At 60.5% G+C, this 461,373-nt stretch carries 408 protein-coding genes, 16 tRNA genes, 3 rRNA genes, 1 other RNA gene, 4 pseudogenes, 1 CRISPR repeat array and 1 riboswitch (2 of these 434 running past the window's edge); of the genes and pseudogenes, 294 read left to right on the top strand and 138 right to left on the bottom strand.

Annotated features, from left to right (window positions below; all coding sequences use genetic code 11):
• The 5 genes from mshD to pstB form a co-directional block, all read left to right on the top strand.
• On the top strand, positions 1-682 hold the 3' portion of the coding sequence (gene mshD, locus VLL26_RS06785; RefSeq protein ID WP_342318365.1) for a mycothiol synthase. It extends 179 nt beyond the left edge of the window; 682 of the gene's 861 nt are visible here — the last part of the coding sequence; the start codon falls outside the window, past its left edge; the stop codon is at positions 680-682.
• Positions 683-907: 225 nt separating this feature from the next.
• Positions 908-2,026, top strand: a complete 1,119-nt coding sequence (pstS, locus tag VLL26_RS06780) for a phosphate ABC transporter substrate-binding protein PstS (RefSeq protein ID WP_342318364.1) — start codon at positions 908-910, stop codon at positions 2,024-2,026.
• Positions 2,027-2,202: 176 nt separating this feature from the next.
• On the top strand, positions 2,203-3,297 hold the full coding sequence (pstC, locus tag VLL26_RS06775; protein ID WP_342318363.1) for a phosphate ABC transporter permease subunit PstC: 1,095 nt from the start codon (positions 2,203-2,205) through the stop codon (positions 3,295-3,297).
• A 13-nt stretch (positions 3,298-3,310) separates the two neighbouring features.
• Positions 3,311-4,267, top strand: coding sequence for a phosphate ABC transporter permease PstA (gene pstA, locus VLL26_RS06770; protein ID WP_342318362.1), 957 nt, complete (start codon positions 3,311-3,313; stop codon positions 4,265-4,267).
• Between the two features lie 42 nt (positions 4,268-4,309).
• Positions 4,310-5,083 carry a phosphate ABC transporter ATP-binding protein PstB gene (gene pstB / locus VLL26_RS06765; RefSeq protein WP_342318361.1) on the top strand — a complete coding sequence of 258 codons (774 nt, stop codon included), beginning with the start codon at positions 4,310-4,312 and terminating at the stop codon, positions 5,081-5,083.
• Positions 5,084-5,156: 73 nt separating this feature from the next.
• Here the strand turns inward: pstB and VLL26_RS06760 are convergent, their stop codons facing one another.
• Positions 5,157-5,933 (bottom strand): phosphate signaling complex PhoU family protein, encoded by a 777-nt coding sequence (locus VLL26_RS06760; RefSeq protein ID WP_342318360.1) that lies wholly within the window; start codon positions 5,931-5,933, stop codon positions 5,157-5,159.
• Between the two features lie 2 nt (positions 5,934-5,935).
• Entirely contained in the window at positions 5,936-7,114 is a 1,179-nt protein-coding gene (gene dusB, locus VLL26_RS06755; RefSeq protein ID WP_342318359.1) for a tRNA dihydrouridine synthase DusB, read from the bottom strand.
• Positions 7,115-7,379: 265 nt separating this feature from the next.
• On the opposite strand from dusB, the gene VLL26_RS06750 reads away from it, so the two are divergent.
• Both VLL26_RS06750 and VLL26_RS06745 read left to right on the top strand, forming a co-directional pair.
• Positions 7,380-8,882, top strand: coding sequence for an acetyl-CoA hydrolase/transferase family protein (locus tag VLL26_RS06750; protein ID WP_342318358.1), 1,503 nt, complete (start codon positions 7,380-7,382; stop codon positions 8,880-8,882).
• A gap of 151 nt (positions 8,883-9,033) precedes the next feature.
• A tRNA-Lys gene (locus tag VLL26_RS06745) sits at positions 9,034-9,106 on the top strand.
• An 844-nt stretch (positions 9,107-9,950) separates the two neighbouring features.
• Here VLL26_RS06745 and VLL26_RS06740 read toward each other — a convergent pair.
• Positions 9,951-10,532, bottom strand: a complete 582-nt coding sequence (locus VLL26_RS06740; protein ID WP_342318357.1) for a CG0192 family protein — start codon at positions 10,530-10,532, stop codon at positions 9,951-9,953.
• Positions 10,532-10,837 carry a metal-sensitive transcriptional regulator gene (locus VLL26_RS06735; protein WP_342318356.1) on the bottom strand — a complete coding sequence of 102 codons (306 nt, stop codon included), beginning with the start codon at positions 10,835-10,837 and terminating at the stop codon, positions 10,532-10,534. The genes VLL26_RS06740 and VLL26_RS06735 overlap by 1 nt, the downstream gene beginning before the upstream one ends.
• A gap of 124 nt (positions 10,838-10,961) precedes the next feature.
• On the opposite strand from VLL26_RS06735, the gene VLL26_RS06730 reads away from it, so the two are divergent.
• From VLL26_RS06730 to VLL26_RS06710, 5 genes are all read left to right on the top strand, one after another.
• Positions 10,962-11,034: transfer RNA gene (locus VLL26_RS06730), tRNA-Glu, on the top strand.
• A 46-nt stretch (positions 11,035-11,080) separates the two neighbouring features.
• Positions 11,081-11,154, top strand: a tRNA-Asp gene (locus tag VLL26_RS06725).
• A gap of 232 nt (positions 11,155-11,386) precedes the next feature.
• Positions 11,387-11,460 (top strand) — tRNA-Asp (locus VLL26_RS06720).
• 19 nt (positions 11,461-11,479) lie between these two features.
• Positions 11,480-11,552 (top strand) — tRNA-Phe (locus VLL26_RS06715).
• A gap of 128 nt (positions 11,553-11,680) precedes the next feature.
• Complete coding sequence (locus VLL26_RS06710; RefSeq protein ID WP_342318355.1) at positions 11,681-11,965, top strand: GNAT family N-acetyltransferase; 285 nt, start codon at positions 11,681-11,683, stop codon at positions 11,963-11,965.
• Between the two features lie 82 nt (positions 11,966-12,047).
• Here VLL26_RS06710 and epsC read toward each other — a convergent pair whose 3' ends face one another.
• Complete coding sequence (epsC, locus tag VLL26_RS06705; RefSeq protein ID WP_342318354.1) at positions 12,048-12,635, bottom strand: serine O-acetyltransferase EpsC; 588 nt, start codon at positions 12,633-12,635, stop codon at positions 12,048-12,050.
• A 24-nt stretch (positions 12,636-12,659) separates the two neighbouring features.
• Entirely contained in the window at positions 12,660-13,595 is a 936-nt protein-coding gene (cysK, locus tag VLL26_RS06700) for a cysteine synthase A (protein ID WP_342318353.1), read from the bottom strand.
• A 257-nt stretch (positions 13,596-13,852) separates the two neighbouring features.
• On the opposite strand from cysK, the gene ramA reads away from it, so the two are divergent.
• The 6 genes and pseudogenes from ramA to VLL26_RS06670 all read left to right on the top strand — a co-directional run.
• Positions 13,853-14,692, top strand: coding sequence for an acetate metabolism transcriptional regulator RamA (gene ramA / locus VLL26_RS06695; protein WP_342318352.1), 840 nt, complete (start codon positions 13,853-13,855; stop codon positions 14,690-14,692).
• Between the two features lie 24 nt (positions 14,693-14,716).
• Complete coding sequence (murA, locus tag VLL26_RS06690; RefSeq protein ID WP_342318351.1) at positions 14,717-15,967, top strand: UDP-N-acetylglucosamine 1-carboxyvinyltransferase; 1,251 nt, start codon at positions 14,717-14,719, stop codon at positions 15,965-15,967.
• 627 nt (positions 15,968-16,594) lie between these two features.
• Positions 16,595-18,119, top strand: a 16S ribosomal RNA gene (locus VLL26_RS06685).
• 364 nt (positions 18,120-18,483) lie between these two features.
• Positions 18,484-21,578 (top strand): 23S ribosomal RNA (locus VLL26_RS06680).
• Positions 21,579-21,724: 146 nt separating this feature from the next.
• Positions 21,725-21,843 (top strand): 5S ribosomal RNA (gene rrf / locus VLL26_RS06675).
• Together the 16S, 23S and 5S rRNA genes form the textbook arrangement of a ribosomal RNA operon.
• A 152-nt stretch (positions 21,844-21,995) precedes the next feature.
• A pseudogene (locus tag VLL26_RS06670) lies at positions 21,996-22,154 on the top strand (ABC transporter ATP-binding protein); the annotation flags it as partial.
• A gap of 31 nt (positions 22,155-22,185) precedes the next feature.
• On the opposite strand, the gene VLL26_RS06665 reads toward VLL26_RS06670, so the two are convergent.
• Positions 22,186-23,426, bottom strand: a protein-coding gene (locus tag VLL26_RS06665) for an IS3 family transposase (RefSeq protein ID WP_342318167.1) whose coding sequence is annotated in 2 segments (ribosomal slippage) — positions 22,186-23,099 and positions 23,099-23,426 — 1,242 coding nt in all. Because the reading frame shifts where the segments join, the coding sequence is not laid out codon by codon here.
• Here VLL26_RS06665 and VLL26_RS06660 point away from each other — a divergent pair.
• Both VLL26_RS06660 and VLL26_RS06655 read left to right on the top strand, forming a co-directional pair.
• A complete protein-coding gene (locus tag VLL26_RS06660; protein ID WP_425292256.1) occupies positions 23,420-24,094 on the top strand; it encodes an ABC transporter ATP-binding protein in 675 nt (224 codons plus the stop codon). The two genes, VLL26_RS06665 and VLL26_RS06660, sit on opposite strands and share 7 nt — an antisense overlap.
• 4 nt (positions 24,095-24,098) lie before the next feature.
• On the top strand, positions 24,099-26,654 hold the full coding sequence (locus VLL26_RS06655) for an ABC transporter permease (RefSeq protein WP_342318349.1): 2,556 nt from the start codon (positions 24,099-24,101) through the stop codon (positions 26,652-26,654).
• A gap of 7 nt (positions 26,655-26,661) precedes the next feature.
• Here VLL26_RS06655 and VLL26_RS06650 read toward each other — a convergent pair whose 3' ends face one another.
• Entirely contained in the window at positions 26,662-27,015 is a 354-nt protein-coding gene (locus VLL26_RS06650) for a fluoride efflux transporter FluC (protein ID WP_342318348.1), read from the bottom strand.
• Positions 27,012-27,335: a CrcB family protein gene (locus VLL26_RS06645; protein WP_342318347.1), complete on the bottom strand. Its 324-nt coding sequence runs from the start codon at positions 27,333-27,335 to the stop codon at positions 27,012-27,014. Before VLL26_RS06645 ends, VLL26_RS06650 begins: the two co-directional genes overlap by 4 nt.
• Positions 27,336-27,432: 97 nt before the next feature.
• On the opposite strand from VLL26_RS06645, the gene pgm reads away from it, so the two are divergent.
• From pgm to VLL26_RS06605, 8 genes are all read left to right on the top strand, one after another.
• Positions 27,433-29,073: a phosphoglucomutase (alpha-D-glucose-1,6-bisphosphate-dependent) gene (gene pgm / locus VLL26_RS06640; protein ID WP_342318346.1), complete on the top strand. Its 1,641-nt coding sequence runs from the start codon at positions 27,433-27,435 to the stop codon at positions 29,071-29,073.
• Between the two features lie 188 nt (positions 29,074-29,261).
• The gene (locus VLL26_RS06635) at positions 29,262-29,657 is read left to right on the top strand and encodes a MauE/DoxX family redox-associated membrane protein (RefSeq protein WP_425292307.1); all 396 of its coding nucleotides are present in this window, start codon (positions 29,262-29,264) and stop codon (positions 29,655-29,657) included.
• A gap of 41 nt (positions 29,658-29,698) precedes the next feature.
• Positions 29,699-30,448, top strand: coding sequence for a thioredoxin domain-containing protein (locus VLL26_RS06630; protein ID WP_342318345.1), 750 nt, complete (start codon positions 29,699-29,701; stop codon positions 30,446-30,448).
• A gap of 108 nt (positions 30,449-30,556) precedes the next feature.
• Positions 30,557-30,629: transfer RNA gene (locus tag VLL26_RS06625), tRNA-Ala, on the top strand.
• A gap of 27 nt (positions 30,630-30,656) precedes the next feature.
• Positions 30,657-30,732, top strand: a tRNA-Ala gene (locus VLL26_RS06620).
• A gap of 925 nt (positions 30,733-31,657) precedes the next feature.
• Positions 31,658-33,844 carry an SDR family NAD(P)-dependent oxidoreductase gene (locus VLL26_RS06615; RefSeq protein ID WP_342318344.1) on the top strand — a complete coding sequence of 729 codons (2,187 nt, stop codon included), beginning with the start codon at positions 31,658-31,660 and terminating at the stop codon, positions 33,842-33,844.
• Positions 33,845-33,935: 91 nt separating this feature from the next.
• A complete protein-coding gene (locus VLL26_RS06610; protein ID WP_342318343.1) occupies positions 33,936-34,445 on the top strand; it encodes a methylated-DNA--[protein]-cysteine S-methyltransferase in 510 nt (169 codons plus the stop codon).
• Positions 34,445-35,203, top strand: a complete 759-nt coding sequence (locus VLL26_RS06605) for a fructosamine kinase family protein (RefSeq protein WP_342318342.1) — start codon at positions 34,445-34,447, stop codon at positions 35,201-35,203. The genes VLL26_RS06610 and VLL26_RS06605 overlap by 1 nt, the downstream gene beginning before the upstream one ends.
• Here the strand turns inward: VLL26_RS06605 and nadE are convergent.
• Entirely contained in the window at positions 35,200-36,036 is an 837-nt protein-coding gene (nadE, locus tag VLL26_RS06600) for an ammonia-dependent NAD(+) synthetase (protein ID WP_342318341.1), read from the bottom strand. The genes VLL26_RS06605 and nadE overlap by 4 nt on opposite strands.
• Before the next feature lie 156 nt (positions 36,037-36,192).
• Here nadE and ykgO point away from each other — a divergent pair, with 156 nt between their 5' ends.
• From ykgO to nrdE, 4 genes are all read left to right on the top strand, one after another.
• Positions 36,193-36,315: a type B 50S ribosomal protein L36 gene (gene ykgO / locus VLL26_RS06595; protein ID WP_012732041.1), complete on the top strand. Its 123-nt coding sequence runs from the start codon at positions 36,193-36,195 to the stop codon at positions 36,313-36,315.
• A 291-nt stretch (positions 36,316-36,606) separates the two neighbouring features.
• Positions 36,607-36,837 (top strand): glutaredoxin-like protein NrdH, encoded by a 231-nt coding sequence (gene nrdH, locus VLL26_RS06590; RefSeq protein ID WP_342318340.1) that lies wholly within the window; start codon positions 36,607-36,609, stop codon positions 36,835-36,837.
• A 118-nt stretch (positions 36,838-36,955) separates the two neighbouring features.
• A complete protein-coding gene (nrdI, locus tag VLL26_RS06585) occupies positions 36,956-37,492 on the top strand; it encodes a class Ib ribonucleoside-diphosphate reductase assembly flavoprotein NrdI (protein WP_342318339.1) in 537 nt (178 codons plus the stop codon).
• A gap of 13 nt (positions 37,493-37,505) precedes the next feature.
• The gene (nrdE, locus tag VLL26_RS06580; protein WP_342318338.1) at positions 37,506-39,686 is read left to right on the top strand and encodes a class 1b ribonucleoside-diphosphate reductase subunit alpha; all 2,181 of its coding nucleotides are present in this window, start codon (positions 37,506-37,508) and stop codon (positions 39,684-39,686) included.
• A gap of 59 nt (positions 39,687-39,745) precedes the next feature.
• On the opposite strand, the gene VLL26_RS06575 is transcribed toward nrdE, so the two are convergent.
• The gene (locus tag VLL26_RS06575; protein ID WP_342318337.1) at positions 39,746-40,483 is read right to left on the bottom strand and encodes a FadR/GntR family transcriptional regulator; all 738 of its coding nucleotides are present in this window, start codon (positions 40,481-40,483) and stop codon (positions 39,746-39,748) included.
• A gap of 215 nt (positions 40,484-40,698) precedes the next feature.
• Between VLL26_RS06575 and nrdF the strand changes: the two genes are divergently transcribed.
• The 3 genes from nrdF to serB all read left to right on the top strand — a co-directional run bounded on the left by nrdF (position 40,699) and on the right by serB (position 45,078).
• The gene (gene nrdF, locus VLL26_RS06570; protein ID WP_342318336.1) at positions 40,699-41,694 is read left to right on the top strand and encodes a class 1b ribonucleoside-diphosphate reductase subunit beta; all 996 of its coding nucleotides are present in this window, start codon (positions 40,699-40,701) and stop codon (positions 41,692-41,694) included.
• A gap of 211 nt (positions 41,695-41,905) precedes the next feature.
• Entirely contained in the window at positions 41,906-43,684 is a 1,779-nt protein-coding gene (gene ctaD, locus VLL26_RS06565; protein WP_342318335.1) for a cytochrome c oxidase subunit I, read from the top strand.
• 140 nt (positions 43,685-43,824) lie between these two features.
• Positions 43,825-45,078, top strand: a complete 1,254-nt coding sequence (gene serB, locus VLL26_RS06560) for a phosphoserine phosphatase SerB (RefSeq protein WP_342318334.1) — start codon at positions 43,825-43,827, stop codon at positions 45,076-45,078.
• A 5-nt stretch (positions 45,079-45,083) separates the two neighbouring features.
• Here the strand turns inward: serB and VLL26_RS06555 are convergent, their stop codons facing one another.
• Together VLL26_RS06555 and VLL26_RS06550 are read right to left on the bottom strand one after the other, a co-directional pair.
• On the bottom strand, positions 45,084-47,051 hold the full coding sequence (locus VLL26_RS06555) for an ATP-dependent DNA helicase (RefSeq protein WP_342318333.1): 1,968 nt from the start codon (positions 47,049-47,051) through the stop codon (positions 45,084-45,086).
• Between the two features lie 8 nt (positions 47,052-47,059).
• Positions 47,060-48,397: a nicotinate phosphoribosyltransferase gene (locus tag VLL26_RS06550; RefSeq protein ID WP_342318332.1), complete on the bottom strand. Its 1,338-nt coding sequence runs from the start codon at positions 48,395-48,397 to the stop codon at positions 47,060-47,062.
• Between the two features lie 109 nt (positions 48,398-48,506).
• Here VLL26_RS06550 and clpS point away from each other — a divergent pair, with 109 nt between their 5' ends.
• Both clpS and VLL26_RS06540 read left to right on the top strand, forming a co-directional pair.
• Positions 48,507-48,806, top strand: coding sequence for an ATP-dependent Clp protease adapter ClpS (gene clpS / locus VLL26_RS06545; RefSeq protein ID WP_425292306.1), 300 nt, complete (start codon positions 48,507-48,509; stop codon positions 48,804-48,806).
• A gap of 9 nt (positions 48,807-48,815) precedes the next feature.
• The gene (locus VLL26_RS06540; protein WP_342318331.1) at positions 48,816-49,355 is read left to right on the top strand and encodes a DUF2017 domain-containing protein; all 540 of its coding nucleotides are present in this window, start codon (positions 48,816-48,818) and stop codon (positions 49,353-49,355) included.
• Between the two features lie 127 nt (positions 49,356-49,482).
• Here the strand turns inward: VLL26_RS06540 and VLL26_RS06535 are convergent, their stop codons facing one another.
• Positions 49,483-51,120: an inorganic phosphate transporter gene (locus tag VLL26_RS06535; protein WP_425292305.1), complete on the bottom strand. Its 1,638-nt coding sequence runs from the start codon at positions 51,118-51,120 to the stop codon at positions 49,483-49,485.
• 226 nt (positions 51,121-51,346) lie between these two features.
• On the opposite strand from VLL26_RS06535, the gene VLL26_RS06530 reads away from it, so the two are divergent.
• The 11 genes and pseudogenes from VLL26_RS06530 (at position 51,347) to VLL26_RS06480 (ending at position 58,635) form a co-directional block, all read left to right on the top strand.
• Positions 51,347-52,066, top strand: a complete 720-nt coding sequence (locus VLL26_RS06530) for a rhomboid family intramembrane serine protease (RefSeq protein WP_425292255.1) — start codon at positions 51,347-51,349, stop codon at positions 52,064-52,066.
• A gap of 16 nt (positions 52,067-52,082) precedes the next feature.
• The gene (locus tag VLL26_RS06525) at positions 52,083-53,042 is read left to right on the top strand and encodes a P1 family peptidase (RefSeq protein ID WP_342318330.1); all 960 of its coding nucleotides are present in this window, start codon (positions 52,083-52,085) and stop codon (positions 53,040-53,042) included.
• Positions 53,036-53,854, top strand: a complete 819-nt coding sequence (gene murI, locus VLL26_RS06520; protein WP_342318329.1) for a glutamate racemase — start codon at positions 53,036-53,038, stop codon at positions 53,852-53,854. Before VLL26_RS06525 ends, murI begins: the two co-directional genes overlap by 7 nt.
• Positions 53,855-53,919: 65 nt before the next feature.
• Entirely contained in the window at positions 53,920-54,699 is a 780-nt protein-coding gene (locus VLL26_RS06515; RefSeq protein ID WP_342318328.1) for an MBL fold metallo-hydrolase, read from the top strand.
• A 15-nt stretch (positions 54,700-54,714) separates the two neighbouring features.
• Positions 54,715-55,449 (top strand): ribonuclease PH, encoded by a 735-nt coding sequence (rph, locus tag VLL26_RS06510; protein ID WP_342318327.1) that lies wholly within the window; start codon positions 54,715-54,717, stop codon positions 55,447-55,449.
• Positions 55,443-56,039, top strand: a complete 597-nt coding sequence (rdgB, locus tag VLL26_RS06505) for an RdgB/HAM1 family non-canonical purine NTP pyrophosphatase (RefSeq protein WP_342318326.1) — start codon at positions 55,443-55,445, stop codon at positions 56,037-56,039. The genes rph and rdgB overlap by 7 nt, the downstream gene beginning before the upstream one ends.
• A gap of 9 nt (positions 56,040-56,048) precedes the next feature.
• On the top strand, positions 56,049-56,408 hold the full coding sequence (locus VLL26_RS06500) for a hypothetical protein (protein ID WP_342318320.1): 360 nt from the start codon (positions 56,049-56,051) through the stop codon (positions 56,406-56,408).
• Between the two features lie 176 nt (positions 56,409-56,584).
• Entirely contained in the window at positions 56,585-56,734 is a 150-nt protein-coding gene (locus VLL26_RS06495; protein WP_342318324.1) for a hypothetical protein, read from the top strand.
• Positions 56,735-56,916: 182 nt separating this feature from the next.
• On the top strand, positions 56,917-57,876 hold the full coding sequence (locus VLL26_RS06490; RefSeq protein ID WP_342318322.1) for an NAD-dependent epimerase/dehydratase family protein: 960 nt from the start codon (positions 56,917-56,919) through the stop codon (positions 57,874-57,876).
• Positions 57,877-57,891: 15 nt separating this feature from the next.
• Positions 57,892-58,266, top strand: a pseudogene (locus tag VLL26_RS06485) (non-canonical purine NTP pyrophosphatase); the annotation flags it as partial.
• Positions 58,267-58,275: 9 nt separating this feature from the next.
• Positions 58,276-58,635: a hypothetical protein gene (locus VLL26_RS06480; RefSeq protein WP_342318320.1), complete on the top strand. Its 360-nt coding sequence runs from the start codon at positions 58,276-58,278 to the stop codon at positions 58,633-58,635.
• Between the two features lie 94 nt (positions 58,636-58,729).
• Here the strand turns inward: VLL26_RS06480 and VLL26_RS06475 are convergent, their stop codons facing one another.
• Positions 58,730-59,092, bottom strand: coding sequence for a DUF3817 domain-containing protein (locus VLL26_RS06475; protein ID WP_342318318.1), 363 nt, complete (start codon positions 59,090-59,092; stop codon positions 58,730-58,732).
• A gap of 11 nt (positions 59,093-59,103) precedes the next feature.
• Positions 59,104-59,571 carry a hypothetical protein gene (locus VLL26_RS06470; protein WP_342318316.1) on the bottom strand — a complete coding sequence of 156 codons (468 nt, stop codon included), beginning with the start codon at positions 59,569-59,571 and terminating at the stop codon, positions 59,104-59,106.
• Positions 59,572-59,659: 88 nt separating this feature from the next.
• On the opposite strand from VLL26_RS06470, the gene VLL26_RS06465 reads away from it, so the two are divergent.
• Positions 59,660-59,744, top strand: a tRNA-Leu gene (locus VLL26_RS06465).
• A gap of 4 nt (positions 59,745-59,748) precedes the next feature.
• Here the strand turns inward: VLL26_RS06465 and bcp are convergent.
• Positions 59,749-60,225 (bottom strand): thioredoxin-dependent thiol peroxidase, encoded by a 477-nt coding sequence (bcp, locus tag VLL26_RS06460; protein WP_342318315.1) that lies wholly within the window; start codon positions 60,223-60,225, stop codon positions 59,749-59,751.
• Between the two features lie 70 nt (positions 60,226-60,295).
• Between bcp and VLL26_RS06455 the strand changes: the two genes are divergently transcribed.
• Positions 60,296-60,571 carry a DUF3618 domain-containing protein gene (locus tag VLL26_RS06455; RefSeq protein ID WP_342318314.1) on the top strand — a complete coding sequence of 92 codons (276 nt, stop codon included), beginning with the start codon at positions 60,296-60,298 and terminating at the stop codon, positions 60,569-60,571.
• 62 nt (positions 60,572-60,633) lie between these two features.
• On the opposite strand, the gene VLL26_RS06450 is transcribed toward VLL26_RS06455, so the two are convergent.
• The gene (locus tag VLL26_RS06450; protein ID WP_342318313.1) at positions 60,634-61,185 is read right to left on the bottom strand and encodes a nicotinamidase; all 552 of its coding nucleotides are present in this window, start codon (positions 61,183-61,185) and stop codon (positions 60,634-60,636) included.
• Between the two features lie 64 nt (positions 61,186-61,249).
• Positions 61,250-61,325: transfer RNA gene (locus tag VLL26_RS06445), tRNA-Lys, on the bottom strand.
• Between the two features lie 211 nt (positions 61,326-61,536).
• Between VLL26_RS06445 and VLL26_RS06440 the strand changes: the two genes are divergently transcribed.
• From VLL26_RS06440 to VLL26_RS06415, 6 genes are all read left to right on the top strand, one after another.
• On the top strand, positions 61,537-62,724 hold the full coding sequence (locus VLL26_RS06440; RefSeq protein ID WP_342318312.1) for a L,D-transpeptidase: 1,188 nt from the start codon (positions 61,537-61,539) through the stop codon (positions 62,722-62,724).
• Between the two features lie 153 nt (positions 62,725-62,877).
• Positions 62,878-63,909, top strand: coding sequence for a metal ABC transporter substrate-binding protein (locus tag VLL26_RS06435; protein WP_342318311.1), 1,032 nt, complete (start codon positions 62,878-62,880; stop codon positions 63,907-63,909).
• Positions 63,910-64,533: a metal ABC transporter ATP-binding protein gene (locus VLL26_RS06430; protein ID WP_342318310.1), complete on the top strand. Its 624-nt coding sequence runs from the start codon at positions 63,910-63,912 to the stop codon at positions 64,531-64,533.
• Positions 64,530-65,342, top strand: coding sequence for a metal ABC transporter permease (locus VLL26_RS06425; protein WP_342318309.1), 813 nt, complete (start codon positions 64,530-64,532; stop codon positions 65,340-65,342). Before VLL26_RS06430 ends, VLL26_RS06425 begins: the two co-directional genes overlap by 4 nt.
• Positions 65,339-66,157 (top strand): metal ABC transporter permease, encoded by an 819-nt coding sequence (locus tag VLL26_RS06420; RefSeq protein WP_342318308.1) that lies wholly within the window; start codon positions 65,339-65,341, stop codon positions 66,155-66,157. The genes VLL26_RS06425 and VLL26_RS06420 overlap by 4 nt, the downstream gene beginning before the upstream one ends.
• 10 nt (positions 66,158-66,167) lie before the next feature.
• On the top strand, positions 66,168-66,833 hold the full coding sequence (locus VLL26_RS06415; RefSeq protein WP_342318307.1) for a metal-dependent transcriptional regulator: 666 nt from the start codon (positions 66,168-66,170) through the stop codon (positions 66,831-66,833).
• Between the two features lie 49 nt (positions 66,834-66,882).
• Here VLL26_RS06415 and VLL26_RS06410 read toward each other — a convergent pair.
• The 8 genes from VLL26_RS06410 to VLL26_RS06375 all read right to left on the bottom strand — a co-directional run bounded on the left by VLL26_RS06410 (position 66,883) and on the right by VLL26_RS06375 (position 70,699).
• Positions 66,883-66,958: transfer RNA gene (locus tag VLL26_RS06410), tRNA-His, on the bottom strand.
• 51 nt (positions 66,959-67,009) lie between these two features.
• A complete protein-coding gene (gene orn, locus VLL26_RS06405) occupies positions 67,010-67,636 on the bottom strand; it encodes an oligoribonuclease (RefSeq protein WP_342318306.1) in 627 nt (208 codons plus the stop codon).
• Positions 67,637-67,638: 2 nt separating this feature from the next.
• On the bottom strand, positions 67,639-68,445 hold the full coding sequence (gene cmrA / locus VLL26_RS06400; RefSeq protein ID WP_342318305.1) for a mycolate reductase: 807 nt from the start codon (positions 68,443-68,445) through the stop codon (positions 67,639-67,641).
• Positions 68,446-68,458: 13 nt separating this feature from the next.
• Complete coding sequence (locus tag VLL26_RS06395; RefSeq protein ID WP_342320165.1) at positions 68,459-68,686, bottom strand: helix-turn-helix domain-containing protein; 228 nt, start codon at positions 68,684-68,686, stop codon at positions 68,459-68,461.
• A gap of 10 nt (positions 68,687-68,696) precedes the next feature.
• Entirely contained in the window at positions 68,697-69,284 is a 588-nt protein-coding gene (locus tag VLL26_RS06390; protein WP_342318304.1) for a hypothetical protein, read from the bottom strand.
• A 112-nt stretch (positions 69,285-69,396) separates the two neighbouring features.
• Positions 69,397-69,705 carry a transcriptional regulator gene (locus tag VLL26_RS06385; RefSeq protein WP_342318303.1) on the bottom strand — a complete coding sequence of 103 codons (309 nt, stop codon included), beginning with the start codon at positions 69,703-69,705 and terminating at the stop codon, positions 69,397-69,399.
• Positions 69,702-70,121, bottom strand: coding sequence for a hypothetical protein (locus VLL26_RS06380; protein ID WP_342318302.1), 420 nt, complete (start codon positions 70,119-70,121; stop codon positions 69,702-69,704). The genes VLL26_RS06385 and VLL26_RS06380 overlap by 4 nt, the downstream gene beginning before the upstream one ends.
• Before the next feature lie 501 nt (positions 70,122-70,622).
• Positions 70,623-70,699: transfer RNA gene (locus tag VLL26_RS06375), tRNA-Arg, on the bottom strand.
• 56 nt (positions 70,700-70,755) lie between these two features.
• On the opposite strand from VLL26_RS06375, the gene VLL26_RS06370 reads away from it, so the two are divergent.
• From VLL26_RS06370 to VLL26_RS06350, 5 genes are all read left to right on the top strand, one after another.
• On the top strand, positions 70,756-72,744 hold the full coding sequence (locus tag VLL26_RS06370) for a cytochrome c oxidase assembly protein (RefSeq protein ID WP_342318301.1): 1,989 nt from the start codon (positions 70,756-70,758) through the stop codon (positions 72,742-72,744).
• A gap of 152 nt (positions 72,745-72,896) precedes the next feature.
• Entirely contained in the window at positions 72,897-73,400 is a 504-nt protein-coding gene (locus tag VLL26_RS06365) for a single-stranded DNA-binding protein (RefSeq protein WP_342318300.1), read from the top strand.
• Positions 73,401-73,468: 68 nt separating this feature from the next.
• A complete protein-coding gene (gene ettA, locus VLL26_RS06360) occupies positions 73,469-75,139 on the top strand; it encodes an energy-dependent translational throttle protein EttA (protein WP_342318299.1) in 1,671 nt (556 codons plus the stop codon).
• A gap of 6 nt (positions 75,140-75,145) precedes the next feature.
• Positions 75,146-75,544: an acyl-CoA thioesterase gene (locus VLL26_RS06355; RefSeq protein ID WP_342318298.1), complete on the top strand. Its 399-nt coding sequence runs from the start codon at positions 75,146-75,148 to the stop codon at positions 75,542-75,544.
• Complete coding sequence (locus VLL26_RS06350; RefSeq protein ID WP_342318297.1) at positions 75,534-76,166, top strand: hypothetical protein; 633 nt, start codon at positions 75,534-75,536, stop codon at positions 76,164-76,166. The genes VLL26_RS06355 and VLL26_RS06350 overlap by 11 nt, the downstream gene beginning before the upstream one ends.
• A 5-nt stretch (positions 76,167-76,171) precedes the next feature.
• On the opposite strand, the gene VLL26_RS06345 is transcribed toward VLL26_RS06350, so the two are convergent.
• Genes VLL26_RS06345 through pepN form a run of 4 tightly spaced genes read right to left on the bottom strand, consistent with a single transcriptional unit; the run spans position 76,172 to position 81,475 of the window.
• The gene (locus VLL26_RS06345; RefSeq protein ID WP_342318296.1) at positions 76,172-77,476 is read right to left on the bottom strand and encodes a D-arabinono-1,4-lactone oxidase; all 1,305 of its coding nucleotides are present in this window, start codon (positions 77,474-77,476) and stop codon (positions 76,172-76,174) included.
• Complete coding sequence (locus VLL26_RS06340) at positions 77,473-78,666, bottom strand: alanine racemase (protein ID WP_342318295.1); 1,194 nt, start codon at positions 78,664-78,666, stop codon at positions 77,473-77,475. The genes VLL26_RS06345 and VLL26_RS06340 overlap by 4 nt, the downstream gene beginning before the upstream one ends.
• A gap of 23 nt (positions 78,667-78,689) precedes the next feature.
• Entirely contained in the window at positions 78,690-79,082 is a 393-nt protein-coding gene (locus VLL26_RS06335) for a globin (protein ID WP_342318294.1), read from the bottom strand.
• A complete protein-coding gene (gene pepN / locus VLL26_RS06330) occupies positions 79,082-81,475 on the bottom strand; it encodes an aminopeptidase N (RefSeq protein WP_342318293.1) in 2,394 nt (797 codons plus the stop codon). The genes VLL26_RS06335 and pepN overlap by 1 nt, the downstream gene beginning before the upstream one ends.
• A 44-nt stretch (positions 81,476-81,519) precedes the next feature.
• On the opposite strand from pepN, the gene VLL26_RS06325 reads away from it, so the two are divergent.
• Positions 81,520-82,140: a DsbA family protein gene (locus tag VLL26_RS06325; RefSeq protein ID WP_342318292.1), complete on the top strand. Its 621-nt coding sequence runs from the start codon at positions 81,520-81,522 to the stop codon at positions 82,138-82,140.
• Positions 82,141-82,683: 543 nt separating this feature from the next.
• Complete coding sequence (locus VLL26_RS06320) at positions 82,684-83,148, top strand: ribose-5-phosphate isomerase (protein ID WP_342318291.1); 465 nt, start codon at positions 82,684-82,686, stop codon at positions 83,146-83,148.
• A 69-nt stretch (positions 83,149-83,217) separates the two neighbouring features.
• Here VLL26_RS06320 and VLL26_RS06315 read toward each other — a convergent pair whose 3' ends face one another.
• Genes VLL26_RS06315 through VLL26_RS06295 form a run of 5 tightly spaced genes read right to left on the bottom strand, consistent with a single transcriptional unit; the run spans position 83,218 to position 87,662 of the window.
• Positions 83,218-84,048: an aldo/keto reductase gene (locus tag VLL26_RS06315; RefSeq protein ID WP_342318290.1), complete on the bottom strand. Its 831-nt coding sequence runs from the start codon at positions 84,046-84,048 to the stop codon at positions 83,218-83,220.
• Positions 84,045-85,208: a cytochrome b/b6 domain-containing protein gene (locus tag VLL26_RS06310; RefSeq protein ID WP_342318289.1), complete on the bottom strand. Its 1,164-nt coding sequence runs from the start codon at positions 85,206-85,208 to the stop codon at positions 84,045-84,047. Before VLL26_RS06310 ends, VLL26_RS06315 begins: the two co-directional genes overlap by 4 nt.
• A gap of 17 nt (positions 85,209-85,225) precedes the next feature.
• Positions 85,226-86,134 (bottom strand): electron transfer flavoprotein subunit alpha/FixB family protein, encoded by a 909-nt coding sequence (locus VLL26_RS06305; RefSeq protein ID WP_342318288.1) that lies wholly within the window; start codon positions 86,132-86,134, stop codon positions 85,226-85,228.
• Positions 86,131-86,919: an electron transfer flavoprotein subunit beta/FixA family protein gene (locus VLL26_RS06300; protein WP_342318287.1), complete on the bottom strand. Its 789-nt coding sequence runs from the start codon at positions 86,917-86,919 to the stop codon at positions 86,131-86,133. Before VLL26_RS06300 ends, VLL26_RS06305 begins: the two co-directional genes overlap by 4 nt.
• 59 nt (positions 86,920-86,978) lie before the next feature.
• On the bottom strand, positions 86,979-87,662 hold the full coding sequence (locus VLL26_RS06295) for a DUF1542 domain-containing protein (RefSeq protein WP_342320164.1): 684 nt from the start codon (positions 87,660-87,662) through the stop codon (positions 86,979-86,981).
• A gap of 117 nt (positions 87,663-87,779) precedes the next feature.
• Here VLL26_RS06295 and VLL26_RS06290 point away from each other — a divergent pair.
• Positions 87,780-87,854, top strand: a tRNA-Gly gene (locus VLL26_RS06290).
• Between the two features lie 681 nt (positions 87,855-88,535).
• Here VLL26_RS06290 and VLL26_RS06285 read toward each other — a convergent pair.
• Positions 88,536-89,776 (bottom strand): IS3 family transposase gene (locus tag VLL26_RS06285; RefSeq protein WP_342318286.1). Its coding sequence is split into 2 segments (ribosomal slippage): positions 88,536-89,449 and positions 89,449-89,776, totalling 1,242 coding nucleotides; the frame shifts between segments, so codons are not numbered across the junction.
• 255 nt (positions 89,777-90,031) lie between these two features.
• Here VLL26_RS06285 and VLL26_RS06280 point away from each other — a divergent pair.
• The 6 genes from VLL26_RS06280 (at position 90,032) to VLL26_RS06255 (ending at position 95,041) form a co-directional block, all read left to right on the top strand.
• A complete protein-coding gene (locus VLL26_RS06280) occupies positions 90,032-90,700 on the top strand; it encodes a hypothetical protein (protein WP_342318285.1) in 669 nt (222 codons plus the stop codon).
• Positions 90,701-90,909: 209 nt separating this feature from the next.
• A tRNA-Pro gene (locus VLL26_RS06275) sits at positions 90,910-90,983 on the top strand.
• Between the two features lie 84 nt (positions 90,984-91,067).
• A complete protein-coding gene (gene tig, locus VLL26_RS06270) occupies positions 91,068-92,420 on the top strand; it encodes a trigger factor (protein ID WP_342318284.1) in 1,353 nt (450 codons plus the stop codon).
• A gap of 160 nt (positions 92,421-92,580) precedes the next feature.
• Positions 92,581-93,165 carry an ATP-dependent Clp protease proteolytic subunit gene (locus tag VLL26_RS06265; protein ID WP_342318283.1) on the top strand — a complete coding sequence of 195 codons (585 nt, stop codon included), beginning with the start codon at positions 92,581-92,583 and terminating at the stop codon, positions 93,163-93,165.
• A 27-nt stretch (positions 93,166-93,192) separates the two neighbouring features.
• A complete protein-coding gene (locus VLL26_RS06260) occupies positions 93,193-93,813 on the top strand; it encodes an ATP-dependent Clp protease proteolytic subunit (RefSeq protein ID WP_342318282.1) in 621 nt (206 codons plus the stop codon).
• A 106-nt stretch (positions 93,814-93,919) separates the two neighbouring features.
• Complete coding sequence (locus tag VLL26_RS06255; RefSeq protein WP_342318281.1) at positions 93,920-95,041, top strand: YibE/F family protein; 1,122 nt, start codon at positions 93,920-93,922, stop codon at positions 95,039-95,041.
• On the opposite strand, the gene VLL26_RS06250 is transcribed toward VLL26_RS06255, so the two are convergent.
• Entirely contained in the window at positions 95,038-95,586 is a 549-nt protein-coding gene (locus VLL26_RS06250) for a hypothetical protein (protein ID WP_342318280.1), read from the bottom strand. The genes VLL26_RS06255 and VLL26_RS06250 overlap by 4 nt on opposite strands.
• Positions 95,587-95,666: 80 nt before the next feature.
• Positions 95,667-96,440, bottom strand: coding sequence for an alpha/beta fold hydrolase (locus tag VLL26_RS06245; RefSeq protein ID WP_342318279.1), 774 nt, complete (start codon positions 96,438-96,440; stop codon positions 95,667-95,669).
• 109 nt (positions 96,441-96,549) lie between these two features.
• Between VLL26_RS06245 and clpX the strand changes: the two genes are divergently transcribed.
• Positions 96,550-97,827, top strand: coding sequence for an ATP-dependent Clp protease ATP-binding subunit ClpX (clpX, locus tag VLL26_RS06240; protein WP_342318278.1), 1,278 nt, complete (start codon positions 96,550-96,552; stop codon positions 97,825-97,827).
• On the opposite strand, the gene VLL26_RS06235 is transcribed toward clpX, so the two are convergent.
• The gene (locus VLL26_RS06235) at positions 97,824-98,516 is read right to left on the bottom strand and encodes a TetR family transcriptional regulator (RefSeq protein WP_342318277.1); all 693 of its coding nucleotides are present in this window, start codon (positions 98,514-98,516) and stop codon (positions 97,824-97,826) included. The genes clpX and VLL26_RS06235 overlap by 4 nt on opposite strands.
• A 256-nt stretch (positions 98,517-98,772) precedes the next feature.
• Between VLL26_RS06235 and VLL26_RS06230 the strand changes: the two genes are divergently transcribed.
• Complete coding sequence (locus VLL26_RS06230) at positions 98,773-99,771, top strand: malate dehydrogenase (RefSeq protein WP_342318276.1); 999 nt, start codon at positions 98,773-98,775, stop codon at positions 99,769-99,771.
• On the opposite strand, the gene VLL26_RS06225 is transcribed toward VLL26_RS06230, so the two are convergent.
• Entirely contained in the window at positions 99,768-100,451 is a 684-nt protein-coding gene (locus VLL26_RS06225; RefSeq protein ID WP_342318275.1) for a hypothetical protein, read from the bottom strand. The two genes, VLL26_RS06230 and VLL26_RS06225, sit on opposite strands and share 4 nt — an antisense overlap.
• Positions 100,448-101,125 carry a MerR family transcriptional regulator gene (locus tag VLL26_RS06220; protein WP_342318274.1) on the bottom strand — a complete coding sequence of 226 codons (678 nt, stop codon included), beginning with the start codon at positions 101,123-101,125 and terminating at the stop codon, positions 100,448-100,450. The genes VLL26_RS06225 and VLL26_RS06220 overlap by 4 nt, the downstream gene beginning before the upstream one ends.
• Before the next feature lie 95 nt (positions 101,126-101,220).
• On the opposite strand from VLL26_RS06220, the gene VLL26_RS06215 reads away from it, so the two are divergent.
• The 9 genes from VLL26_RS06215 (at position 101,221) to VLL26_RS06175 (ending at position 113,024) form a co-directional block, all read left to right on the top strand.
• A complete protein-coding gene (locus VLL26_RS06215) occupies positions 101,221-103,893 on the top strand; it encodes a valine--tRNA ligase (protein ID WP_425292254.1) in 2,673 nt (890 codons plus the stop codon).
• 6 nt (positions 103,894-103,899) lie between these two features.
• Positions 103,900-105,468, top strand: a complete 1,569-nt coding sequence (locus VLL26_RS06210; protein WP_342318273.1) for a bifunctional folylpolyglutamate synthase/dihydrofolate synthase — start codon at positions 103,900-103,902, stop codon at positions 105,466-105,468.
• A gap of 2 nt (positions 105,469-105,470) precedes the next feature.
• Positions 105,471-106,037, top strand: coding sequence for a hypothetical protein (locus tag VLL26_RS06205; RefSeq protein ID WP_342318272.1), 567 nt, complete (start codon positions 105,471-105,473; stop codon positions 106,035-106,037).
• The gene (locus VLL26_RS06200) at positions 106,037-106,903 is read left to right on the top strand and encodes an ATP-grasp domain-containing protein (RefSeq protein ID WP_342318271.1); all 867 of its coding nucleotides are present in this window, start codon (positions 106,037-106,039) and stop codon (positions 106,901-106,903) included. The genes VLL26_RS06205 and VLL26_RS06200 overlap by 1 nt, the downstream gene beginning before the upstream one ends.
• Positions 106,900-108,222 carry a hypothetical protein gene (locus VLL26_RS06195; protein WP_342318270.1) on the top strand — a complete coding sequence of 441 codons (1,323 nt, stop codon included), beginning with the start codon at positions 106,900-106,902 and terminating at the stop codon, positions 108,220-108,222. Before VLL26_RS06200 ends, VLL26_RS06195 begins: the two co-directional genes overlap by 4 nt.
• A gap of 20 nt (positions 108,223-108,242) precedes the next feature.
• The gene (locus VLL26_RS06190) at positions 108,243-108,680 is read left to right on the top strand and encodes a DUF4233 domain-containing protein (RefSeq protein ID WP_342318269.1); all 438 of its coding nucleotides are present in this window, start codon (positions 108,243-108,245) and stop codon (positions 108,678-108,680) included.
• Between the two features lie 77 nt (positions 108,681-108,757).
• Positions 108,758-110,938, top strand: coding sequence for a 3-hydroxyacyl-CoA dehydrogenase/enoyl-CoA hydratase family protein (locus VLL26_RS06185; RefSeq protein ID WP_342318268.1), 2,181 nt, complete (start codon positions 108,758-108,760; stop codon positions 110,936-110,938).
• A 104-nt stretch (positions 110,939-111,042) separates the two neighbouring features.
• Positions 111,043-111,813: a 3-hydroxyacyl-CoA dehydrogenase gene (locus tag VLL26_RS06180; protein WP_342318267.1), complete on the top strand. Its 771-nt coding sequence runs from the start codon at positions 111,043-111,045 to the stop codon at positions 111,811-111,813.
• Positions 111,814-111,833: 20 nt separating this feature from the next.
• Positions 111,834-113,024 (top strand): thiolase family protein, encoded by a 1,191-nt coding sequence (locus VLL26_RS06175; protein ID WP_342318266.1) that lies wholly within the window; start codon positions 111,834-111,836, stop codon positions 113,022-113,024.
• Positions 113,025-113,045: 21 nt separating this feature from the next.
• On the opposite strand, the gene VLL26_RS06170 is transcribed toward VLL26_RS06175, so the two are convergent.
• The 4 genes from VLL26_RS06170 to VLL26_RS06155 form a co-directional block, all read right to left on the bottom strand.
• Positions 113,046-114,230, bottom strand: a complete 1,185-nt coding sequence (locus VLL26_RS06170) for an acyl-CoA dehydrogenase family protein (protein ID WP_342318265.1) — start codon at positions 114,228-114,230, stop codon at positions 113,046-113,048.
• An 18-nt stretch (positions 114,231-114,248) separates the two neighbouring features.
• Positions 114,249-115,412, bottom strand: a complete 1,164-nt coding sequence (locus VLL26_RS06165; protein ID WP_342318264.1) for an acyl-CoA dehydrogenase family protein — start codon at positions 115,410-115,412, stop codon at positions 114,249-114,251.
• A 9-nt stretch (positions 115,413-115,421) separates the two neighbouring features.
• Positions 115,422-116,627 (bottom strand): acyl-CoA dehydrogenase family protein, encoded by a 1,206-nt coding sequence (locus tag VLL26_RS06160; protein ID WP_342318263.1) that lies wholly within the window; start codon positions 116,625-116,627, stop codon positions 115,422-115,424.
• A 109-nt stretch (positions 116,628-116,736) separates the two neighbouring features.
• Positions 116,737-118,257 carry an AMP-binding protein gene (locus VLL26_RS06155; RefSeq protein ID WP_342318262.1) on the bottom strand — a complete coding sequence of 507 codons (1,521 nt, stop codon included), beginning with the start codon at positions 118,255-118,257 and terminating at the stop codon, positions 116,737-116,739.
• Positions 118,258-118,415: 158 nt separating this feature from the next.
• On the opposite strand from VLL26_RS06155, the gene ndk reads away from it, so the two are divergent.
• From ndk to VLL26_RS06055, 20 genes are all read left to right on the top strand, one after another.
• Entirely contained in the window at positions 118,416-118,826 is a 411-nt protein-coding gene (ndk, locus tag VLL26_RS06150; RefSeq protein WP_342318261.1) for a nucleoside-diphosphate kinase, read from the top strand.
• 128 nt (positions 118,827-118,954) lie between these two features.
• Positions 118,955-120,595 carry an alkaline phosphatase D family protein gene (locus VLL26_RS06145; RefSeq protein WP_342318260.1) on the top strand — a complete coding sequence of 547 codons (1,641 nt, stop codon included), beginning with the start codon at positions 118,955-118,957 and terminating at the stop codon, positions 120,593-120,595.
• Between the two features lie 70 nt (positions 120,596-120,665).
• The gene (locus VLL26_RS06140; RefSeq protein WP_342318259.1) at positions 120,666-121,235 is read left to right on the top strand and encodes a TetR/AcrR family transcriptional regulator; all 570 of its coding nucleotides are present in this window, start codon (positions 120,666-120,668) and stop codon (positions 121,233-121,235) included.
• A 286-nt stretch (positions 121,236-121,521) separates the two neighbouring features.
• On the top strand, positions 121,522-124,134 hold the full coding sequence (locus VLL26_RS06135) for a translation initiation factor IF-2 N-terminal domain-containing protein (protein WP_425292304.1): 2,613 nt from the start codon (positions 121,522-121,524) through the stop codon (positions 124,132-124,134).
• Between the two features lie 188 nt (positions 124,135-124,322).
• Positions 124,323-124,628: a 50S ribosomal protein L21 gene (gene rplU, locus VLL26_RS06130; RefSeq protein WP_342318257.1), complete on the top strand. Its 306-nt coding sequence runs from the start codon at positions 124,323-124,325 to the stop codon at positions 124,626-124,628.
• Positions 124,629-124,652: 24 nt separating this feature from the next.
• Positions 124,653-124,958, top strand: a complete 306-nt coding sequence (rpmA, locus tag VLL26_RS06125) for a 50S ribosomal protein L27 (RefSeq protein WP_342318256.1) — start codon at positions 124,653-124,655, stop codon at positions 124,956-124,958.
• Between the two features lie 295 nt (positions 124,959-125,253).
• Positions 125,254-126,777 (top strand): GTPase ObgE, encoded by a 1,524-nt coding sequence (obgE, locus tag VLL26_RS06120; protein ID WP_342318255.1) that lies wholly within the window; start codon positions 125,254-125,256, stop codon positions 126,775-126,777.
• 23 nt (positions 126,778-126,800) lie between these two features.
• The gene (gene proB, locus VLL26_RS06115) at positions 126,801-127,940 is read left to right on the top strand and encodes a glutamate 5-kinase (RefSeq protein ID WP_342318254.1); all 1,140 of its coding nucleotides are present in this window, start codon (positions 126,801-126,803) and stop codon (positions 127,938-127,940) included.
• A gap of 23 nt (positions 127,941-127,963) precedes the next feature.
• Positions 127,964-128,881: a D-isomer specific 2-hydroxyacid dehydrogenase family protein gene (locus VLL26_RS06110; RefSeq protein WP_342318253.1), complete on the top strand. Its 918-nt coding sequence runs from the start codon at positions 127,964-127,966 to the stop codon at positions 128,879-128,881.
• 22 nt (positions 128,882-128,903) lie between these two features.
• Positions 128,904-130,196, top strand: a complete 1,293-nt coding sequence (locus VLL26_RS06105) for a glutamate-5-semialdehyde dehydrogenase (protein WP_342318252.1) — start codon at positions 128,904-128,906, stop codon at positions 130,194-130,196.
• 75 nt (positions 130,197-130,271) lie between these two features.
• Entirely contained in the window at positions 130,272-131,210 is a 939-nt protein-coding gene (locus VLL26_RS06100) for a hypothetical protein (RefSeq protein WP_342318251.1), read from the top strand.
• A 25-nt stretch (positions 131,211-131,235) separates the two neighbouring features.
• Entirely contained in the window at positions 131,236-131,862 is a 627-nt protein-coding gene (gene nadD, locus VLL26_RS06095) for a nicotinate-nucleotide adenylyltransferase (RefSeq protein WP_342318250.1), read from the top strand.
• 87 nt (positions 131,863-131,949) lie between these two features.
• Positions 131,950-132,447 (top strand): ribosome silencing factor, encoded by a 498-nt coding sequence (gene rsfS, locus VLL26_RS06090; protein ID WP_342318249.1) that lies wholly within the window; start codon positions 131,950-131,952, stop codon positions 132,445-132,447.
• 37 nt (positions 132,448-132,484) lie between these two features.
• On the top strand, positions 132,485-133,123 hold the full coding sequence (locus VLL26_RS06085) for a histidine phosphatase family protein (RefSeq protein WP_342318248.1): 639 nt from the start codon (positions 132,485-132,487) through the stop codon (positions 133,121-133,123).
• The gene (locus tag VLL26_RS06080; protein WP_342318247.1) at positions 133,123-133,932 is read left to right on the top strand and encodes a DegV family protein; all 810 of its coding nucleotides are present in this window, start codon (positions 133,123-133,125) and stop codon (positions 133,930-133,932) included. The genes VLL26_RS06085 and VLL26_RS06080 overlap by 1 nt, the downstream gene beginning before the upstream one ends.
• Before the next feature lie 79 nt (positions 133,933-134,011).
• On the top strand, positions 134,012-134,674 hold the full coding sequence (locus tag VLL26_RS06075; protein ID WP_342318246.1) for a ComEA family DNA-binding protein: 663 nt from the start codon (positions 134,012-134,014) through the stop codon (positions 134,672-134,674).
• Between the two features lie 5 nt (positions 134,675-134,679).
• Positions 134,680-136,275, top strand: a complete 1,596-nt coding sequence (locus tag VLL26_RS06070; protein WP_342318245.1) for a ComEC/Rec2 family competence protein — start codon at positions 134,680-134,682, stop codon at positions 136,273-136,275.
• 1 nt (position 136,276) lies between these two features.
• A complete protein-coding gene (holA, locus tag VLL26_RS06065; protein WP_342318244.1) occupies positions 136,277-137,215 on the top strand; it encodes a DNA polymerase III subunit delta in 939 nt (312 codons plus the stop codon).
• A gap of 24 nt (positions 137,216-137,239) precedes the next feature.
• Entirely contained in the window at positions 137,240-137,668 is a 429-nt protein-coding gene (locus tag VLL26_RS06060; RefSeq protein WP_342318243.1) for an ankyrin repeat domain-containing protein, read from the top strand.
• Positions 137,665-138,312 carry a LysE family translocator gene (locus VLL26_RS06055; RefSeq protein WP_342318242.1) on the top strand — a complete coding sequence of 216 codons (648 nt, stop codon included), beginning with the start codon at positions 137,665-137,667 and terminating at the stop codon, positions 138,310-138,312. The genes VLL26_RS06060 and VLL26_RS06055 overlap by 4 nt, the downstream gene beginning before the upstream one ends.
• A 580-nt stretch (positions 138,313-138,892) precedes the next feature.
• Here the strand turns inward: VLL26_RS06055 and rpsT are convergent.
• Together rpsT and VLL26_RS06045 are read right to left on the bottom strand one after the other, a co-directional pair.
• A complete protein-coding gene (rpsT, locus tag VLL26_RS06050; protein ID WP_342318241.1) occupies positions 138,893-139,156 on the bottom strand; it encodes a 30S ribosomal protein S20 in 264 nt (87 codons plus the stop codon).
• 188 nt (positions 139,157-139,344) lie between these two features.
• Entirely contained in the window at positions 139,345-139,836 is a 492-nt protein-coding gene (locus VLL26_RS06045) for a hypothetical protein (protein ID WP_342318240.1), read from the bottom strand.
• Positions 139,837-139,963: 127 nt separating this feature from the next.
• Between VLL26_RS06045 and lepA the strand changes: the two genes are divergently transcribed.
• Complete coding sequence (lepA, locus tag VLL26_RS06040) at positions 139,964-141,826, top strand: translation elongation factor 4 (RefSeq protein ID WP_342318239.1); 1,863 nt, start codon at positions 139,964-139,966, stop codon at positions 141,824-141,826.
• Between the two features lie 23 nt (positions 141,827-141,849).
• Here lepA and VLL26_RS06035 read toward each other — a convergent pair.
• Both VLL26_RS06035 and VLL26_RS06030 read right to left on the bottom strand, forming a co-directional pair.
• Positions 141,850-143,651: pseudogene (locus VLL26_RS06035) on the bottom strand (BCCT family transporter).
• A gap of 52 nt (positions 143,652-143,703) precedes the next feature.
• Positions 143,704-144,645, bottom strand: coding sequence for a CPBP family intramembrane glutamic endopeptidase (locus tag VLL26_RS06030; RefSeq protein ID WP_342318238.1), 942 nt, complete (start codon positions 144,643-144,645; stop codon positions 143,704-143,706).
• 63 nt (positions 144,646-144,708) lie between these two features.
• Here VLL26_RS06030 and VLL26_RS06025 point away from each other — a divergent pair, with 63 nt between their 5' ends.
• Together VLL26_RS06025 and VLL26_RS06020 are read left to right on the top strand one after the other, a co-directional pair.
• Positions 144,709-145,902: an alpha/beta fold hydrolase gene (locus VLL26_RS06025; RefSeq protein WP_342318237.1), complete on the top strand. Its 1,194-nt coding sequence runs from the start codon at positions 144,709-144,711 to the stop codon at positions 145,900-145,902.
• 600 nt (positions 145,903-146,502) lie between these two features.
• Entirely contained in the window at positions 146,503-146,640 is a 138-nt protein-coding gene (locus tag VLL26_RS06020; protein WP_342318236.1) for a hypothetical protein, read from the top strand.
• Here VLL26_RS06020 and VLL26_RS06015 read toward each other — a convergent pair.
• From VLL26_RS06015 to VLL26_RS05975, 9 genes are all read right to left on the bottom strand, one after another.
• Positions 146,637-147,992: an ABC transporter ATP-binding protein gene (locus tag VLL26_RS06015; RefSeq protein WP_342318235.1), complete on the bottom strand. Its 1,356-nt coding sequence runs from the start codon at positions 147,990-147,992 to the stop codon at positions 146,637-146,639. The genes VLL26_RS06020 and VLL26_RS06015 overlap by 4 nt on opposite strands.
• Positions 147,979-148,761: an ABC transporter permease gene (locus tag VLL26_RS06010; protein ID WP_342318234.1), complete on the bottom strand. Its 783-nt coding sequence runs from the start codon at positions 148,759-148,761 to the stop codon at positions 147,979-147,981. The genes VLL26_RS06015 and VLL26_RS06010 overlap by 14 nt, the downstream gene beginning before the upstream one ends.
• Positions 148,758-149,693, bottom strand: coding sequence for an ABC transporter permease (locus VLL26_RS06005; protein ID WP_342318233.1), 936 nt, complete (start codon positions 149,691-149,693; stop codon positions 148,758-148,760). The genes VLL26_RS06010 and VLL26_RS06005 overlap by 4 nt, the downstream gene beginning before the upstream one ends.
• Positions 149,694-151,160 (bottom strand): ABC transporter substrate-binding protein, encoded by a 1,467-nt coding sequence (locus VLL26_RS06000; protein ID WP_342318232.1) that lies wholly within the window; start codon positions 151,158-151,160, stop codon positions 149,694-149,696.
• Positions 151,161-151,193: 33 nt separating this feature from the next.
• Positions 151,194-152,183: an LLM class flavin-dependent oxidoreductase gene (locus VLL26_RS05995; RefSeq protein ID WP_342318231.1), complete on the bottom strand. Its 990-nt coding sequence runs from the start codon at positions 152,181-152,183 to the stop codon at positions 151,194-151,196.
• 19 nt (positions 152,184-152,202) lie between these two features.
• Positions 152,203-153,603, bottom strand: coding sequence for a branched-chain amino acid transport system II carrier protein (gene brnQ / locus VLL26_RS05990; protein WP_342318230.1), 1,401 nt, complete (start codon positions 153,601-153,603; stop codon positions 152,203-152,205).
• Positions 153,604-153,703: 100 nt separating this feature from the next.
• Positions 153,704-154,780 (bottom strand): phosphotransferase, encoded by a 1,077-nt coding sequence (locus VLL26_RS05985; protein WP_342318229.1) that lies wholly within the window; start codon positions 154,778-154,780, stop codon positions 153,704-153,706.
• Positions 154,767-156,485: a maltose alpha-D-glucosyltransferase gene (treS, locus tag VLL26_RS05980; protein ID WP_342318228.1), complete on the bottom strand. Its 1,719-nt coding sequence runs from the start codon at positions 156,483-156,485 to the stop codon at positions 154,767-154,769. The genes VLL26_RS05985 and treS overlap by 14 nt, the downstream gene beginning before the upstream one ends.
• A 143-nt stretch (positions 156,486-156,628) precedes the next feature.
• Positions 156,629-158,479 carry an ABC transporter ATP-binding protein gene (locus tag VLL26_RS05975; protein ID WP_342318227.1) on the bottom strand — a complete coding sequence of 617 codons (1,851 nt, stop codon included), beginning with the start codon at positions 158,477-158,479 and terminating at the stop codon, positions 156,629-156,631.
• A gap of 83 nt (positions 158,480-158,562) precedes the next feature.
• Here VLL26_RS05975 and VLL26_RS05970 point away from each other — a divergent pair, with 83 nt between their 5' ends.
• Entirely contained in the window at positions 158,563-159,117 is a 555-nt protein-coding gene (locus VLL26_RS05970; protein ID WP_342318226.1) for a hypothetical protein, read from the top strand.
• On the top strand, positions 159,117-159,668 hold the full coding sequence (gene idi / locus VLL26_RS05965) for an isopentenyl-diphosphate Delta-isomerase (RefSeq protein WP_342318225.1): 552 nt from the start codon (positions 159,117-159,119) through the stop codon (positions 159,666-159,668). Before VLL26_RS05970 ends, idi begins: the two co-directional genes overlap by 1 nt.
• Here the strand turns inward: idi and VLL26_RS05960 are convergent.
• Positions 159,611-160,927, bottom strand: a complete 1,317-nt coding sequence (locus tag VLL26_RS05960) for a carboxylesterase family protein (protein WP_342318224.1) — start codon at positions 160,925-160,927, stop codon at positions 159,611-159,613. The genes idi and VLL26_RS05960 overlap by 58 nt on opposite strands.
• A 73-nt stretch (positions 160,928-161,000) precedes the next feature.
• On the opposite strand from VLL26_RS05960, the gene VLL26_RS05955 reads away from it, so the two are divergent.
• Both VLL26_RS05955 and VLL26_RS05950 read left to right on the top strand, forming a co-directional pair.
• Positions 161,001-162,953, top strand: coding sequence for a M3 family metallopeptidase (locus tag VLL26_RS05955; protein WP_342318223.1), 1,953 nt, complete (start codon positions 161,001-161,003; stop codon positions 162,951-162,953).
• A gap of 155 nt (positions 162,954-163,108) precedes the next feature.
• Complete coding sequence (locus tag VLL26_RS05950) at positions 163,109-163,249, top strand: hypothetical protein (RefSeq protein ID WP_342318222.1); 141 nt, start codon at positions 163,109-163,111, stop codon at positions 163,247-163,249.
• 1 nt (position 163,250) lies between these two features.
• Here the strand turns inward: VLL26_RS05950 and malQ are convergent, their stop codons facing one another.
• Positions 163,251-165,422: a 4-alpha-glucanotransferase gene (gene malQ / locus VLL26_RS05945; protein WP_342318221.1), complete on the bottom strand. Its 2,172-nt coding sequence runs from the start codon at positions 165,420-165,422 to the stop codon at positions 163,251-163,253.
• A 69-nt stretch (positions 165,423-165,491) separates the two neighbouring features.
• Here malQ and VLL26_RS05940 point away from each other — a divergent pair, with 69 nt between their 5' ends.
• The 13 genes from VLL26_RS05940 (at position 165,492) to VLL26_RS05880 (ending at position 178,406) form a co-directional block, all read left to right on the top strand.
• The gene (locus VLL26_RS05940; protein ID WP_342318220.1) at positions 165,492-167,330 is read left to right on the top strand and encodes an AMP-dependent synthetase/ligase; all 1,839 of its coding nucleotides are present in this window, start codon (positions 165,492-165,494) and stop codon (positions 167,328-167,330) included.
• A 109-nt stretch (positions 167,331-167,439) separates the two neighbouring features.
• Positions 167,440-168,108 carry a hypothetical protein gene (locus VLL26_RS05935; protein WP_342318219.1) on the top strand — a complete coding sequence of 223 codons (669 nt, stop codon included), beginning with the start codon at positions 167,440-167,442 and terminating at the stop codon, positions 168,106-168,108.
• Positions 168,109-168,141: 33 nt separating this feature from the next.
• Entirely contained in the window at positions 168,142-169,260 is a 1,119-nt protein-coding gene (gene hemW, locus VLL26_RS05930) for a radical SAM family heme chaperone HemW (RefSeq protein WP_342318218.1), read from the top strand.
• Between the two features lie 36 nt (positions 169,261-169,296).
• Entirely contained in the window at positions 169,297-170,325 is a 1,029-nt protein-coding gene (gene hrcA, locus VLL26_RS05925) for a heat-inducible transcriptional repressor HrcA (RefSeq protein ID WP_342318216.1), read from the top strand.
• Between the two features lie 33 nt (positions 170,326-170,358).
• Positions 170,359-171,495, top strand: a complete 1,137-nt coding sequence (gene dnaJ / locus VLL26_RS05920) for a molecular chaperone DnaJ (RefSeq protein ID WP_342318215.1) — start codon at positions 170,359-170,361, stop codon at positions 171,493-171,495.
• On the top strand, positions 171,495-172,199 hold the full coding sequence (locus tag VLL26_RS05915) for a 16S rRNA (uracil(1498)-N(3))-methyltransferase (RefSeq protein ID WP_342318214.1): 705 nt from the start codon (positions 171,495-171,497) through the stop codon (positions 172,197-172,199). The genes dnaJ and VLL26_RS05915 overlap by 1 nt, the downstream gene beginning before the upstream one ends.
• An 11-nt stretch (positions 172,200-172,210) precedes the next feature.
• Entirely contained in the window at positions 172,211-173,221 is a 1,011-nt protein-coding gene (locus VLL26_RS05910; protein ID WP_342318213.1) for a PhoH family protein, read from the top strand.
• On the top strand, positions 173,218-173,784 hold the full coding sequence (gene ybeY / locus VLL26_RS05905) for an rRNA maturation RNase YbeY (RefSeq protein WP_342318212.1): 567 nt from the start codon (positions 173,218-173,220) through the stop codon (positions 173,782-173,784). Before VLL26_RS05910 ends, ybeY begins: the two co-directional genes overlap by 4 nt.
• A complete protein-coding gene (locus VLL26_RS05900; protein ID WP_342318211.1) occupies positions 173,785-175,101 on the top strand; it encodes a hemolysin family protein in 1,317 nt (438 codons plus the stop codon). It abuts the gene before it with no gap.
• Positions 175,102-175,124: 23 nt separating this feature from the next.
• On the top strand, positions 175,125-175,976 hold the full coding sequence (gene pdxY / locus VLL26_RS05895; protein WP_342318210.1) for a pyridoxal kinase PdxY: 852 nt from the start codon (positions 175,125-175,127) through the stop codon (positions 175,974-175,976).
• A gap of 44 nt (positions 175,977-176,020) precedes the next feature.
• Positions 176,021-176,941 (top strand): GTPase Era, encoded by a 921-nt coding sequence (era, locus tag VLL26_RS05890; protein WP_342318209.1) that lies wholly within the window; start codon positions 176,021-176,023, stop codon positions 176,939-176,941.
• Between the two features lie 6 nt (positions 176,942-176,947).
• The gene (gene recO, locus VLL26_RS05885) at positions 176,948-177,667 is read left to right on the top strand and encodes a DNA repair protein RecO (protein WP_342318208.1); all 720 of its coding nucleotides are present in this window, start codon (positions 176,948-176,950) and stop codon (positions 177,665-177,667) included.
• A gap of 7 nt (positions 177,668-177,674) precedes the next feature.
• Positions 177,675-178,406: an isoprenyl transferase gene (locus VLL26_RS05880; protein ID WP_342318207.1), complete on the top strand. Its 732-nt coding sequence runs from the start codon at positions 177,675-177,677 to the stop codon at positions 178,404-178,406.
• Here VLL26_RS05880 and VLL26_RS05875 read toward each other — a convergent pair.
• On the bottom strand, positions 178,403-178,834 hold the full coding sequence (locus tag VLL26_RS05875; RefSeq protein ID WP_342318206.1) for a Fur family transcriptional regulator: 432 nt from the start codon (positions 178,832-178,834) through the stop codon (positions 178,403-178,405). The genes VLL26_RS05880 and VLL26_RS05875 overlap by 4 nt on opposite strands.
• 12 nt (positions 178,835-178,846) lie before the next feature.
• Entirely contained in the window at positions 178,847-179,284 is a 438-nt protein-coding gene (locus VLL26_RS05870) for an ArsR/SmtB family transcription factor (RefSeq protein ID WP_342318205.1), read from the bottom strand.
• Between the two features lie 271 nt (positions 179,285-179,555).
• Between VLL26_RS05870 and VLL26_RS05865 the strand changes: the two genes are divergently transcribed.
• Genes VLL26_RS05865 through VLL26_RS05855 form a run of 3 tightly spaced genes read left to right on the top strand, consistent with a single transcriptional unit; the run spans position 179,556 to position 181,870 of the window.
• Complete coding sequence (locus VLL26_RS05865) at positions 179,556-180,935, top strand: glycine--tRNA ligase (RefSeq protein ID WP_342318204.1); 1,380 nt, start codon at positions 179,556-179,558, stop codon at positions 180,933-180,935.
• A gap of 16 nt (positions 180,936-180,951) precedes the next feature.
• Positions 180,952-181,461 carry a hypothetical protein gene (locus tag VLL26_RS05860; protein WP_342318203.1) on the top strand — a complete coding sequence of 170 codons (510 nt, stop codon included), beginning with the start codon at positions 180,952-180,954 and terminating at the stop codon, positions 181,459-181,461.
• Positions 181,462-181,465: 4 nt separating this feature from the next.
• Complete coding sequence (locus VLL26_RS05855) at positions 181,466-181,870, top strand: hypothetical protein (RefSeq protein ID WP_342318202.1); 405 nt, start codon at positions 181,466-181,468, stop codon at positions 181,868-181,870.
• On the opposite strand, the gene VLL26_RS05850 is transcribed toward VLL26_RS05855, so the two are convergent.
• Entirely contained in the window at positions 181,871-183,832 is a 1,962-nt protein-coding gene (locus VLL26_RS05850; protein ID WP_342318201.1) for a TPM domain-containing protein, read from the bottom strand.
• 57 nt (positions 183,833-183,889) lie between these two features.
• Between VLL26_RS05850 and VLL26_RS05845 the strand changes: the two genes are divergently transcribed.
• Complete coding sequence (locus VLL26_RS05845) at positions 183,890-185,188, top strand: deoxyguanosinetriphosphate triphosphohydrolase (RefSeq protein WP_342318200.1); 1,299 nt, start codon at positions 183,890-183,892, stop codon at positions 185,186-185,188.
• Positions 185,189-185,576: 388 nt separating this feature from the next.
• Complete coding sequence (locus VLL26_RS05840) at positions 185,577-187,607, top strand: hypothetical protein (protein WP_342318199.1); 2,031 nt, start codon at positions 185,577-185,579, stop codon at positions 187,605-187,607.
• Positions 187,608-187,645: 38 nt separating this feature from the next.
• Here the strand turns inward: VLL26_RS05840 and VLL26_RS05835 are convergent, their stop codons facing one another.
• Complete coding sequence (locus tag VLL26_RS05835; RefSeq protein WP_342318198.1) at positions 187,646-188,050, bottom strand: ribonuclease domain-containing protein; 405 nt, start codon at positions 188,048-188,050, stop codon at positions 187,646-187,648.
• A 44-nt stretch (positions 188,051-188,094) separates the two neighbouring features.
• On the opposite strand from VLL26_RS05835, the gene dnaG reads away from it, so the two are divergent.
• The gene (gene dnaG, locus VLL26_RS05830; protein WP_342318197.1) at positions 188,095-189,975 is read left to right on the top strand and encodes a DNA primase; all 1,881 of its coding nucleotides are present in this window, start codon (positions 188,095-188,097) and stop codon (positions 189,973-189,975) included.
• Here the strand turns inward: dnaG and VLL26_RS05825 are convergent.
• The gene (locus tag VLL26_RS05825; RefSeq protein ID WP_342318196.1) at positions 189,972-190,613 is read right to left on the bottom strand and encodes a hypothetical protein; all 642 of its coding nucleotides are present in this window, start codon (positions 190,611-190,613) and stop codon (positions 189,972-189,974) included. The two genes, dnaG and VLL26_RS05825, sit on opposite strands and share 4 nt — an antisense overlap.
• A 47-nt stretch (positions 190,614-190,660) precedes the next feature.
• On the opposite strand from VLL26_RS05825, the gene VLL26_RS05820 reads away from it, so the two are divergent.
• The gene (locus VLL26_RS05820; protein WP_342318195.1) at positions 190,661-191,257 is read left to right on the top strand and encodes a MazG nucleotide pyrophosphohydrolase domain-containing protein; all 597 of its coding nucleotides are present in this window, start codon (positions 190,661-190,663) and stop codon (positions 191,255-191,257) included.
• A 100-nt stretch (positions 191,258-191,357) separates the two neighbouring features.
• Here the strand turns inward: VLL26_RS05820 and VLL26_RS05815 are convergent, their stop codons facing one another.
• Complete coding sequence (locus VLL26_RS05815) at positions 191,358-191,771, bottom strand: hypothetical protein (protein WP_342318194.1); 414 nt, start codon at positions 191,769-191,771, stop codon at positions 191,358-191,360.
• A 130-nt stretch (positions 191,772-191,901) separates the two neighbouring features.
• On the opposite strand from VLL26_RS05815, the gene VLL26_RS05810 reads away from it, so the two are divergent.
• From VLL26_RS05810 to VLL26_RS05795, 4 genes are all read left to right on the top strand, one after another.
• Positions 191,902-192,042, top strand: a complete 141-nt coding sequence (locus tag VLL26_RS05810) for a hypothetical protein (RefSeq protein WP_342318193.1) — start codon at positions 191,902-191,904, stop codon at positions 192,040-192,042.
• Between the two features lie 23 nt (positions 192,043-192,065).
• A complete protein-coding gene (locus tag VLL26_RS05805; protein ID WP_342318192.1) occupies positions 192,066-192,881 on the top strand; it encodes a lytic transglycosylase domain-containing protein in 816 nt (271 codons plus the stop codon).
• 81 nt (positions 192,882-192,962) lie between these two features.
• Positions 192,963-194,237 carry a phosphopyruvate hydratase gene (eno, locus tag VLL26_RS05800; RefSeq protein ID WP_342318191.1) on the top strand — a complete coding sequence of 425 codons (1,275 nt, stop codon included), beginning with the start codon at positions 192,963-192,965 and terminating at the stop codon, positions 194,235-194,237.
• Positions 194,238-194,481: 244 nt separating this feature from the next.
• Positions 194,482-195,102, top strand: coding sequence for a septum formation initiator family protein (locus VLL26_RS05795; RefSeq protein ID WP_342318190.1), 621 nt, complete (start codon positions 194,482-194,484; stop codon positions 195,100-195,102).
• 54 nt (positions 195,103-195,156) lie between these two features.
• On the opposite strand, the gene fmdA is transcribed toward VLL26_RS05795, so the two are convergent.
• The gene (fmdA, locus tag VLL26_RS05790; protein WP_342318189.1) at positions 195,157-196,545 is read right to left on the bottom strand and encodes a formamidase; all 1,389 of its coding nucleotides are present in this window, start codon (positions 196,543-196,545) and stop codon (positions 195,157-195,159) included.
• A 589-nt stretch (positions 196,546-197,134) separates the two neighbouring features.
• On the opposite strand from fmdA, the gene VLL26_RS05785 reads away from it, so the two are divergent.
• On the top strand, positions 197,135-197,680 hold the full coding sequence (locus tag VLL26_RS05785; protein ID WP_342318188.1) for a DUF501 domain-containing protein: 546 nt from the start codon (positions 197,135-197,137) through the stop codon (positions 197,678-197,680).
• Positions 197,677-198,615 carry a Ppx/GppA phosphatase family protein gene (locus tag VLL26_RS05780; protein WP_342318187.1) on the top strand — a complete coding sequence of 313 codons (939 nt, stop codon included), beginning with the start codon at positions 197,677-197,679 and terminating at the stop codon, positions 198,613-198,615. The genes VLL26_RS05785 and VLL26_RS05780 overlap by 4 nt, the downstream gene beginning before the upstream one ends.
• A gap of 68 nt (positions 198,616-198,683) precedes the next feature.
• Here VLL26_RS05780 and VLL26_RS05775 read toward each other — a convergent pair whose 3' ends face one another.
• On the bottom strand, positions 198,684-198,956 hold the full coding sequence (locus tag VLL26_RS05775; RefSeq protein ID WP_342318186.1) for a hypothetical protein: 273 nt from the start codon (positions 198,954-198,956) through the stop codon (positions 198,684-198,686).
• A 146-nt stretch (positions 198,957-199,102) separates the two neighbouring features.
• Between VLL26_RS05775 and wecB the strand changes: the two genes are divergently transcribed.
• A complete protein-coding gene (wecB, locus tag VLL26_RS05770; RefSeq protein ID WP_342318185.1) occupies positions 199,103-200,242 on the top strand; it encodes a non-hydrolyzing UDP-N-acetylglucosamine 2-epimerase in 1,140 nt (379 codons plus the stop codon).
• A gap of 191 nt (positions 200,243-200,433) precedes the next feature.
• Positions 200,434-201,624, top strand: coding sequence for an IS1249 family transposase (locus tag VLL26_RS05765; protein ID WP_425292253.1), 1,191 nt, complete (start codon positions 200,434-200,436; stop codon positions 201,622-201,624).
• A gap of 110 nt (positions 201,625-201,734) precedes the next feature.
• On the opposite strand, the gene VLL26_RS05760 is transcribed toward VLL26_RS05765, so the two are convergent.
• A tRNA-Asn gene (locus VLL26_RS05760) sits at positions 201,735-201,807 on the bottom strand.
• A gap of 187 nt (positions 201,808-201,994) precedes the next feature.
• Here VLL26_RS05760 and wecC point away from each other — a divergent pair.
• The 3 genes from wecC (at position 201,995) to VLL26_RS05745 (ending at position 206,238) form a co-directional block, all read left to right on the top strand.
• The gene (gene wecC / locus VLL26_RS05755) at positions 201,995-203,260 is read left to right on the top strand and encodes a UDP-N-acetyl-D-mannosamine dehydrogenase (RefSeq protein WP_425292252.1); all 1,266 of its coding nucleotides are present in this window, start codon (positions 201,995-201,997) and stop codon (positions 203,258-203,260) included.
• A 94-nt stretch (positions 203,261-203,354) separates the two neighbouring features.
• Positions 203,355-204,656: a glycosyltransferase family 4 protein gene (locus tag VLL26_RS05750; protein WP_342318182.1), complete on the top strand. Its 1,302-nt coding sequence runs from the start codon at positions 203,355-203,357 to the stop codon at positions 204,654-204,656.
• Positions 204,657-204,666: 10 nt separating this feature from the next.
• On the top strand, positions 204,667-206,238 hold the full coding sequence (locus VLL26_RS05745) for a glycosyltransferase family 4 protein (RefSeq protein WP_342318181.1): 1,572 nt from the start codon (positions 204,667-204,669) through the stop codon (positions 206,236-206,238).
• Here the strand turns inward: VLL26_RS05745 and VLL26_RS05740 are convergent.
• Positions 206,178-206,900, bottom strand: coding sequence for a DUF6270 domain-containing protein (locus VLL26_RS05740; RefSeq protein WP_342318180.1), 723 nt, complete (start codon positions 206,898-206,900; stop codon positions 206,178-206,180). The two genes, VLL26_RS05745 and VLL26_RS05740, sit on opposite strands and share 61 nt — an antisense overlap.
• Before the next feature lie 342 nt (positions 206,901-207,242).
• Between VLL26_RS05740 and VLL26_RS05735 the strand changes: the two genes are divergently transcribed.
• The 4 genes from VLL26_RS05735 (at position 207,243) to VLL26_RS05720 (ending at position 211,210) form a co-directional block, all read left to right on the top strand.
• Positions 207,243-208,211 carry a Mu transposase domain-containing protein gene (locus VLL26_RS05735; RefSeq protein ID WP_342318179.1) on the top strand — a complete coding sequence of 323 codons (969 nt, stop codon included), beginning with the start codon at positions 207,243-207,245 and terminating at the stop codon, positions 208,209-208,211.
• On the top strand, positions 208,208-209,002 hold the full coding sequence (gene istB, locus VLL26_RS05730) for an IS21-like element helper ATPase IstB (protein WP_342318178.1): 795 nt from the start codon (positions 208,208-208,210) through the stop codon (positions 209,000-209,002). Before VLL26_RS05735 ends, istB (VLL26_RS05730) begins: the two co-directional genes overlap by 4 nt.
• A 422-nt stretch (positions 209,003-209,424) precedes the next feature.
• Positions 209,425-210,369: an ABC transporter permease gene (locus VLL26_RS05725; RefSeq protein ID WP_342318177.1), complete on the top strand. Its 945-nt coding sequence runs from the start codon at positions 209,425-209,427 to the stop codon at positions 210,367-210,369.
• The gene (locus tag VLL26_RS05720) at positions 210,359-211,210 is read left to right on the top strand and encodes an ABC transporter ATP-binding protein (RefSeq protein ID WP_342318176.1); all 852 of its coding nucleotides are present in this window, start codon (positions 210,359-210,361) and stop codon (positions 211,208-211,210) included. The genes VLL26_RS05725 and VLL26_RS05720 overlap by 11 nt, the downstream gene beginning before the upstream one ends.
• A gap of 6 nt (positions 211,211-211,216) precedes the next feature.
• On the opposite strand, the gene VLL26_RS05715 is transcribed toward VLL26_RS05720, so the two are convergent.
• From VLL26_RS05715 to VLL26_RS05700, 4 genes and pseudogenes are all read right to left on the bottom strand, one after another.
• On the bottom strand, positions 211,217-211,819 hold the full coding sequence (locus VLL26_RS05715; protein ID WP_342318175.1) for a hypothetical protein: 603 nt from the start codon (positions 211,817-211,819) through the stop codon (positions 211,217-211,219).
• Positions 211,801-212,643 (bottom strand): annotated as a pseudogene (locus tag VLL26_RS05710) (IS3 family transposase); the annotation flags it as partial. The gene VLL26_RS05715 and the pseudogene VLL26_RS05710, both read right to left, overlap by 19 nt.
• Positions 212,644-212,654: 11 nt before the next feature.
• Positions 212,655-212,939 (bottom strand): transposase, encoded by a 285-nt coding sequence (locus tag VLL26_RS05705; protein WP_342318170.1) that lies wholly within the window; start codon positions 212,937-212,939, stop codon positions 212,655-212,657.
• 43 nt (positions 212,940-212,982) lie between these two features.
• Complete coding sequence (locus VLL26_RS05700) at positions 212,983-214,764, bottom strand: hypothetical protein (RefSeq protein WP_342318174.1); 1,782 nt, start codon at positions 214,762-214,764, stop codon at positions 212,983-212,985.
• Between the two features lie 226 nt (positions 214,765-214,990).
• Between VLL26_RS05700 and VLL26_RS05695 the strand changes: the two genes are divergently transcribed.
• The 6 genes from VLL26_RS05695 (at position 214,991) to VLL26_RS05670 (ending at position 223,824) form a co-directional block, all read left to right on the top strand.
• On the top strand, positions 214,991-219,475 hold the full coding sequence (locus VLL26_RS05695; RefSeq protein WP_342318173.1) for a glycosyltransferase: 4,485 nt from the start codon (positions 214,991-214,993) through the stop codon (positions 219,473-219,475).
• 109 nt (positions 219,476-219,584) lie between these two features.
• Positions 219,585-219,658, top strand: a tRNA-Ile gene (locus tag VLL26_RS05690).
• A 221-nt stretch (positions 219,659-219,879) separates the two neighbouring features.
• Positions 219,880-221,610, top strand: a complete 1,731-nt coding sequence (locus VLL26_RS05685) for a hypothetical protein (RefSeq protein ID WP_342318172.1) — start codon at positions 219,880-219,882, stop codon at positions 221,608-221,610.
• Between the two features lie 211 nt (positions 221,611-221,821).
• Complete coding sequence (locus VLL26_RS05680) at positions 221,822-222,748, top strand: glycosyltransferase family 4 protein (RefSeq protein WP_342318171.1); 927 nt, start codon at positions 221,822-221,824, stop codon at positions 222,746-222,748.
• Positions 222,749-222,883: 135 nt separating this feature from the next.
• A complete protein-coding gene (locus VLL26_RS05675) occupies positions 222,884-223,168 on the top strand; it encodes a transposase (RefSeq protein ID WP_342318170.1) in 285 nt (94 codons plus the stop codon).
• 44 nt (positions 223,169-223,212) lie between these two features.
• Positions 223,213-223,824 carry a DDE-type integrase/transposase/recombinase gene (locus VLL26_RS05670; RefSeq protein WP_342318169.1) on the top strand — a complete coding sequence of 204 codons (612 nt, stop codon included), beginning with the start codon at positions 223,213-223,215 and terminating at the stop codon, positions 223,822-223,824.
• 16 nt (positions 223,825-223,840) lie between these two features.
• On the opposite strand, the gene istB (VLL26_RS05665) is transcribed toward VLL26_RS05670, so the two are convergent.
• On the bottom strand, positions 223,841-224,629 hold the full coding sequence (gene istB / locus VLL26_RS05665; protein WP_342318168.1) for an IS21-like element helper ATPase IstB: 789 nt from the start codon (positions 224,627-224,629) through the stop codon (positions 223,841-223,843).
• Between istB (VLL26_RS05665) and VLL26_RS05660 the strand changes: the two genes are divergently transcribed.
• Positions 224,628-225,868, top strand: a protein-coding gene (locus tag VLL26_RS05660) for an IS3 family transposase (RefSeq protein WP_342318167.1) whose coding sequence is annotated in 2 segments (ribosomal slippage) — positions 224,628-224,955 and positions 224,955-225,868 — 1,242 coding nt in all. Because the reading frame shifts where the segments join, the coding sequence is not laid out codon by codon here. The two genes, istB (VLL26_RS05665) and VLL26_RS05660, sit on opposite strands and share 2 nt — an antisense overlap.
• Positions 225,869-225,927: 59 nt before the next feature.
• Positions 225,928-231,324: direct repeats of the CRISPR family, unit length 28 nt; unit sequence GTGCTCCCCGCGTGAGCGGGGATGAGCC.
• Positions 231,325-231,424: 100 nt separating this feature from the next.
• Here VLL26_RS05660 and VLL26_RS05655 read toward each other — a convergent pair.
• The gene (locus VLL26_RS05655; protein WP_342318166.1) at positions 231,425-233,038 is read right to left on the bottom strand and encodes an AbgT family transporter; all 1,614 of its coding nucleotides are present in this window, start codon (positions 233,036-233,038) and stop codon (positions 231,425-231,427) included.
• Between the two features lie 170 nt (positions 233,039-233,208).
• Here VLL26_RS05655 and VLL26_RS05650 point away from each other — a divergent pair, with 170 nt between their 5' ends.
• The 10 genes from VLL26_RS05650 (at position 233,209) to VLL26_RS05605 (ending at position 241,840) form a co-directional block, all read left to right on the top strand.
• Positions 233,209-233,526, top strand: a complete 318-nt coding sequence (locus tag VLL26_RS05650) for a hypothetical protein (protein WP_342318165.1) — start codon at positions 233,209-233,211, stop codon at positions 233,524-233,526.
• Entirely contained in the window at positions 233,526-234,875 is a 1,350-nt protein-coding gene (locus tag VLL26_RS05645) for an IS256 family transposase (RefSeq protein ID WP_342318164.1), read from the top strand. The genes VLL26_RS05650 and VLL26_RS05645 overlap by 1 nt, the downstream gene beginning before the upstream one ends.
• A 39-nt stretch (positions 234,876-234,914) precedes the next feature.
• Positions 234,915-235,304: a DUF4230 domain-containing protein gene (locus tag VLL26_RS05640; protein ID WP_342318163.1), complete on the top strand. Its 390-nt coding sequence runs from the start codon at positions 234,915-234,917 to the stop codon at positions 235,302-235,304.
• 66 nt (positions 235,305-235,370) lie between these two features.
• A complete protein-coding gene (locus VLL26_RS05635) occupies positions 235,371-236,180 on the top strand; it encodes a serine hydrolase domain-containing protein (RefSeq protein WP_342318162.1) in 810 nt (269 codons plus the stop codon).
• Between the two features lie 49 nt (positions 236,181-236,229).
• Positions 236,230-237,126: an ABC transporter substrate-binding protein gene (locus VLL26_RS05630; protein WP_342318161.1), complete on the top strand. Its 897-nt coding sequence runs from the start codon at positions 236,230-236,232 to the stop codon at positions 237,124-237,126.
• Positions 237,127-237,135: 9 nt separating this feature from the next.
• The gene (locus VLL26_RS05625) at positions 237,136-238,158 is read left to right on the top strand and encodes a FecCD family ABC transporter permease (RefSeq protein ID WP_342318160.1); all 1,023 of its coding nucleotides are present in this window, start codon (positions 237,136-237,138) and stop codon (positions 238,156-238,158) included.
• A gap of 2 nt (positions 238,159-238,160) precedes the next feature.
• Positions 238,161-239,138: a FecCD family ABC transporter permease gene (locus VLL26_RS05620; protein WP_342318159.1), complete on the top strand. Its 978-nt coding sequence runs from the start codon at positions 238,161-238,163 to the stop codon at positions 239,136-239,138.
• Positions 239,135-239,911, top strand: coding sequence for an ABC transporter ATP-binding protein (locus VLL26_RS05615; RefSeq protein WP_342318158.1), 777 nt, complete (start codon positions 239,135-239,137; stop codon positions 239,909-239,911). The genes VLL26_RS05620 and VLL26_RS05615 overlap by 4 nt, the downstream gene beginning before the upstream one ends.
• Positions 239,912-240,129: 218 nt before the next feature.
• Positions 240,130-240,474: a hypothetical protein gene (locus VLL26_RS05610; RefSeq protein ID WP_342318157.1), complete on the top strand. Its 345-nt coding sequence runs from the start codon at positions 240,130-240,132 to the stop codon at positions 240,472-240,474.
• Complete coding sequence (locus VLL26_RS05605; protein WP_342318156.1) at positions 240,467-241,840, top strand: NAD-dependent succinate-semialdehyde dehydrogenase; 1,374 nt, start codon at positions 240,467-240,469, stop codon at positions 241,838-241,840. Before VLL26_RS05610 ends, VLL26_RS05605 begins: the two co-directional genes overlap by 8 nt.
• 121 nt (positions 241,841-241,961) lie before the next feature.
• On the opposite strand, the gene VLL26_RS05600 is transcribed toward VLL26_RS05605, so the two are convergent.
• Complete coding sequence (locus tag VLL26_RS05600; protein ID WP_342318155.1) at positions 241,962-242,285, bottom strand: acyl carrier protein; 324 nt, start codon at positions 242,283-242,285, stop codon at positions 241,962-241,964.
• Between the two features lie 25 nt (positions 242,286-242,310).
• Here VLL26_RS05600 and VLL26_RS05595 point away from each other — a divergent pair, with 25 nt between their 5' ends.
• Positions 242,311-243,303 (top strand): alpha/beta fold hydrolase, encoded by a 993-nt coding sequence (locus tag VLL26_RS05595; protein WP_342318154.1) that lies wholly within the window; start codon positions 242,311-242,313, stop codon positions 243,301-243,303.
• Positions 243,304-243,425: 122 nt separating this feature from the next.
• On the opposite strand, the gene aceE is transcribed toward VLL26_RS05595, so the two are convergent.
• Entirely contained in the window at positions 243,426-246,206 is a 2,781-nt protein-coding gene (gene aceE, locus VLL26_RS05590) for a pyruvate dehydrogenase (acetyl-transferring), homodimeric type (RefSeq protein WP_342318153.1), read from the bottom strand.
• 124 nt (positions 246,207-246,330) lie between these two features.
• Here aceE and VLL26_RS05585 point away from each other — a divergent pair, with 124 nt between their 5' ends.
• Both VLL26_RS05585 and VLL26_RS05580 read left to right on the top strand, forming a co-directional pair.
• A complete protein-coding gene (locus VLL26_RS05585) occupies positions 246,331-246,771 on the top strand; it encodes a DUF3052 domain-containing protein (protein WP_342318152.1) in 441 nt (146 codons plus the stop codon).
• Between the two features lie 40 nt (positions 246,772-246,811).
• Positions 246,812-246,887: transfer RNA gene (locus VLL26_RS05580), tRNA-Val, on the top strand.
• A gap of 173 nt (positions 246,888-247,060) precedes the next feature.
• Here VLL26_RS05580 and VLL26_RS05575 read toward each other — a convergent pair.
• Together VLL26_RS05575 and VLL26_RS05570 are read right to left on the bottom strand one after the other, a co-directional pair.
• Positions 247,061-247,987, bottom strand: coding sequence for an SURF1 family protein (locus tag VLL26_RS05575; protein WP_342318151.1), 927 nt, complete (start codon positions 247,985-247,987; stop codon positions 247,061-247,063).
• A 21-nt stretch (positions 247,988-248,008) separates the two neighbouring features.
• Complete coding sequence (locus VLL26_RS05570; protein WP_342318150.1) at positions 248,009-248,491, bottom strand: low molecular weight protein-tyrosine-phosphatase; 483 nt, start codon at positions 248,489-248,491, stop codon at positions 248,009-248,011.
• A 40-nt stretch (positions 248,492-248,531) separates the two neighbouring features.
• Between VLL26_RS05570 and VLL26_RS05565 the strand changes: the two genes are divergently transcribed.
• The 5 genes from VLL26_RS05565 (at position 248,532) to VLL26_RS05545 (ending at position 253,432) form a co-directional block, all read left to right on the top strand.
• Positions 248,532-249,707 carry a Nif3-like dinuclear metal center hexameric protein gene (locus VLL26_RS05565; protein WP_342318149.1) on the top strand — a complete coding sequence of 392 codons (1,176 nt, stop codon included), beginning with the start codon at positions 248,532-248,534 and terminating at the stop codon, positions 249,705-249,707.
• Positions 249,708-249,710: 3 nt separating this feature from the next.
• Positions 249,711-250,397, top strand: coding sequence for a zinc ribbon domain-containing protein (locus tag VLL26_RS05560; RefSeq protein WP_342318148.1), 687 nt, complete (start codon positions 249,711-249,713; stop codon positions 250,395-250,397).
• Between the two features lie 5 nt (positions 250,398-250,402).
• Positions 250,403-251,527 carry a bifunctional RNase H/acid phosphatase gene (locus tag VLL26_RS05555; RefSeq protein ID WP_342318147.1) on the top strand — a complete coding sequence of 375 codons (1,125 nt, stop codon included), beginning with the start codon at positions 250,403-250,405 and terminating at the stop codon, positions 251,525-251,527.
• 47 nt (positions 251,528-251,574) lie between these two features.
• Positions 251,575-251,985, top strand: an RNA gene (gene rnpB / locus VLL26_RS05550) — RNase P RNA component class A.
• A 52-nt stretch (positions 251,986-252,037) separates the two neighbouring features.
• Complete coding sequence (locus tag VLL26_RS05545; protein WP_342318146.1) at positions 252,038-253,432, top strand: RNB domain-containing ribonuclease; 1,395 nt, start codon at positions 252,038-252,040, stop codon at positions 253,430-253,432.
• Between the two features lie 27 nt (positions 253,433-253,459).
• On the opposite strand, the gene VLL26_RS05540 is transcribed toward VLL26_RS05545, so the two are convergent.
• The gene (locus tag VLL26_RS05540) at positions 253,460-254,668 is read right to left on the bottom strand and encodes a galactokinase family protein (protein WP_342318145.1); all 1,209 of its coding nucleotides are present in this window, start codon (positions 254,666-254,668) and stop codon (positions 253,460-253,462) included.
• Positions 254,669-254,774: 106 nt separating this feature from the next.
• On the opposite strand from VLL26_RS05540, the gene VLL26_RS05535 reads away from it, so the two are divergent.
• Positions 254,775-254,981 (top strand): hypothetical protein, encoded by a 207-nt coding sequence (locus VLL26_RS05535; RefSeq protein WP_342318144.1) that lies wholly within the window; start codon positions 254,775-254,777, stop codon positions 254,979-254,981.
• 9 nt (positions 254,982-254,990) lie between these two features.
• Here the strand turns inward: VLL26_RS05535 and VLL26_RS05530 are convergent, their stop codons facing one another.
• Complete coding sequence (locus tag VLL26_RS05530) at positions 254,991-256,559, bottom strand: CYTH and CHAD domain-containing protein (RefSeq protein ID WP_342318143.1); 1,569 nt, start codon at positions 256,557-256,559, stop codon at positions 254,991-254,993.
• Positions 256,560-256,671: 112 nt separating this feature from the next.
• On the opposite strand from VLL26_RS05530, the gene VLL26_RS05525 reads away from it, so the two are divergent.
• Genes VLL26_RS05525 through VLL26_RS05515 form a run of 3 tightly spaced genes read left to right on the top strand, consistent with a single transcriptional unit; the run spans position 256,672 to position 261,401 of the window.
• Positions 256,672-258,006 carry a glutamine synthetase family protein gene (locus VLL26_RS05525; RefSeq protein ID WP_342318142.1) on the top strand — a complete coding sequence of 445 codons (1,335 nt, stop codon included), beginning with the start codon at positions 256,672-256,674 and terminating at the stop codon, positions 258,004-258,006.
• An 8-nt stretch (positions 258,007-258,014) separates the two neighbouring features.
• Complete coding sequence (locus tag VLL26_RS05520; protein ID WP_342320111.1) at positions 258,015-261,095, top strand: bifunctional [glutamine synthetase] adenylyltransferase/[glutamine synthetase]-adenylyl-L-tyrosine phosphorylase; 3,081 nt, start codon at positions 258,015-258,017, stop codon at positions 261,093-261,095.
• Positions 261,096-261,119: 24 nt separating this feature from the next.
• Positions 261,120-261,401, top strand: coding sequence for a hypothetical protein (locus VLL26_RS05515; RefSeq protein ID WP_342320109.1), 282 nt, complete (start codon positions 261,120-261,122; stop codon positions 261,399-261,401).
• A 3-nt stretch (positions 261,402-261,404) separates the two neighbouring features.
• Here VLL26_RS05515 and VLL26_RS05510 read toward each other — a convergent pair whose 3' ends face one another.
• Positions 261,405-262,739 (bottom strand): MFS transporter, encoded by a 1,335-nt coding sequence (locus VLL26_RS05510; RefSeq protein ID WP_342320108.1) that lies wholly within the window; start codon positions 262,737-262,739, stop codon positions 261,405-261,407.
• A 59-nt stretch (positions 262,740-262,798) separates the two neighbouring features.
• Here VLL26_RS05510 and thrC point away from each other — a divergent pair, with 59 nt between their 5' ends.
• From thrC to VLL26_RS05495, 3 genes are read left to right on the top strand one after another with little or no spacing between them, the layout of a single operon-like run.
• The gene (gene thrC / locus VLL26_RS05505; RefSeq protein WP_342320107.1) at positions 262,799-264,265 is read left to right on the top strand and encodes a threonine synthase; all 1,467 of its coding nucleotides are present in this window, start codon (positions 262,799-262,801) and stop codon (positions 264,263-264,265) included.
• A 28-nt stretch (positions 264,266-264,293) separates the two neighbouring features.
• Positions 264,294-264,443: a hypothetical protein gene (locus VLL26_RS05500; protein ID WP_342320106.1), complete on the top strand. Its 150-nt coding sequence runs from the start codon at positions 264,294-264,296 to the stop codon at positions 264,441-264,443.
• On the top strand, positions 264,430-265,503 hold the full coding sequence (locus VLL26_RS05495; protein ID WP_342320104.1) for a trypsin-like serine protease: 1,074 nt from the start codon (positions 264,430-264,432) through the stop codon (positions 265,501-265,503). The genes VLL26_RS05500 and VLL26_RS05495 overlap by 14 nt, the downstream gene beginning before the upstream one ends.
• A 10-nt stretch (positions 265,504-265,513) precedes the next feature.
• On the opposite strand, the gene VLL26_RS05490 is transcribed toward VLL26_RS05495, so the two are convergent.
• Complete coding sequence (locus tag VLL26_RS05490) at positions 265,514-266,347, bottom strand: hypothetical protein (RefSeq protein WP_342320103.1); 834 nt, start codon at positions 266,345-266,347, stop codon at positions 265,514-265,516.
• Positions 266,348-266,471: 124 nt separating this feature from the next.
• On the opposite strand from VLL26_RS05490, the gene VLL26_RS05485 reads away from it, so the two are divergent.
• From VLL26_RS05485 to VLL26_RS05470, 4 genes are all read left to right on the top strand, one after another.
• Positions 266,472-266,996: an NUDIX hydrolase gene (locus VLL26_RS05485; RefSeq protein ID WP_342320100.1), complete on the top strand. Its 525-nt coding sequence runs from the start codon at positions 266,472-266,474 to the stop codon at positions 266,994-266,996.
• 1 nt (position 266,997) lies between these two features.
• Positions 266,998-267,585, top strand: a complete 588-nt coding sequence (locus VLL26_RS05480; RefSeq protein WP_342320099.1) for a GH25 family lysozyme — start codon at positions 266,998-267,000, stop codon at positions 267,583-267,585.
• Between the two features lie 96 nt (positions 267,586-267,681).
• Positions 267,682-268,059 carry a GntR family transcriptional regulator gene (locus VLL26_RS05475; protein WP_342320098.1) on the top strand — a complete coding sequence of 126 codons (378 nt, stop codon included), beginning with the start codon at positions 267,682-267,684 and terminating at the stop codon, positions 268,057-268,059.
• Positions 268,056-269,141 carry a DUF1648 domain-containing protein gene (locus VLL26_RS05470; RefSeq protein WP_342320097.1) on the top strand — a complete coding sequence of 362 codons (1,086 nt, stop codon included), beginning with the start codon at positions 268,056-268,058 and terminating at the stop codon, positions 269,139-269,141. The genes VLL26_RS05475 and VLL26_RS05470 overlap by 4 nt, the downstream gene beginning before the upstream one ends.
• Before the next feature lie 139 nt (positions 269,142-269,280).
• On the opposite strand, the gene VLL26_RS05465 is transcribed toward VLL26_RS05470, so the two are convergent.
• The 4 genes from VLL26_RS05465 to VLL26_RS05450 form a co-directional block, all read right to left on the bottom strand.
• Positions 269,281-269,808 (bottom strand): type II toxin-antitoxin system VapC family toxin, encoded by a 528-nt coding sequence (locus VLL26_RS05465; protein ID WP_342320096.1) that lies wholly within the window; start codon positions 269,806-269,808, stop codon positions 269,281-269,283.
• The gene (locus tag VLL26_RS05460; protein ID WP_342320095.1) at positions 269,798-270,586 is read right to left on the bottom strand and encodes a hypothetical protein; all 789 of its coding nucleotides are present in this window, start codon (positions 270,584-270,586) and stop codon (positions 269,798-269,800) included. The genes VLL26_RS05465 and VLL26_RS05460 overlap by 11 nt, the downstream gene beginning before the upstream one ends.
• Before the next feature lie 159 nt (positions 270,587-270,745).
• The gene (locus tag VLL26_RS05455; protein ID WP_342320094.1) at positions 270,746-271,288 is read right to left on the bottom strand and encodes a hypothetical protein; all 543 of its coding nucleotides are present in this window, start codon (positions 271,286-271,288) and stop codon (positions 270,746-270,748) included.
• A 13-nt stretch (positions 271,289-271,301) separates the two neighbouring features.
• Positions 271,302-271,598: a hypothetical protein gene (locus VLL26_RS05450; RefSeq protein ID WP_342320093.1), complete on the bottom strand. Its 297-nt coding sequence runs from the start codon at positions 271,596-271,598 to the stop codon at positions 271,302-271,304.
• A gap of 142 nt (positions 271,599-271,740) precedes the next feature.
• Here VLL26_RS05450 and VLL26_RS05445 point away from each other — a divergent pair, with 142 nt between their 5' ends.
• From VLL26_RS05445 to VLL26_RS05435, 3 genes are all read left to right on the top strand, one after another.
• Complete coding sequence (locus VLL26_RS05445) at positions 271,741-272,736, top strand: DNA methyltransferase (protein WP_342320092.1); 996 nt, start codon at positions 271,741-271,743, stop codon at positions 272,734-272,736.
• Between the two features lie 145 nt (positions 272,737-272,881).
• Positions 272,882-273,904, top strand: a complete 1,023-nt coding sequence (locus tag VLL26_RS05440) for a DNA methyltransferase (protein WP_342320091.1) — start codon at positions 272,882-272,884, stop codon at positions 273,902-273,904.
• A 2-nt stretch (positions 273,905-273,906) separates the two neighbouring features.
• Positions 273,907-276,495, top strand: a complete 2,589-nt coding sequence (locus VLL26_RS05435; protein WP_342320090.1) for a DEAD/DEAH box helicase — start codon at positions 273,907-273,909, stop codon at positions 276,493-276,495.
• Between the two features lie 758 nt (positions 276,496-277,253).
• Here the strand turns inward: VLL26_RS05435 and glnA are convergent.
• Positions 277,254-278,690 carry a type I glutamate--ammonia ligase gene (gene glnA / locus VLL26_RS05430; protein WP_342320089.1) on the bottom strand — a complete coding sequence of 479 codons (1,437 nt, stop codon included), beginning with the start codon at positions 278,688-278,690 and terminating at the stop codon, positions 277,254-277,256.
• A 154-nt stretch (positions 278,691-278,844) separates the two neighbouring features.
• Here glnA and VLL26_RS05425 point away from each other — a divergent pair, with 154 nt between their 5' ends.
• On the top strand, positions 278,845-279,321 hold the full coding sequence (locus tag VLL26_RS05425) for an RDD family protein (protein WP_342320088.1): 477 nt from the start codon (positions 278,845-278,847) through the stop codon (positions 279,319-279,321).
• A gap of 90 nt (positions 279,322-279,411) precedes the next feature.
• Here VLL26_RS05425 and VLL26_RS05420 read toward each other — a convergent pair whose 3' ends face one another.
• The 3 genes from VLL26_RS05420 to VLL26_RS05410 all read right to left on the bottom strand — a co-directional run bounded on the left by VLL26_RS05420 (position 279,412) and on the right by VLL26_RS05410 (position 282,597).
• Positions 279,412-280,197: a DUF4191 domain-containing protein gene (locus VLL26_RS05420; protein WP_342320087.1), complete on the bottom strand. Its 786-nt coding sequence runs from the start codon at positions 280,195-280,197 to the stop codon at positions 279,412-279,414.
• Positions 280,198-280,336: 139 nt separating this feature from the next.
• Positions 280,337-281,257 (bottom strand): MaoC family dehydratase, encoded by a 921-nt coding sequence (locus VLL26_RS05415; protein ID WP_342320086.1) that lies wholly within the window; start codon positions 281,255-281,257, stop codon positions 280,337-280,339.
• A 5-nt stretch (positions 281,258-281,262) separates the two neighbouring features.
• Positions 281,263-282,597, bottom strand: coding sequence for a 3-oxoacyl-ACP reductase (locus VLL26_RS05410; RefSeq protein ID WP_342320085.1), 1,335 nt, complete (start codon positions 282,595-282,597; stop codon positions 281,263-281,265).
• A gap of 234 nt (positions 282,598-282,831) precedes the next feature.
• Between VLL26_RS05410 and VLL26_RS05405 the strand changes: the two genes are divergently transcribed.
• Both VLL26_RS05405 and VLL26_RS05400 read left to right on the top strand, forming a co-directional pair.
• Positions 282,832-284,127, top strand: coding sequence for an acetyl-CoA C-acetyltransferase (locus VLL26_RS05405; protein ID WP_342320083.1), 1,296 nt, complete (start codon positions 282,832-282,834; stop codon positions 284,125-284,127).
• Between the two features lie 39 nt (positions 284,128-284,166).
• Entirely contained in the window at positions 284,167-286,248 is a 2,082-nt protein-coding gene (locus tag VLL26_RS05400) for an acyl-CoA dehydrogenase family protein (protein ID WP_342320082.1), read from the top strand.
• 85 nt (positions 286,249-286,333) lie between these two features.
• Here VLL26_RS05400 and lipA read toward each other — a convergent pair whose 3' ends face one another.
• The 6 genes from lipA to sucB form a co-directional block, all read right to left on the bottom strand.
• Complete coding sequence (gene lipA / locus VLL26_RS05395) at positions 286,334-287,377, bottom strand: lipoyl synthase (RefSeq protein WP_342320162.1); 1,044 nt, start codon at positions 287,375-287,377, stop codon at positions 286,334-286,336.
• Between the two features lie 56 nt (positions 287,378-287,433).
• Positions 287,434-288,225, bottom strand: coding sequence for a lipoyl(octanoyl) transferase LipB (lipB, locus tag VLL26_RS05390; protein ID WP_342320081.1), 792 nt, complete (start codon positions 288,223-288,225; stop codon positions 287,434-287,436).
• 37 nt (positions 288,226-288,262) lie between these two features.
• The gene (gcvH, locus tag VLL26_RS05385) at positions 288,263-288,649 is read right to left on the bottom strand and encodes a glycine cleavage system protein GcvH (RefSeq protein WP_342320080.1); all 387 of its coding nucleotides are present in this window, start codon (positions 288,647-288,649) and stop codon (positions 288,263-288,265) included.
• A 2-nt stretch (positions 288,650-288,651) separates the two neighbouring features.
• Positions 288,652-289,719, bottom strand: coding sequence for a glycine cleavage system aminomethyltransferase GcvT (gene gcvT, locus VLL26_RS05380; protein WP_342320079.1), 1,068 nt, complete (start codon positions 289,717-289,719; stop codon positions 288,652-288,654).
• 13 nt (positions 289,720-289,732) lie between these two features.
• Entirely contained in the window at positions 289,733-292,612 is a 2,880-nt protein-coding gene (gene gcvP / locus VLL26_RS05375; RefSeq protein WP_342320078.1) for an aminomethyl-transferring glycine dehydrogenase, read from the bottom strand.
• A 361-nt stretch (positions 292,613-292,973) separates the two neighbouring features.
• Positions 292,974-295,085, bottom strand: a complete 2,112-nt coding sequence (sucB, locus tag VLL26_RS05370; protein WP_342320076.1) for a 2-oxoglutarate dehydrogenase, E2 component, dihydrolipoamide succinyltransferase — start codon at positions 295,083-295,085, stop codon at positions 292,974-292,976.
• Positions 295,086-295,262: 177 nt separating this feature from the next.
• Here sucB and VLL26_RS05365 point away from each other — a divergent pair, with 177 nt between their 5' ends.
• A complete protein-coding gene (locus VLL26_RS05365) occupies positions 295,263-295,658 on the top strand; it encodes an oxidoreductase (protein ID WP_342320161.1) in 396 nt (131 codons plus the stop codon).
• Between the two features lie 4 nt (positions 295,659-295,662).
• Here the strand turns inward: VLL26_RS05365 and VLL26_RS05360 are convergent, their stop codons facing one another.
• Positions 295,663-297,147 (bottom strand): leucyl aminopeptidase, encoded by a 1,485-nt coding sequence (locus tag VLL26_RS05360; RefSeq protein WP_342320075.1) that lies wholly within the window; start codon positions 297,145-297,147, stop codon positions 295,663-295,665.
• A gap of 115 nt (positions 297,148-297,262) precedes the next feature.
• Between VLL26_RS05360 and VLL26_RS05355 the strand changes: the two genes are divergently transcribed.
• Complete coding sequence (locus VLL26_RS05355; RefSeq protein WP_342320074.1) at positions 297,263-298,369, top strand: branched-chain amino acid aminotransferase; 1,107 nt, start codon at positions 297,263-297,265, stop codon at positions 298,367-298,369.
• Here VLL26_RS05355 and VLL26_RS05350 read toward each other — a convergent pair.
• A complete protein-coding gene (locus tag VLL26_RS05350) occupies positions 298,359-299,345 on the bottom strand; it encodes a nicotinate-nucleotide--dimethylbenzimidazole phosphoribosyltransferase (protein ID WP_342320073.1) in 987 nt (328 codons plus the stop codon). The two genes, VLL26_RS05355 and VLL26_RS05350, sit on opposite strands and share 11 nt — an antisense overlap.
• 31 nt (positions 299,346-299,376) lie before the next feature.
• Positions 299,377-300,120, bottom strand: coding sequence for a DUF3043 domain-containing protein (locus tag VLL26_RS05345; RefSeq protein WP_342320072.1), 744 nt, complete (start codon positions 300,118-300,120; stop codon positions 299,377-299,379).
• A gap of 177 nt (positions 300,121-300,297) precedes the next feature.
• Between VLL26_RS05345 and VLL26_RS05340 the strand changes: the two genes are divergently transcribed.
• The gene (locus VLL26_RS05340; protein WP_342320071.1) at positions 300,298-300,642 is read left to right on the top strand and encodes a HesB/IscA family protein; all 345 of its coding nucleotides are present in this window, start codon (positions 300,298-300,300) and stop codon (positions 300,640-300,642) included.
• Positions 300,643-300,721: 79 nt separating this feature from the next.
• On the opposite strand, the gene asnB is transcribed toward VLL26_RS05340, so the two are convergent.
• Positions 300,722-302,644: an asparagine synthase (glutamine-hydrolyzing) gene (asnB, locus tag VLL26_RS05335; protein WP_342320070.1), complete on the bottom strand. Its 1,923-nt coding sequence runs from the start codon at positions 302,642-302,644 to the stop codon at positions 300,722-300,724.
• 422 nt (positions 302,645-303,066) lie between these two features.
• On the opposite strand from asnB, the gene VLL26_RS05330 reads away from it, so the two are divergent.
• The 13 genes from VLL26_RS05330 to VLL26_RS05270 all read left to right on the top strand — a co-directional run bounded on the left by VLL26_RS05330 (position 303,067) and on the right by VLL26_RS05270 (position 316,928).
• Positions 303,067-304,161: a cytochrome c oxidase subunit II gene (locus VLL26_RS05330; RefSeq protein ID WP_342320069.1), complete on the top strand. Its 1,095-nt coding sequence runs from the start codon at positions 303,067-303,069 to the stop codon at positions 304,159-304,161.
• A gap of 18 nt (positions 304,162-304,179) precedes the next feature.
• Positions 304,180-304,611 (top strand): cytochrome c oxidase subunit 4, encoded by a 432-nt coding sequence (locus VLL26_RS05325; RefSeq protein ID WP_342320068.1) that lies wholly within the window; start codon positions 304,180-304,182, stop codon positions 304,609-304,611.
• Between the two features lie 433 nt (positions 304,612-305,044).
• Positions 305,045-305,665, top strand: a complete 621-nt coding sequence (locus VLL26_RS05320) for a cytochrome c oxidase subunit 3 (protein WP_342320067.1) — start codon at positions 305,045-305,047, stop codon at positions 305,663-305,665.
• Between the two features lie 63 nt (positions 305,666-305,728).
• On the top strand, positions 305,729-306,577 hold the full coding sequence (locus VLL26_RS05315; RefSeq protein WP_342320066.1) for a c-type cytochrome: 849 nt from the start codon (positions 305,729-305,731) through the stop codon (positions 306,575-306,577).
• On the top strand, positions 306,574-307,797 hold the full coding sequence (locus tag VLL26_RS05310; protein ID WP_342320065.1) for a ubiquinol-cytochrome c reductase iron-sulfur subunit: 1,224 nt from the start codon (positions 306,574-306,576) through the stop codon (positions 307,795-307,797). Before VLL26_RS05315 ends, VLL26_RS05310 begins: the two co-directional genes overlap by 4 nt.
• Entirely contained in the window at positions 307,797-309,416 is a 1,620-nt protein-coding gene (locus VLL26_RS05305) for a cytochrome b (RefSeq protein WP_342320064.1), read from the top strand. The genes VLL26_RS05310 and VLL26_RS05305 overlap by 1 nt, the downstream gene beginning before the upstream one ends.
• Before the next feature lie 385 nt (positions 309,417-309,801).
• A riboswitch (cyclic di-AMP (ydaO/yuaA leader) is annotated at positions 309,802-309,987 on the top strand.
• Between the two features lie 11 nt (positions 309,988-309,998).
• A complete protein-coding gene (locus VLL26_RS05300) occupies positions 309,999-310,655 on the top strand; it encodes a C40 family peptidase (protein ID WP_342320063.1) in 657 nt (218 codons plus the stop codon).
• Positions 310,656-310,807: 152 nt separating this feature from the next.
• Positions 310,808-311,857: an NlpC/P60 family protein gene (locus VLL26_RS05295; protein WP_342320062.1), complete on the top strand. Its 1,050-nt coding sequence runs from the start codon at positions 310,808-310,810 to the stop codon at positions 311,855-311,857.
• Positions 311,858-311,869: 12 nt separating this feature from the next.
• Positions 311,870-313,009, top strand: a complete 1,140-nt coding sequence (locus VLL26_RS05290; RefSeq protein WP_342320061.1) for a glycosyltransferase family 4 protein — start codon at positions 311,870-311,872, stop codon at positions 313,007-313,009.
• An 11-nt stretch (positions 313,010-313,020) separates the two neighbouring features.
• The gene (locus VLL26_RS05285; protein ID WP_342320060.1) at positions 313,021-314,013 is read left to right on the top strand and encodes an ROK family protein; all 993 of its coding nucleotides are present in this window, start codon (positions 313,021-313,023) and stop codon (positions 314,011-314,013) included.
• 16 nt (positions 314,014-314,029) lie between these two features.
• The gene (locus VLL26_RS05280) at positions 314,030-314,767 is read left to right on the top strand and encodes a lysophospholipid acyltransferase family protein (RefSeq protein WP_342320059.1); all 738 of its coding nucleotides are present in this window, start codon (positions 314,030-314,032) and stop codon (positions 314,765-314,767) included.
• A gap of 189 nt (positions 314,768-314,956) precedes the next feature.
• On the top strand, positions 314,957-315,478 hold the full coding sequence (locus tag VLL26_RS05275; RefSeq protein WP_342320058.1) for a polyadenylate-specific 3'-exoribonuclease AS: 522 nt from the start codon (positions 314,957-314,959) through the stop codon (positions 315,476-315,478).
• 61 nt (positions 315,479-315,539) lie between these two features.
• Positions 315,540-316,928 carry a class II 3-deoxy-7-phosphoheptulonate synthase gene (locus tag VLL26_RS05270; RefSeq protein WP_342320057.1) on the top strand — a complete coding sequence of 463 codons (1,389 nt, stop codon included), beginning with the start codon at positions 315,540-315,542 and terminating at the stop codon, positions 316,926-316,928.
• Positions 316,929-317,037: 109 nt separating this feature from the next.
• Here VLL26_RS05270 and VLL26_RS05265 read toward each other — a convergent pair whose 3' ends face one another.
• Positions 317,038-318,351: a protein kinase domain-containing protein gene (locus VLL26_RS05265; protein WP_342320056.1), complete on the bottom strand. Its 1,314-nt coding sequence runs from the start codon at positions 318,349-318,351 to the stop codon at positions 317,038-317,040.
• A 48-nt stretch (positions 318,352-318,399) separates the two neighbouring features.
• Between VLL26_RS05265 and VLL26_RS05260 the strand changes: the two genes are divergently transcribed.
• A complete protein-coding gene (locus VLL26_RS05260; protein ID WP_342320160.1) occupies positions 318,400-318,786 on the top strand; it encodes an Rv2175c family DNA-binding protein in 387 nt (128 codons plus the stop codon).
• On the opposite strand, the gene VLL26_RS05255 is transcribed toward VLL26_RS05260, so the two are convergent.
• From VLL26_RS05255 to VLL26_RS05245, 3 genes are read right to left on the bottom strand one after another with little or no spacing between them, the layout of a single operon-like run.
• Positions 318,755-320,215: an alpha-(1->6)-mannopyranosyltransferase A gene (locus VLL26_RS05255; protein WP_342320055.1), complete on the bottom strand. Its 1,461-nt coding sequence runs from the start codon at positions 320,213-320,215 to the stop codon at positions 318,755-318,757. The two genes, VLL26_RS05260 and VLL26_RS05255, sit on opposite strands and share 32 nt — an antisense overlap.
• The gene (locus VLL26_RS05250) at positions 320,208-321,317 is read right to left on the bottom strand and encodes a polyprenyl synthetase family protein (RefSeq protein ID WP_342320054.1); all 1,110 of its coding nucleotides are present in this window, start codon (positions 321,315-321,317) and stop codon (positions 320,208-320,210) included. Before VLL26_RS05250 ends, VLL26_RS05255 begins: the two co-directional genes overlap by 8 nt.
• 45 nt (positions 321,318-321,362) lie before the next feature.
• Positions 321,363-321,941: a GNAT family N-acetyltransferase gene (locus tag VLL26_RS05245; RefSeq protein WP_342320053.1), complete on the bottom strand. Its 579-nt coding sequence runs from the start codon at positions 321,939-321,941 to the stop codon at positions 321,363-321,365.
• A gap of 180 nt (positions 321,942-322,121) precedes the next feature.
• Here VLL26_RS05245 and VLL26_RS05240 point away from each other — a divergent pair, with 180 nt between their 5' ends.
• The 23 genes from VLL26_RS05240 to VLL26_RS05130 all read left to right on the top strand — a co-directional run bounded on the left by VLL26_RS05240 (position 322,122) and on the right by VLL26_RS05130 (position 351,049).
• On the top strand, positions 322,122-322,550 hold the full coding sequence (locus VLL26_RS05240) for an SAV_6107 family HEPN domain-containing protein (protein WP_342320052.1): 429 nt from the start codon (positions 322,122-322,124) through the stop codon (positions 322,548-322,550).
• 94 nt (positions 322,551-322,644) lie between these two features.
• The gene (locus VLL26_RS05235) at positions 322,645-323,031 is read left to right on the top strand and encodes a DUF3040 domain-containing protein (RefSeq protein ID WP_342320051.1); all 387 of its coding nucleotides are present in this window, start codon (positions 322,645-322,647) and stop codon (positions 323,029-323,031) included.
• A 480-nt stretch (positions 323,032-323,511) separates the two neighbouring features.
• Positions 323,512-323,946: a division/cell wall cluster transcriptional repressor MraZ gene (gene mraZ / locus VLL26_RS05230; RefSeq protein ID WP_342320050.1), complete on the top strand. Its 435-nt coding sequence runs from the start codon at positions 323,512-323,514 to the stop codon at positions 323,944-323,946.
• A 276-nt stretch (positions 323,947-324,222) separates the two neighbouring features.
• Positions 324,223-325,236, top strand: a complete 1,014-nt coding sequence (gene rsmH / locus VLL26_RS05225) for a 16S rRNA (cytosine(1402)-N(4))-methyltransferase RsmH (protein ID WP_342320159.1) — start codon at positions 324,223-324,225, stop codon at positions 325,234-325,236.
• 53 nt (positions 325,237-325,289) lie between these two features.
• Complete coding sequence (locus VLL26_RS05220) at positions 325,290-325,985, top strand: hypothetical protein (protein WP_342320049.1); 696 nt, start codon at positions 325,290-325,292, stop codon at positions 325,983-325,985.
• 136 nt (positions 325,986-326,121) lie between these two features.
• On the top strand, positions 326,122-328,110 hold the full coding sequence (locus VLL26_RS05215) for a peptidoglycan D,D-transpeptidase FtsI family protein (RefSeq protein WP_425292291.1): 1,989 nt from the start codon (positions 326,122-326,124) through the stop codon (positions 328,108-328,110).
• Between the two features lie 68 nt (positions 328,111-328,178).
• The gene (locus tag VLL26_RS05210; RefSeq protein ID WP_342320048.1) at positions 328,179-329,789 is read left to right on the top strand and encodes a UDP-N-acetylmuramoyl-L-alanyl-D-glutamate--2,6-diaminopimelate ligase; all 1,611 of its coding nucleotides are present in this window, start codon (positions 328,179-328,181) and stop codon (positions 329,787-329,789) included.
• Entirely contained in the window at positions 329,789-331,306 is a 1,518-nt protein-coding gene (locus VLL26_RS05205; RefSeq protein WP_342320047.1) for a UDP-N-acetylmuramoyl-tripeptide--D-alanyl-D-alanine ligase, read from the top strand. The genes VLL26_RS05210 and VLL26_RS05205 overlap by 1 nt, the downstream gene beginning before the upstream one ends.
• Before the next feature lie 86 nt (positions 331,307-331,392).
• On the top strand, positions 331,393-332,499 hold the full coding sequence (gene mraY / locus VLL26_RS05200; RefSeq protein ID WP_342320046.1) for a phospho-N-acetylmuramoyl-pentapeptide-transferase: 1,107 nt from the start codon (positions 331,393-331,395) through the stop codon (positions 332,497-332,499).
• On the top strand, positions 332,500-333,918 hold the full coding sequence (gene murD, locus VLL26_RS05195) for a UDP-N-acetylmuramoyl-L-alanine--D-glutamate ligase (protein ID WP_342320045.1): 1,419 nt from the start codon (positions 332,500-332,502) through the stop codon (positions 333,916-333,918).
• A gap of 231 nt (positions 333,919-334,149) precedes the next feature.
• Positions 334,150-335,679 carry an FtsW/RodA/SpoVE family cell cycle protein gene (locus VLL26_RS05190; protein WP_342320044.1) on the top strand — a complete coding sequence of 510 codons (1,530 nt, stop codon included), beginning with the start codon at positions 334,150-334,152 and terminating at the stop codon, positions 335,677-335,679.
• 50 nt (positions 335,680-335,729) lie between these two features.
• Positions 335,730-336,815: a UDP-N-acetylglucosamine--N-acetylmuramyl-(pentapeptide) pyrophosphoryl-undecaprenol N-acetylglucosamine transferase gene (locus VLL26_RS05185; RefSeq protein ID WP_342320043.1), complete on the top strand. Its 1,086-nt coding sequence runs from the start codon at positions 335,730-335,732 to the stop codon at positions 336,813-336,815.
• Between the two features lie 47 nt (positions 336,816-336,862).
• Complete coding sequence (murC, locus tag VLL26_RS05180; RefSeq protein WP_342320042.1) at positions 336,863-338,368, top strand: UDP-N-acetylmuramate--L-alanine ligase; 1,506 nt, start codon at positions 336,863-336,865, stop codon at positions 338,366-338,368.
• A 4-nt stretch (positions 338,369-338,372) separates the two neighbouring features.
• On the top strand, positions 338,373-339,221 hold the full coding sequence (locus VLL26_RS05175; protein ID WP_342320041.1) for a cell division protein FtsQ/DivIB: 849 nt from the start codon (positions 338,373-338,375) through the stop codon (positions 339,219-339,221).
• 154 nt (positions 339,222-339,375) lie between these two features.
• Complete coding sequence (ftsZ, locus tag VLL26_RS05170; protein WP_342320040.1) at positions 339,376-340,623, top strand: cell division protein FtsZ; 1,248 nt, start codon at positions 339,376-339,378, stop codon at positions 340,621-340,623.
• A gap of 22 nt (positions 340,624-340,645) precedes the next feature.
• The gene (gene pgeF, locus VLL26_RS05165; protein ID WP_342320039.1) at positions 340,646-341,404 is read left to right on the top strand and encodes a peptidoglycan editing factor PgeF; all 759 of its coding nucleotides are present in this window, start codon (positions 340,646-340,648) and stop codon (positions 341,402-341,404) included.
• Positions 341,401-342,117 (top strand): YggS family pyridoxal phosphate-dependent enzyme, encoded by a 717-nt coding sequence (locus tag VLL26_RS05160; protein WP_342320038.1) that lies wholly within the window; start codon positions 341,401-341,403, stop codon positions 342,115-342,117. The genes pgeF and VLL26_RS05160 overlap by 4 nt, the downstream gene beginning before the upstream one ends.
• A gap of 62 nt (positions 342,118-342,179) precedes the next feature.
• The gene (locus VLL26_RS05155) at positions 342,180-342,644 is read left to right on the top strand and encodes a cell division protein SepF (RefSeq protein ID WP_342320037.1); all 465 of its coding nucleotides are present in this window, start codon (positions 342,180-342,182) and stop codon (positions 342,642-342,644) included.
• 100 nt (positions 342,645-342,744) lie between these two features.
• On the top strand, positions 342,745-343,050 hold the full coding sequence (locus VLL26_RS05150) for a YggT family protein (protein ID WP_342320036.1): 306 nt from the start codon (positions 342,745-342,747) through the stop codon (positions 343,048-343,050).
• 216 nt (positions 343,051-343,266) lie between these two features.
• Positions 343,267-344,271, top strand: coding sequence for a DivIVA domain-containing protein (locus VLL26_RS05145; RefSeq protein ID WP_342320035.1), 1,005 nt, complete (start codon positions 343,267-343,269; stop codon positions 344,269-344,271).
• Between the two features lie 343 nt (positions 344,272-344,614).
• Entirely contained in the window at positions 344,615-347,803 is a 3,189-nt protein-coding gene (ileS, locus tag VLL26_RS05140; RefSeq protein ID WP_342320034.1) for an isoleucine--tRNA ligase, read from the top strand.
• 31 nt (positions 347,804-347,834) lie between these two features.
• Positions 347,835-348,647, top strand: a complete 813-nt coding sequence (locus VLL26_RS05135; protein ID WP_342320157.1) for an EamA family transporter — start codon at positions 347,835-347,837, stop codon at positions 348,645-348,647.
• A 1,013-nt stretch (positions 348,648-349,660) separates the two neighbouring features.
• The gene (locus tag VLL26_RS05130; RefSeq protein ID WP_342320033.1) at positions 349,661-351,049 is read left to right on the top strand and encodes a DNA polymerase IV; all 1,389 of its coding nucleotides are present in this window, start codon (positions 349,661-349,663) and stop codon (positions 351,047-351,049) included.
• Here the strand turns inward: VLL26_RS05130 and VLL26_RS05125 are convergent.
• Entirely contained in the window at positions 351,029-351,952 is a 924-nt protein-coding gene (locus VLL26_RS05125; protein WP_342320032.1) for an asparaginase, read from the bottom strand. The genes VLL26_RS05130 and VLL26_RS05125 overlap by 21 nt on opposite strands.
• 138 nt (positions 351,953-352,090) lie before the next feature.
• On the opposite strand from VLL26_RS05125, the gene VLL26_RS05120 reads away from it, so the two are divergent.
• Positions 352,091-352,699 (top strand): hypothetical protein, encoded by a 609-nt coding sequence (locus VLL26_RS05120; RefSeq protein ID WP_342320031.1) that lies wholly within the window; start codon positions 352,091-352,093, stop codon positions 352,697-352,699.
• 17 nt (positions 352,700-352,716) lie between these two features.
• Here the strand turns inward: VLL26_RS05120 and VLL26_RS05115 are convergent, their stop codons facing one another.
• Complete coding sequence (locus tag VLL26_RS05115) at positions 352,717-354,405, bottom strand: ABC-F family ATP-binding cassette domain-containing protein (protein ID WP_342320030.1); 1,689 nt, start codon at positions 354,403-354,405, stop codon at positions 352,717-352,719.
• A 9-nt stretch (positions 354,406-354,414) separates the two neighbouring features.
• Entirely contained in the window at positions 354,415-355,371 is a 957-nt protein-coding gene (locus tag VLL26_RS05110; protein ID WP_342320029.1) for a DUF6263 family protein, read from the bottom strand.
• Positions 355,372-355,536: 165 nt separating this feature from the next.
• Here VLL26_RS05110 and lspA point away from each other — a divergent pair, with 165 nt between their 5' ends.
• The 7 genes from lspA (at position 355,537) to dnaE (ending at position 364,830) form a co-directional block, all read left to right on the top strand.
• Positions 355,537-355,944, top strand: coding sequence for a signal peptidase II (gene lspA / locus VLL26_RS05105; RefSeq protein WP_425292303.1), 408 nt, complete (start codon positions 355,537-355,539; stop codon positions 355,942-355,944).
• The gene (locus VLL26_RS05100) at positions 355,934-356,860 is read left to right on the top strand and encodes an RluA family pseudouridine synthase (protein WP_342320027.1); all 927 of its coding nucleotides are present in this window, start codon (positions 355,934-355,936) and stop codon (positions 356,858-356,860) included. Before lspA ends, VLL26_RS05100 begins: the two co-directional genes overlap by 11 nt.
• On the top strand, positions 356,857-357,423 hold the full coding sequence (locus VLL26_RS05095; protein ID WP_342320026.1) for a hypothetical protein: 567 nt from the start codon (positions 356,857-356,859) through the stop codon (positions 357,421-357,423). The genes VLL26_RS05100 and VLL26_RS05095 overlap by 4 nt, the downstream gene beginning before the upstream one ends.
• Positions 357,424-357,668: 245 nt before the next feature.
• Positions 357,669-359,129 (top strand): efflux RND transporter periplasmic adaptor subunit, encoded by a 1,461-nt coding sequence (locus tag VLL26_RS05090; RefSeq protein WP_342320024.1) that lies wholly within the window; start codon positions 357,669-357,671, stop codon positions 359,127-359,129.
• An 81-nt stretch (positions 359,130-359,210) separates the two neighbouring features.
• Complete coding sequence (locus VLL26_RS05085) at positions 359,211-359,921, top strand: ABC transporter ATP-binding protein (protein WP_342320156.1); 711 nt, start codon at positions 359,211-359,213, stop codon at positions 359,919-359,921.
• 63 nt (positions 359,922-359,984) lie between these two features.
• Positions 359,985-361,199, top strand: a complete 1,215-nt coding sequence (locus VLL26_RS05080) for an ABC transporter permease (protein WP_342320023.1) — start codon at positions 359,985-359,987, stop codon at positions 361,197-361,199.
• Positions 361,200-361,266: 67 nt separating this feature from the next.
• Positions 361,267-364,830, top strand: a complete 3,564-nt coding sequence (dnaE, locus tag VLL26_RS05075) for a DNA polymerase III subunit alpha (protein WP_342320022.1) — start codon at positions 361,267-361,269, stop codon at positions 364,828-364,830.
• 96 nt (positions 364,831-364,926) lie between these two features.
• Here the strand turns inward: dnaE and VLL26_RS05070 are convergent, their stop codons facing one another.
• A complete protein-coding gene (locus VLL26_RS05070; protein ID WP_342320021.1) occupies positions 364,927-365,310 on the bottom strand; it encodes a hypothetical protein in 384 nt (127 codons plus the stop codon).
• 465 nt (positions 365,311-365,775) lie between these two features.
• Between VLL26_RS05070 and VLL26_RS05065 the strand changes: the two genes are divergently transcribed.
• A complete protein-coding gene (locus VLL26_RS05065) occupies positions 365,776-366,018 on the top strand; it encodes a hypothetical protein (RefSeq protein ID WP_342320020.1) in 243 nt (80 codons plus the stop codon).
• A gap of 23 nt (positions 366,019-366,041) precedes the next feature.
• The gene (ilvA, locus tag VLL26_RS05060) at positions 366,042-367,361 is read left to right on the top strand and encodes a threonine ammonia-lyase IlvA (protein WP_342320019.1); all 1,320 of its coding nucleotides are present in this window, start codon (positions 366,042-366,044) and stop codon (positions 367,359-367,361) included.
• On the opposite strand, the gene treZ is transcribed toward ilvA, so the two are convergent.
• Positions 367,345-369,084: a malto-oligosyltrehalose trehalohydrolase gene (gene treZ / locus VLL26_RS05055; protein ID WP_342320018.1), complete on the bottom strand. Its 1,740-nt coding sequence runs from the start codon at positions 369,082-369,084 to the stop codon at positions 367,345-367,347. The genes ilvA and treZ overlap by 17 nt on opposite strands.
• A 65-nt stretch (positions 369,085-369,149) precedes the next feature.
• On the opposite strand from treZ, the gene VLL26_RS05050 reads away from it, so the two are divergent.
• The 3 genes from VLL26_RS05050 to VLL26_RS05040 are packed head-to-tail and all read left to right on the top strand — an operon-like array spanning position 369,150 to position 370,448.
• Entirely contained in the window at positions 369,150-369,821 is a 672-nt protein-coding gene (locus VLL26_RS05050) for a YigZ family protein (RefSeq protein WP_342320017.1), read from the top strand.
• A gap of 10 nt (positions 369,822-369,831) precedes the next feature.
• Complete coding sequence (locus tag VLL26_RS05045) at positions 369,832-370,065, top strand: hypothetical protein (RefSeq protein WP_342320016.1); 234 nt, start codon at positions 369,832-369,834, stop codon at positions 370,063-370,065.
• Positions 370,066-370,067: 2 nt separating this feature from the next.
• On the top strand, positions 370,068-370,448 hold the full coding sequence (locus VLL26_RS05040; protein ID WP_342320015.1) for an RNA-binding S4 domain-containing protein: 381 nt from the start codon (positions 370,068-370,070) through the stop codon (positions 370,446-370,448).
• On the opposite strand, the gene VLL26_RS05035 is transcribed toward VLL26_RS05040, so the two are convergent.
• From VLL26_RS05035 to VLL26_RS05010, 6 genes are all read right to left on the bottom strand, one after another.
• Complete coding sequence (locus VLL26_RS05035) at positions 370,449-371,510, bottom strand: GTP pyrophosphokinase (protein ID WP_342320014.1); 1,062 nt, start codon at positions 371,508-371,510, stop codon at positions 370,449-370,451.
• Complete coding sequence (treY, locus tag VLL26_RS05030) at positions 371,507-374,053, bottom strand: malto-oligosyltrehalose synthase (protein ID WP_342320013.1); 2,547 nt, start codon at positions 374,051-374,053, stop codon at positions 371,507-371,509. Before treY ends, VLL26_RS05035 begins: the two co-directional genes overlap by 4 nt.
• Positions 374,054-374,127: 74 nt before the next feature.
• On the bottom strand, positions 374,128-374,691 hold the full coding sequence (locus VLL26_RS05025) for a hypothetical protein (RefSeq protein WP_342320012.1): 564 nt from the start codon (positions 374,689-374,691) through the stop codon (positions 374,128-374,130).
• Positions 374,692-374,747: 56 nt separating this feature from the next.
• Entirely contained in the window at positions 374,748-376,178 is a 1,431-nt protein-coding gene (locus tag VLL26_RS05020; RefSeq protein WP_342320011.1) for an exonuclease domain-containing protein, read from the bottom strand.
• A gap of 79 nt (positions 376,179-376,257) precedes the next feature.
• A complete protein-coding gene (gene glgX / locus VLL26_RS05015) occupies positions 376,258-378,435 on the bottom strand; it encodes a glycogen debranching protein GlgX (protein ID WP_342320010.1) in 2,178 nt (725 codons plus the stop codon).
• 53 nt (positions 378,436-378,488) lie between these two features.
• A complete protein-coding gene (locus tag VLL26_RS05010) occupies positions 378,489-379,049 on the bottom strand; it encodes a TetR family transcriptional regulator (RefSeq protein ID WP_342320009.1) in 561 nt (186 codons plus the stop codon).
• A 190-nt stretch (positions 379,050-379,239) separates the two neighbouring features.
• On the opposite strand from VLL26_RS05010, the gene VLL26_RS05005 reads away from it, so the two are divergent.
• The gene (locus VLL26_RS05005; RefSeq protein WP_342320008.1) at positions 379,240-379,914 is read left to right on the top strand and encodes a hypothetical protein; all 675 of its coding nucleotides are present in this window, start codon (positions 379,240-379,242) and stop codon (positions 379,912-379,914) included.
• Positions 379,915-380,001: 87 nt separating this feature from the next.
• Positions 380,002-380,559, top strand: a complete 558-nt coding sequence (locus VLL26_RS05000) for a hypothetical protein (protein WP_342320007.1) — start codon at positions 380,002-380,004, stop codon at positions 380,557-380,559.
• A gap of 3 nt (positions 380,560-380,562) precedes the next feature.
• Here VLL26_RS05000 and VLL26_RS04995 read toward each other — a convergent pair whose 3' ends face one another.
• Positions 380,563-381,621 carry a YbjN domain-containing protein gene (locus tag VLL26_RS04995; protein ID WP_342320006.1) on the bottom strand — a complete coding sequence of 353 codons (1,059 nt, stop codon included), beginning with the start codon at positions 381,619-381,621 and terminating at the stop codon, positions 380,563-380,565.
• 222 nt (positions 381,622-381,843) lie between these two features.
• Between VLL26_RS04995 and hisD the strand changes: the two genes are divergently transcribed.
• The 13 genes from hisD to pyk all read left to right on the top strand — a co-directional run bounded on the left by hisD (position 381,844) and on the right by pyk (position 394,031).
• The gene (hisD, locus tag VLL26_RS04990) at positions 381,844-383,166 is read left to right on the top strand and encodes a histidinol dehydrogenase (RefSeq protein WP_342320155.1); all 1,323 of its coding nucleotides are present in this window, start codon (positions 381,844-381,846) and stop codon (positions 383,164-383,166) included.
• A 9-nt stretch (positions 383,167-383,175) separates the two neighbouring features.
• The gene (locus tag VLL26_RS04985) at positions 383,176-384,294 is read left to right on the top strand and encodes a histidinol-phosphate transaminase (protein ID WP_425292302.1); all 1,119 of its coding nucleotides are present in this window, start codon (positions 383,176-383,178) and stop codon (positions 384,292-384,294) included.
• Positions 384,281-384,904, top strand: coding sequence for an imidazoleglycerol-phosphate dehydratase HisB (gene hisB, locus VLL26_RS04980; RefSeq protein WP_342320004.1), 624 nt, complete (start codon positions 384,281-384,283; stop codon positions 384,902-384,904). Before VLL26_RS04985 ends, hisB begins: the two co-directional genes overlap by 14 nt.
• A 63-nt stretch (positions 384,905-384,967) precedes the next feature.
• Positions 384,968-386,272, top strand: coding sequence for an MFS transporter (locus tag VLL26_RS04975; protein WP_342320154.1), 1,305 nt, complete (start codon positions 384,968-384,970; stop codon positions 386,270-386,272).
• A 282-nt stretch (positions 386,273-386,554) separates the two neighbouring features.
• Entirely contained in the window at positions 386,555-387,205 is a 651-nt protein-coding gene (gene hisH, locus VLL26_RS04970; protein WP_342320003.1) for an imidazole glycerol phosphate synthase subunit HisH, read from the top strand.
• A gap of 14 nt (positions 387,206-387,219) precedes the next feature.
• A complete protein-coding gene (priA, locus tag VLL26_RS04965) occupies positions 387,220-387,954 on the top strand; it encodes a bifunctional 1-(5-phosphoribosyl)-5-((5-phosphoribosylamino)methylideneamino)imidazole-4-carboxamide isomerase/phosphoribosylanthranilate isomerase PriA (RefSeq protein WP_342320002.1) in 735 nt (244 codons plus the stop codon).
• Between the two features lie 16 nt (positions 387,955-387,970).
• Positions 387,971-388,795 carry an inositol monophosphatase family protein gene (locus VLL26_RS04960; protein ID WP_342320001.1) on the top strand — a complete coding sequence of 275 codons (825 nt, stop codon included), beginning with the start codon at positions 387,971-387,973 and terminating at the stop codon, positions 388,793-388,795.
• The gene (gene hisF, locus VLL26_RS04955; protein ID WP_342320000.1) at positions 388,792-389,565 is read left to right on the top strand and encodes an imidazole glycerol phosphate synthase subunit HisF; all 774 of its coding nucleotides are present in this window, start codon (positions 388,792-388,794) and stop codon (positions 389,563-389,565) included. Before VLL26_RS04960 ends, hisF begins: the two co-directional genes overlap by 4 nt.
• Complete coding sequence (gene hisI, locus VLL26_RS04950; RefSeq protein ID WP_342319999.1) at positions 389,562-389,933, top strand: phosphoribosyl-AMP cyclohydrolase; 372 nt, start codon at positions 389,562-389,564, stop codon at positions 389,931-389,933. The genes hisF and hisI overlap by 4 nt, the downstream gene beginning before the upstream one ends.
• Positions 389,926-390,636: a TIGR02234 family membrane protein gene (locus VLL26_RS04945; RefSeq protein ID WP_342319998.1), complete on the top strand. Its 711-nt coding sequence runs from the start codon at positions 389,926-389,928 to the stop codon at positions 390,634-390,636. The genes hisI and VLL26_RS04945 overlap by 8 nt, the downstream gene beginning before the upstream one ends.
• Before the next feature lie 93 nt (positions 390,637-390,729).
• Positions 390,730-391,557 carry an indole-3-glycerol phosphate synthase TrpC gene (locus tag VLL26_RS04940; RefSeq protein ID WP_342319997.1) on the top strand — a complete coding sequence of 276 codons (828 nt, stop codon included), beginning with the start codon at positions 390,730-390,732 and terminating at the stop codon, positions 391,555-391,557.
• Between the two features lie 38 nt (positions 391,558-391,595).
• Complete coding sequence (gene lgt / locus VLL26_RS04935) at positions 391,596-392,540, top strand: prolipoprotein diacylglyceryl transferase (RefSeq protein ID WP_342319996.1); 945 nt, start codon at positions 391,596-391,598, stop codon at positions 392,538-392,540.
• Between the two features lie 66 nt (positions 392,541-392,606).
• Positions 392,607-394,031, top strand: a complete 1,425-nt coding sequence (pyk, locus tag VLL26_RS04930; RefSeq protein WP_342319995.1) for a pyruvate kinase — start codon at positions 392,607-392,609, stop codon at positions 394,029-394,031.
• A gap of 393 nt (positions 394,032-394,424) precedes the next feature.
• On the opposite strand, the gene VLL26_RS04925 is transcribed toward pyk, so the two are convergent.
• The 3 genes from VLL26_RS04925 to VLL26_RS04915 all read right to left on the bottom strand — a co-directional run bounded on the left by VLL26_RS04925 (position 394,425) and on the right by VLL26_RS04915 (position 399,546).
• Entirely contained in the window at positions 394,425-396,821 is a 2,397-nt protein-coding gene (locus VLL26_RS04925; protein WP_342319994.1) for a glycogen/starch/alpha-glucan phosphorylase, read from the bottom strand.
• An 84-nt stretch (positions 396,822-396,905) separates the two neighbouring features.
• Positions 396,906-398,159, bottom strand: a complete 1,254-nt coding sequence (locus VLL26_RS04920; RefSeq protein ID WP_342319993.1) for an amidohydrolase — start codon at positions 398,157-398,159, stop codon at positions 396,906-396,908.
• Between the two features lie 52 nt (positions 398,160-398,211).
• Positions 398,212-399,546: a DUF4921 family protein gene (locus VLL26_RS04915; RefSeq protein WP_342319992.1), complete on the bottom strand. Its 1,335-nt coding sequence runs from the start codon at positions 399,544-399,546 to the stop codon at positions 398,212-398,214.
• A 31-nt stretch (positions 399,547-399,577) separates the two neighbouring features.
• Between VLL26_RS04915 and VLL26_RS04910 the strand changes: the two genes are divergently transcribed.
• The gene (locus VLL26_RS04910; protein ID WP_342319991.1) at positions 399,578-399,976 is read left to right on the top strand and encodes a hypothetical protein; all 399 of its coding nucleotides are present in this window, start codon (positions 399,578-399,580) and stop codon (positions 399,974-399,976) included.
• Here VLL26_RS04910 and VLL26_RS04905 read toward each other — a convergent pair.
• Positions 399,946-401,097 carry a glycerate kinase gene (locus tag VLL26_RS04905; RefSeq protein WP_342319990.1) on the bottom strand — a complete coding sequence of 384 codons (1,152 nt, stop codon included), beginning with the start codon at positions 401,095-401,097 and terminating at the stop codon, positions 399,946-399,948. The two genes, VLL26_RS04910 and VLL26_RS04905, sit on opposite strands and share 31 nt — an antisense overlap.
• A gap of 245 nt (positions 401,098-401,342) precedes the next feature.
• Between VLL26_RS04905 and gdhA the strand changes: the two genes are divergently transcribed.
• The 6 genes from gdhA (at position 401,343) to VLL26_RS04875 (ending at position 407,229) form a co-directional block, all read left to right on the top strand.
• On the top strand, positions 401,343-402,689 hold the full coding sequence (gdhA, locus tag VLL26_RS04900; RefSeq protein ID WP_342319989.1) for an NADP-specific glutamate dehydrogenase: 1,347 nt from the start codon (positions 401,343-401,345) through the stop codon (positions 402,687-402,689).
• Between the two features lie 62 nt (positions 402,690-402,751).
• Positions 402,752-403,507, top strand: a complete 756-nt coding sequence (locus tag VLL26_RS04895) for a DivIVA domain-containing protein (protein WP_342319988.1) — start codon at positions 402,752-402,754, stop codon at positions 403,505-403,507.
• A 32-nt stretch (positions 403,508-403,539) separates the two neighbouring features.
• A complete protein-coding gene (locus VLL26_RS04890; protein ID WP_342319987.1) occupies positions 403,540-404,076 on the top strand; it encodes a YceD family protein in 537 nt (178 codons plus the stop codon).
• Entirely contained in the window at positions 404,073-404,852 is a 780-nt protein-coding gene (rnc, locus tag VLL26_RS04885; protein ID WP_342319986.1) for a ribonuclease III, read from the top strand. The genes VLL26_RS04890 and rnc overlap by 4 nt, the downstream gene beginning before the upstream one ends.
• Before the next feature lie 3 nt (positions 404,853-404,855).
• Positions 404,856-405,689: a bifunctional DNA-formamidopyrimidine glycosylase/DNA-(apurinic or apyrimidinic site) lyase gene (gene mutM / locus VLL26_RS04880; protein WP_342319985.1), complete on the top strand. Its 834-nt coding sequence runs from the start codon at positions 404,856-404,858 to the stop codon at positions 405,687-405,689.
• Positions 405,690-405,726: 37 nt separating this feature from the next.
• Positions 405,727-407,229 (top strand): alanine/glycine:cation symporter family protein, encoded by a 1,503-nt coding sequence (locus VLL26_RS04875; RefSeq protein WP_342319984.1) that lies wholly within the window; start codon positions 405,727-405,729, stop codon positions 407,227-407,229.
• Here VLL26_RS04875 and VLL26_RS04870 read toward each other — a convergent pair.
• Genes VLL26_RS04870 through VLL26_RS04860 form a run of 3 tightly spaced genes read right to left on the bottom strand, consistent with a single transcriptional unit; the run spans position 407,226 to position 410,047 of the window.
• Positions 407,226-408,125, bottom strand: coding sequence for an ArsA family ATPase (locus VLL26_RS04870; RefSeq protein WP_342319983.1), 900 nt, complete (start codon positions 408,123-408,125; stop codon positions 407,226-407,228). The genes VLL26_RS04875 and VLL26_RS04870 overlap by 4 nt on opposite strands.
• Entirely contained in the window at positions 408,116-408,370 is a 255-nt protein-coding gene (locus tag VLL26_RS04865) for a cory-CC-star protein (protein WP_342319982.1), read from the bottom strand. Before VLL26_RS04865 ends, VLL26_RS04870 begins: the two co-directional genes overlap by 10 nt.
• 3 nt (positions 408,371-408,373) lie before the next feature.
• A complete protein-coding gene (locus VLL26_RS04860; protein ID WP_342319981.1) occupies positions 408,374-410,047 on the bottom strand; it encodes a carbon starvation CstA family protein in 1,674 nt (557 codons plus the stop codon).
• A 101-nt stretch (positions 410,048-410,148) separates the two neighbouring features.
• Between VLL26_RS04860 and VLL26_RS04855 the strand changes: the two genes are divergently transcribed.
• Positions 410,149-410,448 (top strand): acylphosphatase, encoded by a 300-nt coding sequence (locus VLL26_RS04855; RefSeq protein WP_342319980.1) that lies wholly within the window; start codon positions 410,149-410,151, stop codon positions 410,446-410,448.
• A gap of 172 nt (positions 410,449-410,620) precedes the next feature.
• Here VLL26_RS04855 and VLL26_RS04850 read toward each other — a convergent pair whose 3' ends face one another.
• On the bottom strand, positions 410,621-410,770 hold the full coding sequence (locus VLL26_RS04850) for a hypothetical protein (RefSeq protein WP_342319979.1): 150 nt from the start codon (positions 410,768-410,770) through the stop codon (positions 410,621-410,623).
• Between the two features lie 4 nt (positions 410,771-410,774).
• On the opposite strand from VLL26_RS04850, the gene smc reads away from it, so the two are divergent.
• The 5 genes from smc to ffh all read left to right on the top strand — a co-directional run bounded on the left by smc (position 410,775) and on the right by ffh (position 419,733).
• On the top strand, positions 410,775-414,215 hold the full coding sequence (gene smc / locus VLL26_RS04845) for a chromosome segregation protein SMC (protein ID WP_342319978.1): 3,441 nt from the start codon (positions 410,775-410,777) through the stop codon (positions 414,213-414,215).
• A gap of 30 nt (positions 414,216-414,245) precedes the next feature.
• Entirely contained in the window at positions 414,246-415,697 is a 1,452-nt protein-coding gene (gene ftsY / locus VLL26_RS04840; protein WP_342319977.1) for a signal recognition particle-docking protein FtsY, read from the top strand.
• Positions 415,698-416,238: 541 nt separating this feature from the next.
• The gene (locus VLL26_RS04835; protein WP_425292301.1) at positions 416,239-417,684 is read left to right on the top strand and encodes an ammonium transporter; all 1,446 of its coding nucleotides are present in this window, start codon (positions 416,239-416,241) and stop codon (positions 417,682-417,684) included.
• Positions 417,681-418,019, top strand: a complete 339-nt coding sequence (locus VLL26_RS04830; RefSeq protein WP_342319975.1) for a P-II family nitrogen regulator — start codon at positions 417,681-417,683, stop codon at positions 418,017-418,019. Before VLL26_RS04835 ends, VLL26_RS04830 begins: the two co-directional genes overlap by 4 nt.
• Positions 418,020-418,119: 100 nt before the next feature.
• The gene (gene ffh / locus VLL26_RS04825; protein WP_342319974.1) at positions 418,120-419,733 is read left to right on the top strand and encodes a signal recognition particle protein; all 1,614 of its coding nucleotides are present in this window, start codon (positions 418,120-418,122) and stop codon (positions 419,731-419,733) included.
• Positions 419,734-419,743: 10 nt separating this feature from the next.
• On the opposite strand, the gene VLL26_RS04820 is transcribed toward ffh, so the two are convergent.
• The gene (locus VLL26_RS04820; RefSeq protein ID WP_342319973.1) at positions 419,744-421,885 is read right to left on the bottom strand and encodes an acyltransferase family protein; all 2,142 of its coding nucleotides are present in this window, start codon (positions 421,883-421,885) and stop codon (positions 419,744-419,746) included.
• 364 nt (positions 421,886-422,249) lie between these two features.
• On the opposite strand from VLL26_RS04820, the gene rpsP reads away from it, so the two are divergent.
• The 12 genes from rpsP (at position 422,250) to VLL26_RS04760 (ending at position 433,164) form a co-directional block, all read left to right on the top strand.
• Positions 422,250-422,777 carry a 30S ribosomal protein S16 gene (gene rpsP, locus VLL26_RS04815; RefSeq protein WP_342319972.1) on the top strand — a complete coding sequence of 176 codons (528 nt, stop codon included), beginning with the start codon at positions 422,250-422,252 and terminating at the stop codon, positions 422,775-422,777.
• Positions 422,778-422,970: 193 nt separating this feature from the next.
• Complete coding sequence (rimM, locus tag VLL26_RS04810) at positions 422,971-423,477, top strand: ribosome maturation factor RimM (protein ID WP_342319971.1); 507 nt, start codon at positions 422,971-422,973, stop codon at positions 423,475-423,477.
• Positions 423,470-424,579, top strand: a complete 1,110-nt coding sequence (gene trmD / locus VLL26_RS04805) for a tRNA (guanosine(37)-N1)-methyltransferase TrmD (protein WP_342319970.1) — start codon at positions 423,470-423,472, stop codon at positions 424,577-424,579. Before rimM ends, trmD begins: the two co-directional genes overlap by 8 nt.
• Positions 424,576-426,840: a Tex family protein gene (locus tag VLL26_RS04800; RefSeq protein ID WP_342319969.1), complete on the top strand. Its 2,265-nt coding sequence runs from the start codon at positions 424,576-424,578 to the stop codon at positions 426,838-426,840. The genes trmD and VLL26_RS04800 overlap by 4 nt, the downstream gene beginning before the upstream one ends.
• Positions 426,841-426,957: 117 nt before the next feature.
• Entirely contained in the window at positions 426,958-427,305 is a 348-nt protein-coding gene (rplS, locus tag VLL26_RS04795; RefSeq protein WP_342319968.1) for a 50S ribosomal protein L19, read from the top strand.
• Positions 427,306-427,459: 154 nt separating this feature from the next.
• Positions 427,460-428,149, top strand: a complete 690-nt coding sequence (lepB, locus tag VLL26_RS04790) for a signal peptidase I (protein WP_342320153.1) — start codon at positions 427,460-427,462, stop codon at positions 428,147-428,149.
• 9 nt (positions 428,150-428,158) lie between these two features.
• On the top strand, positions 428,159-428,803 hold the full coding sequence (locus VLL26_RS04785; RefSeq protein WP_342319967.1) for a ribonuclease HII: 645 nt from the start codon (positions 428,159-428,161) through the stop codon (positions 428,801-428,803).
• Positions 428,800-429,108 carry a DUF2469 domain-containing protein gene (locus VLL26_RS04780; RefSeq protein WP_165002563.1) on the top strand — a complete coding sequence of 103 codons (309 nt, stop codon included), beginning with the start codon at positions 428,800-428,802 and terminating at the stop codon, positions 429,106-429,108. Before VLL26_RS04785 ends, VLL26_RS04780 begins: the two co-directional genes overlap by 4 nt.
• A gap of 88 nt (positions 429,109-429,196) precedes the next feature.
• On the top strand, positions 429,197-429,580 hold the full coding sequence (locus VLL26_RS04775; protein ID WP_342319966.1) for a YraN family protein: 384 nt from the start codon (positions 429,197-429,199) through the stop codon (positions 429,578-429,580).
• Positions 429,567-431,084 carry a YifB family Mg chelatase-like AAA ATPase gene (locus VLL26_RS04770; protein ID WP_342319965.1) on the top strand — a complete coding sequence of 506 codons (1,518 nt, stop codon included), beginning with the start codon at positions 429,567-429,569 and terminating at the stop codon, positions 431,082-431,084. The genes VLL26_RS04775 and VLL26_RS04770 overlap by 14 nt, the downstream gene beginning before the upstream one ends.
• A complete protein-coding gene (locus VLL26_RS04765; protein ID WP_342319964.1) occupies positions 431,081-432,256 on the top strand; it encodes a DNA-processing protein DprA in 1,176 nt (391 codons plus the stop codon). The genes VLL26_RS04770 and VLL26_RS04765 overlap by 4 nt, the downstream gene beginning before the upstream one ends.
• Positions 432,257-432,267: 11 nt before the next feature.
• Positions 432,268-433,164 (top strand): tyrosine recombinase XerC, encoded by an 897-nt coding sequence (locus VLL26_RS04760; protein ID WP_342319963.1) that lies wholly within the window; start codon positions 432,268-432,270, stop codon positions 433,162-433,164.
• On the opposite strand, the gene rarD is transcribed toward VLL26_RS04760, so the two are convergent.
• Together rarD and VLL26_RS04750 are read right to left on the bottom strand one after the other, a co-directional pair.
• A complete protein-coding gene (rarD, locus tag VLL26_RS04755) occupies positions 433,161-434,045 on the bottom strand; it encodes an EamA family transporter RarD (RefSeq protein ID WP_342319962.1) in 885 nt (294 codons plus the stop codon). The two genes, VLL26_RS04760 and rarD, sit on opposite strands and share 4 nt — an antisense overlap.
• A 34-nt stretch (positions 434,046-434,079) precedes the next feature.
• Positions 434,080-434,574, bottom strand: coding sequence for a M23 family metallopeptidase (locus VLL26_RS04750; protein WP_342319961.1), 495 nt, complete (start codon positions 434,572-434,574; stop codon positions 434,080-434,082).
• A gap of 289 nt (positions 434,575-434,863) precedes the next feature.
• Here VLL26_RS04750 and rpsB point away from each other — a divergent pair, with 289 nt between their 5' ends.
• The 6 genes from rpsB (at position 434,864) to rlmN (ending at position 440,483) form a co-directional block, all read left to right on the top strand.
• A complete protein-coding gene (rpsB, locus tag VLL26_RS04745; protein ID WP_342319960.1) occupies positions 434,864-435,751 on the top strand; it encodes a 30S ribosomal protein S2 in 888 nt (295 codons plus the stop codon).
• Between the two features lie 278 nt (positions 435,752-436,029).
• Positions 436,030-436,848 (top strand): translation elongation factor Ts, encoded by an 819-nt coding sequence (gene tsf / locus VLL26_RS04740; protein WP_342319959.1) that lies wholly within the window; start codon positions 436,030-436,032, stop codon positions 436,846-436,848.
• A 194-nt stretch (positions 436,849-437,042) separates the two neighbouring features.
• Entirely contained in the window at positions 437,043-437,729 is a 687-nt protein-coding gene (gene pyrH / locus VLL26_RS04735) for a UMP kinase (RefSeq protein WP_342320152.1), read from the top strand.
• Positions 437,730-437,801: 72 nt separating this feature from the next.
• The gene (gene frr / locus VLL26_RS04730) at positions 437,802-438,359 is read left to right on the top strand and encodes a ribosome recycling factor (RefSeq protein WP_342319958.1); all 558 of its coding nucleotides are present in this window, start codon (positions 437,802-437,804) and stop codon (positions 438,357-438,359) included.
• 65 nt (positions 438,360-438,424) lie between these two features.
• A complete protein-coding gene (locus tag VLL26_RS04725) occupies positions 438,425-439,327 on the top strand; it encodes a phosphatidate cytidylyltransferase (protein WP_342319957.1) in 903 nt (300 codons plus the stop codon).
• A gap of 52 nt (positions 439,328-439,379) precedes the next feature.
• On the top strand, positions 439,380-440,483 hold the full coding sequence (gene rlmN, locus VLL26_RS04720) for a 23S rRNA (adenine(2503)-C(2))-methyltransferase RlmN (RefSeq protein WP_342319956.1): 1,104 nt from the start codon (positions 439,380-439,382) through the stop codon (positions 440,481-440,483).
• Positions 440,484-440,575: 92 nt separating this feature from the next.
• Here rlmN and VLL26_RS04715 read toward each other — a convergent pair whose 3' ends face one another.
• Complete coding sequence (locus VLL26_RS04715; RefSeq protein WP_342319955.1) at positions 440,576-441,037, bottom strand: DUF2631 domain-containing protein; 462 nt, start codon at positions 441,035-441,037, stop codon at positions 440,576-440,578.
• Positions 441,038-441,206: 169 nt separating this feature from the next.
• Here VLL26_RS04715 and dxr point away from each other — a divergent pair, with 169 nt between their 5' ends.
• The 5 genes from dxr to map all read left to right on the top strand — a co-directional run bounded on the left by dxr (position 441,207) and on the right by map (position 447,602).
• Positions 441,207-442,361: a 1-deoxy-D-xylulose-5-phosphate reductoisomerase gene (gene dxr / locus VLL26_RS04710; protein ID WP_342319954.1), complete on the top strand. Its 1,155-nt coding sequence runs from the start codon at positions 441,207-441,209 to the stop codon at positions 442,359-442,361.
• 16 nt (positions 442,362-442,377) lie between these two features.
• Positions 442,378-443,589, top strand: coding sequence for a M50 family metallopeptidase (locus tag VLL26_RS04705; protein WP_342319953.1), 1,212 nt, complete (start codon positions 442,378-442,380; stop codon positions 443,587-443,589).
• A gap of 19 nt (positions 443,590-443,608) precedes the next feature.
• Positions 443,609-444,772, top strand: a complete 1,164-nt coding sequence (gene ispG / locus VLL26_RS04700) for a flavodoxin-dependent (E)-4-hydroxy-3-methylbut-2-enyl-diphosphate synthase (protein WP_342319952.1) — start codon at positions 443,609-443,611, stop codon at positions 444,770-444,772.
• Between the two features lie 61 nt (positions 444,773-444,833).
• Positions 444,834-446,666 carry a penicillin-binding transpeptidase domain-containing protein gene (locus tag VLL26_RS04695; RefSeq protein WP_342319951.1) on the top strand — a complete coding sequence of 611 codons (1,833 nt, stop codon included), beginning with the start codon at positions 444,834-444,836 and terminating at the stop codon, positions 446,664-446,666.
• Positions 446,667-446,702: 36 nt separating this feature from the next.
• Complete coding sequence (gene map / locus VLL26_RS04690; RefSeq protein WP_342319950.1) at positions 446,703-447,602, top strand: type I methionyl aminopeptidase; 900 nt, start codon at positions 446,703-446,705, stop codon at positions 447,600-447,602.
• A gap of 90 nt (positions 447,603-447,692) precedes the next feature.
• Here map and VLL26_RS04685 read toward each other — a convergent pair whose 3' ends face one another.
• The 4 genes from VLL26_RS04685 to VLL26_RS04670 all read right to left on the bottom strand — a co-directional run bounded on the left by VLL26_RS04685 (position 447,693) and on the right by VLL26_RS04670 (position 451,479).
• On the bottom strand, positions 447,693-448,295 hold the full coding sequence (locus tag VLL26_RS04685) for a hypothetical protein (RefSeq protein WP_342319949.1): 603 nt from the start codon (positions 448,293-448,295) through the stop codon (positions 447,693-447,695).
• A gap of 54 nt (positions 448,296-448,349) precedes the next feature.
• Positions 448,350-448,736 carry a hypothetical protein gene (locus VLL26_RS04680; RefSeq protein ID WP_342319948.1) on the bottom strand — a complete coding sequence of 129 codons (387 nt, stop codon included), beginning with the start codon at positions 448,734-448,736 and terminating at the stop codon, positions 448,350-448,352.
• 317 nt (positions 448,737-449,053) lie between these two features.
• On the bottom strand, positions 449,054-450,439 hold the full coding sequence (gene mtr / locus VLL26_RS04675; RefSeq protein WP_342319947.1) for a mycothione reductase: 1,386 nt from the start codon (positions 450,437-450,439) through the stop codon (positions 449,054-449,056).
• A gap of 29 nt (positions 450,440-450,468) precedes the next feature.
• Complete coding sequence (locus VLL26_RS04670) at positions 450,469-451,479, bottom strand: alpha/beta hydrolase (RefSeq protein WP_342319946.1); 1,011 nt, start codon at positions 451,477-451,479, stop codon at positions 450,469-450,471.
• A 191-nt stretch (positions 451,480-451,670) separates the two neighbouring features.
• Here VLL26_RS04670 and mqo point away from each other — a divergent pair, with 191 nt between their 5' ends.
• Positions 451,671-453,167, top strand: coding sequence for a malate dehydrogenase (quinone) (gene mqo, locus VLL26_RS04665; protein WP_342319945.1), 1,497 nt, complete (start codon positions 451,671-451,673; stop codon positions 453,165-453,167).
• Between the two features lie 31 nt (positions 453,168-453,198).
• Here mqo and VLL26_RS04660 read toward each other — a convergent pair whose 3' ends face one another.
• Positions 453,199-454,431 carry a protein adenylyltransferase SelO family protein gene (locus VLL26_RS04660; protein ID WP_342319944.1) on the bottom strand — a complete coding sequence of 411 codons (1,233 nt, stop codon included), beginning with the start codon at positions 454,429-454,431 and terminating at the stop codon, positions 453,199-453,201.
• Positions 454,432-454,454: 23 nt separating this feature from the next.
• Between VLL26_RS04660 and cobA the strand changes: the two genes are divergently transcribed.
• Positions 454,455-455,192, top strand: coding sequence for a uroporphyrinogen-III C-methyltransferase (gene cobA, locus VLL26_RS04655; protein ID WP_342319943.1), 738 nt, complete (start codon positions 454,455-454,457; stop codon positions 455,190-455,192).
• Positions 455,179-456,129, top strand: a complete 951-nt coding sequence (locus VLL26_RS04650) for a class I SAM-dependent methyltransferase (protein WP_342319942.1) — start codon at positions 455,179-455,181, stop codon at positions 456,127-456,129. The genes cobA and VLL26_RS04650 overlap by 14 nt, the downstream gene beginning before the upstream one ends.
• Here VLL26_RS04650 and VLL26_RS04645 read toward each other — a convergent pair.
• The gene (locus VLL26_RS04645; protein ID WP_342319941.1) at positions 456,122-457,222 is read right to left on the bottom strand and encodes an ATP-binding protein; all 1,101 of its coding nucleotides are present in this window, start codon (positions 457,220-457,222) and stop codon (positions 456,122-456,124) included. The genes VLL26_RS04650 and VLL26_RS04645 overlap by 8 nt on opposite strands.
• A gap of 761 nt (positions 457,223-457,983) precedes the next feature.
• Between VLL26_RS04645 and VLL26_RS04640 the strand changes: the two genes are divergently transcribed.
• Positions 457,984-458,916, top strand: a complete 933-nt coding sequence (locus tag VLL26_RS04640; RefSeq protein WP_342319940.1) for an endonuclease domain-containing protein — start codon at positions 457,984-457,986, stop codon at positions 458,914-458,916.
• On the opposite strand, the gene yaaA is transcribed toward VLL26_RS04640, so the two are convergent.
• A complete protein-coding gene (gene yaaA, locus VLL26_RS04635) occupies positions 458,895-459,605 on the bottom strand; it encodes a peroxide stress protein YaaA (protein WP_342319939.1) in 711 nt (236 codons plus the stop codon). The genes VLL26_RS04640 and yaaA overlap by 22 nt on opposite strands.
• A gap of 30 nt (positions 459,606-459,635) precedes the next feature.
• Between yaaA and VLL26_RS04630 the strand changes: the two genes are divergently transcribed.
• Positions 459,636-461,373: the 5' portion of a proline--tRNA ligase gene (locus VLL26_RS04630; RefSeq protein ID WP_342319938.1), read on the top strand. It continues 23 nt past the right edge of the window; only the first 1,738 of its 1,761 coding nucleotides appear in the window; its start codon is at positions 459,636-459,638; its stop codon lies beyond the right edge, outside the window.

Here is a 461,373-nt window from a genome sequence, read left to right as displayed (position 1 = left end):
GGAGCTTGCCATCGCACCAGATAAGCGGCGTCGAGGCCACGGTGCGGCCCTGGTCCGCGAGGTGTTGGAGCGCAACCCACACGCTGGCCTGTGGGCGCACGGCAACCTTCCCGCAGCGCGGGGGTTGGCGGCTGCGCTGGCGCTGGAGCCCACCCGCACCCTCTATGTGATGGGCCTCGACGGTGAGGGTTTGGATGCGGCGACTGAGGTAGGTGACCTCGGTGAGTTTTACGCCCTGCCTTACCCGCAGGCGGTTGAGCGCTTCGGCAAAGAATCGGTGGAGCAGCAGTGGCTGCAGGTCAACAACGAAGCCTTCTCGTGGCACCCAGAGCAGGGCGGCTGGGACCTCGGGCAGCTTCGCGACGCCATGGACACCGACTGGTTCGACCCGCACGGTGTGTGGTTCATCTACGACGGCGAAAAGCTTGCGGGTTTCCACTGGACGAAGCAGCACCCCGGAAGTGTTGGCGAAGTCTACGTTGTCGGGCTTGCCGACGGCGCTCGCGGGAAGAATCTGGGAGGGCCGCTGCTTTCCCTGGGTGTGAAGCACCTTGTTGGCGGAGGTGCACGGCGGGTGATCCTTTACGTGGAATCCGACAACGAGCCCGCTGTGCGGCGGTACCAGCAGATGGGCTTTGTGGTTGACGAATCACACGTTGTGTACAGCGCCGGGGACAAATAGTTTTTGACCTGGCGTTTTATGGCAAAAAGGGACGGTTGCGTAACTGTTTACTCAAAGTTCATTGGATGTTACACCTCCGGTTTACCGAAGGCGCTTAGGTTTATGGGCTGTGAGTAATCGGACGGTTGCCCGCAGGCTGGCTATGGTCAGAACCGCGGGTCCATCCTTCTGAAGTGGAGGGGCCGATTCTCGGACTGTCATATATTTGGACCTGAAAGGTACCCCGTGATCCGCAACTTCAAGCGCACCGCTACCGCGATCGGTGCTGTCGCCCTTGCTTCCGTCTCCCTTGCCGCCTGCTCCAGCTCCTCCGAGGGCGATTCCGCCTCCTCCGAGTCCACGGGTGCAGAGACCTCTGAGGCTGCCGCGGTCGACGGCCTGTCCGGCCAGACCGGCCAGCTTGTCGCTGAGGGCGCGACCTCCCAGCAAAACGCCATGGACTACTTCGGCTCCCGTTACTCCGAGGAAGTTCCGGGCGCTAACCTCGCCTACAACGCAACCGGTTCCGGCAACGGCATCAAGAACTTCATCGGCAACCAGGCTGTATTCGCCGGCTCCGACTCCCCGCTGAAGGAGGACGAGGTTGCCGCAGCTATGGAGCGTTGCGGTGGCAACGAGGCATGGCACCTACCGTTCGTTGTTGGCCCGGTCGCCATTGCTTACAACCTCGACGGCGTCGACGATCTGAACCTGACCGTCGACAACATCGTCGAGATCTTCAAGGGTGACATCACCAACTGGAACGACCCGAAGATCGCCGAATCCAACCCGGGCGCAGACCTGCCCGACGAGGACATCAAGGTTGTCTTCCGCGCCGACGAGTCCGGCACCACCGACAACTTCCAGAAGTTCCTCGCCGCTGCCTCCGACGGCAAGTGGGAGGGCAAGGGCAAGGCATTCCCGGCTGCTGTCGGTGCTGGCGCCAACGGCTCCACCGGTGTCGCAGCGCAGGTCAGCTCCACTCCGGGCGCGATTACCTACGTCGAAGCTGGCTTCGCCGAGAAGATGGCCAATGTCGACTTCGGCAACGGCCCAGTCGAGCTCAGCCCCGACTCCGTGGGCAAGGCACTCGACGGCATGGAGTTCACCACCGAGGGCCACAACATGGTCGTCGACGCTGAGAAGCTCTTTGCCTCCAACGACGCAGGTTCCTACCCGCTGGTTTTGACCACCTACGAGATCATCTGCTCCGCCGGCTACGACGAAGCCACCAAGAACATGGTTAAGGACTTCCTCACCGTCGCCCTGAACTCCCAGGACGATGAGTTGGCAGCCGAGGGCTTCATCCCGGTCAAGGGTGCGCACGCTGAGCGTTTGCGCGACGCAATCGAAGCGATCAGCTAAGTGTCACTTCTCCGCTGAGCTGCAGCGGACGCGAAATTGCCCCCCCGTCCGGCTCCGACTGGCAATGGGGGGCAATGCCATGTGCTGACCTCCTTCCCCTCTGAGCGGGGAGGAAGGCAGAAAACTTTTGAGGGGCCAGCCCCGCTAACTGAAACTCAATAAAAGGACCCGTGACTATGGCTGAAAACCACACGCCAGGAGCTCGCAACGATGAAGTGCGGGCCGGAGGCGACGCACCGGCTCCAGCCGACAGTGCCATGCCTGGCTCCACAGGCACGCCGACGCTGACCCGAGAAGAACCCGCCGGTACCCCGCCAATTGTTTCCACCTCAAGCTCCGTCATCCGCCCCGGTGACCGAATCTTCCGCTTCCTGTCCACTGCCTCATCCGCTTTGATCACCGTTATCATCGCGGCTATCGGCCTGTTCCTTCTCGTCCAGGCGATTCCGCCGCTGTTGCGTAACGAAGGCGGCCTAATCGGCTTCTTCACCTACCGCGATCAGTGGCAAACCGCGAACCTCGACGCGATGAAGTTCGGTATCCCGAACCTGTTCTTCTCCACCGTCACGATTTCGCTGATCGCTTTGATTTTGGCCATGCCGGTTGCCCTGGGCATCGCCCTGTTCCTGTCCAATTACGCACCGAAGCGATTGGTGCGCCCGCTCGGCACCCTCGTGGACATGCTGGCGGCCGTTCCCTCCATCGTCTACGGCCTGTGGGGTGCGCAAGTCCTCGGCCCCTTCCTGGGGAAGTTCTACGAATGGATCGCCTCCTGGGGCGGCGGGTTCTTCCTGTTCGCGCACTACCAGAACTCGCCGGCCTTCGCCACGGGGCGCAACATCATGACCGGTGGCATCGTGCTCGCCATCATGATCTTGCCGGTTATCGCCGCCACCGCCCGCGAAGTCTTCGTCCAGACCCCTCCCGGCCAGATTGAATCCGCACTTGCGCTGGGCGCTACCCGTTGGGAAGTCATTCGCATGACGGTCATTCCCTTCGGCATGTCCGGCTACATTGCAGGCTCCATGCTCGGCCTTGGCCGCGCCCTCGGCGAAACCATGGCCCTCTACATGGTTGTCTCCCCGGGCCTGATGTACCGCGGCTCGCTTTTCGACGGCGGATCAACCTTCGCGACCCACATCGCTAACGCCTCCGCGGAGTTCAACAACCCGATCAGTGCCGGCGCCTACATCGCTGCGGGCCTCGTGCTGTTCATCTTGACCTTTATTGTCAACTCGATTGCCCGCGCGATCGTCAACAAGAACAAGTAGGGGAGACGCGAATATGAGCACCGCTTCGACCAACCTTTCCGCCGGCGATAAGCCCGCGGCCCCCGCGCAACGCGCGGAGGTAGAACAAAACAGCACCCCGTTCTCCCAAATTTCCAGCGGCCGAAAGTCCACCAACACCTTCATGGGCCTGCTGATGTGGGCCAGCATGATCATCGCCCTGATTCCCCTTCTGTGGCTTCTGGGCACGGTAATCTCCAACGGTTTCAGCGCCGTGTTCTCTGCGGGCTGGTGGACCGAAGACATGGTCGGTGTCCGCAACAGCCGGGAGGGCGGCGGCGCACTCCACGCCATCGCCGGCACCCTGATGCAAACCCTGGTCGCCTCCCTGTTTTCCATTCCGATCGGCGTATTTACCGCGATTTACCTCGTGGAATACGCCAACGGCAGTCGACTGGGCAGAATCACCACATTCATGGTGGACATCCTCTCCGGTGTCCCCTCCATCGTCGCCGCACTGTTTATCTACGCGCTGTGGATCACGATTTTGGGACAGCAACGCTCCGGTTTTGCCGTGGCGCTATCCCTCATCTTGTTAATGGTGCCAATCGTGGTCCGCAATACCGAGGAGATGCTTCGCGTCGTCCCCATGGACCTGCGTGAAGCTTCCTACGCACTGGGCGTGCCGAAGTGGAAAACCATTGCCCGCATCGTCTTGCCCACCGCCCTGTCAGGTATCGTCACCGGCATCATGTTGGCTGTTGCCCGCGTCATGGGTGAATCGGCCCCAGTGCTGATCCTCGTCGGCTCAACGCCGGCCCTGAATTGGCTCGGCCTGTTCGGCGAGCCGCAATCCTCGCTGCCCCTGTTCATGCTCGATATGTGGAAGTCCGGCGCATCCGGGCCCGCATTGGACCGTCTCTGGGGCGCAGCATTAACCCTCGTCATTCTCGTTATCGCTTTGAACCTGCTGGCGCGCCTGATCGCATCGCGCTTCTCGGTGAAGAAGTAAAACTGCAGATCAAGCAATCACCCACCACTGAGGAGAACTTAGATGTCCAAGCTCGAACTGAACGACGTTAACATCTACTACGGCGACTTCCACGCCGTGCAAAACGTCAACATGAAGGTGCCGGCTCAGGCCGTCACGGCCTTCATCGGCCCATCTGGTTGCGGAAAGTCCACGGTGCTGCGCACTCTCAACCGCATGCACGAGGTTATCCCCAACGCCACCGTCACCGGCGAGATCGTGCTCGACGGAAACAACATCTACGGGCCGAAGGTTGACCCGGTGTCCGTGCGTAACACCATCGGCATGGTCTTTCAGAAAGCGAACCCCTTCCCCACAATGTCCATCGAGGACAATGTCGTCGCCGGACTGAAGCTAGCTGGCGAGAAGAACAAAAAGAAGCTCAAGGAAGTGGCCGAGGAGTCTCTGCGTGGCGCGAACCTCTGGGAGGAAGTTAAAGACCGCCTGGATAAGCCGGGCGGCGGACTTTCCGGTGGCCAACAGCAGCGCCTGTGCATCGCCCGAGCCATCGCGGTGCGCCCCGAGGTTTTGCTGATGGATGAGCCTTGCTCCGCCCTCGACCCAATTTCCACCCTCGCTGTCGAGGATCTGATTCACGAGCTGAAAAACGATTACACCATCGTCATCGTGACCCACAACATGCAGCAGGCGGCGCGTGTGTCCGACAAGACCGCCTTCTTCTCCCTCGAGGCCACCGGCAAACCCGGCCACCTGGTGGAGTTCAACGACACCACCACCATCTTCGAGAACCCGGACAAGAAGGAGACCGAGGACTACATCGCGGGCCGCTTCGGCTAGGCCACACCCTCAACCTTGAAAATGCCCGGCTTGACTAAGCCGGGCATTTTCCACGTTGAGGCGCCGGTGTGCGCTACTTCCTGCGGCGCCGCGCGATTTTACCGGCCCGGAAGCGACGTTCGATCTCAGCGAACTTTTCGTCCATGTCGAAGCCGTCGCCCTCGCCGCGCTGTTCAAGGTAAGCCTCGGGGCGAAGCCCAGTGACCAAAAAAACAGTTCGTGCCGCCACGTTTATGCAGTGGTCTGAGTAGCGTTCGTAGTAGCGCGTCACCAGCGCCAGGTCGACGGCCTCCCGGGCACTGTGCGGCCAGTCATGGTGGGTCAGTGCGTTGAGTAGGTAGTTTTTCATTGCGTCGACATCGTCATCATCTTCGCGCAGCTTCACGGCGGCTTCGGCGTCGGGGTTGACCAGCAGATCGTGGGTTTTCTGCCCGAGTTCGTCGGCGAGCCGGGCCATTTCCGTCACGATATCTACAATCGGTTCCGGCAAGACCGGATCGGGGTGGCGCAGGCGTGCCGTGTTTGCAATGTGGGTGGCGAGCACCCCCATGCGCTGGAAATCCTCAACGATGTAGATAGAGGAAACAACCTGACGCAAATCGGATCCCACCGGTGATTCCAAAGCGAGCAGCTTCATGCTGCGGGCCTCGCAGCACTGACGAATCTCCTCTAAGCGGTCGGCGCAAGACAATGCGTACTCCGCGCTTTCAAGCGACTGTTGCAATAAGGCGACGGAAGCGTTGGACATAATGTCGCGCACAAGGTCGCACATCTCGAGCAGGTCGCGGGAGAAGGCTTCCAGGTGCTCTCGGTAGACTGCTCGCAACGGTGCGATTTTGCCGTTTGTCATCCCTAGCCTCCGTTGTTGTCGATCTCGGCGCCCTCCGGCACCGTATCGTCTTCTGGGTTGTCAAGCCAGCCGTCGGGAAGCGCTACCTTTGACGACGAGCCCTGCCGGCCGCGGGCGTCGTCGGCGTGTTCGGCGCGCACTGTCGATCCGGCGAAAGGTGCCAGCAGATCGTTGAGTTGCTGCAAAGTTGTGACCTGGGCGAGGTTTTTGCGAAACTCGCCGCCGACCGGGAATCCGCGCAGGTACCACCCGGTGTGCTTGCGAATGTCACGGCAGGCGTGGTGCTCCCCGTCGTGTTGCGCGAGAAGCGTTGCGTGGCGGTAAATAATGCCAGCGACCTGGCCGAGGGTGGGCTCGGCAGGAATTTCCTCGCCTCGCAGCTGCGCGCCTAGCTGGGCGAACAGCCAGGGACGGCCGAGGCAGCCGCGGCCCACCTCCACACCGTGGCATCCGGTTTGGGTCATCATGCGCTCGGCGTCTCCGGCGGCGAAGATGTCGCCGTTGCCGATCACAGGAAGGCCAGTGCCGTCCATGTGTTCTACTAGGCGTGTGATTTCTTCCCAGTGGGCGTTACCGGAATAGCGCTGCGCCGCTGTGCGCGCATGCAGCGCGACAGCCGCCGCGCCTTCTTCCGCGGCAATGCGGCCGGCGTCGAGGTGGGTGTGGTGTTCGTCGTCAATGCCGATGCGGAACTTCACCGTCACCGGAATGTCCGTGCCTTCGGTGGCGCGCACGGCGGCAGCCACGATATTGCCGTACAGGCGGCGCTTGTAAGGGATCGCGGAGCCGCCGCCCCGTCGAGTGACTTTTGGTACTGGACAGCCGAAATTCATGTCGATGTGGTCGGCGATGTCTTCTTCGACGATCATGCGCACGGCCTCGTAGGTGAACTTCGGGTCGACGGTATAAAGCTGCATGGAGCGAGGCTTTTCGACGTCCGCAAAAGCCGTCATGTGAAGCGTTTTCTCGTTGCGCTCGACGAGTGCTCGGGCAGTAATCATCTCGCACACGTACAACCCGGATGAGGTCCCGGTCAACTCCTCCTCGATTTCGCGGCAAAGCACACGAAACGGCATGTTGGTTACGCCCGCCATCGGAGCCAGGATAACGGGGGAGTCGAGAGTGAAGCCCCCGATTCGCAGCGGGGCGGTAGCTGCAGTCGGCGACAATGATTGAGTCATAGCCTAGCTATTGTCCTCCATAACTTTGCACTAAGTCTAATCCGCCGCCACGGAAGGAATCTACGCCCTTTCGGGGGTAGTTGACGTGGGGGTCAGGGCAGCGCGGGGTCACCGCCACGAAAGGGGCGCCTCACGCAAGCAGTGACTTCTAGCCGCGCAGATACCCCCTCCAGGAAAAGGTTGCTCAAAGCGGAACGTTGATATGGCTATGAAAGGTAGGTCACAATAAGGTGGAGTTGTTACCAGCAACGTAAAGGAGATTCTCATGAGTGATCGCATTGCCAATGCCAAGCTCCGCGACAAGGTGATGACCGCTGAGGAAGCCGTCCAGTTTGTTAACCATGGAGATAAAGTCGGCATCTCCGGCTTCACCGGTGCGGGCTACCCGAAGGCACTTCCCGGCGCAATCGCCGAAAAAGCCAAGGCCGCGCATGACAAGGGACAGGACTTCAGCATCGACCTCTACACCGGCGCTTCCACCGCCCCGGAGTGCGACGGTGTGCTCGCTGAGGCCAACGCCCTTCGCTACCGGATGCCGTACCAGTCCGACCCAACTATGCGTAACAAAATTAACGCTGGCGAGATGAAGTTCCAAGACATCCACCTGTCGCACTCCGGCATGATGGTTGAGCAGGGCTTCTTCGGCGAAGTTGACCTCGCCATCGTCGAGGCCGTCCGCATCACCGAAGATGGCAACATCGTTCCGTCTTCTTCCGTGGGCAACTCCGTCGAATTCCTCAACGCAGCCAAGAAGATCATCGTTGAGGTCAACGAATGGCAGTCCGAGGATCTTGAGGGCATGCACGATATTTGGCTCGTGCCGCCGCTGCCGAATCGTATCCCCATCCCGATCACCAAGGCTGGCGATCGCATCGGCACTACCTACATCGAGATTGACCCGGAGAAGGTCGTCGCCGTGGTTAAGACGAACGACGCCGACCGCAACGCTCCGTTTAAGGCGCCGGACGAGACTTCCGAGAAAATTGCCGGTAACTTCCTTGACTTTTTGGAAAATGAAGTTAAGGCTGGCCGACTCTCCTACGACGGCTACGTCATGCAGTCCGGCGTGGGCAACGTCCCCAACGCTGTGATGGCGGGCCTGATGGAGTCGAAGTTTGAAAACATTCAGGCATACACCGAGGTCATCCAGGACGGCATGGTCGATCTCATCGACGCCGGCAAGATGACTGTCGCTTCCGCGACCTCCTTCTCCTTGTCGCCCGAGTACGCGGAGAAGATGAACAACGAAGCTGCCAGGTACCGCGAGCGCATCATTTTGCGCCCGCAGTCGATTTCCAACCACCCGGAGGTCATCCGCCGCACTGGCCTGATCGCCTCCAACGGCATGATCGAAGTAGATATCTACGGCAACGCAAACTCCACCCACATCAACGGCTCCCGCCTGATGAACGCACTAGGCGGCTCCGGCGACTTCACCCGCAACGCCTACATCTCCTCGTTCATCTCACCGTCGGTAGCCAAGGATGGCGCAATTTCCGCGATCGTGCCGATGGTCTCCCACGTCGACCACACTGAGCACGACGCGATGGTTTTCATCACCGAGTACGGTGTTGCAGATCTGCGTGGCCTGGCGCCGCGTGACCGCGTGCAGAAGATGATCTCCATCGCGCACCCGACCTACCGCCCGCTGCTGGAGGAGTACGTCGAGTTGGCCGCCAAGTCCAAATACCAGGCGACCCCGCACGACCTGAAGCACGCCTTCGATTTCCACAACCGCATCCAGGAAACCGGCACGATGCAGAAGTAGGGCGATAGCTGTCCACCTAGACCGAAACCCCCGCAGGCGGTGTAAATGAGCGCCTTCGGGGGTCGGTTTTTTAATTGGGGAAGCGAGCGGTAGACTGAGTTGCTGCAGCAGCGTGCTCGAGGTTTTATCCTCGGTACACGGCGTTGCTGGCGGGCCTTTAGCTCAGTTGGTAGAGCTACGGACTTTTAATCCGCAGGTCCCGGGTTCGAGCCCCGGAGGGCCCACGATGAGGACTACCTTTGTGATACAAATGCACGAAGGTAGTCCTTTTTTATTTCCAGCGGTTCACCCCACAACGAAGCTCTGAAACTTCTGCCCAGGGCAGATGTCTTAATGAACGAGAAATGGGTGCGGTGACGCAGGTTCGAAACCCACTAAGTCCAGCCTGGGCAGTAGTGTGTCTGTGGGCGGACCGAGATGCTGGGGGTCAGCGTCCCGCCCGGTGTTTCCCTTGTGCGCAGGTGGAGGATTCGATCCGAAAAGCACCCGCGATGGTCGCCTTAGCTGCGCTGATATGGCCCCACTTCAACAATCACAGATACACCACGCTAACGGACACTGATAATGGGAGTGCGGGACAAGAACCATCCGGAATGACCCACTAACGGACTGCCACAATCTGATTGTGTGCCTTCGTTGCGATCTGTCTTCCGGGCTGGGCCAAGCCGGAAACGAGGCGCACCGAGGCATCGCCGTTTGCGGCGCTGCAACCAGCGCTATCGTGTCAGTCGGAACAACTGCTGGTGCTGTGCGTCTTTGCGGCCACGGTGCGCCAGTCACCTCGGCGTTGACCACAACGACGGGCTTGCTGATGCAGGAACCGTCCCGTCGACGTCGAGATCGACGCCGAGTTTTCGATCCAGGGGCAGACTTAAGAAAAGGAAAAACAGGGCCAACGCCTGGAAACAAAGCCCGGGACAGCTCATCAATGGACAGCAAAAACACTAAGGCCCTGGAGCGACTATCTGCGACGCAGATAGTCGCTCCAGGGTTTTCGCAGGCATCCTGAGACAAGGAATCTGCCTAGTCCTCACCGAGATAAAGTGGGTTTGCTGAGGGGAGGAAAAGCTAGCGCCACACTTCGAGGCGCACTAGGGTGGCCCCGTCCTCGCGTTCCAAGGCAAGCTCGTCGTCGTCACAGGTTTGTCCGTGGATGCGCTTGGTTAGGCGCAGTTGGTAGCGGTGCGGCTCACCATCAATGTCGACGGTGCCGATAGAAGTCCAGCCGTTGGATTCGTCGATGAGGACGTTGTCTACGGAAGTGTCCGGGGTTTTACCGTTGCCTTTGACAAGAAAAATCGGTTCCCCGTTGTTATAGTCGGCGCCTTTGTCTCCAGTGACGATCATCCTGATCAATTCACGCACTGCTACGGCGTCGTCGGTGAGGTAGGCGACCGAACGCTCGCCAAGCTCGGAGTGTTGCATCCGCAGCAGCTCGGTATCAAGCCCGCGGTTGGCAGGGCGATAGCTGAGCCCTAACTGGCAAAGGTTGCCGTCGCCGTCATTGCCGACCAGAACTTCAATCCCTACTACGTCGTCGGGGTCGACAGCACGGTAGGAGCCTTTCACCTTAGTGATCTTGGAATACTTGGCCGCGACTTCGTCTTTCGTCGGGTTGAGATCGGCATCGTAGATTTCTGCAGTGGCCATCAGCTCTTCACCATCCGTTTAATAGCTTGCATTGCTTCTTCTACCTTAGCGTTGAGCGCTTCCTCGTCGCCGCTGCCGCCGTCGTTCATGGCGCCGGTGACGCAGTGCTTCAGGTGGTCGTCGAGAAGCGCGAGGCCGACGTTTTCCAACGCGGAATTGATCGCCGCGATCTGGGTCAAGATGTCAATGCAGTACTGATCTTCGCTGATCATCCGCACGAGGCCGCGCACTTGCCCCTCAACGCGGTTGAGTCGGGCGATATAGCGCTCGCGCTCCGGTGTGTAACCGTGCTGGTACTCCGTCATGGGTGAAACTTTAGCGCAGGTCAGAGGCGTGCAAGCCGCTGGGTCAGGGGCGGTTTGTGGGTTGTGGCCTTTCTGGCTTATGATAAGCGGGCTGCTTGAGAGCGCAACGCTTCTCAAAAGGTGGGCCCCCATCGTCTAGCGGCCTAGGACACCGCCCTTTCACGGCGGCGGCACGGGTTCGAATCCCGTTGGGGGTACGCACGATCCACATAGTTTTGTAGATCGGAGCCAACAACAGAATATGGCCCTGTGGCGCAGTTGGTTAGCGCGCCGCCCTGTCACGGCGGAGGTCGCGGGTTCAAGTCCCGTCAGGGTCGCACCATATTAGTGACAGCCCCGAGATGCCAGATGGCGTCTCGGGGTTTTCGTTTCCGTGGGTGCGCGGCGGATGTAGGTTTTGTCGAGCTGCCGCCGCCGCGGTGGCCCGGACCTTTTAAAAAACCAGTTTGAACTGGCGATTTGTAGACCTTCGGACGGCCTGTGTAGAGTATCAACTCGTGCGAGAAGCGGTCTGAATCTTTGGCTGTGGGTTGCGCGTCAAGAAAATATGGCCCTGTGGCGCAGTTGGTTAGCGCGCCGCCCTGTCACGGCGGAGGTCGCGGGTTCAAGTCCCGTCAGGGTCGCAGAACACTTTGTTGTTCTGGCCAGATAGCTCAGTCGGTAGAGCACACGCCTGAAAAGTGTGGGGTCGCCAGTTCGATCCTGGCTCTGGCCACAGTTAAGCCCTTCCTGGTTTTGCCGGGGAGGGCTTTGGTGTGTCTGAAACTAAGTTGTGGGGTTGTCAACAACTTTCGCCTTCACTAAGCTGAAGGCAGTTAAACACGGCACAAGAAAGGATGCACCATGGCCGATAATTTTGAGCTGGTCAAGAACGAGGAAAAGCAACAGTACGAGATCCTCGTCGACGGCGAAGTAGCCGGTTTCTCGGTGTACGAGGACGGTGGCAATATCCGCACGCTTCCCCATACTGTGGTGGACAATAAGTTCCGTGGCCAGGGTTTGTCCAAGCCGCTGATCCAGTTTGCGCTTGACGATGTCCGCTCGGACGGACTGAAGGTCAACCCTCTGTGCCCGGCGGTTTCCGGCTTTATCAAGAAAAACCCTGAGTATCAGGATCTCGTCGCCTAAGAGCTCGAGAGAAAATCCAAAGACCTGTTCCTTTCCCGCGCGGGAGAGGAACAGGTCTTTTGTTTCTGTTCGCGTGGGGCAGCTAGATCTGGTAGCTGCCTGCGTTGAAGTACTTATCCGGGTCGACGAGGTGCTTGGTTTCGTTGTGTTTGCGCTCGCGGAAGCGGGCGGGAATGCCCACCGCGATTGAGTTTTCCGGGATCGACTTGGTCACTACTGCGTTGGCGCCTATGGCGGAGTTAGCGCCGATGGTAACGGGGCCGAGCACTTTGGCGCCGGCGCCGATGGTGACGTTGTCGCCGATGGTGGGGTGGCGCTTGGTTTGGGTCAGCACCTGTCCGCCAAGGGTCACGCCGTGGTAAAGCATGACGCCGTCACCGATTTCAGCAGTCTCACCGATGACGATGCCCATCCCGTGGTCGATAAAGAAACGCCGCCCGATCTGCGCCCCAGGGTGAATCTCAATGCCGGTGAGGAAACGGTTAATTTGGGCGAGGATGCGGGCGGGCCCTTTCCATTCCCGTTTCCACATCCAGTGGCAAACACGGTGCATCCAGATGGCGTGCAGGCCGGAGTAGACGATCGCGTTTTCAATGTCACCTCGCGCGGCCGGGTCGTGCTCACGTGCATTGTGCAAGTCCTCGCGGACCATCTGAATGATCTTCCACATGGTGGCCGAGTCTAGCAACGTGACCTAGTCGCGGATGTCCTCGTAGAGGATGGTGGAGACGTAGCGCTCGCCGAAGTCGCAGACCACGAAGACGATAGTCTTGCCTTCGTTTTCTGGGCGGTTGGCCAGTTCGAGTGCGGCTTTGAGGTTGGCGCCGGTGGAGATGCCGCCTAGGATGCCTTCCTGGCGGGCCAGGTCGCGGGAGGTGGAGACGGCGTCCTCGTTGGTGACGGTGATCACCTCGTCGATAAGCGCGCGGTCTAGCGTGCCTGGTACGAAGTTCGCGCCGAGGCCTTGGATTTTGTGCGGTCCAGCTTCGCCCTTGGACAATAGGGGAGAGGCCGCTGGTTCGACGGCGACGAGTTTAATGTCCGGGTTTTGCTCCTTGAGGTATTTGCCAGCGCCCGAGATGGTGCCGCCGGTGCCCACGCCCGCGACAAGAATGTCGATGTTGCCGTCGGTGTCTTTCCACAGTTCGGGGCCGGTGGTTTTATAGTGCATCTGGGGGTTGGCTTGGTTTTCGAATTGGCGGGCGAGGATCGCGTTGTCGTTTTCTGCGATGATCTCGTTGGCCTTCTCCACGGCGCCTTTCATGCCGGCTGATCCGGGGGTGAGCACGATTTCGGCGCCGAGAGCGCGCAGGATGACGCGGCGTTCGGTGGACATGGTTTCGGGCATGGTGAGGATGACTTTGTAGCCCTTGGCGGCGCCAGCGAGGGCGAGGGCGATGCCGGTGTTGCCGGAGGTGGCTTCGACGATGGTGCCGCCGGGTTGTAGTTCGCCTGAGGCTTCGGCAGCTTCGACGATGGCTTTGCCAATGCGGTCCTTGACGGAGTTGGCGGGGTTGTAGAACTCCAGCTTGGCCAGGATGCGGGCTTTGGAGTTGCGGGTGATGTCGTGAAGTTCGACGAGGGGGGTGTTGCCAACGAGTTCGAGGACGTTGCGGGCGATGTTAGCCATGGTTTTTCCTTTCGTTTTGGGGTGCCGGGATTGTGTGCACACGAATTTATTTGCACCCGCGAGTGTACACCCACCGTTCGAACAGGATAGTACGTCAACTGTAGACAGAACGGTCTATGGTTGGGGCGTGGGAGGCGGGGGCAAATTTGGCCACCCCCGTTTGCGCGATATGATGTGCAGTGTTTGTAGTCAAGTGCAGTGCCCAAAGGTCCCCCCAGTGGGGACACCCATTGGGGTGGAAAGCGTGAGGATCGATCATGGACGCGCAGACAGTCAGGGATGACGACGACGCCATCAGGGCGGCGCTGACAGCGTTGAAAACAGCAACAGGAATCCCTGTCGCAATGTACGGCACCCTGCTTGCCGACAACCGCCTGCAAATCACCCAATGGATCGGGTTGCGCACCCCGGCGCTGCAGAATCTAGTCATTGAACCAGGTGCAGGCGTTGGTGGGCGCGTGGTAGCCACCCGCCGTGCCGTCGGCATCTCCGACTACACACGCGCCAACGTCATCTCGCACGAGTACGACCGGGAGATCCAAGACGAAGGCCTGCACTCCATCGTGGCGGTGCCCGTGATCGTCCAGCGCGAGATCCGGGGCGTGCTCTACGTCGGCGTCCATTCACCAGTTCGTCTCGGCGATAAGGTCATCGAGGAGGTTACGATGACAGCGCGCACGCTCGAGCAGGACCTCGCCATCAATTCCGCTTTACGACGCTCCGATGGCGGCAAAGTTGCCGCCAAAACCGGACGGGTAATGAACGGCGCCGAGTGGGAGCAGGTCCGCTCCACCCACTCGAAGCTGCGGATGCTGGCTAACCGTGTCGCGGACGAATCGGTGCGAAAGGAGCTTGAGCAACTGTGCGACCAAATGGTCTCCCCGGTGCGCATCAAGCAAACCACCAAGCTGTCTGCCCGGGAGCTTGATGTTTTGTCGTGTGTGGCACTCGGGCATACCAACGTCGAAGCCGCTGAGGAGATGGGGATTGGTGCGGAGACGGTTAAGTCTTATCTGCGCAGCGTGATGCGCAAACTTGGGGCACACACCCGCTACGAAGCGGTCAACGCGGCCCGCCGAATCGGAGCCCTGCCTTAAGCGGGCTTGGGTAGTGTGGGCGGCGTGAAGGAAGTTTTTCTTGTCCACGGCGGTGCGCGTCTCGAGGGTGTTGTCAAGGTAGACGGCGCGAAAAACAGTGTGCTTAAACTCATGGCGGCGGCCTTGCTTGCGGAGGGCACAACGACGCTGCATAACTGCCCCGAAATTCTCGATGTTCCCCTCATGTGCGACGTGCTCGTTGGCCTCGGCTGCGAAGTGGAGATCGACGGCTCGGTCGTGAGGATTACTACACCGGCCTATGTTTCCCCGCACGCCGACTTTGAGGCGGTGCGCCAGTTCCGGGCGTCGGTAGCTGTGCTTGGTCCCCTCGTCGCACGCACGGGGGAGGCTTTCCTCGCTTTGCCGGGCGGTGACGCCATCGGCTCGCGGCCCCTCGACATGCACCAAGCCGGCCTGGAACAACTCGGGGCCACCACGCATATCGAGCACGGTGCGGTGGTTGCGCGGGCCGAGAAGCTAGTGGGCGCGAAAATCAAACTGGACTTTCCTTCAGTAGGTGCTACCGAAAACATCGTTACCGCCGCAGTTTTGGCCGAAGGGCGAACAGTGCTAGACAACGCCGCCCGCGAACCAGAGATCGTGGACCTGTGCGACATGCTCAACTCGATGGGCGCGCGCATCTCAGGAGCCGGCACGTCCTCGCTGACTATCGACGGCGTCGAGCGCCTTTCGCCCACTGAACACACCGTCGTAGGCGACCGCATTGTCGCAGGCACCTGGGCCTATGCGGCGGCGATGACCCGCGGCGACGTGACGGTTTCCGGCATCGCTCCGCGCCACCTCCACCTGGCGCTGTCGAAGCTGAAAGTCTCGGGCGCGGATGTAGAGACCTACGACAACGGTTTCCGTGTGCGCATTGACGGCCGCCCGAAAGCCGTCGATTACCAAACCCTTCCGTTCCCGGGTTTTCCGACAGACCTGCAGCCCATGGCGATCGGTATTGCTGCGATTGCCGAGGGCGTCTCCGTCATTACTGAAAATGTTTTCGAGGCACGCTTCCGCTTTGTCGACGAGATGTTGCGCCTCGGGGCCGACGCGACCGTCGACGGCCACCACGTCGTTTTGCGCGGTATTGACCACCTCTCCTCGACGGATGTGTGGGCCTCCGACATTCGAGCCGGTGCCGGGTTAGTTCTCGCTGGTCTCGTCGCTGATGGCGCCACCAGGGTCCATGATGTGTTCCATATCGACCGCGGATATCCAAAGTTCGTGGAAAACTTCACGGAACTTGGCGCCGACATTCGCCGGGTATAGCCGCTTTGAGCTGGGGATTTGGTGTTGTTGGTGGGGGTGTGTAGCTTTATGTCGTGTCAGCAAGACCGACAACGCCCCGCTAGCTGTTTAGGGTTGGTGTGTTAGGCGGTTAGGAAAACGATTGTTGGCGTGACATGAAGCAATCGAGTTTTGATGCACTTGTGCCGGGTTTTGACTTGGTGGGTGTGGTTGTGTAGTGTTGTTCAAGCCGCTTTTCATGCTTGGCCTGTGTGTGGGTTGGGTGTGGGGGTGTGCGTGTGTTGTTTGAGAACTCGATAGTGTGCCAATTCAAGCATTTTTTGTTTGTGTTCATGGTTGTGTTTGTTTGGTTGTGTGCCGTGTGTGCCTGGCTGCTCTTTGTGGGTGGTGGGGGTGCGTGCCGGTGGGTGGTGTCTGAACCAATGATTGGATGCTGCTTCACGTGACGTTTTTGCGTGGTGCATGGTGGATGAATGTTTCGCTGTGAACTATTTTTTGCCAATCTCCTGTTGTGCCCCGTCGGGTGTGGGGGTTGGTTGCAGTAATTTTTGGATTGCCAGTTCATCGCATGTTGTGTGTGGTGGTTGGTTTGTTTTTTGTTGGGTTTTGGGCTTTTCACGGCCTGTTTCGCTTTTGTGTTGAAACTTTTTTGTGGAGAGTTTGATCCTGGCTCAGGATGAACGCTGGCGGCGTGCTTAACACATGCAAGTCGAACGGAAAGGCCAGTGCTTGCGCTGGTACTCGAGTGGCGAACGGGTGAGTAACACGTGGGTGATCTGCCCTGTACTTCGGGATAAGCCTGGGAAACTGGGTCTAATACTGGATAGGACCGGCATGTAGGTGTGTTGGTGGAAAGCTTTTGCGGTATGGGATGAGCTCGCGGCCTATCAGCTTGTTGGTGGGGTAATGGCCTACCAAGGCGTCGACGGGTAGCCGGCCTGAGAGGGTGTACGGCCACATTGGGACTGAGATACGGCCCAGACTCCTACGGGAGGCAGCAGTGGGGAATATTGCACAATGGGCGCAAGCCTGATGCAGCGACGCCGCGTGGGGGATGAAGGCCTTCGGGTTGTAAACTCCTTTCGTCAGGGACGAAGCTTTTGTAAGTGACGGTACCTGGATAAGAAGCACCGGCTAACTACGTGCCAGCAGCCGCGGTAATACGTAGGGTGCGAGCGTTGTCCGGAATTACTGGGCGTAAAGAGCTCGTAGGTGGTTTGTCGCGTCGTTTGTGTAAGTCCATGGCTTAACTGTGGGACTGCAGGCGATACGGGCATAACTTGAGTGCTGTAGGGGAGACTGGAATTCCTGGTGTAGCGGTGAAATGCGCAGATATCAGGAGGAACACCGATGGCGAAGGCAGGTCTCTGGGCAGTAACTGACGCTGAGGAGCGAAAGCATGGGTAGCGAACAGGATTAGATACCCTGGTAGTCCATGCCGTAAACGGTGGGCGCTAGGTGTGAGTCCCTTCCACGGGGTTCGTGCCGTAGCTAACGCATTAAGCGCCCCGCCTGGGGAGTACGGCCGCAAGGCTAAAACTCAAAGGAATTGACGGGGGCCCGCACAAGCGGCGGAGCATGTGGATTAATTCGATGCAACGCGAAGAACCTTACCTGGGCTTGACATACACCGGTTCGGGCCAGAGATGGTCTTTCCCTTTGTGGCTGGTGTACAGGTGGTGCATGGTTGTCGTCAGCTCGTGTCGTGAGATGTTGGGTTAAGTCCCGCAACGAGCGCAACCCTTGTCTTATGTTGCCAGCATGTTGTGGTGGGGACTCATGAGAGACTGCCGGGGTTAACTCGGAGGAAGGTGGGGACGACGTCAAATCATCATGCCCCTTATGTCCAGGGCTTCACACATGCTACAATGGTCGGTACAGCGCGTGCGCGAGTTCGTGAGGATGAGCTAATCGCTGAAAGCCGGTCGTAGTTCGGATTGGGGTCTGCAACTCGACCCCATGAAGTCGGAGTCGCTAGTAATCGCAGATCAGCAACGCTGCGGTGAATACGTTCCCGGGCCTTGTACACACCGCCCGTCACGTCATGAAAGTTGGTAACACCCGAAGCCAGTGGCCTAAACTTGTTAGGGAGCTGTCGAAGGTGGGATCGGCGATTGGGACGAAGTCGTAACAAGGTAGCCGTACCGGAAGGTGCGGCTGGATCACCTCCTTTCTAAGGAGTTTTTTTGTGCCTCGCAGTTGTGGGGTGTTGGTGGTTGAGTGTCCGTGTGTGGTGCTGCCATCGTTGTGTGTAAATGGTTGCGTGTGTCCGGGTGGATGCGCATTCCCTGCATGTTGGTGTGTGTGGGTGTGGTTGCAGCTAGGTGGGCGTGATTGTGGATGCAGGCTTTTGTGTTTGGGTTGGTGCGCTGTTGGGTGTCTGGGATGGCATGCGTGTTGTTCCTTGTGGCTTCGTCTGTGTGCATGGTCGTTGTGGTTGTGTGTGTGGGTGTGGGTGTGGTGTGTGAGAACTGTATAGTGGACGCGAGCATCTTTATTCTTTGTTTGTGTGCATGCCTGCTTTGTGTGGGTGTGTGTTTTGTGTGTGTAAGGGCGTACGGTGGATGCCTTGGTATGCTGGGCCGATGAAGGACGTGAAAGGCTGCGTTAAGCCTCGGGGAGTTGCCAATTGAGCGTTGATCCGAGGATGTCCGAATGGGGAAACCCCGCACCGGTTATGTGGTGTGACCCGCAGATGAATTCATAGTCTGTGTGGGGGTTGACGCGGGGAAGTGAAACATCTCAGTACCCGTAGGAGAAGAAAACAATTGTGATTCCGTGAGTAGTGGCGAGCGAAAGTGGATGAGGCTAAACCATGTGTGTGTGATACCTGACAGGGGTTGCGCATGTGGGGTTGTGGGGATGTGTTGTGTGGGTTCTGTCAGGCCTGCGCATGGCAGTGTGCGTTAGCGGAAGTTGCCTGGGATGGTGCGCCGTAGTGGGTGAGAGCCCCTGTACGTGAAGGCGTTGTGCTGTTGTGTTGACATGTTGCCCCGAGTAGCAGCGGGCTCGTGGAATCTGCTGTGAATCTGCCGGGACCACCCGGTAAGCCTAAATACTCAGTGTGACCGATAGTGGATGTAGTACCGTGAGGGAATGGTGAAAAGTACCCCGGGAGGGGAGTGAAATAGTTCCTGAAACCGTGCGCTTACAATCCGTCAGAGCACTTCTTGTGTGTGATGGCGTGCCTTTTGAAGAATGAGCCTGCGAGTCAGCGGCATGTCGCGAGGTTAACCCGTTTGTGAAGGGGTAGTCGTAGCGAAAGCGAATCCTCATGGGGTGTTGTAGTGGCATGTCCTGGACCCGAAGCGGGGTGATCTACCCATGGCCAGTGTGAAGCAGCTGTAAGAGGTTGTGGAGGCGCGAACCCACTTAGGTTGAAAACTGAGGGGATGAGCTGTGGGTAGGGGTGAAAGGCCAATCAAACTCCGTGATAGCTGGTTCTCCCCGAAATGCATTTAGGTGCAGCGTTATGTTAGCTTGCCGGAGGTAGAGCTACTGGTTGGTTGAGCGGGACTATCATCTTAGCAACATCAGCCAAACTCCGAATGCCGGTGTAAGTGATGCATGGCAGTGAGACTGTGGGGGATAAGCTTCATAGTCGAGAGGGAAACAGCCCAGATCGCCGGTTAAGGCCCCTAAGGGTGTACTAAGTGGAAAAGGATGTGGGATCGCGAAGACAGCCAGGAGGTTGGCTTAGAAGCAGCCATCCTTGAAAGAGTGCGTAATAGCTCACTGGTCGAGTGGTTTCGCGCCGACAATGTAGTGGGGCTCAAGTACACCGCCGAAGCCGCGGCAAGCATGCTTTTTGTGTGTTTGGGTAGGGGAGCGTCGTGTGTGGGGTGAAGCAGTATCGTAAGGGGCTGTGGACTGCACGCGAGTGAGAATGCAGGCATGAGTAACGAGTGATAAGTGAGAATCTTATCCGCCGGATGACTAAGGGTTCCTGGGTCAAGTTCGTCTTCCCAGGGTGAGTCGGGTCCTAAGGCGAGGCCGACAGGCGTAGTCGATGGTTAACGGGTTGATATTCCCGTACCCGTTGTCACGCGACCAAGACTGAATGGTTGATACTAACCACCCTGATCTGTTGCTGTCATGCTCTTTGAGTGTGTGGTGATGGTGATGCGTGGGGCCTGATGCTTAGTAGGTCAGTGATGGGGTGACGCAGTGAGGTAGCCACGCCGTTTATTGGATTGCGGTGCAAGCGTGTGGCACGAACCTTTGTTAAATGCGGGGTTCATTGTGTGTGAGGCGTGATGCGTAGCCCCTTTGGTGGGGTGATGGTGGTGATCCTGGACTGTCGAGAAAAGCCTCTAGCGATGTGTGGCAATGGCCCGTACCCGAAACCGACACAGGTAGTCAGGTAGAGAATACTAAGGCGGTCGGGTGAACTGTGGTTAAGGAACTCGGCAAATTGCCCCCGTAACTTCGGGAGAAGGGGGACCTGTGCTGGTGATCATGCTTTACGTGTGTGAGCTGGTGTGGGGCGCAGAGAATAGAGGGGAGCGACTGTTTATCAAAAACACAGGTCCGTGCGAAGACTTTTACGTTGATGTATACGGACTGACGCCTGCCCGGTGCTGGAAGGTTAAGAGGACCTGTTAGATCACTTTTGTGTTCGAAGCGGAGAATTTAAGCCCCAGTAAACGGCGGTGGTAACTATAACCATCCTAAGGTAGCGAAATTCCTTGTCGGGTAAGTTCCGACCTGCACGAATGGCGTAACGACTCCCCTGCTGTCTCAACCACAGGCCCGGTGAAATTGCAGTACGAGTAAAGATGCTCGTTTCGCGCGGCAGGACGAGAAGACCCCGGGACCTTCACTATAGCTTGGTATTGGTGTTCGGTGCGGTTTGTGTAGGATAGGTGGGAGACTGTGAAGCGGCCACGCTAGTGGTTGTGGAGTCGTTGTTGAAATACCACTCTGACCGTAGTGGATACCTTAACCTTGGCCCATGATCTGGGTTGGGGACAGTGCCTGGTGGGTAGTTTAACTGGGGCGGTTGCCTCCTAAAGAGTAACGGAGGCGCCCAAAGGTTCCCTCAGCCTGGTTGGCAATCAGGTGGCGAGTGTAAGTGCACAAGGGAGCTTGACTGCGAGACCTACAAGTCGAGCAGGGACGAAAGTCGGGACTAGTGATCCGGCACCTACTTGTGGATGTGGTGTCGCTCAACGGATAAAAGGTACCCCGGGGATAACAGGCTGATCTTCCCCAAGAGTCCATATCGACGGGATGGTTTGGCACCTCGATGTCGGCTCGTCGCATCCTGGGGCTGGAGTAGGTCCCAAGGGTTGGGCTGTTCGCCCATTAAAGCGGCACGCGAGCTGGGTTCAGAACGTCGTGAGACAGTTCGGTCTCTATCCGCCGCGCGCGCAGAAACTTGAGAAAGGCTGTCCCTAGTACGAGAGGACCGGGACGGACGTACCTCTGGTGTGCCAGTTGTTCCGCCAGGAGCACGGCTGGTTGGCTACGTACGGAAGGGATAACCGCTGAAAGCATCTAAGCGGGAAGCCCGTTTCAAGATGAGGTTTCTTTTGAGGTTCCCACGAGATCAGTGGGTTGATAGGCCAGATCTGGACACACAGCAATGTGCATGAGGTGACTGGTACTAATACACCAACAACGCAAAACTCAACAACACAACCGAAGAAGAGTTCTGTATGCACCAAAAGCGTCCACTATGCAGTATCTGACACACCACGTCTGCTACATAAGCCACAACAATAAATCAATTAAGGTCCACTGCCCGACAAAGGCACGGACACATCCCCAAAATGTGTCGGTGGTTGATGGCGGCGGGGAAACGCCCGGACACCATTCCGAACCCGGAAGCTAAGCCCGCCCGCGCTGATGGTACTGCATCCGGAAGGATGTGGGAGAGTAAGTTACCGCCGACCCAACAACTTCACAACACCCCAACCCCCCCTTCACACCAAAAGGGGGGTTGAGGCATTTTAAGGCCCTTTGGGCTGGCTTGATGTACCTGGAATCTGGTGTGCCATGTAGCCTCAATGCTGGGATAATGGCTAAGGCAGAAAAGGAAGATGCTATGGGCAGTGACGGTTCGAAGGGGCGTCGAAAAGCGGCGGCTCGGGCCGTTGATCTCGTCAAAACCTACGGTCAAGCGGACACACAAGTGGTGGCCCTCGATGGGGTCAGCATTGAATTTGACGCGCAGGAGTTCACAGCCATAATGGGGCCATCAGGGGGTCTGAACCCCGGAAAGTGGACACGGAGTTTTAATCAGATGCGGTTTTGAGTATAGCTGTTTCGGAAGATTCAAAGGCGTTCGGCGAACGATAGCCGCACCTCGAGTGCAGGCGTTTGGTGTTGTAGCGACTGCACCATTGGAACACGTCCCGGCGACACACCAGCTGACTGGCGAAAACAGGTGCATCTTGAAGGACTTCCCGTTTCAACGTGGCGTTGAACGACTCCGCCAGAGAATTATCCGCGCTGGTACCAATTGCTCCCATCGATTGGGTAACACCGAGACGTTCACATAGTCTTCGGTACCGATCAGAGGTGTATACACTGCCATGATCGGAGTGGAAAATCGCTCCGTCAAGCCCGCCACGGATCCCGTAAGCCATCATCAAAGCCTCTTCAACTAACTCCGTACGCATGTGGACGGCGATCGCGAAACCGGTCAACTGCCGCGAGTAGCAGTCGATGACCGTCGCCAGGTACATATTCGACCCATCTGCAATCGGGAGGTAGGTGATATCGCCGACGTAGACCGTGTTTGGTTTCTCCGCGGTGAAACGGCGTGCGAGCAGATCCGGAAACGTCGGAGCGCGTTTCGCAGACACCGTGGTCTTTACGCGGCGTTTCTTGGTGTAGCCGAACAATTCCATCTGGCGCATCAGCCTGGCGGTGCGCTTGTGATTGAGGCGATCATCGCTGGTCGGATCCGAGTTGATGGCCGCTGTGATGCGTTTCGCCCCGTAACAGCCGTTCTCAGCTGTGAACACGGCCTTGATCCTCGCTCCCAGCGCCGCGTCAGCGACGAGGCGTCGCCGGCGGGCAGGAGCAGCAGATTTCCACTTGTAGTAGGAGGACCGGTTGATCTTCAGGACCTCACATAACCGCTTGACCTCGTAGAAGTCTCGGTGGTCATCAACGAACTGAAAGCGGTTCACCAGTTCGTCTCTTCCGCGAAATATTTGGCCGCCTTGCGCAGGATCTCTCGTTCTTCCCGTAGCGTGGCGTTTTCGCGTTCCAGCATGCGGATGCGTTCGGCATCGGAGAGTCCTTGAGCAGGAGTACGTTCGCTGTTGGCTGCGGCGATCGGGCTGGCGACTTTTTCACCGTTGGCGTTGGTTTTGGTGCCGGTGCCGAAGGCGTCGAGCCAGGTGCGCAGGGAGTTGCGGTTGACCCCGAGATCGGAGGCGATCGCGTTGATCGTGGCTCCAGGGGTCGACTCGTACAACGTCACTGCGTCACGCTTGAACTGCTCGGTGTAGGTCTTGCGTGGCATGGTGGAAAGGTACCTCACTTCCCCAGCGAAATGCTGGTTTCAGCGTGTCCACCACCAAGGGGTCAGGTCCAGGCTCAGGTAAATCAACTTTGATGCACGCGATGGCCGGCCTGGACTCTTCTACCTCCGGTTGCGCCTTCATCGGCGCAACAAATCTTGCGGAGCTCAACGACAAAGAACTTACAGCTCTGCGCCGCGACCGCCTCGGATTCATTTTTCAATCTTTTAATCTGGTCCCTACGCTCACGGCAGCAGAGAACATCACTTTGCCTTCCAACATTGCCGGCAAAAAAGTTGATGATGAATGGTTTCGCGAGGTCACGCAGCGCTTGGGGCTCAGCGCGAGGCTTAGCCACCGCCCCAGTGAGCTCTCCGGCGGCCAACAGCAACGCGTCGCCTGCGCGCGAGCCTTGGTTAGTCGCCCCGACATCATTTTTGGCGATGAACCCACCGGTAACCTGGACTCGAACGCGAGCCGCGAAGTACTTAACATTCTCCGCCATGCGGTGGACCACGACAAGCAAACTGTCGTCATTGTCACTCACGATGCTCGCGCTGCGTCCTACGCCGACAGGGTGGTCTTTTTGCGAGACGGCGCGATCGTTGATGAAATGCGGGAACCTACGATCGAGGCAATCCTTAGTGTGATGGCCGGAATTGAGGATTAGCGCCGTGGCTTCCACCATGACCAAGGTGTCGATGCGCAACATTGCCGCCCACAAACTGCGCTTGTTTCTCACAGTCGTCGCTGTGGTGCTCGGCACAGCTTTTATCGCTGGTTCCTTGATGTTTACTGCGATGTTGGAGCGTACTTTCGACTCGGCTGTCGCCTCGCGTTACGAAAGCATTGATGCCGTGATTCAGGCGGGCGCGGACGGCACGGCTGTGACGCGGGAAACACTCGCGGTCGTGGAGCGAGATCCCATGGTTGCTCGTGTCAACGAGGGAGGCGCAACGGTTGTGGTTGCTGCGGATTCTTCGGGAGAGGCAATCCAAACAGGGCAGGGCGTTTCGCGCATTTCCGTTTACTATCCCGCCGATGAGTCGGTGGGCAACTCCCCGCAGATCACGCAGGGCCGTGCGCCCTTAGCTGTCGGAGAGGTGCTTCTCAACGGCAACGCCGCCGAAAAGTATGCGGTTTCGCTCGATGAGGAACTTATCGTTGTGGATGCTCATGGGCGCCACGACGTGCGCGTCGTCGGTTTTTACGATGATGGGCTCGCCCAACCCATGTCGCTGTCTTTTGAAACGACGCCCACGACCTACGCCGAGTTCTACACGGACGGAACTACAGTGCCGCAGGTAAGCGTCGCCGCGGCGGGGGAGGTTTCGCCGCAGCAGCTTGTCGACGCCCTCCGCTTATCCCACCCCAAACTCACCATTGAGACTGGTGAGACACTTGCTGAGGAAGCCTCCGAGCAAATTCGGGAAGGCCTGAGCTTTGTCAGCTACTTCCTTATCGCCTTCGGCCTCGTTGGCCTGCTGGTGGGCACCTTCCTGATTGCCAATACCTTTTCTATGATCGTGGCCCAGCGCACGAAGGAATTCGCACTTCTGCGCGCCCTGGGCGCATCCCGCGGCCAGATTACTCGCTCGGTGTCCGTGGAGGCCTTCATCGTTGGCCTTGTCGGATCCGTTGTGGGTGTGGGCGCCGGAGCGGGACTTGTCACCGTGATCAAAGCGGTGATGAGCGCCAACGACATGTCTTTGCCAACGGGCGGGCTCGGCCTGTCCGCGAAGTCCGTGGTGGTGCCAGTGGTTGTCGGGGTCCTTGTGACACTGGCCTCGGCGTGGGCGCCGGCGCGTAAAGCGGGACAGGTTCAGCCGGTGGAAGCGATGCGGGCAAGTGAAACTGTGGCGCCTAAACCGTTACGGGGGCGCACGGTGGCGGGGGCGGTGTTGATCGTCGCTGGCCTTGTCGCATCCGCGGCGGGCATGGGGTGGTCGACCGGTGCGACAAGTGATCGCGCGATAATGGTCGGGGCGGCTGCTGTCGCGCTTATCGGCGGGTTGTTCCTCGCGGGCCCGGCACTTAGCCTTCCTGTGGTGCCGCCGGTGGGGCGAGTGATCGGGGCGCCTTTCGGGGCAGTCGGCAAGTTGGCATCAACGAACACACGCCGCAACCCGAGACGGACCAGCGCCACAGCTTTCGCCTTGATGCTTGGCATTGCGCTGGTGACGGTAATTGGCATGCTGGGCGCAACGATGAAGCAGTCAGTCTCAGACATCGTTGATAGCCAAGTCAGTGCCGACTATGTCCTCTCAGGTCCGCAGATGGGAGCCTTCCCCGTTCCCGCCTCCGTGCTGGAGAAAGTTGCCGCCGTCGACGGGGTGGGGGCTGTGGTGTCCTACAGCGAGGCCCCGGTAACCGTCGACGGCGAATATAGCTACACCTTCGGCCCCTACGGCGCTTCCCCGGTCTTTTCCGGAAATCCAGCCGAACTTTTCGCCATCGAAATGCTTGAGGGCGAATCCGATTTGAGTGCAGACCGGATCATCGTGCCGCGCTTTGTCGCTGAGGAAAAAGGCTGGAAAGTTGGCGACACCGCGACCGTTGGTGCTCCCGGATTGTCACCGGGATCGGTTGAGGTCACCGTCGGGGGAATATTCGCGGACTCCGACGTCATCAAAGGTGTTGCGCTGGGGCAAGAGACTGCACTGAAAGTGGTGCCGGAAACAGCCCTCACCATCCAGGCTGCGGGTGTGCGCGGTGACGGCAGTGTGGACGTCGATAAGCTGCGCGGCGGGATCGAAAACGCCGTGCGCGACGAGATCGTCGTGCAGGTCAAAACCGCCCAAGAGATGAACGGCGAAGTCAGCGCAATGATCGACCAAATGCTCTGCATCCTCTACGCGCTGCTGTCGCTGGCGGTCGTCATCGCTGTGCTGGGAATCGTCAACACCTTGACTTTGTCGGTCATTGAGCGGCGCCAAGAAATCGGGATGCTTCGCGCTGTCGGAACCCACCGCAGACAAGTGCGGGTCATGATCATTCTCGAATCGGTGCAAATGGCCGCCTTCGGAGCCTTCACCGGAACCCTCACCGGACTCGGCCTGGGCTGGGCTTTCCTGACGGTTTTAGAAAGCCAAGGGCTCAAGGTCGTGGTGGTGCCGTGGCCACTGCTTGGCATTATGTTGGCCGGTTCCATCCTCGTCGGAATCCTCGCCGCATTGTGGCCAGCCCACAAGGCGGCGGCGACGCCACCGCTCGACGCGATCGCCGAATGAAACACCATCAAACGCCGAAGGCGCGGGCCGCGTAACGGGCGCCGATAGCCGCGGCGCCAACCCCGGTCGCCGCGCTCAGCGCCGCGTTAACAAACACAACCCGCCACCGGCGTGCCTTGAAGTCTCGCCCAAGCTCTGCAGCCAACGTCGACCACGTAGACAAAGCGCCAGCGAAACCAGTGCCGAAAAAGAGCGGAAAAACACCAGGCAAAGCTATAGTAAAGCCGAGCACAGCAGATCCGACCACGTTCGCCGCCCACGTCCCAGCATTGCGGTGGTTCGTGTTGAGAAAACTCAACGCCCAACGAGCAAGACCGCCCAGAAAACCGCCGACTGCGACGACAAACACCGACCACATCATCGCTTCGCCCCTTGCCGCAGGGCGTCACCGGCGAGCCAACCGGCGACGCACGTGGCGAAGCTGGCGAAGATCAGCGCGGCCGCTTGCGGGCCCGTCGATGAGACAGCGGCAACCGTCACGGCAGAAAAGGTCGTAAAACCACCCAAAAATCCCGCGCCCCAGAATTTCCCTGGAACGAAAAGTCCCATTGCGAAAGAGCCGGCAATGTTGAGCGCAAGCGTGAGGGCTAAAGAGGCACCCTCCGCCGGCAGGCCAAGCACAAAACGCGCAGTTGCGCCGAGGGCGGCGCCGGCGCCGACTAACAGTGCATCTGTCACCATGGAATGTGACTATACGTCGAAGCCGTGCGCGCGCCGCCAAAGCCGGGAATGATGGGAGGGGAAACAACGCATACCTCAGGTAGAAGGAGCGCCCCCTATGGCACACGAACGAGCCGGCCAACCCGCCCGCCCGGAGGATCTAATCGACATAGCGCAGGTGGTGTCTGCTTACTACACCCGCGAGATTGACCCGGAGGACCCCGACCAACAGGTTGCCTTCGGCACCTCCGGTCACCGCGGTAGCTCCCTTGACAATGCCTTCAACCAGCCGCACATCTGGGCCACCACCCAGGCGATTGTGGATTATCGCCGCGCGCAGGGCATTAGTGGGCCTCTCTACATTGGCCGCGATACCCACGCCTTGTCGGAACCGGCGATGATTTCCGCGCTCGAGGTGCTCATTGCCAACGAGGTGGCGGTGCTTGTCGACGCCACCGGGCGCTACACCCCGACCCCGGCCGTGTCCTGCGCGATTGTGCGCCACAACGCGAACGTCGAGCAAACACACCGCGCCGACGGCATCGTGGTCACCCCCTCCCACAACCCGCCGCGCGACGGCGGCTTTAAATACAACCCGCCCAACGGTGGGCCCGCCGACACGGACGCGACCGATTGGATCGCAGCTCAAGCCAACAAGTACATCAAAGCGAGGTTGGAAGGGGTCAGGAGAACCACGGTTTCGGGGGTTCTCGACGAGCGGGCCGAGAAATTTGATTTCATGGGGTCTTACGTCGCTGACCTGCCGAACGTGGTGGACATGGAGGCGATCCGTGCATCCGGACTGCGCATCGGCGCGGACCCCATGGGCGGCGCCAGCGTGGACTACTGGGGTGCGATCGCAAAAACCCACGGCCTGAACCTGACGGTGGTCAACCCCGAGGTAGACGCTACCTGGCGGTTTATGACACTCGACACCGACGGAAAGATCCGCATGGACTGTTCCAGCCCGAACTCCATGGCCTCTTTGGTCCACAACCGCGACAAATATGACATCGCGACCGGAAACGACGCCGACGCGGACCGCCACGGCATAGTCACCCCGGATGCCGGGCTGATGAACCCGAACCACTACCTCGCTGTAGCCATCGAATACCTGCTCACGCACCGCCCAGCTTGGGCCGCCACGACCGCGGTGGGCAAAACACTCGTGTCCTCATCGATGATTGACCGCGTCGTTGCCTCTTTAGGCCGCGATCTTGTTGAAGTGCCAGTCGGCTTTAAGTGGTTTGTGCCAGGGCTTATCGACGGCACCATCGGCTTCGGCGGAGAAGAATCCGCCGGGGCTTCCTTCCTACGCACCAACGGCACCGTGTGGTCCACCGACAAAGACGGCATCATCATGGACCTCCTCGCCGCCGAAATAACAGCGACCACCGGCGAGACACCTTCGCAGCGCTACGCGAAACTAGCAGAAAAGTTCGGGGCTCCCGCCTACGCACGTACCGATGCGGCCGCCACCCGAGAGCAGAAAGCCTTGTTGAAGAAGCTCTCACCGGAGCAGATCACCGCCGAAGAACTCGCCGGCGAAAAAATCACCGCTAAAATGACTGTGGCGCCGGGCAATGGGGCGTCGATAGGCGGGCTGAAAGTAATTACCGACAACGCCTGGTTCGCCGCACGCCCGTCGGGCACCGAAGACAAAAATAAAATCTACGCCGAAAGTTTCCTCGGTCAAGACCACCTCGCCCAGGTGCAGGAAGAAGCACAGGCGCTGGTATCGCAGGTGCTCGGTTCCTAAACAAAAACAAAAGTGAGCAACCCCACAATGCCTTCCGTGCAGCACCAGCCCGGGCTTCGACTAAGGTTGTCAAGGTGACAACAACGCATGATCGGCCTGACACGGTCCCAGCCGCTGCCGCGCCCACTGAACCCACCTCGACGAAAAGTGTCATCGGCGATGTCCTCTCCGCCGCCGCGAGGTTTTTCATGGCCTACATTTGGATTTCCGCGGGCATGTCGAAAATCGGCGTGCACATGGACGTCACCCAGACCATCAAGGCCTACGAAATCTTCACACCAGCGTGGTCGGACTACCTGGCACGCATCATCGGGCCCCTCGAAATAGCCGGCGGTTTACTGCTGCTTCTAGGAATCAAACTTCGCTGGTCAGGCTGGTTGTCCATTGGTGTGCTCCTGCTGTTTATGGTCGGCCTCTACTCTGCGTGGGCGCGGGGGCTAGTGATCGACTGCGGGTGCTTCAGCCCCGGCGAGAGTGACACCGGCACAAATATCTTGGCCACACTCGGCCGCGACGCGTTGTATGTCCTCATTACGCTGATAATGATCTATCGTCCCTACAAGAAGTTCGCGCTCTACCCATAAGGCCGGGCTTTGTTATATCGACACAAGAAAAGGTGCATGACGTGACCACACGCAAGGTGACCAACCCGAACCAAAAAAGTGGAGCCGGATTTATCTGGACCATCCTGGCAATCATTTTGATCGCCGCTGTCGTAATCGGCCTGATTTTCTTCAATGGCCGCACTAAGCGCGACGAAGCCCTCTCCGAGAAAATGATCCCAGTGGACAACCTGTCCATCGAATACACCGAAGGCGACCCGGCGATTGTGCTCAACTCCAAAAACGGGGCAGCGAACGCCGTAACAGTAGATCTATTCGAGGATTTCTCCTGCCCGCACTGCGCTGACCTAGCCACCGCCAGCGACGAGGAAATGCTGCAAAAAATTGAGGCCGGCGAGCTGTCGGTGAATCTGCGTCCCATGACCATTCTGGACCGCCAAGGAACCGAAACTACCGAGGGTCACTCGACCCGCGCACTGGCAGCGGAGCTGGCACTTGCCGCCCACGACGATGTCCCAGCTATGTGGAACCTTCGCGCTCACCTGCTGGAGAATCAGAAGGATGTTTACAACCGTTTCAAAAACGATGATTTCGCCGACCTAGCCCGCGGCTTCGGCGCCAGCGAGGAAGCAATCTCCGACATCCGCGCCGGCAAGTTCATTGAGGCCGCGAAGGAGATGGGCCAACAAAACGTCGACTACCAAAGCGAGAAAACCGGGGAGGCCTACACTCCGCGAGTTTTCAAGGACGGCGAGGACGTGAGAATCCCGAGCCAGGACCCCTCTAGCTGGATCGATGATGTCCTCAGCTAGGTGAACAGCATGTATCTCACCCGCGGCGGGCGATTTGGTTGCCTTTGCGGGTGAGATGTATATTAAGCAAAGTTGCTTGGCGGCCCTTAAAGGGGCCGACAAGGAAACGGGGCTATGGCGCAGTTGGTAGCGCACCACACTGGCAGTGTGGGGGTCATGGGTTCGAATCCCATTAGCTCCACTCGGAAAAATTCATACCGTCCACGACGGGGCTATGGCGCAGTTGGTAGCGCACCACACTGGCAGTGTGGGGGTCATGGGTTCGAATCCCATTAGCTCCACCATGAGAACTCACCTTTGGATCCAAAGATTTGAGTGTTAATTAAACCCCTTGGGTTTTGCGGTTTACCTGGTAATTCGCGGGATTCGAGGGGGTTTTTGTTTTTGGGTGGGTGCCAAAGGATGTTGGGTTGAGTTTTAAAAAACGAGAAGCAACACAGCCTTGGAAAAGCGGTTGTGAGCTTTAGCCACCTGTCGAATCGTCTTTTGTAGCTGTGGAGCCGGAGACGTCCCTTAAACCAGCCGATGCTGTTTGAGCCGACAACTTCTTTAGCGGGGCGTGAGTGTTCTTTGGTCTGGCAGCGATCCTCGAATACTGGCCCACCCGAGAAGGACTCGATGGGTGTTTTCAGGGGAGAAATGAGCGCAGGGCCGAAACCGGCGCGGGCAGAAAGGCCAGCGGAAGGCATCTTTGATGAAGAAGATGAACAATTCGGCTGGGCATTTTAAGGCCTGAACGCTGCGTTGCGGCGCTCGGTGGCGGGAAAGTGGACGCGACCTTTGCGGGGTGCTGTTTCTCCGGCGCGGAAAGCCTGTGTTTCTTAAGCAAGCCTGGAGGGGACAACGACTGGCGTAGCCGAGGGTTCTGCTTGGTTAGCCGCTTGGCGTGGGCGACGGCTCTGTGTCCGAGGTGGTTCCTGAAACCGGCGACTCCGTGAGATCCGGTGAGCCTGGGTTGTCCCCCGGATGACTCGGCAAAGGCTCTTTCACGAGGGGTCGGCGCCGATGTCGTTAAAGGGAGTGATCCAGCAATGGGAAACCTATTTTTTGTGTTGTGGTTAATAGTTTTGTCAAAGTAGTGACTTCGCCCACAGTGTATGGGTAGAGTGTCCGCATACTTACTCGGTGGCGGTTAGCTTGATTCACGTTCACTATGTGCGCCAAGCCCCAAAGCCGTCAGACACTCTGCGAAGCAAAGGATCGTTCACAATGGCCTATTTTGTTCGTCAAAACCACCGCGCACCGAAAGTAACTACGCCCCCGACGGCAGATGAATCTTTGCCGAAAGTGTGCATCATTGGTGCAGGATCTTCGGGGATCGCGGCCGCAAAAGCAATGTCCGAAAAGCGGGTTCCCTTCGACTGGTTTGAAATGGGGCAGCATTTTGGCGGGAACTGGGTGCTGAATAACTCGAATGGTGTCTCGGCGTGTTATGAAACCCTCGAGATCAACACCTCGAACCCGAGGATGGCCTTTTCTGATTTCCCGATGCCGGCGCATTACCCGCCTTATGCGCGCCACGACCAGGTCGCTGAGTATTTCGAAGCCTATGTCGAGCATTTCGCAGTGCGCGACCGCGTCACCTTCAATACCAAGGTTGAAAGTGTCACCCGCGCCGAAGAAAACCGTTGGAGGGTCGAGTTTTCTGGCCCAAAGGGACGCGAGACACGCGAATACGACGCGGTGATCGTTGCAAATGGTCATCACTGGGACCCGCGGTGGCCGGAACCGAGCTATCCGGGAGATTTTGACGGAGAGCAGATCCACGCTCATGATTATCGCTCGGGTGATCAGCTCGCCGGGCGTGACGTCGTGGTGGTTGGTGCTGGCAACTCGGCGATGGATATTGCGGTCGAAGCTTCGTATCGTGCGAACTCTGTTGCGTGGTCGGTGCGGCGCACTGAGTGGGTGCTGCGGAAGTTTTTGTTTGGGAAGGCCACGGACCAAGTTTCGTTGCCGGGGTGGTTGCCGTGGTGGGCGACGAGTGCCCGGCTGTGGCTTGGGGCGAAGCTGTCGGGATCGATGACGAAATACGGTTTGCCGAAACCTAAACACGCACCCGGACAGTCGCACCCGGTGCAGTCGGAGCAGATCCGTAAACGTCTGGAGGCCGGCGCAATTACCGTGCGACCTGGTATTTCGCATCTTGCTGGCGACCGTGTGGTCTTTACTGACGGTTCGGAGTCGAAAGCTGACCTCATCGTGTGGGCCACCGGATATCGGGTGTCGTTTCCGTTCCTGCCAACTGAGCTTGTTGATCCGCAGGCCAACGAGTTGCCGTTGTGGTGGCGTACGGTGCATCCGGAACTGCCAGGATTGTTCTTTGTGGGGCTGTTGCAACCGGTTGGGGCGGTGATGCCGCTTGCCGAAAAACAGAGCGTGTGGATCGCCGAGATGCTCGCCGGAGACTATGTTGCGCCCGCTCCGTCGCAGATCCGCAAACAGATGCTGCGCGCTCACGAGGCGAACAAGCGGCAGTTTTATGATTCGCCGCGGCACACCATGGAAGTAGATTTTGACCACTTCTTGTGGTCTCTTGACCGGGAACGCAAACGTGGCCGTGCCCGTGCAGAAAAGCAGCGCAAGGTTGACGGGAAGGTTATCGCGGTTACCGGGGGTGCCCGAGGTATCGGTTTTGAGATCGCGTCGCAGTTAGCGCGCGAGGGTGCGCTTGTCGCGATTGGTGATGTGCGGGAAGAAGCTGCTGTGGAGGCCGCGGGGAAGCTGCCCGGCGCAATCGGGCTCCATTTAGATGTCAGTGATTCGGCGTCTTTCGCCGCGTTTTTCGACGAGGTCGAGCAGCGCCTCGGCCCCGTCGATGTTCTGGTGAATAATGCTGGCGTGATGTGGGTTGGTGCTTTTGCTGATGAGCCGGAGGCAGCTCTTGCACGGCAGCTTCACGTCAATCTCATGGGTGTGATCCACGGGGTGAAATTGGCGAGCAAACGGATGCGTGAGCGGGGCCGAGGCCACATTATTACGGTTGCTTCAGCGGCGTCGTTTGTCTCGCCTCCGGGTGAGGCGACCTACGCGGCGACAAAGCACGGGGTGCTCGGTTACCTGACGAGCGTGCGTGAGGAGCTGCGCGGCACGGGCGTGCAGGTGTCGATGGTTGCGCCGGTGGTGGTCAACACCGAGCTGGCGGCGGGTACCGCTCCCGGCGGCGCACCGCTTTTGGCGCCGGAAGAAGTTGGCGCAGCCGTTGTTGATCTTGTGCGTCGTCCTCGTTGGCAGGTTTCCTTGCCCGGGTACGTGGCGCCGCTGGCCAAAACCGTCAACGTGTTGCCGTTGCGTTTGCGCGACGCGATCGCTCGCCGGATGGTGCCAAACCAGGTGAAGAAAACTGATCATTCGGCCCGATCTTCTTATGAGAACAGCATGGCTTTGAACGCTTAAGCTTCGGCTGGGTTTGGGGTCCAGGTTTGTGGGGCGAGCGCCTGAGATTATCCGGCGTTGTTTTCGCGCCCCACGGGCTAGACTGTGCTGCATGGTTTCGGTGGCGGCGAATGGGGAAGCTGGCACGGCCTTTTGTCGTTGCGTTGTCGACTCGCCGGTGGGGGAGCTGACCCTGGTTTTTTCCGCCGCGGGTCTTTACCGTGTGCTCTTTGCTGCTGAATCTGGTCTGGGGCGAGGTCTTGCGCAGGTTGAGGCTCGAAACGCTCGGCAGCAGTTCGCGGAGTATTTTGCCGGTGAGCGTAGAGCTTTCACCCTGCCGTTGGATTTAGGTGCATCATCTGGCTTTTACCGCCGGGTTCAGGAGGAATTGTTGAAGATTCCCTACGGGCGCACTGTCGGTTACGGCGATCTGGCGCGGCGGTTGGGTTCGGCGGGGGCGTCGCGGGCGGTGGGCACTGGTTGTGCGCAAAACCCGCTGCCGATCGTCGTTCCCTGTCATCGGGTTGTGCGGGCTGATGGCTCCGTGGGTAATTATCGTGGGGGCGGTGAGGCGAAGGTGTTCCTGTTGGGTTTGGAAGCTGGACTGCAAAGGGGAACTTGATGGCCGAGGTTTTTGTGAAGCAGGGCAGCGCACCGGGCTCCGCAGCTGCGGAGGCGTCTTGTTTGCGGTGGTTACGCGAGGGCAGTGATGCGGTCGTGGAGGTGTTCGATGTGGATGAAAGGGCTAACACCTTAACCATTGAGCGCGTTGTTGCGGTTCGGCCGACGCGAAAGGCTGCGCGCCGGGCGGGCGAGGAGCTCGCCGCGATCCATGCGATGGGGGCTGCGGCTTTCGGTGCGCCGCCTGATGGGTGGCGGGGCCCGAACTTTATTGGCCGCAAGGAGCAGGAGTGCACTGCGGTGGGGCGGTGGGCTGAGTTTTTCACCCGTCAGCGTGTGTTGCCTTTTGCCGGACATGCTGCGGAGGTTGGCAACGTGGATCGGGCGGGGCTGCGCGTGGTCGAGAGGGCGTGTGAGGCGATTGAGGCGAAGGATGAGGACGCCCCTGTCGCCCGTATTCATGGGGATTTGTGGTCCGGCAACGTGTTGTTTTCTTCTCAAGGGCCGCGTTTTATTGATCCGGCGGCCCACGGCGGGCACCCTTTGACGGATATTGCCATGTTGGAGTTGTTCGGTGCGCCGTATTTCGAGTCGATTTGTGAGGGCTATTTGTCGCGTGGTGAGTTGGGTGCTCATTGGCGCCAGCGCATCCCGGTGCATCAGATGCACCCGTTGGCGGTGCATGCGTGGACGCATGGGCCTGCGTATGGTGCGGCGCTTGTCGACGCCGCCCGCCGCACTTTAGAGCTGTTAGGTTAGCGCCACCAGGTGTCTTTTGGCCCTGGGGGCATGTGGCGTTTGTGTTGTCCGATGTGCCAGAGGTGTTCGATGCGTTGGCGGGCGTTGTCGGGCAGGTGCTTGCCTTCGAGGTAGTCGTCAATGTGTGCGTAGGTGATGCCGAGGGCTTCTTCGTCCGGTCGGGAGGGGCGGTCTTCTTCGAGGTCGGCGGTGGGTGTTTTTTCCCAGAGGCGTTGGTTGGCGCCGAGCGTTTTGAGCAGTTCGGCTCCTTGCCTCTTGTTTAGCCCAGCTAAGGGGAGAAGGTCGGCGGCGCCGTCGCCGTGTTTGGTGAAAAAGCCGGTGATGTTTTCTGCGGCGTGGTCGGTGCCGAGGACGAGGAGGTGGCGCTCGCCGGCGATGGCGTATTGAGCGATCATGCGCATGCGGGCTTTAACGTTGCCTTTGTTGAAGTCGTTGAGGTGTGTGAGGCCGAGTTCTTTGGCGACTTCGGCGGAAAGCGCTGCGGTGGCGGGGGCGATGTCGACGGTGATGCGTTCGTCGGGTGCGATGAAGTCGAGTGCTGCTTGGGCGTCGTCCTCGTCGGCTTGTTGGCCGTGGGGCAGGCGTACTGCGATGAAGGTTGCCTGTTGGCCGGCGTCGCGTCGCTTTTCGACGGCCATCTGCGCCAGCTTCCCGGCTAAGGTCGAGTCTTGTCCCCCGGAGATGCCTAGTACGTAGCCTTTGGCTCCGGTGCGTTCTAGGTAATCGACGAGGAAGGAGACGCGGGTGTCGATCTCTGCCTGTGCGTCGATGGTTGGGGTGGTGCCGAGGAGGGAGATGATTTGGGACTGCAGGGCGACTGCGTTGGTGCTCATGGGGCCATCGTAGCGCGGGGCGACAAGCCCATTTTGAGCAGGAGGAATCCTCGGGTAACATTGTCTGCCGTGTCGCAACCCGGTTGTGGTTAGGCTTGCATGCCTTCCGCCAGGTTGCCGATGTGGATGATTCCTCTAGTAAGAAAGGAGCGCCCGATGAAGGTCCGCAAGTCGCTTCGGTCGCTGAAGAACAAGCCGGGCGCCCAGGTCGTGCGTCGCCACGGTAAGGTCTTCGTGATTAACAAGAAGGATCCGCGTTTCAAGGCTCGCCAGGGCTAGAGCGCCTTATCCTTGCAGTGCCCCGTTCCTCCCGGTTGTGGAGGGGCGGGGTTTCTGCGTTTTTCGCCCCGAGTTACATCCATGGAATTACAGTGAGTGGTTATATCAGACTACATGTGGTGCGGCGCGAGCGGCCATCCTGGGAATTTCATGCATGTAACTACTATATGTAGTATGGGTTGCCTAAATGTGGCACAAAGTATAGTGTTTAGGAGTATCGCGCCGAGCCGCCTCGGCGCTCCGATAAGCCCTTCCTAGTACGCAAACTTCCCACAGAAAGAGCCACTGGTTATGTCCATCACCGTTTACACCAAGCCCGCTTGTGTTCAGTGCGTCGCCACCAAAAAGGCCTTGGATAAGGCAGGCCTCGAGTACACGCTCGTGGACATCTCCGAGGACTCGGATGCCCGTGACTACGTCATGGCCCTGGGTTACCTCCAGGCGCCGGTCGTCGAGGTCGATGGGGAGCACTGGTCCGGTTTCCGTCCGGACCGCATCCGTGGGCTGCAAGCCGCCGCGTAACCTTATAACCGACGCGCGACAACTGAATGACCACTGTCGGCGCCCCGCAGCGAAGGGGCGCTACTGAGAGCGAGCCGTCACCTGAAATGGCGGCTTTTTCACGTGAGGGAAAGCGTCAATGCTCATTGTCTATTTCTCGTCCGCCACCGGAAACACGAAGCGTTTCGTGGAAAAGGTCGGCCTGCCGGCCAGGCAGATCCCGCTTTACCGCTGGGAGGAAGACCTGCTGGTGGACGAGCCTTACGTACTCATCTGCCCCACCTACGGGGGAGGTGCCTCCATCTCCCACGAGAACTCGAAACCTGTGCCCAAGCAGGTCATCAAATTCCTCAACAACAAGCACAACCGGGACCTCATCCGCGGGGTTATCGCCGCCGGGAACTCAAACTTCGGTTCGGATTTCTGTTTGGCCGGCGACGTCATTTCGGCAAAATGCAAGGTCCCATACCTCTACCGCTTCGAGTTGATGGGGGCAGAAGGCGACGCCGCCCATGTCCGCGAGCAGTTGATCAAACACGCGGACCGTCTAGGTTTGGCGCCGATGGCGCCGGAGGTCGTCGACAAGCTTCGTGCCCTGGAGCAGGCGGCAGAAGCAGAAAACGCGAAGCGGCTCGCGCGCCTTCGCGAGAAATACAGCACCAAAACAACAGCATAGGAGCGCAATCTACATGTCCACCCCAACGACTACGACCGAAACCCATGGCCGCACCGTTCCCGAACCGGTGAAAGAATCCGACCAACTCGACTACCATGCGCTCAACGCGCTTTTGAACCTCTACGACGATGAGGGCAAGATTCAGTTCGACAAGGATCGCGAGGCCGCGAACCAGTTCTTCCTTCAACACGTCAACCAGAACACCGTCTACTTCCACGACTTGGAAGAAAAGATGCACTACCTGGTGGAGAACAAATACTACGAGCCGGAGGTCATCGAGGCCTACGACTGGGGATTTGTCAAAGACACCTTCAAGCGGGCCTACTCCTATAAGTTCCGCTTCAAGTCCTTCCTCGGCGCGTACAAGTACTACACCTCGTACACGCTCAAGACCTTCGACGGGCGCCGCTATCTGGAACGCTTCGAAGATCGCGTCGCCATGACCGCACTTTTCCTCGGCGACGGCAATGAAGATCTCGCCTCCGCGCTTGTCGACGAAATCATGACCGGCCGTTTCCAACCGGCGACCCCGACCTTCCTCAACGCCGGCAAAGCCCAGCGTGGTGAGTTGGTTTCCTGCTTCCTGCTGCGCATTGAGGACAATATGGAGTCCATCGGCCGCGCCATTAACTCCTCGCTGCAACTGTCCAAGCGCGGCGGCGGCGTGGCTTTGCTGCTTAGCAACATCCGCGAATCAGGCGCGCCTATCAAACACATCGAAAACCAGTCCTCCGGCATTATTCCCGTGATGAAGCTGCTGGAGGATTCTTTCTCCTACGCTAACCAGCTCGGCGCACGCCAGGGTGCCGGCGCGGTCTATCTCAACGCGCACCACCCGGACATCATGAGCTTTTTGGACACCAAGCGCGAAAATGCAGACGAAAAGATCCGCATCAAGACCCTCTCGCTCGGCGTGGTCATCCCAGACATCACCTTCAAGTTGGCCAAGCGCAACGACGACATGTACCTGTTTTCCCCCTACGACGTTGAACGTGTCTACGGCGTGCCCTTCGGCGACATCTCGGTCACTGAGAAGTACGAGGAGATGCTGGAAGACCCGCGTATCCGCAAGACCAAGATCAACGCGCGCCAATTTTTCCAAACGCTTGCGGAGATCCAGTTCGAGTCCGGCTACCCGTACATCATGTTCGAGGACACCGCAAACAAGGCGAACCCGGTCAAGACCGGCCGCATTAACATGTCGAACCTGTGCTCGGAGATCCTCCAGGTCAACTCCCCTTCCGTTTTAAATGACGACCTTAACTACTCGGAGATCGGCCACGACATTTCGTGCAACCTCGGTTCGATGAACGTAGCCATGTCCATGGACTCGGAGAACTTCTCCCGCACCGTCGAATCGGCGATTCGCGCTTTGACCGCCGTGGCGGACAAAACGTCCATTGATTCGGTGCCGCCGATCCGCGAGGGCAACAACGCCTCTCACGCCATCGGACTGGGGCAGATGAACCTCCACGGTTTCCTCGGACGCGAGCACATCCACTACGGCTCCGAGGAAGGGTTGGATTTCACCAACGCCTACTTCGCTACGGTGATGTATGAGGCGATTAAGGCCTCCCATAAGATCGCGGTGGAAAAGGGCGAGAGGTTCGCCGACTTTGAGCGCTCCGAGTACGCCTCGGGCGAGTTCTTCGACCGTTACGACCCGGAAGACTTCCAGCCAAAGACGCAGAAAGTCAAGGAGATCTTCGCGCGCAGCTCCGCGAACGTGCCGACGGCCGCCGACTGGGCGAAGCTGAAAGAGGATGTGGCCCGCGACGGTATCTATAACCGCTACCTGCAGGCAATTCCGCCGACTGGTTCGATTTCTTATATCAACAACTCGACGTCTTCGATCCACCCGATCGCTTCTAAAATTGAGATTCGTAAGGAAGGCAAGATCGGTCGCGTTTACTACCCGGCGCCGCACATGGATAACGAGAACATCGAGTTCTTCAAGGATGCCTACGAGATCGGCTACGAGAAGATCATTGATACCTACGCCGCGGCAACAAAATACGTGGACCAAGGCCTGTCGTTGACGCTTTTCTTCAAAGACACGGTGACCACCCGCGACATCAACCGGGCCCAGATTTACGCTTGGACCAAGGGAATTAAGTCGCTGTACTACATTCGGTTGCGCCAGATGGCGCTCGAAGGTACAGCGATTGAGGGCTGCGTGTCCTGCATGCTCTAAAAAGAGCAAAGACGCTTCTCGACGCGCTTTCAACGAGGCGCGTCGAGAAGCGTCTTTGTTTAATCCTGGTTGTGCGCGGGCGCTGCCTGTCCTGTTGCTTGGCAGATGACGCGCGAAGCCGCTGCGGCAGCGGCAACATCGCGTTGTTCAACCGCCCGCGCTAGTTCAATGTGGGCCTGCGGGAAAGAGTCGCCCTCTGGGGAAAAAATGGAATCGCCATTGGGTAGACAATCATGTGTGGAGCACACAGTGGCGGCGAGAGCACCGATCATTTTGTTGCCCGAGGCCTCAAAAAGGGCACGGCGGAAAAGGCGGTTCGCCTCAATAATCTCATCGTGGAGATCTTCTGCGTCCTGTCTTTCCAATAGCTCTGCCAAGTCAGTCGCGAGTTTCGTGAGCCTTTCGGCCTGTTCGTCCGTGCGCCGTTGGGCAGCGGTTGTTGCGGCGAAAGGTTCGATGGCGCAGCGAAGCTCGTCGAGCTCTGCCATCATGCGCTCACGGTGAGAGTCAACCCGCCACCTCCACTTCATGACCACCAAGTCAAAAATGTCCCAGGAACTCTCCGGCAGAACTTTGATGCCTACGCGCCGCGACGATGAAACCATGCCCATCTGCTCGAGCGCCCGCATTACTTCACGCGCGACGGTTCGTGAGATACCGAAGCGCTCTGAAAGTTGCTGAAGCGTGAAGGTGTGGCCTGCGGGCAGAGTTCCGGAGACGATGTCCACCCCCAGCTCGTCAAGGACGGTGGGAAGCAGCACTCCCGATGCTCCCTTTGGTGCCGATGGCATAGTCATGGATCCACCTCTGATGCTGTCAACTATGTTTCCGTAGCGGAAACAATCACGACTTCACCTTATATGGTTAACCGCCCCCAAAAAGTTCACCCCTACACAATTTTTCGTTAAAGGGGAGAAAAAGCAGGTCATGTTCCCTTCGGGGGTTGGTAAGTGGGGAGGGGGGATCGGGGCTAGAATGACCCAGAAGAACAACGAAGAATAGGTGGAGTGACGTGACAGCACACGACTACGACAAGTTCCTTGCCGAGCGCCCGGAGCCGATGAAAGCAATCAACTGGAACTCGATTCCGGACGAGAAAGATCTTGAGGTCTGGGACCGCCTGACCGGCAATTTTTGGCTGCCGGAGAAGATCCCTGTGTCCAACGACATTCCTAGCTGGAAAACGCTCACCCACGACGAGAAGCTGGCAACGATGCGCGTGTTTGCCAACCTCACCCTTTTGGACACAATCCAGGGCACCGTCGGGGCCGTCTCCCTGCTTCCTCATGCACGCACGATGCATGAGGAGGCCGTCTACACCAACATCGCCTTTATGGAGTCCGTGCACGCCAAGAGCTATTCCAATATCTTCATGACGCTCGCGTCGACGCCCGAGATCAACGAGGCTTTCCGCTGGACCGAGGAAAATGCTGAGGTGCAGCGCAAGGCGAAGATCATCGAGAGTTATTACCGCGGCGACGACCCGCAGAAGAAGAAAATTGCCTCCGTCATGTTGGAGTCCTTCCTCTTTTACTCGGGGTTCTACCTGCCCTTGAACTGGTCCGTTCACTCAAAGCTGACCAACACAGCCGACGTGATTCGCCTGATCATCCGCGATGAGGCTGTTCACGGCTACTACATTGGTTACAAGTACCAGGTGGACATGCGCGAAGCGACCCAGCAGCGCCGTGATGAGTTGAAGGAATACACCTTCGAGCTTCTCTACGACCTGTACGAAAACGAAAGCCAGTACACCGAGGACATCTACGACCCGCTCGGCTGGACAGAAGACGTCAAACGCTTCTTGCGCTACAACGCAAACAAGGCGTTAAACAACCTCGGCTACGAAGGTTTGTTCCCGGCGGATGAAACCCGCGTGTCCCCGGCCATTTTGGCGTCGCTGTCGCCCAACGCCGACGAAAACCACGACTTCTTCTCCGGATCGGGGTCCTCCTACGTCATCGGCAAGGCGGAGGAGACCCACGACGACGACTGGGATTTCGAGTAACGCTGGGGCATTGTCGGCGCGACGGGGAAGCACTCTTTGGGGCCTCCCCCCGCGCGTTGCCCCCGAGGTCTAGAGTAAATTGCTGAAGCTGGCCTGAAGTGGCTGGCAATTCCATAATCCGGCACCTATGATGGATGGGTATCGGTTGGGGCACGTGTGGCCTATGAGTTGCAGCTCACGGGCGATCGTGCGTTAGTCAGGAGGATCTTCAATGACTGCAGTGGCACCACGGCTGGACAACTATGTCCCGCCGACACGCCCAGAGCCAACGGGCGGCGCCCGTAAAGGCTCCACTTTGTACAATCTGCTCACCACAACGGACCACAAGATCCTGGGCATCTACTACATCATGATGTCCTTCATCTGGTTCTTCGTGGGCGGCCTCATGGCGCTGTTGATCCGCGCCGAGCTGTTCAGCCCGGGGCTGCAGTTGTTGTCCAACGAGCAGTTCAACCAACTGTTTACCCTCCACGGCACCGTGATGCTCCTCGCGTTCGGTACGCCGATCGTGTGGGGATTTGCTAACTACGTCCTGCCGCTGCAGATCGGTGCGCCGGACGTGTCCTTCCCGCGTTTGAACGCCTTTGGTTTCTGGATCACCCAGGTCGGTGTCCTCGCCATGCTCGCGGGCTTCCTCACCCCAGGCGGCGCGGCCGACTTCGGGTGGACCATGTACATGCCGCTGGCTGATGCAACCCACACCCCGTCGGTGTCCGCGAACCTGTGGATCATCGGCGTGGGCGCCACCGGTATCGGTACCGTCGCTTCGGCCATTAACATGCTCACCACCGTGTTGACCCTGCGCGCGCCGGGAATGACCATGTTTAGGCTGCCCGTCTTTACGTGGACGGTGTTTGTCACCTCCATCATCGCCTTGATGATCTTCCCGCTGCTTCTCGCTGCGGCGATGGGTGTCCTCTACGACCGTCTGTTGGGCGGTCACATCTACGACACCGCCAACGGCGGCGCCATCTTGTGGCAGCACCTGTTCTGGTTCTTCGGACACCCGGAGGTCTACGTTCTCGCCCTGCCATTTTTCGGCATCATCTCCGAGATCGTGCCGGTGTTCTCCCGTAAACCGGTGTTCGGCTACATCGGCCTCGTTTTCGCAACGCTGGCAATCGCCGGCTTGTCCATGGCTGTGTGGGCACACCACATGTTCGCCACTGGCGCTGTCCTGCTGCCGTTCTTCTCCTTCATGACCTTCCTCATCTCCGTTCCGACGGGCGTGAAGTTCTTCAACTGGGTCGGCACGATGTGGAACGGTCACCTCACCTTCGAAACCCCGATGCTGTGGTCGATGGGCTTTTTGTTCACCTTCCTCTTTGGTGGACTGACCGGCATTATGCTGGCCGCCCCGCCATTGGACTTCCACCTGCATGACTCCTACTTCGTGGTTGCGCACTTCCACTACACCCTGTTTGGCACCGTGGTGTTCTCCGCAATCGCCGGTGTGTACTTCTGGTTCCCGAAGATGACCGGCCGCATGTTGGATGAGCGTTTGGGCAAGATCCACTTCTGGTTCACCTTCATCGCCTTCAACTTGACCTTCTTGGTTCAGCACTGGCTGGGCAACATGGGTATGCCGCGCCGCTACGCTGACTACCTCGATTCTGACGGTTTTACCCTCCTGAACCAGATCTCCACCGTCGGCGCGTTCATCCTCGGTGTCGGTATGCTTCCGTTCATTTGGAATGTGTTCAAGTCCTGGCGCTACGGCGAGATCGTCACCGTCGACGATCCGTGGGGTTACGGCAACTCCCTTGAGTGGGCGACCTCCTGCCCTCCGCCGCGCCACAACTTCGCTTCCTTGCCGCGGATCCGCTCCGAGCGCCCCGCGTTCGAGCTGCATTACCCGCACATGGTTGAGCGTCTGCGTCGCGAGGCCCACACGGGCCACAACGCGGACACCCCGGCAACCTGGAAAGGTGGCGCCCACGAGTTCGACTCCTCCGGCAACGCCACTAAGGTGGCCGACAAAACCAATTAAGCAGTCAGGAGAAGAACGCACCTGACCGGTTCTTCCCGACCAGCCGTAGCCCCTCACCGCCAAGGTGAGGGGCATTTTTTCGCTGCGGTAGCATGACGAAGCAGCACCTTCAGTACATCTGTTTTTAGGAAAGGACAGCCATGCCCGCGTTCGAGGTTGAGCTGCAAAAAGGTCTCAAGCCCGCCGTCGTATCCACCACGGGTCCGGACACGCCCGGGGTTTCCGCCGCATTCTTCGGGGTGTTGGCGAAGCATGGCGTGCAGCTTCTCGATGTCTCCCAGGTCGATTTTCGGGGTCGCCTGATGCTGTCGGCCTTTGTTGGCATGGACCCGATGGTGCTTAGTGATATTGAGCGCGAATTGAAAGCCGACCTGTGGGAGTACGGGCAGCGCGTGACCATTGAGACAGGATCCCAGGCGGAGTCCGTCTCACGGCCACGCTCCACCCACGTGATGGTGGCTCTCGGCGACCCAGTTACCGCTGAGCATATTTCCCGGGTGGGAAAGGCGTTGGCGTCTTATGGTGCGAACATCGACAAGATCCGGGGGATTTCAAACTATCCTTTGACCGGCCTGGAGTTCCGGATCACGCTGGCCGATTATGAGCCCGGCAAAGGCAAAGAGATCCGCAAGATCTTGGCGGAGCTGTCGAAGGAACTGGGAATCGACTTGGCTATCGAGCACGCGGGGCTTGCAAGGCGCGCAAAGCGTCTTGTTTGCTTCGACTGCGATTCCACGTTGATCACGGGCGAGGTCATCGAGATGTTGGCGGCGCATGCCGGGCGCCAGGCGGAAGTCGCTGAAGTAACGGAGCGTGCCATGAGAGGAGAGCTGGATTTTGAGGAGTCTTTACGGCAGCGTGTCAAGGCACTTGAGGGTTTGGACGCCTCGGTCATCGATGAGGTGGCGGCAGCCATCGAGTTGACTCCGGGGGCGCGAACTACAATTCGGACCCTCAACAACTTGGGTTATCGCACCGCTGTTGTCTCTGGTGGCTTCATTCAGGTTTTGGAGGGGTTGGCGCAGGAGTTGGAGCTTGATTATGTGCGCGCCAATACGCTTGAGATTGTCGACGGCAAACTGACCGGGCGTGTGGTGGGCAAAATCGTCGACCGTAAGGCGAAGGCAGATTTGCTGGCGGAGTTTGCTCAAGATTCCGGCCTGCGGATGACCCAGACTGTCGCCGTGGGGGATGGGGCCAACGACATTGACATGATCTCTAGCGCGGGCCTGGGCATCGCCTTTAACGCCAAACCCGCCCTGAAGGAGATCGCTGACGCCTCCGTTAACCACCCCTTCCTCGATTCGGTTCTCTACATGCTGGGTATCCCTCGTGAGGAAATCGACTCAGCCGAGGAGGCGGAAGGTGCCTCAAGGAAGGTGAGTTTGCAGTAGTCCGTCTACGCTTGCGGCTGCGCCACCAGTCGCTTAAGCGCGTTGCGGACGGTTTCCGGGTTGGTGGTCTCCCAGAAATCCGGAAGTGAGCGGCGCAGGAACGAACCGTAGCGTTTGGTCACCAGCCTGTTGTCCAAGACCGCCACGACCCCTTTGTCGTTGACACTGCGCAGTAGCCGGCCCGCTCCCTGCGCCATGAGCAGGGCGGCGTGGGCGGCTGAGACCTCCATAAAACCGGATCGTCCCGCGGCGTCGGCGGCGTCGGAGCGGGCCTTAAGCAGTGGGTCGTCGGGGCGGGGGAAAGGGATGCGGTCGATGATGACCAAAGACAATGAGCGCCCCGGCACGTCTACGCCTTGCCACAGCGAAAGAGTCCCGAACAGGCAGACGTTTTCACTGGCCGCGAACTTCTCCACCAGCGCGCCGGTGGAGTCCTCCCCTTGGACAAGTATGTCGAAGGGGAGACGCATTTTCATTGCTTCGGCGGCCTGTAAAGCGGCGCGCCGCGAAGAAAACAGTCCCAGGGTGCGTCCGCCCGTGGCGGTGATGAGAGCGGCGATTTCGTCGAGGGTGGCCTCGGCAAGCCCGTCGCGGCCAGGCGCGGGCAGGTGGCGGGCGGTGTAGAGAATCCCGCAGCGCCGCGGGTCGAAAGGAGTCCCGGCATCGAGGCTGTCCCAGGTGTCGTCGACAAGCCCCCAGGCGGCAGCCATGGCGTTGAAATTCCCGCCGATAGTCAACGTTGCGGAGGTGAGGATCACGGTCTGCTCGGCGAAGATACGCTCGCGCAAAAGGGCCGCGACCGACAGGGGAGCAACCGCCACAAAGTCGCCTAAGCGCTCGGAGCGCGTCAACCAAACCACGTCGCTGTGCTTGGCGGGGTCGTCTTCGTCGAACACACCCAAAATGCGCACGACGGCGTCATGGAGGTCCGCGAGGTGGTTTTTCAGATTCTCCCGCTCAGCGAAAACCTCGGGTTGGTTTGTCGCCTCGCCCTCGGGGCTTTGGGAAATCGCCTCGCGGGTTTTCCACAGCGCGTCACGCACCGCGACGAAGCCGCTGCGGGCGGAATCCGAAATGTTTTCCCAACGGCCAGGTTCCTCCACGTCGACTGCGGCAGAAAAATCCGCGATGACGTTTTCCAGCGCGCCCTTTGTGGCGCCGAGTTTCTCGGCGCGGCGCGACGCCAACGTCAACGCGCGGGCCGATATTTCGTTGGTGGCAACAGAAGTGATGCGGCTGTCGAGCTCGTGAGCCTCGTCGATGATGGTGACGCAATGAGCCGGGAGGATGTCCACGTCAGATAATGCGTCGATGGCGAGCAGGGCGTGGTTGGTGACCACGATGTCCACGTCGCGGGTGCGCTCGCGGGCGAGTTCTGCGAAGCAGGCTTCGCCGTGCGGGCAGCGGTTCGCGCCGAGACACTCGTTGGAGGTTACGGATACCTGCCGCCAGGCTTGGTCGGGTACGCCCGGCTCAAGGTCGTCGCGATCACCCGTCTCGGTTTGCTGTGCCCACTCGGTGATCCGTTTGACGTGGCTGCCCAGCACAGAGATGTCGTCTTTTTCAATCAGTGTGTCCGGGGTGTCCTCCGGGGCGGTAAGTTTGTGTAAGCAGACGTAATTGTTGCGTCCCTTTAAAATGGCGAAGGTCGGGCGGTGGTCGAAGAAGGGCTCCAAGGCGTCGGCAAGCCGCGGCAGGTCGCGGTCGACCAATTGGCGCTGCAGGGCGATGGTTGCCGTGGAGACCACAACAGACGAACCGGTGGACTGAGCGTGCCGGATCGCGGGCACGAGATAGGCTAGCGACTTTCCGGTGCCGGTGCCGGCCTGCACAGCAAGGTGGCGTTCGGTCTCTATCGCTTTCGTCACGGCGCTGGCCATGGCGACTTGGCCCGCGCGTTCGGCGCCGCCCAAGGCTTGCACGGCGGCTTCCAAAAGCTCGGATGTGGACGGGCTAAGCGGCTGATCACTCACGGGGGTGCTTACTCCACGGGGTCGGGAAAGCCGACGAAACGAGTGGGGATGGCCGGTTCATTGCGCGACAGGGCCAAACCCTCCCATGGCAGGGTCGTGCGGGCGTGCGCCAGGTGGGCGCGTGTGTCCTGGAGGTTGTCCAACCCAGCTACGATCTTGCCGTCGCGCACCAGGGGAATGTCCATGCGTTTGTAGTCCAGGTTCGGCCGCAGTGCGATGTCCGCATCGAAGGGGCAAACGACCTCGCCTACGGCCACCCCTGAGCTGCGGTAGGCACGCAGCGCGGATTTCGTGCCGCCGTAGGTCGCCTTGCCGCTGGATCGCTTAGCGACGGGATGTCCCTCCACCTCAACTAGCTTGTAAACCATACCTGCGGTCGGGGTGCCGGAGCCGGTTACCACTGAGGTTCCTACGCCGAAGCCGTCGACTGGGTCGCCGCGTAACCCGGCGATGGCGAACTCATCCAAGTCCGAGGAGACGATGATGCGGGTGTTGTAAGCTCCGGCGTCGTCAAGCTGCTTGCGGACACGTTGCGAGACGATCCCTAAGTCCCCGGAGTCAATGCGCACAGCGCCGAGTTTCGTACCAGCGACCTCAAGTGCATTTTCCACGCCGCGGGTGATGTCGAATGTATCCACAAGCAGCGTGGTACCCACTCCGAGAGAATCAACTTGGGCCCGGAAAGCGGCCTTTTCGTCGGGCACGCCGTTGTCATCGACGTGCAGGAGCATCCAGGCGTGTGCGGCTGTTCCTGCTGGCGGGATGCCGTATTGTTTGGCGGCCTCCATGTTGGAGGTTGTTTCGAAACCGGCGATGTAGGCGGCACGCGCGGCAGAAACCGCGGCGCGCTCATTGGTCCGCCGTGAACCCATCTCCATGATCGGGCGGCCGTCAGCGGCGGTGACCATGCGCGAGGCAGCGGAGGCGACCGCCGAGTCGGAGTTGAGAATCGACAAAATGATGGTCTCCAAAATGACGCACTCGGCGAAAGTTCCGCGCACCGTCATGATGGGTGAGTAGGGAAAGTACAGTTCGCCTTCGCGGTAACCGTCGATCTGCCCGCCGAAGGAATAGTTGCACAGGTAGTCCTTCGTTTTGTCCGAAAGAAAGTCGGCGACTTCAAGCTGCTCAGGGGTAAAATGGAAACGCGAAATCGCGTCGAGAACACGGGCGGTGCCAGCCACGACGCCGTAACGGCGCTCGCCGACCAATTTGCGGGCGAACACCTCGAAGGAGCACCGCCGCTGCGCGGTGCCGTCTTTAAACGCGGCGTCCAACATGGTCAGCTCGTACATGTCGGTGAGAAACGCCGTCGATTGGTGCGGGTGCGCCTCAAAGTCAATCATGGAAACCAAGAGTACCCGGGGGTGTAAGGAGTGCGGCCCATAAAGCCTCAACGGTAGGGTGGTGGCCATGAAAGCAACGCAACCAGGAGCGCAACGCTCACGAGTCGACATGGGTTCGCCCATGGCGAGTCCTGAGCTTGACGAGCAGCTCGACGTTGACGTCGTCGTCAGCGAAAACCTGCCGTGGATGTGCATCGTCTGGGACGACCCAGTCAACCTGATGAGTTACGTGACCTACGTTTTCCAAACCGTCCTCGGCTACGACCGCAAACGCGCCAACGAGCTGATGATGCAGGTCCACACCGAGGGCAAAGCCGTCGTGTCCTCCGGGGAAAAGGACAAAGTGGAAGGCGACGTAAAGAAGCTGCACACGGCCGGGCTGTGGGCCACCATGCAGCAGGCTGGATAAAGGAGCAACATGCAACCCTGGCGCCGCAAGAAGGGGCTCATGCGCTCCAGCGTCACATACATCACCCGCTTCGAGCCGATGGAGCGTGAGGTCATCGGGGATCTGACCGCCACAGTCTCGGAGGCGCTCATCGCCCGTGCCCAGTCGGCGCCGAAGGATGAATTTGCGGAAATGATGGGTTTGGCCGCCGGACATTCGGAGCCGCCGGAGGACCCGAAGCTGCGCCGCCTGCTGCCGGATTTTCAAAATGAGGGCGACGAGGAGTTCGACGGCGATGCCGGGCTGTTGCGCAGCCTGCACGAAAACGACATCATCCGCGCGAAACTAATGAACCTCCAGGTGGTCAACGAGGCTCTGGGGCCCACCGGCGGTGTCGATGTTGCCATTGTCCACGACGAAGCGGGCCGTTTCATCGCTGCCATCAATGATATGCGCCTGTACGTCTCCGAGGACGACCGTGGCGGAGAGGCAGCCCAGCAAGACCGCCAGCAACTGTTGGACTGGCTCGCTTTCTGCCAGGAATCCCTGCTGCAGGCGATGATGGAATAAACCATTCGTTTTGAAACCTGAAAAAGGCCCCGAGCTGTGAACTGCTCCCCATCAATTGGACTGAGAAATCAGATTCCTACTGAAGGGGAGCAGTTCTATGAGAGCTCGGGGCCTTTTTGGGTGGCGTCTAGCCGAAAATGGTGCGCAAAATGACCAAACCGACGGCGCCGATGAGGGCGGAAACCGGGACGGTGATAATCCAAGCCAAACCGATTTGTCGCATCATGGCCCAGTTGGCGTTGCGGTTGACCACGCCGACGCCCAAAACAGCGCCAATGAGAATGTGAGTTGAGGAGACAGGCAGGCCCAACAGGGAGGCCGCCATGACCACGCCGGCGGCGGAGAGCTCGGCGGAGAAACCGGATGCCGGGTGAATCTCCGTCAGGTGCGTGCCCACCGTGGCAATGACGTGGCGTCCGATGAACCACAGGCCGGCGACGAGGCCAACACCAGCAACAACGAGAAGTGCGGTGGGGACCTGTGATTCCTCGGCGATGGCGTCTTCGCGGAGTACGTCGAGGACCGCGGCGAAAGGCCCAATCGCGTTGGCGATGTCATTCGAGCCGTGGGAGAAGGCGAAGGCGGAGGCGGTAAACACCTGCATCCAGGAAAACAGGATGAAGGTGGAGCGTTCGAGCGCCGTGTTGCGCATCGTGCGGGCGAAAATGTAGACCGCCATCCACACCGCCGCGGAAACCATGAGGATGATCAAAACGGTGCCCAGGCTGTCCAAGCTGATACCGGTGTTCTTCAGGCCCTTGAACAGCATCATCGCGGTGATGATTCCAGCGCCGACCATAGCGATGACGGGCACGAAGCGGGTCAAGGCACGGTGGGCGTCGATGTCCTCGGCCTCTTTGTTGATGGCGTAGAGGTCGCGGTAATACTCGGACTCAAGGTCTTCGTATTCGAAGTCGTCGCCGGTGGTGGTTACGGCGTCGCGGGTCATGGCGCCGTTTTCGCGGATCTGCTCCGACTCGCTCATCGCGTTGAACTTCGCGCGGAATTCGCGGCGGTGCTCGCTGCGGCGCTTACGCAACTCCTGCAGCTTGGCGTCGGCGCGGTCGTTGTAGACCAAGATCGTCGACTTGATGAAGCGGTAGAGGGCGTAGGCGGCGATGCCGCCTAGTAGCGGGGAGATGAACCAACTGATGACAATCTGGATTAACTCGCTCCACTGCACCATGCTCCACGGGGACGTATCCCCCGTCAGGTGCGCCAGGTAGCCCAAGGTGACGGCACCGCCGACGATTGCGCCGACGATCGAGTGGGTGGTAGACACCGGCCAGCCCATCCGCGTCGCAATGAGCAGCCACAGGGCCGCGCCCGCCAACGCGGAAAGCATGATAAACGCGAAGTCCATCGGCTGGATGTCGACCCCTTCGAGGTCCACGATCCCGGACTTGACTGTTTCGGTGACCTCCCCGCCGGCGAGGATGGCGCCTCCGACTTCGAACACGGCAGCCACCATCAGCGCTTGCCGCAGCGAAAGGGTTCCCGCCCCAACGGAGGTGCCGAAGGCGTTGGCCACGTCGTTGCCGCCGATGTTGAAGGCCATGAACACACCCAGAATGATCGTCAAGATCAGCAAGACGGTGTGGTTGCCGGGGCCGACCTGTTGGCGGGCCCAGAAGTAGAACGCCAAAACAGAGACAAAAAGCAGCCCACCGAAGAACAAGTTGAGCTTGGGGCTGGGGCCGTCGTCCTGGATGTCCTTTGCCTTGCCCGATTGGGAAGGTGAGGATTTCTGGGGGTGCAGTGACACCTCCGCAAACTCTTGAGTCACAGCGACTCCCTTTCTTATGCGCAAGCAGCCAAATGGGTGCCGTCACCCCCATCGTGTTGAGCGACAATTACAGGGGAGTCGGTCCAAACCTTGATCAGCGCCAGGTCTGCAAACGACCTGACTTGGAGACATGATGCAACGGGGCAGGGCGCACCGCAACTGCAGCCGAGCAGGTTGGCAAACGGCGCACTAGACTCTTGAGGCAATGAATCACAACCAGCACCCGCCCCGTCCCTTAGTGCCCCCGCCTTTCCCGGCCGCACCGGGCACACCCTCGTGGAGCCCGCACCAAAGAGCGAAAACCGGCAAGCAAAAGCGCGCCACAGGTATGCGCTTTGCTGCGGGATACCTCATTGTGATCTGGTCAGTCTTTCTGATCAATATTTTTTATTTCGGTGGGTTGCTGGTCTACCTGGGCATCCACCCGCTGGACACCGCTTGGCTGCCAGGTCTTTTCTTCGCGCCGCTCCTGCACGGCGATATCAACCACATTGTTTCCAATTCGCTGCCGGGCGCGATTTTCTGCTTCCTCATCGGCTACTCGGGTGCGCGTGTTTTTTGGGAGGTAACCGCCATCGTCGGCGTCGTCGGCGGGGCGGGAACGTGGATTTTTGGGGGAGTGGGCACCAACCACATTGGCGCCTCCGGCCTGGTCTACGGTTGGCTGACTTACCTCATTGTCCGCGGCGTGTTTAACCGCTCCTTCAGGCAAGTTTTATTGGGCTTGATCCTCGGTTTCTTCTACTCCAGCCTCATTTGGGGTGTGCTGCCCCTGACACCGGGCGTGAGTTGGCAGGCCCACTTGTTCGGGGCGATCGGCGGCATTTTGGCGGGTATGGTGATTTCTTCGGACGATCCGCCGGTGCTCGTTGCCAAGCGTCAGCGCCGCCGCGCCGAGCGGGCGCCAATGCGCTACTACAACTAGCTTAAGGATCACGCGCATGAAATCGCACCTGACGGATGTTGCCGGTTTGTTCCTTGGGCACCGCAGCATGGGCGATACAGGGGTCAGCGCCGTCATCAGTGCTGATCCCGTCGGCATGCTCGCGGCTGTCGACGTCCGCGGCGGTGGCCCCGGGACCAGGGAAACGGACCTTCTCGCCGCGCACAATACCGTGGAGCGGGTTCACGCTATCGTACTTAGCGGCGGCTCCGCTTTCGGGTTGGCGGCCGCTGACGGCGCCATGTGTGAGCTGGAGGCACGTGGTATCGGCTTTCCGGTTTTCGGGGAGGACAACCCCGGCCCGCGGGTGCCGATCGTACCGGCGGCGGTCATCTTCGACTTGGTTGTTGGCTCACCCGATCACCGGCCCGGCGCACACGACGGTGCCCAGGCGGTCAGGGCCGCCTACGAGGAGGTGCACGCGGCTTCGGGCAGCGTCGGCGCTGGGTGCGGTGCTACTGCCGGGGTGCTGCGGGGCGGTTTCGGCCAAGCTAGCTGCACAGTCAGTGACTGGACGGTGTCCGCGGGCGTGGTGGCTAACCCTGTCGGCAGCGTCATCGACGAGCGCACCGGGCTTTTCTACGGTGACCCGGGCAAGCCCGCGGTCGACCTAGAGAGGTTTTCGCGCTTAGAGCGTCCCACGCCGCAGCTCAACACCACCATCGGGGTCATCGCCACCGACGCGCCACTGCCTCCCGCGCAGCTTAAGCGATTGGCTATCTCCGGCCATGATGGGTTGGCCCGCTCGGTGCGCCCGGCACATTCCCCGCTCGACGGCGACACCTTGTTCGCCGTGTCCACAGCGAAGCAGGCGGGTGCGGTAGACGCCGAAAAGCTAGCGCAGCTTAGTTCTGCGGCCGCGGACGTGGTGCAAGCCGCCATTGTTGACGCGGTGGTGCGCGCCGAACCCGGATACGGCATTGCCGCGTGGAGCGAGTTAGCATCAAAGCCGTGCTAAGCGACAATACCCAGGCGGATCCGCGACCCATCGGACTGTTCGACTCTGGAGTCGGCGGTTTGACCGTGGCCCGCGCGGTCATGGATCAGCTCAGCGAAGAATCGATCCTCTACATCGGAGATACCGCCAACGGGCCCTACGGCCCGCAACCTGTGGCGGATGTGCGCCGCCACGCCATGCGCATCGCCGATGAGCTGGTGGAGCGTGACTGCAAGATGTTGGTCATTGCCTGCAACACCGCATCTGCGGCCTTTCTCCATGACGCCCGAGAGCGCTATGACATTCCCGTTGTTGAAGTGATCAAACCGGCGGTGCGCCGCGCCATCGCCACCACCCGCAGCGGCAAAGTCGGCGTGATCGGCACCGAGGGCACCATCAAATCGGGTGCCTACCAGGACCTGTTCCAGCTCGCGCCGGGCGTGGACGTTACTGCTGCGGCATGCCCAGCCTTCGTCGAGTTCGTCGAACGTGGCGTTACCTCTGGCCGCCAGATCCTGGGGGTGGCCCAGGGATATTTGGAGCCGCTGCAAATTGCGGGAGTGGACACGCTCGTTTTGGGCTGCACCCACTACCCCCTTTTGTCCGGCGTGGTGCAGCTCGCCATTGGAGATGACGTCACCCTCGTGTCCTCTGCGGAGGAGACAGCCAAGGACGTACTGAAGGAACTTACGCAACGTGACATGCTCGCCCCGCCCGGTCACAGCCCGACGCGTGTTTTCGAGTCCACAGGGGATCCGGAGATGTTCAATAAGTTGGCGCAGCGTTTCCTCGGCCCGCACATCGAAGCTGTGGGCAAGGGCACTACGACGTAAAATTCCGGCGAAGATAACGGCCTTGCAAGTTCGATTTCGACCCCTTTTCGTGGCACAGTTGTGACATGAGGCTGACCATTCTCGGTTGTTCCGGGAGCCTGGCCGCGCCGGGAAATCCCGGGTCATCCTACTTGATCACAGCCCCGGAAAACCCCGAAGTGCCAGGTATTTTGATGGATTTCGGGCCTGGGGCTCTCGCCGCGATGCAAGCGGTGCATGACCCGGCACATGCGCATGTAATTTTTAGCCACCTGCATGCGGACCACTGCTCGGATTTTCCCTCGTTGCTGGTGTGGCGCCGTTTCCACCCAACTGCCCCGGCGAAGCAGCGCAACCTGTTCTACGGCCCGTCCTATGCGGCTGAGCATTTCGGTCGCATGAGCGCGGACGGCCCCGGAGTCGTTGATGATTTCAGTGACACTTTCGATGTCCGTACCTGGGTGACTGGTCAGCCGGTGGATATTGAGGGGGTTCAGGTGACACCGATGCCGGTGGTTCACCCGGCTGCCGAGTCGCACGCTTTGCGGGTGCAAAGCAGCACTACGGGTCGTGTGTTGGCTTTTTCGGGAGATTCGGGGATGACCGACTCGCTTGTCGACGTTGCTCGCGACGCCTCCGTCTTTCTCTGCGAGGCAGCGTGGGGAGCCAGCTCTGCTGGCAAAGCTGCGGGGATGCACTTATCGGGGGCGGAAGCGGGAGAGATTGCGCGTCGGGCGGGCGTCGACAAGCTCGTGCTTGTTCATATCCAGCCGTGGAGCGACCCGCAGGAAACCTTGGCGGCCGCGCGCAGTGAATTCGACGGTGAGGTCGTGGTTGGCCGCCCCGGCGACATCTACGACGTGTGAGTTAGGCTGGGTGTTGTGACTGACACTAAATTTCAGCGTGCCGACGGCCGCGCCTACGACGAGCTGCGCCCTGTCCGTATTACCCGCGGGTTTACTTCCAACCCGGCAGGCAGCGTCCTTGTCGAGTTCGGCAACACCCGCGTGATGTGTACCGCTTCCGTGGAGTTGGGGGTGCCACGGTTCAAAAAGGACTCCGGTGAGGGTTGGCTGACCGCCGAGTACGCCATGTTGCCTTCCGCAACGCACGAACGTATGCCGCGCGAATCGATGAAGGGCAAGGTTAAGGGCCGCACCCACGAGATTTCTCGCCTGGTGGGGCGTTCGCTGCGTGCGGCTGTGGACCTTAAGGAGTTGGGGGAGAACACGATCCAGCTAGACTGCGACGTTTTGCAGGCCGACGGCGGCACCCGCACCGCTTCGATCACCGGCGCCTACGTCGCACTTGCCGATGCCATCGAGTACCTCACCGCCCAGGGCGTTGTGCCGGGCGAACCGCTGCTCAAACCGGTTGCTGCGGTCTCTGCGGGGCTTGTCGACGGGCACGTCGCCCTCGACCTGCCCTACGAGGAGGACTCCCGGGCAGAAGTCGACCTTAATGTGGTGATGCAAGAAGGCGGCAACTTCGTGGAGATTCAGGGAACCGGTGAGCACGGTTTGTTCGGCCGGGAGGAGCTTAACCAAATGTTGGATGTGGCGCAGAAGGGTTGCCGCGAGCTTATCGAGGCGCAAAAGGCGGCTCTCGGGTGGTAAAGGTCCTTGTCGCTTCCACTAACCCGAAGAAGCTGAGCGAGCTTGAGCAGGTGCTCACGCACCTAGGAATTGTAAGCATTGAGCTTGTTTCCCTTGCCGATGTTCCCGCTTACCCCGAACCCAAAGAAGACGGCTTGACCTTTGAAGATAACGCTTTGATCAAGGCTCGTGCGGGGGCAGCGCATACTGGTTTAGCGTGCGTGGCTGATGACTCCGGCATTGCCGTTACCGCGTTAAATGGTATGCCGGGTGTGCTTTCCGCGCGCTGGGCAGGATTGCACGGCGACGACGAAGCTAATAACCGGCTGCTGCTTGCCCAGATGGAAGATTTGCCGGTGCGCTCTGCGGCGTTTGTGTCTTGCTGCGCTTTGGTCACCCCTTCTGGTGAGCAGTACACGGCCATCGGGCGGTGGGAAGGTGAGATCCTTCGCGCCCCGCAGGGCTCTTACGGTTTTGGTTATGACCCGCTTTTTGCACCTGCTGACACCCCGGGTCGTTCTGCGGCTGAGTTGACTCCGGAGGAGAAAAACGCCCTGTCTCACCGTGGCAAGGCTTTGCGCACGTTGGCGCAACACTTGGCAGGTCTTTAAGGTGGAGCCATGATAAGAAATAAAACCTTTGCCGTTGCCGCTTCGATCTTGCTTTCTGGTTGCCTGCTTGCCGCCTGCGGTGGCGGCGACGAGTTTTCCGGGACTTGGACCGGCCAGGCTGGAACTACCGGCGAAGCCACCTTGAACGTGGATGGCAAGAAATGCGACTGGCAGCTTACCGAGGCCGACAATACTGGTAATGGTCGCTGCGAGCGCGATGATGAGGAGTTCAAGCTGGCAGACCCGAAGACAGGCCAGGACCTGAAGTACATCGGTAAAGTTCAGGGCAATACGCTAACTTTGGCGCCCGATAACAAACTGGCGGAAAATATTGGTGCGCTGACGCTTACTCGGTTAGGCGAGAAGTAAAAACTGCTTCTTTGGTGGCATGTGCTAGTTGGAGGGGTTTTTGGCCGAGGAAAGTCCTTTCCCGGTCGGACTTCGGCCCTTGGCCGCCCGCGTGTTAAACGAGTTGGAACTGCTTGTTGACCTCGCGGCGGCGCTTAGCTTCAACCACAAATGACAAGAACGGAACAACACCGGAGATGGGTTGCCGCGAGCTTATCGCGGCGCAAAAGGCGGCTTTCGGGTGGTATAAGGTCCTTGCCGCTTCCCAGGTAAATAATGGCGACGGTTTCGGCGGCGGCGTTGAGTGCGTACGCACCTGGCAATCTGTTGTCAATGTCTTTGAATGAAGAAGGTTGAGCAGGCCCTCTCCTTCAGCCTGAAGAATGAAATGACCACCAAAGGTGGGTTCAGCCCGGCTAAAGGCCAGGAGGACAAAGTCACAGCCTGCACAAATGCCCGCGATGAGTATTCTTGGAGCTGACTTTACGGGCGTCGTAAAGCGGAGAGCCTACGGGAACGGGTGAGAGAAATGAGGGTCGTTGTCACAGGTGCTGCCGGTTTCATTGGTGCAGCCGTTAGTGAGGAACTGCGCGATCGCGGACATGAAGTAATCGGCTTAGATCTGCGTGAAGACCGAAAGCAGAATATCTTTGCCGCTGATCTTGCTCAGCCCGGGGCGGGAGCCGAGCATATTCGCGGCGCCGATGCCATCGTCCACACCGCCGCGCTCGTTTCTTTGGCGATGACTCACGAAGAAGCCTTTGCGGTCAATGTGCAAGGCACCAAAGCGCTGCTCGATTCCGCCGAAAAACTCGGCGTGCGCCGCTTTGTGCAGCTCTCCTCCATTGTGGTCTTCCCGGATGTGCCCGAGGAGCTCGACGAAGATAGCCCCGTAAACGTCAACGGCACCGCCTACGTTGACACCAAGGTGCTGAGCGAGATTCCGGTGTACCGCAAGATGATTGAGGGCAATATGGAAGCAGTCATTGTGCGCCCGGGTGATGTCTACGGCCCGCGCTCGCGCCCGTGGACTTGGCTGCCCTATGAGGCAATGAGAAAGCATCTCTTTGCGCTGCCCAAGTGGGGCAAGGGGCACTTTACCCCGGTCTACATCGACGACCTGGCGCGCGGTATCGCAGCCGCCGTGGAAGTTGAGGAGGCCGCCGGTGAGGTCTTTACTCTCTCCGGTGGTCAGGTGGTGACCTGCAAGGAGTACTTCAAGTTGTTGGCAAAGTACACCAAGACGGGACCTTTCCCCCTCCTGCCGACGCATCTGGCCGTGGGCCTGGCGGGGCTGATCGCCTTCATTGCAAAGCTGCGGGGCCAGCGCACTGAGTCCAATCCGGATACAATGCGCTACTTCACCCGCCAGACCGGCGGCTACAGCATCGAGAAGGCCCGTCGTATTTTAGGCTACGAGCCGCAGGTAAGCCTGGAGGAGGGGCAGCGGCGCGCGGCCGAATGGTGCCTGGCGCAAGACGGCAAATAGCGCCCCAGTCAAATCGGCATTGCCGTTACCGCGTTAAATGGTATGCCGGGTGTGCTTTCCGCGCGCTGGGCAGGATTGCACGGCGACGACGAAGCTAATAACCGGCTGCTGCTTGCCCAGATGGAAGATTTGCCGGTGCGCTCTGCGGCGTTTGTGTCTTGCTGCGCTTTGGTCACCCCTTCTGGTGAGCAGTACACGGCCATCGGGCGGTGGGAAGGTGAGATCCTTCGCGCCCCGCAGGGCTCTTACGGTTTTGGTTATGACCCGCTTTTTGCACCTGCTGACACCCCGGGTCGTTCTGCGGCTGAGTTGACTCCGGAGGAGAAAAACGCCCTGTCTCACCGTGGCAAGGCTTTGCGCACGTTGGCGCAACACTTGGCAGGTCTTTAAGGTGGAGCCATGATAAGAAATAAAACCTTTGCCGTTGCCGCTTCGATCTTGCTTTCTGGTTGCCTGCTTGCCGCCTGCGGTGGCGGCGACGAGTTTTCCGGGACTTGGACCGGCCAGGCTGGAACTACCGGCGAAGCCACCTTGAACGTGGATGGCAAGAAATGCGACTGGCAGCTTACCGAGGCCGACAATACTGGTAATGGTCGCTGCGAGCGCGATGATGAGGAGTTCAAGCTGGCAGACCCGAAGACAGGCCAGGACCTGAAGTACATCGGTAAAGTCCAGGGCAATACGCTAACTTTGGCGCCCGATAACAAACTGGCGGAAAATATTGGTGCGCTGACGCTTACTCGGTTAGGCGAGAAGTAAAAACTGCTTCTTTGGTGGCATGTGCTAGTTGGAGGGGTTTTTGGCCGAGGAAAGTCCTTTCCCGGTCGGACTTCGGCCCTTGGCCGCCCGCGTGTTAAACGAGTTGGAACTGCTTGTTGACCTCGTGGCGGCGCTTAGCTTCAACCACAAATGACAAGAACGGAACAACACCAGAGATGGCGGTGACACCCCAGGTCATCGCTGGCCAGCGCGCCTTGAGCCCGAGGTTCATTGAGGCGAGCAAAAACGCCATATAGGCGAGGCCGTGGATGCGCCCGACCCATTCGAGAAGTGCAACATCCATGTGGAAGATGTACTCCATAATCATGCGCGCCGTCAGCAAAAGCAGCAAGACACCGGTGATCCAAGCTGTGGCCGAGAAGATGGTCAAAGCGGTTTTGACGCGCTTCTTGCGCTCCGGGTGGATCTTCGGGGCGTGGCTGGGGGTGGTGCTCATCGGTTCCTCTCCTATTGGTCCGGGTCGTTACATGAAGCGTCTCGGTGGACAGCGCCGTCGCTGGTGCTGCCGCGTCGCTGGACGTTTAAGGCATTGAATTCTTCGATGTTGAGTTCGGGGCGTGCTGGCAGGAAGGAACTGTCGATAGCCGTGTCTTTGCCGTTGCCCCCGAAGCGGACGAGGTCTGCTTCGTAGAGCTCGTCCATTGTGGCGCCGGAGTTAATAGCGTCGATCTTTTCGTTTTCCATCCGCAGTCCCATTCGGTAGGCGTAGACGAAAAACGCGCCGAAGAAGGGCCACTGGAGGGCGTAACCCAAGTTCTGGAAGGTGCCAGAGCCGGATGTAAAGCGAGTCCACTGCCACCAGGCAAGCAAAATTGTGCAGATGACGGCGATGGTCAGCAAAAGGATGTGCCAAGCGCGCACGCGCACATGCTCGCGCTTGGCGGGCTGCGGTGCGAAATCTTGAGTCTGGCTCACATCGGGCCAGTCTAGCAAGCCCTCCGAAAGTTGGATAACCACCGTTTAGCTGTTCGGGCGTGGCTCCATGTATTGTATTTCATGTTGCGCGCCCGTGGCGGAATTGGCAGACGCGCTGGATTTAGGTTCCAGTGTCTTCGGACGTGGGAGTTCAAGTCTCCCCGGGCGCACCATTTTTTACTGCAGGTTCCAGTCACGCAGGATGCGCTCGACATGGCCCTTGGCGCGTACGTTGTATTGGCTTTGCGCGATTGTACCGTCGGTGTCGACGAGGAAAGTTGAACGAATCACTCCTTGGACAACCTTGCCGTAGTTCTTCTTTTCGCCGAACGCGCCCCAGGCAGTCATGACTTTCTTGTCGGGGTCAGATAGCAGCGTGATGTTGAGGTCGTGGTCGGCGCGGAACGCGGCGAGCTTGTCCGGCGTGTCGGGGCTGATGCCGATGACGGCGACATCAACTTTGTTGAATTCCTCGAGTTTCTCGCTGAAGTCGCAGGCTTCCGTCGTGCAGCCTGGGGTGTTGGCGCGTGGGTAGAAGTAGACAATGACACGTTTGCCGGCGTAGTCGGCCAAAGAGACGGTTGTGCCTTTGTCGTCGCTCAAGGCGAATGTGGGGGCGGAGTCGCCCTGTTCGAGGCGGATATTCTCAGTCATACTTGCCCGTTTTACACTACTGTGTAAAAAGACACGCTTTAGTACGAAAACAACGTAGGAGATCATCACCGTGGCACGTGACATCAACGATATCGAGCGCGACATTGAACGCACCCGAAGCCAGCTCGCTAGCACTCTCGACGAGCTTGCGTCGCGCGCCAACCCGTCCAACTTGGCGGACAACGCCAAGGGGCAGGTCGCTGGCCTGCTTCAGGACGAGACAGTGCAGAAGGTCCTCGCCGGCATCGGCGCGGGTATTGCCCTTCTGATCGCCGTTAAGGCGCTCAACGGCCGCAAGCGCAAGAAGGAGCTCAAAGAGCTGCAGAAGCTTCTGGCTCGTCGCTAAGCTTGCCACCGCCCCGCGAAAGCCCGCGCCCGTCCACTACTCGGAGCGGGCTTTTCTCTCGCTCAGGCCAAGGTCGCGCCGGCGTTTTCCAACTCGTGTAGGGCGCGTTCGCCGCGCTCCTCGCTGACTGGGGCGCAGAGCTCGCGCAGTACCCGGACAATGAATCCTTCCTTCAGGCCGTCGAGGGCGGTGGCGCGCACGCAGTGATCCGTGGCGATGCCGCACACGTCAAGGGTGTCCACGCCTTGTTTGCGCAGCCACTCGGCGAGGGGCACTCCTTCGGCAGACCCCTCGAAACCGGAATAGGCGGCGGTGTATTCACCTTTGCGGAAAAACGCTTCGATCAACGAGGTATTGATTGGCTCGCGGATCGCTGCGCCCTCAGTGTCCGCGACGCAGTGAACGGGCCAGGTGTCGGTGTAGTCCGGGTTGACGGAGAAGTGGATGCCTGGGTCGATGTGCCAATCCTGTGTGGCCACCACGTGGGTGTAGCCGTGCTCACCTGAGATTAACTCCGCAACTTTCGCGGCGATCTCATCGCCGCGTGTGGTCGCTAGCGAGCCACCGGGGCAGAAGTCGCCCTGAACATCCACAATGACAAGTGCTGTAGCCATGTGGGTAGTCTAGCGGCGAAAATAAAAACAGGCCGGGCTTTGTATCGCCCGACCTGTGTGCATTTGGTGCGCCACCAGGGACTCGAACCCCGAACCCACTGATTAAGAGTCAGTTGCTCTGCCAGTTGAGCTAGTAGCGCTTATCTAGTTTGTTTCTAGTTTGTGTCGCCCTCGGCAACGAAGAAAAATATAGCACCCATGCTTGGCAAGTATGAAATCACCAGCGCACAATGGTTTTTTCAGCAATAATTGAACGGTTGTTTAACAAATGGATGAACCTGGGGTGGACACGTTAAAGTACGAGGTGAAGCAATCAGTTGGGTATCGAGTTCGCGGGTTAGGTCGTCAAATTTGAAGAAGGTTAGAGTACTGCGCAAGGCCGCAGCAGTTGTGGTCGCTATGTGGATGTGTGCTGTCGGGGTGGCGTGTACGCAGCCGAACGCCAGCCTGTCTAGTGATGCAGCTATCCAGGAGGTTGCCCAGGAGTCGGAAAAGTTGCAGCCGCCGGTGATTTCCATCGCTGATGGTGAGACGGATGTGGCGCCGGGGGAACCTGTCACAGTGGAGGCCTCGGCGGGGTTAAGGGCCCTGATTTTGACTAACGACGCCGGCAAGCGGGTTGCTGGTGAGTTCAACGAAGGCATGTCTAAGTGGACGACGACCGAACCGCTCGGTTATGGCCGCACCTACACCTTCGAGGGGGTTGACCGCGAAGGAAACGAGATCGACACCTCTTTTAGCACTGTCGTACCGGTGGCTCAGACCACTGGTTACTTCGGTCCCGTGGAGGGCTCGATCGTGGGGGTGGGCCAGGCGGTCACAGTGCGTTTTTCTACGGCGCCGCCAGACCGCGCCGCGGTAGAGGAGGCTATTTCCGTGCAGACCTCCAACAATACCGAGGGTGGTTTTTATTGGATCGACCCTTATGAATTGCGGTGGCGGCCGAAAGATTATTGGCAGCCCGGAACCTCTGTCACCGTCAAGGCTGATCTTTATGGCCGTGATTTGGGTGGGGGTGTTTACGGCGCCAAGGATGTAGAGACTAGCTTCACCATTGGAGATGAGGTGATTACCCGGATCGATAACGCCACGAAGACGCTTACGGTGGTGCGCAATGGTGAGGCTGTTTATTCTTTCCCGGTCTCTCTCGGTACGGACGGGAAGTGGGACACCCCCAACGGGATCTATGTGGTGGGTGACCAGCACAATGCGTTGACCATGGACTCGCGCACCTACGGGTTGTCGCTTGATGCTGGTGGTTACGTTACCGACGTGAAAAGTGCGACGCAGTTGTCCTACTCGGGCATCTACGTCCATTCCGCCCCGTGGGCTATGTGGGCGCTGGGTGGCACGAATCAATCCCACGGCTGCATCAACGCGAGTCCGGACAATGCGGCCTGGTACCTCAACAACGTCAAGCGCGGTGACCCGGTGGAGATTAGCAACACCTACGGCGGCACGCTCAGCGGCACCGACGGTTTGGGGTACTGGAACATACCCTGGGAGCAGTGGAAGGACGGCAACCCTAACCTTAAGTAGGGCATCCATGGATCGCGGTGGCGGTCTGCGCTAGAAAGTTCAATGATTTGAAACACATATTTCTACACACCTGCTTTTAAGTGTTAGTGTTGCTGAGAATGTTTATGGCGTTCGGCGGGGGCGGCGTCGACAAGCACTAGCGAAAGGACTCCTATGGCTCTCAAGCGCATTCTCGTGGCTCTCGCGGCATCCCTTGCCCTGACCTCCTGCACCACGACCGCAGAAGGCGAAGACAAGCTCAACGTCGTAGCAACAACTACACAGATCTGTGACTACGTGAAGAATCTAGATCCGGACGAAGAACTCGACCTGACCTGCCTGCTTACCCCGAACGCCTCGGCGCACGAACACGAGATGACCAACGAGCAGATGAACGCACTCAACAGCGCCGACGTTTTGCTGATCAACGGCGTCGACCTTGAACGCTTCATGGATCAAGCCATCGCCTCCTCCGGGTTCAGCGGCACGATGACCGTGACCAGCGGATACGAAGGGGCCGCTCCCGAGTGGGACTTCGACGTCGATGAAGGCTTAGAGTCAGTCGACATCGCCCCGTGGCCTTTCGACCCGGAGCCTGGCGAGGAAGCGGAGTTTGCCTTCGACCCCCATGTATGGACAAGCCCCCGCGGCGCCATGATTCAAGTGAGAAACATCGCCGCAGCCCTCGACAAGGCAGCCGAGACCACCGAGTGGAGCGAGCGCGCCACCGACTATCTTTCCCAGCTCGACGAACTAGATGAGTGGGTCAGCGCCAGCGTCGAAAGCGTTGCACGCGAAAATCGCGTCCTGTTTACCTCCCATGATGCCTTCGGCTACTTCTCCCGCGACTACGACATTGACTTCGTCGGCTCGGCGCTTTCCGATTTCAACGCCCAGCAGGATGCCACCGCCGCGCACATCAAACTTGGCGCAGAGCAAGTCATTGAGGCGAACGCCAAGGTGATCTTCGGCGAAAACTCCAACAACGCCAAGTCCATTGAAGCTGTCGCTCGCGCCGCGGGAGTGCGCGCCGTGACAGGTGGCGACGCTCTCTACGGTGACTCGCTCGGCCCTGAAGGTACCGACGGAGCAACCTACATCGGTTCCATCGTCCACAACGTGACCAACCTTGTTCGTGCCTGGGGCGGGGAAACCGCGCCCCTGCCCCCAGCGCTTGCTTTCGCGCAACCGCAGGAGGCCCTGTAGATGACGGTGACGTTCGACGAGGCCAGCTTGGGATACGGCCGCGCCGTAGTCCTGGAAGGCGTGACGTTGAAGGTCAACCCCGGGCAAGCAATCGGATTGTTAGGTTCCAACGGTTCCGGTAAGTCCACCGTGCTCAAAGCCACCGTAGGGCTGTCCGACGTCATCGCCGGAAACGTGCGGGTGGGTGGGCAGGTCGGCTACGTCCCACAGCAGGCAGACACCACCCCGGATTTTCCAATCACGGCTGCTGAAGTCGTCGGCCTCGGGTTGGTGCCGCAGCTTAAACCCTTCGGGCGTATCGGAGCCGCCGGGAAGCGTCGTTGCCTTGAGGCCTTGGAGCTCGTGGGGCTTGCTCCCCGGGAGCGTTGCCGCTTTTCGGATTTAAGTGGCGGCCAGCGCCAACGTGTGCTTGTGGCGCGAGCAATAGTTGCCGATCCACCCGTGTTGGTCCTCGATGAGCCTTTCAACGGCTTGGACACCGCGAATAGGAAAGCGCTGATTGACGTGCTGGAACAGCAAAAGCGCAACAAAGTCGCGGTGATGTTGTCCACTCACGATCTTGAATTGTCGGATGCGGTGTGCGACACGACCTTCACAATCGCCGGCGGGAGGGTAAAAAGTTGAGCCTCGCCCCGTGGGTTTTACGTCCGCTTATCATGCTGCTTGCGCTGTCGTTAAGTTCCGGGCTTGCCGGAACACTAATCAACCTGCGCCGTGGCGAGTTCGCCACTGAGGCGCTGTCGCACGCGGTTTTTCCCGGAATCGTGATTGGGTTCATCGTCGCCGGCTTGGACGGGATCATTCCGGGTGGGGCTGTGGCAGGAGCTGTTGCAGCGGCGGTTCTCACCCTCGCCGGCAAGCGTGCTGGGGAGGCGGACGAGGCGGGAACCGCACTGACCCTCTCGACGTTCTACTCGGTTGGCGTCGTGGTTTCCCTCGCGTACTCGGACAAGTCCGGGCAACTTGAGGCCCTCATGTTTGGTCGTCTTTTGGAGCTGTCCACGCAGCGTTTGGTGCAAGGTGTCGTCGCCTGCCTCATTGCGGTGGTGCTCATTGCGGCGTTTTGGCCAGCTCAGGTGGCAATTTCCTTTGACCGCAACGGTGCCCGCGCGGCGGGTGTTCGTCCGGCCTTCCAGGACGCGGTTTTCAACGCGGCGATTGCCGCGGCTGTTGTGGCAGGTGCCGCGGCGGTAGGGGTGTTGTTGGTGGTCGGCTTTCTCATTATTCCGGCTGCGGGGGCGCGGCTGCTGTGCAATTCGCCGCAGTCGATGGCTCTGTGTGCTGTCGGTATTTCCGTTGCCAGCGCGTTGGTGGGAATGTGGGTGGTTACCCAGCCGCTGTCGCGCCCGGTCTCCCCGCAGGCGTGTGTGATCGTGGTGTTGTTGGGGGCGTTTCTTCTCGCCGCGGCCTTCGGGGCGGTGAAGCGATCGTGACTTGGTGGCATCTCAATTATCTTGCGGTGTGGGAGGTGGTCCTTGTTGGTGCGGCCACGGGGATTATTGGAGCGTATGCGCTGATTCACCGCCGAATCTTTTTCGCGGAGGCAGTCTCCCACGCCACCTTTCCCGGTGCGGTCATTGGCGTGGTCATCGGCGCTGCCGTGGCTCCCCACTACATCACGGAGTTTTTGTTCGTCGGCGCGCTCGTGGGTTGTGCAGCGTTGGCGGCGGCCATGGCGGGCCTTAGCAGGCTGCCTGGCATGACCAGCCAGTCGTCTGCGGGCATTGTGTTGTCGGCCGGTTTCGGTTTGGGGTATTTCGCCGCCACCTGGTTTAAGCCGTTGCCGGTGCGGGTCGAGTCGTTTTTGACTGGCTCGGTGCTTACGGCGAATACGTCGGATGTCACCGCGGCGGGAATTGTTTTCGCCCTCGCGGTGGTTGCCCAGTTGTGGGCGGGCCCGCAGTTAGTTGCGCTCGGCTTTTCAGAAAGCCTTTTCGTGGCGCAGGGTCGCTCGCGCATGCTTTACGACGTGTGCGTTCTCGCCTTGATCTGCCTCGGCATTGTTGTGGCGATTCCGGCTGTTGGCACCATTGTCTCTATTGCGCTGCTCGCGGCCCCGCCGGCAATTCTGCGTCCCTGGGTTCGTTCCCCGGTGGTGCTTATTTGGGCGGCGCCTGTCGTCGGCATTGCCATCGGTGTGGTTGGGTTGTTGTCCTCGCAGGCGTGGGGGCTTTCTTCCGGCGGCATGATTGCCGTGTGGGCGGGTGTCGTTTACGCACTGTCCTTGGCGGCGCGCCGACTCGCCTAGTATCGGGGTTATGGATGTCTCCTCTCTGCCTGCGAAAACCCAGGACTATTTGAAGATCATCTTCGATCTCACCGAACGCAGCGGCATGTCCGCCGCGATGGGGGAGATTGCCGAGCGGATGGGGCAGCGCCCGTCGACGACCACGGAGGGCATCAAGCGCCTCGCTGAGAAGGGTTTGGTCAACCACGAGCCTTATGGGGACATTTCGTTGACGGAGGCTGGCCGCGCGATCGCGATGGTGATGGCGCGGCGCCACCGTCTGCTGGAGACGTACCTGGTGGAGATGCTCGGCTACAGGTGGGATGAGGTGCATGAGGAGGCGGATAATCTTGAGCACGCCGTGTCCGACACGTTCATTGCGCGTATCGACGCCCTGTTGGGCCACCCCACTCGCGATCCTCATGGTGACCCCATCCCGAACGAGAAAGGGGAGGTGGACGTTTTGCAGGTGCAAAGCTTGGCTTCCCTTGCACAAGGCGCCAGTGGCACCGTGGAGCGCATCCACGATTCAGATTCGGAGCTTTTGCGCTACCTCGCGGAGATGGGTATTCGGCCGGGTGTGTCTGTGACGATGACTGGCACACGCTTTGCTGGTATGAGGCTGGTGCGCGCCGGGGAGAAAGAGGTTGCGCTTGCCGACGCAGCCGTGGCCTCCATCGATATCACTACGCACTAATTGGCGGTTGATAAAGCACACGGCCCTGCATGCGCAGGGCCGTGTGCTTTGGGGTGGCTGACGGGGCTCGAACCCGCGACACCCAGGATCACAACCTGGTGCTCTACCAGCTGAACTACAGCCACCATCGCTGCCGAAAAAGGCAGCGGGTAACACCTTAGTATGAGGTCACGTTTTTACAAAAACCGCTGGTAGGAATCGGTGGCGGCGTGGGCGAAGCGGGCGGCTTCCGCGGCGTCCGGGCCGGGTTCGGCGACGAAGACGCTGCGGCGATAGTAGTCGAGCTCCCGAATGGAATCGACGATGTCTGCAAGGGCTCGGTGCTGCAGGCCCTTTTCGGGCTGGTTGAAATAGGCCTTGGGGAACCAGCGGCGGGTCAGTTCCTTGATGGTGGAGACGTCGATCATGCGGTAATGAAGGGCGGCGTCCAGCTTCGGCATGTGTGCGCGAATGAAGGAGCGGTCGGTGGCGATGGAGTTTCCGGCCAGGGGGGCGGGGTACTTCGGGTCGCAGTGCTTCGCGATCAGCTCGATGACTGCCGCTTCGGCCTCCTCGATGCTGGTGGTGGAGGCCTTGATGTCTTCTAATAGGCCGTTTTCGGAGTGCATGTTGGTGACGAAATCGTCCATCTGGGCCAACTGCTCATCGGTTGCGTGGACGACGACGTCGATGCCTTCGTCGAGGATGTTGAGCGCGGCGTCGGTGACCAGCGCCGCAACCTCAACGATGACGTGGCGTTCGGGTTCGAGGCCCGTCATTTCCAAGTCAACCCAGACGATGCGGTCGGTTTTGCCTGCCATCATCTCTACTCCTGTCCCATCTGTGCGTAGAACTTGCCCACAATCGGGGCGATGAGTCCGCGCGGGCCGTAGGTGGAGACGAAGTCCATGGTTTTAGACAGGGGGCCGGGGACGACGCGGCGGCGGTTGCGTCGTAAAGCGTTGAGGGTGTCGCGCGAGCAGGACTCGTAGGTGGTCCAGAGGAAATCCGGCACGACTTTGTCCACGATGGTCTGTTCCTCCTCGGGCACGACGGTTTCGCGCACGGGGCCAGGGGCGAGCAGTGTGACGTGTACCCCGGAGTCCTTCAACTCGTAGTGCAGCGCCTCGGTGAAGGTGTTCACGCCAGCTTTGGTGAACACGTATGTGGCGTTGTTCGGGATCGGGATGTTGCCGGCGGCGGAGCCGACGTTGCACAGTGCGCCCTCCCCGCGCGGAACCATCTGGTCCAGCACCGCCTTGGTGATGCGAAAGACCGCGGTGGCGTTGAGGTTAAATTGGTCGGTTTCGTACTGCCAGTCCTGTTTCATGAAAGGGCCGAAAGAGGCTATGCCGGCGGAGTTGATGCAGATGGAGATATTGCGGGTGTTGATGTGTTCGACAAGCGCGCTGACATCTCGCTGTTTGGATAGGTCTGCGGCGAACACTTCGACGTTGACGCCGTGGCGTGAGCTGAGTTCCTCAGCCAGGCGAACCAGGATTTCTTCACGTCGGGCCACGACAATAAGGTTGTGGCCTGCGGAAGCGAGGTCGCGGGCGATCGCCTCGCCGATGCCCTGGGACGCGCCGGTGATCAACGCGTAGGTGTCGATGTTGGGGGAGGGAAAACTCATGTACCCCAGCGTACTAGTCGGGCTGTGCAGGCTCGGCGGTCTCGCCGGGCTCGACGGTGAACAGGTCGCCGGGTTGGCAGTCGAGGGCCCGGCACAGCGCCACGAGCGTCGTGAAGCGCACTGCTTTCGCGCGGTTGTTGCGCAGCACGGACAGGTTGACCGGGGTAATACCCACCTGCTCGGCGAGCGCGGCGCCCGTGATGCCGCGTTCCTCGATGAGGCGGTCCAGGTGGCAGACCACGCGGGGTTCGCTAGACAAGCCCGTCGACCTCCTCCTCCAGCTTCGCGCCACGCTTCACGACGCTCACCAGGACGCCCAGGGTGATCATCAGCGCGAACGCCGGGGCGATGTCGGACAGGGGAGTCCCGGAGCCCGTGTTCCACCAGTGCTCCACTCCCAGCTCGCGCGCCGCCATGTTGTTCGCCAGTCCCTCTACGCCGAGGCGAATGAGGATCCATGCACCGACCCCCCAGCTGGCGATGGTGAGGGCCCGCGCGTTCGCGGCGGTGAAGACGCGGCCCGTCGCCATGGGGACCAGAGCCTTGGCGATGAACGCCGCCATGACTGCGAGGGCGGCGAACTTCAGGGTGATCGCGACGGTGAGGAAGGTTGCGGCGCCGCCGGAGAGCTCGCTGGCGAGCAGGCCCTGAGGCAGGGCGGGGGAGAGGCGGGTGATGAAGGAACCGGTGCGGGCCATGTGGATGATCTCCGGGACGCACCAGATGACGGTGCCGACGAAGATGGCGGTCAGGGACTGAGCGAAGTCGTTGCGGGTTCGTGCGGTCATGGGGGTGCTCCTATCGATATTCGATATTGTCGTGAATCGATAATATCGCAATTCGATATGCGTGCAAGGTGGAGGGCATCGATTGTGCGGGCGCACTTGACGGATGTGCTGCGTGTCCTGGGGTTTTGCCCGGCGAAACGCACATCGGCCGAGCGGGGCGCGCCTACCTCTGGGCGATCTCGCGCAGCGCCGCCACGTGCTCCTCCAGGGCCTGCTTGCCCCGGGTAGTCAGCGTGACCCAGACGGTGTCCTTGGCGCGGGTTGAGCCGTACTCGCGGAAGCGGGTGACATAGCCGGCCTGCTCGAGGGCCCCCAACTGTTTGGACAAGGCGGCGTCGGAAAGCTCGGTGAGCTCGCGCAGGCGCGCGAACTTCATCTCGTAGCGCGCCTCGCCCTCGGTGGCGTCGGCGGCGTTGAGTGCGACGCAAATGGTCAGTTGGTTGATGGGGTGGATGACGGGGTCGAGGCTCATGGACGACGCAGCTCCCGGTACGAGAAAACCATCGCGCCCACCGCGGTGGCCGCTGCGACCGCGCCCGAGACCCAGACGTTTCCGGTGGGGGTGAAAATTATCAATGCAGGGACGAACATGGACGGCAAGAAGGCACCGCGCTGCAGCCACTCGTCGGGTCGCACCTGCTGCTTCATGGCCAGGCGCACCCCGCGCCTGCGGCGGTCGGCGGCGACTGGGGCTGCAATGGCGGCGACGAAGAACCCGAACGCCCACCACCACAGCTCCTGCTTCGCGCAGAACACCATGAGCCCCAGCAGGGCGCTAGCGGCCACCGTCATTGGCCATGTTGAAGGTGTCGCGGCCGCCCGTGATTCCACGTCGCGCACGGCCTGCAGCGCCTCAAGAGCTTGCTTGTTTTCCACAATGGAAAACATAGCGCAGGGTTACACCTCGTGCATCTTTCCGTCTGAAGTCACGACATAGTTGACACCGCGTGCCTGGGACTAAAGTTGTGACGGTTGCCAGATCAACCGCGCCATCATTGACACTTCAATAGGGGGAAACATCATGGGGTGATGGTTGACAGCCCAGTTGCGACATGGTTGACAAGGCCAACCCGGCCCAAGAGCGGCGAAGGGGTGCGGTGACAGTTACCGACCCCGCGGTCAGACCGAGGTAAAAGGCGAGGCCGACGGTGCGGAGATCACAGCACCCACGTCGCTCGCCTGAGACCTTCCCCAGGCAGTCTGGGAAGTGGTGAGTCGTGAAATTTGTGGCGCATCCCGCAAGGGCCTTACGCCCTGCGAAAACCATGAAGGGCCCCGTCCCGGACCTCAAAAACTCAAAACCGGCGCCCCCGGAAAAGCAAAAACCGAGACACCGGTTTGTCCACCATGTCGCGACTGATCTGTCAACTATGTCGCCACCGATGACAATGGCGCCCCCGGCAGGATTCGAACCCGCGACCAGCCGGGTAGAAACCGGATGCTCTAATCCACTGAGCTACGGAGGCAGCGCGCTTAGTGTAGCAGTTGGGTTCCCGGCTCCACCGAAAGTATGGTTAAGCCCATGTCGGAGAAATTATCGGTGCGTGTGGCCTGGCCTTTCTACCTCTCTGCTGTGGTGGTGGGAGCACTTGTCGCCGGTGGTGTGGCGCAGAAGTTTCTCACCGAATCGCTCGCCGTGCTCGGCATCCCCGACCCGGGTGCCATCACTACCTTCGGCCTGCCCGCGTTGCGTGGCGCCGCCTGGATGCTCGTGGCGCTCGCTGCCGGGTCTTTCCTGTTCTCCGCGTTTCTCATCCCGCCGAAGCAAAGCAGCGCGGATTTAAACGGCGCGCGTTTGACTGTCGACGCTCACCTGGCGGCGCGTGCGGGCGGATGGGCGTCGATAAGCGTTGCTGTGATCTCTCTTTGTATGATTCCGCTCGTGCTTTCCGACGTCTCCGGCACCCCCTTTGCCTCCGTCGTACTGCAACCAGCGTCCTGGGAGATTGCCCTGGCGCAGGTTTCCGACGCCCGCGTTTGGCTCATCGTCGGCGCGATCTCCTTCGTGGTGGGGGTGGCGGCCTTGATTAGTCACTCCTGGTGGTCGCAGGTGGCGCTGTTTTTTGGCTCGGTGTTGTCGATCATGCCACTGGGGCTGACGGGTCACTCCGCGGCCGGCGGCGACCACGACTTCGGCACAAACTCCTACCTGTGGCACCTCGTGTTTATGCTGCTGTGGGTCGGTGCCCTCATGGCGCTGGTCGCCCACGGCCGCAGGCTCGGCCCCAACCTTGCTAACGCGGTTGAGCGCTACTCACGCATCGCGCTGTTCGCCTTCGCCGTCATGCTAGTTTCCGGTCTGGTCAACGCGGCGATCCGCGTGCACCCAGAAGATCTCACCACCTACAGCTACGGTCGCGTGCTCATCCTCAAGGCAGTTGGACTGGCAGTGCTCGGGCTGTTCGGTTTCGCGCACCGCCAAATTACCATCCCGCAACTGCGGCGCACCGAAACCGGGTTTGTGCGTCTCGCGCTCGTCGAGGTTTTCGTCATGGCTTCAGTCACTGGGTTGGCGGTCACTCTCGGGCGCACCCCGCCGCCGCCTCCACGCGATCCGAACCTGTCAGAGATGCAGCTGAAGATGGGATACGAGCTTAACGAGCCTTTGACCACGTGGAATTGGCTGGGGATGTGGCGCCCGGAGCTTCTGTTTAGCGCAATTGCCGTACTATTTGCGGTGTACTACTTGTGGTTAGTGCGCCGCGTGAAAAACTGGCCGGTGGGCCGCACCGCGTGGTGGCTTACCGGCAATGCAATCACAGTAATTACGCTGTCCTCCGGTATCGGGCTGCACATGCCGGCCTCTTTTACCGCGCACATGGTGGTGCACATGATCCTCTCCATGGCAGTGCCGGTCGCCCTCGTCCTTGGCGCGCCGCTGACCCTAATCAAAAGTGCGTATCCGGAAGGGGAGTTTAATGCCCGCCTGTGGGTCGAAAGCTTCGAGCGCTCCCGCTTCCTTAAAATCATCACTTTCCCGCCGGTCTCTGTGGTGCAATTCGTGTTCATCTTCTACGTCATGTACGTCTCCATTCCGCTCTACAACCTGATGATCTCCGAGCACGCCGGGCACGTCATTATGAACGCCGTCTTCCTAGTGTCTGGGTACTTCTACTTCTGGGAACTGATCGGCCCGGACCATATCGAGGGCCGGGTATCCGCGCGGGCCCGCCTGGCGTGGCTGTGGGTGTCCATGCCCATCCACCTGTTCATGGGCGTGTACCTGATGCAGCTCAACGTGGTCATGGGGGAGGAGTTTTACCGCTCGCTCATGCTGCCGTGGCAGCCGGATTTGCTCGCCGATCAAAAGGTCGGCGGCGGGATCGCCTGGGCCTCCGGATCCTTCCCACTCGTCATCGTCTTTGGCGTGCTGTTTTGGGCGTGGCTGGTTGAGGACCGGGAGGAAACCCGCGAGGTTGATCGCCGCGCCGCGGAAAACGACGACGAGGAGTGGCACCGCTATAACGAGATGCTCGCCCAATACTCCAAGATGAGCAACCAGGGCAAGTAAAACCCGAAGAATTTTCGGCATGTGGACAATTTCCGGGCTTTTCCACAGGCTTTTTCTTCTGTGCCTTCCCTGTCGGTGGCCCATGCGTGACACTGGGGCGCACTGGGCCGAAACCGCGGCTCAGGTGCTCGTCATCAAAAAAGGGGGAAACCATGAGCCAAATGCCAGTCACTATCAGCGGAAACCTGACCGCCAACCCGGAATTTCAAAAGTTTGAAGAAAGCGGCGCGAAGCTGTGCAAACTCCGCGTCGCCACCTCCCGCCGCTACCGCACAGAGGAAACCGACGCCCAAGGCAACCCGGTTTGGAACGACACCGACGTTCTTTACGTCACCGTGGAATGTTGGGGCCAGCTCGCCGTCAACGCCGCCGTTTCCCTGCGGAAAGGTTTCCCGGTTCTTGTCACCGGCTTGTTCGTCTCTGAAAGCTGGCAGAAGGAGGTCTTTGACCACTTGGGCAATTCTAAGGAGGAAACGCAATACAAAACGAAGCTCAAGGCCAGCCGTATCGGTTTCGAGTTGAGCAACTTCCAGGTTTCATCGGTGCGCACCAACGTTTCCGGCAACACGTTGGAGGGCCAGGAGAAGATGGAGGCGAAAACAGCAGAGGATCTGCTTGCCGCGCCCGCAGACGACGGCGACGCAGCCCCGTTCTAGCAGAACTCGCCGCGTGCTGGTGATGTACCCTGAGTGGAGAATTCTTTCGACTTGAAGGGGATTAACACGTGGCTGAGTTCATCTACACGATGAAAAACGTTCGCAGGGCCATCGGTGACAAAGTCATTTTGGACAACGTCACCATGGCCTTTTATCCCGGCGCCAAGATTGGTGTCGTTGGCCCCAACGGTGCGGGCAAGTCTTCGCTTTTGAAGATCATGGCCGGCATTGACCAGCCGAACAACGGCGAGGCCTTTTTGGACCCGGGTGCCTCCGTCGGCATCCTTTTGCAGGAACCACCGCTGAACGAGGAAAAGACCGTCCGCGAAAACGTAGAGGAGGGCCTGGGGGATATCTTTGAAAAGAAGCAGCGTTTCGAGCAGATCGCTGAGGAGATGGCCACCAACTACTCCGATGAGCTCATGGAGGAGATGGGCAAGCTCCAGGAGGCGCTCGACGCCGCTGACGCTTGGGAGGTTGACTCCAAAATTGAGCAGGCGTTGGACGCTTTGCGTTGCCCTCCCGCCGACGAGCCCGTCACCCACCTTTCCGGCGGTGAGCGTCGCCGCGTCGCCTTAGCCAAGCTGCTTTTGCAGGAGCCGGACCTGTTGCTTCTCGACGAGCCCACGAACCACCTAGACGCCGAGTCCGTCCTGTGGCTGGAGCGCCACCTCCAGGACTACAAGGGTGCCGTTTTGGCCATCACCCACGACCGGTACTTCCTGGACAACGTCGCCGAGTGGATCTGCGAGGTCGACCGCGGCAAGCTTTACCCTTACGAGGGCAACTACTCCACCTACCTGGAGAAGAAGTCGGAGCGTTTGGAGGTCGCCGGCAAGAAGGACCAGAAGCTGCAGAAGCGGCTGAAGAATGAGTTGGAGTGGGTCCGCTCCTCCCCGAAGGCGCGGCAGGCTAAAAATAAGGCCCGTTTGGAGCGCTACGAGGAGATGGCTGCCGAGGCGGAGCAGTACCGCAAGCTCGACTTCGAGGAAATTCAGATCCCGACACCGCCGCGGTTGGGAAACAAGGTTGTCGAGGTAAACCAGCTCACCAAGGGATTCGACGGCCGTGTCTTGATCAAAGACTTGTCGTTTACGCTGCCCCGCAACGGCATCGTCGGCGTCATCGGCCCCAACGGTGTAGGCAAATCGACCCTGTTTAAGACGATCGTTGGGTTGGAACAGCCGGATTCAGGCTCGGTCGACATCGGCGAGACGGTCCAGCTCAGCTACGTTGACCAGGGCCGCGAAAACATCGACCCGGAGAAAACGGTGTGGGAGGTTGTCTCCGACGGCTTGGACTACATCCACGTCGGCCAAAACGAGATGCCATCTCGTGCCTACCTGTCGGCCTTCGGTTTCAAAGGTGCTGACCAGCAGAAACCTTCAAAGGTTTTGTCTGGTGGTGAGCGCAACCGCCTGAACTTGGCGCTGACACTGAAACAGGGCGGAAACCTGATTCTGCTCGATGAGCCGACCAACGACCTAGATGTTGAGACTTTGGGTTCCCTGGAAAACGCCTTGCAGCAATTCCCGGGCTGCGCGGTGGTCATTTCGCACGACCGCTGGTTTTTGGACCGCACCTGCACCCACATCCTCGCCTGGGAAGGCAACGTGGAGGAGGGCGCGTGGTTCTGGTTCGAAGGCAACTTCGGTGACTATGAGCACAACAAGGTGGAGCGCCTCGGCGAGGAGGCTGCGAAGCCAACGCGTGTGACCCACCGCCGACTGACCCGTTAAAGTGCCATGGAGAATCTGATTCACGAAATCACTGTCCCCGTCAGGTGGGGTGATGTGGACCGCTTTGGCCACATCAACAACCTCACCTACATTGAGTACGCCCAGGAGGCGCGCATTGCGTTTAGCAATGAGCGCTTCGGCGGCGCCACTGGCCTGCCGGTTTTCGTGCGCCGCGTGGAGGCCGATTACTCCCGGCCGATTTTGCCGGACACCAGCGAGGTGACGGTGCGCACGGAGGTTGCGGAGATCGGCAACACGTCGTTTACCACCCGGCAAAGCATCCTTGATCGGCAGGGCCGGGTGTGCTGCACCGTCACTAGCGTGCTCGTGGTCGTAGACACCGCCACCGCAACTCCGCGCGCGATCACGCAGCGGGAGATGGGGATTCTCGCCAGTGCGAAGTGAGACGCTGCGGGTGTACCGTGGCGGTGCGGGTTTGACCGCGCTCGTTGGGCGCGCCACGGGCCTCGACGCCGCGGCCAGCGCGCGTTTTTCGGTGCTGGGGGAGATGCTTGTCGACGTCTTCGTTACCACTCCTTTTGACTGTGTCGCCTCGCGCCGTGTTGAGGCGATCGCCTCCCGCGACGGCGCGGTAGTCTCAGCGAACGATCTGCTGCGGGCGCTGAAGTCGAACTCCGCCGAGGTGGGCAATCCGCGCGACCCCAACTGGCCGGGTGCCTTGCCGCCGAAGGAAGGGTTCGTCGAACGAGACACCGTCCCGGTCAGTGTGGTGCGCAAACTTGCCGACGACGGGCGCGCCCTCGCCCGCCAGTTTTCTGGCCCTCTTGGCCCGCCAGCGGCCCTTTTGAATCAGACTGTGCTCACGGTGGATGCTGACTCCGTCGACCCAGTGGAGATCCCCATGCGGATGATCTTCACCTGTACCTCACTTGGTTTGATTCCGGGTTTTTCCGCCTCCGTTGATGTGCCGCGCCACCTGCGTGTTGCCACGGCAGGGCGTTGGGTGCGAGTGGATGCGCCTTTCGGCAGCGTCTACCGCTCCACATCCCTGGGTTTATTCGCCTAAAGCCCTTAGCCGAACAAACTTCGCAGGTAGTCGGAGCTGAATCGGCGCTGCGGGTCCATTTCTGCGCGCAAGGCGCAAAACTCGTCGAAGCGCGGATAGAGCGGGGCTAAATCCTCTCCCGTCATGGTGTGCATCTTGCCCCAGTGGGGGCGCCCGCCAGCTTCGCGCAAAATCGCCTCGACAATGGGGAAGTATGTCTGTGGGTTCATCGCGCGCGGCACGTGGAAGGCGATATACATAGATTCGCGTCCCGTGGAGGTAGACAGGGCGATATCGTCGGCTGCTGTGGTGCGCAGTTCAAGGGGAAAGGGGATGAGCCAGCCGCGTCTGTCGATCTCGGTGCGGATGCGGCGGACGGTCGAGGGACCGTCGGCAAGTGGCACAGCGAACTCCATTTCGTGGAAGCGCACCCGGCGAGGCGTTGCAAACACCTCGTGGGCGGGGCAGCGGTAGGTGTTTGCGCCCATCGCGCCGACCGCCACGCCGTTGAAAAAGCCGGTAGTTTTGGGGAAGGCGCGGGACACTGCGAGGGAGGCGGCGAACGCGCCGTTGCCCACGATTTCCTCCTCAATGATCCTGGTCATCCGGCTGCGTTTTTTCGGCTCCCCGCCGGGCGCGGGTTCTGCGGGGCGCAAGCGGGTATTGTTTTTCACCATCGCTTTGTCGGTGTGGGGAAACCAAAAAGCCTCGAAGTGGTCGACAGCCCGGGTTCGTTGTTCCCAGGTGTCTAGGACCTCGTCGATGTCGGCGGTGGCTTCCACCGCGAGTAAGTCGAAGGCGTCGACGCACTGCATTTCCACCTCTACGATCACCCCGAGTGCGCCGAGGGAGACTGTGACCAGGCGCAGCAGGTCAGGGTCGGTGTCGATGGAGTATTCCCGCAGTTGCCCGTGGGCGTCGACAAGCGAAAGGCCCGTGACCGTGCCAGCAAAGCCCGTCCATGCGATGCCGGTGCCGTGGGTGGAGGTGGAAATCGCGCCGGCGAGGGATTGGGTGTTGATGTCTCCTTGGTTGGCCAGCGCAAGCCCGAAAGGAGCGAGCAGCTTCGGCACCTGGTGCAGCCGAGTGCCGGCGAGGAAGCGGACCCGCTTGCGTTCGCGATCCACCTTGACCACTCCGTTAAGGTTATCCAGGCTGAGCATGTGGTGCTCACCGGCGGCACAGGGGCTAAAAGAGTGCGCCGAACCGAAGGGGCGGATGTTTGGCACCGCACTAACCAGGGAGGATACCTCGGCTATGGTGCGCGGGTAGTGAAAGTCGCTGGGGTGGGTCAGCACCGAACCCGACCAGTTACGAAAGCGCCGCTTCATCGCAATGTCCATCCTTTCCCCCGGTACGTGTCCCAGTATTCGTGGTTGCCTTCAGCGTCTACGGCAACCAGTTTGTCCACATGTTCCATCATCTCTCCAGCCTTCGCATGGCGAAACCACACCAGATCACCAATGTCGAGGTTTTTCGCCCCGTGCAGGGGTGTTTGGACCTCCCCGGGGCCTTCGGTTGCGGAAAACCTGAGGCCTTCCGGGTAGACCGGCAACGGCAGGCGGTCTTTCGCGGGAGGGCCGGAGGCGATCCACCCACCGGAGTTGACAGTGGCCCAACCCGGGGCAGGCCGCCGGGAGACTTGGCACGCGAAGAAGGCGGCTGGGACGTGGTCTATATCCGAGAAGTTGTCGAAGATGACCGGGGTGTAGAAACCGGAACCAGCAGAAAGCTCGGTCAGGGAATCGTCCAATGCGCTGACACCGAGGGAGCCGGTGCCGCCGCCGTTGACGAACTCGAGGTCTGCTACCTCGCGGGCGGCGGCGACACAGGCCGCACGGCGTGGCACCAATTCGGCCATTGAAGTCTTTCTGATCCAGCGTTTCACCGCGCCATTGATGCCGGTTTCCGCATCGGCGACGGAGGCAACTTGACCTTCGTAGCCCATCATCCCGACGAGACGTAGCTTGCCGCGGCGCACGATGTGCCGGGCGAAGTCGGCTGTTTGCTCTGGGGTGCGGATGGGGGAGCGCCGCGGCCCGATGGCGGTGCCGGGAAGTTTCAAGGTGCAGTCGATATCTATGGCCACCCGCACCGGTTTGGAGGTGTTTTCGCAGATCAGGTCGAGGTGTGCCGGGTCATCTACCATGACGGTGATGTTTTTGAGGAGTTGGTCGTCTGCACCCAACTCGCGCAGGGCGAGCTTGTTTACGCTCGGGTAGGCAACGAGGATATCGCCAAAGCCAACGCGCACGAGGTTGATGGCTTCCGGCAAGCTGTAGGACAAGATGCCCTGGAAGCCAACGTGGTCGAGGGCGCGCCGCAAAGCGTGTGTGCTACGCAAGGATTTCGAGGCCACGCGGATGGGAAGGCCGAGGGAGCGGGCCTTCATCCGCGCGGCGTTATGGTCGAAGGCCGCGATGTCGACTGCGGCGCACGGGGCAGTCAACTGGCCTGCATCGATGAGCTCGTCGACTGCTTGCATAAGTCGCGGGGTGGGAGCTGGGCATGCTGTGGGCATGCGTACAGATTAGTGGCGGGAAACTACCTTTGTGTCGTTTTCTCTTCCTTGTTGATCATCATGTACGCCACACGCTGCATGTGGTTCCACAGCGCTTCAGCGGCCTCGTCGGGGATGTCGTGCTGGTCGAGGGAGTTTTTCATCATGGCCAGCCAGCGTTCAGCCTCCGGCAACCCGATTTCGAAGGGGAAGTGACGGCGCCGCAGCATCGGCCGGCCGCGCTTGTGTTGGAAAGTGTGGGGCCCTCCCCAGTACTGCACCAAAAACCAGCGCAGGCGGTCCTCGGCGCCTTCCCAATCCTCGTCGGGATACATCGGACCGATCAGATCGTCGGTTTTGACCTGTTCGTAGAACCCGCGGACGAGGCTGCGGAAGAACTCTTCACCGAGCTCGTTGTAAAGGTTCGGCTGCTCCATTATTGGGTGTCCTGTTCGGCGTCGACCTGCCGGTTGCGCAACGAACGCTCAACGCGGTTCTGGCCCTCGGAGAGGATGCGGCGCAGACCGCTCGGCAGGTCCTTTTCCGCAAGCAGCTTGTCGGCCTTTGCCAAGGCAAGCTTGTCGACGTCCCACGACGGGTACAGCCCCTCAAGAAGCTGCTGCGCCATCTCGTTGGTCAACTTGTCCCACAGTTGCCTAGCTATAGCGAAGTATTCGTCGGTCAGGCCTTCCAACCCGTTGTCGTTGAAGCGCAAGCCCTCAATGAGGAATCGGGCTTCAAGGTTGCTGCGCTTAGCGCTGACGATTTCCTCCCACGCCCAGCGCTTGTCCACGGTGGCACGCGCGCGCAGCCTGGACAGTGCGCCTTCAGAGGAGCTGTCCTCCACCTGATCCACCTGCGCGAGATCGCGTTTACCGGCGGAGATCAGCGAGGTCAGCGCCAGCCAACGCACCTCCTTGTTGGCGGAGTCGGCGGCAAGGTTCGCCAGATAGTCCACCGTCTTTTCGTTTGGGGTGAGGCGGGCCAACGCACGGTCGAAGATCACGGCCGGTGCGGTACCGCGGAAGGCCTCGTTGAGCAGGTCCATGCCGGTGTCGCGCCACTGCGGGGAGACGTACTGCTGCAGGGCAAGCGTCGCCTGCGCCACCACACGCTCCATGACGGAGGGCTGGTCCTCCTCGGCGGCGAAGGTAGCCACCAAGCGCACAAATTCACGGGCCGGCAGTTCGCCGTCGCGCACGGACTCCCAGATGCTAGACCAGCAAAGGGTGCGTGCCAGCGGGTCCTCAATGGCGCCGAGGTTGGCGAGGACGAAGTCGCGGTGCTCAGGCGTCAGGCTCATCAAGCAGTAGGTCAGGTCGCGGTCGTTGACCAACGCCAAGTCGTGCGCGACGCCTGCAAATTCGGGGATTTCCGTGCGCTCGCCGGTGATGTCAATTTCGACCTCGTGGGTGCGCTTGACGGTGCCGTCGATAAGCGAGTACAGCCCAACGCCTACGCGGTGGGTGCGTTGCACCTCGGAGTCCTGCACCACGGCAAAGGTGGTGTCGGTGATCTCCGGGCGCAGCCGTGACACGCCCGTGGTGCGCAACCACTGCTCGGACCAATCGGAGAGGTCGCGGCCCGAGGCTTTCTCAAGCGCGCCGAGCAGGTCAGCAAAAGTAGCGTTTCCCCACTTGTGGTTCTGGAAATGCTCGCGCACGCCCGCAAAAAACTCATCTCGGCCCACGTAGGCCTGAAGCTGTTTGAGTACGGAGGCGCCCTTGGCGTAGGTGATGCCGTCGAAGTTTTGCTCAGCGGTCTCGATGTCCGGCGCGTCAGCGGCGATCGGGTGCGTCGACGGAAGTTGATCCTGCTGGTAGGCCCAGGCCTTTTCCACCGCGGCGAAGGTCACCCAGGCATTGGGGTACTCGCCGATTTCAGTTTGGGCGATGGCAGCCGACCAAGTGGCGAAGGACTCGTTGAGCCACAAATCATCCCACCACTGCATGGTGACGAGGTCACCGAACCACATGTGCGCCATCTCGTGGAGGATGGTGTCGTTGCGGCGCTCCATGCGGTGCGGGGTGGGCTCTGAGGTAAACACGTACTCGTCGCGGAAGGTCACCGCTCCGGCGTTTTCCATCGCGCCCATGTTGTACTCGGGGCAGAAGATCTGGTCGTATTTACCGAAGGGGTAGGGCAGGCCGAAGTTGGTGTGGAAGTAGGCGAAACCTTCTTTGGTCTGGCGGAACAAACGCTCGGCGTCGAGGTGCTCCATCAGCGACGCCCGGGCGTAGAGGCCCAACGGGATACGTTTTGCCTCGTCTTCGTAAACGTCGGTGACGAACTCGTATTCGCCGGCGCACACCGCAATCAAGTAAGTCGACAGCGGGTAGTTGATCTTGCACGACCAGGTGTTGCCCACCCGGGTGGCGTCTTCGTTGAGCACCACCACGTACTTCTCAGGCGCGGTGACCGACATCGAATAGGTGGCCTTGATGTCCGGCTGGTCGAAGCAGGCGAAAACCTTCATGGCCATCGCAGGTTCGAACTGGGTATAGAGGTACTCTTTGTCATCCGCCGGGTCGACGAAGCGGTGCAAGCCCTCGCCGGTGTGGCTGTAGGTGATCGTCGCATCCACGACCAGCTCGTGTTCGCCCTGCGTGAGGGTGAGGCTGCGGCCATCGATTGGTGAGCCGTCGAGGGTGGCCGAGAACTCGTCTGCAACGAGGTCGAAGAAAGTCTCGCCGTTATCTGAGGCAAACTTCACCGTCGTTTTTGAAGTGAAGACATCCGGTTTGGTGATGTCCAGCTCCACGTTGTAGTGGACGTCGCGGATCAGTTGTGCTCGTTGTTGCGCGTCGGCGCGCCTCAGGTTTGTCTTCATGCGCCCCAATCTACTCGCCGGAAAAAACGGTTAGTGTTGTTGTCATGACAAACTCATCCCAGGTGACTTTTTGGTTCGATGTGTCCTGCCCGTTTTGCTGGCAGACCTCCCGCTGGATCAAGGAAGTGGAAAAAGTCCGCGATGTCACAGTCGAGTGGGTGCCCATGTCGCTGTCCGTGCTCAACGAGAACGCCGAGATTTCTGAGGGCTACGCACGCATGATGGAGGCAAATTGGGGCCCTGCCCGTGTGTTTGCCAAGGTCAAGCAGGACCACCCCGACAAGGTAGATGAGCTTTATACCGTCATGGGCACCATCATCCACGCTGAAGGAAATGGTGGGCGAAAGGGTTTCGGGGCCTACGACGAGGTCATTGCTCAAGCCCTCGACGCAGTTGGTTTACCGGCATCGCTTGCCGACGTCGCCAACACCGATCAAGTCGACGAAGCTTTGCGTGCCTATCACGCCTCCGCCATGGAACAGGTCGGCGACGAGGTGGGAACCCCGGTGGTCAAACTGGGAGACACCGCCTTTTTCGGCCCCGTGATCACCCGCGTCCCTACCGGCGCGAAGGCGGGCGAGCTGTTCGATCACGCAGTCGGTTTGGCGAGCTTCCCGTACTTCTTCGAGCTGAAGCGTTCACGAACTGAACCTCCACAGGTCTAGGCGTGTGAGCCGCGGGTTGTTTCCGGGGCTAACGCCGCCTCGAGCGCAGTGAAAACGACGGCGCCCCGGCTGTTCGACGGATCGTCCGGCCCGCACCGCCGGAGGGCGACAGGAAACGTCTTAGCATGCTAGATCCCACCCACGAACAACGCAGTTCTAACGCACCGCTTCCCGGGCGATGATCGGGTGCTGATCGTGCGCTGCCTATCCATGCCACACACGGGCTGGCTAGGTGCCAAGCAGTCATGGTGAACTGCCCCCCGTCCTCGGGTCGACAGCGCCGGAGGACGTTTTCGTGGCAGTCAACGAGGCCGCGGCGATTCTCGGAAACCCGGAGGACTTGTCGGTGGAGCGGCTTCGTGAGGATAGGCGGGTGGACGGTGAGACCGCCCTTTGGCCTTGGGCGACGCCTAACCAAAAACCGGCGATTGCGAAGGGGGTTGTACCAACCTCCAGGCACTTGAAGAACAACAACCTCACCTTCGTATACACCCCAGCGCACCAGAAAGCTTCAGCAAAGTGGAGGCGCTTATAGTTAGGTGTATGCGAATTTACCTTGGAGCAGACCACGCCGGATTTGAGCGGAAAAACCAAATTGCGGAACATTTGAAGAAGCAAGGCCACGAAGTCATCGACTGTGGCGCACACGAGTACGATGCCGCCGACGACTACCCGGCCTTTTGCATCGCGGCGGCGGAAAAGACCGTCGCTGATGAGGGCTCGCTAGGTATCGTGCTCGGTGGCTCCGGTAATGGTGAACAGATCGCCGCGAATAAGGTCAAGGGTGCCCGCTGCGCCTTGGCTTGGTCCGAGGAGACCGCCCGCCTTGCCCGCGAGCACAACAATGCCCAGCTCATCGGTATCGGTGGCCGTATGCACACCGAGGAGGAAGCGCTGTGTATCGTCGATGCCTTCATCGACCAAGCATGGAGCCAAGAGGAGCGCCACCAGCGCCGCATCGACATCTTGTCCAAGTACGAGGAAACCGGCATCGCCCCCGAGGCGTAAGTACCAACGCAGCAACACACCGGGAAACACCTCCGGGTTTTGCATGCGGCAAGAGGCAACAAAGGTGCCCTACACCTTCTCGAATTCGTCAGGGTGAGGGCCCTGCCGACCGAACTCCTCCTCGTCTAGGGAAATGATCCGCGTCATTTCTTCGTCGCTAAGCTCGAAGTTGAAGATGTCGAAGTTCTCCCGCATCCTCTCCGGCGAATTCGTCTTGGGAAAGACGATGATGTTGTTTTGGATATGCCAACGCAGCACGACCTGTGCTGGCGTCACGCCGTGGTTTTCGGCGGCGTCGGTGATCTCTGGGTAGTCCTGAAGCTTGTAGAATCCGCCGCCGAGAGGGGCCCAGCCCTCGATGAGGCTGCCGTGGACGCGCATGGCGTCAAGCTCCTTCCAGCGCTGGAACAAGGGGTGCAGCTCCACCTGGTTAACCGCAGGCGTGACATCGGTTTCGCTTTCCAGCTTGGCCAAGTGCGGTAGCTGAAAATTCGAGACACCAATGGAGGTTGTCAGTCCCTGCGCGCGCAGTTCGATGAGCGACTCCCACGCCTGGACATATTTATTCAATCCCGGCCGCGGCCAGTGGATCAGATAAAGGTCGACGCGGTCCAAAGCTAGTTTTTCCAGCGACTCTTTCAGGGCGTTGTCTGCGTCCTCATGGCGGTCGTTCCACAATTTAGTGGTCACGTAGAGCTCATCGCGGGAAACACCAGATGAGGCGATAGCGCGGCCGACGGCCTCCTCGTTGCCGTAGATGTGGGCGGTATCGATGTGTCTGTAGCCAATCTCCAAAGCCTCGGCGACGCGCCTTTCGGCCTGGTCAGGATCGACCCGGAACAGTCCGTAGCCAAGTTGGGGGATGGTGGTGGCGTCGTTAAGCGTGAGGCGGGGAATCAACGGTTGGAAACCTTTCCAGTCAAACTAGCGAGCGGGGCGACCACGGCGGGGCGCGCCGCCCACGCGGCGACCACGATGATGGCGGCGCCAACAAGGAAAAAACCGGCCCCCAGCCACCCCGTACCGTCGTGAGCGGCGAACATAGCGTTGAGGTTTTGGCGCAGGCCCGTCAGCGCCACCAACACCACATGGGCAATGATGAAGCAGACAAAAAACACCATGGTTGGGAAGTGCAGCGCACGGGCGGTCGAAACCTTAATGAACGTAAACCTCTGCGGCCACCACGGGCTCATCCGCAGCCCCGTAAGCGCAGAAATCGGTGCCGCCACGAACACCACCACAAAATAGGTCAGCTCCTGCAAGGCGTTGTAGTGGACCCAACCGTGTTCGGTCGGCCAGTTCATCGACATGTACTGCAGCCCCGCGGACACAGCGTGGGGGATGACCTCGATGCTGGTGGGGACGATGCGCACCCATTGTCCCGTTGCAAACAGCAGGACATAAAAAACCGCGCCGAGAACCAACCAGGCGATGTCCAACATCAGGTGCAGCCACAGCGTTAGCGAGATTTTGCCGCGCGGATTGTTTCGCGGAGTCCAATACGCGGGAGGGCGCTTTTCCCGACGGATCTGAATACCGGTCTTAACGACCAGAGCCATCAGGAACATATTCAAAAAGTGCGCCCAGTTCAGCCACGCCGGCAAACCAATCGGGGTGTTGTCCGGCAGCGGCTGCTTACCGTCGTAAGTGGCGATAAATGCCGTACCCCACTGTGTTCCCAACACGAAACGCGCAAGCAACACTAAGAATCCAAAGATGAAACCGACCCCAATGAACAACCTTACAAGTGTTGCCCATCGGTGTGCCGACTGAGGCTTGGGAACCAACACCTCAGCCGCCGCCGACTGGGGCGCCGAGACCTCACGTGCTTCGAGCGTGTCTGGAACCGAAACCTCGCGTGCTTCGAGCGTGTCTGGAACCAAAATCTCACCAGCCGGCGGCCACGGATCCCCACCCGGGGTGCGGGGCAAACCGCGGCGCAGGGCAACGGAGACCATGTTCTCCTTCTCCTCCTGCTCGACTTCTATGTATGAACCAGCCGGCGGCCACGGATCCCCACCCGGGGTGCGGGGCAAACCGCGACGAAGCAGAACTTGCACGGGACACAAACCTTTCGCTACTTGCGGGCGTTAATCTCGTCAATGAGCTGCGGAACGATATCGAAGATGTCGCCAACAATGCCGAAGTCCGCGATCTCAAAAATCGGCGCATCCGGATCATTGTTGATGGCCACCACAGTCTCGGAGGTCTGCATGCCAACGAGGTGCTGAATCGCGCCCGAAATCCCGACGCCGACGTAAAGCTTTGGGCTGACCAGCACACCAGTCTGGCCGATCTGCGCTTCGTAAGGGGCCTGGCCCTCATCGACGGCGGAGCGGGTAGCGCCGACAGCGGCATTCAGGGCGTCGGCAAGCCCGCCGACAAGCTCCTCGAAACTGTCCTCATCGCCCAAGGAAACACCACCCGCGACAACGCGCTTCGCGCTGACTAGCTCGGGGCGGGTGGAGGTGCGCACAATCGGCTCGGTAGAGACCACTGTGGCCTCACGGCGGCCGGCGGTATCTACTTCGAGATACTCCACGACAGGTGCAGCAAAACTCGCCCGAGTCTCCACCGCGCCGAGGCGCACAGTAATAATTGGGGCAGAGTGCGTGGCCGCCGCCACAGAATTAAAGGCGCCGCCAAAGTTAGAGTGGTCGGTGACAATGCCCTCGGCGTCACGGCGGATGCCGACAACATCAGTCAGTAGCGCACAGCGAGTACGAACCGAGAGACGAGCCGCAACGTCGCGCCCGCGCACGGAGTGAGGAAGAACGACAGCGGCGGGCTGAAGTTTCTTGAAAGCAGCCTCGGTGGCGTCGACAAGCGAAGCCTCCTTTGCGACGAGAACCCGCGGCGCCTCAATCATTTCCGCGCCGGAAGTCGTCACAACGACAGGATCGCCGACGACGGAGGCCGCGCCAATTAACTCTGCAGCATTATCCAAAGCCGGGTCGAGGACAACAAGTACGGGCTGGGAAGTCATGAGCGGCTCCTTGGAAGAAGGTCCCTATCCTGAAGAAAATCGACAAGCGCGGCGGCTGCTGTGGAGTCGCCGTCGATGATCTCACCCCGCTCTCGGGCCGGACGGCGCTCAATGGACACCATGATGGAGCGAGCACGATCCCAATCCTCAGGATCGACCCCGAGCTCAGCCAAGGTGTAGGACTTCAGCTCGTGCTTTTTCGCCGCCATCAGACCCTTGAAGTTAGGGAAGCGGGCATCCGGAAACCCATCCGAGACACCAACCACAGCCGGCAACGTGGCCTCGAGTCGGACAATCTCGCCATCACCTGCCTGAGTGGCGGTAACAGTGGAGCCTTCGACGCTTACCTCAGTGAGGTTGTTCAAAGAGGGATAATTCAACAGTTCGCCGATCAAGGAGGCCATCACGCCACCGCCGCCATCGGAGGAAGCAGCACCGGTGACGACAAGATCATAGTCGTTTTTCTCCACGACCGCGGCCAACACCTCAGCGGTCAAAGTCACATCCGCGCCGATCAACGCATCATCGGAGATGAGGTAGGCCTCGGAAGCGCCCATCGCGATACCTTTGCGGATGCTGGCGGCGGCCGATTCCGGCCCGACGCTAAGTAGCTCGACAACGGCGCCGTCGATGCCCTCGGCAATCCGCAAGGCAGCCTCGACGGCGCGCTCACCGACTTCGTCGGAGACAACATCGCCGGTGCGGTCCGTCAAACCTGTCTCCATACTCATCTCAGGATCGCTGTAGGTATCCGGAACTTCCTTCAACAGCACGCCTATGCGCATCGCAGCTCCTTACAAGCTTTCGTCTTTCAAGACGCCCAGAGTGTACCGCTTCAGCGGTTTTAGAAATCGAATCCCCCAAAATCAAAATCGAAACCGCCGCCGTCATCGCCGCCAAAGTCAACTGCGGGAGTATCCGCCATCCCAGCAAACATTGCGGAGTAGAACATCATTGAGCTTGCTGCCCAGACACCGGTCATCATGGCGGGAGCCCACCACGCGCTGGAGTACCAGCCAGCCGGAACCGGGCGACCAGCCACAGAGCCGCCGGGGTAGTAGTGTGGAGTGCTCTCAGAGGGGTGCGGGGAGGCGGTGATGGTGGAGCCGTCCTCCTGGCGAACAGTACGCGTTTCAGTGACGCGACCGGCGCGGCGCTGGCCTTCCAGCTCCGGCAGCTCAGGGCCTGCGGGCATACCCATGATCTCGCGGGCGGCCTTGACATAATGCAGGCCCTCAAGTGCGGACTCGCGGGCTAGTTCAGCCTGGCGGACAGTGCGGGCCTCGGCGAGTGCCGCGGAGGCAGCGTTGAAACGCTCGCTGGCATCTGCCATTGCCTGCGCGGATGCGGCATCCTTGCCACCCAGACTCAGGACCTGCGAGCCGAGACGGTCGGTCCACCGTTTGGCATCCGCCATCGCGTCGTCGAAGTCGATCTGGCTAAGCTGGCGCCGAGGAGTTTGCTCCCCGCGATTGCTAAGCAAATACATGGCGCCGCCGACAACGGCAATCAATAGCAGGAATGTCAGCACGTCGACCGTGACCCTTTCTTTTCAGTGCGTCTCTACCGACTACAACGGCTGGCGCTGGCGTTTTGTTCCGCCGGGCAAGTGCGTTAGACTCGTGCACAGCATGCGAGCATGCAAGGGAATGTCGTATAGTGGCTAATACCTCAGCCTTCCAAGCTGAAGACGCGGGTTCGATTCCCGTCATTCCCTCCAAGGTCCTCAGTTGCGACATAGTTGACAGCCCAGTTGTTGACAGCCCAGTTGCGACATGGTGGACAATCCGGCGCTGTGGTTGTTGTTTTTCCAGGGACGCCGGTTTTTTGCGGGGGTGGGTCGCCTTGTTGTCAGTGGGCGTTGTCAGTGGGCTGTAGCGCTTGACCTGACAACCATCCCAACCAACGCCCCAGGTACGCAATATCACTATGTGGTGACTTCCAGATATCGTCATTTCCTCCAAGGCCAAAGCTCTCCCTAAGTGTTGTGGTTGTTGGGACGTCCTGTCCGCTTGTGGGCAGCCCCCTATGAGGTCCACACACAGGACCTCGGACCGCTTGGGCAGCGAAGCGTCGAGAGTCAGGCGAACTTGACGGGTTAGCCCTAGGCCGGGGTAGTCAGGTTCGGTTTGAGCAGGCTCGACGTGGATCAGATTCCCTGTGGTGACATCGGCGGCAGTCAACAGGGGCAGCGTGTCATTGTCGCCGTCACAGATGAGTTGCGTGGTTGACGGTTCGTTGAGTTCAGTCGGAGCGACACGCCGGGAGAAAACAGTTCGCACAGTCAGGCTTCGAACGTGGGTTGGTGGACGTTGAGTACAGATGATGCGGCGGACGGTCCAGTTCTACATGGTTAAGGCTGCAAATGAGGGTCTGAACCCCGGAAAGTGGACACGGAGTTTTAATCAGATGCGGTTTTGAGTATAGCTGTTTCGGAAGATTCAAAGGCGTTCGGCGAACGATAGCCGCACCTCGAGTGCAGGCGTTTGGTGTTGTAGCGACTGCACCATTGGAACACGTCCCGGCGACACACCAGCTGACTGGCGAAAACAGGTGCATCTTGAAGGACTTCCCGTTTCAACGTGGCGTTGAACGACTCCGCCAGAGAATTATCCGCGCTGGTACCAATTGCTCCCATCGATTGGGTAACACCGAGACGTTCACATAGTCTTCGGTACCGATCAGAGGTGTATACACTGCCATGATCGGAGTGGAAAATCGCTCCGTCAAGCCCGCCACGGATCCCGTAAGCCATCATCAAAGCCTCTTCAACTAACTCCGTACGCATGTGGACGGCGATCGCGAAACCGGTCAACTGCCGCGAGTAGCAGTCGATGACCGTCGCCAGGTACATATTCGACCCATCTGCAATCGGGAGGTAGGTGATATCGCCGACGTAGACCGTGTTTGGTTTCTCCGCGGTGAAACGGCGTGCGAGCAGATCCGGAAACGTCGGAGCGCGTTTCGCAGACACCGTGGTCTTTACGCGGCGTTTCTTGGTGTAGCCGAACAATTCCATCTGGCGCATCAGCCTGGCGGTGCGCTTGTGATTGAGGCGATCATCGCTGGTCGGATCCGAGTTGATGGCCGCTGTGATGCGTTTCGCCCCGTAACAGCCGTTCTCAGCTGTGAACACGGCCTTGATCCTCGCTCCCAGCGCCGCGTCAGCGACGAGGCGTCGCCGGCGGGCAGGAGCAGCAGATTTCCACTTGTAGTAGGAGGACCGGTTGATCTTCAGGACCTCACATAACCGCTTGACCTCGTAGAAGTCTCGGTAGTCATCAACGAACTGAAAGCGGTTCACCAGTTCGTCTCTTCCGCGAAATATTTGGCCGCCTTGCGCAGGATCTCTCGTTCTTCCCGTAGCGTGGCGTTTTCGCGTTCCAGCATGCGGATGCGTTCGGCATCGGAGAGTCCTTGAGCAGGAGTACGTTCGCTGTTGGCTGCGGCGATCGGGCTGGCGACTTTTTCACCGTTGGCGTTGGTTTTGGTGCCGGTGCCGAAGGCGTCGAGCCAGGTGCGCAGGGAGTTGCGGTTGACCCCGAGATCGGAGGCGATCGCGTTGATCGTGGCTCCAGGGGTCGACTCGTACAACGTCACTGCGTCACGCTTGAACTGCTCGGTGTAGGTCTTGCGTGGCATGGTGGAAAGGTACCTCACTTCCCCAGCGAAATGCTGGTTTCAGCGTGTCCACCACCAAGGGGTCAGGTCCTGAGTTGACTCTTGGTCGGTCTGTCACCTTGTGCAAAGCGGTATGAAGGCTGCTTAATCCGGATGTAGAAGATTTGTTCTTTGGTGTATTGCTTAGCTTTTACTATGGATAAAGCTTCTGATGGTGAGGCTTTCAAAGGCTTTGCTTGATTCCCTTGTTTAGTCAGTGTGGAAGGATGATTGTTTGTGGCTGCTGTGCGGTTGTTTTCTGGGGTTGATGATTGGTTTGCTGAGCGGGGTTTTGTTCGTCACGGGTCGAGGAGTCCGGTGTGGGTGAAGGATTTGCCGCACGGTTTGCAGATGATGTTTGTCGCTGATGCAAACAAGCGTTCCAAAGATGTGTACGAGTCGGCGTTCAATTATTATGCGCGTTTTCCGGCTTTGAAAGGGCTTGAGAGGAAGCTTTTTGCTGACAGTCCTATTCACGGCATGCCGACGGGGTTGTTTACGGCTATTGGGCTGAAGGCTATGTCTCACTCTGATTTGTATCCCTATGGTTACAATCCGTTTGAGGCGTCGGGCAGTGGCCCGTTGTGGGATGAGTTTTTGGTGGTGCTGGGTCCAGCGTTGGTGAAGCTTGAGGAGGAGATTACTCGCCGGCGTGATTTCCGTCGCGATGTCGCCGAAAGTGATGTGTGGGACTTTGATCCGTATCATTTTGCGGATATTTTTGTTGATTTTCATGTGGGGGATTTTGAGCACGCGCGGTATTTGCTGGAGACGACGGATTGGTACAAGAGGTTAAACCCGCAGAACTTCTCGGATGAGCCCGGTGAGCTCCCCATTGGTGAGTTTGTTGACAGGGCTGTTCGCATGTTGGGTGAGTACATTGATACTCATGATCGCCGTAGTTAAGGAGTAATTCACCTGACGTAGCCGATTCGTGCACCCACTTTGTCCGGTTGTGGATCCACGTCGGGCTTTGTATCCGACGTGACCTCCTATGGTTCGTTGGAAGCGGCCTGTTGCGCAGGTCGTTTTTCGTTTTTACCCGCGGATACTCCGTTTGATGGAACCCTATGGATTCCATGTTTGGTTCATGCCGGTAGACTTTCTTAACGCAACGGGGCGTGGCGCAGTTTGGTAGCGCACCTGCTTTGGGAGCAGGGGGTCGCAGGTTCAAATCCTGTCGCCCCGACAAAGGCCAAGGCCCGCTATTGATAGCGGGCCTTGGCTACACATAGGACTTGAAACGAACTCACAAACCTAATGAGGAGTACACGTGAAGACTTCCGTCGATAAGCTCAGCGACACCCGCGTCAAGCTGACCGTCGAGGTGCCGTTCGACGAGCTCGGCAAGGAATTCGACAAGGCCTACGCGGCAATCGCGCAGCAGGTCAACATTCCGGGTTTCCGCCGTGGCAAGGCGCCGCGCAAGCTTATCGACGCCCGCTTCGGCCGGGGCCCCATCCTTGAGCAGGTCGTAAGCGACATGCTGCCGACGCGCTACGAGCAGGCTGTGGAAGAAAACGAGCTCAAACCGATCGGCCAGCCGGAGATCGACGTCACCAAGATTGAGGACAATGACGTCGTTGAGTTCACCGCCGAGGTTGATGTCCGCCCTGAGATTGAAGTCCCGGACTTTTCCAAGATTTCCGTGACCGTTCCGGCTATCACCATCGACGAGGAAGCTGTGAACAAGGAACTTGAGGACCTGCGTTCACGATTCGGTGAGCTCAAGGAGATCAAGCGCAAACTAAAAAACGATGACTTCGCCGTCATTGACCTTAACGTCGAAGTGGATGGTGAGAAGGTTGAGGATGCCTCAACTGAGGCAATGACTTACCAGATCGGTTCCGATGACCTCATTGAAGGCCTCGATGCTGCCCTGCGTGGACTTAAGTCCGAGCAGGACAATGAGTTCACCACCACCCTCGCGCGCGGCGAGTACGAAGGCAAGGAAGCCACCGTCAAGGTTCACGTTCAGCAGACCAAGGAGCGCAAGCTGCCGGAGCTTGACGACGACTTCGCCCAACTCGCCTCCGAGTTCGACACCGTCGAGGAGCTGCGCGAGAATGTCCGCAACCAACTCGAGGAGTCCCTGAAGGCACAGCAAGCTGCCGACATCCGTGACGAGGTACTCAAAGCTGCCCTCGCTACCACCGAGTTTTCCCTGCCGGAGTCCATTGTGGAGGAGCAGGTTCATAACCGTTTGCACCAAATCCTCGGCCAGCTAGCTCACGATGAGAAGGCTCTCGCCCAGCTTCTTGAGGCGCAGGGCACCACCCGCGAGGAGTTCGACAAGGAGTCCCGCGAGCAGGCCGTGGAGTCGGTGCGCACCCAACTGTTTTTGGACGCCGTAGCGGAGCAGGAGCAGCAGGAGGTGACCCAACAGGAGCTGACCGACCACATCCTGTTTACCGCGCAGTCGTACGGCATGGACCCGAACCAGTTCATCGCCCAGTTGCAGCAGTCGGGCCAGATTGCGAATCTCTTTGCTGACGTGCGTCGCGGCAAGTCTTTAGCGGCCGCTATTTCGCGCACTTCCGTCAAGGACGAGGACGGCAAAGAGATCGACCCGAACGATTACTTCGGTGAGATTGAAGAAGAAAACACCGAGGCAGACGAGGATTAATCACCTGATCTACGAGCCCGCCCCGTGGGCTTTGCCTGGGGCGGGCTTTTAGTCTGCGCCTGACACGTACGCCCGTAGCGAACACCCCTTACATCGCCATCATGTGCGAGTAAGGTGGTGGCACTGACTGACAGATTCAATAGTTTTATAAGGAGCCCACATGACTTCACCGCAAGCCGGACTGAACCTCGGCGACTCCGTCTACGAACGCCTGCTGCGCGAGCGCATTATCTTTTTAGGTCAGCAGGTTGACGATGAGATCGCCAACAAACTGTGCGCCCAGATTCTCCTGTTGTCCGCGGAGGATCCAACTCGTGACATTTCGTTGTATATCAACTCCCCGGGCGGATCAGTAACCGCCGGGATGGCAATTTACGACACGATGAAGTACTCGCCGTGTGACATCGCCACCTACGGCATGGGTTTGGCTGCCTCCATGGGACAGTTCTTGCTCTCCGGCGGCACCAAGGGCAAGCGCTTCGCCCTGCCGCACGCCCGAATCATGATGCACCAGCCTTCCGCCGGTGTCGGTGGCACCGCAGCAGATATCGCGATCCAGGCCGAGCAGTTCGCTCAGACTAAGCGCGAGATGGCCGAACTGATTGCGGAGCACACCGGCCAGACCTTCGAGCAGATCACCAAGGACTCCGACCGCGACCGTTGGTTTACGGCCCAGCAGGCCAAGGAGTACGGCATCGTCGACCACGTCATCGAGCACGCGCAGGGCGCGATCTCTAACCAGTAAGAACGAACTCAAGGAGAACACCTGCACATGTCTTACAATCCGGCTCAGTCCCGTTACGTTCTGCCGCAGTTTCTAGAGGAGACTTCTTACGGCACGAAGCAGATCGACCCTTACGGAAAGCTATTTGAGGAGCGCATTGTTTTTCTGGGCACCCAGGTCGATGACACTTCCGCCAACGACGTCATGGCGCAACTGCTTGTGTTGGAGTCTCAGGACCCAGACCGCGACATCACCATGTACATCAACTCCCCGGGTGGTTCTTTTACCGCTTTGATGGCCATTTACGACACCATGCAGTACGTGCGCCCCGATGTGCAGACCGTTTGTCTTGGGCAGGCGGCGTCTGCCGCTGCTGTGATTCTGGCTGCCGGAGCCCCGGGCAAGCGCGCGATGTTGCCAAATTCGCGCGTGTTGATCCACCAACCGGCCACCCAGGGAACACAGGGCCAAGTCTCTGACCTGGAGATTCAGGCCAATGAGATTGAGCGCATGCGTCGTCTTATGGAGACGACGTTGGCTCACCACACGGGCCGTACGGCTGAGCAAATCCGTATTGACACTGACCGTGACAAGATCCTTACAGCTAAGGAGTCCGTGGAGTACGGCATCGTGGACCAAGTCTTCGACTACCGCAAACTAAACGGCTAGTCATTTGCGGCACCTCCGCCTATTATTGAAATACTTTTTCACTAGTAGGCGGAGGTTTCGCGTTTTGTCACGGCACCGGGTGGACGGGAAGAAAAACTCAGCGCAAGTGGCCCTCACGGCGGGTCTGATAGTGGCCTTTGTGGTCACTATCGTGGCGTTGGCTGTTCTCTGGCCCCGGGGTGAGGCCCCCGACCCGGGGCCGGGGTTTCGCCAATCGCAGTCAATGGCGGCCGATGCCGTTTCCGGCGAAGTCGTGGCGACCTATCGTTCCGCCTGTGCGCCCAACTCCACCGGCGTTGCATTTTCCGCCGACGATCCTCCACGTATCCCGCCCGGGGACCAGTGCGACACCACCGTTGTGCGCCTCGATGAGACTTACGCGACGATTCTCCAAACTGACATATCGTTTCAACCAGGCGATCAAGTTCTGCTTTCAGTCGCCGAATCCGGAACCCTTTCGTTTCTGGACATGCAGCGCACCACATCAGTGCTGCTGTGGCTGGCGCTGGCGGGCGTTGCCGTTGTCGTTGTCGGTGCGATGCGGGGGCTTCGTGCCATTTTGGGGCTAGGCTTCACCCTCGCCGTGATCTCAGTTTTTCTTGTGCCGGCTCTGCTGCGGGGAGGACCGCCGATTCCCTTGGCCATAACTGCTGGCGCCGCAATCCTCTACCCGGTGATGTTCCTTGTCCACGGCGCGAATTGGAAGTCAGCGTCGGCACTGGCCGGTACGCTGATCTCGGTTGGTGTATCGGCTGGACTGGCGCAGGTATCCATTGGGGCGAGCCAGCTCCGGGGGCTGGGAGACGACTCTAATCTTCTTATTCAGTTGTATTTGCCGTCGGTAAGCGTTGCCGGTTTGATGTTGGCGGGCTTTATCATCGGCACGCTCGGCGCGCTTAACGACGCCACCGTCTCCCAGGCTTCCACCGTCGCTGAACTAGCCGAGGCCGACAGCCAGGCGGGGCCGCTGAAACTGTTCACCTCCGCCATGAGGGTTGGCCAAGACCACATCGCCTCGATGGTCTACACGCTGGTGTTGGCCTACATTGGTGCGGCATTGCCGATGACGCTTCTGCTCTCCGTCGTCGATCGGCCCTTGCTGCAAGTGCTGACCTCGGATGTGGTGGCGACGGAGCTTTTACGCTCCGCAATCGGCATCCTTGGCCTGACCCTAGCTGTGCCGGTGACCACCATGATCGCGGCCTGGACGGCGCGTTCGCGAACCTAATTTTCCTCCACCGCGCACAGCGGCAGGCTGTTAAGCAAAGCCTCCGGGGCTCCCTTAAGTTCATCGCGGTTGTAGCACATCTGCCCGTCCGCTCCCGCTTTCGCTTCGATAGATACCCACCTTGGGCCATCCGCCTTCCACACAAAGTCGCCCTCGCCGGGGAAGGAGGTCTCCGCCCAGTTGCCGTCGCAAAAGCGCTGGAATTCCTCGCCGTTTTTCGCCTCGGATTCCTTCGGCCACGTGCATTCGGTCTTTACGATTCTTTCACCAACAGGCGCCGGGGCCGGCGCAGCGGCGCTGTTTCGATCGACCGGGTTCGCGGGCCTGGCGCTGGTGGTCTTCCTCGTCGTTGTGCTTTTCGAGGTGGTCGTGCTGTCTTTGTCCTCGTCTTCCTTCTTCGTGGTGGACGGGGTAGAGGATGCAACAGACTTGGTCGTCGGGAAAGAAACCGCAGGCTCAGCAATCGGAGTCGGTTCCTCGCTGGAGCAGGCCGCAAGCCCCAGGCAGGTGGCAGCAGCGGTGAGGATGAGGCCGGTTCGGCGCACGGCGGGTCCTTTCCGAAAAAACAGCTTGAAGGGCAGCAAACACAAAGACTATACCGTCACAGCGCTTTTGTAAGGCAAGTTTAAGAGATCGGAGCGAGAAAAGTGACCAATGCCTCGTTGAACATCCGCGGATTTTCCAGCGCCACCTGGTGAGAGCCCGGCGAGATCACAACACTGCGGACTTCCCCGGAGACCCCGGCGGCGATTTCTGCCAGCTGCTCCGGGCCGGTCGAGGGATCTTCGGCGCCCGCAATAGTGAGCACGGGGCAGGTGATCTCGCTAAGGCGACCGGCGAAATCCCAGGTGGCCAACGCATCGCCGTTTTGGGCGAAACCTTCCTTGTTAATGCCCAGAATCATGCGGCGCAGATGTTCAACAACGTCCGGCTCAGCGGCGCGGAAACCGGGTGTAAGCCAGTTGTCCACCATGCCATCGGCGAGGGCTTCCATGCCCTCATCGCGCGCGATACCGCAGCGTTGCACCCAACGATCCTTGCCGCCCAGGAAAGTCGCCGTGGCGCAGATCGCTGCGCGGCTGACGCGCGGGCAGGTCGCTGCAAGGTACTGGGCGATCGCGCCGCCGAGCGAGAGTCCGACCACGGCGAAGCGGTCAACACCGAGAGAATCGAGGGTGGCAAGGACATTATCGGCGAGCTGGGCCACGGAGTCGACAGCAGTGGTAGCAAGCGGCGACTGGCCGTGCCCAAGGTGATCGAGTGCGATCACCCGGAAATCGCGAAGCGCTTCAAGCTGGTTGTCCCAGGCGGCGTGGGTAGTGCCAATGGAGCTGAGCAAGACCACGGGGGCGCCTTCTGGGTTGCCGGACTCGACAGCGTGAAGAATGGTTGTTCCCATAGCGTGTTTCTTTCTGAAATATTCGGGGTTGAGTAGATGTTGAAGTAGTCTGGAACGTCACGAACCAGAATATGCACCTTATTCGTAGAAGCTGGAGTAGATCACTTTCATGGCAGTCACTCAGGACACCTCAAACCTGCTGAAGTGCTCTTTTTGCGGAAAGAGCCAGAAACAGGTGCGCAAGCTGATCGCAGGCGGCGGAGTCTACATCTGCGACGAGTGCATTGAACTGTGCAACGAAATCATCGAGGAGGAGCTCGCGGGATCCAACGGCGAGCAGCCCGGCGAGGAGGAGCGTCTGCCGCGTCCGTCCGAAATCACCGCCTTTTTGGACCAGTACGTCATCGGCCAGGACTCCGCGAAGCGCACACTGGCAGTTGCGGTTTATAACCACTACAAGCGCATCAAGGCGGAAGCGCAGATGACAACCTCCCGCAAACGGGAGGAAGACGTCGAGATCGCCAAATCCAACATCCTGCTTCTCGGACCCACAGGTTCCGGCAAGACCTATTTGGCGCAGACCTTGGCACGCATGTTGAACGTGCCCTTCGCCATCGCCGACGCCACTAGCCTGACCGAAGCGGGATACGTCGGTGAGGACGTGGAGAACATTTTGCTCAAGCTGTTGCAGTCCGCAGACTTCGACGTTCACCGTGCCCAGCAGGGCATCATCTACGTCGACGAAGTGGACAAAATCTCCCGTAAGTCGGAAAACCCCTCAATCACCCGCGATGTCTCAGGCGAGGGTGTGCAGCAGGCGCTGTTGAAAATCCTCGAGGGCACCGTTGCCTCCGTTCCGCCGCAGGGCGGGCGAAAGCACCCGAACCAGGAGTTCATCCAGCTCGACACCACGAATATTTTGTTCATTGTCGCCGGTGCCTTCGCCGGCTTGGATAAGGTCATCGCGGAACGCGTGGGCAAAAAGGGGATCGGTTTTGGTGCCGAGATTGACTCCAAGGACAAGCGCGATGAGGCGAAGCTGCTGTCTAAGGTGCAGCCGGGAGACTTGGTGAAGTTCGGGCTTATCCCCGAGTTCATTGGCCGTTTGCCGATTTTGGCCAATGTGGAAGACCTTGACCGTCAATCCCTCGTGCGCGTCTTGAAAGAGCCGAAGAACTCCTTGGTGAGGCAGTACGAGCGGCTGTTTGCTATGGACGGGACGCAACTGACCATGACCGACGAGGCTTTAGGTGTTGTTGCGGACAAGGCCGCCGAGCGCAAAACCGGTGCCCGCGGACTGCGCGCCATCATGGAGGAGCTGCTCGTGCCCATCATGTACGACCTGCCTGACCGTGAGGAAGTCGTCGAAGTCATCATCGACGAGGACGTCGTTTCCGGCAAAAAGCAACCGGAGTACGTGGTGGCGAAGGAGAAAAAGACCGCCTAGTAGATGCCCTTGTTGAGGTCATACTCCGCCTTCTGCGGAGTTTCCAGCGGCTCAACATAGGAGTCGTAGCCCGACGGCGGGATGTTCGAGGTAAGAAAAGCCAGCACCGTGTCAATGGTCAACCGGCGCATCCCTTCAGTGTTGCGCTGCGTTGCCATATCCACATTTGCCAGGCTCAAGGCGGTGTGCTGGTTGCTTGCCCGGAACATGCACAAAGAACACAGCATGAGCAAAATGTCGTCGGCGGAGACCTCCGGGCGAAACGCGCCGGAGTCCTGCCCCAACAGGAGAAGGCGCTCAATGTGCAACGTGACAGCGGCCAACTCCTCAATTTCCATCGCCTCGCCCCTGCCTAAAACTGGGTCAAGGTTTTCCCTGGCGACGAGACGCACCGCGTCTGGGTTGCGGAGGAAGCAGTGAAACAGTGCATCAATGAAGCGGCGCATGCCCTCGACGGGCACGGCGTAGGAGCGCTCCAGCACCTCCGGCGGGGGAACCAGGTTACGCCCCGCCTGCTGGAGTGCAGCCCGATAGAGGCTCCTTTTGTCGGTGTAGTGGTAGGTGAGTTTGCGCCGCGTGACTCCCGCGGCGGCAGCAATAGCCTGCATGGTCGCACTTGCGTAGCCTTCGCGGGAGAAGACGTCGAGCGCGCCGGCGACCGCCGCGGCTTTTTCTTCCCTCTCCTCCACCTGGTGGCTCCTTTGCTCGTGTGGGAAATGCTGGTGAGTGTTTTCAATCGTGCCCGATTCGCTTTCTGAAGGTGAGTCTCGCCCGTCAAACTCGCCCTGTTCGGGGGGATTTTCTCCAACAATACGGCGCAGCCAAGTGCTGATGCGGGTGCGGCGGGGGGAGCAGCAGTTTTCCTCCTCGCGGCCGCGAGTAAAGCGCGTCTATACTGCGATAGATATAGTTTTAAGTTTTTTGCACACGTGCGGAGGAAAAACCATGGACAATCTCGCAGCCGTTTCCACCGAGCCTGTGAAGGTCACCGTCACTGGAGCCGCCGGAAACATCGCCTATTCCCTGCTGTGGCGCATCGCCTCCGGCGATGTTTTCGGCGCTGAGCGCCACGTTGACCTGACCTTGCTGGAGACTCCCGAGCATGTCCATGCTGCTCAGGGCGTCGCCATGGAGCTGGCAGATTCCGCTTTGCACCTGGTGCGCAACATCACTGTCACCGATGATCAAAAGACCGGCTTCGATGGCGTCAACGCCGCCTTTTTGGTGGGCGCGAAGCCACGCGGCAAAGGTGAGTCCCGCGCCGACATGCTGGAAGCAAACGGCCGGATCTTTGTTGCGCAGGGACGATCCATCAACGAGTCGGCGGCGCAGGACGTGCGCGTGCTCGTGGTGGGCAACCCGGCCAACACCAACGCCTACATTGCGTCCAAGGCTGCTCCGGATGTGCCGGCTGAGCGCTTCAACGCTTTGATGCGCCTTGACCACAACCGGGGCCTGTCGATGCTTTCCGATTACCTGGGCGTGCCCGCCTCCAAGATCGACAGCTTGGTGGTGTGGGGCAACCACTCCGACACCCAGTTCCCGGATATCGAGTTCCTTCGCGTGGGCGGCAAGTCCGTCACTGAACAGATCGACCGCGGGTGGTACGAAAACGAATTCATTCCGCGTGTGGCGCTGCGCGGTGCGGAAATTATCAAGGTGCGCGGTCATTCCTCGGCGGCTTCCGCCGCTTCCGCCGCGGTGGATCACATGCGTGACTGGGTGAGCGGTACCGGTGGGCGTTGGGTGACGGTGGCGCAACCTTCGACAGGTGAGTACGGCGTCGACGAAGGCCTCGTCTTCGGTTTCCCAACGACGGCCATCAACGGCCGTCAAACTGTCGTTCCTGGCTTGGACATCAATGATTTCCAGCGCGAGCGTATCGACGCCAACATCACCGCCCTGCGCGCCGAGGCGGCGATCGCGGATGAATTGTTTACCTAAAGGTTGTTGATGAGTTCGCTGGGCTCGTCGATCCACAGGTGAGCCTTTTGCCAACCGGTAGCTTCGTCGAGGACTAGTTCGAGGTTGGTGCCCTGCAAGCTCTCCAGAACCAGCACTTGGCCTTCGGTTTTCCTGCCGGTTTCGTAGCAGCGCAGGATGCGGGAGTGCCGGATATGTGTCGAGGGGATGGAAGCAAGCACCTTCCGACCGTCCCGGAGAACCAGATTCTTGTCGAGGTAGTGGGGATGGACTACCCTTCGTGCGAAAAATCCCCACAGCCACACCAGCGAATAGACAGACACTACTGCGAGAGTCAGGCGTAGCCACGGCCAGGCAACGACCAACTCGACCGCGATTAGTTCGATTGCGGTGGCGCCAGTCATCATCGTTGGTATTTGCCACCAGCCTTGCGAAGCTGGCAATGCGGTTGCGCCCGCTGGAATGTTCACGCGCCGGGTGAGCACATAATACAGGTCGCACAACAGGTTCCATTCGGCGGTAACGAGCCGCACAGCCAGGTTGCCTTCGCCTCTCCGAACTGCAAGAATGAGGATCGTTCCAGCACACAGGGCTTCGAGAAAGAGAAACAAAGCGACGGCGTACCCTCCGCTGAGACGCCCAGACCACCACAGATACAGGTCCGCTACGGCAATGAGAGCCGCTAGAAGGCGCAACATCATTGGCCTCCCGAAAGTTTGCGTAGCGCCAGCGTTTGCGCCTTGCTCGTTGGGACGTCGACTAGCGATAACGGCACCTCGCCGGTGCTGAGGGTGTCTCGGATGCCGTGCATGAGACCTTCGCGCGCAGCGAGGTCGTCGATAAGTGCCTCTGCCTGGGCTGGTGGAGTATCCGCCAGTTTTTGCCAAATTTCTTTGACGTGGACGGCTTCGGCCCTGCGGCAGGGATCCGCCAGGTTGCGACGCAGACAATCCCACGTTTTGTCAGTTGCCACCCCGGCCAATGCCATCAAGTCGAAAGCATCGATTTCGGCTTGTGTATAGGCATTGTCGCCGAGAAGTCCTTTCATTTCGCGGCGGATATCTGCGGGGGCGCCCAAATCACCGGAGCTAAGTGCGCGAAGGCGATCGCGCTGAGCTTCCAATTGCGCGATACGTTGGTTGATGCTTCGGAGGGCGTCGTCGATCAGTGAGGGCTTTGACTGGCTGATGTCGGCCAGTGGGATTCCCGCGTCGACCATGGCGCGGACCCGCAGGAGGGCAGCTAGATCTGCAACCCCGTAATCGCGGTATCCTCCTGGGGTCCGGGGTGGTTCTGGTAGCGCGCCGGATTCGTGGTAGTGGCGGATTGCGCGGACGGAACAACCTGCTGCGCGAGCAGCGTCGGAGATTTTCATGGGGCAAGTATGAACTATGACGTTACGTGAGGGTCAAGTGCTTTTTACCCGGCGCTATGATTGGGCGAAGAACTGACCAAACCGAGGGGAAGATAGTGACAGGGACGAACCGCGCGGATGCGCTGCCGAAGTCGTGGGAACCGCAGTCGGTGGAGGCCGAGCTGTACCAGCGTTGGGTCGATGCGGGCTATTTCACCGCAGATCCTGACAGCGGCAAACCCGCTTTCTCGATTGTCCTGCCTCCCCCGAATGTGACAGGTCAACTACATATGGGCCATGCGCTCGACCACACGTTGATGGATTCAATTGTGCGCCGGAAGCGCATGCAGGGCTTTGAGGTGCTGTGGCTGCCGGGCATGGACCATGCCGGCATTGCCACCCAATCCAAGGTCGAGGCCAAGCTCAAAGAGGAGGAAGGAAGGGACCGCTACTCCTATGGGCGTGAGGAGTTCATCGGCCGGGTTTGGCAGTGGAAGGACCAGTACGGCGGTGCGATCACCGGGCAGATGCGTGCCATTGGGGATTCCGTGGACTGGTCCCGTGAACGCTTCACCCTCGACGAGGGCCTTTCACGGGCGGTCCAGACTATTTTCAAGCAGCTCTACGACGCTGGCTTGATCTACCGCGATTACCGCTTAGTTAACTGGTCCCCGGTGTTGGAAACGGCCGTGTCCGACATTGAGGTTGTCTACAAAGATGTCGAGGGTGAGTTTGTTTCCTTGCGTTATGGCTCGCTTGTCGACGACGAACCCCACCTCGTTGTCGCCACCACCCGTGTCGAGACGATGCTTGGTGATGTCGCCATCGCCGTCCACCCCGACGATGAGCGCTACGCCCATTTAGTGGGCGAAACATTTCAACACCCGTTGCGCCCGGAGATGAGCGTGAAGGTCATTGCCGACGATTACGTCGACATGGAATTGGGTACCGGCGCGGTGAAGATCACCCCAGCGCATGACCCGAACGACTACGAGATGGGTCTGCGCCACGATCTTGAAATGCCCATCATCATGGATGAAAAGGGCCGCATTGCCGACACCGGGACCCGCTTCGACGGCATGAGCCGCGAAGAAGCCCGCGTTGCGGTGCGCGAGGCGCTCGCTGAGCAGGGCCGCATTGTCAAAGAGGTGCGCCCATACGTTCACTCGGTGGGTCACTCGGAGCGTTCGGGCGAGCCGATTGAGCCGCGCCTGTCGTTGCAGTGGTTTGTCAAGGTCTCCGAGCTGGCCCGCATGTCTGCCGAGGCTGTGCGTCAGGGAGATACGGTGATCCACCCGCAGTCAATGGAGAAGCGCTATTTCGACTGGGTGGATAACATGCACGATTGGACGATTTCGCGCCAATTGTGGTGGGGCCACCGGATCCCTATCTGGTACGGGCCTGAAGGTGAGGTTGTCTGTGTGGGGCCGGATGAAAAAGCGCCTGCCGGCTACACCCAGGACCCCGATGTGCTGGATACGTGGTTTTCTTCCGCCTTGTGGCCGTTTTCGACGCTGGGATGGCCGGACAAAACCCCGGAGCTGGAAAAGTTCTACCCCACGTCGGTCCTGGTCACTGCCTACGACATCTTGTTTTTCTGGGTGGCGCGCATGATGATGTTCGCCACTTTTGCCGCCACCCAAACGCCGGAGGTTTTCGGTGCCGGCGCCGAAGGCCGCCCCCAGGTTCCGTTTAAGGACCTGTACCTGCACGGCCTGGTGCGCGATGAGAAGGGCCGTAAGATGTCGAAGTCGCTGGGCAACGGCATCGACCCGATGGATTGGGTGGAGCGCTTCGGCGCTGACGCATTGCGCTTCGCTCTGGCCCGCGGTGCGAATCCGGGCGTGGACCTGCCGATTGGTGAGGACCACGCGCAGTCGGCGCGCAACTTCGCCACCAAGCTCTACAACGCGACCAAGTTTGCCCTGATCAACGGTGCCTCCGTTGGTCAGCTGCCGCAGCGCGCCGAGTTGAGCGACGCTGATCGGTGGATTCTTGATCGTCTTGAGGAAGTCCGCTCGCGTGTCGACGCCTACCTTGATGATTATCAGTTTGCAAAGGCGAACGAGGAGCTTTACCACTTCGCCTGGGATGAACTGTGTGACTGGTACCTAGAGATCGCTAAAACGCAAATGCCGACTAGCGCAGAGACGACCCGCCTGGTGCTGGGCCGTGTTCTCGATGTGGTGCTTCGGCTGCTGCACCCGAGCATGCCCTTCGTCACCGAGGTTTTGTGGACTGCGTTAACCGGGCACGAAACTGTCACCCAGGCCGCGTGGCCGGGTGCCCAAGACACCAACGGTGGGGATAAAACAGACGCCGACGCGCGCCGCCGCATCGAAGATTGCGTCAAGCTGATCACGCAGCTTCGCCGCTTCCGCGCCGATCAGGGGGTCAATCCGAACCAGAAGGTGCCCGCCGAGCTCGACTTCGCAGCCGCGGACCTGTCTGCCCAAGAGGACCTTGTGCGCTCCATCGCGCGAGTGGAAGCGCCGGGGCTGGACTTTAAAGCGTCGGCAAGCATTGAGGTGCGCCTGAGCACAGCGACGGTCAACGTCGCCCTGGACACCTCGGGAACCGTTGATGTCGCCGCCGAGCGCAAACGTTTGGACAAAGAGCTTGCGGCCGCGCAGAAGGAACTGGATACGACGGGCGCAAAACTTGCTAACGAGTCCTTCCTGGCGAAGGCCCCGGAAGCGGTAGTGGAGAAAATCCGCGCCCGGCAGAAGGTGGCTCAGGAGGAAATCGAGCGCGTCACAGCCCGTCTCGAAGCGTTGCCGGAAGCTTAAGCGCTCATGGCTAGAGAAGACGAGCTGCGGGCGGCACGCGAGAACTTGCGTTTCCAGTTGGGAGATGAAGGCGTCGAAGGCCTTGAGGAACTCGGTGGCGACAAAGAAGCAATCGACAGCGAATTCGGCCGACTCTGCGTCACCGAGCACGGCCTCACGCTCAACTTGACGCAGCAGCCAGACGAAAGCGAGGCAGGTGAAGAAACCTTCGCAACACCCGAGCCGACGCAACAGGAACTGGCCCAGTTGGCGCAGGTAGTAGCCGATCTCGACCAGCGCGCCGGGGCGACAGACCCCAACCCTTCCCTCGACCGGATCTGCACGCTCATGGAGTTGCTCGGCGAGCCCCAAAAGTCTTTCAACGTCATTCTCGTAGCCGGCACCAACGGCAAAACGTCGACAGCGCGGATGATTGACGCCCTGCTGCGCACACTCAACCGGCGCGTCGGGCTGTTTATCAGCCCCGAGCTCAACAGCATCCTCGAGTGCGTTTCCATCGACGGCGAGGAAATCACCCCCCGCGACTTCCTGCGCGTCTACCGGGAGATCGAACCTTATGTGGAGATGGTCGATGAGCGCTTCGACGGTGCCATGAGCCGCTTCGAGGTGCTCGTCGGCTTGGCCTATGCCGCCTTCGCTGATGCCCCAGTCGAGGTGGCGGTGGTGGAAGTGGGCATGGGCGGCACCTGGGACGCCACCAACTGCGTGGACGCTGATGTTTCCGTGATTGCCCCGATCAGCCACGACCACAGCGCTTGGTTGGGAAACGACATTGAAAAGATCGCGGCGCATAAGGCAGGAATAATCGGCAAAACATCCACGGCAGGAGGCACTATCGCCGTCGTGGGGCGGCAAGAACCGGAGGCGATGGAGGTCATTTTGCGTCGGGCGGTGGAGGTGGACGCCATCGTGGCCCGTTTGGGAAGCGAGTTCGGTGTGGCCGACAACCGACTGGCCGTCGGCGGGCGGATGCTCGAACTCCAGGGGCTCGGCGGCACCTACAGCGAGGTTTTCCTCCCGCTAGCCGGGGCGCACCAGGCCGACAACGCGTCGCTGGCGCTCGCTGCGGTGGAGGCGTTCTTCGGGGCCACCGGCGCGCGCCCGCTCGACTTGGCGGCGGTCCGCGCCGCCTTCGGCTCCCTGTCTGCGCCTGGGCGCCTCGAGCGTCTGCCGGGCGATCCGGCGGTGTTTATCGACGTCACCCATAACGTGGCTGGAGCAAAGGCGCTGGTAGAGACGTTGGAATCCGATTTCGACTTCAGCCGGGTCATCGGCGTAGTCTCCCTTCCCCGCGACAAGGATGTGCGGGGGATAATGCAGATCTTGGCTGGGGGGATGAGCGAGATCATTGTCACCCGTAACTTTTCCCCGCGCGCGATGGAGACGCAGGAATTAGCCGCCATCGCCGTTGAGATAGCGGGGGATGAAAAGGTCTACACCGCGCACGATGTGGCAGCCGCTGTCGCCCTTGCCAAAGATTTAGCGCAGGACAATCAGGACAATGAGGTCGGCTCGACTGCCATCGTCGTGACCGGTTCGCACGACACTGCGGGTGAAGCCCGCCGCGTGGTTTAGCCATGTCCGCTTTCGACGTGTTGGCTGGCAGGAGCCCGATTATTGTGACCGCGCCGCATGCTGTGCGCCACCGTAGGCAGGGGCGTTGGAAGTATGCTGAGCCCGCCACGGCAGAGCTGGCGCGTGGGCTGCACAGCGCGGTCGGTGTCCACGCCCTGATCAAAAACGACGCTGATTTTTCCGACCCGAACTCGGACGAGTCCAGCCCGTTTCGAGATGCCGCTGTCGAGCTGGCTGCCCGCGAATCGGTGGTAGCTGGCGTGGATTTGCATGAGATGAGTCCGTCGCGCGAACAGGCCGTCATCCTCGGCACAGGTTGCGGCCGCAACATCTACCACCGGTGGCATATCCGCGACATTGTGGTCGAGGAGTTCTCCGCAGCCGGTTTCGCGGTGCTTGTCGACGAAGTCTTCCCCGCGATGGGCCTCAACCGCGTCTCTTCCGATGTGTCCCGCCGCGCCGGGATTCCTTATGTGCAGTTGGAGTTGAACCCAGCGCTGATCGGTGATGTCCTGCCTGGGGTGCTCAGGCGCATCGTGGTGCGGTTGGCCGCCGAGGCAGGTTTTTGATGTCGACGGCCTGGCTTGTGAGCAACCGGTGGTTGGTGTGGCAGCGCTTTGAGCTGCAATTTGAAGCGCTGCTGCAGCGCGCCGATGAGGTGAGTTTGACTCGTTGCACCAACGACCACGCCGCGGTCGCCGTGGCCCGAGGTGACGCGCTGCCGGATGTAGCGTTGGTCATGGATAAGGATGTGGCTTTGATCGCCTCGCTGGAGGCGCGTGGGGTGCGCTGCATCAACTCCGCGCGGGCGATCGCGATGTGCGACAACAAGGCGTTGACCCACGCCGCGCTCACAGCGGCAGGTATCGCTCACCCCGACACTGTGGTGCTGCCTTATGTTTTTGACACACTTAGCCGCGAGCAGTGGAGGGCCTCGGAGGCTGTTGCTGCGGCGAAGCAGATCCTGGGTTATCCCCTGGTGGCCAAACGCGCGGTTGGTTCCTGGGGCAGGGGAGTACACCTGGTGGCCGACGAGGAGGAGTTAGTGGAGATGATTTGTGCCACCCAACCGGCCCCCATTATTTTGGAGCGCTTCATCGCCCGTTCGAGAGGAACAGATGCGCGTGTCTACATGGTCGGAGACGAACCGGTCGCGGCGATGCGCCGCTTCGCCGCAGGAAGTGACTTCCGCGCCAACCTGACAGGTGGGGGCAAGGCGCAGCCCTGGGACCCGCCAGCGCAGTACGTGGAGGTGGCCAGGCGGGCGATGGCTGCACTGGGATTGGAAATCGGCGCGGTGGACTTTTTGGATTCAGATGAGCCGCTGGTGGGCGAGGTCAACTCGAATGCGCAGTTTATGAGTTTAAGTGAGGTCACAGGTGTTGACGTCGCCTCCCGGGTGATCTCGTATCTCAACGAGGTGGCGCGGCGGTGACAGAGCACTTCAGTCGGTGGTTGGGTGAGCCTTTCGAGGTGGAATTGGATGGGGCGCCGTTCGCGGTGGCGCAGTATCCCTTTGATGTGATCGTCTTGCCGCAGTCGTGGGAGGGCTGGGCCAGTTTGCACAGCTACCAGGTGTGCCGCGTCAACGACGAGGTGTGGGCGCGGGTGGTGAAGGGGCACGGTGAGAAGCCGCGGGCGTCGAAAAGAATGTTGCGGGTGGTTGGTGGCCCAGCGGTGCGTTTGCGGCCCGTAGCCACGCAGCGCTTCCGCGGTTACTCTTTCCAGCCACTGGAGGACACGGGCACACAGGTGGTCAACATCCCCGATGACGCCTACCGTCAACTGCCGCCCGCGCCGCGCTACCGTGTGGCCTGTCCGGCCACAGGCTGCGCTTTCTTTGTCGACGCCGACAAGTTGCGTCCCTACCTTCCGGCCACCTCGGGGGAGGAAGACACACTCAAGCTTTCGCGCTACCAGCGCATCCTGCTGCGGCTGCACCCGCCGCTGGAGTTAAGCCAGGTTCACCGCGGGGATCTCGCCGCGGAAATCGTCGATGAACTGGGGCGTTTTTATCAGCCAAAGCCGGATTCGACAGCACTCGCGTTGAAACCGGAGCTGTCCTTTGAAGAAACCGTTGCCGCTAGCCGTGTGCTGCGCAAGGCTGAGTTCTTCTCGCTGTTGATCTCGCCTGTTTTCGATGAGGAAGTGGCCACCGTGTTTTCTTTTTCTGCCGCTCGTCGGCGGTCAAAAAACAGGTTCAAGGCGGTGCGCCGCGCCTGGTACCGGCTCGGGGAGTTCTACCTTGGGTCGCAGTCCTACGTGCTGCGGGTGGTGCGGCCGCTTGACATCGACGAGTCACGCACCGCGGTGAGGTTGTCGCGTGACACGATGGATAGCCTCGGCATTGAGGATATGGATGTCGTGCAGCTTCGCTACGGGGCGCGCACCGCGGTGGCGCGCGCCATGTCGATTTCCGACGACTCAGAGATGCGCGCGAACAGCTTTATTGCACCCTCGGAAACACTCGATGCGGTGATTGGTATTCCGGCGGGGCTGCGCGCAGAGTTGGGGGTGCCTTCCATCAACGAATGTGTTGAGGTGGAGCGCGACGCCAACCACATGTTCCGCAAGTCTTTGAACCTTTATCTCCTCTCCGCGCTAGCCTGGCTGTTTACTGTGTTGCAGGTGGCGCCGTCGGTGAACATTGCGATGTCGTGGGTAGTGTTAATCTTTGTTGTCAGCATGCCTGTGGTTGCTTATGTTGCCGCGGCCGGCAAGCGGGCGCAGGTCAAGGACCTAAACAGGGGCTAGGTGCAGTATCCTTGGTCGACATGAGCCCGAAACGTGAACGACCAGTCAGCCCCCTGGGAATGGGCCATGCCCCCGTCAAGGACCCAATGAAGGGGCTAAACGGGGTGTTGAGCGGGACCTTGATCATGGAAGCGATCACAATTTTGCTGATCCTTTTGGTGGTGCTCAAAGTCGACGGCGGTGCTTATTGGACCACGTTCAATTGGGTCTACATCACCCTTGTCGGCTTGGCGCACGTCGCGTTGGCCTTCGTGCAAAAAAAGCCGTGGGCTTTGTGGGCGGACCTCGGTGCGCAGATTCCGCTGATTTTCGGGTTTTTTGTGCACTGGTCAGTTTCGGTTGTTGGCATCATGTTCGGCATTGTGTGGTTCCTCATCATTAAGATGCGCTCCGAGATTGTCCAGCGCATGCGCCACGGCTACCTGGTTACCCAGCATTTAGGTGCGGCGGAGGACTAGCCAGGAATGTGACCTGCGTTATGATCGGTAGCACTTATTGTTCACCGTCACCCTCTCACAGGAGGTTAGGAAAACGCATGTCTTTTGATGTCACCACCGCCGCAGTCCTCGGAGCTGGCTCCATGGGGGCCGGCATCGCCGCCTTGATGGCCAACGCCGGTATCACCGTCCACCTGCTTGACCTGCCAGCAGACGGCGAGGACCGCAACGCCCGCGCCCGCAAAGGCATCGAAACTCAGCTCGCCCGCCACGGTTTCCAGCGTCAGGAGTTCGCCGAGCGCGTCATCCCCGGCAACACCGAAGACCACTTGGAGCGTCTCGCCGAGGCGGAGTGGATCGTTGAAGCGGTCTTTGAAGATATCAACGTCAAACGCGACACGTTCGCCAAAATCGACGCCCATCGCAGCCCCGGTACGCCAGTGACCTCCAACACCTCATCCATCCCTTTGCAGGTTTTGCTCAGTGAAGCGAGCGATGAGTTCAAGTCTGACTTCGCCATCACCCACTTTTTCAACCCGCCGCGCGTGATGCGCCTGGTGGAGTTGGTTGCCGGCCCGGCAACGGCGCCGGGAAGCGTCGATAAGCTGCGCGATGTGCTTGAGCGGCAGTTGGGCAAGGTCGTCGTGGACTGCCGCGACACCCCTGGTTTCATTGCTAACCGCATCGGGTCTTTTTGGATGGGTGCCGCCGCTCAGATCGCCCTGGACACAGGCATTGTTCCCGAACAAGCCGATGTGGCCTTCGGTCGTCCTTTCGGCGTGCCCCGCACCGGCGTTTTCGGACTGTTTGACTACATTGGGCTGCAGGTAGCGCCCCATATTTGGGGTTCGATGATGGACGCGTTGCCAAACACTGACGCGATGCAGCGCTACGCGATCACCGCCACGCCGCAGTTTAAGGAGCTGCTGGACAAGGGTTTGACTGGGCGCACCGCCGAGTCCGGGTTTTACCGTGGCCGCGACGAGGTCTACGACTTTGAGGCGCACGACTACCGCCAGCGGCGCAACTATGAGGTTGCCAAGGATCCGCGTGCGTTGATGGACTCGGGCACCGCCGAGGGCGATTTCGCGCGCGAGGTCTTCCGTGTGCTCGTCGAGTACTGCTGTGATACGGCCGCGGAGATCGCGGACACGGTCGACCAGATTGACACCGCCATCGAGCTTGGTTACGGCTGGAAGAAGGGCCCCTTCGCGCTTGCCGACGCTATCGGGCTTGACTACGCCGCCGCGCTTTTCGACGCCCCGCCAGCCTTGCTGGACAAGGCCCGCGCCGCGGGTGGTTTCTACTCCGGCGGCAAGGTGTTGAGCACCGCAGGAGAACTGGTCGAACGCCCGCAGCGCGAAGGCGTCGTGCGTGTGTCCGACCTCATCGCCGGCGCGGAGAAGGTCGACGGCAATGCCGGCGCGAGCGTCTACAAGCTTGATGACGGCCTCGGCGTGTTCGTCTACCAAACCCCGATGAACTCCTCGACCGACGACGTCACTGAGCTGTTCACACGCGCCGGGGACTGGCCGCTGCGCGCGCTGGTTATCGCCAACGACGAGGAGCGCGCCTTCTCCGCGGGGGCGAACCTGCCGCGCTTGGCGGAGCTATCCGGCCCCGACGGCGACCCTCAAGCCCGCGAGGCGACGATCCGCCAGGGCCTTGATGGGCTGCGTGCTCTGCGCCGCGCGCCTTATCCGGTTGTCGGCGCAGTGCGCGGCGTGGCTCTCGGCGGCGGCATGGAGCTGCTCCTCCACACTGACGCCGCGGTCATCCACGCCGAGACTCGTGTGGGTTTCCCGGAGCGTTCCGTTGGTCTGTTCCCTGCCTGGTCCGGCCCGGTTCGCCTGTTAGAACGCCTCCTCGACCTCGGAGTGGACAACCCACACCGCACCGCCTACGAGGCGCTTCTCGACGTGCGCCCAGTACCCGCCGTCAACCTTGACTTCTGGCGGGCACACGATCGCATTGTCATGAGCCCGGACCATGTTGTTGCCGATGCTGTGGAGCTGGCGCGCTCGCTGGCCGAGGGCTACACCGCCCCAGAGGACGCTGAGCTGCCGCTGACCACGGACACTTTGGAGTACACGGCGGGCTCGGAGACGGACAAGGCGATCGGTGCGGCTTTGGCCCGCGTCTTTGCCGGCGAGGGCACCGCCAGCGAGGCGGAGCTTGCCGACCGTCAGGTCGAAGCGGCCTCGGAAGTGCTCGCCCGGCCCGAAAACGCAGAGCGGGCGCACCACATGGCGACCACCCGCAAACCGCTCAAGAACTAATGCGAGGAGGTTTCCTCAGCCTGAGAAAATATGCTCCAGATCACCAATTCCTGATGTAGGTTGATGGGTGGAAAAACCATCAATGGTGTGAAAGGACATGACGTATGCGGATTCAGGGAAAAACAGCAATCGTGACGGGCGGGGCCTCCGGGCTCGGCCTGGCCACAGCCACCTCCCTGGCTAAAGCGGGGGCGCGCGTCGTGGTGGCCGACCTGCCCGGAGCCGACCAAAGCGGCCTTGACGCCCTGCGGGAAGAAACCGGCGCAAAGATCGAGTTCCACGGCGTAGACGTGACCAAAGAGGACCAAGTGCAGTCCGCGGTAAACGCCGCGAACTCCGCCGGCACCCTAGCCATCGTGGTGAACTGCGCTGGCATCGCCAACGGCATTAAGACCGCCGGGTCCAGCGGCGCCTTCCCGCTCGCGGATTTCCAAAAGGTAATCGACGTCAACCTCGTCGGCACCTTCAACGTCATTCGCCTCAGCGCACAGGCCATGCTGGATAACCAGCCCGACGGTGAGGAACGCGGCGTGATCATCAACACCGCCTCCGTCGCCGCCTTCGACGGGCAAATGGGCCAAGCAGCCTACTCGGCATCCAAGGCCGGAGTGGTCGGCATGACCTTGCCCATTGCCCGCGATCTCTCCCGCGCCCAGATTCGGGTGGTGACCATCGCGCCGGGCACCTTCGAAACCCCCATGCTCGCGCAGCTCCCGGAGGAGGTCAAGGCCTCCCTAGGGAAGCAGGTTCCCCACCCCTCCAGGTTGGGACGCCCAGCGGAGTACGCGCAACTGGTCAGCTCCATCGTCGAAAACCCAATGCTCAACGGTGAGACGATCCGCCTCGACGGCGCGATCCGCATGGGAATTAAGTAGAAACCGGGAGGGAAACGAAAATGAAAAACGCGGTTATTGTCGATGTAGTGCGCACCGCCGTGGGCAAAGGCAAACCCGGAGGTGCGCTGTCCGGCGTGCACCCAGTTGATCTTTTGGCCACCGTTTTGCAGGCACTGCAGGAAAGAAACAACCTCGATCCGGCGCTCGTTGATGACGTCATCACCGGCTGCGTCAGCCAGGTCGGCGAGCAGTCGATGAACATCTCGCGCCAAGCAGTGCTTGCCGCCGGTTGGCCCGAGTCCGTCCCAGCTACCACCGTCGACCGCCAGTGCGGCTCTAGCCAACAAGCGGTCCACTTCGCGGCCCAGGGAATCATGGCCGGCGCCTACGACATTGCAGTGGCAGCGGGCGTCGAATCTATGAGCCGAGTGCCACTCGGGGCTTCGCTGCAAGACGCCGACAACCAGGGGCCTTCGGTGAGGAAGCGCTACAACCCGGGACTGGTCCACCAGGGCCTGTCGGCTGAGCTGCTCGCCGCTCGCTACAAGCTCACCCGGGACGAGCTCGACGCCTTCGCTGCACGTTCACACCGCCGTGCCCTCGCCGCCACCGAACAAGGCCACTTCGAATCCACGATCATTCCGGTCGAGGTGAAAGACGCCGACGGCAACACCCTGACGCACACCGTCGACGAAACCATGCGCCCCACCACCGCGGAAGCACTCAGCGGGCTTCGCCCGTCCTTCGTCAACGAGAAATTCAAGGCGCGCTTCCCTGAGGTGGAGTGGATGATCACCCCCGGAAACTCCTCCCCGCTCACAGATGGCGCCTCCGCGGCGCTGATCATGGAGGAATCCGTCGCCGAAAAACTCGGTTTGACTCCACGCGCCCGCTTCGTCTCCTTCGCCGTCGCGGGAGCCGACCCGGTGATCATGTTCACCGCCCCCGCACCGGCGACGCAAAAGGCGCTCGATAGGGTGGGCCTGCAAGTCGACGAGATCGACTTGTTCGAGTGCAATGAAGCCTTCGCCCCCGTGCCCCTAGTGTGGGCGCGCGAACTTGGCATTGACTTCGACAAAGCCAATGTCTCCGGTGGGGCGATCGCGCTTGGCCACGCACTGGGCTCCTCCGGGACCAGGCTTTTGTCCACCCTGCTTGCGGACCTGGAACGCACCGGCGGGCGCTACGGCCTGCAGGTCATGTGCGAAGGCGGCGGCATGGCCAACGCCACCATCATCGAACGGGTCTAAAACCCGTTCGAGGTTCCGGGGTTAGCTGCGGAAAGCGCTCACCCCGGTAATGGCCTTGCCCACAATCAGCGACTGCATCGTGTCGGTGCCCTCGAAAGTGTGGAGCGCCTCAATATCAGCCATGTGGCGCATCACATCGTTTTCCAGCAAGATACCGACACCGCCAAACATATCGCGGGCATTGGCCGCGATACTGCGCGCCATGCGCGTGCAGTGAACCTTAGCCAAGGAAGCCTGACGCTCGTCGAGGGCGCCGGAAGTCTCCAAATCAAGGATGTGGCGGCAGTAGAGCATCATCGACGTAAGCTCCTGGAGCATATCGGCAAGGCGCTGCTGAATGATCTGGTTATGCACCAGCGTGCGGCCGAACTGAACCCGCTGTTTGGCGTAGTCAAGAGCCTTTTCGTAGCAGTCGGTTGCAGCGCCGAGGGCGAAGAAAGCGGAGGCGATGCGAGTTCCAGCGATCACCTTCGCGGTGTCGCGGAAAGAGGCCGCGCCGGGAAGTTTCCGGTCGTGGGGGACGTGGACGTCGACAAGCGAAATGTGTGCCTGGTAAAGACCTCGTAGCGAGGCTTTACCCGTGATCGTCTCCGCGGAGTAGCCGGGCGTGTCCTGGTCAACGATGAAACCGCCGACCTCCCCGTCGTCCATGCGCGCCCACACAATGGCGATATCGCCCACGGAGCCGTTGCCGATCCACTTCTTCTCGCCGTTGATAACCCACTGATCGCCTTTGCGCACAGCGGTAGTCTCCAGCGCGACCGAATCGGAACCGTGATCGGGCTCGGTCAAAGCGAAGGAACCGAGAATCTCAGCGCGCGCAAGCGGACCCAAAAACTCCTCCTTTTGCGCCTCAGAACCACACTGGGCAATAGTTTGCATGACCAGGCCGGCCTGCACACCGAGCGCCCCGCCGAGAGACAGATCCGCGCGAGAGAGCTCGAAAGCGACAAGGCGCGCGGCGCGCGTGCTCATAGGGGCGAAGCCTTCGATGTCGATGCCGTCACGGAGCAAACCCATCCTCGCAGTTTCACGCACACCGTCCACGTTGTAGTGGGCGTTTTCCCACGACTCGTTCACGGTTTCCCGGGCCCGGTCCGCCGCCTTGCGCGCCGTAGCCCACCACTGCAAGTCCGCACCGTCAATATCGGAGAAAACACCGAAGTAGTCGGTGGTGGGGGAGAGGAGATCGGTTGCTTGTGCCATGGTCATAACCTTCCTTAATTATCTGTAGGCGCTCACGTTCGTAATCGTCTTTCCCACGATCAACGATTGGATGGTGTCAGTGCCTTCGTAGGTGTGCAGGGATTCAATATCGGCAAAGTGCCTCATCGCATTGTTCTCCAGCAAGATGCCCACACCGCCGAGCATGTCGCGGGCTTGCGCCGCAACACTGCGCGCCTTGCGGGTGCAAAACACCTTGGCCAAGGCGGCCTGCTTTTCGCTTAATGTGCCTGACTGCTCAAGGTCGAGCACATGGCGGCAATGCAAAAGCATCGAGGTGACGTCGGAAAGCATATCCGCCAACCGCTGCTGAATGATTTGGTTTTTGATCAAGGGACGGCCGAACTGGATGCGCTCCGAGGCGTACTCCAAGGCTGTTTCGTAGCAGTTAATTGCCATCCCGGTCGCAGTCCACGCCACGCCAACGCGCGTGCCGCCGAGCACCGCCGCGGTATCGCGGAAAGAGTTCGCGTGAGGCAAGCGACGTGACTCATGCACCCTCACGTTGTCGAAGCGAATATGGGCCTGCGGGATGCCGCGCAGCGAGGCCTTGCCGGTGATCGTTTCGGCATGATAGCCGGGCGTGTCCTGGTCGACGATGAAAGCGCCGACCTCACCGTTGTTCATGCGGGCCCACACCACCGCGATGTGGCCGACGGAGCCGTGGCCGATCCACTTCTTCTCGCCGTTGATGACCCACTCGTCGCCGTCGCGCAGAGCGCTGGTTTCCAACCCGATCGAGTCGGAGCCATGGTCGGGCTCTGTCAACGCGAAGGCACCACGAACCTCCATGCGCGACATGGGGTCGAGGAATTTCTCCTTCTGCGCCTCGGAGCCGCACATGTTGATCGCCTGCATGGCAAGACCAGCCTGGACGATCACTGCGGTGGCCGTGGAGGCGTCGCATCGGGCCAACTCCAGCGCGATGAGACGGTTTGCACGCACACTCATCGGCTTCATCCCGGCGATGTCGATGCCGTCGCGCACCAAACCACGGCGCGCGGCATCCTCAACCGCAGGGATGTTGTATTCGGCGTTTTCCCACGCCTCATTGACGTGGCCGCGAATGGAATCGCAGTAGTCCCGGGCGGCCTGCCACCATTCGAGATCGTCGCCACTGACGTCGGAAAAGACGCCGTAGAAGTCGATTTTCGGATCCAGCATGCGCGACTCCTAGCCGGTGAAGGCGCTGACGCCGGTGATGGACTTACCCACGATGAGCGACTGCATAGTGTCGGTGCCTTCGTAGGTGTGCAGCGTCTCAATGTCGGCCATGTGGCGCATAACGTTGTTTTCCAGTAAAATACCCACCCCACCCAGCATGTCGCGGGCGTTAGCTGCCACGCGGCGTGCAGCGCGAGTGCTGGTGACCTTGGCCAAGGCGGCCTGCTGCTCGGTGACGGTGCCTTCCTCCTCGAGCTCAAGGAGACGCTTGCAGTACAGGGCGAGGGTGGTGACATCCATGAGCATGTCCGCCAGGCGCTGCTGGATCACCTGGTTTTTGATCAGGGGTCGGCCGAACTGGATGCGTTCGGAGGCGTACTTCAGGGCTGTTTCGTAGCAGTCGACGGCCACGCCGAAGCTGCTCCAGGCCACACCAATGCGAGTGCCCATGAGCACCTTCGCCGCATCGCGGAAGCTTCTGCAGCCTGGGAGGCGACGATCTTCGCTGACGCGGACCTCGTTGAGTCGGATGTGCGCCTGTGGGATGCCACGCAGCGCCGCTTTGCCGGTGATGGTTTCGGCGTTGTATCCCGCAGCGTCCTGGTCGACGATGAAGGCGCCGACATTGCCGTCGTCCATGCGGGCGTAGACAACGGTGATGTGTCCGACGGAGCCGTGGCCGATCCACTTCTTTTCACCGTTGATGACCCACTCGTCGCCGTCGCGCACCGCGCTGGTTTCCAAGGCGATTGAGTCGGAGCCGTGGTCGGGTTCCGTCAGCGCGAAGGCGCCGCGGATTTCCATCCTTGCCATGGCGGCGAGGTACTTCTCTTTTTGCTCCTCACTTCCCAACATCTCAATGGAGCGCATGGCCAATCCCGCCTGCACGCCTTGGGCAGTGGCGGTCGAAGCGTCCAGGCGGGCGAGCTCGAAGCCGATGAGGCGGCGGGCGCGGATGCTCATGGGATCTTCCCCCGGGATGTCAATGCCATCGCGGATCAGGCCGCGCCGAGAGGCTTCCTCGACCATTTCGATGTCGTACTCGGCGTTTTCCCAAGCCTGGTTAACTCTCGGGCGGGCCCACTCGCAGAACTCGCGGGTTTTCTTCCACCATTCGAGATCTGCGCCGTCTACATCGGCGAAGACCTGGTAGTAGTCGGTGCGTGCATCAAGCGGGATGCCTTGGAACTGCCGGAACGGTTCGTTGGGGTGCATGACGTAGGTGTCCTATCTGTTGTCGTGAGCAAGAAGTCAGCCGATTGTGACTCGCATCTCACTCTAATGCAACGGGGGCGTACCTTTAGGACTTTCGGCCTGTAGATCTTTAAGTTCTGGCCCGAAGCTCGCGCCGCAGGATTTTTCCGCTTGGGTTCCGCGGCACCTCACCGATGAAGGTGACGGCACGGATCTTCTTGTAGGGGGTGACACGCTCTGCGACCCACTCGGTCAGCTCATCTTCACTAACGGAAGCGCCATCGCGTTTGACCACGAAGGCGTGCGGGATTTCTAGACCGCCCTGGTCTGCGCCCACCACTCCGACATCTTTGACCTCGGGGTGGCCGAGGAGGAGGGCCTCAAGCTCGGCGGGGGCGACCTGGTAGCCCTTGTACTTAATTACTTCCTTGGCGCGATCCACGATACGAAGGCCGCCAGTGTCGTCGATGTATCCAATATCGCCCGTGCGCATCCAGCCATCGACGAAAATTTCCGCATTCGCCTTGTCGTTGTTGAGGTAGCCCTTCATCACCTGCGGCCCGCGAACCAAGATCTCGCCCTGCTCGCCACGCGCCACGTCGTCGGTCGTCTCGAGGGCGACAACGCGAATCTCACTGTCAGGCACGGGCATGCCGACGCTTTCAATCCCCGTCTCGCCGTGAATGTTCATAGTCACCACCGGCGAGGCCTCGGTCATCCCCCAAGCCTGGATGAGTTTGGTGCCGTAGCGGTTTTCCACATGTCGGGTCGTGTCGGCGTCGATCGGAGCTGCGCCGCAGAGGATGAGACGAGATGCCGCGAACCACTCCGGGTCGATGGTTTCGTCTTTGGCCAGGGCGACAGCCATCGGCGGAGCGATGAAGGTCATCGCGATGTCGTGGTCCTTATGTGCGCGCAGGAACTGCTGCATGTCGAACTTGGGCAGGGTGAACAGGTGCTGCCGGTTCATCAGCGGAGTGAGCAGGAGCACCGTGAAGCCGTAAATGTGGGAAAAGGGCAAAACGGTCAAGGTGGGGGTGGTGGGGGTGATGCCGTTTCGCTCCATCATGTAGTTGGTTTGCAACATGTTGGACACGAGGTTGCGGTGGGTGAGCTGCACGCCCTTGGGAAGCCCGGTTGTTCCCGAGGAGAAGGGGATCGCGGCGACGGAGTCAACATCGACCGCGATATCGGGGGCTGTGCGGTTGCGCCGCGCGATGGCTTCAAGCTCCATGGAGAAGATCTGTGGGACCTGCTCCATGTTCGTCGGGCCGATGAACAGTTTGGACTCGGAGGCTTCAAGGATGTGCGCGACGTCCGCCTGGTTCATCAGCATGCCGACCGGGTTGCAGATTGCGCCGATGCGCAGGATGCCCAGAAGGGCGGCGGCGAAATTGATGGAGTTGGGGATCTGGAGGGTGACAACATCGCCGGCACCGATTCCGCGGGCGCTCAACTCGCCGGCGATTGCCTCGGCCATGGCCTTGAGCTCCGCGTAGGTCACCGAGTTGTCAGTGGTGAGCTCGGTGATGGCCAAAAGCTGCGCGTCGTGCTCGTTTAGCTCCCCGAAAATTAAGCTGTAGATGTCTGTTTCAGGGTAGGAGAGCGTCGGGTAGGGGCCGCGGTGAGTCTCGACTGTGTTGTTAGACACGTTGTCCTCCATGAAGTGATCTAGATGACAGTTTGCGTACGGGGGGAGATACTACCCGGGCAGAGCCTTTAGCGGATGATTTTCTTAAGCAAACTTAAGTTTTTTTATTCAGCGGCGGTGTCTCGTAGGGGGCGCACCTTCCGCTATCCTGGGGAGTTATGACTGAACGCACACTCATTTTGATTAAGCCGGACGGTGTGGCCAACGGCCATGTCGGCGACATCATCGCCCGCATTGAACGCAAGGGGCTCAAACTGGTGGAGCTGGATCTGCGTACCGCGGACCGCGCAACCGCTGAGAAGCACTATGAGGAGCACAAGGACAAGCCGTTTTTCGGTGAACTGGTGGACTTCATTACTTCCGCCCCGCTGGTGGCGGGCATCATCGAGGGAGAGTCGGCTATCGCCGCGTGGCGCCAGCTCGCTGGCGGCACTCACCCGGTGGAAAAGGCCACCCCGGGCACCATCCGCGGCGACTTCGCCCTGACTGTTGGTGAAAATGTCGTCCACGGCTCCGACTCCGCGGAGTCCGCTGAGCGCGAGATTGCCATTTGGTTCCCCAATAAGTAGGAATCCCTCCCCAGCCGCCCGCCGGATCCTCCGGCAGGGCGGTTTTTGGGTTAACGGGCGGTTACTTGCACGTTAAGAGGTGTTTGCATCGGTTGCGCGAGCCTGCTTTCAGGGCGAGATTCATTACCATGATCAAACAACTTCTCTCCACGTCTCGCCGCCGCTTCCTCCTCGGTTCAGGGGTCCTCGCCGCCAGCGCCGCGGTGTCCCAGGCTCGTGTCCAGGCCCAACCGGGTTATTCCACCTTCATGCACGGTGTTGCCTCCGGCGACCCCACCCCAGATTCTGTTATTTTGTGGACCCGCGTGACCCCCAGCCCCGAGGCTGTTCCTGGCTCTGGCCTCGGAGAGGATGTCTTGGTGCGCTGGGAGGTGGCCACCGACCGGGACTTCGCCCGCGTGGTCAGGTCCGGCACCGCCACGGCCAGCGCCGCTAGCGACCACACCATTCATGTGGATCCGCACGGGCTTACACCAGGAACTATCTATTACTACCGCTTCGCTCGCGGGGATGAATTCTCGCCGGTGGGCAGAACAAAAACAGCTCCTGCCTACGACGCAGATGTGCAGCAGTTGTCCTTCGCCGTGGCCTCCTGCGCCAACTGGGAGTGCGGTTGGTTTTCGGCCTTCCGTGATATGGCTGAACGGGCAGAGCGCGATGAGTTGGATGCTGTCGTTTTCCTCGGGGACTATATCTACGAGTACGCCACCGCCGGATTTGCGGGCAAGCGCGGGGTATCGCGTCCTCATGCCCCGCTGCATGAGACGATCACCCTCGCGGACTACCGCACCCGGCACGGCCGTTATAAGCAGGATCCGAACCTGCAGCGGGCGCACGCCTCCGCGCCGTGGATCGTGGTGTGGGATGACCATGAGGTGGCCAATGACACGTGGCTTGCCGGGGCGGAAAACCACACGGAAGGTGTCGAGGGCGACTTCGCTGCCCGCCGTCGCGCTGGGCAGCAAGCCTATTTTGAGTGGTTGCCGGTGCGCGCGACGAGGCCCTCGGAAGGCGGTCACATTTACCGCAGTTTGCAGTTTGGCAACCTCGTTAACCTCAGCATGTTGGACCTGCGTACCTACCGTGACAAGCAGCCGGAGCGGATCAACGCTTACGATGAGGGCCGCACGATGCTGGGCAACGAGCAGATGGAGTGGCTGGCGGGCACGGTGCGCGCCAGCACAACGAAGTGGAACGTGATGGGCAATTCAGTCATGGTTTCGCCCATGGTGCTGGGGAGGCTCCCCGAAAACAGCGCGGAGGCGGCGCTGGCGAACCAGATGCTAGGTAAGTTCTCCGGGTTGGTGTCGGGGTTGCCGTTGAATCCGGATCAGTGGGACGGGTATGCGTCGGCACGCGCGAAGCTTTTCGACGTCCTCGCCGCCGACGATGCTAACGTTCTTTTCCTCACCGGCGATATTCACAGTGAGTGGGCTAACGCGGTGGTTCACAACGGCACCGAGATCGGCTGTGAGCTTGTCACGGCGTCGATCACCGCGGCTAATGTCGATGAGTGGGTGACGACGTTTACGAAGGTCTACGTGCCTGAGGATAATCCCGTAAGTCTCCTGGCGGAGGGGATGATACGTCAGCTCAACCCGTGGGTGAAGCACCTCGACTTCGACTCTCATGGCTACGCGGTCGCGCGGATTCGCCCGGAGGAAGTCGGCATGGAGTTTTACCGCGTCGCCGATGTGGAGCAACAGGATGCACCGGTGCGTCTGGCGCAGACCATGAAATGGCGTGTTGGTGTGGGCTTTGTCGCCTAAACGCTCGAAGATTCGTATTATTTATCCCACGGTTATAAATTGAGGTGAATACGTTTAGTCCGGAACGGAGATGAGCACAGTGGTTCGAGGTGCCGAGCAAGCTCGCGCAGCAAGCAAGAAGAAAGCGATACTTGAGGCGGCAACCGACCTCATGATCTCCGGGGGATTAAACAAGGTCACACACCGCCAAGTAGCTGCCGAAGCCGGCGTGCCCGTCGGTTCAATCGGCTACTACTACACCAGTAGGGAGAACCTGATCCGGGTGTGCCTCGACAGTATTCAGGTGCGTTGCGCCGAGTTGATCCGTCAACGCGCGGCGGACGTTGGCCCTGATACCACGGTGGAGCAGCTAGCGGAGATCATTGTGGAGGCCGCGTGCCTCGGCTACCTCAACGACCTCAAAGGCTACATCCTGGCGACGGTCGACGTTGCGCGCGAGCAAATCGGCAGTGACTCACCCGACAACCAGCTCACCCAGTTCGTCGCGCTTGTCGATGTGCTCTTGCGCAAAGCCGACCGCGAATCGGCCAACGCCCGCCGCATCATCGAGGCCGTCACCGCGGCTTCAATTCTTAGCTCCAGCTTCGGCGACAGCGCCAGCCACGCCGCCCAAGAAGCCGTCATCGACGTCATCAGCTAGCTGCTCTAGGGGACTCCTGCGCGGCGTGTCTGTAGCTCCTGTGCCAGAATAGGGGGAACAAACACCGCCCGCGCCGCCACATCCGGTGGCGTGCGGGCTCAGTGTTGACAAGCTTTGGAAAAAAATCGCCCCGGTGGTGCGGGGCACCGCGCGGCGGCGGCGAGCATGGGCTCGCCAGCGCCCGGTGTCTCATAGCACCAGGAAACACAACAGGAGAGAGTTCGTGGCAAAGAGCGGACAGTCCAGCAAAATTTCACAAGCAGCGCAGTCCTTCGACCGAAGCACGCTGGGAGAAAAAACCCGCGTGTTCCACCTGGCCAAGCAGATCGGCGTGACATCGAAGGAACTTGTTGTTGCCCTCAACGAGCTTGGCTTGGTCAAGGTAGCGCAGTCGACGTTGACGAAGGCTGAGGTTGAGCAGCTTCTCGACGCCCTGTCGACACCTTCCGCCAGCAGCGTCGATAGCGCGGGCGAAAGCGAGGAGAAGATTCGCCAACGGGTGCGCAAGGACGTGGAAAACGAAATCCACCAAATTGAAGAAAAAGTCGATGCAACGCTCGGATCGGAAGATTCCGCCGACGAAGACATAGATTTCGTCACAGCCATCGTCGAAGCCGACGGTGAGCCCACCGAACCGGAAATCACCCCCGCGCCCGAAACCGGAGGCGCTTTCGTACACACCCCCGTGTTTAAAGCCCCAGATCGCCCGCAGCGCCGCCGCGCCAGCCGGAAAGCCGACGGGCCGAAAGACGCGGAGCAAGAAGGCGTCGACAAGCAAACCTCCGACGAGGTCGAAGCAATCGAGGAACCGAAAGGCATCCAAGGTTCGGTCCGCCTCGAAGCGCAGCGCCGCCGCCGGACTGAACGCCGCGAGGAAGGCCGCAAGCGAAACCGCATCGTCTCTCAAGCTGAGTTCCTTGCCCGCCGCGAATCCGTCGAACGCACCATGGTCGTGCGCGAACGCGACCGCCACGACGGGCCCGGCCGCATCACCCAAGTGGGTGTGCTGGAGGACGGCCTGCTAGTCGAACATTTCGTCACATCCGAACACAACGCCTCGATGATTGGCAACATCTACCTCGGGCGCGTGCAAAACGTGCTGCCGAGCATGGAAGCTGCTTTCATTGACATCGGGCAGGGACGAAACGGCGTGCTTTACGCCGGTGAAGTGGACTGGAAAGCCGCCGGATTAGGTGGACGTTCACGCCGCATCGAACAAGCGCTAAAGTCCGGCGATCAAGTCGTCGTGCAAGTAAGCAAGGACCCGGTCGGGCACAAAGGCGCACGCCTGACAACACAGATCTCCCTGGCCGGCCGCTACCTCGTCTACGTCCCAGGCGGGCGCAGCGCGGGCATTTCCCGGAAACTGCCCGCCCCCGAACGCAAACGGCTCAAAGAAATCTTGACCAAGGTGGTACCCGGCAAGGGCGGCACCATCATCCGCACCGCAGCCGAAGGTGTGCCCGAAGAAGCCATCGCGGCTGACGTCAACCGCCTGCACACCCAATGGGAATCCATTCAAGAGCAAGCAGAAAAGGAAAAGCGCTCCAAGGGCGCAAAACCAGTCACGCTCTACGAAGAACCAAACATGTTGGTTAAAGTCGTGCGCGACCTTTTCAATGACGACTTCACCTCATTAGTCGTCGACGGAAAGCGCCCGTGGAACGTAGTGCACGCCTACATATCCTCTGTTGCCCCCGACCTGGAGGACAGGCTCGTGCGCTACGACGCCTCCGAGCATGACGGCCAGGACGCCTTCCATACCTACCGTGTTGACGAGCAGATCCAAAAAGCGCTTTCGCGCACGGTCTGGTTGCCTTCCGGCGGAACCCTGATCATCGAGAAAACAGAAGCCATGACCGTCATTGACGTCAATACCGGTAAATTCACCGGCTCCGGCGGCTCCCTGGAGGAAACGGTCACACGCAACAACCTTGAGGCGGCCGAAGAAATCGTCCGTCAGATGCGCCTGCGTGACATTGGAGGAATGATCATCGTCGACTTTATCGACATGATTCTGCCCGAAAACCAGGAACTGGTGCTTCGCCGCCTGAAAGAAGCGCTAGGTCGCGACCGCACCCGCCACCAAGTGTCGGAAGTTACCTCGCTGGGCCTGGTGCAGATGACACGCAAGCGCTTAGGCACCGGACTGCTTGAAACCTTCTCCACCCCGTGCCAGTGCTGTGAGGGGCGCGGCCTCATTTTAAGCGACGACCCAGTGGAAGCCGAACAGCCCGAAGAACGCGGCAAAGCTTCGCGCCGAAGCCCGGGCCGCAAACCCGAATCGCACCCGGCGGCCGAGGTGATGCGCAACCGCAAGGAGGAGTCCTCCCGCGACATCGCCCTTGATGAGCAAGCGCTTGAAGAGCTGGCTAACTCCGTCATCGGCGAAGAAACCGGCACTGGCGCTGGAGCTGAGTCGGGTTCCGATAGGCAACGCCCGTCAGGCGGACGCCGCCGCGGCCGTCGCGGGGCAGGACGCGGCCGTGGAGGGGTGAGCGAAGACAACGTCGCGGACAAGCCCGCAGAAGTAACTTCGGAGAAAACCTTCGAGCAGGCCAAAGCAGAGTTCGATGCTTCCCCGCGCCGGAAACGACGCACTCGCGGCAATTCGCGCTCCGACCACGCCCCGACGCCGGAGGATTTCACCACAGCGCCCGAGCAAAAGCCTGAGCAAAAGCCCGAGCAGGAGCAGGCTGATGCTGCGCGCGAAGGTGTCGCGCCGCCGAGGAACGGTCGTGGCCGCCGCCGCGCCGTGCGACGCCGGACCAGCAACCCGCAACCCGAGCCCCAGCAACCTGTGAAGAAGCCTGTGGTGGAGAAAGAAACCCCGCAGACAGACGAGCCGAAGCGCGGTGGGCGCGGGCGGCGTCGGGCGACGCGCAGAAGGACCTCTTAAAGCGTATTTGCTGTTTAGCGTGCATGCGTAGTAGTCTTTGACAGTCGCTGTTTTGGGGCGTGCGCGCCCCGTGCCCAAGCATGCGGGCACGGCGGGCGGTCGAAGCCCCCGAAACGCTAAAAATCACTGTTCTACTCGCCTTCGAAGCATGCCGGGGGCGAACGAGATGAGATAAGGGGTAACCCTCTATGTACGCGATCGTCAAGACCGGCGGCAAGCAGTACAAGGTTGCCGAAGGCGACCTGGTCAAGGTCGAGAAGATCGAGGGTGAAGCTGGCTCCAAGGTTGAGCTCACCCCCGTCCTTCTCGTCGATGGTGCAGATGTCACCGCTGAGGCAGACAAGCTGGCCAAGGTAAGTGTTGAGGCTGAGATCGTCGAGCACGGCAAGGGCAAAAAGATCGACATCCTCAAGTACAAAAACAAGACCGGCTACAAGGTTCGTCAGGGCCACCGTCAGCCCCAGACCACCATTAAGATCACCGGAATCAAGTAAGACTTCACTCAAGGAGAAACAGACATGGCAACCAAGAAGGGTGCATCCAGCTCCTCGAACGGTCGTGACTCTGAAGCCAAGCGCCTCGGTGTGAAGCGCTTCGGTGGCCAGCAGGTCAAGGCCGGCGAGATCCTCGTCCGCCAGCGCGGCACCAAGTTCCACCCGGGCGAAAACGTCGGCCGCGGCGGTGACGATACCCTGTTCGCGCTCGCAGCCGGCTCCGTCCAGTTCGGCATTAAGCGCAACCGCCGCATCGTCAACATCATCCCCGCCGATGATCAAGGTGTGTCCGCAGAGGCAGCAGGCGTTGTAAAAGAAGCAACCGCCTAGCTTCACAGCTCGTATGAAAGGTGGCCTGGAAAACCCAGGCCACCTTTTTTCGGTGCAGTACTGGCAAGCTGCACCTTCGCCGGAGGCAGACCGCCGGCAAAGTGCTGTTCCCCCGCGCTGGGCGAAAAGTTGTTGCAGCTTAAAAAGCTGCGCAAGACGGTGCCGCTGTCGGCAATGTTTAGCTCCATAACGGGTGCGGGCCAACCGGGGGTGAAAAGCGCCCGCGAAGAGGGCCACGCTGCGGCTGGTAGAATCAGCGCTTTGAGATGTGCCGATCACGGCGGAGGGAAATGTTATGGCCCAGTTTGTTGACCGCGCTGTATTGCACCTGCAGGCAGGAGACGGCGGGCACGGCAGCGTGTCGGTCCACCGCGAAAAGTTCAAGCCCCTCGGCGGGCCGGACGGCGGCAACGGCGGGCACGGCGGCGACATCATCTTCGAGGTTTCCGAACAAGTCCACACCCTGTTGGACTTCCAGTTTCGCCCGCACCTGAAAGCGAAGCGCGGCGGCAACGGTGCCGGCGATAACCGGCACGGTGCCCGAGGCGAGGATTTGATCCTCAAAGTTCCAGTGGGGACCGTGGTGCGCTCCGAGGCAGGGGAGATCCTGGCGGATCTTACCGAGCCCGGCACCCGTTTCATGGCGGCCGAGGGAGGTTTCGGCGGACTCGGCAACGCCGCGCTTGCCACCGCGAAGCGCAAGGCGCCGGGGTTTGCGCTCAAAGGGGAGCCGGGGCAGGCACATGACCTCATCCTGGAGCTGAAATCCATGGCCGATGTCGGCCTGGTGGGTTTCCCCTCGGCGGGTAAGTCCTCGCTGATTGCGGTGCTTTCGGCGGCGAAGCCGAAAATCGCCGACTATCCGTTTACCACGTTGCAGCCGAACTTAGGCGTGGTCAATGTGGACCACGACACCTTCACCATCGCTGATGTGCCGGGGCTAATCCCCGGCGCGAGCCAGGGAAAGGGCCTGGGCCTGGACTTTCTGCGCCACATTGAGCGCACCGCGGTTTTAGCCCACGTGGTGGATGTAGCGACGATGGAGCCGGGGCGTGACCCCGTCTCCGATATCGAGGCGATGGAAAAAGAGCTGGGGCAGTACGCGGAAGCACTTGCCCGCGAATCTGAGGACGCCGGGATGGGAGATTTGCGCGAGCGTCCCCGCATCGTTGTGCTGAACAAAATGGACGTGCCGGAAGCTCGGGAGCTGGCGGATTTTTTGGAAGAGGAGATCCGGGAGAAATTCGGCTGGGATGTGCACAAGGTCTCTACGGCTACCCGCGATGGGCTGGGGGAGCTGAAGTGGGCGATGTGGGAGATTGTGAAGCATGCCCGCCGTGCGCGCCCCCGTGCCCATGCGGTGCCTGGTGCTAACCGGGAGATCATCCGCCCGGCCGCGGTGGATAAAAAGCGCTACGATGACGCTATTGTGGTTGTGCCCGATCCGCACTACCCGGGTGGTTGGCTTGTCACCGGTACGAAGGTGGAGCGTTGGGTCCGCCAGACGGATTTTGAAAACGATGAGGCCGTGGGCTACTTGTCGGACCGCTTGGATAAGGCGGGCGTGGAAGATCAACTGCGAAAGATCGGGGCGAAGGAAGGCGACACGGTCACCATCGGTGAGATCAGTTTCGACTGGGAACCGTCGATAGGCGGCGATCCGACTTTGGCTGGCCGCGGCCGCGATGCTCGCCTTGAAGGCACCACCCGCGTCTCGGCCGCGGAGCGCAAGCGCGCCTCGCAGGCACGCCGCGGCCTGATCGACGAATACGACTACGGCGATGGGCAGGTCGCCGACCGCGAGCGCTGGCAGGGCTAGGGGCAGGGATAGAATTTCTCGCCATGAATGCTGAGCTGACTGGGTCTGAGTCTGAGTTGCGTCGTCATATTGCCTCCGCGCGCAAGATCGTGGTCAAGGTCGGGTCGTCGTCTCTGGTCAATCAGGACTCGTCGGTGAGCCGGGTAAAGATTGACCGGATCGTCGATGCGCTGGAGGCACGCATCCGCGCCGGCAGCGACGTTGTCGTTGTCTCCTCCGGCGCGATCGCCGCGGGGGTGGCTCCGTTGGGGCTGAAGCTGCGCCCTCAAGACTTGGCCACAAAGCAGGCGGCCGCGGCGGTGGGGCAGATGCACCTGGCGCACACGTGGGCGGAGTCTTTCGCGCGCTACGGCCGCACCGTCGGGCAGGTGCTGCTCACGCAGGCGGATGCGGGGCGGCGCGACCGTGCCCGCAACGCACAGCGCACACTGGAGCGCCTGCGCCAGTTGGGGGCGGTACCGATTGTCAACGAGAATGACACGGTGGCCACCTCCGAGATGCGTTTCGGTGACAACGATCGGCTTTCCGCGATCGTGTCCACCTTGCTGTCTGCTGATGCGCTGGTGCTGCTGTCGGATGTCGACGGCCTCTACGACCGGCCGCCCAGCGAACCTGGTGCCCAATTTCTCAGTGAGGTGCGCAGCGGCAACGACTTGGAAAATGTCGCGGCGGGCGACGGTGGGCGGTTCGGCACCGGGGGCATGGCCGCGAAGGTTTCGGCGGCTCGCTTGGCGGCGCGCGGCGGCGTGCCGGTGCTTTTGACTGCCACGGAAAAAATCGCTGAGGCGCTCGAAAACGCGCAGGTGGGGACCGTGTTTCACACAAGGCCAGCTTCGCAGTTGTCCGCCTGGAAGTTTTGGGCGCTCTACGCCGCGGATGCGGAAGGGGTGCTGCGCCTTGATGCGGGGGCGGTGCGCGCCGTGACCCGCGGGGGGACTTCCCTGCTCGCAGTGGGCATCACTGAGATCGAGGGGGATTTCCACCGCGGCGACATCGTGGAGATCCTCGGGCCGAACGGTGAGGCGGTGGGGCGCGGTGAGGTCGCTTACGATGCGTCCGAGTTGCGCCAGATGTTGGGCAAACATACGTCGGAGTTGGAGGAGGGGCAGCGCCGCGCGGTGGTTCACGCGGATTACCTGTCGAACTTTGCGTCTCGCTTGTAAGCGGGTTGGCTACACTTTTGGCCATGAGGTTTGCATTTCTTCCCAAGTCCTGGGACCGTGTGGCGGCAGATCTTGAGGCCGCCGGTCACACCCATGTGGATTTTGCTGAGGATCCTGAATTGGTGCTGTTTCTCGGCGAAGCGGATGATTTCCCGGAGGAATTGCCCCAGAGCGTGAAGGTGGTGCAGATCTGTTACGCGGGCGTGGAGGCGCTTGCAAAGCGGGGGATTTTGGCGAAGCATGATGTGCGGTGGGCCAATGCAGCCGGGCTTTACGACGACACCGTGGCCGAGTCCGCCTTGGCTTTGCTTCTGGCGGTGCTGCACCAGCACCGTGCGGTTTCGCGTGAGTGGAACCAAAGGGAGCTCAATCGCACAACTGAGTTTCTTTTTGACAATAAGAAGTTGGCGATTTTGGGCGCCGGCGGCATTGGCCGCAAGCTCATCGAGTTCCTTTCCCCTTTCGGCGTCGATGTCACCGCCGTGAACCGTTCCGGTAAGCAGGTTGAGGGTGCTCGGCGTACTGTCGCTTTTGACTCGGCAGACATGGACGGGATCTGGGAGGAGCACGACTACTTCGTCGCTATTGCGCCTTTGACCGAAAAGACCCACCACATGATTAACGCTGAGAACTTGGCCCGGATGAAGAAGAACGCCGTGGTGATCAATGTGGGGCGCGGCCCGTTGGTTGACCATGACGCGCTTGCCGCTGCGCTTGCCGACGGCACCATCGCCGGCGCCGGCCTGGATGTCACCGAGCCGGAACCTTTGCCTTCCGATCACCGCCTGTGGGACGCCACTAATTGCGTGATCACTCCGCACACCGCCAACACCACGCACTATATGAAGCTGCGCGTGGGCCACCTGGCCAGGCAAAACTGGGAGGACTTCACGCAAGGAAAGAGGATGCGCACCCAGGTGGATGTAGAGCAAGGCTACTGAGTGCTGCGTCTATGCTGTGGGCATGGACACTGAGCAGCTATCCACACAGCGCAGCGCGGAGCGCGACGATGTTGTCACCAAGGCCACCGCCGCGAAGAAGGTGGCCCCCATCCTGGCGACTTTACCCACCTCAACAAAAAACGCGGTGCTTTTCTCCGCTGCCGACGCCCTCGTTGAACGCAGCGAGACGATTTTGGCTGCCAACGCCGCAGATATTGCTGCGGGCCGCGCTGCGGGTATGGAGGCGGCTTTGATTGACCGTCTTGCGCTTGACCGGGGCCGCATTGAGGACATGGCTGGTGGCTTGCGCCAAATTGCCGGTCTGCACGACCCCGTGGGCGAGGTGTTGCAGGGCCGCACCATGGACAACGGCATCCAGATGCGTCAGGTGCGCGTGCCGTTAGGCGTGATGGGCATGGTCTACGAGGCGCGTCCGAACGTCACCGTGGACGCTTTCGGTTTGGCGTTGAAGTCCGGCAATGTGGCATTGTTGCGTGGCTCGAAGTCCGCCCGCCACTCCAATGAGGCGTTGGTGGCGGTGCTGCAAGATGTTGTCGCCAAGCACGGCCTGCCGCGCGAGGTGGTGCAGCTTTTAGCGTGCGAAACACATGAATCGGTGCAAGATTTGATCACCGCGCGAGGCCTAGTTGATGTGGTCATTCCGCGCGGCGGGGCACGGTTGATTGAGGCAGTTGTCACCGGCGCGACCGTTCCCACCATCGAAACTGGCACCGGCAATTGCCACTTCTACATTGATGCGCAAGCCGAGTTGGATTCGGCGATAGAGATGCTTCTTAACGGCAAAACGCGGCGTTGCTCGGTGTGCAACGCGACGGAGACAGCACTTCTTGATGCCGCGCTGGCCCCCGCAGACAAATTGCGCGTCGTGCGTGCCCTGCAGGATGCGGGGGTGAGGGTGCATGGCGACGTCGACAAGCTTGGTGCCTTCGGCGCCACCGATGTTGTGGCTGCAACTGAGGCAGATTGGGCCGAGGAGTACCTCTCGCTCGACATCGCCGTGGCTGAGGTTGATGGTGTCGAAGGCGCCATCAGGCACATCGCGCGGTGGTCATCGGGCCACACCGAGGCGATCGCCTCCCAGGATGCGAGGGCGCTGCAGCGCTTCGCCGCCGCCGTCGACTCCGCCGCCGTCATGCTCAACGCCTCAACCGCATTCACCGACGGGCAGCAGTACGGTTTCGGCGCGGAAATTGGCATCTCCACCCAGAAGCTACATGCCCGCGGCCCCATGGCGCTGCCGGAGCTGACCAGCACAAAGTGGATTCTGCAGGGCTCAGGGCAGACGCGATCCTGAAAGATTGCGCCGACAGCCCTATGATGAATGCGGTCTATGTCTGTCTCAATCTCAATTTCGTCGAGGAGTGCCCCCGTGCCCACCTTCCGCTCCGTCCGCAACCGCTTAGCCACCGCGGCTCTAGCGCTGACCGCCGCGGTCACTGCCGTGATTTCCCCCGTCGCCGGATTTGCCCCGGAAGCCGCCGCCCAACACCGCTGCCCGGCAGTAGCCGTCATGGCGGCGCGCGGCTCGGGACAAAACAACGCAATCTATCGAACCACCTACTCCGGCCAGGCCGCCTGGACCTCCAACGGTTGGGAGGGTGAGACTATCCGCGCCTTCTTGCGGCATGCGGAGTCTCGCTACCGCGCCACCCACGGCGGCAACTCCCTCATGAAAGACGTCGAGGTCATCGGAATGGAGCCGCGCTACTACCCGGCGGTCTACCCGGACTACGACACCCCCGCCGTAGCCGTGCCCGTCACCATCGCCCAGGCGCTGGGGCTGGCGGTGCAATACGCAGTGCCCGTTTTAAACACCGCCCGCCGCGCTGGCAACGAGTTCATGGACTCCTTCAACCTCGGCCGCACCGGCGTGATGCAGCAAATCAACGACTACGAACAGACGACGGGGTGCCGCCCGGGATACATCCTGGTGGGCTACTCCCAAGGTGCGATGATCCTGCTGGAGCACGAGCGGGAGTTGGCTAGGCGCGGCCAGCTCGCGGGCGTGGTCTACTTCGGCAACCCGAATTCCGCGCCGCGTGACCCTCACACCGTTGGTGTGCCAGGAGGCGGCGCTGGCGGCATCCTTGGTTTGCTGCCCTTCAACACCCGCACCGCCGCAGCGACCCCGAACCGCGTTAACTACTGCCTTCCCCTCGACGGAGTCTGCGACCTGTCCCTCGCCACCCTGCAAGGCTCGCAAGGCAACGGTGGCAACCACGGCCGCTACTTCCTGTCCCCGTGGCAGTGGGACAACCACGTCTCCGATTCCTTCGGCCGATTCGTGGACCAAGTTCGCTACCGCTAATACTGCGGGCCATAAGATGGTCCACATGAAAGACGTGTTCGCTTTCGAGCCTCGTGATGGAAGGCGCATCGGCGTGATGGGCGGCACCTTCGACCCCATCCACCACGGCCACCTGGTGGCTGCCAGTGAGGTAGCTGAGCGTTTCGGGCTCGACGAGGTGGTCTTCGTCCCCACCGGCCAGCCGTGGCAAAAAGAGGGACAAGCCGTTTCGGACTCCGAGGACCGCTACCTGATGACGGTGATCGCGACCGCCTCGAACCCACGTTTTCATGTTTCGCGGGTCGACATTGACCGCGGCGGGCGCACCTACACCATCGACACGCTCAACGATGTGCGCCAGCAGTACCCTAACGCCCGGATTTACTTCATTACCGGGGCGGACGCTTTGGGCTCGATCATGTCCTGGCACAACTGGGAGGAAATGTTTGAGTTGGCGGAGTTCGTCGGTGTGACCCGCCCCGGCTACGAACTCAGCGAGGACATGCTGCCTTTGAAAATTAGGGAGCGCGTCCACCTGATGGAGATTCCCGCGATGGCAATTTCTTCCACGGATTGCCGCGCTCGCGCCAGCGAGGGCCGACCAGTGTGGTACCTGGTGCCGGACGGAGTGGTGCAGTACATCGCGAAAAACGCGCTGTACGCCAGGGCATGAGTGGCACACCCGGCGGCAAACGTGTGAGAATATCCACATAACTGGATGAACCCACAAAACAATCAACAACCAAGGGGCTTAAAGCATTTGACTGCACTGGAATCCTCGCGCGAGCAGGCCATCGTGGCGGCACGGGCGGCAGATGAGAAGCTCGGCCGAAACATTGGCGTCATTGATGTCTCTGACGTGTTGGCAATCACGGACATCTTCGTGGTCGTCTCAGCGGACAATGAGCGTCAGGTCGGCGCGATCAGCGCTGAGGTCGAAGACGCGATGACGAAGGCCGGCCACGAACCGAAACGCCGCGAGGGCCACCGTGAGTTGCGTTGGGTGTTGCTGGATTACGGCTCCATTGTCGTGCACATCCAGCGCGACGCCGAGCGCGAGTTCTACGGCCTAGACCGCCTGTACGCGGACTGCCCCGTCATTGAAATCGAAGGCGTCGAGCCCTACGAACGGCCGGATTCTTTTGCTGAAGATGCCGATGGTGCAAAGGTGCGCTCCATCGACGACATTGACAAGCTTCCCCTGGCCGGCGAAGGCCCCGGCAACGAGGACGAGGAGTTCGGCGACTTAAGGTTCTAAGCGTCACCCGCTTGACCAAGGCAAAGGGCAAACGACTATGAGTAGACGACTAATCATGCTGCGCCACGGGCAAACGCAGTACAACGCGACCCGCCGCATGCAAGGCCAACTCGACACGCAGCTTTCTGCGGTGGGCATTGAGCAGGCGCGGGCTGCGGCGTTGCTCATGCGTGAGGCTGGTGTGAGCAAGATCGTCTCCTCCGATCTGACGCGCGCCAGGCACACCGCCGACATCATCGCTGCCTCATTGGGGTTGGAGGTCACTGAGGATGCGCGCTTGCGCGAAACGCACCTGGGGGATTGGCAGGGAAAAACCCACCAGGAGGTGGACTCTTGGAAGGAAGGCATCCGCGCGCATTGGCGCCATCACGCTGATTGGGCGCCGCCGGGGGGAGAGAGCCGCCTGGATGTGGCGAAGCGGGCGCGTCCTGTCGTCGACGAACTTTTGCAGGGTTACCCACAATGGGAGGGTTCAGCGGTGCTGCTGGTCGCCCACGGAGGGACCATCTCAGCGTTGACCTCGAACCTTTTAGGTTTCGAGCTGCACCAGTACCCGCTGCTGAAAGGGTTGGGCAACACGAACACGTCCCGCTTGGCGGCGATGCCGGCTTATGGTGAGGGTGCGCAGGGCTACGCCTGGTACTTAGAGGCGTGGAACCAGGGGTTTAGCAACTGATGGCGGTGCGTATTGTTGTCGATTCCGCTTCTGGTATCCCGGAGGCGATCGCCGCCGAACTCGGTATTACGGTGGCGCCGCTGCATGTGATGCACGAGGAGGAAGGGGCGTCGACAAGCGGACTGTCGGCGATTGAACTTGCGGCTGTTTACGCGCGCCAGCTTGAGCGCGGCGGTGACGACGGCGTGGTGGCGCTGCATTTGTCGAAGAACTTGTCGTCGACGTGGTCGGCGGCTGTGACTGCTTCCGCGGTCTTTCCTGACACCGTGCGCGTTGTTGACACCGACACCGCAGGTATGGCGTTGAGTGCGGCGGCGATGGCGGCGGCCTCGCTTGCGCGCGACGGGGCGAGCCTCGACGAATGTGAGGAGGCGGCAAAAAAGACCCTTGAACGTTCGCAGACGTGGCTGTATTTGAACCATCTTGAGGGCCTGCGCAAAAGCGGCCGACTGTCGACGGGCACCGCCGTGTTGTCTGCCGCGCTGCTGGCCACGAAGCCGATTCTGCGCGTCAACGCCGGCAAACTTGAGCTTGCCGGCAAGACCCGCACCCAGGCGAAGGCCTTTTCCAAGCTCACAGAGTTGGTGCTGGAGCGCGCCGGCGGCAAACCGGTCTTTGCGGCGATCCAGCACGCCGATTCGCTGGAGGCAGCACAATCGCTGGCCGCGACGTTGCGCGAGGTGCTGCCGGAGGGCTCCACCATTATGGTCGAGCCGCTTGTCGACGTCCTCGCGGTCCACACCGGCGCAGGCTCCGTCGGCCTGTCCGTGGTTTTTTCAACCGACGATGTGGATAACCCAGCCGGATAGGTGACGCTTCACCGCGGTTATCCACAGGTTTGGTCGCCACTGTTTCCCTTCTGCCTGCGCACGTTTTAGCTTTTGCGCCATGGGCACTGTGAAGCAGAAGGCGAAGGCGGCAACCAGCCACGCATCGGGGCGGCTCAAAGAATTAACTCGTCCGTCGGGGCAAGAAGACCTCCTGCAGGTCGACTACTCCGCCCCGCGGGTGAGCGTGGAGCCACGCACCGCCCTGCTCGCTGTCGTGGTGGTGGCAATACTTGCCGGTGGCTGGTTCGTGTTGCGACCGCAACCCGTGGAGCTGCCGGCGCAGCAGTGGGAAACGCCGGCTGAAACCAACCCGCCCGGCGAAGTGGTGGTTTCGGTGGTAGGTGAGGTGGACAACCCCGGCCTGTTTACCTTGGCTCCTGGTGCGCGCGTAGCCGACGCCCTTGAATTGGCGCGCCCCCTACCGGAAGCCGACCTCGTAGCTGTAAACCAAGCACAAATGCTTGTCGACGGCCAACAAATCCACATCCAGGCCATCGGAGCTGCACCGCCGACGAGAGCCGAAACCTTAGGTCTGGTGTCCTTAAACACGGCCAGTGCGGCCGAGTTGACCTCACTGCCGGGGGTGGGGCAGGCTACCGCCGCCGCGATCGTTTCCCACCGGGAAGCAAACGGACCTTTCACCTCCGTAGATAAACTGCAAGACGTCAAAGGCATTGGGCCTGCGAAGTTCGCCGCGCTGAAAGACTTGGTCACGGTGTAGCGGGCATGCGTGAGCTACGGTTAGCCCCTCCGGCGCTGGCGGTGTGGGCGGGTGCGTTGATGACCTTGCTGTGGAGCCTGCCCGTGGCTGTGCTCGCCGTGGGCGTCGCCGCACTTTGCCTGCTGGCCTTCCAACAGGTGGGCCAGGCAGTGCTGAGCGCCGGCCTCGGCTGCCTATCGAGCGCTATCGCAGCGCTGCGCGTCGCAGCGGCCCGGGCCTTCGAGCCAGGGCAGACGATGGTGGGCCAGGTTGCTGGGGCACCCGTGCCCGTTGATTCGGGCGGTTTCCTCGTGCGGATCAACGTGACCGGCCACCCGGGGGCCATTGCAGTGTTTACCCCCGAACTGCCGCCCGGTGTGGTCACGGGGGCAGGGGTCGCCGTTTCGGGCACCGTGGGGCAGTCGCAAACACCTGGCACCACGCAGATAACGTGGTCAGGTCCCGTTGAGGTACTTGCAGCTCCCCAGGGGTTCGCGGCGCTTGCCGAGCACGTCAGAAGCACCTTTGCGGCTTCCGTCGAAGCCCACGTCGGCCCCGGCTCGCGAGGTTTGATCCCCGGCATGGTGCTAGGCGATACCTCCCTGCAAAGCGCCAGCGAAAAACAGGCCTACGTAGACACCGGCTTGTCGCATTTGAGTGCTGTTTCAGGAAGCAACATCGCAATCGTCACCACCGCCGCAGTGCTTGCAGCGAGCGCAGCACGTTTAGGCTTGCGCGCGCAGATCGTGGCGGCGGGGGTGGTGCTGATGATCTACGCGACTCTCGTTGGCCCGGAGCCCAGCGTTTTACGTGCGAGCGTCACCGGGCTGGTCACCCTCGTTGCGGTGTTGTCCTCCTCTGTCGCTGAGCCACTGCACGCCCTGTGCCTGTCGGTGGTTGCTTTGGTGCTTGTGGACACCAACCTGGCGGTCAACTTCGGCTTCGCCCTATCCGTCGCGGCGACAGCCGGGATCGTGGCGCTAAGCCCCCTGCTCTACCGCGCACTGGTGGTTTTGCGCTGGCCGGATGTGGTCACCCGGGCGTTGGCGGTGGCCCTGGCTGCCGATGCGGTGACCATGCCCCTGGTTGCCTTGATGGTGGGGCGTGTCTCATTGGTGGCGGTGGCGGCCAACGTGCTTGTCGCCCCGCTGGCCGCCCCGATCACGGTGCTGGGGCTTATCGCCGCACTGCTGTCTCTCTCGCCCGGCTCCTTCGAAATCCCGGTGCTTCTCGTGGTGGAGCCGCTAGCTTGGTGGATCCACGCGGTCGCCTCGGCAGGTGCAAGAATTGACGGCGCGGTGCTCACCGCGAGCCCGCTGATGGTCCTCGTGGGCTACGGATGGGTGGTGGCGGGGCTTGCGGCGAAACGCCCCCGGCTAACACTGCTGGCCACCGTGTGCGCAATCGCCCTCATGGCCCGCCCCGACCCGCCTTTGCCGGTGATCGACACCGCCGGCAAAAAGCTCCACGTGGTAGACACCGCCGACAACATCGAACCGGTGCCCACCGGCACCGAGGTCGTGGTGGTGTTGGAGGAAGGCCGCATGAAAAAGCGCCCCGTGGTCACCCCAGCCGGGGTGCCAGTTATCTACCCGAATCGAGGCGCACCTGAAAGCAGATAAGATGAGCCCCATGCTCAACCCCGTCCACCTTGTCCTCGGCGAAGACGAGTTCTTAGCTGAGCGCGCCACAGCCGCGATCATCGACAAGGTCAGCCCGGCTGCGGAACTGGCAACACTGAAAGCCAGCGAAATCACCGCCGGAGAACTCGCCATGGCCACCAGCCCCTCACTTTTTGCCGAGGAGCGGATCGTGGTGGTGGAAAAAGTGGAGCTAGCCGGCAAGGAACCGACAGAGATTCTGCTTAAGGCAGCAGTACACCCCGCGCCGGGAATCACCTTAATCATCAAACACAGCGGCGGTGGACGGCAAAAAGCGATGGTGCCGAAATTTTCCAAAGTCGCCCACGTACACAAAGTCGACCCGCTGCGTGAGGAAGATCGTCACACGTGGGTGGCCAACGAGTTTCGTCGCCATGGTCAGCGCCCCACCCCGGACGTCGTCGCCGCCTTGCTGGAGTCGGTGGGCTCCGACCTGCGCGAGCTGGCCTCGGCGGTCGAGCAGTTGGTGGCGGATACCGAAGGAGAGCTCACCGTCTCCAGTGTGCGCGCCTACTACTCCGGGGTGGCGGAAGTCTCCGGCTTCGACATCGCCGAGCAAGCCGTGGCGGGACGAGTAGACAAGGCACTTGCCTCCACGCGACGCGCCCTGCAGCTTGGGTTAAGTCCCGTGGCTGTGGCGGCGGCGCTCGCCACGAAGGTCGGTGACATCGCTAAGGTCTACAACACCCGGGGCAACCCGAACCAACTTGCAGGCGCCTTAAACATGCACCCATTTGCCGTGAAGAAAGCGATGCAAATGGCGCGAAGCTGGTCGGGGGAGGCAGTCAGCGACGCGGTCATCATCGTCGCCGAACTCGACGCCGCAGTCAAAGGGCAAGGCGGCGATAAGGAATTCGCCCTCGAAGACGCGGTGCGGCGCATAGCCCAACTGGCCAGATAAAAAGGCAGTGCTAGATTATTCCGGGTGAAAGACTCGACAAACCCAAACAACAACCCCAGCGAAAGCCCCAAGGACTGCCCGGACGATGTGCGCGACTTCGCCTCGAAGCTTTTCGACTTCGCCCGCAACGGCGACCACACCCTGCTCGACTACGTCGACCACGGCGTGGACGTCAACCTATCCAACCAGGACGGCAACTCGCTTCTGATGCTAGCGGCATACGCAGGGCACGCTGCGCTCGTGCGAGGACTGGTGAGCCGTGGGGCGGACGTCGACAAGCTCAACGCGCGAGGGCAGTCGCCGCTGGCAGGCGTGGTGTTTAAAAAAGAAGATGAGGTCCTCGACGTGCTCCTAGAAGCAGGCGCCGACCCACACGCCGGCCACCCCAACGCAATAATGACGGCACAAATGTTCGAACGTAGCGACCTCGTAGAGAAAATGACGAAGCGTTGATTACCCCCGGTGACCTCGCAGTCATCGTCGGCCTCAACGTCGTGGGAGCAGCCGCGCCGGGACCCGACGTAATCCTAATCACCCGCACCGCCACACGCTCGCGCAAACACGCCTGGGCAACCACCTGCGGCATCCTCACCGGCGTACTTTTATGGAGCACACTCACAGTCGTGGGCGCCGCCACCCTACTTACCGCGTTTCCCTGGGCGTTATCAGCCGTGCAAGTTATCGGCGGGGCATTTTTGCTCTGGATGGCGCAGGCCAACATCCGGCAGGGCTGGCGCGACCGCACCACCCCACCTGTGGACCTAGACGAAGCCGAAGCAGCACTCGGGCGGCTGCGCACAAGCTACCTCAAAGGACTGTCCACCAACCTGGCGAACCCAAAAATCGTCATCGCCTTGACAGCCATGATCGCCCCCTTGTTGCCGCCCCAGCCCTCAGTAGCCACCGCGGTGATCGTGATCTTATCCATGTGGGCCAGCGCCTTCGCCTTGTTCGGGGTACTCAGCCACGTCGTGTCCACCGAGCGAGTGCGCCGCCGCTTACTAGCGGCCGGCCCCCTGATCGACATGGGATCAGGCACCTTCTTTGCCCTGGTGGGCGCACTTCTCATCCTGCGCGCGGCGGCGCAGCCGGTATAGAAGTCGGCGCACTTGTGGCCCAAAAGATACGCCCAAGCATCACAGCGCGGCGAAGCGCGGAACTGAAAGCGACGCCGCGAACCGCCCACGGCAGAATTGATACGCAGCGACCAATGAGCATCAAGATGTTTAAACGGGAAGAAGACGAGCGAGGGCTGCTAGAAAGCCGACTCTGCGGCGCGCCTTTCTACTTAGCGGGTTCGCGGCGAGCTCTTGCACCGCCAGGGTGGGGTTTCAATTTATAAGCTCCCCCGCGGCTTTTCGCCCGCCGATTAGTTGGACCTCAACGGGGGTCGGTTGTAGCTGGGATCTCTAAAACGTGACCTCACTTAGGGGATATCTCGCCGTACCCTCTGGCGCCCCCTTTCCGGCGACGGCGAGATATCCCCCAACCGAGGTCCCCCTCGCACCAACCAACCCCACCCTGACACAAGACGCCGAAGGCCCCCAACCGAGGTCCCCCCGCACCAACCAACCCCCCCTGACACAAGACGCCGAAGGCCCCCAACCCGCGGAAGCGGAGGAAAACCAAAAACCCGGCTCCCCAACGGGGGAAACCGGGTTTGGCAGGGCCTGAAACTTAAGCCATCTTGTTGAGCGCGCGGGCCATGTTGGACTTCTTGTTGGCCGCGTTATTGCGGTGGAAGACGCCCTTGGTCACTGCCTTGTCCAGTTTGCGGGAAGCGACGCGCAACTGAGCTTCGGCGGCAGCCTTGTCGCCGGACTCGACAGCTTCACGGAACTTACGCATCTCGGTGCGGGTTGCGGAGCGCACGGATTTGTTGCGCATGCGGCGCTTCTCGTTGGTGAGGACGCGCTTTTTCTGCTGTTTGATATTTGCCATGTTGAATACCTCTTGGTTTTGGTCGATTCTGTGTGTGCAGTCGACCCGGGAAGGGGGAGTCAAACGCGCCGGGCATTTGAAAACGCGAACCCAAGGTCCTGCTCGCGTATCCCGGCGCACCCAGTGAAGATCCCGGATGCGGACAACCTGTTCAAGATAGCAAGCTCGGCGCCGAAACACCAAACCTGCTAGCTCCAGTCGAAGCGGTCTCGAAGTCGGTTGGCGATGCGCTCGAAACGGCGTGAGGGTAGGTAGATGCCGCGGCGGTGGACGTCCGTTTCTGGTACCAGCATAGTTTTGTCGAGCCGGACCCAGCATTCTTCGCCGCTGTCCTCCCACTCGCCGGATCCGATCCCTAACCAGTCGTGGTCGTCGCCGTGTTCAACTTCCGGGGAAATTAGCAGTCCGAGCACGTCGTGGTGCTCGCGGCCGATGACCACTATGGAGCGTTCTTGTGGGGGAGTGGAGGGTACGGTGACCCACACGACTTCGCCGGGTTCGGCTTGGCCGTCCATGTCGGGGGCGTAGTAGATGCCGCGGGCTAAGCGTGCAGTGGGTTTGACCAGAAGCCGGGAGGCGATTTTCCGGCTGCGCTCGCGCGGGGAACTTCCGAGGCGCTCGTTGAGGAGGGCGAGTCCTTCGTCGAGGGCGCTGCGGCGCTTGCTGCGGCTAAAGAGCATGGCGGTCCTTGGGGTGAATGTGTTTTGAGCACAACATTACGAGTGTTGGCAGGCTCACACAAGCAGTTGTGCATGTGGCGCCCTTTTGTTTTGTTTGCCCACGTGAGGCGGTAGAGTGGGCGGAACTATGGCTGCGCAAAAGACCAACTTCGCGGAAGACACGTTCACCGATCCCTCCCGGATCCGCAACTTCTGCATTATTGCCCACATCGACCATGGCAAATCCACGCTTGCCGACCGCATCCTTCAGCTCTCTAACGTTGTGTCTGCGCGTGATATGCGTGACCAGTATCTCGATAACATGGACATCGAACGTGAGCGCGGTATCACTATTAAGGCGCAGAACGTGCGGCTGCCGTGGACTCCGCGCAGCGGTGAGTTTGAGGGCCAGGACACTGTGTTGCAGATGATTGACACGCCCGGCCACGTGGATTTTTCTTATGAGGTCTCCCGTGCTCTTGAAGCGTGTGAGGGTGCGATTTTGCTTGTCGACGCCGCCCAGGGCATCGAGGCTCAGACCTTGGCCAACCTCTATATGGCCATGGACAAGGATCTGGAGATCATTCCGGTTTTGAACAAGATTGACCTGCCGGCGGCTGATCCGGAGAAGTACGCTCTGGAGATCGCTCACATCATTGGGATCGATCCGGAGGAGGTCATGCGTGTGTCCGGTAAGACCGGCGAGGGGGTGCCGGAGCTTTTGGATAAGCTGGTCGAGTTGGTTCCGCCGCCGCAGTCGGAGACCGGTTCGGATCCGGATGCGCCGGCGCGTGCGTTGATTTTCGATTCGGTGTATGACACTTACCGTGGTGTGGTTACTTACGTCCGCATGATGGACGGCACTTTGAAGCCGAATCAGCAGGTGCAGATGATGAACACCGGGGTGCGCCATGAGATCTTGGAGGTCGGTGTTGTCTCACCCACGATGAAAAAGACGAAGGGGTTGGGCCCGGGTGAGGTGGGCTACCTCATTACCGGTGTGAAGGATGTGCGCGAAACGCGTGTGGGCGACACGGTCACGTGGGCGTCGAAAGGCGCCGAGCAGGCGCTCGCTGGTTTTGAGGACGTCAAGCCGATGGTGTACTCGGGTTTGTTCCCGGTCAGCCAGGAAGACTTCCCGGCGCTGCGCGAGTCTTTGGAGAAGCTGCAGCTTAACGACGCCTCTTTGACCTGGGAACCCGAAACTTCCGTCGCTTTGGGTTTCGGTTTTCGCTGTGGTTTTTTGGGTCTTCTCCACATGGAGATCACCCGCGACCGCCTTGAGCGTGAATTTGACTTGGATCTGATCTCTACTGCACCCTCGGTGACCTACCGGGTGGTTGGTGAGGACGGAACCGAGCAGATGGTGCACAACCCCTCCGACTGGCCGGGCGGCAAACTGCAGGCGGTTTACGAGCCGATTGTGAACATGACCATCATTGTGCCCCAGGAGTTCGTCGGTACCACGATGGAGTTGTGCCAGTCTAAGCGCGGTTCCATGCGCAATATGGAGTATTTGTCGGAGGAGCGCGTTGAGTTGCGCTACATCATGCCGCTCGGCGAGATCATTTTCGACTTTTTCGACATGTTGAAGTCGCGCACCAAGGGCTACGCCTCCCTGAACTACGAGGACGCCGGGGAGCAGGAGGGCAACCTGGTTAAGGTGGATATTTTGTTGCAGGGCGAACCTGTCGATGCTTTCTCTGCGATTGTGCACAAAGATTCCGCCCAGTGGTACGGCAACAAGATGACCAAAAAGCTCAAGGAGCTCATTCCGCGCCAGCAGTTCGAGGTCCCGGTTCAAGCGGCGATCGGCTCGAAGATCATCGCCCGTGAGAACATCCGTGCCTTGCGCAAGGACGTTTTGTCGAAGTGCTACGGCGGTGACATTTCCCGCAAGCGCAAGCTTTTGGAGAAGCAGAAGGCCGGCAAGAAGCGCATGAAGTCCATTGGTTCGGTCACGGTGCCGCAGGAAGCTTTCGTCGCCGCGTTGTCTACTGACGAGGAGTAGTCGCGGCGAATCCTCCTTACTATTTAGCGGTTATCGTGCTGGTCGTCTGGTTCCCAGCCGTCCTCCCATTCGCCGGTGTCGTAGTCGTAGCCGACGGGCTCGCCGTGCTCGTCGGTGCGTCGGTACCACTCGGTGAGGTCGTCGCTGGTTGAGTCCACGTCCGCTACCCAACCGACTCCTGTGTGTCCGGGTGCGGCAGACACGGCGATTTGGAAGTCATCTCCGTATTCTTCCAGGCCGCGTCGGACTGCACCGCGCACCGCGGTTTCTACGTAATTGAAGCGCAGCGCCAGCGGGTCGGTGGACAGATCCCTTAAAAACGCCACCATGAGGGCGATGATGACCAGGGAGAAAGGCATTGCTGTGAGGATGGTTAGTGATTGCAGTCCGTCCAAGGCGTCCTCGCCGCCGGTGAGCAACATCACCACCGCTATTCCCATCATGAGCAGGCCCCAGAACACAACTAACAGGCGGTTCGGCTCCGGGTCGCCTTTGGAGGCCATAGTGCCCATCACCACGGAGGCGGAGTCGGCGGTGGTGATGAAGAAAATGCACAAGATGGCGACGACGAGTACGGCAACTACCCCGGAGAAGGGTAAGTGCTCGATCATGTGAAACAGCACCTGCTGGGCGGAGGCGGAGCCGTCGAAGCCGAGTAGGTTCTCCCGGGCGAATGTGATGGCCGTGCCGCCGAAGACGCTGAAGGCGAGGATGAGAACGGTGGTGGGGATGATGATGGTCACCAGGATGAATTGGCGCAGTGTGCGGCCGCGGGAGATACGTGCGATGAACAATCCGACGAAGGGTGCCCACGCAATCCACCATGCCCAGTAGAACGCGGTGTAGTTGGCTTGGAAGTCGAGCGTTTCCTCGCCCCACGATAAGGAGCGTGACGCCATGTCTAAAAACTCATTGAGGTAGACCAGGGCGCCGGAGGGGATCAGGTTGGTGAGAATAGCGTTGGGCCCGCAATGAACACGAAGGCGATGGCGGCAAGGGTCAAGGTGATGTTGATGTTTGACAGGATGCGGATGCCGTTGGACACACCCGAGACGGCCGAGATGATAAAGTCGGCGGTGAGGGTGCAGACGATGCCGACCATCAACGCCATGGAGGGGGTAAGCCCTCCCACAATCGAGATGCCCTCGCCGATTTGCAGGGTGGAGATGCCCAGGGAGCCGGCGGTGCCGAATAGGGTAGCGGCGATAGCGAGGATGTCGATGAAGCGGCCGGTCAGCCCGTCGGTGCGCTTGAGCAGGGGAGCAAACAGAGACGACACCAGTGAGGTGCGGCCGCGCCGGTACGAGGAATAAGCCAGGGCTCCGCCGACTAGTGCGTAGAGGGCCCACGGTGAGAAACCCCAGTGGTAGTTGGCTTGGGCGACCGCCCGGTGTAGGGCCTCCTCTGTGTTGCCGGATACCGTCAGTGGGGGAGGGGTGAGGTAGAAAGACAGCGGCTCGGAGGGGCCGAAGAAGAAGATGCCGACACCGATGCCGGCGGCGAACATCATGGCTACCCAGGAAAAGAGGGAGTATTCGGGTTCTTCGTCGTCTTTGCCCAGTTTGATGTTGCCGTAGCGTGAGAAAGCGATGGTGATCATGACCATGATGCACACCACCAAAACCACGTTGAATAGCCAACCGAAGTGGAGCAAACCCCACTGCAGCATGGTGTCGGTGACATCTTTGACTTGTTCGGGGCGTGTGATGCCCCAGAGGACGAAAGCGCTGATCAATACGGCGTTGACGCCGAAGACTACCTTGTCAAGGCCGAAGGTGTAGCGCAGTTCTTCAACGCTGAGCCCTGGCACAAGACCGGGGTGCATGTTGTCGGGGTAGAGGCCGATGGCGCGACGTGAGCGCATCGAGCGTGCTTTGTTAAGGGCGCTTGCCGCTACTTGGTCGGCGCGCCTTTTCTTCTCCGCCAATGGGAGCCTCCTTAAAATAGGCGACTCTCCTAGTTAACCCCGGCTGCTGAGGGTTTGTCACATAGAAGGAATTGCGCATGCCTCGTCCCCAGCGGCGCATGGCGAGCAGGATGGCGGCGGTAAAGATCACGGTGGAGATGGAGGTGATGACGGCGGATTCTGGTTTGACGTCGTTGTCCAAGGGGTTGCTTAAGCCCAAGCCAAGGACCATGAAGGCGGAGATGTTGTTTGCCGCGTGCAGCACGGTAGCGGCCTCGATTCCCCCGGTGTACCAAGTTAGAACGGAGGCGCAGATGGCGAAGATGGCTATGTCGACTAGGCCGATCCAGTTGTAGGAGTGGGCGGCGGCGAAAATGGGCACGGACAGGCCGTAGGACAACCAGGGCGAGCTAGTCCAGGTTCCCACGATTTGGGGGATGGCGGCACGGAAGGCGAGTTCTTCGGCGGCGGCTTGGACGGGGACGACAACTACGCAAATGGCGATGAAGATGAGGGTGCGGGAGGAGGGGGTGGGGGTGTCGCCGGTAGACAGGTCGAGCAACCAGAGGCTGCCGTAGGCGACGGTGGTGACTGCAAGGGCGATAAGTGTCGGGCGGGCGCGGACACGGCCGGCGACGCTGAGCAGGGTGGCGGGGTTGCGGCCGGCGAGTTTGGCGGCGAGAAGCGGCGCGGCGATAGTCATGGCTAGGGCCGTAAGGGAAAGGAGGGTGTTGTCGAGACTGGAGTTGGTGAAATCTAGCAAGGTAAACGGCAGTCCCATGAATACGCCGATCATGCCGAGCAACAGCGCGGCACCAATATTGAAGGTGAAAATTAGGATGGTCAAAAGGACGGCTTCAACGGCAGCGCGCCACCAGGGGCGCTTGACGCGGTGAAAGTTAGGAGCTGTCACGGGCACTATTTTTCCATCGGTTTGTACCTAATGCGTGGTGAGCAACCCGCTACCATCGCTGACATGGGAATCTTTCAAGATAGCCGCACCGTTACTATCACGCGAGGCGGCGTGGACGTCTTTGCCCGCATCGTTGGGCAAGATTCGCAGCCAGCGCTTCTTTTCCTCCAGGGAGGGCCGGGTTCGCCGAGCCCACGGGAGCGCTTCGACTGGATTGCTGAGGCTCTCACGCGCTACCGGGTGGTGCTTCTTGACCAGCGCGGTACCGGAAATTCCTCCCGCGTCGACCGCGCCGCGCCGCTGCTTGTCGACGCCCCCTTTCTCCGCCAGCTCCGCGCCGACAACATCGTCGCCGATGCCGAAGCAATCCGTGAGGAACTCGGCATTTCCTCCTGGGACGTTTTGGGTCAGTCCTTCGGCGGATTCTGCCTCGCGCACTACCTCGCCGCGCACCCAGACAGCGTGGGCAACGCCTTTTTCACGGGAGGGCTGCCCACCATCACCCGCAGCGCAGATGAGGTTTACCGCGCGACCTTTGACAAGTTGCGCTCCCGCCACTTGGAGTTTTACCGCCAAGTGCCTTTTGCCCAAAAGAACATCCGCCGGGTGTGCCGACACCTTGAATCCACGGAGGAACTGTTGCCCACCGGCGAGCGGTTGAGCTCGCGGCGCTTGCGCACCGTCGGCACGGCACTCGGGCAGGAGGGCGGTTTTGATGCCTTGGCCCGATTGTTTGAGTCGCCCTTTCACTCTCATGGGAGGCTGCGCACCGACTTCTTAGCGGAGGTGGGCCAGCGCGTGTCCTTCGAGTCTGCCCCGCTCTACGCGGTGCTGCACGAAACGATCTACGGCGGCACGGTTCCTGGGGCGACCAACTGGGCGGCCCAGCGTGTCTCTGAGCAGTTGGAGGGCTTTACCCCGCACGCCGACTGTGAAGCGGGGGAGTTTTTCCTCACTGGAGAACATATCTTCCCCTTCCAATTTGAGGAAGATCCGGCGCTTACTCCGTTCCGGGAGGTGGCGCAGGAGTTGGCAGGAGTCGACGATTGGTCGAACCTGTACGAGGGCCTGGGTCGGGTCGACAACGCCTACGCGGTGGTCTACACCGATGACATTTACGTTCCCCGCGAGCTTTCCTTGGAAAGCGCCGACGCCTTGGGGGTGCGCGTTTATGAAACGGACAAGTGGCAGCACGACGGGCTGCGCCGCCACGGGCGCGAGGTCATCGGGGTGCTTGCGGAGATGGCGGGAATCTAGCTTCGTGATTGTCCTGGCTGCCTCATCCTGTTTCACCTGCCCACAGGCAAAGGAAGTTTCGTTGAGCGGTGCTGATAGTTGCGCGAATTAAGGCACCCTTGGTAGGGGGCAAGCTGGCACACCTTAGCCCACGCCGTGATCGGCAAAGGGTGACACAGTTCGCGCAAGCACCCCCAGGGGCTGGGGTTGGGAGGGCTTAAAAAGCAATCGCCGGGCGCGGGGTTTTTTTAAGCTTCAGGTTTTTGGCGCTGAGAGCTCGAAGAAGGTTTATGGTGGGCCGGGATCGAATTAGGTGGTGTGCGGGGCCTTGTTGGTTTGTTGGTTTGTTGGTTTGCTAAAGTCGGCGGGCCTGCCGGCCGTGTTCCAATGAGCAGCGGCTTGAAAAGACCGTGGCTCTCAGGCGCGCGGCCGTGTCATCGGGCAGTGGTTTAACAACCGACGGTTGTGCGCCACCTTTTCGCCGCAACCCACGGCGCTGGGGCCGTTGTCTGCGAACCAACCCGCTGCTTCTGACGGCACCGTGCCTTTGACTTCGCCCTGCTAGAAGCCGAATTTTCGCTTAAATCACACGCTTGTCATATCGGGGCTATGATGACAGGCATGCAGGCACCTTTTCCCCGGGAACAGACGCACTTGACCGGCGACGAGATGGATACCTTCGACAACCTCGTGGAGGGATTTGAGCATAGTCAAGAGCACTTGCTTGATCCCTCGCTGATGCTCTACGTCACCCGCTAGGAGCGGGCGGAGGCCAGAAGTTGGCGGGTGTAGTCGTGCTGTGGGCTCGCCCAAATATCTTCGGTGCGGCCCTGCTCCACGATGCGTCCGGCGTGCATGACGGCCACAGTGGGGCACAGCTCGCGTACCACGGATAAATCGTGGGAGACAAAGATGAGGGTGTTGTCGGCGACGACGTCGTCGAGAAGCTGAAGCACTTGGGCGCGCAGGGTGACGTCTAAGGCGGAGACGGGTTCGTCGGCAAGCAAAATCTGCGGGCGGGGTGCCGCGGCGCGCGCAATCGAGATTCTTTGGCGTTGCCCGCCGGAAAACTCGCGAGGTTTGCGCCCGGCAGTGCCCGCAAGCCCCACCTGCTCAAGGACCTCGGCAACGCGCCTTTCGTCCACGCCCACCTCACGAATCGACTCACCCACCGCCATGCGCGGGTCGAGAGAGGAATAAGGGTCCTGGAAAACCATTTGGATGTCGCCGTTGACGTCTGCGGTGCCGCTATCAGGTGCCGAAAGTCCGGCGATAACGCGAAGCAGCGAGGTTTTGCCGGAGCCGGAGCCGCCCACGATGCCGAGGCGCTGCCCGCGGTGTACGGTGAGGCTGACACTGTCGAGCGCGAGTGTAGTGCCGCGGGTCAGGTTGACTCGGTCAAGACGTACCACCGGCTCACCCGTCTCGCGCGCCGGCGCGGGCGGGCCCGGCTCGGCAGCGGCGAAAAGCTCGCGGGCGTAGTCGGAGTCGCCGGCCACGATGCGGCCTTCCTTAAACACCAGCACCCGGTCGGCCATCCGGCGGATGACGCCCAAGTCGTGGGAGATAAATAACAGCCCCATGCCGCGGTCGCGGACTATGCGGTCGAGCAGGTCAAGAATGTGAGATTGGACGGTGACATCCAAGGCGGTAGTGGGTTCGTCGCAGATGAGGATGTCGGGGTTGTCAGCTAATGCTGCGGCGATCAACACTCGTTGGCGCTGGCCTCCGGACAGCTCGTGCGGGTAGGCGTCGGGGCGGTCCACCCCGACTTCTGCAAGCAAAAGTTTCGCCTCGCTGCGGGAACGAGAAACTTGCCGACCCACCTTGGTTAAAGGGTCGAGGGCGGTCATCGGCTCCTGGAAAATCATCGCCACCTTCTTCCCGCGCACGCTGCGGCGCACGCGGTCGGGGGTGCCGATCATCTGGGTGCCGTCGACAAGCACGCTGCCGCGGGCGTCGAGGTGGGGCAGCAAACCCATGATGGCAAGTGCCGTCATGGTTTTGCCGGAGCCGGATTCACCGACGATACCGATGCGTTCACCGCGACTTATGCTGAAACTCACGCCGTCGACGGCGCCGTCAATGCTGAGGTCCTCAACGACGATCACGGCCGCCTCCCATCAAGTTAAATCCGAGCACAGTTACCGCGATCGCGACACCCGGCCACAGCGCCAAGCCCGGCGCGGTAGCCAGGTAAGGTTGGCTGGCCTGCAGCATCCTCCCCCATGAAGCATAAGGTGCAGGTGTGCCCAAGCCGAGGAAGGACAGTCCAGCTTCCGCGAGGATCGCCAGGGCGAGCGCCACAGAGATCTGCACGATGGCCAACGGGGCGATGTTGGGCAAAACGTGGCGCAGCGCGATGCGGTGGGCGGGCACTTTGGCCACGCGGGCTGCCAGGATGTAGTCCTGGCTCATCACCTGCAGGGTTCCTACACGCGCGACGCGCGCGAAGCCGGGGATGCCAGCGAGGCCGATGGCGAGAACTACCACCCCAAGGCCCGCGCCGAACACGGCGGTGAAAACAATGGCCAAAAGGAGGGCGGGAAAAGCCAGCGCCAGGTCGTTGAGGCGCATGACCACGGATTCGACCATTCCGCGGCGCATGCCGGCCCACATGCCGAGCAGCACCCCGATGAGGGCGGAAAGCGACACTGCGCCCAAAGAGACGAGAAGGGTGATTCGGGCGCCAGCCATGATGCGTGAAGCTATGTCGCGGCCGAATTGATCGGTGCCCAGCCAATGGGAGGTGTTCGGGCCCGCCAGGCGTTCGCTCGGGTTGGCTTGCAGCGGGTCGAAAGGCGTCCACACCACCGAGGTTAAGGCGAGCAGAGCGACGAAAAAGACAATGCTCAGGCCGATTTTTTGGCTGCGGGTCATGCGCTCCTCCTGACACGCGGGTCGATCACGGCGTAGGTGAGGTCGACGAGGGTGTTGATGATGAGTGTGAACGCCACCAGCAGCATCATCACGGTCTGGATGGTGGTTAGGTCGCGGTTGCCTACGGCGGTGAGCAGCATGGTGCCAAGGCCGGGAATGGTAAAGACGCGCTCGATGACCACAGCGCCGACGATGAGGCTGGACAGTTGCAGCCCCATGACGGTGAGCACGGGCAGCGCCGCGTTTTTCAGTGCGCGTCCGTAGAGCACCTCGCTTGTCGACGCCCCCCGTGCCCGCGCCGTGCGCACATAATCTTTGCTCATTTCTTCGAGCATGGCCCGGCGCACGTAGCGAGTTAGGATAGCTGCCTGCACGAGCGCTAACGCCGAAACAGGCAAAACCAGGTGGGCGGGGCTTCCCCAGCCGTTGGCGGGGAGCCAGCCGAGACGCACGGAAAACACGGCCACGCCAAGGATGCCGACCAGGAAGCTCGGGACGACGATGCCGAGCTGGGTCACTGCGGCGAGCACTCCTGCGGAGGTGGTGCCTTCGCGCGCGGCGAGGAAGACTCCGAGGGGCACGGCAATCAGCATGGTCATTGCCATGGCGAGAAGGGTCAGGGTCAGTGAAACTCCGGCGCGTTCGATGACTTGTGGGGTGATGTCGGTGGCGCTGGCCATGGAGATGCCGAAGTTGCCGCTGAGCAACCCGCCCATCCAGTCGAAGTATTGGACGGCGAGAGGGCGGTCGGTGCCCAGCTTGGCCGCCATTTCGGCGATGGCCTCCTCCGTGGCGGAGACTCCTAAGGCGATGCGTGCCGGATCACCAGGCACGGCTCGCAGCAGCAAGAAGATCAGCACGCTGGCCAGAAACATCAAGGCAGCGAAGCGGGCGAAGATGCGCACGAGCGTGGCGGGAAAAGCTGTGCGCATCTACATCCCCTCCTTGGAAAAATCCGCCAGGCGCAGCGCATCGGTGACCACATTGGGGTTTATTCCTCCCACCCCGGGCGCGGAGAGCACGATGTTTGGGGCGTTGAGTAAGGTCAAGGAGGCGGCGTCCGACATGATGTGATCGACCGCGGCGCGCATGTTGGCTTCTTGGTCGCTGACCTCGGCGGCCGCGATGAGCTCTTGGGTGCGTGCTGAGTCGTAACCAATGTAGTAGTCGGGGTTGCCGAAAAGCATCGGTATATCGCGTGGTTCCACGTGGGCAACCAGGGAAGCCTGATAGTTGTGTCCCTTGTGGACGACATTGAGCCACATGGCTGGAAATTCGACGGTTTCGAGGGAAACCTTAAAACCGACGTCGCGAAGCTGCGAGAAGATCAGCTCGGCTGCGTCCTGGGCGTAGGGCAGGCTCGGCACCGTGATGGTGACCTCCGGGCTATTTCCGGCTAACAGTTCGCGGGCCTTTTCCGGGTCGAAAGGGAAGTAGTCGTGGTTGGGAAACCACGGGTCGGTGGGGGGTACGGGGGCGCCGCCGGTGTCGGTGCCCAGCCCGTTAAAGACCACTTCGTTGAGCGCGGCGCGGTCTATTGCGTAGGCGGCGGCTTGGCGCACCGCCGGGTCGTCAAAAGGTGCTTGGCGGTTGTTCATGCTGAACAACACCTCGCCGTTTGTGGTGCCGACATGCACGTGAATGTCCTCGGGCAAGGCGGTGACAAGTTCGGGGGCCTGCATTGACCACACGACGTCGACATCGCCCACGCGCAGCGCGTTGACCGCGGAGACTGGGTCGGCGAAGTAACGGATGGTGGCGTCGCGCGCAACGTCGCCGCCCCAATAGTCCTCGCGTGCGGTGTAGTCGATTGCGTCGTTGGGGCGAAAGGAGGCCACCGTGTAGGGGCCGGTGCCCAGCGGGTCGGTGGCTAAACGCTCGATGCTGGCCGGGGTCATGACCGCTCCGACGAAAGTGCCCATTGACCAGATCCAGCTCGCCGTGGGCTGCGACAGGATGACTTTCACCGTGTGCTCATCAATTACCTCCACCGCTTCGACGGGGGCCATCTGCTTTTTCAAGGCGTTGGTCCATTCATCGCGCACATACTCGATGGAGAACTTCACATCATCAGCGGTCATGCGGGTGCCGTCGGAAAAGGTGACGTCTTCGCGCAGATGAAAGGTGTATTCGGTGCCGTGTGCGTTGACGTCCCAGCTTTGCGCCAGGAAGGGTTGCGGGGTGCCGTTGTCGTCGATGCGCACCAGCGTTTCGTAGACGTTGCCCATCATGGCTTGAGGGGCGGCCGCTCCCGCGACGGTGGTGAAATCGAGCCCGGCGGGTGGGGCGGAGGCAGCGACAACGAGGTTGTCGTGCTCCCTGTCGGCGGAACCGCAGGCAGCCAGCGGGATTACGGCGGCGGCCGCCGTGAGCGCCGCGCCGACTCGGTGGGCAAACATGAGGCAGAAGTGTACACAAGCCTGCTGGGTTGTTTAGTGCGCGGGCCAGTTTTCGCGCAGAATCTCCATGCCGCGCAGTGCTTCTTCGTGGGTGGCGTTGTGCAGTGAGATCATCAACTCGTCGGCCTTGGCGTGCTCAGTAAACCAGGTGAGGTAGTCGGCGACGTCTTGTCCGGTCCCGCGGGCAGTGTATTTCAACATGCCGATGATCTGTTGGCCCTGCGGGGAGTCGATCACCGCGTCGAGTTGCTCATCGTTGAGCAGTTGACCACGGCGGCCAATGAGTGCGCGTACGCGGCTGCGGTGCACTATTTCGGTTTGGCGTTGAGCGTCTTGTCGGGTGTCGGCGGCGGTGACGTTGACTGCGGCGATGACATAGGGCTGCGGGTGGCGCTCGGAAGGTTCGTAGTTTTGCCGGTAGTACGTGGTGGCTTGTTCCAGGTGTTGTGGCGCGAAGTGGGAGGCGAAGGAGTAGGCGAGGCCCAGTTTCGCGGCGAGGGAGGCGCCGAACATGGACGAGCCCAAGATGTAGAGGGGGATGTTGGTGCCTGTGCCGGGGTGGGCGGTGACACCGGGGATGGGGGAAGTATCTGAAAGCCAGGCTTGCAGCTCGACAACATCGTTGGGGAAGTTCTCGGCGGCGTGGGGGTTGCGCCGCAAAGCGCGGCCGAGGGTGTGTTGGTCGGTGCCCGGTGCGCGGCCCAACCCTAAATCGATGCGGCCGGGGTAGAGCTCGGCGAGCATGCCGAATTGTTCGGCGATGACGTACGGGGAGTGGTTTGGCAGCATGACCCCGCCGGAGCCGAGGCGGATTGTTTCAGTGTGGGCACCAATGTGGGAAATGAGCACCGCTGGGGCGGAGGAGGAAATCGAGGACATGTTGTGGTGCTCCGCGTACCAGATGCGCGAAAACCCCAGCGATTCCGCTTTTTGCGCGAGGGCCACGGATCGTTTCATGGCCTCGGCAGGGGATTCGCCGGGGTAGACGGTGCACAGGTCAAGCAAGGACAGCGGGGTGTTCATGGCACCCACGCTACGCGCCTTAGACGGTGACGACTTCTCCGTCGACTGTCTCGTTGGTGCCTATTGCCATTGGTGTCCGGGGGCGTGCCAGGTCGATGGCGAGGCCGATGATGAAGGCCACGCTCACCGGCACGACCCAGCCCAGGCCCTCGGCCTGCAGTGGTGCCCAGGTAACTAGCGGGCTCAAAGCGGTTGCACCCCAACCCTGGGAGATGAACGTTTCGATGGCGGACCAGGCGGTAGCGACCCAGATGGGAAGGAAAAACGCCCAGGTGAAGCGGGTGCGGGAGCGGAACGCAGGCTCGATAAGGGTGGCGAAGATCAAGGCGATGGCCGGCGGGTACAAAAAGACGATCACCGGGGCGGCGATGGTTATGACGAACTCTAGGCCTTGGGTGGCCATCGCCATCGAGGCGATGGTGAAGATGATCGCCCAGACTTTGTAGGAGCCCGGGAATTGTTCCGAGAAGTATTCGGCGGTCGCGGTAATCAGGCCGACAGCGGTGGTCAGGCAGGCCAAAAGCACGATGGCGGAGAAGATGATTTGGCCGGCGGTGCCCATTGTCAGGTTGGACGCCTCTGCCAAAAGTGCGGCGCCGTTTTCGAACTCTGCTGCGTTGGGCAGGATTCGGCCGATGGAGCCGAGGCCCAAGTAGATCAGTGCCAGCATCACGCCTGCGCCGACGCCGGCGAGGATTGTGCCGTTGACCACGGCTTTGCCTTCGGGGAAGCCGCGGTAGCGCAGGGTGGAGATGACCACGATGGAAAACGCCAGGGCGGCAATGGAGTCCATGGTGAGGTAGCCCTCAAGCAGCCCGGCGGTCAGCGGGGCGTCGGCGTAGGCCTCGGCAGGCTCGACCGGCGTGGAATCCCATTTTGTCACCGACACGGTGATCATGATGATAAGCAAGATGACCAGCGCGGGGGTGAGGAATTTGCCCAGCTTTTCCATGATGGTGTTGGGGTTCCATGACACTGCCAAAGCGACGCCGAAAAAGACGAGGTTGAAGGCGCCGGAGGCAAAGAGGCCCTCCCAGCCGAAAAGCGGGGTGATGGCGGTTTCGAAGGAGACGGCGCCGGTGCGGGGCAGGGCATAGAAGGCGCCGATGGACAGGTAGGCCAGCACCGGGAAAACGACGCCGAATACGCTGCCGGCGCGCTGCGCTAGGTCGCGCACGTTTGCGCCGGACAGTGCGATTGCGATGACGGCGAGCACTGGGAGAAGGGCGCCGGTGCCGAGGAATCCGATGATGGCGGGCCAGAAGTTGTCGCCGCTTTGGACGGCGAGCATTGGCGGGAAAATTAGGTTGCCGGCACCGAAGAACATGGAAAACAGTGCCAGGGCCGTGACGATGACGGCGGTGGTCGACGCGCCGCTTTTAGTGCTCGGTGCGTCCTGTGAGGTGGTTGTCGAGCTCATGAATCCCTCCTTGTTGACGTGGAATTTCCTTAGAGTACCGTGTCCACCCCCGGAAATCCTAATTTTTTGAGACAATTTGTCTCATGCAGCGGAATCTTTGTTAGGCGAGGAGTTCGCGTATGGCCCCGAGCGGAATCTCCACCCACTCCGGCCGATTATTCGCCTCGTAGGCAACCTCATAAGCGGCCTTATCTGCCACATACGCGGCAAGCAAGGGGTTGTCGCCCACGCCATAACCCGCACAAAGCTTATCGACGCCCCACTGCCGCCACGCCTCCCCTTTAGCTCCCACAGCAGCCGCGTAACCGAAAGAACGCACCATTCCAGCGAGGTCGCGCAACCTGTGGTCGAGGGCGCGCCGCTCCTGTAGAGGACGGGCCGGCTCGCCCTCGAAGTCGATCACATACCACCGCTCATCCGTCTTTAACGTCTGCCCTAAATGGAGATCGCCGTGGACCCGCTGAATCTCATGCTCACCCGCAGCAATATCGGCATACAAGGCGCGCAGCCGTGCCTCGAACTCGCGCAGCACCGGAGCCTGAACAACAAGACGGTCAAGGTGCGCGTTGAGCGCCTCGCTCAGGTGCGCGCCGGGCACAGTCTCAGTGCCAATCCGCGCGGCGAGTGCATCGTGCACCACGCGAATCGCCTCACCCAATTCAGATGGGTCGTCGAGCCCAGCGTCGGAAGTGGCCAGGTCGAAGCCGTCAACTCCGCCGTCAATGAACTCCTGCTGCATCGCCAACGTCGCACCATCGCGGGTGACATAGCCGCGCACACCCGCCACATGAGGGCAGTCGGCGATCGCGCTGAGAAGCTCGACGTCGGGGTTAATGCCGCGCTCAAGGCGCCGAAACACCTTCAGCACCCACGCATCGTCAATCACCAAGGACGTGTTGGACTGCTCCGCGCCCAAGGGCACAGCGCGCACACCGTCGACGGTGCCGTGAAGCGTGCCGAAAACAGCCGCATTGTCCAAGTAAGCCTGCGCGCCGGCCGGGGTGGACAGCACATCTCGCTCGCCGCCGACAAGAACTTGGTAGGTGTCTGTGGTGCCGTTGTGGGTGACGTCGAGAAGCTGCCACTCGAACTGACCGGCCTGGCGTCTCGCCGCAAGCCGCACCGAGTCGATCGCCTCCGACTTCGCCCCGTAGAAACGCTCCTTACTCAGATCCACCAAAGCTTCCCCCCGAAATGTCGAACCAGAAGAAACCATGCGGCGCCAAGGTAACCAACCACGGCAGCTCACCAATCGCCGGGAACTCCACACCACCCGAAACCTCACGCGGCACCGTGCCGTTGCACTGCGACAACTGCATCTCGACCGGTTGCGGACGCGAACTCATATTGTTAACGCACAGCACTCGCTCCCCCTCATACTCGCGGATGAACGCCAGCACCTGCGGGTTGCCATGCTGAACCGGAATATAGGAACCGCGGCCAAACACCTTGTACTGCTTGCGGATGTGAACCCGCTCACGCACCCAGTGCAGCAAAGAATTATCACGTTTGATCTGCGATTCCACATTGATGATGTGGTAGCCATAGCGGTCATTGCGCACCGGCGGCAGGTACAACTGCTCCGGATCTGCCTTGGAAAAACCGCCGTTGTTATCCGCCGACCACTGCATGGGCGTGCGCACACCATCGCGGTCCGGCAGCCAAATGTTATCGCCCATCCCAATTTCATCGCCGTAGTACAAAAACGGCGAGCCGGGCAACGACAACAACAACGCGTGCGCCAACTCCAAACGGTCCCGGTGGCCACCGAGCAGCGGCGCTAAACGACGCCTAATGCCCACGTTCGCCCGCATCCGGGGATCGTAAGCATAGTTTTTATACATGTAGTCGCGCTCCTCCTCAGTGACCATCTCCAAGGTCAGCTCATCATGGTTGCGCAGGAAAATGCCCCACTGAGCGGAGTCCGGGATCGGAGGAGTCTCATTTAAAATATCAATGATCGGCTGGGCGTTTTCTTGGTGGATCGCCATGAAAATACGCGGCATCACAGGGAAGTGGAACGCCATCTGGCACTCGTCGCCCTCGCCCTCACCGAAATACTGAACAACCTCATCGGGCATTTGGTTCGCCTCAGCGAGAAGGAAACGGCCGGGATACTCCTCGTCGAAAAGCGCGCGCACCCTTTTGATGAATTGGTGCGTTTCCGGCAAGTTCTCACAGTTGGTGTTCTCACGCTCAAATAAGTACGGAATTGCGTCCAGGCGGATCCCGTCCATGCCTAAATCCAGCCAGAAACGGATAACCTGAAGCACTTCCTCTTGCACTGCCGGATTGTCGTAGTTCAAATCAGGCTGGTGGGAGAAGAACCGGTGCCAGAAATACTGTTTGCGCACCGGATCAAACGTCCAGTTCGACTCCTCCGTGTCAATGAAGATGATCCTCGCCTCGTCATACTTCGTGGGATCATCCGTCCATACGTAAAAATCCCCATACGGCCCCTCCGGATCCTGCCGCGACTCCTGGAACCACTTGTGCTGATCCGAGGTGTGGTTGATCGGAAAATCAGTAATCACACGGATGCCACGCCGGTGCGCCGCATCAATCAGATTGACAAAATCTTCCACCGTGCCGAACTCCGGCAGCACCTTCCGGAAATCGCGGATGTCGTAGCCGCCATCTTTCAACGGTGAGTCATAAAACGGAGGAAGCCACAGACAGTCAACCCCCAACCACTGCAAATAATCGAGCTTTTCCTCCACGCCCTTTAAAGTTCCCGATCCAGTGTTATCCGGGTCGAAAAAAGCCCGCACCAGCACCTCATAAAACACCGCGTCCTTATACCACTCAGGATCCGGGCGCTGCCACGGCTCCTCCACGGGAGCTGGGATCTTGTAATCAGAAGCCTGGGGAGTCTGTTCCATAGCGCCCCAGGGTAGCGGGAAGTCCACTCGGTCGCGTGGGGTTGCCGTTTAGCACCCAAGGCCGCGAGCGCAGGTGGAGGTTGTACCCGAGGCGACACAGGCGCCGACGTTGCGGGCAAAAACACCCGAACCACCCGTCCCCTTTACTCATCTTCCTCACTGGGGTGAAATCCGAAGGCTTTGAGGCGTTCGCGGTCGGCGGAGCTAGAGGAGGCGGTCAAGGCCAACAATTCGGTGTAGATGCCGCCGGAAGTGGCGAGGACGGCTGGGGAGCCGATCTCGTCGATGCGGCCGTCGCGCAGGGTGATGATGGTGTCAACGCCAGCGATCGTCGAGAGGCGATGCGCGATCATGATGGTGGTGCGATTTTTCATCAGCTCATCAAGACCTTCCTGGACCAAGCGTTCCGCCTTGGTGTCCAGGGCCGAGGTGGCCTCGTCGAGGATGAGGATGGGGGCATCTTTGAGCATGGCGCGGGCAACAGCGACACGTTGGCGCTGCCCGCCGGACAAACGCAGTCCGCGCTCGCCGATAATGGTGTCGTAGCCTGCGGAGAATTTCATAATGAACTCGTGGGCGTTGGCGCGTTTTGCTACTTCGACGACATCTTCGCGCGTGGCGTCCGGTTTGCCGTAGGCGATGTTTTCAAAAATCGTTCCGGAAAACAACGCCGCCTCCTGGAAAACCACGCCGGTGGAGGCCCGCAGTTGCTCCACGCTTAAGTCCTTGAGGTCACGGCCGCAGACGGTGAGCGTGCCGGATTGGGCGGGATAGAGGCCCAAAAGCAGGTTGACCACGGTGGACTTTCCGCCGCCGGACTCGCCGACCAAAGCGATCCTTTCGCCTTCGCGGGCAGTAAAACTCATATTGCGAATGACCGGCTCGCCGGGCTTGTAAGAAAACGTGACATCAGCAAACGCGATGACGGGCTCGCGCACGGGCAGCGGTGGGTGGTTGACGGGGGAAAGCAAGGGGGCGTCGGCAGCCGAAGTGGCCGCGACAATTTGGGCGTTCGCGGTGGGTTCAGCAGGCTCGTCCATGACCTCGAAATAGTCCCGGGAGCCAGCGATGGCGCGCTGGGCAGCGTCAACAATCCAACTCATCATCGACACGGGTTGGCGGGCCATGGTGACCATCTGCAAAAGCATAACCATCTCGCCGATGCTGAAGTCGCCGCTAAGCGTGCGCAGAAACAAAATCACGTAGATGCCCAAAAAGATCAAGGTCATGGCCACCCCACGCAAAGTATCCATGGAGTGCCACCACCGCGACTGCGGTTTAGTAATGCGCACCGTTTCCCCATAATGATGGGCAAACTTCTGCAGCTCACGAACCTCAGCCACGTAGGACTTGGTCACCTTGACCTGGCCGACAACCTCGGCAAAACGCCCATTGCCTTCGTCGACGTTGGCGTTTTTCTCCTGCTCATAGCCAAGCCAACGCTTCGACGTCAACGCCGTCAGCCACGTGTACAGCGGAAACAGCAAGGCAAGCAGCACAGTCAGGGGCCAGTAGTACCAGGCGGTGATAGCCAAAATCGCCGCCACCTGCAGCAACATCGGCAAGAAAGTGTTGGCAAAAGACTGGGCGAACATAGTCACGTTGGCAATCGAGCGATCCAACCGCGCAATGATGGTGCCGGTGACCTGGCTGTCGAAGTAGCGCTGCGGCAGCGACAGCAATGTGGCGAAGTAGCGCGTTGACATGATCTGGCGCATACGGGCGACCATGACGTCGCCGCAGTAACCGGCCACGTTGCGCAGCACAGCAGCACAAGCTTCGGCGGCGAACAGGACCACGGCCAGCCACACAATGGTCCCGGTGGGCGCGGGAGTGCCACCCTCCAAGGTTGCCACGATTGTGTCGGTCGCCTCCTTGATGATGAAGGGGGCGGCAAGGCCAAGTGCTGCGACCACCGAGGAGATAAGCACAATGGCGAGGTAGAAAGGCCACAACGCGGAGGTGCTGCGAACAACGCGAATGAGGGAATGCATAATTGCCCGATGCTACTTGGGTAAACCGCGTGGCTGTAAAATAGATGCAGACTCTCACGCCCTGGCTTATTGGAGACCGATTCATGAGTTCACGCCCACAACGCTTCGTTGCGACGGCTGCAACGCTGCTTAGCGCGATGGCTTTAACCGCGTGCCTGTCCGAAGCCGATGTGGGTGCGGGTCAATCCGCCACAGATATTGAGGTCACCACCCCGACCGCGGTGCCGGAGGAAGAATTCCGGGTCAACGACGTCAACGACCAGGTCACAGACCAAATCCTGGGCCAAAAGGTCAAAGATCCTGGCATGGAACTGTCCTACCAATGGCAGGGCACCAGGCCCTCACCCAACGGCAGCACCACTGTGATCATTGCCGTGACCAACGAATCGGACGTGCCTATGCCGGTGAACGCCCTCGGCGAGCCGCGACTGACTTACGTCTCGGGCGGAAACAACAAAGAGACTGCCCGATTGCTCAACGCGGAGCAGTCGGGACTCAAGATTGTCGGCTTGGACATGCCCCTGGGCCCAGGCGCGACGGCCAACGTGCAGTACCCCTTCAACGTGTCCGTGACAAACCTGGGCCGGGCGCAATTTAGCATCGGCAACATCACCTTCGAGGGGAACCTGAACAACTAGTGCGAGAACAAGTAGTTCTGCTCAACGACGCCGCCGAACCTATCGGGGCGGCCTTCAAAGACGAAGTCCACACCGCCACAACGCCGCTGCACCTGGCGTTTTCTTGCTGGCTGCTGAGTGCGGACGGTCAGCTTTTGATCACCCGCCGGGCGCTGAGCAAAAAGACCTGGCCGGGAGTGTGGACGAACTCATTTTGCGGCCACCCCGCACCCGGCGAAAAAATCGAGGCGGCGATTCGCCGCCGAAGCATTGAGGAAATCGGCGTGGACCCCAAGCTCATCGAAAAGCTGCGCTGCGTCCTCCCAGATTTTCAATACCGGGCGGTGGACTCCAGCGGAGTCGTGGAAAACGAGGTCTGCCCCGTCTACGTGGCACACCTGAAAGTTAACGCCGATGAGCCGGGCCTGCTCAACCCCCGACCTGAGGAGATCGACTCCTACGCGTGGAGCGCTCCCGCCAAGTTGGTCGCCGCGGCCGATGCGACTCCCTTCGCTTACTCGCCGTGGCTGGTGGAAGAATTGGCCGATCCACGCCTGCGCAACGAGCTGTAGCGCGGCGGGGGAAACGCCGACCGCACATAGCCCAGCGGGTCACGCACGATGTCTCGTCCCGAACCGTCGAGCGCTGTGCGCAGCACCTGCCGCTGCGGGCCGTACTCCGGCCAATCGGGATCATTACCGCGGCAAAAACCCACCACCCAGGAGTAAATGTGAGAACCGGCGCTAAACATCTCCTCCAAGTCGTCGCAGTGGGTAATGGGAGCTTGCGGGGAAGCGAACTCCACCTGCCACACCGGCCCCGGCGCGCCCTCGGCAACCTGGTCGACCCAGCGGCGGATCAGGCTGTCGCTGATTAGTTGCCCCCACACCTGCCGTGGGGCAAATTCGCGCACAGCGGCAAAATAAGAGGACAGGCGGGAAAAGGGAAGTCCCATGCGCGGGCCCAGAAGAAAGAAGGGCACAGCGCCCAAGCCGAGAGAATCAAGGCGTCGGGCGGAGTCGTACATTTCCTCGCGTGTAGAGGAGATGATCAGGGGGACTTCGGCAAGTTCGGCCGCCTCAAAGGGGGCGGGGCCGAGCGCGATGTCTGTGAAATAGAATTGGCGCAGGCGCCGGTAGGCTCGCTCCACGCGCGACTCGGCGGCATTGTTGAGCACAGCGCGGGTCACCGGCTTGCCTAAGGCGCCGCGGAGGATGGCCTTGCGCTGCGCGAAAGTCATGCGGGGAAAGGCAGGCGAGATAGCGATTGCGCGGCGGAACCCGCCCCGGAAATGATCGCGCCGGGCAAGCCAGAGCACCAAAGAAGCGCCAGCGGACTGGCCCACCAGGGTGACGTTGGTGGGGTCGCCACCGAAAAACTCGATGTTTCGCTGGATCCACTCCAAGGCCAGTTGGCAGTCGTGGGCGGCGCGGTAATGCGAGGCGGCGTCGTCGGAGAAGCGAGCTAAGCCCGCGAGTTTGAGGCGGTAGCCGATACGCACCTGGACGATTCCTGCAGCGGCGAAGTCCTCGGCGGCGGTGCGCGGGTCGGCGTGAGTGCCGGTTTCAAACCGCCCGCCGTGGATGAACACCAAAACGGGGCAGTCGCTGCCCGCCTGGGCATTAGCTGGGGTGGTGACGGACAGGGCGATGCTTTCGGGGCGGGGGCGGGTGGCGTCGATCAGCGCGCCGTCTTCGGCTGCAACCGCGTCGTTGAAGGGGGCAGATATGCGCGAATAAGGAATCGACTCGAAGCGGCGCATGTGGCCGTGGGCGGTGCCTTGGACGGTTCCCGCGGGACAGGTGACCTCCACAGAATCGAGCTGGCTCATAAGTCTCCAGTTTATCTGGCGCAGATGCCGGACGGCGCAGACGCAGGACGGGGCAGACGTAGGATGGGGTGTCATGATAAAAAATCCGCTTCTCGAGCCCTCATCGTTGCCGTACAACCTGCCCGATTTCAAAGCGATCCGCCTCGAACACGTGGAACCCGCTTTCGAGCAAGCACTTGAGCGCCACGCCGCTGAGATCGCGGAGATCCTCTCTCACGACGAGCCGACCTGGGAAAACACCGTGGAGGCGCTGGAGCGCTCCGGTGCTGACCTTGACCGTGTTGCCGCTTGGTTTTTTAACTTGCACAGCACCGACTCGACCCCACAGTTTGACGAGGTGGCCGACCGCATCGTGCCGAAGTTGTCGGCGCACACCGACTCGATTTATCAAAATGTTGAGCTTTACCGGCGGCTGCAAGGCCTTGAGGTGCCCGACGACGCTGAATCGCGTCGCCTCCATGAGCTTTTGCTGCGCCGCTTCTCGCGTCGCGGCGCTGACCTCGACGCGGCGGGAAAGTCCCGCCTGCTGGAAATCAACCAGCGCTTGTCTGAACTTTCCGAGCGCTTTGGCCGCAACCTGCTCGCCGATACCCGCGAGTTGGCCGTGCGCCTTACCCGCGAGGAGTTAGAAGGTCTCAGCGAGGCCCAGATGCAGGCCTACGCGAGTGAGGATGGTTACGTAGTTCCGCTGGAGTTGCCCACCACGCAGTCCCTGCAGGCCGAGTTGGACGATCCGCAGGCGCGCCGCAAACTTTTTGAAGCTTCCCGCTGCCGTGGCCGCATTTCCAACCCGGAGCTGATTAGGGAGACGGTGCGTTTGCGTCTTGAGCGTGCCAAGTTGCTGGGTTTTGATACCCACGCCGATTACGTCATCGCTGAGGAGACCGCTGGTAGTGCGGAGGCGGCCCGCCGCCTCATCACGGAGCTTGCCCCGGCTGCGGCAGCTAATGCTGCGGCCGAGCTGAAGTTGGCTGGCGAGTTGGCCGGCGAGGAGGTTGACGGCGCCGATTGGCCTTATTGGCAGGCGAAGCGCCGCAAGGAGGAGCTCGGTGTGGATGAGGCGCAGTTGCGTAAGTTCTTCCCCTTGGAGCAGGTGTTGCGGGACGGTGTTTTTTATGCCGCTCATCTGCTGTACGGAATCACGGTGGACAAGCGTGAGGATCTCGCCGGGTACCGCGATGATGTCACCGTGTGGGAGGTGAAGGAAGATGACGGCACCGGTATCGGTTTGCTGTTGACTGATTACAATGCCCGTCCATCTAAGCGTGGTGGCGCGTGGATGAGCTCTTTTGTGGATCAGGCCCGCTTGACTGGCACCAAGCCGGTGGTGGTCAACGTCATGTCGATCACCTCCGAGCTGTTGACTATCGACGAGGTCACTACCGTTTTTCATGAGTTCGGCCACGCTTTGCACGGTTTGCTTTCCGACGTGCGCTATCCCTCCTTGTCTGGCACCAACGTTCCGCGTGACTGGGTGGAGTTTCCTTCCCAGATCAATGAGAATTACGCCTTTGCTCCGCAGATTGTGCGCAACTATGCGCGCCACGTGGATACGGGCGCGCTCATCCCTGAGGAGCTTGTGGAGGCGGTGCGTGCTTCGCGCCGATTCGGGCAGGGCTTTACTACGGCGGAGTACCTCGCCGCTTGCGCCATTGACTTGGCCTGGCACTGCCTCGATGGGGAGATTCCCACTGACATTGACGCCTTTGAGCGTGCGGTGTTGGAGGAATACGGCTTGGCCATTGATGAGCTTGAGCCGCGCTACCGCTCCACTTGGTTCAATCACATCTTCGCTGGCGGCTACTCGGCGGGCTACTACTCCTATCTGTGGGCCGAGGCTTTAGATGCCGATGGCTACCAGATGGTTGAGCAGGAGGGAATTAACCGCTTGACAGGGGAGAGGTTCCGTGAAGCTATTTTGAGCACCGGTGCATCGCGTGACTATGCGGAGGCTTATCGTGCTTTCCGGGGCCGCGAGAAGGACACCCGCCCGCTTCTGCAGCGCCGTGGTCTGGCGGGGGTGTAGGTTCAGGTGTTCGGGTTGAGTCCTTGGCTGCAGTTGCCCATCGTTGTGGTGGTGGCGCTGCCTTTATCGGGGGTGTTGGGGTGGGCGATCTTGCGCGTCGTCGACTTTCTTGGGCACCTGTTTGCCCGGCGCCGAGGTAGGTAGACTACGCAGTCATGACCAACCCGGAGTTCTTACGCAAGGAAGACCAAAAACTTCCCAAGCCGCAGCGCAAGTATCCGCAGTCGCGGGTCACTCAGGTGATGTGGCTGATGATTGCGCTGGTCATCATCGTCGGCCTGCTGCGCCTGTTGTGAGCTAGCCGCGCTGAGCGGCGCGGGCAACACGCCGGAAAAGCTCCATGTCGGAAAGGTCCTCGATGGTCACGGCGGTTGCGGTGGCGTCGGCAAGCGGGATGCACCAATTTTTGTATTGGGTAGAGTTCGTGCCCGGCTGGTTCTGGATGCGGGTATCGCCCACCATGTCCACCAAGTTTATACACGTCAATGCCGAGGGCGTGCCCGCGATGAAGCGGTTGAGGCCGACGATGAGCTCCGCAAGCTGCTCAGCGGAAAACTCGACGGGCTCACCAGCTTCGCGCACCATCAGGTGGATAAAGTCCGTCTCGGCGAAGCTGGTGTGGGCGAATGATCCGGTGGCGCGGGCCTCGTTGAGCACGGCCGCGTGCCAGGCAGCGTCGGCGGCGTTAAGCGTGTCGACGCTTTCAGTGACCAGGCCAAGTTTTGCCCGTAGTTCGTTGTGTGCGCCTTGCAGGTAGCCGGCGGTGGGAGGCAGATCGTGGGTGCCCACCGAAGATAGCGCCAAGTGGCGGTACTGGTTTTGGGGCAGCGGCGCCCCGCTGGCCGGGGTGGACTCGAACCACACCACACTGGTGCCCAGCAGGCCTTTGTCACGCAGGACGTCTTGGACCCACGGTTCGAAGGTGCCCATGTCTTCTCCAACCACGATTGCGCCAGCGCGCTGCGCTTCCAGCGCGAGCACGCCGAGCATCGCTTCGTGGTCGTAGTTCATGTAGGCGCCTTCGGCGGGGTGTCCCATCCGCGGGATCCAAAACAGGCGGAACATGCCCAAAATGTGGTCGACGCGGATTCCTCCCGAGTGGCGCAACACGGTGCGCAGCAGGTCGCGCCAGGGGGCGTAGCCTGCGTTGGCTAGGGCTTGGGGGTTCCACGGCGGCTGTGACCAGTCTTGGCCCTGCTGTGTGAACTGGTCCGGCGGGGCTCCCACTGAGGCCTGCGCGACGAGCGATTCGGCCAGGTTGTGGGCATCGGCGCCGCCCGGGTGGACACCGACGGCCAGGTCGGTGACTATGCCGATGCGCATGCCGGCGGCACGGGCCCTTTCGTGGGCGATGCGGCGCTGCTCATCGGCGATGAACTGTAGCCACATGTAGAAGCGGGCCAGATCGGCGTGTTCCTGCTTGGAGTCGATATGGCGCGCGGTTGAATCCGGTTCACGTCCAAGTAGAGCTGTTTCGGCGCACCAGGTACCGAACTCTTGGAGTCCTTTGCCTTCGTCGTTGAGGAAGGCTTCAAAGTGGGCGGTGCGGGTGTGGTCGGCTTCGGCGAGGTAGTACAGTTCGCGCAAAACGGCCAGTTTTGCTTCATAAATTGGGTTGCGTTCGATGGGGGCGGCGCTGCGGTTTGTGTCTTTTAAGGGGGCGGCAAGTATGAGGGCTTCTTGGCGGGTGGCTTCATCTAAGGAGGCGAACTCGGGCACTTGCTCGACAGCGATGTAGAGGGGGTTGACGAAGCGGCGCGAGGCGGGAAGGTAGGGCGAGTCCTCCACGGGTGGGATGGGTTGGGCGGCGTGGACCGGGTTGATCAGCAGGTAGTCGGCGCCTTCGGCGGCGACGGTTTCGGCGAGAAGCGCTAGGTCGTGGAAGTCGCCGATGCCCCAGGAGTGTTGTGAGCGCACTGAGTAAAGTTGCGCCATGACACCGTAGGCGGGGTTGTGGATGTATTCGTCGTTGGTAGTGAGGCGTTTGGGCACCACGATCAGTGTGCAAGAGGCTGTGAGGTTGTCGGACTCTAGGTGCAGGGTGTGCCAGCCGGTGGGCAGGTCGCCGGGTATGTGGAAGGTGGCTTCGCCCCATGTGGTGCCGTTGACGTTAAGTGGTGGTGTCCAGTTTTCGTCTTGGTGGGCGTCGCGGGAGGTGCCGTCTTCGAGTCTGATCCAGACGTGTGCTGGGTGGCCGTCGTGGACGTGGACGTTGAAGTGTTTTTCTTCGCCGGCGGTGGCTACTACGCATGGTGGCAGGGCGGCGGTGGCCGTGTCTTCGCGGTGTTGTTGGAGGAGGGTTTCGATTTCTTCATCGGTGGGCTTGGAGCTGAGGGGCAGTCCTAGTGCTTGCAGCAGGGTGATGAAGGTTTTTTGTGGGGGTTGAGTGACCAGCCCGTTGGAGGCTTGGTAGTGCAGGCCGAATCCGTGGGTGGTGGCCAGGGCGTGTATGAGATCCGCGTTAGTCACAAGAGTTCATTGTGCCAAAGATGCGGTTTTGCCACCCGCTGTGTTGTGGACAGTAGTAACCTAAACCGCATGCCATCTGCTAACGCTACTACTGAGGCCACTTATGAGTTGGCCCCGAACGAGACCTGCATCAGCCGGCTCGTCGATCTGTGCACACAGCACCCGCACTACGTGCTGTTTTCCCGCCCACAGAATTATTACTGGGTCAACGTCAGCGCCGACGAGTTCCTTGAGGAGGTCTACGCGCTGGCCCGCGGCCTGATCGCTAACGGGGTGGAGAAGGGCGATCGTGTGGCTCTTTTGTCCAACACCCGCTACGAGTGGCAGCTCGCCGACTTCGCCATTTGGGCCGCAGGCGCTGTCACCGTGCCGATTTACCCGTCGAGCTCCCCGCACCAGATCCAGTGGATCCTGGAAGATTCGGGGGCGCAACTGGCCATCGTGGAAAACACCGACAATGTCAAAACCTTGTCCAACCTTCTCGTCGGTGCTGACGGCACCCCCCGCTTGAGCGGGTCCTCATCGAAGCTGCGCCAGATCTACGAGATCAATTCTGGCGGCCTGACTAAGCTTCGCTCCGAGGGTAAAAACACAGGACAGGAGCTTGTCGACGCCCGACTGGCTTCCATCACCCGCGAAGATTTGGCCTCTATCGTCTACACATCCGGAACGACGGGCCGCCCGAAGGGCGTAGAGCTGACCCACGGCAACTGGATCCACCAGGCCCGCGGGCTGGGCACCAACCCGATTGGTGCGGTGGCGCAGCCGGGCAAGCGCGTGGTGACCTTTTTGCCGCTGGCGCACGTGCTGCAGCGGGCGGTGGCTGTGTCGTTGACCATTCACGGCGCCACCCAGGCCCACTGGTCTGATACGTCCTCCATTGCTGTTGAGCTGCAGCGAGTCCAGCCGAACATGGTTCTGGGCGTGCCGCGCGTGTTTGAGAAGGTGCGCAACGCCGCCTACAACAAAGCGGCCGACGGCTCCGGTGTGGGCAAGCGTGTTTTCTTGGAGGCGGAGAAGGCCGCGATTGCCTACTCCAAGGCCTTAGATACCGCGCAGGGGCCCTCGCGCGCCCAGAAAGCCGCCCACAAAGTTTTCGACCGCTTGGTGTACCGCAAGGTCAAGGAAGCCATCGGTGGAGACGTTGAGTACGGCATCACGGGCGGATCGGCTATGAGCCCGGCGCTGGGCCACTTCTTCCGCGGCATGGGCATCCCCATCTACGAAGGCTACGGTTTGACGGAGACGACCGCTGCCGCCTGCGTGAACAACGTCGTCGACCATAAGATCGGCACCGTGGGTCGGCCCGTGGCCGGCTACGAGGCGCGCATTAACGACGAAGGTGAGATCGAGTTCCGCGGACCAGGAGTGTTTCGCGCCTACTGGGGCAACGAGGAGGCCACTGCGGAGGCGAAAAGCGACGGCTGGTTCAACACCGGTGACTTAGGTGAGATCGACGAGGAAGGCTTCGTGCGCATCACTGGCCGCAAGAAGGACTTGATTGTCACCGCGGGTGGTAAGAACGTTTCTCCGGGTCCTTTGGAGGAGATCATCTGCCAGGACCCGCTGATCTCCAACGCGCTTGTCGTCGGCGACGGCAAACCCTTCGTCGGCTTGCTGGTCACGTTGGATTCCGATGAGCTCAGGCGCTGGAAGTCTCAAAACAACATCCCGGAGTCCACTGCGTTGCGTGAGCTGGTGCACAATCCTCGCCTGCAGGCGGAGGTGCAAGACGCGGTGAACATGGCCAACGCGACGGTCAGCCACGCGGAGGCGATTAAGAAGTTCCGCATCTTGGACAGGGATCTGCGCGAAAAAGACGATGAGATGACCCCCACGCTCAAGGTGAAACGCAATGTCGTTTTCCAGCGCTTCGCCAAGGAGATCAACGCCCTTTACCAGCGCTAGGGGGTGGGGTTTCGGCGCGCCGCCCCGGATGGCGCGCCGAAATGGTTTAACATCCTTCCCAGCTTCTTGCCAATGCCGTCAATGTGAGTACAAAAAAAGGGGGTGTGCCGTGCACAAAACCGCAGCTATTCTGCGTCACCGTGAGTTGACTCAGGAGATCTACAACATCGGGGACGAAGTTGCGGAGTACACCGATCACATTGCGGAGGCCATCGCGGATTATGATGGCGAACTTACCGACGATTGCCTCGCCGAGTTTTCCGAGATCGTCGACGATGCCCGCCAGGATGCCCGCCGCGTTGTTGGGGAGCTCATCGGCTTGCGCCAGGCACTGACCACGGGGATGCGCGCCGGAGTGCTCTCAGCGAGCGCGTGCCCCGAGGAAAAAGTGCCGCAACCGGACATCCTCGACGCCGCCAGCTTGGAAGATATCTTCCCCCTCAAAGCGCCGTTTTCAGTGCGCACCATGCACGACGCTCTCACGGGACGCACCGACTTGGTTATCCAGCACCTGCGGGAGATCGTCGAGTACACCCTGGAGCAGACCGACATGGTTGCGCGTGAACTCGGCGCCGTGTCCCTGCCGCAGCTTTATTCGCGTGTGGGTGAGTTGGTGGAAACCGTCGTGGAGGGATGGCTCGACACTGTCTGCGTCGATCACCCGGCCTTTACCCGCACCATGCGGGGTTCCAACCCGCCCGCGTTTTTGGCGGAGCGCGCCCGCATCGACCGAATCGTGGCCAAAGTAGCCGCCAAGAGGTCGCGCCGGGGTGCCTAACCGGGCGGAGGGCAACAACTAGGATGGGCGCCTATGTCATTCGGCGTCTATATCCACGTCCCCTTTTGCGCAACTCGTTGCGGCTACTGCGACTTCAACACCTACACGCCCACTGAAACCACCTCCACCTACGAGGCCTACCTGCGCGCGGTGGAAAAAGAGCTAGAACTAGCCGTCGCCCATTTCGATTTGCCGCAAGCCCAGACCGTTTTCATAGGGGGCGGCACCCCCTCCCTGTTAGGTGCTGCAGGTTTGGGCCGGGTTTTAGACGCGGTGCGCCGCACGATGGGGCTTCAACCCGGCGCCGAGGTAACCACCGAATCCAACCCGGAGAGCACGAACCCCGATTTTTTCGCTGGGCTGCGCGAGGCGGGGTTTACCCGCGTTTCGTTGGGCATGCAGTCGGCTTCGACCCCTGTTTTGCAGGTCCTAGACCGCATGCACACCCCGGGCCGTGCGGTGGCGGCGGCGGCAGAGGCGAAGGCGGCTGGGTTTGAACATGTCAACTTGGACATGATCTACGGCACGCCGACGGAAACTGATGATGATGTGCGCGCCACGTTGGATGCGGTGCTGCAGGCGGGGGTCGACCATGTCTCGGCGTATTCGCTGATTGTGGAGGAAGGCACCGCTATGTCGCGCAAGATCCGCCGTGGGCAGTTGCCCGCCCCGTCGGAAGATGTCTACGCGGAGCGCTACGAAATGATCTCCCGTGCCCTAGAAGCGCAAGGTTATCAATGGTACGAGGTTTCCAACTGGGCGAAACCTGGTGGTCAGTGCCACCACAACCTTTTGTACTGGCGTGGCGGGCAGTGGTGGGGTGCGGGCCCGGGAGCGCACGGCGACATCGCCGGGACGCGCTTTGTCAACGTCAAGCGGCCGGAGCGCTACAATGCCATGCTTGCCGCAGACCAGCTTCCAGTTGCGGGGCGTGAAAAGATCAGCGCTGACGAGCGCCACTTTGAGGCGATTATGTTGGGGCTGCGGCTGCGTGAGGGGATTCCGCTGGAGTGGATCCGGGGCGCGGGGCGGGAAGTCGTCGATAAGCATGCGGCGGCGGGGCTGCTTAGCGTCGGCGATCGCGTTGCGGTGACCGATCGCGGGAGATTGCTTGCCGACGGCATCGTGACAGACATCCTGGCGGCTGAGTAAGATGTGCTTTTAGCAGTCGCGGAAGGAGAGTGCCAAATGAGTGCGGCGAACGATCGCAGGCAGGCAGTGCTGCGCGCCATCGTGGCCGACTACATTGCCATGCAGGAACCAGTGGGATCCAAAGCGCTCGTCGAGCGCCACGCAATGCGAGTCAGCTCCGCTACCATCAGAAACGACATGGCGGCGCTGGAACGGGAAGGATACATCGCGCAACCCCACTCCAGCTCGGGGCGCGTCCCCACCGAAAAAGGCTACCGCGCCTTCGTGGACGCGCTACACGACGTCAAACCGCTGTCCTCCCGCGAACGCCACGCCATCCTCGACTTCCTCGAACACGGCGTGGACCTCGAAGACGTGCTGCGCCGCTCCGTGCAACTGCTCGCCCGGGTCACCAACCAGGCAGCCGTGGTCCAGCTACCCACCCTCAACGTCACGCGCGTGAAGCACTGCGAAGTTGTAGCGCTGGCGCCAACCAGACTGCTGCTGGTATTAATCACCGACTCAGGGCGCGTCGACCAGCGCAACGTCGAACTCGCCACGCCTTTGCACTCCGAGGGAGTGGTGGTGCTGCGCGACACCTTCAACTCGGTGCTGGTGGGCAAAACGATGGCAGACGCATCCTCCTGCCTTTCCGCACTGCCCGAGCAACTCCGCCTCAAAAACGCGCAGCCCCAAGTAGTAAGCGCGGTTGAGCGCGCCACCGCCGTGCTCATTGACACCCTCGTGGAGACGTCCTCGGACCGGCTGATCATCGCGGGCGCCGCGAACCTGCACCAGGGATTAGGTGAACTCCACGGCGTCATCGGCGCCTTGGAGGAACAGGTGGTGATCTTAAAACTGCTGGCCAGCGCCCAAGAAATCGAACAAGTCTCGGTGCGTATCGGGCGCGAGACCCAAGAGGAGGAATTTTCTGCCGCCTCGATTGTTACAACAGCGTATGGCTCCGGGGGAGCGGCGCTCGGCGGGCTCGGAGTGGTCGGCCCAACGCACATGGACTACCCCGGTACCATTCAAAAGGTTGCCACCGTGGCGCGCTACATCAGCCGCGTGCTGCGGGGCGAATAAACAACTTATAGCGAAAAATTCTGGAGACTAACATTGGCTCGTGACTACTACGGGATCCTCGGCGTCGACCGCGAGGCAACCGAGCAGGAGATCAAAAAGGCCTACCGCAAACTGGCCCGCACCTACCACCCGGACGTCAACCCATCCGAGGAGGCAGCCGAAAGGTTCGCGGAGATCTCATTGGCCCAAGAAGTGCTGCTTGACCCCTCGAAGCGCCGCATCGTCGACCGCGGCGGCGACCCGATGGAACAAGGCGGCATGGGAGGTGCCGGCGCCCAAGGCTTCGGCGGTTTCGCCGACATTTTCGAGTCCTTCTTCGGCGGCGCCGCGGGAGGCGGCCGGGGCCCGCGCTCCCGCGTCCAGCCGGGCAACGATGCCCTTTTGCGCACCGCCATCACCTTGGAGGAAGCCTTCGCCGGGGCAAAAAAGGAAGTCACCGTCGACACCGCTGTGCTGTGCGACAAATGCCAGGGCACAGGCTCCGAGTCGAAATCTAAACCCATCACCTGTGATTACTGCGAAGGCTCCGGTGCAGTCCAAGAAGTCCAGCAGTCATTTTTGGGCAATGTGATGACTACTCGGGATTGCCCGAAGTGCCACGGATTCGGCGAAATCATCCAAGATCCCTGCCGCCAGTGCGCCGGCGACGGACGTGTGCGCTCCGAGCGCGACCTGACCGTCAACATTCCCCCCGGCATTGCCTCCGGGATGCGCATCCGCATGGCGGGCCAAGGCGAGGTCGGCCACGGCGGCGGCCCGGCCGGCGACCTCTACGTGGAGGTGCAAACCTTGCCGCACAAAGTGTTCGTGCGCGAAGGAGATGACCTGCACCTCCGCTTGAGCGTGCCGATGTACGACGCCGCCTTGGGCACCTCGGTCGTGGTGGACAACTTGGCTGGCGAAACAACCTCGGTGGACGTGCCTGCGGGCACCCAGCCGAATGAGCGCATCGTGCTCTCCGGTGAGGGCATGCCGCGTTTGCGGGCGGAGGGTGCGGGCAACATGGTCGCCCATGTTGAAGTGGTTGTGCCGACTGAACTAAGCCGCGGCGACCGCGAGGCGTTGGAGAAGCTTCGCGAGGGCCACGCCGACTCTCCTGGGGTCGCCACCGAGCACACTGGCCGCGACGAGGGCTTCTTCACCCGCGTGCGCGACAGGTTCCGCCGCTGATGTCTTTGCCCTATTTCCTCACCGACTCTCCGTCCGACGGGGTGCTCAGCGGCGCCGAGGGGCGCCACGCCGTCACAGTCAAACGCATCGGTGTCGGCGAGCGCATCATGCTCACTGACGGCCGCGGCGCCACCGCCGAAGTGGAAGTCACCGAAATCAGCGACGCCTCGACGCTGCGCGGGAAGGTCATTGCCTCCCAGCAGGTGCTGGCGGCGACGCCGCGGGTCAGCGTCATCCAAGCCATCCCCAAAGCGGAACGCGCCGAACTAGCCGTGGACCTCGCCGTGCAAGGCGGAGCAGATGAGATCGTGCCGTGGATTTCGCACCGCACCGTCGCCCGCTGGCCCGCCCACAAACAAGGCAAGCAGGTGGAGAAGTGGCGCCACATGGCGATCTCGGCGGCGAAGCAGTCGCGCCGGGCTTGGGTGCCGCAGGTAACAGAACCGGTGACGACCAATCAGCTTGCCGGTGTTCTTGCCGGCAAGCAGGTGCTGGTGTTGCATGAGGACGCGACAACTGCTTTGCGTGAGGTGCAGTTTTCTCAAGATATTGCGCTGGTCATCGGGCCTGAAGGGGGTATCGGGGAAGATGAGATGGAGCTGATCGGCGGAGTTGCGGTCAAGTTGGGCCCTGAGGTGCTGCGCACCGCGACGGCTGCATTGGCTGCGCTCAGTGCGATCGGCGTGTTGAGTTCCCGCTGGTAGGGTTAGGCCACATGGAAGAAGTGCTCACGCGCAGGGTCGAGCTTGACTCCGCCTACGCCCAAGCTGTTCTTGGCATTAATGATGAGAACCTTCGCGTGCTCAATCAACAGCTCGCCGCGAAGCTGCACGCCCGCGGCAACACGGTGACGCTGCGGGGCAGTGCCGACAATCTCGCCCACGCCTCTAGGGTGCTCAAGGAGTTGGAGTCGATGGCGCGTCGCGGCGTGCCCATTGGCCCGGACACAGTGGTGCATGCCGCGAAGCTGATGGAGACTGAAGCGCCTGAGACTGTTGCGGAGATGCTCGGTGCGGAAATTGTGGCGCGCCGCGGCAAGGTGATTCGCCCGAAGACGGCGGGGCAGCGCCGCTACGTCGATGCGATTGATGACAACACCATTACTTTTGGCATTGGCCCGGCAGGATCCGGCAAAACGTATTTGGCGGTGGCGAAGGCGGTGCAGGCGTTGCAGGCCAAGGAGGTGCGCCGCATCATTTTGACCCGCCCGGCGGTCGAAGCCGGGGAGAAGCTTGGTTTCTTGCCGGGCACGCTCAATGACAAGATCGACCCGTACCTGCGCCCGCTTTACGACGCCCTGCGTGACATGGTGGATCCTGAGATGATCCCGAAACTCATGGACGCCGGCATTATTGAGGTTGCGCCGTTGGCTTATATGCGTGGCCGTACCCTCAACGACGCTTTTGTCATTCTCGACGAGGCGCAAAATACTACAGGCAGCCAAATGAAGATGTTCCTTACCAGGCTGGGTTTTGGGTCGAAAATGGTGGTCACGGGAGATATTTCCCAGGTAGATTTGCCGCGCGGTACCGTTTCGGGTTTGCGTGTCGCGCGTCGGATTCTCGGTGAGATTGAGGGGATTAGCTTCCAGGAGTTGAGCCCACAGGACGTGGTGCGCCATCACCTGATTTCTGCGATCGTGGCGGCTTATGACTTCCACGACGCGCAAAACGCGGAGCGCTACGAACGCAAGCAGGCCCAGCGTGAGGAAGGCGTCTACGAATGAGTATTGAAGTTTTAAACGAGTCCGGCGAGGCGGATGTCAACGAGGAAATGCTCGTCGATGTGTGCTCCTTCGCTTTGACCGCCATGGATGTCCACCCCGATACCGAGGCGACGATCACGCTTGTCGACGAACCCACGATGGCCGATCTTCACGTCCGTTGGATGGATCTGGAAGGACCGACTGATGTGATGAGTTTCCCCATGGATGAGCTCACCCCGGGCGGTGGTCGCCCCGACGCCGCCGCGTTCGGCGCGGCGATGTTGGGCGATATTATTTTGTGCCCGGCCTATGACCGCAAGCAGGCGGAGATGGCGGGTCATAGCTTGGGCCACGAGCTGGCCCTTTTGACGGTCCACGGGGTGTTGCACTTGTTGGGCTACGACCATATTGCTCCCGCCGATGAGCGGGAGATGTTCGCGTTGCAAAACGAGATCCTCGCTGACTGGTACGACGACTTGAGCGCCCGTGGCGTGAGTTACCAGCCGAAGCCGACGGGGGCGCATGCCTTCCCTTCGGCCGCGGACCGCGACATGCTTGACCGAAAGATGAGGGACGAGGGCTAAGTGGAGGTTTCTGTCTCCTACGCGGCGGTGGCGCTTGCTGCGCTGTTGTTCGCCGGTTTGTTGGGCTCCATCGAATCTGCTTTGCGCCCCATTTCACGGGCGCGCGTGGAGACGATGGTCAAAGACGAAGTCTCCGGTGCGAACGCCTTAATGCGGGTAGTGGAGCACCGCGCCAGCCACATCAACATGCTCGTCATGCTGGTCACGGTGCTCAACGTGGCAGCAGCCGTGTACGCTTCGATGTTCTTCCGCGACTTAGTCAGGTCGGACGGGTGGGGAATCACGGCGACGATCAGTGTGGTGACTTTGGCGCAGTTCGGTGTCATTGGTGTCTTTGCGCGCACCGCCGGGCGGCGCAACCCTTACCTGATTTCGCTGAAAGCGGCGCAGTGGTTGGTGGTCTTTAACACCATTTTCGGGCCGCTGGCGAAAATTTTGATTTGGGTCGGCAACATTTTTCATCCGGGCCGCGATTTCCGTGACGGCCCGTACTCCACAGAGGTGGAGCTGCGCGAAATGGTGGACATCGCCCAGGAGCAGGGCGTGGTGGAGACAATCGAGCACCGCATGATCCAAAATATTTTCGATCTGGCGGAGACTTACGCCCGCCAGGTCATGGTGCCGCGGCCGGAAATGATCTGGATTGAGGGCACGAAGTCGGTGCTTCAGACGGTTCGCCTGATGGTGCGTTCCGGGCACTCGCGCGTGCCGGTGATCGGTGAAAGCGTCGATGAGATCATCGGCGTGGCCTACCTTAAGGACATGTTTGTTGAGTCGGGGGAAAGCATTGACCCGGCCGCGCCTATTACTGCGGTGATGCGCGAGCCGTTGTTTATCCCTGACTCGAAGCCGTTGGATGTTTTGCTCCAGGAGATGCAGCGCATCAACACTCACATCGCCATCCTCATTGATGAGTACGGCAACGTCGCCGGTTTGCTGACAATGGAGGATCTTTTGGAGGAGATCGTCGGGGAGATCACTGACGAATACGACGAGGATGAGCAGTCCCCCATCGAGGCGATCGACGAGCGTGTTTACCGCGCTCAGGGGCGCCTGCCCCTCGACGACTTGAAGGACCACCTGTTCGACAGCATCGGCTACGAGCTGAACTTTGACGATGAAATCCTCGACTCGGTCGACACCGTGGCGGGACTTTTGTCCTACGAACTGGGCCGCGTACCGCTGCCCGGTTCGGCGGTCGACCTTTCGGGTTTGCGTTTTACGGCGGAGGGAGGACGCGACCGCCGGGGCCGGATGAAGGTGCGCTCTGTGCGCATCGAAGTCCCGGATGTGGTGGACGAGTACCAACCCGACTAGTGGGGGGTGCACAATAGGATGTCATGAACATCCTTTCCATCCAGTCGTCTGTTACCTACGGGCACGTGGGCAATTCAGCCGCGGTTTTCCCGCTTCAGCGCATCGGGCACGAAGTGTGGCCGATTCACACAGTGAACTTCTCTAACCACACCGGCTACGGGGACTGGAAAGGCCCGCTCATTGCGGCTTCTGATGTGGCGGGCATCGTCGAGGCCCTGGCGGCCCGCGACGCTTTGAAACGTGTCGATGCGGTTCTTTCCGGCTACCTGGGCGGCGACGACATCGCGGACGTGGTCGTCGAGACGGTAGCCCGCGTCAAAGCGCTCAACCCGCAGGCGCTCTACGCCTGCGACCCGGTGATGGGCAACAAAAACTCAGGGTGCTTCGTCTCTGAGAATATCCCGCCGCTGCTGCGAGATAAGGTTGTTCCGGTCGCAGACATCATCAGCCCGAACCAGTTCGAATTGGGGTATTTGACCGGGGTGGAAGCTTGTGACCTGGACTCTACGCGCCGCGCAGTGGAGGCCGCCCACGAAATTGGCCCACGGACAGTGCTGGTGACGTCGGTGGAGCGCCCGGATGTGGATAACACTAAGTTTTTGGAAATGCTTGTCTCCGACGAGTCGGGCTCGTGGATTGTGCGCACCCCGCGCCTGCCTTTCAAGCGCAACGGTTCAGGTGATGTGACGTCGGCGCTGTTTACCGGCCACTATATCCGTTCCAAGGATGCGGCCGAGGCGCTGGCCAAGACTGCCTCCTCGGTGTTTGGGCTGCTCGAAATGACCTATGAGGCCGGCTCGGAAGAGCTCACGATTGTGCAGGCGCAAGAGCATTACGCGCACCCGGCATTGCAGTTTGAGGTGGTGGAGCTGTAGGCAAAATGGGGGCTTCGGCGCGCTAGACAGTAAACTGCCTGTCCATGAGCACCTTCACCGACACTCCGGACGGTTTCCGCAGTGGGTTTATTAGCTTCGTGGGCCGTCCCAACACGGGAAAGTCGACCCTGACCAATGCGCTGGTGGGGGAGAAAATCGCGATCATGGCTGACCAGCCGGAGACAACTCGTCACCCGGTGCGCGGCATCCTCACTACCGCGGATGCGCAGTTGATTTTGGTGGACACCCCCGGTGTTCACCGCCCGCGTACTTTGTTGGGGGAACGCCTCAACGAGGTGGTGAAGGACACTTTCCAAGATGTTGATGTGATTGGGTTTACGGTGCCTGCGGATGAAAAGATCGGCCCGGGTGACCGTTTCATTCTTGAGCAAATCCGCTCTACGAAGCCGAACTTGCCGGTCGTTGGCATTGTTACCAAGCTGGACAAGGCCAGCAAGGATCAGGTGGGGGAGCGCCTGTTGGAGCTGCATGAGCTGCTCGACGGCAAAGGAGATGTTGTCCCGGTTTCCGCGACGGAAAACACCCAGCTCGATGTGTTAGTTGAGGTGTTGACCAGTCACTTGCCGGAGGGGCCGCGTTTCTACCCGGAGGGTCATGTCACCGACGAGGATGTGGAAACCCGCATTGCGGAGTTGATCCGTGAGGAGGCGTTGCGTGGGCTGAGGGAGGAATTGCCCCACTCTGTCGCTGTCCAGATTGATGAGATGTATCCGGACCCGGAGCGGGCAGAGCGCACCATGATTTTCGCGGTGCTGTATTTGGAACGCCCCGGCCAAAAACGCATTATTGAGGGCCCTAACGGCCGCCGCTTGGGCGGTATTGTGCATCGTGCCCGCCAACAGATCATGGACTTGGTGGGCGAAAACGTCTACTTGGATCTGCGTATCAAGGTGCTGAAGAATTGGCAGCAGGACCCGAAGCACCTCGGCCGTCTCGGGTTTTAGGCGGCGATGGTGGCTAAGCCCAGTTTCCGCGACCGTGCTTTCGTGGTGCGCACCTACGACTTCGGTGAAGCTGACCGGGTTGTTGTGTTGCTCACCCGCAATCACGGGTTGGTGCGGTCGGTGGCTAAGGGGGTGCGCAAGTCGAAGTCGCGTTTCGGCTCGAGGATTCAACCTTTCGTTGATCTCAACGTGCAGCTTTATCCGGGGCGTAATTTGGCCACCATTACGCAGGCGGACACGGTGGCGTATTTTGGGGCGGGAATCATTGAGGATTTTGACCGTTATGCGGCGGCTTGCGCGGTAATGGAGACGGCGGAGAAGCTGAGCTATACGGATCTGCCTAACGCCTTTCTTTACGACGCCACCTGCACCGCTTTGTCCCAAATGCAGGGCGATAGCCACCCCACGTTGGTGCTTGACTCGTTCATTTTGCGGGCCACGCAGTATTCGGGTTGGGGCTTGAGCTTGTTTGATTGCGCGGAGTGCGCCGCGGCGGGCCCGCACAAGGCTTTTAGTGCGCAGGCAGGCGGAGCGGTGTGTACCTCGTGCCGCCCGCCGGGTTCCCTCAGCGTTGATCCGGAGGTGCTGCACACCATGTGGCTGATCCGCAATGGGCGTGCGGCCAGCGCCGAGCATGTTGAGGCGGTACACCGGGCGACTGTTGCTCACCTGCTGTGGCATGTTGAGTCGGCGGTTCGCGCGTTGAAGGTCATGGAGCAGGCATAATGGAGAAATGATCGACTTAAGCCCTGAGTTCATCCCTCGCCATATTGCGCTTGTCATGGACGGCAATGGCCGCTGGGCCGCCGAGCGCGGTCTGAAGCGCACTGAAGGGCACAGGAAGGGCGAGGCGGTGCTGATGGATTGTGTGGATGCCTGTATTGAGATGAAACACGTCGAGTGGCTGTCGGCATACGCCTTTTCCACGGAGAATTGGCGCCGCAACGCTGAGGAGGTCCGTTTCATTATGGGTTTTTCCCGCGATGTGTTGCACCGCCAGCGTGAGGAGCTGCACGAGAAGAATGTGCGTATTGTGTGGGCAGGTCGGCGGCCCCGCTTGTGGCGCAGTGTGCTGCGTGAGTTGGAAAAGGCTGAGGAACTCACGCAGGACAATACGGGTCTGACCTTGGCTATGTGTATTAATTACGGTGGTCGCGCCGAGATCGTCGACGGTGTGCGCACGCTTGTCGACGCCGCCCGCAACGGCCAGGTCACCAGCGGCGAGATTACGGAGGAGACTTTCTCACAGTGGCTGTATCGCTCTGACATGCCGGACGTGGATTTGTTTTTGCGCCCCAGCGGGGAGCGGCGCACTTCGAATTTTTTGTTGTGGCAGTCGGCCTATGCGGAGATGGTTTACCAAGACAAGTTATTTCCGGACTTCACTGCGCAGGACATGTTCGATGCCGTCTATGAGTATGCGAAGCGTGACAGGCGGTTCGGGGGTGCCGTCGAGAAGAATTAGTCGGCTGCTTGGCACTGCTGGCACACGCCGTAAACATCAGCTTCGTGGCCGACGTGGCTGTAGCCGTGGTGCTCGGCCATTTTGCGGGCCCACTGCTCCACGGGCCCGCCCTGAATCTCCTCGCTGCGGCCGCATTTGATGCACACCAGGTGATGGTGGTGGTCGGCGGTGAGGCAGTGACGGTAGAGGGTTTCACCGTCGGCGTTGTGGAGCACGTCTACCGCCTCAACCTCAGTCAGGGACTGCAGGGTGCGATACACGGTGGTCAGGCCAACCTTCTCGCCGCGGTTTTTAAGCTCATCGTGGATGAAGCGGGCGGAGATGAATTTGTCTACGTCTTGGAGAACGCGAACGACAGCTTCCCTTTGGCGCGTGTTGCGCACTCCGAGTTTGGGCTGCCGGGGACGAACAGAGTGAGTGTCGGTCATACCCCACCTATATTAGCCGAGCGGAGGGTTTGGGGTGGCGGGGGTCAAGCCGGGGTCGTTATCCGGGCGGATCTGTTCCGGCGGGGAAACCGCCGCGACGGCCTCGGTGGCTCCTGCTGAATTGCTGCCTGGGACACGGTGATAACTCAAACCGTTAAACGAGTCGGGTGCGGAAAGCTCCAGCAAGCACCCGATAGCTTTTTGTACCCTGGGGGAGGCGAGTGTGTATTCGACTTCACGGCCGCGACGGGAAGAGTCGACGAGGCGGGCGCTTTTGAGTACGCGCAGATGCTGGCTAATCAGCGGCTGGGATTTGCCGAGCTTGCGCACGAGTTCATGGACAACGTGATTGCCCGAGGTGAGAAGCACCAAAATGTGCAAGCGGAGGGGTGAATCCAGGGCGCTGGCTAAGGAAGCAGCGCGTTTAATGTCGTCTTCGGAGTAAGTCATTGAAGACTCCCCTTTCTCCGGACCCGGCGGGTCGCACCCCGCAGGGTCGTGATCTTTTCTGCACCCTAAATGTAATTTTAAGGAATTTTGAAGCTTGTCATGTGGCAAGCGGGAGAAAATTTCAGCTTTTCCTACACTCGCGTTCTGCCTTCATCATACTTGTACACCTGTAGGGATGGTGTATCGGCCATGCTTTTCACTAACGGCTACACTGGGCAGGTACATTTGACCTGTCCGCAGAATGACCCGAAAACACTAGTCAGGAGAGAAAGTGGCCTCCACGATCGATACCGTCGTTAACCTGTGCAAGCGCCGAGGATTGGTGTACCCGGCAGGTGAGATCTACGGCGGTACCCGTTCCGCGTGGGATTACGGCCCGCTTGGGGTGGAGCTGAAGGAAAACATCAAGCGCCAGTGGTGGAGGCACATGGTGCAGTCGCGCCGCGACACTGTCGGCGTGGACACCTCCATCATTTTGCCGCGCCAGGTGTGGGTCGCCTCTGGCCACGTTGAGGTCTTTACCGACCCGCTTGTCGAGTCGCTGCACACCAACAAGCGCTACCGCGCGGATCACCTCCTGGAGGCGTACGAGGAAAAGCACGGCCACCCGCCGGCGAACGGTTTGGCCGACATCAACGACCCGGAAACCGGCCAACCAGGTAAGTGGACTGAGCCGCGCGAGTTCTCCGGGCTGATGAAGACCTACCTTGGTCCGGTCAACGACGAGGAGGGCCTGCATTACATGCGCCCGGAGACGGCGCAGGGCATTTTTGTTAACTTTAAAAACGTCATGACATCTTCGCGCATGAAGCCGCCGTTTGGCATTGCCAACATCGGCAAGTCCTTCCGCAACGAGATCACCCCGGGCAATTTCATTTTCCGCACCCGCGAGTTCGAGCAGATGGAAATGGAGTTCTTCGTCAAACCCGGCGAGGATGAAAAGTGGCACCAGTATTGGATTGATAACCGCTACCAGTGGTACGTCGATCTGGGCATTAACCCGGAGAACCTGCGTTTGTACGAGCACCCGCAGGAGAAGCTGTCGCACTACTCCAAGCGCACCGTCGACATCGAATACGCCTTCAACTTCCAAAACACCAAGTGGGGAGAGCTCGAAGGCGTAGCCAACCGCACCGACTACGACTTAAAGACCCACGCTGAGGCTTCCGGTGAGGACTTGTCCTACTTCGACCAGGCCAACAACGAGCGTTGGATCCCGTACTGCATTGAGCCCGCCGCGGGCCTTGGCCGCGCGATGATGGCTTTCCTAATCGACGCCTACCATGAGGAAGAAGCACCCAACGCCAAGGGCGGCACCGACACCCGCGTGGTACTCAAACTTGATCGCCGTCTTGCACCTGTCAAGGTCGCTGTTTTGCCGCTGTCGAAGAAAGAGGAGTTGGCTGGACCGGCGGAACAGCTCGCTGACACACTGCGCCAGCACTGGAACGTCGACTACGACACTTCCGGCGCGATCGGGCGTCGCTACCGCCGCCAGGATGAAACTGGCACCCCCTTCTGCGTCACCTTCGACTTTGACTCACTCGAGGACAACGCCGTGACGGTACGCGAGCGTGACACGATGGAGCAGGAGCGCGTCAAAATCGACGAGCTTGAGTCCTACCTGGCTGCCCGTTTGATCGGCTGCTAGGCAACGGAGAGGGAAAATGCACTACGTTAGCTGGGATCGCAGCGATCGCGCCAACCTTAAGCTTTTGGCTGAGGCTGGCCCAGTCGAGCTGGGCGTGTTCACCGAAGATCACGCCCAGGTCGGTGACCAGCAGTGGCAGCTCGTCGTCTCCCCGGAGTCGGGTGCGGTGGCTTCGCGCGGCGGCGAAGAAATCGTGCGTGCGCGTGGCTCGCTCAAGCGCGACAAGCAGATCCCGGTGGTTGTTGAAGGCCGCGGCTATCAGTTGGTGGCGGAGACATCCAAGAACTGGATTATCGACGATGCTTCAGGCCAAAAAGTCGGCCAGTTTACCTCCGATCACAACGGGGTACGCAAGGCGATCCTTGAGTTCGAGGGTGAAACGACACTGCCAGCCACCGATGTTGCAGCTTTGGCGTGGGTTTCGCGCGAAGTGCTTGAGGTGCGCAAAATGATCAATTCGAACGCGTTGATCGCCTTTTTGGTGTTCCTGTCAGTCTTTGTCGTGATTGTCTTTTGGATGCAGTGAAGCAATGCGGTGGCAGGACACGGTGCTTGTCGGCGCCCCCTTTGACGCCTCTTTCGACAGTGGTGTGCTGAGCGTGGGGTGCGTGCAGCTACGCATCCTGTCCGATTCCGGGGAGGACGTGCGCGCTGTCACCCCCGAGGGCGCGGCCTTTCGGTTGCGCAAGGTGTCTTTGACCGTCAATCGCTACGAAGCCTCCTGCGATGGGCGCGAGTACGAGGCGAACCGGACCCGCGGCAGCCGCCGCGAAATCCGCAATGCTGAGGGAAGTATCGTCGCGCGCACCCGAGCGCATCTAGATGGCTCATTGGAGGTCGACCTGGCTGGCACGCCAGCGCCGGAAGTCGACGTGGGGTTTATTACTTGGGCGCTGACCTACGTGGACACACCCGGCCGGCGCACCAAGCGTTAGTTAGAACATTCCGCCGCGCGCAGACGGCCCGCCACCGGAAAAACCACCGCCGTTGCCACCACCGCCACCGAAGCCGCCGGAGAGGATCGAGCCCCAGATCACGGCGTTGGCCAGGCTTCCAGCCGTGGACTGGGCCTGCTGGCCGCGGTAACGGTTGACGTCGTCGTTGGCCGCCTCCGCCGCCCGGCGGGCCGTTTCTGCCGCGGAGCGAGCGTAGTCGATGGCGGAGCGGGTATCGGAGGTGCGGCGGTTGCGGGCCTCGTTGAATTGCCGGTGGGCGTCGGCAAGCAACGTACGTGCCTGGGAGCCGATAATGCGACCGCGGGACTGAATTAGGTCTTCGGCGCTTTGGATCTGGGAGGCGGCAACCCGCAACTGCTGATCAAGTACCTGCAACTGGCGGCGCTGATCACCGGCGGCGCCCCGAGCCAGGGTGATCTGCTCATCGATGCGCGAATCCAAATCGGTCAACTCGGTGTATAAGCTCAAAGGGTCAGTCTCCGGGCGGCTACCCACCGCGCTGAGCGCCTTTGTCGCCTCCGCGGAAATCGCGGCGAGAGCAGCAGAATCCACCTTCGCGCCAATGCTCGTTGCACCCTTGAGCTGCTCGATCTCGCGCAGCTCCTCCTCAATTTCCCTGATGAGCGCCGGCAGGTTCGCTTGGGCGTTGCGCAGATTATCCTCAGCGTGCTCAATGGCCGAAAGGTTCGTATCTGCAATGTGCACAGCGTGGGAGGCGCTCGCCAAAAGGTCAACGAGTGTGCCTTGCTGCCCGGCGGGTTTGGAAGCAACCTCGCGGGCACTAGCGAGCTGCTTTTCGGCCTCATTGAGGGAGTCGCGGGCCACATCGACGTTGTCCAGAAGTAAATGAAGCATGTTCTCGTCGTGGCGGCTGCGCAACTCGGTGAGAAGCTCACTGGCCGGCGCAAGGCGGGCGCGGATATCAACGGTGCGCTGCATGATCTTTTCAATCTCGCGCTCGGCGTTAATTAAAACCCCACGCATTTCATTGAACTCCTTGCTGCGCTTAGCCAGCGCTTGGTTGGCGCTGCCGCAGGAGGAAATGATGTCGATAAGCATGGCGCGCTTTTCCGGCTCGGTCTCTGGGATGGCGTCGTAAAGCCTCTGGTGAGTGGCAAAGGCACGCTGCAACGTGGCGCTGGCCGTATTCATCGCGGAGGTAAAGGGGCGCACCCGATCCGGGCCGAACTCGGAGGAGGCAAGCTCAAGTTCCTCCTTGCCCTGGCGGATCGACTCATCAGCGTGAACAAGCGCGTCGTGGGCGAGCTTTTCCAACGTGGGGGTGGGCAGGTTCGCCAAGGCGTCAGTGTCAGCAGGGTCAAGATTCTTCGCCGAAGCGATCTGCTTGGCCTGGGTCTTTTTGGTACTGCGGCGCGTCGCGGCCCACATTCCGCCGCCCGCCAGCGCGATCAACCCCACGCCGCCAGCGGCCCACCCGAGATCGCCGTCGCCGCCGGAGCTGGAGCCTCCCGCCGCCTCAACCGCGGCCACACCCGCCCCGGCGTAATCCTTTTGGGTGAGGCGCTCAAAGGTGGCATCGTACATATTGTCAATGTCTCTTTGCTCCCACATCACCCCGCCTTGAACAGCGAAAGAACGCTCGGCCGGGGAGATCGCCACCACAGCCACGTTGCCCCCAGAGGCGTCGACGGCCCTTTGTACCCAAACCTCAGGCGCCACCGAACCGAAGGAATCCAGGTAGGCCACACGAACGGTGCGTTGCTTTTCCTCCGACACTTTCCTAATCGCGTCCTCGATTTGCTGCTTCTCGCCCGCGCTGAGCACGCCCGCTGAGTCGGTGACCGGCTCGACGAGCTTTACGGGGGCGCTGGCAGGAGCCTGCACCTGTGCATAAGCCACCATCGCCGCGGGTGCCGTGTACACGCCGATGCCGCCGAGGATAAGTGGAGCGAGCAGTAGACCAAGGGAGCGCTTTTTCATGGTCACTAGGGTAGTCGCTTCCCCGACATTGCGGTTGGGGCATCTACCCTGGGGTTCGTGTTCACTTATTCCGCCTTCGACACCGCACGTCGCGCTGATGAGGGGCCGAAAGCTTCGCAGATTGTCGACAGCTTCGAAAAACGCGACGCCTTTTCCCGCGACCGCGCCCGCGTCCTGCACTCCGCGGCGCTTCGCCGCCTCGCCGACAAAACCCAGGTTGTTGGCCCCCGCGACGGGGACACTCCGCGTACCCGCCTGACGCACAGCCTGGAAGTGGCCCAGATTTCCCGTGGCATCGGTGAGTCCCTGGGGCTCAACCCCGACCTGTGCGAAATGGCAGGGCTGACCCACGACATCGGGCACCCCCCCTACGGACACAACGGGGAAGTCGCTTTGAACCAGGTCGCGCCAGGGGGTTTCGAAGGCAACGCGCAAACCCTGCGGATTCTTACCCGTCTGGAGCCGAAGAAGCTAGTGGGGGAGACTTCTTTCGGGCTGAACCTGACGCGCGCCTCCCTCGACGCGGCGTGCAAATACCCTCTCACCCGCACCGCCCCGGATGGTGGCGTGCGGCGAAAATACGGCGCTTATGAGGAAGACGCCGAGATCCTCACGTGGCTGCGCGAGGGCCACAGCGACACTCTTGCTCCCATAGAGGGGCAGGTGATGGACTGCTCCGACGATATTGCCTACTGCGTCCATGATGTTGAAGATGGCATCGTGTCTGGCCGCGTGACGTTGCGAGTGTTGTGGGATTTCGTCGAGCTCGCCGCGCTTGCAGACAAAGGCGCGGCTGCTTTCGGGGGCAGCGCCGACGAGCTTATCGACGCCGCCGACCGCCTGCGCTCCCTCGACTCGATCAACGCCGCCGCCGACTTCGATTACACCTTGTCCTCCTGGGCGAAGTTAAAACAGCTAACCAGTGAGTTGGTTGGCCGCTACGTGGGCGCCGTCGCCACCGCCACGCTAAGCGAGGAGTCGAACTCCCGTGAGGCTTTGCTCTCGGAGGAAAACCCCACTGGTGCGCTCGGCCGGCAATTTGGCCGCCTGATTATTCCCGCCGCAGCGGAAGCGGAGGTGCGGCTGCTTAAAACCGTCGCCGTGCTCTACGTCATGGATAACCCCGCCCACCTGGCCCGCCAGGACCGCCAACGCGACCGCATCTACCGCGTCTACGAGTACATGCGCTCCGGCGCCCCCGGCACCTTAGACACCATCTACCAACAGTGGTGGGCCATGGCGCACAATGATGCCCAGCGGGAGCGAGTCATTGTGGATCAAATCGCCTCGATGACGGAATCGCGGCTGGAGCGCGCGGCGAAGAAGGCGGCCGGGGTGGCGGGGTTTTTTGCATAAAGGACGCGAGGATGTGGATTCGCCGGCACACCCTCAACCAGCTAAGCAATCCATGCCACGCAATGAACCGCGAGTGCAAAGCGCCACGGTGTAAACAGGCAACCAGCCGTATCTTTTCCCGATGACACCCTACACAGACCATGCTGGTGCGCCTGAAGAAGCGCCGCAAGACTCGTTGGGCGAGAGCTAGTGGGTTAGCAGGGGAAATGAACGTGGGCGGTCACATGCGATCCTGTGCAGCAGCGGTGGCTATTGCTTGGTTTTTGCAGCTAACATGCAGGTAAGGTTCGACTCGTTCATAGGTTGTGCGCACGTTGCGGTTGTGTGGACTTGACTCGGGAGGAGAGTTAACGTGTTTAGTCACCCAAAGCGATGGTCACGCATCTGCATGGCATTCCTGCTCGCTCAGGTCATGGCAATCGGCGTTGTTTGCCTGCCGCCCACAGCACAAGCGCAGGTAATTTCAGGCGACAACGTTGATGCCTCATCCTCCCGGTCGGCGCTTTTTCCCCTTAACGTGGAGGCCAACAAGCTCAGGTTCGGAAACTCTGTTGGTGGTATGGAGGCAGCCGGGGCAGCAGTATTGTTAAGTCTCTTGGGCGCGATCGCCACACTTGCTGCGCTAGCTGGCAACCGTGGTGATCTCGCCGGTTTTCGGCGGGGTTCTTCGGGCAGCTCATCTGGGGGTGGGCAGCCCTCCGAAGCGATGGGGGAGCGCGAGTTTCAGGCGCCCAACGGTGAGCGCTACACGGTCAACCCGCAGGCACGTAGCGTGTCTACGCAGGACGCTTTGAAGCTTTTCGACGGAGCAGATGACATTGGTACATCGCGGACCCTGTCTGTCGACGATCTTCGGCTTTTGAAGCTGCGGCCTGGGGATGTGCTGTCGATTCCTCCGAGCGAGAAGTTTGAAGCGGGGGCTTTGGCGCTGATTTCGGATATTTCCCTCAACGGGAATAGTGCCGCGGTGCGCACTCATAAGGCCAACCTTGAGGATCTCCTTCTCACAACAACCGGCTTCGTCTATTTCGATGCGGTAGCGCTCGACGGAGATGAAAACGACTTCGACTCCTCCGCCCCCACTTCGTCGGAGTGGACGCGAAAAATCAAGCTTGACCTGAACCCATTGTTTGAGGCCGAAACCGCTGCGCAGCCTTTGAAAGTCGGGTTATCGGGCGAGGAAACCTTTTCTGCCCAGTTGGGGCTCAACCGAGCGAAAGGCGCGAACGAAGCTGATAAGAGTTTCATCCTCAGCCACGACTACTCCTTGTCCTTGGAAGCACAAGCCACGAAGGGGCTCAAGCCAGCCGAGGCGGTCAACGAGCGCATCGCAGAAATGCTGCGCAACAACACCAAACCTGTGCGCCTTGTTTTTCGGGTCGGTCATGTTCCCGTCTACGTGGAGTCGCTTGTTCATCCGGCCCTTCAACTCGATGCTTGGGCCGACGTACCGTTTTCACTCAATGTCACGACCCGCGGCACAGGGCGCTACGGGTTTGAATATGACGCGGACAATGGACGGCTGAGCCAAGTCGAGGAAGTCTCTCCCCCGCAGAGCTCAGCGGATTTCGCCGCGCCGATTTCGGACGGTCTCTCGCCAACGGCGAAGCTGGAGGTGGCACCGGGGTTGAACATGAAAACCACCATGTGGCGCACCTTCGGCGCAAATATCGGTGCCTCACTGCCCCTTGGCCTAACGCTGAAGGATTTCGCCTGTACGTCATATTCAAATGTTGAGTTGCCAACGGGAGATGTCTTCGTCGAAAAGCCTGTGAAGTCCGGCGCGGAAAAGAAGTTTTTCACATTTTCTCCCTCCCGCAACGTCCATGAAAAGCAGTGGGATTGTGTGCAGAAACCAGCGCAGGAAGGCGACACAGACATCCCGGTCGACCTGAAACGCCAGATGATGTCCATGCAGGTGCCCGCGATTTGCCTGCACAAAGCTGGGCGCATGGTCGATGGACGGCTGGAAGAAGCCGCAATCAACTTCCCGGACGGTTTTGTCAGCCTGCTAACCCAAGGCAGTGAACCTTTGCCGGAGAACGTGAAAGCCAAGTGGATCGACATTGACTCCGATGGTGTCAATGAGATTGCTCTTGTGATGCAGTGTTACGCGGGGGGTTTGGAGTGGCCGGAGAGCATTTTCATCCTTGACCAAAACTTGAACTTCATTGGTGTGGGTTCTCAGTCTAACGGGATGAATCTTCCGGGCGAGTATCATCCAACGCGCGCCCCTTTTAGCAAGTTTGAAACGAAAGGTTCCGTTTTACACTTGGAATACGGCACCTATGCACCGGGTGAATCGCCATGTTGCGGCTCATTGGTTGCTGAGGGCATTTTCAAAGTGGAGGGCCAAAAGCTAGTTCCGGTGGAGCCGGTGAAGGTCAGACAATTCACACTTGTGCCCGTAGAGGATTGATCCAAACACGGCGACACCTCTTTACATAGCGGGCGAGTTTAACGGGTCACTTCGCAAAAAGTCTCGTAGTGGTCGTCGGTGTAGTACCACTCGTCGACGCGTCCGTCGGCGCCGCCTCCGGTAACAATGCGCCGCGGCCCCCGGTGGTGTACCCCAGGAGTCTCTACGGTGTATTCCCGGTAATAGCCAAGTTTTTCCGGCGGTAGAAGGTTTTCATAGTTGCCGAAGCGGCTATCGTCCTCGGGGTATTTGTGCGGCCCTCCCTTTTGCACAGCGTCGATGACTTGGTGGGCTTCAGCGGGGATGGACTGGCAGGGGGCGACACCGTCATGGGTGTCATCGTGGCGCAGGTGCTGGCTGCCGAACACGCTGCCTCCCACCGCGAGAAGCCCCACCAGCAAGATGCTGAGGCGGTGGGGCCGCGAAGGTGATGTCTCGCTCATGGGCAGCATTTTCCCACAACTGGCGGATGGCTACTATGTAGACCATGGCTAAGGGCAGAATTCCGGATAGTGACATTCAGGCTATCCGCGAGCGCGCGCCACTCGATGAGATTGTTGGTGAGTACGTCCAGCTCAAACCCGCCGGGCATGATTCTTTGAAGGGTTTGAGCCCCTTCAAAGACGAAAAGACCCCCTCGTTTCATGTGCGTCCGGCGCGCGGCTATTACCACTGCTTTTCCACCGGCAAGGGCGGGGATGTTTTCTCCTTCCTCATGGAGATGGAGCACCTGTCTTTTCCGGAGGCTGTGGAGGCGGTCGCGGAGCAAATCGGCTACCAAATCAACTACCAGGGTGGTTCTACGGGGGCGCGCGACGTCAAGCCGGGGACGCGGGCGCGTTTGCTTGCGGCGAATAAGGCGGCGCACGAGTTTTACCGCGAGCAGTTGGAAACGGACGAGGCGGAGGTGGCCCGCGCTTTCCTGCTCGACCGGGGTTTCGACCAGGACACGATTTACACCTTCGAGTGTGGTTACGCGCCGGACGGTTGGGACAGCTTGACTAAGCATCTGCTGCGTAAGGGTTTTGACGCTAAGGAGCTGCAAGAGGCGGGGTTGAGCAGTATGGGCAGGCGTGGGCCGATTGACAAGTTTCGGCGCCGTTTGCTGTGGCCCATCAAGGACGTGGCGGGCAATGTCATTGGTTTCGGGGCGCGCAAGCTTTTCGACGACGACCCGATGGGCAAATACATGAACACCCAGGACACGATGCTTTATCACAAAAGCAAAGTGTTGTTTGGTCTGGATTTGGCGAAGAAGCACATTGCGGAGGGCCACCAGGCGGTGATTGTGGAGGGCTACACGGACGTTATGGCTATGCACGCCGCGGGAGTGAAAACGGCCGTTGCCGCCTGCGGCACTGCCTTTGGTGCGGACCACATGAGTATCATTCGCCGCCTCATGTTGGACGACAAGTTTTTCCGCGGCGAGTTGATCTACACCTTCGACGGTGACGAGGCTGGCCACAAAGCGGCTTTGCGGGCTTTTGAGGGCGATCAGCAATTTACTGGCCAGTCTTTCGTCGCTGTGGCGCCGGAGGGGATGGACCCGTGCGATCTGCGCTTGGAGCGCGGCGATGCCGCGGTGCGTGACCTTGTGGCCTCGCGTATCCCCATGCTTGAGTTTGTCATCGAGTCGCTTTTGGAAAAGTACAATCTGGACACGGCTGAGGGCCGCCTGCAGGCCCTCCAGCGCACTGTGCCTGTTGTCGCCGGCATCAGCGATACGGTCCTTCAAGCTGAGTATGCCCGCCGTTTGGCTGGGTGGGTTGGCTGGCCCCGCCCAGATGAGGTGTTGCAGCAGGTGCGGGCGCAGGCACGGCGCCCGCAGCAGCCGGAGCGGAAGGTGCGTCGCGCCATCCCAGATGAAAGGGTCAACGCGAACGCGCCGCGCATGGTTCTGCCTGATCCGCAAGATCCGATTCTGTGGGCGCAGCGTGAGGCGCTGAAAATTGCGTTGCAGTACCCGCAGGTGGCTGGCACATATTTTGAGGGCATTAACCCGGAGGCTTTCACCAACTCTGCTTACCGGCAGGTGCGCGATGCGATTGGGTTGGCCGGGGGAGTCGAGGAGGCAGGCCCCGGCTGGTTACCGAAGGTGGCGGAGGCTATGACCAGCGAACAGGGCCGCCACTTGATTTCGGAGTTGGCGGTGGAGGACATCCACTTTGATGACTTATCGTCCTACGCCGATTCGGTGCTTTCGCGGTTGCAGGAGGCGCGGGTGGGTGATCAGGTAGCCCAACTTAAAGCGCAACTGCAGCGGATGCGCCCGGCCGACGATGAACAGGCTTATAACTCGGTGTTTTCTGATTTGGTGGCACTGGAGCAGGAGCGCCGAGAGTTGAACCGGCGCGCGTTTAATAATTAGGAGTTGGCGTATTTGATAATGGCCCATTCGACGGCGTCGAGGGGGAGGTCCTTGTCGTAGGTGTCGCGGGCTTCGCGGAGGCGGGAGTAATACTCGGCGTATTCTTCCGCACTCCAGTCGGAATCCTTCTCCAACCCGGCTACTGCGGCGCGTTTGGCGCAGATGATGACTGGTTTTGTGTCCTCGGCAGACTGCGGGCCGGCTAAGTAATACGCCAAGTCGGAGGCGTATTTTGCGGGCAGTCCGGTGGCGGCGACGGCTGCGTATTGCGCTTCGGGGGCGTCGTTGCTGTCTAGCTTGCGTAGTGCCTGCATGAGGTTGTTGGCTTGGCCTTTGTTGCGCAGGAATTGCTGTAGTGGCAAAACCCATGAGGATTGGCCGGCGGAGTAGGCGAAGGCGGCTCCCAGAAAGTCGATGACTTGGTCGCGGTTGCGGTTGGTGCGGTTGGCGTCGTCAGCAAAGGCAAAGACTTCGGCGCGGGTTAGTGAGGCGGTGGCGTCGTCGCGAAACGGCGGGATGCGGCGCAGGTGGTGCGGCCAGCCTGTTTTCCAGCGGCGGGGGGAAAAGGTTGCGGAATCGTTCATGGCGGATTCGGCGGTGGGGGTGTTTGCTTTCAGGGCGTCGAGAATGTGGTTCATGTGTTCCATTGTGGCAGACGCAGCTGCCTTCAATAGGATGGGACACCATGACCGTCCTTGTTGTTGACCCCCGCTGGCCCGACATGGTTCCGCTGCACATAGCGAGAAAAATTGCGGGGCCGGTGGAGTTTACGGCCGAGGTGCCGGTGTCGCTGCGGTGGGCGCTTGCCGACGTTTCCCAGGGCGATAGCGGCTGGTTGGTGACGACGGATCCGCTGGATCAAGCTGTTGTGGCGCGCGCGGCGACGGAGGAGGTTATCACGGTGCCGAGCCTTGCTGATCCGGTGTATCAGGCGGTGGAGACGATGCGGCGGGCCCGTGAGCGCGGCCAGTGGGAGCGCGCCATGACGCATGAGAGTCTGCTGGTGTATCTCGAGGAGGAATCGCGGGAGTTCGCTGACGCTGTGCGTGCGGATTTAGGGGACGGGCATTTGCGTGCGGAGCTTTCCGATATCTTCCTGCAAGTCCTTTTCCACTCCGAAATCGCCCGGCAGCGCGGGGCTTTTGATTTTGGCGATGTGGCCGAAGCTTTCGTGGACAAGATGAAAGCCCGCGCGCCGTACCTTTTCGACGGCAGCACGGGCCTGGTGGCTGTGGAGGAACAAGAACGCCTGTGGGCTAAGGGGAAAAGTGAGGGGATGTAGCGGTTGGCTGTGCGCTTAGCGTGAGGGCGTGCCGGCGGTGACTCGGCGGCCTTGTGGCCCCGGCGTGGCACGGCCGAGATCTTTTTGGCGTGCGCGGGGATTAAAGGCCGAGGGCTGGAAGGAGGTTGCGGATCTCGGGCAGGCCCGCCTGGGAGGACAGCTTCGAGCTCATTTCGATGGCTTGGCTTTGCGGGGTCACCGGGTCGGGCTTGACAATGCCGCATTCGAGGGCGCGATCGCCGGCGGCGTTGATGGTGCCGGCGGCCAGCAAGCGCAAAGAGGCATCTTCGCCGACGGCCCTGTTCAAGCTGGTGACTAGGCCGGAGCGGGTGGTGTTTTCCTTGACGAGTCCGGTTGCGCGCAGGGCAGCGCCGAGGGTGTTGCAGTCGGCGGCGGCGACGTTGCTGTTGACTACCTTGAGTAGCTCAAGGTAGTTGGTCTGTGCCTGGGCGGGGGTGGTAATGGCTGCTGCGGTGATGAATCCAGCGGCGATGATTGTGGTGATGCGGCGCATGGGGGAGTCCTTTGTCTGGGGGAAGGTGAACGGGTGCTTACTCTACAGCAAATCTGTTGCCAATGTGACCAATGGGGCTGATGGGGCTGGTGTGAAATCCTCGGTACTAAGCAAGGCGGGAGACCTCACAGTGAAAGGAATCGAACTCGGGGAGGCGCAGATAGATCAGATCCGCGAGCAGCGCGGACCGTTCCACGCGGTCAAGGCGCCGCGGGAGAATCATCCAGGTTTGGGTCTGGTGGAAGCGAAGGGGGTCGTCGATAAGCGATGAGCGCACCGGTACGATAAACGCTTATGACTTCCCTCCGGCATAGGCGCTCGCCCATTGCCGCGGGCTGCGGCTGCGCCGGAATTATCGGCGTGGTCACCGCGATCGTGATGATTATTGCGCTGACCGGCTGGGTTTTCTCCGTGTTACAAACGCCGGTGCCGAACCCCACCCGCGAAAAAGCGCCCACGGATATCCCACCCGCGGCCGCTCAAGCACCACCACTGATCAACGTGCACGCGCCCGGGCGCACCTCCGACAACTTGGCCGAATGGGCCGCACCGATTGCCGAGGAAACCGGCATCAACCCCCAGGCGGTGCGCGCCTATGGCAACGCCGCACTCATCGCCGCAGAGGCCTGGCCCGACTGTCACCTGAGCTGGAACACCTTGGCCGGAATCGGCTGGGTGGAAACCCGCCACGGAACCTACACGGGGCGCACCTTCGACCCGGCGAAACTGAATGAAGATGGCTATGCCGCCCCGCCGATCATCGGCCCCGCCCTCGACGGCAGCGGCAACTTCGCCCTCATCAAAGACACCGACGGCGGCGCTTTAGATGGGGACGAGGACTACGACCGCGCTGTCGGCCCGATGCAGTTCGTGCCCGGCTCCTGGAAAATCTATGGGCGCGACGCCAACGGCGATGGGGTGGTTAACCCGCAGCAAATCGACGACGCCGCCTTAAGCGCCGCCAATCTCCTTTGTTCCTATGGGCGGGACTTGGCCACGGAAAACGGTTGGAAGCAAGCAGTTTTGGCCTATAACGCTTCGGGTGAGTACGTGGCTAAGGTTCGGGATGCTGCCGCGAACTACGCGCTGAACCAACCGGCCCTGAGGTAAGTCCCGCAGGAAGGCTGTCTTTCTGGAACAATGGGGCGCGTTAACCCTCCATATTCTTCAAACCAAAAAGGAGACTGGCCCGTGGCCGACATCATTCATGTTTTTGCCCGCGAGATTATGGATTCCCGCGGTAATCCGACCGTCGAGGCAGAGGTCGTGCTTGACGACGGCTCCCACGGCCGCGCCGCCGTACCCTCCGGCGCATCCACCGGGCAGCACGAAGCGCACGAGCTTCGCGACGGCGACGAGCGCTACGCAGGCAAGGGCGTCCTCAAGGCTGTGGACAACGTCAACGAGAAAATCGGTGACGAGCTAATCGGTTTCATCGCCGATGACCAGCGCCTTGTCGACCAGGCCATGATTGACTTAGACGGCACGGATAACAAAAAGGAGCTCGGCGCCAACGCCATCCTCGGTGTGTCCATGGCCGTCGCCCATGCCGCCGCCGCCTCCGCCGACCTGTCGTTGTACCGCTACATCGGCGGGCCGAACGCCCACATCCTTCCGGTCCCCATGATGAACATTCTCAACGGCGGTGCGCACGCGGACTCCGGCGTCGACGTCCAGGAGTTCATGATCGCCCCAATCGGCGCCGAGTCTTTCGTCGAGGCCCTGCGCATGGGTGCTGAGGTTTACCACGCCTTGAAATCCGTGATCAAGGCGAAGGGACTTTCCACCGGCCTGGGCGATGAGGGTGGCTTCGCCCCGTCCGTCGCCTCCACCAAGGACGCCCTCGACCTCATTGTGGAGGCCATTGCGAAGGCGGGCTACGCGCTCGGCGACGACATTGCCTTGGCCCTCGACGTCGCCTCCTCCGAGTTTTTCAACGACGGTGTCTACAACTTCGAAGGCGGCAAGCACTCCTCCGAAGAAATGATCAAGGTCTACGCCGACTTGATCTCCGAGTACCCGATCGTCTCCATCGAAGACCCGCTCGACGAGGACGACTGGGACGGTTACGTCAAACTCACCGAGGAAATCGGCCACCGAGTCCAAATCGTTGGCGACGACTTCTTCGTCACCAACCCGAAGCGCCTCGCCGAAGGCATTGAACGCAAGGCCGCAAACGCCCTGCTGGTCAAGGTCAACCAAATCGGCACCCTGACCGAAACCTTCGACGCGGTCGATCTGGCCCACCGCAACGGCTACCGCACCATGATGTCACACCGCTCCGGCGAAACCGAGGACACCACCATTGCAGATCTAGCCGTCGCACTTGGCTGCGGCCAGATCAAGACTGGTGCCCCGGCCCGCTCCGAGCGCGTGGCCAAGTACAACCGCCTGCTGCGCATCGAAGCCGAGCTAGGAGAAGCCGCCGTCTACGCCGGCCGCTCTGCTTTCCCGCGCTTCAAGTAAACACTTTTCTTCAGCTTTTCGGCCCTGCCTCTCCCGCTCATGGCGGAGAGGCAGGGCCGATTCCTCTCGGTAGCTACCGTCGTTTGTTCTTCCCACCTGTAGATTGCCGTTATAAGTTTCGGGACCCCGCACCATGGCGATGCGTTGGGGGATAGCTTTATCCACTTTAACCACACGGTAGATACACCACACCGCTGTGCCACCACCGCCGCTTGCCTCCAAGGCACTAGACTGCCTAATCACTATGTCCTCACGCGCCTCAGGTTCCCAGCCCAGCCGCCGCCCCCGCCGCAAAGCGACGGAGGTTCCGGTCGCCTCCCGCGACCGCGCCCGGGCAGAAGCCAAACAAAAGAAGCGCAAACTGCCCTTCCAAGGCGACATCACCAGCGCAGCCATCCTCATCGCCGTGCTGGTCGTGGTTCTCACAGCCGTGGCGGTGCCGCTGCGCAACTATTACGAGGGCCGCAGCGAAATCGCCCGCCTCGAAGATTCGATCGCCGCGCTGGAGCGGGAAAAAGCCAACCTGCAAAAAGACGCCGAGAAATACAACGACGAGGACTACATCAGGCAGGAGGCACGCCGCCGCCTGGGGCTGATGGAACCGGGTGAGACAGCGTGGCGCATCATCGACCCACGCATGACCCAAAACCCGGCGATCACCACCGACGAAGTGCCCGACACCCGCACATGGCCGCAGGTGATGCTTGACAGCTTGCGTGAGCTGCCGGAGGAAGAACCGGGCGACGCCACTTCGCCGCCCCAACCCGTAGAACCTGAACAGCCACCGGCGCCGGAGATCCCTTTCGCCCCTGAACAGCCCCCGGCCCCTGAACAACCCCCGGCCCCTGAACAGCCCCTCCAGTAATAAAACAAGCCGGCGCCCCGGAATCCGGGGGCGCCGGCTTGGCTTCAGCCCTGGCTAGTGCTTATGCCATTCGTTGAAGTGGGTGCTGCGCAAAACGGCGTCGGAGCCGGCAAGTTTCTTCACCAGCGCGAGGCGCTCGTCGTCGCCTTGCGGCACTGAGCGGACGATGTCTTCCTCAGACAGGGTTGAGGCCGCGGCGTGCGGGGCTTGCTTGTTGTCCGGGATCTGGTGCGGTGCAGACGTCGACGGTTTGATGTCGAAGTCGAAGATTTCGGTGGGCAGGTACAACGTGGCGCAAGCGTTCGGGTAGTCCACAACGGCGGAGAAGTGGGCCTCGATGGGCGCGGCGCCGAGAAGCAGGAAGGCCTGCTCCTTCGTGTATCCGAAGGTGGTCAAGTAATCAATGCAGTTCTTGACGGCGTTTTGGTAAGCCAAGAAAGCATCGAAGTGGCGCTGTTCGCCCTCATTGGTCACGGAAATACCCGTGAAGGTGAGGTAGTCGTCGTACTTCGGGCCTTGTTGCCCGGGGACAAAGACCGGCGCGCCACCAATCTTGTAGGTATTCATCCCGTCAGGAATGATGTCTACAGCAAATTCGACGTAGCCGCCCATTTCGATCGCGCCGCAGAGAGTGATCTCGCCGTCGCCCTGGGAGAAGTGGAGGTCGCCGAAGGAGAAGTTGGCGCCTTCGACAAAAACCGGGAAGAAGATGCGGCTGCCGGCGGTGAGGTTTTTGATGTCCATGTTGCCGCCGTGCTCACGCGGCGGAACGGACACGGCTGCTTCGTGCTTGATCCGCTCGGCGTCCCCGCCATCGTAGGTTCCAAGGAGAGCGTCGATGGGTTGCGGGGCGACGGCCAAGGGTGGGAAGCGGTGCGGGTCGGTGGCGATGAGGGCCGCTTCGCGCTTGTTCCAGCGGGCAAGCAGCTCCGGGCTGGGCGCGGTGCCCATCACGCCGGGGTGGATCATGCCTTCGAAGGACACGCCGGGGATGTGGCGGGAGGTCGCTTTGTTGTCCTTGAAGTCCCAAATGGCCTTGTAGGCGTCGGGGAAGTATTCGTGGAGGAAGCCGCCGCCGTGCTTCGCGGCGAAGATGCCGGTGTAGCCCCAGCCCTCGCCGGCAAGCTCGCCGGGGTTGTCGGATTCGCTGAGGGGGCCGACGTCGAGAAGCTCGACGACGAGCAGGTCACCCGGCTTCGCACCCTCGATGCGGAACGGGCCGGTGAGCTGGTGGGGTTTGGTGAAGGGGACGTGGAGGATGTCCTCGGCGGAGTCGTCGTTTTTGATGAAACCGTCGAACCATTCGCGCGACTCGGCGCGCACTGTCTGTCCCGGCTTGACGTTGATGATCGCGGGGATCTCTGGGTGCCAGCGGTTGTGGCCCAAAACGTCCTGGTCGGTGAAGGGTTTGGAGGAATCTAGTGTGTAGGTGTGATCAGCCATGCACCCCAACCTACTCAATATCGCAACGATAGGTTTGTATTGAAAGTTATTGTCATTAGGGTTGCGTTTACGTGGTGTTATTCACCTGAGTTACGGGGCACTTCACCATATGTGAGCGCGAGCTGCTGTGGCGAATAGTTGGGCCTAACAAGTGTCCAGCTATGCCACGAGCCCCGCTCCTTTGAGCCGGGGAAGCGGAGTTGCACGCCCGCTGTAGGGCACTTTCGTACTTTACGGGTATCGCCTCGTACAGCCCATTCGCAGTTGCGTCAGCGGTCAGCGCATCGAGCGCCTCGCGACTTCGCTTTTCCTTCTCGTTATGGCAGGCAACCTCGCGGAGGGCGAAGGAGGGCGCTCGATAAACCGGCTGGGGTCAAGCGTTTGTACGAGATTGGGAGGGGCAGCAGGATTGAGTTGCGGTCCCGGTATAGGGTGTGCGGAGTATTCAAACCGTCAACCTAAACCGGAAGAAACAAAAAACTCGAAAGATTATCCTGCTGGTTGCGCAGCGTGGCCGGGAGCTGCCATCGCTGGCCAAACCGCCCCAATAAAACCGCCCCAATAAAACCGCCCCGGTAAAATCGCCCCCATGACCGTCAGCCAGCACGACCTTGACATCGTCCGTGAGCAGCTCGGCCGCGCCCCGCGCGGGGTGCTCGCCATTGCTTATCGCACCCCCGATGGCCAGCCTGCGGTGCTAAAAACAGCGCCGAAGCTTGATGACGGCACCCCCTTCCCAACCCTGTATTACCTCACCGACCCACGCTTGACCGCTGAGGCGAGTCGGCTTGAGGTTGCGCAGGTGATGAAGTGGATGGAGTCCCGCCTGGCCAAAGACCCTGAACTTAAAGCTGATTACCGGCGGGCCCACGAGCACTATCTTGCCGAGCGCAACGCCATCGAGGACCTCGGCACGGACTTTTCGGGCGGTGGTATGCCGGAGCGGGTGAAGTGCCTCCATGTGCTCATTGCCTACGCCCTGGCAAAAGGCCCTGAGCATTTCCGTTTGGGTACGGAGGCAACTGCTTTGGCCGCCGAGCACGGCAACCTGCGCGGCACCGCCATCCCCGCCGATTGGCCCACCACTGATGAGCTTGGCATTTCGCTTGCGGAAGCAGGGGAGGATCTGGAGTGACTGATTCCCTGCGCGTAGCGGGGGTGGATTGCGGCACCAATTCCATCCGCCTGCTCATCGTTGAGGTCAACCCTGACGGCAGCCTGAGTGAGATTTCGCGCCGCAACACCATCGTTCGTTTGGGTCAAGGCGTCGACGAATCAGGTGAGCTTGCCCCCGAGGCGATTGAGCGCACGAGGGTTGCGCTTGCCGGATACGTCGATGAGATGGTGCGCGAAGGGGTCAAAAGGGTGCGTATGGTGGCAACGTCCGCGATGCGTGATGTGAAAAACCGCGATGAGTTCTTCGCCATGACGCGCGCCCTGCTCAGCCGCGTCGAAGTGGGCAAACACGCCGACGTCATTAGCGGCGCAGAAGAAGCGAAACTGTCGTTTGCTGGTGCTACGGCGGATCTTGACCCGCAACGCGGCCCGTTTTGCGTCATCGACTTAGGCGGCGGCTCCACGGAGTTCGTCACCGCACAAGACGCCATCTCCACGCGCATGGGCTGCGTGCGGTTGACTGAGCGCTTCTTACAGTCCGACCCGCCCACCGAGGACGAGACCGCACAGACGCGCGCCTATGTACGCGAGAGGCTGACGCAGGTCGCCTCGCTTATCGACGCCTCCCGCACCTTCATCGGCTGCGCCGGCACCTTCACCACCTTGTCAGCCCTCACCCAAGGACTCGACATGTACGAACCGCAACGCATTCACATGTCGGAGTTGCCTATCGACGCATTGCGCACCACCACACGCACCCTGCGCAAGCAAACTGCCGACGAGCGCCGCGCCAACCCGGTAATCCACCCCGGCCGCGCAGACGTCATTGCAGCCGGCTCGCTCATCGTGGAGGAAATCCTCGATCTAGCGGAATCCTCCGGCTTGCAATCCGTGGTCATCAGCGAGAAAGACATTCTCGATGGGATCGTCGCAAGTTTGCTTGAGGGCCACTAGCGACACGAAAACCGCCGCAGCCCAAATGCTTTGGCGCAGCAGCGGTCGCGGTTGATTTTAGGTTGATTTTAGTCAGTGTCGGGCTCAAAAATTTGGTCCTGCTCAGAGGAATGTTCTTTGCCTCTTACCGCGCCGCGTTTTCGCGAATCTTTGACTTCCCGCATGCGGGGCTCGGGATCGAGTTTGTCCGCGATGGCCTTGCGCCCCGACCTGACCACCTGTCGAGTAAGCGGCGAATTCGCCACGGCGCGAGTGGCATCGACGATTTGGTGGTAGCGCTTCCTGCCCGCCTTCGTGCCGAACACGTACCCGGCGGCGGCGCCGACAACGAATTGAATCATGCGCCCCATCGTACCCAACACACGCTTGGCGACGCCGACCGACGGTTCCCCTGTGAATCCACTGAAAATCCCGTAACATTGAAAAGAAATTAAGCGAACTTTTTTACTTTTTCGAGGTTTCTATGCACGCCCCCAAACCCAAAATCATGACTGTCTACGGCACGCGCCCGGAGGCAATCAAAGTCGCCCCCGTCATCACAGCTTTGCAAAAGGATGACAGGTTTGAGACTGTTGTCGTCTCCACCGGGCAGCACCGGGAAATGCTTGAGCAGGTAAACAATCGCTTTGGGATTACGCCCGACCACGACATGGAGCTGATGAAGCCCGGACAATCGCTAAATGAATTGGTATCTCGCGCTATGGCCGGACTAGACGAAATTATTGAGTCGGAAGATCCCGACGTGATCATCGCCCAGGGCGACACCAGCACCGCCATGGTTGCCGCTTTAGCGGCGTTTCACCGGGGGATCAAGGTCGTTCATCTCGAAGCTGGACTGCGCACAGGTAACATCTTTTCCCCCTTTCCGGAGGAAGCGAACCGCAAAATCATCGGGCAGGTGGCCAGCCTTCATCTTGCCCCGACCAGCGAGTCCCGCGAAAACCTGCGACGGGAAAACTTCCGCAGCAAGGACATCGTGGTCACCGGAAATACCGTGATCGATGCCCTCATCGCCGCATCCCGGTGGAAAGTCGACTTCTTTGATGAGCGTCTTCGGTCCCTCGCCGACACCGATCAGCGCGTGGTGCTCGTCACTACACACCGCCGCGAAAACTTGGAAGCAATGAAAGAGATCGGCGGTGCTGTCCAGGATTTGGCCAAGGCCTACCCTGACCACGTCTTTGCCTTGCCGCTTCACCTCAACCCCAAGGTGCGAGACGCGGTGCTGCCGGAGGTGGAGGATCTGCCAAACGTAATAATCACCGACCCACTGCCGTACGACCAGTTCACCGCACTGATGAACCGGGCTTATCTCGTGCTGACCGACTCTGGTGGAGTGCAAGAGGAAGCGCCTTCTTTGGGCAAACCGGTTCTCGTGATGAGGAAGAATACCGAACGGCCAGAGGCCGTTGTGGCCGGAACGGTGAAACTTGTCGGGACAGATCGCGGACGTATTGTTGCCGAGGTCACGACGTTACTTGATTCCGAAGCAACGTATGGAGCGATGGCGAACGCGGTAAACCCCTACGGTGACGGCAAAGCCGCCGCGCGCGCAGTGGCAGCCATCGCGGCATTGGTCGGAGTGGGGGAGCGCATCCCCGAATTTGAGTCAGAAGTCGTGGGCTAAAAGTTGCGTGGCCCGCACTGGCTGCGTGGGGTTAAGTAGCAGAAAGTGTGTCTAACTTTCAGCATTATTACTGATCAGTACGGGTAAATCGGGCGGGAATAAGCATCAAGACCTTATATCCGCCCGATTAGTGTTCAATCCACCGGAATGGCACCTGCATGTGCTAAACGGGGGTTTGGTGTGCTTTCCGGGTGAGTAAAAACAGACCACGATGCCCGATATGCGCTGGGCAAATGAAGAAAAACGGAACCACTTCTAAAGGCACAACCAGGTGGCGATGCAAGGACCCGAACTGCGGCAGTTCCACGACACGAACCCGCACCGACCGCACGCAGGCCCGCGACTTTAAAGCCTTCGTCTCTTATGCCACCTCCACGGCAACGTTGTCTGAACTCGCCCAGCAACAAGGGGTAAGCCGTTGGACACTTGACCGCCGATTCAAACCGTTCTGGCTCATCGACATCCCCAACGACGGTGACCCACAGCGCGTCTACGACCAGATCTTCATCGACGGCACCTACACCGCCGCCGGATGCTTGCTCGTCGCAGCCAGCCACGACCACGTCATCGCATGGCACTGGACCAAACACGAAACCGCCCACGCCTACACGCAGCTACTCCGCAAAATCGCTGAGCCGCTCTGCGTCGTCCTCGACGGCGGACAAGGCGCACTTACTGCGATTAAAGCCTGCTGGCCGAACGCGATGATCCAACGATGCCTCGTCCATGCGCAACGCGTCATCCGCCACTACACCACATCACGACCACGCACCGACGCCGGCAAAGCCATCTACGCCCTGGCGTTGAAATTGACCCGTATCACCACCTTGGACCAAGCACGCGACTGGACACTACGCCTGCACGACTTCGGACAGGCATTTACAGCATTCCTCAATGAGAAAACGCTCGTGCCAAAAGAGCGCCGCACACTCAACAACCAGTGGGAATGGACCCATCTGCGAGTTCGCAAGGCATACAACTCCCTGCTGCACCTCTCACGGAAAGGATGGCTGTTTACCTACCTGCAGCCACCACCGAATGCGCTTGAGCCTCAACGCTGGGCTTCAACGACAAACAGTCTGGAAGGCGGCGTCAACGCCCAGCTCAAACGCATCGCCGACGCGCATCGCGGCAGGTCCGGGGAACGCCAACGCAGAATGCTCGAGTGGTACCTGCACTCGAAAACGCAACTGCCTGACGACCCATTAAAGATCGCCAGGCAGTGCAATTTCGGCCAAGATCAACTCGCCAAAGTCAACGATCTTGTCGAAGAAGACCACAACAAAGCCGACCAGGAAACAGGCCGACCAGCCTTCTACGACAACGCTATCCCAACCGAGTACGAACACTCGATAGGAATCAGAAAAGGCCCCATGAAGTAACAAGCGGTGTGCCCGCCCCGCAACACGCCGAGCGGACACACTTTTTGCTACTTAACCCGGCTGCGTGTCGCTACAACAAAAAACCCGAGACTTTCGCCTCGGGTTTGCCGCTCCTCCAACTGGGCTCGAACCAGTGACCCTTCGATTAACAGTCGAATGCTCTGCCAACTGAGCTATGGAGGAATATGTCGTTATAGCTGCTCGCTGCAACATGTAGATACTCTAGCGATCGCGAACCGCAACAACAAATCGCCAGTGTAAAAGCACTTTTTGGCACAGTGTTCCTTCATAATTGTGTTATTGGCAGAATATTAAAAAGTCCTGCGTTTAGGTGTAAGGTTGTACCGGTTCGGGTTGAGAAAGGGATGAGATGTCGGTGAAGGCTGAAGATTCTGCAGTATTCGAGAAAGTATCTGTGGTCGGCTTGGGTTACATAGGCTTGCCTACGGCTGCTTTCATAGCCTCGAAAGGAATCAAAGTGACCGGGGTTGATGTCAACCCTCGGTACGTGGAATCGGTTAACAGAGGAGAAGTGCCCTTTGTTGAGCCCGGCTTCGATGCTTTGCTTGAAAGGGTGGTGAAGGAGGGACTTCTCGTCGCTCAGGCTGAGCATGTGCCCGCCGATGCCTACATCGTTTGCGTGCCCACTCCCTTCGCTGAAGGACACAAAGTGGATACAAAATACATTGACGCCGCCTCGGCGGCGCTCGCGCCGCATCTCTCCGCCGGCGCGCTCGTAGTCCTCGAGTCGACCTCGCCTCCTGGCACGACTCGTCACATGGCTGAAAAACTCATTGAGCTTCGCCCTGATCTGTCTATCAATGAAGATGATGAGAATGCCATTTTCGTGGCGCACTGTCCGGAGCGGGTGCTGCCGGGACGGATCATGGAGGAGATGGAGAGCAATGATCGGGTGATTGGTGGCCTCACTCCTCGAGGGACAAAGCTAGCGGTTGATTTGTACTCCACGTTTTGTACTGCGGAGCTTCTCGAAACTGACGCAACAACGGCGGAGATGGCCAAGCTCACAGAGAACTCATTCCGAGACGTCAACATCGCGTTTGCGAATGAACTCTCCCTGATCTGCGACGACTTGGGTATCAACGTCTGGGAGCTTATTGAACTTGCCAACCACCACCCGAGGGTGAACATTCTTCAGCCGGGGCCGGGTGTCGGTGGTCACTGTATCGCCGTCGATCCGTGGTTCATCGTTTCTTCGGCGCCCGAGACTTCGCGCATCATTCGGATGGCCCGTGAGGTCAACGACTCGAAACCGGACTGGGTTATAGAGAAGGTTAAAGAGGCGGTTGTTGACCGACCCGATGCCGTCGTTGCGGCACTAGGTATTGCCTTCAAGAATGATATTGATGATCTCCGAGAGTCGCCTTCTCTTGAAATTGTGAAGCGGTTGGCGAAGGAAAACCCTCTCCTTGACATCCGAGTTGTTGAGCCGAATGTTGACGATCTTCCGGAATCGCTGCAGCAAATGGAAAATTTGAAGAAGCAAGATTTGGAAGATGCGATTGCTGATGCTGAGGTTGTTCTTCTCCTTGTAAACCACAAAGAATTCGTTGCCCTGGATCGCTCCCAGCTTGAAGGCGCGGTAGTTATTGACACCAAGGGGATCTGGGAATAAAGCGAAGATAAACCAGTAATATTATTTGCACATCCCAAGAAGGTGAGTGATACCTTTTTGGATCGGTGAAGATGCTCTTGCGTAAGGTTGCCCCGTGGAAATCCTAGTAGTCTCGCAGTATTGGTACCCCGAAAATGGGGTCCCACAGCGTCGATGGACGTGGCTAGCGGAAGTTCTACACAACCAAGGCCACCGAGTAACCGTTATAGCCCCTCCTCCGGGGTATGACCGGAAGATATCTTTCGATCAATGGCTTCGAACTGGGCTGTGGAAACCGACAAACATTGTCGAAACTGGTCCGAGTGATGAGAGAATAGCCCGTAGCGGGTCTTTTCCTAACGGCACATCGTTGACATCACGCGCAATTGCTCAAGCATTTATCGCACTCTGTCAACTCGTGGAGGGTGCTCGTCTGCGTAAAGTTCTCGATGGGTACCGCCCTGATGTCATCATAGGTACGGTTCCTGCCTTACCGTCAGCCTTCGTTGCTCGTTTGCTCGCAAAGTATTTTCGAGTTCCATACGTTATCGATTTGCGTGATGCTTGGCCCGATTTGTTGCAGCAGAGCGATAGCTGGAACGCTGGACTGGGTAGAAAATCAATGAGGCAAAAGATCCTGTCGCTAGGGCCGCTACAGATAATTGCCTTCATAACTCAACACGGACTGAATAACGTTCTCCGCAACTCTGATGCGATTATCTCTACATCGGAGGAGCTGAGTGTCTCGCTTGGCAATCGAGCCGCGATTAAGCGGGGAGATCAGATGCCTTATATAGCGACGGTTCGCAATGTGTTTCCCGCGAAAACCGTAGTGCAGAAGAAATCCCGTCCAACTCAACCCGATAACACATTGCATATCTTGTATGCCGGTACGATGGGACGATCTCAGGATCTGCAAAACGCAATCGAAGCGGTTAGGGTTTGCAAGAATCGCGGATGTCGCGTCGAGCTGAGGTTGGTTGGAGCAGGCGCCGCGAAGCCGACGCTGCAAAAACTAAGTAAAGAGCTGGGAACCCTAGTCACCTTTGAGCGTCGTCATCCGGCCGAATCTCTCAATGAGCATTATGCTTGGGCGGACACGGCGTTAGTGCATCTTGCAGACTGGAAACCACTCACTCGTACGGTACCTTCGAAATTGTACGAGCTAATGCAGGTCGGTTTGCATATCTCCTGCGTAGCACGAGGTGAAAGCGCTGAACTGACCCGACAGCTAAGGGCCGGTGACGTGGTTGAGCCGAATTCTCCGCATGAACTCGCTGATCTATGGATAAGTCTTAGTTCGAATAGGTCGCGGTTGCTCGTGGATAGCACGGGCGCCCAGTGGGTTAAAAAGCAGCGGGACGACATCGTGCCGAGCGCCGTGAGATCACTGCTTGATTTCATCCAAACGCGCTGAAGGAATTGCTGTGAGGGCTTTGTTTCCACTCAAACTCGTCGTAGTTCTTCTAACTTCAACAGCTCGCTTGGGTATGGAAAATCCGGAGCTGTTAGCAGAAAAGATCCGCGAACGTCTCCGCCAGTCTGGTGTGCGCGTACCTTTTGCCTCGCCAAATAAGTCTCAGGGAAATGAGACTGAGTTTTTGCGAACTGCGTTCGAGAAAGGAGATTTGGGCTTTCTTGCGTCTCGTCGACTAACTTTCTCTCAATGGATTCGTACTCGGAGCAGGGCGTTGCCGCGGGTCGCGAGGCAAACACTCGAAGTCCTCCGAATGCAAATTTATCCCGGCGTGGTAGGGGGCAGGAACAGCGCTATTCGCCCATTGTTTATGTTGACCAATAGTCTTCCTCATACAACCTCCGGATACACTTTTCGGAGCCAAGGTTTGTTGCAAGCGCTTTCTGATGAAGGGATCAAAACTCTGGCGGCCACCCGTTACGCCTATCCGCTCGTGGTTGGAAGGTTCCCAGGCGGAGATGTAGAACGCGTTGGAGATGTGGAGTACTGCCGCCAAATCCCGTGGATTTATAGGTCGAGCATGCGTGTGCGCATAGAAAAATCCGCACGGATGTTGGCAGATCTTGCGCGCGAAAATGAAGCGACGATCTTGCATACTACGACGGACTACAAGAATGCCCTCGTGGTGTCGAAAGCAGCTCGCGAACTGGGAATTCCTTGGGTTTATGAGGTAAGGGGAGAGCCGGAAAAGACGTGGCTTTCGCGCCAGCCGAAGGCAGAACAACCTCTCCGCAAGGCTTCTGATTACTACCGTGGATCCCGCGCACGTGAAACTTTTGCGATGCAACAAGCGAGTGGAGTAGTGGTCCTCAGTGAAGTCTCTCGAGAGAATCTTGTTGAAAGAGGAGTCGATCCAAAGAAGATTGTCGTTGTCCCAAATGCAGTTGAAGCGAAGTATGTCGGCATGAAATGTGACCGAAGGGGAATTCGAACCGAGCTCGGACTTGCCCATGACGTTACCTGGGTAGGAAGCATCTCATCGTTGGTGCAATACGAAGGCTTTGATGACTTGATTCGCGCTGTGGCTCAAGTAAGCGATGTGTTTTTGCTCATCGTAGGTGAAGGCGTGGATCGACCCCGTCTGGAAAATTTGGTAGATCGTTTGAACGTAGCGGATCGTGTGAAGTTCGTGGGAAAACAACCGAACGAATCAATTTGGAAGTGGTACGCCTGTTTGGACGCTTTTGTTGTCCCACGAAAAGACACGGAGGTGTGCCGTACGGTTACTCCCATCAAACCATTAATGGCGCAGGCTCTCGGAATTCCTGTTATCGCTAGTGACCTTCCGGCTCTCCGAGAGATTACGGGTGGACTAGCGACGTACCATCGCCCGGAATCGGTCGAGGATCTCGCACGAGTTCTTCGGGGAGTGGAGTCTAATCCTGCACAGGATCAAAGATCCATTGAATGGGCGTTGAAGCACACATGGCAAGCTAATGCGACGAAGCTCGTGGAAATGTATCAACGCCTGCTGTCTTCATCTCCACCGGACCTCTCAAGCTCTTTAGCGACCCATTCATAGAATTCTGGGATGTAGTGGTAAGGGGCCGTTCCCCATCTATGGTTGGAATCCGCCACACAAAGTTCTTCAGGCACTTTTAAGATATTTGCCCCAAAATCATCGAGGAATGTGAAATATGGAGAGTAAAGATTGTTCCATTCGGTGATTTCTCTCCCGTTTAGGTCAGCCAGTCTTTCTCCCTCCAAATCGCGCGTCGCAAAAAGCGACTGGAGCACAACGATCTTATGTTTCTTTGCTGCACGAAATACAGCGGGGGTGGCCGCGCGGAATAAGTCGAAGTGTTCATCGCTGCCGAAAGGAACCTTTCGTGGTCCACGGAGCTGGTCGCGCCAGCCTGAGTGCTTCAGCTCCGAAAGATCTGTTATATACCCGCCGTCTATGGTTCTCAGAACTCCGCTTCTTTCGTCTACTAGGTCTAAAAGCAAAATTTGCGGTTCCAGGCGGTCTAATTGGGGCAAAACACTCGACCGGAAATCATTTTCGAGCATGCGCTGTTGAAAAGAGCTCTCCAGGGATGACGGCTGCTTGGGGCGGGGTACCGGAGCGCTGGTGGCTGAAATCCACGAGCTGCGCGCGAAATACGCCCGGAGGCGAAGATGCTCTAGCGGTTGGGAGAAGACATCACGAGAAATACAACTGCCAAAAACTGTCACGTCGTGCATGAATCCACTCTATACGGTGGTTCTCCTGAGCCGACTGCGACGCATTTATCACCAAACTTGCGTTGGCTAACACGAACATCTTGAAGTGCTGAAAAGTCTCGATGAAACGCCATGTTTTAAGGGCACGGATTCTCGGATGAGGGCAATTGGTTGGGAGATTCTAAGAAGCGATACTCCGAGTTTGCGGCTAGTAGGTATTGGCGGAAGTGGCGAGACGACATCGATGGTTCAGAAATTCACGTTGGCGGAGGCGTAATGGTGGTGGTCCCTCGGCGGAGGCGCACAACCTCCTCACCCCGGTTGAACGCGAAAGTCATCGCTTAGCGCGTCGGGTGGGAAGGCTTGGAATCATGGTTCCGCAAAAACGTAGCCAAAATACGCCCGGAATACCTTCCACCAGATCCGGTCGACACGTTGGACCACCTGCCGGGACATGAGATCCAGTGCGACTTAACCTTCGCCCCGGGCGGGCTGCCCGATGACACAGGAGCGTTTCGCACGCTGCCGGTGTTGGTGATGGTTGCTGCTCATTCCCGTTTCGCCGGGGCGCAGATCTTGCCGTCGCGCACCACCGACGATCTGCTAGCCGGGATGTGGGACCTGCTCGAGCACACGTTTTCGGCAGTTCCCACTCGACTGGTATGGGACCGTGAACCCGGCATCGGCAAAGCTCGACTGTGCGACCCAGTAGCCGCGTTCGCCGGTGCCTTGGGCTGCAAGATCGTCCAAACCCCACCCAGAGATCCGGAATCCAAAGGCATCGTTGAGCGCACCAACGGGTACATGAAAACCTCGTTCTTCCCGGCACGGCGATTCACCACGCGACAAGATGTGCAAACCCAACTCGATGAATGGTTCACCACCGTAGCCAACGTGAGAACACACGCAGTGCTGAAAACCTCGCCAACTGAAGCGTTCAGACTCGATCGGGCCGGGATGCGACCGCTGCCACCGTATGCGCCCACCTTCGGCACCCGCCCCGCAGTACGGCTGCCGCGCAACTACTACGTCACCGTCGACACCAACCATTACAGCGTCGACCCCGGCTACGTTGACCGGCTCGTGACGGTCCACACCACCTTGAACCACGTCATCGTGACCGGACCCGGCGGAAAGACAATCGCCACCCACCAGCGAATCTGGGCGAAAGGACGAACAATCACCGACCCCGCCCACCAAGCCGCGGCCAAAGTACTGCGCCACCAACGCGCGGCCGTGACCGCACCGAAACCCAGCCTCGATGTCGATGTCGCCGACTTAAGCGTCTACGACCGCATCTGCTCAACACCAATTAAAAGGACCACCGCATGACCCGCACCCCAGCCAGCGACACCACCGCGACGATCCACCGCTTCGCCAGAGAGCTCAAAGCGCCGCGCATCGCAAGCATCCACGCCACCATCGCCGAACAAGCCCGCGCCGAATCCTGGACGCACGAGGAATACCTCGCCGCGGTGCTGTCTGTCGAAGCCACTGCCAGAGCAGAATCAGGCGCCGCCCAACGCGTCAAACGCGCCGGCTTCCCATCGATGAAAACCCTCGCCGACTTCGACTTCACCGCCCAACCCGGCATCGACCGTGCAAACATCGCCCGTCTTGAAACCGGCGCCTGGGTCGCCACCGCCGAAAACGTTGTCCTGCTCGGCCCACCCGGCACCAGCAAAACCCACCTTGCCACGGCACTCGGCGTCACCGCAGCGCAGCAAGGCTACCGAGTACTCTTCGACACTGCCGCTGGGTGGGTCAACACCCTCACCGAAGCGCACACGATGGGCAAACTAGAACCAACCCTGAAACGCTTAAGCGACTTCCACCTGCTCATCATCGACGAACTCGGCTACATCCCGGTCGAGGCCGACGCCGCGAACCTGTTCTTCCAACTCGTCTCACGCCGATACGAACACGGGTCGATCATCGTGACATCCAACCTGGCGTTTTCCCAATGGGCGCAATGCTTCGGCGACGTCACCGTCGCCACCGCCATGGTTGACCGTATTGTCCACCACGCCAAAATCTTCCAACACCGCGGCACCAGCCACCGCATCAAGGGAAGGGAAAACCCCGCAACAACCCCCGCCCTGCAACCACATCAGGCACAATAACAAACGACCACACTGGGCTACTTTTCAAAGAGCGCCAGCGGGCTACATTTCGAAGAGCGCGCACAACTTGTTCTAATGTGTATTCAGGGTGAGGGCTCCTTGCCAAAGTTAAGGTGTCAAAGGTGACCTGAGAATAAAACTATTGCACTTCCTTATTGGATTGGCTGAATTAGGGGATCCGATGCCTGAGGGTTGGTAGACACTAATATCCATGCCAAATAACGCTCATCTGGTTAGCTACGGGCTCAACTAACTACATTTGGTTAGATTTCTTCCAACCACGTTGTTTCCCTTTTCCCTTAGTGCGGAATGAGGGCCTTTGGCGTCGGAGAGGTTTCGGACTATTCACTTAGATTCCGCTCGCAAGCGCTGCTGTAAAGTAGGAGGAATCAAAGCGCAGTTGTCAAGGAGAGTACATGGTTGTGAGTGAGCACCCCTCGGCATCTAAGAGCAGCCCTTCGGCGGTCTCGCGGGAAGCTGAAACTGCGCCCGCTCAAGCGGAAACAAGGGGAAAAGGCTCGGTTGTATTCGTTGATCGAAGGGGCTTGGAATCCGTAAACCAGCGGCAGCCACTTGGAGCTTATGTTCGATCTCTTTGGGTCAATCGCCATTTTATTCTCCTCCAAGCTCGGAGCTCAGCTTTCACTGAAGGTCAAGGTAACTTTTTGGGGAAGCTGTGGCTCATCCTAGACCCAGTTTTTCAGATTCTTATATATACAGTTGTCTTCGGACTGATCCTCAATACGAATCGAGGTATTGAAAATTTCCTCGGATTTCTAACTTTGGGTGTGGTGTATTTCCGGTTTCTATCCAAGGGTATTACTAATGGATCAGGGTTGGTGCAAAAAAATAGGGGAGTCATTGACTCCTTCCACTTTCCGCGTGCGTCGGTTCCGATTGGAACATCTGTAAGAGCTTTTTTTGAGAACAGCATTCCAGCACTTGTAGCCGTCGTTGGCGCTTTTATTTTCCAAGGTGGTCACGGCTTTTCGTGGGCGCTTACCGCACTTCCGGTGTTATTTGTGTTGATGCACGTTTGGGGAGCCGGAGCGACGATGATCGTCGCTCGTCTTACGGCTTTTCTGCCGGATGCGAAGAACTTCATACGAGTTTTCGTCCAGGGACTTTTCTTCATTTCAGGAATATTTTTCTCCATCGATCGATTCAATAGCCACCCTCTTTTGGCCGATATCATGACGCTAAACCCCCTTTACCAGTTCCTTAGTTCGGTTCGTGCTCCCGTTTTGGATGGGTTATTTCCATCGCCATGGCAGTGGGTGTATTTGACATGCTGGTCCGTGGGCATCTTTGTCATTGGGCTGATCTACTTCTGGCAAGCTGAAGGAGCTTATTCTCGTGTCAGGTAAGCCAACGGTGGTGTTCCAAAACGTTTCTAAGAACTATGAGATCTCAAAAGACGGCAGTAGAGTTTTTCTGCCTTGGAAGAAAAAGACGGTCGTTCACGCAGTCCGAAACGCATCATTCGTTGCGTATGAGGGTGAATCTATTGGTGTTTTAGGGCCGAACGGATCGGGGAAGTCCACCCTTCTGTCGATGATGGCAGGTAATGAAGATGCGACTGCAGGCACAATAATGGTCGCCGACAGGCCTTCTCTCCTAAGCGTCTCAGCAGCATTGCAGAACCATCTGTCTGGTTACGACAATGTGTTGCTTGGCTTGCTGGCTAAAGGTTTAAAGTTAGACGAAGCAAAAGCTTTGGTTGAAGAAATTGCTGAATGGACGGCCATTGGAGATGCGATTAATCGTCCACTTAGTACCTATTCTTCGGGTATGGGGGCAAGGCTGAAATTCGCTATCTCTACTGCGGTGCATCCGAAGATTCTTCTTGTGGACGAGGCACTGGCAACCGGGGATGCTTCCTTCAACGCGCGTGCGCAGAGTCGAATGAAAAACTTCCTCGAAGGCTCGAGTACGGTCGTTATCGTTTCGCACTCTTCGTCAACAATCAAAAAGCACTGTACACGTGCCATTTGGCTACATGAAGGCGAGATAGTCACTGATGTACCCGCGAAATCTGCCATCAAGTGGTACGACAAATGGTCTCATGCGAAAGCAAAGGGCGACGATAAATACGCCGACGACATTATCGCAATGTTAAAGCGTTTCTATACACCGCCGACAGTTGTATTCGATGATGCCGTCGAGGAGTTGTTCTGTACTAGAGATAGGCAAGCGGCAGCAAAATGAGCGGAACTATTTCGTCTTAACTTGAGTAAAACCGCGTTTTGTCAGATCTTCTTCCGATGACTTGTCAATAATCATCTGTATGAACTCCTTGACCAAAGGTTTCGGGGCGGGGGTATGGCCTTCTCCCCAGCGTGATTCGTAGAAGTAAACGCCGGGCTTATTCTCTACGGCCTTTTTGAACGGGGCGAGATGGGTGGTGACGTGATGCTCGTCGCTTAACTCCTGTAAGTACAAAACGCGTGCCTGGGTTCCCGCTTCGGCGTAGAGAGAGACTGCGGAAAAGATAGGAAGACCATCTCCCTGAGGAAACTTTCCCCTCCAAGCTAAACGCTCGTATTGGTCCACGAAGGATTTGTGGTAGCGTCGCAAATCCGTCTGTGGGTTCCACACGAGGGCTGTCGAGTTCGGCAGCAGTGTAGCGAGGATGAGTGAAGCAAAGCCACCAGCGGATCCGCCAACTAAAATAATTTGGTCGGACATGTTTTGATCCGCCGCCAATGAAATGAGATCTGCAAGTTGCTTTTGAAGGTTCGGTGCGTAAATGTTTCCAGCGTGCCAGTGGAGTGGTCTGGTTTTTAGGGCCAGGTGACTTAAGCGGCTTGTAACCATTGTTTCTTGTATTCCTCTGGGGCGATGAATCCTAGCGCCGAGTGAGGATGGTACGTATTGTACCGGTCCGACCATAGGCCCACACAGTGACGCGCGTGGGCAACGTCGAGGAAGCATTCCTGTTCGAAAAGTTCATCGCGCATCCGATTGTGAAGGGATTCCACAAACCCGTTATGCCACGGCTGTCCAGGCGGAATGAACGACCGAATCGTGTCTTCTTCCTTCGCCCACTTTTCCAACGCGGCACTGATGAATTCAGGCCCGTTATCCATCCGCAGCACCCGAGGCCGCCTACCACGGGTCAGGGTGATGACATCGAGCAATTCAGTGACCGTTGAGGCATCGATGCGGCAGTCAACGATAAACCCAATATGTTCACGGGTGAACTCATCAATAACGTTGCAGACCTTGAAGGCGTGTCCGTAGTAGTCGGAGTCAAACTGGAAATCCAGAGCCCACACATCATCCGGGCATGTCGCTGGCTCGACTCGCGGGGTCGGATCGTTGAGATTCTTCGGTTTTGCCTTCTTTCGTGGCATTACCCTTAGTCCTTCTTGGCGCCATAAGCGGCGAACAGCATCACGGCCGACGTCAAAGCCTTCGTCACGGGCTTTAACCCAGGCCCTCCGATAGCCCCACCGGGGAAAGCTAGCCGACCAGGCGTTAAGCCAGAGCCGCAGGTCGGCATATTTATCAGTCGTCGCCGGATTCTTAGCTAACTGCTGGGACCGTTGAAATGAGCTTCGAGAAACCCCCACAATCAGGCACGCCCGACGCTGGGATAGACCCATCGCCTCGATGAGGTGACCGACAGCGTCATAGCGCCTCGTGGGGTTTAGAAGTTTCCCTCAGCCAACTCCTTGAGCGCAGCCTTCTCCAACTCGGCTTCGCCCAACAACTTCTTGAGCTTGGCGTTTTCATCACGCAGCGCTTTAAGCTCCCTGGCTTGAGTTCGGTCCATCTGCCCGTACGTCTTCGACCACCGAGCAAGAGTTGCCTCACTGATCTGTAGCTGACGAGCCACATCGGCGTTGGTCTTACCTTCCGCCTTGAGCTTGGTAGCTTTCTCGAGCTTGACCACAATCTGTTCCGGGGTGTGTTTCTTAAACTTCTTCATCATTGACCATCTTCCTACCCCACAGCGGGGCAATCCTGAAAGACACTCAAGTCAAGTGGCCCGAAAAACGCAGCCCAGTCCACCAGGAAATAGACAGTTGCGGAAAGACGTCGAAAGAGGGATCGGAAATGGAAAGCAATGCCACATCAAGGTCCGACACCAGACCCTCCCCAGGAAGGTAAGGAAGCGTGACTTCCTTGGCTTTGGCTCCGTGCAGGACCACGACGAGTGGCTTGGTCGGAGCGGGGCGAAAATTGACCGATACATTACACCCATTGTGAAGGACTCTGCTGACCCCCTCGCGAAGAAGGTGGTCTTTACTGCCTGTAGCTGCGATTGTTTGGGCGGCGGTGCGCGCAGCGGTCAAGAACCGGACGAAGAACAAAGGCAGTTGCTCGGCTGAGGCAAGGGCAGTGTCAAGCAGCGTAGGTCCCTTACTTTGAACGTCCTTCGCGGACAAGAACGCAAGCTCAGATGAGAGATCGCTTATGTGCTTCTCCGTCTGCTTTCGGTGCGTCCAAGAAAGCGTTCGAAGGGACGTCGAAAAGCGAATCTGCGTTCCTTCATTGAAAGACTCTAGTGGACGGAACCAGTCGTTCAACGTAAAATTTTCAACGAAATCGGCATTTGCCAGATTTCCCCGCCCAGGCAGCTCTACTCGTTGCCCGTCTTGCTTTCGAACTTGAATGAATCCGAACCTAGGCCCTGTATGTGAGCCGACCTGCGGGAGTAAATCCAAGCGATAATAGATTCCGGGCGCTACAACCTTGGATTCCAGGGTCGTGCCACTTTGGTCTTTGAATATCGCGACGAACCCCTCATCGCTGTTGCACCAATCGCGAGGGATATAGAAAAACCGGACAGACCCCTCGGAAGCTTCTTCCGAAGGTGCTTCAACCTCGGGGAGATGAATGGCGTCAAATTGTTGAACTTCGGGGGAGGAAGCGTTTCCGTATCGGCAGTCCAACTCAGCGACTAAGTGATCTATCGAGTCGTAATCAATAGAGTCAAATTTGCGTGCGTAATACGATGACTTATCGTATTGCGAGAGGTTATTGCCCCAGCGGCAGTAGATATAACCAGGTTTGCCCCCACGAAGAGTGCGTAGAGTGACACCCGCACGTGCCATTCTTCTTCGGTTTTCTTCGTCGAATCTCTCGGGAATACTCCATGGGCTCAAAACTGATAGCTTCGACATATCTGCTTTACTAGCCACGTAAATCTTATTGCCGTGCATGTGGTGGGTGAACTCCACCACATCAGATGTTTTCTTGTCTACGTACGCAACCACTTCGTTGCTCAGGCCTGCCGCCACAATTTTACCCTCCTCGAATGCAATATTTGCGGCGGTGACAAACTGTTCGAATTGCCAGGGAAGTAAGAAATCGTCGTCATCGATCGACCCTCGGATGATTCGGTCATAGGGGGAAAAGTCGATGTTTTCGATTGCGCGTGAGAAGATGCGGTCCCGGTAAGGACCTGTCTTATTGGGGTTTTTCCATAAGTCTGGGTGGTCACCCGGGGCAAAGCCGTATCCCTCAGCAGGGTGGTCGTACTGAACCAGTATTAGTTTCTTCTGATCGGATGGAGAAAGCGATGCTCTCATTTTCTCGAACACCCGAAGCTCCTCAACTTTATCTCGCGACAGATACACGATGAGTTTGAGGTCGCATCTTTCTGGTACCGGGAACTCGGCCATACGTCGGAGGTTTTTTAGCCACGACGGGATGAAACGTTTGCGAACAGAAGGATCCAGTTCGTAGTCGCAAAACATAATTTCGTAAAGAATGATATAGCTAGGGCCATCCAGATCGATAGGGCTATTCATTCTTTTGATAATAGACGTGGAAGACATGATATTTGGAAGTTCGAACCTCGGCTCCTGCGGCTCTTGCCGTGAATCGGGCCCGCAATGATTATCTGCCATCGGGTAAAACCCGTACTAACATTGACGCGAATGATGCCAGAGTTGGAGTTCGCGAATTCTGGTGGACATAAGACGAGGGTTTAGCATCTGCAAGGAGTGGACTGTGTTTTCGGATGAGTCTCGGAGTATGAACGAGTTAAAGAAGATGCGTCTAGCAGAAGCTGTTGCGGACCGGCGCGGGCCCTACGCCAAGTTTTTTCAGCTCAATGAGGAAGAAAAAGCGGAAGCATTGGTGCGCTCGGAAACTGCCCGCAATGACGCCCTCAAGAAGCTTCAACAGGCAGAGCGAGGACTGGCGGAGCTGAAAAAGAAGAACTCAGCTTTGCAAAGCGATTACAAACAAGCGAAAACGCAGTTGCAGAACTTGCGCGAATCCAAGACTATGCGATTGGGAAAAGCACTAGTGGCTCCCGTGAACTTTTCGCGTCGTCTCGCCCGCAACCCGAAAGAAGAAACAACGCGAGCCCTCGTCAGGACGAGAGGTACTCTCGGGTCACTTCTCACCACTGGCAATAAAAGGCTCAAGGCTGGATTGTCCCGAAAAGCTTCTACGCTTGCCATCGAGCCCCAAAAGCCAGCAAACCAAACCAAAGAAGTTGAGGGAACGGAAAGAGTCACCCCCGCCGGAAATCAGCATGACTCTCATTCTTTTGAGAAACAGCTCAACCAACTGTGGTATCGAGAAGGAAAAATTGGTGCAGCAGCAGAGCTCATTGAAGCTCAGGAGGACCTTCTCGCACAATCCTCGGACAAGGTTAGGATCCTGGCGGAAAGGATTCTTGGTGAGGCGCGGTTCGATGTGCACAACCAGATCCCAGCGCGAAGTGAAGGCCCGGCGTATGTGCCGGAACCAGCGCGAGTGTTGTATTTCGTCCATCAGACACCAGTGTTCAACTCAAATGGGTACTCCACACGTACGCGGGGTGTCGCCCGCGGGCTTCAGAGCAGTGGTTTAGATGTTGTCGTTGTCGCACGATCAGGGTATCCGTGGGATTCAAAGGCGGATGTTGTTAAGCCTAAGCCTATTCGCTACGTCCAGGAACTCGATTCGATCCCTTATGTTCACCTCACCGGTGGAAACCTTAACCGCGATCCTTTCGATCGCTATGTGCTGCAGTGCGCCGATGCCTTTGTGCGAGAAGCCAGACGTCAGCGTCCCTCCATCATTCAGGCTGCATCCAATTACCGGACCGCGCTCGCAGCACTGATTGCTGCGAGAAAGGTAGGGGTGCCTTTCGTCTATGAGGTGCGAGGGTTGTGGGAGTTTACAGAGGCATCTTTGAAACCTGGTTTTGAAGGGACGGAAAGATTCGCTGAAATGCGTCGCATCGAGTCATTCGTCGCATCTGAAGCTGATCGGGTGTTTGCGATTACCGAGCAGGTGAAGGATGAATTGGTTGCTCGAGGTGTTCCGGCCGAAAAAATTGATCTCGCACCAAATGCCGTTGATCCAGACTCTTTTCTTCCGTTTCCGCGTGATGAAGGCTATGCGTCTGCAAGGAGTATCTCTAGGGAAGTCCCGGTTATTGGCTTTGCCGGTTCCATCGTCGATTATGAGGGACTTGACGTCTTGTTGGAGGCCGCAGCTCTACTCAAGAAACAGGGGGTAGAACACCAGGTCGTCATTGCTGGCTCAGGAGCGGCGGAAGGTGACCTTAAAAAGCAGGCTGCCCAGCTAGGGCTGACAAAAAAAGATGCTCTTTTCCTGGGGCGTTTTCCTCAAGATGAAATGCCTCGCTTGCATTCAACTTTCGACATCGTCTGTTGCCCTCGAAAATCAACTCCAGTCACCGAATTAGTCAGTGCCCTCAAGCCGCTAGAGTCTTTCGCTGCTGGCCGAGCTACGGTGCTTTCCGACGTCGCCCCGAACCTCGACCAAGCAGGAAGCAACGAGCAAAGAGCCCTGGTTTTCCGGGCTGGAGATCCGAAAGACTTGGCGCGCGTTCTCAGCAGACTAATTAAGGATCAGGATCTTCGATTAGATCTTGGCCGTAGCGCACGTTTATGGGTGGTCACAGAACGCTCTTGGGCAAGGCTCGGAGAGAGAATGCGTAGCGCCCATGGCGTTGCACGTTCCAATTATCATCAAGCTTTAAGGGATGGGAACCCCCCTCGCTACGTCCGTGATCTACGTGTTGGAGTCATTGCGGATGAGTTCACCCGCGCAACGCTGGAGTCGGCTTTTCACATCACAGTTATCGAGAGGAACCGTTGGCGTGAACAAATTGACAGCGAACCTCCACTCGACATGCTCCTAGTTGAGTCCGCCTGGGAAGGAAATGGAGGACAGTGGCATCGGGGAGTGGGGCATTACTCCGACGATGAAAGCGCAGACTTGAGGAAGATTTTGAAAGCGGCCCAAGAACGGGGGATAACAACCGTATTTTGGAACAAGGAGGACCCAGTCCACTTTTCGCGGTTCGCCCCAAATGCGGCTCTATTTGACCACGTGCTTACCACGGATGCCAACATGATTCCTCGGTATCATCAGACCCCGGGACAGAGAAACCAGACGATCTCGGCACTGCCGTTTTATGCACAGCCTGCACTGCATAATCCTCTGCCGACGGATCGCCCTTTCCACCGTTCGATCGCCTACGCAGGTTCCTACTACGGGGATCGCTACAAAGAACGCTCATCGTCCTTAAAAAAGCTACTTGTTGAAGCTTCGAACTACCCACTGGAAATCTATGACCGGCAGGCATCTATCCCTGACTCCCCTTATACATTCCCGGTTGAGTATCAAAGTTTCGTGAGTGGTGCACTTCCTTACCAGGAAGTGGTCAAGTCGTACAGAACTCATTTTGCCCACCTCAATGTCAACTCCGTGCTGAATTCACCGACCATGTTCTCCCGTCGGGTGGTGGAAATCGCGGCGTGTGGGGGATTGGTGCTAAGCGCCTACGGCAGAGGAATTGCCGAAACAATAGGGTCGAATATCGCGCACTCTAACTCGGACCAGGACCACAGGGCATGGTTGTATCACTGGACGCGCATCCCATCTAGCCGACTTGAGGAAATCTGGCGTCAAATGCGGACGATTTATCGTTCCCACACCACTGAATCCGCATTGCCGATCCTAGTGCGAACTGCTGGCATTGCGGTTCGCGGCCTAGAAGGGGCCCGCTACGTCGCACAGTTCATGCCCAACCATGCCTCCGATGAAGCGCGCGAGCGAACATTAAGGGCCTGCATTAGCCAGTCTGTCCCTCCGCTGGCCGTGCTACGGAGTGGTTTGACCGAATCTGAAGAGCACTTCCTTGAAGCGCACGGTGTAAAAGTTCTTTCAACCGCGCAGGATGTGCCAAGCTGCGGGGACGTTTTCGCAGTACAGTTCAATGAGAATTCCGGTCGTACGTGGGCTGAAGACGTTTTACTTCCAATGCGTTTTGGGGAGTTCACCGCGGTCCACGTCCGTTCTCCGAAGTTCTTCGCTATAGATGACCCCGTTGTTGAAATGCGAGACGAGGCTGACAAGAACGGGCGCGGAACCTACGAACTGGTTGCTGAGCTGATTCGACCAGCTCATCCAAGTCAAGACAACTCCCCCGTAATCGACCGAGAAGTAGTCATTACCGCGCCTTTCGCGAATGATCCTCCTCCGAAGGCGCCCGGGCAAATTTCCGACGATTTGCACGGAAAAGTAGTAGTGGTTGCCGGCCATGACCTTAAATTTGCTCAGTCTCTGCTAGCTGCACTTGAAAAAGCCGGAGCACACGTTCTCAAAGACGAGTGGGAGAGCCACACTGCTCATAACGAAAGCCAATCCGAGGAGCTGCTGGCAAAGGCGGATATTGTCTTTTGTGAATGGGGCCTTGGCAATGCTGTTTGGTATTCGCAACGAGTTCGAGCTACACAGAAAATGTTCGTTAGAGTTCACTCGCAGGAGCTCTTTCGCCCGTACTTGAAAGAGATAGCCAGCGAAGTCGTAGACGCCTTTATTTTCGTCGGTGATCTCATCCGAGCGGCGGCTGTACACAGCCATGGTATTCCGCAAGAGAAGACAGTAGTTATCCCGAACGCTGTCAATTTGAAGGGGCTGGCCAAGCCGAAGGTGCCGAGGGCTGCGAAGACTCTTGGAATGGTAGGCATAGTTCCCCAGTCGAAGCGTCTTGATCGGGCTGTGGACATCCTGAGCGGCCTGCTTTCACAGGACCCGGAATACAAGCTACGCATTAAAGGAAAAACTCCGGAGGATTACCCTTGGATGAAAAATAGGCCGGAGGAGATGCGGTACTTTAAAGATCAGTACAGGAGAATCGAGGAGATTAACCGAAAATACCCCGGTGCGGTTGTTTTCGACGGCTTCGGTTCGGATATGAATTCGTGGTATGAGAGCGTAGGCATTGTCCTTTCCGTGAGTGATTTTGAGTCCTTTCACCTAACTATCGCGGATGGAGCAGCTTCAGGTGCCGTGCCCTTTGCTCTTAATTGGCCCGGTGCCGACCGCATTTATCCAACGGAATGGCTGTATGGCAACACTAATGAAATAGTGGATGCAATCCTTAAAAACAAGAACTCTCCAGCTCAGGCCGAGCGACTTCGAGAGGCGGTATCGGGCATGGCCGAGGAACAAGTTTTGAATCGAATCCTGCGGTTGATTGCCCAATAGCGTTGTTTGCCCAGCAGGTTTCACTTTGCATCGGGGAAAGCGAATTGGTGTTTGTTTGAGTATTGCATATTCTGGAATAGCAGCGTTTGGAGGTTTTTCTCGCTGCAAAGGGGCTATAGCTCAGTCGGTTAGAGCCGCGGACTCATAATCCGCTGGTCCCGGGTTCGAGCCCCGGTGGCCCCACTTAAGTGCGTTTTCGTAAGCGCCTCAAATCTCTCAGAGCTGCTTCGGGGACCAGCCCTTCTTTTGTTCCAAGTCGGTCATTGGGTACCGACGTCTACAAAAGCCCGGTATGCAACCTGAGAAATGCGTTCTTATATCCTGTATCATCATCGAGAGGATTGAACCGCCCAAACGCCATCCGGGTCGGTTTGAGTGAAAAACGACTTGTACGGGAGTAATACGTGGAGCAACATCAGCTTTCGAATGTGCCTAAGCTTCCGGTTTCGGAAGTTGCTTGCAGGGAAAGCGTAGCGTCATCTCAACGAATCTCTATCTTCGTAGAGTCTTACTCGAGTTCAAATAAGCCCCGTGAGGCGCTAATCGCTTTCGAGTTCCAGAATTCCGAAGGCGATGAGGTTGCTTTGGACGGATGGAGCCATCATTCGGAGCAAGTCGGACACTACTTCTATCTTTCCACCGCAGAAGATGAAGGCTTAGTGCAGGATCGAATTGATTTGGTTGTGCCCGAATCAGCAGAAACACTGGTGTTGATTGGAAAGCAGTGGAAGTCCGGAACGGAAACCTTTGTTCTTGGAAATATCCTGGTACAGAACCTTGACGAGGGAAAAGTTGTCCACCAATGGCCTTCTGGAGCCTACATCCCGGTCGATTCACCGGACTTCTATCAGTCGATTCCGGTCGAGCAGGGGACTTCGCTTCTCAACCTTCACACCACATACGTTCCACAAAAAGAGCAGAAGGCCACTGTTCCCCTTAAAGCCCACTTCTTCGATGAAGCGGGAAATGAGCTGCTGGGAAACGCTGACCTGCCTCAAAGCGCTAAGTTCGGCGCGTACCTTTCTTTTCCTAAAGGGCCGGAGGAGGAAACAGAGTTTGACCTTAGTCTCAGCGTTCCACCACGCGCACGGGAACTGAGAATTAGTGGCGTGGATTGGGGGAGCAGCAAGGTCACACTCCTGCGGCCATTTTCTCATGATGCCCCAGTCAGCGAATTTTTTGACCTGAGGGAGTTTCTCAAGGATTTACCTCCCAATCAAAAGCTGCTAATCATCGACACAACTGCGCCTCCCCTGGGCCACGATACTTTGGCTCTGCGACCGAACAATCTCGCGGCCGCTTATAGCCGCCAGGGAATCGCGGTTATTTTCGTTCCGTTTGGGTCTCTGCACGAGTTTCCTCAGGTTATTAACGATAATCTTGTGCAGGTACCACGTTCTGGCTTCGACGAGATGATTGCGCTGAGCCTGGAACTCCGAGATTCAACAAATAGCGCTTTTATCTGTTCTTCATTGCCGAGTATTCAGAGCGTTACCGCGGCGCAGCGGCTAAAAACGTCTGGGTGGACCACGATATATGAATGTCGTGATGACATGGAAGAATTCAACCGAGTCGGCTACTCGAAGTGGTACGATCCGCAACTCGAACGGCAAATCCTGCGTATTGTTGATTCGGTTATAAGTGTTAGTTCTGCACTTGATGAGAAACTCATCTCGCTCTACCCACACATAAAGGATCACAGTGTTAGCCCGAATGCGGTTAATCAGACGACTCTAGATGTCGCTAGAGAGTTGCGGACCGAACAGGCAATGCTTGCACGCAATTCCTCCACAACGGTTGGGTACGTTGGTCATCTAACGCCTAGTTGGTTTGATTGGCCTCTAGTTCTCGAAGCTGCTAAGCGTTGCCCTTTCATCAACTTCGAGATTGTCGGACACGGAATGCCTGATGGACTCACACTACCGGCCAACGTGTCATACCTGGGGCCAAAAACGCATGAAGAACTCATCCAAACCGTGCACCGTTGGAAGGTTGGACTAATTCCTTTCGCGGACATTCCATTGACCCGATCTGTGGACCCGAACAAGATCTATGAGTATTTCGCTTGGGGGGTTGCGGTGCGTGACAGCACCGATGGGAATGGTGGAAAAATATCCGTCGACATGGGTATATAGGGGTGTTGATGAATTCGTGAATGCTATAGAGGGCGCTTTATCTGAGGAGATGACTTCTGCTGAGCTCAGCACCCTTAATTCTTTCCTGGAAACCGCAACATGGGACTACCGGGCAGGGGAAATAGCCGCCAGGATTTTTGGATAAGTAATGAGAGAGCTGGAATTCGAAATGCGGAAACTGATAGTTTATCCTAACTGCTCCAAGGGGGGAGTGACCTCCGTGATCCGCGGACGCGCGGCGAGCGAGAGGCAAACTCAGTTTGACGTTGTTTTTTACAACGACCGGGGTGGTTTATCGAGCTTTCGCGATATGGACAACATCAATGTTCGCATTGTCCGGGAAGATCGCGCGATTAGTTTTTTGAAATACCTTGTAACTCGGGTCGACTATGAAGAAATTAATATCCTTAGCTCTCCCAAAATTGCTAATGCTTTGGCGGAGGACGATGGGCTCGCCATCACCTATGAGTTCCATTCTTCGAACATGACTGTGATCGAAAATGAGATGTCGGTCCTTGACTTCGATCGACTCAGTTCGATCCTTGTGCCGTCGGTAATGATGCAGGAGAAGGTTGCGGACCTGCTACCGCGGCGCGTACGTCGAAGGCTATTCGTGTGCCCTAATCTGGTTGATCACGGTTTGTTTTCGCCGCAGGGTGTGTCGGACTTTTTCGCGCATGATGAAACTTTGAGCTCAGCGGGCTTAAAACCTTTGGTCTGGGTTGGGCGATTCGACAGGGATAAGGGCTATCAATACGCAATTAGGGCACTTGCGCAGCTCCCCACGAATTACGTTGGGGTCTTCGTCGTCAGCCTGGAACACGACCCTTTGCGCGCCAATCGGTTCTTCTCCGAGTGCGACGCTATGGGGGTGCGAGATCGCGTTCTTCTATACATGAACCTTTCTCAGCCTGATATGGCTAACCTATACCGTTCCGCTCGCGATGCCGGCGGCGCGTATTTGTCGACCTCTTTGATGGAGTCTTTCGGCTATTCTATCGCCGAGTCGTTGTCGTGTGGACTATCGTGCGTCAGCTTCGACCTTCCTGTTCTCGATATGCATGAAGGGCGCGGGAACCTCCACCGTGTCCCAATTGGTGATGTTCAATCATTCGCAGACGCTGTTCGAACGCTTTAACATGTAAAGGCTAGTCCCGAACTTTTTAAAGAAACGTGTAGTAGTTCGGGTGGGCCTGGACTGGGCTGCGTTTTTCGGGCCACTTGACTTGAGTGTCTTTCAGGATTGCCCCGCTGTGGGGTAGGAAGATGGTCAATGATGAAGAAGTTTAAGAAACACACCCCGGAACAGATTGTGGTCAAGCTCGAGAAAGCTACCAAGCTCAAGGCGGAAGGTAAGACCAACGCCGATGTGGCTCGTCAGCTACAGATCAGTGAGGCAACTCTTGCTCGGTGGTCGAAGACGTACGGGCAGATGGACCGAACTCAAGCCAGGGAGCTTAAAGCGCTGCGTGATGAAAACGCCAAGCTCAAGAAGTTGTTGGGCGAAGCCGAGTTGGAGAAGGCTGCGCTCAAGGAGTTGGCTGAGGGAAACTTCTAAACCCCACGAGGCGCTATGACGCTGTCGGTCACCTCATCGAGGCGATGGGTCTATCCCAGCGTCGGGCGTGCCTGATTGTGGGGGTTTCTCGAAGCTCATTTCAACGGTCCCAGCAGTTAGCTAAGAATCCGGCGACGACTGATAAATACGCCGACCTGCGGCTCTGGCTTAACGCCTGGTCGGCTAGCTTTCCCCGGTGGGGCTATCGGAGGGCCTGGGTTAAAGCCCGTGACGAAGGCTTTGACGTCGGCCGTGATGCTGTTCGCCGCTTATGGCGCCAAGAAGGACTAAGGGTAATGCCACGAAAGAAGGCAAAACCGAAGAACCTCAACGATCCGACCCCGCGAGTCGAGCCAGCGACATGCCCGGATGATGTGTGGGCTCTGGATTTCCAGTTTGACTCCGACTACTACGGACACGCCTTCAAGGTCTGCAACGTTATTGATGAGTTCACCCGTGAACATATTGGGTTTATCGTTGACTGCCGCATCGATGCCTCAACGGTCACTGAATTGCTCGATGTCATCACCCTGACCCGTGGTAGGCGGCCTCGGGTGCTGCGGATGGATAACGGGCCTGAATTCATCAGTGCCGCGTTGGAAAAGTGGTGTGAGCGCTCTTCGAAATGTAGCCCACTGGCGCTCTTTGAAATGTAGCCCAGTGTGGTCGTTGTTATTGTGCCTGATGTGGGGTTGGTGAGGGGGTTGTTGGTGCGGGTATTTCGCGTCCTTTGATGCGGTGGCTTACTCCTCGGTGTTGAAAGATTTTGGCGTGGTGGACGATGCGGTCGACCATGGCGGTGGCTACTGTGATGTCGCCGAAGCATTGCGCCCATTGGGAAAACGCTAGGTTTGAGGTCACGATGATGGAGCCGTGTTCGTAGCGTCTGGAGACGAGTTGAAAAAACAGGTTCGCCGCGTCAGCTTCGACGGGAATGTAGCCGAGTTCGTCGATGATGAGCAGGTGGTAGCGGTTTAATCGTTTCAGCAGCGTTTCGAGTTTGCCGGTGTTGTGGGCTTCGGTGAGGGTGTTTACCCACCCGGCGGCGGTGTCGAAGAGGACGCGATAGCCTTGCTGCGCTGCTGTGATGCCAAGTGCGGTGGCGAGGTGGGTTTTGCCGGTTCCGGGTGGGCCGAGCAGGACGACGTTTTCAGCTGTGGCGACCCAGGCCCCGGTTTCAAGGCGTGCGATTTCAGTGCGGTCAATACTGGGTTGTGCGGTGAAGTCGAAGTCGGCGATGGTTTTCACGGCCGGAAAGCCGGCGCGTTTGACGCGTAATGATGCTCCGGATTCCGCGCGGGCGGTCGCTTCGACAGATAGCACGGCGGCGAGGTACTCCTCGAATGTCCAGGATTGGCTACGTGCTTGATCGGCGATGGTTGAGTAGACGGACCTGACCCCTTGGTGGTGGACACGCTGAAACCAGCATTTCGCTGGGGAAGTGAGGTACCTTTCCACCATGCCACGCAAGACCTACACCGAGCAGTTTAAGCGTGACGCAGTGACGTTGTACGAGTCGACCCCTGGAGCCACGATCAACGCGATCGCCTCCGATCTCGGGGTCAACCGCAACTCCCTGCGCACCTGGCTCGACGCCTTCGGCACCGGCACCAAAACCAACGCCAACGGTGAAAAAGTCGCCAGCCCGATCGCCGCAGCCAACAGCGAACGTACTCCTGCTCAAGGACTCTCCGATGCCGAACGCATCCGCATGCTGGAACGCGAAAACGCCACGCTACGGGAAGAACGAGAGATCCTGCGCAAGGCGGCCAAATATTTCGCGGAAGAGACGAACTGGTGAACCGCTTTCAGTTCGTTGATGACCACCGAGACTTCTACGAGGTCAAGCGGTTATGTGAGGTCCTGAAGATCAACCGGTCCTCCTACTACAAGTGGAAATCTGCTGCTCCTGCCCGCCGGCGACGCCTCGTCGCTGACGCGGCGCTGGGAGCGAGGATCAAGGCCGTGTTCACAGCTGAGAACGGCTGTTACGGGGCGAAACGCATCACAGCGGCCATCAACTCGGATCCGACCAGCGATGATCGCCTCAATCACAAGCGCACCGCCAGGCTGATGCGCCAGATGGAATTGTTCGGCTACACCAAGAAACGCCGCGTAAAGACCACGGTGTCTGCGAAACGCGCTCCGACGTTTCCGGATCTGCTCGCACGCCGTTTCACCGCGGAGAAACCAAACACGGTCTACGTCGGCGATATCACCTACCTCCCGATTGCAGATGGGTCGAATATGTACCTGGCGACGGTCATCGACTGCTACTCGCGGCAGTTGACCGGTTTCGCGATCGCCGTCCACATGCGTACGGAGTTAGTTGAAGAGGCTTTGATGATGGCTTACGGGATCCGTGGCGGGCTTGACGGAGCGATTTTCCACTCCGATCATGGCAGTGTATACACCTCTGATCGGTACCGAAGACTATGTGAACGTCTCGGTGTTACCCAATCGATGGGAGCAATTGGTACCAGCGCGGATAATTCTCTGGCGGAGTCGTTCAACGCCACGTTGAAACGGGAAGTCCTTCAAGATGCACCTGTTTTCGCCAGTCAGCTGGTGTGTCGCCGGGACGTGTTCCAATGGTGCAGTCGCTACAACACCAAACGCCTGCACTCGAGGTGCGGCTATCGTTCGCCGAACGCCTTTGAATCTTCCGAAACAGCTATACTCAAAACCGCATCTGATTAAAACTCCGTGTCCACTTTCCGGGGTTCAGACCCCTTGCTGGAATTCCTCAGTCTAGAGAAGTGCTCCCCGCGTGAGCGGGGATGAGCCAAGAAGTTATTCAAGAACTGAAGGAACAGTGGAGTGCTCCCCGCGTGAGCGGGGATGAGCCCAATGTCATTGTGATATTTCCTTTCTCTCCAGGGTGCTCCCCGCGTGAGCGGGGATGAGCCCCCGCGTCCGCCGTTTCGTCACCGAATGGGAACGTGCTCCCCGCGTGAGCGGGGATGAGCCCAGCTTGTCCTCACTAGAGTAGTAACTAAGGTAGTGCTCCCCGCGTGAGCGGGGATGAGCCCCTAGGACAATGCCATGCACAATCACCTCCTGCGTGCTCCCCGCGTGAGCGGGGATGAGCCCTCCTGAGGAGGATAGTACACTGCTACGACTTGGTGCTCCCCGCGTGAGCGGGGATGAGCCCCGAATACTGCCCCATCACGTTTCGGAAACTTTGTGCTCCCCGCGTGAGCGGGGATGAGCCCAGGCGCATCTGGAAGATGTGCGGGAATTATTAGTGCTCCCCGCGTGAGCGGGGATGAGCCCGCCTTCCGTCAGGCAATCAATAGTCCGGTGCAGTGCTCCCCGCGTGAGCGGGGATGAGCCCGAACAAGGGGCGGCGGCAGCGGCAGAGGGACTGTGCTCCCCGCGTGAGCGGGGATGAGCCTTCCTCGTTGCGCGAAAAAGAACACACCATCGGGTGCTCCCCGCGTGAGCGGGGATGAGCCCGAGGGTGCAAGCGTCAACAACAAGGAGGAATCGTGCTCCCCGCGTGAGCGGGGATGAGCCCTCAACGACGAAGAAGACGAGGACTAACCCCCAGTGCTCCCCGCGTGAGCGGGGATGAGCCCACGGAAGATTTTTGCGTACTGGGGGCGATAGAGTGCTCCCCGCGTGAGCGGGGATGAGCCCTAACGCAGAGAGCAGAAGGGCTTCGGAGTCGCGTGCTCCCCGCGTGAGCGGGGATGAGCCCCATAAGTCGCAGCATCTTTCTGACTTCGGTGCGTGCTCCCCGCGTGAGCGGGGATGAGCCCCATCGGTGAGGGTTTGGCTGTAGACCTCTCCCGTGCTCCCCGCGTGAGCGGGGATGAGCCCGCGAGCTGCGGGAGCTGAACTGTTTCCAGGCGGTGCTCCCCGCGTGAGCGGGGATGAGCCCAGTATAGAGAGCGGTGGAATGTCCCGCAGGAAGTGCTCCCCGCGTGAGCGGGGATGAGCCCAGTATAGAGAGCGGTGGAATGTCCCGCAGGAAGTGCTCCCCGCGTGAGCGGGGATGAGCCCTAACGCAGAGAGCAGAAGGGCTTCGGAGTCGCGTGCTCCCCGCGTGAGCGGGGATGAGCCGGTTTAGATTGGATGAATCCGGTCTCCACAAGCGTGCTCCCCGCGTGAGCGGGGATGAGCCCGGTCTTTGCTGTACCAGCACGCCCTATTTTCAGTGCTCCCCGCGTGAGCGGGGATGAGCCGGGCACCAGCACCTCACTGGGGATGCCGGTGCCGTGCTCCCCGCGTGAGCGGGGATGAGCCCAGTATGTTCTTACTTGATGGGTTAGAAGAAGAGTGCTCCCCGCGTGAGCGGGGATGAGCCTGTAAGCAATGGAAACAATGTCTCTATTGATTAGTGCTCCCCGCGTGAGCGGGGATGAGCCATACCAAGCACAACGTACTCATCCTGCAAGGGGGTGCTCCCCGCGTGAGCGGGGATGAGCCCCCCCGGCAGGCTGTGGGGCAATTAGATCCACTGTGCTCCCCGCGTGAGCGGGGATGAGCCCGAATGCGTCTGCCCAGGGTTTTCCCTATCTGCGTGCTCCCCGCGTGAGCGGGGATGAGCCCATCGCGGCATACGTGCCGTCGATCTTGTCGGGGTGCTCCCCGCGTGAGCGGGGATGAGCCCCGGTGATGAAGTCCGCCAGGTAGCGGCGGGTAGTGCTCCCCGCGTGAGCGGGGATGAGCCGCTTGCCATGCACGACAAGTTTGGTGCCCTTGGGTGCTCCCCGCGTGAGCGGGGATGAGCCCAGCGACTAGAGGAGTTCCTCAATGACTAAACAGTGCTCCCCGCGTGAGCGGGGATGAGCCTTATGATGCTCCACCAGTCAATCCATACTTGCCGTGCTCCCCGCGTGAGCGGGGATGAGCCCCCGCTGGCACAAGGACGATCTTATCGCACATGTGCTCCCCGCGTGAGCGGGGATGAGCCGAGGGTCAAGCGCAATCGCGTGCATCCGCTGGTGTGCTCCCCGCGTGAGCGGGGATGAGCCTTTTGCACGAGGAAGAACAGGCCGCTCGAAAACGTGCTCCCCGCGTGAGCGGGGATGAGCCCGACGCAAGGACAGGGCGCCCATCCTCAGCGAGGTGCTCCCCGCGTGAGCGGGGATGAGCCCGATTCGTTCCAGATCAACCCACCCCGACTTGCGTGCTCCCCGCGTGAGCGGGGATGAGCCCTGGGGAAGGGCACCCAGTTCTCGGCGCGGCTGGTGCTCCCCGCGTGAGCGGGGATGAGCCCAGAGTTCCCTCCGTCGGCGGGACAGGCTGCGCGTGCTCCCCGCGTGAGCGGGGATGAGCCGCTGTGAGCGCGACCGATGTGAACGAGTCTGTAGTGCTCCCCGCGTGAGCGGGGATGAGCCCTGCTGGTGAACGCTCGGTGCGCGGGCATTCCAGTGCTCCCCGCGTGAGCGGGGATGAGCCGCAGTTCAAAAAGTTGCCCTTCCGGTGCGTCTAGTGCTCCCCGCGTGAGCGGGGATGAGCCGCATTTCACCATCGACTAATAGCCTCACCCAGGGTGCTCCCCGCGTGAGCGGGGATGAGCCCGTTTTAAAAGGCGGTCGCGGCAAATCAAGCGCGTGCTCCCCGCGTGAGCGGGGATGAGCCCCTGATGGGTCAGCGTAAAACCCGACAACACGAGTGCTCCCCGCGTGAGCGGGGATGAGCCCTTAAAGAGTGTCAGCAAGACAGGAACACACCAGTGCTCCCCGCGTGAGCGGGGATGAGCCCGCCTTTGCCACACTACTGCGTACGTTGGGTGGGTGCTCCCCGCGTGAGCGGGGATGAGCCCCATGCTCATTGCTTTTGAAGGCCCTGACAAGAGTGCTCCCCGCGTGAGCGGGGATGAGCCCCTGCTGGTCAACCTCACCACTGAGCTCCTTAAGTGCTCCCCGCGTGAGCGGGGATGAGCCGCGATCGCTGCACGACGCAGATCGTCCCTGGCGGTGCTCCCCGCGTGAGCGGGGATGAGCCGCCAGCCGACGACGGGATCAGCATCGAGGACGGGTGCTCCCCGCGTGAGCGGGGATGAGCCCATATCCATCGTTCCGTTCTTCAACCAACGCTGGTGCTCCCCGCGTGAGCGGGGATGAGCCCCATCCCATTCGACACGACTAGCTCCGGGGTCAGTGCTCCCCGCGTGAGCGGGGATGAGCCCAACACCGGGCCCAGTGCTTCGAGGGCACAGAAGTGCTCCCCGCGTGAGCGGGGATGAGCCCATGATGTTCCGTGACTTGATCGCACTCGAGATGTGCTCCCCGCGTGAGCGGGGATGAGCCGACGGGCGCAAGTCCACAACCCCGAAAGGACCAGTGCTCCCCGCGTGAGCGGGGATGAGCCCTGAATACGAAGGCGTGCACGATCTTCCATCGTGTGCTCCCCGCGTGAGCGGGGATGAGCCGTCGCGGTGCGGCAGATTAATGATTTCTATTCCGTGCTCCCCGCGTGAGCGGGGATGAGCCCCTACCCCAGCATGGCGACGTCCAGAAATCAGAGTGCTCCCCGCGTGAGCGGGGATGAGCCCCGTGTTGGGGCTGCCGGATACGCCGTAGGACAGTGCTCCCCGCGTGAGCGGGGATGAGCCGCCCACAACCCGAAAGGACAGCCGCATGACCACGTGCTCCCCGCGTGAGCGGGGATGAGCCTGAGGGAGTGGGATTTGTCGGGGATTGATCCGGCGTGCTCCCCGCATGAGCGGGGATGAGCCGCTGAGGCCGAGCACCAAGCCACCGCCGCTGCAGTGCTCCCCGCGTGAGCGGGGATGAGCCTCTAGCGAGGTTCAATGGCACCCCGCACACAAAGTGCTCCCCGCGTGAGCGGGGATGAGCCGATGGAACCGCCAGCCCAGCGACCGAAGCTGAGGTGCTCCCCGCGTGAGCGGGGATGAGCCCTGCGGGTGCGACGCAGCCGCAGCGGCCCCACCGTGCTCCCCGCGTGAGCGGGGATGAGCCCGCAGCACCCCCAGGGCGCGGTGAACCGTCGTGGTGCTCCCCGCGTGAGCGGGGATGAGCCCCCGTCCGGGGCGGTATGCAACTGGCTGGACAGGTGCTCCCCGCGTGAGCGGGGATGAGCCCTCTCAAGGTCGGCGCCGCTACCGCAGGTGTTGGTGCTCCCCGCGTGAGCGGGGATGAGCCCCCAGGCGGCGTACCACAGGGCGTCGTACTCGCGTGCTCCCCGCGTGAGCGGGGATGAGCCCAGCGGAGGTGAGATCGAGCAGGGTGCGGAATCGTGCTCCCCGCGTGAGCGGGGATGAGCCGGAGAGTACTAAATGAGCTACCAAGAGACCGGAGTGCTCCCCGCGTGAGCGGGGATGAGCCCCTTGCCAGAGGGGGCGGTGTAGCGCATCACGCGTGCTCCCCGCGTGAGCGGGGATGAGCCGGGTGGAGGCGACAATCTCGCACCTGGTGTTTGGTGCTCCCCGCGTGAGCGGGGATGAGCCCGCCGTGACCAGCGAGAACGGCGTGACCTCCTCGTGCTCCCCGCGTGAGCGGGGATGAGCCCCACCCCTCCAGCCCCACTCCACCGAACCGATAGTGCTCCCCGCGTGAGCGGGGATGAGCCCCACCCCTCCAGCCCCACTCCACTGAACCGATAGTGCTCCCCGCGTGAGCGGGGATGAGCCCGGGTCCTGTTCGGAACTCTGACCAGGCGACCAGTGCTCCCCGCGTGAGCGGGGATGAGCCTGGGTATCGCACAACTGATCGAGACCGACCTGCGTGCTCCCCGCGTGAGCGGGGATGAGCCCGCGGTCAGTCGACAGATCCGTGAGCTGGTTGAGTGCTCCCCGCGTGAGCGGGGATGAGCCCGACTCCAGATGGTCTATACGCTCGTTTAGCCCGTGCTCTCCGCGTGAGCGGGGATGAGCCGCGTGCCAGCCTCGCGCTAGAGCTGGAAAATGGGTGCTCTCCGCGTGAGCGGGGATGAGCCCGTCCTGCCATTGGCATAGGCACTCAGCGTGGAGTGCTCCCCGCGTGAGCGGGGATGAGCCCCACAAGTGACAGGGGAGTACTCATGGATGTGTGTGCTCCCCGCGTGAGCGGGGATGAGCCCCCGGCTTCGTTGTCTCCCGCGGCGGCGTCCTTGGTGCTCCCCGCGTGAGCGGGGATGAGCCCCACAAGTGACAGGGGAGTACTCATGGATGTGTGTGCTCCCCGCGTGAGCGGGGATGAGCCCACCGACCCTGGTAGAGGTCAGTTCTACTGGGAGCGCTCCCTGCACACTTGCCTAACCCGGCCCACCTTCCGGTGAGCGCGGCTGGGCCCGCACAACTATTTAGCCTTCGTAGGTCATTGGTGAGCCTGGGCCAAGTGGGATGCCTAGGAAGTACCAGATGATGAAGAAGATGAACCAGCCGACGACCATGGCGATGGAGTAGGGCAGGGCGAGGGACATGAGGGTGCCCACGCCGGCTTTTTTGTAGTAGCGCTGGAGGAAGGTCAGGGCGAGGGCGAAGTAGGGTGACATCGGGGTGATGATGTTGGTGGGTGAGTCGCCGATGCGGAATAGCATTTGTGTGACTTCGGGGGAGACGCCGACGTACATCATCATCGGCACGACTACGGGTGCCATGAGTGCCCATTGGGCGGAGCCGGAGGTCAGTAGCAGGTTGATCAGTGCGACCATGAGGACGAATCCGGCGAAGAGCAGTATGACTGGGAGGTCCCAGCGCTGGAGTAGTTCGGCGCCGCGGATTGCGGTCCATGCCCCGAGGTTTGACCATTTGAACCAGGCGAGGAATTGGGAGACGGCGAAGAATAGCACCAGCATTGGGAGCAGGGTCTTTAGTCCTTTGGCCATCATGTCGGGGATGTCGGCGCTGGAGGTGATGGTGTGTGCGGTTAGTCCGTAGGTGAGGCCGCAGAGGAAGAAGCACAGTGAGATTGGTACTGCGATGGCTGTGATCAGCGGGGATTTCATGAAGCCTTCGTCTGGGTTGGCTAGGGGTGAGCCCGGCACGAACAGCAGGAGGAAGAATGCGGCCAGGAAGACTAGCAGCACCACACCGGATAAGGCGAGTGCTTTGGACTCGGTGGGCGACAGCGACAAATCGTCGTCGGTTGCGTCGGCTGGTCTGTCGCCTTCGGTGGCGTTGTCGAAGGTCAGTTCGTCTTCTTCGAGGTCGTCGTGGTCGATAAGCTGGCGTGCTTTCTTGTCGACGAATAGTTCGGTTACTGCGGTGATGATGAGGGCTAGGACGATAGCTGAGGGGATGACGAAGAAGATGTTTGCTACGGGTGAGACTTGATAGTCGGGGTCGACGATTTCGGCTGCTGAGGTTGAGATGCCGGCGAGTAGAAGGTCGGTGATGTTGAGGATCAGTGAGGCGTTGAAGCCTGCGGAGGATGCGGCGAAGGCGACCATGGCGCCGACGATGGGGGAGCGGCCTACTGCGTAGAAGGCCATGGCACCGAGCGGGATGATGATGACGTAGATGGCGTCGGATGCGACTGAGCCGGTGACGCCGGCGAGCGCGACCATGAAGGTGAGTAGTACGGGGCTGACTCGGGCGACCATGGCGCGCACTAGGGCGGAGAGCAGCCCGGTTTGTTCGGCGACGGCCACACCCAGCATCACTGCGAGGATTACGCCTAGGGGCGGGAAGGTGATGAAGTTGTTGACGGCTTCGGCGACCATCCGTTTGATGTTTTCTTCGGTGGCGAGTGATTCAACTTTGATTAGTTCGCCGGTGCCGGGGTCTTCGGCTTGCATTCCGGCTGCGGAGCCGATCCGGGAGGTGATGACGACGAGGCCGGAGAGGATGATAAACAGCCAGAAGGGGTCGGGAAGTTTGTTGCCTAGCTTTTCTACGACGCCGAGGAAGCCAGCTGTTTCTTGTGGTGGTTTCTTCTCGGGGTGGGTTGGGGCTGTTTGCGTGGAACCTGACATGGGAGTCTTCCTGGTCGGGGTCAAAGGGGGAGGGAAGTGTTTCCCACCCTATGCGCTCGGTCACATTTTGTAGCACTTAGGGCATCTTTCTGGCAAAGGGATGTAGGTTTTCTGTGTACAGTTCACAGTTAATTGTTTGTGTGTAGTTCAAGGGATGTTGAGGTGGGTTGATGCTCGCTCTTGTGCGCCGTGGTGGTGTTGTGGTGTTGGCGGTTGTTGCGCTTGTGGTTGCGCTGGCGGTCGCTGCTGTGATGTTGCGTCCTGAGCTTTTCGGTCGCGGCAAGCAGACCATTACTGCTGAGTCTTTGGGTTCGTCTTTCAATGAGATTGCTGAACTCGCCACTGAGGAGTACGCCTTTTCTCGCGTGGGTAAATTCGATGAGCAAGGTTATCAGTTCGTTGGGCGTACTTTGCCGTTTACCGGCAAGAACGAGGGTGTCAGGAAGTTTGTGTGTGAGGCTCTGATACAGAAGGAGTTTCACCGATAATGACAACGGTGACAACGAAGAAAAACCATGACCAGGACAAGGTCAACGAGATCAGCGAGAAGCTGATGGAAAATCCTGAGCTCGCCAAGCTGATTGGCGAGTTGTCGACGTCCACCGGTGACGCCAGTGACCTGGTCAAAGGTCTGTTGCAGGCGTCGATTAACGCTGGTCTGCAGGCGGAAATGGATGCCCATTTGGGCTACCGTCATTCCGACCGGAAGATGAAGGCCCAGGTTGAACCAACACAGGGTGGTAACCACCGCAACGGGTCGTACACCAAGACGGTTAACTCTGGTTACGGCACGTTGGAAGTGACTGTACCCAGGGATCGTTGCGGCACGTTTACGCCCCAGATGGTGCCCAATAGCGCACGCCGGCTGACAGAGCTCGATGACATGATCATCTCGCTGTACGCCGGTGGGATGACAGTGCGTGATATTCAGCACCATCTTGGGTCCACCCTGGGGGTGGATATGAGCCCGGATACGATCAGCACCATTACCGATGCAGTCTTAGACGAGGTCATGATCTGGCAGAACCGTCAGCTCGACGAGTTTTACCCAGTAATCTTCCTTGATGCGCTACGCGTGAAGATCCGCGATGGCCACCGTGTAGTCAACAAGGCGTGCTACATGGCGGTGGGCATCGACATCGACGGTATCAAGCGCATCCTGGGCTTGTGGATTGCTGATAATGAAGGCGCCGCCTTGTGGGCATCGGTGTGCGCAGATCTGGCCAACCGTGGCGTCCAGGATGTCTTCATCGTCTGCTGTGATGGGCTTAAAGGCTTAGCGGAAGCCGTGGAGGCGACCTGGCCGAATTCGATGGTGCAGACCTGCATCGTGCACCTGATCCGGGCGGCGAACCGGTGGGTGTCCTATCAGGACCGAAAAGCTGTCTCCAGCGCGTTACGTGCGATCTACACGGCCGCAAACGAAGATACCGCCCGTGCCAGCTTAGATGCGTTCGAAACCTCTGAGCTTGGCCAGAAATACCCGCAGTCGGTGAAGGTGTGGCGTGATGCGTGGGAACGGTTCGTGCCGTTTTTGCAGTTCCCGCCAGCAGCGCGCAAGGTGTTGTACACCACGAATTCGATCGAGTCACTTAACGCTGAGCTGCGCAAAGCTACCCGGAATCGGGGCCAGTTCCCGAACGATACAGCGGCTGTGAAGACGCTTTGGCTGATGATTTGCAACATCGAAGACAAACGCGCTGCCAAACGCTCGAAGCAAGCCAAGCGCGCCGTTGAGTGCAACGGGTATGTTGAAGGAGCAAAGGCCAATGGCTGGAAGCAAGCCATCAACCAACTAGCTGTGGCATACCCCAACCGATTCGCGGAGTACTTGTAAACCAAACCCCCGCACACAAACTATCGGACACTCTCTACTTTGCCGTTTACCGGCAAGAACTTCTTGATTACGTATAAAGGGCGCGTGACCGCGGGCATCAAAAATGCCGAGCTTATCGACGTCACCGTCGACGACCTGGAGCGCACTATTACTATTGCAGCTCCTGAGGTTGGGGTCATTGACACGACCATCGACCCGGGTTCGATTGCTGTGATGGATCAGTCGCTCAACCCGCTTAACCAGTTGAGGTTTGAGGATGTTTCTGGTTTCCTCGCCGCTGAGGAGGAGGTGGCGCAACAGGAAGCCGTCGACAATGGCCTCCTTGACCGTGCTTCGGTTCGTACTGAGGAGCTTTTGCGCAATCACGGGGAAGCGTTGACTCAAAGCACCGCGATGAGTGACTACACCGTCGTTGTGCAGTGGAAGTAGCCATCGTTGCGCTCGGGGGGTTGTGCTGCACACCCCCGGTTGCTTCGCAGACGTAGCATCGGGCCCATGGATTTGCGTGCGCATTTGAGCAATTGGCCGGTAGACAATGTCTGCGCCGCACTCGTCGGCGACACTGAGGCGAGCGTGGGCGATGAGGACCGGGTCTACGAGTTGGCGAGTGTCACCAAGCTGCTCAGTGCTTATGCCTTTTTGCTTGCGGTGGAAGAAGGAGCACTGGAGCTTGACTCCCCAGCCGGGCCGCAGGGCGCCACGGTACGCCACTTGTTGGCGCATGCCAGCGGTGTCGGCTTCGACTCGCGTGAGCCGCAGCGCGGCGTGGGGGAAAGACGCATTTACTCCTCGGCAGGTTTCGAGATCTTGGGCGATCTGCTGGAGCAGGAGACGGGGATGAGCTTTGCCGATTACGTCCGGGAGGCAGTTTTTGTTCCGCTCGGGATGAACTCGGCGCAGATTTATGGTTCGCCGGGGCACGAGGGGAAAGCGTCGTTAAGCGATCTGCGATCTTTTGCCGCCGAGCTTGTGCAACCGATGCTGCTTAGCGAGCAGACCCTACGGGAAGCCTTCCGCAATCAATTTGGTGAGCTGCGCGGCGTTGTTCCCGGCTACGGCATGCAAACGCCCTGCCCGTGGGGTCTTGGTTTTGAAATCAAGGGGGAGAAATCGCCGCATTGGACTGGCGATAATATGCCGGCGCAAACCGTCGGGCATTTCGGCATGGCGGGGACTTACCTGTGGGTCGTCCCGGGCCGGCAGGCGATGGTGGTTTTGAGCGACCGGCAGTTCGGCGACTGGGCTAAGCCTTTATGGCAGGAAACGAACACTGCGATCTACGGCGAACTCCAGCACAAAAATTAAGTTAGGCCACCCTTGCTTAGGTTGACCTAATCCGTGTAAGATTTCGCGCATGCAAAAACACGGAAACCTCTCCGCCAAACTTGCCGCCTTCTTCGTCGCCCTCCTGGGCGCCGTCATGCTCACGGCGTGCGCCGGGGCGGACGAAGCAGAACCGACAAGCGAACCACGAATGCGGTCAGGCACGGAAACCCCGCGCGTTGTCGCCCTCGACTGGCGCTACGAAGAAATCCTGGTAGCTATCGGCGTGGAACCGGTCGGCATCGTTGAGATCGGCCAATCGACGGAACCGGCCACTTTGGCCGGCCAGCTCACCGGAATCACCAGCGTCGGCCAGGCGAAACAGCCGAACCTGGAAGTCATCCAGTCTCTCGAACCAGATCTCATCCTGGCTAGCCCCACCCGCCACGAAGCGATCATGCCGCAGCTGTCCGAGATCGCAGAGACGAAAGCCTATTCCGATGCGACCTACATCGACGTTCTCGACTCCATGGACGAAATCGCCGCGCTCATCGGCGGCGACGCCCCCGAGAAGGCAGACGAAGTACGCACCCGCATCTTAGACAAGGTGGACCAAGCCAAAAACGCCGTCCAGCCCGGCACCCGCGCCGCTCTCGTTGGATGGTCCAATGACACGCTCTACACCTGGATTGACCAGTCCTTCTCCGGCTCGCTGCTGACCGACGCCGGCTATGACTACGGCTACACCGGCGAGCGCTCCAATATCGAATCCAAAACCGATGTCGCTGAGCTAACCGGTGACAAACTGCCCGAGATGAACCTCGACGTGGTCTTCCTCTACAACGACATTGAGGGCTTTAAATCCAGCCCCTACGCCTCCGTGGTGGACAACATCGTCGAGGTTGAACAAGACACTTGGTCGCGCGCCCGTGGACCCCTGGCAGCCGAGGCCATGCTAGACCAGATCATCGAAACCGCCCAGAAATAACCGGGGTCAATGCAACTGAGCATCCCCGCACGTGTGCTCGCGAGTTGCCTCGCGAGCATTTTGCTGATTGCTGTGTTGTGGGTGCTGCGGCTGCAGGCAGTGGTGGTGCCGGACAACGCCCCGCAGTTGGCTAGTGAAGTCCACGCCGTGGCCCGCGACCGCCTCCTTTCAGCCACCATTATTGGGATGAGTTTGGGGGCGGCAGGTGTGCTGCTGCGCACCGCCACGCGCAACCCGCTCGCGGACCCCGAAATCACCGGTGTGAACTCCGGTGCTGCTTTCGGCGCAGTCACCGCCACCGCGCTGCTGGGCACGAACGCGGGTGTGGTCCTGCCGGGCGCGCTGGCCGGCGCCTGCGTCGCCGCCGCCATCACAGTAGGGGTGGGCTTAGGGATGAGCTCTGGTGATGCCTCCGGTGCAGGCGCGATCCAGCGCATGGTGTTATTAGGTATCGCGATCTCCGCGCTGTTTAGTGCCCTGACCTCTATCGTGCTGGTGCTCGACGAGGCGCAGTTATCCACCGTTTTGTCGTGGCTTTCCGGTCGTTTGGGAGGGGTGCGCATGGGCGACATTTGGCCCAGCATGGTCGCTGTCGCGGTGGTGGTGCCGCTTGCGTTCGTCGCCGCGCGCGGCTTCGACCTGCTCGGTGCAGGCGATGCCACTGCCGCTTCGGTGGGGGCGCGCCCGCGCATTATGAGGGTGACTGCGGTAATTTTCGCCGTGCTGCTGGTCGCGCCCGCTGTGGCCGCCGCTGGCCCGATCGGTTTTTTGGGTTTGATGTCGGCCGTGGTGGCTGAGCGTCTTGCCGGGCCGAGACACCGCTTCTTGCTTATCCTTGCGCCCCTGATCGGCGCGGCTGTGCTTTTGGTTGCCGACGCGATCGCCCAGGCCCTGTGGGCCCCAGCGGAAACTCCGGTGGGTGTGGTTACCTCCCTTGCCGGGGTGCCGCTTCTTTTGTGGGGTATTAACCGGCTTGGTACACGCCAGCGAAGCCGCAGCCGCTTGGTGAATAGGCGCAGGGAGGTGGTCTAGGGGTGCGCTTTTTTACAGTTGTGGCAACGCTGATCGCTTTGTTGATCGGCAGTGTTTTGCTTGGCCTGGCCATTGGGGCGGTGATGATGCCGCTAGATGAGGTGGTCGAGCAGTTTCTTGGCGGCGGGAAGCTGGTGTGGAGATACCGCATGCCGCGCGTGGCTGTGGGCATTTTCGCGGGTGCGGCGATGGCGGTCAGCGGTGCGTTGCTGCAGGTGGCGCTGCGCAATCCGCTTGCTGCACCCGACACGGTGGGTGTTACCGCTGGTGGGGGGTTGGCCGCTGTGGCTGCTTTGCTGGGCTTTGGTGCGTTGCCTGCGCAGGCTCTTACTCCGATTGCTTTTGTGGGTGCGTGCTGTGGCGCGGGCTTGGTGTTGGTGTTGGCGGGGCGTGCTGCGCGAGATCCGATTCGGTTGACGTTGACGGGTGTGGCGGTTTCTGTGGGTCTTGGCGCGCTGACCCAGTTGTTGCTGGTGCGCGCCGCTCCCGAGGCGGGTGCCGCGATGACGTGGCTGAAAGGTTCGTTATATGCGCGCACGCTTAACGACGCTTTCGTCACCGGCCCCGTCATCCTCGCTGCCGTGGTGGTTGCGTTGGTGATTTCGCGCCACGTGGACATGCTCAACCTTGATTCGGACACTTTACAGGGGGTGGGTGTGGCCGAAACACGCTGGCGCACCATTGCTGTGTTGTGCGCTATTGCGTGCGGGGCGGCGGCGGTGGCTGCGGCTGGTGTGCTGGGTTTTGCCGGTCTGATCGTCCCGCACGCGGCGCGTTTGCTGGTGGGCACTGCGATGCGCCGGGTTATCCCGGTTTCGGCGCTGGGGGGAGCGGTGCTGGTGACGCTGTGTGATGCGGTTGGGCGGTGGATGTTTGCGCCTACTGAAATTCCGGTCGGTGCTTTGATCGCGGTTGTCGGCGCGCCTTATTTTGTCTCCTTGGTGGTGCGTTTGTCTGCCCGAAATGGAAGGAAAGCATGACGGATTTACTTACAGCTTCCGGGTTGCACGTGGGCTACGGTGATGATCCGGTGGTGCGCGGCGTCGATGTCACGATTGCGCAAGGCGAAATCACCGTGTTTGTTGGGCCGAACGGTTCGGGCAAGTCGACGTTGCTAAAGGCGTTGGGGCGTCATTTGCCGCCCTTGCAGGGGCAGGTGAGTTTGGGTGGGCGTAACATTTTTACGCTTCGTCCGCGCGAGTTCGCCCGCTCGGTGGCTTTTTTGCCGCAGGAGCCGACGACCCCGGAGGGGGTGACGGTGCGCGAGGTTATTGCTTATGGTCGCTACCCCTACACGGGCCCCTTTGCTGCGTTGCGTCCGCGGGATCATCAAGCCATTGTCAAAGCTGCTGAGACGACGGGGGTAAGCGGGCTTCTTGACGTTCCCGCGACCGACATCTCCGGTGGTCAGCGCCAGCGTGTGTGGGTGGCGATGGCGGTGGCGCAAGAGACCCCAATTCTGCTTCTCGACGAGCCCACAACCTACCTTGATCCCGCCCACCAGCTTGGTATTTTGGATCAGGTTGTTGCCTTGAAGCGTACGGGCCGCACGATTGTGATGGTGCTGCACGATATGACTCATGCTGCCCGTTTTGCCGATAACGTTGTGGCACTTGACCGTGGTCGGGTTGTTGCGGCGGGCCCGGCGCCTGAGGTGCTGACTGTGGAGTTGGTTCATGAGGTTTTCGGGGTGGAGTGTTTGAGTGTGACGGACCCGGACACTGGGCGTGTTTTGCCCGTGCCCTACCGCTAAATCTCAAGTTGAACTTGAATAAATAGGGGGATCAACCTGAGGTTTAAGGTTGTCAGGTGGGGTGGAAGTGAAGCAAGATCGGCCCAGAGAAAATTTGAGGCCGTTGGGGAAGACGAACCTCGTCTTGCACCTCACTTGCCGCCCGGGAGCCGATTAGTCACCGGCCACCCCGACGCGACACGAGGTGATCATCGTTTCTGCCGATGGAAGGTCCCCGCATGACAACGACCCTGGCCGCCCCCTCACCATGGCGCACCACCTGCGCCTTTCCTGCCACCGCTGTGTTGCGCATCGAGGAGATGCCCGCACAGGCGAGGTGGGGCGTTGAAAAGCTTTTGTGCTCCCTGCCCGCCGCGCCCGTCGTCGCGCCCCTGTGCGACGAACTCGACACCGCCTGGTTCACTCGCTGGCAACGCACCCCCGCAGGGTACTTCTGCCGCGAAATCCTCCACGCCCCGGCCGCCGAACTGCGCGAGTTCGAACGCGCCCTGGACAAGATTTCACGCGAATACAACTTCACGGCGCGAGTGGAGATGCGCCCGTACCATGGGCAGCATGTCTAAGCAGTATCGAGTACAAAACCCGAAAACGAACACCGTTGTCGAAACCTTCGACTTCATCACCGACGATGAACTCGAAACCGCGCTTGCCCAGGCGCACGATACTTTCCAAACGTGGCGCAGAACCAGCTACGAGGACCGCGCCGCAGTGCTGCGCAAGGTCGCTGCGCTTTTCGACGCCAAACGCGACGAACTCGCCGCCATCATCGCCGAAGAAATGGGCAAACCACTCAACCAGGGCAACGGCGAACTCGACATGGTCGTAGACATCTTCACCTACTACGCCGACCACGGCGCCGTCTTCGGCGCTGACGAGCCACTAGAGCACAGCGGCGGCACCGCCGTTTTGCGCCGCGAGCCGCTTGGCGTGCTCGTGGGTGTGATGCCGTGGAACTTCCCCTACTACCAGGTCGCCCGCTTCGCCGCGCCGAACCTGATGGCCGGCAACACGATCCTGCTCAAGCACGCAGAGATCTGCCCGCGCTCCTCCCAGGCCATCCACGACATTTTCCTTCAAGCCGGTGCGCCAGCCGGTTTGTACACCAACATCTACGCCACCCACGACCAGGTCGCCGCACTCATCGCCGACAAGCGTGTCCAGGGTGTGTCACTGACCGGTTCAGAGCGCGCCGGGCGTGCCGTGGCCAAAACCGCCGGCGAGAACCTGAAGAAGGCGCTTCTCGAACTCGGCGGCACCGACGCCTACATCGTCCTCGACACCGATGACGTGGCCAAGGCCGCCAAGACCGCCTGGCGAAAGCGCATCGCCAACACCGGCCAAGCCTGCACCTCCAACAAACGCATTATCGTCATGGAGGACATCTACGAGGAGTTTTTGGCCGAAATGATCCGCCTCGCCTCCGAATTTACCCAGGGCGACCCCATGAACCCGGGCCGCGGCGAGTACTACCCGCTATCGTCTCGCGACGCCGCCGAGCTTTTGCACAAGCAGGTCACAACCGCCGTCGAAGCCGGCGCCACCTTGCATGTCGGCGGTGAGCTCACCGGCGACGGAGCCTACTTCAGCCCAGCCGTCATCACTGACATCCCGGTCGGCTCCGAGTCCTTCTACGATGAATTCTTCGGCCCCGTCGCGCAGATCTACAAAGTTTTCTCCGACGAAGAAGCGATCGCACTAGCCAACGACTCCAACTACGGACTCGGCGGGGCGGTGTTTTCCTCCGACATCGAACGCGCCCGCAAGGTGGCCAACAGAATCGAAACCGGCATGATCCACATCAATATCCCGCAGGCCGGCGGTGCCGAGCTGCCCTTCGGTGGTGTGAAGAACTCCGGCTTCGGCCGCGAACTCGGGCCTTTAGGCATGGATGAGTTTGTCAACAAGCAGCTCTACTACATCGCTGACTAACTCCATTGGCCAACACAAGACTTGAAAAAACCCGTATCAAACCGAGCTGCGGCTGAGAGCACAGCCGCATGGATCTATTTTCGGCCAACGGCCCATTCGCAGGGTGTCTCCTGGCCGAAAGCTAACTGTCGTCCATCTCGGTGAGTCGCTCGGCGATTTCCCCCACGCTCAGCGCACCCGGGTCATCGACGGGCACAACAGCCTCAGCGCGAACCCCAAATTCATCTTCGGCGCGCACAGCGAGCTCGATGCGGTCGAGGGAGGACACGCCGACGTCGTCAAGCGTGCGCTCAGCGGTGATCGACTCGGGGGCAGAGCCGGTGAGCTCAGAAAGCAAAGCGACCAGACGCCCCATGACGCTGCGGTCGGGGCCATCCTCCTCCTCATGCTCAAGGAGAAAACCCGACAAGTCAAGCTGCTGGCCCAGCCGTTCCGAAAGCTCCATGCACCCATATATACACTTAAAGCCCATGAAGCCCGAAGCGGACCACACCCGCAGCTTAAGGCCGCGCCGGCCACGCAACTTCCTCGAATCCCTCAGCCCGCAACCAGTGGCCGGGCTCACCTTCGACCGCAAAGGCACCACGCTCAACGACGGCATCCGTGTCCAGTGGTACGAACGAGGCCCCGAAAACCCCGTCTTGACCGTCGTCTACGTCCACGGCTTTAACATCTCATCCGACGAGTTCTACATGCAGGTCGACGACATTGCCTCCCTGCCCGTCCGCCAACTCCTCGTCGACCTGCGTGGACATGGCGGCACCGGTGAAGTCGAACCGCACCTGTGCACCATCGACGGCGCCGCCGACGACGTCTACGCAGTGCTGCGCGACCGCGGCGTCACCGAACCGCTAATCGTCGTCGGCCACTCACTCGGCGGGCCCGTCTCCCTGTCCCTGATGCGCCGCTACCGCTCCACACTCAACCTCGCCGGCACCGTACAAATCTCATCTGCTGTCGAGCCCTTCGCCGAGATGGGCATGCCACAAATGCTCGCCGGAAAAGCGGGCACCGTTTTGAAAAAGACCTACCGAGCGGCACCTACAGTTGCCGAAGCGCTGCTCAACCTTGGCACTGCCGTCATCGCACCCGTTCTAGCCGCCGGTTTCTACTTCCGGCCCGTGGGCTACGCCGTGGTGAAATTCCACGCCGCGATGATGCAGTTGACACCCCTGGAAACCTACGCCGGGTACTTCGACGACCTAGTCAACCACTCCGAACTTGACGCAGCCGACGTCCTTTCCACCATCCCCGGCTACATCCTCGTCGGCGACCGAGACACCATCACACCAGTGACCCAGAGCGAACGCCTCAGCGAAATCTGGCCACGCGGCTACCTCAACATCCTCCCCGAAAGCGGGCACATGCCACCTCTCGACGCCCCCGCAGCCGTCAGCGCCGCCATCTTTCGGCTCATTCGCGACGTGTGGCCGACCACGAAGACTAGCCAAGCCCACCCCTAGCCGGCGAGCTTTCGGGCCGAGACAACCACCACAGGCAGAAAATCCACGTGTGGAGTGCGGGCCCAAGGCGGTTGCGTGCTGTTTGCCTTGAAACAGCACGCAACCCCACACCCGACGGCGATTTAGTCCTCGGTGCCGCCGTTCGGGGTCGGCTCGGTCGGGTCGTCGATGTGCAGGTCCTTAGCGGCCTGCTCCGCAACCGACATGTCGATCTTGTCCTCGCGGGCCAAGCCCATCAGCGCCGCTACAACCATCGACTCGGCGTCAATGTTGAAGAAGCGGCGGGCGGCCTCGCGGGTGTCGGAAAAACCGAAGCCGTCGGCGCCGAGCACGATGTACTGGCCGGGGACGTAAGGGCGGATTTGCTCCTGGAGGTCCGTCGCAAAATCACTGGTTGCGATGTACGGGCCGGAGGTCCGCTTAAGCTGGGACGTGGCGAAAGGCGTGCGCACCTTCGCAGAGGGGTTGCGCAACTGCTCCTTATTTACAGCCGCACCGTCGCGGGCCAGCTCCACCCAGGAAGTAACGGAGTACACCGCAGCGCCCACGCCGTAGTTGTCCTGCAAGATCACCTGGGCGCGCAGCGCCTGCTGCATACCCACACCCGAAGCAAGCAAAGACACCCTGAGGTCTTTCGTTTCATCGCCGCGGTCGTAGAGGTAAACACCGCGGTGCAGGCCTTCCACATCAAGGTCGTCGGGGCGGGCCGGCTGGTGCGTCGGCTGGTTATAAACGGTGAGGTAATACATCACATTCTCGCCGCCGTCTTTGCCGTACATGCGCTCGATGCCCCGGGAGATGATGTAAGGCATCTCGTAGGCGAACGCCGGGTCATAGGTGACAACGGCCGGGTTGGTGGAAGCCAAAATCGGGGAGTGGCCGTCCATGTGCTGCAAACCCTCACCGAACAAGGTGGTGCGCCCAGCGGTAGCGCCGATGACGAAACCGCGGGCCATCTGGTCACCGGCGGCCCAGAAGTTGTCGCCGGTGCGCTGGAACCCGAACATCGAGTAGAAGATATACATCGGGATCATCGGCTCGCCGTGCGTCGCATAGCTTGTGCCAGCGGCAATGAAAGACGCCGAAGAACCGTCCTCGTTGATGCCCTCATGCAGAATCTGGCCATCGGTGGCTTCACGGTAAGAAAGCTGCAGGTCATGGTCAACCGGGGTGTAGTTTTGGCCGACGGGGTTGTAAATCTTCAACGTCGGGAACCACGAGTCGAGGCCGAAAGTGCGGGCCTCATCGGGAATGATCGGCACGACCCGGCGCGCGATCTCCTTATCGCGCATCAGGGCGCGGAAAGTGCGCACCAACGCCATGGTGGTGGCAACTTCCTGCTTGCCGGAATCTTTGAAATTGGCCTTGAAAGTTTGTTCAAAGTCCGGCAATTCCAGCGGTGTGAAGTTGACGCGGCGCTGCGGGAGGAACCCGCCGAGCTCTTTGCGGCGCTCCTTGAGGTACTTGATTTCCTCCGCGTCCTCGCCCGGGTGGTAGTAGGGCGGCATGTAGGGGTCGCGCTCCAGCTCCTCATCCGTGATGGGGATTTCCTGCTTATCGCGGAAATGCTTCAAATCATCCAGCGTGAGGTTTTTCATCTGGTGGGTCGCGTTGCGGCCCTCGAAGTTATGGCCGAGCCCGTAGCCCTTGATGGTGTGGGCGAGAATGACGGTGGGGCGGCCCTTGGTTTCCAGGGCGCGTTTGTAGGCCGCGTAAACCTTGCGGTAGTCGTGGCCGCCGCGGCGCAATTGCCAGATCTCGTCGTCGGTCATGTCCTCGACGAGTTTGCGGGTGCGTTCATCGCGGCCGAAGAAATGCTCGCGGACGTAGGCGCCGTCGTTGGCTTTGAACGTCTGGTAGTCGCCGTCTTTCGTGGTGTTCATGATGTGGACGAGGGCACCGTCCTCATCCTTTTCCAGCAGCTCGTCCCACTCGCGGCCCCACACGACCTTGATCACGTTCCAGCCGGCGCCGATGAAGAAGGCCTCCAGCTCTTGGATGATTTGGCCGTTGCCGCGCACCGGGCCGTCGAGACGCTGCAAGTTGCAGTTGACCACGAAAGTTAAATTGTCCAGGCCGTACAAAGAAGCCATGTGGATAAGGCCGCGGGATTCCGGTTCGTCCATCTCGCCGTCGCCAAGAAAAGCCCAAACGTGCTGCTGGTCGGTGTCTTTAATGCCGCGGTCTTGCAGATACTTGTTGAAGCGCGCCTGGTAAATCGCGTTCATTGGGCCAAGGCCCATGGACACGGTCGGAAACTCCCAAAACTCCGGCATGCCGTGCGGGTGCGGGTAGGACGGCAAACCACCTTGCGGGCGGGAGACTTCCTGGCGGAAACCGTCGAGGTCGTCCTCGCTCAGGCGACCTTCGAGGAAGGCGCGGGCGTACATGCCGGGGGACGCATGGCCCTGGAAGAAAATGTGGTCGCCGCCCTGCTCGGCGTCTTTGCCGCGGAAGAAGTGGTTGAAACCAACTTCGTAGAGGGCGGCGGCGGAAGCGTAGGAGGAGATGTGGCCGCCGACTTTGACCCCGGGGCGTTGAGCGCGGTGCACCATGATCGCGGCGTTCCAGCGCATCCAGCGGCGGTAGCGCTTCTCAATTTGCTCGTCGCCGGGAAACTCCGGCTCCATGGTGGTGGGGATGGTGTTAACGAAGTCCGTGGAAGACAGCGCGGGCAGCGGCACGCGCTTGGCGGAAGCGCGTTCGATCAGGCGCAGCATCAAGTAGCGCGCACGCTCGGGGGAGGAGGAATCGAGGAGGCCGTCGAAAGACTCCATCCATTCGTCGGTTTCCTCCGGGTCCTGATCATGCAGGTAAGAGGCGACACCATCGCGGATGAGGGGAATGTTGGATTCGCGGTCGTTGCCGTACGGATCCTTATTGCTGAGGTCGGAATCAGCCACGGGAACCTCCGTTGGTTGCTTCTAATTAGGTCTTGCCCAAGCGTACCCGCCGACCCCGCCGGGTGTCTTCGGCCGGGTTGTTCTCCAGACTTTGCGAGATATCGGGGTTATCATCTTTGTGAACATGCACTTTGAAAATGAGGAGGACACACTCTTGGGCACCGCTGGTGTCGGAAATTACGCCGAGCGTCTCAACATCACTAAGGGCGATATCGTCCAGGAAATCGGTTGGGACGAGGACGCGGATTCCACTATTTCTGAAGACATTGAGGACGTGCTCGGCGGGCCCCTGCTCGACGAAGATTCGCACGAGCTTTGCGACGTCGTCTTGCTTTGGTATCGCGCCGACGACGGCGACCTCGTCGACGTGCTTGTCGACGCCACCCGAAACCTCGCTGACGGCGGTCGCGTCTGGCTTCTCACCCCCTCAGCCACCAAGCCGGACGCCGTCGCCCCCGGAGATATTTCTGAATCCGCCCAACTCGCTGGCCTGGTGCAAACCAAGGCCAACCGTGTCGGACAATGGCAGGGTTCCTGCCTCACCAGCGCCAGCACCAAACGCTAGTTGTGGCTCAGTCGCGGACCGTGCTAAGGTTTCCAGGCGCGCGCCGTTAGCTCAGCTGGAAGAGCAACTGGTTTACACCCAGTAGGTCGGCGGTTCGAGCCCGTCATGGCGCACCAGGTCAAAACCCCTTTCCACCAAAAAACGGAGAGGGGTTTTCACTTTCCCACGACATTTCCCCGGCACTGCGAGGCGCACTGGTGTCTCAACCGGTAAGCGCAGTGTTGGCTTGTGCCAGATACCACCGCGGAAGGTTTCCACCGTGGCACTAATCGGCGCAGCTTAACCCCTTTTAGCGTTCTTGTTCTTTCTCGTAGCTTGCGGCCCAGGCGTTGCGCCGTGAGTTTCCGTAGCGGGTGCGTGGACGTTTAGCAGCCTCACCGGCTTTGTCACCATCGCCGGCACCCCCAGCGGCGGCGGCGAGCGCGGTGCTTGCATCCATCGCTTCTTGTTCTTCGCGGAAGCGGCGGCGTTCGCGGGTTTCGGCCCAGACGAAGTAGATAAGTCCGGTGGGTGCCAGTAGTCCGAAGGCGATCCATTGCAGGCCGTAGGACAGGTGGTTGCCGGTTTCGAGTTGGGGCAGCGGAATGGCTTGGATTTCGCCGGGTTCGTCTTGGGCGAGTTGCAGGTAGAAGGCGGTCAGGTCGGTGCCGGTGAGGTCGGAGATTTGGCCGGTGTTGATGGAGTACACCATGTGGCGGCCTTGGTCGTACATGGGTTGTTGGGGGGCTGCGGCTTCGCTGAAGCGGAGGAAGCCGGTGATGGTGGTGTGTTGGGTTGGGGCGGGGGGTAGTTCAGGCAGTTGGGTGCCGCCGTCGCGGGCAGCGGCCCAGCCGCGGTTGACAAGGACGACGGTGCCGTCGGTGGTTTCAAAGGGGGTCAGGGCTTGGAAGGCGGGGGTTTTTTCCACTGGGCGCAGGCGCAGGACCACTTCGTTATCGGGCAGGTAGTGGCCGGTGAGGGTGACTCTGGCCCATTCGTCGGCGGGGTCGAGGGAGGCGTTGGGCCCGAGGATGTCCTGGAAGGGCAGCGGGTCGTTTTCGAAGGCGCGCTCGATGTTTTCGTTGCGCTGTACTAGGGCGTCGTTTTTGCCGAGTTGCCAGGGGGCGAGGAAGGTGAAGGCGAAGTAGGAAAACGCCGCGATCGCAATGGCGGCGATGATCCACCCGGGCGAGAGGAATGTCTTCCACCAGGGTTTTTCTTGGTTCTTCGCGGGCATCACAAGGAATGATTCTACAACTTAAGAATGATCGGCGTGTTCTTGGACCCAGGCGAGGATACCGGGCGCTGCGGCCTCGATTTGTTCGCGGGTGGTGGCAAATCCTTCTTGTCCGCCGTAGTAGGGGTCTTCGACGCTGGCGCCTGCGGGGGAGGCGGGGTCGAAAGAGCGCAGGAGGCGGATTTTTTCTTCCGGTACGCCGCGCGCGATTAGTTCGGAGACATGTTTGGCTTCAAGGGCGACGATGAGGTCGGCTTGTTGTTGGTCGGCGCCGAATTGTTGCGCGCGGTGGCGGGAGCCGTCGTAGCCGTGGTCTTCGAGTTCTTCGAGGGCGCGCTCATCGGCGCTGTCGCCGATGTGCCAGGCGCCGATGCCGGAGGATGAGACGCGGGCGGTGCCGTCAAGCCCTGCCTCTTTGAGTTTGGTGCGCACGATGATTTCGGCCATGGGGGAGCGGCAGATGTTGCCGGTGCAGACGAAGTCGATGTGCAGTGGTTGAGTCATGGGCTCCACCCTAGTAGGCCGTATTTGTAGTCTGGTGGGTATGACTGATTCGCCAGTGACTGTCGCTGATGTTGTGGATGCGCTTGAAGCTGCTTACCCGCCCGCGCTTGCGGAGAGTTGGGACAGGGTGGGTTTGATTTGTGGGGACCCGGGGGCGCCGGTGGGCAAGATCGCCTTCGCGCTTGATTGCACGCTTGCGGTTGCCCAGCGCGCGGTGGCAGATGGTGCGCAGATGTTGGTGGTTCATCATCCGTTGCTTTTTCGGGGGGTCAGTTCGGTGGCGGCGAATACGCCAAAGGGCCGGGTGTTGCACACATTGATGACTAACGGTGTGGCGTTGTTTGCCGCTCACACCAACGCTGATTCGGCTCGTCCGGGGGTGTCTGACAGGCTCGCGGAATTGATCGGTATTGTGCCGGGCCGGCCGATTAAGCCGGTGAGTGTTGGCGGCACCGACAAGTGGGGTGTGCACATCCCGCCGGCGGATGTTGAGCATGTCATGCACGCGCTTTTCGACGTCGGCGCTGGACGCATCGGCAATTACACGCGGTGCTCTTTCGAGTGGGAGGGCACTGGTGGTTTTACGCCGATGGAGGGTGCGGAGCCGGCGGAGGGGACGGTCGGGCAGCATTATTCGGCGCCGGAAACGCGCGTTGAGTTTGTTGCGCCGACTAGTCTTCGCCGCTCGCTTATCGACGCCTTGCGTCGCGTCCACCCCTACGAGGAACCCGCCTTCGACATTTGCCCCATGCCTCAGGTGGGTGATTTATCGCAGGCTACTGGTTTGGGGCGCATTGGTGAGCTGCCGGAGCCGATGACGCTTCGCCAGTTCACTCAGCAGGTCGCTGACGCTTTGCCTCCCACCGCTTGGGGCGTGCGCGCTGCGGGTGATCCAGAGCAAATGGTGCGCACGGTGGCGGTGTCTTCCGGGTCGGGGGATAGTTTTCTTAGCGATGTTGCCGCGTTGGGTGTCGATGTTTACGTCACTTCGGATCTGCGCCACCACCCCGTCGACGAGCACCTCGCTGCCGGCGGGCCAGCAGTTGTCGATACCGCGCATTGGGCCAGCGAGTATCCCTGGACGTCGCAGGCGGAGGGTATCGTCAAACCTTTGGGCGTGGACACTGAGATTATTGCGCTGCGCACCGACCCGTGGACGATTTCTGCGCACCCGCGCCACAACCACGCCCACGATTCAACGACACGAGGAGTTTAGCCAGTGAAACTGTCCCGCGAGCTGCAGGAGACCCTGCTGGAGCTGTCAAAAGCCGACCGACTAAAGGCACACCCGGACGCCGTGCCGCCGGAGCAACGCGAGCTGGAGAATCTGCTGCACGAACGTGAGCGCCTTGTTTCGGCTTCGGCGGCCGCGCAGATGGCGGTTGACGATATGGAGCTGGAGATTTTGCGCATCCAAGAAGATGAGCGCAAGTTAAAAAAGCGTGAGCTCGACGACAAGCGTCAGCTCTCCGCCGAGACTGACCCGGAGCGCCGCAAAGATTTAGAGCACGACCGCTACGCCGCGAAGTCTCGCATTGCGGACCTGCTGTCCGAGTTGAAGGAAGCACATAACGAAATTAAGGCGCTGCGCAACAACCGCGACAACCATGGTGCGCGCCTAGACGAGGTGGACCGCAAGATCGCTCTTGCCCGCCGGGCAGTGGAGGCACTTCCGGCCCCGGAACACGTCGACACCGAAGCGCTGCGCGCGAAGCTTCCCGCACAGATCCTGTCGTTGTACGACACTGTCGGCGCCGCCGCCTTCATCGGCCGCACGTGCCAGTCCTGTTTTTTGCAGTTGCCGCCGACTGAGCGCGTTGAGGTCATGGCAACGCCCGTCGACGAAGTTCCCACCTGCCCGAACTGCGGCTGCCTGTTAGTGCGCGTGAGCCCCGACGAGGAGTAAATGCGATGCAGGTGAAGATGTTTACCGACGGGGGCTCTCGCGGAAACCCAGGCGTGGCCGGCTCCGGCTCGGTTGTCTACGGCCCTGAGGGTGACATCCTCGCCGAGGACGCTTTCGTGGTGGGGCAAAAAGCCTCCAACAACGTCGCGGAGTACACCGGGCTAGTGCGTGGGTTGGAGGCGGCAGCGGCCCTGGGGGCTACCGAGGTAGATGTATACATGGACTCCAAACTCGTTGTCGAACAGATGACGGGGCGGTGGAAAATCAAGCACCCCGATATGCAAAAACTCGCCACCGCCGCTCGCACCCTGGCCCAAAAATTTGACAAGGTCACCTACAGTTGGGTTCCGCGAGCGGAGAACACAAAGGCCGACGAGTTATCAAATCTGGCCATGGATGCCGCCGCCAGGGGAGCCAAACGCGGCCCAGTCGATACAGGTTTTAACGCGCCGCAGAAAACAGCGCCCAAAGATTCCCACGTCACTGCCTCGCCGCAGCACTGGTCGGGCAGCGACGAGCCGCGCACCCGCTTCGTTTTGCTGCGCCACGGCCAAACCGCGCAGTCAGTCGAGCGTCGCTACAGTGGTTCTTCCGACCCGGAACTAAGCGAGATCGGTGTGCAACAGGCGCGCCGGGCCGCCGCGGCCGTAGCCAAAATGGGGACAATCGACGTGGTGGTCACTTCCCCCCTGAAGCGCGCCGTGGCCACCGCCGAGGCTTGCGCGGCCGCGCTCGGGGGAGCACAGATCGAAGTTGATGAGGCGTTGCGCGAGATGAACTTCGGTGACTTCGAAGGGCTGACTCGCGACGAAGCCAAAGAGCGCTACGCGGAGGAGTTCGAGGTCTGGGAGGCGTCGGCAAGCAATGCTCCGCCCAACGGAGAGTCGCTGTCGCAACTTAACCGCCGCGTCACGCGCGCCCGGCTGCAACTGCAAGAAAAACACAGCGGCAAAACCATCCTCGTGGTCACGCACATGACGCCGATCAAATCCTTCATCAGGCAAGGGCTCGGCGTCGGCGCGCAAGTTTTCCGCCACGTCTTTTTGGATTTGGCCTCCATTAGCGTCGTCGAGTTCTATGGCGATCTCGGCGTGGTCCGCTGCGTCAACGATGTCGCCCACCACCGCTGAGCATTTCCCTTCGCGGGGTCGAAGCGCGTAGACTGACTTCCCGCGAATGAGCCGGCCGGGCGAACGCGGCCTGTGCGTACCGCCACTTCGTGTGGGCTGGCGCGGGGCCGAGGAAAGTCCGGACTCCACATGGGCACGGTGGTTGCTAACAGCAACCCGGAGCGATCCGCGGGAAAGTGCAACAGAGAGCAAACCGCCTCGCGCCAGCGAGGTAAGGGTGAAAGGGTGCGGTAAGAGCGCACCGGCGTGCGTGGTGACACGTGCGGCCAGGTAAACCCCACCGGGAGCAAGGCAAGAGCCCCAGCGCCAGCCGCGGGGGTCGTCGGATGTGATGAGGCTGCCCGCCCAGTCCGAAGGTAGCTGCTTGAGGCGCCCAGCGATGGGTGACCCAGATGGATGTTCGCCACTTCCCGCACACGCGGGAAGCACAGAATCCGGCTTAAAGGCCGACTCATTCGCCCCACATCTTCATCCCACACACCGCACGGTTTTCTGAAACAATGGCTGGTTATGAAGCTCTACGCCGCACCCTTAGACTTCCGCGACATCGCGCGTGAATACGGTGTGCCGACCGATTTCCCGGAGGAGGTGCACAAAGAAGCAGCAGAGCTTGTCGACGCCCACCCCAACAACCGCCGCGACGCCCGCAACATCCCCTTTGTCACCATCGACCCAGCCGGCTCGAAAGACCTCGACCAAGCCGTGTGCATTGAAAAAGACGGCGAAGGCTACATCGTCTACTACGCGATCGCCGATGTTGCCGCCTTCGTGGAACCCGACAGCCTCGTCAAAGAGGAATCGCTGGAACGCGGCCAGACGATTTACCTGCCGGATGAGCCGGCGCGCCTGCACCCGGCGGAGCTCAGCGAAGACGCCGCCTCCCTGCTGCCGGACGTGGACAGGCCGGCGGCGCTGTGGACCTTCCACCTCGACGCCGGCGGGGAAGTCACAAACGCCCACGTTGAGCGCGCACTGGTGCACAGCGTGGCCCGCCTGGACTACGACGGGGTCCAAGAAGACCTCGACAACGGACGCATGCACCCATCCATCGAGCACCTGCCGGCGGTGGGAAAGCTGCGTCAAGAATCCTCTTTGCGCCGCGAGGCAATCAACCTGCGCCTGCCCTCCGTGCGGGTGGTGGACGATGAATTAGACGGCACCTTTGAGTTAGTCATTGAGCCGCGCCACCCAGTGATGGACTACAACTCCGAAATTTCGCTGCTTACCGGCATGGTCGCCGGCGGCATGATGGTCAAAGCCGGCGTGGGTTTCTTGCGTACCCTGGGCCCGGCGGACAACGGCGCGGTGGAAGATTTTCGGCAGGAGGTCCGCAACCTGGGCTACGAACCTGGGGAGCACATTGGGGAGTTTTTAGCCACGATTGACCCCGACACCCCACGCGGCATGGCCGTGATGCGCGAAGCGCAGAAGCTGCTGCGCGGCTCGGGCTACGTTAACTTAGCGGAAAAAGCCCCCGAAGTTCACGCCGGTATCGGCGGTTACTACAGCCACGTCACCGCACCCTTGCGCCGCCTCATTGACCGCTACGCCACCGAAATTTGCCTCGCCATCTGCGCCGGCAGCGACATCCCGCACTGGGTGGAAGAAGACGGCAACCGGGTGGTCAAAACGATGGGGCGCACCTCCCAGCTAGCCGCCACAGTCGACAAAGCTTGCCTCAACCTCACCGAAGCGAAAGTGTTAAACCCCTGGGTGGGCCACAATTTCGACGCGGTGGTGCTCACCTCGGATGCGGAGGCCGACCAGTCCCGCATTTTCGTTGTTGATCCGCCGGTGCTCGCCCCATGTTTGGGTCACCCCGACGAAGGGAAGGAAACATCAGTCTCTCTCGTCTGCGCCGACGTGGGAAAACGCGAGGTAGTTTTTGCTTGGCCGGCTGACTAAACCGGCTGACTACACCGGCGCGGCCCGCTAGAGCACGTGCTCGACCCGGCCCACCTCGCCTGGCAGCACCTCAATGATTTCGAAGTCCTGACTGAGCGAGTCCACGAACCGCTGCGCTTGCCGCACCGGCACGAAAGCCAAAACGGCAGGGGAGTTGCCAGCGGCAGCGGGACGAGCCGACAGCGCCCCGGCTTCTAAAGCGGTGGCGACCAACTCATCTGGTGTATCTAAATCGTGGTACTCAGAGGGGGAATTAAGCAGGGTAAATAGCTCGTTGTCGCGGCGCGAGCGCAAGGCCTTGGCCGCGGCCAGGGAACGCAGCGTTTCGGTGCCGCAGAAACTCACCCACTGGCGCGCCACCTCAGGTTTAGGTGCGGAGTCCGGGCCGTTGGCTTGGCGCCGCGCCTCCACCCAGGCGACGACGCGTTCGGCGGCGTCGGGAAGCTGGCGCAGCGAGGAGACCCCAAAGTTCGAACAGGCCTCGTCGATAAACGCGCGACGCGCGGCAATGCGCTGCGTCTGAGCGTCATAAGGCTCGCCCCAGGTGTCGGTGACTGAGAAGATCCGCACCCCCAACTTGCCGGGATGCGGAGCTTGGGTAAGTGAGCCGTCCGAATAATCCACCACCGAAATCGTCTCCGCCTTGCCGCGCAACGCGGCAGTGTGGCGGGCCCGCAGGACAGCCAACCCCGAATGGGCAGAGACATTTTGGGAACACAGCTCCGCCAGTTTGGCCCGAAACGGAGCTTCGTCGACGTCGGCGTCGTCGGCAGCCAACGCTAGGGCCAAGGCTGCATCGCCGGCATAAAGGGCACCAAGGCCCGCACCAGGCAAAACCTCGGTCACCATGGTGATGTCTAAACCTCGGGTGTCGCGGGAGAGCACCTGGCGCGAGATCATGGTTTGCACCAAACCTAGCGTGCGCCGGGTAAGGCGGTCCATCGAGGTCTCGGCGGAAAGCTGACCTAGCGTCCCAGCATCGGAAAAGCTATAGCCGCCGGGGCCGTAGACCTGCAAAGCGATGGTGTCATCCTCGCGCGGCGAAACAGCGGCGGCGGCGCGAAGGGAAGACAACCCCAAAAGAGTCACCCCACCGAAGTGATCGACGTTTTCGCCGATGAGTACCCACGTCCCCGGTGCGGAGCCTACAGTTCGCGGCGCACTCCCGGTGAGCGTGGTGTGCGCCTCAACGACACGATCAACCGGGGAAGGACCCTCTGCGGACCACACGGCCATGACCACCATCTCCTTATCAACCCGGCCACCTTTTCCTCCCCCACCCTACCAAGACCACAGGTAGGGTGAACGGGAAGAAAAAGACCACACAAACCCCAGGAGAAACATGTCTGACGAGCAGTTTTATTACAATCCGACCACCGGCGAAGTCACTGAAGGCAAGACGGAAAGCTGGGACGAACGCATGGGGCCTTATGCCACACGTGAACAAGCGCAGCAAGCCATGGACATCGCCGCCGCGCGCAACAAACAGGCCGACGCGATCGACGAAGCCGATGATAACTGGGGCAAGCCCGCCGCGTGGGAAAAATAAACCCGCAGTTTAAGCCTTGACCTTAGAAAAAGCCTTCTTGATCTCGGCGACTGTCTCCTCATAGCCAGCGAGGGCCTTTTGCCCGCGGGCGAGTTCGCGTTGGTAGAGGATGCCGTAGGCGAAGGTGTCCTCGCCGCGCTCGCGGGCAGCCGCGGCGAGGCGCTCGATGCGGTCGCGCGAAGTCACCGCGTCCTGGAAGTCGCCAAGCTGCGACTGCAGGGCCTTGCACGCCTTAGTCAGCCGTTTCGTCCGCAGGCCTGCGTCCTCGGCGGCAGCGGAGGCGTAGCGCAACTTCTTCGCGGCCTTGCGCACGTCGTGGACGTATTCTTCGCGCTGATGCAATGTCAAGGTGGCGTCGTGGTAGAACTCCTGCACCTTCTTGTGGCGCCGACGCAGCTTCTTGTACGCACCTTTGAGGTGGTCGTGGAGCGTTTCTTTGCTTTCCAGTACCTCCCCGGCGCTCACCACAGGCGGCTGCGCCAACAGGGCGTCAATGTCCTCAAGGAGCTGCAGGAAACGGTCGGCGTCGAGCATTGCGATGATGCGCTCGTGGGCAGCTTCGTACTCGGCGCGCATGTCGCCACGGATGTGCTGGGCCGCGGTGGAATCGATAAGCCCACTGTCGTCGCTGTCGAGCAAGTCGATGAAACGCTCCTCGACAACCTCCGCGTCGCGTGCCTCACCCAGCACCGCCGCGGCTTGTTTCAACTCGGCCTCAAGGTGGTGGAGCTGATCGCCTTCGAGAATGCCCTCGAAAGTTTCCAAAAGCGAGCGCATTTCACGGGTAGACACACGCAGTTGGTGGACGGAATCCCACTCATCGGCGCGCACACGCGGCTCCCAGTGGATGATTTTGTCGCGCTGGGCGCGCAAGGACTCCACCACGGACGCCGCCGGCGAATCCGGGTCGAGTGAGCTGAGCTGCAAATGGTTCGGGACAGGCGCAGTTTTGATTGATTCTCCCAAGGCGCTGGACAGCTTTGAGGGGGAGGAAGATTTACGTGCGCCAGCAGAGATGAGAAAGGACGTCGCCTGGTTAATCAAGTCCGCGCCGGCCTCCGTGCCGGAAGTAAAGTCGCTTAGTTCCACCTCCCACTCGCGCCAATTTGTGCGCTCGCCGCCCGGCAACAGCGACCAAGCGGTGACGTGATCGTCGCAAAACTCAGCGACCTGCTCACCGGCGGAGGAACCCAACTCGATCACAACGCGGCGGTTATCTACCTGAGCGACCGGCTGCAAAGAGTGGTGGCGCACGATCGCGCGGACGTGGGAGACAAGCTCATCCGGGATAGTGGACGGGTCGTCCAACTCGGCGCGCAGCTCACGGCGGGCCGAACCGGCTGGCAGTTTGAGGTGCCAACCGTCGTCGTCGCCGCCGGTGCGGCGCCGCAGCGTGATTTTCTCTCGCGTCAGGCGGAGGTCTTCAGTGTCGTAATAGATGGCGGATAACTTGTGTTCGGTGGTGCCCAGAATCTTCTCCACGCCCGGCAACTGGGTCAAATCGGGGATACCCGTTGACTCGTCGACGGAGAGCTTGACCTCAACTTCCAGGAAACTGGCGATCTTCTTCTTGGTCACGGTTGATCCCTTTCCTTTGATGGTCAGTGCTGCAGGGGCTTCTGCTGCGCAATTCTACCCGTGCCGTCGGTGCGTGGGAGGGTCTCAGCGCGAGGCACTAAAGTGTGGCTGTATGAGCAGCCAACAGGAAAACGTCCTGCGTAAGGTCCACGACCAAGACATCGCGTTCATCCGACTGTGGTTTACCGACATGTTCGGCTCCCTCAAGACGGTGATGATGTCGCCCTCCGAGCTGGAGGCCGCCTTCGCCGAGGGCGTGGGTTTTGACGGCTCCTCAATCGAGGGTTTCTCCCGTGTTTCCGAGTCGGACACCCTTTTGCGCCCCGACCCCTCGACGTACCAGGCGTTGCCTTTCGACGTCGACGAGGGCCTGCAAACTGCCCGGATGTTCTGCGACATCACGATGCCCGACGGCGACCCGCTCTACGGAGATCCACGCCAAATCCTGCGCCGCCAGATCGAGGCGGCTGAAAACCTTGGCTTTACCCCGATGGCCAGCCCAGAAATTGAGTTTTACCTGGTCAATGTTGGGGCCGACGGGATGAACCCGCGACCTGCGGACAAAGGGGGCTACTTCGACCAAGCCAAACGCAACGAAGCTCCGAAGCTGCGCCGCCACGTCATCTCCGCTCTTGAGTACATGGGCGTAGTCACCGAGTTTTCCCACCATGAGGCAAGTCCCGGCCAGCAGGAGATCGACCTGCGCCACACCGAGGTCTTGACCATGGCTGACAACGTGGTGACTTTCAAATACATCGTCAAAACGGTCGCTGAAGCCTCCGGGGTGCATGCCACCTTCATGCCGAAGCCCTTCCCGGCCTTCGATGGCTCCGCGATGCACACCCACTTTTCCCTGTTCGAGGGAGAGACAAACGCCTTCCATGACCCGGACGATGAAATCTCCCTGTCGACCACTGGCCGCCAATTCATCGCCGGCATCATCGAGCACGCCAACGAAATCTCCGCGTTGACTAACCAGTGGGTCAACTCCTACAAACGCCTCCAATTTGGTTCCGAGGCGCCCACCGCGGCGACGTGGGGGATCTCCAACCGTTCGGCGATGGTGCGGGTTCCCACCTACCGCCTGCACAAGGCGGAGTCGCGTCGCGTGGAGGTCCGCTCCCTGGATTCCGCCTGCAACCCCTATTTGGCATTTGCTGCTGTGCTTGCGGCGGGCCTGAAGGGGATTACGGAGGGCTATGAGCTCGACGAGCCGGCCCGCGACGACGTGTGGGCCCTGACGCGCCGGGAGCGCCGGGCGATGGGCTACCGCGACCTGCCCTCCTCTTTAGGTCAGGCGCTGCGCCACCTGGAAAAATCCGAGTTCATGGCGGAGGTGTTGGGAGAGCAAGTGTTCGAGTTCTACCTGCGCTCCAAGTGGGATGAATGGCACGATTGCACCTCCCAGGTCACCCCCTGGGAAATTGAGCACGGATTGGACCTTTAAGAAATACAATGCCACGTCCTAGCCTTTCTGTACTTGTCTCTTTGGGGTTGCGGGGCGAGCGCGCCGCGGCGGACCTTGACAAACTCGGTTGGGACAACGCCGAGATCCTCAAGGCTTTGGCCGGTGCGGCCGACCCGAACCTGGCGCTAAACAACGCGGTGCGCTTTGCTGAAGCACTCGGCGCGCAATATGCGAAACTGCGCGCCGAACTCGACCGCGACGAGACGTTGCTGGCGCGCCTGATGGCGCTGTTCGGCGGCTCGACGGCGCTAAGCGACCACCTCATCGCCCACCCCGAGCAGTGGCCGGAGCTGGCACGCGACTTGCCCGACCCCAAGGAGCTGATGCGCACGATGCTGGCCAGCGTCGGCGCCGTACCCGCTGGGGTAGACGCAGACACCGCGAATCCGGATCTCACCGAACCCGGCACCTACCGCGCCGCCGAGAAGTTCAGCGACGTCAACACCGCCAAGCTAAGTCTGCGCACCGCCTACCGAACGCTTATCATGCGCATTGCGGCCGCCGATCTTGCCGGCACTGCGCACGGCGACGGCGACGGCGACCATGGCCAGCCGCAGCTCGGATACCAGTGCGTAACGCATACACTGTCCGCGCTTGCCGACGCCGCCCTTACCGCCGCCCTCGCCGTCGCGGTGCGCGGGGTTTACGGGGCGCAGACACCAAATGCCCGCCTCGCTGTCATCGCCATGGGCAAGTGCGGCGCCCGGGAGCTGAACTACATCTCTGACGTCGATGTCATCTTCGTTGCCGAGCCCGCCGAGGCCAAAGCCACCCGCTTGGCCAGTGAGTTCATGCGCATCGGCACCGAGTGCTTCTTCGAAGTCGACGCGAACCTGCGGCCCGAAGGCAAGTCGGGTGCGCTGGTGCGCACCGTGGACAGCCACGTTGCCTACTACAAACGTTGGGCGCAAACCTGGGAGTTCCAAGCGCAGCTTAAAGCCCGCCCGATGACGGGGGACATGGGGTTGGGGCAGGAATACGTCGCAAAGCTAGCCCCCATGGTGTGGTCCGCCTCGCAACGCGAATCCTTCGTCGAAGACGTCCAGGCGATGCGACGTCGCGTGCTGGCCAACGTGCCGAAAGACATGCGCTCACGCGAACTCAAACTCGGCGAAGGAGGCTTGCGCGACGTCGAATTCGCCGTGCAACTGCTGCAGCTCGTCCACGGCCGCGTCGACCACGACCTGCGCGTCCTCGACACCGTCGACGCCTTAGTACACCTCAAACACGGCGGCTACGTCGGCCGCGAAGACGCACGCCAACTCATCGAAGCCTATTGTTTCTTGCGGCTCTTGGAACACCGCCTTCAGCTGCAACGCTTCAAACGCACCCACAGCCTGCCGCCGGAAGACGACGGTGCGGCCAGACATTGGTTAGCTCGCGCCGCGGGATTTCGCGCCGGGCAGCACAAGCTGGCCACAGAAAACATGAATGCCACCTTGCGCCGCTACCGCCGCACCGTAGCTGGCCTGCACGAAAAACTTTTCTACCGTCCCCTGCTCGGCGCGGTGGCGCACATGAGCGAGGGCGAAGTATCGCTGAGCAACGAGGCAGTAAAAGACCAACTCAAGGCCCTCGGCTATCGCCACCCTTCGCGCGCCTACGAGCACTTGAGCTTCCTGGTCAAAGGCTCAACGCGCAAAGCGAAGCTGCAAACGATTCTGCTGCCCAGCCTCATGCACTGGCTCGGCGACACCGCAGACCCGGACGCCGGACTGTTGAACTACCGCAAACTTTCCGAGGTCGCCGAGGACAAGAGTTGGTTTCTGCGCACCCTGCGCGACGAAGGAGTGGTAGGCCAACGCCTCATGCACATTTTGGGCAACTCGGCTTACGCCTCCGACCTAATTTTGGCCGCCCCCGACGTGGTGCGCTCGCTTGGTGACGGCGCCACACGCCCAAAACTTCTCGACACCGCCCCCGACCAAGCCTTCAAAGCCATCATCGCCGCCACCAAACGCTACGAGGACCCAGATCGCGCCGTGCAGGTTGCACGCAGCCTACGCCGCGCCGACCTCGCACGCATCGCCGCCGCCGATTTGCTGGGTTTTATGGATGTACGCCAGGTGTGCGAGGAGTTGACGTGGGTGTGGAAGGGAGTTTTGGAAGCAGCCCTGCGCGCGGAGGTGCGCGCCGACCTTATCGCCCGCGGCGAGGAGGAACCGAAGGCACGCATCGCCGTCATCGGCATGGGTCGGCTCGGCGGCGCTGAGCTGGGTTACGGCTCCGACGCAGACGTCATGGTTGTTGCCGAGCCCGCTGCAGGCGTTGCGGAAACCGAGGCGATCGGCTGGGCCGCCAAGATCGTCGATGCGATGCGCACTCGCCTGGCTAAACCCTCCGGGGACCCACCGCTGGAAGTTGACCTGGGGCTTCGGCCCGAGGGACGCTCCGGGGCGGTGGTGCGCACCATCGGCTCCTACGAGCGCTACTACCGCAAGTGGGGCGAGGTGTGGGAAAAACAAGCCTTGCAGCGCGCCACCTGCGTCGCCGGCGATAAGGAGGTCGGTCACGCCTTTCTCATCATGATCGACGCTTTCCGCTACCCCACAGGTGGCGCCAGCAAGGCCGAGGTCCGCGAAATCCGCCGCATTAAGGCGCGCGTTGACGATGAACGCTTGCCGCGCGGCGCGGACAAGTCCACCCACACGAAGCTGGGCCGCGGAGCGCTTGCCGACGTCGAATGGACCGTCCAGTTGCTCACCATGATGCACGCCCATGAGCACCCCCAGCTCCACAACACCTCCACCTTGGCGGTGCTTGACTTCTTAGCCGAACTCGACGACGCCCGCGTGCTTTCGGCCCGCGACGCCACCAGCTTGCGTGAGGCGTGGCTGACCGCCACCCGCGCCCGCAATGCGCTGGTGCTGGTGTCGGGCAAACGCATCGATCAGATCCCGGCGCCCGGCCCGCAACTGGCGCAGGTCGCCGGTTGCGCCGGCTACGAACCGGGCCAGCAGCAGCTCTTTTTGGAAGACTACCTGCGCATCACCCGTCGGGCACACAAAGTTGTCGAGGAAGTTTTTTGGGGTGAGGTGCCCTCCGGTGAGCACGACGCCATGCCCTAAGGCAGAAAACGTATGGTTGGTGTTATGGCTATCAACCTGACTGTAGATCTTGCCCATGCGACCTTTGCAGACCTGGTCGCCCTCGTGGAAGCGGCGGAAGTTGCTGGCGTCGACAAGCATGCCCGCGTTCAGTTGGAAGAAACCACCTTGCACGTGGAAGTAGAACCCAACGGGGCTGCCAGCTCGAACTCGCGCCCGCGCCGCTTGGCGGAGACGGCCCCTAGCCAGTTGCCGCCGCTGGGGGACGCGGCGGTGCGCAGCGTCATCGATATTTTGACTGGCCGGCAGGAACCTCCGCGCCGCTAGGCGCTACTTCTCAGGCGAGGAGTCGACGATACTCACCCCGCCGGAGAGGCCGCGGCAGCGTTGCCGCACAATCAGGATGCGGCACATAACCATCCCGATGACCAGGGCTACCCAGGTGGCAAAAACAGCCGTCCACGCGAAGCGGAAGTGCTCCCATTGGTAATTGGCCCCAGCCGCAGAGTGGTCAAGCAAAATGCCGACGAGCTGCAAAGACAGCATCGCGGAGACGAAACCGCCCATATTGCCCAAACCGGTGCCTGTGGCGACCATGGTGCGCGGCATCTTCTCGCGGACGGTGTCGAAGCCGAAGTTCGACACGGGGGTACACAACCCCATCAAAACCATTAAGACGAGCACCACGGCGAAGCTGCGCGGAGTGGAGCTGGTGAAAAACCACACCCACACCGCCGTGTGGATACTGGCCATGGTCAGCGCCGCCAGGTCGCGGTTGGCGCCCATGCGCGCCGATAGGGGCCCAAGCAAGGGGGCCGAGGCCATGGTGGAGACAGTGTAGACCGTCAGCGCAGCGCCGGCTTGGCTGGGTGCCACACCCATGCCCAGGGTAAGAAGCGGCACACCCCACAGCAGGGTGAAGTTGAGCATGAAGAACATGGAAAAGCCGTGGATGAAGAAAGCTTCCCAGCATAAAGGGGAGCGAAGCACCGTTTTTAACACGGTGCTGATCGGGATTCTTTGGGCGCGCTTTTCCGCCTTGTGGGCGGCGCGCTCAGCTTTGCTAAGCCGCGCGGCTTCGGGAGAATCCGCCACGGCGATGCTGGAAAGGAGGGCCACCAGGACGACGGTGGCTCCGAGGGAGCTAAACGCGACGGTCCAACCGTGGGCGTGCAGAAGCCACAGGAAAGGAATGGCCGACAGAAGTTGGCCGAGTTGACCCAAAGAAGCCGTCAATTGCGTAAACAGTGGTGTGAGGCGCAGAGGGAACCAAAAAGGCAAAAGCCGCAGGGCGGATAAAAAAGCGGTGGCGTCACCGGCGCCGATGAGCACGCGGGCCGCGATCGCGACGGGGTAGGACTGCGTCAGTCCGAGGATGATTTGGCCTGTGGCCATGACGACGGCGCCGCTGACAATCATGAAGCGCGGTCCGTAACGGTCGATCATCACACCCACTGGGATTTGGGCTAGTGCGTACACGCCCACCTGGACGGAGGTAAAAACGGCGATGCGGGCAGCGTCAACGCCGAAGCGCTCGATTGCCTCCACTCCGGCAACTCCGAAAGAGGTGCGCCCCAAAATCGCGGCTATGTAGACAATCACCGCTCCCGCCCACACGGCGACCGCTTTGCTTGTCAGGTCTTTGCGGGGATCGGTGGTGTTCATGCAGACTAAGCTATCCCACTGGTTCCGGACCCGCGTGATAACCCGTAAAGTGCATGAATGTGGATTACATTTCGACCCGAGATACGACTTCGACTACGGCCAAGTTCACGGACATTCTTTTGGGTGGGTTAGCGCCCGACGGTGGCCTTTTCCTTCCCGCTGTCTATCCGCGTATCACGCCGGAGCTTCTCGACGAATGGCGGGTTCTGCTTGCTGCTAAAGGCTACGCTGCCTTGGCGGCTGAGGTAGTGAAAATCTTTGTCGACGACATCCCCGCCGCCGAGATTGAAAAGATCACCGCGCGCGCCTACCGCACCCCAGTGTTTTCAACTGAGCAGATCGTGCCGGTGAGTCGGCTCGATGACGGGCTTTACTTGGCGCACCTGTCGGAGGGACCCACCGCCGCCTTCAAAGATATGGCGATGCAGTTGTTGGGCGAGCTTTTCGAGTACGAGTTGGCGCGTCGCGGCGAGCAGATCAACATTTTGGGGGCGACTTCCGGAGACACCGGTTCCTCCGCTGAGTACGCGATGCGAGGGCGCGACAACATCCGGGTGTTCATGCTCACCCCAGCCGGGCGCATGACCCCTTTCCAGCAGGCGCAGATGTTCGGGCTGGACGAGCCGAACATTTTTAACATTGCTCTCGACGGCGTTTTCGACGACTGCCAAGACGTGGTCAAAGAGGTCAACGGCAACGCGGCCTTCAAAGCGAAGTACCGCATCGGCGCGGTCAATTCCATCAACTGGGCGCGTCTTTTGGCGCAAACGGTCTACTACATTTCGACGTACCTGCGGATTACCGAATCCAATGAGGAAAAGATCTCCTTTGCCGTGCCGACTGGAAACTTCGGCGATATTTGTGCGGGGCATGTTGTCAAGCAAATGGGCTTACCGATTGACAAGCTCATTGTGGCCACGAACGAAAACGATGTGCTTCACGAGTTTTTCACCACCGGCAACTACCGGCCGCGTTCTGCGCAGGAGACTCACGCGACGTCCTCGCCGTCTATGGATATTTCTAAGGCTTCGAACTTTGAGCGTTTCATTTTCGATGCGCTGGGCCGCGACGCTGCCACCACTGCCGAACTTTTCGGCGTGAAGGTCAAAGAGGGGGGCTTTGATCTTGCAGAAGAAGCCGCGCCCGGCACCTTGGAGCGCATCCATGAGGAGTTCGGTTTCCTCTCCGGCACCTCCGTCCACGCCGACCGCGTGGCCACGATCGCCGCCGTTGAGCGCGAATTCGGTGTGGTCATCGACCCGCATACCGCTGACGGTGTGCATGTTGCCCGCAGCGTGGCAGGTAAGGTCGATACCCCGATCGTGGTGTTGGAGACGGCTCTGCCGGTGAAGTTCGCTGAAACGATCCGGGAAGCCTTAGGCCGCAACCCGGAGGTGCCGCAGCGTTTTGCCAGCATCATGGAGGCGGGTCGCTACGTTACTGACCTTCCCAATGATGCCGGTGCCGTGGCAGACTTCATTGCCGCAACTATCGACGCCACCGACGCTACCCCGGACGTCAACTAAGTCCCGATCAGGAAGGAGCTCAACCTCGATGGCACAGGAGCAATTCGCAGGCCCGGATTACTTCACGGAGTTCGACCCGGAGAAGTTCCTCCGCGACATTAAAATTCAGGCGGCGCAGGATGCCGGCGGCGAGGACGCCGCCGAACAAGGCCAGGATTTCGCAGGTGAGCCCAACTAACCGCGAGGATCACAACGCAGGGCGAGAGTTCGACCGCGACTCTTGGGCTTATTACTACCCGCAAGGAACCCACGCCGATTCCTCCTTTCCGGGCCCACGCCACGCGGTGGTCAGCCCGCAGCAGGGCCGCCGTGGCGTCGGCGAGACCACATGGAGCGCCATCTTGGTCATCGCTGTGTTCAGCATCGCCGCGATCGTGTGGGCAGGTATCACCACCTCACAGATACCGAGTGGGACTGTCGAGGACAGGCTTGCCCGGGAAAAGGTGCAGACCCCGGCTGGTGAGTCTCCTGCGCCTGCCGACCCTGCGCAGGAAGCGCCGAGCGGCATCCCGGTGCGCGTGCCCGAGTTTGCGTTGTGGGCGCCTGGGACGTTGATACAAACGACTGACCACTACCCGCAGCCGGGGGAGTCTTTCACCGCACAGTCGTGCACGGTGGCCTTTAGCTTCTCCAACGCAGAAGGCCGCAATTTTGCGGTCACCGCGGGCCACTGTGGGCGCGAAGGCGAGCTGGTGTGGCCCACGAACGCTTCCACGGCCGCCGATTACGCCCGCGAAGCGGGTCGTTTCATTTACTCCGGTCTCTACAGCGAAGACGCTGGCGATACGGACATCGGCATCATCGAGATCACCGACCCGGACCGTTTGATGGCGTTGGTGGGTGCCCCGATCGCTACCGGCATTGCCGTTGAGGCCAGCGCCGTCGGGGATTATGTGTGCAAAACGGGCGGCACCACCGGCTACACTTGCGGAACCTTCGAGGAATCTAACAGGGTGCAGATCATCACCACCAACGAGGAAAGCGGGCGGGAGACCCGCGGTGACATCGCGGCGGTGTGCGCGGCTAAGGGCGATTCCGGTGGGCCGGTTTTTCGTGATGTTTCCGGCCGCGCCACGATCATCGGCGTTGTCTCCGGAACTGAAGCTGGCCGTGAGGGCGAGGAGTGCTACGAGGGCATGGCAAACCCGAAGCTGATGTCGTATTCCAATGTGGATCAGGTCTTTGAAATCATTGACCGGGTGGTGCCGGACGCGAAGTGGGTTGCGCAGAGCTGGTAGCCGCCCAGCGCTATTCGGGTTTCGGTTCCGGCGCTGGCAGCGCCGGGGTGCCCACCCCGTATTTTTGTTTGAAGTTCTCGCCCGCGGGCCAGGTCTTTTTCTCTTTCTTAAATTTGGTGCGGTCTTCCCAGTAGACGTTGTCGGGGCCGTAGGAGCCGAGCACTAAAAGGTCGATGCCTGCGAGAATTTTCAGGTTCTGCCAGCTTTCTACCGCGTCTTTGGCGGCCTGTTCGTCCTCGCTCATCCACGTCATCCACATGTGGTGCTCGCGGATGCGGCCAGGGTGGAAGTGGAAGGCTAGTTGGCGGGCGTTTCCGGTCAGTGCGGTATCGAGGTAGCCCTGGATCGTCTCCGGTGGCAGGGTGTGGTAGCAAAAACCCCAGAAATTGATCTGCATGTTGTCGGGTGTGGTCAGGGTGATGCTGTCTAGGCAGTTCTGCTCCATGAGGCGGGAGAGGTGTCCGGAGACTTCCGTGGTATCTGCCACAGCCGATGGTGTGAGTTCCCCGCGCAGTGCCACACCGGTGTGGGTGCGTGCAGTTTCAGCTTTGTCGATGAGGTAGGTGCGCAGGCTGGCGTTGACGTTGTCTTGGCTGGTCTGTGCGTAAAGGATGGGCCGCAGCGGTCGCTCTACTGCGGCGCGTGGTGCTACGGCATCGGTTTCGTAGCTGGTCACGACAACTCCCAGTACGATGGCGCCGACGAGCAGGGCGCCGTAGCCGGTTGTGAACACAGCGTTGGGCAACCGTTGGAGGAAGGGCTTCTTCGCCTCCGCGGGCTTGTTGTTCGTATCGTCGGCGCGGGTGTTGTCCGCGCCGGGTGGGGAAGTCCAGGCCGTGCTCATGATGAAAGGAAGTTTAGTCGCCTCTGGGGTGGGGGTGGTGTTGCGCCCTGGCCCGCATTGTTGTGGGGCCGACGTAGACTAGGCGCCGAGCCTTTGAAGTCCTGCCCTGAAAGGAGAGCTGCTGGTGCCCATTCCCGAGTTCATTGTTGAGACGCGTAAGAAGATCGGCACCGATTTGATGTGGGTGCCGGCGGTTTCGGCCATTGTGCTTCGTGATGCCCAGGAGCCCTCCGATTGGGCTGTACCCGAAGTTCTTTTGGTCAAACGCGCCGACAATGGGATGTGGACTCCCGTGACTGGGATTTGTGATCCGGGTGAGGAAGCGCACGAGGCGGCGCAGCGGGAGGTTGCGGAGGAAACGGGCGTTGAGGCCACCACTGTCGCGCTGCTGGGTGTGGGGGCGGTCGGTCCCGTTACCCATTCCAATGGTGATAAGGCGTGCTACATGTCGGTGCAGTTGCGTCTTGAGGCGGTTGACCCGTTGGCGGTGCCCGTGGCTGCCGACGACGAAAATACTGAGGCAGCCTGGTTTGCAATTTCTCGGATGCCGGTGCAGGACCCGAAGTGGCGCTTGGCTATTGCAGACGCCGCCGCTCAGCGCCGCCACCCGCAGACTTTCGTCCCGCGTTTGGGTCTGAACAAACGCTAGCGTGCGTTTCGGTATCGACGTCTCTGAGCATCAGGATGGTTTGTCCTTGGTGCGGGCGGCTGATGAGGGTGTTGAGTTTGTGGTCATCCGCACCTCGGATGGCACGTACCGGGACCGCGTTTTTGCTTCGCATCTTGCTGATGCCCACTTAGCCAACCTTCAGGTTGAGGCTTATCACTTTTTGCGCAGCCCCGCGGAGGGTACCTCGATTGCGCAGCAGGTTGAGGCTGCTTGCGAAGTTTTGGGTCTTGCGGATGTTGCCTTGTGGCTGGATTGCGAGACTCCGGCAGGGCTTTCGCTTTCCGACGTCCACCTCGCCCACGCCTTGTTTACCTCGCGCGGTGTCTGCGTTAAGGGGATCTACACCTACCCGCGGTGGTGGCGTTGGCACATGTGGGGGGCGGATACCCGGCCCTTTGGCAAGCTGTGGTTGGCCGATTTTGGTAGCGACCCGCCTGGGGCGCCGCGGGAGATTTTTCCGGGTGGGTGGCCGCAAAGTGTGGGCAAGCAGGTGCCCTCGATGTGGCAGTTTTCCTCGAAAGTACAGGTAGCTGGTTTTAGTGTGGATGCCAATGCGCGACGCGATTGAGCCTTCAGCGGCAGCAGCGGGTGCATTTTCCCGTCTGTATTGCTCTGAGTAATACAAACTGTGTTAGCCTCAGTGATACAGCGAAGGAGGCGCCCTATGGTCACCATCACCATCAACCCCGATGGAACAACGCCGGTATTCCAACAAATCCACGACGCCATCGTCCTCGCCATCGCGAAAGACGAGCTAAAACCCGGCGACACACTCGACCCAGTACGCCGCGTGGCCGCGGAGTTCGGCATCAACCCCGCCACCGTACAAAAAGCCTACGACCTGCTGCGCACCGAGGGGCTGATCGAAAGCGCGCAACGCTTAGGCAGTCGCGTCGCGGCGCCGCGCCGCGCAACGCCCGACCTGTCGGCACTAGGACCGATGCTCGCTCTCGCCGTAGCCCAAGGAGCCGATGAAACCACGCTACGCACGCTTATCGACGATCATCTGCGCCATCTCTACAACAAGGAACCCCAGAAATGAACGACTTTTTCATCCCCCTGATCGCCGTCATCTCCGTACTCAGTGTGGCAGTGGCCCTTCTTAGCCTGCCGCTGACCGCACCGGCGGGAGTCATCCTCGGGGCCCGTGTCCCGCGCAACCGCGCCACCGACCCAGAGGTCAAGGCGGCGGTGCGCTCCTACCAACTGGCCGTCAGCGCCGGGACGGTGCTGCTCACGCTGGCGGCGGTGCTGAAGCCGTACAGCCTCGTGGTACTCGCCGGTGCTCCGCTAATGCTACTGCTTCTCGCAGGTGTGGCCTATGTCCGCGGACACCACCGCATCGCCCGGGCCAAGCAGCAAGGTGGTTGGTTCGACGGCGTCACCACCTCCATCACCGGACGCATCTCCGGTGAGGATGAACCACCCCTTCGCGTACCGTGGCCCGCCTACGTAACGAGCCTGGCAATTCTCGCCGGCGTTGCGCTCTACATCACATCGCGCTGGGCTGACATACCGGAGGTTTTCCCCACCCACTTCGGAGCCAACCTTGAACCCGACGCATGGAGCGAAAAAACAGTAGGAAACGTGTACTTCTTGCTCTTTATGGCACTGGGACACACGCTTTTCATGGCCGGATTGTCCTGGCTCATCGCCCGTGCCCCCATCCACACGCGATCGGATCGCACCGCGGCGGGCAAGCACAACACCCGCGCCGTGCTCGCTGAATCGCTCACCGGGCTCGGGGCGGTGACCATCGTGTTGGCCTTGGGGCTGTCCATGCTCCAACTGAGTTCCATCCTCGGAGACTTCGGGAGCCACCGCGGAGGCATCCTCGCAGCCTTCATCGTCTCGGTCCTCGGTTCATGCGCTGTGCTCGTGGTTCGTACCCAGGCGGCGCAAACCCGCGCAGGTGCGGCCGCCAGCGAAGACGAAAGCCCCGACAACGACAGCGATTACGTGTGGGGCATGTTTTACTACAACCCGCAGGACCCCGCCGTGGTGGTGGACAAGCGGACAGGGGCAGGAATCAGCTTCAACTTCGCCACCTGGCAAGGCAAACTCGCCGCGGCGCTGACCATACTCACACTGATGGTGTCCCTCGCACTGCCCTTCGTGCTCTAGTGCGGCGGGGCGTCGAAAAGCAAGCAAGCACTGGGGCACTTTCGGACAACTCTTTGACCAAGAGTGACTCGGTCTGTCTCGATGCCCTCTCCCATGAAACACCCACCTGTTTTCCCGCACGTCTCAATTCGCGCTGATACTACTCAGGAAATGTAGCGTCTCCGCCCGGTTTGTCTGGGAGTACGAATCCCTTCTCCTCGCCTGGAAAGAACGAAAGCTCCGGTGGAGGGCCAATTTCTATCTCGGGAATCGAGTCGGAGTGTTTGATGAGACCGTCGTCAGTTGTGAACAGGTGCTCGCAACCGGACTCGACCGCACAGGCGAGAATAGCGGCATCCGGTGGTTTGATGAGAAAGTGGGTGCAGTAGTCTCGAGCGCGGAGCATGACCTTTCGGTTCACTTCCATCCACAGTACGTCCGCGTTGTCAAAGAAAAGCCGCGCGGACTGGACCTCCGCGTTGTCGATAGGGCCGGCGGTTGCACCACCTCGCATCCCGTAAGCGCCGACCCCTTCGACTCCCACCAACGTGGATAGAACCACCTCGAATCCTTCGTGCCGGAGTACGGCTTCGGTTCGGTCGTTGAGATTTTCGTCTTCTCCCAGAAACAAGCTGATGAAGAGATTTGAGTCGATAGCGACGCGAACCGGCTGTTCTCTACGAGCCATAGGCGCTCGCTTCCTGGGCGCGGAGTTCACGCATAATGGCCTGTGTGGTCACACCCTCGTCCCTCAGCCGATTCCAGATACCTCGGCCGGAAACAGCAGTTGGCGACGGGACTGTTTCGACGCTCTTGGCATCGACTTGTTCCGGAGCGTTGGATTCAGGGTGCCGCTTCAATAGACCCGAGACCTCAACGATTCGCCGGAGGTTCATCCGAATCGCCTCATCAAGGTCTTCATCGAAAGTCACCCGAACATCTTTGTTAGTGAGCTCGTCTCGTAGCGTAGCACTAAGCCCATTGGAACCGTCCTTGTAACTGTGGAGCTTGCCAACGACGGACCCGATTGAAATGGGAGTCTTCTTCATGGCTTCCTGAATGGATTTCAGAAGAACCGAGTCGAGTTGCAATGACCGCTCGGTGGTCAGCCCTAAAATCTCGGCCGAATCAACCCCATTCCGATGTGAGAGCTTTGCCAAGTCCCGAAGCAGTGTTGCTTGTCTCGATGACCAGTTAGGTGGCAACACTTGCTTCGCTCGAACTAGGTCAACGGCGTGGATGATCGCTTGCTCCGCTGCTGGCGGAGCTGCTACGCCTGTCACAGAGCTACCGGTCCGAAGGGATGCCATTTTGACTGGACCGCCGTCAGGGTTGAAGCTGCCCACGAGCTTTCTGAGCAGTTCGAGCCCCTCCGCGACAGTTTTCGCGTCGATGCCACCAAGATCGCCATTGAGCTTGAGCTCAACAACGTGGAGCGATTCTTGATCTGGGGTACGGTTTTCCATGGTCACCTCCTACATGCTTTTCGGCCTTGTACTGCATGAGTCTATTCGCTTGAACGACTTGGCAGCGCCTTCGGATCGAACACGCGACCTGGAAAACGCTTTAGCCAGCGAAAAGGGAAAATTAACACTCATATGGAACTAAGCTTCCGGGGATTCAAACTAACCGAATAACAACGTTCTCTCACACAAATTGACCACAGCCGGAATGCCCGCACCTCGCAGTGAGTCCACCTTGCGTTTGGCTCGGCCGAGGTCGGTAGTCCGCCCATAAAACTCCGACCCGCACTCGTTCCAAACCTCGTAGGCCTTCTCTTGGAAACAGGTTTCTGCTGGCTCCCGACACCCGTCCTCGTGAGGGTACTGTCCCTCACGCTCCAAGACGTGCTGCTCGAAATGGTCCTCGGCGATCAATGCGCACCGCTCCCAGAGCGACAGGCCACCAAATGCTGCTTCGGCCTCCAAGCACAACAGGCCTGTTGGGCGATCAGTACAATGCAGCAAGGTTTTGCGGAATGCGTGAGCGGCCTCGACATCAATCGAGAGGTGCTCACCATCGGGACCTAGGAGACGCACTGTTTCCTGGTTTCGGCTAATGAAGACTTGGAGCTGCGCCAGGCTGGCCCGGTCAAGGTGCAAGTCGAGGTGGAGCAGCACAGGGTCTTTTTCAGCTCGGGTCCGTTCGACTGGAATATTCGAGCCCATTCCGAAGTCGCCCCTAGCTTTCCGCAACAGCTTTCAGCCGCGGGTCGTCTTCCGACTCGATTCGCTCCCACGTTAGGAGGTACGCAGTGGCTTTCGTTCCGGTAGCCATGAGCTCCCCAACGTGGCCGAGCGCTGCTTGAGTTCTCCAGTGGACGGCGAGAAGGTTGAAGTCCTTGTCACGTACTTCGAGACGGGTGCCCGTAAAGGGGTACGCGTCGATGTCGTTGGTTGTGTGCAAAGCGTAGAAGGTGTTCGGTGCGCCTTGAGCTGCCCAGGAATTGTCTGCTGGCTGTGGTGGGGTGGTGGTCATGGAATGTCAGTGTGTCGTCGAACAGGCGACCGCGCCATGGCGGGGGTTCGGGTTTCGAACAGACTCGACCGCCTTGTCCCATTTTTGTCGGGGTTTGTCGGACCCGTTGGTTACTCTTGAAACAGCACTAGAGAGGATGACCATGTCGAGACTGACTGACCTGCTTGCCCAGGCCCGTGCCTATGACCCCCGCATGGCTCAGGAGCTGGAGCGCGAGATTCGCCACGCCACTAACCAGCGCTCTTTCGGCCTTGTTTTTGAGCGGCATTTGCCGGACGGCGTTGAGTTGCCAACGCGGCCTGTCCGCCGCGGTGACACAGTCCATATTCTTCCTCCCCGTGGCACAGTGGCGTCCACAGACCCAACGCTGTGGAAGGTTGTGACGATTGACCGCAAGGCCGAGGGTGGAGCCACCGCAACGGTCATCGAGGCGGAACCCGGACAGGGCATCGAACCGGAGCTGCGAGACGGAATGAAAGTCGATGACCTTGTCGTTGTCGCCCAGCACGACGACATCATCTACCCCGGACTTGTACAGACCGGCGAGGTCGTGAACTCATCTGACCCAGAGGCGCCGTTCCACACCGTCATCAACGCCGAGAACTTGCACGCCCTGAACCTTCTGACGTACACGCACCGTCACAAGGTGGATTGCATTTACATCGACCCGCCGTACAACACTCGCGACAAGGATTGGAAGTACAACAACGACTACGTTGATGGCGATGACCAGTACAAACACTCCAAGTGGCTGTCGATGATGGAGAAGCGCCTGGAGCTCGCTAAAGATCTTCTCAACCCAGAGGATTCGGTGCTCATTGTCACGATTGACGAAAAGGAGGTACACCGGTTGGGGTTGCTGTTGCAGCAAACGTTCTCTGACGCGAAGACTCAGATGGTTTCCATCGTCATTCAGAATGCTGGCAGCACCCGCGCGCAAGAGCTTGGTCGCGTTGAAGAATACGCATTTTTCGTGTTTTTGGGTTCTGCGAAACCAGCCCTTGTAAAAGACGACCTGCTCAACGAGGCCCCCTCCACCAAAGTGGACAAGGTTCGCTGGGAATCTCTACTTCGTAGCGGCACGGATAGTTTGAGGACTGACACACCCAATCTTTTCTATCCCATATATCGACAATGAATCGGGAAGAATCGTCGGGTGTGGTGAGTCCAAAGAAGTCGACAGTCCCCGCTCAGAGTGGAAGATACCAGTAGGAACGCACGCCATTTGGCCGATCAAGAAGAATGGTGCCGAGGGCCGTTGGCAGTGTCTTCCCAGTACTCTAATGAATCTCGTCGACAACGGAATGGCGCGAGCAGGAAAGACTATCCCTGAAACCGGAAGATGCACTGCCTGGTATTTGGGAAGAGTTGCTCGAAACAAGATTGATTCTGGCGAGTACACGGTGACCGGCAGGGATAGACAAGGTGCAGTGGTAGTCGAGGTCACCGACCCGACAATCAACCAGTACCCCGCGAAGACAATCTGGAATCGTCAACGCCATCACGCAGGATGGCATGGGACCAACTTGCTGAACCAGATGCTTACCGACCGAAAATTCCCATTTCCTAAGTCACTCTATGCCGTAGAAGACTCTCTTCGGCTGGTGACCAAAGACAAACCCAACGCTACGGTCCTCGACTTCTTCTCTGGTTCGGGAACTACGGCGCATGCTGTCATGCGCCTGAACAAGCAGGACGGTGGTAAGCGTCGCTCTATCTCCGTAACCAACAACGAGGTGAGCTTCGAAGAAGCGAAGAAACTCACCAAAGAGGGTTACCGCCCTGGCGACCCGGAGTGGGAACGCCTTGGCATTTGCGACTACGTGACCAAGCCCCGAATTGAGGCGGCTATCACGGGCAAGACCCCAGACGGCGACCCCATCAAGGGCGACTACAAGTTCACCGACGAGTTCCCCATGGCCGACGGCTTCGAGGCGAACGCTCGCTTCTTCACGCTCACCTACGAGCCGCCGACGCGGGTACGCCACGGCCTGGCCTACAAGCAGATCGCGCCATTGTTGTGGATGAAAGCCGGCCAGTTCGGTCGGGTTATCGAGTCCATTCCTGACCGAGGCTGGGACGTGGCCGAGTCACACGGAGTCATCAAAAACTTGGCGGCGGTCGAATCGTTCGCTGACGCGATCCGCGAGACGGGAAGCATTACGACTGCGTACATCGTCACCGACGATGACTTGGCATTCCAGTCAACAGTGAGCCGCCTTGACGGCTTCGATGTTAAGTGCGTGCAGCTCTACAACACTTACCTCACCAATTTTGCCTTTACCCAGTCCGGAGGAGCGATCTAGCCATGAAGTACACGCTCAAGCCCTACCAAGAGACTGCTTCGCGCGAGATCCTTGAACGCCTAGATGATGCCAACCAAGTTCGTTCGATTGGCAAGCAGGCCGCGTTCGCGCTTTCCGCACCGACAGGTGCCGGTAAGACCGTGATCGCCACCGACGTGTTCGAGAAGCTCCTTCTGCCGTCAGATGACCGGGTACCTGACGAGAAGGCTGTCATTATTTGGTTCTCGGACAACCCGGACCTGAACCGTCAGTCGCGCTACCGTATCGAGGGCGCGTCGAGTACCTTGCACGGTCGTACTGTCGAAATCGACAACTCGTTCATCAAGAACGAGTTTGAGGCAGGGAAAATCTACTTTCTCAATACCCAGAAGCTGTCCAAGGGCACAGTGCTGACGGGTGGGCGAAAGAAAAACGGTTCGAACTTCGAGCTGTTCGACAATGCACCCGATTTGACGCAGGTGACAATCTGGGACACGCTTCGTAACACTCTTGAGTCGCCCGACCACAACGTGTACTTCGTTGTGGACGAGGCTCACCGAGGCTCAGGCAAGCAGTCTGACCGCGAGACGATCCTCCAGCGGCTCATTGCCGGTCACACCCCGGATGGTGCTACTGCGACGGTGCCCCCGATGCCAGTGGTTGTGGGTATCTCTGCCACACCGGGCAAGTTCAAGAAAATGCTCAACGACATGCCTGGTGCTCGCATGGTGTTAGAGGACGTGGACGTCCCGACCGACGAGGTGCAAGAGTCGGGGCTGCTCAAAGATATTGTCGAGCTCCAGATTCCCGGTGAGGAGGGTGAGGCGTTCGAGAACATCTTCGTCCGCCAGGCGGCCCGTCTGCTTGCGGAATCTACCCGGCGCTGGAGTGAGTACCATATCGAGCAGGGCGGAGATGACAAGCGAGTCGTACCTCTGATGGTTGTGCAGATGCAGGACTTAGCGACCCCGGAGAACATGTACCGAGTCATCTCGGCTTTACGTGAGGGTTGGCCAGAGCTGCCGCACGATTGCTTTGCCCATGTTTTCGGTGAACATGCTCCGATCCAGGCCGGCGACACGGTGATTCCGTATATCGAGCCGCAGCACGTCGAAGACCGCGAGTGGATTCGTGTCTTGTTCGCCAAGACGGCTATCTCCACCGGCTGGGACTGTCCGCGTGCCGAGGTCATGGTGTCTTACCGCCCAGCCAATGACGAGGACTTCATCACCCAGATCATTGGCCGCATGGTGCGCTCGCCACTAGCACGTCGAATCCCAGGCGACGACCTTCTCAACTCCGTGCTGTGCCTGTTGCCGAGGTTCAACCGTGCGGCCGCTGAACGGGTCGTAATGAGCATCAACAGGCCAGGCGAGATTGACCCGCCGCCTTTCATCAACCCCGTGGTGAAACCGGAAACGCTTCTTCCTATCGACAACGACGCGCTGTGGGCAGCTTTCACTGCTCTTCCGACCGAGGTTGCCCCGAAACGTTCGGGCAAGCCGATTTCACGCCTTATCAACGCCGGCATTGAGCTGGAAGTCGACGGGCTCATGCCGGACGGCGAAGCGAGGGCCAAGAAGGAGCTCGTTTCGATAGTCAATGCGCTGCTCGTGCGCTACGCCGACGAAGTTGAGACCAAGAAGAAAGACATTCTGAAAGTTGAAACGCAGCGACTGACGTATCGGTACTCGGACCGGGGGCTGAAAGGCGAAGACTCTATTGAACTTGTCGCCGACGACCGGGTTATCACCGAATCGTTTGAGTTGGCGACTCCCGTGTTCAGTCGGGCACTCGCCAACCTGTGGGTCAACGACTACCTCGTTGCAGGGTTAGACAACGGTGAAGCCGACGAAGACCTCATTATCGAAGCGCACCTGACGCTGGGCGCTCTGGCGAAGGTTGAGGGTGCAAAGGATTCTCTGTGGCGTGAGGCCGATCAAACAGCGAAGGCCTGGCTTGACCAACACCGGGCTGACATCTCCGCGCTGCCGGACAGCCGGCAGGCTAAGTACACGGTTCTGCGAGAAATGGCCGAAGCGCCAAGCGCCGTGTTTTTGGAAAAGCCTAAGAACCGCATGGAGTCCCCGGGCGTGTGGAACTCGGAGAAGAAGGAGCTTGACCCGTATCCTCGCTACGACAACTGGGCACTCGTCGCGGAAAACGGCTCGGCGCCGGCGAACCTGAATGACTGGGAGATAAAGGTCGTCGAGACCGAAATGGCGCGACATGGTGCTGTTTCTTGGTACCGCAACCCTTCGCGTCCAGGCCGAGACGCGCTTTCTGCGGTTTACTACGACGAGGCCACCGGTCGCTGGCGTTCTGTGCAGCCGGACTTCATCTTCTTTCTCCGCGACAGCGAAGGCGCCATGCGAGCGTCCATCGTTGACCCGCACGGCGCCTACCTCGGCGACGCGCTCGGGAAGTTACGTGGACTCGCACGCTATGCAGAGCAGTACGGAGACCGTTTCGTGCGTATCGAGTCGGTCTCCGGTGCGGATGCCAAGTCGCTTCGGGTGCTCGACTTGAAGTCCGAAGCGGTTCGCGCGGCGGTGGTCGAGGCGGCGAGTGCAGAAGCTGTATACGAGAAACTTGGATACGCCTACAAGTAGAGGGTGCTGTCACTGAAAGTTTTTTGAACACCGAATTGTGCTCAAGCACGTAAGAAAATCGTTTGGATTGTCCACCCTTTAGGTAACTGATTCTCCCTGCCAATGAAAACGCAGGGATCAAAGTCTGATTCCTCCCATTGCCGCAGTTTCTCCTCGGGTAGTTTGCCGAGTCTGAACGGCAGTCGCTTCACGGTTACGAACGTGGGTTGGCCTGGTTGCAGAAGCCGAGTTCTCACTGCGAGAGATTTGAAGGGTTTCACAACAAGACCGTATTCCTCCCCGCGGAAGTCGTCACCTCGGAAAATGACAGGACCTTTTTCAAGTTCCCACGACCCTCCGACTACCGCTGTTCGGCACCGGTTATTTCGGAGAAATGCTCGTGTGCGCGCTCTTCGAAATGTAGCCCACTGGCGCTCTTTGAAAAGTAGCCCAGTGTGGTCGTTTGTTATTGTGCCTGATGTGGTTGCAGGGCGGGGGTTGTTGCGGGGGTGAACCCTTTGAGACCGTCACAGGCACCGTGGCGGGCGTGTGGGCGCTTTGGCGTACCCTGCGGACGCTTTGGCGACCGTGAAAGTGGATGAGTGGCTGACTGTGGCTGATTAACCGCGCCCAAAACAAAAATGACCCCCGCGACTGGCTGATTTTTACCAGTGGCGGGGGTTCTTTGCACCCTGAATCAGGGGGCTAAATTGCTGCTAAGAGAAGATTTCGGGGTTGTCCAAACAACGCACGGGAGTTTTCTGAAATCCCCACTGGGGCTAGCAGTCGTAGTAGAGCTCGAACTCAAGCGGGGTCGGGCGCAAGCGCGACGGGGTGATCTCGGAGTCGTACTTCAAACGAATGTATGACTCAATGAGGTCTTCGGTGAACACGTCGCCTTCAGTGAGGAAGTCGTGATCGTTTTCCAAAGCGACCAGCGCGGCTTCGAGCGAGGTCGGCGCCTGCGGAATCTCCTTAGCCTCCTCCGGGGGAAGCTCGTAGAGGTCCTTGTCCACCGGGGCGTGCGGCTCGATGCGGTTTTTGATGCCGTCGATGCCTGCCAACATCATCGCGGCGAAGCCCAAGTAGGGGTTGCCCGACGGGTCCGGGGCACGGAACTCGATGCGTTTGGCCTTCGGGTTCGAGCCGGTAATCGGGATGCGGATTGCCGCGGAACGGTTGCGCTGCGAGTACACCAAGTTGATGGGAGCCTCGAAGCCCGGCACCAAGCGGTGGTAAGAGTTGAGCGTCGGGTTGGTGAAAGCGAGGACCGCGCCAGCGTGCTCAAGGATGCCGCCAATGTAATAGCGGGCAATGTCCGACAACCCGCCGTAGCCGGACTCGTCGTAGAACAATGGCTCGCCGTCTTTCCACAGCGACTGGTGCGCGTGCATGCCAGAGCCGTTGTCTCCGGCCAGCGGCTTCGGCATGAAGGTGGCGGACTTGCCGAACTGGGTGGCGGTGTTTTTCACGATGTACTTGAAGTCCTGCAAATCATCCGCGGCGTGCAGCAACGTATTGAACTTGTAGTTAATTTCCTGCTGGCCACCATTGCCAACCTCACGGTGGAAACGCTCGACGTCGAAGCCAGCCTTAGCCAAGTTGAGCACCATTGCATCGCGAACGTCGACGGTTTTGTCGTAAGGCGGGACCGGGAAGTAGCCGCGCTTGACGCGGTTTTTGTAACCGAGGTTGGGGCCGCCGTCAAGCTCGGTTTCGGCGCCTCGGTTCCACCACCCCTCCTCAGCTTCAAGTTCATAAAAGGCTTTGTGGTCATCGGCCTGGTAGCGGATGGAGTCGAAAAGATAGAATTCAGCTTCGGCGCCAAAGAAGCAGGTGTCTGCGATGCCGGTGGAAGCAAGGTATTCCTCGGCCTTACGTGCAACATTGCGCGGATCGCGGGAGAAGGCTTCGTGGGTAAACGGGTCGTTGACGAAGAACTTCAAGTTTAAGGTCTTTGCGTCGCGGAACTGGTCAATCTTCGCGGTCGCCAGATCGGGCATGAGAATCATGTCCGACTCCTCAATAGTGGTGAAGCCGCGGATTGAGGATCCGTCGAAGGCAAGGCCTTCTTCCATTACCTCATCATCGAACCTGGATGCCGGGATGGAAAAGTGGTGCTCTGTTCCAGGTACGTCGGTGAAGCGAACGTCAACCATTTCGACTTCCTCGTCCTGGATGAACTTTTTGACTTCGTCGATATTGTCGAAGGCCACTGTGAAACTCCCTAGGTAGGCAATTGAACGGTCCTATTCTACAGCCGGTGGCATCACCTCGGCGCAAAAAGTAACGGATCTAAGTTCCGCGCCACAAATAGCTATTGCGGACGGGTTTTCCGCAGTCCAACCCCCATTCAGTAGGGTATGCAGCATGGCAAGTAGCGAACGTAGCTGGCGCAGTGGCCCGGAGCTTCCCGGCCAATTCGACCCGCGCGATAGCGCGGTCGACTACCCGGGCGAAAACTTCGGCATGCCCAAGGAAGGTCCAGGCTCTCAAGCGAGTGTGGCGCGGCGTATGGGGGCAGTAGTGGTCGACTGGATGATGTGTTGGATCATCGCCGGTTTCGTCAACATGTTCACTTCAGCAGCCGGAGACGTCGCCACCTTGACGCTGATTCTGTGGGTTATTTTGGGCATTATGAGCGGCTGGTTGTTCGCGCGCACCCCGGGCATGGTCCTTTTCGGCATGGGCGTGGCAAGACTGGACAAGCCGGGGCAGCGCGTCGGCCTGTGGCGCGCTGCGCTTCGCACGATCTTTACCATGTTCATCCTCCCGGCCGCCCTCGTGGATTTCAACGGTCGCGGCATGCACGACCGTGCAACTGGCACAACGGTCATCCGCGTGTAAAAAGCGCACGCAAAAAACGAGACGCCGCCATGTGGCGGCGTTTCGTTGCGCTGAGTCTTTTGGGGGCCGAAGGATGAGGATTAAAGCCTGTTATTTGCCCTTGCGCTCCTGCATGCGGCGCATCCTGCGGTTCATTCCCGCCATGGATTGCGCTTGGCGCGGCAGCGGCCCGCCGGGAAGTCCCTCCGGTCGGTTCGCGTTGCGGTTATCCATCGCGTCGAGCTTCGCCGCTAAAGAGTACACCTCGTTTTTCTTGTACTCCTTGGGCAGCTTCAGCAACTTCTTTTGCAGATCGCGCACCTGGGTTTGCCCTTCGCCTTCACCGATGATGATTTGGTGAATTGGCACGCCAGCCAGCAGGCGGTCGACGCGCCGTGCCTGGCTATCCATCATCTTCTTCAACCGGGTTGGGTTGCCTTCGCCGACGAGGATGACACCAGGGTTGCCCACCGTGCGGTGCACAACATCCATTTGTGGGGTTGCTGCCACAGAGGTCTTGGTCACCCAAGCGATGCCCATTGTGCTGCGCAGGTTTTCGAGAGACCATGCAGCCGCGCCGGGTTGGTTTCCCACCTCCTCGAACATGGAAGCCTCAAGACGGCGGGTAAACAGCCACATCGCCAGGACGATACCCAGCATCAGGCCGATGACCAGCATAAACCACTGGCCGTTCCAGAGCATGCCGATGAGGAAGAACAGCAGTGCCATACCGATGACGCTGATCAACATGATCGGAATGAGCTTCGGGTCACGCTTGCGCTGCAGGTTGAACGCTTGCCAGACTTGGCTCATGGTGCTCTTGCGCTGCGCGCGCTTCGCCTCGCGCTGCTGCTTCTTCAGGGCTTTGCTCGCCGCTTTGTCCTTCGAATTAGCCATAGTTGACACTCTATTGCACGTGCATGCGTTGCGAGAAAGCGCACCAGGGTGTCAATAGGTAAGTTCGTGCGCCAAAACCCAAAGGCGTCGCCTTGCCAGCTATTTGCCAGCAAAGCGACGCCTATGTGAAGTTCAAGCGTTAGGTGTCGATCCGGTCCAGTCGCGCATTGAGGTGGAGTTTCTCCGGTTTGGAGGCTTGGCGTAGCTGCAGGCTAAAACCGTTGTCGTCCGGTTCGGCCCAGGCTGCTACGCGGGCGGGGATCACAATGGGTTTGTGGAACTCGACGGTGTAGCGAAGTGGTCCGGCCCAGCGTCCGTCGACCAGGCGCAGCGCCGCGGCGGCTGAGAGCATGCCGTGGGCGATTACCGCCGGGAAGCCGAAAGCTTTCGCACCCAGGTTAGAGGTGTGGATCGGGTTGGAATCGCCCGAGGCCTCCACGTATGCCCGAACATTGTTGCGGCTAAAACGCCATTGGGCGATGGCCGCATGATCGGGGACGTCGGGAAAGTCGAGTGGGCGGGCATCGTCGCGTCCGCGGGTGGTCAAAGCCACCGGGGCGGATGAGGCAAAGCGTGCGCCTTGGCCGAGGAAGGTGGAGGTCTGCGACCAGACCGGCTCGGTTTCGTTGTCGGGGGTGACGGTGGTGATGATGTCGATAAGCAAGCCCTTGCGGTGCGGGCGCAGGTTCTCGGCGTGGGTGCGCACCGTGAAGTTCTCGTCGACGCCCACCGGGCGAAGTTGTGTGATTTCGTTGGCCACGTGGACGGCGCCGACTGGGGCAAAGGGGAAGTCCGAGCGGCTCATCAGCTCCATCGTCAGCGGGAAAGACAGGACATAGAGGTAGGTGATGGGAACCTCGTTGCCCAGCCGCAGTCCGGTGGCGCGCGTGTAGGTAGCCAGGTGGGCGCGCTCGATGCTGACCCCGTGGACCTCAAGGTGGGTGCTGGGATCTGCGTCGGCGACATGCTTGGTGCCCACGGCCGGGACCGCCCCCGCGACGATGCGGCGCATGACCTTTTTCAGGTCGGGGATGGAGTTGAGGGTTTCGGTGTTCGACATGTCTTTTATGCTCCCAAAATGGACTGGCCGCACACGCGCACGGTGTTGCCGTTGACGGCGCGGGACGCGGTGGAGGCGAAGAAGGCGACGGCTTCGGCGACGTCGACAGGCTGGCCGCCCTGCTGCAGGGAGTTGATGCGACGGCCTACCTCACGCGGGCCGGTCGGCATCGCGGCGGTCATCTCGGTTTCGATGAAGCCAGGGGCAACAGCGTTGACGTTGCCGCCGAGCTCCGCTAGTTTTTCTGCGAGCGAATCGACAAACCCGATAATGCCAGCCTTGGTTGCGCCGTAGTTGGTCTGGCCGCGGTTGCCGGCGATACCGGAGGTGGAGGACACGCCGATGACGGCCGGGTTTTCGCCCAAAGCGTCAAGTTCAATGAGGCGCTCGGTGATCCGCACGGGGGCGACCAGGTTGATGTTTTGCACCATCAGCCAGCGGTCCTGATCCATGTTGGCCAAAAGTTTGTCGCGGGTGACGCCGGCGTTGTGAACGACCACGTCAACTTTGCGGCCGTAGCGCTGCTCGGCGTGTTCGGCGATTTTCTCGGCTGCCTCCGGGTCGGTCACATCCAGGGGAAGGGAGGTGCCCTTGACTTTGTTGGCGGTGGCGGTCAAACCTTCGCCGGATTGCGGGATGTCTACGCAGATCACTTTCGCGCCGTCGCGGTGCAGTGTTTCGGCGATGACGGCACCGATGCCGCGGGCTGCGCCGGTGACTACGGCGAGGCGGCCAGCGAGGGGCTGGTCCCAGCTCTGCGGGTGCTGCGCACCGGTTTCGGTGACACGAATGACCTGGCCGTCGACGTAGGCAGACTTGCCGGACAGCAAAAAGCGCAGCGTGGATTCAACCGGGGCAAAGGTCTCGCCATCGACGCTGGGATCAACGTAGACCAGTTGAACTGTGCCACCTTTGCGCATTTCTTTGGCCAGGGAGCGGGTGAAGCCTTCGAGGGCGCGGGCGGCGATGCGGGCGTCGGCGTCCTCGGTGAGTTCCGGGGTGGTGCCCACGACGACTAAGCGGGCGTTATCGGTGAGTTTGCGCATCTGCGGGTGGAAGAAGCTGTGCAACTCTACGAGCTGTTCCGGGGTGGTCAGGCCGGTGGCGTCGAAGACCACGCCGGTGCGGGGGGTGTCGGCGGCAGCGTTGAGGAGTTTGTAATCTCCGTCGAGTGCGGTTCGGATGGCGTCGTTGAGGCGTCCGTTGCCGCCGGTGACCACCGGTCCGTGCAGCAGCGCTTCGCCGGGGGTGTAGCGGCGAAGGGGGTAGCCCTGGGGCACGCCGAGTTTCGCTGCGACCGGCGAGTTGATGAGCTGTTCCAGAATGTTTGTAGGGGCCACGGTTACTCCGTTCTCAGTGTTGTCGGTCCCGTGGGGACCATAGTGGGTATACAAAGGGGTAGTAATTAAAACTACCCTTTTGTATCATTGGTGACGTAGCTTACAGTATGAAAGGCGAAGTAACCCGGAATACTATTTGTTGGACGCGCCACGTTGCGAAAACGTGGGAAGAACATCAGCACAAGCCTAGGCGCATAATGAGCCTCCGGCCGGACGAAAGATAAAGGAAACACCGTGAACTACCCCCGTAAGGTCGCCATCTTGGGCGGCAACCGCATCCCCTTTGCCCGCTCCAACAAGGAATACGCGGACGCATCCAACCAAGACATGCTCACCGCAGCACTCGATGGTCTTGTCGCCCGCTTCGGTTTGCAAGACGAGCGCCTGGGCCAGGTCGTCGGCGGTGCGGTGCTCAAGCACTCCCGCGATTTCAACCTCGTTCGTGAATCTGTTTTGAGCTCCCCGCTCGACCCGACGACGCCAGCTTTCGACCTGCAGCACGCCTGTGGCACCAGCCTGACCTCCGCAGTCCAGGTCGCTGACGCGATCGCGCTGGGCCGCATTGAGTCCGGTATCGGCTGCGGCACCGACACCACCTCAGATGCGCCCCTGCAGGTCAACGACCGTCTGCGCACCACTTTGATCAAGGCTGCGAGCGCCAAGAAGCCCCTCGACCGAGTGAAGCTTTTTGCTGGCCTGCGCCCCGGCGACCTAGCTCCCGAGCAGCCGCAAGCTGGAGAGCCGCGCACGGGCTTGTCTATGGGTGAGCACGCGGCGATCACCGCCCGCGAGTTCGGCATCACCCGCGAAGCCCAAGACGAGCTCGCCGCCGCGTCGCACCAAAACTTGGCCAAGGCTTACAACGAAGGCTTCTTCAATGACCTGATGACCCCGTTCCTCGGCGTGCAGCGTGACACGAACCTGCGCCCCGACTCCAACGTGGAGACTCTGGCGAAGCTCAAGCCTGTCTTTGGCAAGCAGGACGCCATCCAGCACGGCACGCAAGCCACCATGACCGCAGGCAACTCCACGCCGCTTACCGACGGCGCCGCAGCCGCTCTGTTGAGCTCTGAAAAGTGGGCTCGCGAGCACGGTCTTGAACCGCAGGCCTACCTCATTGACTCCGAGATCGCTGCCGTCGATTTCGTTTCTGGCCGCGATGGCCTGCTCATGGCCCCCACCTACGCGGTGCCGCGTTTGCTGGAGCGCAACGGTCTGAGCCTGCAAGACTTCGACTACTACGAAATCCACGAGGCCTTCGCCTCTCAGGTTTTGGCGACCTTGGCCGCCTGGGAGGACGAGACTTATTGCCGTGAGCGCCTCGGCCTGGATAGTGCCCTAGGCTCCATCGACCGCGCAAAACTCAACGTTAAGGGCTCCTCGCTCGCCGCCGGGCACCCCTTCGCCGCCACCGGTGCGCGCATCCTCGCCACCGCCGCGAAGACCTTGGCCGAAAACGGCGGCGGACGCACGCTGGTCTCCGTGTGCGCCGCCGGCGGCCAGGGCGTTGTCGCCATCATCGAGCGCTAGAAGCTACACACCAACCAGAGCAACAGCTAAGGAAAAGCAATGTCCACCCCAACCAGTAAAAAAACCTCCGCGGACAGCACCAATGTCACCGGGACCGACATCGAGCGCAAAAAGTCGACTGCGAAACCGGAGAAGAACCAGCCGGCCACTTTGCCAGCAACCCCTGATGAAAGCGCAATTCAGGATTTGGCGGCCGTCCTCGACGGAAACTACAAGCAGCGCAAGGATTCCTTGCGCCCGCTGCTCAACAACCCCGACTTCCTGCCGCCGGTCGGCGCTGCCATTGAGGACTACCGCGAGGACACGCTGAAGAAGGTTCGTCTCATCGCGGAAGCTGGAGACATTCAGAAGTCTTTCTCCCCCCTCAACGGTGGCAATGCCGAAGTGGCTGCGGGCGTGTCCTCGTTGGAGCTCATTGCCCAGATCAACAACTCAGCCTGCATCAAGGCTGGTGTGCAGTTCGGGCTATGGGGCGGCGCTATCGACGCCTTGGGCACCGAACGCCACGTGGAGTTTGCCAAGGGAGCAATGGACGTATCCATGCCGGGCTGCTTCGCCATGACCGAAATGGGACACGGCTCCAACGTGCAGCAGATCGAAACCACCGCCACCTACGACCCGGAGACGAAGGAGTTTGTGATCAATTCGCCGACTCCGGGATCGAAGAAGGCCTACATCGGCAACGCCGCGCGCGACGGGCGGTGGGCCGCTGTGTTTGCCCAGCTCTACACTCCGGACTCCGAGGAGTCCCACGGTGTGCACTGCCTGATCGTGCGCATCCGTGAAGACGACGGCACCCCGGCCAAAGGCGTGACCCCTTCCGATCATGGGCACAAGGGCGGCCTGCTGGGCGTGGACAATGGCATGCTCATGTTCGACAACGTGCGTGTGCCGCGGGAGAATTTGCTTAACCGCTTCGGCGACGTCGCCGAGGACGGCACCTATTCCTCCCCGATCGAATCGAAGAACCGCCGCTTCTTCACCATGCTGGCTACGTTGGTGCGCGGTCGCCTGGGCGTTGGTGCCTCCGCAGCCGGCGCGACTCGTGCTGGTCTGGCCATAGCGGTCAAATACGCCAACATCCGCCGTCAGTTCGAGGCGGGGGAGGTCGGCACCGAGTCGCGCTTGATTGACTACCGTGTTCACCGCCGTCGCCTGCTGATCCCAGTTGCGCGTTCTTATGCCCTGGCTGTGTTCCAAAACAAGCTTCTGGACCGCTTCCAGGAGCAAACCAACGCGATTACCTCTGGGAACTGGAACCCCGCCGACCCGACCGACGAGCAGGACCGCGCCGGCCGTGAGATGGAGTCGCTCGCCGCGATTTTCAAAGCTACCGCGGCCACGCACGCTAACCGTAGCCTGCAAGAGGCGCGTGAGGCCTGCGGCGGCGCTGGCTACATGGCGGAGAACCTGCTGACTACCTTCCGCGCCGATGTCGATATCTTCACCACCTTCGAGGGCGATGACACGATTCTGCGTCAACTTGTGGGCAAGAACCTGCTGACTGCTTACGGCCGTGAGGTCTCAGAGATGTCGCCGTTCGGCATGGCCCGCTTCGTCGCCGCGAACGTCGGTGACATCCTCACCCGCCGCTCCGGGATCGCCGCTGGCGTGCAGTCCATTCAGGATCGCATGAGCGGCACGGATTCGCTTTTCGACGCCGAAACTCAGCTCCACGTTGTTCAGACCCGCGAGGAACAGGTACTCAACTCGTTGGTGCGCCGCGTCCAGGTAGCCCGCAAGATGGAGCGCGCCGAAGCCGCTAAGGTCATTGACAAAGCCCAGGACCACCTGCTTGCCGCAGCCGTGGCTTACGGCGACCGCATGATGGTGCAGTCCATGATTGAGGCGGAGCAAACCATCCCGGAGGATTCCCCAGCGCGGGCGGTCTTTGAGCAACTGCGCCACCTGTTTGTCCTAGACACCATCACCACCCACGCCGATTGGTACCAGGAGCACAACGTGTTGCACTCTGGGCGTCTCAAAGCTGCCAAGGCTGCGGTCAATGATCTCGTCGATTCTTTGGGCCCCTGGTCTGAGGTCATCGTCGACGCTTTCCAAATCCCGCAGGTCGTTCTTGATCGTCCGATGATGGTCAACGGCGGCACCGACAAAAGCTAAACGCTAATCTGGAACATCTCAAACGCCCCACCTTCCCTCCGGTGCATCCCAGGGGAAGGGGGGCGTTTTTCTGTGGGTGGAAAACTTAGCGGGTTGTCACCGGTGTGTCCTGCGACGGACCGTACTTGCGCAGCAAGGTCGAGGCTTCCTGGGCAGTGTCGCCCTGGGAAGTATCGGCCAAGTGTTTGAGGTTTTCTGGAAGCTCGCGGCCACGGTGGGCCATGGCTTCCACGTAGAGCTTGCCGGCGCGGTAAGAGGAGCGAACCAGCGGGCCGGACATGACGGCACCGAAACCCATCTCGTAGGCCGCGTCGCGGTACTCGATGAACTCCTCCGGTTTGACCCACCGCTCAATCGGGTGGAAAAGGGGCCCGGGGCGCAGGTACTGGGTGATGGTGACGATATCGGTGCCGGCGTCGACAAGATCGCGCAGAGCCTCCATAACCTCCTCTTTCGTCTCGCCCATGCCCAGGATCAGGTTGGATTTGGTGATCAACCCGAAGTCGTGGGCTTGGCGGAGGACATCAAGGGAACGGTCGTAGCGAAACGCGGGGCGGATACGGCGGAAGATGCGAGGCACCGTTTCGACGTTGTGGGCGAAGACCTCGGGGCGCGCCTCGAATACCTCCTGAAGCAGGTCCGGTTTGCCGGAGAAGTCGGGGGTGAGGTTTTCCACCCCGGTGTGGGGGTTGAGTTCGTGGATTTTGCGCACAACCTCCGCGTAGAGCCACGCGCCTTCGTCTTCGAGGTCGTCGCGGGTCACGCCGGTGATAGTGGAGTAGTTCAGGTTCATCTCGCGGACGGATTCCGCGACGCGCCGCGGTTCCTCGCGGTCGAGTGGTTCGGGCTTGGCCGTGTTGATCTGGCAGAAATCGCAGCGGCGTGAGCAATTGGCGCCGCCGATGAGAAATGTCGCCTCACGAGATTCCCAACATTCGTGGATGTTGGGGCATCCTGCCTCTTGGCACACAGTGTGGAGGGATGCGCCCTTCACCTTCTGCTTCATGTCCTCGTATTCGGGACCCGTTTTCACCGCGTTGCGGATCCAGCGCGGTTTCTGCTCGATCGGGGTCTCAGCGTTCCGCTTCTCAACGCGGAGCAGCTTTCGTCCTTCTGGTGCAACAGTCACGCCCTCTACCGTAGTGGTCATGTCAAGTAGAGTCGATATTCCGAGGTGCGGGGCGTTTAGGGGCGGATGGTGTCGCGCCCACGCACACCTTTTGAGGGGTTCGGTGCAGAGCCGAAGGTGTGGTTGGCAACACTAAGGTCACCGGCCAGGGCGCGGATTAGGGCGTCGACAAGCTGCTTGTCAACATCGCCCGGATCCACGTTTCGCCCCAGCTCCATGCTCATGGTGGTCACGTCCGCGTCGTCAATGCCGCAAGCGATGATGTGCTCATAGGCAGCAAGGGAATTGTTGCAGTTCAAAGACAACCCGTGCATGGTCACCCCGCGGGTGATGCGTATACCCAGCGCCGCAATTTTGCGGTCGCGGTGGGAGGCAGCGGGGTCCTTCGCCTTGGTCGCGGCCGGCACCCACACCCCGGAGCGGCCCGCGATGCGGCCAGCGGTGCTGATGCCCGCCGCACGCACAGTGGCGATGATCGCCTCCTCCAGGCGGCGCACATAATCCACCACGTCGACCGGTTCGGCAAGTTTCACAATGGGGTAGACCACAAGCTGACCCTCCCCGTGCCAGGTGATGCGCCCGCCCCGGTCGACAACGACGACCGGGGAGTCGTCATCAGGCATGTCCGCCGGCTGCGTACGCTTGCCGGCCGTGTAGGTGTAAGGATGCTCAAGCACCAGCACCGTGTCCCCGATCTGATCGCGGCCCCGCTTGCCCGCAAGGTCAGCCTGAAGGTCCCACGCCTGCTGATAATCGACGAGCCCCAGGTAGCGCACGTCGAGCGGCGCCTCTGAGGCTCGAATGGATTTATCGGCGGGAAAGAAGGGCTCGCGTGGGGCTGATGTCATGCCCCACAGGTTAGTCCGCGACCTGCCGCCACGGGGCTTAGATGCCGTTTTGGGCGGCGTACTCGTCGGCGTTCATGAGCGGGCCGACCTCGGTAACTTCAACCTCGAAAAGCCAACCCTCGCCGTAGGGGTCGGAGTTGATCACCTCGAACTCGCCGTCGATGTCCTCGTTGACTGCGGTGACGGTGCCGGTGACGGGGGAGTACAGGTCCGAAACGGACTTAGTGGACTCGATCTCGCCGCATACCTCACCTGCGGTGACTTCATCGCCCACAGAGGGCAATTCCGCGTGGACGACGTCGCCGAGGCGGTCAGCGGCAACGTCGGTGATTCCGACACGAACCTTGGCGCCCACTGCGGCGTCCGGGGTGGAGTTGATCCACTCGTGGTCCTCGGAGTAGTAGAAATCCTGCTGCAGTGCCATAGCTAGGTGTCCTTTCGTGTGTAGAAGGGTGTCTTAGTGATGGTAAACGGATAACGGCGTCCGCGGATGTCAATTTCAACTTCCGTGCCCACCTCGGCGTGCGCCGGATCGAGGTGCGCCAAAGCAATTGGATGGCCGAGAGTGGGGGAAGGTTGCCCGGAAGTGACCACGCCGATCTTCTCCTCGCCGCGGAAGATCTCGGAGCCTTCACGGGCGGCGCGGCGCTGCTCAGAGGTCAAACCCGCAATCACAACTTCGGCTTCGCGGCCGGTCAAGGCCTCCTTGCCCACGAAATCCGCCTCCTTGGTGGCAAAAGCACGCGACATGCCCGCTTCTACTGGGGTGATCTCAGCAGAAAGCTCACGGCCGTAAAGCGGCATGGAGGCCTCGAGGCGCAGCGAGTCGCGCGCCGCCAAACCACAGGGGGTGGAGTGGTCAATTACGGCCTCCCAGACAGTGGTGGTGTCCTCGGCGGCGGCAATGAGTTCGAAGCCGTCCTCGCCGGTGTAGCCGGTGCGCGCGACGATGACGTCGACGTCACCGAGTTTCATCTCGGCGGCGCTGTAGTAGGCAAGGTCGGCGGGGGAGCCGTCGACAAGCTTATCGACGAGCCCCAAAGCCCCCGGACCCTGCACCGCAACAAGGCCGAGGTCCTCACTGCGGTTGTTCAAGGTCACGTCGAAGTCGGCGGCGCGGGCCTCGAAAGAAAGCCACACCGCGTTGGTGTTGGCGGCGTTGGGCACCACCAAGAAACGATTCTCGGCGAGGCGGTAGGTGATCAAATCGTCGATAATGCCGCCGTTTTCTGCGACGATCATCGAGTACTTCGCCTTGCCCACGGTGAGGTTCGACAGCGAAGAAATCAAAGCGTAATCCAAAAACGCCCCGGCATCTGGGCCTGTGACCTCAATTTCACCCATGTGGGATAAGTCGAAAACGCCTACATCCTCGCGCACCGAACGGTGCTCTTTCAACTCGGAGCCGTACTTCAACGGCATGGTCCAGCCGCCAAAGTCGGTGAAGGTGGCGCCGAGCTTTTCGTGGGTTTCTCTCAGCGGTGATTCCGGCATGGTGCTGCTCCTTCTACTTCGTATTTTCCTCGGTGCTGGTCACGTCAACTTCCTCAACTGGGTTCAGGTCCATGGCGAAGGCCTCCGGCGGCGGGCAGGAGCACACCAAGTTGCGGTCGCCATAAGCCTCGTCGATGCGTCGCACCGGCGGAAAATACTTGCCGTGCACCAAGCTGTCGACGGGATAGGCGGCCTTTTCGCGGCTGAACTCGTAGGGCCACTCGGAGCGGGTGACGCTGTAAGCCGTGTAGGGGGCGTTGTGAATGACGGACTTTTCGTACTCGATGGTGCCGTCGATGATCTCCTGGATTTCGGCGCGGATGGAGCGCATTGCCTTGATAAAGCGCTTCAGCTCCCCCAAATCCTCCGATTCCGTCGGCTCGACCATGAGGGTTCCAGCAACTGGGAACGCCAAGGTGGGAGCGTGGAAGCCATAGTCAACGAGCCGCTTCGCCACATCGGCGGCTGTCACACCGCTTTGTTTGGTGATGCCGTTGAGATCCAGGATGCACTCGTGGCCGACCAGGCCGTTTTCCCCCGTGTAAAGAACCGGGTAGGCATCGCTTAGCTCACGCGCCACGTAATTCGCGCCGAGCACGGCGTGGGCGGTGGCCTGCTTGAGGCCTTGCGCACCGCTCATCGCAATGTATGCCCACGAAATCGGCAGCACACCAGCGGAGCCGTAGGTCGTCGAAGAAATTGGCACACCTTCGTTGTCGGCAGCTTCGGCCCCGACATCGCCGCGGGTGATCTGCGGATCAGCCGGCAAGAAGGGCACGAGGTGCTCGGCAACACCAATCGGTCCCACGCCAGGGCCGCCACCGCCGTGCGGGATGGTGAAGGTTTTGTGCAGATTCAGGTGGCTGACGTCGCCTCCGAAGTCTCCCGGGCGGGCGATTCCAGTCAGCGCGTTCATGTTCGCACCATCGATATAGACCTGACCGCCGGCGGCGTGGACCTTGTCGGAAACAGTCTGGACGGTGTCCTCGTAGACTCCGTGAGTCGACGGGTAGGTGAGCATGATCGCCGCGACGCGGTCGCCGTGCTCGGCGAGCTTGGCATCTAAATCAGCCACGTCGATGGAGCCGTCCTCAGCCGTTTTGACCACCGCAACGCGCAAGTTAGCCAGGGTGGCGGAAGCGGCGTTAGTGCCGTGGGCAGACGCCGGGATGAGGCAGATATCACGATGAGTCTCGCCGTTGGCAACGTGGTACCGGCGAATCGCCAAAAGGCCCGCCAATTCACCGGTTGCGCCCGAGTTCGGCTGGACCGAGACAGCGGCGTAACCAGTCAGTTCAACTAACCAATCAGACAGCTCCTGAATGAGCTCGCGCCAACCCTCGGTGTACTCGTCCGGGGTAAAAGGGTGGACGTCGGCAAAACCAGGCCAGGTGATCGACTCCAAACCTGCGGTCGGGTTGAGCTTCATAGTGCACGAACCCAGCGGGATCATCGTGCGGTCCAAAGCCAAGTCCTTATCGCCCAGAGAACGGATGTAGCGCATCATCTGCGTCTCGGAATGAATACGGTTAAACACCGGATGAGTCAAAAACTGCGTGCGGCGCTCGAGATCTTCCGGCAGGCGCCACGCGGCCTCGCTAGAAAGGCTGCCGCCGAAAGCTGCGGCGAGGATCTCGACGTCGCGCTCGGAGGTGTCCTCACCGAAGCTCACCGAAACTTCATCGGCACCGATGGTGCGCACCAGGTAGCCGGCCTCGGCAAGTTGCTTTGTGATCTGCTGGGCGCGGCCTTCCGCGCGCACAGTAACGGTGTCGAAGAAGGCGTCGTGCTTGACTGCCTCTGCCCCCACCGCCTCGGCGAAGCGGGCGGCATGCCCATGGACGGTGCGGGCAATTTCTTTCAACCCCTCCGGGCCGTGGTAGACGGCGTACATCGAAGCGGTCACTGCCAGCAGGGCTTGGGCGGTGCAGATGTTCGAGGTCGCTCGCTCCCGGCGGATATGCTGCTCACGGGTTTGCAGGGCGAGACGGTAGGCGGGGTAGCCCTCCGCATCCTTGGACACACCAACGAGGCGACCGGGCAGTTGTCTTTTGAGCTTTTCGGCTACCGAGATGTAAGCGGCATGCGGGCCGCCGTAGAACAGGGGCACACCGAATCGCTGGGTGGTGCCCACCGCAATGTCAGCCCCAAGCTCACCTGGGGCTTCCAATAGGGTGAGCGCCAAGATGTCGGCGTCGACAGCCGCAAGGCCGCCACGCTCATGGACCGCTTCGATGATGGGACGGGGGTCGACGAGGTCTCCTTCGGTACCAGGGTAGGCAATGACAACGCCCACTAGATCCTCACCGACAACACCCTCGGCGAGGTTAACCACCTCGACCTCAAGGTCGATTGCGCGGGCGCGTTCCGCCGCCACAGCGACAACCTGCGGGTGCAGGCGAGAATCAAGAAGCACACGGCGGCCCTTACGCACCGCGCGCGACATCAGGCCGATGGCCTCGGCAGCGGCGGAAGCTTCGTCAAGAAGCGAAGCGTTGGCCACCGGAAGGCCGGTGAGGTCTTCCACCATCGTCTGGAAATTCAGCAGGGCTTCCAGGCGACCCTGCGAAATTTCCGGCTGGTAAGGGGTGTAAGCGGTGTACCATCCGGCGTCCTCGACGACGCCACGGCGGATCACCGGCGGGGTTAAAGTCGACGAAAACCCTTGTCCATAAAAGGCCTTAAGCACCCTGTTCTTGCCGGCGAGCTGGCGCAGGCGCTCCTGCGCCTGCGCTTCACTCAACGGCTCCGGAAGATTGATCGGCGCGGTGGCTTTAATCCCGGGCGGCATTGCAGCAGTGACAAGCGCATCGACACTGTCGTATCCGAGTACTTGGAGCATGACGGCCCGCTCAGAGGCATCGGGGCCGACATGGCGGGAAATGAAATCCAAAGCGAACTCCTTGCTTAGTGGATAGAGGCTGATGTCCAACAGTTTATCGACGCGACTGACATCACGAAGAAGGTTCGCTCAAGCAGGACAAATGTTGCGTCTCACCCCACTTGTCCTGTTTGCCCCCAATGCTTGGCGGTGCCTTTGCCGCCGTTTTAAAAATAAGCACTAGGCACTAAGCACTAAGCACTAAGCACTAAGCACTAAGCACAGCGCCAAGCGTTTAACCTGCCTCACACCTTCAAGTAGCGCCTTGCCGAGGAGCTGTTTGGCCCCAGGCAGCGGAAAAGCCCACCACAGCCTGCACACGAAACACCCGTCGCAGCACGGTGTGCTGCGACGGGTGCGCTCGGATACAAGCTTAGAGGTCTAGATCGGCCTCGAAGTCACCGGTTTCGATGCGGTCTTTGATGGTGGTGATGAAACGGCCCGCGTCTGCACCGTCGACCAACTGGTGGTCGTAGGTAAAGGGCAAGTAGCACATCTGGCGGATCGCAATGGAGTCAATGCCGTCTTCGGTCACAATGACCGGGCGCTTCTCAATCGCGGCGGTGCCCAGGATGCCGGCCTGCGGTGGAGTCAAAATCGGGGTGTCGAGCAAGGCACCCTCGGAGCCGATGTTGGTCACCGTAAAGGTAGCGCCGGAGATGTCGTCTGGGCGCAGCTTGCGGTTGCGTGCGCGGTCTGCCAAGTCGACGATTGCTTTGGCGATCTCGGCCAGGTTCATGTCCTGAACCTTCTTGATCACGGGCACCAACAAACCAGCCGGGGTGTCCACGGCCACGCCGATGTTGACGTCCGAGTGGTAGGTGATCTCTTTGGTTTCCGAGTTGTAGGAGGCGTTGACGTTCGGGTGGGACACCAGTGCTTCAGCGGCAGCCTTGATGAAAAACGCCAAGTAGGTGATGTTTACGCCGTGCTTGTCGACGAAGCTCGGCTTGACCTTCTTGCGCAGCTCGGCAACGCGCGTGACGTCGACTTCCTGCACGTGGGTCAGTTGGGCGGTGGTGCGCAAGGACTCGACCATGGTCGCTGCAGTGATCTCGCGGATCCGGTTGACCTTCTGGGTGGTGCCAATGAGCTCTTGCTTTTCCGGGTCCACCGATTTCGTGGACCAGTTGGAGCGCGCACCCGCAGCCTTGCCCCCGGCTTCACCGGTGGGGCGCTCAGCGGAGCCGCCCTCAGCGGCAGCGAGGACGTCCTGTTTGCGGATACGCCCGCCGACGCCGGTGCCTTCGATGGAGTTGAGGTCGACGTTGTGCTTTTCGGCGAGCTTGCGCACCAGCGGGGTGACGTATGGGACACGTCCTTCGCTGGAGGAGGCAGCTTGCTTGGCCTCCTGTTTGTCCTCCTGCTTGTCCTCTTGCTTGGCCTCCTGCTTGTCCTCGGCGCGCTCGTTTTCCTGAGCGTCGTCCTTGTCCGCTTCTTCGGAGTCGTCGGTGCTTTCAGCAGGATCGGTGTCGCCGGAGCTAGACGGCGCAGCCCCGGCGTCACCGACACGTGCGATGACGGCGCCGACGTCGACCGTGTCGTCCTCCGCCGCGAGAATTTCCAGTAGGGTGCCGGCCACCGGCGACGGGATTTCGGTATCGACTTTGTCGGTGGAGACTTCAAGCAGCGGCTCGTCGACCTCGACGGTGTCGCCGACTTGCTTCAACCAGGTGGTAATGGTGCCCTCGGTGACGGACTCGCCAAGCTCTGGCATTTCCACGTCGGTGGATTCGCCGGAGCCCGTGGACTCAGCCTTTTCTGGCTCCTGTTTCTTCTCAGCAGGCTTGTCCGCAGGTTCTTCCTCGACGTTGTCTTTGGCCGCGGCGTCGGCGCTTTCGGAATCAGCGGAAGCAGCGGAATCATCCTCAGCGGTGTTGGCGGCCGCGGCGTCGCCGATGCGCGCGATGACCGCGCCGACGTCAACGGTGTCATCTTCCTCAGCCAGGATTTCTACGAGGGTGCCCGCGACAGGTGACGGGATTTCGGTGTCGACCTTGTCTGTGGAGACTTCGAGCAGCGGCTCGTCAACCTCGACGGTGTCGCCGACTTGCTTCAGCCAGGTGGTAATGGTGCCCTCGGTGACGGACTCGCCGAGTTCAGGCATCTCGACGTCGGTTGCGGATCCGGTGCCCGTGGAGGTTTTCTTTTCCTCCTTGGGTTCATCTTTGGCGGGTTGCTCCGTTGCCGGCTCATCTTCTTGCTCAGCGGCTTCGTTGTCGGAGTCGGAGGATTCGGGCGTCTCATCGGCGTCGCCGATAATGGCGATGACGGCGCCGACATCGACGGTGTCGTCTTCTTCGGCCTTAATTTCGAGAAGGACACCTGCGACAGGCGACGGAATCTCGGTGTCGACCTTGTCGGTGGACACCTCGAGCAGGGGCTCGTCAGCCTCGACGGTGTCGCCGACTGCCTTCAGCCACGTGGTAATCGTGCCTTCGGTGACTGATTCGCCCAGTTCGGGCATCTCTACAGAGTGAGCCATGTTTTTCCTGTCTCCTCGTGGGTTCGCTTCAAACTCAAGATACAAACCATTAGCGTACCTGTTTCGCTGGTTTAGCGTGTGCCTGGGGCGGGAGGCTTCTTCCTGCGTCGGAGATTTTTCCGCGGGCTAGTGGCGGGTGTCGTTGTCGTGTCAGCCACACGCATTAAGATCGTTGGGGTGTTCAACCTTTTCGGCAATCGCAAGTCTTCGTCCTCTTTGAAGCCTCCGCGCGCTCCGGGGGACACCATTCGGCCCGAGGATGCCGCCTTTTTGCAGCAGTGGGTGCAGGGCCGCGCGTTCGTGGAGGGCTTCGTCGAGCCGGAAACGGTGGTCAACGAGATGTCGGTTGTGCTTGTCGATGAAACAGGGGAGCACATCAGGCGTCGCATCGGCGGGCCAAAGGGCATCGATGCGGTGGCGAAGTTGTTGGGCATTTCGCTTTACGACGTCGAGGAGACTGGTTATCCCGACCGCATGCGCAAAAAGATGGAAAAAGAGCGCATTTTGCGCAAACGTGAGGAGCAAAAGAAACGCCGCGCCCGGTTCGAGCGCGGCGAGAACCCCTACAGTTAAACGGCTACGTGCCGGCCAACTGCGTCATCGTCTCAACAATGGTGCGCACCGGGGTGCCGGAGGCGCGCTTCGGGGTAAAACCCCACGGGCTGGAAGTGTTGAAGGACGGCCCGGCGATGTCCAGGTGGACCCACTGGGTGTCCTCGGCGATGAAGCGCGACAGGTACAGGCCGGCAAACAACATGCCGGCGGTGCGTGCGTTGTTGGTGTTGCGGATGTCGGCTACCGGCGACTTCAGTTCTTCTTCCTGCTCCTCGAGCAGCGGCATGGCCCAGCCCGGCTCACCGACAGCGCGGCCGGTTGCGGCGACGCGGTCGCGGAACTCATCGGAGCCCATCACTGCCATCACCCTGTTGCCCAGCGCCACTATCTGGGCTCCGGTGAGGGTGGAGGTTTCGATGAGGTAGTCGGGCTTGTCCTCGCTGGCGCGGGCAAGGGCGTCGGCAAGCACGAGGCGGCCCTCCGCATCGGTGTTGAGGATCTCGGAGGTGATGCCGCCGTAGTGGGTGATTACATCGCCCGGGCGGGTCGCTGTGCCAGACGGCATGTTCTCCGCCAGCGGCACCCAGGCGTCGATGCCTAGCGGCAACTCAAGTTGGGCGGCTGCACTAATGGCGGCGACGACAGCTGCAGAGCCACCCATGTCCGAGATCATGTTTTCCATGTTGGCGGCGGGTTTAAGAGAGATGCCGCCGGTGTCAAAGGTGATGCCTTTGCCCACCAAGCCCAGGGAGGTGGTGGCCTCAGCAGGGTGCCAGGACAGGTGCACCAGGCGTGGTGGGCGGTTCGAGCCCTGCCCCACGGAAAGGATGCCGCCGAAGCCCTGCTCCTTGAGTTGCTTTTCGTCGAAGACTTCCACGTTGAGCTTGGACTGCGCGGCGATCTCGGTGATCACTTTCGCGTAGGACTCGGGGTAGAGGAAGTTCGAGGGGGTGTTGACTAGGTCGCGGGCAAGAACTGTGGCACCGGCGACGACGGCGGCACGTTTAAAGGCCTCGCGGTCTGCGTCGTTGTCTTTGCCGATGACCGTGATGCGGGTGGTGTCTTTGGAGTCGTCTTCTTGAGAGGACTTCATGCCGGTGTAGGAGTATCCGCCCAGAAGTAGACCTTCAACGATTGGGCGGATGCCGAACTCGCCGGTGATCGTGGCTTTGTCGACCCCGCGCAGGCCACGGGCGACTACGCCGGCGGCGCGGCGGACGGTGTCCTCGTCGATGTCGCCGGAATCGCCGAGGCCGAAGGCGATGGTGAGGGTGTCGTTGTGAAACACCCGGGTGACCTCACCCTTCTTACCGGTCGCGCCGACGGCATCCAAAGCTTTGAGGAGGCCGTCGCCGGCAAGTGTTGTCACAGGAACTTCAAGAGCGCCCTCTGACTGGGTGACCGGGATGAGAACCGCCGTGGGGTTGGCGGGGGCGGTGGTGGCAAATTCCACCTCCACGGTCGTGCCACGGCAGGGAAGGGACAGCTCAAAAGACGAAACAGCCACTGAGAGTCAACACACCTTTCTTCAGTCGGGATACGTGAACGACAACCACGGTACCCAATGGCGTGACTCATGATGTCCATCACGTTGTGCTTGGGTCGGGGTGTAAGGTTGACCCATGGCTTCAGCGACGTTCACCATCACTAAGACCCCCACGCCCACCTCGCCGCAGCGCCGCGCTGAGATCCTCGCGGCACCCGCTTTCGGCCAGCAGTTCACCGATCACATGGTGTCAATTGAATGGAACGACAAGCAGGGCTGGCACAATGCCCAGGTTCGGCCCTACGAGCCGATCACCCTTGACCCCGCCTCCAATGTTTTGCACTACGGGCAGGCAATTTTCGAAGGTCTGAAGGCTTACCGGCACGCCGATGGGACCATCACCACCTTCCGTCCTGAGCAAAACGCGCGCCGTTTGCAGCACTCGGCACGCCGCTTGGCCATGCCGGAGCTTCCCGAGGAGCTGTTCTTGGAAGCGCTTCAACAGCTTGTCGACGTCGACCGGGACTGGGTCCCCGCAGCCGGCGGCGAGGCCTCCCTATACCTGCGCCCCTTTATGATCGGCACGGAGAAAACCCTGGGGGTTAAACCGTCGAACTCCTACACTTTCTACGTCATCGCCTCCCCGGCCGCCGCCTACTTCTCTGGCGGTTTTAACCCAGTCAGTGTGTGGATCAGCGAGGATTATGTTCGCGCCGCCCCCGGCGGCACCGGGGACGCAAAGTTCGCCGGTAACTACGCGGCTTCCTTGCTCGCCCAAGCTCAGGCGCAGGAAAAGGGCTGTGACCAAGTGGTGTGGCTCGACGCAGTAAAACGCACCAATATCGAGGAGATGGGCGGGATGAACCTCATGTTCGTCGAAGGCAGCGGTGATGGCGCAACGGTGTTTACCCCGGCGCTGTCTGGCTCATTGCTAGCCGGAATTACCCGTGACTCCCTCCTCCAGGTCGCCCGTGACCTCGGCTACAGAACTGAGGAGCGTGTCGTCACGGTCGAGCAGTGGCGGACAGGAGCGCAAGACGGCTCAATCAGTGAAACCCTGGCTTGCGGCACCGCCGCCGTGATCACCCCGGTGGGCCGGGTGCTCAGCCGCGACGGCGAGTTCACCATCAACAACAATAAGGCTGGCGAGGTCACCATGCGCCTGCGCGAGCACCTCACCGGAATCCAACAGGGCAGGGTGGAAGACACCCACGGCTGGAACCACACGCTGGTTACGCCGTAGCTGAAGAAAGTTCGTCGCCGACCATCTCGGCGGCAGCGTTGAGAAGGGGAAGCGTCAACAGTGCGCCGGTTGCCTGGCCCGTGGTGATGTCCAGGGCCAGCACCGGGGTGGTTCCCAGGGCCTGAATTGCGCCGGTGTGGGAGGGTTCGGCGCTTAATTGCACAACCTTGACCCAGTCGCGGGTGCCGGGGGCGAGGCGTTCTGCCACGTAGGTGGCAACGCTGGTGTAGGTGGCGTCGACAAGCACCGGCGTGCGCCGCACTGCGCTTTGCGCGATAAAGGCCGTCAACGCAACGAAATCGGGTGCAGAAATCGCCGCGAGAACCCGAGAAAGGTCCTCACGGAAGTTGCGCACGCGAAACATGGCGTCGCGGATGACGCAAACCTTACGTTTCCACGTCTCATCATCGATACCGGAGCCACGGCCGATTACCGCGACAGGTTCGGTGCGGGTCAACGCCCCGTAGACCGTAGCTGCAATCGTTGTGTTGCCCACCCCGACATCGCCTGCGATAAGAAGGTCCGCGCCGGCGTCGATTTCCCGATCAGCCAAGCGCTTGCCGTGATCCACGGCCGCCGCGAACTCCTCCGCGCTCATCGCGTCCTCAACATCAATGAGGCGGGTGGCATAAGTCAGGTAGTCGTCGACAAGCATCAGGCCGCAACCGGCGGCGCGGGCAGCCACAGCGCCAGGACCGCCGCCCGCCGCAAGCTCCGCAACGCAAACGCTGGCGGCGTCATCGGCAAAAGCGGAGATGCCGCGCGCGGCCACGCCGTGGCGGCCAGCGAAAATGACCGCGCACGGGTGGTGAAAAGGGCTGGGGACAGAAGCGCTTTGGCACGCCGCGATCCAGGCGGCAAGCTCGCCGAGCCTGCCGAGGCTGCGGCCCCGCGTGGATGCCTCAAGTGCCTGGCCCAGCCTCGCCGCAGCAGCAACGTCCGGGCTGGAAACGGGGTCGAACAACGGCGATGACATGGGAGCGCTCCTTATTGTTCCAAGCTTCGGCCTAGTTTTCGGCGGGCCGATCGCCGATCGCCACACGCGGTTTCGGCGAGCGCCATCCGCGTGGCTGGCTGGCGCGGGAAAACGCGTACATGCCCAGGCCGAAACCGGTGTCCGACGTCTCCGGGAACCGGGCACGCACCGCCTTATTGGCGCGGATGCCGATAAAGACGGCCTCCGCAAAAATCAGCACAATGAACAGCAACGACAACATCGACAACACAGCAGAGACTTCCGGCATAAACGAGCCGATAAACATAATCAACAACATCACGAACGCGGCAGGCATGACGTAGTTATTAAAGAAGCGGCGGGAATCAACCCAGTCGCGCACGAAACGGCGGACTTCGCCTTTGTCGCGCTCAAAAATGTAGCGTTCATCTCCGGCGTCGATGCGCGCCTGGATCTCCCGGTTCGCACTGTGCCGCTGTTGACGCTGCTGCTTTTTATGCGCCTTCCACTCCTCCTTAGACATGGACCTTTTCAGTTCCTTGTCCCGCTCGCGCTGCTGCGCCGGAGTCAACGCGTGGGGGTCGCGGATCACGCCACGTTTGATCTCTTGCTCCTGGCGCTTCGGGGTGGGCCGCCCCTTCGGCGGCGTGTAGCCCTTTCGTGCCTTCTGCTCGCCCTTGACGCCTTCGGTGTCGGTCCCCTGCGCGGGCGACGGCTCGTGCGCGGTGGAGCTGTCAATTTTCGTGGAGCCGCCCGCAGTGGGGGTCGACTCTGTTTTCTGCCACGGAAGTTTCACGTCTCATAGGCTACAAGCCCAGCTAAAAACTGGGGAATACGGGTGCTGCGCGACACGTTGGACTCAAAGACGCGAACACGTGTTACCCAGCCCGCGCGGTGAAGGGTACGCTGGGGCGCAAAATTTCACACCCGCAACTTCGCACTTCGAACTTCAATGGGAACTGAAGGAGTTTTCATGACTGCACCTACCTCAGAAACCGGTGTCATTTTGACCGATGCGGCGGCAGCTAAGGCTAAGGCTCTCCTCGAGCAGGAGGGTGCGACCGATCTGTCGCTGCGTATCGCCGTTCAGCCCGGCGGCTGCGCAGGCCTTCGCTACCAGCTCTACTTCGACGACCGTGAACTCGACGGCGACAAGGCCGACATCGTCGGGGGAGTGCGCCTCGTCGTGGATAAGATGAGCGTTCCCTACCTGGCGGGGGCGAAGATTGACTTTGCTGACACCATCCAGCAGCAAGGTTTTACCATCGACAACCCCAACGCGGGCGGCTCCTGCGCCTGCGGTGATTCCTTCAACTAAAACACCTCAACAACGCGCCGGCGGCGTTGAAAAACCCGCGCACCTTGCCTTCTCTGGCTTGGGCGCGGGTTTTTCGGGCTTAGAGCTTGATCGGGTAGTCGCGTTTTTCAATCCGCGGATCTATGCGATCTTCGACGAAGATGCCGTGCCAGACCATGAACGCAAGAACTGTCCACAGGCGCCGCGAGTGGTCGCTGACCCCGTCGCGGTGCTCCTTGAGCATTTCCAGCACCTGCTTTTTGTCGAAAATTTCCTCGGTCTGTGAGTCGTTGATGGTGTCCTGGGCCCAACCGTAGAGTTCCTCTCCGGCGAGCCAGTGCCGCATGGGCACAGGGAAGCCGAGCTTTTTGCGGTTGAGCACGTGCGCCGGGACGATTTGCTCCATCGCCTTGCGCAGCGCGTATTTGGTGGTGCCGTGGGCGATCTTCATCTCGGTGGGGATGGTCTGCGCCACCTCGAAGACCTCCTTGTCTAAGAAGGGCACGCGCAGCTCGAGGGAGTTAGCCATATTCATTTTGTCGGCCTTGACCAAAATGTCGCCGCGCATCCAGGTGAACAGGTCGAGGTTTTGCATGCGTGCGACGGGGTCCATGTCTGTGGAGGTGGCGTAGATCGGGGCGGTGACCTCGCGGTGGTCCCATTCGGGCTTCGCCCAAGGCAACACGCGCTGCAATTGTGCAAAGTTGAAGGATCGCGCGTTGCCGTAGTAGCGGTCCTCCATAGGGGTGGTGCCGCGCTCAAGGAGGCTCTTGCCCTTCATGCCTTCGGGCAAAACGCGGCTGAGACGGTTCAGGCCGCGGTTGAGGGTGGCTGGCAGCTTTTCAAAGGGCGCGAGCGACAACGGCTCCTTGTAGATGGTGTAGCCGCCGAAAAGTTCATCGGCGCCCTCACCGGACAAAACCACTTTGACGTGTTTGCGCGCTTCTTGGGCGACGAAGAAAAGTGGTACGAGGGAGGGGTCGGCGACTGGGTCGTCGAGATACCACATGATCTTCGGAATCGCGTCGGCGTATTCCTCGGGGGAGACGATTTTGACGATGTGCTTGACTCCGATCGCCGCGGCTGATTCTGCCGCCACGTCGACCTCGGAGTAGCCTTCGCGCTCGAAGCCGGTGGTAAAGGTCAAAAGGTCCGGGTTGTGGCGCTTGGCCAACGTGGCAATCGCTGTGGAGTCAATACCGCCGGATAGAAAGGAACCGACGGTGACGTCTGCGCGCATGTGCTTTTCGACGGAGTCCGCCAACACTTCCGCAATCCGGTCGAACAACTTTTGCTCTTGCCCCGCCGTGACCGGGGTGGTGGTGAAGTGGGGGTAGAAGAAGCGCTCGGAGACGACCTTGTTGCCCGCTTGGAGGGTGACAGTCGACCCTGACTCGACGCGGCGGATCTGCTCATGGAGACTTTCCGGCTCCGGTACGTACTGCAGGTCCACGTAGTGCTCAATCGCGCGACGGTCAAGGCTTAAGTCAAGACCCAAGGCTTCGGCCATGACGAGGATGGACTTCTTCTCGGAGGAAAAGACGGTTCCGGCGTCGGTGGTGGCATAGTAGAGCGGCTTGATGCCAAAGTGGTCGCGCGCGGCGAACATCGTTTTGGTTTCAGTGTCCCAGATGACAAAGCCGAACATGCCGCGCAGGTGGTGGACGACATCTGCGCCCCAATGGTGGTAGCCAACCAGGATGGGCTCGCCATCGCCTTCGGTGTTGAAGGTGTAGCCCGCCGCTTGAAGTTCCTCGCGCAGTTCGATGTAGTTGTAAATCTCACCGTTAAAGGTCAGCGCGTAGCGCTGCGGGCTCTCCTTCGGGCCCCAGCGCAGGGGCTGGTGCGAGTGCTCCAGGTCGATGATGGCTAGGCGGTTAAAACCGAAGACTGCGTCATCGTCGTTCCAGGTTCCGGCGGCGTCGGGGCCGCGGTGGTACATACACGGAAGTGCCTCCTCCACCGCAGAGACGAACTCGCCAGCAGCGCGGCGCGCCGATAGCATCGCGAGAAGACCACACATCTTCAAACCTCTCGAATAGATCGGGACACGCCTCGCCGGGGCACCCGAACGGGCGTGAATTTCTCCTCCCACAATAGAGAGTCAAAGGCCTAAGCCGGAAACCCCACCGAAGCGCTGTGGGTGCCCATTTGCTTCAACCTTTAGCCCGTCCCCGAAAGGGGGCCAACTTTAGGTGGAGAACACACGAACATAAATGTGACGGGCGTTACTTTGTTGCCGTGGGTGTTGATTAACTTCCTGCAACAGCGCTGGCAGCGCGGATAGATTCTCGGCGGTAGATGTGGCAGCGAAGCTGGGCAGGTGGCGGCGGGCTGCCGATTCCGAATCACCTGGCGAAATGTTCTATCCTGACTGGGTAGCAATGTCTGCATCTGCACGTGGACATTGATTGGTTTTTAGTGTGGACAGGAAGGCAGACACACGTGGAAAAGGTAAAGAACCGCAGCTTTGCCAGGAAGGCTGGCCTCGCCGCCTCGCTGTTTCTTGGTGGCCTCGGCCTCGCCGGTTGTGAGGTAGCCCCGCCGGAGGCGGTCGCCAAAGTTCTGGACATGGGCTGGCCTGACCCGGTCACCCCGGAAGCTGTCCAGTTGTATAACTTCTGGGTTTGGGTTTGGGTGGCCGCCTGGATCATCGGCATTGTCATGTGGGGTCTGTTCCTCACCGCCATCTTTAAGTGGAACGGCAAGGCCCGCGCGAAAAGGACCAATGACGAGTTCCCGAAGCAACTGCAGTACAACGTGCCGCTGGAGTTGGTTCTCACCATCGTCCCGATCATTATCGTGTTTGCCCTGTTCTTCTTCACTGTTCAGGCTCAGACCGTGGTGACTGCTCGGGATAAGGACCCGGAGGTTACTGTCGACGTCACCGCCTTCCAGTGGAACTGGAAGTTCGGCTACGCCGAGGTGGGCGCCGGCCTGGCTCCCAACGGCCAGAAATACATCGGTGTTGACGAGGAGCGTCAGGCCGCTGCGGAGGCAACCAAGTACGACCCGGAGGATCTGAAAAACGCCAACCCGATCCACGGCGCATCGATGGGTGACCAGTCTTACTTGAACTACAACAAGATCGAGACGCTCGGCGCCACCAATGAGGTTCCGGTTCTGGTTCTCCCGACCGATACCCCAATTGAGTTCCGCCTCGCGTCCGGCGACGTGAACCACGCTTTCTGGGTTCCGGAGTTCCTGTTCAAACGTGACGCATACGCCCACCCGGAGGCGAACCAGCAGGAGCGTGCTTTCCAGATCGAAAAGATTGACCGTGAAGGCGCGTTCGTTGGGCGCTGTGCCGAGATGTGCGGTACCTACCACGCCATGATGAACTTCGAAATCCGTGCAGTCTCCCCGGCGGACTTCCGTGACTACATCGCCTTCCGTGACGAAAACCCGGACGCGACCAATGCGGAGGCCCTTAAGGCCATTGGCCAGGAACCGTACGCAACCTCCACCCGCCCGTTCGTGTCGGACCGTCTGGGGACCCGCAGCGGCGACAACTTCACCGACCCGAACGCAAACGCATAAGAAAGAGAGACACGGACAATGGGAACCGGATCAAAGGTCTTTTACGCCATTGGCACCTTCCTCCTCTTGATGGGTGTCTTCTACATCATGGCGACGATGTGGGTCGGCGACGACGCCTACCTTTTTGGCGTGGAGTGGGTCGGCGCTGTCGGCCTGGTGCTCGCTACCGCGCTGGCGTTCATGTTGGCTGTCTACCTCGATTTCACGGAGCGCCGCATGGATGTCCTTCCGGAGGACTGGGAGGAAGCGGAGATCGAAGATGGTGCTGGTGTGCTCGGCTTCTTCTCCCCGAACTCCATCTGGCCGTTGGCGATGGCCGGCGCGGTCTTTTTCCTGGGCCTGGGCATTGCTTTCTGGCAGTTGTGGCTCGTCGCGATCGGCGCGGTGTTGTTGGTGTGGACCACAACTCAGCTCAATTTGCAGTACTCCATCCCGCGTGAGAAGCACTAGATTCCAGTTTTTGTCGCGGGCGAGAGCTTGTCGACGGTAGCCTTCCAGCCACCAGTCTCATCCCCCTCCTTGGTTGAGGGGGATTTTTTAACGTCCGCATGGGGGTCAACCGAAAGTTGGTTAACGCGGGGTTTAGCGCAATGGTTAATGTGAAACGTGTCACACTCGGGAACCGTTCTGGCGGACAGGAAATAGTTCCTTCGGCGGGCTGACAATCCCGCAATGTCGCCAAATCCGACCGATTTTTCTCTCCCTGGTGGATGACCAGCGTCGATGGGGCGTCGTAAAGCGATGCGCAATAGTTCCCGAGGTTTCAAAAAACTTTTTCCAAAACGCCAACGTTGGCAAATTCGCTGGTCTTTCGGTCGTTAACAGGAAAATTTCGGGGGTAGTTGAAGTGACTTTCAGCCCAAAAAGCGCGATACTGGCATGCGTGACGACCGCAATTTCTAACCAAGGTATGGCGACACCGCAAAGCCGTGTCCCTGCACTGAACCGACCCAACATGGTCAGTGTGGGCACGATTGCGTTCCTCGCCCAAGAGCTCATGTTCTTCGCCGGCCTGTTCGCGATGTACTTCACCTCGCGGGCAAACGGCATGACCGCAGGCGACTGGGATAAGCAGACCGAACACCTCAACGTGATGTTCGGCCTGATTATCACCATCGTTTTGCTCACCTCGTCTGTGACTTCACAGTTGGGTGTCTTTGCCGCGGAAAGGGGTGACGTTTTCGGGCTCCGCAAGTGGTTTTCCATAACCATCCTCCTCGGTGTGATCTTCTTGGGTCTGGTGGCATTCGAGTGGACGGAAATGGTCCTGCACGGTGTGACGCCGCAGGCCTCCGTGTTCGGTTCGATGGTCTACATCATCACCGGATTCCACATGGCTCACGTGACGGCCGGAATTTTGGCCTTCATCGTCGTACTCATGCGGATCTCCAAAACCAAGTTCACCCCGGCCCAGGCGACCGCCGCCATGGCGACGTCCTACTACTGGCACTTCGTCGACGTCATTTGGGTCGGCGTCTTCATCACTTTGTACCTCGTGCAGTAGTAGCTGCAGCGTGATGAATTAACAGTCATTTCATATTTCTCAACTGTCGCTAAAGGGAAGAAGATGGAAAACACCCCAAAGAAGACGCGCAGCGGCCGCAAAATGCGGCGCACCGTCGCTGGTGCAGCGGCACTGACCTTCGGCTTGACCGGTGCCGGCATGCTTGCCAGCGCCCTCGCGCCGAACGCTCAGATGGCCACCGCCCAACGTGATGAGCAGGCAATGATTCAGGAGGGCAAGGACATCTACGACGTCGCCTGCATCACCTGCCACGGTGTCAACCTGCAGGGCGTCGAGGGCCGCGGCCCGTCACTCATCGGCTCCGGCGAAGGCTCCGTGTACTTCCAGGTCAACTCTGGCCGCATGCCGATGATGTCCAACGACGCTCAGGCTGAGCGCAAAAAGCCGCGCTACACCGAGTCCCAGGCGCTCGCATTGGCGGCCTACGTTGCCGCCAACGGCGGTGGCCCGGAGCTTGTCTACGATGACGAAGGCAAAATTGCCATGGACTCGCTTCGTGGCAAGAACTACAACGGGCAGATTCAAGCCGAGGACGTTGCCCGTGGTGGCGAGCTGTTCCGCCTGAACTGCGCCTCCTGCCACAACTTCACTGGCCGCGGTGGCGCACTGTCCTCCGGAAAGTACGCGCCGCCACTGGATCCTGCCAACGAGCAGGAGATTTACCAGGCCATGCTGACCGGCCCACAAAACATGCCTAAGTTCTCCGATCGCCAGCTCACCGCTGACGAGAAGAAGGACATCATCGCCTTCATTAAATCTACGAAGGAAACCCCGAGTCCGTCCGGTTACGCCCTGGGTGGCCTCGGCCCGGTTTCTGAAGGCATTGCCATGTGGGTTATTGGCGTCAGCCTCGTCGCCGCCGCCGCTATCTGGATTGGATCGCGCTCATGACCAATGATGTAAACAAGAACTACACTGAAGCCGAGTTGTCGAAGATGAACAACGCGGAACTCGCAGCTTTAGGCACCGAACTCGACGACGTCACCGTTGCCTACCGCAAGGAGCGTTTCCCGGTCGACGGCGATCCGCGCGAGAAAGCCGCCGCCCGCGGAATCAACATTTGGTTGGGCATTTCCGTCGTGATGGGTCTCGCCTTCCTGGCGGTCTACCTGTTTTGGCCGTGGGAGGCGAAGTTCCACGGCGACGAGGGCCTGTGGCTATACACCCTTTACACCCCGCTGCTGGGCCTGACTTCGCTGCTGTCGCTGGGATCGCTCGGTATCGCGATCATCCAATATGTAAAGAAGTTCGTGCCCGAGGAGATCTCGGTGCAGCGTCGTCACGATGGGCGCTCCAGCGAACTGGACCGCCGCACCACCACGGCGTTGCTAAACGACGCCTGGGAAACGTCGACCTTTGGGCGTCGCAAAGCAATGCAGGGACTGCTCGGAACCGCTGGTCTGCTCACGGGTCTGATGATCATTGCCCCGCTTGGCGGCATGATTAAAAACCCGTGGAAGGTCCGCCACGAGCTGGGCTACGGCGGTGACGGCACCCTGTGGACTCATGGTTGGACCCTTGCGGAACAGGGCACGAAGATTTACCTTGGCCGCGACACTGGCGCCATCGCCGAATTGCATAAGGGCGAGAGCGGTTCGCACTATTCCACCGCTGGCGTTTCCCGCTTGGTGCGTATGCGCCCCGAGGATCTCGCGGCCGCGTCGATGGAAACGGTCTTCCCGTTGTACTCGGACGACGTCAACGACGGCGCCGACTACGATCCGCAGCGCGACGTTTACGAAAACCACATGCACTCGATTCACGGTCCGCGCAACGCGGTCATGCTGATTCGTCTGCGTTCCTCGGATGCGCAGAAGGTCATCGAGCGGGAGGGGCAAGAGTCTTTCCACTACGGCGACTACTACGCCTACTCCAAGATTTGCACGCACATTGGTTGCCCGACCTCGCTGTACGAGGCGCAAACCAATCGTATTCTTTGCCCGTGCCACCAGTCGCAGTTCGATGCGCTGCAGTATGGCAAGCCGGTCTTTGGCCCGGCCGCCCGTGCTCTGCCGCAGCTTCCTGTGACCATTGACGAAGACGGTTACCTCGTTGCCGGCGGGAACTTCATTGAACCTGTCGGCCCGGCATTCTGGGAGCGTAAGTCCTAATGAGCACTAAACTCGCACAAGCCGCGGACAATGTTGATTCGCGCTACACAGTCTCGGGAATTCTTCGGCCACAGTTGAACAAGGTATTCCCGACTCACTGGTCCTTCATGCTCGGGGAGATGGCGCTATACAGCTTCATCATCCTGTTGTTGACGGGCATTTACCTGGCGCTGTTTTTTGACCCGTCGATCACCAAAGTGATTTACGACGGCGATTACCTGCCTCTCAACGGCGTCGAAATGTCGCGTGCCTACGCGACCGCCCTTGACATCTCCTTTGGTGTGCGCGGCGGCCTCTTTGTCCGCCAGATGCACCACTGGGCGGCCTTGATGTTCATGATGGCGATGTTCGCCCACATGATGCGTATTTTCTTCACCGGTGCTTTCCGCCGCCCGCGCGAGGCAAACTGGGTCATCGGTGTCACCCTGATCTTGCTCGGAATGGCCGAGGGCTTCATGGGTTACTCCCTGCCTGACGATTTGCTCTCCGGTGTTGGTCTGCGCATTATGTCCGCCATCATCGTCGGCCTGCCGATCATTGGTACCTGGATGCACTGGGCTATCTTCGGCGGCGACTTCCCCTCCGAGCTGATGCTGGACCGTTTCTACATTCTGCACGTGCTGATCCTGCCGGGTATCATCCTGGCTCTCGTGGCTGCCCACCTGTTGCTGGTGTGGTTCCAAAAGCACACGCAGTTCCCGGGTCCTGGCCGTACCGAGAACAACGTCGTTGGCATTCGCATTATGCCCGTCTTCGCCATCAAGGCGATCGGCTTTATGTTTGTTGTCTTCGCTGTGCTCGCCGGCATGGCTGGTTTGACTACCATCAACGCGATCTGGAATATCGGCCCGTACAACCCCTCGCAAGTCTCCGCAGGTTCGCAGCCTGACGTCTACATGCTGTGGACGGACGGCGCCGCCCGTGTCATGCCGGCGTGGGAGCTTTACTTGGGCAATTACACAATCCCGGGTGCATTCTGGGTGGCCCTTCTGTGTGGCGCCCTGGTGGTGTTGCTTTTCGCCTACCCGTTCATCGAGAAGAAGGTGACCGGCGACGACGCCCACCACAACTTGCTGCAGCGCCCCCGCGACGTTCCGGTGCGCACCGGTATCGGAGTCATGGGCATCGTATTCTTCCTGCTGCTGACCATTTCCGGCGGCAACGACCATGTGGCGCACTTCTTCCAGATCTCGCTTAACGCGATGACGTGGTTCGGACGCATCGGCTTGATTGTTTTGCCGCCGTTGGCGTACTTCATCACTTACCGCATTTGCGTTGGTTTGCAGCGCTCTGACCGCGAGGTGCTGGCGCACGGCATTGAGACTGGCATTATTAAGAAGCTGCCTAACGGTGCCTTCATTGAGGTTCACCAGCCGCTCGGCCCGGTCGATGAGCACGGACACCCGATCCCGCTTGAGTACGCCGGTGCCCCCGTTCCGAAGCAGATGAACCAGCTTGGCTACTCTGATAGCGAAACGATCGGCACGTTCCGCCCGGCAGAACTTGGTGTCTCGGAGCGGGTGCGTGAGCAGGTTGAGCGCAACCACCGCGATGAGATCGAGACTCTGCGCGCTTTGGAAGCTAACAAGGACGCTACGGACCGCGACGCAGGCCATTAGGACGGTCGCGGATCCACCTCGGGTCCATCTGGCCTTGCGGTTAATAACCCCCTCTCTTGGAGGGGGTTATTTTTCTTTTATTGGTTCGTGATATTGAAGCTCCAAGTGAAGTGTGAAAAAGATCACAAAAAAAGTTTTGCGGGAAAAGCTACATTCGCACCTTTTGTTATCACATTCTTCTTTTTGGATTATATGTACTGGTTAAGGCCTTGCTGACGCGTCTACATTTCGTGATAGCGCCCGTATATGAAAGCCGAGCGGCGGCGAAAAACTGCCGGGACAGAAGGTGACTACTCGGCAAAGGGTGTCGGGCTGGACAAGGCCCGTGTCTTTTTCGTAATCTTACCGAGACATTGTGACAACACAGTTGGAAGCAAGAAGCATAAGAACATATATGCCGAGTCCCCCGGATGGTCGTGAACCTCACGGCACGAAAGGGGAGCCGGGGACCCACAGCACTCCTGGGGTGAAAGCGCGCAAGGGCACCGATCGTTGTCGGCGCGGAGCGTGGCAAGGCTATTTCTCAGGCCGAACCCGACAGCTAACCCGGTAGGCAATAGAGATGATATGGAGACTTAATTCGTGGCTAAGCACCGTCGACAAAACAACAGCACTGCCCGCAACGTCGCTGCCGCTACCGCAGTAGCTGCAGGCGCCGCTCTCATCGCGCCGACGACCGCCAGCGCCGCAGAGGTCCGCGTTCCGAATAGCCCAATTCCGGCTTCCATTGACATTCCGAACATTGAGAAGATCCCCGGTATTGAGAACATCCCGGGCGCTGCCGATTGGATTCCGGCGCTCAATAACGTTCAGGGCCAGCAAGCCGCCAATTACAACGCCCCGGTGGGCGACGCCGCTCCGACGGCTCCGGCACCTGCCCCTGCTCCCGCCAAAACCGAGGGCGAGCGCATTGTTGAAATTGCCCGCACCAAGATGGGCGCCGGCTACGTCTACGGCGCCGCAGGCCCGAACGTCTTTGACTGCTCTGGCTTCACCTCCTGGGTCTACGCCCAGGCCGGCAAATCCATTCCCCGTACCTCCCAGGCGCAGGCCGGTGGCGGCAAGCGAGTGCCGCTCGACCAATTGCAGCCGGGCGACATCATTGCCTACTACGGTGGCGCCTCCCACGTGGGTATCTACACGGGCAACGGCACCATCATCGACGCTTTGAACTCCGGTACCCCGGTCGGCGAGCGTCCGCTGCACATGATGCCGGTTCACTCTGCCGTCCGTTTCTAATCGGGCAGCATAAACCCGCCTCCCGCACTAGCCGGGGAGGCGGGTTTTCTTGATTACGGGCAAGGATGCGCTATAGTTATGTAACAGTTTTGTAATTTTCGTGTTGTCTTTTCCGCACGTGGCACAACAGCTCAATGTCGAAAGAGGACTTCGTGGGCAAACATTCCCTCGCCACCCGTGGCACAGTAACCCGCCGCACCATTTCCGCTGCGATGAGCAGTGCCATCGCCATGACCTCAGTCGCTGTCGCTGTTGGCGGGTCCGCTGCTCAAGCCGACGAGATAGACGACATGATCCAGGAAATGGACTCACTTTCGCACGAGGCGACCGGCAAAAACGAGGAAATCAAACAGACCGAGGACGAAATCGCCGCCGCCGAGCAATACCTGGAGGACCTTCGCGCTCGTGTGGTTCACGCCCGCGCCGAAGCGCAGCGTGCGCAGGAAGCCAGTGCGTTGGAGCAGGAGGGCGTCGATAAGCTTGCGGCCTCCCAGAATCGCAATTCGCGCTCCGATGTGATTTTGACAAGCCTGGGTGCGCAAAACCCGCAATCGCTCATCGACCGCGCCGCCTACCTCAGTGCCATGAACCGCAAGGCCAGCCAAGCGGTCGCGGAACTGCAAGAAGCCAATAACGAAGCGGCCGCGCGTGCCAACGAGGCCAACATTGCCGTGGCGCAAGCCCAATTCCAGCGCAACCGCCTGGACTCCAAACGCGCCAAACTAGAGCGTGAACGCAGCGACCTCGACGAGCGTATTTCCGATCTCGTCCAGCGCGTCGACGGCATGACTCCCGAGCAACGCAGCCGCTGGATTGCCAAGGGCAACCCGATTGCTTTCCCGCAGGCCCTGCTGTCTGGAGCTGGTGCCGGAGTCGTCGGCGCCGCCATGGCCCAGCTCGGCAAACCCTACGGCTGGGGTGCTGCGGGCCCGCACGCCTTCGACTGCTCCGGGCTGATGGTGTGGGCCTACGGGCAAAACGGAAAGGCCATCCCGCGCACCTCCCAGGCGCAGCTTGCAGGCGGCACCCCGGTTGCTATTTCCGAGCTGCAGCCCGGCGACATCGTCGGTTACTACCCGGGCGTGACACACGTCGGGATGTATATCGGCAACGGCCAGGTCGTGCACGCCTCCGACTACGGCATCCCGGTTCAGGTTGTCAGCGTCAACTCGATGCCTATTCAAGGTGCGGTGCGCTATTAAAGCCCCAACCGCATGACGGTCCTTCTTGTCAGCAATGACTTCCCGCCCACAGTGGGCGGGATTCAGTCGTATCTGCGCGACTTCTGCACCGAACTGGTGCGCCGCATTGACCCGGAGAAGCTCATCGTGCTGACCTCTATCCAAAACGAAGCGCAGGCGCGTGCGGAAGACAGCCAGGTGCCTTTTCGGGTGGTACGCAGGCCGGAGAAAACTTTGCTGCCCACGTTGGCCGTACGCCAACACATGCAGCGGCTGATCCGCGACCACAATGTTGAATGTGTGTGGTTCGGGGCGGCGGCACCGCTGGCGTTGATGGGCTCCGCGGCACGGGAGGCTGGAGCGCGTCGGGTGGTCGCTTCCACTCACGGGCACGAAGTGGGGTGGTCGATGATTCCGGGCGCGCGGCAAGTGCTGCGGCGCATCGGCAATAGCTGCGATGCGATAACTTACATATCTGAATACACCCTCAACAGGTTTCGCTCGGCCTTTGGGGCCCACCCCAACTACGTCAAGCTTCCCTCCGGCGTCGACTGCCAGTTCTTTCGCCCTGCTCCACCAGCGGAGGTTGAGAGCACCCGCGCACGACTGGGGGTGGGGCAGGCGCCGCTGATAGTCTGCGCTTCACGCCTGGTGCCGCGTAAAGGCCAGGACACACTCATTCGCACGCTTGGCGACGTCCGCGCTGCCGTCCCTGACACCCGCCTCGTCATCGTGGGTTCCGGGCCGTACGAGCGCACCCTCCGCGCGATGGCCAGCGGCCTTTCCGGTGCCGTCAGTTTCACGGGTAGAGTGTCGCGCACTGCGCTGCGAGAAACGATCGCTGCTGCCGATGTTTTTGCGATGCCAGCGCGCACCCGCGGGGCTGGCCTCGACGTCGAAGGGTTGGGCATTGTTTACCTCGAGGCGCAGGCCTGCGGCGTTCCGGTCATCGCCGGGGATTCTGGCGGCGCGCCCGAAGCCGTCGGAGCCGGAGCGGGAATCGTGGTAGCGGGACGCAACACGCGCGCCGTGGAAGAAGGACTCATTTCCCTTCTTTCCAACCCGCGAGCCCGCGCCGAGATGTCAACCACGGCGAGAGAGTTCGTGCAAGAGAACTATAGCTGGGAGGAACTGGGCGACCGCCTGTACTGGACGCTTTTCCCACAGGGTTAGAATTGGCTGCTATGCCTGAAAAGTCCCGCCACCCGCACGGTTCGCCGAAGCCAGCGTCGTCAAGCGCGCTCACGGTAGGCTTCGACATCGGCGGAACCAACGTGCGTGCCGCGCTCGTCGCGGACGACGGCGGCATCGTCGACTGGTGCTCCACACGCACACCGCACTCGGCTGATGAACTAACCCAGTTGATCTGCGACATTGTGGAGGACTACCGCCAACGCCACAACATTGTGGCAGTGGGGCTAGCCATCGCGGGTTTTCTCGACCCGTCGTGCGAAACCGTCCGCTTCGCTCCGCACCTGCCGTGGCGCGACGACGCTGCCGTCAAAGCCCTTTTGGAAAAGAAGCTAGGCCTGCCGGTGCGCCTCGAACACGACGCGAACTCCGCTGCATGGGGCGAGTACACCTACGGCGCCGCCCGCAACGCGCACACATGGGTTTTCTTCGCCGTCGGCACCGGCATCGGCGCCACCTTGATGCACAACGGCGAGATTTACCGCGGGGCCTTCGGAACCGCACCCGAGTTTGGGCACATCGTCGTCGTGCCAGATGGCCGGGTGTGCTCCTGCGGCAAAAAGGGGTGCCTGGAGCGCTACGCTTCCGGAACGGCGTTGGTGGATACAGCCGTTGAGGTCGCCGGGCAGGGCAGCTTCAAAAAATGTGGGCTGTATCGAAAGGTCGTCGACAAGCGTGCCGACGGCCACGACATCATGGCCGCCGCCCGCGCCGGCGATGCGCTCGGGCAGGCGACTATAGAAAGGTTCGCCCACTGGCTCGGCCACGGCCTGTCCATGGTGGCGGATATCCTCGACCCCGAACTGATCGTGCTTGGGGGAGGGGTCAGCGCGGACGCCGACCTATTTCTTGACACCGCCCGCGACGAGATGGCCGCTGGCATCGTCGGCGCCGGCTACCGGCCGCTGCCCAAGGTGACAACAGCGGAACTCGGGCCCGAGGCAGGTATGATCGGGGTCGCTGACTTGGCCCGCCGGGATGCGTGAAAACGGAAAGGCAACAATGACGAACACCTGGTACACCGTCTTCAAAGCAACTATCGGCCCGCCCCTGTTTCTGTGGAACAGGCCTAGTATCGAAGGTGCGAAAAAGATCCCGAAAGAGGGACCCGCCATCCTCGCCTCCAACCATCAGGCAGTCTTAGATTCCTTCTACCTGCCGCTCAGGTTGAAGCGGCAGTTGACCTTCCCGGCGAAAAGCGAATACTTCACCGAACCGGGCTTCAAAGGGCGCGTGAAGAAGTTTTTCTTCTCCTCGGCGGGCCAGATCCCGGTGTTTCGGGGGGAGGAGGGCGCCGGCAACGCCGTCGCCGCCGCAGCTAAGGAAGTGCTCAGCGCAGGTGAGATCTTCGCCATTTATCCCGAGGGCACCCGCTCTCCGGACGGTCGTATCTACAAAGGGCGCACCGGCATTGCCCGTATCGCCATGGACTCTGGGGTAGACGTCTACCCGGTGGCCATGCTTGAGACGCGCAAAGCGAACCCGATTGGCACCTTCATTCCACGCCCGGTGAAGGTCCGCATGAAAATCGGTGACCCGATCAACCCGCACGCCTGGGCCAGCGAAAACGGCTACGACCCGGACTCGCGGGAGGTGGCGCGCCCATTCGTCGATTATGTGATGGGCAAAATTGTGGAGCTAAGCGGCTACGAATACGTGGATGTGTACGCCACGGAGGTCAAAAAGTCGCTCCAAGATGGGCTCGGTTACCCTGCAGGTACAGAGCCAAAGGATTTTTAGCGAGGAATGTTGAACTTAGACCGCGATCTCACGACCAGAATTGTCATCAGCAGTCTTTTGCTGATTGGTTTTACTTTTGCATCAGCGATTGATTTCCATGTGGGGATCATTGGGCCACTCGCAGTGATTGGAGTGGTTGTGACGATGTTTTGGCCACGCCACGTCGATGACGGATCACAGGTGGATTAAGTGCGCTACTTCTACGACACCGAGTTCATCGAGGACGGCTCGACCATCGAGCTTGTTTCCATCGGCATCGTGGCCGAAGATGGCCGCGAATACTATGCGGTGTCTACAGATTTCGACGCCTCCCGCGCCAACCAGTGGGTACGCAAACACGTGTTGGACAAGCTGCCCAACCCGCGAAGCGAACTGTGGAAAGCGACGCCCACGATCCGTGATGAAGTGTTTCGCTTTCTCACATACGCAGACACACCGCCCGAACTCTGGGCCTGGGTGGGTGCCTATGACCACGTTGTCCTCGCACAAATGTGGGGGGACATGTCGGGTCTTCCCCGTGAGATACCCCGTTTTACCCGCGAGTTGAAGCAATACTGGGAGATGGCCGGTGCCCCGGAGCTGCCTGCCGTTCCCGATGGAAACCACAACGCCTTGGTTGATGCGAAGCACAACTTGGCTAAGTTTCGGATCTGTCACCGGGCTCTCCCGCTGGGCAGAGGCGGCCAGGCTGTAACTGCGCCAGTTAACTGATCAGTTTGCCCAATTTGGACAGGGCTGTTCTGAGACACGATAACGTGCTAGAACTAAAGGCGTGAGTTGGACAATCGATATTCCCAAGAGCGCTCTACCGGAACTCCCGCCACTGCCCGGAGATTTGAATAAGCAGTTTCAGGACGTTCTTTCCCGAGATGCAAAGCAACAGCCGAGCTGGGACGAGCGAGAAGCGGGATATGTCCGCAAGATTCTCGAGTCGGTTCCGCCTGTCGTGCTCGCCCCCGAAGTAGAAGAAGTCAAGCGACAACTGAAAGACGTTGCCCTGGGTAAGGCCTTTTTGCTGCAAGGAGGCGACTGTGCTGAGACTTTCGAGTCCAACACTGAACCGCACATCCGCGCCAATATCCGCACGTTGTTGCAGATGGCGGCGGTGCTGACTTACGGTGCGTCCGTGCCCGTGGTGAAGCTGGCGCGCATCGCCGGCCAGTACGCAAAACCGCGCTCCTCCGACCTGGACAGCAACGGCCTGCCGAACTACCGCGGAGACATTGTCAACGGTGTGGAACCAAACGCTGAGGCTCGTCGCCACGATCCGGCCCGCATGGTTCGTGCCTACGCAAACTCCTCCGCGGCGATGAACCTCGTGCGGGCGTTGGTGGCCTCCGGCACGGCTGACCTGCACAACATCCACGACTGGAACCGCCAATTCGTGGCGAACTCGCCTGCAGGCGCGCGTTACGAGGCGTTGGCCCGCGAAATTTCGCGCTCTCTCGCCTTCATGAGTGCGTGCGGCGTCAACGACGATCATCTGCGCACCTCGGAGATCTACGCTTCACACGAGGCGCTGCTGGTGGACTACGAGCGCGCCATGCTGCGCCTGGCGCAGGATAATGAGGGCAACACTAAGCTCTACGACCTCTCCGCACATCAGTTGTGGATCGGTGAGCGCACTCGCGGCTTGGAGGACTTCCACGTCAACTTCGCCGCCTTGATTAACAACCCGGTGGGCATCAAGCTGGGGCCGACAACCACCCCGGAGGAAGCCGTCGCCTACGCGGAGAAGCTAGACCCGCACCGCGAGCCGGGACGACTGACCATGGTTATCCGCATGGGTCACGAAAACGTGCGTCAGGTACTACCGGGCATTATCAAGGCTGTGGAGGCCTCCGGGCACAAGGTGGTTTGGCAGTCGGACCCCATGCACGGCAACACCTTTACTGCAAGCAATGGTTACAAAACCCGCCACTTCGACAAGATCATCGACGAGGCGCAGGGATTTTTCGAGGTGCACCGCCAGTTGGGCACCCACCCGGGCGGTATCCACATTGAACTAACCGGCGAAAATGTTACGGAGTGCCTCGGTGGCGCCCAGGACATCACCGACGTTGACCTGCCCGGCCGCTACGAGTCTGCCTGCGACCCGCGCTTGAACACGGAGCAAGCCCTCGAGCTGGCCTTCCTTGTGGCGGAGATGCTGCGCTACTAAGGGCGTTTGCGAAAGTGCTCTCGGCGGTAGCGCCGGGAGCACTGCTGCTTAATCACCTTGAGCCGAAGACACGACCACAGCGGTTTTTCCGCCCCCAAAGAACCGCCATCTATAGCGGCGTCGCGGCACGCATAGGTGCGATGAGCTCCGGCGTTGTGTCATACATCCCGGAGCCAAACCACCACGCACCGACAAGGACAGCCACGATAAATAAGCCAGCGAATACCAAAAATACAACGAGCCCCGCCGCTGAACGGTTCGTGACCGGGTTAACGGGCCGAGGTGCCGGTGGATCTGGTTGCTGTCGGACAGCGGGGGCAGACGGAGCATCGACACGCGGAACCGGAGCAGCCGCAGGCGCCGTTTCCGCACCGGCAAGAGCGGTTTCTGGCGCTGGCGTGACGTTGGGAAAGAGGCGTTGTTCAAAAACACGAGTTTCCGGTATCGGCTGAGGGTCTAACTCACGCCCCGGTTGAACCTCAGTGAGGGCACTGGCTGCGCTGGCCGCCGTCACAGACGTCGGGTGGGCGGCGGCACGGTTCGCGGCGGAGTTAGTGGGAACCGGAACGGTGTAGTCGGGCAGCGCGAGTTCGCGGGCGACATCGTCAAGCGCGGCGAGAAACTCGCCGGCGTCATGGAAGCGGTCCCGGGGCTGGCGTGAGGTGGCGGTGGCCACGAGTTCGTCGAAAAGCTTTGGCACGCCCGTAATTTTCGAAGACGGCGAAGCAACGTCCTCATTGAGGCGCGCGTAGGCGTGGGCCAGCGGCGTGTCGCCGGAGAAAGGCGTTTCGCCTGTGAGCAGTTCGAAAAGCACGATGCCGGCGGAGTAAACGTCGGAGGCCTGCGTGAGCGATGAGCCGTCGACTTGCTCGGGCGATAAGTAGGACACCGTTCCGATGATCTGGTCAGTTGACTGCGGGGAATCTGCGGCGGCGCGCACAAGCCCGAAGTCAGCGAGTTTGACGGAGTGATCGCTGTTGATCAAGACGTTGTCCGGTTTGATATCGCGGTGGACCATGCCGCGGCGGTGGGCAAGGCTCAAACCGGTCAGCACGGCGCGCATCACGGCGGCCGCGGCGTGCGGCGGCATGGGCCCCCGCTCGGCGAGCAGTTCGCGCAGGGTGCCGCCGGTGATCAGTTCCATGATAAGAAAAACCTGCGCCGGGTTGTCGCCTTCCGCGGAGAAGTCGTAAACGTTGACCAGGTTGGGGTGGTTGAGTTTGGCCATGGCGAGCGCTTCGCGGCGGAAGCGTTCGCGGAAGGTGCGGTCGTGGACATAGCGTTCGTCCATTACTTTCGCGGCGACTTCACGGTCGAGGCGAGTGTCTACGCAGCGGTAGACCGTGGACATGCCGCCGCGCGCGATCGGCCGGTCGATCACGTAGCGGTCTTCCAGGTATGAGCCGACTGCGAGCTGTGCCATGGTCACCAGTATGGCCGACGGGCGTTCGCCACCGCCAACGCGGGTACACTGCGCAGCGTGAGTAACGCAGATAATTCCACTCCTGACCTTGAGGCACTGCTTGCCGACGACACCCTGTTGACCTTGCCGGAGGTTGCCGATTACCTGGGTGTTCCCGTGACACGCGTGCATGATCTTGTCGGGGCGCACAAGCTGTTGATGTTTCGTCGGGGCCACGATAAGCGGATTCCGCGTCTGCTTCTCGACGCCAACTTTGAGCTGTCCAAGTTCATCGCCGGTGCGATCACGGTGCTTCACGACGGCGGCTTCGACGACGACGAGATCCTCGCCTACCTATACACCCCGGACGAGTCGCTGCCCGGCCGCCCGATAGACGCTTTGCATGGCCACGGCGCGCGCGAGGTTATTCGTCGCGCACAGGCCATGGCGTTTTAGGGTAGATCCACTCGGCGGCGGCCCACGCCACAACGATGGCGGGCAGCACAAACCAGATGTCGTAGAAGCGGTGGTTGCCGCTTCCCATGAAGCCGAGAGCGACGATGATGGAACCCGCCACGGTGAGTTTTTGCACCCCCAGCGGCGGGTTGAACGTGCCCGCCAAGGTGATGATGGAGGCGTAGTACCACGGCAGGGTCACGGCGTTGGTGATAAAGGCGACGGCGTAGGCCGCCGTGGTGCCCATGATGGCACGGCGTTGCGTTGCGCTGCCGTGTGGCCGGAAAACTACCCACACCGCAACCAGGCCGACGAGCATGAACACGCTGCCGACGGTGCGGGTCAGCGCCAGGGCGGTGTTGTAGCGGAAATCCTCCTGGAACAGTTGGATGAAAGGAGTCAGGATATCGGCCACTAAGGTAGGCCCCGACAAGGGGTTGACCACTTTGGAGTTACCGGAGATTTCCTCCACCCAACCCCAGGTGGAGCCACTGGCCACGGTGACACCGTTGATCACTACTGCGGAGACGGCCGTAACCCACGCCCCCACTGCGAAAAAGACCGCCAGCTTCGCTGCAGCACTGGTGCGGTTATGGGCGTGGCGGTGGTAGAGAATCCACACTACGAAAGGAAGCGCCACAGCGGCGGTGGCTTTGAGCGCTACAGCCAGCGCGATGAGCGCTATGCCTGGGGTTGCCCACCGTTGCGTCATGCACAGCAGCAGCCCGATGCTGACGAGACCAACCATCACCGATTCGTTGTGCATCCCGCCGATCATGTGCAGCAACATCACGGGGTTGGCCACGCCAAGCCACATGGCGACGGCTGGGTTGCCGCCGACGTGGAGGGCGATACGCGGCACGGCGTAGAAGATCAGGGCGAACCCAGCGAGGCTGATCAGCTTGTAGGTGACCACGCCGAGGGTGACATTATCGCCGACGAGCGTAGTGATGGCTTTGCCGAGCCCTAAGTGAAGCGGCCCATAAGGAGTGGTGGTGTTGCGCCAGTCGTGCGAGACTTCCAACAAGTAGGGGCCAGGGTTGATGGCGGCGCCTTCGGAGTAGGGGTCGAAACCGTCGCGCACCATCGCTCCTTGCATGAGGTAGGAGTACACATCGCGCGATAAAATCGGCGCCGACAGCGCCAAAGGTGCAGCCCAGGTGGCAACTGCTTGGCGCACTGTGGCCAACTCGAAGCGCCCGTGGATTACGTCGCGGCCGAGCAGCACCCAGGCGGCGGTCAGGCCGATGATGCCGGTGGTGAAAATGACGTCGAAAAGCAAGCGCCCGTGACCGTAGGTGAGGTGCGCCAGGCCGAGCTCGTGCATGATCCCGCCGCGGTTGCGGGTCGCGCCCGCGCCGAAAGAGCCGAGGGCGATGAAAACCGCCGCCCAGAACCCCCACCAGGTGGCTGACATAGGGTTACGCACGGCGCGACGTGGCCTTAATGGCGAGCTCGCGCAAAGTCTGCGCAACTGAACCGGTCAGGCCAGCGGCCGACAGGTGCGCCAAACCGGAGGTTGTCAGCTCCTCAATACGCTTTTCGACGCCCTCAGCAGCCGATGTTGCCCCCACCAAATCCGCCAGGCGTTGGACATCCGCCGGGTCGCTGACCGCCCCAACTCCCTCACGCAGCTTCCGTGCAGCGGCTGGGTCGCAGGCATCCAACTCCTGCAAAGCCAAGGCGAGCAAAACGGTGCGCTTTCCTTCCCGCAGGTCGTCGCCAGCAGGTTTGCCGGTGACGGCAGAATCCCCGAAGACCCCCAAGAGGTCGTCGCGAAGCTGGAAAGCGATGCCAATGTCGCGGCCGTACCCGCGGAAAGCCTCGATGGTCTGCGCGGGCGCACCCGCGAGCGCCGCCCCGAGATGCAGCGGACGCTCGATTGTGTAGGCGGCAGCTTTGTAGCGGTTGACCTTCGTGGCCAACTCAATGGATTCATCCCCGCTGGCCTCCAGCGAAATATCGAGGATTTGCCCGCCGATGACCTCAGAGCGCATGCCGCGCCACGCGCTTCTGGCGCGGTGCAGCGCTGCATCACTAAGCCCAGATTCGATCCACATGTCCTCCGCCCACACCAAAGCCAGATCGCCGACGAGGATAGCGATATTGCGGCCGAAGTCAGCGGCGTCACCGCGCAACCCGCGACGGCGGTGCGTGGCCTCGATGAGCCGGTGCACAGTCGGGTTGCCGCGGCGGGTGTCGGAGGCGTCGATAATGTCGTCGTGGATCAGGGCACACGCTTGAATCAGCTCCAGGGAGCTCACCGCCCGCAGAACAGCCTGCGGGTCCTCCTCGCCGCGGTCGAGGCCTCCGGCCCCGACGAAACCCGCCCAGCCGTAGAGGGGGCGGATCCGCTTGCCCCCACCGAGGACGAAATCACGCATTGTCTCGGCTGCACATACCACCGGGGCACCGATGTCTTCGATGTTGGAAAGGCGGCGGTCGAAGAAGTCCCGCAACTCCTGCTCGACGGCGTCGGGAATTTCATGGGGCAAAGCGGCGGGATCGAACTTGGGGGAGAGGGAAGTCACGCTATCTCCTTTGAGTTGTTGAGTCGCGCGTTGACTTTTCCCACCCTACCTGGGGGCATCGACAGGCAGTCTCCGGCCCAGGATTGCAAAGGGGCGTGGATCCCCCGCGTAGTGAAAGAAACGCAGAATGTCGACGAAGCCCATTTTGCGGTACAGGCCGAAGGCGGCGTTCGCCTCGTTATCCACCTCCGGGGTGGACAGCAACGCCCACTTTTCTTCAACCTGTGCCAAAAGCGCGTGGAGCATGGCCGTGCCGACGCCCCGGTTTTGGGCGTCGGTGCTGACGTGGACCTCCGCGACCTCGAAGTAGTTGTCCAGTATGGCCAGTTCGTCTTTGGTCGGGCCACCTTTGGCTTTCAGGCCCTGGATGAGTTGGCTGTCCCACCACCGGTTGCGAATCCCGGTGAGCCCGTAAGCGACTCCGACGATCCTTTCTTCCCCGTTGTGAGTTTCCACGGCGATGACCGCCCGGAAACCGGGCTGGAGGATTTCTCGGCGCCACACGTCGATGCGCGAGGAACGGATGAAAGGTGGGTATCCCATCGCGGCGATGTGGATGTCGACAAGAGTTGGGGCGAGCAAGCTGAACTCGTGGCCGGAGATGTGGCGGATCGACACTGGCATGTTGTCCATCGAACCATGCCAATGTGGACGCCGCTGAGGATTGCCGGGAAATTGCCGCGAACAATGCTTAGAAACTATGTTCGATAAATAGTGTGTTGCGTGTCGAACGTCTGTTTTATCCTGTTGTCACATCGTGCGGAAAGGCTCCGCGAAACAAATCAACGAGGAAGGGCTAAGCAGATGAACAGCGTGATTTCGGCGACGACAGGTGTAGCATACGGCGCGGCGGGCACGCCGAAAAGCGCACGCTTTTTCCAGGCCGCCGACGACCTTTTGCGTGGTGCGCACAAACAACTGCAAAACGGGGACCTCGAATTGGCCCTCGAATACGGCTACCGTGCGGCTTTGCGTATCGCGGGCGCTATCTGTGCGGACTCGCCGACCGTGATGAGGAGAAAAAGATTGCCCACGAGCGCCTGGGACAAACTTGCCCTAAGTGGAGAAAGGGAAGCAACGTGGGCAAAGGAGTTTTCCGCCTACTCCGCGCTTCGCAGCCGGGTTGCCTCGGGTGTTGCCGCAGCGCCCAGTGAGGCAGCCGTGAGGCGGTTTGTGGCCAGGGTGGAAACCTTCCGCGATTCCTTCCTGCCGGGAGCTTTGTTAGTCGCCTAAAAGTTAACCGGGGACAGCGCGGGAACATTCGCGGCGTGTGGAGCGTTATACAGATAGTTGAAAAACGTCGGCCACACACGTCGGAGAGTGAACAGTGTCTCTATCTGAGCAGGAGCAGCGCGCGCTGCGCGAAATTGAGCAGTCCCTCCTTGCGGAGGATCCGTCGTTTGCTCGTTCCATGCCCCACACGAACGGGCCCTCACTGGGCGGGGGATTGGGCAAAATCACCATGCGCAGTGTCGCGCTGGTCGTTTTCGGCCTCGCCCTTTTGATCGGCGGTGTTGCCCTCGCGACGGTGAGCACGTGGCTCATCGCTATCAGCATTATTGGCTTCGCGGTGATGTTCGCCGGCGGCGTGATGGCCCTGCGGACCCCGAATGCAGGCGCTGCCTCTCGCGCCTCCGCGTCGGCGACCCCCCGGGCCTCCGCACGCAGCTCCAAGATGGAGGAGAATTTCCGCCGCCGCTTCGAAGGTCAATAAGCTCCGCCCCTTCGAGGGGGTGTAACACTGCGCAACTTCGGTTGCGCCTTTTTTATTGTGGGCGTCTTTTTGCCGGCGCCTTTCCTTTCCGGCGGTGTGGGGTACTTGCGGGGTGGGAAGCGGCGGCTGCGCACCCACCCACTTTCACCCACCCACTTTCGCCCACCTGCGTCTTTGGGTGGGAAGTGGCGGGTCAGCGGGTCCTCAAAGGCGTCAGGGCACCTGTGGTAGGTGCCGTTTGAGCCTCAGAAAGGGGAGTTGACGGGAATCCACCCCACCTTAATTTTGTGCCGATGAGCTGCATTGTTGTGTTACCGGAAGGAAAAAATGGGTTCAGCGGTGGCGTTTGTGGGGCAAAGTGGGTTAGAGTGGGGCACAGCGGCGAGATGTGGCGACATCTTGACTACGTGTCGCAACGACTCAACGCCGAGAAAATTGAAAAACCAACGTCGGCGAGAACAGGGAAGGTGGGTCTGCCGGATGTTTCTGGGAACCTACACGCCCAAGCTCGACGACAAGGGGCGCTTGACGCTGCCCGCCAAGTTCCGTGAGGAGTTGGCGGACGGACTGATGGTGACCAAGGGGCAGGATCACTCCCTCGCGGTTTATCCACGGGAGGAGTTCGCAGCGAGGGCCCGCAAGGCCGCGGCTGTGTCCCGCACCAACCCCCAAGCACGTGCGTTCATCCGAAATCTGGCTGCCAGTGCGGATGAACAAACACTTGACGGGTCCGGTCGCATCACGTTGTCTCCAGCGCACCGCGAGTACGCACAACTATCCAAGGAGTGCGTGGTCATCGGTTCGGTAGATTTCCTCGAAATCTGGGACGCCGAGTCCTGGAACAAATATCAAGAAGAAACGGAGGCCGCTTTTGCGGCGGCCGACGACGATGACATTCTCTCCGGCCTGCTCTAGGACTGACTACCCGACGAGCAACCAGATGACTACTGACGGAGAGCGTGTACGGACTCTGTCCGGGGCGTGGAGCATTCTGGTGTACTTCCCCGACATCAGAACAGCCGCCTCGGGCAGGGCTCTATGCGCTCCCCAACCACTTATGTGGCGGGACCAGAAGACAACACTTTCACACGACAACTATCGCCACGCGGAGGGGGTTCACCGGTGACTGGGAACAGCACAGACGGCCAACCAAATGCCTCAGGCGTGTCTGTGCCTGTGCCTGTGTCTCAGATGGACTTCGACGTAGCTGCCAACCGGGGCCACGTCCCAGTCCTGCGTGACCGCATGGCGGAGTTGCTGGCCCCAGCGGTGGAAGCCTTCGGCGCCAACGCGGTCATCGTTGACGGCACTCTCGGCGCCGGCGGCCACACCGAACACTTCCTCACTGTTTTTCCTTCCGCGTGTGTCATCGGTGTCGACCGCGACCCCGAGGCGTTGAAGGAGGCGAGCGAGCGGTTGGCCCGCTTCGGTGAGCGCTTCGTTGCGGTTCAGGCTCGCTTCGACGAGATCGGTAACCTAATTGCCGCTGGCGAGGGTGAAGTCTTTGAAAAGGTGCGCAAACAGGGTCTTGCGGGCGCCCTTTTCGATCTCGGGGTCTCCTCCATGCAGCTCGACCGCGAAGAGCGCGGGTTTGCGTACCGCGTCGACGCGCCGCTGGACATGCGCATGGACCCCACACAGGGAATCACTGCCGCTGAGGTGCTCAACACTTACAGTCATGGCGATCTCGCTCGGGTTCTCAAGACATACGGCGACGAAAGGTTCGCCGGCAAAATCGCCGCCGCCGTTGTCAAAGAGCGCGAAAAGCAACGCTTTACCACCTCCGCTCGACTCGTCGAGCTTCTTTATGACACGATTCCCGCCGCTACGCGCCGCACAGGGGGACACCCCGCAAAGCGCACCTTCCAGGCATTGCGTGTGGAGGTCAACCGGGAGCTCGAAGCCGTCGAAAACGTCATCCCGGTCATCACTGATCTGCTCGGCGAGGGGGGACGAGTGGTCTTTATGAGCTACCAGTCGCTTGAGGACAAAATTGTCAAACGTGCGCTTGGAGAACTGACCACTCCCACGACGCCCCCAGGTTTGCCGCTGGACTTGCCGGGCACTGCCGCTAGCTACCGCGCGATCACAAGAGGGGCCGAGAAAGCCTCCCAGGCGGAAATCGACCTGAACCCGCGGGCTGCTCCGGTGCGTGTACGGGGCGTCGAGAAACTCGCACACGCCAAAAATGGGGGTGCGACATGACCCGGCCGTACCCAGCCACCAGGGCACACACCAACCAAGAAAGAGAAAGCTTCATGGGAGCAAGCCGAAACTTCACAGCAACGCTGGCCCCGCCGCGTGAGACGAAGGTTGAACCGAGACGGCCAACGCGCAGGGTGGCGCCGCACATTCCGCACACCCCCCGGTCGGGCAGGCTAGGCTCCCAGCAGGTTGTCTCCGTGCGGGGGCGCCGCGTCGGCGCGACCAAGGCTGACAAGCGACGCTTCTCCACCGTCACCGCGATCTGCGTGCCGCTTCTGATCGGAGGGATCGCCATCGCGATGATCCTGTCGGGGTTGGCAACAAACCAGTCCTTCGCCATCCAGAAGCTGCAGTCGCAGGAGCGTACGTTGCGCAACGAGGTCGAAACGCTCAACCGAGATGTGAAATCGCTGCAGTCAATGTCGGAACTGAGCAAAAGAGCAGTGGCGGCGGGCATGGTGGTGCCGACCCAACCCGGTATCCTCGCCAGCAACGGCGAAGGTGAGGTGGAGGAAGTTCGCCCAGCGAATCCCGAAGCTACGGTCAAGGTTTATGATTTGAACCGCCAGACTCATTCGAGCCGGCCCGCCACCAGTGACCGCGCCGCTACGGACGAGCTGCGCCGCAGTCTCACCCCAGTGCCGGGCAGTAACGTGCTCGGCGCGGACAACCAGCTCGACAACGCTCGTGCCCGAAACCTTGCCGGAAATTTGGCGCCCTATGCCCCGAACGTCCCCGCGGCTCGGTAGATAAAGGTCTTTGCACGGCCACGTCTCCACCTCTCTCGCTGCCGGTGGGGCACAATAAAGCAGTGGCGGCGACATTCGGCGCAGCCGGGCGAGAAAACATTGTTGGGAGCAAGCAAGTAAAGGTGGATTCAGCGCAGTGAGAAACCCGGAATCCCGCCGTGCGCCGACTCAGCAGTCGGCGCGCAAGGAAACACAAAAGACGCTGACCTACCGCCGCTCCCGCATCGCCACGTTGGTCTTCCTCGCCATCGGTGCCCTAATCATCGGTCGGCTTGCCTGGGTGCAGGTCGTGTGGGGGCCGAGCCTGCAAGATCAGGCCGAGGCGCAGCGCGTCCGTGTCTACATCGAACCTGCCCGCCGCGGCGCGATCCTCGATCGCACCGGCAATCAGTTCGCCTACACCATGCACGCCCGATCCCTGACCGTCTCCCCAACAGTTTTGCGCAGGGAGCTGCGAGAGCAGCAGGAAAGCGAGATGAGGAGAAGTGGGCTGTCTCGCGAGGCGATCGACGCCCAGTTGGATGCGCGCGTGGAAGATATTTTGCGAACCATGGCCAACGAGATCCCCGGGATGATCTACCAGGTCAATGAGGGGGCGGCGAAACCGGACGACGCCCGGGTCCCGACAACTGGCGACAGTGATGTGGAAGACGACAAGGTTTGGGGAGCAGTCAGCGCCAAAGACATCCTGGACAAACTTCATGCAGACATGCCCTACGCGGTGCTGGTGCGCAATGTCGACCCCGATGTGGCGGTGAAAGTAACGCAGCGTTTCCCCGGCGTGGTTGCTGAGCACCAAGACATCCGCCAGTACCCCAACGGTGCGATCGGGGAGAACATTGTGGGCAAGGTTTCTATGGACGGCCAGGGCCAGTTCGGTCTGGAGGCCTACAGCGATTCGGTGCTCACAGGCATCAACGGCCGTTCGAAAGAAGACGTTTCCGTGGGGGGCCATTCCATTCCCGGAACTTTGCGTGACGTGGTTCCCGCCGTTGATGGCGCGGACGTGACCCTCACCATCGATCTGGAGCTGCAGACCTTTGTGCAGCAAACCATTCAGCGGGCGAAGGAAAATTCGCAGGCTAAAAACGGTGAAGCGGTCGTCTTGGACGTTCACACCGGTGAGATCCTCGCTATGGCGAACACTGACACGATTGACCCGAATGGAGATATCGAAAAGCAGTTGGCTGAGGGCCGCGACTTTGAAAACCCGGCGGTTTCTGCACCCTTCGAGCCGGGGTCGGTAGCGAAGGTGATCACCGCCGCTGCCGCCATTGAGGAGGGCACCACCGACCCGCACGAGGTGCACCAGGTTCCCGGGTCGATCGACATGGCCGGGGTGACCGTGCGCGACGCGTGGGAGCACGGTGTGTTGCCGTACACCACTACCGGGATTTTTGCGAAGTCTTCCAACGTGGGCACGCTGCAGTTAGCGCAGCGCATTGGGGAGGACCGTTTCGCGGAGTATCTGAAGCGTTTCGGAATCGGCCAGCCGACGCACGTTGAGCTGCCCAATGAGTCGGCAGGCTTGTTGCCCGTTCGGGAGCAGTGGTCGGGCGGAACCTTCGCCAACTTGCCTATTGGGCAGGGTATGAGCTGGACGGCCCTGCAGATGGCCAGTGTATTTCAAGCTCTGGCTAACGGTGGTGAGCGCATTGAGCCGCGCATTATCTCTGACATCACCGAGTCTGATGGCACGGTCGTCGAAAGAGAGGCGCCGCAGCGCACCCGGGTGGTCAGTGAGCACACTGCACACACTGTGGTGGATATGCTGCGTGCCACTTTCCAAGAGGACCCGGCTGGCAACAACAGTGGTACTGCTCAGGCAAACGCATTGGAGGGCTACCAACTCGCCGGCAAAACGGGCACGGCGCAGAAAGTCAATCCGGAAACCGGAGCGTATTCCCAAAGCCAGTTCTGGATTACTTTCGCCGGGATTGCTCCCGCCGACGATCCACGTTTCGTTGTCGCGGTGATGCTCGACGAGCCGCAGCGCGGACCCCTCGAAGGTGGCATGGGCGGGCAGTCCAGCGCGCCGGTTTTTCGTGAGATCGCCGGTTGGCTGATCAACAGGGAAAACCTGCCTCCCAGCCCGCCGGGCAACGAGTGGATTTTGCAGCATTAACGTGGAAAAGCAGTTGCGCCGCCCCGGGGATACACCCCGCGTATCTTCAGACAGAACAGGAGGAGACAGTGAGCCGAGGACGAAGCCACAACCCGCCGCGAAGCGCCGAAGGTGAACCTACGCTCGTCGAGCTGACCGCCTTGGCGAAAGGCCGCCTTATCAACGCCGTCAACGCCGTCAACGCCGAATCAAATGAGGCGGCAGCGATCACAGTTGACTCCGTTAGCTTGGATTCTGCTGCGGTAGAGGAAGGTGGCCTGTTTGCGGCTGTGCCTGGCACCCGTGTCCACGGCGCGACCTTCGCCGCTGCTAGTTCCGCAGCGGCGATTTTGACGGATGAGGCCGGCTGGGACATCCTCGCCCAAGCAGGGGAGTTGCGCCCAGTGATCGTCGTTGAGGACATTCGGGTTGTTTTAGGGGAGGTCTCCGCGCGCGTTTACGGTTCCCCGTCGAAACAGTTGACGGTGCTTGGTGTGACTGGCACCTCCGGCAAGACCACCACCACCTACTTGCTGGAGCAAGGCCTCATGGCTGCCGGGTTAAACGTGGGACTGATTGGCACTACCGGCACCCGCATCAAAGGCCAGGAGGTGCCCACGTCGCTGACCACCCCAGAGGCACCGAAGCTGCAGGAGCTTTTTGCCCGTATGCTCGCTGGAGGGGTCACGCATGTGGTCATGGAGGTTTCCTCCCACGCCTTGTCGTTGGGGCGTGTCAACGCCACGGCTTTCGCGGTCGCAGGTTTTAGCAATTTGAGCCAAGATCACCTCGACTTTCATCCGACGATGGAGGATTACTTCGAGGCCAAGGCCGCCTTTTTCGATCCGGCTTCGCCTGCCCACGCTAAGCGTCACGTCATCTGTATCGACGATGAGTGGGGAGTCAAACTTCATGCTCGCACTCCGGATGCGTTGACGGTGGGCACGAGGCAGCAGGAGGGTGTGGATTGTTCGGCGACGCTTGTCGACGTCACCCCGACCGGGGCGCAGCACATTTCCCTTAGCATTGCTGGGCAAACTCACGCTGTGAATTTGCCGCTGCCTGGGGCCTTTAACGTGGCTAACGCTGCGCTGGCCACCGCCATGGCGCACGTGGTTGGTGTGGATGTGGCGGCTTTTTTGCGTGGGCTGGAAGGAGCGGCGGTGCCGGGGCGTATGGAGCGCATCGACGCCGGTCAGCCGTTCGTTGCAGTGGTCGACTACGCCCACAAACCGGCGGCTATTGAGGCCGCCTTGCAGACCCTGCGCGGCCAGGTTAAGGGGCGCATTGGTATTGCTGTTGGCGCGGGCGGCGACCGTGACTCCTCGAAGCGCCCGCTGATGGGGCGTGCCGCAGCGCAGCATGCGGATCTGGTGGTGGTCACCGACGACAACCCGCGCAGCGAGGATCCGGCTGCGATCCGCGCTGCGGTCGTCGCGGGTTGCCGCGAAGCCGAAACCGGCGCGCACATTCGTGAAGTGAAGTCGCGGGCCGAAGCGATCGACCAACTCATCGCGTGGGCGAAGCCGGGCGATGCTGTCATTGTCGTCGGCAAGGGCCACGAGACCGGCCAACTCGTCGGGGAGACTTTGTATCCCTTTGACGACCGTGAAGAAATGCGCCGTGCGCTAGCTGAAAACGGCTACCGTAAAGGCGTCGACAAGCATGAAACGACACAACAACACAGTGAGAGGCACTGATGATCCCGCTTGAGCTAGCCAGAGTCGCCGAGATCACCGGCGGCAGACTCAACGCCCAGGCCGACCCGAGGGCGAAAGTCACCGGCTTCGTGGAGTTTGATTCGCGCAAAATCACCCCGGGTGGCCTTTTCGTGGCGCTTTCCGGCGCCCGCGTCGACGGCCACGACTTCGCCGCTGCCGCAATCGAAAAGGGCGCGGTGGCGGTTCTTGCGGCCCGTGACGTTGATGCTCCCGCAATTATCGTTCCCCCAGTGGATCGCCAAAGAGGCGACAACTCGGATTTGGCGACCAACGACCCAGACGGCTCGGTCGCGGCGGTGGTCGCCGCGATGTCTAAGCTAGCGAGTTTCGTCGCGCGTGAGCTTGTGAAAAACCACGGCCTAGTGATCGCCGGGGTGACGGGTTCGGCGGGCAAGACCTCAACGAAAGACCTCATCGCCGCAGTGTTGTCCTCGGCAGGGGAGACGGTTGCGCCCCCAGGCTCTTTCAACAATGAGATCGGGCACCCCTATACAGTGCTGCGTTGCGCCGAGGGAACTGAGTTTTTGGTGGCCGAGATGTCTGCTCGCGGCATCGGGCACGTGGCCCACCTGGCGCAGATCGCCCCGCCGTCTATCGGTGTGGTGCTCAACGTCGGCTCCGCGCACTTAGGCGAATTCGGCTCGCGGGAAAACATTGCGCGGGCCAAAGGCGAACTCGTCGAGGCGCTGCCCGCCGCAAAGGACGGGGGAGTAGCTATCCTTAACGCCGACGACGACCTCGTCGCCTCAATGCGGGATCGCACCGCAGCTCGGGTGGTGACGTTTTCTACCACGTCGCGTGCGGCCCACTACTTCGCCACGGACATTGAGCTTGATGATGTCGCCCGCGCCACCTTCACCCTTCACAGCCCGGATGCTGCCCCGCAGCGGGTGTGCCTCAACGTCTTCGGTGCCCACCAAGTGTCCAATGCTTTGGCGGCAGCAGCGGTCGGCGTTGAATCGGGTTTGTCCGCCCGCCAAGTCGCTGAAGCTTTGAGCAACGCACACGGGGTATCCGTCAACCGGATGGATGTGACTACTCGCGCTGATGGGGTGACGATTATCAATGATGCGTACAACGCCAACCCCGACTCGATGCGCGCCGGTATCGCTGCCCTGGGCTACACCGCCGCGGCGCGGCCAGGAGTGCGCTCAATTGCTGTCTTAGGTGAGATGAGCGAGCTTGGTTCCGGCTCTGTGCAAAGCCACCGTGAGTTGGGTGACGAGCTTGCCCGCTACCATGTCACCCACCTGATTACCGTGGGTGACTCAGAGGCGATCAGGGCTTTGCACACACGGGCAAGTGCTCGCGGAATATCCACGGAGAACACTGCCGGGGTGGCCGAGGCGGCCGAGGCAGTTGGCCGGATTTTGGCTGTCCCCCCAGCCGGCGAGGACGGCTGGTACGAACGTGAGGTGCGCGATGTGGTGCTGGTGAAAGCCTCGAACTCCCTCGGACTGTGGGGTGTGGCCGAAAGCCTCCTGCAACGCAATTAATCTGGAGACACAGCAGACCCGCAGACACAGCGTTGCATGACAACTGTTGCGTGACGTTCAAGCCTTAGAAAACGGTAGTAGCTCAGATGGTTCAAATTATCATTTCGGGGATAGTAAGTTTCCTCGTCGCGATCTTTCTCACCCCGGTGCTGATCCGGTACTTCAACAAGCGCGCCTTGGGGCAGGAGATCCGCGAGGACGGGCCCGCCTCCCACGCCCGCAAGCGTGGCACCCCGACGATGGGCGGTATCGCCATCATCGTAGGCATTGTGGCCGGTTATGTCGCCGCCGGTGCCTGGGCTTTGCGCACCGGCCATGCAGCGTTTACCGCCTCTGGGTGGATCGTGCTCGGGCTGACAGTGGCGTTGGGTTTAGTGGGCTTCGCCGACGACGGCATCAAGTTGTTCATGAAGCGCAATTTGGGTTTGAACAAGACTGCCAAGTTGGTTGCGCAGTTAGCTATCGCACTGATCTTTGGCATTTTGCTGTTGCAATTTCCAGATTCGCAGGGCATCACGCCAGGGTCGACGTCGTTAAGCTTCGTGCGAGATATGGAGATCCTCGATTTCGCGGCGGCTGGCGGCGTCATCGGCATGGTTGTCTTTCTCCTTTTCATCTATATTCTTTTGGCGGCATGGTCGAACGCGGTGAACCTGACGGACGGGTTGGACGGGTTGGCTTCGGGCACGACCGCGTTTGTCATGGCGGCCTACACTGCAATCACGTTTTGGCAGTTTCGCCAGTCCTGCCTGGCTTCGCCGGGCCCGGGCTGCTACGACGTGCGCGACCCGCTCGACCTTTCCACCCTGGCGGCGGCCGGGTTCGGAGCGACCATCGGCTTTTTGTGGTGGAACGCTTCACCCGCGAAAATTTTCATGGGGGACACCGGCTCACTGGCGCTCGGCGGTCTAGTTGCAGGTCTGTCGGTGGCGAGCAAGACAGAGCTTTTGATGGTGATTATCGGGGCGCTGTTCGTGCTGGAGGCCGCCTCGGTGGTCATCCAGGTCGTGTCGTTTCGCACGACCGGCAAGCGCGTGTTCCGCATGGCGCCGTTTCACCATCACTTCGAAAGTGATGGATGGGCGGAGACTACCGTCGTCATTCGTTTCTGGTTGCTTTCTGCGATGGCGGTGGCTTTGGGCTTGGCCATCTTCTACGGCGAGTGGCTGACGTTGACGGGGGCGTCGCTTTAAATGCAACGCACAGAAATCGATACACCGCAAACACACCTTCCTTCCTCCGTGCTGCTCGCGGGCGCGGGCGTGTCCGGCCAAGGCGCTGCGAAGCTTCTTGCGCATGTGGGTGCGAAGGTCACCATCGCCGACGACAACCACAAAAACCGCGATGCTGTCGCGGCCGAAACCGGAGCGCGCGGGGTGAGCACGCGCGAGGCCGCCGCGCAGATTGATTCTTTCGGCCTAGTTGTGACCTCGCCTGGCTGGCGACCGGATTCACCTCTTTTGCTCGCGGCGGCGCGCGCCGGCGTGGAGGTCATTGGTGACGTGGAGCTGTGCTACCGGCTTGACCGCGCCGGGGTGTTTGGTTCTTCGCGCACCTGGCTTGTCGTCACCGGCACCAACGGCAAGACCACGACGACCGGAATGCTTGCGGCGATGATGCAGCAGGTGGGCGCGCGTGAGGGTTTCCGGGCCGAGGCATGCGGCAACATCGGCGTTGCGCTAAGTGATGCTTTGCTGGAAGAAGATCGCGTGGACGTGCTCGTAGCTGAGTTGTCGAGCTTTCAGCTCCACTGGTCGAGCCAACTGGTGCCTGATGCCGGGGTGCTGCTCAACCTTGCCGAGGATCACATTGACTGGCATGGCTCGATGGCGGCCTACAGCGCGGACAAGGCGAAGGTGCTCAAAGCGCCACATGCGGTTGCGGGCATCGACGACCAGCTCGTCGCTGCTTTGGCTGCAAAGGCGGACCGGGGTGGCGCTCAGCCGGTGGTCGGGTTTACCCTCCGCGCTCCGGAAGCGGGCCAAATTGGTGTGGAAAACGGCGTGATTGTCTCCCGGCTGGGGACTCAACCGGTGGAGTTGGCCAGTGTGGAAGGAATTGAGCCTGCTGGGGTGGCCGGCGTGCTTGACGCGCTGGCGGCAGCCGCGGTTGCCCACCTGCAGGGGGCCAGGCCGGGAGAGATTCAGGCGGCGTTGAGTTCCTATCGTGTGGGGGGCCACCGGGGGACGGTGGTGCATCAACGTGGGGGTGTGACGTGGGTGGACAACTCGAAGGCGACTAACCCGCACGCGGCTAATTCGGCGTTGCAAGGGGTGGGGCCGGTGGTGTGGATTGCCGGCGGTCAGTTGAAAGGGGCTGAGGTTGATGATGTGGTTCGCGAACACGCTGAGAAGCTGCGCGCAGTGGCCATCCTCGGCGTAGATCGCGCCATTGTGTCTGAGGCGGTGTCGCGCCATGCCCCGGGCACGCCTGTTTTGGTGGTCGATTCCAAGGATCCTGAGAAGGCTATGGCGCAGGCGGTGGCCTTCGCTGCCGCCCAGGCGCGGCCGGGCGATACCGTCATGTTGGCGCCCGCGGCGGCTAGTTTGGACATGTTTACGGGGATGGCTCAGCGTGGCGACTTCTTTGCTGCCGCCGCAATGTCACAATAGGGGGCAGGCGTAATTATTTAGGCTACGTCCAGCGATTCGGTCGTGTTGTTCCGCCCGATTTGCCCCTACGGCAGTCTATTGTGGCTGATGTAACCCTCTGTGGTTCAAGGTATGAAAGTGGTTTAAGCTACAGAGCTAACGAGAGTTAACAAAAGTTAATCAGTGTTAACAATTGTTTATTGAGGGACATCAAGGGATAGCTGGCAGCAGTGCAGGAAAGGGACGGTGGCCATGACCGTTAGGCGGGATACGCGGGCAAGACAGACCCGCACGACCCAAGCCGGAAAACCCAACCCCCGGACCAGCGGTGAAACACACAGCTTTTCCACCTTGCACCGCCGGATCAGTGACGCGCTCGATGCCCGCCCACTGGTGGACTACACCACCATCCTCACCATCGTCTTAGTGCTAACCGGACTCGGCATCGTCATGGTGTTTAGCTCCTCAATGGCCGTATCCTTTGCTAACTCAGCAAGCGTGTGGGCCACCGCCTTAAAACAGGCCTTCATGGTCAGCCTCGGATTGGTGGCCTTTTGGATCATGCTGCGCATGTCGCCGCAACGGGTGCGTTCGCTGGCAGACATCGCCATGGTCGTGTCCATCCTCATGCTCGTGCTGGTGCTTGTCCCAGGCATCGGCACCGGTAAAGAGGAGGTCGGTTCCCAGTCCTGGATTCTGCTTGGGCCCCTGCGCTTCCAGCCCTCAGAAATGGCCCGCGTGGCCATCGCTGTGTGGGGCGCGAAAATTTTGGCCAATAAGGATCCGAACGCCCCGACCAGGCTAGACAACGGCTTCGCGCCCTTCATCGGTGTCGCGGGTCTGTGTGTGCTTTTGATCGCTTTGCAGGGAGATCTGGGCATGGCAGCATCTTTCGCCCTGGTCATCGGCATTATTGTGTTTTTCGCGGGGATGTCCTCGCTGCTTTTCCTGCCTGTCGTGCTCGCGGCCCTGGCAGTATTCCTCGCGGTGTTTTTGCAAGGGGGTTTCCGTTCGCACCGCTTCCACGTCTATTTCGACGCCCTTTTCGGCCACTTCGAGGACACTCGCGGTGTGGCCTTCCAGTCGCACCAGGGTTTCCTTTCGCTTGGCGACGGCTCCCTGTTCGGCGTCGGCCTCGGCCAATCACGCGCCAAGTGGTTCTACCTCCCGGAAGCGCGCAACGACTTCATTTTCGCCGTCATCGGCGAGGAGCTCGGCCTGTGGGGAGGGGCGCTGGTGATTTCCCTGTTTTGTGCGCTGCTGGTCTTTGGGCTGCGCACCGCCCGTCGCGCCCGGAACCAATACCAGGCACTGCTCGCCGCAGCGTTGACGGCCGGGTTGGTCGCGCAGGCCTTTTCCAACATTGGCTACGTCGTCGGCTTGCTTCCGGTCACCGGGATCCAATTGCCCATGCTTTCTGCCGGCGGTACCTCGGCGGTCATCACGCTGGCCTCGATGGGTATTTTGGCCTCTGTGGCACGCCACGAACCGGACGCAGTCTCCGCCATGCAAAACTACGGACGACCCCTGTGTGACCGAATCTTTTTCATCCCGGAGCCAACCTCCCCCGGCCAGGCGCGCACCCGCGCCCCGAAGCGGGTGCAGACAACCCCCAAGCCAGGCACCCGCGCCGAGCGCGAAGCCCGCTTTGGCACCCCAGTGACAGCGCGGCGCTACCCGCACTCCGCAAGGCGAACAGCAGCAGCGCGTGAGTACCCGCGACGCGACCAGCGCCCCACCCAGCGTCCGGTGCAGCAGACTCATCAGCGTCGCGCCAGCTAACCGCCGAGCTGCTGAGCCCAGTTCGCACAAGAAAGGTGACTGACAACCCCATGTCTGACAAGGCTGACACACTCAACGTGGTGGTGGCTGGCGGCGGAACCGCGGGCCATATCGAACCGGCGCTGGCCGTCGGTGAGGTGCTGCGTGAAGAATTTGGGGCGAACGTGACCGCCGTGGGCACCGAGCGAGGTTTAGAAACCGCTATCGTTCCCGCCCGCGGGTTTGACCTCCAACTGATTGACCCCGTACCCATTCCGCGCGGCAAACCCTGGCTTTTGGCTACTGTGCCAGCGAAATTAGCCCGTTCGGTGAGGCAAACCAGGCGGATCCTGCGCGAAACCGGCGCGCAGGCCGTCTTCGGCACCGGCGGTTATGTCGCCGCCTCCGCCTACCTCGCGGCGGCATCTATGAAGCTGCCCTTTTTCGTCCTGGAGACAAACGCCCTCGCCGGCATGGCAAACAAACTAGGGGTGCGCCTGGGTGGGGTAGGGATGAATGCGGTGGCGGGATCCGGCATGCCCGGAGAAATCGTCGGCATCCCGGTGCGCCCCGGGGTCGGTGTGGACGAAGACGGAGCCAAAGCGCAGCGTGGCTACAAAAAGTGGGGGCTCGACGACAGCCGCCCGACCATCCTTGTCACCGGGGGGTCACAAGGCGCCCGCAGTATCAATGAGGCGCTCGCTGGAGCCGTCGATAAGCTTGTGGCCCAAGGTTTTCAGATCCTCCATGCCTTCGGGCGCAAAAACGACGCGCCGAGCCCGCATGAGCATTACACCGCCGTGCCCTACATCGACGATATGGAAGCGGCCTACGCGGTCGCGGATGTGGTGGTGTGTCGCTCGGGGGCGATGACCGTGGCTGAAAACTCCGCGGCCCAGCTTCCCGCCATTTACGTACCGTTGCCGCATGGAAACGGTGAGCAAGGGCTCAACTCGGCCCACCTTGTGGACCTCGGGGCCGCGGTGCGCATCGATGATGCGGATTTGAACCCGCACACCCTCACAGCGGCCGTCACCGACATCCTCAGCGACCCGAAGCGCTACGAATCCATGAAAGCCGCGCTTGTTTCTTCCGGGGCGGGAAACGTCGCCCAGGTTCTTGCCACGCGTATCGTGCGTGCCGCACGCGCACAATAAACTTATGCACTAGACCCACACCGTGCTTGCAAAGGAGCGCCCAGGCCATGACCGAAGCCACAGAGTCTTCCGCCCCAGACAACGTCGATCTATCGCGCGTCCACCTCATTGGCATTGGGGGTTCAGGGATGTCCGGCCTGGCGCACATCTTGCTCGAACGTGGCAGCACGGTCACGGGCTCCGATGTCAAAGATTCGCTGCCGGTGCGTGCGTTGCGTGCCCGCGGCGCCCAGGTGGCTGTGGGCCACGACGCGGCAAACCTCGAAATGGGCGGTGAGCTTCCCACCGTTGTCGTGACTAGCTTCGCGGCGATTCCTCAGGACAATCCGGAGCTTGTGCGCGCCAGGGAAGAAGGCATCACCCTTCTGCGTCGCTCCGACTTGCTCGCGGAGTTAATGGCCGGGCGCACCCAAGTGTTGATCGCCGGCACCCACGGCAAAACCTCCACGACGTCGATGGCGGTTGTGGCTTTTCAGGCGGCTGGCCTAGACCCGAGCTTCGCCATTGGTGGTCAGCTCAACCGCGCCGGCACCAACGCGCACCACGGTGGGGGCGAGACTTTCATCGCTGAAGCCGATGAGTCCGACGCATCGCTTTTGCGCTACGTTGCCGACATTGCGGTGGTGACCAACATTGAGCCTGACCATCTCGACTACTTCGGCACCGAGGAGGCCTATTTTAAAGTCTTTGATGACTTCGCTGACCGTGTGAAAGAAGGCGGGCATTTGGTGGTGTGCCTCGATGACGACGAAGCGGCCGCCTGCGGTGTACGCGCCCAAGGCCGCGGCGTTAACGTCATCGGCTACGGCACTGCGGAGGCGGCTGCGCGCCACGCGGAGATCCCAGCCGGTGCCGTGGTGGTGGGAGAGGACAACACTGGCCACGGCGTCGAAGTTGTTGTGGAGCTGCGCACCGAACCGACGCCGCGCACGCTGCGCTACGCAATGTCCGTGCCGGGCCGCCACATGGTGCTCAACTCGGCAGGCGCGTTGCTTGCCGGGGCGCTGGCGGGGGCAAATGTGCAGGATTTGGCCCGGGGTTTAGGTGAGTTTACTGGTGTGCGCCGCCGCTTTGAGCTCAAGGGCGTGGTTAGCAAGGGGCCTTTTTCCGGCACCCGCGTTTTCGACGACTACGCTCACCACCCCACGGAGGTTGCTGCTGTTGTGCGCGCCGCACAGCAAAAGGCGCAGGCTGAGGGCGCAGGTGCGCGCGTGGTCGTGTGTTTCCAGCCGCACCTGTATTCGCGCACCATTAATTTCGCTGAGGAGTTCGCCCAGGCGCTTTCGCTTGCCGACGCCACCGTGGTCCTCGATATCTATGGCGCCCGCGAATCCCCCGTCGAGGACGTGACCTCACGCATCATTACCGACAAGATGGCGGACGGGATAGCTGTGCGCTACGAGCCGGATTTCTCGGCCGCACCCGCTGCGGTGCGAGCTGTGACGAAGGCCGGTGACATCGTGGTGACCATGGGGGCGGGCACTGTCACGATGCTTGGCGAGGAAATCCTGCGCGAGCTGACCAGCCCCGGATCTCAGCGTGAGGAGGAATAAACCGTTGTCCACCACGAAGGCTTTCGATCCGCGGGAAGAAGAGGACACCACCCCGGATACACCCGAGGAGGAAACCCAGCAACTTGATGAGCAGGGCACTACCGCTGTCGAGCCGGACAACGAGCCCGAAGAAGATCCGGAGGAGTCAGCCGCGAGGCGTCGGGAAGCGGAGCTGGAACGCAAGCGCAAAACGATCCGACGACGCAGGCAACTCGCCTCCGTCGCCGCGGCTTTAATCGTGGTTTTTGCGATCGCGGCCATCGCTCCTTTTACCCCCGCTCTGCCGGTGAAAAAGGTGGTGGTCAACGGAGCTAACACCCTTGCCGATGAGGAGATCATTGCGGCGTCGGGGATTAGTGAGGGCACCCCCATTGGGCGGGTCGACATGAAAGCGGCAGCCAGTGGTGTGGCGGCCAACGATTGGGTGAAGTCGGCTTCCCTCAAACGTGACTGGCCTTCAACCATTGAAATCACGGTGCGCGAAAACATCGCCGTCGCCTACATCGGGGAGGGTGACCAGGCCCGCCTCATCAATGGGGAGGGCAAGGAGTTCACCGTAGCTACCCCGCCGCCGGGCGCGATCAAAATTGACGGCCCTGCCATCCAGGATGAGGCTGTGCTGGCCGCTGGGGTGGAAGTGGCGACGTCGATAAGCGAACGCATGCGTGGGCAGGTGCTAGCCGTCGTGGCCACAGGCCCTTACGAATTTGAGCTCACGCTTGCTGACGGCAGGAAAGTCACCTGGGGTGCGGCGGAAGATAACGCCAACAAGGCGATCGCGCTTGAAGATATCGTGCAGCGCGAGGGAGGCGAGTTTAACCTGTCGAACCCGGAACTCGTTACCGTCAAATAGGGGAAGCGGCCACTAAAAGACCAGGTCACAACCCTAAAGTTGGGGTTTAGGGTTGTGACACGCCGAACAAAAACAAGGCTTTCCAAAGGTTCGTGGCCCATGATGGACAGCGTTACATTTGACCCCAACAAAAGTGAAAGGCGAGCCATCCTCCATGACCTCCCCAGCTAACTACCTCGCCATGATCCGCGTCGTCGGTGTCGGCGGCGGCGGCGTTAACGCAGTCAACCGCATGATCGAAGAAGGGCTCAAAGGTGTTGAGTTCGTCGCGGTCAACACGGATTCGCAGGCGCTGCTGTTTACCGACGCCGACACCAAGCTCGACATCGGGCGCGAAGCTACCCGCGGTCTAGGTGCTGGCGCCAACCCGGAGGTTGGACGCACCTCCGCCGAGGACCACAAACAGGAGATTGAGGAATCCCTCAAAGGCTCCGACATGGTCTTTGTCACCGCCGGCGAAGGCGGCGGCACCGGAACGGGCGCTGCACCGGTTGTGGCAGGAATAGCCAAGAAAATGGGTGCGCTGACCATTGGTGTAGTCACCCGCCCCTTTTCCTTTGAAGGAAAGCGCCGCACCCGCCAGGCACTCGAGGGCATTGAAAACCTCAAGGAGGTCTGTGACACAGTCATCGTCATCCCCAACGATCGCCTCCTCCAGCTCGGGGACGCCGAACTTTCCATGATGGAAGCCTTCCGCGCCGCCGATGAGGTGCTCCACAACGGTGTCCAAGGCATCACCAACCTGATCACCATTCCGGGCATGATCAACGTCGACTTCGCAGACGTACGCTCCGTCATGCAAGACGCCGGCTCCGCCCTGATGGGCGTTGGCTCTGCCCGCGGCGACAACCGCGTCATGGCCGCCACCGAACAAGCAATCAACTCCCCGCTTTTAGAAACCACCATGGAAGGCGCCAAAGGCGTGCTCATCTCCGTTGCCGGCGGTTCCGACCTTGGCCTGGTGGAGGTCCACGACGCCGCCTCCATCGTCGAGGCGAAAGCCGATGAAGACGCCAACATTATCTTCGGCACCATCATCGACGACAACCTCGGCGACGAAGTACGCGTGACCATCATCGCCACCGGCTTCGACGAGAAAGCCAACGCGCGCAACGGCAACCAAACCTCCCCCCTTACGCAGGGCGAAGTGCAGGCGGGCGACAAGAGCGTCTCCGCCGAGTCGGCGGCTGCGGCTGATTCCGCAACACCAACACCAACACCAGCACCGGCTCGCGGTTCGCTTTTCGACGAACGCGCTGAGCCCTACCAGCCCCGCCACCGCTACGAGGATCGCAGCTCCGGGCTGTTTACTCACTCCGAGCGCAACGACCGCGAAGCGCGTGAGATGCGCGGCGGCGCAGACGACAGCGACGATCTCGACGTGCCTGATTTCATGCGCTAGATGCTTCGCTAGGGTGGTGGTCATGGCACCCGAAAGCGCGCAGAGCCTGAAAAACCGCCCCGTCCGCATGGTGTTTACCACCCGCGCCGGCGGGGCTTCAGCATCCCCTTATGATTCCTTTAACTTAGCTGAGCACGTCGGAGACGACCCGGAGCACGTCCGGGCTAACCGAGCGAGACTGGCTCACGCGCTGGGCATTGCGCCCGACCGTTTCGTGTGGATGGAGCAGCTCCACACCAACACAGTCACGGTGGTCGACGGGCCACAGCCGGGCCCCGTGCAAGCCACCGACGCTTTGGTGACCACCACACATGGGCTCGCTTTGTGTGTACTTGTCGCCGACTGCACACCCGTTTTGCTTTTCGATATCGAAGCTGGGGTGATCGGCGCCGCCCATGCCGGGCGCATCGGAGCGCGAAACGCAATCGTGCCGGCGACTGTGCGCGCGATGGTCGACCAGGGGGCTCGCCCCGAAGCGATCCAAGTCCTTCTCGGCCCAGCCGCGGCGGGAGAATCCTACGAGGTGCCGCGGCAGATGGCGGAGGACGTCGAAAAGCACCTGCCCGGCTCACTGACGCGCACGAGGAAAGGAACCTGCGGCATCGACGTGCGGGCAGGGCTTGTGCGCCAACTGATGGAAATGGGCGTGACCCATATCGACGCCGACCCGCGCGACACCGTCACCGACGAGGACTTCTTCTCATACCGGCGAGAGGGCACGACAGGCAGACAAGCCGCAGTGATCTGGCTCACGGGCAAACAGGAGCACAAACAACAATGACACGCAGAGACGACATCGCCACCAACCTCGCCGCGGTGCGCGAACGCATCCGCGAAGCTGAACAGCAGGCGGGCCGGGAGCCGGGCAGCGTAGCGCTGATCCCGGTGAGCAAATTCCACCCAGCGCAGGACATCGCAATCCTCGCGCAGCTAGGTGTGCCGCTTGTCGGTGAAAACCGCGAGCAAGAAGCCCGCAGTAAGGCGCAGTGGCTTGCCGCCAACAACTGCAGCATCGGCATCGCCATGATCGGCCAAGTGCAGTCGAAAAAGGCTAACGCCGTGGCCCGCTGGGCCCATGAGGTTCACTCGGTCGACTCAGTGAAACTGGCTACACACCTCGACCGCGGCGTCGCTCTTGCCCTTGAGCGCGGCGACCGCGCCACAGGAGATGTCAGGTGTCTCGTCCAGCTTTCTGCAGACGGCGACACGAAACGCGGCGGAGCGCCGCTGGAGCAAGTTGATGAGGTAGTCGAAGCCGTCGAGGCCGCACACAACCTCATCTTTGGCGGCTTCATGGTTGTGCCCCCGCTCGACTCGGAGCCGCAGCGCGTCTTTGCATCCGCGCGCAACCTTACCGACGCCCACGCAACCGCCCTGGGGCGGCCCCTCGTGCTGTCTGCCGGAATGTCCGGCGACTTCGAGCAGGCCATCGCAGCCGGATCCGACATCGTGCGTGTCGGAACCGGAGTGCTTGGGAAGCGTTCCGTAGGCTGACAGCGACGTTTATTTTCAGACGCGACAACTGCCTCATTATCCAACGGACCTCAGGGAGCAACATGTCTTTTTTCGGTAGTGCGAAAGAATTCTTCGGCCTCGGCTCGTACAACGACGACGAATACTACGACGACCCGCAGTACAACGAGTCCGGGGCGCCCGCCTACGGCCAGGCGCGCGCAGCGGAGCCGGGCTCAACTCGCGATTATGACTCTCGTGCTCCCCGCCGCGAGGCTTCCACTTACGCCCCGGCGATTGTCACCGCCATGCCGCGTTCCTATAACGACGCGAAAGACATCGGTGAGCCTTTCCGCGACGGCGACGCTGTCTTGATGGATCTGACCGACCTGGACAAAGCTGACGCTAAGCGCGTCATCGATTTCGCCGCGGGCCTGTGCTTTGCCCTGCGCGGCCAGATGCTTAACCTGTCGCGCGGGCTGGACACCAACCGCCGCGTCTTTGCGATCACCCCCGAACACGCGCGCTTTTCCAAGACTGAGCTGCAGCGCGCAGCGCACCTGCGTTAAGCGTCCCGCTGTAGAATTCACCGCCCCGGAGAAATGTCGCGCACCCACCCGGGGCGGTTTTTGTATGCCCGTGGTCGGCTGGCAGGTAGAGTGTGCAAACGTGGCACTTTTAGGAGCTATTTTGTACGCGCTGGTGGGGATCTACTCCCTCCTGGTCATTATTCGTCTGATCATCGAGATGGTGCAGTCTTTCTCACGGAATTTCCAACCCCCGCGCTGGTTTATGGTCGGCGCAGAAGGACTTTTCGTGGCGACGGACCCGCCTGTCAAAGCACTTCGCAAACTCATACCTCCTCTGCGCTTGCAGGGCGGAGTGGCGTTGGATGTCAGTGTGATCGCGCTGTTTCTCCTTCTTGCGCTGCTGCAATTCCTCATTAAGGCCTTCCTCGTCGTGCCGTTTCTGTGAGGTGCCCCAAAAACTTAGTTCCACTTGTGGGCGCTTCACACTCACCCTCCGGTGGACATAGAGGGTATAAATAACATTGGCACGGGACTCACTCGGCTACACTTTTGGGCTAATACGTAAAACTCTATGAAATGGACTGGGTGAATCCCGTATTCTGGGTTTCGCTCGCGTGCCTGCCGCCTTGAGGCAAGCACGACACAAACGAAGGGATCGCTAATGCCGCTCACACCAGCAGACGTGCACAATGTCGCCTTTAGCAAGCCGCCTATCGGCAAGCGGGGTTACAACGAAGACGAGGTCGACCAGTTCCTCGACCTCGTCGAAGACACGCTTGCGCAGCTGCAGGATGAAAACGACGAGCTGCGTGCTCGCGTCGAGGAGTTGAGCCAAGGCGGCCAGCCGGCAGCCTCCGCCTCGGTCCGCGATTTCGCCTCCGAGAAGACCTCCCAGGTCGATGAAGCCGAAGTGCGCAAGAAGCTTGAGGCTGAGCTGCGCTCCGAGTTCGAGGACAAGCTGCGCGAGGCGAATGAGGCGAAGTTCCGCGCCGAAAATGAGGCGCACAGCGCCAAGGAAGAAGCCGCCCGCGCCCGCAAGGAAGCTGAGCAGGCACACGCTAAGACCGCTGCTGCCGAGACAAGGAAAGCAGCCGTATCCCAGCCGCAGGCCACCGCCGAGCAGTCCGCCACTTCCACGGGTGATGCCCACGTCCAGGTTGCCAAGATTCTTGGTCTGGCGCAGGAGACAGCCGACCGTCTCACCGCCGACGCTCGGGTTGAGGCCCGCAACGTGCTCGATGAGGCTCACAGCGCAGCAGAAAAGCAGATGCAGGAGGCAGAAGCCCGCTCCCGTTCGCAGCTTGCTGACGCCGACAAGCAGGCCAAGGACACCGCTGCCAAGGCGGAGTCCCACGCCCGGCAGTTGGTCGCTGACGCGGAGCTTAAAGCCAACGAGATCACCAGCGAGGCGAACTCTCGCGCCGAGGCCCAGATCCGCCAGGCCGAGGAACAGGCTGCCAAGCTGCAAAGCGATGCAGAGCGCAAGCACACGGAGATCATGAACACGGTCAAGCAGCAGCAGACCGCCCTAGAAAACCGGATCGCCGAGCTGCGTACATTCGAGCGCGAGTACCGCACCCGTTTGAAGACGCTTTTGGAGTCTCAGCTCGAGGAGCTGGAAACTCGCGGCACCTCCGCCCCCACCGGCGGCAACGCGGAGCGGTAAACTCCTTTCGATTCATCCGCACCCAACCCCCGGCACACACGCTCAAGCCGGGGGTTGGGTGCACAGTTGGGAGTTGCTCTTGACAGGTGAGTTACACTGGCAGAGCATCACCATCGAGCACGTGTTGATCCGGCTATCACCGGGGAGCGTTTCCGGAAGAACAGCGCCGTTTTCTCGGTGCCCAGTAGAACCGGACGTCGCAGGAAGACGTCACTTCCTTCACCACAAATGAAGTGGGGGCAGGCAAGAAATTGTGAGCTCCAAGCAGGGTGGTACCGCGCGGCAATAAAGTTGCGTCCCTGCAGGTTTCGGAAGAATTTGTGTGAGTGAAGGAGAAGATGACATGGCTGACGTCGGCGGTGTCTACCCCAAGGTCGACCTGACCGCAGGCAGCTCGAAGTTCCCCGAGATGGAGCGGAAGGTTCTCGAGTTTTGGCGGGAAGACGACACCTTCCAGGCTTCTTTGGACAACCGCGAGGGCTGCAAAGAATACGTTTTCAATGATGGGCCGCCGTTTGCCAACGGTCTGCCTCACTACGGACACCTGCTGACGGGCTACGTCAAAGATATTGTTCCGCGCTACCGCACGATGGCCGGCTACCACGTGCCGCGTGTGTTTGGGTGGGATTGCCACGGCCTGCCCGCCGAGCTGGAGGCGGAAAAGCAGCTTGGCATTAAAGACAAGGGCGAGATCGAGGCCATGGGCCTGGATAAGTTCAACGAGTTTTGCGCGCAGTCCGTTTTGGAGTATGCGGGGGAGTGGGAGGACTACGTCACCCGCCAGGCCCGCTGGGTCGATTTTGACAACGGCTATAAAACCATGGACTTGGACTTCATGGAGTCCGTCATGTGGGCGTTTAAAGAGCTCTACGACAAAGGCCTGATCTACCAGGGTTTCCGTGTGTTGCCTTACTCCTGGGCGGAGCACACCCCGCTGTCGAACCAGGAAACACGCTTGGACGATTCCTACCGTGACCGCCAGGACCCGACCGTGACTGTGACGCTGCCGTTTACCGGTGCGCGCGGAGGTTTCCCGGCTGCGGCAACGTGGCAGGCCCACCCCGAGCTGCATGACGCCGCCGCGATCGCCTGGACCACCACCCCATGGACCCTGCCGTCAAATCTGGCCCTGGCAGTCGGCCCGGATATCGAGTACTCCCTCGTCGAGGTCAGCGAGGACGGGGCAGAAGGCTTCGCGGGCGAAAAGCTCCTCCTTGCGACGAACCTTTTGGGTGCTTATGCCAAGGAATTAGGCAGCGAGCCGAAGGTTGTAGCCACGTTTACGGGCAAAGAGTTGGAGGGGCTGGAATACACCCCAGTCTTCGACTACTTTGCCGACCAGGAAAATGCCTTTATGGTGCTGCTGGCCGACTACGTCACCACCGAGGACGGTACCGGTGTTGTCCACCAAGCCCCCGCCTTCGGCGAGGACGACATGAACACCACCGAAGCCTACGGCATCGAGTTGGTTATCCCGGTTGACGCGGACGGCAAGTTCACTTCCTTGGTGCCGGACTACCAGGGCAAGTTGGTCTTTGATGCAAACCGCGACATCATCCGCGACCTGAAGGCGAAAAACCGTGTTGTGCGCGATCAGACCATCGTTCACTCCTACCCGCACTCTTGGCGTTCGGGCGAGCCGCTGATCTACATGGCGTTGCCCGGCTGGTTTGTCAAGGTCACTGAGTTTCGCGACCGAATGGTGGAACTTAACCAGGAAATTGAGTGGATCCCCTCCCATATCCGCGATGGGCAGTTCGGCAAGTGGCTCGAGGGTGCGCGCGACTGGAACATCTCGCGCACACGCTACTGGGGTTCGCCGGTTCCCGCCTGGGTTTCAGACGATCCGCGCTACCCCCGCGTGGACGTCTACGGTTCCCTTGATGAGCTAGAGCGTGACTTTGGTACCCGTCCGGCCTCGCTGCACCGTCCGCACATTGATGAGTTGGTGCGTCCGAACCCGGATGATCCGACCGGTAAGTCAATGATGCGGCGGGTGCCGGACGTGTTGGATTGCTGGTTCGAGTCCGGCTCGATGCCTTTCGCCCAGTACCACTACCCGTTTGAAAACGTCGAGGAGCACGATACCCGCCAGCCGGCGGACTTCATTGTGGAGTACTCCGGCCAGTCCCGCGGCTGGTTCTACGTTCAGCACGTGTTGTCTACTGCGCTGTTTGACCGCCCGGCGTTTAAGAAGGTTGTTGCCCACGGCATCGTGCTGGGCAACGACGGGCTGAAAATGTCGAAGTCGAAGGGCAACTACCCGGATGTCACTGAAGCTTTCGACCGCGACGGCTCTGATGCGATGCGCTGGTTCTTGATGTCCTCGCCGATCCTGCGCGGCGGGAACCTGGTCGTTACGGAGCAGGGTATCCGCGACGGCGTGAGACAAGCACTGTTGCCGATCTGGAACGCCTACAGTTTCTTGCAGCTCTACGCATCTGAGGAAGCCACGTGGTCGACCGATTCGGACAATGTGCTGGATCGCTACGTTTTGGCCAAAACCCACGACTTGGTCGAAAGCGTCGGTGAGGCACTAAGTGATACCCGTATCGCGGATGCCTGCGACGAGGTCCGCCAGTTCGCCGACACGCTGACCAATTGGTACGTGCGCCGCTCCCGCGACCGTTTCTGGGAAGGTCAAGAAAAGCACCCGGAGGCCTTCAACACTTTGTACACGGTGCTTGAGGTACTCACACGTGTGACAGCGCCGCTTTTGCCGTATATCTCCGAGGTGATCTGGCGTGGTTTGACTGGGGGGCGTTCAGTCCACTTGGCTGATTTCCCGCAGGCGGCGGACTTGCCTGCGGATGACAGCTTGGTCGCCGCTATGGACGCCACCCGGTCGGTGTGTTCGGCGGCCAGCTCGGTGCGCAAGGCCAATAAGTTGCGCAACCGCCTGCCCTTGCCGAAGTTGACGGTGGCGCTGCCGAACTCCGCAGATTTGGCCGAGTTCGTCGCTGCGATCCGCGATGAGGTCAACGTCAAAGATGTCGAGCTTACCGACGACGTCGATTCCGCCGGGACTTTCGAGGTTGTGGTAAATGCTAAGGTCGCGGGCCCGAAGCTGGGCCGCGATGTGCAGCGCGCCATCAAAAACGTCAAGGCTGGAAACTACGTCCGTGAGGGTGAGAACGTGGTGGTGGACGGGGATATCGTGTTGACCCCGGAGCTCTACACGCAGCGTCTGGTGGCGGAGAACCCCGATTCCACCGCTCGGATCGAAGGTGCTGGTGGGGCCGATGGTTTGGTTGTGTTGGACACCACCGTCACCTCTGAGCTGGAGGCTGAGGGGTGGGCTGCCGACGTGATCCGCGGCATCCAGGACGCCCGCAAGAATGAGGGCTTCGCGGTCAGTGACCGTATCGCGGCGGTGCTGTTCGTTCCGGAGGACAAGCACCCCTGGGCCCAACAGCATGCGGCGCACATCGCCAGCGAGACATTGGCCACCTCCTTTGAGGTCCGCACCGCCGGCGAGGGCGCTCACAAGGTGCTTGAAGGTGTGAGTGCGAATGTGGTGAAGAACGGCTAAGTCGGTGGGTAGTTGGGCGCCTGCGGGCCTGATGGCCCTGTCCGGCGCCTCCCTTTATGCCGGGGCGGCCGTCGCCGTCGGGCTTTTCGACGCCTTTGCGCCCGCCCTCGTTGCCTGGTTGCGCATCAGTGCTGCCGCGCTGCTGCTTTGTGCGTTGCGTCGGCCGGCACCGCGCGATTTTTTCGGCCGCGCAGGGGTCGGTGCCGCAGTGTTCGGCCTCATGACGATCGGTATGAATATGGCCTTCTACCTGGCCATCGCTTCCATTCCTCTGGGCACTGCCGTAGCGGTGGAGTTTCTTGGCCCGGTGGTCATCGCGGCGCTGGGGTCGCGCTCGGCGCGTGACTGGGCGGCGCTTGCCTTAGCTGCCGCGGGCGTGCTGGTGATTTCGGGTGCGACCTGGTCCGGCTCTGGTGCGGGCATTGTGTGGGCGCTGGCGGCGGGCGCGTTGTGGGCGGGCTATATTGTCACCGGGTCGAGGATTGCGTCAGGTGGGGCGCCAAAAAGCGCAACCGCGGTCGGCTTTGGTTGGGCGGCCCTGCTTGGCGCCCCGGCGGTTGTCGCGCTGTGGCCGCGCGGGGTGGTGGGCACACAGATTGCCCCGGCGGAGCTTGCGGTGCTCTGGCTCGGGCTCGGGTTGCTTTCCGCCGCGATCCCGTACTCGCTTGACCAGGTGGTTATGCGCATGTCGGGCCCAGCGCGCTTCGCGCTGCTGCAGGCGATGTTGCCGCTGGCCGCCACGCTCATCGGGGCTGTGGCGCTCGGGCAGATGCTCACCGCGGCGGAAGCTGTGGGCATCGCGCTCATCGTGGCCGCGGTGGCGCTGCGGCAGTGGAAACGCTAACTCCCGTGTTCAGTGCTTTTCGCGCAGAGGGAGTGCTTTGCCAATGTCAGTGCAAAAATCCGCCGGCGGCACGGCCGGGAACTTGGACTGCCTGGGTGGCCCATAATTTCCGCGGATCGAGTTTTCTAGCTCCGCAGCCTTAACGGTGCTGCAAGTTTAAGTCGCAGGTTGGCGTCGATTCGGGAGGAACTGTTTATTGAACTTGCAAACAACAAGCGCTCGCTGCGTAAAGCACGCAAATTGACGCGAGCTGCGGTGGGAGAGCGGATGGGTGGGCTCACCATTAATCGGATCAGCCAGGTCGAATCCGTTGCGCTGTCGCTGACATGCAGATCTAGGCATGGGCAGATCAGGCCAAAGCAGTCGGTGGTTTTGTCACCACTGCCGGCGACAACAGCAACTCCCACCCCAGCGTCGCGCAATCCAATGAGCTGGTGAGAAGCGAAGCAGCACAACCGGCGACAGTGGACTCAACAAAGATAAGTTCGATAAAAACCCCTTCCGGAAAATTTCAAAACGGGGGCCCGCGCGAGGCGCCTGCGTGTTTCAAAATCTAACCTCCCTGGCTGCTGCCCTTTTTCCCCCACACAGTTTTGGCCACGCCAGTGGTAGCGGTGCTTTCTACCCCGAAGAATCACGGCGTGACACGGAAGTTGCCGCTTAGATCGGGCGCGCCAGATTTCGACGCTGAAACAGGGCAATCTATCGTGTGCGCAGGTGTACTTCCTGAGCTTTTTGGCGTGTGTAAATTGCGAGCACGCTGCGCTAACGCCCCACCTTAAGCTCATGCATGCTCGGTTCTCGCTCGCACTTAAACAGCGATTTCTTGAGGGCATCCGCGCCCAAGAAAAAACGATAATGCTTTAAAAAAGCGCGGGGAAAGTGCTCATAGCAGGCGACGGCGTTGCCCGCCAAAGCGCCGCGGCTTTGGCCGCGTCTAGGCCCGGCCTGCGTCTTACTAGTGAGGGTGCGCTGCCTTATGAGGACGTGACTTAGCGCGATACTCTGGGCTCATGACTCGCTGGGTGTTGCACATCGACATGGACGCGTTTTACGCCTCCTGCGAGCAGCTCACCCGGCCCACACTTAAAGGCCGACCCGTTTTAGTGGCGGGGGTCACCGGCAGAGGAGTGGTCGCCGGCGCGAGCTACGAAGCACGCAAGTACGGGGCGCGCTCCGCCATGCCCACGCACCGCGCTGCGCGACTGGTGGGGCCCAAGGCGGTGCTCGTCGAGCCGCGCCGCGCCGTCTACACCACCGCATCGCGCCGGGTATTTGAAATCATCGGGCGGCATGTGGAAGTAGTCGAGCAGCTCTCCATCGACGAGGCTTTCTTGGAACCCGCGGAGCTTATCGACGCCACCCCCGCAGCCGTGTGCGACTGGGCCAACGAGCTGCGTGAGGCCATCCGGGAGGAAACGGGCCTGCCCAGCTCCATCGGTGCTGGCAGCGGCAAACAGTACGCGAAGATCGGCTCCGGTTTGGCCAAACCCGATGGGGTCTTTGTAATCCCGCATGCGCACCAAACGCAGATCCTTCACCCGCTGCCAGTCGGCGAGCTGTGGGGTGCGGGCCCTGTCACCCAAGCAAAGCTGGCCACGGCGGGAGTGGACACCATTGGAGACCTCGCGGCGCTGAGTGAAAAAGAGGTGGAGATTGCGCTTGGGGGAGTCGTAGGCAAACAACTGTGGACCCTGGCACGCGGCGTTGACGAAAGACCCGTAGCGCCACGAGCCGTAGCCAAACAAATCTCCGCGGAACACACCTACCCACGCGATTTGCAGACCTCAGCGGAGGTAGACGAAGCACTCAAACGCGCCGCCGCCGAAGCTCATCGCCGCCTGCTCAAAGACGGGCGCGGCGCGCGGACAGTGAGCGTGAAGTTGCGAATGGCAGATTTCCGTATCGAGTCGCGCTCCGCCACCTTGACCTACGCCACCGACGGCGCCGCAACTCTTCTCGCCACCGCCATGAACCTAGTGCGCTACCCGGATGAAGTCGGCCCCATCCGCTTAGTGGGAGTGTCCTACTCCGGGCTGGAAAACGCGCTCCAGGACGTTTTGTTTCCCGAGCTGGACCACAAAATCCAGGTGCGTGCCCCCCGCGAACTCGACTACGACAACGGGGTCAGCGACCATAAACCGCACATGCATGTGGTAAAAGACCACACACCCGGGCCGCTGCGTGGCGCCTGGCGCGCCACGCAAGATGTCCACCACCCCAAGTACGGCCACGGGTGGGTGCAAGGCTCAGGTTTAGGGAGAGTGACTGTGCGCTTTGAAACACGGGCAACGGGACCGGGCAGGATAGTCAACCTCCGCGCCGACGACCCAGACCTCTCCACCGCCGACCCAGTGGCTTCCCTGGCGTGGGAAGATTGGCTAGAAACCGAGCAGGACTGAAGGCTCAGTTCCCGTCGCCAGCGCCGTAACCAAAGCGATGCGGGCTTGGCCGGCGCGCAACCAACCAGCAGATAACGCACCGAGCTCGCCCAAGCTGGCGCCGCCACCAGCTCCGCCGTAGGCTAACTGCACCTCGCCGAAAGCGACTGAGGTGGACACGACCACCGGGATCTTGGCAGATAGCGCGCGGGCAAGTGCTTGCCCCATCTCCGCAGAGACATTACCGGACCCCAGCGCCTCTATGACGATGCCGTCAGGGCGAGTGGAGATGACATAGTCCACCAACGCGCCATCCGCGCCGGGCCAGGCACGCAAAATGGGTACGTTGAACTGGGCCAGCGGCGCGGGGGCCACCGGCCGGGGGCGCGGCAGGGTCATGGGGGCACTCAACTCGAAAGCACGAAGATTTTGGGTGTCCTTTTTGAGCAGACCACGCGCCGCATGAGTGTCGCCGCCGAAATTGACCATCACACCGCGGCCACGGGACAGCGGATCCGCAGCTAGGGAAATCGCCCGGTGTAAGTTCTTCGGCCCGTCGGCCTGTGGGTGGTCGGCGGGGTATTGGGCGCCGGTGAGCACGATCGGGCGTGCATCGTCGTGGACCAAGTCGAGAGCCAAGGCCGTCTCCGCCATTGAATCGGTACCGTGGGTGATGACGATGCCGCAAATGCGGGCGTCGGCAAGCGCCTTGCGCGATAAATCAATCAACGTGTCGATGTCTGCAAGCCGAACCGACGAAGAATCTAGGCTCAACGCATCGAAAACGCGAACCTCCTCGGTGGTTCCACAGTCGCGCACCAACTCCTCCGCCGAAAGCCGCGGAACCAGCGAGCCAGTGGCGGGGTCGGTCGTCGAGGCGATCGTGCCGCCAGTGGAGATGACAAGTACAAATGTGGTGGACAACGCTGTCTTTCCAAAGTGTTAATTGAGGATTAAGTGGACTCCCCGGTAACCTTAGTCGGGTTAGCCGCCGCCCAGCCGCAGAATCCATGTGCGAAACCGCGGTGGGGTGGCGCCTCAAGGAGATCCAAGGAGAAAAACGTGAACGCGACAAAAACCACCGCAACGATCGCCGCTTTCGGCGCCGCGTTGAGCTTGGCCGCATGCTCCAACGACAACGAGGGCGGTGCAAGCTCGTCCACATCCGCCTCCCCGGACGCCTCCAGCAACGCTGCCCAGGCCCCGGTAGCGGAGCTGCCCACGGCCGAGGAGCTCAACGCCGTGCTCATCCGCGCAACCGACCCGAACCTGCCAATTGAAGAACGCGTCAACACCGTCCAAGGAGGCGACACTGCGCCTGAGCTTTTCGACGTCATGGCGCGATCCCAGCAGGAATCCGGCGCGAACTTCCAGGTCGTCGACCCCGTTTTGCCCGGCTACTCACCAAATACTGCCCTGGCCACGGTGAACTTCACCGCCCCGGACGCCCAGGCTCAACTCGCCGAAAACGTCGAGTTCATGTACGAAAATGGCAACTGGAAGCTGTCCCAATCTTGGGCCTGCACCCTGGTAACCAACACCCTGCCCGCCGAACAGATCCCGCAGATGTGCCGCACTCAGGTGCCCGCCGGCGAAGCGCCCGCGCCCGCACCCGCACCCGCACCCGCCCAGGGCGGGCCTGTTGAAGGTGCCCCCGCACCGGCACTCTAAACCGCCGATGAAAGGCTTTATTCGTCGCGCCAGACCTCATCGGTCCACAACGTGGACAGAGTCAGAGTCAGGATCCTGGCGCGGCTGTCTTTTTGGCGGATGCGTTCGCGCCACTGACGGCGCACCCAACGGTCGTGGCTGGTGATGATCACCGTGCCCGCGAAACCTAGCAGTGCCTCCTCCAGTTCCTCGGCGAGGACGAGGGAGAGATGGTTCGTGGGTTCGTCGAGAAGCAAAAGATCCGGCGGTGAAGCCAAAATGATGCCCAAAGACACCCTACGACGCTGGCCGAGGGAAAGATCCGCCAACGGTTGCGCTGCCTGCTCCGCAGACAACAGGCCCAGCTCGACCAGGTCGGGAACACCCTCAGGAGTACGGTTGGCGAAGATCTCGGCGGCCGAAAGACCTAAATCGGCCCACTGGTCGTCCTGCTCCAGGCGCGCCACCGTCATCTCCTCCGGCATAACCAGCTCGCCGTCGAAGGTGGTCAGCTCGCCGTCCAAAATCTTCAAAAGCGTCGATTTGCCAGAGCCGTTCGGGCCTTCGACCAACAATTGTTGGCCGGGCTGCAGTTTGAGATCAAGAGGCGCCAGACGTTGCTCAACGCTGAGCTGTTTTGCCACCACCGCCGGCACACCCAGGCTGCTCGCGCTGTGCTGCGGCAGGCCATGGAACGCCAGGCGCTTAGGTGGCGCAGGGATCTCGCCTCGCTCGAGTGCTTCGAGTCGGTTTTTCGCTGAGCGGCGCCGGTTGCCCACTGTTTTGGCGGCGCGGTCAGCGTAGAACTTTGCAGCCTTGCGCGTCTCAGTTTTGCTCTCCTGCGAATGGAAGACCTCCTCGGCGTCGGTCTGCGTGGCCTTTTCCAAACGCAACCTCTCGTGCTCCTGGGCGGCGTAGTCGGCCTCCCAGCGGAGCCGCCGCTCCTCACGGGCTTTGAGGTAGTCGCTGAAAGTGCCTGTAAAACGCGCGCCTTGGCGGGTGTCCTCGCCGAAGCCTCCCTCCGGGCCGAGCGCGGGATCTAGGTCAACCAACCCATCACAGATAGCGTCGAGGAAGTAACGGTCGTGGCTGGCGGCTAGGACCGGCCCGCGGAAGGCCTCCAGCTCCCCGACCAAGAAGTCCACGGCTTCGTCGTCGAGATGATTCGTCGGCTCGTCGAGCACCATGGCGTCAACTGGTCGAAGCAGCAGGGTCGCCAGGGCAAAACGGCGGCGCTGCCCGCCGGACATCTCTCCCAAGGGGGTAGCCAGATCCACATTCGCCAGGCCCAAACCAGCTAAAACAGTGGCGATGCGGGCGTCGAGCTCCCACACGCCGGAGTTTTCGGCGCGCGCCAGGGCGCGATCGAAAGCGTCGGCAAGCGTGGGCTCATCTGCGAGTTTGAAAGAAATTTCTTCAATGTCACGCTCCACCTGGCGCAGTTCCTCGACCGCCTGGTCGATCAGTGCGGCGGCCGGATCTGAAAAAGGCAGGGAAGTTTCCTGGGCGATAAAGCCTGTCACCGGCGGGGTGATAATCCGGCCGACATCCGGCTCAAGCTCCCCGGAGATCAGGCCCAGAAGCGTTGATTTTCCCGCCCCATTTTCACCAATTAAGCCGGTGACGGATTCGCTTGGCACCGCGAAGGAAATATCAGTGAGCACGCGACGGCCGCCGGGGTAGGAAAACGACACCCCGTCAAGGCCAATGTGGAGGGGAGCAACCATGGGGAAAGCTTAGCCCCCGTAGTTGATCGCCGTGGTGATGTCCTGGACGATCTTGTTGTCACCCGGGCCTGTGTAGAGCACCCGGGTCGTCGCCTGAAACCCGCCGCCCACCGGAACCGGCCTGCTTAAATCGACTGTGATCTCACCTTCGGAAAAGGTGGAGGAACCTGCCACCTCAAGGCTATCGCCGCCCTCGGTGCCGTCGAGTGAGATGCTGCGCTGAGTCGGGCGCTGCTGGATGTCCACCTTCAGCGCTACCGTGTCACCCTCGAGGCGCTCCACCGTGTAGGTGGTGGTGCGCAACATGGCCGCGGCGCCTGTGACGCGGCTGTCTACGGTCCAGGATCCGCCCACGCCCACCGGTTCCGCGGGAAAAATGACGTTGGCGGAGGTCAGCGCAAGCAGCGCAGATTCCACAGCTTCGCGGCCCTCGGTGTTTGAGCCCTCCGGGGCCATGAGCTTTAAGGTACCCACCGCGCCGTTGAGCAACGTGCGCCACGACATGAGAAAACCCGCGGCGGTGGCCACGTCGCTGTTGAGTTCTGGCGCCGAGTGAGTTGCTGTGCCCACCTCGAAGTCGATGCGGCGCTCGGCGGTGTCCTCTCCTGGGCCAGGCTCGGGGGCGTGCCCAGTGCGGATTGTCAGCGGCAGCGTAGTCGAGGCAACCTCACCTTCGGCGGGAGCTGTGAGGTCGACTTCGTTGGTGGTGGCAACCTCTTGGGTGATGCCGCGGGAGACAACGACGGTTGTGTCCCAGGGCGCTTCGTTGGTGTGGTCTGCCGAAGCGGTGAGCAGCCGCGGATTGTTGCCTACCTCGACAACGCGGACATTCGCTTGGTCGATGGCGAAAGCGGGAATGCCGTCGAGCGGATCGGGCTGTTGGGCACAGGCCGTCAGGGCGGCGGTGGTCAGTGCCGCGGCAAAGACGGCGGCGAGGCGGAAGGATGTTGAGGGCTGCACAGTCACGCATGCGAACCTACCTCACCGACCATTGGCTAGAGTGAAAAGTCGATGGACGATGAGATCACGCACACGAATGAAGTGGCAACCCGCAGGCGGGGTGGCTACTTCCGCCGCATCGTAGTAGGCATCCTGGCGGTCGCGGTGGCCGACCAGGTGCTCAAGCAGCTCATGCTTGCTTTTTTGGAGCCTGGCGTGCCCGTGACCGTGTTGGGCGATTGGTTCCGGCTGTACCTGCTGTTTAACCCAGGTGCGGCGTTTTCGATGGGGCAAAACTCCACATGGTTGTTTACTACCATCCAGTTGGGCTTCGTCGTCGGTGCGCTCATTGCCGCCCCGCGCATTACCCAACCTTGGGAGGCGGTTGGTTTGGCGCTGATTGCTGGGGGAGCTTTAGGCAACCTCACCGACCGGTTGCTGCGCGCTCCGGGTTTTTGGTTCGGCCATGTCGTCGACTACATTTCCGTGGGTCGTTTCGCCGTGTTTAACCTTGCTGATGCGGCGATCACCGTTGGGGTGGCAGTGTTTATTGCGAGTTTGTTCTTCGGCAATTCGGGGGTGGATAAAAGTGGGAGGTGAGTTCCGGGCCTTGCCCGCGCCGGAGGGTCTTGATGGGCTGCGAGTGGACATGGCGGTGTCTAAGCTTTTCGGCATTTCGCGTGCCGCGGCCGCCGAGATTATCGCTGACGGGGCTGTGCTTGTCGACGCCGCCGCGGTCCAAAAGTCAGATCGGGTGCGCGCCGGGGCGCTCATTGAGGCGACGCTGCCCGCACCGAAAGATGCGCCGCAGCCCATCGCGGAGAGGGTTGACGGCCTTGAGATTCTCTACTCGGATAAAGATCTTGTGGTTGTTGACAAGCCAGTCGGTGTGGCCGCGCACCCCACGTTGGGTTGGGAAGGGCCCACGGTAGTTGGCGGTTTGCAGGCCATGGGCATTGAGCTTCCCGACGCCGGCCCGCCCGAACGCAAAGGCATTGTCCAGCGTCTCGACGTCGGCACTTCCGGGGTGATGGTCGTGGCCACCAGCATCCAGGCTTATTCGGTGTTGAAGCAGGCGTTTCGTGAACGCACGGTGGCAAAGACTTACAACGCCCTCGTTCAAGGACTACCGGACCCGCTGGAGGGCACCATCGATGCCCCTATTGCCCGCCACCCGTCGGCAAGCTGGAAGTTCGCGGTGCGCTCCGATGGGCGCAGCTCGGTGACTCACTACGAGGTCATTGAGGCATTCCGGGAGGCCTCCTTGTTAGAGATCCATTTGGAAACGGGCCGCACTCACCAAATCCGCGTCCACATGTCGGCCACCGGCCACCCGTGCGTGGGAGATCCGATGTACGGCTCCGACCCCAACTTGGCCAAGCGCCTGGGGCTTCAGCGGCAGTGGTTGCATGCCACCAAACTGGGTTTTGTGCATCCGCGCACACATTCCTGGATGGAGGTTGAATCTTCTTACCCGCCCGATTTGGCGCACGCCCTCGAGGTGCTGCGGGGATGAGCCGCAACGCCATTTTTGCCGCTGGCATGCTCGTTGGGGCGCTTGCCCTTGGCACCGTCGGGCTTTCGGCGCTGGGACAGTCGGTAAGCAAAGCGCCGTTTGTCAACGGTGACCAGGTGGGTATGGATCGTGGGGAAGACTGGCAACATTATGCGGCGCGTGCCTCACGCTCGCTCGACGAGGCTGCAGGCGATGAAAAGGCCTACGCGCTGATCACTTTCGACAAGGACACGGACTTTGCGCAGGCCGCTGTAGCTGTGGCGGGTTTGGGCCGAGTCGGTGCGGTGGTCTACCCAGGCCTGCCGCCCAAGGCAGTGCCTGAGCCAGCGCGAGGACAAGGGCGCGAAACTGTTTTTGACCGGGAGGCTAGGCGGGCCATTGGCAGGGCAGAGCCTACGGAGGGGCAAGACGCGCAGGGCGCGGACAGCGTCCAAAGCGTTGTCGTTTATGACACCGGTGAGGCGCTTCGTGCTGCGGCCGCCCACCACCAGGTGGCGGCGGTGGAGGTGTTGCCGGCGGATGCCGTGTGGGGAGCGTTCGCGGTGCGCCCCGCTTCGCCCTGACAGCCCCTCAAAAACCCCGTGCTGGTGCGGTTGTGTTGGCGCAAATGTGCTGGTGGAAAAGTGCCGAGTGCGGCTTCGGCGCTGCAAGTGGGATTCGCTGCTCGGTTTGCGCGCGGGGGCGGGGTGTATAGTTCAGCACGTTAGTTTTAAGCAGTTTTCCTATGCCTTTAACCCGCCCCGCAACGACTTTTTCCGGAAGCCGGTGCGGGGCCGAAGGCAACAACCCGTGAGGAGATCCCTTGCACTTGGCCCCCACCCAGCGCACCAACACCAACCCGCGCAACCTGCCCACGAGCAGCGCACGAATGAGCATTAAGCGCGCAGTCGTCGTGGCGGTGACGGCGAGCGCGCTGTTTGCAACCGGCTGCGGTGTCGCTGGATTCGGAGGAGGCAAAGGTGACAATGCGCATGGCCTTGTTGCGGGTGACTACACCATCGCCGAGGTCGCGGACGTGACCAACAGTGTGGTGGTCAACGGCAACATCGTGCCAGTCAAAATGCTGAGCATCACCTCACCATTGCAATCTAAAGTCACGCGCCTAGCAGTCAGTGTCGGCGACAGGGTCCAGGCCGACCAGTTCCTCGTCGAGATGGATACCGAGGAGCTGCGCCGCCAGCTCAATCGGCAAAACCAGGCCGCCGGCCAAGCACCAGCGGCTTATGTCGCCGCCGCCAATGTCGAAGTGCTGGCCTCCGCTCCGGGTGGATTTCGCCTGCCGAACATCAACGATGTGATTGGCGGTTTGTGGAATCGGCAGGCTCCGCAACCTCCTTCTGAGCCCGCGCCGCCTGCGCCGCCCGAGAGTCTGCCTGTGCCCCCGGAGGGTCAGCCGACTTTACCGCAGCCGCAAAGCGTTGACCCCGGCCAGGCAGAAACCGCCGACCCTGCCGAGGCCGAGTCGCGAGCTGCCCAGGAAGCCGCAAGGCAGCAAGCCCAACAGCTCCAGCAGGTGCAGGAAGCTCAGCAGGCGACGGGCGGCAGTGACGGGACTTTGGAGTACCAGATCCAGCAGGCGACGGTTTACGCACCGATAGCCGGCCTGGTTACCTCCGTCGACGTACAGGAAGGTGACATCCCCCAGGGCAAGCTTTTGACCATCGCCGACGATTCGCGTCTGCTTATTCGCTCCGAGGTGCGCGAGGCCGACGTGTCTTCTATCAAGCCGGGCGACCGAGTTACTTTCACATCTACGGCCACCGGCGACAAGGAGTTCGCTGGCAGGGTCAATAGGATCCAGCCGATTAGCTCCACCCCTGAGCAGCCACGGCTGCCGGAAGGCCAGCGGAAAGGCGACGGCGGCTCCGTGACCTTCCCAATCGAAATTGAAGTCGAAGGCAACAAGGACGGCCTGTTGCTGGGAGGTTCCGTGCGTGCCGAGATCATCACGGAGGAAACTCCGCAGGCGCTGTCGATTCCCCGGGATGCAGTTGTTGACGGCAAGGTCCTTGTCCTCGCTGGCAGTGAGGACGGCACTTCCGGCACCATCGAGGAACGAAAGGTGGACACCGGCGCCGCCAACGAAGTAGATATCGCTGTGATCTCCGGGGAGCTCAAAGCGGGCGACATTGTGATTAACTGGCCCGACAAATACCGCGACCGGCTCGGTGAGAAGGTCGACATCGAGGATCCATATTTCGACCCGGAGGACGTCAAGAGGGCCCGTGACGAGGGCAGCAAGCGCACACCAGCCGGCGACGCTAAGTAAGGAGGCGTCGTGAAGCACGAGCTTGGATCAGAAGTTGACCACGACACCCCCACCGAAATTTTTGAGCAGGCCATGCCGGACATGGCTAACACTGGCCTGCTGGTCGACATGCGCGGCATAGTCAAAACCTATAACCCTGGTGAACCCAGCGAGGTCAAGGTTCTCCACGGCATCGACTTCCACACCGAACAGGGAGAGTTCATCTCCATAGTGGGGCCCTCGGGCTGCGGAAAATCAACGTTGATGAACTTAGTTGGCATGCTTGATCGACCCACCGAAGGCGCCTACGCTTTCAACGGCGAGCCGGTCTATGCCAAAGAGGACGCCGAACTGGCGGCGTACCGCAGCCAAAACATCGGCTTTATCTTTCAGAACTTCAACCTGGTTGGGCGCATCGACGCCTTGCAAAACGTCGCCATGCCGATGATGTACGCCGGAGTGGCCAAAAAAGAGCGCGAAGAGCGCGCAGCCGACCTGCTCAGCCGCGTCGGCATGGGAGATCGGCTGCACCACAATCCCAACGAGCTCTCCGGTGGCCAGAAACAGCGCGTGGCTATTGCCCGCAGCCTGGCCAACGACCCAGACCTTTTGCTTGCCGATGAGCCAACTGGTGCCCTCGACTCGAAGACGGGGCGTTTGGTCATGGACCTGTTCCACGAACTCAATCAGGAGCTGGGCAAAGCCATCGTGTTCATCACACACAACCCGGACCTGGCGAGGGAGACATCCCGCATTGTCGAGATGATGGACGGCCGGATCAGCGGTATCCGCAGCCTGCGGGGTGAGCGTTAAGTGAACCTGCGGGAGAATTTTAGGCTGGCCGCATCGAGCCTGAGCGCCAATAAACTGCGTTCGTTGCTGACGCTCTTGGGCATCATCATCGGGATTATGGCCGTGATTGTCATTATGACTTTGGGTGCCGGTCTGCAAAAACAGGTTGTCTCCGGCCTTGAGGGTGTCGGCGCCTCCAAACACATAGTCACGGTGCATGAGCGCGACGATAAGGAGGACAGCAGCGATCCCTTCGCCGCCTTCGGTTCGGCGCCGCCGACTGAGGAGGCCGACCGCGTCACCTTCGATGAACTCAATGAACTGCGTGATCATTTCGGTGACCGCATCCAGGGCATCGACGTCGGTGAGTCGGACGGTTTCGAGGCCCAAGCTACGTATAACGGCAAGGAGTCTGCCGGCTTCATCAAACCGGTGGTGGCTGACTCGTTTAAGATGCGCAACCTCACTGTCGAATACGGCCGTGAGTTAAGCACCAGCGATGTCGATCAGCAGCGCCCATTGGCCGTGGTGACACCGGCTGTCATCGAGGAGCTTTTCGACGGTGACGCGGTCTCCGCCCTGGGCGAGCGAGTCGACTTTACCGTCGGCAGTCAAACCGCTGTGTTTACCATCGTGGGGGTCACTGAGGACCCGGGCAACTCCGGGGCTTTCGGCGGTGGCGGCTTCGCGCCTGTCGACGTTTATATTCCGGTCACCGCAGCGGAACGAATGGGCGAGAGAATAACTAGCTTTAATTCCTTTAGCGTTCAGTCCGTGGCGAACGAGGACACGAAGGCTTTCCAGCAAGACCTGCAGAGCTACGTGGATCGCTGGTATCAGCGCAACGAAGATTTCACCATCACTGTCTTGGATCTATCCGCTGGACTTGAGCAGCTCACCAGCCTTTTCGGCATCATTGCGAGCGTGTTGGCCTCCATCGGCGGGATCTCGCTGCTCGTCGGCGGCATCGGCGTGATGAACATTATGTTGATCACCGTCACCGAGCGCACCCGTGAGATTGGTGTGCGCAAGGCTCTCGGGGCGACCCAGCGAGACATTCTCACCCAGTTCATTGTCGAGGCTGTGCTGGTTTGTTTGATCGGCGGTTTGATCGGTGTAGTGCTGGGCGGGGCAATCGGTATGATCGCGACGGCTTCCTTCGATGCTTTCGTCTACCCCCCAATCGGGGCGGTGCTCATCTCCCTGTTCTTTTCCCTGGCGACAGGTGTTTTCTTCGGCGCCTACCCGGCGTCGAAGGCGGCGAAGATGCAGCCGATCGACGCGCTGCGCTACGAGTAGACCAGCGCTTTTAGCGGACTGGTTCGGCGCCGTGGGTGTGTCTTGACGGCGCCGATATGATGAGCCCATGGCCAAAAAATCCTCGTTTGTTCACCTGCACAACCACACAGAGTTCTCCATGCTTGATGGCATGGCGAAGGTGGATCTGCTCGCCGAGGAAATTGTGAGGCAAGGGATGCCCGCTGTTGGCATGACAGACCATGGCAACATGTTCGGCTCCAACGCCTTCTATCGCCGGATGGTCGACGCCGGTGTAAAGCCGATCATCGGCATTGAGGCATACATGGCACCGGGTTCGCGTTTTAGCAAAAAGCGCGTTACGTGGGGTTCCCCGGATCAAAAGCGCGACGACGTCTCGGCGTCGGGCGCCTATTTGCACCAGACCATGCTGGCGGAAAACGTCACTGGTTTGCGCAACTTGTTCCGTTTGTCCTCTTTGGCTTCCTATGAGGGCCAGCTAGGTAAATGGCCGCGCATGGATGCGGAGCTGATCGCGGAGCATGCCGACGGCATCATCGCCACCACCGGCTGCCCTTCTGGCGATGTGCAGACGCGGCTGCGCCTCGGCCAGTACAACGAGGCGCTCGAGGCCGCTGCGATGTGGCAGGACATTTACGGCAAGGACAACTTCTTCCTTGAGTTGATGGACCACGGTCTGCAAATTGAGCGCCGCGTGCGCGACGATTTGCTTCGCATTGGGAAGGCGTTGGATTTGCCGCCGCTGGTTACCAACGACTGCCACTACGTCCTCGAATCGCAGGCCCCTTCGCACGAGGCCATGTTGTGTGTTCAAACAGGCAAGACCTTGCTGGACCCGGACCGCTTCAAACTTGACGGCAGTGGCTACTACATCAAATCTGCGGAGCAGATGCGCGAGTTGTGGGACTCCACCGTCCCGGAGGGTTGCGATAACACGTTGTGGATCGCCGAGCGTGTCAGCGATTACGGAGAGATCTGGGAGAATCACCCACACGACCGTATGCCGGTTGCGGATGTTCCTGAGGGCGAGACTCCTACGACGTGGCTGCGCAAAGAGGTCCACCGCGGCCTACGCGAGCGCTTCGACGGCGGGGAGGTACCGGCCGAGTACACCGAGCGCGCCGATTACGAGATAGACGTCATCGACATGAAGGGCTACCCGTCTTATTTCCTCATCGTCGCGGAGTTGATCAAGCACGCCCGCGATATCGGGATCCGTGTGGGGCCGGGCCGTGGCTCTGCTGCGGGTTCCCTCGTGGCGTACGCGCTGACGATTACAAATATCGACCCGATGGAGCATGGCCTTCTTTTTGAGAGGTTTCTCAACCCGGAGCGTCCTTCCGCCCCCGATATCGACATCGATTTTGATGATCGTCGTCGCGGGGAAATGATTAGCTACGCTGCCCAGCGTTGGGGTGAGGACAAAATTGCCCAGGTGATCACCTTCGGCACGGTCAAGACGAAGCAGGCGATCAAAGACGCGGCGAAGGTTAACTTTGGTCAGCCGGGTTTCCAAATGGCCGACCGTATCAATGCGGCTTTGCCCCCGGCGATTATGGCTAAGGACATCCCGCTGTCTGGTATCACCGATCCGGAGCATGATCGCTACTCGGAGGCTGCGGAGGTGCGCTCCCTCATTGAGACTGACCCGGACGTGTCCAAGATTTATGAAACGGCCCGTGGCCTTGAGGGTGTCGTGCGCCAAGCGGGTGTCCACGCCTGCGCTGTGATCATGTCTTCGGTGCCGCTGATGGATCATATCCCGATGTGGAAACGCCCCGCTGATGGTGCGATTATCACTGGCTGGGACTATCCGGCGTGCGAATCCATCGGCCTTTTGAAGATGGACTTTTTGGGCCTGCGCAACCTTACCGTGCTTGGCGACGCCTTAGAAAACGTCCGGAAAAACCGCGGCGAAGATATTGACTTGGAGGCATTGGATACCGACAACCAAGCTGTTTATGAGTTGCTGTCGCGCGGCGAAACCCTGGGGGTGTTCCAGCTTGACTCCGGTGGTATGCAGGAGCTTCTTAAGCGCATGCGCCCCACGGGATTCAACGACATTGTTGCCTCGCTCGCGCTGTATCGTCCGGGCCCGATGGGTGTAAACGCCCACTGGGATTACGCGGACCGCAAAAATGGCCGCAAGCCGATCACCCCGATCCACCCGGAGCTGGAAGATCCGCTGCGGGAGATTCTCGATGAGACTTATGGTCTGATCGTCTACCAAGAGCAGATCATGAGGATCTCGCAGAAGGTGGCGAACTATACTGCCGGGGAGGCAGATGGCTTCCGCAAGGCCATGGGCAAAAAGAAACCGGAAGTGCTGGCGCAGCAGTACGAGAAGTTCTCGGCCGGCATGGCAGAAAACGGCTACTCTCAATCCGCCGTGGATGCCTTGTGGGGCACCATTGAACCTTTTGCCTCCTACGCTTTTAACAAGTCGCACGCCGCAGGCTATGCCCTTGTCTCGTACTGGACGGCCTACATGAAGGCGAATTACACCGCCGAGTATATGGCGGCGCTTCTCACGTCGGTGGGCGACAAGAAAGACAAGTCTGCGATCTATTTGGCGGACTGCCGCCACTTGGGCATTTCAGTGTTGCAACCCGACATTAACGAGTCGGAGGAAAATTTCGTGGCCGTTGGCGAAGACATTCGCTACGGCCTGGCTGCAGTGCGCAACGTCGGCGGGGAGGTGGTCGAATCCATCAAGGAAACCCGCCGCACGAAGGGGGCGTTTACCAGCTTCTCGGACTACTTGGACAAGATCGACCTGTTGCCGTGCAACAAGCGCATTACCGAGTCGCTGATTAAGGCTGGAGCTTTTGACTCACTCGGCCACACCCGCAAGGGCCTAATGCTAATCCAAGAAGATGCCGTTGATTCGGTGTTGACGACGAAGAAGGCAGCGGACAAGGGGCAGTTTGATTTATTCGCCGGCTTTGGTGGGGACGCCAACTCCCACTCCTCAGCTTTTGCCATCGACATTCCAGAAGATGAGTGGGACCGCAAGCATTTGCTCGCCCTCGAACGGGAGATGCTTGGGCTGTACGTCTCCGGCCACCCCCTCGACGGTTTCGAGGAGGCGCTTGACGCCCAAACCGACACGCAGCTTACCGGTATCCTCTCCGGGGAGCTGCGCCACGGCGCGGAGGTGACCATTGGTGGTCTGATCTCTAGTGTGGATCGGCGCTTTTCCAAGAAAGACGGTTCGCCGTGGGCGATTGTGACGGTGGAGGACCACCACGGAGCACAAGTTGATGTGTTGTTGTTCAACAAGGTGTATTCGCTGGTGGCGCCGCAGATCGTGGAGGACAATATCATCTTGGTCAAGGCGCATGTGTCGATCCGTGATGAGCGCATGAGCCTGTTCGGCGACGACGTGAAGGTGCCCGATCTGGGCCCGGGCAATGGTGCCGGTTTGCCGCTGCGGCTGACTCTGCGCACGGAGCAGTGCACGGTGGAAAACATCCGCAAGCTCAAAGATGTGCTGGTGTCGAACCCGGGTGACTCGGATGTTTACCTGAACCTGGTCCACGGTGACCAGGCCCAGATGATGGTTCTGGGGGAGCATTTGAGGGTGGAGCGCTCGGCTAGTTTGATGGGTGATTTGAAGGCGAACCTGGGCGCGGGAATTTTGGCCTCTTAGTCCCTAGAAGAATCAACCTCACACAAGCGGCAGACTCGCCGCCAACTGCAAAAGCCAGCCCCCTTTGCAGGCGGCTGGCTTTTAAGTGGGTGCTTCTTAGAAGCGCGGCAGCGGCGGAACCGGGACGCCGTTGGCCTGGAGCAGGTCGGCGATCTTGTTGATGCCGCTCGGGTTGGACGCCACGATCAGCGCCGTGGTGGAGACAGCCGCAACCAAAGCGGTCAAAACGCCCACGAGCGTGCCGACGCTAAAGCTGCTGCCGGGTTTCTCAGCGGGGTTGTTCTCGCCGTTATCACCGGGGTTGACATCGTTGATCGGGGTCGGAGCGGGGCTGTTGACATCTTCATCAGTGGGGATGTTCTGGTCGGCTGGCTCCGCGGCAACAGCCGTCGCGGTGGTCTCCTCCGCGTTGGTGACTGGCGCAGCAACAAGGGTCATTGCGGTCGCGGCGGCGACAATCGCTGGGGCAAATCGCTTCATGAGTAGGACTCCTTAAGAATTGACTCGGTGACACCGTACACCCTGCTGGCAAGTAAGTGCACCAAATGTGAAAAAGAAACGGAAGCACTCCGAGCATACATGGTACTTCATTTGAGCCAATGATTCTCCTTAGAAAACCACATGGGGCTTAGGATGTTCACCAATGTCCTATCTCACGAGCGGCGCTGGCCGTGTGCTGACGGTGTTATCCACCTGAGCCAAAAGCTAACCGTGCAGGTAGATCAGGACAACAATGCCTGTGTGCGCACCCACAGACACGGTCTAACACGCCGAAGGTAGTTATTTTTCGGGCCGGTGCCAGCGGGGGTGCCGGGGGAGGGTGAAAAGGAAAAAAGGGGGGCAAAGATGAACCATGCGACCGCTTAAGCAGTCAGCGTGCCACGCACCTAGAGCCCTGCGCAGCGCTGTAGCGCGGTGAGCCTAAAAAGAAGGTGATTGTTTTGGGTGAAAGTCTGGCCCCGGCGGCGGGGAGTTGCCAAGATCATCGCTAGCGGCAACGGGGAAGTAGGCAAGCTTGACGGGGTAGTGCGGCGTGAGAAGGACGCATTGCGCGTAAGCGAGATGCAAAGTTGGCTATTCTTTTCCAACGTCGTGGAAAAACACGAAGCGCAGCGGGAAGGTGGACGCCGCGGGGAAGGCACATCGCCGCGTTGCAAAGCGGGGCAGCTTACGTCCGACTTTCCGTAGTAACAGGGCTAGACTCATTCAGCATGAGTCAGACACCCCCGACATCAACGCAGGACACAACGCCGACGCCCCAAGGCAGCGCCTTGGTGCACGCGGCGGATATTCAGGCTGCTCAAGCGAAGATTTCGGCGGTTATTGAACCTACTCCCTTGCAGTATTGCCCGCGGCTGTCGCAGCAGTACGGCTACGAGGTTTACCTCAAACGCGAAGACCTCCAAGATGTGCGCTCGTATAAGATCCGCGGCGCCTACTACAACATTGCGTCTTTGACGAGGCAAGAGAAAGACGCCGGTGTGGTGGCGGCGTCGGCAGGCAACCACGCCCAGGGAGTGGCCTACGCCTGCCGCGCAATGGGCATCCAAGGCAAAATCTTCGTTCCCAAACCCACTCCGAAACAAAAACGCGACCGCATCCTTGTTCACGGCGGTGACAACATCGAATTGGTCGTTGTCGGCAACACCTTCGACGAGGCGGCTGAGGCCGCGCGTATTGACGCCGCCGAGCGCGGCGCGACCGTCGTCGAACCATTCGACGCCCGCGAAACCGTCATCGGGCAAGGAACCGTCGCCGCTGAGATCCTCGCCCAGCTCACAGGCCTTGGCCGCCAGCTCGACAGCATCCTCGTCCCCGTCGGCGGGGGTGGTTTGGCGGCAGGCATCACCTCGTACTTGGCGGACATGTCCCCGCTGACCTCAATCGTTGCTGTGGAGCCCGCGGGGGCGGCGTCGATGATCGCGGCTGTCGCGCACGGCGGACCCATCACCTTAAGCACGATCGACCCTTTCGTCGACGGAGCGGCTGTCAAACGGGCCGGCGCTTACCCTTACGAGATCATTGAGCGCAACCTCGGCCGCATCCACTTGATTACCAGCGAGGAAGGCGAGGTGTGTACCGAGATGCTGGCCTTGTACCAAAACGAGGGCATCATCGCCGAGCCTGCTGGCGCGTTGTCGGTGGCGGGATTGCGCGGCGTCGACTTAGCCCCGGGCAGCACCGTGGTGTGCGTGATCTCCGGCGGCAACAACGACGTGTTGCGCTACGCCGAGGTGATGGAGCGCTCCCTTGTCCACCGCGGCCTGAAACACTACTTCTTGGTGAGCTTTCCGCAGGAGCCAGGGCAGTTGCGTGCCTTCCTCACAGACATCTTGGGCGAAGATGATGACATAGTGTTGTTCGAGTACCTGAAGAAGAACAACCGCGAAACCGGTGTGGCGCTGGTGGGCCTGGAGCTCAGCCGCGCCGCGGACCTCGTGCCGCTTTTGGAGCGGATGGATGACTCTCCAATTGAGTGTCGGCGCCTTTTGCCGGGCACCGATGAGTACGAGTTCATCGTCTCGAATTAGCCAGCACCGCAAAACCCCACGGCCCCAGCACGCATTCTGCCGCTTCCACCTTGTCGACCCCAATGCCGTAGACCATCTCTCCACCAGCAGGCACGCTGAGTACTTCGGCGGAGAAGTTCGCGGCGAGCACCACATCCTCATACCCCGCCACCAGCCATTTTTCGCCGTGCAAGACTTTGAGCTCGCGCAGGTCATCACGGTCGAGACGCAGCTCGCGGCGCAGCGCGATGAAACGTCGGTAGACATCGAGCATGCGCTTTTGCTCAGGTGCGAAACCCCAGTCGAGGCGCGCGCTGAGAAAAGTTGACATGGCGGCGGGGTCCGGAATCTCGGCGCAATCCCAACCCATCCGGGAAAATTCGCGCAGCCTTCCCTCGCGCGTCATGCGGTTGAGCCCCTCATCTGAGTGCGAGATGAAGAAAGGAAAAGGGCTGCGCGCGGCGAATTCCTCGCCCATGAAAAGCATCGGGGTGAAAGGGCAGAAGAAAATCACCGCGGCCTTCAGCGCGAGCTGCCCGAAAGTCAAGCTTTGCGACGGCCTATCACCCGCCGCCCTGTTGCCCGTCTGATCGTGCGTAGTGGTGTAGGTAACCAGCCGCCAGGGCGCAGTGTGAGAAAGGTCGAGTGCCCGACCATGGCGCCTGCCGCGGAAAGCCGAGTACCCACCGCGGAAACGGTAGCCGTGGGCCAGGGTGTCCGCCAAAATCTCCATCGCTGCGTAGTCACTGTAGTAGCCGTGGATCTCCCCGCTGACCATAGCGTGTACGCCATGGTGGACGTCGTCGAGCCACTGGGCCGTCAGCCCGTAACCGCCACGCGCGGGTTCGGTGATGATCCGCGGATCATTCAGGTCAGACTCCGCGATGATGTGGCGCGGGATGCCGGTAGCGGCCTCGATGTCGGCGGCGACAACTCGAATATCTTCCATGATGGAATAGGCCAGCCGATCATCAAAAGCGTGGACCGCGTCCAGACGCAACCCATCGATGTGGAACTCGCCGAGCCACTGGCGCACCGCATCACAGATATAGTCGCGCACCTCGTCGCTGCCCGGGCCCGACAAGTTCACCACGTCACCCCAACCGGTGTGGCCGGAGGTGGTGTAGGGGCCGAAAAAGCCAGTGTAATTACCGTCAGGGCCGAAATGGTTGTAGACCACGTCAAGGAATATGGCGATGTTGTGATTGTGGGCGGCGTCGACAAGCTCTTTTAACCCCTGCGGCCCACCGTAAGCCTCGTGAACGCACAACCAGTCCACCCCGTCATAGCCCCAATTACGCTCGCCGCCGAAAGGCTGCACAGGCATCAACTGGATCGCCGTCACCCCCAGCTCCACGAGATAATCAAGCTTGTCCACAACCCCAGCAAAAGTACCTTTGTGCGTAAACGTCCCCACGTGCAGCTCGTAGATCACCTGACCTTTAAACGGCCGGCCCCGCCACGCACCATCACTCCACACGAAATCATCAAAAATCACCTCCGAGGTACCATGCACACCCTCAGGCTGGCGGCGAGTACGCGGGTCGGGAAGGTGAGGCGTCCACGAGGTGCCGTCGAAAAGCGAAAAAGCGTAACGCTGCCCCGGCCGGGGACGCACATTAGCAGCGAACCACCAACCGGGGCGGGCAGTATCGCGCACCAGCGCAACCTCTTCACCGTCGAGGATAAGGTGCACGCGCTGCGCATAAGGAGCCCACACTTCGAACTGTGCTGGAGCAAACATACTCGCCACTGTAGGAAAGCGCGAGGATTAACGCTACGCACACGACACCTAAAATGGGCACCACTATGCCCGCACCTCGAACACCCGAAACCTACCAGTGCCCCGCCGCCGGGGAAGTAGTCCACCACGAATTGGAGATCAAGCGCTCCCGCTTCATCACCAGGCTCGGACGAGTCCAATCCGAAACAGACGCCCGCGCCCTCATCGCCTCAGCGCGCCAAGAATTCCCCGATGCCCGCCACCACTGCTCGGCCTACATTTACCACGTCGATAACGCCCAACCCGTCGAGCGCTCCTCCGACGACGGGGAACCCGCCGGAACAGCGGGCCGACCCATGCTGGAAGTTCTCAAAGGCTCCGGCCTAGTCGACGTATGCGCCGTAGTCATCCGCTACTTCGGGGGCGTCAAACTAGGCACCGGCGGCCTAGTAAGCGCCTACGGCGAAGCGGTCAGCGCGGCACTTGGCAAGGTCCACCGTGTACGTCGCAGCATTAAAGCCCTCGGGGTGGTGGACCTGCCGCATGCACACGCCGGCCGCATCGAAGCCGAGCTGCGCGCTGCCGGCATCGAGGTCGTAGACGTCGACTACGCCTCCATGGCCCGCTACACCCTCGCCTTCAACCCCGAAGAACGCAACCACGTTGAGGCCACACTCGCCGCCGCCACCCACGGCAGCGCCACGCTGCGACAACCCAACGGCCCCGGTTACACCTGGGTGGAAAATCCCACGCGCTAAAGTGAAAGGCATGACACTTCAGCCGCGTCCGAACAACCCGATCGAGCAGCGCAAGCAGGCCGTGCGCCGCTACTCCCGCAACGCCGTGCTCTGGGCTGGCGGCGGTGTCGCCGGCGGCATCGCCATGGCACTTATCACGCAATCCTTTGGGCTGCTCATCATCGGATTTATCATTGCAGTCGTTGGAGGCTTTGCCAACTACAACAAAGTCCAAAGGATCATCAACCACAAAGACCAGTTTTAGACGTGGCGCAAAGCGAAGGAGACGCCGTCCGCATCGACGTGTGGCTGTGGGCGGCGCGGATCTTCAAAACGCGGTCCCAATCCGCCGCGGCTGTACGAGCCGGGCACGCCAAGCTCAATGGGCAGGCTGTCAAACCCTCCGCCGAAGTCGTCCCCGGCGACGAAGTGCGCGTGTGGAAAAACCACCACAATTACATCTTCGAAGTCACCGGGACCGTGAAAAAGCGCGTCGGGGCACCCGTGGCGCGCACCCTCTACATCGACAAATCCCCGCCACCGCCGCCACGCGAAGTGCTGGCAAGCATGCCAGTGCGTGAGCGTGGCGCGGGCAGACCGACGAAGAAAGACCGCCGCGCACTTGACCGGCTCCGTGGACACCATTGACTAGCCGCGCCCTGCACGCAGTGCCGCCAACCGCTTTGTCAAACGGCTGCGGCGCAACTTCGGGCGGTTGCCAGACTCCACCGTGCGCTCGATGTGCTCCGCCCCAAAACGGTTGAGCAACAAATCATCGACGATGCGAACCTGGCCAGGGGCGAAAGCGTACTGCAACGTACCCGAGACGGCGTTGAGGTCGGCATCGTTGGTCAGCTCCGCTAGAGCTGAGACTTTTTCCACGCCGTGGGCACGCAAAAGTTCCAGCAAGAAGCGGTAGTCCTCCATCCGCGAGACTGGAAAGCGGCTGCCCAAAAGGACAGTGAGCACACCGGGAAGCGTCTCCGGGGTGAGCTCCGCGTCGGTGTCGCGGTCCAATTTCTGCTGCGGTTGGGTGACACTAGCGATCTGGTCGAACTGCTGGTCTGCAAGCTCAATCAACCCGGCGGCTAATGCAAAAGCGCGATCGACCTCCGGGTCTGCACTGCCGCCTGCGCGTTTGTAGCGGATATCGTGCTCAAACTCTGCCCATGCATGTTGCAGCACGGTGCGGATCTGCACCTCGAAGACGGTACCCGCGTACTCCTCCAAGCTCTCGGACGCCTCGGTCACTCGCAGCACCAGGTGGTGTGATCCGTAGCCGAAGGTGCCGGAAATGCGCGTCTCCTGCGCCTTGTCCACGCTGCGCAGAACCTCGAAAGCCTCGGCGAGAAGATCCATCACCGCGGGGATTTGCGTAGAGTGCAGCACAGTGATGCGTGCACCGATGACATCGCGGATGTCGTACCAGGGGTCAGGGTAGACAGGTTCTCCATCGCGAATTTTGCGGGCTTTGGATTTGAGTGAGGGCCACGATTTGATGCGCACATCGACTCGGTCAAAGTTCACGCCGGCATCGCTAAGCAGCTCCGTGAGCACCTGCTCGAAGGTGGTGCGCACACCCGGGTGAGCATTGAGCCACGAGAAATACGTCGAGCCGAGGCGCGCAATGACGGCATCGGGAACTTTCTTCTCGTGTGTTTGCTCCTCCCGCTTGTCAGCGGGGTTTTTCTTGCTGTGCTCGCTTTTCATTTCCCCGGTGAGAATACTTTCTCGCCGCCACCACGGGCGAAGCGTTCAGCGACTAACAGAGCTGTCGGCAAAACGGCGAAGATTTCCGCCGCCCGAGCCTCCCCTTCAAAACGGCGCCCGCTGAGCACATCAACCCACGTGCCCTCCGGCAGGGTGATGGTTGTCACGCCCCACCCGCCGCGGCGCTCAAGGTGCAGGGGCAAACGGGTGGCAAGCCCGATAACTGCCACGCCGTGCGAGCCGTGGCTTTCGCCTGTTCCGCGGGCGATGCCCACGAGGTGTTTTTCGGCCTCACCCACGGCGAACACCGCATGGTGCTCACCGGCGGCGAATACCTCGGGCAACGCCAGGCGCAGGTGTAGTCCTTCGCGCACGACCGCAAGTTTGGCGCGGTCGATGACATCGCTGAGTTGCCAAGGCGCCGCGGAATCCCGCGCGGGTTCGCGGAGAAAGTCCTCAAGCGGGGTGGGGCTTGTGCTTTTGAGCTCCATGTAGCGGGCGAGCAGTTGGGAGCGGTTGGTGTAGTCGACAAAGCGACGATTGTCGGGGTCAACTAGCGAAAGGTCAAAGAATTCCTGGCCCTGGTAGGTGTCGGGCACGCCCGCACCGACGAGCTGGAGCACCTTGCGGCCGAGGCAGACCTGGACTGCGCCGCGGTGCAAAGTGGCCGCAAAGTCGGTGATCATCCCGGAGGCCGGGCCGTAGAGCAGGGCATCGACCCAATCGCTGATGGCTTTCTCAAAAGCAGGGTCCTGGTCGAACCATGTGGTAGACACGCTGGCTTCGCGGCTGGCTTTGAGCGCGTAGGCGTGGAGCCGCTCGGCGAAAGCGTCGGTGATCTCGCCGTCTTCGGGCCACACGCCGAGGAAGTTCTGCAGCAGAAAATGGCCCGCGCTGTGGCTCGGAGGGGGAACAATGGCGACAACCTGGCGCACCAACTCCGCGAAGTCTTGGGCCACTTCCGTGATCTCCAGGATTCGGGCGCGTGTGTCTTCGGAGCGTTTAGTGTCGTGCGTGGACAAAGACGTCATCGCCCGCGGCCACAAGGTGGCGCGTTCTTGTTGCAGCAGGTGAAACTCGGCTGCGGAGACACCGAAGCGGCCCGGTGCGCCGCCGACCTCCTGCAGTGCTACAAGGCGGCAGGCGCGGTAAAACAGGGTGTCTTCCACACCCTTAGCCATGACGGCACCGCAGACTTGCGCGAAGCGGGTCGTTGCCTCACCGTTGGCCAAAAGGGCTGCGGCGATGACGTCGAGAGCCGCGCTTCGCGACGGAAACCGGCGCGCCATCTCCGCCACCACCGTCGAGGTGATCCGGGAAAGGGAAATATAGTCAGCGCGGTAGACGGGAATTGAAGCGACAAGCTCAATCACGATGGCTGCAAGTTCCTCGTCGGTGACTGCCTGGCCTGCGGTGGAGAAGTTGTCGCGGCGGATAGCGCGAGTCAAGCGCTTGATTTCCGCGGCGAGCTCACTTTCTGCCACCTCACGCTTGAGTTGTTGCTCGGCGGCGTGGATGGCAGCCTCATCCCAAGTCGAGCCGGTCTGCTGCAGCGCAAGCATGCTCAGGGCGTCCTCTGCGGCGCGGTCGATGAACACGCCGTCGAGCTCGCGCATGGCGTCGTAGCCTGTGGTGCCGTCGACTGACAGGCGCGGATCCAAAGGTTCCGTCACCCCGAGGATTTTTTCCACCACCAACCACCGTTTCTTCCCGATGAGCTCGCGCAAACGGCGCAGGTAAGAGAAAGGGTCGGCGAGCCCGTCCGGGTGGTCGACGCGGATCCCGTCGACAAGATCCTCGGCGATAAGTTGGCGCAACACCCTGTGGGTATGCTCGAATACCAAAGGATCTTCCTGGCGGATCCCGGCCAGCCCGTTGACAGAGAAAAAGCGGCGGTAGGAGATCACCCCATCGCGCCAAAACATCAGCTTGTAGTGTTGCCTAGCACTGACCATTCGGGGGTCATCGTCAAGACTGTTGTAGCTTCCCGGGGCGAGCGGAAAATAATGCTCGTGGTACTTCAGCACATCCTCGTCGATGCCGCTTTCAGGATCGCTCAGGTGGGTGAGTTCCAATTCATCCTCGGCGCCGGGCGCACCCAACACGGGCAACCCCAGTTTGCCGCCAGCCCCGTTGTCCTTGTGCCAGTCAATGTCGAAATAGGTTTCAAACTCGGAATCGCGGCCGTTTTTCAACACATCCCACCACCAGGAGTTCAGGCTGGGAGTCTCCACACCTAAGTGGTTGGGGACAATGTCGAGGATAATTCCCATTCCCGCCTCGTGTGCCGCGGCGGCTAGCTTGCGAAAACCCTCAATGCCGCCGAGCTGCGGGTTGACCTCCGTGGGGTCGGTGACGTCGTAGTTATGGTTGGAACCTTTCACCGAGGTGAAAATTGGCGAGAGGTAAAGGTGTGAAATGCCGAGGCTGTGCAGATAAGGGATCTGCTCCGCGGCCTCGGCAAAACCGAAGCGGCGCCCCGCCGGATCCGCGTGCGGGCCGCGAAGCTGCAAGCGGTAAGTCGAGGTAAGCGGGCGGCGCATGAGTGTCCTTTCCTTAGTGTCGGCGGCGTAAGAGAGGAACTAAACCAAGGCTCCAGCCTAACGCCTTTGTCAGGCTAACAGAGCGCCAGCAGCGGAAACCCGAGGGAGTAGCGCACAAGGCATGCCCCGACAGGAAGGTCGATGGCGGCAGCGACCTCGGCGGCATCCGCGGCGAAGACAAATAACTCACGCCAATTCTGGGTCAGGTAGCATAGCTCACCTTGCGGCCTAAGCTGCTGGTGGAAGTGGTTGTCGAGCGCCGCAAACAGCATCGGGTGCGCAAGCCAGCGCGCTGCCTCTCCAGCGACCTCAAGTCCATTAGGGGCGGTAGCGCCCCACAGTGCGGAAGCGGGGCGGACCCAAAACTCGACGGATTCCGGCACCAGCAAACGCGCGGCCGCGTGCCACGCATGGTGGGCAGAAAGGCCCGCCGCCCCGAGTTCCTGGTGGCTGACCACGGTGCCATCGTCACGCTCCAAAACGGCCATCAGCCCCGGCGACAAAGAGACGAAGGCGGCGGAGGAGCTGCAAAGACCGACATCCGGGCGTGTGGCGCTACGGCAGGTGCGAAAAGCTAGGCGCGGCCGGCACCCGGCCACGACGTTGAAGGATGAAGACGGTGCGACAGTGGAGGTCATGGCCCTTTTAGACTGCGCAGCCGCCGCTGAGGTTCCCTCGCCGAAAGAAAATCCTCCTAGAAAGGGGGCTGCTCGTCGTGTGGTGAGAAGGACTCTCCATCTTCGGCGGGCGCGAGGCCGAGGGCGTCGAAAAGCTGCTGGCTGGTCCAAATCTCGATGTCTTGGCCCTTGTCTTTTAGCTCGCGCGCCCGTTTTTCCTTCGTGGTCATGGTCGCCCATTCGCCGGCGACGAGCACGGTGGTCTTTTTCGTCACATTTTTGCCCACGGTGGCGCCCTGATCGGCGATAGCGTTCCACAGCATTGCCTTGTCGTAGGGGACGAACTCACCGGTCAAGGTGACATTGTGGCCGTAAAGCGCAGCAGAGGGGTCAGCCTGCGGGTTCGGCTCCGGCACAGTCTCGGGTGTAGCCACCGAATGCCACGCAGCAGCCGAGCGTTTGGCCGAGCTCGGTGAGGAAACCTCGGGGCCCGCCTGATTGCTGCCCCGGGGAGTGGCCGCCGCGGCGACGACGGTGGCCGGGTCGGAAGAAAGCGCGGCCTGCGCCTGCAAAGCTCGGGCGGCTCCAGAGCGGTCACGAAGCACCGGGGTGAGACGATCCGCACCGATTGAGCCCATGGCGTAGCCAGTGGAGTGAACAAAGCTCATCACATCACCGCGGTGGCCGGCCTGGCGGGCCACCGCCACCATGATCCCGGCGCAGGCAGCGGCATCGGCACACGCGTCGTGGTGTTTGTCCAGCTCCACGCCGAAGTGTTCGGCGAGCGTCGGCAGCTTGTGGTCGCGCACGTCCAGACTCACCGCACGGGTTTGCGCCAAAGTGCAGGCGAACATGATCGGCGGGACATCGACGCCGGTAGCCAGGCAGGCGTCGCGAAGCGCGCTCGCGTCGAATTGCGCATTGTGAGCCACCACAGGAAAAGAACCGACGAACTGTTGCATTTCGACAATGCGCTCGGCCACCGAGGGTTGGCCCTCCACAGCAGCGGCGTCGATACCGTGAATACCGACGTTGTAGGGGTCAAACTCTGCTAGCGATTCGGGCGGGGTACATAACCAACTGGCGCGCTCAACTTCGACGCCGTCGATGAACTTGACCAAACCGATCTGGCAGATCGAACCCCAGGCCTGGTTCGCGGTTTCGACGTCGAAACCGACAAAGTTAAAACCGGGGATCCCGGCGAGGCTTTGCGGTTCCTCCAAGTCTGGGGCCTCGCCGCGCCGCGCCGCGCTGATCAGTTCGACGAAGCGCTCGGCACCCTCGGTGTCACCGGGGTAGAAGCGGATCACCAAAGGGCCGTCAGCGGTGTCCACCTTGACCTCACCTGTGTCCCAGGCGTTTGCAGAACGCAAAACCTCCACGTTTGTGATGGCATCGATCGCGATGTCCTCGCCCTCGCGGCCGCTCAAAGCTTCGCCGAGCGGTGAGTGCTGGATGACGAGCGCGGTGTTGGACACCGAGATGGTGGCGCCGTGGGCAGAAATCACGAAGATGTCTCCTGACAAAAGCTAAAACGCGGGTGGAATAAGCCGTTTCGGCTCATCCTACCCGCGCCCCAAGCGCCGCCTACTCGGTGCCGTCGTCCTCGCCGTCGATCTGTTTGAGCACGATCGTCGAGCGCGCCGGAACACGCATCGAATCGCCCGCAGAAATCTTGACAGGCTCAGCCGGATAACCCAGTGCCTCCGTTGTGTCGATGAGCACCTCCCAAAGCGCGCTCATCTCCTCGTCCGGCAGCGTGAAGTCGATGTCTTCGAAGTGCGCGTTAAACAGCAACATGAAAGAATCGTCCTCCACACGTTGGCCGCGCCGGCCCGGCTCGGAAATAGCGTCACCGTTGAGGTAAGCCATCAGCGCTTTGCCGAAGGCGAAGTCCCAGTCCTGCTGGGTCATCCGGGTGCCGTCCGGTGTCAACCACGCGATTTCATGCACAGCGTCGTCAGCGCCGAGGGCACCTCCGGCCAAGAAGCGTCGGCGGCGAAACACCGGGTGGCTTCGGCGAATGCCGATCAAGCGCCGGGTGAAAGCATGCAGGTCACCGAAGGATTCCAGGTGGGACCAGTCCATCCAGGCAAGTTCATTGTCTTGGCAGTAGACGTTGTTATTGCCTTCCTGGGTGCGGGCGAACTCATCGCCGTGGGAGATCATTGGGGTGCCTTGGGACAAAAGTAGAGTGGTCAGGAAGTTGCGGCGCTGCTGGGCGCGCAACTGGTTGATTTCCGCGTTGTCGCTTGGGCCTTCCTCACCGCAGTTCCACGAACGGTTATGGCTTTCGCCGTCGCGGTTGTCCTCGCCGTTGGCCTCGTTGTGCTTTTCGTTATAGGAAACCAAGTCGTTGAGGGTGAAACCGTCGTGGGCAGTGATGAAGTTGATCGAGGCGGTCGGGCGGCGGCCGTTGTGCTGGTACAGGTCGGAGGAGCCAGTGATGCGGGAGGCAAATTCTCCGAGGGTGGCGGGTTCGCCGCGCCAGAAATCGCGCACGGTGTCGCGGTACTTGCCGTTCCACTCGCTCCACAGTGGTGGGAAGTTGCCCACCTGGTAGCCGCCTTCGCCGACATCCCAAGGCTCCGCGATGAGCTTGACCTGGGAGACTACTGGGTCTTGCTGGCAGAGGTCGAAAAACGTGGCGAGGCGGTCGACGTCGGAAAACTCGCGCGCCAGGGTGGAGGCTAAGTCGAAGCGGAAGCCGTCGACGTGCATTTCAGTCACCCAATAACGCAGCGAATCCATAATGAGCTGCAGCGAATGAGGATCGCGCACGTTGAGGGAGTTTCCGGTGCCGGTGTAGTCCATGTAGTGGAACTTGTCATCCTCCACGAGGCGGTAGTAGGCCTCGTTGTCGATGCCGCGGAAAGCAATGGTGGGGCCCATGTGGTTTCCTTCTGCGGTGTGGTTATAAACCACGTCGAGGATCACTTCGATGCCAGCTTCGTGCAGTGAGCGCACCATGCCTTTGAACTCGGCGACGGCGTCGCCCGGGTTGCGGGTTGAGGCGTAATGGTTCTCGGGCGCAAAAAACCCGAAGGTGTTGTAGCCCCAGTAATTGCGCAGGCCGAGGTCGCGGAGGCGATCATCCTGCAAAAATTGGTGGACCGGCAGCAGCTCGACGGTGGTTACCCCGAGGTCGGTGAGGTAGTCAATGATGGCCGGGTGCGCCATGCCAGCGTACGTGCCGCGCAGGTTCTCCGGCACGTCGGGATGGGTCTGCGTCATTCCTTTAACGTGACACTCGTAAATGATGGTTTCCTCGTCCGGGATGTTCGGCCGACGGTCGTTGCCCCAGTCGAAGAAGGGGTTAATTACCACCGAAAGCATGGTGTGGCCGAGCGAGTCCTCCTCATTGCGGCCTGAGCCGGGGTTGTCGGAGGTGATGTCGTAGGAGAAAAGGGAACTGTGCTGGTCGAACTCTCCGTCGAAGGCGCGGGCGTAGGGGTCGACGAGCAGCTTGGAGGCATCGCAGCGTTTGCCGTTGTGCGGGTCCCAAGGCCCATGGACGCGGTAGCCGTAGCGCTGGCCGGGGTTGACACCGGGAATGTAGGCGTGCCACACGAAGTTGTCTACTTCTTGCAGCTCGATGCGGGTTTCGGTGTTGTCGGCGTCGATCAAGCACAGTTCCACCTTCTGAGCCACAGAGGAAAACACGGCGAAGTTGGTGCCAGCTCCGTCGTAGGTGGACCCAAGTGGGTAGGCCGAACCGGGCCAGACATCAAAGGTCGCCGCCGGTGTCGTAGAAACATCAGTCATGTGCGCTAATCGTATAGGACTGCGGGTGTTTTACCGGGGTTCGCATGTCGGCGTCACTCGCTGCCGAGGCCCTTGAGCAAAAAGCCCACGGCGCGTTCGACGCCTTCGGCGCTGCCGGGGCGAGTTAGCGAAGGCTTTGGTGCCTCGCCGGTGGCGGCTTCCAGCTGCAAAGCGGATTGGTGTGCGTAGGCCGCCCCGAGGGTGAGATAGATTAAGCCTTCCGCCGCAGCGGTTTTTTCATGTGTCGAAGCCCCCTCGCCCTGAGCTGCGTCAAGCGCCTGATGCATCACGGAGAAAAGTTGTTCTGCCGCCACAGAGTCCGGCTGGCTAATTGCCGTGAGCACCACCTCGGCGCCGTCGCGGTGGTTGAGCATCGCGGCGCGCAAGGAGGCGCAGGCCTGCTCGGGGGTGGATGGGGGGTTGGCGGAAACTGGGGCGATGATGTGCAAGGCGAGATCGGAGATGAGTTCCTGTTTGTTTTTAATATGCCAATACAGGGCGCCGGGGGCGACTCCGAGAGTGGTGGCAATGCGGCGCATGGAGACGTCGGCAAGCCCATAGCTGTTGAGAAGCTTGAGGGCAACGGTGCTAATCGCGTCGCGTGATAGCTGCATGGGATTCGACTGTAGCCCGCATTTCGGTGGGACCGACGTTGGGGATTTGGACCCATGCTCTAGACTGCCTCACAGTAAGTGCTCAGCCCTTTCCTAGTGCCGCATAACGGCCAGGGCAGATTAGCGCTGTTAACTAGCGGAAGCTAACCGGTGGAGTCGTCCACGAACGTCCACACAGAGGAGAAGAAACGTGTTGATCCCTGCCCGCACCATTGTGGCGCTGTCGACTGTAACAGTGCTGTCGCTCGGACTTGCCGCTTGCGGCTCAGACGAGGAAGGAACTTCCGGTGCACTGTCCACAGCCGCGAGAGCCTCCGGCGCAGCCGAGGCAAGCGAGGTCAACTCCGTCGGCGAGGAGAATAAAAACGGCGCGGACAAGGATGGCGACAATGACAAAGAGGCTGAGTCGGGTGAACAAGGCGGATCCGGCGCAGCCCAGACGTTGACCAACCCCTTCGCCGAAAACATGACCGTGCCTAACCATGAACCGCTTCAGGGTGGCAGCCCGGCCAGCGACGCGGACCGTGAGGAGATTCGGCAGACCGTCTACAACGCCATGAATCCTCCTAGCTACGACCAGTGGACCCGCGTGCTTTTGGAAAACTCCTGCAGCAAAATCGGTGACCCCGTGCGCGAGGAAATGGCCCGCAGCGGTTTGACCCTTGAGCAGCTCGAGCAAACTGCACGGACACATGAGGCGAATGGTCAGGCGATCACGCTGCCCAGATCCGAAATTGCTGTCGATGATGTTCGCGTCGACGGCAACCGTGCCTCCGCCTCCGTGACCTCCACGAATGAATACGGCTCCGATACTTTGACGCAGATTTTTGAACGCGAAGACGGCCGCTGGAAGATCTGCAAGTAACACGGTGGGCGGGGGCGCTGAGAGTTGAATTGATTTGTTCTGACTCGATTTAACTCCGGTGTCCGTCGCGCGCTAGCGTAGAGCGCTATGAGTAGCTTGACGACGGCCCACTCGCAGCCCCAACCCCCCACTAGGGCTGCGCGCACTTCAGGTGTGGGACGGGCCGCTGGCCTTCTCGTCGTCGCTTTAGGTTTGGGCAGCCTCGTGGGTGCAGTGTGGGGAGTTCTGCGGCCCGGCTACGACGTCGTCGTGGAAGATGGGCAGTTGGTGGTCAACCTTGCGGCGTCGCCGGTCAACGTGGAGTTCGACTCTTACGGCTGGTTCGCCGTTTTGACCAGCTTGCTCGGCGTCCTTTTGGCGCTCATCGCGTTTGCCTTCAACAACGGCCGTGCCACTGCCTTTGTGCTGCTGTGGGTTGTTGTGACCTCTTTCGCTGGCGCTTTCGCCATCTACACCTTCGGCATGTGGTCTACTGGTTTTGTCTCGGACAAGCCTGGGCACGAAGGTTTGGTCGACGGCAGCCGCCTCCGCATTGTTCCAGCGCTTCAACCTGGGGTGGTGTGGCTGGTGGGGCCTTACATGTCCGTGGTTACTTATTGGCTGTTGGCCTTTGCCAGTCCCGAGCCCGAACAGCGCGAACGCTAGCCTTTAGGCATCCGAGCCGGGCCAACGCACAGCGGAGCTGCCGTTGCATTGGGCGCTGACGGCGTCGATGGAGCTAAGAATCGACACGAGCGAAGTGACGACGAAGTTGTTTAGCTGATTGACGGACAAGCCTTGGGTGATCAGGCTGGTTGTCTCCACGTGGACGTGCAGGCTAGTTGCGCTTTCCTGAATGTATGCGCACACTCCCTCCGATTTTTCGTTGATTGAGTTGCACATCAGCCACAGGGCAAGAAAGTCCGCCTTTTCTCCCGCGTCCCACATGCCGGTAATCCGCGCGTAGTCTACGTCGTCAATGCACACGGCGAAGGCGACCCCGTTAACGCCGGTAACTAAAACGTCTTCCGGGGTCAAAGCATAGGTAAAGTCGAGAACTTCGAAGACGTCTTCAAGCTGTGCCATGCCCACCGTTTGGGTGTACGTTTCTCGTTCATCGGCGCAGGGGGTGTGCCCGGCGTACATTTCGGGGACGAAGGACACTTCGTGTTCGCCGTCGCGCGGCAGGTGCCGGGAGGAGGGATGCCGGCCCAACAAAGCCTCCATGTCTTGGGCACGCAGGAGGGTTGGGGCAAGCGGCACGTCGAACTCGACCGGCAAGAAGCGAATACGAAGCTGGGTGCTAAAGGCCGACATGTGCTCGAAGGCGTCGCAAAGCTCCTCGAGAAGCTGCTCATCTGTCAGACCGTGCCGAATACACACCCCGGCGCGCAACCGCACGTTGATGTCGCCAGCGTCGTTGAGGCATAAGGAGGCGGTTGGCCCGACCCTATCGTGGTTCCACGAGTTGAGGAAACGGGCGAGGTCGGCGCTGTGGCCGAAATCAATGGGGATGCGTTCGGTGCAGTCAACGACGAGCATAAGTGGCTTTTCGTAGCTCACCCACACAGTGGCTATGTAGGCGGGGTGGGGCACAACAATGCGGTCGAATCGCTCTAAGACACTGAAGCCGAGTGAGTCGAGGGCGTCGCAGATGCGCCCGTTGGTGATTTCGGCCGGGGCCTGTCCAACTTGAGAAAGGTAGCTGTCGGCTCTGTGTTTGCCCATGGAAGTCTTCTTCCCGCTCCTTCCCGGAATCGCTGCAAATAAGGGGTGCGCCGCTGTGCGGCACTCCTGTGATATGAGCTTAGGCAAAGCCAGGCGAGGCAGTAAAGGTGTGCGTTTCTGCAGTGCCGCGCCGACCTGATCAGCCCTGCTTAGACGCTGAACTCTACAATGAACCGGGAGCACCACAGACTTGACCCGTCGAGAGGAAACACGATGCACGATCTGCTTAATGTGACCGACCTGCGCGGGCACACTCCCACAGCGGCGAAGCTGCGCCGGGTTTTGCCGCGTGGCGGCACCGATGTCACCGCGGTGCTTCCGACGGTCACCCCGCTCATTGAGGAGGTTCGTTCCCGTGGGGTGGAGGCCGCACTGGAGTTCGGGGAGACTTTCGACCAAGTCCGACCGAGCGCGGTACGTGTCCCTGCCGAGGTCATTTCCCGTGCCGCTGCGCAGCTTGACCCGCAGGTGCGCGATGGGCTTGAGGAGGCGATTCGTCGGATCCGCGCGGTGCACGCCGACCAGTTACCACGCCCGCACACCACCACGTTAGCGCCGGGTGCTGAGGTCACGGAAGTTTTCCTTCCTGTGCGACGAGTTGGCCTGTACGTTCCCGGCGGCAAAGCTGTTTACCCTTCCAGTGTGTTGATGAACGCTATTCCCGCTCAGGAGGCGGGCGTGGAGTCGATGGTTGTGTGTTCTCCGCCGCAGGTGGAGTTCGGTGGTTGGCCGCACCCGACCACGCTCGCGGCTTGTGCGCTTCTTGGCATTACGGAAATTTGGGCGGTTGGTGGTGCGCAGGCGGTGGCTTTGATGGCTTATGGTGATGACAACCACGGCCTTGAGCCTGTGGATAAAGTCACCGGCCCCGGAAACATTTTCGTCGCCGCAGCCAAGCGTGTGGTCAATGGTGTTGTTGGCATCGATGCGGAGGCGGGGCCCAGTGAAATTGCAGTGTTAGCTGATGACACCGCTGACCCAACCTTCGTTGCAGCCGACTTGATCTCCCAGGCTGAGCACGACGAGCAGGCTGCTTCAGTGTTGATCACGCCCAGTGAGAAACTCGCGCGGGCTGTCGCGGCCGAGGTGGATCGCTTGGCGGCCGAAACTCTCAACTCCGAACGCGCTATTTCTGCGCTTGGCGGTGCGCAGTCTGGCATTGTGCTTGTTGATGACCTCGCTGCCGCCATCGCCGTAACCAACGCTTATGCTGCTGAGCATCTGGAGATCCACACTGCTAACGCCGAAAGCGTCGCGGGCCGGATCACCAACGCTGGGGCGATTTTCATCGGCCCGTATTCGCCGGTGCCTCTGGGTGACTACCTTGCCGGGTCCAACCACGTTTTGCCCACTTCTGGCACGGCCCGCTTCACCTCGGGTCTGGGAACCCATACATTTTTGCGCCAGGTAAACATGATTAATTACAACCGTCAGGCTCTGGAAGGCGTCGGCAAGCACATTGTTGCTCTGTCGGTCGCGGAGCAGCTACCGGCGCACGGCGAGGCGATTACGGTGCGCAACCTCAACGTGGACAAGGAGAGCTAGATGAGGGAACTGTCGGCAGGTACCGCCGCCGCGAACACCACCGTCGATGAGCTGCCGTTGCGCCTTGAGCTCAAAGGCCGGTCCGCCTACGGTGCGCCCCAGCTCGACGTGCCGGTGGCGTTAAACACCAACGAGAACCCGTATCCGCCCTCGCAGGCGCTGATCGACGACTTGGTGGCCGAAACCGCGCGCCTAGGGAAAAGCTTGAACCGCTACCCGGATCGCGACGCGGTCGATCTGCGCCGCGAGTTGGCTGCCTACGTTTCCCGACAGACCGGGGTGGCGGTGAGCCAGGACAATGTGTGGGCGGCCAACGGCTCCAACGAAATCCTCCAACAGCTTCTGCAGGCCTTCGGCGGGCCGGGGCGCACCGCGATGGGATTTACTCCCAGCTACTCCATGCACCCGATCCTTGCGGCGGGTACCCAAACCGAATTTATCGCCGTGCCGCGCGGCGAGGACTTCCGCATTGACCTTGGATCGGCCTTGGCGCAGGTTGAGCAGCACCGCCCGGACGTCATATTCATCACCACCCCGAACAACCCGACTGGGGATGTCACCCCCCTGGAAGCAGTCGAGGAATTAATCCAGGCCGCACCCGGCATCGTGATTGTGGATGAGGCTTACGCGGAGTTTTCAGCCTCGCCTTCTGCGGCGCATCTCATCGGGCGCTACCCGGACAAGTTGGTTGTCTCGCGCACGATGTCGAAAGCTTTCGACTTCGCGGGAGGTCGGCTGGGCTATTTCGTTGCCGCCCCAGCGTTTATTGAGGCGGTCATGCTTGTTCGCCTGCCATATCACCTCTCCGTGCTGACGCAGGCGGCGGCGCGGGTGGCGCTGCGGCACGCGGATGAGACGTTAGCGAATGTAGATAAGCTGGCGCGTGAGCGCGAGCGCGTTCGCGAGGCACTGCTGGGCCTTGGTTTCGAGGTGGTTGCTAGCGAGTCGAATTTTTTGTTCTTCGGCCACTTCGATAATTCCCACGCCACCTGGCAGGCTTTTTTAGACCGCGGCGTTTTGATCCGCGACGTTGGTGTACCGGCTTACCTGCGGGTAACCGTCGGACTCGATCATGAAAATGATGCCTTCCTCGAGGCAGCAAAGGAAATTCGCTATGGCACAGCCTAAGAAGAAAAAGACCGCCCGGGTGGGCGCGGCGACGCGCACCACCTCTGAATCCGACATCGCCGTTTCCATCTCCCTCGATGGCAGTGGTTCTACCGACATCGACACCGGCGTGCCGTTTTTTGACCACATGCTCACCGCTTTCGGCACCCACGGAGCTTTTGATTTGAAGGTCCACGCCACGGGCGACACCCACATCGATGCGCACCACACCGTGGAAGATACTGCGATCACCTTGGGCTGGGCGCTTGCCGACGCCATCGGCGACAAGCGTGGCATCCGCCGCTTTGGTTCCTTCCTGCTGCCGATGGATGAAGCGCTCGTCGAAGCGGTTGCGGATTTTTCGGGCCGTCCCTATTTTGTGATGAACGGGGAGCCCGAACACATGCTCAGCCACATTATCGGCGGGCACTACGATACGGTGATCAACCGTCATTTCTTTGAAACCTTGGCATTAAACGCGCGGCTGACGCTGCACCTCAACGTGCGTTACGGGCGCGACCCACACCACATCACGGAGGCCGAGTTCAAAGCAGTGGCGAGGGCTTTGCGTGAGGCCGTGGACTTCGACCCCCGGCTCACCGGCGTGCCTTCAACTAAAGACGCGCTGTAAGGAAGTGGCTTTTTTCGGGGCTGGAAGCATCCCGACGAGAAGAAATAAAGAGATGATGCCTTGATGATTCGTGCCGGCAGCACGGCTGTGCTGACCCCAGCGGAAGTTGAAGCTGTGACGAGCCCGTGGAACGCCCGCGGCCTTATCCCCACGCTCATCGCCGTTGCCGCAGCTTTCGGTGCGTGGTCGCTGCTTTTGCCGGTGGTGCCGACGGCGGTGATCGACGCTGGCGGGTCTGAGACTCTCGCCGGCGCGACGACCGGCATCTTTATGCTCACCACGGTTATCACCCAACTGTTTGTACCGGCACTGCTGCGGCGCTTCGGCTACCGCACAGTCATAGCGGTGTCTTCGCTTTTGCTCGGTGCGCCCTCATTGGGGTTGCTCCTCGGTGTAGATGCCTCGGTTGTGCTGACAGTAAGCGCTATCCGCGGCATTGGCTTCGGGGCGCTTAGTGTTGCGGAAGCTGCAATCATCGCGGAACTGGTGCCCAAGCGCTTGTTGGGGCGCACCACAGGCATTTTCGGTGCTTGTGTGGGAGCTGCCCAGATGGCTTTTTTACCGATGGGTCTATGGTTGTCCGACCTGGTGGGTTACTCCGCTGTCTTTGTCATCGCTACCGCCATCGGGACGATCGGCCTCGTTGTGTGCCTGTCAATTCCGGTCATCCAACGCCCCGATGAGGCAGACGTTGAACTGTCGGCGGTGCGGGTGCCGGTGTGGCGTTTGGTTTCGGTGCCGATGCTCGCCCTGATGTTCGTCACCACCGCCTACGGTGCGGTGGCTAACTTCCTGCCTGTCGGTGTGCGCGAACTAGACCCGACCGCCAGCGCTGCGTTCGCCGGGATACTTCTGTCCCTGCTCAACCTGGCAGCGATGATGGCGCGCTACTTCTCTGGCATTGTGTTAGATCGCCGCGGCGTTCCCGGCACGTTGATGATTCCCTTTCAGATCACCGCGGCTGTCGGCGTTGGAATCATCGCGGCCGTCATGTTTGCTAAAGCCCCAGTGTGGTGTCTCATTCCCGCAACTTTGCTGTATGGGGCGGGCTTCGGCGCGGTGCAAAACGAGGCGCTGACCCAACTGTTCTACCGTCTTCCCCGGTCGAAAGTCTCCGAAGCGTCCGCGTTGTGGAACATCTCCTTCGACTCCGGCACAGGCATTGGTTCGATGGTCTATGGTGCGCTACTTGTCAGCATGACGATGGGGCAGATGTATGCCATCGCCGGCTCGGTGATTGTTATGGGTGTGGTGGTCACGGCCTCAGATCGTCTACTCGGCCGCTACCGCGTAGTGGAGGTGGACAACCTGCGCCACAGGATGCGCAGCGTGCAGGCGCCGCGGTTTTACAAACGCGGTGGTCGTTAGGCCTTACCTTTGCGCGGTCGCAGCGCGGGTCGGCGTCGCAAGGGCAGCACCCGAGCGTTTCGCACACTGCTAGTCAACCAAACCCCTCCGCGCCGAAAACCCGGACACTGCCAACAGCGTTGTGCACCCGCCCACCAACACGTACGCCCAGCCGCACCTGGAAAAACGCAGTCCCGCACGGTTATTCACCCAAACTAACTTCTATCCGCAACTGGGGGATGTGACTTCCCAGCTTCTGCATTGGGCACAGTTTCTCCGGGAAGTAGCGCTAGAGTTGCAGGTATGACCACAACTCAGCGCCAGCCCCACGTGGCTCTTTTGGACTACGGAGCGGGCAATATCCGCTCGGCCCAACGCGCCCTAGAACATGTCGGAGCGCAGGTCACCGTCACCCAAGATTTCTCCGTCGCCATCGAGGCGGACGGTTTGGTGGTGCCCGGCGTAGGAAGCTTCGACGCCTGCATGCGTGGTCTGCGTGAGGTCAACGGCCCGCGCATCGTCGGGCAGCGCCTCGCCGGGTCGCGCCCTGTGCTGGGTATCTGCGTGGGACTGCAGGTGCTTTTCGACCGCGGAGTAGAACACGGCGTGGACACTCGGGGGATGGGCGAGTGGCCGGGGACCGTCGACAAGCTAGAGGCAGATATTTTGCCTCACATGGGTTGGAACACCGTTGACGTGGCGCCGGAATCGGAGCTTTTCGCCGGGCTCGACTCGCGCACCCGCTTCTACTTCGTACACTCCTTCGGCGTGCAGAAGTGGGAGATGATCGCCGACGAGTTCATCGCCCCGCCGAAAGTGTCCTGGGCCACTCATGGACGCAGCCGTTTCGTTGCAGCAGTGGAAAATGGTCCCCTGTGGGCCACTCAGTTCCACCCGGAGAAGTCCGGCGAGGCCGGACTGAAGCTGCTGCAAAACTGGTGCGCAACCCTTTAGCTAGGATAGCCGCTATGGATTTCACACTTCTTCCCGCGGTAGATGTTGTCGACGGCCAGGCAGTGCGCCTGGAACAAGGTGAGGCGGGAACCGAGAAGAACTACGGTGCGCCGCTGGAAGCCGCGCTGAAGTGGCAGGAACAAGGTGCGACCTGGCTGCACTTTGTGGACCTCGATGCGGCGTTTGGCCGCGGTTCCAACCACGAGCTGATGGCGGAAATTACCCGCGCGTTGGACATCAACGTGGAGCTCACCGGCGGTATCCGCGACGACGCCTCGCTAGAGCGGGCCTTAGCCACCGGCGCGCAGCGCGTCAACATCGGCACGGCCGCGCTTAAAAACCCCGAGTGGACCAGCGATGCCATCAAGCGCCACGGCGAGAAAATCGCCATCGACATCGCCGTGCGTAAGGAGGGGGGTCAGTGGCGTACCAAAGGAGACGGCTGGACATCGGACGGCGGAGACGTTTGGGAGGTCGTTGAGCGTTTCGATGCCGCTGGCTGTCGCCGCTTCGTCGTCACCGACGTCAGCCGCGACGGCACCCTGGCGGGGCCGAACATTGACTTTTTGCGTGAAGTCTCCGCCGCCACGGACGCTTTCGTCACAGCTTCCGGGGGCATCGCCACGTTAGACGACATCACCGCGCTCGCCGCTTACCTCGACGAGGGCATCGATTCAGCAATCATTGGCAAAGCGCTCTACGAAAACCGCTTCACTTTGGCGGAGGCGCTGCAACGGACAAGTAGTTAGTGACACAGGAGGTGCCATGACGACGTTGGCGGACTACCTCAGAATTGCCGAGGACATTGTCGGCGAGGCCCGCGAGGTATTTATCTCTCACCTCGGGGCTGCACCTGCCCTGTTCAAATCAAATGGTGACTTCGCCACCGAGGCTGATGTGGCGATTGAAACCCTTTTGCGTGAACGCCTCATTGCCGCCACCGGACTTCCCGTCCACGGCGAGGAGCAAGGTGGACGGCTCGACCCAAAGGCATGCTGGGTGGTCGATCCGATCGATGGCACCTCGAACTATTCCTCCGGCAACCCCAATTGCGCAATTTTGGTTTCTTTGATCATGGACGGCCAACCGGTCGTGGCGGTCACCGATGTTCCCCTGATGGATATGCGCCTGACCGGCATCGACGGCGGACCCGTCTACCTCAACGGCATGGCTTTGCCACCATTGGGCCACAGTTGCGACCTGGGTGCGCAGGTTGGGGTGGGCTCGGTCAGTTCCCCAGACTCGCAGGGCTGGCCGACAAATAAAAGGCTGCACATCATGAGCCAACTTGCCGCCTCATCGCTGCGCACCAGGATCTCCGGGTCGGTCGGAGTGGACTACGCCTTCGTGGCCCAGGGCATTTACAGTGCGTCGATAAGCTTTAGCCCGCACCTGTGGGATAACAGCGCCGGCGTGCTGCTGGCGCGCTGCGCTGGTGCGGAAGTCACCGATGAACTCGGCAACCCCTGGACCCTCAGCGCCGAGTGTGCTGTTGCGGGGACCCGCCAAGCCCACGAGATCGCACTGCGTACGATGGCTGCATCTGAAAATGGCGGCAACGATGCAGAAAGGCCCGGTGCACAGCGATGAGCGTTGCGATCCGAATAATCCCCTGCCTGGACGTAGACGATGGTCGGGTGGTCAAAGGCGTCAACTTTGAAAACCTCCGTGACGCCGGCGACCCAGTGGAATTGGCCAAGCGCTACAACGACGAAGGTGCCGACGAACTGACTTTCCTGGATGTCACAGCCTCCAAACAAGGCCGCGGCACCATGCTAGATGTGGTGCGCCGCACCGCCGACGAAGTGTTCATTCCTCTCACTGTCGGCGGAGGAGTGCGCACCGCCGACGATGTGCGCGAGCTTTTGCGAGCCGGCGCCGACAAAGTCAGCGTCAACACCGCGGCGATCGCAGACCCGAAGCTTCTACGCAAACTCTCGGAGCAGTTCGGGGCGCAGTGCATCGTGCTGTCTGTCGATGCGCGCCGCGTGCCCGAAGGCGGCCAGCCGCAACCTTCAGGCTTCGAGGTCACCACCCACGGCGGAACCCGCTCCGCCGGCATTGACGCCGTCGAATGGGCCCGCACAGGTGAAGACCTTGGAGTCGGGGAAATTTTGCTCAACTCCATGGACGGCGACGGCACAAAGGCAGGCTTCGACCTCGACCTTGTGCGCGCGGTGCGCGCAGCGGTGTCCATTCCCGTTATCGCCTCCGGTGGCGCTGGTGCGGCAGAACATTTCCCCCCGGCGGTTGCCGCCGGGGCGGATGCTGTGCTCGCCGCCTCGATCTTCCACTTCAAGGAAGTGTCCATCAACGAGGTCAAAGATGCCCTGCGTGCGGCGGGGAAGGTAGTCCGGTGACTAACCCGGCTGACTTCGACCTTGACGCCGGGATTGCCGCCCGTTTGAAGCGCAACGACGCGGGTTTAATTCCCGCGATCGTGCAGGAGGAAGGCACCGGGGACGTGCTGATGATGGCGTGGGTCGACGACCATGCACTCGCCCACACTCTGGCCACCCGGCAGGGCACCTATTTCTCCCGTTCACGCAATGAGTATTGGATTAAGGGTCAAACCAGCGGGCACACCCAGGAGGTCACCTCGGTTCGTCTTGACTGCGACGGAGACACCGTGCTCTACACTGTGCGCCAACAAGGAGCAGCCTGCCATACGGGCGACCACACCTGCTTCGACAGCGATCAACTCCTCGGAGGCACGGCCAATGCCTAAACCCGCACACGAGGTGACGGAGGCAGACGTTAAAAGCAGCAAACGCGCCGCCCGCCTCGGCGCGCTGCTGATGGCACTAGGAGGACTGGTAGTTGCCGGTTTTTCCCGGGCGAGCTGGATGACGGTGCTTTATTTCGATGACCGAGCTGGCAGCGGCCAAACCGTGCTCGCTGGCGCAGACTGGTCGACGGAATCGGCTGCCGTGTCGCTTCTGCTTCTCGCCGCGGCCGTCGCGGCGCTGTCCTTGCGGCGCCTGGGTCGGCGCATCGTCGGCGTGATCGCCGCTGTGGCCTCCGCTGCGGCGGCACTGTCCCCGCTGAAACTGTTGATCACAGAACCTGACTTCGCTCGCGTTCATGCGATCCTCACCGCGGGCTACGAGGACATGCAATCGGCCTCAGGGCCGCGTGCGGACGCGATCGCAAGCTGGGCGGAGATCACGGATGTTTCCCTGAACTCGCCCTACCCGGTTCTCACCTTGGGCGGGTTCGTCCTCGCTGCGGTCGGAGGGGTGTGTGTTGCCCTTCGTCCGGGGTTGGACTCGGCGGCGCTGAACAAGTATGAAACTGAGGCGGTACGTCGGGAGAAAATCGCGGGTGACCTCGCGTCAAGCCCGGATTCGGGCCGGGTTATGTGGGACGCCCTCGACGCTGATATTGACCCGACCGATACCGGCGGTGAGCAAAGGGGGACAAGCCTGTAGCCGCCTGGTTGCCCAGGGGGTAATTTCGTACGCAACTGAACTGCAGATACCCTGGGTGTAGACAGATTCTTGGCCTCTAATGGGAGGGCGGCGATGACGACTGCCAAGCCAGTCAACAGCATTGTTGCAAGTGTCTTGCGCGATGTTGAAAAGCGCGAGGCGCAATTGTCCTTCCAGGATGTCAAGGCGCGTTCCCGGGACATGGAACCCACGCGCGACGCCTGTGGTGCCCTGTTGCGTTCAGGCTGCGGCATCATCGTCGAAATTAAGCGCACATCCCCAGTTCATGGGCCGACCGCGCCGTTTTCCGCCTCCGGTTTGAGTGTCGAAGATGTCGCCCGCGCCATCGAAGAAGGCGGCGCCCACCTCATCGCCTGTCAGACGGAGCGGGTCCGTTTCGGCGGTTCGTTGAAGGACATGGCGGCGGCACGCGCGGCGGTGAACCTACCCATGGTGTGTCGTGACGTCATCGTCGACCCTTACCAGATTCATGAGGCTCGTTGTTTCGGCGCTGACATGATCCCTTTGCAGCTTGGCATCTTGGAGCAGGCACGCTTCGAAGCGTTGCTGGACCGCGCCGAGAGCCTCGGCATGGCTGTCATGGCGGAGGTTCGCACCCCGGAAGAAGCGGACCGCGCGTTGCGGGCCGGGGCGAAAATCGTCGCGGTGAACTCGTGGTCCTTCGACACTAACGCTTTAAACCGTAACGCCTTCCACAGCATTGTTCCCGGCCTTCCGACCGAAACACTCAAGATCAGCCTCGGGGGTGTGCGCAACGCCCGCGATCTGATCGACGCTGCCTCATCCGGCGCCGACGCCGTGCTCGCCGCGGAAGCCGTGATGAGCAGCGAGGACATCCTCTCTGCCACGCGGCGCTTAGTTGCCGCCGGCCAGCACCCAGCCTGCCCTTCCCGGGATTGATCTTTCCCGCGGCTGCACCGTAGGGCACACTGTTGGGCGTGGAAACTACTATCTTGGCCAACATTCCGTCCCCGCCGCAGGGTGTGTGGTACATCGGACCCGTGCCGATCCGCGCCTACGCGCTGTGCATCATTACCGGCATCGTCGTCGCGCTGTGGTTAACCATCAGGCGCTACACCGCACGCGGCGGCAACCCGGATGTGGTGTGGGATGCGGCGATCGTGGCCATTCCCGCTGGCATCGTCGGTGGGCGGCTTTACCACGTGATCACGGATTACGACAAGTACTTCGGCGCCGGCAAAAACCCCTGGGCCGCTTTCAACATCACCGGCGGTGGCCTTGGTATTTGGGGAGCGGTGGCGCTTGGCTCGGTGGCGGTGTGGATGCTGCTGCGACACAAGGGATTGCCGCTTGCGCCCTTTGCTGATGCCGCCGCCCCTGGCATCGTGCTCGCCCAGGGCATTGGCCGGTTGGGGAACTGGTTTAATCAGGAGCTCTACGGCCGACCTACCGATGTGCCGTGGGCGTTAGACATTTACTACCGCGTCGACGAGATGGGAAACTATGCCCCGTTGACCGGGCATTCCACCGGCGAGATTATCGCCAGTGTCCACCCGACCTTTCTCTACGAACTGATCTGGAACGTCCTGGTTTTTGCGTTGCTCATGTGGGTAGACCGCAAGGCGGTGCTCGGACACGGACGTGTCTTTGCCCTGTATGTGGCGGGTTACACGCTGGGTCGCTTCGGTGTGGAACTGATGCGTGCTGATGAGGCAAACCTCATCTTTGGGTTGCGGGTGAACACGTGGGTCAGCAGCATTTTGTTTATCGCCGCGACCATCGTTTTCTTCCGGCTCCGGCGCGGACGCGAGACTCGATTCGAGGTCGATCCGCACTTCAACGCCGACACAGCGTCAGCCGAAGCGCCCGCTCGCACGGCGGGAAAGCCGCGTGGCGAGTACGGTGGCAACAGTAGAACGTGACCGCAAGAGACCAAAGATCCCAGCCCCGTCGTTTCGTGCCAATCAGATAGCTAGGGTGGTAATTACGTGGATAGAAGAACGAAGATCGTGTGTACTCTCGGGCCCGCCGTTGCCAGCGAGGAGGCCATCATTGGTCTGGTCCGCGACGGTATGGACGTGGCCCGCCTGAACTTTTCGCACGGTGAGCACTCCGATCATGAGCGCAACTACCGTTGGGTGCGGGAAGCCACTGATAAGACGGGTAAGGCAGTCGGTGTGCTCGCTGACCTGCAGGGTCCGAAGATTCGTCTGGGCCGTTTCAAGGACAATGAAACTCGCTGGGAAACTGGTGAGGAAGTGCGCATCACCACCGAGGATATCGAGGGGACGCACGATAGAGTCTCGACCACCTACAAGGAGCTAGCGAAAGACGCTAAGCGCGGAGATCGCCTGCTTGTCGACGACGGAAAGGTCGCGCTGACCGTCACCGCCGTCGAAGGCAACGACGTGGTGGCGAAGGTCACTGAGGGCGGGCCGGTGTCCAATAACAAGGGGGTTTCTTTGCCCGGCATGAATATCTCCGTGCCGGCGCTGTCGGAAAAGGACAAAGAGGACTTGCGCTTCGCTTTGAAGCTCGGCGTGGATGTTATTGCTTTGTCTTTTGTGCGCTCCCCCTCGGATGTCGATTTGGTTCACGAGATCATGGACGAGGTCGGAAGGCGCGTGCCGGTGATCGCTAAATTGGAGAAACCGGAGGCTGTAGACGCCCTCGAGTCCATCATTTTGGCTTTCGACGCTGTTATGGTGGCGCGCGGCGATCTGGGTGTGGAGATTCCACTTGAGCAGGTCCCGCTTGTGCAAAAGCGGGTGATTCAGATTGCCCGTGAAAATGCGAAGCCTGTCATCGTGGCAACTCAGATGCTTGATTCGATGATTAACAACTCCCGCCCTACCCGTGCGGAGGCCTCCGATGTGGCCAATGCGGTGCTCGACGGCGCGGATGCGGTCATGCTTTCCGGCGAAACTTCTGTCGGTATGGATCCGCACAACGTGGTGCGCACCATGGCACGTATCGTGCGCGTCGCAGAAACATCAGGCAACGTGCCCCCGCTCAACCATGTTCCACGCACCAAACGAGGCATGATTTCTTATTCTGCCAAGGAGATCGCGAAGCGTCTCAACGCACGTGCAATTGTCACGTTCACCACCTCCGGTGACACTGCTCGCCGGGTTGCCCGCCTGCACCCGGAGCAGCCGATTCTGGTGTTTACTCCGGTGCAGCAGGTGCGCTCGCAGCTAGCCATGACATGGGGTGCGGAGACCTTTTTGTGCCCGGAGGTACGTACCAGCGATGAGATGGTGAGCATCGTTGATGAGTACCTGCTGAAGTTGGATGCTTACAGCCCCGCGGACACAGTAGTCATCGTTTCCGGGACCCCGCCGGGGGTGCCCGGCACGACGAATACGATTCAGGTTCACCAGCTCGGTGAGGATACGCGCAACCCGCGTTAGGGGAAACGTGGTTGGTTAATTAAAAGTTGCCCCACCACCGCGCGGCCCAGGTTGGCGCATCCGGGCAGTGGGGCGAGGCAGCGAGGGGGGAGTCGACCAGGCCCAACCTCAGCTTGGTCGTCGCGGGTGGCTAAGGGGCTTTGCGGATGTCCCAACGCAGATCATGTGCATGAAGGCTGATGCGGAAAGTGGGCTCGCTGGGGGCGTCGAGAAGCGACATAGTTTTGCCGGTGGTGCTCGCGAGAGCTCTCATCGTATCTTTCGGTGACACCAGGAGTTCGCGCTCAATTACCTTGCGACGGCGGCCTGAGGATCACGCCGCCGGGAAGGTCGCGCGCACACCGCCTCGACGAGGCCGCGAGAGACTCGCTGCGCTTTTATCCGGCAGTCAACCTAAGCTTTCTCGATCGGGGTTGCTTCGATCTTCCACACCTCGGTGGCGTAGTCGCGGATGGTGCGGTCGGAGGAGAATCGGCCCGACTCGCAAATGTTGATCCAGCACATCCGGGCCCAAGCGAGTGGATCTTCGACGTAGACAGCGGCCATGCGGTCGCGGGTGTCGCGGTAATCTGCGTAGTCGCCGAGGACATAGTAGACGTCCGGGGCGTCGCTGCCGGCGCCGTCGAGAAGCGAGGTGCGGATGTCGGCGAAGGCACCGGAGCCGGAATCGTTGAGGGTGCCGTCGACAAGCGCGTCAATCACGCGCTTGAGGCCCGGAACCCGCTCGTAAGGCTCGCGAGGGTTGTAACTCGCCCGCAGGTGAGCCAGCTCATCTTCGCGCGCACCGAAGATGAAGGCGTTGTCCTCACCGACCGCCTCAACGATTTCGACGTTCGCACCGTCCATCGTGCCCAAAGTCAGGGCACCGTTCATCATGAATTTCATGTTCGACGTGCCCGAGGCCTCCTTACCGGCCGTGGAGATCTGCTCCGAAACATCCGTGGCGGGGATAATCTGCTCCGCCGGCGAAACATTGTAGTTCTCCACGAACACCACATGCAGGTACTTCGAGGCCTCCGGGTCGTTGTTGACCAACTCAGCGATCGCGTTGATCAGCTTGATAATGCCTTTCGCGCGCGTGTAGCCAGGGGCCGCCTTCGCACCAAAGATGAAGGTGCGCTTCGCAATATCGCGCTGACCGTCGGCAGTGATGCGGAAGTACAAATCCAAAATGTAAAGAGCGTTCATCAACTGACGCTTGTACTCGTGCAGGCGTTTGATCTGAGTGTCAAAGATGGAATCGGTATCTACCTCATCGCCCTGGTAGTCCTTGATCCACTTGGCGAAATCCGCCTTGTTTGCTGCCTTAATCGAACGCAACTCGTTCATCACCGCGTCATCTTCGGCCAGTGGGCGCAGCTTCCTTAACTCATCGAGATTCGTCACCCAAGAATCGGAACCGGTCAGGCGATCCAACAACTCCGACAACTTCGGGTTGCACATGCGCAGCCAGCGACGCGGCGTGACCCCGTTGGTTTTATTGTTGAACTTCTCCGGGTACAGGCTGTGCCAAAACCCGAGGGTGTCGCGTTTGATAATCTCCGTGTGCAGCGCCGCCACACCATTGATGGAGTAGGAGGCATAAGCTGCAATCCACGCCATGTGGACCTTGCCGTCGTGGACGGGCGAATAGTAGTGGGCAGTCTCCGGGCCGATCCGGCGCTGCTCCATGTCCAGCCGGTAGCGGCGATCAATCTCGACGATGATCTCCCAGATGCGCCAGAACAACTGCTTGAAAATCGACTCGTCCCACGTCTCCAAAGCTTCCTGCAAAACGGTGTGGTTGGTGTAGGCGAAGGTGTTGGTGGTTACTTCCCAAGCCTCATCCCAGCCCAAACCGTGCTCGTCCATCAGCAGGCGCATAAGTTCGGGGATGCCTAACACCGGGTGAGTGTCATTGAGCTGCACCGAGTTGAACTCGTGGAAGTTCTTCAGATCCTCGCCGTGGTGGGCGAGGTAGTTGTCAATCATTTCCTGTAAGGAAGCCGAGACGAAGAAGTATTGCTGGCGCACGCGCAGCATCTTGCCGGCATAGGAGGAATCGTTCGGGTAAAGCACGCGGGTCAGGTCGTGAACAGCCTCCCGCTCCAAAATGGCCTCGGTGAAGCGCTGGTGGTTAAAAGCGTCGTAGTCGAACTCATCCATCGGTTTTGCGTCCCACAGGCGCAGCGTGCCCACATTGCGGGTGCCGTAGCCGGTGATCGGCATGTCGTAGGGCACCGCGCGAACGCTCACATCGTCGAAGCGCACCACGCGCTGCTGGGTGCCGCGACGCACGATAAAGGGGTAGAAGGACTCTTTCCAGGCGTCGGGGTGTTCTTTTTGGAAACCGTTGACGAACTCCTGGCGAAATAGGCCGTAGCGGTAGAGCAAGCCGTAGCCGGTGACGGGGAAGTCCTGGGTTACCGCGGAATCGAGAAAGCACGCCGCGAGGCGACCAAGTCCGCCGTTGCCAAGGGCAGCGTCGTGTTCCGCGTCGAGGATGTCGGAGAGCTCATGGCCGGAATTGCGGGCGGCTTCTTCCGCTTCACGGACAAGACCGAGATTGGTCAAATTGTTCAACAGGGCGCGGCCCTGAAGGAACTCGGCCGAGAAATAAGCCTGTTGGCGGGTTTTTGCATAGGCCTTCTTGGTGGCATCCCAATCGTCGGCGAGCTGCTCGACGACCGCCGCGGACATGCCTGTCCAAAATTTCTTCGTTGTCGAGTTTTCCGGTTTTGCACCGGAAAATCCGCGGACGTGTCCGTTGACGGTGGTGGCAAACTCCAAAGTGTTTCTCGGCGCGCTCATGTATATACCTCGCAGTGTCGCTGTGGGGAAGGGGGAGACTCAACGTGTACCGAGAGTACCCACAACCTGTGGGTGCGCGCGCGGCTACGTTGCCAAGTAGGTCATCACCGCGGTGATAGCGGCGCGGTTGGCGGCGTCGATGGTCGGCTCGTAGTCCGGCAAAAACGTCGACATGTGGTTGACGGGGATGTCCTCATTGACTCGATCTGCGCGCACAGCGGCGTCCCATTGTTGTTGCGGGGTGCAGCCGATGAGCCAGAAAAAGTAGGGCACGCCGAAAGCCAGCGGAATGTTCGGGAAATCCTCCGAGACAGTCTTGCGGGGGGCGTTGACAGAATTGGTGCCAAAAACCGCGTCGAAATTCGGGCGCACTTTGTGGTAAACGATGGCGTCGTTGGTGAGCAACTCACCGTGGGCGAAGTACTCAATGGTGGGTTTGTCGGTGATGCCGGAGGCGAGCACTTCAGCGTGGACGACACGTTCGATTGAGGCGTAAACCTTCGCCTTAGTTTTGTCGTTGTAGAAGCGGCAGTTCAGCGTCAGGTGGGCTTCGCCGGGGATGATGTTGTTGGTCGAGCCGGCGCTCATTTGTGCCACCGTGACTACCGCGAAGTCGTTCGGGTCGACTTCGCGCCCGACGATGCCCTGCATGCGGGTAATGATCATCGCGGCGGTGAAAGTGGGGTCGATGGCGTTGTGCGGCATTGAGCCGTGCGCGCTGCGGCCCGGGATGCGCACTCGGATGGAGTCGCAGGCGGCGAATTGGGGGCCGGCCTTACTCATCACTTGGCCGGCGCGACCGGGCATGACGTGCATGCCGAAGCACACGTCTGGGCGTGGCACCCGCCCGACCAGATCATCGGCGACCATGGCGTCTGCGCCAGCACCAATTTCTTCGCCGGGCTGAAACAGGGCCACAAACGTGCCGGACCAGGCGTCGCGCGTGTGATCCATGAAGTCGCACAGGCCGAGGAGGGCGGAGGTGTGGATGTCATGGCCGCAAGCGTGCATTGTGCCGACCGGCTTGCCGTCTTCGCCCATGACTACTTTGTGGGAGGCGTAGGAAACGCCGGTTTCCTCGGTGACGGGCAGGCCATCGAAATCGGCCCGGTAGAGCACCGTGGGGCCGGTGCCGTTGCGAAACACCGCCACGATGCCGTACTCGCCGATCGGGGCGATAACTTCGCAGTCGAAGCGCTTCAGCTCAGTGAGGATGCGGCGGTGCGTCTCCGTTTCCTGCATCGACAGCTCAGGGTTGGCGTGCAGGATTTCGTAGAGGCGACGCTGCCAGACGGGGTCGATCTCATAGCGCTGCAGCAGGGCGGAATAGTCGCTCATTGTGTGGTCCAAACTCCTTGTATGTGTCTCGGCGTGTGCTTCGCTAGGCCTTTCATAGATGCCCTGCGCCACCCACAGCAGGGTTGTAGCGCAGGCTGTTGCGCACGGCGGTGCACTCGGTGGCCACCCCGATGGTATCGGCGATGCGGCCAGCGGCGCGTAGCTGATAAAGGTTGGTCACTACACGATCGCGGATATCGTAGGGCGACAAGGTATTGACGTAAATCCTCGTGCCTCCCTCAAAACCGGCCAGGGTGGACACCCGCCACTTCAGGTTGACCCGCAGGGGCATCGGAATGTCTAGGTCGATCGGGGTGTAGTGCCACTCCTCGTTGCAGGCAATCGCGGCGCCGGTGGCGGCGTGCGCGGCGTGGAGCAGGTCGGAAAAGTCACGTTGTTCGTCCTCGCTCATCTGCCAGGGTTGCCTGGCGGCGGACTTGGAATACAACACGACGGTGGGGTAGCGGTGTCCGATGCCGGCGATGAGGATGGCGTGTTCGTTTTCGGCGATGACCAGGTTTTTGTAGAAGGCGTAGTTGACGCCGAATTCGTTGTACATATTTTGGTTGGCGCGCAGCTTTTCTATTTCCCGGTCGTTGCTCGCGCCTCGCTCGTCGATGGCCACGAGCTGTTTGTGCAGGTGGTCGAAGGAAGCGCCGGCGGGGGAGAGCCAGTTTTGGAAAACGGCAACGTAGGGGGCATAGCGGTTGGCGCGGAAAAGTTCGTGCACCCCGTCGATGGTCAGGCGGATGAACGCACGGTGTTCCTCGGGGCTTAAGCTTCCCGACGACGCTAGTTGGGAGCTGTCGTGGGCGCCGTCGATAAAGTGTCGGCGGGAAATGACAACGTCGTGGCCGCCACCGAAGTAGGCAGGAGCCAGTGTGAGGAGATCTTCCTCGCTGCGCCCTTGTGCGTGTGAGCCGAGCCGCAGGCGGGCGATGTGCAGGAGGTGTTCGCGCCCGGCGTCATCGGCGAGGTAGCGCTGCATGTGTAAGCGTTTGTCCTCGGGCATGTTGTAGTCGTAGTTTTTGTTCCAGTAGTCGTAGGAGACGATCTCGAACAGGTTCGGCACGCGCCGAAACTGCGCTGTGGTGTCGTGCAGTTTGTCCACCGGTGTGTCCCGCAGGATTTCCCAGCCGTTGGCTGTCTGCACAATGCGTGTTTTTTCGGGCGGGGTGCTGGTCATGTTGTCTGAGCAAAACGCACAGGTGGAGGTGAAGTCCGCCGGGCTCAAGGCCACTGGATCGGCGGCGGGGGCGTTCAAGGGGCGATCACCGCGTCCGGGCACCGTCCACACTTGGGTGCCGGAGAAGGGGTTGATCTGTTTGATGGTCCCGTCGGCCATGGTGGCCAGCATCTCGTGGTGGGAATGGATCGGTGAGGTCATGGAACCCAAGACTATTGGTTAGCCTTGGTTTATGCCGATCATTCAATTCGATGTCCTTGTCCCCGATAGCGATGCGGGCGAGGTGGGCGAGACTTTCCAGAGGGCCCTTGACATTTTGGTTAAGCACGGCAGGCTCACGGCCGGCGAGTGTGTCCACGACAAGCCGCCGCTTATCGACGCCGCAACCGTCGACGAGCTGCAGAAAACGTACCGCGTTGACCGTGGTGAGGACCCGGAAGCCGCCGGTGCGCGGGTGCACCGTTTTCTCATTAGCGCTGAGGGAGCATCCAGTATGAACAGTTTGGCGATGGGCTTGTCGCGGGTGCTCACCCCGAAGGCTTCACTGCCACAAGACCCGGTGGAGCTGCATGACCAGGACCGTTTTGAGGTCGCCTCGATTTACCCTTGGACTGTGGAAATTCGCAGGTAGTCGACGGTTAATTCGGCGCCAGCGCGGGTCAGTTCACGGCGCAGTTGATCCCGGTTCCCGCCAAAGTCGATGTCGGCTTCGAGCACCCCTTCCGGCAGGATCCCGCCGATAGAGCCGGAGATGACCCCGGTTGGGCGCCCGGCTTTCGCCGCCGCGGCGGCCACGGTGTGCGTCACCCCGCCGGGGGCTCCCCCGGAGGCGATGTCGGCGGTGATGACAAAAGACGCACCGGCCGCGAGTGCGTCAAGCCCCTGCATCGCGGCGGTGAACTGGGCGCCGGGGATGACTGTGATGTGTTCGGTCGTGCCGTGCAGAAGGTGCGACAGCCAGGTGATGCTTATCGGTGCCGCACCTCCAGCGCCCATGCCGGGAGCATCTGGGTCGACGCCGGTGACCTCCACGAGCCGTGCCAAGCCTTGCTCGGCAACAGCAATGTCTTTTTCGGGGGCGCCGAGCTGCTGCCCGAGGCGGCGGGCAGCTTCGGTGGCGGTGGGGGTGTCGTCGGCAAGCACAAGCCAATTGAGTGAGGCGGCGGGGATGTTGAGTTGGGCGGTGTCGATAGTGGCCAGTTCGCAAAGGCCGCGCGCGCCGGGATGTATTGAGTATCCGGCGGCGTTGAGCGGGGCAGCGCCGAGCGCGACGAGGATGCCGGTGCCTCCGTCGAGGGTGCTGTCCCCGCCGGTCGCCAACACGATGCGCTTCGCGCCACGGGTTTGTGCATCGGCGATGAGCACGCCCGTGCCGTAGGTGTCGCCGCCTAGAAGTGTGGCCGCGTCTTGTTGTCCGGTGGCTGCGGCGAGGTCGATGAAGGCGGTGGAGGTGGAGGGGTCGAAAGTGTAGCTCGCCTCTGTCAGACGCCCGGCGGAGTCGGTGGTGGGCAAGGTGACGGTTTCGCCGACGAAAAGCGCGGCGGTGCCTGCTGTGCCGTTGGACAGCGGGGCGAGGGTGATCTTCGCGTCCTGGATGACGCTGCGTACTCCTTCAGCGATCCATGCGGCGATTTCTTCGTGGTTTGCCGCGGCGCCGGCGTCGGTTGCGATGAGCACCACCGGTGATGGTGCAGAAGCGTCATGGGGGTTGTGGGCGTGGGGGCCGAAGGTGGGCTGGGCGGAAGAAGCCACGGGTGGATCAGCCTTTCTGTGGGAGTGTGTGAGCAGGCGGCGAATGGTCAGCTAGCAGTCGGAATCAGATTTTAGGTGCTTGTATTTCTTGGGTTGTCAAAGTGTTGCCAAGTGTTTTATTGAGAGAGATTTATCTCACATAGTTGGATTTACGTGTTGCGGTGAAGGTGCGGGGGCGTATTGTTAATCCCGCTATAAACCTGCCGTCTGGTAGGTATTCACTACACCGCAGAAAGGGGTGCCCAATGACCTCCATCGAACAGGAAGTTGCCGGTTACTACGACAAGCTGCTCAAGCGCAACGCGGGCGAGCCGGAGTTCCACCAGGCAGTCGCGGAGGTTTTGTCCTCCCTGAAGATCGTGCTGGAGAAGGACCCCCACTACGCCGACTACGGCCTCATCGAGCGACTGTGCGAGCCGGAGCGCCAAATCATCTTCCGGGTACCGTGGATGGACGACAACAACGGGATTCGCGTCAACCGCGGTTTCCGCGTCCAGTTCAACTCAGCTCTTGGCCCCTACAAGGGCGGGCTGCGCTTCCACCCCTCGGTCAACCTGGGAATCATCAAATTCCTCGGCTTCGAGCAAATCTTCAAAAACTCCCTGACGGGCCTTCCCATCGGCGGCGGCAAGGGCGGGTCCGACTTCGACCCGAAAGGCAAGTCCGACGGCGAGATCATGCGCTTTTGCCAGTCCTTCATGTCGGAGCTGTGGCGCCACATCGGTGAATACCGCGACGTGCCGGCCGGCGATATCGGTGTCGGCGGCCGTGAGGTGGGCTACCTCTTTGGTCAGTACCGCCGCCTGGCTAACCAACACGAGTCGGGTGCCCTGACCGGCAAAGGACTGTCTTGGGGCGGCTCCTTGGTGCGCACAGAAGCAACCGGTTATGGCTGCGTCTATTTCACCAACGAGATGATGAAGGCCCGCGGGGAATCGCTCAGCGGCGCCCGGGTGATCGTTTCCGGTTCCGGCAACGTGGCCATCTACGCGATCAAGAAGGCGCAGGAAATGGGAGCAACCGTGGTTGGCTTCTCCGACTCCTGCGGTTGGGTAGAAACACCGAATGGTGTCGACGTGGAGCTTTTGCGCGATGTGAAGGAAAACCGCCGCGAGCGTGTCTCCGTGTATGCGGAGGAGTCAACCGGCGCAACCTTCCACGAGGGCAGTGGCATCTGGGGCCTGGAAGCGGACGTGGCACTTCCGTGCGCGACGCAGAACGAGATCAGCGGCGCAGATGCACAGCTTTTGATCAGCAACGGCGTGCGCTACGTTGCCGAGGGTGCGAACATGCCCTCAACTCCTGAGGCTGTGGAGGCGTTCCGCGAAAACAACGTCGCCTTCGGCCCAGGCAAAGCCGCCAACGCTGGTGGTGTGGCAACTTCTGCACTGGAGATGCAGCAAAACGCTTCGCGCGATTCGTGGACCTTCGACTACACGGACGAGCGTTTGCACCAGATTATGATCAACATCTTCAAGGCGGCCGAGTCCACCGCCCGCGAGTACAACCGCGAGGGTGACTATGTCGTGGGTGCGAACATCGCTGGCTTTAAGAAGGTTGCCGACGCAATGCTTGCGCAGGGCGTGATTTAGTCTCGGCGCGTCGGCGGTGTGCCAGCGCGACTGATCTGGGTTTGCCAGTACGCTAGGTAGCTATGTATCGCGTTTTTGAAGCACTCGATGAACTCGTCCGGATGGTGGAGCAGGCCTACGGGGTTCCCATGACAGCCAATTGCATGGTGCCCCGCAACGACGTGCTTTCGCTTCTCGACGAGATTCGGGATGCCCTCCCGGTTGAAATCGACGATGCGCAGGACGTTCTTGACCAACAAGATGAGATCCTCCGGGGCGCACAGGAACGTGCTTCCTCCATGGTCAATGAGGCGGAGGATGAGGCGGACCGCATCATGCAAGACGTCCATAGCCAGACTGAAAGCATGCTTTCCGACGCCCAATCGCGCGCCACCATGCTCGTTACCGACGCCGAAAAGGACGCGGATCACATCATGGTTCGCGCCCAGGAGGACGCCGATTCCACGGTCCGCTCCGCCCGCGCCGAGGCGGAGCGCTTGGTGGACAAAGGTAACCAAGAGTATGAGCGCAGCGTCGCGGAGGGGCGCGATGAGCAGCAACGCCTGATCAGCGAGTCCGAGGTAATGCGCCGCGCCGACGAAGAAGCCCGCCGCTTGGTAGACGAGGCGCGCAACGACTCCAGCCGCATGCGCACCGAGTGCGATGACTATGTCGACGCGAAACTGTCGGACTTTGAAGACACCCTCAATTCCGTGTTGCGCACGGTGTCCTCGGACCGTGCCGCCCTGCGCCGCGGCGCAGGAATTTCGGGATCCGGCTACGATCAAGGCTACGACTCGGGCTACTCTCGCCGCCCCTTCCGAGATCCGGATTACTAAGGCGGACGTTTCGTTGTAATCTGGTGGCTGTTATGGCTACTAACCCCTTTGTCTTCGATGTTTCCGAAGCTATCAACGGCGACGGACTGCCGGTCACGCTCAGGCAGACGGGGCCGTCACCGTCACGGATCGGCCCTGAGATGATTGCGCTTGAAAAGGGAGCAGAGGTCACCGTCGAGGCGGTGGTCACCCCTCTCGGCTCCGGGGTGCTGGTGGATGCCACAGCATCCGGAACCTTGGCAGGTGAATGTGTGCGCTGCCTGGCCCCACTTAGCCCTGGGTTCACGATGAGCGTCAACGTGGTTTTTTCCGGCAGCGAGGACTTCATTGGGGGCGACGCGCTGACGGAGCAAGAAAAGGGCTCCGGCGATGAAATCCCGGCGATGGTGGACAACACTGTGGATTTAGAACAAGCCTTCGTCGATGAGATGGGGATGAACCTGCCTTTCAATCCGACCTGCGAGCCGGAGTGCGACGTGGACGCAGACGTTCCCGAACCGGACGGGATCTCCGGCGCAGAGTCCAATGCGGTGGATCCGCGGTGGGCCGCCCTGGAGAAGTTTCTGTGAGCCGGGCTTCGCGCAGGTCGCGGAAGAATCGCCCGACGGGACCCGAGGCGTGGAATGAAAGCTTCAACGCCGTTGATCACGCCCCGCTGCTCGCCGCGCTGGGGGTTGAACTCGACGACGACATTCTCCGTTTGGCGTTGACTCACCGTTCCTTCGCCAACGAACACGATCAGCTTCCGAACAATGAGCGTCTTGAGTTCGTGGGGGACGCAGTTCTTGGCTTGTCGGTGGCCAACGAACTTTTCGAGCGCTACCCCTCGCGCCCCGAGTCCGACCTGTCGCCGATGCGTTCGCGGGTGGTGTCACGCTACGCGCTTGCCGACGTCGCCCGTGACATCGGCCTAGGCGCCCACATCCTTGTCGGCAAAGGTGAAGAAGTCACTGGTGGCCGCGACAAGGAGTCGATCTTGGCGGATACGACCGAGGCTTTACTCGGCGCGATTTACCGCCGCCACGGCTTTGAGGTCACCCGCGACGTGATCTTGCGCCTTTTTGCGCAGAAATTGGATGAGGCGAAAGCTAGCCACGATTGGAAAACGGTGCTGCAGGAGCGCGTCGCGCAGCTCGGCGCTACCCAGCCGCAGTACCAGTACAGCTCCTCGGGGCCTGAGCACGAACGGGTCTTTACCGCCGAAGTGGTCATCGGGGGGAAAACCTGCGGCTTCGGTCGCGGACAGAATAAGAAAACTGCGGAGCAAAACGCCGCGCGTGAGGCGGTCTTTTTGCTGCGCGAGCGCCCCGAGCTCATCGCGTTGGCGGCGCAGGAAGAAAGCTAGTTCGTGCCTGAACTTCCTGAGGTAGAGGTGGTCCGCCGGGGCCTCGACGAACATCTGACAGGACTGCGCTTCGACGCGGTGGAGGTGTTACATCCCCGTGCTGTGCGCGGCAACGATGTGGATGTAAGCGAGATCCTTGCCGGCCTGACCATCACGGGCACTGGCAGGCGCGGCAAGTTCATGTGGTTGACACTGTCCGACGGCGCCGCACTCATTGTCCACCTGCGCATGAGTGGGCAGATGCTCATCGGTAAGTTCGCCAGCCCGCACTTGCGTATTCGAGCGCAACTTTCCGGCACGACGTTGGGTTTTGTTGATCAGCGGACCTTCGGCTCGTGGCAGTATTCGCCCCTAGTTCGCGATCCTTTCACCCCCGGACATCTCATTCCCGCTGGGGTGCGGCATATCGCCCCTGACCCTTTCGAGGCCGCTTTCGACGCGGAAAACACCGCCCGGGTCATCCGGAAGAAGAACTCGGCGATTAAGACGGTGCTGTTGGATCAGTCCGTGGTCAGCGGTATCGGCTCGATCTATGCCGACGAGGCCATGTGGGCGGCGGGGATCAAACCCACCAGGCGGGCTAGACTTTTGCGCCAACGCGACGCGGTGAACCTGTTGGAAAAGGCCCGTGACGTTATGGCCCAAGCCCTCGAACAAGGGGGGACGAGCTTCGATTCCCTCTACGTCAACGTCAACGGCGCTTCCGGATACTTCTCCCGCTCGCTTCACGTCTACGGCCGCGCAGGCAAGCCGTGCCACGCCTGCGCAACCGAGGTTTTGCGCACCGTGGTCAACGGGAGATCCGCGCATTACTGCCCCCGTTGCCAAATGCTTTGATACACATCTAGACCCGTGCGGGTTTAAGATGCCACCCATGGAAAAAGCAACAGAGTTCGTTGATGGAACAATCAACGGAATTATTTGGAGTATCTTGCCGTGGGCGCTGCTAGCGGCTGGTTTGTACTTCGGCTTCCGTACCTTCTTCGTCCAGGTGCGACTTGTGCCGCAGATGCTCAAGGCCGTCGCGGAGCGCCCGGTGCCCCGCGACGAGAAAGGCAATGAGCTTGCCGCCGACGACAGGATGGGTATTTCCGCCTTCAAGGCGTTTACCATCTCAGCGGCCTCACGCGTGGGAACAGGAAACATCGCGGGTGTGGCACTGGCGATCTCGGTTGGCGGGCCAGGCGCGGTGTTTTGGATGTGGATCATCGCTTTGGTTGGTGGTGCAACAGCGTTTATCGAGTCGACCTTGGCGCAGTTGTGGAAGTCGCGGGATGCTGAGGGGCACTACCACGGCGGCCCCGCCTTCTACATGACGCGCGGCCTGGGATGGAAGCCCTTGGCGGCGATTTTCGCGGTTGCCCTTTCTTTTACCTACGGCTTTGTCTACAACGCGATCCAAACCAACTCCATCGTTGAGGCGGTCGGCGGCTCGGTGGGCAGCGATTCCGTGGCGCTCAAAACGGTTGTCGCCGTCATCATCGCCGGCCTTACAGCCATCGTCATCTTTGGCGGCGTGACCCGCATTGCCAGCGTCACCCAAATCATCGTGCCCTTCATGGCTACCGCCTACATCTTGATCGGTCTAGTCGTCGTTGTGCTCAATATCCAAGAGGTCCCGGCCATGATCGCCCTGATCGTCGGTCACGCTCTCGGCTTCAAGCAGGTCGCCGGAGCGTCGATAGGCTTGGCGTTTGCCTACGGTATGCGCCGTGGCCTGTTCTCCAACGAAGCCGGTCAGGGCTCCGCCCCGAACGCCGCCGCAACTGCGACGGTGTCGCACCCAGTCAAGCAAGGACTGGTGCAGGCGCTCGGCGTCTACTTTGACACCTTGGTCGTCTGTTCGATCACCGCGTTCATTGTCTTGCTCGGACCAGCCGTGTCCTATGGCCGCGATGACATGCAGGGAGCATCGCTGACGCAGTCAGCGTTGGCCGATTCCGTCGGCGCCTGGGGCGCCCACTTCATCACCTTCGTTCTGTTCTTCCTGGCGTTTTCCTCGGTGATAGGAAACTATTACCTGGCGCAAGCCAACATTGAATACCTCTCCGAATCCAAGACAGTAATGACCTTGTTCCGCTTTGGCGTGTTAGGTTTCGTCTTTTTCGGCGCCTACGGGTCCGTGCCCCTGGTGTGGGCTTTGGGCGACACGATGGCCGGAGTGATGGCGACGATTAACCTCATCGCGATCATCCCGCTGGCCGGTGTGGCTATCAAGCTGCTGAAAAACTTCAACGACCAACGCAAGCAAGGCATCGACCCGGTCTTTCACCGCGACATGCTGCCGGAGCTGAAAAACGTCGAGGTGTGGGACGGTTCCGATTCAGCCACCCGCCGCGGTTGGGTCGAACGCCGCTCCCTGCGCGAATTTACCTAAGCGCGCAGCAACTCGGCTACGCGCTTCGGGGAGGCGTCGGCAAGCAAAGGCAATTTCTGCTGCGCCACCTTAATCCCCTCAAGCCGCCCAATCTGGGCGGCTTCTTCGTGTGCGCGCTCGGCGAGCAACGGGCCTTGGTCGGTGGGGGAGCAACGGTTAATGTAAATGCCGCCGAGGTGGACACCCATCTGGTGAAGGGCACCGGCAAGCTCAAGCGACTCGGTGACAGGTACGCGCTCAGGGATGGTCACGAGCGCAAATGCGGTCTTGTCGGGGTCTTTGATAAGGTCGCGAAACGAGCCAAAGAGCTGCTTGCGGCGGTTGAGAACATGGCGGATCTCCTCGTCGCGGCGACGTATCGGGTCCTCGCCGCCCAAACCGCGAACAAGTTCGCCGAAACGCTCCGACTGCCCGCGGCGACCCAAAAGCCCGTCGACCCACGCGCTCATGAGCTCTGGAAGGGCCAGCAGGCGCGTCGTGTGACCGGTCGGAGCGGTGTCCACAACCACATGCTTGTGCTCAGAATTGATAACGATCTGTGCGATGCGCTCCAACATGGCCGCCTCGTGCATGCCGGGGGAGGTACGCGCTAGGTCCATGTGCGCGCGGATTTGGCGATGCAAACGCTCGGGGGTGTACTGGCGCATCGTGTGCTCCACCCGTTTGATGTGGGCATCCGTGGTGGCGGTCGGGTCGATTTCCACGGCGTAGAGGCCTTCGCGCAATTTAGTTGGTTCGTCGCCGACGGGTACATCGAAAACGTGGCCGATGTTGTGGGCCGGGTCGGTAGAGACTAAAAGTGCATCGTCGAGTGAAAGCGCCGTGGCGGCGGCGAGCGTAGTTTTGCCTACGCCACCTTTGCCGCCGAAGAAGATAACTGGGTGTTCTAACAGCACTGGATATGGTCCAAAGGGGATCGGTCGAGGCCCATGCGTGTGTGCCACGCGTGGAACTCCTCGTAGAGAACGGGCAGAAGCTCGATGGTGTAGAAACTGGCCGGATTGTCAACGCCCAACGCCTCAGACAAAACCAAAAGCATAAATAAGTCGTCTTCCTCGCGCCTCGCCTGCGCGAACGTGGCGCGGTAAGGCGCCACGTAAAACTCCTTCATGGCCTCATTGAGACGCGAAAACACCGACATGTTCTAGACGAAGGCAGGATCCGCAGTGGTCTCGGTCTTTGCTCGCTTGACAGCAGCCAAGGCCTCGACGGAAACCCACAAGGCGCAGGCCAGGATCACAATGTCGAGGCCGGCCAGCAACCAATTGCCCTTGGAAATGAACTGCATCAGTTGCACCACAAGCGCCCACACGGACAGCGTCAAAACGAACAGCAGCGGAACAACAACTGGCAGAACTGGGCGGCGCAAACGAACCAGAATCACGGCGATGATCGACATGGATAGTGCGGCCATCAATTGGTTTGTGGTGCCAAACAGAGGCCAGATCAACACGCCGCCGGAGCCGTCCCCGCCAGTGGAAAAGGTCAGCCCCAAGCCGACAGTGACGGCGATAATGGTGGCCCAAACACCGGAGAGTTTCGCGCCGAGGATTTCGCCGATTTCCTGGACCACGAAGCGCTGGAGGCGGATCCCGGAGTCCATCGTTGTGGCTGCAAAAAGCACCGCCATGGTGGCAAGTATGGTGCCGGACAGGGACACAGGAATACCCAGGCCCTCATTGATGATGGCGCCGCCGCCGGCAACAAAGGCTTTGACGCCGCCCGCGTTGAACGCTTGGTAGATCTCCTCCCACTGGGCAAGCGTTTTGAATCCGGCGGTGGTGGCGATGATCGAACCCAAAGCGAGAAGGCCTTCGCCAACCGCGCCGAAGTAACCGACGAAACGTTCGTCAGTTTCCTTGTCCACCTGCTTGGATGAGGTGCCGGAAGCGACCGTTCCGTGGAATCCGGAAATTGCGCCGCAGGCGATGGTGACAAAAAGCAGCGGAACGATGGAGGGGGTGCCTTCCGGCAGGTTGCTGTTGACCATGGGGGCGACCAAGGTGGGCGAGGAAACGATGATCGCGCCGTAGAGGATGCCCAAGCCGACAAAGAGCTGCAAACCGTTGATGTAGTCGCGCGGCTGCAGCAGCACCCACACCGGCAGCAGGGAAGCGATAGCGCCGTAGATAAACAGCAGGATGATCCACACTGCTGCAGGTGACAGGCCAAAGACGCTTTCCGGCAGGGAAACAGGGAAGCGATCGCCCAGAATCATCAGTCCGTACAGGGCGATAACGCCCACTAGGGAGACCAGCGGCAGGTTCCAGTTCAGGCGGTAGATGGCCTGACCAATTACAAGCGCGACCACAAGCGCACCCCATGTCGGGATAACAGCGGTCGGTGTGGAGACCAATAGGCCGGAGATGACTACGCCGAAGGCGGCGACGACCATGAGCAGCAGGAGGAAGATAACCACCAAAAACAGGTTGCGTCCGCGCGGGCCAATGTATTTACCGGACAGGGTGCCAATGGACTGGCCTTTGTGGCGGGCGGAGGCCCACAGCACTCCCAGGTCATGCATGCCGGCGATGAACACGGTGCCGAAGGTGACCCATAAGAAGGCGGGCAGCCAGCCCCAGATCACAGCGACGGCGGGGCCGACGATGGGGGCGGCACCCGCTACGGAGGTGAAGTGGTGGCCCCACAAGACGTATTTGTTGGTGGGCACGTAATCCACACCATCGTTCATGGTGTGGGCGGGAGTGCGATACTGCGCCTCCAGCTTGTAGACGTTCGAGGCAAGATACTTTGAGTACAGAAGGTACCCGGCCGCGAACATGCTCAAGCCGATCAGGACGAGCCAGAGGGAATTCATTGAAGTCTCCTTCGGGACAGCGACGAGGTTTTAAAGTGATTTCGGAAACTATAACAGTTATCTGTGACTTCTCTCGCTTTTGACTGGTTATGCTGACGGGCATGAGTGAAACCGCCTCGGCCCACACCCGTATGACAGCCTTCGTCCGTGGCCAGGTCCAGGGGGTGGGGTTCCGGTGGTGGACCCGCTCGCGCGCCCTCGAACTTGGTCTTTCTGGTCACGCGACGAACCTTTCCGATGGCCGAGTGCAGGTCGTGGCTGAAGGAGAAGCTGCCGCGGCCGAGCAGCTTCTTACACTGTTGCGAGAGGATCCCTCCGGTGCGCAGCGCCCGGGCCGCGTCGATTTTGTCGCTGTGCAGTACTCCACGCCACGCGGCGAGAAAGGATTCACGAAACGATAGCGGCTCCGGGCGACAACGATGACCGGCAAGCAGTTATTTCCTGCCAACGCCGCCGAAGACACCCACTGTGCCCGCTGGCCGCTGCATTAAGGGTGGACGGGGAGTGGTTCGGGGTGGCTGGCGCGACACTGGCGCAGCGCACCGCTAGCGCCACCTTTATCGCCTTGTACTTCTAGGCGACCAATCCGGCGGGATCTTCGCCGCTGTTGTCATAGGTGCACGACCGGCGCTCACCTTCGTCGGTGTGCCGGTGGTTTCTTCCGAAGCGACCACGCAGATCGACGCGAATGGCGTGGCGAAGTTGGGCATAGCCTAAAATCACGCCAATGCACCTCAAATCGCTGACGCTCAAGGGCTTTAAGTCCTTCGCTTCGGCGACCACGATGAAGTTCGAGCCTGGCATTTGTGCCGTGGTCGGGCCGAACGGCTCGGGTAAGTCGAATGTGGTCGACGCGCTTGCGTGGGTGATGGGCGAGCAGGGAGCGAAGAACCTGCGCGGCGGGAAGATGGAGGACGTGATCTTTGCCGGTGCGGGCGAGCGCAAGCCGCTGGGCCGGGCGGAGGTGACGCTGACTTTCGACAATACTGACAAGCACTTGCCCATCGATTACACCGATGTGGCGATTACCCGTCGTATGTTCCGCGACGGCGCTTCCGAGTATGAGATTAACGGCTCGAAGGCGCGCCTGATGGACATCCAGGAGCTTTTGTCGGATTCCGGCATTGGCCGCGAAATGCACATCATTGTGGGGCAGGGAAAGCTTTCGGAGATTCTGGAGTCGCGCCCGGAGGAGCGCCGCGCTTTTATCGAGGAGGCCGCTGGTGTGCTCAAGCACCGCCGCCGCAAGGAGAAGGCGCAGCGCAAGTTGGCCAGCATGCAGGGCAACCTCGACCGGCTTAAAGACCTCACCGATGAGCTGGGCAAGCAACTCAAGCCTTTGGCCCGCCAGGCTGAGGCGGCCAAGCGCGCCGCGACGGTGCAGTCGACGCTTCGCGACGCCCGACTGACCCTCGCCGGTGATGAGGTGGTCACGTTGCGCGCCCAGCTTTCCGACGCCACCCGCAACGCGCAGATTCTTGCTGATCAGGTGGAGACGGCCTCCGCTGCGCTGCAGGAGGCTGTCGAGGCTCAGGAGGCGATAGAGCAGGCGCAGCAGGATGTTGAACCGCGCGCCGAGGAGGCGCAGCAGGTGTGGTTTGCGCTTTCTACGCTGGCGGAGCGCGCTGCGGCGACCGTGCGCATCGCCACCGAGCGGGCCGGCAACGCCCGCGCTGATGTGGCCTGGCACGGTCAGGACCCGGATGACCTGGCTTTGCGGGCCGCCGCCGCCGACGAGCAGCTCGCACTGGCCGTGGAAAAGGCTGAGGAGGCGGCGGAGCGCCTGGAGTCGGTCCGTGAGGAGGTCGCCGACCTGCAGGAGGCTTTCGACGAGGCGGAGCGAGAGCACCTCGCGCAGGTCAGGGTGATCGCTGATCGACGCGAGGGCGTGGTGCGCCTGCTGGCGCAAGAGGAGTCGCACAGCGCGGCAGTTGAGGCGGCTGAGGAGGAGATCAGCCGCCTGCAAGAGACACTCGCCGAGACGGGGCAACGCTTTCGCGCCGCGCAGCGCGAAGCCGCCGACGTTGCCGAACGCCTCGCTGAGCTGGAGGCGGAGCGTGCTCCGTTGGACGAGGCTAACGGGTGCGCCTTGAGCGAGTCCGCTGCCGCAGAGCAGCGGCTGGAGCAGTTGCGGGCCATGCAACGCGAGAGGGAGCGCGCGGTGTTTTCCCTTTCCGCGCGCATTGACACTTTGCGTGAACAGACACCGAAGGCTACGGCGGCCGACGTGTTGGGGGAGGGTTTTGCGCCGCTCGCCGGGCTGGTCACTGCGCGCGACGGCACCGCGACGGCGTTGGCGGCGGCGCTTGGTCCCTATGCGGAGGCGCTTGTCGGCGGTGCACAAGATGTGGTGGGAAGGCTTGCCGCGGCCCAGCGCACGGTGGTAATCCACCCAAAGGGCGGCAGCTCGTGGCGCCTAGACAGCGACCAGCAGGTGGATTGGCTTCTCGACCACGTCGAGCTTGCCCCTGAGATCCGCGGTCCGTTGACGCGCCTGCTTGTCGACGTCGCTCTTGCCGACACCCCGGAGCACGCCCGTCGCCTCGTCGAGGCCGACCCTCGGCTACGCGCCGTCACCCGTGAGGGCATCCTGACCGGTGAGGGATGGGTGGCGGCCGGATCGGGCCGCGCCACCTCCGTCGAGATCAGCGGGGACATTGACCGCGCCACAGCCGAACTCGACGTTGCCCAGGCCCAGTTGGAGGAGCTTTCCGGCACGCTTGAGGGGGCGAAGATCGCCGCTGAGGACGCCCGCGTCGCGGCGGCCGGGGCGAAGGCGGCGTTGCGCGAACATGACACCAACCTTCAGGCGTGGCGGCGCGACCACCAGCGTCTACAGAAGCAGATGGAGGCGAACGAGGAGGAGCACCGGCGGGCCGGCGAGCGGGCCAACGAAGCGCAGGCGCGTCTTGCCCAGCGTCGCGCCGAGCTGGCGGAAACCCGCGAGCGACTCGCCCGCGTCGACGGGCAGGACAATCCAGACGAGCCCTCCACCGCGAAGCGTGACCGCGCCAGCGCCGCCCTGGGCCAAGCGAAGGCGGTGGAGATGGAGGCCACCCTTGCTGCCCGCAGCGCCCAGCAGGCCGCGGGCTCCCTCGCAGGCCGCGGTGATGCGTTGCGGCGGCAGGCCGAGCACGAGCACCAAGCGAAGGCTCGCCACGAGGCCGCAGTGGCGAAGCGACGTGCGGAGGCGGAGCTGGCCCGCGTCGTGGCGGGGCACGCCCGCGACATCGTGGCACGCACCAGCGCCGCGCTCGAACGCGCCACCGCGCAGCGCGACGAACTCGCCGCGACCGTCAATTCGCTGCGTGCCCAGCAGCAACAGGCGCGGTCGAAAGTCAGCGCGACCCGCCAGCAGCTCGAACGGCTGACGGACAGCGCGCACTTAAGCGACATCGCCCGCTCGCAGGCGCAGGTCCGCATTGACGAGGCGGAGACGAAGATCACGGAGTCCCTCGGCATCGCCATCGCCGACCTGCTCGCCGGCTACACCCCCGGCGAAGATTTCGACCGTGCCGCCGAAAAGCGCCGCCTGCGGCAGGCGGAGAAGGATCTGCGCACGCTGGGCAAGGTCAACCCGCTCGCGCTTGAGGAATACAAGGCGCTTGAGCAGCGCTACAGCTTCCTGTCCACACAGCTTGCTGACGTCATCCAGGCGCGCCGGGACCTCAGTGGCGTCATCACCGAGGTCGACGCCCAGATTCTCCAGTTGTTTACTGCTGCGTGGCGCGATGTGGAGGCCGAGTTTCCCCGGGTATTTCAGACCCTTTTCCCGGGGGGCGAGGCCCGCCTCGTGCTCACCGAGCCGGAGGATATGCTCAGCACGGGTATTGAAATTGAGGCCCGCCCGCCCGGCAAGCGGGTCAAGCGCCTTTCCCTGCTTTCGGGCGGGGAGAAGTCCTTGACGGCGCTGGCCTTCCTCGTTGCGATTTTCCGGGCGCGCCCGAGCCCGTTCTATGTGCTCGACGAGGTTGAGGCCGCGCTTGACGACGTTAACCTGCGCCGCCTCATCGCCCTGCTTGAGGAGCTGCGCCGCGACTCCCAGCTTCTGGTGATTACCCACCAGAAGCCCACAATGGACGTCGCAAACGTCCTCTACGGCGTGACGATGCGCGGCGACGGCATCACCCGCGTCATCTCCCAGCGGATGAACCCCGCCGGGGAGTGATCGCGCGCGACGCACCGGGTTACTGGCACTATGGATGCCATGACTAGTACGACCCTTCTTTGGATCATCGTTGCCCTGGTGGCGCTCGTCCTCGTCGTCGCAGGCGTTATCGTCGCCGGCCACCGCCGCAAGAAGTCGAAGACGGTGACCTTCGAAAAGAAGGAGCCGAAGGAGCTGACCCAGCAAGACAGGTCGGGCAACTACCAGGCCACGGGCGGATTCAACTTCGCCCCCGCGGCCGCCCAGCCCGATCTCGTCCGCCGCGACGGCAGCACTTCCGCGCCCACGGCCGATGAGGCGCCCAAGGCTGCGGAGGAACCCCAGATCGCGGAGATGCCGAAGGAGCCGGTTGCTCCCGCCGAGACGCCGGAGTCTGTAAAACCCACGGTGGCGGAGCCGGTTGAGCAGGTTGAACCGGTAGACGTCGACAAGCGCAGTGACGTGGAGGAAGAAGCCGCGGAGGCTGCGGAGGCGGCCGATCAGGCGCTGCGCGAGGGGGCTGAGCCGTCGGAAAGCGCGGTCGTGGCGGAGCCTGAACCCGGCGAGGCCCGCGACGAGATCGAACCGGCTGCGGGGCGGATGGGCAAACTACGTGGGCGCCTGTCCCGCTCGCAAAACGCGATCGGCCAGGGGCTGCTCGGCATCCTCACCGCTGGTGACCTCGACGAGGACGCGTGGGAGGAGATCGAGGACACCCTCATCATGGCGGACTTAGGCGCGCAGTTGACCATGAAGGTGACCGAGAGCCTGCGCGAAAGAATCGCTGAGCGCGGCGTGTCCTCCGAGGCCGAGGCCCGGGCGATGCTGCGCCAGACCCTCATCGAGGCGGCGCGGCCAGAGCTGGATCGCTCTATCAAGGCCATGCCTAACGACGGTAAACCTGCCGTCATCCTCGTTGTCGGCGTCAACGGCACCGGCAAGACTACCACGACCGGCAAGCTGGCGCGAGTCCTCGTCTCGCTGGGTCATTCCGTAGTCCTCGGCGCCGCGGATACCTTCCGTGCGGCTGCGGCGGATCAATTGGAGACGTGGGGCAGGCGTGTGGGCGCCTCCACCGTGCGCGGCACGGAGGGCGCGGACCCGGCAGCCGTGGCCTTCGACGCCGTGGCCACCGGCGTCGAGCAGGGCGCCGATGTGGTTCTGGTCGATACTGCGGGGCGCTTGCATACCGCGACCGGCCTGATGGACCAGCTCGGCAAGGTCAAGCGGGTCGTGGAGAAGAAAACTCATGTAGACGAGGTGCTGCTTGTTCTTGACGCGACTGTCGGCCAAAACGGCATCACGCAAGCGCGGGTGTTCCGGGACGTCGTGGACATCACTGGCGTGGTATTGACCAAGCTGGACGGCACCGCGAAAGGCGGCATTGTCTTTCAAGTGCAGGAGGAACTGGGGGTGCCCGTCAAGCTCGTGGGCCTCGGCGAAGGAGCCGACGATCTCGCTCCCTTCGAGGTGGAAAGCTTCGTCGACGCTTTGCTCGGGTAAGTCAGGTGTGGTGTGGGCCTCGCTGCATAGCGGGGCCTTCATTGCGTTGGTCGGCTTGTCGCCAGTGCTACGTAGTGTGGGTGCCCACAGGCAAAGCCGTCTGGTCGCGCCGGTGCGGTGAATCGGTGGGGCGGTCGATGGCACGGGGGTCATGTGGGTGCAAAGGGGGTGGCGGATGTGGGGTGGAAGGTGAGCTGGTGCGCTTTTTCAACTAAGTGCCACCTTTTTGTGCGCCGTATATGCCTTCGCGGGTGAAGGCGAAGGATGAGGGTAGGCGTTTCCTTTTTCTGGGGGAAGGTGCGTCCCAGTGTGCAGTGTTGCTGTTGCTTGGCGTCGTCGGGCAAGGTCAGCCGGGTAGACGTTGGTTTTTTAGCGCTCTTGTTGTGATGTGTATCTCAATTTTTTCGCAGTAGTTCCCTTGGTTATAACTATCGTTCTATAGTCGAGGGGCCCCAATTCAATCGAACGATAGATAGATAACAGGAGAGAGGTGAAGGCGGTGACTGCAGATCAACTTGCGGCATCAGGAAACGCGGGCTGGATGCTTATATCGGCGTCCCTAGTTTTGTTAATGACGCCGGCGCTCGCACTGTTCTACGGCGGGATGTCCTCGCGTCGCAGCGTGCTCAACATGATGATGATGTCGTTTACGACACTCGGAATCGTCTCGGTGGTCTACGTGCTATGGGGCTGGTCGATGTCCTACGGCACCCAATCCCTGGGAGGGATCGTCGCCAACCCCTTCGAGTTCTTCGGGTTGAGAAACACAATCACGGACTCCAACGGAGACTACGTCGTCGGAGCAAGCGGATACGCCGCCATCATCGATGTCGGATTCCAACTCACTTTCGCGGCCATCTCCACAGCCATTATCTCCGGCGCGATCGCCAGCCGCGTCAAGATCGGCTCCTGGGTTGTATTCGCTGGTGTGTGGTCCACCCTCGTGTACTTCCCCCTCGCCCACATGGTGTGGGGAGGCGGTATTCTCAGCCACGACGAACACTCCCTTGCAGCGTGGATGTTCGGGACGGAAAACGGTGAGGCACTCATCGCACCGATCGACTTCGCTGGCGGCACCGTTGTGCACATTTCCGCAGGCACGGCCGCTTTGGTGCTCGCGTTGGTCATTGGGCGCCGGCAAGGCTTCCCGAACTCCAACTCCAGGCCCCACAACCTGCCGTTGGTGATGCTGGGCGCTGCACTTTTGTGGTTCGGATGGTTCGGCTTCAACGGCGGCTCCGCCTTCGCCGCGGACGGACTAGCCGGCCTGGCCTGGGTCAACACCACGGCTGCCACGGCTGCGGCGATGCTTGGCTGGCTCGCCGTCGAGAAGCTTCGTGACGGCTACGCCACCTCCCTCGGCGCATCCTCGGGTGTGGTCGCCGGGCTCGTGGCAATCACCCCGGCCGCCGGGGCCCTCTCGCCGGTGACCTCGCTAGCGCTCGGCTTCATCGGCGGAGTACTGGGCTGCTACGGCGTCGGCCTGAAATACAAATTCAACTACGACGATTCCCTGGACGTCGTTGGCGTCCACCTCGTCGCCGGTCTGTGGGGCACGATCGGTCTGGCGTTCTTTTCCACAGGCAACGGCATCTTCACAGGAGGTGGAGCAGACGGGTGGCGCCTCCTCGCCGTGCAAACCGTCATCGCACTCGTCGCCATGGTTTTCGCCGGCGTCCTAACCCTTCTTATCGCCTTGGCCATCAAGTACACCATCGGCTGGCGTGTCAGCCGCGAGCAGGAATTCGACGGCATCGACTACTCCGTCCACCGCGAGACTGGTTACGACTTCGGCGGACCCGGAATGCGTCCGGGTGGGGTCCCGGCGGGCAACAAGTCCGCCGCAGAACTTGGACTCAACGAGTCGCGCGTATCTCACGGCGAGGACTCACAGCGAGACACCACGCGCCAGGAAACGGCAGGTAAAGTTTCCGCAAGAAATGCGTCGGCCCCGGCCGTCGCGACGCACGGAGGGAGTGGAGAATGAAAATCATCACTGCAGTGGTCAAACCGTTCACCGTCAGCGACATCCGCGAAGCCCTCGACGGTGTTGGCGTACACGGCATCACCGTCACCGAAGCGCAAGGAGCGGGCAGGCAAATCGCCAGCGTCGAGTACTACCGCGGGGCGAAGTATTCCTCCGCCTTCGTCTCCAAGGCGAAAATTGAAGTGCTCGTCACCGACGAACAGGCCGATGACGCGCTCGAGGCGATCGTTAGAGCTGCCTACACGGGAGAGGTGGGGGACGGAAAAGTGTGGGTCAGCGACGTCTCCAAGGTCATCCGGGTGCGCACGGGAGAGATCGACAACGACGCGATTTGATCGGGCGGATGTGCCCGCGAAGTGGCGCACGCGCTAGGCTGTAGCGAGTTGTTTTCACGCTCGTTTCAGCCCCGAACAAGCAGCAAAGGGAGTGCCCACCGTGTTTGAGTCTCTGTCCGACCGCCTACAAACAGCCCTCGGCGGCCTGCGCGGCAAGGGCAAACTCACCGAAGCAGACATCAACGCCACGGCCCGCGAAATCCGCATCGCGCTGCTTGAAGCGGACGTGTCACTGCCGGTGGTGCGCACATTCATCCAGCGCGTGAAGGAGCGTGCCCTCGGCGCCGACGTCTCGGCGGCGCTCAACCCAGCGCAGCAAGTAATTAAGATCGTCGACGAGGAGTTGACCAACATCCTCGGCGGCGAGACACGGCGCCTCCGTCTGGCCAAAAACCCACCGACGGTCATCATGCTTGCTGGCCTGCAGGGCGCCGGTAAGACAACGCTGGCCGGCAAGCTGGCCAAGCACCTGGTCAAGCAAGGCCACACCCCGATCCTGGTAGCCTGCGACCTGCAACGCCCGGGAGCTGTCCAACAGCTCCAGATCGTCGGCGAACGCGCTGATGTGCCCACCTTCGCGCCCGACCCAGGCACATCCATCGACTCCCACGGCCACGAGATGGGCACGTCAACCGGCGATCCAGTCGACGTTGCTCGCCGCGGTGTTGAATACGCACGGCACAGCAAAAACGACGTCGTCATCATCGACACCGCAGGCCGCCTCGGCATCGACGAGACGCTGATGACCCAGGCGCGCAACATCCGCGACGCGGTCAACCCCGACGAAGTCATCTTCGTCATCGACGCGATGATCGGCCAGGACGCTGTCACCACCGCCCAGGCTTTCGCTGACGGTGTCGACTTCACCGGTGTCGTTTTGACCAAGCTCGACGGCGATGCACGCGGCGGCGCCGCCCTATCCATCCGTGAAGTCACCGGCAAGCCCATCCTTTATGCCTCCACCGGCGAAAAGCTAGACGATTTCGACATCTTCCACCCGGACCGCATGTCCAGCCGCATCCTCGGCATGGGCGACCTGCTGTCCCTCATCGAACAGGCGGAAACCCTCTTCGACGAGCAGGAAGCTGAAAAAGCCGCCTCGCGTCTCGGTTCGGGCGAGCTGACTTTAGAGGACTTCCTCAACCAACTGCTCATGGTGCGCCGCATGGGCCCCATCGGCAATTTGCTGAAAATGATGCCGGGCGGCAAGGCCATGAACGAAATGGCCGACATGGTCGACGAAAAGCAGCTCGACCGCATCCAGGCGATCATTCGCGGCATGACCCCAGCCGAGCGCGAGGACCCGAAAATCCTCAACGCCTCGCGTCGCAAACGCATTGCCAACGGCTCCGGCGTGAGCGTTTCCGAGGTCAACCAGCTTGTGGAACGCTTTTTTGAAGCAAAAAAGATGATGGGCCAGATGGCCAACCAGTTCGGCATGCCAGGCATCCCCGGCGCGGGCGGCGGACGATCCGCGACGAAGAAAAAGCCGAAAGGTCGCAAGAACAAGCACGGCAAACGCAAGCCGCCGAAGCCACGCCGCGCCGGAGGCATGCCGGCAATGCCCGGGATGCCGTCAATGGGCGCTGGTATGCCGGACATCAACGAGCTAAAGAAGTTACAGCAAAAGCTGCCCCCAGGGATGGAAGGCATTGACCTCAACAACCTCGACTTCAACGAAGCCATGAAAAGGATGGGCAAGAAAGGCAAATAGAAGTCGGGACTTAATTTTCGGTCTCGGCGGGTTCTTCCTCGCCGTCGTAGAAAATATCAAGTTCGTCGAAAATCGGCCGCAAAATCTCCCACACGAGAGGGGTTAGGCTGGCCGCGTAGGCGTTCGAAATGTGGTTTTGGTCGCGGTAGACCGGAATGTTGCCAATGATCGGCGGGCACATCCCCTTGGGGCAGTACCAGCCCGCGGTGTCGGCACCCCACAGGTTGTCGGTGCCGTCGAGAAGCCCGGCGGAAGGGTCGACGGCGCTGTAGAAATCGTCGGCGGGCATAGAACATTCCGCTTCACTGCCCTCGCCGACCATGCACAAGTTCGGGTCCATGCGGTCACCGTCCGCCGAAGTGATCCACGGATTGTCCCGCAGCCCCAAAAAGGCAATACCCATATCGCGCAGGCTGTGCCACACTTCGACGTAGCTATCCGGCACCTCGTCAACGCTGTATTCCGCGTCGTCTCCGGCGCCACCTGCCGGGCGCGTCGAAGTGGAAATGACCAAATCGGGCTGCAACTTATTCAGGTGCTCCACAACCAAAGCGGACCACCCGGCGCAATCAGACGAAACAATGTCATCGTAGCGAGTAACCAAGGGACATTCCTGACGGACGAAGGGCACAACCTTGAAGCGGTGGTCCTTGCCCAAAGAGTCCAAGGGAATGACAAAAGGCTCGATGTGGGATCCGCCGACTAGCACGATGGTAGTCTCCGCGTCGAGATCGCCGTAGATGCAGTGCTCACCGGGGAAGGAATCTGCCGGTTCGTCCCGAGCAATCATGCAATTATCAGCACCGATGGGCGGGTAAATGCCGGCGATGAGAGCAGGGTCCGGCAGCGGCGGTTTGTCGGGCACCTTCGCCCCCCGAAGCGCCATGGCACCAGGGTGGGTATGAGGATCAAGGGGGCCCGCCGCCTCTAGAGCCTTTTGATTCCACAGCGGCTGAATCATCAGCGTCGCCGCAGCTAAACAAGCCGCCAACGCGCCGCCTATTCCTCGGACGGCGCCGGGCACAGTGCCGGGGGAGAGCACGGCACGTTGGTAGGGCTGATCCGTTCGCTGCGGTCGACGTGCATGTTGCCGCAGCGGCCGCTCCACAAGCAGGTGGGTGATGTGGGCGAGTGCGACAGACACCACGATAACCACGGCACCCAACCACAGCGGCGGCGAATCAAAGCCGCCAACGACAGTTGCGATGATCAAAAGTGGCCAGTGCCACAGGTACAGCGAATAAGCAATGTCGCCAAGCCACGTCATCGGGGCGGAGGACAAAAAGCGCGACACCGGATTGTCCGGGTTGGACAAAACGATCAAGGAAGCGCCCGTAAGCGGCAGAAGGGTCAACGGCCCCGGGAAGGCCAGCGAGGACGTGATCACCACACCTGTCAGCGCAATCATGGCTAAACCCGCGCCCGTCGCCGTCGTCGAGAAGCGACGGGGAATTGCGAAAGTGGCGGGTGCCATTGCAAGAAGCGCCCCGAGGGAAAGCTCCCACGCACGAGAGAAAGTGGAGTAGTAGCTGCCCGGTGTTCCAATCAGCCCGAAGCGCGAGGCCCACGCAAAGGAAGCGATGCTCGAGGCTGTCAAAATCACCACTATGGCCTTGCGCGCCGCGGATGTTGGCAGCTTGAGCTTGTCGACGGCCACCGCAACCAACAACCCAAAAATAATCCCGGCCAGGTAGAACTGGCCTTGCACACTCATGGACCACAGGTGCTGCAGGACAGAGGTGTCGTGGCTGGCCGCCGCGTAATCCGCCTCCTGTTCGGACAATTCCCAGTTTTGGTAGTACAGGACAGAGGCGGTGAACTGTCTGGCCAGCTCGATATTCATAAGCTGCGGGGCAAAGTTGCGCACCAGCAGGTACACCGAGCCCACAACCAAAACGAGAGTCGGCACTAAGCGGCGAATGGTGCGCCATATCGGCCACCACGGATTCAAACTCGGCTCTGGGCGAAGCGCGTAGCGCAACTGCGAACCAAGGAAGAAGTATCCGGAGAGAAGAAGAAACACATCAACGCCGCCGGAGACTCGACCAACGAAGACGTGGAAGACGACGACAAGGGCGATAGCAATGCCGCGCAGACCATCGAGGTCCACGCGGTACGACGGTGACGGCTGCTTTAGCCCTGCAGCGCCCATGAACAATCTCCTCGTTTCGCTCGCGTTTATCTCAGGTTAGGTAGAGGCCGCACCAAAGTTCCGTGGCACGGCAGGGTTATCAGGATCTCCACCCATCTTGAGCCGCACATGCTCATGGCACCCTACTCGTGCGTGGCACCTGCAGGCCAAACAACATGGCCCGTTTTGGTCGTGCGCGTGCACCCCGGTAGAGTAAGCGCGGTCCTGCGTCAGCGTCGGAAGCGTCAACGCTGGGGGTAAAGAGCAACACCTCCCGGCGTGGTCGGCCGGCCCGTCACACGCAGGTTAAAGAAGAAGGGTTGAACCGGCCCGCCGAACCGCGGCGGGTGACTGAACTGCCCAGTGACTATGTAAGGACATAATTTTGGCTGTCAAGATCAAGCTCCAGCGTCTCGGCAAGATCCGCAACGCTCAGTACCGTGTCGTCATCGCAAACGCGCAGGCCCGCCGCGACGGCAAGGTCATCGAAAACATCGGCATCTACCACCCGAAGGAAGAGCCGTCGTTGATCAGGATTGATTCCGAGCGCGCCCAGTACTGGCTCGGCGTTGGCGCCCAGCCGACCGAGCCGGTTCTCGCCCTGCTGAAAATCACCGGTGACTGGCAGAAATACAAGGGCCTTGAGGGTGCAGAAGGCACCCTGAAGGTTGCCGCGGAAAAGCCGTCCAAGCTTGAGCTGTTCAACCAGGCTCTCGAGGAGGCCAACAACGGCCCGACCGCCGAGGCCATCACCGAAAAGCGCAAGAAGGCTAAGGAAGAAGCAGAGGCTAAGGCTGCCGCTGAAGCAGAGGCCGCTGCCGCTGCAGATGCCGCTGCAGCCGCCGCAGATGAGGCTGCCGCAGAGGACAAGGCCGAAGAAGCTGCTGAATCTGCGGAGTCTGAGGAGAACTAAACCCTCCGCACTTTTTTAAAACCCGCGCACTTAAAACAAGTGCGCGGGTTTTTTGCTGCGCGCCCCGCTTGAGGAAAAATTTGCGACCTAAAGGAAAAACACCAGGCCACGACGAGGCGCCACCTCGCAGGCTGTGCGGGGGCGGGCAGTAAGGCGTCGACAAGCAGTGCAAAAATGCCCGCAGGTAAGCTCAATGACCATGAAGGTGCAAGTAGGGCGGGTGGTAAAGTCCCACGGGATCCGCGGGGAAGCCGTCGTTGAAGTCATGACCGATTCCCCCGAGATCCGATTCGCTGATGGCGCGGAAATCACCGGCACACAAGCCGGCAAAGAAAGAGTGCTCACCGTGGAATCTTCGCGCCCCCACAAAGGCCGACTGCTGGTGAAATTCCGGGAAGTTCCAGACCGCACCGAAGCCGAAACCTTACGCGGCATGAAATTCTTCGCCGCACCACTCGAGCGCGACGAGGACTCCGACGAGTTCTACGACCACGAGCTGATTGGTTTGAAGGTCATTCTCGACAACGTCCAGGTCGGTGAAGTCACCGGAGTGATGGACACCCCGAACCGCAAAATCCTTGAAATTGACTACGAGGGCCGCGAGGTCTTGGTGCCCTTCGTCATGGACTTCGTACCGGAAATCGACCTGGACAAGGGCCTGATGACCATCACCCCGCCGGAGGGGCTTTTGGATGTCTGATCCGAAGCTGCGCCTCGACATCATCACCATCTTCCCCGACTACCTTGAGCCGCTGCGCCACGCACTGCTAGGCAAAGCGATCGAGCAGGGCATCGTCACAGTTGGCGTGCACAACCTGCGCGACTGGGCCGTGGGAAAACACAAATCTGTCGACGCCCCGCCGCTCGGAGGAGGCCCGGGCATGGTGATGATGCCGCAGGTGTGGGGACCGGCACTCGACGCCGTCGCCGCCGGGCGCGCTGGAACACAACTAAATACCGCCGCCGCGCACCGCAATGACAAACTCCGCCATGACGAAGTCGCAAAGATTGCCCCCAGGCCCTACGAAACAAATGAGGATGGCTATGGCGCTTTGGAAAACGAAGCTGATAAACCGCTTCTTCTTGTGCCGACACCTGCGGGCAAACCCTTCACGCAAAAAGACGCGCAGGCCTGGTCGCGCGAGCGCCATATTGTTTTTGCCTGCGGGCGCTACGAGGGCATTGACCAGAGGGTTTTCGTAGATGCTGCGAAGCGTTACCGGGTGCGCGAAGTCTCCATCGGCGACTATGTGCTCATCGGTGGGGAGGTGGCCACCCTCGTCATCACCGAGGCCGTAACCCGCCTCATTCCCGGGGTGCTGGGCAACACCGAAAGCCACGAAGAAGACAGCTTTTCCGCTGGGCTTCTCGAGGGACCCTCGTACACCAAGCCGCGTAGCTGGCGCGGCCTCGACGTCCCCGCAGTGTTGTTGTCGGGTGATCATGACAAAAGCCGACGGTGGCGCCGGGACCAGTCGCTGCTGCGCACTCGGGAAGTGCGCCCCGAGCTGTTGGAGGACGCGGAGCTAGACGAAGATGACTACTTCACGCTCTACGGCCGTGAGGTGCAAACGACAATTCAGGGGGATTATGGCCCCATTTCCCTCAAACACATCCGCCGTGAGCTGCGCCGCAGTCATTACCGTCACCCTGAGATTAGCTTGGATGCTGGTCGTATCGTGGTGAGGGGGCAGACCACTTTGAGTCTGGAGGAGGCCACCATGACCGTCGCTCAAGCTGCCCGCGTGCGTGGGAGCTGGGAAGGGGACACGATCGAGGTGGGGCTAGAATCACACGAATGACATTTATCGCTGACACCATTGCGGCACAGCTTAAAGTCGCCCCCCAGCAGGTCACCGCCGCCCTTGAGCTGCTTGGAGCGGGCAACACCGTGCCATTTATTTCCCGCTACCGCAAAGAAGCCACCGGCGGGCTCAACGACGGGCAACTGCGCCTGATTGAGGAGCGCAACACCTACCTCACGGAACTTGCAGAGCGGAAGGAAGCGGTGCTCGCCGCTATTGAGGAGCAAGGCCAGCTCACCGAAGATCTCCGCGTGAGAATCCAGGAGGCTGACACCAAAGCGCGCGTCGAAGACCTCTACTTGCCCTACAAGAAGCGTCGCAAGACCAAGGCCGACATCGCCCGCGAGGCCGGACTAGAAAAGCTCACGCAGTTGCTTATCGACGCCCCAACGACCGACCCGGAATCCGCCGCCGAAGCCTTCCTTGCGGAGGGCTTCGAGGACACAAAAGCCGTCCTTGACGGTGCCCGCGCGATCCTAGTCGAGCGCTTCACCACCGACGCTGACCTAGTTGGGCAGGTTCGTGAGCGCTGCTACGACACCGGCACGATCAAAGCCAGCGCTGTAGAGGGAAAGGAAACCGAGGGCGCGAAGTACTGTGACTACTTCAATTTCTCGGAACCTTTCCGCAGCCTGCCCAGCCACCGCATCCTGGCTCTTTTGCGCGGGGAGTCGGAGGGGGTGCTTTCCCTCGAGCTCGACCCGGGTGATGAGTCGATCTACGAGGGCATGATCGCCCAGCACTTCGATCTTGCGGTGGATGTAAGCCCCTGGCTGGCCAAGGCTGTGCGCTGGGGGTGGAGGACCAAGCTGCAAGTCTCGTCCAACCTGGAGACGAGGACACGGCTGCGTGAGAAGGCCGAGCAGGGCGCGTTGGAGGTATTCACCACCAACCTGCGCGACGTCCTTCTCGCCGCCCCAGCCGGCCAGCGCACCACCTTGGCGCTGGACCCCGGCTACCGCAACGGTGTGAAATGCGCGGTTGTCGACGGCACCGGCAAAGTCTTAGACACCACCATCGTCTACCCGCACCAGCCCCAGAACCGTTGGGCGGAAGCGGTCAAAGAGCTCTCGGCGCTGTCGGCCACCCATGGCGTGGAGTTAATTGCTGTGGGCAACGGCACCGCCTCGCGTGAATCGGAAAAGCTCGCTGGCGAGGTCGCTGATCTCATCGCCAGGGCAGGGGCAGCTCGTCCGACACCGGTGATGGTTTCGGAATCCGGGGCGTCGGTGTACTCGGCCTCCGAGATCGCCGCGCAGGAATTTCCGGACATGGACGTTTCGCTTCGCTCGGCAGTCTCGATCGCCCGCCGTTTGCAGGACCCGCTAGCGGAATTGGTCAAGGTCGACCCCAAATCCATCGGTGTGGGTCAATACCAGCACGACGTCAACCAGGCGGCGCTTGCCAGCTCCCTTGACGCTGTGGTCGAGGACGCGGTCAACTCCGTTGGCGTTGACCTCAACACCGCATCCGTGCCGTTGCTGGAAAGAGTTTCGGGACTGACCCCGACCATCGCGAAAAACATCGTCGCCTACCGCGACGAACAGGGCAGCTTCGTCTCCCGCCAGCAGCTCCACAAGGTGCCGCGATTGGGGCCTAAAGCCTTCGAACAAGCGGCGGGCTTTTTGCGTATCCGCGGCGGAGACAGCCCCCTCGACGATTCGGCTGTTCACCCGGAGGCCTACCCGGTTGTTGAGCGTATCGCCCAGGCCACCGGCACGGCGACCCAGGAGCTAATCGGCAACACGGCGGTGCTTGAACGGCTCAGACCTGCCGATTTCGCTGACGAGACTTTCGGCATCCCGACGGTCACCGACATCATCGCCGAGCTGGATAAACCGGGGCGCGACCCGCGCCCCGAGTTTCGCACCGCTACCTTTAAGGAAGGTGTGAACAAAGTCTCGGACCTCACCCCAGGCATGATCCTGGAGGCAACGGTAACAAACGTCGCCGCGTTCGGCGCCTTTGTCGATGTCGGGGTGCACCAGGACGGGCTCGTGCACGTTTCCGCGATGAGCAAAAAATTCATTTCCGACCCACACGACGTGGTCCGCTCCGGCCAAGTAGTTAAGGTCAAGGTGATGGAGGTCGACGTGGAGCGCCAACGCATCGCACTGAGCTTAAGGCTCGACGACGAACCTGGGCAGGACAGGAAAAAGCCCCGCAAGAATCCTGGTGAGAAGAAGGCGGCGGGTGGGCGTCGTCAAGCAAACGGTTCGATGGCTGCCGCCCTGAAAAAGGCAGGATTTGGGAACTGACCGGCGCGTATGTAGAATCTCACAGGTTGTTGTAGGAGACATGAACCAGACGAGCGCCCCGCACCCAAGGGGAGTGGCCGCTAGGGTCCTCTGTCCTTAAACGTAAAGGATTGCTACATGAGCAACGGCATCATTGATCTTGTCGACGCAGGCCAACTGCGCGACGACATCCCGAACTTCCGCCCGGGAGACACCCTCGGCGTCCACGTGAAGGTTATCGAAGGCTCGGTCACCCGTACCCAGCTCTTTGAAGGCTTCGTGGTTCGCCGCCAAGGCTCCGGTATCCGCGAGACATTCACCGTCCGCAAGGTCTCCTTCGGCATCGGCGTCGAGCGTACATTCCCGGTCCACTCCCCGAACATCGAGAAGATCGAGGTTCTGCGCAAGGGCGACGTGCGCCGCGCGAAGCTTTACTACATGCGCGAGCTGCGCGGCAAAGCTGCCCGCATCAAGGAGCGCCGTTAAAAATCACAAAAGCTATGCCCCGCACCACCTGCCGGTGGGCGGGGCATAGCTTTGCTTCGCCGGTGATAAAGTGTTGCAAGTGACCAACCCCAACACCGCAAAACCCCACCAGCCCGGCGAGGACAACAGCCGCGCAGGCGACGAGACGAAGGCAATGGCCTGGTATCTTGAAATCCCACTGGTGATTTTGCTGACGCTGTTTTTCATCTTCATCATCCAAACCTTCATCGGCCGCGTCTACGTCATCCCCTCAGCATCAATGGAACCGACCCTGCACGGCCTCGACGGCAAGGGCGACCGTATCGCGGTGCAAAAGATCTCCTACTACTTCGACGACCCGCAACCGGGCGACGTCGTCGTATTCAAAGGCACTGACTCCTGGAACACCCAGTGGCAATCGACCCGTTCAACGAACCCGGTCGTGGCGGGCTTGCAACAAGTCGGCTCCTGGGCTGGAATCGTGCCCCCCGATGAAAACAACCTTGTCAAGCGCGTCATTGCAACTGGCGGCCAAACTGTGTCCTGCCAAGAAGGCGACCCGGCTGTCATGGTTGACGGCAAACCGATCGACCAGTCTTATATCCTTACGCCCAACTTCTACCCGGTCAATCCCACCACCGGTTCGGATGCCTGCGGCGGCGACTACTTCGGCCCCATCGTAGTCCCCGAAGGCACCTACTACATGATGGGCGATAACCGCACGAACTCCCTGGACTCGCGCTACCACATGGGTGATGAGTACCAAGGTGCCATCCCGGAGGAAAACATCCGCGGCAAAGTCGCTGCCATCGTCTTCCCGCTCGACCGCTTCGGCGGCATCGACGCGCCACAGATCCAGAACTAAGAGCCTCAGGTGCCAAGGCGGCTTAAACAGTTGCGCACCCACGAGGTCGCACTGCACAAAGCAGGGCTCGGCCCAGTGGCAGGCGTTGACGAGGCCGGACGCGGGGCATGTTTCGGGCCGGTGACTGTCGCCGCGTGCGTCCTGCCATCACAACCTATCCCGGCCCTCGACGGGATCGACGATTCCAAAAAGCTCACCGCCTCACGCAGGGAGTCGCTCTTTGGTGCCATCGTCGATTGTGCCCTGGCCTGGTCGGTGGTCCATGTTCCCGCCCAGGTAATCGACCGCCGGGGGATACAGGCGGCGAACTTAGATGGGGCACGAAGGGCCGTCGCCAAGCTTGCAGCTCCACCCGGCTACGTGCTTGTCGACGCCTTCCGCATCCCCGGACTTACCGTCGCCCAACTGCCCATCATCGGGGGCGACTCGACTGCCCGCTGCATCGCCGCAGCTAGCATTCTCGCCAAAGTCAGCCGCGACCGCCTCATCACAAAGATGGCACGGCAGTTCCCGGACTATGGGCTAGAAAAGCACAAAGGATACGCAACGGCGGCCCACATGGACGCGGTGCGCCGCCATGGAGCGAGCCGTGAACATCGTTATAGTTATGCCAACGTGAGATCCGCCCACGAACATTTCGAGAGGTCACCATGAGCGCTGAAGATCTGGACAACTACGAGGCAGAAGTCGAGCTCTCCCTCTACCGCGAATACCGCGATGTGGTCAGCCAATTCTCCTACGTAGTCGAGACAGACAGGCGCTTCTACCTGGCCAACGCGGTTGAACTTATCCCACACACCGAAGGCAAAGACGTCTACTACGAAGTGCGGATGTCCGACTGCTGGGTGTGGGATATGTACCGTGCCGTGCGCTTCGTTCGCTACGTGCGCGTCATTACCTACAAAGACGTCAACATCGAAGAATTGGACAAGCCGGATCTGACCTTCCCGGAGCGTTAGTTTCAAACCCTAGGGAACCGCAGGGGCATGTGCGCCGTCTAATACACCAACGAGTTTTATGCAGAAAACAAGTTGGGGGGACAAGCACATGACGCAATCAACATACGAGGACAATCATCTGCTCGGGATCGCGGGGGAGGGTTTCGCGCTCGGGGTCTACGAGTCGGCCGGCTATACGCTGATCGACTCCCGGGTGCGCACCCGCTGCGGCGAAATAGATCTGATTTTGAAAGATGAAGACGGCACCATCGTCTTTGTAGAGGTGAAATCGCGCCGTGGCCGATCCTTCGGCGGGGCGGAGGCAGTCACCGCCAAAAAGCTCGCCACCATGCGCCGCTGCGCCGGGCAGTGGCTTGAAGAACAGCCCTACAGCACCTACAGCAAGGTGCGCTTCGATGTTGCGGAGGTGATTTTTACCAGCGAGGACGTTCAGATCACGCTGTACGAGGATGTGGACCATGGCGCTTGCTAGCACGTATTCCGCAACTTTGGAAGGTTTCAGCGCCCGCACCGTCACCGTCGAGGTCAACATCGGCCCTGGTCTGCCGGGGGTGCACATGGTCGGTTTGGGTGATGCGGCGGTCAAAGAATCGCGCGACCGGATCCGCACCGCTGTGGCCAATTCGGCTCTGCCGTGGCCGCGCACCAAGGTCATGGTCTCTCTTTCGCCCGCGCACCTTCCCAAGGCTGGGTCTCATTTCGACTTGCCTGTGGCGCTCGCTGTCATTGGGGCGCTAGACCCGAGGGCGCCGCTGGTACTCGAGCGCACGATGTTTCTCGGCGAGCTCGGTTTGGGTGGGCGCCTGCGCCGTGTCGAGAGGATTTTGCCCATGCTGCTAGCCGCACCCGAGGATGTTGAACACATAGTTATTCCCGCCGAGAACGCGGCGGAGGCCGAGCTGTTGGGCCACGACCGAATCCTCGCCGCGCACAGTTTGTCGGAGGTGTGGAACTGGATCTGCGGATCTTGCGAGCTTCACCTACCGCGGGGCACGCTTGTCGACGCCCCAGTGGCCACCGCAGACTTCCGCGACATCGCAGGCCAAGCCGAGGAGCGTTTCGCCCTCGAAGTTGCCGCCGCCGGCGGGCACCATGTGCTCATGGTGGGCCCACCCGGCACCGGCAAATCCATGCTCGCTGAACGCCTCCCGTCTATCCTTCCACCCTTGAAGCGCAGTGAAATGATCGAAGCCACCGCAATTCACTCCGTGTGCGGGGCGGCATCGCCGTTCGCGGGTGGAATTGTCGCGTCGCGTCCCTTCATCGCCCCGCACCCCTCACTGCGTCAAGCGGCCCTGATCGGCGGGGGAGCCGGCTCACCGCGCCCGGGGGCGGTGAGCCAAGCGCACCACGGTGTGCTCTTTCTCGACGAGGCATCAGAAATCAACGCCGCTGTGCTTGACTCACTCCGTATCCCTTTAGAGACAGGTGTGGTGCGCCTGACGCGGGCGCGGGCCACCGTGACCTACCCGGCGCACTTCCAACTCGTGCTCGCAGCGAACACCTGCAAATGCGCCGCGACCGTGCCTGCCGCCTGCACCTGCCGTGCCCAGGAACGCGCTGCACACCTGCGCAACTTGTCCGGGCCGCTGCGCGACCGCATCGATATTTCGTTGCGCACCACCACCCAAGACGCTGTGCTCAACCCCGCAAATGCCGAAAGCTCCGCCGCCATCGCCCAACGTGTCGCCGCAGCCCGCGAGCGTGCCGCGCACAGGTGGCGAGAAATGGATACAACCCTCAACGCCCGGGTCAACTCCACGACTATCCGGCGCGAATTCCCCGCTACCGAGGATGCCATGGCCTACCTCGCGGCTTTGCTCGCAAGAGGTGCGCTGACCCAACGCGGCGTCGACCGGGTCTTGAAACTCTGCTGGAGCCTAGCCGACCTGGATGCCTCAACCCAGCCGAACCTTGACCACGTAGCGCGCGCCGTGGACCTGCGCACCGCCGATCTCGCGGGGATTGCGGCATGAGCGCGTTGGAATCGTGGGCGTATTTAAGCCGCGTTGTCGAAGGACCGAGTCACGCCCTGCAGCAGCTTTTGCGCGCCGGGCGAGACGCCGACGAGATCGCCCGCGGTGTGCGCAGCCGAGCGAGTTGGCTGGGCCGGCTGGCAAAGGAGACGGAGTCGCGCTACACCTGGGAACGCTCCAACGAGGACCTCTGTGAGGCGAAACGGCACGGCTTTGAATTGCTCACCCCGGAGCATCACGGTTGGCCAGATGAGCAAATCCACACCGCTTTCGACCTTGGGGTCGCGGCCAGCACCGCCAACTTGGAGCAATTCCGCGAGCGTGGGGTGGCCCCGCATGCGCTGTGGGTACGCGGCACAGTGGACCTGGCGGGGATCTTCGCCCGTTCCGTCGGGATCGTCGGTACTCGCGCGGCCAGTGCCTACGGCCACCACGCCACCGCGGACTTAGTTTCAGGTTTGGCGCGCTGGCAGTACACAGTGGTTTCGGGGGGAGCGTTAGGCATCGACACCGTCGCCCACGAAACTGCTCTCAACAGCGGCGTGCCAACTGTGATGGTGGCCGCGTGCGGGCCGGGAGTGACCTACCCGCGGAAAAACTCCAGTATCTTCGACCGCATTGTCGCCGCCGGGGGAGCCGTCATCAGCGAATACCCACCGGGGGTAGCGCCTGACCGGCACCGCTTCCTCACCCGCAACCGTCTCGTTGCTGCCCTGACACAGGGCAGCGTGGTGGTGGAAGCGTCCTTCCGCTCCGGGGCGCTGAATACCTTGAGTTGGGTCAATTACTACGGGCGCCGGGCGATGGCGGTACCTGGGCCGATTCTTGGACCTGGCTCTTTGGGGGCGAACCTGGCTATCCGCGACGGTAAAGCCGAGATGGCACTGAGTGCCGACGATATCCACGAGCTGCTTGCGCCGCTGGGCGAGGTCGATGCTGAAGGGCAGCGCGAGCTTGAGTTTCGCGCCGATCCGATTCAGTCGTTGTCCCGCAACGAACTGCGCGTCTACGACTCCTTGCCTGTCACTGGTTGTGCGGGGGCGGACGTGGTTGCGAAACTCGCGGGCCTGTCCATCGCGCTGACCGTGCATCTGTTGGTGGATTTGAACAAGAAAGGCGTGGTCAGGCGCGAAGGTAGCAAGTGGGCGCGATGTAAGGGGATAATCGATTAAACTCGTGGGGCATGAGTGACTCGCGGGATCAGCTCACCGAGGCTATCGCGGACTTCGGTGAGTATGCGCGTTTGGTGCTTGGCCGCAGTGAGGCAACGGTGCGCTCCTACACCTCGGATCTGGCCACGCTGGAAGGATTCGTCGGTACCTTCGCAGATTTCACCCTCCCAGTGTTGCGCAGATGGCTTGCCGATTCCCTCTCGCGTGGCCTTGCCCGTTCCACCATGGCCCGGCGCACCGCCGCCGCCCGTGCCTTTTCCACCTGGGCACACAAACAGGGCCACCTCGCTTCTGATGTCGCCGCGAGACTCGCCGCACCGAAGGTCAACCGGCATTTGCCCAAAGTGGTTTCTGCGCAGCGCGCAGCCCAACTTGTTGAAGCAGAGATCAACGACGAGGAACACCAAGCGGAAGCGTTGCGCGACGCAGCCATGCTTGAGTTGCTCTACGCTACGGGGATCCGCGTTGCGGAGCTGGTTGGGTTGGATCTCAGCGACGTGGACACCCAGCAGCTCACCGTCCGGGTAACAGGCAAGGGCAATAAGCAACGCGTGGTCCCCTTCGGCGGCAAAGCCGCCACAGCACTGCGCGAATGGTTAAGTGACGGCCGAACAGAACTGGCCTTGGACGGGCAGAAGGCACTGTTTGTCGGAACGCGGGGCAAAAGGATCGACCCGCGGCAGGTGCGTCGGGTGGTAGAACGCGCCGCCGCGCGCATCGGCGCCGGGGAACTTAGCCCGCACTCCCTGCGCCACAGCGCCGCGACCCACATGCTCGAGGGAGGTGCGGATTTGAGGGTGGTGCAAGAACTACTGGGCCATTCGAGCCTCCAGACCACGCAGATCTACACCCATGTCTCCGCGCAGCGCCTGGCGGCTGTTTATCAGCAGGCGCACCCACGCGCCTAGATACGTTGCGGGCCAGCGCGCACACTAGAGGAGACGAAGATGGCTACACCTGTCAAAATCAGGGCCAAGGCCACAAGCTGTCTGGACTCGATACTCTCCCGGAATACGGTGACGGAAAGAACAAGCTGCACAACAGGGGAGATGTATTGCAGCATGCCCAGCAGGGTGAAAGGAACAATCCGAGCGAAGTGGGACATCACCAGCAAGGGCAGAAAGGTTACCGCCCCAGCGAGGATGAACAAGCCCCAGGTCGTCAGGGTTAAAGTGGTGCCGGGCGTGAGGATTTCGGCGACGATCAAGCCGAAGGCGATGGGGCTTAGCACCGCTGATTCGACGAAAAGGCCCTTGACTGCCGCAACCGTGACAGTTTTCTTGATCGCGGCGTAGATGGCAAAGGAACCCGCGACACCGAAAACAACGGCCAAACCCATGCCGGACTGACCCCAGCCGTAGGCCAGCGCGCCGGCGCCAGCCAGACAAATGGCCAACCACTTGGCAGGCTCCAGCTTTTCCCGGAAGACGACGGCGCCGAGGAGAATGCTCAACAAAGGGGAGACGAAATAAGCTAAAGCCGCGTAGGAAACGTAGCCGTTGCTGACGGCCCAAATGTAGAGACCCCAGTTCACGGCGATCGCCAGCGCGGACATCAATAGGGCGGGGAAAGCACCTCTCACAGTGTGCGCGGTATTGCTGCGTCGCCGGGAGGCAATCAAAAGCCACGCACCGGCAAGCAACGTTGACCACATGATGCGCTGGGCAAGAATGTAAAGAGAATTGACTTCACCGAGCAGAGCCCAAAACAGGGGCAAAAGACCCCAGACGAGATAGTTCAAAGACACCGCCGCGGTGGCGTTGCGGGTGGCGGTGGGGGTGTGCTGCATTGGCACCTCCTCACTGTGCAGTTTTGTCCTGCACTCACCTTAGTGAACGCTCACCCAGGGGCTTGAGCCGGATGGTGGGGGAGCTAAGCAGGCTCAGAGGGTTGATGTACGTGTCAGGGCCCGTAAGCACACCCCAGTGCAGCCCATCGTGTTGAGTGGAACGTCCCAAAATTCCAATTACCTGCCCTTCGCGGACGTGCTCCCCTTGTTCCACGCGGGCATGGACGGGTTGGTAAGTTGAGCGCAATCCATCAGGGTGGGCAATGGAAATCACAGGAGTTCCGGCCACAACACCGGTGAAGACGACAACCCCATCGGCGGCGGCAAGCACGTTGCCACCCTGGCGCATACCTAAGTCGACTCCCCGATGGCCAGGCAGCCAATTCTTCTCCGGGATATCTGCACCCCTGGTGACATTGGTGGCCCGCAACTTGCCCGTCGATGGATCCACCCAAGCGGAGGCGAAAGGTGCACCCAGCGGAGAGACATTAATGGCGACGGCGCAGATTAACGCGACAAACCTTTTCATGGCATAGAACTAACACGATACGGGCCTTAAACGCCGAGGATCATGATTATGCCTGTGAACTACCGGTTAGCCTGTGGATAACCCCGCAGCTAAATTGGTTTTTTGCCAGCGCGGGTACTAGCATTGACCGGGCAGTCTTTCCAGGCTGACTACGCGCGCCGAATAATGCCAGCCCAGCAACGGTCCCACAGTACGAGGGTGCCGGGCGGGCACGGTGCCAGGGCACGGGATAAAAACCCGGGCAGTACACAGTAAACCGAAACATTTTTCTCCGAAGGAGACCATTCCCATGGCAGTTGTAACCATGCGCGAACTCCTCGACGCGGGTGTCCACTTTGGCCACCAGACGCGTCGCTGGAACCCGAAGATGCGTCGCTTCATCTTCACCGACCGCAACGGCATTTACATCATCGACCTGCAGCAGACACTGACCTACATCGACGAGGCTTTCGAGTTTGTCAAGGAGACAGTTGCTCACGGCGGCACCATCTTGTTCGTCGGCACCAAGAAGCAGGCGCAGGAGCCCATCGAGGAGGAGGCGCAGCGTGTCGGCATGCCCTATGTCACTCACCGTTGGCTCGGCGGCATGCTCACCAACTTCCAGACCGTGTCCAAGCGCATCGCCCGCATGAAGGAGCTCCAGGCCATGGATGCTGCTGAGGACGGCTACGCGGGACGCGGCAAGAAGGAAGTTCTGATGCTCAACCGTGAGCGCATCAAGCTCGAGCGCGTTCTCGGTGGCATTGCCGAGATGACCAAGGCTCCGTCCGCTCTGTGGATCGTGGACACCAACAAAGAGCACATCGCCATTTCCGAGGCTCAGAAGCTGCGCATCCCCGTTGTGTCCATCCTGGACACCAACTGCGACCCGGACGTCGTTGACTTCCCCATTCCGGGCAACGACGATGCCATCGGCGCCGTTAAGCTGCTTACCCATGTCGTGGGCGAGGCCGTTATTGCCGGCAAGCAGCAGCGTGAGGAGCGTCAGCTTGCCGCTGCCCGCGACGCAGCCGGCGATACCGACGCCAAGCGTCAGGCGGAGGTTTCCCAGGCCTCAGCCGATGTCGCTTCCTCTGATGAGCCTGCCGCCGCGGCGGTTGCCGAGGCTGCAGCTTCGCAGGAGGAAACTCCGGTTGAGCAGCCGACAGCCGAGGCTGTGGAGGGCAAAGAGGCCTAGTCGCCCACCGTTTCGGGCTCGCCTGAAAAGCGTCGCACGACACCCCGCGTCCTGTTTTCGTCCGCTTACAAAAGCAGGGCGCGAGCAGGCCGCGGGGTGTTGCACGTCACGGCGGGGGATGCGGGGGCAAGCCCAGGGTGCCGGGGCGCACGTTGTCCGCTACTCTGGATAACCGTTCATTAAGCACATCTGCGCATGCGGCCCACCTGCGTGGGAAGCATGCGGAATCGACAACATTTACACACGTTTATCAACTAAACGAGGAGGATCGCCCCACTATGGCGAACTACACCGCAGCTGACGTCAAGAAGCTCCGCGAGACCACCGGCTCCGGCATGCTCGACTGCAAGAAGGCCCTGGAAGAAGCCAACGGCGACTTTGAGAAGGCCGTTGAGCAGCTGCGCATCAAGGGAGCGAAGGATGTGGGCAAGCGCGCCGAGCGCAACGCCCTCGAGGGTCTCGTTGCTGTCTCCGGCAACACTATCGTTGAGATCAACTCCGAGACTGACTTCGTGGCGAAAAACCAGGAGTTCAAGGACGTAGCCACCGAGATCGCTAAGGCTGCCGCCGCAGCGAAGGCTAACTCCGCTGAGGATCTTGCAAAAGCCGACGTCAACGGCGAGGCTGCCGCAGACGTTCTTGAGCGCCTCTCCGCCAAGATCGGTGAGAAACTCGAGCTGCGTCGCGCCGCCACCGTCGAAGGCGACAACATTGCTTCTTACCTCCACCAGCGCTCCGCCGACTTGCCGCCGGCCGTAGGCGTGTTGGTTGCCTACACCGGTGACAACAAGGAGGCCGCGCACCAGGTTGCTCTGCAGATCGCCGCAATGAAAGCCCGTTACTTGACACAGGATCACGTTCCGGCTGAGGTTGTGGAGAAGGAGCGCGCGGTCCAAGAGGAGATCACCCGCAACGAGGGCAAGCCCGAGGCCGCCATCTCCAAGATCGTCGAGGGTCGTATGGGTGGTTTCTTCAAAGACGTTGTGTTGATGGACCAGCCGTCTTTGGCTGACTCCAAGAAGTCCGTCAAACAGTTCGCTGAGGAGGCCGGCATCGAGGTCACCGACTTCGTCCGCTTCGAGGTTGGGCAGGCTTAAGTCTGGCGCTTTTCCAGCTTTTTTAAAAGCCACCGTTTCGCACAACGCGGGCGGTGGCTTTTGCCTTTGCGCACCTGAGTCGGTGGCAATCAGTGGGGGATCAGTATGATCGGCAGGTGGATAATCGCCCCCGGCATGAAGGAGTCCTCCAGGTGACTGACGCACCACACACCCGTACCGGCTACAAGCGCGTGATGCTCAAACTTGGAGGTGAGATGTTCGGCGGCGGCAAAGTTGGCATTGATCCGGATGTGGTGGAAAGCATTGCCACACAGATCGCAGAAGTGGCCACCAACGGCACCGAAGTTGCCGTCGTGATCGGCGGCGGCAACTTCTTCCGCGGGGCGCAGCTACAGCAACGCGGCATGGATCGGGCGCGCTCCGACTACATGGGCATGCTCGGAACCGTGATGAACTGCCTGGCTTTGCAGGACTTTTTGCAACAAAAGGGCGTCGATTGTCGGGTACAGACCTCAATTAACATGGCGCAGATCGCGGAGCCTTACTTGCCGCTGCGCGCCGCCCGTCACCTGGAAAAGGGCCGGGTGGTCATCTTCGGCGCCGGTATGGGCATGCCGTACTTCTCCACAGACACCACCGCGGCGCAGCGCGCCCTCGAGATCGGCTGCGAGGTTTTGCTGATGGCAAAAGGGGTTGACGGCGTTTACGACGATGACCCGCGCGTCAACCCGGACGCTTTGCTCTACAGCGAAGTTACCCCCCGCGAGGTCTTAGAAAAAGAGCTCAAGGTCGCGGACGCCACCGCGTTTTCGCTGTGTATGGACAATAACATGCCGATTTTGGTCTTTAACTTGCTCAAGGAAGGCAACATTGCGCGCGCCGTGGCCGGCGAGCAAATTGGCACCCTGGTGCAGTCGTGAAGCCGCAAAATCGCTACCCGCTGGTAAATTTGCTACCAGCGAATAAAACACCGAATGAGTGAGGAAAACACCATGATCGATGACGTACTGCTCGATGCGGAAGAACGCATGTCCAGCTCCGTGGACTTTACCCGCGACGAACTTGTCACCATCCGCACCGGGCGCGCCAACCCCGCCATGTTCAATGGCGTGATGGCTGATTTCTATGGTGCGCCCACCCCGATCAACCAGATGGCCACCATCTCGGTTCCGGAGCCGCGCATGCTCTTGATTAAGCCCTTCGACATGTCCACTCTCAACGATATTGAAAACGCGATTCGCAACTCTGATCTTGGCGTCAACCCCACTGATGACGGTCAGGTCATCCGCGTGACCATCCCGCAGCTCACCGAGGAACGCCGCCGTGAACTGGTCAAGCAAGCGAAGCAGAAGGGGGAGGACGGCAAGATCGCCATCCGCAACGTGCGCCGCCAAGGCATGGAGGCGCTGAAGAAAATTCAGAAAAACGGCGACGCTGGCGAGGACGAGGTCAACGCGGCAGAAAAGGAGCTGGACAAAACCACCTCCAAGTACGTCGGTGAGATCGATGAGCTTGTCTCCCGCAAGGAAGGCGAGCTAATGGAGGTCTAAAGACCTACCTGCAGCGCACTAGACCCACGTGACCAGCGCTTTCTAGCGCTAGAAAGCTAGATTCCGTGACAGAACCGGGTGTCCGTCGCCAAGCAGGCGGCTTTGATCGAGTTATTCGGCGACCGCGCCCCAAAAACAGTGCGGGGCGCGACCTACGTTCGGCGACGCTTACTGGGGTGTGCCTAGGTGCGGCCGTACTCATTGCCGCATGGATCGGGCCCTTTGCGTGGTATCCGCTGGTCGCGGTAGCGGTCGGGTTGGCGATGTGGGAGGTCCTCACCCGGTTGCGTGAGGCTGGCTACCGGCAGCCGCGGACATTTTTGCTCGTGCTTGGCCAGGCGATGCTGTGGCTTTCGGCCCCGTTCGGCGCCAGCGGACTCGTCTCGGGTTTTGCTTTTAGCGTGCTGTTTCTCATGTTTTATCGCCTGTTTCACAACGGGCGACACAACTCACCCGAAAACTACGTGCGCGACACCGCAGTAGGGATCTTCGTGCTCGCGTGGATTCCACTGTTCGGCTCTTTCGCCGCGCTGATCTCTCTGGTGGACGCGGGGAAGCTACACGGAGGCCTGTATATCCTCACCTTCATGCTGTGCGTTATCGCCTCCGACGTCGGCGGCTACTGCGCCGGCGTGATGTTCGGCTCGCACCCGATGGCTCCCGCTGTCAGCCCGAGCAAGAGTTGGGAGGGGTTCGCCGGATCCATCACCTTTGGCGTTATCACGGGCATCATCGTCGTGACCTGGCTGCTCAACGGTTCGTGGATGCTGGGCGTGTTGCTCGGCGTCGCCTTGGTCATCTGCGCAACTCTCGGCGACCTAGTGGAAAGCCAGTTCAAACGGGAGCTTGGGATCAAGGACATGTCGGACATGTTGCCCGGCCACGGCGGCATCATGGATCGGCTAGACGGGATGTTGCCGGCGGCAGCGTCGACGTGGCTTGTTTTAGAGCTTGTGGCCAAGCTCTAAGCCGTCGGCAGATTCGTCAAAGGCCCGCCGACGTGCAAAGATGGGCAGTGCTATGAGTGACTTTCCCAAGATTCAACTGCTCGCCCCAAAAAGGGGCATGCCCCCGAAGCATTTCGCCGACCTCAGCGGCGAGGAACGCATCGCGGCCCTTCAAGAACTTGGTTTGCCGAAGTTTAGCGCCAATCAAATCGCGCGGCATTACTACGGCAAGTTCGAGGCGGATCCTTTAGCCATGACGGACCTGCCGGAAAATCAGCGCCAGCGGGTCAAGGACGCCCTTTTTCCGCGGCTTCTTACTCCCGTGCGCGAGGTGGAAACCGACGATGGGGACACCACCAAGACGCTGTGGCGCCTTCACGACGGGATCCTGCTGGAGTCGGTGCTGATGCGGTATCCGGATCGTGCGACGTTGTGCATTTCTTCCCAGGCGGGCTGCGGCATGGCCTGCCCCTTTTGTGCCACCGGCCAAGGCGGGTTGGACCGTAACTTGTCCACCGCCGAAATCGTCGACCAAGTTCGCGAGGCGGCCGCGAAAATGGCCTCTGAAGGCTCACGTTTGAGCAATATCGTATTCATGGGCATGGGAGAGCCGCTGGCCAATTACAACCGTGTTATCAGCGCGGTGCGTCAAATCACCAGCCCAAACCCGGAGGGCTTTGGCATTTCCCAGCGCAACGTCACGGTGTCCACTGTGGGCTTGGCGCCGCAGATCCGCAAGCTTGCCGACGAAGGCCTGTCGTGCACCCTCGCGGTGTCCCTCCACACGCCGGACGACGAGCTGCGCGACGAGCTGGTTCCCATGAACAACCGCTTCGCCGTCGCCGACGTCTTGGATGCGGCCCGCTACTACGCGGAGCAGACGGGGCGCCGTGTTTCCATTGAGTATGCCCTCATTCGCGATATCAACGACCACGATTTCCGTGCGGATATGCTGGGGCGCAAACTACACGACACTTTGGGGTCCCTCGTCCATGTCAACCTGATCCCGCTGAACCCCACTCCGGGCTCTAAATGGGACGCGTCCCCGCGCGGGCGCCAAGACGAGTTTGTCCGCCGTGTTATCGCGCAGGGAGTGCCTTGTACTGTGCGCGACACCAAGGGCCAAGAAATCGCCGCGGCCTGCGGCCAACTCGCCGCCGAAGAAAAAACCGGCTAGGGGACGAAAAAATGTCCACCTTAGATGTGTTCACACACAGATGAGAAAACCCGACCGTGTGGTCGGGTTTTCTCATCTGTGTAGCGCAGGTTTTAGTGCGCGCCACCGAGTTCACGGTCCGCGGAAACAGCGTTGTGCTGGCCGCGCAGGTGGGACACGCGGGAGGGGTCGATATTTAAAGCGCGCAGGGCGCGGTCGTCCAGGTCGGCGTAGGGGCCGGAAAGAGTGGCCTGGTTGTAGATCCAGTCGGGCTCCTGGTGGCCGACCGGTTTGTTGTGGGCTGTCACGGTACGAACCTGGCTTAGCTTCGGGCGCATGGCAAACAGAACCAGGCCGAGGGCGACAAGCACGGTGAAGGAAACCAACCAGAGGGTTTCGACGTGGCCCTGGTGGTTGCCGAAATTGTAGGCGACCAAGAAGGCGACAGAAATCCAACCTGCGGTCTGGATGGTGCCCGGGCTTAGCTCGCTCCAGCCGTACTTGGCGGACGGAACGTCCGCTTCGGAAACGCCGCTATACACCTGGGGTGCTCGATCGTTCGCGTGGTGGGCCACAGCTTTCTCCTTCGCTCAACCTTGCGTGCCCGCGCACATGGCGAACACTTTGCTTTTCTGCCTCGTATTCTCCCACACACTCCGGGCGAATGGTGAGTAGATACCCCCCAAATGTTTCATACTTTCCATTGAGTGATAAACGGGTGCCATTGCGTGCCACAATGGCGGGGTGAAAAAGATTGTTCTTCTCGGATCCACCGGCTCGATCGGCACGCAAGCGATCGAGGTCATTAACGACAACCGGGACAGATTCCAGGTTGTCGGAATTGCGGCGGGGGGACGGGATCCGGGGCTCGTCGTCAAGCAAGCACAGGCCTTCGGTTTGGGCCCAGGTGATGTGGCTGTTTCTGGCGAAGAAGCGGCGCGCGAGGTTTCCGCGGCTTTAGGTGGCTCGGTGCTGCGTGACCCCGCGGAGCTGGTGCGGGCGCGCCCAGCGGATACTGTGCTCAACGCTTTGGTGGGCTCACTGGGTTTGGCTTCGACGTTGGCGGTGGTGGAAACCGAAGCGAGGTTGGCTCTGGCGAACAAGGAATCCCTCGTGGCGGGGGGACGGTTGGTGACCTCCAAAGCCGCCGAAGGCCAGATTGTTCCTGTAGATTCTGAACATTCCGCGATGGCCCAGTGCTTGCGCTCAGGGCGCGTCAATGAGGTCGCGCGCTACGTGCTGACGGCTTCAGGCGGACCATTTCGCGGTTGGAGCCGCGAGCAAATGTGGGATGTCACCCCAAAGCAGGCGGCGGCACACCCGACGTGGTCAATGGGGCAGATGAACACCCTGAACTCGGCGACGATGGTGAACAAAGGTCTTGAGTTGATCGAAGCGACGTTACTTTTCGGTGTCGCCCCCGAGCTTATCGACGTCACCGTGCACCCGCAGTCCATCATCCACTCAATGGTTACCTTCGTCGATGGTGCCACGATCGCGCAGGCTTCGCCGCCGTCGATGAAACTTCCGATCGCCCATGCGCTTGCGTGGCCCGAACGCGTCGCCGACGCGCAGCCAGCTCTTGACTTCTCCGCCGCCATGGACTGGCACTTCGAGCCGCTCGACAACTCAGCTTTCCCCGCCGTTGAGCTCGCCCGTGACGTCGCCCGCACCGGGGCAATGGCACCTGCCGTCTACAATGCTGCTAATGAGGAAGCCGCGGCCGCATTTTTGGGTGGGCGCATCCGTTTCCCACAAATCGTGGACGTGGTCGCGCAGACCATCGAGGCGGTGGACGCCTCAGGGTTCATCCCTGAAAGCTTCGAGGCCGTCATCCACACAGAAACTGAGGCTCGCCGACGCGCCAATGAGTACGTCGACAAGCTGGCGCGCGCATAAGTAAGGAACAGGTTTAGTGGGTTTCGTCGTGGGAATCGCCGTCTTCGCCATCGGGATAGTGCTGTCGATCGCTTTGCACGAGGCCGGACACATGTTTACGGCGCGCGCTTTCGGCATGCGTGTGCGTCGCTACTTCGTGGGCTTCGGCCCGCCCGTGTGGCAAATAACCAAAGGGCACACCACCTACGGTGTGGCTGCCCTGCCCCTCGGCGGTTTCTGCGACATCGCGGGAATGACCGCGCAAGACGAGCTGTCCGCCGCGGAAGAACCCGTGGCGATGTATAAAAAGCCATGGTGGCAACGCATCGCAGTGATGAGCGGTGGAATCGTGATGAACCTGCTGCTGGGTTTGGTGATCATCTATATGGTGGCGGTCTTTGCCAGCATCCCCAACCCCTACGCCGACCGCACGCCCACGGTGGGCAAGGTGGCGTGCACCTCCGACCAAGTTGCTGAGGATCAACTCGCCGAATGTGTGGGCGCGGGACCAGCAGGAGCTGCCGGAATCCAGCCCGGGGACAAACTCCTCGCCGTCGACGGCCAAAAACTCCAGACATTTACCCAACTGCGTGACTACGTGATGCTGCGCCCTGGAGAAACTGTCACGTTGAGCATTCAACGCGAAGGAGAAGTAAGCGACGTCGATGTGGCAGTGGATGCCGTCAAGCGCCTGAACCCTCAGACCGGCGAGTTTGTCGAGGTTGGCGCTGTGGGAATTACTAATCAACCCGTGGACAACCCGACGGCCTCCTTCGGCCCTTTTGAGGCTGTCCCGGCCACATTTGCGTTGACGGGGCAGATGCTGCGCGCGACTGTTGAAGGCTTAGTCGCCTTCCCCGGCAAAATCCCCGGCGTGGTGGCTTCCATTTTCGGTGCTCAACGCGATGAAACCGGCCCAGTCAGCGTCATCGGGGCTTCGCGGGCCGGCGGGGAACTGGTGGAGCGCAGCATGTGGGAAGTGTTTTGGATGATGCTGGCCTCGTTAAACTTCTTCCTCGCGCTGTTTAACTTGGTGCCGCTTCCGCCTCTCGACGGCGGCCACATTGCCGTGATCGTCTACGAGAAGATCCGCGATGGTTTCAGGCGCGCCCGCGGGCTTGCTCCGGCGGGGCCAGCGAACTACGAAAAGCTCATGCCGGTAACTTACGTCATGGCTTCGGCCCTGCTCGTCATCGGTGTGTTTGTGATGGTTGCGGACGTGGTCAACCCCGTCAAGTTATTTGGCTAGCGGTGCTAGAGTAATGGCCATGAATCAGCCTATCTCCCTGGGAATTCCTGATGGCCCACCTCCGACCCTCGCGCCGCGCCGCAAAACCCGCCAGCTAATGGTCGGCTCAGTGGGAGTTGGCTCCGATCATCCAATTTCCGTGCAGTCGATGACCACCACCAAAACGCACGACATTAACGCCACTTTGCAGCAGATCGCTCAGCTAACCGCCGCTGGCTGCGACATCGTCCGCGTGGCATGCCCGAAAACTGTTGATGCGGAGGCGCTGCCTGCCATCGCCGCGAAGTCCCCGATTCCGGTCATTGCCGATATTCACTTTCAGCCGAAGTACATCTTCGCCGCCATTGACGCCGGATGTGCTGCTGTGCGCGTCAACCCTGGCAACATCAAGGAGTTCGACGGCCGCGTCAAGGAGGTTGCTAAGGCGGCCGGGGATGCTGGCATTCCAATCCGCATCGGAGTAAACGGTGGTTCTTTGGACAAGCGCATGCTGGAGAAGTACGGCAAAGCCACCCCGGAGGCTCTTGTGGAATCCGCTGTCTACGAGGCGGGGCTGTTCGAGGAGTACGGCTATAGCGACATCGCCATTTCTGTGAAGCACTCCGATCCGGTTCTTATGGTGGAGGCTTACCGGCAGCTCGCCGAGGTCACCGATTACCCGCTGCACCTCGGCGTGACCGAAGCAGGCCCGAAGTTTATGGGCACCATTAAATCTTCTGTTGCCTTCGGTGCGCTGCTTTCGCAGGGGATCGGCGACACCATCCGGGTCTCTTTGTCGGCGGATCCGGTGGAGGAGATTAAGGTTGGTGATCAGATTCTGCAGTCGATGAATCTGCGTCCGCGCAAGCTTGAAATCGTCTCGTGCCCGTCCTGTGGGCGCGCCCAGGTTGACGTGTACAAGCTTGCCGAGGAAGTCACGGCTGGGCTCGACGGCCTTGAGTTCCCGCTGCGCGTGGCGGTTATGGGCTGTGTGGTCAACGGTCCTGGTGAGGCCCGCGATGCGGACTTGGGTGTAGCTTCCGGTAATGGCAAGGGTCAGATTTTTGTCAAGGGCGAAGTTGTTGAGACGGTGCCGGAGGCGAAAATCGTCGAAACTCTCATTGCGCATGCGATGCGTATTGCGGAGGAGGAAGGTATGGAGGCAACTGCCGGAACCAAGGCTCACGTCAAGGTTACGCGCTAGACTTCTTCGCGCTTCGGAGTGGTGGCATCTGTTTTGATGCCACCACTGCTATTTTCACGCCATGAGCCGTTCCGTGATCGCGGTGAGTGTGGGCGTGGCCCTCACTGCCAGCCTTGTCGTTGGCTGCACACCAAAACCCAATGACGCCGCACCCGCCGCGGCAGACTTCCTCGACGCCGTTGAATCACAGGACTACGATGCGCTCGCCTCGCTTGTCGACGACCCCACTACCGCCGCGGACTCCATCCGTGCAAGTTGGGAGGGCCTCCAGGCCGAAAGTCTCGACATCACCGTTACTGAAGTCAGCCAGCAAGACAACCTGGCGACGGTGAAGTACACGATGACGTGGCAGCTTCCGCGGGATCGTCACTACACCTACGATTCCGCGGCGACGTTGACCCAGTCCTCCGACACATGGACGGTACGCTGGCGCCCGTCCGTGATGAATCCGCGTCTAGGCGCCCACCAACACATGGAACTTCGTGCCGAGCCCGCCACGAAGGCGAGTGTCGTCTCCTCTGACGGCGTCGAGCTGCTCAGCCCCGGCACCGTTTACCGCATCCTGGTGGACACTGATCAGATGAGAGATCCCGCTGCGACCGCCACGACCATTTCTACGGCGCTTGATGTAGCGCGCGAAGGGCGTCAAGCAGTACCACGGCGTGATCCGGCGGAGCTAAAGGAGCAGTTGCGCGCAGCGGCGGGAAGCTTCTCTGTTGCGGTGGTGCCAGCAAACGCCAAAGATGCCGTCGCCGCCGCTGTCAGTGGGGACCCGTCGATCCGGCTTAACGAGGAAGCTGCGATGATCACCGTGAACCCGGGTTTCGCCCCGGACATCATGGCGCGCGTCGCTGAGCTGGTGCGCGATGACCTAGAGGGCGCGGCGGGCTGGAGCGTCAACGTGGTCAACTCCAACGGTGCCTTTATCGAGGAATTAACGGGTGAGGCCGCAACCCCAGCACCCGCCATCCACATCAGCCTCGACCACGCGGTCCAGCGGGCGGCGGAGAAGGCCCTAGAGCCCATCGCGGGTCAACAGGCCATGATTGTGGCCATCCGGCCCTCCACCGGCGGGATCCTCGCCGTGGCACAAACCCCGGCCGCTGATGCGTTGGGAAACCTGGCTACGATGGGCCAGTACCCGCCCGGCTCTACCTTTAAAATCATCACAGCGGCAGCGGGCATTGAGAAACAAGGCCTCAACCCCGACACGATCGTTGCCTGCCCCGGCACCATGATCCTCTACGGCCGCATAGTGACCAATTACGCGGGATTTAGCATGGGAAACGTCCCCTTAAGGTCTGCGTTCGCCCGTTCCTGCAACACAACCTTCGCTGACATCTCCACCAAGCTTGCCCCCGGGGAGCTGAAGGAAACAGGCAAGCAGTTCGGCTTGGGCGTAGACATGAAAATCGCAGGGCTCGACACGATCACCGGATCCATTCCGGTCGGCGAAGAAGCCCTTGATCGCACTGAAGCGGGCTACGGGCAGGGCCACGACTTGGTCAGCCCCTTCGGCATGGCCCTGGTCGCAGCCACAGCGGCACGAGGCTTGATGCCGGTGCCTTTTCTTGTCGACGGCCAAAAAACCGAAGTATCCGAAGATGTACGCAAGCTTTCACCGGAGGTAGAGGGTGCGCTACAGCAAATCATGCAGGCGGTGACTGCTCCCGGCGGAACAGCGGCCGGCATGAGCGCTGGCGGGGACATCCGCGGCAAGACCGGCGAGGCGGAAATCTATGGTGGATCACACTCCTGGTTCACCGGATACAGGGCCAACGACGACATCGCCTTCGCCACCCTCATCGTCCTCGGTGGAGGCTCCGAGGCGGCGGTGGCCGTTACCGACCGGATGTTGATCAACTTGGATGAGTCACGCAAAACGGGAGGCTAAAAAGCCACGCCGACCCGTGGGGTTAGCATGGGGGCTATGAGTCAACGTGGAATGTTAACCCCCGGCACACCAACGCCGATCCGGACTGTGCCCGAGCACATCGAGCGCCCCGAATACGCATGGAAAGACGAGGTTCAAGAAAACATCGGAGAGCCCTTCGTGCAGACTCCGGAAAACATTGAGAGGATGCGCGAGGCATCCAAGATTGCAGCTAACGCGTTGGCGACGGCCGGGGCCGCCGTGAAACCCGGCGTCACAACAGACGAAATCGACCGCGTCGCCCACGAATACATGCTTGACCACGGCGCGTACCCCTCGACGCTGGGTTATCGCAGCTACCCCAAGTCATGCTGTGTCTCCCTCAACGAGATTGTCTGCCACGGCATCCCCGACACGACGGTGATCGAGGAAGGCGACATTGTCAACATCGATGTCACCGCCTACAAAAACGGCGTCCACGGCGACACCAACGCCACGTTTTGCGCAGGAGAAGTCGAGCAGCGTCACAAGGATTTAGTCGAGCGCACCTACCAGGCCATGATGCGTGGTATCAAGGCGGCCAAGGCAGGCCGCGAGATCAACGTCATCGGCCGCGTCATCGAAGCCTACGCCAAGCGTTTCGGCTACAACGTGGTCACCGACTTCACTGGACACGGCATCGGCACCACCTTCCACAACGGTCTCGTGGTGCTGCATTTTGATTCGGACGCTTACCGCGATGTGTTGGAGCCGGGTATGACGTTGACTATCGAGCCCATGATTAACCTGGGCGAATTGCCGTACCGAGTCTGGGACGACGGCTGGACCGTGCAAAACGAGGACGGCGAGTACACTGCCCAGTTTGAGCACACGATCCTCATCACCGAGGAAGGAACCGAGATTCTCACCCTTCCGGACGAGGACGTCGCCGCCGGAATGTTGATGCTGGGACAGTAGGGTTTCCACCAGCAAACACGAAAATGCCCCTTCTTCCGCAGCTAATGCGGAAGAAGGGGCTGAGCAACTCGCTGTTCGCGAGAAAGCGGCTTAGAACTTGATCAAGCCGTTGTAGGAAGCCCAGTTGAAGGCGGAGATGACGGCGCCGATCAAAGTGCCGATGCCGGCCAGAACGGTCAGGTCGATCAGGTAGCGAGCCCACTGCGGGACGTTGTCCATGTTAATTTCCTTGCCGAAGGCGTCGGCACCGTAGAACGGTTCCTTAGCGTCGGGGAAGAAGTGGGAGGAACCTTTACCGCTGGACAGGCCGCCGAAGCCGTCCTTGAGGACGTCTCCGAAGTCCTTGTCACCTACCTGCTTACCAGTGAAAGCGGAGGAGCCGGAGTTGTTGGTCTGGCTGGTACCGTTGTCCTTGCTGGAGCCGTCGTTCTGAGCAGAGCCGTTGTCCTGGGAGGAACCATCGTTTTGAGCAGGGCCATTGTTCTGAGCGGAACCGTTGTCCTGGGAGGAACCATCGTTTTGAGCAGGGCCATTGTTCTGAGCGGAACCGTTGTCCTGGGAGGAACCATCGTTCTGAGCAGAACCGTTGTTCTGGGTCGAGCCGTCGGTCTGAGCAGAAGCAACACCGACACCAGTGATGGCGAGGGTCAGGGCGGTAGCAGCTGCAACTGCGGAGGTGCGGAAGTTACGCATGGTAAATCCTTCTTTCTAAAAGGTTGAAACAGGTGTTGTGCGGAATCCCGCTATTTAGACCCCGAGCGGGCCGTGGATGACGAAGTTGTAGGCAGGCCCGACAATGAGGGAAACCAAGGCCGAGACACCAAGGAAGATGGAGCCCACGTAGAGGAGCTGAGCCCACCGTGGCTGCGTCTCCCAAGTCTGTCCGTCCTGACCCTCCTTGGAAGATCCGAACAGGGCTTCTGCATCGGCGCCAGTCTTGACGGTCTTTCCGTCCTCGATCCTCCAGGCATCCAGGCTCTTGCCAAGGTCGGTCGAGGAGCCACCCTCACCCTTCGTTTCGGTGACCTCAGTAGTAATGGGCTTGACCTCCTCGGCGAGGGCGACGGAAGCGGAGCCAAAGGTGACAGCGAGGGCAGTGGCGGCAGCGAAGCCTGCTTTACGGAAATTGCGCATGAGACGAAATCCTTACTCTTTGAGTGCTTACAAGACGTCCGGGCAGTGACAAGCTCTCGACAGGACGTACGAGTCCTACTCGTCTTTATGCCGTTTCCGGTGAGTACCCGGTGTCGTAGAAAAACCATAACCTAAGGGAACCTCAATTGCACCACAAGCTGGGAAAAAGTTGCTAGTGCTTTAAGGAAACCTATAAGGATGCAATAGTGAGCTGGTCAACTATCGTTACATCCGGACTATATTACGTGGGATTTTAGCTAAAACCGGCAAACCTCCCGAAGTGAGAGCGCCTCCCCCCAATTCGGGGGTGTATGGTGTTAACTATTGCTGAGCTGCAGGTCCAAACCCAAAATCGCATTTTCCGTCACCTCCGCGAGGGACGGGTGAATCCAATACTGGCCACGCGCGAAGCCGCGCAAGTCAATGTCGTAGGCAAGAACCGTAATCATCTGCTGAATCAGAGTCGATGCTTGCGGGCCCATATAATGCGCGCCTAGCAGACGGCCAGTGCTGCGATCCGCGACAAGTTTGCACATCCCAGAGGTATCGTCCAACGCCCAGCCGTAAGCGACATCACCGTACTTCTGCACCTTGGTAGTTACGTCGTGACCCGCCTCGCGGGCCTGTGCCTCCGTCATACCAACAGTGGCGATCTCCGGGTGGGTAAAAACCGCGTAAGGAACGTGGTCATGTGGCATAGCTACAAGATCGTTCGGGTTGAGCAGGTTGTGCTTGATCGCGCGGGTCTCGGCGTTGGATACGTGCTTGAGCTGGTAAGGAGAGGAGACGTCGCCCAAAGCCCAAACACCCTCGGCGGTGGTGCGACCGTAGCGGTCAACGCGGATGCGGGCGCCGTCGACAAGCTCGATGCCGCCGGCGTGAGCGTTCAACAAATCCCCGTTGGGCCTGCGGCCCGTCGCTACAAGCAACGCCTCCGAGGTGACCTTAGTGCCGTCATCGAGAGTGAGTGTGACCCCGGCGTCATCCTCGCGCGCCTCAGTCACGGTCGCCCGCTCATGAACCTCATAGGTATTGCGTGCAATTTCGTTGAATCGCTCAACAAAGTCGTGGTCGAGCGTGCGCAGCAACTCAGAACGATTGACCACAGTGACCTTCGTGCCCAGCGCATTGAAGATGTGCGCAAACTCCATCGCAATGAAACCGCCGCCCACAATGATCAAAGACTCCGGCTGCTTCGCAATACGCATGATATTTTCGCTCGTGTAATGCGTAATATCGCTCGCCCACTCAGGGATGACGGGGCGGGCACCCGCCGCAATGACAATCTGGTCTGCAGAAATCGTCTCTTCCTTACCACCCCGACCCGTTGAGATGGTGCGATCTCCGACGAACGTTGCATGCATGTCGTAAACCGTGACGTTGGGGCTGCCGTCTCCGCGCCGGAACTCCTCGCCACCGCTCGCGATGGGGTCAACACGTTTGGTGAAGATGCGGTCCACGATCGCGGGCCAATCGGCACCATTGAAACCGGTATCCAAGCCAAGGTGGGAAGAATGGGCAGCACTGTACGCAGCGTCGGCGGTCTTGACGAACATTTTCGTGGGGATGCAACCAGCGTTAAGACAAGTGCCGCCGAACGAACCCTTTTCCACGATGGCGATTTTCCAGTCCTTGAACTTGCGTGAGGGAATCGAGTTGCCTGAGCCGGCGCCGATGATGATGAGGTCGTAATGGGCATTCATGAGGGTGGAATTAACTCCTTGAAATTGTTTTAGTGCTGGATTTTCAGATCGCTGAGCCAACGCAGAGCGGACGCCAACGCGGCCTCGCGAGCGTACTTTTCGGAAAGGAAAACGTCGTGAAGCGCGCCATCAATGGCCAACACCTGCGAATCACGAGCCAAGGTCGGAGCCCAACGCTTCATGTCTGCCACGTCGAGAACCGTATCCGCAGTGTCGGCAGCCGGGGAATAAGGCTGACGCAGATAAGAATGAGACGACGACAAAGTGAGCATGGGCACCCCGGTGTCAACATCCCCAGAATGAATGCGCTCCTGGCCCAAGAAAATCGCCCGCAGCCAGCCGAGGCTCACACTGTGGCCCTCAATCGGTTTCATGGTGGTGTCGAACCTCCAGCTCCCGTGCTCCTCAATGGAGATGGACTTGCCGTAAGTCGCGGTCCCTCCCTTATTTACAGCCAAGGTGGGAAACGCCTTACCCAACACAGCAACTGGGTACTTCAACGCCAAAACCAACAGCTTTGGAAACTGCATGTCAAGCCACGGGCTATTAAGAATCATGCCCGCTACCGCGGAATGCAGACCCGGGTCCCTACGGCGCACATAATCAAGCCACAGCGGAGCAATCAAGCCACCGGTCGAATGGGCAATCGGGACAACACTGCCGTGCTCGCCCGCGATCAACCGTGCCGCCAGCGTTAACTCGGGAAAATACTCCTCAAGATCAGTCGTGGCGTGCCAGCGCTGCCCCTCACGCCAGGAACGGCCGCACCTTCTCATGTCCACCGCATAAAAGGGGTAGCCCTGCGCAAGGAAATGCTCCGCCACGTGAGCCTGAAAGAAATAGTCAGACATGCCGTGAATCCACAAAAGGGCAGGCTTGGACGAAGGAGAGTCGAAATGTGCGCGCACCAACGTCGCCGGCTCGCTGCCGACCGTGAGGATCTCGGCGTTTTCAAAACCTTCACCGAGGATATCGCGGCGCCACACCAAATCATCGAGGCGCCGGGCACTGTTTGGAGAAACGGGGCGATTGTCGCTCATGGTGACGATGGTAGAACAGATCGCAAACGCGGCGGCAGGAGGTGCTCATGACAACGAAAAAACGATAGGCGTATTGTAGAAGGATGCTGCGGTTGACTTCTTTTTCGCGTGTTCGTGGCGGGAGAGGGATTTTCAGCCGCGGGATTTACTCACGGAATCCGCATTATCGATAAGCGAAAAGGGTTGAACGGATGTCTGAACAACAAGGCAATAACATAAGCGGCGAGGTGGACGTTTTGCTCATTGGCGCGGGCATCATGAGCGCCACCCTGAGCGCGATGCTTCGCGAGCTGGAGCCCGACTGGTCGCAAGTGATCGTTGAACGCCTCGACGGACCTGCGAAGGAGTCCAGCTACCCGCTGAATAACGCCGGCACCGGCCACTCTGCGCTGTGCGAGCTGAACTACACCCCGGAAAAAAACGGGCGCATTGACGTTTCCAAAGCAATGGTGATCAACGAGAAGTTCCAGCTATCCCGCCAGTTCTGGTCCCACCAGCTAGAAAACAACCTGCTGGATGACCCGTCTAAGTTCATCAACCCGGTCCCGCACGTCTCCTTTGCCCAAGGCGAAGACCAGATCGACTACCTGCGCCGTCGCTACGACAAACTGACGGAAAACCACATGTTCCCGAACATGAAGTTTACCGACGACCACGAAGCTTTCGGCGAAAAGCTACCGCTGATGGCCAAAGACCGTGACTTCGACGCCGAACCCGTCGCCATCTCCTGGACTGACGAAGGCACCGACATTGATTACGGTGCGTTGACCAAACAATTCATTGACAACTCCGTGGCGCGCGGCACCGAGGTGCGCTACGGCCGTGAAGTTCTCAACCTCAAACGCGAAGGCAACTTCTGGAAGGTCACCGTTCGCAACGTCCACACCGGCGATAAGCAAGTGCTCAAGGCCCGCTTCGTCTTTGTCGGTGCCGGAGGCTACGCCCTTGACCTGCTGCGCAAAGCGGGCGTTCCCGAGGTCCGCGGCTACGCTGGCTTCCCAATCTCCGGCCTGTGGCTGCGCACCACCAACCAAGAGATCGTCTCCCAGCACAAGGCGAAAGTCTACGGCAAAGCAAAGGTGGGCGCCCCACCAATGTCCGTTCCGCACCTCGACCTACGCGTCATCGACGGCGAGGAGTCTTTGCTGTTTGGCCCCTACGGTGGGTGGAGCCCGAAGTTTTTGAAGGAGGGCTCCTACCTCGACCTATTTAAGTCGATCCGCCCCGACAACATCCCGTCTTACCTCGGCGTCGCCGCCACCAACTTCAGCCTCGTCACGTACCTAGTTTCCGAGGTTTTTAAGGACTTCGACGGCCGCATGGAGGCCTTGCGCGAGTACTATCCCTCCGCCGACGGCAAGGACTGGGACACCGTCGTCGCCGGCCAGCGCGTTCAAGTAATCAAGCCGGCCGCGGCCCCGAGCTTCGGCACCCTGGAGTTCGGCACGGCGCTGGTCAACGACCAGTCCGGCTCCATCGCCGGTATTCTTGGTGCTTCTCCGGGTGCATCCATCACCCCATCGGCGATGCTCGAGCTGTTGGAGCGCTGCTTCGGCGAGCGCATGATCGAGTGGTCCGACAAGCTGCACGAGATGTTCCCGACGTATGGCATCTCGCTCAAGCGCGACGCTGGCGCTTTCCAAAAGCAGTGGGATTGGACACAAAAAGTGCTCAAGCTGGAGCCTTAAAAAGCTTCGAGCAAATCAGCGCCCCTTTGACTCACGTGCCGCAATAGGTGACAAAGGGGCGCTTGTCTTCCCCAGCTCGCTGTGCTGTTTCAGGTGCGGACATCCAATCCTTCCCCGCGTTGGGGTTAAACGGGTCGGTCACGGCAGCGAGCAGCTCGTTGTAGGGCAGGTAGTTGCCGTCGCGCTCCGCGCTGGTGATGGCCTTTTGCAACATGTAATTGCGCGGAATGAAAATAGGCCCGCCATGGTTTTCCCGGTTGTAGACAGTGATGTCGGCAGCATGTGCGAGCGATTGCGGGTCCGGGACCTCCCGGCCCCAGTGTTGCTCCCAGACCTGCTGGATAGGCGCCAAGATGCGAGTTGCGGTGTCGGCCTCCATGACGCAAAGAAGCGCCTCCGCCAATCGTGCCAGGTTCCACGCGATAATCGGAGGTTGGTTGCCGAAGGCGTAACGCCCAGCCTCATCAATTGAGGAGTAGCGGGCGTCAGCCTGAAAGACCGGCGTAAAAGCGCACGGCCCATAGTCGATTGTCTCACCGGAAAGCGTGGTGTTATCGGTATTCATCACGCCGTGTACAAATCCGATGCGCATCCACTTCGCCACAAGGCTGACCTGGCGGTGCATCACCGTTTCCAAAAGAGCAGCAGGGCTGGCGAAACCGGCCGCCGCGACAACCTTTTCCACCAGCTCGCCCGACTGGGTAGCTGCGAACTGGACGGTGCCCACTCGCAAGTGGGAAGATGCGACACGCACGACAATTCCCCCAGGAACAACTCCTTGTTGCCGCAACACCTTATTTCCGGTGGTCAAAACGGCTAGCGCACGGGTTGTGGGAATTCCCACGGCGTGCATGAATTCGCTAACCAGGTACTCGCGCAGCATCGGCCCTACCGCGCCGAAACCATCAGAGCCGGGGCGGGAAAACGGAGTCGGACCAGAACCTTTCACTTGGATCTCCCGGCCTTGGGGGTCGCTTGTGAGGTCGCCGAGGAGGAGAGCGCGGCCGTCGCCAAGCAAAGGCACAAACTGCCCGAACTGGTGACCGGCATAAGCCGTGGCAGAGCCACCATCTACACCGGCGAGCCAGCGCGTGCCTCCATCGCTGCGCAACCATTCAACGTCAAGTCCAAGCGAGACCGCGAGCGATTCATTGAGCACCTTGATGTCCAGGGCGGGGAAGTCAGCAGCGTGAGCGGCGCGGGCCAACTCAGGCAGCCTCTGCGCGAAAGTGTGATTCAACGAGGGCCGTGCGGAAGCGTTCATGCTGCCACCCTAGACTTGCAGGCATGAATTTTGGGACGGTGACGTTGGTGGGCGGAGGCCCGGGCGATTGGGACCTGATGACTATTCGCGGCCTGCGCGCCCTCGAAACAGCCGACGTTATCCTCACCGATCACCTGGGTCCTTCCTCGCAGTTAGAGGATTTCATCGATGTCTCCGCCAAAGTCGTCATCGACGTATCCAAACTGCCCTACGGCAAGCAAGTCGCCCAGGAACGAACCAACGCTCTGCTCGTGCAACACGCCACAGCCGGACGCGACGTAGTACGCCTCAAAGGCGGCGACCCCTTCGTGTTCGGCCGTGGCTTCGAGGAAGTGCAGGCATGCGCCGCCGCCGGAATCAAATGCGTAGTCGTACCTGGGGTGACCAGCGCGGTATCCGTGCCAGCGGCCGCCGACGTTCCCGTCACCCAGCGCGGTATCACCCACAGCTTCACCGTGGTCTCAGGACACCTGCCCCCAGGGCACAGCAACTCGCTTGTAAACTGGCCCGCCCTCGCCCGCGTCGGCGGCACCATCGTCGTGATCATGGGCGTGAAAAACGCGCGCGCCATCTGCGATTGCCTGCTGGATTCGGGATTGGCCCCCGACACCCCAACGGCAGTCATCCAAGAAGGCCAGACCCCGCGACAGCGCGCGTTTTACGCCCCGCTATCTCACCTTGCCGACGTGATGGAGAACGAAGCGGTCGTCTCACCAGCCGTGTACGTCATTGGGGAGGTGGCAGGCCTTGCGCACACTTGATGCATTGATCATGGATACCGCAGGCTTCGACGCCGACACGGTGCTGGTATGCGAAGACCCGACGGGAGATCTCACTGCCGCGGCCGTCGAGTCTGGACACCTAGTGATAGTTCTCGACGCCGATTATTCCCGCTGCCAGAAAGCGGTGTCGCTGGGTGCCACGATCGCGGGCGATAGACGTCTCGACACCTACCTCGCCGGCTCATCCGGTTCCGCGGTGGCGATCGGGGAAATGCCGAAATCGCTGGCGCGGCTCAACTACCTTTCCCGTTCCATCGCGGGGGCGGGGTTTTCCTCCGTCCGGCTAGTGTTGGGAGCTAACAACAAACACCTGGCACGGTCGATGAACGACGTGCTTGGGGAGTCCTTCACAGATGTTTGCGCGTCACGCGGGCGCGGCAAGTACCGCTGCTTGGTCGCCGCCGGGCCCCGAAAGGTAGCTTATGAACCGGTTCGTGGGGAGGGACTTGTCGCCTTCGGCGGGGTCTTTTCTGGCGCCAAGCCCGATTTCGGTGGTGAGTTGCTGCGCTCGGTGCTGCCTTCAAAGCTTGGTCGCTTCCTCGATTTCGGGTGCGGCAACGGCTCCGTTTCCCGAGGTTTGAGCGGCAGCATCGTGGCCACGGATTCCTCGGCGGATGCGGTGCTTTCCGCCCGGGCTATCGGCCTCGAGGTCACTTGGGATGATGCCGGTTCCCGTTTCGCAGACGGTTCCTTCGACACCATCGCGCTCAACCCGCCCTTTCACGAGGGAACCACCGTTGACACCAGCCTCGCAAGCTCGCTTCTCGACGCCGCCCAACGCCTCCTTTCCCCAACCGGCACCCTCTACATGGTGCACAACTCCCACCTGCGCTACCGAGATGAGGTGGCGCGGCGCTTCCTTTCGGTCCAGGAAGTGGCCAGGGACCGCCGCTACACGGTGCTGCGCGCTAGCTGATACGCCGTGGCCTTTGATGGGTGCGGATGTATTCCTCCAAGTAGGGTTGGGCAAAAGATACAGCGCCCCAACCAGTGGGCATGATCAGGTCGCGCTCGATGAGCTTCGCACGGGTGTCGCTAAGCCCGGTTACGGGGCGCCCCAGCTGCTCCGCAAGGTCAGAACTGGTCACGTCCTGACCGCCGAGAAGCGCCATTGCCTCGAGGTATTCGCGTTGGCGTAAGGGGACGTCGCGAAGCGAAGGCTGGTGGACCTGCGTCCCCAAACGCTCGATCGCTTCACGACGCACACCCGCCACCTCCCCCGACCCAATCACACCCCTTGCCTCATCCCACGCCAGATAACCGATGAGCTGCACCAAATACGGATAGCCCTGCGTAAACCGGGCAGCCTGCTCAGCCGCATCCGGGGCGAAAGGTTTATCCGACTCGGCAGCAGTTAGGGTGAGGGTGCGGATGGCGTCGTCAAGCGTGAGCGGACCCAGCTCATAATGGCGAGCCCGACGAAGAAACGTCGCGCCCGGCAGATCAAGCAGCCGATTAACGCCGCGCGTGAGACCTGCCATGGCGAGGGCAATCTCGGCGTCGTCACGAACAAGGTCCTGGTAAGCCACCGCGATCCGGCTCAAATCATCAGGGTCAGAATCCTGCACCTCATCGATCGTGATCAGCACACCGGTATCAATACTGTCCAACAACTCTCGCAGACGGGTGATCAACCTCGGCTGCAAGCTAATATCCTTCTCCTCAGTGCGCACCGAACCAATCCCGGCGACCGAAAACCCCGTAATCGTGCGGCCGGGGCGAGGGTTGACTGTCTGCAAAGCCTCTGGAATCACAGAGTTCGTTAGTGCCTCCGCCATGCCCTCTCTGCCCGACGCCCTCAGTACAACCCAGCCCCTTCTTCGTGCAATATCCTCAAGTTCAGTGAGCAACACCGTCTTACCAATACCCCTGGAGCCAGACACAATGATGCTCCGATGCGGGTCGCCAGGGCCGTTGTCTAGGGCGCGACCGAACTCGTCGAGTACGGCCTCCCGGCCAGCCCAGACGCGGGGACTGGCGCCGAAGGTGGGGCGGAAGGGGTTTTTCATGGTAATTAGTCTACGTGGTCGAGGCTGCGCGTTGATAAATTGATAAACTCGGCGGGGGGAGGGATAGTGGTTGGGGGACTTCTCGCCAGGGTGTTTTGTGTGTGTGGCAGGCGGTGGCGAGGTATCCCTTGACTGAGGTCCCGTAACGGCTATCACGGCCTGGAGGTCTGGGGGGTTGGCCGCCGGCTCGGCGGGGGGAGGGATAGTGGTTGGGGGACTTCTCGCCAGGGTGTTTTGTGTGTGTGGTGGGCGGTGGCGAGGTATCCCGTGACTGAGGTCCCGTAACGGCTATCACGGCCTGGAGGTCTGGGGGTTGGCTCGGCTCGCCGGCCGGCGAGGGAGGGATAGTGGTTGGGGGACTTCTCGCCGGGGTGTTTTGTGTGTGTGGCGGGCGGTGGCGAGGTATCCCGTGACTGAGGTCCCGTAACGGCTATCACGGCCTGGAAGTCTGGGGGTTGGCCGCCGGCCGGCGGGGGGAGGGATAGTGGTTGGGGGACTTCTCGCCGGGGTGTTTTGTGTGTGTGGCGGGCGGTGGCGAGGTATCCCGTGACTGAGGTCCCGTAACGGCTATCACGGCCTGGAAGTCTGGGGGTTGGCCGCCGGCCGGCGGGGGGAGGGATAGTGGTTGGGGGACATCTCGCCAGGGTGTTTTGTGTGTGCGGCGGGCGGTGGCGAGGTATCCCGTGACTGAGGTCCCCTAACGGCTATCACGGCCTGAAAGTCTGGGGAACCAATGCAGTGTTCGGCCAGTCTAAGTAGACATGGGGAAAGACAGAAGAAACCCGATGGAAGTGGAAAGGGAACGCAAACGGCGCCGACAGCTTGCCGACCAAATCTTAAACACCCGCAGGTTGACCTGCGGACACGAAGTGTGGAACTCCCTCGCTGAAGGCGAACTGATTACGGTTGCCCCTCAGTTTCTTTTTCCCACTGACTTGTGGAATTCACTGCCTCGGCATGAGCAGCAGTTCGTCAAGGTTGTTGCGGTGGGGCGGAGTATGCGTTCCACGGTGTTGGTGGGGCGATCAGCGGCGCGTTTCGCTGGCATGTGGGTGGTTGCCTTGACGCCAGAGAAGGTGGAGGTTGCCTCGCCGAAGGGCAGCGTGGGGCCCAGTTTGAGAAGTAACCCTGACTACGCGGTGAAAAGGTTCCGCCTCAGCGAGCGGCAGACTTATGAGCATGAGGGTGTCAAGGCGACTGTGTCGGCGCGGACTGCTATTGATATTGCCCGGTTGCACGGCTTTGTGGAGGGTTTGGTTGCTTTCGATTGGGTGTTGCGCGTGGGGCTGCGTAGGTCGATGGTTCTTAAAGAACTACAGCGTATGGGGCCTTTTCAAGGCAAAGAAGTGGTGGTGAGGTGTCTGCAATATGCCACGGATTTGTCGGAGTCTCCGTTTGAGTCTTTGGCTCGGGCTTTGCTCATTGAGGCGGGGTATGACCCTGAGCCTCAGCACGTCATTGGTTCCTATCGGGCTGATCTCGTTGTCGACGGATGGCTGCTTATTGAGATCGACGGGGACAGCAAGTATGAGCACGACACAGAATTGACTATTAAACGCGAGAACGATCGGAAGAAGCGTATCGAGAATAAGGGGTACAAGGTTTTGCGTTACCGGCCGAAGGACTTGCTTTCAAATCCGGCCGGGTTTGTTGAGGAGGTTCGGGCGGCGTTTCAGACCACCAGGGTCAGTTGAGTGTCGGCGATTTCGACGTGGAATCCTGCCTCGTGAGCCGCTGTGGCTACCTCGTCGATGGAGGTGCATGTGGGCCCGAGTGCTAGGGCGCGCGCCAGTTCGCCTTTGTAGTGTTTGTTGAAGTGGCTGATTACTTTGCGTGTGCCGTTGCTTTCGGTTTCCACGCGTACTGTTGTTGCTCCGGGTACGGGGCCGAGGGTGTGGTAGGCGCCGGAGCGCATGTCTATTACGAAGCCCGCTTCGAGGAGCACGTCGCTTATCGACGCCCCCCAGCGCGTCTTCATCGTCGGTAAGCTGCCGTCTCTGGCGGGTAGCTTTGAGGCGCCGGAGAGGCGGTAGCGTGGGATGCTGTCGTTGGCGCGGACCACGCCGAAGAGGGCGGAGCCGATGGCTATGCGCGATAGTGCTGGGTCGGGGAGGGTGTGGGCGGAGAGGGCGTCGTAAAGCACGCCTGTGTAGCGGTAGATGGCGGGCATTACGGGGGCGTGGCGAAGCGAGCGGTTTTCTTCCGCCTCCCTGCGTTTGGAGGTGGGGATTTTCAGTGTTGCCATCATCTTGTCAACATCAAGCACGGCGAGGTCGTCCAGGATTTCCGAGCGGATCGGGTCGAGGGCGGGAAAGGAGACGTCAATTCCGTCCATTTCGCCACCTGCCGCTTTCGTCTCAGAGGGCGGGAGCAGGATGAGCATGGGCCTTAGCCTAGCGGTAGTATATCCGCCATGATTACACGCCTGTCTGAGCTTTTCCTGCGCACACTGCGCGAAGATCCGGCTGATGCCGAAGTTCCTTCCCACAAGCTTCTTCTCCGGGCGGGCTACATCCGCCGCGCCGCCCCGGGTGTGTATTCCTGGCTCCCTCTTGGGCTGCGCACCCTGCGCAAAATTGAGGGCGTGGTGCGTGAAGAAATGGACCGGATGGGCGGCCAGGAGCTTCTTTTCCCGGCGTTGCTTCCGCGCGAGCCTTACGAGTTGACGAACCGTTGGTCCGAGTACGGAGATGATCTTTTCCGGCTCAAGGACCGTAAGGGAGCGGACATGCTTTTGGGCCCGACCCACGAGGAGATGTTTACCGCCGCGGTCAAAGATCTTTATTCTTCCTACAAGGATCTCCCGGTCACGCTGTACCAAATTCAGACGAAGTACCGCGATGAGGCGCGCCCCCGCGCCGGCATTTTGCGTGGGCGCGAGTTCGTGATGAAGGATTCTTACTCTTTCGATATGACTGACGAGGGCCTCAACGACTCCTACGCCAAGCACCGGGCTACCTATCAGCGCATCTTTGATCGGGTCGGGATTTCCTACGAGATTTGCAAAGCGACTTCGGGTGCGATGGGTGGTTCGGCATCGGAGGAGTTTTTGGCGTATTCGGAAAACGGTGAGGACACTTTTGTTGTCTCGACGGCGGGAGACTACGCGGCGAATGTGGAGGCAGTTGTCACCGTCGCGCCTGCGGAAAGGCCCATTGAGGGATTGCCGGAAGCTGAGGATCGTGAAACTCCGAACGCTGAGACCATCGAAGCGCTTGTGGCTTGGGCGAAAGCTAATGGAATTGAGGCTGAGGCGAAGGACACGTTGAAGTGCATGGTCGTCAAGATCAACGACCCACGCGTCCTTAACGACGAAGGTGAGCCGGTCGGACCCCAACTTGCTGTAGTGCTAATTCCGGGTGATCGTGAGCTGGACGAGAAGCGTTTGGAGGCATCGCTTGAGCCGGCCACGTTTGAGTTGGCAGGTGAAGATGATTTCGCTGCGCATGATTTTTTGGTGAAGGGCTATGTCGGCCCCCGTGCGATGTCTGCCAACGGTGTTCCGGTCTATGCCGATCCGCGCGTGGTCAAGGGCAGTTCCTGGATCGCGGGGGCGGACAAGCACGAGTACCATGCCATCGGGCTTGTCGCCGGACGTGATTTCGAGGTCGATCATGTTGTTGAGGCTGCGCAGATTCATGAGGGAGATCCTTCACCGAGCGGCAACGGCACCGTCAAGTTGGCGCGCGGTATTGAGTTGGGGCACATTTTCCAACTGGGCCGTAAGTACACAGACGCGATGGATGTGCAGATTCTTGATGAAAACGGCAAGCGCACCACCCCGACGATGGGTTCGTACGGCATCGGTATCTCTCGTATGATGGCGGTGGTTGCGGAGCAGCGCCACGATGACAAAGGCTTAGTGTGGCCCGTGGAGATTGCTCCTTTTCAGGTGCATGTGGCGGTGGCTAACAAGGATTCGGCCGCAATGGAGGCTGGGCTTGCGCTCGTCGAGGAGCTGGACGCCGCGGGTATGGAGGTAGTTTTCGACGATCGGCCGAAGGTTTCGCCCGGCGTGAAATTCAAAGACGCCGAGTTGCTCGGCATGCCTTTCGCGGTCATTTTGGGGCGTGCTTTTGCTGAGGGCAAAGTGGAGTTACGTATCCGGGGTGGTGAAACGCTGGAGGTGGCGGCTGGGGACGTCGTCGAGA

Source organism: Corynebacterium sp. BD556 (assembly GCF_038452275.1).
GTDB classification, from domain to species: Bacteria; Actinomycetota; Actinomycetes; order Mycobacteriales; family Mycobacteriaceae; genus Corynebacterium; species Corynebacterium mayonis.
The sequence above is the reverse complement of the archived record's forward strand: the minus strand, read 5'-3'. Positions and strand labels throughout refer to the sequence as shown.

Excerpts from the sequence above, each read along its gene's own strand:
- VLL26_RS05570 (WP_342318150.1), bottom strand. The coding sequence starts at position 248,491 with ATGACTCAACCACTGCACATCGACTTCGTCTGCACCGGCAACATCTGC.
- VLL26_RS05645 (WP_342318164.1), top strand. The coding sequence starts at position 233,526 with ATGACAACGGTGACAACGAAGAAAAACCATGACCAGGACAAGGTCAAC.
- dnaE (WP_342320022.1), top strand. The coding sequence starts at position 361,267 with ATGGCCAAAAAATCCTCGTTTGTTCACCTGCACAACCACACAGAGTTC.
- VLL26_RS04860 (WP_342319981.1), bottom strand. The coding sequence starts at position 410,047 with ATGAATTCCCTCTGGCTCGTCCTGATCGGCTTGAGCATGTTCGCGGCC.
- VLL26_RS06210 (WP_342318273.1), top strand. The coding sequence starts at position 103,900 with ATGGCTAGAGAAGACGAGCTGCGGGCGGCACGCGAGAACTTGCGTTTC.
- mtr (WP_342319947.1), bottom strand. The coding sequence starts at position 450,439 with ATGAATGCCCATTACGACCTCATCATCATCGGCGCCGGCTCAGGCAAC.
- VLL26_RS04830 (WP_342319975.1), top strand. The coding sequence starts at position 417,681 with ATGAAAATCATCACTGCAGTGGTCAAACCGTTCACCGTCAGCGACATC.
- VLL26_RS05085 (WP_342320156.1), top strand. The coding sequence starts at position 359,211 with ATGGCTAACACTGGCCTGCTGGTCGACATGCGCGGCATAGTCAAAACC.
- VLL26_RS06345 (WP_342318296.1), bottom strand. The coding sequence starts at position 77,476 with ATGAAGCGGCGCTTTCGTAACTGGTCGGGTTCGGTGCTGACCCACCCC.
- ctaD (WP_342318335.1), top strand. The coding sequence starts at position 41,906 with ATGACTGCAGTGGCACCACGGCTGGACAACTATGTCCCGCCGACACGC.
- ileS (WP_342320034.1), top strand. The coding sequence starts at position 344,615 with ATGGCTGACGTCGGCGGTGTCTACCCCAAGGTCGACCTGACCGCAGGC.
- VLL26_RS05135 (WP_342320157.1), top strand. The coding sequence starts at position 347,835 with ATGGCCCTGTCCGGCGCCTCCCTTTATGCCGGGGCGGCCGTCGCCGTC.
- VLL26_RS05445 (WP_342320092.1), top strand. The coding sequence starts at position 271,741 with ATGTCGAGACTGACTGACCTGCTTGCCCAGGCCCGTGCCTATGACCCC.
- sucB (WP_342320076.1), bottom strand. The coding sequence starts at position 295,085 with ATGGCTCACTCTGTAGAGATGCCCGAACTGGGCGAATCAGTCACCGAA.
- VLL26_RS05350 (WP_342320073.1), bottom strand. The coding sequence starts at position 299,345 with ATGTCATCGCCGTTGTTCGACCCCGTTTCCAGCCCGGACGTTGCTGCT.
- VLL26_RS05855 (WP_342318202.1), top strand. The coding sequence starts at position 181,466 with ATGCGGTGGCAGGACACGGTGCTTGTCGGCGCCCCCTTTGACGCCTCT.
- VLL26_RS05190 (WP_342320044.1), top strand. The coding sequence starts at position 334,150 with ATGACCGTTAGGCGGGATACGCGGGCAAGACAGACCCGCACGACCCAA.
- wecC (WP_425292252.1), top strand. The coding sequence starts at position 201,995 with ATGTCGGTGAAGGCTGAAGATTCTGCAGTATTCGAGAAAGTATCTGTG.
- dusB (WP_342318359.1), bottom strand. The coding sequence starts at position 7,114 with ATGACTCAATCATTGTCGCCGACTGCAGCTACCGCCCCGCTGCGAATC.
- VLL26_RS05650 (WP_342318165.1), top strand. The coding sequence starts at position 233,209 with ATGCTCGCTCTTGTGCGCCGTGGTGGTGTTGTGGTGTTGGCGGTTGTT.
- VLL26_RS05315 (WP_342320066.1), top strand. The coding sequence starts at position 305,729 with ATGGAAAACACCCCAAAGAAGACGCGCAGCGGCCGCAAAATGCGGCGC.
- VLL26_RS04765 (WP_342319964.1), top strand. The coding sequence starts at position 431,081 with ATGAGCGCGTTGGAATCGTGGGCGTATTTAAGCCGCGTTGTCGAAGGA.
- wecB (WP_342318185.1), top strand. The coding sequence starts at position 199,103 with ATGACTGTCTACGGCACGCGCCCGGAGGCAATCAAAGTCGCCCCCGTC.
- rplS (WP_342319968.1), top strand. The coding sequence starts at position 426,958 with ATGAGCAACGGCATCATTGATCTTGTCGACGCAGGCCAACTGCGCGAC.
- rlmN (WP_342319956.1), top strand. The coding sequence starts at position 439,380 with ATGAGTGACTTTCCCAAGATTCAACTGCTCGCCCCAAAAAGGGGCATG.
- VLL26_RS05470 (WP_342320097.1), top strand. The coding sequence starts at position 268,056 with ATGAACGACTTTTTCATCCCCCTGATCGCCGTCATCTCCGTACTCAGT.
- VLL26_RS05285 (WP_342320060.1), top strand. The coding sequence starts at position 313,021 with ATGCCTGAAAAGTCCCGCCACCCGCACGGTTCGCCGAAGCCAGCGTCG.
- VLL26_RS05115 (WP_342320030.1), bottom strand. The coding sequence starts at position 354,405 with ATGGTTGCTCCCCTCCACATTGGCCTTGACGGGGTGTCGTTTTCCTAC.
- nrdI (WP_342318339.1), top strand. The coding sequence starts at position 36,956 with ATGCTCATTGTCTATTTCTCGTCCGCCACCGGAAACACGAAGCGTTTC.
- VLL26_RS06750 (WP_342318358.1), top strand. The coding sequence starts at position 7,380 with ATGAGTGATCGCATTGCCAATGCCAAGCTCCGCGACAAGGTGATGACC.
- rpsT (WP_342318241.1), bottom strand. The coding sequence starts at position 139,156 with ATGGCAAATATCAAACAGCAGAAAAAGCGCGTCCTCACCAACGAGAAG.
- VLL26_RS05265 (WP_342320056.1), bottom strand. The coding sequence starts at position 318,351 with ATGGCACAGCTCGCAGTCGGCTCATACCTGGAAGACCGCTACGTGATC.
- rimM (WP_342319971.1), top strand. The coding sequence starts at position 422,971 with ATGACCATGAAGGTGCAAGTAGGGCGGGTGGTAAAGTCCCACGGGATC.
- VLL26_RS05655 (WP_342318166.1), bottom strand. The coding sequence starts at position 233,038 with ATGTCAGGTTCCACGCAAACAGCCCCAACCCACCCCGAGAAGAAACCA.
- lepA (WP_342318239.1), top strand. The coding sequence starts at position 139,964 with ATGGCTGCGCAAAAGACCAACTTCGCGGAAGACACGTTCACCGATCCC.
- nrdH (WP_342318340.1), top strand. The coding sequence starts at position 36,607 with ATGTCCATCACCGTTTACACCAAGCCCGCTTGTGTTCAGTGCGTCGCC.
- VLL26_RS06365 (WP_342318300.1), top strand. The coding sequence starts at position 72,897 with ATGAGCCAAATGCCAGTCACTATCAGCGGAAACCTGACCGCCAACCCG.
- hisH (WP_342320003.1), top strand. The coding sequence starts at position 386,555 with ATGACCACAACTCAGCGCCAGCCCCACGTGGCTCTTTTGGACTACGGA.
- VLL26_RS06305 (WP_342318288.1), bottom strand. The coding sequence starts at position 86,134 with ATGACTTCCCAGCCCGTACTTGTTGTCCTCGACCCGGCTTTGGATAAT.
- VLL26_RS05160 (WP_342320038.1), top strand. The coding sequence starts at position 341,401 with ATGACACGCAGAGACGACATCGCCACCAACCTCGCCGCGGTGCGCGAA.
- nrdE (WP_342318338.1), top strand. The coding sequence starts at position 37,506 with ATGTCCACCCCAACGACTACGACCGAAACCCATGGCCGCACCGTTCCC.
- VLL26_RS05960 (WP_342318224.1), bottom strand. The coding sequence starts at position 160,927 with ATGAGCCAGCTCGATTCTGTGGAGGTCACCTGTCCCGCGGGAACCGTC.
- rplU (WP_342318257.1), top strand. The coding sequence starts at position 124,323 with ATGTACGCGATCGTCAAGACCGGCGGCAAGCAGTACAAGGTTGCCGAA.
- VLL26_RS06480 (WP_342318320.1), top strand. The coding sequence starts at position 58,276 with ATGATAAGAAATAAAACCTTTGCCGTTGCCGCTTCGATCTTGCTTTCT.
- nadD (WP_342318250.1), top strand. The coding sequence starts at position 131,236 with ATGAAAGACGTGTTCGCTTTCGAGCCTCGTGATGGAAGGCGCATCGGC.
- VLL26_RS06475 (WP_342318318.1), bottom strand. The coding sequence starts at position 59,092 with ATGAGCACCACCCCCAGCCACGCCCCGAAGATCCACCCGGAGCGCAAG.
- VLL26_RS05975 (WP_342318227.1), bottom strand. The coding sequence starts at position 158,479 with ATGCATTCCCTCATTCGCGTTGTTCGCAGCACCTCCGCGTTGTGGCCT.
- VLL26_RS05625 (WP_342318160.1), top strand. The coding sequence starts at position 237,136 with ATGCAACTGAGCATCCCCGCACGTGTGCTCGCGAGTTGCCTCGCGAGC.
- VLL26_RS05585 (WP_342318152.1), top strand. The coding sequence starts at position 246,331 with ATGCACTTTGAAAATGAGGAGGACACACTCTTGGGCACCGCTGGTGTC.
- VLL26_RS06550 (WP_342318332.1), bottom strand. The coding sequence starts at position 48,397 with ATGATTGACTTTGAGGCGCACCCGCACCAATCGACGGCGTTTCTCACC.
- VLL26_RS06385 (WP_342318303.1), bottom strand. The coding sequence starts at position 69,705 with ATGAGCCTCGACCCCGTCATCCACCCCATCAACCAACTGACCATTTGC.
- VLL26_RS05940 (WP_342318220.1), top strand. The coding sequence starts at position 165,492 with ATGCCATCTGCTAACGCTACTACTGAGGCCACTTATGAGTTGGCCCCG.
- mraY (WP_342320046.1), top strand. The coding sequence starts at position 331,393 with ATGGTTCAAATTATCATTTCGGGGATAGTAAGTTTCCTCGTCGCGATC.
- hemW (WP_342318218.1), top strand. The coding sequence starts at position 168,142 with ATGTCATTCGGCGTCTATATCCACGTCCCCTTTTGCGCAACTCGTTGC.
- VLL26_RS06335 (WP_342318294.1), bottom strand. The coding sequence starts at position 79,082 with ATGGAGCAGCCGAACCTTTACAACGAGCTCGGTGAAGAGTTCTTCCGC.
- proB (WP_342318254.1), top strand. The coding sequence starts at position 126,801 with ATGAATGCTGAGCTGACTGGGTCTGAGTCTGAGTTGCGTCGTCATATT.
- era (WP_342318209.1), top strand. The coding sequence starts at position 176,021 with ATGAGCACCTTCACCGACACTCCGGACGGTTTCCGCAGTGGGTTTATT.
- mqo (WP_342319945.1), top strand. The coding sequence starts at position 451,671 with ATGTCTGAACAACAAGGCAATAACATAAGCGGCGAGGTGGACGTTTTG.
- VLL26_RS05605 (WP_342318156.1), top strand. The coding sequence starts at position 240,467 with ATGTCTAAGCAGTATCGAGTACAAAACCCGAAAACGAACACCGTTGTC.
- VLL26_RS05455 (WP_342320094.1), bottom strand. The coding sequence starts at position 271,288 with ATGGGCTCGAATATTCCAGTCGAACGGACCCGAGCTGAAAAAGACCCT.
- ilvA (WP_342320019.1), top strand. The coding sequence starts at position 366,042 with ATGAGTCAGACACCCCCGACATCAACGCAGGACACAACGCCGACGCCC.
- VLL26_RS05490 (WP_342320103.1), bottom strand. The coding sequence starts at position 266,347 with ATGAGCACGGCCTGGACTTCCCCACCCGGCGCGGACAACACCCGCGCC.
- VLL26_RS04800 (WP_342319969.1), top strand. The coding sequence starts at position 424,576 with ATGACATTTATCGCTGACACCATTGCGGCACAGCTTAAAGTCGCCCCC.
- istB (WP_342318178.1), top strand. The coding sequence starts at position 208,208 with ATGACCCGCACCCCAGCCAGCGACACCACCGCGACGATCCACCGCTTC.
- VLL26_RS06740 (WP_342318357.1), bottom strand. The coding sequence starts at position 10,532 with ATGGCCACTGCAGAAATCTACGATGCCGATCTCAACCCGACGAAAGAC.
- pgm (WP_342318346.1), top strand. The coding sequence starts at position 27,433 with ATGGCACACGAACGAGCCGGCCAACCCGCCCGCCCGGAGGATCTAATC.
- VLL26_RS05595 (WP_342318154.1), top strand. The coding sequence starts at position 242,311 with ATGAAGCCCGAAGCGGACCACACCCGCAGCTTAAGGCCGCGCCGGCCA.
- VLL26_RS06045 (WP_342318240.1), bottom strand. The coding sequence starts at position 139,836 with ATGCTCTTTAGCCGCAGCAAGCGCCGCAGCGCCCTCGACGAAGGACTC.
- VLL26_RS06200 (WP_342318271.1), top strand. The coding sequence starts at position 106,037 with ATGTCGACGGCCTGGCTTGTGAGCAACCGGTGGTTGGTGTGGCAGCGC.
- VLL26_RS06265 (WP_342318283.1), top strand. The coding sequence starts at position 92,581 with ATGACTTCACCGCAAGCCGGACTGAACCTCGGCGACTCCGTCTACGAA.
- VLL26_RS06005 (WP_342318233.1), bottom strand. The coding sequence starts at position 149,693 with ATGCGCACAGCTTTTCCCGCCACGCTCGTGCGCATCTTCGCCCGCTTC.
- VLL26_RS05565 (WP_342318149.1), top strand. The coding sequence starts at position 248,532 with ATGACTGATTCGCCAGTGACTGTCGCTGATGTTGTGGATGCGCTTGAA.
- VLL26_RS05715 (WP_342318175.1), bottom strand. The coding sequence starts at position 211,819 with ATGGTTACAAGCCGCTTAAGTCACCTGGCCCTAAAAACCAGACCACTC.
- ykgO (WP_012732041.1), top strand. The coding sequence starts at position 36,193 with ATGAAGGTCCGCAAGTCGCTTCGGTCGCTGAAGAACAAGCCGGGCGCC.
- VLL26_RS06010 (WP_342318234.1), bottom strand. The coding sequence starts at position 148,761 with ATGACCCGCAGCCAAAAAATCGGCCTGAGCATTGTCTTTTTCGTCGCT.
- rpmA (WP_342318256.1), top strand. The coding sequence starts at position 124,653 with ATGGCAACCAAGAAGGGTGCATCCAGCTCCTCGAACGGTCGTGACTCT.
- ybeY (WP_342318212.1), top strand. The coding sequence starts at position 173,218 with ATGAGTATTGAAGTTTTAAACGAGTCCGGCGAGGCGGATGTCAACGAG.
- VLL26_RS06145 (WP_342318260.1), top strand. The coding sequence starts at position 118,955 with ATGATCAAACAACTTCTCTCCACGTCTCGCCGCCGCTTCCTCCTCGGT.
- VLL26_RS05400 (WP_342320082.1), top strand. The coding sequence starts at position 284,167 with ATGTCCACCCCAACCAGTAAAAAAACCTCCGCGGACAGCACCAATGTC.
- rpsB (WP_342319960.1), top strand. The coding sequence starts at position 434,864 with ATGGCAGTTGTAACCATGCGCGAACTCCTCGACGCGGGTGTCCACTTT.
- VLL26_RS05700 (WP_342318174.1), bottom strand. The coding sequence starts at position 214,764 with ATGAATAGCCCTATCGATCTGGATGGCCCTAGCTATATCATTCTTTAC.
- VLL26_RS05205 (WP_342320047.1), top strand. The coding sequence starts at position 329,789 with ATGATCCCGCTTGAGCTAGCCAGAGTCGCCGAGATCACCGGCGGCAGA.
- VLL26_RS04945 (WP_342319998.1), top strand. The coding sequence starts at position 389,926 with ATGCCTAAACCCGCACACGAGGTGACGGAGGCAGACGTTAAAAGCAGC.
- VLL26_RS05010 (WP_342320009.1), bottom strand. The coding sequence starts at position 379,049 with ATGCAGCTATCACGCGACGCGATTAGCACCGTTGCCCTCAAGCTTCTC.
- obgE (WP_342318255.1), top strand. The coding sequence starts at position 125,254 with ATGGCCCAGTTTGTTGACCGCGCTGTATTGCACCTGCAGGCAGGAGAC.
- VLL26_RS05440 (WP_342320091.1), top strand. The coding sequence starts at position 272,882 with ATGAATCTCGTCGACAACGGAATGGCGCGAGCAGGAAAGACTATCCCT.
- VLL26_RS05870 (WP_342318205.1), bottom strand. The coding sequence starts at position 179,284 with ATGACTTACTCCGAAGACGACATTAAACGCGCTGCTTCCTTAGCCAGC.
- VLL26_RS06430 (WP_342318310.1), top strand. The coding sequence starts at position 63,910 with ATGACGGTGACGTTCGACGAGGCCAGCTTGGGATACGGCCGCGCCGTA.
- VLL26_RS05025 (WP_342320012.1), bottom strand. The coding sequence starts at position 374,691 with ATGACCTCCACTGTCGCACCGTCTTCATCCTTCAACGTCGTGGCCGGG.
- clpS (WP_425292306.1), top strand. The coding sequence starts at position 48,507 with ATGGGTTCGCCCATGGCGAGTCCTGAGCTTGACGAGCAGCTCGACGTT.
- VLL26_RS06575 (WP_342318337.1), bottom strand. The coding sequence starts at position 40,483 with ATGACTATGCCATCGGCACCAAAGGGAGCATCGGGAGTGCTGCTTCCC.
- VLL26_RS06495 (WP_342318324.1), top strand. The coding sequence starts at position 56,585 with ATGGGTTGCCGCGAGCTTATCGCGGCGCAAAAGGCGGCTTTCGGGTGG.
- VLL26_RS04685 (WP_342319949.1), bottom strand. The coding sequence starts at position 448,295 with ATGCGTAACTTCCGCACCTCCGCAGTTGCAGCTGCTACCGCCCTGACC.
- VLL26_RS05450 (WP_342320093.1), bottom strand. The coding sequence starts at position 271,598 with ATGACCACCACCCCACCACAGCCAGCAGACAATTCCTGGGCAGCTCAA.
- VLL26_RS05540 (WP_342318145.1), bottom strand. The coding sequence starts at position 254,668 with ATGGCCGTGTGGTCCGCAGAGGGTCCTTCCCCGGTTGATCGTGTCGTT.
- VLL26_RS05510 (WP_342320108.1), bottom strand. The coding sequence starts at position 262,739 with ATGAACACCACCGATCCCCGCAAAGACCTGACAAGCAAAGCGGTCGCC.
- VLL26_RS05435 (WP_342320090.1), top strand. The coding sequence starts at position 273,907 with ATGAAGTACACGCTCAAGCCCTACCAAGAGACTGCTTCGCGCGAGATC.
- VLL26_RS04975 (WP_342320154.1), top strand. The coding sequence starts at position 384,968 with ATGATTCGTGCCGGCAGCACGGCTGTGCTGACCCCAGCGGAAGTTGAA.
- VLL26_RS05245 (WP_342320053.1), bottom strand. The coding sequence starts at position 321,941 with ATGCCAGTGTCGATCCGCCACATCTCCGGCCACGAGTTCAGCTTGCTC.
- VLL26_RS05305 (WP_342320064.1), top strand. The coding sequence starts at position 307,797 with ATGAGCACTAAACTCGCACAAGCCGCGGACAATGTTGATTCGCGCTAC.
- VLL26_RS05155 (WP_342320037.1), top strand. The coding sequence starts at position 342,180 with ATGTCTTTTTTCGGTAGTGCGAAAGAATTCTTCGGCCTCGGCTCGTAC.
- VLL26_RS06070 (WP_342318245.1), top strand. The coding sequence starts at position 134,680 with ATGCGTGAGCTACGGTTAGCCCCTCCGGCGCTGGCGGTGTGGGCGGGT.
- serB (WP_342318334.1), top strand. The coding sequence starts at position 43,825 with ATGCCCGCGTTCGAGGTTGAGCTGCAAAAAGGTCTCAAGCCCGCCGTC.
- VLL26_RS06340 (WP_342318295.1), bottom strand. The coding sequence starts at position 78,666 with ATGCCCACAGCATGCCCAGCTCCCACCCCGCGACTTATGCAAGCAGTC.
- VLL26_RS06530 (WP_425292255.1), top strand. The coding sequence starts at position 51,347 with ATGAATCACAACCAGCACCCGCCCCGTCCCTTAGTGCCCCCGCCTTTC.
- VLL26_RS06260 (WP_342318282.1), top strand. The coding sequence starts at position 93,193 with ATGTCTTACAATCCGGCTCAGTCCCGTTACGTTCTGCCGCAGTTTCTA.
- VLL26_RS06325 (WP_342318292.1), top strand. The coding sequence starts at position 81,520 with ATGACAAACTCATCCCAGGTGACTTTTTGGTTCGATGTGTCCTGCCCG.
- VLL26_RS06490 (WP_342318322.1), top strand. The coding sequence starts at position 56,917 with ATGAGGGTCGTTGTCACAGGTGCTGCCGGTTTCATTGGTGCAGCCGTT.
- pstB (WP_342318361.1), top strand. The coding sequence starts at position 4,310 with ATGTCCAAGCTCGAACTGAACGACGTTAACATCTACTACGGCGACTTC.
- VLL26_RS05095 (WP_342320026.1), top strand. The coding sequence starts at position 356,857 with ATGAGCCGCAACGCCATTTTTGCCGCTGGCATGCTCGTTGGGGCGCTT.
- yaaA (WP_342319939.1), bottom strand. The coding sequence starts at position 459,605 with ATGCTCATCCTGCTCCCGCCCTCTGAGACGAAAGCGGCAGGTGGCGAA.
- pdxY (WP_342318210.1), top strand. The coding sequence starts at position 175,125 with ATGAACATCCTTTCCATCCAGTCGTCTGTTACCTACGGGCACGTGGGC.
- VLL26_RS06000 (WP_342318232.1), bottom strand. The coding sequence starts at position 151,160 with ATGTTTGCCCACCGAGTCGGCGCGGCGCTCACGGCGGCCGCCGCCGTA.
- VLL26_RS05970 (WP_342318226.1), top strand. The coding sequence starts at position 158,563 with ATGAGTTCACGCCCACAACGCTTCGTTGCGACGGCTGCAACGCTGCTT.
- VLL26_RS04995 (WP_342320006.1), bottom strand. The coding sequence starts at position 381,621 with ATGGGCAAACACAGAGCCGACAGCTACCTTTCTCAAGTTGGACAGGCC.
- treY (WP_342320013.1), bottom strand. The coding sequence starts at position 374,053 with ATGCGCCGCCCGCTTACCTCGACTTACCGCTTGCAGCTTCGCGGCCCG.
- clpX (WP_342318278.1), top strand. The coding sequence starts at position 96,550 with ATGGCAGTCACTCAGGACACCTCAAACCTGCTGAAGTGCTCTTTTTGC.
- VLL26_RS04760 (WP_342319963.1), top strand. The coding sequence starts at position 432,268 with ATGAGTGACTCGCGGGATCAGCTCACCGAGGCTATCGCGGACTTCGGT.
- VLL26_RS05610 (WP_342318157.1), top strand. The coding sequence starts at position 240,130 with ATGACAACGACCCTGGCCGCCCCCTCACCATGGCGCACCACCTGCGCC.
- VLL26_RS05860 (WP_342318203.1), top strand. The coding sequence starts at position 180,952 with ATGCACTACGTTAGCTGGGATCGCAGCGATCGCGCCAACCTTAAGCTT.
- VLL26_RS06230 (WP_342318276.1), top strand. The coding sequence starts at position 98,773 with ATGGACAATCTCGCAGCCGTTTCCACCGAGCCTGTGAAGGTCACCGTC.
- VLL26_RS04775 (WP_342319966.1), top strand. The coding sequence starts at position 429,197 with ATGACGCAATCAACATACGAGGACAATCATCTGCTCGGGATCGCGGGG.
- VLL26_RS05460 (WP_342320095.1), bottom strand. The coding sequence starts at position 270,586 with ATGGAAAACCGTACCCCAGATCAAGAATCGCTCCACGTTGTTGAGCTC.
- VLL26_RS04835 (WP_425292301.1), top strand. The coding sequence starts at position 416,239 with ATGCTTATATCGGCGTCCCTAGTTTTGTTAATGACGCCGGCGCTCGCA.
- VLL26_RS05415 (WP_342320086.1), bottom strand. The coding sequence starts at position 281,257 with ATGTCGAACACCGAAACCCTCAACTCCATCCCCGACCTGAAAAAGGTC.
- VLL26_RS05310 (WP_342320065.1), top strand. The coding sequence starts at position 306,574 with ATGACCAATGATGTAAACAAGAACTACACTGAAGCCGAGTTGTCGAAG.
- VLL26_RS05915 (WP_342318214.1), top strand. The coding sequence starts at position 171,495 with ATGTCTTTGCCCTATTTCCTCACCGACTCTCCGTCCGACGGGGTGCTC.
- VLL26_RS05465 (WP_342320096.1), bottom strand. The coding sequence starts at position 269,808 with ATGGCTCGTAGAGAACAGCCGGTTCGCGTCGCTATCGACTCAAATCTC.
- VLL26_RS06185 (WP_342318268.1), top strand. The coding sequence starts at position 108,758 with ATGTCTTTTGATGTCACCACCGCCGCAGTCCTCGGAGCTGGCTCCATG.
- VLL26_RS06610 (WP_342318343.1), top strand. The coding sequence starts at position 33,936 with ATGGTTTCGGTGGCGGCGAATGGGGAAGCTGGCACGGCCTTTTGTCGT.
- VLL26_RS05145 (WP_342320035.1), top strand. The coding sequence starts at position 343,267 with ATGCCGCTCACACCAGCAGACGTGCACAATGTCGCCTTTAGCAAGCCG.
- VLL26_RS04770 (WP_342319965.1), top strand. The coding sequence starts at position 429,567 with ATGGCGCTTGCTAGCACGTATTCCGCAACTTTGGAAGGTTTCAGCGCC.
- VLL26_RS06525 (WP_342318330.1), top strand. The coding sequence starts at position 52,083 with ATGAAATCGCACCTGACGGATGTTGCCGGTTTGTTCCTTGGGCACCGC.
- VLL26_RS05615 (WP_342318158.1), top strand. The coding sequence starts at position 239,135 with ATGACGGATTTACTTACAGCTTCCGGGTTGCACGTGGGCTACGGTGAT.
- VLL26_RS05705 (WP_342318170.1), bottom strand. The coding sequence starts at position 212,939 with ATGATGAAGAAGTTTAAGAAACACACCCCGGAACAGATTGTGGTCAAG.
- VLL26_RS06140 (WP_342318259.1), top strand. The coding sequence starts at position 120,666 with ATGAGCACAGTGGTTCGAGGTGCCGAGCAAGCTCGCGCAGCAAGCAAG.
- VLL26_RS06435 (WP_342318311.1), top strand. The coding sequence starts at position 62,878 with ATGGCTCTCAAGCGCATTCTCGTGGCTCTCGCGGCATCCCTTGCCCTG.
- VLL26_RS06645 (WP_342318347.1), bottom strand. The coding sequence starts at position 27,335 with ATGGTGACAGATGCACTGTTAGTCGGCGCCGGCGCCGCCCTCGGCGCA.
- orn (WP_342318306.1), bottom strand. The coding sequence starts at position 67,636 with ATGATGGCAGGCAAAACCGACCGCATCGTCTGGGTTGACTTGGAAATG.
- VLL26_RS05515 (WP_342320109.1), top strand. The coding sequence starts at position 261,120 with ATGGCTATCAACCTGACTGTAGATCTTGCCCATGCGACCTTTGCAGAC.
- tsf (WP_342319959.1), top strand. The coding sequence starts at position 436,030 with ATGGCGAACTACACCGCAGCTGACGTCAAGAAGCTCCGCGAGACCACC.
- VLL26_RS06415 (WP_342318307.1), top strand. The coding sequence starts at position 66,168 with ATGGATGTCTCCTCTCTGCCTGCGAAAACCCAGGACTATTTGAAGATC.
- pgeF (WP_342320039.1), top strand. The coding sequence starts at position 340,646 with ATGGCACCCGAAAGCGCGCAGAGCCTGAAAAACCGCCCCGTCCGCATG.
- VLL26_RS06075 (WP_342318246.1), top strand. The coding sequence starts at position 134,012 with ATGGGCACTGTGAAGCAGAAGGCGAAGGCGGCAACCAGCCACGCATCG.
- lepB (WP_342320153.1), top strand. The coding sequence starts at position 427,460 with ATGGCCTGGTATCTTGAAATCCCACTGGTGATTTTGCTGACGCTGTTT.
- VLL26_RS06760 (WP_342318360.1), bottom strand. The coding sequence starts at position 5,933 with ATGACAAACGGCAAAATCGCACCGTTGCGAGCAGTCTACCGAGAGCAC.
- hisB (WP_342320004.1), top strand. The coding sequence starts at position 384,281 with ATGGCACAGCCTAAGAAGAAAAAGACCGCCCGGGTGGGCGCGGCGACG.
- VLL26_RS06160 (WP_342318263.1), bottom strand. The coding sequence starts at position 116,627 with ATGCACCCCAACGAACCGTTCCGGCAGTTCCAAGGCATCCCGCTTGAT.
- VLL26_RS04895 (WP_342319988.1), top strand. The coding sequence starts at position 402,752 with ATGTATCGCGTTTTTGAAGCACTCGATGAACTCGTCCGGATGGTGGAG.
- VLL26_RS05850 (WP_342318201.1), bottom strand. The coding sequence starts at position 183,832 with ATGAAAAAGCGCTCCCTTGGTCTACTGCTCGCTCCACTTATCCTCGGC.
- VLL26_RS06025 (WP_342318237.1), top strand. The coding sequence starts at position 144,709 with ATGGGAATCTTTCAAGATAGCCGCACCGTTACTATCACGCGAGGCGGC.
- pepN (WP_342318293.1), bottom strand. The coding sequence starts at position 81,475 with ATGAAGACAAACCTGAGGCGCGCCGACGCGCAACAACGAGCACAACTG.
- murC (WP_342320042.1), top strand. The coding sequence starts at position 336,863 with ATGACCGAAGCCACAGAGTCTTCCGCCCCAGACAACGTCGATCTATCG.
- ftsY (WP_342319977.1), top strand. The coding sequence starts at position 414,246 with ATGGATGCCATGACTAGTACGACCCTTCTTTGGATCATCGTTGCCCTG.
- smc (WP_342319978.1), top strand. The coding sequence starts at position 410,775 with ATGCACCTCAAATCGCTGACGCTCAAGGGCTTTAAGTCCTTCGCTTCG.
- epsC (WP_342318354.1), bottom strand. The coding sequence starts at position 12,635 with ATGTGGAAGATCATTCAGATGGTCCGCGAGGACTTGCACAATGCACGT.
- VLL26_RS05675 (WP_342318170.1), top strand. The coding sequence starts at position 222,884 with ATGATGAAGAAGTTTAAGAAACACACCCCGGAACAGATTGTGGTCAAG.
- lspA (WP_425292303.1), top strand. The coding sequence starts at position 355,537 with ATGCTTGCTTTTTTGGAGCCTGGCGTGCCCGTGACCGTGTTGGGCGAT.
- VLL26_RS05280 (WP_342320059.1), top strand. The coding sequence starts at position 314,030 with ATGACGAACACCTGGTACACCGTCTTCAAAGCAACTATCGGCCCGCCC.
- VLL26_RS06320 (WP_342318291.1), top strand. The coding sequence starts at position 82,684 with ATGCGAATTTACCTTGGAGCAGACCACGCCGGATTTGAGCGGAAAAAC.
- VLL26_RS06735 (WP_342318356.1), bottom strand. The coding sequence starts at position 10,837 with ATGACGGAGTACCAGCACGGTTACACACCGGAGCGCGAGCGCTATATC.
- VLL26_RS04680 (WP_342319948.1), bottom strand. The coding sequence starts at position 448,736 with ATGCGCAATTTCCGTAAAGCAGGCTTCGCTGCCGCCACTGCCCTCGCT.
- VLL26_RS05815 (WP_342318194.1), bottom strand. The coding sequence starts at position 191,771 with ATGCGCCGCATCACCACAATCATCGCCGCTGGATTCATCACCGCAGCA.
- VLL26_RS06225 (WP_342318275.1), bottom strand. The coding sequence starts at position 100,451 with ATGATGTTGCGCCTTCTAGCGGCTCTCATTGCCGTAGCGGACCTGTAT.
- rsmH (WP_342320159.1), top strand. The coding sequence starts at position 324,223 with ATGGACTTCGACGTAGCTGCCAACCGGGGCCACGTCCCAGTCCTGCGT.
- cmrA (WP_342318305.1), bottom strand. The coding sequence starts at position 68,445 with ATGAGTTTTCCCTCCCCCAACATCGACACCTACGCGTTGATCACCGGC.
- VLL26_RS06650 (WP_342318348.1), bottom strand. The coding sequence starts at position 27,015 with ATGATGTGGTCGGTGTTTGTCGTCGCAGTCGGCGGTTTTCTGGGCGGT.
- VLL26_RS06175 (WP_342318266.1), top strand. The coding sequence starts at position 111,834 with ATGAAAAACGCGGTTATTGTCGATGTAGTGCGCACCGCCGTGGGCAAA.
- VLL26_RS05355 (WP_342320074.1), top strand. The coding sequence starts at position 297,263 with ATGGCTTCAGCGACGTTCACCATCACTAAGACCCCCACGCCCACCTCG.
- VLL26_RS05500 (WP_342320106.1), top strand. The coding sequence starts at position 264,294 with ATGGCACAGGAGCAATTCGCAGGCCCGGATTACTTCACGGAGTTCGAC.
- VLL26_RS05070 (WP_342320021.1), bottom strand. The coding sequence starts at position 365,310 with ATGAAGCGATTTGCCCCAGCGATTGTCGCCGCCGCGACCGCAATGACC.
- VLL26_RS05670 (WP_342318169.1), top strand. The coding sequence starts at position 223,213 with ATGGGTCTATCCCAGCGTCGGGCGTGCCTGATTGTGGGGGTTTCTCGA.
- VLL26_RS05555 (WP_342318147.1), top strand. The coding sequence starts at position 250,403 with ATGCAGGTGAAGATGTTTACCGACGGGGGCTCTCGCGGAAACCCAGGC.
- VLL26_RS05045 (WP_342320016.1), top strand. The coding sequence starts at position 369,832 with ATGACACTTCAGCCGCGTCCGAACAACCCGATCGAGCAGCGCAAGCAG.
- VLL26_RS06370 (WP_342318301.1), top strand. The coding sequence starts at position 70,756 with ATGTCGGAGAAATTATCGGTGCGTGTGGCCTGGCCTTTCTACCTCTCT.
- VLL26_RS04915 (WP_342319992.1), bottom strand. The coding sequence starts at position 399,546 with ATGACCTCACCGATCCATTCCCACCACGAGATGCTGGCCACCATGGCC.
- VLL26_RS06515 (WP_342318328.1), top strand. The coding sequence starts at position 53,920 with ATGAGGCTGACCATTCTCGGTTGTTCCGGGAGCCTGGCCGCGCCGGGA.
- VLL26_RS05775 (WP_342318186.1), bottom strand. The coding sequence starts at position 198,956 with ATGATTCAATTCGTTGTCGGCGCCGCCGCCGGGTACGTGTTCGGCACG.
- holA (WP_342318244.1), top strand. The coding sequence starts at position 136,277 with ATGAGCCCCATGCTCAACCCCGTCCACCTTGTCCTCGGCGAAGACGAG.
- gdhA (WP_342319989.1), top strand. The coding sequence starts at position 401,343 with ATGACCTCCATCGAACAGGAAGTTGCCGGTTACTACGACAAGCTGCTC.
- VLL26_RS05820 (WP_342318195.1), top strand. The coding sequence starts at position 190,661 with ATGACCGTCCTTGTTGTTGACCCCCGCTGGCCCGACATGGTTCCGCTG.
- VLL26_RS05635 (WP_342318162.1), top strand. The coding sequence starts at position 235,371 with ATGGATTTGCGTGCGCATTTGAGCAATTGGCCGGTAGACAATGTCTGC.
- VLL26_RS04865 (WP_342319982.1), bottom strand. The coding sequence starts at position 408,370 with ATGTCGGTGTTTTCGCGTCTCAATGAGGCCATGAAGGAGTTTTACGTG.
- hrcA (WP_342318216.1), top strand. The coding sequence starts at position 169,297 with ATGAGTGCGGCGAACGATCGCAGGCAGGCAGTGCTGCGCGCCATCGTG.
- mraZ (WP_342320050.1), top strand. The coding sequence starts at position 323,512 with ATGTTTCTGGGAACCTACACGCCCAAGCTCGACGACAAGGGGCGCTTG.
- VLL26_RS05835 (WP_342318198.1), bottom strand. The coding sequence starts at position 188,050 with ATGAGCGAGACATCACCTTCGCGGCCCCACCGCCTCAGCATCTTGCTG.
- VLL26_RS04695 (WP_342319951.1), top strand. The coding sequence starts at position 444,834 with ATGAGCCGTTCCGTGATCGCGGTGAGTGTGGGCGTGGCCCTCACTGCC.
- cobA (WP_342319943.1), top strand. The coding sequence starts at position 454,455 with ATGAATTTTGGGACGGTGACGTTGGTGGGCGGAGGCCCGGGCGATTGG.
- ramA (WP_342318352.1), top strand. The coding sequence starts at position 13,853 with ATGGACGCGCAGACAGTCAGGGATGACGACGACGCCATCAGGGCGGCG.
- rarD (WP_342319962.1), bottom strand. The coding sequence starts at position 434,045 with ATGCAGCACACCCCCACCGCCACCCGCAACGCCACCGCGGCGGTGTCT.
- ispG (WP_342319952.1), top strand. The coding sequence starts at position 443,609 with ATGAATCAGCCTATCTCCCTGGGAATTCCTGATGGCCCACCTCCGACC.
- VLL26_RS04660 (WP_342319944.1), bottom strand. The coding sequence starts at position 454,431 with ATGAACGCTTCCGCACGGCCCTCGTTGAATCACACTTTCGCGCAGAGG.
- VLL26_RS05325 (WP_342320068.1), top strand. The coding sequence starts at position 304,180 with ATGGGAACCGGATCAAAGGTCTTTTACGCCATTGGCACCTTCCTCCTC.
- VLL26_RS05880 (WP_342318207.1), top strand. The coding sequence starts at position 177,675 with ATGATCGACTTAAGCCCTGAGTTCATCCCTCGCCATATTGCGCTTGTC.
- VLL26_RS04645 (WP_342319941.1), bottom strand. The coding sequence starts at position 457,222 with ATGAAAAACCCCTTCCGCCCCACCTTCGGCGCCAGTCCCCGCGTCTGG.
- VLL26_RS06190 (WP_342318269.1), top strand. The coding sequence starts at position 108,243 with ATGAGCCCGAAACGTGAACGACCAGTCAGCCCCCTGGGAATGGGCCAT.
- VLL26_RS06635 (WP_425292307.1), top strand. The coding sequence starts at position 29,262 with ATGGCCTACATTTGGATTTCCGCGGGCATGTCGAAAATCGGCGTGCAC.
- VLL26_RS05740 (WP_342318180.1), bottom strand. The coding sequence starts at position 206,900 with ATGCACGACGTGACAGTTTTTGGCAGTTGTATTTCTCGTGATGTCTTC.
- VLL26_RS06605 (WP_342318342.1), top strand. The coding sequence starts at position 34,445 with ATGGCCGAGGTTTTTGTGAAGCAGGGCAGCGCACCGGGCTCCGCAGCT.
- VLL26_RS06615 (WP_342318344.1), top strand. The coding sequence starts at position 31,658 with ATGGCCTATTTTGTTCGTCAAAACCACCGCGCACCGAAAGTAACTACG.
- VLL26_RS06085 (WP_342318248.1), top strand. The coding sequence starts at position 132,485 with ATGAGTAGACGACTAATCATGCTGCGCCACGGGCAAACGCAGTACAAC.
- VLL26_RS06205 (WP_342318272.1), top strand. The coding sequence starts at position 105,471 with ATGTCCGCTTTCGACGTGTTGGCTGGCAGGAGCCCGATTATTGTGACC.
- VLL26_RS05000 (WP_342320007.1), top strand. The coding sequence starts at position 380,002 with ATGAGTAGCTTGACGACGGCCCACTCGCAGCCCCAACCCCCCACTAGG.
- VLL26_RS06080 (WP_342318247.1), top strand. The coding sequence starts at position 133,123 with ATGGCGGTGCGTATTGTTGTCGATTCCGCTTCTGGTATCCCGGAGGCG.
- VLL26_RS05545 (WP_342318146.1), top strand. The coding sequence starts at position 252,038 with ATGAAGCTCTACGCCGCACCCTTAGACTTCCGCGACATCGCGCGTGAA.
- VLL26_RS06105 (WP_342318252.1), top strand. The coding sequence starts at position 128,904 with ATGGACACTGAGCAGCTATCCACACAGCGCAGCGCGGAGCGCGACGAT.
- VLL26_RS04910 (WP_342319991.1), top strand. The coding sequence starts at position 399,578 with ATGCCGATCATTCAATTCGATGTCCTTGTCCCCGATAGCGATGCGGGC.
- VLL26_RS05910 (WP_342318213.1), top strand. The coding sequence starts at position 172,211 with ATGGAAGAAGTGCTCACGCGCAGGGTCGAGCTTGACTCCGCCTACGCC.
- cysK (WP_342318353.1), bottom strand. The coding sequence starts at position 13,595 with ATGGCTAACATCGCCCGCAACGTCCTCGAACTCGTTGGCAACACCCCC.
- pstC (WP_342318363.1), top strand. The coding sequence starts at position 2,203 with ATGGCTGAAAACCACACGCCAGGAGCTCGCAACGATGAAGTGCGGGCC.
- VLL26_RS06500 (WP_342318320.1), top strand. The coding sequence starts at position 56,049 with ATGATAAGAAATAAAACCTTTGCCGTTGCCGCTTCGATCTTGCTTTCT.
- VLL26_RS04940 (WP_342319997.1), top strand. The coding sequence starts at position 390,730 with ATGACGACTGCCAAGCCAGTCAACAGCATTGTTGCAAGTGTCTTGCGC.
- ndk (WP_342318261.1), top strand. The coding sequence starts at position 118,416 with ATGACTGAACGCACACTCATTTTGATTAAGCCGGACGGTGTGGCCAAC.
- VLL26_RS05785 (WP_342318188.1), top strand. The coding sequence starts at position 197,135 with ATGACCGTCAGCCAGCACGACCTTGACATCGTCCGTGAGCAGCTCGGC.
- VLL26_RS05050 (WP_342320017.1), top strand. The coding sequence starts at position 369,150 with ATGCCCGCACCTCGAACACCCGAAACCTACCAGTGCCCCGCCGCCGGG.
- VLL26_RS04875 (WP_342319984.1), top strand. The coding sequence starts at position 405,727 with ATGGAAAAAGCAACAGAGTTCGTTGATGGAACAATCAACGGAATTATT.
- frr (WP_342319958.1), top strand. The coding sequence starts at position 437,802 with ATGATCGATGACGTACTGCTCGATGCGGAAGAACGCATGTCCAGCTCC.
- VLL26_RS04640 (WP_342319940.1), top strand. The coding sequence starts at position 457,984 with ATGGGGAAAGACAGAAGAAACCCGATGGAAGTGGAAAGGGAACGCAAA.
- VLL26_RS05220 (WP_342320049.1), top strand. The coding sequence starts at position 325,290 with ATGGGAGCAAGCCGAAACTTCACAGCAACGCTGGCCCCGCCGCGTGAG.
- VLL26_RS05875 (WP_342318206.1), bottom strand. The coding sequence starts at position 178,834 with ATGACCGACACTCACTCTGTTCGTCCCCGGCAGCCCAAACTCGGAGTG.
- treZ (WP_342320018.1), bottom strand. The coding sequence starts at position 369,084 with ATGTTTGCTCCAGCACAGTTCGAAGTGTGGGCTCCTTATGCGCAGCGC.
- VLL26_RS05525 (WP_342318142.1), top strand. The coding sequence starts at position 256,672 with ATGAGCAGCCAACAGGAAAACGTCCTGCGTAAGGTCCACGACCAAGAC.
- brnQ (WP_342318230.1), bottom strand. The coding sequence starts at position 153,603 with ATGAGCTCGACAACCACCTCACAGGACGCACCGAGCACTAAAAGCGGC.
- gcvH (WP_342320080.1), bottom strand. The coding sequence starts at position 288,649 with ATGGCACTGCAGCAGGATTTCTACTACTCCGAGGACCACGAGTGGATC.
- VLL26_RS05805 (WP_342318192.1), top strand. The coding sequence starts at position 192,066 with ATGACTTCCCTCCGGCATAGGCGCTCGCCCATTGCCGCGGGCTGCGGC.
- VLL26_RS05630 (WP_342318161.1), top strand. The coding sequence starts at position 236,230 with ATGCAAAAACACGGAAACCTCTCCGCCAAACTTGCCGCCTTCTTCGTC.
- VLL26_RS05340 (WP_342320071.1), top strand. The coding sequence starts at position 300,298 with ATGACTGCACCTACCTCAGAAACCGGTGTCATTTTGACCGATGCGGCG.
- VLL26_RS05035 (WP_342320014.1), bottom strand. The coding sequence starts at position 371,510 with ATGAAAAGCGAGCACAGCAAGAAAAACCCCGCTGACAAGCGGGAGGAG.
- ftsZ (WP_342320040.1), top strand. The coding sequence starts at position 339,376 with ATGACCTCCCCAGCTAACTACCTCGCCATGATCCGCGTCGTCGGTGTC.
- VLL26_RS05290 (WP_342320061.1), top strand. The coding sequence starts at position 311,870 with ATGACGGTCCTTCTTGTCAGCAATGACTTCCCGCCCACAGTGGGCGGG.
- glgX (WP_342320010.1), bottom strand. The coding sequence starts at position 378,435 with ATGACTGATGTTTCTACGACACCGGCGGCGACCTTTGATGTCTGGCCC.
- nadE (WP_342318341.1), bottom strand. The coding sequence starts at position 36,036 with ATGAGCACCAACGCAGTCGCCCTGCAGTCCCAAATCATCTCCCTCCTC.
- dnaG (WP_342318197.1), top strand. The coding sequence starts at position 188,095 with ATGGCTAAGGGCAGAATTCCGGATAGTGACATTCAGGCTATCCGCGAG.
- trmD (WP_342319970.1), top strand. The coding sequence starts at position 423,470 with ATGTCTGATCCGAAGCTGCGCCTCGACATCATCACCATCTTCCCCGAC.
- VLL26_RS05130 (WP_342320033.1), top strand. The coding sequence starts at position 349,661 with ATGACTCGCTGGGTGTTGCACATCGACATGGACGCGTTTTACGCCTCC.
- VLL26_RS04780 (WP_165002563.1), top strand. The coding sequence starts at position 428,800 with ATGAGCGCTGAAGATCTGGACAACTACGAGGCAGAAGTCGAGCTCTCC.
- VLL26_RS06300 (WP_342318287.1), bottom strand. The coding sequence starts at position 86,919 with ATGCGCATAGGCGTGCTGTTGAAGGAAGTTCCGGATACCTACAGCGAT.
- VLL26_RS04750 (WP_342319961.1), bottom strand. The coding sequence starts at position 434,574 with ATGAAAAGGTTTGTCGCGTTAATCTGCGCCGTCGCCATTAATGTCTCT.
- VLL26_RS05475 (WP_342320098.1), top strand. The coding sequence starts at position 267,682 with ATGGTCACCATCACCATCAACCCCGATGGAACAACGCCGGTATTCCAA.
- treS (WP_342318228.1), bottom strand. The coding sequence starts at position 156,485 with ATGGAACAGACTCCCCAGGCTTCTGATTACAAGATCCCAGCTCCCGTG.
- VLL26_RS05185 (WP_342320043.1), top strand. The coding sequence starts at position 335,730 with ATGTCTGACAAGGCTGACACACTCAACGTGGTGGTGGCTGGCGGCGGA.
- VLL26_RS04820 (WP_342319973.1), bottom strand. The coding sequence starts at position 421,885 with ATGGGCGCTGCAGGGCTAAAGCAGCCGTCACCGTCGTACCGCGTGGAC.
- VLL26_RS04920 (WP_342319993.1), bottom strand. The coding sequence starts at position 398,159 with ATGAGCGACTATTCCGCCCTGCTGCAGCGCTATGAGATCGACCCCGTC.
- VLL26_RS05825 (WP_342318196.1), bottom strand. The coding sequence starts at position 190,613 with ATGAACCACATTCTCGACGCCCTGAAAGCAAACACCCCCACCGCCGAA.
- VLL26_RS06110 (WP_342318253.1), top strand. The coding sequence starts at position 127,964 with ATGAGGTTTGCATTTCTTCCCAAGTCCTGGGACCGTGTGGCGGCAGAT.
- VLL26_RS06710 (WP_342318355.1), top strand. The coding sequence starts at position 11,681 with ATGGCCGATAATTTTGAGCTGGTCAAGAACGAGGAAAAGCAACAGTAC.
- VLL26_RS05840 (WP_342318199.1), top strand. The coding sequence starts at position 185,577 with ATGGCATTCCTGCTCGCTCAGGTCATGGCAATCGGCGTTGTTTGCCTG.
- VLL26_RS05955 (WP_342318223.1), top strand. The coding sequence starts at position 161,001 with ATGATAAAAAATCCGCTTCTCGAGCCCTCATCGTTGCCGTACAACCTG.
- VLL26_RS06165 (WP_342318264.1), bottom strand. The coding sequence starts at position 115,412 with ATGCTGGATCCGAAAATCGACTTCTACGGCGTCTTTTCCGACGTCAGT.
- VLL26_RS05520 (WP_342320111.1), top strand. The coding sequence starts at position 258,015 with ATGCCACGTCCTAGCCTTTCTGTACTTGTCTCTTTGGGGTTGCGGGGC.
- VLL26_RS06220 (WP_342318274.1), bottom strand. The coding sequence starts at position 101,125 with ATGAAAATCTCCGACGCTGCTCGCGCAGCAGGTTGTTCCGTCCGCGCA.
- VLL26_RS04960 (WP_342320001.1), top strand. The coding sequence starts at position 387,971 with ATGACGACGTTGGCGGACTACCTCAGAATTGCCGAGGACATTGTCGGC.
- istB (WP_342318168.1), bottom strand. The coding sequence starts at position 224,629 with ATGGTGGAAAGGTACCTCACTTCCCCAGCGAAATGCTGGTTTCAGCGT.
- VLL26_RS06380 (WP_342318302.1), bottom strand. The coding sequence starts at position 70,121 with ATGTTTTCCATTGTGGAAAACAAGCAAGCTCTTGAGGCGCTGCAGGCC.
- VLL26_RS05995 (WP_342318231.1), bottom strand. The coding sequence starts at position 152,183 with ATGAACACCCCGCTGTCCTTGCTTGACCTGTGCACCGTCTACCCCGGC.
- recO (WP_342318208.1), top strand. The coding sequence starts at position 176,948 with ATGGTGGCTAAGCCCAGTTTCCGCGACCGTGCTTTCGTGGTGCGCACC.
- VLL26_RS04890 (WP_342319987.1), top strand. The coding sequence starts at position 403,540 with ATGGCTACTAACCCCTTTGTCTTCGATGTTTCCGAAGCTATCAACGGC.
- VLL26_RS05240 (WP_342320052.1), top strand. The coding sequence starts at position 322,122 with ATGAACAGCGTGATTTCGGCGACGACAGGTGTAGCATACGGCGCGGCG.
- gcvT (WP_342320079.1), bottom strand. The coding sequence starts at position 289,719 with ATGCCGGAATCACCGCTGAGAGAAACCCACGAAAAGCTCGGCGCCACC.
- VLL26_RS05795 (WP_342318190.1), top strand. The coding sequence starts at position 194,482 with ATGTCCTCACGCGCCTCAGGTTCCCAGCCCAGCCGCCGCCCCCGCCGC.
- VLL26_RS06450 (WP_342318313.1), bottom strand. The coding sequence starts at position 61,185 with ATGGCTACAGCACTTGTCATTGTGGATGTTCAGGGCGACTTCTGCCCC.
- VLL26_RS06170 (WP_342318265.1), bottom strand. The coding sequence starts at position 114,230 with ATGGCACAAGCAACCGATCTCCTCTCCCCCACCACCGACTACTTCGGT.
- priA (WP_342320002.1), top strand. The coding sequence starts at position 387,220 with ATGGATTTCACACTTCTTCCCGCGGTAGATGTTGTCGACGGCCAGGCA.
- VLL26_RS05950 (WP_342318222.1), top strand. The coding sequence starts at position 163,109 with ATGACCAACCCGGAGTTCTTACGCAAGGAAGACCAAAAACTTCCCAAG.
- map (WP_342319950.1), top strand. The coding sequence starts at position 446,703 with ATGAGTCAACGTGGAATGTTAACCCCCGGCACACCAACGCCGATCCGG.
- asnB (WP_342320070.1), bottom strand. The coding sequence starts at position 302,644 with ATGTGTGGTCTTCTCGCGATGCTATCGGCGCGCCGCGCTGCTGGCGAG.
- fmdA (WP_342318189.1), bottom strand. The coding sequence starts at position 196,545 with ATGGCTGATCACACCTACACACTAGATTCCTCCAAACCCTTCACCGAC.
- VLL26_RS05600 (WP_342318155.1), bottom strand. The coding sequence starts at position 242,285 with ATGGAGCTTTCGGAACGGCTGGGCCAGCAGCTTGACTTGTCGGGTTTT.
- VLL26_RS06020 (WP_342318236.1), top strand. The coding sequence starts at position 146,503 with ATGCAGGCACCTTTTCCCCGGGAACAGACGCACTTGACCGGCGACGAG.
- VLL26_RS06540 (WP_342318331.1), top strand. The coding sequence starts at position 48,816 with ATGCAACCCTGGCGCCGCAAGAAGGGGCTCATGCGCTCCAGCGTCACA.
- pstA (WP_342318362.1), top strand. The coding sequence starts at position 3,311 with ATGAGCACCGCTTCGACCAACCTTTCCGCCGGCGATAAGCCCGCGGCC.
- VLL26_RS05575 (WP_342318151.1), bottom strand. The coding sequence starts at position 247,987 with ATGCCCGCGAAGAACCAAGAAAAACCCTGGTGGAAGACATTCCTCTCG.
- VLL26_RS05425 (WP_342320088.1), top strand. The coding sequence starts at position 278,845 with ATGGCAAGTAGCGAACGTAGCTGGCGCAGTGGCCCGGAGCTTCCCGGC.
- VLL26_RS04670 (WP_342319946.1), bottom strand. The coding sequence starts at position 451,479 with ATGAGCGACAATCGCCCCGTTTCTCCAAACAGTGCCCGGCGCCTCGAT.
- VLL26_RS05535 (WP_342318144.1), top strand. The coding sequence starts at position 254,775 with ATGTCTGACGAGCAGTTTTATTACAATCCGACCACCGGCGAAGTCACT.
- bcp (WP_342318315.1), bottom strand. The coding sequence starts at position 60,225 with ATGACTGAGAATATCCGCCTCGAACAGGGCGACTCCGCCCCCACATTC.
- lipB (WP_342320081.1), bottom strand. The coding sequence starts at position 288,225 with ATGACATCAGCCCCACGCGAGCCCTTCTTTCCCGCCGATAAATCCATT.
- VLL26_RS06245 (WP_342318279.1), bottom strand. The coding sequence starts at position 96,440 with ATGGGAACAACCATTCTTCACGCTGTCGAGTCCGGCAACCCAGAAGGC.
- VLL26_RS06355 (WP_342318298.1), top strand. The coding sequence starts at position 75,146 with ATGGAGAATCTGATTCACGAAATCACTGTCCCCGTCAGGTGGGGTGAT.
- VLL26_RS04925 (WP_342319994.1), bottom strand. The coding sequence starts at position 396,821 with ATGAGCGCGCCGAGAAACACTTTGGAGTTTGCCACCACCGTCAACGGA.
- VLL26_RS06180 (WP_342318267.1), top strand. The coding sequence starts at position 111,043 with ATGCGGATTCAGGGAAAAACAGCAATCGTGACGGGCGGGGCCTCCGGG.
- pyrH (WP_342320152.1), top strand. The coding sequence starts at position 437,043 with ATGCTCAAACTTGGAGGTGAGATGTTCGGCGGCGGCAAAGTTGGCATT.
- VLL26_RS05420 (WP_342320087.1), bottom strand. The coding sequence starts at position 280,197 with ATGGCTAATTCGAAGGACAAAGCGGCGAGCAAAGCCCTGAAGAAGCAG.
- VLL26_RS05695 (WP_342318173.1), top strand. The coding sequence starts at position 214,991 with ATGAACGAGTTAAAGAAGATGCGTCTAGCAGAAGCTGTTGCGGACCGG.
- VLL26_RS04855 (WP_342319980.1), top strand. The coding sequence starts at position 410,149 with ATGAGTGAAACCGCCTCGGCCCACACCCGTATGACAGCCTTCGTCCGT.
- hisF (WP_342320000.1), top strand. The coding sequence starts at position 388,792 with ATGAGCGTTGCGATCCGAATAATCCCCTGCCTGGACGTAGACGATGGT.
- murD (WP_342320045.1), top strand. The coding sequence starts at position 332,500 with ATGCAACGCACAGAAATCGATACACCGCAAACACACCTTCCTTCCTCC.